This is a genomic window from Escherichia sp. HH091_1A, from assembly GCF_030295175.1.
Classification (GTDB): Bacteria; Pseudomonadota; Gammaproteobacteria; order Enterobacterales; family Enterobacteriaceae; genus Escherichia; species Escherichia coli_F.
Genome location: NZ_AP025747.1, coordinates 865,074 through 1,326,446, shown reverse-complemented (window position 1 = coordinate 1,326,446; position 461,373 = coordinate 865,074). Strand labels below are relative to the sequence as shown.

Sequence of the window (461,373 nt, the reverse complement as noted above, 5' to 3'; positions counted from 1 at the left end):
GCGCGTACATTACACCGCACATCACCTCCAACTGGCTTGGTTTTCTCTGTGGCCTGATATTCGTAGTAGGGATTGCGATAATTCTGTATGAAATTCATTTACGCATCCCGTTACTGAAGTTTTTGTTCTCTGGTAAACCGGTTGTTAAGCGTGAGAACGATAAAGCACCAGCCCGTTAAGCCGCGTTTACAATAACCATTCCACAGGCAATATCGACGCCAGTCTGACCATAACCCGCTTCCAGAAACTGGTAGCGGGTTCTTTTTTGAGAACAATTTCTTTCTTTGCATGACGATCAACCCAGTTGATCCGCCCCCACCTGTCCAGACGGAGCTGCCAGGCCGCATCATACTGGCTCTGAATAAAGCGTTTATCAATTAACTCTGCCAACGTTTCGCTCTCTATCACGAACCCCATTTCAGTATTGAGCAATGTCGAACGTGGATCGAAATTGAAAGAGCCAATAAACACCGTTTTACCATCGATGCTAAAGGTTTTAGCATGCAGGCTGGCACCGGAATTACCGGTTATGCCGCGATCGTGTAACGTACTACTTTGTTCACGCGTCGGTTTGAGTTCATATAATTCCACGCCGTAGCGGAGCAATTTTTTGCGCCAGCGCGCGTATCCGGCATGGACGACAGCAACATCGTTAGCGGCAAGAGAATTGGTTAGGATCGCAATCTTTACCCCTTTTCTCACCATCCGTAAGAGTTGCGCCACACCTGCGCGTGTCGGTACAAAATAGGAAGAGATAATATCGATGCGTTCACTGGGTGAGCCCATGATATCGAACAGGCGTTGCGGTAACAGTGAATGCCGTTTTGCCTTGCCTTCCCCTTTCGCCGGATCATCACTTAATAAACGTGTTTTCGCCCAGATAAGCGGCAACGTTCCATCAACCAGATGATTTATAAACGGGCTGGATTCCATTTTGCGTAAATAACGATGCGTCATGGCATCGTCATGCCAGGAGGCGGGTAACTCGATGCGATCCGCCATTTCACCTTCCGGGACATCCAGCACCTGCTGTAAGGGTGAAACCGATTTACAATACCAGTAGCGGGCGAAATCATCGGCAACGTCCTCTACAACTGGTCCTATTGCCATGACATCTAAATCCGAAAAAAGTGGCTCTTCCCCTGCACCAAAATAGGCATCACCAATATTTCGCCCCCCTACCAGCGTCACCACGCCATCGACAGTGAAACTTTTATTGTGCATACGGCGATTGAGACGGGAAAAGTCGGTGATATAACCAAGCGGACGTAGCAAGCGAAACGAGAAAGGATTAAAAAGCCGGACTTCAATGCGGGGATGACTGTCAAGCAAGCGTAAAATGTCGTCAAGTCCGGGTGTATTGTTGTCGTCCAGCAACAAACGGACGCGAACGCCACGCTTTGCTGCGGCTAACAGGGCGGAAAACAGTAACCGACCCGACATATCGTCCTGCCAGATGTAATACTGAACATCCAGCGTATGCTCTGCCATTTCGGCCAGACGATACCGGGCGGCAAACGCATCCAGACTTTTCTCCAGAGGGAAAAGGCCACACTGACCGGGATGTTGCGAACACAGTGGCAGCACCGCGCTCGCCAGCCGGGGCAAATCATTCATCTCCTTGTTGGGTAAGGAGTCTTTCGTAGAGGTGGGCGTTTTCTTCATCATAACAGACAAAGTATACCTGTTCGGGTAAAGCGTGACGGGTAATAAATTCTGAAACGGTTTTTACTGCGATTTCAGCCGCTGCCGCACGAGGGTAACCATAAACCCCAGTACTAATTGCAGGAAAAGCCACTGACGTATAGCTGTTTGCCGCCACCAGTCGTAGGCTATTGAGATAGGCATCCTGCAAAAGCTGGTCTTCGTTTTGTTCACCACCACGCCAGACTGGCCCGACGGTGTGCACTACGGCTTTAGCGGGAAGATCGCCTGCAAGCGTAATAACGGCATGCCCCGTAGGGCAATCGCCCTGCTGTTGCCTGACTTTTAAACAGGCATCCAGAAGGGCCGGACCCGCTGCGCGATGAATGGCTCCATCGACGCCGCCGCCTCCCATTAATGACGGATTAGCCGCATTCACAATCACATCAACGGCCAGTTTGGTAATATCACCCTGCACAACATGAATACGCGTTTTCATAACGCCTCCTTACACCTTCTTGTTTCTTAAGTGTACAGCAGGCTTTTTGGTTAAATCGCATTTTTCTGCTCAGCAAGGTGAGTTGTTCAGAAACTTAGTTATATTCGATGTTCATTACAGCCAGCTTTTTCTGTTTATCAAGATACTGCACTTTTACTGAGGCTATTTGCGCGTTTTTGACATTGCCGCTCATTAACGCTTTGCTGGAATAGGTTCTGCCCGGAACAGAGCCATTCTGTGGGCAGTTCATTTCTACGGGTGATGACTGGGTGCTGACGTCACATGCCGGTTCCACAATTTGGCCATAAAAATGGATCACGCCCCCTTGCGCGGTGCTTCCTGCGATGGCAATAAAAGGAAAAAACAAACTGCCGAGCATAAGAGAGTTTAAAAAAGGTCTGAACATTTATTCTATTTCCTCAATGATTAGTCATCCTTGAGGGTTGTGTTATCCATACTTTCAGGTTGGCTGATCCGCAGCAGACCATTCTCTCCAGATTCATCTTATGCTCGATATTTCAACAAATTAAGACTTTTCTGAAGAGGGCGGCCATTGTTGTGATAAATGAAGTGACTGTCCATCAGAAACAGTAACAACTATTTTCACCCGATCGTCCGGGGAAATATTTAAACTCAACTTCGTCAAAGCAATGGGTTGATTAGCAGGCAATGAGAGGGTCTTTTCTTGCTTCGTCTGACTTTGCCCTGAACTGCCTTCGCGCAGGGACAATATTTGTACTCTGCACAGACAAGATTGAGTAAGAGTGACTTCAGGAATAATGGTGTACATATCCCCTTGCTGGGTCGTATTAAAGGTTATCTGACTGGAAAGTGCCGCAAGGAGTAATAACGCATTCATATTCTTCTCCCGAAAAAAAACAGGGCTTGCGCCCTGTTTCTTTAATACAGAGGATGTATTAGTACTGATGAGCGGTCGCGTTGTTACCAAAGCCAACCTGAGTGACGTTAACGCTGGAGTTAGATGCAGTCTGGTCAACAGCAGCACCGTTACCGCCACCGAACTGTTTAACAGTCATAGTAGAATCTTTACCATTCCACTGATCAAGAGTGGCGCTGTTACCGAAGCCACGCTGAGTCAGATCGATTGAGCTGTCATCTGAGCCCTGACCAACATCTGCACCGTTACCACCGCCATGCTGGGTAATAGTCAAGTCAGAGTTACGGGCATCAGTTTGCAGAGCAAGTGCAGAGTTACCGCCACCGTACTGGTAAATGTTCAGCTCTGAATTTGGGCCGCTATTATTACCGCCACCGCCATGGTGACCACCACCGCCATACTGAGGAATAGAACCTGCCAGAGCGCTACCAGAGAATACGATTGCTGCAATTGCTGCTACTTTTAAAAGTTTCATGTAAAACCCCCATCGGATTGATTTAAAAGTCGAATGGAAATTAACGTTGTGTCACGCGAATAGCCATTTGCGACTGTCTCTGCACTACAATTGCCGTTTTTTGAGTACCATACTGTGTAATATTTGCTTTATTACCAGAACCTTTCTGGATAATCATCGCAGTATTACCATAAGCACCTTGCGAAATACTGGCATCGTTGGCATTGCCCGCCTGATCAATATATGCAAGGTTATAATCTCCTGTCTGGTCAATCTTTGCCCGGTTGCTACTACCTTCTTGCGCAACAACCGCCAAAAGTTTTGAGCCTCCCTGCCGTAACTGAGCACTATTATTAGTCCCAGCTTGACCAATTATGGCTGCCTGATTAAATGAAGACTTACTCAATTCATTTACCGCGAAGTTATATTCTGAATTAGCTAAATCATAACCTGCTGCGGCTGCAATCCCAGGCGCACCCAGTATTGTTAACATCATAAATAACAATTTGTTTTTCATGTTGTCACCCTGGACCTGGTCGTACATTTAAGAAATTAAATCATTTCAACTTGGTTGTTAACGCAACCTGTATTTTGTTAACGCTGCGTTACGATGGAAAGTATGTCTGCGGAAATATTTTTAATAACTCACCCGCGCGTTGTATTTTTCTTTTTTTGTTCATACCAAAGTATTAAAACCCACGTAAATACGCTGTTATCTACGCAAAAAAATATTTTGTTTTCTTTTAAATTTCGGTTTTCCGCAATCAAAAATCACCAGACAGTCATTCTTCTTGCCCGTCGCTGATTGCTGCGATATGTCTTGCGCACAAGCCGTGACAAACCTCGTCTTTTTGCAGTAAAAAATTGTCCACGGAGGTGTGGAGAAAAAACAAGAACGTTTTACATGACGAAAGGACTACACCGAAATATTTTTTATATGCATTATTAGCAAGTTAGCACCATTTGTATGATTTTTTAAAATTGTGCAAGAAAAACCAAATGTACAACTTTTCTATCATTTCTAAACTTAATAAAACCTTAAGATTAACATTTTAATATAACGAGTTACATTTAGTTACATGTTTAACACTTGATTTAAGATTTGTAATGGCTAGATTGAAATCAGATGTAATCCATTAGTTTTATATTTTACCCATTTAGGGCTGATTTATTACTACACACAGCAGTGCAACATCTGTCAGTACTTCTGGTGCTTCTATTTTAGAGGCAGCTGTCAGGTGTGCGATCAATAAAAAAAGCGGGGTTTCATCATGTTTAATGAAGTCCATAGTATCCATGGTCATACATTATTGTTGATCACTAAACCTTCTTTGCAGGCGACAGCTCTCTTGCAGCACCTTAAACAATCGCTGGCAATTACAGGAAAATTACATAATATTCAACGTTCTCTGGACGATATATCTTCAGGCTCTATTATTCTTCTGGATATGATGGAAGCGGATAAAAAGCTTATCCATTATTGGCAGGATACTTTGAGCAGGAAAAACAACAATATCAAAATATTGTTGCTAAATACGCCTGAAGATTACCCGTACCGCGACATTGAAAACTGGCCTCATATCAACGGCGTTTTTTATGCCATGGAGGATCAAGAACGTGTTGTCAATGGGTTGCAAGGCGTCCTGCGCGGCGAATGCTACTTTACGCAAAAGCTTGCCAGTTACCTGATTACGCATTCAGGTAACTATCGTTATAACAGCACGGAATCAGCCCTCCTTACTCATCGGGAAAAAGAGATCCTGAATAAGCTGCGTATCGGCGCGTCTAATAACGAGATCGCTCGTTCGTTGTTCATCAGCGAAAATACGGTTAAAACGCATCTTTATAATCTTTTCAAGAAGATAGCCGTAAAAAACCGGACACAAGCGGTTTCCTGGGCAAACGATAACCTCAGGCGATAAAGCCATGAAACGTTATTTACGCTGGATTGTGGCGGCAGAATTCCTGTTCGCCGCAGGGAATCTTCACGCCGTTGAGGTAGAAGTCCCGGGCTTGTTAACTGACCATACTGTTTCATCAATTGGCCATGATTTTTACCGAGCCTTTAGTGATAAATGGGAAAGTGACTATACGGGTAACTTAACGATTAATGAAAGGCCCAGTGCACGATGGGGAAGTTGGATCACAATAACGGTCAATCAGGACGTTATTTTCCAGACTTTTTTATTCCCGTTGAAAAGAGACTTCGAAAAAACTGTCGTCTTTGCACTGATTCAAACTGAAGAAGCACTAAATCGTCGCCAGATAAATCAGGCGTTATTGAGTACGGGCGATTTGGCGCATGATGAATTCTAAATAAAAAATTGTTCGGAGGCTGCAATGCGTGTCAAACATGCAGTAGTTCTACTCATGCTTATTTCGCCTTTAAGTTGGGCTGGAACCATGACTTTCCAGTTCCGTAATCCAAACTTTGGTGGTAACCCAAATAACGGTGCTTTTTTATTAAATAGCGCCCAGGCACAAAACTCTTATAAAGATCCGAGCTATAACGATGACTTTGGTATTGAAACGCCATCAGCGTTAGATAACTTTACCCAGGCCATCCAGTCACAAATTTTAGGTGGGCTACTGTCGAATATTAATACCGGTAAACCGGGCCGCATGGTGACCAACGATTATATTGTCGATATCGCTAACCGCGATGGTCAATTGCAGTTGAATGTGACGGATCGCAAAACCGGACAAACCTCGACCATCCAGGTTTCGGGTTTACAAAATAACTCAACCGATTTTTAAGCCCCAGCTTCATAAGGAAAATAATCATGCAGCGCTTATTTCTTTTGGTTGCCGTCATGTTACTGAGCGGATGCTTAACCGCCCCGCCTAAAGAAGCCGCCAGACCGACATTAATGCCTCGTGCTCAGAGCTACAAAGATTTGACCCATCTGCCAGCGCCGACGGGTAAGATCTTTGTTTCGGTATACAACATTCAGGACGAAACCGGGCAATTTAAACCCTACCCGGCAAGTAACTTCTCCACTGCTGTTCCGCAAAGCGCCACGGCAATGCTGGTCACGGCATTGAAAGATTCTCGCTGGTTTATACCGCTGGAGCGCCAGGGCTTACAAAACCTGCTTAACGAGCGCAAGATTATTCGTGCAGCACAAGAAAACGGCACGGTTGCCATTAATAACCGAATCCCGCTGCAATCTTTAACGGCGGCAAATATCATGGTTGAAGGTTCGATTATCGGTTATGAAAGCAACGTTAAATCGGGCGGTGTTGGGGCAAGATATTTTGGGATCGGTGCAGACACGCAATACCAGCTCGATCAGATTGCCGTGAACCTGCGTGTCGTCAATGTGAGTACCGGTGAGATCCTCTCCTCGGTGAACACCAGTAAGACGATACTTTCCTATGAAGTTCAGGCGGGGGTCTTCCGCTTTATTGACTACCAGCGCTTGCTGGAAGGGGAAGTAGGTTACACCTCGAACGAACCCGTTATGCTGTGCCTGATGTCGGCTATCGAAACAGGCGTCATTTTCCTGATTAATGATGGTATCGACCGCGGTCTTTGGGATTTGCAGAACAAAGCAGAACGGCAGAATGACATTCTGGTGAAATACCGCCATATGTCGGTTCCACCGGAATCCTGATAGATAAAAATGCCGGATATCATCCGGCATTTTACTGTTCAAGCGAAAGCGTGAGTGCCCCTCACGCTTTATTTTTGATTTGCTGCTCACGGTGAGCGGTCTTCGTACTACGCGCCGCCAGCCACAGGCCGCTGTTTTTCATTGCGTAACCAAATATCAACCCGAGCGCCAGCGAAGGTAACACCAGTTTCCAGTCACCCTGCCCGGCAAACGTCGCGCATGCGCCTATAAACGTCCCCGGAACAAATGAAAGCAGCAGCTGTTTCGCCTGAATACACATCAGAAACGCGACAATACCGGTTATGACATAACCGAGAATTTCCAGATGTGGTGCCAGTGCACTACCGTAAATAATGACCATCGCCCACACCACGCCACTAAGCAGGGTTGCAGCGGAGATCGCCAGCCCTTTCAGCCCACCTTGCGGGCAGGCAAAGTAGGCCGTACAGCCCAGGAAGCCCGCCCAGCTTAGTAAGCCCAGGGAAACAGCCACCCATCCCCAGATACCGGAGAGAATGCCTGTTGTGATTGCAATAGAGAGAAGTATGTTCATGCCGCGCATGATAGCAGAAAACGCGGCCATGAATGAGATCGAGCACACATTTTATGCAACAACAAATTATCTGTTGCAGTTATGAGTGATGGAGATCACATTTACTCTTCAGAATCTTCTTCCAGCTCGTCCCACATTGCACTAATAGCATCGCGGGTTAGCGGTGCCATGGTGCGCCAGAAAGGCGTAGTTGCATGGGCCTCCACTTTGCCAAGGAACGCACCACACCAGGGTAACAGATACTCACTGAACAGTGTTTCCAGTGCTTCGCTCTCATCTTCCGTTGACTGATCTTCCAGCCAGGAAGCCGCGAGCAGCAATGTACCGATGTGATCGGCTGGCGTATCCGCTAATGGCATCCCTCGTTCGGAAAGAAAAGCGCGCACTTCCGCTTCCGTCGCGCCCTCAACCCATGCGCTACGATATGGCGGCACAGCACATTCATCGCCGATAAACAACGCATTGTATTCGGCAGAGACTTGCGCCATATCACAGCTTTTCTGTAAACGTGTCAGTAACTCATCCTGCTCCAGTGGCCAGTTCGCAGCCAGTTTCCCCTCACGAATCAGGGTAAACAGCGGCACCAGTAAAGGATCTTGCGGTTGGCGGTAATAGAGCGAACCCAGCACACGACAGAGGATAGAAAACTCGTTCATTAATATATTTCCATTACTTGTAATTAAAGGTCTGCAAATTCCGCAATCGGTGCCATACCGCGAGATTCAAGGAAGTTCAGTAAGCGGCGCGGAGAAACATTCAAAATGCGCTCTGGCGGAAAATCTACCGCGTCGAGGATTTTAAGACACTCTTCAAATTCCCCCATGGTAAACGCAGTGTGAGAATCCGAGCCTAATGCCACCCAACCTCCAGCGTCACGTACCGCTGCGGCTACCACACGACAGTTGTCTTCACTGCCCTTACGTGAGTGTAAAAATGAGGAATTATTGATTTCCAGCGCCACCTGATGTTTCGCTGCAGCTTCAGAAACGGCTTTAAAATCAATTGGATATCGTGGATTTCCGGGATGACTTATTATATGCACATTGCCGCTGGCGATAGTGGCGATCATCGCTTGTGTATTGGTCGCTTTGTCATGTGGCGCAAACACCGGCTCATGAAAACCGGCAATAATCAGATCCAGCGAATCAAACATTTTGCCACTGCAGTCAATTTCACCGTCAACATTTTTAATGTTAGCTTCGATCCCGCGCAGGATCCCAACCCCATCAACCACTCGCGGCCAGATACGCATGTTAATGAAGTGCCAGTGATGCGGCGCATCTTCCATATCCGGGCCATGATCGGTGATCGCAAAAAGTTTAATGCCCTTTTGTTTGGCCTGGGCAATGTAATCACTCAATGTGCTATATGCATGCGTGCTGGCAACGGTATGCATATGAAGGTCGACGGGATACATAACTCTCTCCTGTATTCAATTCCCGCCAAGGATAGCAGGAAACCTGATGCTTTATTAGTAGCCGCGTGCGCGGTCGACTTGCCCGCAGACCCTCTCCCCTTTTTCGAGCTGGGCAATGGTGCGAGAAATGTACTCCACAGCTTCAGCGGGACGGGTAATCGCGGCGACATGTGGTGTTATCGCCACGCGTGGATGTTGCCAGAGCGGACTTTCCGGCGGTAAGGGTTCGCGATTAAAAACATCCAGCATTGCACCTTTAACTTTGCCGCTATCCAGCGCCGCGAGCAGGTCATCTTCCACGACATGAACACCACGCGCCAGGTTGAGGAGATACGCGCCATCCGGTAATTTTTCGATTAATTGTTGATTAATAATGCCGACGGTTTCAGGGGTATTCGGTAACAAATTAATCAATACTCGGCATTGGCTCAGAAATGCAGAAAGTTCTTCCCGTCCGGCAAAACTTTGCACGCCCGGCCACGATTTACGGGTTCGACTCCAGCAACGCAGCGGAAAGCGCCAGGTTTGCAGACTCTGGGCAACTTTACCGCCCAGTACGCCTGCGCCCAAAATGCCGATGGTAAAATCTTCCCGATGATATTCAGGCAGCGGTTGCCAATGTGAATTATTTTGCTGGGTGCGATAATCGTCAAAACGTCGAAACCAATGCAGCACCTGACTAACGGCATATTCCTGCATTTGCTCGCCCATACCGGTATCTTCCAGGCGAAAAAGTGGAACAGAAGGTTTCAGCATATCAGGGTGAGCCTGTAACTTGCTCAAAATAGAATCAACACCCGCCCCGAGTGCAAACACCGCTTTAAGATCGCGCCCAGCCAGCATTTCAACAGGAGGATGCCAGACTAAAGCATAATCGGCTGATTCATTGTCTCCGCTTTTCCATGCTCTGACTCTTGCCTGAGGAATAGCTTTGCGCAGTGCCTCAACCCACCATTGGGTATCGAACGTTGGGTGATAAAAGATGATGTCCATACTGACTCCCGAAAAGCGTTGCGCGAAATTTATTCGCACTTATCGTTATGATCTACAAAGGCCACCAGCATAACAAATCCGTGGTCGGTGGCAAAAAAAGCAGATTTCGCTTATTAAAACTGCATATTGATTGAAGTTTGAATAAACGCGCGATTTTTTAAAAAAGTTTGTTGACCTCAGGTCATGATTTCCCTAAATTAGCGCCCGTTCCAGCAAGACAGGAACGACAATTTGGTGAGGTGTCCGAGTGGCTGAAGGAGCACGCCTGGAAAGTGTGTATACGGCAACGTATCGGGGGTTCGAATCCCCCCCTCACCGCCATCTTTAAAGAAGAGCTCGTACGAAAGTACGGGCTTTTTTTTCGTATATTGCACACGCCGGGGGGATGAGAAGCCCCGACAGGGGTTCGACAACTGGCGACAGCCAGTTGGACAGACCGTGAACGCAGTGAGCGGGCTGCCCGCAGGGCGAGCGAAGCGAGTCAATCCCCCCCTCACCGCCATCTTTAAAGAAGAGCTCGTACGAAAGTACGGGCTTTTTTTTCGTATATTGCACACGCCGGGGGGATGAGAAGCCCCGACAGGGGTTCGACAACTGGCGACAGCCAGTTGGACAGACCGTGAACGCAGTGAGCGGGCTGCCCGCAGGGCGAGCGAAGCGAGTCAATCCCCCCCTCACCGCCATCTTTAAAGAAGAGCTCGTACGAAAGTACGGGCTTTTTTTTCGTATATTGCACACGCCGGGGGGATGAGAAGCCCCGACAGGGGTTCGACAACTGGCGACAGCCAGTTGGACAGACCGTGAACGCAGTGAGCGGGCTGCCCGCAGGGCGAGCGAAGCGAGTCAATCCCCCCCTCACCGCCATCTTTAAAGAAGAGCTCGTACGAAAGTACGGGCTTTTTTTTCGTATATTGCACACGCCGGGGGGATGAGAAGCCCCGACAGGGGTTCGACAACTGGCGACAGCCAGTTGGACAGACCGTGAACGCAGTGAGCGGGCTGCCCGCAGGGCGAGCGAAGCGAGTCAATCCCCCCTCACCGCCATATTTAAAGAAGAGCTCGTACGAAAGTACGGGCTTTTTTTTCGTATATTGCACACGCCGGGGGGATGAGAAGCCCCGACGGGGGTTCGACAACTGGCGACAGCCAGTTGGACAGACCGTGAACGCAGTGTGGGCGGGCTGCCCGCAGGGCGAGCGAAGCGAGTCAATCCCCCCCTCACCGCCATATTTAAAGAAGAGCTCGTACGAAAGTACGGGCTTTTTTTTCGTATATTGCACACACCGGGGGATGAGAAGCCCCGACAGGGGTTCGACAACTGGCGACAGCCAGTTGGACAGACCGTGAACGCAGTGAGCGGGCTGCCCGCAGGGCGAGCGAAGCGAGTCAATCCCCCCTCACCGCCATATTTAAAGAAGAGCTCGTACGAAAGTACGGGCTTTTTTTTCGTATATTGCACACACCGGGGGGATGAGAAGCCCCGACAGGGGTTCGACAACTGGCGACAGCCAGTTGGACAGACCGTGAACGCAGTGAGCGGGCTGCCCGCAGGGCGAGCGAAGCGAGTCAATCCCCCCCTCACCGCCATCTTTAAAGAAGAGCTCGTACGAAGGTACGGGCTTTTTTTTCGTATATTGCACACACCGGGGGGATGAGAAGCCCCGACAGGGGTTCGACAACTGGCGACAGCCAGTTGGACAGACCGTGAACGCAGTGAGCGGGCTGCCCGCAGGGCGAGCGAAGCGAGTCAATCCCCCCCTCACCGCCATCTTTAAAGAAGAGCTCGTACGAAGGTACGGGCTTTTTTTTCGTATATTGCACACACCGGGGGATGAAAAGCCCCGACCGGGGTTCGACAACTGGCGACAAACTCAATCATCATCCTTGCAGTTGATAAGAATTTCTGCCTCTTTTACAACTATCTTATTACGTCCGGTTTCTTTCGCTTCATATAGTGCATTATCAGCCATTCGATAGATTTCATTCGGATTTAACGCACTTCCCTGAGTCACCACAGCGCCAATGCTAATCGTCACTTTTTGCGGTATGGCGTATTCAGGATTATCGCCTGTCAAACGCTCTACATTTGCCCTTATCCTTTCGGCTAAAACTTTCGCGCTTTCAGTATCGGTCTCCGTCAGCAAGACGCCAAACTCTTCGCCGCCAACGCGTGCTAAAAGGTCATTTGGTCGTATGCTTTTCCCAATGATGCTCACCACTGTTTTTATCACCTGATCGCCAACCGGATGCCCCCACGTATCGTTAACTTTTTTAAAGTGATCGATATCCATAATCATGACACAATAAGACGTTTTTTGGGCTGATGCTGATTGAGCCTTCAGTTCATTGAAAAAATAATTCCTGTTAAATATATTAGTTAATGGATCGCGATGGGCAATGTTCTTTGTTACTCGTAGCGCACTGAAAATATGGCACATAAATATTACCATAACGGTTAATTTACTGACTACTTCAATAGTGCGGCTAATATACCAAGTGGACACACTATACCTGCTCATAAATAACAGAGAGATATTATACAGCACGGCACAGAAAGCAATCACTGATACTCCATTCCAGATATCACAGCGTAAACCATTAAAGTATAGATTAACCAAAAGCAAGATTAACCACATGAAAATCATTATGGTAACATATGAGGTTTTCCAGACTACCTGACCATTTTCATTTGTTAACTCGGCAATATGTAAACTGTAGTCATCATAATGACTACTTAGCATGTGAGCAACTGCCGCCCCCCCAAAAATAAAAAACAGGCTTATACACAATGTCATTTTTTTGGAAAAAAACAGCGTTTCTTATTGTTTTCACTAACTTTATTCACCAGCGCTAGCAATATTAACATGCACAAACTCATCTGACGAAACAAATAATAAATTGCAATATCATTTTGTACAACGCTGCTTATCAAATGCCCCTCAATAAATTGCTGAATGATAATGACAGTTTTAACAAAGTAAATCAAACAACTCAGAAACGCTAAACTAAGTATACAGTTTGAAAATTGCACACGATCATAAATGAAATACAATTGCATGAAAATAAATGCAACGGTATCGATAAAAAATAAAGCAATCATAACCATTAGATAGGTTGCTCGTGGAACAACCTCCTCAACGGTTGGCTGATTAAACCAACTATTTACCAAAACGAATGCAAGCCCAAACAATAAGCTCACCAATACAGTACTACTAATTCCCAAATAGTCTTTTTCCATAAAGCTACACCAATCTGTAGGTTGTAGATCCCTTTCTGTCACTAATAGATATAAGAACTGTACTGTTGTCAATATAAAAATCCACCACAAACAATACCAATGATGATAGTTGCAGACCGCAATTATTATTACCTTAGTGCTTTATACATTCTTCGCGACAAGACAGGCTTGCAAATACATATAAATGGTTATAAGGAAATCCTTATAAAACATTAATTCATAGATATATTAGGAATAACAATTGAATCCGTGTGTACAGTAACGCTGCATTTCATCAGGACTTTCGAAAAATCCGATATCATGCATCGGAATTTACTGATTTAATTATTTTAATCCTAATTTATTTTGAAAAAGGCATTGGGATTTATGCCGTATTCCTGAAGTTCCTCATCATTGGAATGGATTTTCGGGCGAGAAAAGGATTTTATATGGATACTCTACTCATCATTTCTTCTTCTCATCATCAACAATTCACGTCTCTCTTCCGCGTTTAATAACGGATTATGATGTGCAAAAAAAAATATCTTTCGTTTCAGTTACCTGTAATTAGATACAGAGAGAGATTTTGGCAATACATGGAGTAATACAGGATGTATTCAAGTAGCAGAAAAAGGTGCCCGAAAACCAAATGGGCTTTGAAAATTCTTACTGCCGCATTTTTAGCAGCGAGTCCCGCGGCGAAGAGTGCTGTTAATAATGCCTATGATGCATTGATTATCGAAGCTCGCAAGGGAAATACTCAGCCAGCTTTGTTATGGTTTGCACAAAAATCAGCACTCAGTAATAACCAAATTGCTGACTGGTTACAGATTGCCTTATGGGCCGGGCAAGATAAACAGGTTATTACCGTTTACAACCGCTACCGTCATCAGCAATTACCAGCGCGTGGTTATGCAGCTGTCGCCGTCGCTTATCGTAACCTGCAACAATGGCAAAACTCGCTTACACTGTGGCAAAAGGCACTCTCTCTGGAGTCGCAAAATAAGGATTATCAACGGGGACAAATTTTAACCCTGGCAGATGTGGGTCACTATGATTCTGCGCTGGTTAAACTTAAGCAGCTTAACTCTGGAGCACCGGACAAAGCTAATTTACTCGCAGAAGCCTATATCTATAAACTGGCGGGGCGGCATGAGGATGAATTACGGGCGATGACAGGGTCATTACCTGAAAATGCCTTAACGCAACAATATCCCACAGAATACGTGCAGGCATTACGGAATAATCAACTTGCTGCCGCGATTGACGATGCCAATTTAACGCCAGATATTCGCGCTGATATTCATGCCGAACTGGTCAGACTGTCGTTTATGCCTACGCGCAGTGAAAGTGAACGTTATGCCATTGCCGATCGCGCCCTCGCCCAATACGCTGCATTAGAAATTCTGTGGCATGATAACCCTGACCGCACTGCCCAGTACCAGCGTATTCAGGTTGATCATCTTGGCGCGTTATTAACTCGCGATCGTTATAAAGACGTTATTTCTCACTATCAGCGTTTAAAAAAGACGGGGCAAATTATTCCGCCCTGGGCGCAATATTGGGTTGCGTCGGCTTATCTCAAAGAACATCAGCCAAAAAAAGCACAGTCAATAATGACAGAGCTCTTTTATCACAAGGAGACCATTGCCCCGGATTTATCCGATGAAGAACTTGCGGATCTCTTTTACAGCCACCTGGAGAGTGAAAATTATCCCGGCGCGCTAACTGTCACCCAACATACCATTAATACTTCGCCGCCTTTCCTTCGGTTAATGGGCACGCCTACGAGCATCCCGAATGATACCTGGTTACAGGGGCATTCGTTTCTCTCAACCGTAGCAAAATATAGTAATGATCTTCCTCAGGCTGAAATGACAGCCAGAGAGCTTGCTTATAACGCACCAGGAAATCAGGGACTGCGCATTGATTACGCGAGTGTGTTACAAGCCCGCGGTTGGCCTCGTGCGGCAGAAAATGAATTAAAAAAAGCAGAAGTGATCGAGCCACGTAATATTAATCTGAAGGTTGAACAAGCCTGGACAGCATTAACGTTACAAGAATGGCAGCAGGCAGCGGTCTTAACGCACGATGTTGTCGAACGTGAACCGCAAGATCCCGGCGTTGTACGTTTAAAACGTGCGGTTGATGTACATAATCTTGCAGAGCTTCGTATCGCTGGTTCAACAGGAATTGATGCCGAAGGTCCGGATAGTGGCAAACATGATGTCGACTTAACCACCATCGTTTATTCACCACCGCTGAATGATAACTGGCGCGGTTTTGCTGGATTCGGTTATGCCGATGGACAATTTAGCGAAGGAAAAGGGATTATTCGCGACTGGCTTGCGGGTGTTGAGTGGCGGTCACGTAATATCTGGCTTGAGGCGGAGTACACCGAACGCTTTTTCAATCATGAGCATAAACCCGGCGCGCGCCTGTCTGGCTGGTATGATTTTAATGATAACTGGCGTATTGGTTCGCAACTGGAACGCCTCTCTCACCGCGTTCCATTACGGGCAATGAAAAATGGTGTTACAGGCAACAGTGCACAGGCTTATGTTCGCTGGTATCAAAATGAGCGGCGTAAGTACGGTGTCTCTTGGGCTTTCACTGATTTTTCTGACAGTAATCAGCGTCATGAAGTCTCACTTGAGGGTCAGGAACGCATCTGGTCTTCACCATATTTGATTGTCGATTTCCTCCCCAATCTGTATTACGAACAAAATACAGAACACGACACCCCATACTACAACCCTATAAAAATGTTCGATATTGTTCCGGCATTTGAGGCAAGTCATTTATTATGGCGAAGCTATGAAAATAGCTGGGAGCAAATCTTCAGCGCAGGTGTTGGTGCCTCCTGGCAAAAACATTATGGCACGGATGTCGTCACCCAACTCGGCTACGGGCAACGCATTAGCTGGAATGACGTGATTGATGCTGGCGCAACGCTACGCTGGGAAAAACGACCTTATGACGGTGACAGAGAACACAACTTATACGTTGAATTCGATATGACATTCAGATTTTAAGGATAAATATGTTACGTAATGGAAATAAATATCTCCTGATGCTGGTGAGTATAATTATGCTCACTGCGTGCATTAGCGAGTCAAGAACATCATTTATACCGCCACAGGATCGCGAATCTTTACTCGCCGAGCAACCGTGGCCGCATAATGGTTTTGTGGCGATTTCATGGCATAACGTTGAAGACGAAGCTGCCGACCAGCGTTTTATGTCAGTGCGGACATCAGCACTGCGTGAACAATTTGCCTGGCTGCGCGAGAACGGTTATCAACCGGTCAGTATTGCTCAAATTCGTGAAGCACATCGAGGAGGAAAACCGCTACCGGAAAAAGCAGTAGTGCTGACTTTTGATGACGGCTACCAGAGTTTTTATACCCGCGTCTTCCCAATTCTTCAGGCCTTCCAGTGGCCTGCTGTATGGGCCCCCGTCGGCAGTTGGGTCGATACGCCAGCGGATGAACAAGTAAAATTTGGCGATGAGATGGTCGATCGAGAATATTTTGCCACGTGGCAACAATTGCGAGAAGTTGCGCGTTCCCGGCTCGTTGAGGTCGCTTCTCATACATGGAATTCTCACTACGGTATTCAGGCTAATGCCACCGGCAGCTTATTGCCTGTATATGTAAATCGTGCATATTTTACTGACCACGCACGGTATGAAACCGCAGCAGAATACCGGGAAAGAATTCGTCTGGATGCTGTAAAAATGACGGAATACCTGCGTAAAAAGGCTAAGGTAAATCCACACGTTTTTGTTTGGCCTTATGGCGAAGCGAATGGCATAGCGATAGAGGAATTAAAAAAACTCGGTTATGACATGTTCTTCACCCTTGAATCAGGTTTGGCAAATGCGTCACAATTGGATTCCATTCCGCGAGTATTAATCGCCAATAATCCCTCATTAAAAGAGTTTGCCCAGCAAATTATTACCGTACAGGAAAAATCATCACAACGGGTAATGCATATCGATCTTGATTACGTTTATGACGAAAACCGCCAGCAAATGGATCGCAATATTGATGTGCTAATTCAGCGGGTGAAAGATATGCAAATATCAACCGTGTATTTGCAGGCATTTGCTGATCCCGATGGTGATGGGCTGGTCAAAGAGGTCTGGTTTCCAAATCGTTTGCTACCAATGAAAGCAGATATTTTTAGTCGGGTTGCCTGGCAATTACGTACCCGCTCAGGTGTAAACATCTATGCGTGGATGCCGGTATTAAGCTGGGATTTAGATCCCACATTAACGCGAGTAAAATATTTACCAACAGGGGAGAAAAAAGCACAAATTCATCCTGAACAATATCGCCGTCTATCTCCTTTTGATGACAGGGTCAAAGCACAAGTTGGCATGTTATATGAAGATCTTGCCGGACATGCTGCTTTTGATGGCATATTGTTCCACGATGATGCTTTGCTTTCAGATTATGAAGATGCCAGTGCACCGGCTATCACGGCTTATCAGCAAGCAGGCTTTAGCGGGAGTCTGAGCGAAATTCGACAAAACCCGGAGCAATTTAAACAGTGGACCCGCTTTAAAAGTCGTGCGTTAACTGACTTCACTTTAGAACTTAGTGCGCGCGTAAAAGCCATTCGCGGTCCACATGTTAAAACTGCACGAAATATTTTTGCACTTCCGGTAATACAACCTGAAAGTGAAGCCTGGTTTGCACAGAATTATGCTGATTTCCTAAAAAGCTATGACTGGACCGCTATTATGGCTATGCCTTATATGGAAGGTGTCGCAGAAAAATCGGCTGACCAATGGTTAATACAATTGACCAATCAAATTAAAAACATCCCTCAGGCTAAAGACAAATCTATTTTAGAATTACAGGCACAAAACTGGCAGAAAAATGGTCAGCATCAGGCTATTTCTTCGCAACAACTCGCTCACTGGATGAGCCTATTACAACTGAATGGAATGAAAAACTATGGTTATTATCCCGACAATTTTCTGCATAACCAACCTGAAATAGACGTTATTCGTCCTGAGTTTTCAACAGCCTGGTATCCGAAAAATGATTAATCGCATCGTATCGTTTTTTATATTATGTATGGTGTTATGCATACCCCTATGCGTAGCGTACTTTCACTCTGGTGAACTGATGATGAGGTTCGTTTTCTTCTGGCCGTTTTTTATGTCCATTATGTGGATTGTTGGCGGCGTCTATTTCTGGGTCTATCGTGAACGCCACTGGCCGTGGGGAGAAAACGCACCAGCTCCCCAGTTGAAAGATAATCCGTCTATCTCCATTATCATTCCCTGTTTTAATGAGGAGAAAAACGTTGAGGAAACCATACACGCCGCTTTAGCACAGCGTTATGAGAACATTGAAGTTATTGCCGTAAATGACGGTTCAACAGACAAAACCCGTGCCATCCTGGATCGCATGGCTGCACAAATTCCCCACCTGCGGGTCATTCATCTGGCGCAAAACCAGGGGAAAGCCATTGCGCTTAAAACCGGAGCTGCCGCGGCGAAAAGTGAATATCTGGTGTGCATTGATGGCGATGCGTTATTAGACCGCGATGCGGCGGCATATATTGTGGAACCGATGTTGTACAACCCGCGTGTGGGTGCCGTAACCGGTAATCCTCGTATTCGAACACGTTCTACCTTGGTGGGTAAAATTCAGGTTGGCGAGTATTCCTCAATTATTGGTTTGATCAAGCGAACCCAGCGCATCTATGGAAACGTATTTACCGTTTCTGGTGTTATTGCCGCATTTCGTCGCAGCGCCCTGGCAGAAGTGGGTTACTGGAGTGACGATATGATCACCGAAGATATTGATATTAGCTGGAAGCTGCAGTTGAATCAGTGGACGATTTTTTACGAGCCACGGGCGCTGTGCTGGATATTAATGCCTGAAACGTTAAAAGGGCTGTGGAAACAGCGCCTGCGCTGGGCTCAGGGCGGTGCAGAAGTATTCCTCAAAAATATGACAAGGCTATGGCGCAAAGAAAACTTTCGAATGTGGCCACTGTTTTTTGAATACTGTCTGACGACAATATGGGCCTTTACCTGCCTGGTCGGTTTCATTATTTACGCAGTCCAACTTGCAGGTGTACCGTTAAATATTGAATTGACACATATCGCTGCGACACATACTGCCGGAATATTATTGTGTACGTTATGTTTACTGCAATTTATTGTCAGCCTGATGATCGAGAATCGCTATGAGCATAATCTGACTTCATCGCTTTTCTGGATTATTTGGTTCCCGGTTATTTTCTGGATGCTGAGCCTGGCAACGACATTGGTATCATTTACACGAGTCATGTTGATGCCTAAAAAGCAACGCGCCCGTTGGGTAAGTCCCGATCGAGGGATTCTGAGAGGTTAATATGAACAATTTAATTATTACGACCCGACAATCGCCAGTACGTTTAATGGTTGATTATGTTGCCACAACCATCTTATGGACATTATTTGCTTTGTTCATATTCTTATTCACCATGGATCTACTGACGGGTTATTACTGGCAAAGCGAGGCCAGAAGCCGACTTCAGTTCTATTTTTTGCTGGCAGTGGCGAATGCCGTCGTGTTAATTGTCTGGGCGCTGTACAATAAGCTGCGTTTTCAAAAACAGCAGCATCATGCAGCCTACCAATATACGCCGCAAGAATATGCAGAGAGCTTAGCAATACCTGATGAGCTCTATCAGCAACTACAAAAAAGCCACAGGATGAGCGTACACTTCACCAGCCAGGGGCAAATAAAAATGGTTGTTTCAGAAAAAGCGCTAGTCCGGGCATAAACACCCAAAACAAAGCCCGGTTTACCCGGGCTCTGCGCTTATAACACACTTAACTGTAGGCATGTAGCGTACGTTGGCAAAGTGCTGAACGTACGCAATCCTCTTTACCGAAACGGACGATCCCGACCATTTCATCTTCTTCGAAACGTTCCAGCGCGTCACTTAATCCGGAGCGCACGCCGCGAGGTAAATCGCATTGCGTGATATCACCGTTGACAATAACCGTCACGTTCTCCCCGAGGCGGGTTAAAAACATTTTCATTTGCGCGGCAGTCACATTCTGCGCCTCGTCAAGAATGACGACTGCATTTTCAAAGGTACGTCCACGCATATAGGCGAACGGCGCAATTTCCACCTTCCCTATTTCCGGTCGCAGGCAGTACTGCATAAAGGAAGCCCCTAAGCGACGGACCAGCACGTCGTAGACCGGGCGAAAATAGGGAGCAAACTTTTCTGCGATATCACCAGGTAAGAAACCAAGATCTTCATCGGCTTGCAGAACTGGACGGGTGACGATAATCCTGTCGACATCCTTATGTATCAGGGCCTCTGCCGCTTTTGCGGCACTGATCCAGGTTTTTCCGCACCCGGCTTCGCCCGTAGCGAATATCAGCTGCTTACTCTCAATAGCCTTCAGATAGTGCAATTGCGCTTCATTTCGCGCGAGGATGGGCGAGGTATCGCGACTGTCGCGGGCCATACCAATGGCTTCTACGCCGCTCATCTGCACAAGCGAGGTGACCGATTCTTCTTCACGCTGCTTATGGCTGCGCGAATCCCGTCTCAGCACACGTTTTGCCTCGCGACGAGCTTTGATCACTGCTTTTTGTCTTCCCATGGAGAGCACCTTGAGTTGTTTGTATTCATCACACGCGCCGTTGGCAGCGCGATTATGCGCACGAACATCAGAGGGTTGGCTTCCTTGTAAGCCATAGTTTGCTGTTGGATAAAATGCCGAAAAACGGCTACGCGCACCGTTTGCGGCGTCGGTAACACATGAAAAGAAAGGATGAGGTTGAAAATGCAAAGTGACGAGATGACTACCGGAGGAGAAATCTCCGCGAGTGGTGGAGCGTTGCTTAACAAAACATTGTCCAGTACAGGACGTTACCATCCGCGATCTCCATAGTGACTGACTATCACTGCCGGGAACTTCCGCTGCTACTTAATAATTACAACAGATCTCGCATTCATTGCAACAATATATTCACTTATATTTAACTATAAAACACCATTTCAGTGACATTAGTTTCTACTGGAAAGATGACAGAGTGATGACAGTGATGAAAAAAGCTGTGTGCTTTCAGCAGGATTCGCGTCAGGCATCAACGCACGAACACCGGATGCGGCGTGACCGCCTTATTCAGCCTACCGAACCCGCACCGATTGTAGGCATGATAAGACGCGCAAGCGTCGCATCAGGCATCAACGCATGAACGCCGGATGCGGCGTGAAAGCCTTATCCAGCCTACCGAACCCGCACCGATTGTAGGCATGATAAGACGCGTAAGCGTCGCATCAGGCATCAACGCATGAACGCCGGATGCGGCGTGAAAGCCTTATCCAGCCTACCGAACCCGCACCGATTGTAGGCATGATAAGACGCGTAAGCGTCGCATCAGGCATCAGCGCACGAGCGCACGAACGCCGGATGCGGCGTAAATGCCTTATCCGCCTCTAAAAATTAAACTCGCAATAACGCGCTTCCAAGATAATCGTTCGCGTCCTTCACCCCCGGCAGCGCAAAAAAATAACCGCCGCCGATGGGTTTAACGTATTCCTCCAGCGCTTCACCATTGAGCCTTTTTTGTACTGTCAGGAAGCCCTTTTCCAGATCGTGTTGGTAGCAGACAAACAGCAACCCCATATCCAGTTGCCCGGAGTTGGTAACACCCAACGAATAACTGTAGCCACGACGCAGCATCAGACTAGACTCGCTCTCCGTCGTGCGGGGATTCGCCAGCCGGATATGGCTGTCCAGCGCGATCACCTTCCCTTCCGGATCACTGGCGTAATCGGGAACATCATGCTTATGCTGCATTCCCAGCGGCGCACCGGTTTGTTTGTCGCGACCAAAAATTGTCTGCTGTTCTTTCAGCGGCGTTCTGTCCCAAAATTCCACTCGAAACTGAATCAAACGCACCGCCTGGTAGCTGCCGCCGATAGCCCACGCAGGCTCCTGCTGATCTGCCGTCACCCACACTACTTTTTGCATCAATTTCGCATTTTGGCTGTCAGGATTAGCAGTGCCGTCTTTGAAACCCAGCAAATTTATCGGCGTCTCTTTGCCTTTACTACGCGCTGCGTGGTCGGAAATAAACCCTTCCCGCTTCCAGCGCACACTGAGCAAATCCGGCGTGTGTTTGATGATATCGCGCAGTGCATGGATCACCGTGTCCTGGGTATTGGCGCAAATCTGTAGCAACACATCACCATGACATAACGCCGCATCCAGCGAGTCGTTGGGGAAACGCGTCATCTTCTGCAACTTTTTCGGCATCTGTGGCGCAAGACCAAACCGTTCATCAAACAACGAGTGACCCACCGATAACGTGATGGTGAGATTATCGGGCGCAATGTAGCCGCCAAGAATGCCGGAATCGAGTGGTGGCAGGCGCGGATTTGGCGTTTCTGGTGCTGCTCCGCCCTGAGTCAGAAAAGCAAAACGCTGAGTCAACAAGCGAAACAATCGCGCAAGATCAGCTTTATCGCTGGCAAGCACATCAAACGCCACCAGCATCATTGCCGCCTGCTGCGGCGTCAGAATACCCGCCTGATGTTCGCCATAAAACGGCTGCGCTTCACTGCGCGCATCCGGTGAAAGCGTCCCCGGCGCACTTAGTGGTTTTTGCGCATGCGCTACCGGGCAACTTCCCGCCAGTGCCAGCGCACCAATCCCTTTCAGTAAACGTCGGCGTGACGGTTCATTCACGCCGTTTTCATCTTCATACTGCATAACGCTTAATCCAGCCCCAGCACACCGCGAAGTTGCGCCAGATCTTCCGCCAGCGCAGTAATCGGCCCTTTCAGCGCATTACGATCGGCATCGGTCAGCTTGTCGTAGGTTTCAAAACCGTCTTTAGTACGGTATTTCGCCAGAATGGTATCGACCTTTTTGAAGTTAGCATCGACTTTTGCCAGCAGTTCCGGGTTGGCTTTTTGCAGTTGCGGACGCAGCAGATCGACAATTTTCTGCGAGCCTTCAACGTTAGCCTGGAAGTCCCACAGATCGGTGTGGCTGTAGCGATCTTCTTCACCGCTGATTTTGCTGGCTGCCACTTCCTCAATCAGTCCGGCTGCGCCGCCGACCACTTTTGAAGGTGGGAAAGCCAGTTCACTGATCCGTTTTTGCAAATCGACCACATCGGTATAAAGCTGGTCAGCATACTGATCCATTCCTTTGGTGGTGTTGTCGCCAAACAATGCTTTTTCCAGACGGTGGAAACCGGTGAATTTCGGATCGCCGGCTTTTTGCTCGTAATCATCTTCACGGGCGTCAATGCTACCATCCAGATCAGAGAACAGCTCAGCAATCGGTTCAATGCGCTCATAGTGCTGGCGCGTCGGCGCATACAGTGCTTTCGCTTTTTCGATATCGCCTGCTTTGATGGCGTCGGTAAAGGCTTTGGTGTCGGTCACCAGCTGTGTGGTTTCCGCCATGACATACGCTTTATATGCAGTAATTGCACCACCAAGACTTAACAGCGCATCGCTCTGCGCCGCATCCGCCGTTGCCTCACCTTTGACGATCAACTTCCCTTTCGGGTTTGTCAGCAGACCGCAGGTCATATCGTATTCGCCAGGCTGTAAATTTGCCGTCATTTTCTGGCTAAAACCAGGGGCGATATTTTCCCGCTCTTCCACCACCATCACGCCTTTGAGGATCTCCCACTCCAGCGCCTTCTGGCTGTGGTTCTGAATAATGAACTGTGTTTTCCCGGCGTTAACCGTAATGGTCATCGGTTCGCACTGTTTATCTGTCACAGTGACTTTGACCTGCGGAATATCAGCAGCGTTAGCCATAAAAGCAGAGGAGAACAGCGCAGCCACGCTTAATTGCAGTGCACTATGGCGGAAGTTAATGGTCATGACGAGACTATCCCTTTAAAGTATGTTGTAACTAAGCAAGAGTTTGCGTCATTTTCGTTACGCGGAGCGAGACGCTGTCGCCCCTGCGCGCGGCGGCAGAGCAAATGCCACCAGCGCCGGGATGAGATAAATAAACCAGACGGCGACTTCGCTGACGCTCGGCGCTTCCTGATAACCAAAGATACCTTCCATCAGCGTACCGAACAGCGAGTGAGTTGAGAGCACCGCGCTCATATCGAAGGCGATTTCCTGAAAGTGGTTCCACAGCCCGGCTTCATGAAACGCGCGAATAGCACCAGCAGCCAGCCCTGCGGCGACGAAGAGAATAAACAGGCTGGTCCATTTAAAAAACCCGCCAAGATTGAGGCGAATACCGCCCCAGTAGAACAGAAAGCCGAGCACCACGGCTGTAGCAAGACCGAGCATTGCACCCAGCGGAGGCCAGATCCCGACATCTTGTTGAAACGCCGCCAGCAGGAAAAAGACCGACTCCAGCCCTTCCCTTGCAACGGCAAAAAATACCATCATCACCAGCGCCCAGCCATGATGATTCCCACGCTGCAATGCGCTATCGACTGCCTGTTCCAGTTGCACTTTGACGTTGCGCGACACTTTACGCATCCAGAAAACCATCCAGGTGAGGATCACCACGGCAATCACCGCCACGATACCTTCGAACAATTCCTGCTCTTTTTGCGGAAATTCGCCGGTGGTTTCATTAATGAAGATACCCAGCCCCAGGCACAACGCAGCGGCTAGCAACACGCCAATCCACATGACACCAATCCATCGACCTCGCTGGGTACGCTTAAGATAGCTGGCAATCAGGCTGACAATCAGCGCGGCTTCAAGTCCTTCGCGCAACATAATGAGAAACGGAACAAACATGCCACCCACCCTTAAACGTTTTTCTGAGTCAATCTATGCAAAGAAAAGTAAATCGCAGTGATAGCGATTATCATTACGGTGAAGAAAAACACAAGCGGAATGTAGTGATAATGATGAGGAAATGTAAATTTTTTTTGAGAGAAAATGCAGAGGGCAATCACTGATTGCCCTCTGCCTGCTTCTGATTATGGCGTGGAATTTTCGGTAAAACGCCTTCCCTTACCCTTCCTGCAACCGTGACGGCGGCGCTGAATGATAGTGCGCATCGGCGTCAGCAAAGCGTTTTTGCATCGCCGCTGACGGTGCTTTACCCAGTAAACTAAACACCACAATCCCAATGCTACCGAAGATAAAGCCCGGAATAATTTCGTACAGACCCAGCCAGCCGAACTGTTTCCAGACAATAACCGTCAGCGCGCCAATGATCATCCCCGCCAGTGCACCGTTACGCGTCATGCGTGACCACATCACTGAGAACAGCACCACCGGACCAAACGCCGCACCGAAGCCTGCCCACGCGTAGCTTACTAAGCCCAGCACACGGTTTTCAGGATTCGCCGCCAGCGCAATTGCCACCAGCGCCACCACCAACACCATCACACGCCCTACCCACACCAGTTCTTTCTGGCTGGCATGTTTACGCAGAAATGCTTTGTACAGATCTTCGGTAATCGCACTGGAGCACACCAGCAGCTGGCAACTTAACGTCGACATCACCGCCGCCAGAATCGCCGACAACAGAATCCCGGCAATCCACGGGTTAAACAATATTTGTGCCAGTTCGATAAACACGCGCTCAGAGTTCTGATTTACCGCACCGGCAACCGCTGGATTATTGTTAAAGTATGCAATGCCGAAGAAACCGACCGCCACCGCGCCTGCCAGACAGAGGATCATCCAGGTCATGCTGATACGACGCGCATGGACAATGCTATAGTGAGAATCCGCCGCCATAAAACGCGCCAGAATATGCGGCTGACCGAAGTAACCCAGCCCCCAGCCCATCAGCGAGATAATGGCGACAAAATTCAACCCTTTGAGCATATCCACGTTTTCAATGCTCTTTTGTTTGATCACTTCCAGCGAGTCGCCAAACCCACCGACGCTAATGATCACGATAACCGGCGTCAGGATCAGGGCAAAAATCATCAGGCTGGCCTGTACAGTGTCAGTCCAGCTCACCGCAAGGAAACCACCAATAAAGGTGTAAAGGATCGTCGCCGCAGCTCCCGCCCAAAGAGCCGTTTCGTAGCTCATGCCGAAGGTGCTTTCAAACAGACGCGCGCCAGCCACAATGCCCGAAGCACAATAAATGGTGAAGAACAGCAAAATTACCAGCGCGGAGATAATGCGCAAAATACGGCTTTTATCTTCAAAACGCCCGGTAAAATAATCCGGCAATGTTAAGGCGTTATTATTGTATTCGGTATGCACACGCAACCGCCCGGCCACCAGCTTCCAGTTAATCCACGCGCCTAATGTCAGGCCAATGGCGATCCAGCTTTCGGAAATCCCGGAAAGAAAGACTGCACCCGGTAATCCCATTAACAGCCAGCCGCTCATATCCGACGCACCTGCCGATAATGCCGTCACGAATGGCCCAAGGCTGCGACCGCCAAGAATATAGTCGTCGAAGTTTTTGGTTGATCGCCAGGCGATAAACCCAATCAATATCATGCCAAAAATATAGACACAGAATGTCACCAACATCGGTGTGCTAATAGCCATCTAAAGTCTCCAAAAAATTATTATCGGCAATGTCGAAACTTGCCGTTATATCTGCCACCGGAACGGGGTAACAGAGTTTATGTTTTCCCAGGGCGACCGTATCCTGCCGGAAGCGCTGGTTATTCACAATCGATTTAACACACCATTTACATTAAATTTTAGTGCTCAGCGATACTATTTTTCATCAGGTTGCACTCCCTCACATTTTTTGCGGTTGCACCTTTCAAAAATGTTAACTGCCGCAGAGAAAAAGTCTGAGTTATTTTTTAATCCCTGTCATATCGATTTCTTTTATTAACATTTCATTCATTTTTAAGCTTGCTACGCAGGTCACATTTAACATGGTTGCACAAAGTTGCAACATCATGGATATTTCACGATAACGTTAAGTTGCACCTTTCAGAACAACAGGAGTAATGGCATGGGAACCACCACCATGGGGGTTAAGCTGGACGACGCGACGCGTGAACGCATTAAGTCTGCCGCGACACGTATCGATCGCACACCGCACTGGTTAATTAAGCAGGCGATTTTTTCTTATCTTGAACAACTGGAAAACAGCGATACTCTGCCGGAGCTACCTGCGCTGCTTTCTGGCGCGGCCAATGAGAGCGATGAAGTACCGAATCCGGCAGAGGAACCACACCAGCCATTCCTCGACTTTGCCGAGCAAATTTTGCCACAGTCGGTTTCCCGTGCGGCTATCACCGCCGCCTATCGCCGCCCGGAAACCGAAGCGGTTTCTATGCTGCTGGAACAAGCTCGCCTGCCGCAGCCGGTTGCTGAACAGGCGCATAAACTGGCGTATCAACTGGCCGATAAACTGCGTAATCAAAAAAATGCCAGTGGTCGCGCAGGCATGGTTCAGGGATTATTGCAGGAGTTTTCGCTGTCATCGCAGGAAGGCGTGGCGCTGATGTGTCTGGCGGAAGCGCTATTGCGTATTCCCGACAAAGCCACCCGTGATGCGTTAATACGCGACAAAATCAGCAACGGTAACTGGCAGTCACATATTGGTCGTAGCCCGTCGCTGTTTGTTAATGCCGCCACCTGGGGGCTTCTCTTTACCGGCAAACTGGTTTCTACCCATAACGAAGCCAGCCTCTCCCGTTCGCTGAATCGCATTATCGGTAAGAGTGGCGAACCGCTGATCCGCAAAGGTGTGGATATGGCGATGCGTCTGATGGGCGAGCAGTTCGTCACTGGTGAAACCATCGCGGAAGCGTTAGCCAATGCCCGCAAGCTGGAAGAGAAAGGTTTCCGTTACTCCTACGATATGCTTGGCGAAGCCGCACTGACCGCAGCGGACGCGCAGGCATATATGGTTTCCTATCAGCAGGCGATTCACGCCATTGGTAAAGCCTCCAATGGTCGCGGCATTTATGAAGGTCCGGGCATTTCAATCAAGCTGTCGGCGCTGCATCCGCGCTACAGCCGCGCCCAGTACGATCGGGTAATGGAAGAGCTTTACCCACGTCTGAAATCATTAACCTTGCTGGCGCGTCAGTACGATATTGGTATTAACATTGATGCCGAAGAGGCCGATCGTCTGGAGATCTCCCTCGATCTGTTGGAAAAGCTTTGTTTCGAGCCTGAACTGGCAGGCTGGAACGGCATCGGTTTTGTTATTCAGGCTTATCAAAAACGCTGCCCGCTGGTGATCGATTACCTGATTGATCTCGCCACCCGCAGCCGCCGTCGTCTGATGATTCGCCTGGTGAAAGGCGCGTACTGGGATAGTGAAATCAAACGTGCGCAAATGGACGGCCTTGAAGGTTATCCGGTTTATACCCGCAAGGTGTATACCGATGTTTCTTATCTCGCTTGTGCGAAAAAGCTGCTGGCGGTGCCAAATCTCATTTACCCGCAGTTTGCAACGCACAACGCCCACACGCTGGCGGCGATTTATCAACTGGCAGGTCAAAACTACTATCCGGGTCAGTACGAGTTCCAGTGCCTGCATGGTATGGGCGAGCCACTGTATGAGCAGGTCACCGGGAAAGTTGCCGACGGTAAACTTAACCGACCGTGTCGTATTTATGCTCCGGTCGGTACCCATGAAACACTGCTGGCATATCTGGTGCGTCGCCTGCTGGAAAACGGTGCTAACACCTCGTTTGTTAACCGTATTGCTGATACCTCTTTGCCACTGGATGAACTGGTTGCCGATCCAGTCACTGCAGTAGAAAAACTGGCGCAACAGGAAGGGCAAACTGGATTACCCCATCCGAAAATTCCCCTGCCGCGCGATCTTTACGGTCACGGGCGCGACAACTCGGCAGGGCTGGATCTCGCCAATGAACACCGGCTGGCATCACTCTCCTCTGCCCTGCTCAACAGTGCACTGCAAAAATGGCAGGCCTTGCCAATGCTGGAACAACCGGTCGCGGCTGGTGAAATGTCACCCGTTATCAACCCGGCGGAACCGAAAGATATTGTGGGCTATGTGCGTGAAGCCACGCCGCGTGAAGTAGAACAGGCGCTGGAAAGTGCAGTTAATAACGCGCCAATCTGGTTTGCCACGCCTCCGGCCGAACGCGCGGCGATTTTGCATCGCGCTGCCGTACTGATGGAAAGTCAGATGCAGCAACTGATTGGTATTCTGGTACGTGAGGCCGGAAAAACCTTCAGTAACGCCATTGCCGAAGTGCGTGAAGCCGTCGATTTTCTCCACTACTACGCGGGACAGGTGCGGGATGATTTCGCTAACGAAACCCACCGTCCATTAGGGCCTGTGGTGTGTATCAGCCCGTGGAATTTCCCGCTGGCGATTTTCACCGGGCAAATCGCTGCCGCACTGGCGGCAGGTAACAGCGTACTGGCAAAACCGGCAGAACAAACGCCGCTGATTGCCGCACAAGGGATTGCCATTTTGCTGGAAGCGGGTGTACCGCCAGGCGTGGTGCAGTTGTTGCCCGGTCAGGGTGAAACCGTAGGCGCGCAACTGACGGGTGATGATCGCGTGCGCGGGGTTATGTTTACCGGTTCAACCGAAGTCGCTACGTTACTGCAACGCAATATCGCCAGCCGCCTGGACGCTCAGGGCCGCCCAATTCCACTCATTGCGGAAACCGGCGGCATGAACGCGATGATTGTCGATTCCTCCGCCCTGACCGAACAGGTCGTCGTGGATGTACTGGCCTCGGCCTTCGACAGTGCAGGTCAGCGTTGTTCGGCGCTGCGCGTGCTGTGTCTGCAAGATGAAATTGCCGACCACACGTTAAAAATGCTGCGCGGTGCAATGGCCGAATGCCGGATGGGTAATCCGGATCGCCTGACCACCGATATCGGTCCGGTGATTGATGGCGAAGCGAAGACCAATATTGAGCGCCATATTCAGACCATGCGTAGCAAAGGCCGTCCGGTGTTCCAGGCGGTGCGGGAAAACAGTGAAGATGCCCGCGAATGGCAAAGTGGCACCTTTGTCGCCCCGACGCTGATCGAACTGGATGATTTTGCCGAATTGCAAAAAGAGGTCTTTGGTCCGGTGCTGCATGTGGTGCGTTACAACCGTAACCAGTTGCCGGAACTGATCGAACAGATTAACGCTTCCGGTTATGGTCTGACGCTTGGCGTCCATACGCGCATTGATGAAACCATTGCCCAGGTCACTGGCTCGGCCCATGTCGGTAATCTGTATGTTAACCGTAATATGGTGGGCGCAGTGGTTGGGGTGCAACCATTCGGCGGCGAAGGGTTGTCCGGCACCGGGCCGAAAGCAGGCGGCCCGCTCTATCTCTACCGTCTGCTGGCGAATCGCCCGGAAAGTGCGCTGGCGGTGACACTGGCGCGTCAGGATGCAGAGTATCCGGTCGATGCACAATTGAAATCCGCATTGATCCAGCCGTTGAATGCACTGCGTGAATGGTCGGCAAACCGTCCAGAATTGCAGGCGTTATGTACGCAATATAGCGAGCTGGCGCAGGCAGGAACACAACGATTGCTGCCAGGGCCGACGGGTGAACGCAACACCTGGACGCTGCTGCCGCGTGAGCGCGTGTTGTGTATTGCGGATGATGAACAGGATGCGCTGACTCAGCTCTCCGCCGTGCTGGCAGTGGGCAGCCAGGTGCTGTGGCCTGATGATGCGCTGCATCGTCAGTTAGTGAAGGTATTGCCATCGGCAGTCAGCGAACGTATTCAACTGGCGAAAGCGGAAAATATAACCGCTCAACCATTTGATGCGGTGATCTTCCACGGTGATTCGGATCAGCTTCGCGCATTGTGTGAAGCCGTTGCCGCGCGGGATGGTGCAATTGTTTCGGTGCAGGGTTTTGCCCGTGGCGAAAGCAATATCCTTCTGGAACGGCTGTATATCGAGCGTTCGCTGAGTGTGAATACCGCTGCCGCTGGCGGTAACGCCAGTTTAATGACGATCGGTTAAATAGGTAGCCGGAGGATCTTACAACCTCCTCCGGCATCTTTAACGTGGTCGAATCCCCTCAATAATAATCCGCTGCACGTTTTCAACCGTTTGATTGAAAAACACTTCATCGCGCAACGTGGCACCTGTCACCGCCTCCACCTGAGGGGCGAAATCGGCGTAATGTTGAGTGGAAGCCCAGATCATAAAAATCAAATGCTGCGGATCAATCGGCGCGAGTTTGCCGCTTTTAACCCAACCGGCAATCAGCGCCGATTTCTCATCAATTAACGTTTTCAAATCGCCCGTTAGCTCATCCATTAATAACGGTGCGCCTGCCAGCATCTCCATACAGAACAGGCGCGAAGCCTGCGGATAATCGCGGGAGACTTCCAGCTTCAGACGGATGTACTCTTTAATCGCTGCCAGTGGGGCGAAATCTTCACGAAACGTCTTCAATGGTGCCAACCAGATATCCAGAATTTGTCGCAGCACGGCAATATACAGCGCCTCTTTAGACGGGAAGTAATACAGCAGATTGGTTTTAGAAACGCCTGCCAACTCTGCGATCTGCTCCAGCCTTGTGCCGTGAAAACCGAATTGTGAAAAAGTGTCCAGTGCTGCGCTAAGAATCGCTTTTTTCTTCGCGCTCACTGCGCGCGAACGTTTACCCGTTGTTTTCACTGCGCCTTGCGTCATGCGCTCTCCCCTCTTGTAGATTGGCAACAGGATAGCAAAACCCCCGCCCGGCCTCGACCTTCTGCACTCTCATCGCGCACGAATGCATGTTTTATGTGCAACTGTTTTGACCGTTTAGTCCACTTTTTTACAGGCATTTTAGACAACTTAACATTAACACATTAATAACATTCACTTTTTAAAAACTGGCATCCGCTTTGCAAACAAGCCATTACGCGGCTGAAAAGGATATGCAGGATGCAGCGCCCCGTCTGACTTTCACTTTACGAGACGAAGAGAGGTTGATGATGAAAATTGGCGTATTCGTACCTATTGGCAACAACGGCTGGCTCATTTCGACCCACGCGCCGCAGTACATGCCGACCTTTGAACTGAATAAAGCCATTGTGCAAAAAGCGGAGCACTACCATTTCGATTTCGCCCTGTCGATGATCAAACTGCGTGGCTTTGGCGGCAAAACTGAGTTCTGGGATCACAACCTTGAGTCGTTCACCTTGATGGCGGGGCTGGCAGCCGTGACCTCGCGCATTCAGATATACGCGACAGCTGCCACCTTAACGTTACCTCCGGCAATCGTCGCCCGTATGGCCGCAACCATTGACTCCATCTCTGGCGGGCGTTTTGGCGTAAACCTGGTGACTGGCTGGCAAAAACCCGAGTATGAGCAGATGGGCATCTGGCCTGGCGATGACTATTTTTCCCGTCGTTATGACTATCTCACCGAATATGTCCAGGTGCTGCGCGACCTGTGGGGAACGGGGAAAAGCGATTTTAAAGGCGATTTTTTCACCATGAACGATTGCCGCGTCAATCCACAACCGAGCGTACCCATGAAAGTGATCTGTGCCGGGCAAAGCGACGCTGGCATGGCGTTCTCCGCCCAGTATGCCGATTTCAACTTCTGTTTCGGCAAAGGCGTAAATACACCCACGGCTTTCGCCCCGACCGCTGCGCGGATGAAACAGGCCGCAGCGCAAACCGGGCGCGACGTTGGCTCTTATGTGTTGTTTATGGTGATTGCCGACGAAACCGACGATGCCGCTCGTGCAAAATGGGAACACTACAAAGCGGGCGCGGATGAAGAGGCGTTAAGCTGGCTAACCGAACAAAGTCAGAAAGATACCCGCTCCGGTACTGACACCAACGTCCGTCAGATGGCCGATCCCACTTCGGCGGTAAACATCAATATGGGGACGTTAGTCGGTTCTTACGCCAGTGTCGCGCGCATGTTAGATGAAGTCGCAAGCGTACCTGGTGCCGAAGGCGTGCTGTTGACCTTCGATGATTTTCTGTCGGGAATCGAAACCTTCGGCGAGCGTATTCAGCCGCTGATGCAGTGCCGCGCCCATCTCCCCGCGCTTACACAGGAGGTGGCATGATGACGACCTTAACCGCTCGACCGGAAGCCATTACCTTCGATCCGCAGCAAAGTGCGCTGATCGTGGTGGATATGCAAAACGCTTATGCCACACCAGGCGGCTACTTAGATCTCGCCGGGTTTGATGTCTCAACCACTCGCCCGGTCATTGCCAATATCCAAACTGCCGTGACCGCGGCGCGAGCAGCAGGGATGTTGATCATCTGGTTTCAAAATGGCTGGGATGAACAGTATGTCGAGGCTGGCGGCCCCGGCTCACCTAATTTTCATAAATCGAACGCCCTGAAGACCATGCGTAAGCAGCCGCAGTTGCAGGGAAAATTACTGGCGAAAGGCTCATGGGACTATCAACTGGTGGATGAGCTGGTGCCGCAGCCTGGCGATATTGTGCTGCCGAAGCCACGCTATAGCGGTTTCTTCAATACGCCGCTGGACAGCATTTTGCGCAGCCGCGGAATTCGCCACCTGATTTTCACCGGTATCGCTACCAACGTCTGCGTCGAATCGACGCTGCGCGACGGCTTTTTTCTGGAGTATTTCGGCGTGGTGCTGGAAGACGCAACCCACCAGGCGGGGCCGGAGTTTGCGCAGAAAGCCGCGTTGTTCAATATCGAAACCTTTTTTGGCTGGGTGAGCGACGTCGAAACGTTCTGCGACGCGCTTTCTCCCACGTCCTTTGCCCGTATCGCTTAAGGAGTTTAATGATGCCGAAATCCGTAATTATTCCTGCTGGCAGCAGCGCACCGCTGGCCCCCTTCGTTCCCGGCACGCTGGCTGATGGCGTGGTGTATGTCTCCGGCACGCTGGCTTTTGATCAACATAATAACGTGCTGTTTGCCGATGACCCAAAGGCGCAAACCCGCCACGTTCTGGAGACCATCCGCAAGGTTATCGAGACGGCGGGTGGCACGATGGCGGACGTGACCTTCAACAGCATCTTTATTACCGACTGGAAAAATTACGCCGCGATTAACGAAATCTACGCCGAGTTTTTCCCGGGTGACAAACCGGCGCGATTCTGCATTCAGTGCGGACTGGTAAAGCCTGACGCGCTGGTGGAAATCGCCACGATTGCGCATATCGCTAAGTGAGGTGGCGATGAAACTTTCACTCTCACCTCCCCCTTATGCTGATGCGCCCGTAGTGGTATTGATTTCGGGTCTTGGCGGCAGCGGCAATTACTGGTTGCCGCAACTGGCGGTGCTGGAGCAGGAGTATCAGGTAGTCTGTTACGACCAGCGCGGTACCGGAAATAATCCAGATACGCTGGCGGAAGACTACAGTTTGGCGCAGATGGCAGAGGAACTGCATCAGGCGCTGATGAGTGTGGGGATTGAGCGTTATGCGGTGATCGGCCATGCGCTCGGGGCGCTGGTGGGAATGCAGCTGGCGCTAGATTATCCCGCATCGGTCACTGCACTGGTCAGCGTTAACGGCTGGCTACGAATAAACGCCCATACCCGCCGCTGTTTTCAGGTTCGCGAACGATTACTGCATAGCGGCGGCGCGCAGGCATGGGTGGAAGCGCAGCCGTTGTTCCTCTACCCCGCCGACTGGATGGCGGCCCGCGCCCCTCGCCTTGAAGCGGAGGACGCGCTGGCACTGGCGCATTTTCAGGGCAAAAACAATTTACTGCGTCGACTTAACGCCCTCAAACGTGCTGACTTTAGTCGCCATACGGATCGCATCCGCTGCCCGGTGCAAATCATCTGCGCCAGTGATGATCTGCTCGTGCCATCAGCATGTTCCAGTGAACTTCATGCCGCCCTGCCCGATAGCCAGAAAATGGTGATGCGCTATGGCGGACACGCCTGCAACGTGACTGATCCCGAAACGTTTAATGCTCTGTTACTCAACGGGCTTGCCAGCCTGTTACATCACCGTGAAGCCGCCCTGTAAGGAATTGCTATGAACGAAGCCGTTAGCCCTGGTGCGCTTAGCACCCTGTTCACCGATGCCCGCACTCACAACGGCTGGCGGGAGACACCCGTCAGCGATGAGACATTACGGGAGATTTATGCCCTGATGAAATGGGGGCCGACATCAGCTAACTGTTCTCCGGCACGGATCGTGTTTATCCGCACTGCAGAAGGAAAAGAACGTCTGCGCCCGGCGCTTTCCAGCGGCAATCTGCAAAAAACCCTGACCGCGCCCGTCACCGCGATCGTCGCCTGGGACAGTGAATTTTATGAACGGTTACCACAGCTGTTTCCTCACGGCGATGCCCGCAGTTGGTTTACCTCCAGCCCACAACTTGCCGAAGAAACAGCGTTTCGCAACAGTTCCATGCAGGCGGCCTATCTGATCGTCGCCTGCCGGGCGCTGGGGCTGGATACCGGCCCGATGTCCGGCTTTGACCGTCAACACGTGGACGACGCCTTTTTTACGGGCAGCACGCTGAAGAGCAATCTGCTGATTAATATCGGCTATGACGATAGCAGCAAGCTTTATGCGCGCCTGCCACGTCTGTCCTTTGAAGAAGCCTGCGGGCTGTTGTAAGGAGCAAACTATGAACATTGTCGATCAACAAACTTTTCGCGATGCGATGTCCTGCATGGGCGCGGCGGTCAATATCATCACCACGGACGGTCCAGCCGGGCGCGCCGGGTTCACCGCCAGCGCCGTCTGCAGCGTGACCGATACGCCGCCCACATTACTGGTGTGCCTGAATCGTGGGGCGTCCGTCTGGCCGGTATTCAATGAAAATCGAACGCTGTGTGTAAATACACTTAGCGCCGGGCAGGAGCCGCTTTCAAACCTTTTTGGCGGCAAAACGCCCATGGAACACCGCTTTGCCGCCGCCCGCTGGCAGACTGGTGTGACCGGATGCCCGCAACTGGAAGAAGCACTGGTTTCGTTTGACTGCCGTATCAGCCAGGTGGTGAGCGTCGGCACCCACGACATTCTGTTTTGCGCCATCGAAGCGATTCATCGTCACGCCACCCCCTACGGGCTGGTGTGGTTTGATCGCAGTTATCACGCGCTGATGCGCCCTGCTTGTTAACCTCCTTAAGGAGACAGCTGATGGCAATGTTCGGTTTTCCTCACTGGCAGTTAAAATCGACCTCTATAGAGAGCGGCGTGGTCGCGCCGGATGAACGATTGCCGTTTGCTCAGACGGCAATAATGGGCGTTCAACACGCGGTGGCGATGTTTGGCGCGACGGTGTTAATGCCGATTCTGATGGGGCTGGATCCCAACCTTTCCATTTTAATGTCGGGGATCGGCACGTTACTGTTTTTCTTTATTACCGGCGGACGCGTCCCCAGTTATCTCGGTTCCAGCGCGGCTTTTGTCGGCGTGGTGATCGCCGCGACGGGCTTTAATGGTCAGGGAATTAATCCGAATATCAGCATCGCGCTGGGCGGGATTATCGCCTGTGGGCTGGTTTATACCGTCATTGGCCTGGTGGTGATGAAAATCGGTACGCGCTGGATTGAACGACTAATGCCGCCGGTTGTGACGGGTGCGGTGGTGATGGCGATTGGCCTGAACTTAGCGCCTATCGCAGTGAAAAGTGTATCGGCTTCGGCCTTTGATAGCTGGATGGCGGTAATGACGGTGCTGTGTATTGGGCTGGTGGCGGTGTTTACCCGTGGCATGATCCAGCGATTATTGATTCTCGTAGGATTAATTGTCGCCTGTCTGCTGTATGGCGTGATGACCAACGTTTTAGGGCTGGGAAAAGCCGTCGATTTTACTCTCGTCAGCCATGCTACCTGGTTCGGTCTGCCACATTTTTCCACTCCTGCTTTTAATGGTCAGGCAATGCTGCTGATTGCGCCCGTGGCGGTGATTCTGGTGGCGGAAAACTTAGGTCATCTCAAGGCGGTCGCCGGGATGACCGGACGCAATATGGACCCGTATATGGGGCGGGCATTCGTGGGCGATGGGCTGGCAACGATGCTTTCCGGCTCTGTCGGCGGTAGCGGCGTAACCACCTATGCTGAAAATATCGGTGTGATGGCCGTGACCAAAGTCTACTCGACGCTGGTGTTTGTTGCTGCTGCCGTCATCGCCTTGCTGTTGGGCTTTTCGCCGAAATTTGGCGCGCTGATCCATACCATTCCTGAACCGGTGATTGGTGGTGCTTCAATTGTTGTGTTCGGGCTGATTGCCGTCGCAGGCGCACGGATCTGGGTACAAAACCGTGTCGATTTAAGCCAGAACGGTAATTTGATTATGGTCGCAGTAACCTTAGTGCTGGGCGCGGGTGATTTTGCTCTCACGCTGGGCGGTTTTACGTTGGGAGGGATCGGTACAGCAACCTTTGGCGCGATTTTACTCAATGCGTTGTTGAGCAGAAGGTTGGTTGACGTTCCTCCGCCAGAAGTTGTTCATCAGGAACCATAAACAGAAAACCGCCGGGATTACCGGCGGTGCAGATTGTTGACAACGTGCGCATTGTTCATGCCGGATGCGGCGTGAACGCCTTATCCGGCCTACAAAACAGTGCAAATTCAATATATTGCAATCTTCTGGTAGGCCTGATAAGCATCGCGCATCAGGCAAGCTTACATTTGTCATCTGTATCAACCGCCGGGGTAACCAGCGGTGATGGCTTTTTGACGAGCTACAGACAAAAATGCATGCGTCATTGATTAGCCCGGCTAGTTGTCGCTTTTACCGTGACTGCTCTTGCCACCTTTTTTACCTGCTTCTGATGCGCGCTGCGGGTCATTTTTGAAATTACCCCCGCTGTGCTGTCCACCTTTTTTACCTGCTTCTGATGCTCTTTCGCGGTCTTCTGCAAAATTGCCGGAACCGCCTCGATGGTTTGCCATTACTGACCTCCGTCTGGGTATAGACATCATATTGCATAGAATTAACGCGGCGTATGGCGGCTGCCATATTTTCGCTACGTGGGACTAAGCTTAGTGAACTGACGCGGGCAGACCCGCGTTTGGTAATATCCTGCAACAGCTTCTTAGCGAGAATAGATATCATCTCCAATAATTATCTATAAGCCGCTCTTATGATTAAAAAAACGCGATGAGATAAAAATGTGTCATTTTGCGACAAAATTACGTGCTTGTGAAAGTTGTTATAAATCAAATAAGTGGTTGTGAAATTTGCACTCTGAAAAGGACGTCTTATCTTTAAATAAGTGGTAGCGAATCGCTACGGAATAGAGATAACACGAGGAGTAGTTAGAAATGGCTAAAGTTCTGGTGCTTTATTATTCCATGTACGGACATATTGAAACGATGGCGCGCGCAGTCGCTGAAGGCGCAAGCAAAGTGGATGGCGCAGAAGTTGTCGTTAAGCGTGTACCGGAAACCATGCCGCCGCAATTATTCGAAAAAGCAGGCGGTAAAACGCAAACTGCACCGGTTGCAACCCCGCAAGAACTGGCCGATTACGACGCCATTATTTTTGGTACACCTACCCGCTTTGGCAACATGTCCGGTCAAATGCGTACCTTCCTCGACCAGACGGGCGGCCTGTGGGCTTCCGGCGCACTGTACGGCAAACTGGCGAGCGTCTTTAGTTCCACCGGTACTGGCGGCGGTCAGGAACAAACCATCACATCCACCTGGACGACCCTTGCGCATCACGGCATGGTGATTGTCCCCATTGGCTACGCAGCGCAGGAATTATTTGACGTTTCACAGGTTCGCGGCGGTACGCCGTACGGCGCAACCACCATCGCAGGCGGTGACGGTTCACGCCAGCCCAGCCAGGAAGAACTGTCTATTGCTCGTTATCAAGGGGAATATGTCGCAGGTCTGGCAGTTAAACTTAACGGCTAATCTTCAACAGGAGGATACGCATGCCAACTCAAGAAGCGAAAGCTCATCACGTCGGTGAATGGGCATCTCTGCGCAATACGTCGCCGGAAATAGCCGAGGCCATTTTCGAAGTCGCCGGGTACGACGAAAAAATGGCGGAAAAGATTTGGGAAGAAGGTAGCGATGAAGTGTTAGTTAAAGCCTTTGCTAAAACCGATAAAGATTCGCTTTTTTGGGGCGAACAGACCATCGAACGTAAAAACGTTTAATCCTGAACCTCCCCCGTAGTGAACGGGGGAGTTTTCGATTATTCATTGACCAACGTCTCATACCCTGTTTTTACTATGAGATATTCAATCACGTTATCAAATAAAAATCGATATCATTGCGGTAAGCTTGTTATTGATTATAAATATGGGTAATAAGCGATATCCAGCATGAATTTGATTGTACAGGGTATTTCCTATATAGCCATTGGTTAAACCCGGAAGATAAGATACCTCCGGCTGAAAAATCCATCCCGGCGATGAAGGATGTGATATTTTCGTAATTCTCTTACAGGATAAACATCCCTGGACACGCCCTGAACACCAGGACATTTTCCAATAGATTATTTTTATTCATCAATACCCACGGGCGAGGTTCATCAAAATATCTCATTATCTTTTAAAACTGCCCAGTCCGTTATAACGGACGTTATCTGGCGCACGCTGAAGTGGGCATGATACTCACTTTCATTAAAATGCTCGACATGATTTGCTAATCGCTGAGCAAGATAATTGACGTTCAGTCTGTGCCAAATTTTTAGCAAAAAATAGCAAATTTCAAGCCGGGCATTTATCAAAGCATCCTCATTTACTTCACCATGAACAATAAAGTCACGCATAAACTGCAGGTGTTTAATTAATAAAATCCATTCACTTTCAGTAAGATAGTTTTTCCCACGCAGATTATAATACAGAGATTTGATTAATGGGATCTTCTGCTTATGGCGCTTTGACCGCGCTGAGCACAATATTTGTTCTATCAGGCCAAGCGTCCCTTTCTGACGCAACCAGCACCGGAGTTCAGACTGCGCGCTAATGCCGCGAGCCACCGACAAATGTATTTGGGTAAGCAATGCGTATAAACCTAATAAAAACGCATCGTGATAATACCGCTTCATTACCCACCTCTGTTATCGTAATTTTTTAAACAAATAATCATATAAAATTTCGGCAATGAATTCTGCATGTTCACGTCGCACAATGACATTCATAACGTAATATTGCGCAGCAATTTCATTGATAAAATGTTCAGGCAGTATGAATACGCGTGCATAAGCCGAGTATATTTCCAGTATTTCATTTGAGATGTTTTCAAGATCAACGCAATAATTTGTCACATCATAAAAAAGATTAGCGTATTTTTTATTAATTATGCTAAGGCATATAAATGGGGCATTTAATTTTTCACACAATTGCCAGTGCGTTCTTTCATTTTCTCCCTTCCATGTATACTTCATTTTGTCAGCCATCCTTTGATTTACGCGTCTGAAGTTTACCACTGTGTCTGGGGTAAACCATGCGTTCTATGGTAAAAATTATACGAGATGTGGCGCTGCGTAATATTCTGCTCCCTCAATATATTTCTGGTGAATATGTTCCAGTTTAATTGGGAAGATCTGCATGTGATCTTCCCAATTTTATGACTACAAAATGTCAATAGCCGGGTTTATTTCACCGCTTCATTCAACACGCTATCAAACTTATCCATTGGGCAGAAACCATCAGCGTCTATCGGGCAGCCGGTTAATTCCAGCGTCACGCGCTGAGCCGGAGCCTGCAACGTTAACGCATCAGCATTACGCAACTGTTCCGCACTCTGGTACACATATTCAATTTTCATCAAATCGCGATTAGCTTTGCTGTCATGCCAACGCTGGAAAACGATTTTACCGCCAATCGGCGTGCGTTCGTTCTGGTCATGCAACTGATACGGTTTGAAATCCAGTGCCGTTAACAGAGAGGCAATGTTTGAGTCGTGCCCCACCAGCACCGTGATTTTCGGTGCACTGGCGCGATCTGTCACCAGCGCTTTGTCGATATAACTGACCAGTGGTTTCGCAACATTGCGCGCCACTTCCGGTGAGGTAAACAGGCTATCCTGGTAACCGTTTTTCAGCTTCGACAACACTTTCCACTGTTGGTCAGATTTGATTTCTCCCCACGCCACCTGATCCATCGGGAAACCTTCGTAGTATTGCAAAGTAAACGCATCTACCAGCGAGTTGCCGACTTTCAGCGGCCCGGAAACGCCCGGTTCTTGTTGATACTTCGCGCTAAAGGTGTTTTTGCCATCTACAAGCGAACACTGTTGCTTCTCTTTACAGGCAGGAGAATCTTTATAGTTAACGATTTTTTCCAGTAGCTTGTAGCTGTCGGTAAGCTGGAGTTTGCCGAGCTCTTTCTCCATTGCCGCCACCGCCTGTTCACTGAATGCGGCGGAATCATCGGTGATCACCGGGTTAAAGGTTGGGTCCATGGTGCCCATTTTTTCCTGGTGATGAACAGGAATATCACACCCGGGGAATGCGCCGGTAATAAAGAACTGCGCGGTCGCGACGGTGCGTTGCAGACTATTGGCATAGGCATAAACGGTGTCCGGCGGCGGGCATTCACCCGATTTCACCATCCCCTGCTCTGCCAGCCATTCACGCATGTAATGGCCCATATACACTTCGAGTACTCCCCCTTTAGTGGTGAGCTGCCCACCGGGAACGTCCCATTCTGGCCATTTATTCGGCGTCGACTGCTCCAGCACACTGCCATTGTTCGCCAGCGGCGCACGTAAGTTATGGCGGCTCATCATGAGCACTTGCTGCAACTGATAGCCTTCCGGTACGGTTTGTGCCTGAGCATTTGAAGCGAGTAAAACTATCCCTGCCACAGCTGCGGCGATTAGCGTTTTGTTCATTCCTGGCACCTCTTTTGTTATCAATCACCAAAGAGTGTGACAGAAATATGACATTTTTCCGGGAACAGGTTCGCAAAATGGCTTGTTAAGTGCCTGTTTTTCTATATTTGTCATTAAAAAAAGGCAAGATTTGACGCAACCTATGCATGATTGGCCCCTGCCTCGTGTACGCCGTTGATGATTTCACCATGGGCTAGACAGAATATCACCGACGTTATCGATACAGGGGCAATATTTACTAGTAAAAAGAGAATGTGAGACTAATAAAAACTATTTTAGCACATGTCTTTATCATTAGATGGCATAACGATTTAAATAGTCCAGTTGCGCTTTCATTTCCTTATGGTTTAACTGGTATGACTGAGCAAAAAGTTCAGTAGGGAGGTAAACGTCATAATGATTGCCAGTATTTATTAAATAACCATACTCAAGATCTTCATCTGTTGAAAAGGATTCACTCCCCAAGGAGATTGATCCCACATTACAGGTAACAATAAACAATGAACAAATGCTATCTGAAAGCACAGCAAGAAAATTCTTCACCGCTTTAACCTTTTCCGGAGAGTCGGTATTTAAAACAAGCGAACCCTTGTTATCATTAAATATAAACTCGGGTAAATGCAATATGCATCTTTCGTCATTCAAGCAACTACCAATGAATTCTTTTTTAAACTTAATAAAATTCGACGCTAAAGAATTACCCATATCCTGAATTTGGTTGTCAGAATGCAGATCAACGCAAAATAATGTCTTAATATCTTCCCTGAGATTAAAGAATGCCGCATCAGCAAGAGCCTCGATCGTTTGTTTATCAACAATTTTAATAAACTCTTCGTATACTTCCTTTGGCGTCTTATGACTGCCCAGCGCCCATGAATAATCAAAGTGTTTTAAAACCAGTATGGCCCTTAACAGACAATATCCATCGCCATCTACAGGAGCATATTTTAATCCGAATGCCTGGTTAGTTTCACGCTGAATAAAAGATATACTAGACAAATCAATACCAGTATCTAAATCAGATATTCCCGGCGTATTTATCCGTTTTGGCTGGACACTCGTAATTTCATCATCATCAAAGCAATACTCAGAAAAAACATCATTACACTCATTTAAGATATCAACATATGCTATAAATTTATACCAACAGCTACTTTTAAAGCCTGCAATAGCCTGTGAAAACATACCCGGCAAGGATATATTAACAAGCTCTCTTTCTTGAAAATATTGTATAGTATAGGTAATGCCTCCTGAATCCCCTGAATAAGTGTTTGTATCATGAGTACGTAATGTTTTCATAAATGAAGATAAATCATTATCATTTTGCATTTCCTCTAATTCTGTTTCTAGTGATTCACACACCAGGCATGAAATATTTTCTTCTTTCCGCATGATTTCATTGTACAACCGCATAAAACACTCTAGTTTTTGTTCAAAAAGCGTGATTGAACATTTTTGATTTTCTTCGCGCCTGGTTTTTATATCGGCCCAGGCTGTTTTCAAATAATTATTAGCACTGCAACTTACTCCATGTATATTACTACCCATATATAGCGCCTATAAAATTTAATAAATAATGACGTCCTAGTTAAGCTTAAAGTGCCTGATTTAACTATCAAAAATCGCTCACCCTTTTACCTGTTTAAACTATGCTCAGCAATCCATCTTGACGCCACCTCCTCTCCACGATGATTTCAATAACATATTCTGTGTTGGCATATGAAATTTTGAGGATTACCCTACACTTATAGGAGTTACCTTACAGGGGTTCCTTCAATTTGTGTTGATTTACGCGAGATAACGCTATGGAACTAAAGGATTATTACGCCATCATGGGCGTGAAACCGACGGACGATCTCAAGACAATCAAGACCGCCTATCGTCGACTGGCCCGCAAATACCATCCAGACGTCAGCAAAGAACCGGATGCCGAAGCCCGCTTCAAAGAGGTCGCTGAAGCCTGGGAAGTGTTAAGTGATGAACAACGTCGCGCTGAGTATGATCAGATGTGGCAACATCGCAACGATCCGCAATTTAACCGTCAATTCCATCATGACGACGGTCAGAGTTTTAACGCCGAAGATTTTGACGATATCTTCTCGTCAATTTTCGGTCAGCATGCCCGCCAGAGCCGTCAACGCCCCGCCACCCGCGGCCACGATATTGAAATCGAAGTGGCGGTATTCCTGGAAGAAACGCTTACTGAGCACAAGCGTACCATCAGCTATAACCTGCCGGTTTATAACGCCTTTGGCATGATCGAACAGGAAATCCCGAAAACGCTGAATGTGAAGATCCCGGCGGGCGTCGGCAATGGTCAACGCATCCGCCTGAAAGGCCAGGGGACGCCGGGCGAAAATGGCGGCCCAAATGGCGATTTGTGGCTGGTGATTCATATTGCGCCGCATCCATTGTTTGATATTGTCGGCCAGGATCTGGAAATTGTGGTGCCGGTTAGCCCGTGGGAAGCGGCGCTGGGTGCTAAAGTCACCGTTCCAACACTGAAAGAAAGCATTTTGCTAACTATCCCGCCGGGCAGTCAGGCCGGACAACGATTACGCGTTAAAGGCAAAGGCCTGGTGAGCAAAAAACAGACCGGCGATCTGTATGCGGTACTGAAAATCGTGATGCCGCCGAAACCGGATGAAAATACGGCCGCGCTGTGGCAGCAACTGGCAGACGCCCAGTCGTCTTTTGATCCACGTAAAGATTGGGGGAAAGCATGATGGCTAATGTTACGGTGACTTTTACTATTACCGAATTTTGCCTACATACCGGCATCTCTGAAGAGGAATTGAATGAAATTGTCGGTTTGGGGGTGGTTGAACCGCGAGAGCGCCTGGAAACAACCTGGGTATTTGACGACCATGCCGCCATTGTGGTGCAACGTGCGGTACGTCTGCGTCATGAACTGGCACTGGACTGGCCGGGGATCGCGGTGGCGCTATCATTAATGGATGATATTGCGCACCTGAAGCAGGAAAACCGCCTGCTGCGCCAGCGGCTTTCCCGATTTGTGGCTCATCCGTGAGTTTGTTGCCTGATGCGACGCTTAACGCGTCTTATCAGGCCTTGTATTATCCCTCCTGTGCAGAGAAAATCGGCCAGTTTTCTCTGCCTGCAGTCCGCATGCCGTATCGGGCCTTAGGTTTTCAACCTGTTGCGTAGATTTATGCAGCGGACTGCCTTTCTCCCAAAGTGATAAACCGGACAGTATCATGGACCGGTTTTCCCGGTAATCCGTATTTGCAAGGTTGGTTTCACGATGGAACATGAACTTCATTATATCGGTATCGACACCGCTAAAGAGAAACTGGATGTCGATGTGTTGCGTCCTGATGGTCGTCATCGCACCAAAAAATTCGCTAACACCACTAAAGGGCACGATGAGCTGGTGAGCTGGCTGAAGGGTCACAAGATTGACCATGCGCATATCTGCATCGAAGCGACCGGCACCTATATGGAACCTGTCGCAGAGTGCCTTTACGATGCAGGCTACATAGTGTCAGTCATTAATCCTGCGTTGGGTAAAGCTTTCGCTCAGAGTGAAGGACTGCGTAACAAGACTGATACCGTGGATGCGCGCATGCTGGCAGAGTTCTGTCGTCAGAAGCGCCCTGCAGCCTGGGAAGCGCCTCACCCGCTTGAACGCGCGTTGCGTGCCCTGGTAGTACGCCACCAGGCGCTGACAGATATGCACACGCAGGAACTGAACCGCACTGAAACGGCGCGGGAAGTCCAGAGACCGAGCATTGATGCTCACCTTCTGTGGCTTGAAGCAGAGCTGAAGCGTCTTGAGAAGCAGATAAAAGACCTGACAGACGATGATCCGGATATGAAACACCGCAGGAAACTGCTGGAAAGTATCCCGGGTATCGGAGAGAAAACATCTGCGGTATTACTGGCTTATATCGGTCTGAAGGACCGCTTCGCCCATGCCAGACAGTTCGCCGCTTTTGCGGGTCTGACACCACGGCGTTATGAATCAGGCAGTAGTGTGAGAGGGGCAAGCCGGTTGAGTAAAGCCGGACATGTGTCGCTTCGCAGGGCGTTGTATATGCCTGCAATGGTAGCCACCAGTAAGACTGAGTGGGGACGGGCGTTCCGCGACCGTCTGGCGGCTAATGGCAAGAAAGGAAAAGTGATTCTCGGCGCGATGATGCGCAAGCTGGCACAGGTGGCGTATGGAGTGCTGAAGTCAGGCGTACCGTTCGATGCGTCACGGCATAATCCGGTAGCTGCGTAAAAATCGCGGAAGGGATGAAAAAAACAGCGCCTGACGGCGCTGTGTCTGGCATGCCTGCAATCTGGGAAACCAGGGTAGAAAAAAACTTGCAGGCCATAACAGTATCTACAAAGCGCACTGTCCCCGTAGGCCGGATAAGGTTCATGCCGCATCCGGCGGATCTGCCTTAATGTCTAATGCGACGCTCAACGCGTCTTATCTGGCCTACAAACGGCATTATCTGTTTTGGTTGTCGCACTCCACTAACGCCAGCAATAACTGGCTTAGTGCCGCGTAAAAACCAAAGCTGTCATACTGATGGCAACGCGCCGCAAACTCTGGTAACCATTGTTGCAGCGCCGTCAGTACTTTTTGCCGCAAACTGTCGATTCTTCGCGCAGGAACGGTCCCCTCTCCCAGCGAAAAATACAGATGACTCAACAACTCGAGATAGATCGCCAGATGATCTGCCGGTTCGTTGAAATTGCCGCTGGTTTCCATCCCTGCCTCAACTAACAAGCGTTTAATCTCTTGCTCGTCCTGTTTGTAGGCCGATGCATACGGCAGCGCCGCTTGTTTGTCGGTCATCAGAAACAGGCCGCAAAAGTCAGCGGCCAGTTCCAGACGAGCGTCGTCACGCACTGTCAGAGCGGCAATTTTAGTTTCCAGCTCGTTCACCGCCTCAGTGAGCGGCGGTTCGCTTTTTAGCAACGAAAACCATTCAGCCATCTGCGCACTGGCGATCTGCGTCAGTTGTTCATCGTCCAGCTCACGGGAGAACAACTGCGCCAGCCAGGCGTAGACACAGGCAATCTGTTGTGCTGTCAGCGTGGTCATGATTTCACCTGCGACGCGGGAACATATTCGCACTGCGCCACCATCTCAATGGGGCCATTAAACGCCGTCACTTGTTCCACTGTTCCGTTGTACTTCTCAATTTCCACCAGCGTGGTATGTGCACTGGTCGCCTGCGCCAGCTGCGAAGTACCGATGTCAATGGTCAACACGTTGGGGTTACCGTATTTGCACAGCGCACCAGGCTCACCGCCTTTAGCTGGATCGTACCATGCCCCTTCGTGAATTCGTGCCACGCCGGGTGCATAGCGGTCAGAAACCACTGCTCCAGCCAACACCTGACCACGAGCGTTAAAGACGCGTACCACATCACCGTTACGAATACCGCGCGCACTGGCATCCTGCGGGCTAATAAATACTGGCTCTTTACCCGCGACCGTATATTGCTGACGCAAAGTTTCCGACTCACATAACTGCGAGTGAAGTCGGAAATCCGGATGCACAGATTGCAGATGCAACGGATACTTCTGCGAGCCGGGCCCACCGTGGGAGCGTTCGATTTTCTCAAACCACATCGGATGCCCCTGACAATCGTCGTAGTTCATGTCGGCAATGATTTTTGAGTAGATCTCAATCAGGCCACTCGGCGTGCCTAGCGGTTCGAGATCCGGATCTTCCCGGAATGCCTGGTGGCGAACAAACATCTGCGGATGGTCAAACTCGACGTACTCTTTCTTATTCCAGAAGTCATCAAACGCTGGTAGATGAACACCGCGTCCTTTGCCCTGTTGTACACCTTCCTGCCAGATGCGTTTCAGCCAGCCCATTTCGTCCAGCCCTTCGGTAAAGGCTTCTTCGCGATTAAAGCGGCGGCACAGCTCGCGGAAAATATCAAAGTCGTTGCGCGCCTCGAACTGCGGCGGCACCACCTGTTTCATGGCGATAATGCCACGGTTGGAGTGGTTGCCATACTGGTCGAGATCGTTACGCTCAAACTGCGTGGTCGCAGGCAGCACGATATCGGCAAAGCGGCAGGTTGAGGTCCACTGGTTATCTATGGCGATAACCGTTTCCAGCTTGCGCCAGCCTTCAATAATGCGGTTGATCTGCTGATGGCGATGGAACGGGTTCGTTCCGGCAAAAATACACATTTTCAGCGGCGGCAGTTTTACCGATTTACCGTTCCAGTTGATCACTTTCCCCGGTTCGAGGATCGCATCGACAAAACGGGCAATCGGAATAGTGTTGCTATAGCCTTGGTAGTCGCTGTTGTCGTGAACAGGAGGAATCGCCGTAGAGCCGGAGAAACCACTCAAAATAACGCCTTTACGCCCCGGCGTGCCTGCGCCGTTATAGTGCCAGCCAAAACCAAAGCCACCACCCGGCAGGCCAATTTGCCCCAGCATCGCCGCCAGAACCACAATCATCCACGCCCACTGTTCACCGTGCTGCATACGCTGTACGCACCAACCAGCAATAATCTGCGTTCTGTTCACCGCCATCTGCCGCGCCAGTCCACGAATGGTTTCGGCATCAATGCCAGTCAGTTTTTCAGCCCATGCGGCATCTTTCGGCTGACCGTCTTTCTCGCCCAGCAGATAGGGCAGGAACTGCTCAAAACCCACACAGTAGTTAGCGAGGAAGTTTTTGTCGTACAGGTTTTCGCTGTACAACGTATGCGCCAGCGCCAGTTGCAGCGGCACGTCAGTTTGCGGGTTAACCGCAATGTGCTTCACATGCTCGCGTCCCAGATACTCATGAGTGGATGTAACAACCGGATCGATGCTGATGACCTGAATTTCACCGGCGGCGACTTTCGCTTTCAACTGCGCGTAATATTCATAAACATCGTGATCCGGGCACCACCAGTTCGCTTGCTGGTTTTTCAGCAAATCGGAGCCCCACAGCACAATGGTTTTGCTGTTCTGCAATACCAGCGGCCAGGAGGTTTGCTGTTCATACACTTCCATTGAGCCAACTACACGCGGCAGGATCACCTGCGCAGCACCGGTGGAGTAATCCCCACCCGTACCCACGCTATTACCATGTAAGGCAATAGCTTTCGCCAGCATCCCCGAAGCGTTATGGAACATCCCCGTCGATTGCCAACCACTGGCGGTCAACAAGGCACTCGGCCCGTGAGTTTTCTGTACGCGTTCCAGTTCTTCATAGAACATGTCGAGGGCTTCATCCCAGCTCACGCGCACAAAACGGTTATCACCTCGCTGGGAGGTGTCGCTCAGATGGCGCTTACGTAGCCAGTCCACGCGTACCATCGGATAACGAATACGCGCCGCGTTGTGTACGTGGTCCGGCAATCCGGCGATCATTTTCGACGGATATTTATCCAGTTCGAACGGTTTTGCCGCCACAAAGCGACCATCCTTCACCGTCGCGCGGATAGCCCCCCAGTGCGACCCGGTCAGAATGCCCTCTTTCGAGGTGACAGCCTCAGTCGCCGCTTGCGCCGCAGTCGCACGGCGCGGCGTTAACAGTGACGGCCCCAGCATCCCGGCGACAGTTAAACCGCCGAGTTGTGCCAGAAAACGTCGACGTGATGCCTGAAAGAGATCGTTATTGTTCATTATTTTTCTTCCTTCTTATCGCCGTGAGCCTTACCTGCGGTATCAGACGCATTCATTTGCAGATATTTCAACAAGGTGCGTTCTTCACGTTTATCGAGGCTGGTAAAGCCAATCATGCCGTTGAGCGTGCCGATCCAACCGTTAGCGTCAAAGTGAGAGATTTCCGGTGCGCCGTGGCATTGATTACAGGTGCCGTTGTACAGCGAATCCGCATAAGCCCAGATCGGTTTGATATCGTTCACCATGTCGCCTTTCTTCATCCACGCGGTGGCCTGCAATTTGCTCCACTCGGTATTGGTATCGGTAACGGTGGTTTTCTCCAGTGTTTTCACCTGCTGCTGAACATCGCCACGAATCGAGGCAACAAAGATGCGTTTGCCAGGGAACTGGGTGAGTACACGCTGACGTCCTGCGCTTTCCGTCCAGCCAGTGATTTCAATTTGCAGCCAGTCGCCGTCACGTTTAAGGACTTTCACTTCCGAAGCAGGCAGCAGAGAACCAGAGGCTTCTTTATCGCCTTTCGCCGCATAAATTGGCTTAATATCAATGGAGTACAGCGTATCACCACTATCATTTGCACTGGCGCGCAGCTCATCGAACTGCTTACGGAAGCCGCTACTCATATCCGGCAACTGGTGGGCAATACCTTTATGACAGTCGATGCAGGATTGGTTATCTTTCGCTGCCACCTTCATCTGACGTGCCGCTTCAGGATGCTGCTTCGCATGATCCATCGCGTCGTAGTTATGGCAGGAGCGGCAGGTTGCCGAGTTGTTTTCTTTCATTCGCGCCCATTCACGCTCGGCAAGTTCCGCGCGTTTGGCTTCGAATTTCTCAGGTGTATCAATGGAGTGGGCAATAAAGGTCTGGTAGATGTCGTTGCTCGCTTCCAGTTTACGCTTCACCATGCCTGGAATATCCGGCGGGATATGGCAGTCATGGCATTCAGCTCGCACGCCTGAGGCGTTCTGGAAATGCACCGACTGTTTATATTCTTCATACACCGGTTGCATACTGTGGCAACTGACACAAAATTCGGTTGTGCTGGTGACTTTGATCCCCACGTGAGGTAACACAATCAGCGCAATGCCAATCACAATCCCAATAGCGACCAGCGCCAGTACCGACCAACGAGCACTGGGTCGGCGTAACGCGCTCCAGAGTTTCCGCATAATAGCCCCTGTAAAATTATGGTTTAGTGAAGCGATCTTAATAAGCAAATATGAACAGCGGCACTGGTCAGGATGAACGGCTTACGGCAGAATATGAACAGATATGAACAGAATGAGTAAAACTCTCTGATGCCACATCACATTGTTATTGTTGAAGATGAGCCGGTTACCCAGGCGCGATTACAAACCTACTTCACTCAGGAGGGGTATACGGTTTCCGTTACGGCGAGCGGTGCCGGGCTGCGTGAAATTATGCAAAACCAGCCAGTGGATTTAATTCTGCTGGATATCAATTTGCCCGATGAAAATGGCCTGATGTTAACCCGCGCCCTGCGGGAACGTTCGACGGTGGGTATCATTCTGGTTACCGGACGCAGCGATCGGATTGACCGTATTGTTGGGCTGGAAATGGGCGCAGACGATTACGTCACTAAACCGCTGGAACTGCGCGAACTGGTGGTACGGGTGAAAAATCTGCTCTGGCGAATCGACCTCGCGCGACAAGCTCAACCGCTCACTCAGGACAACTGCTATCGCTTTGCCGGTTATTGCCTGAATGTGTCGCGCCATACGCTGGAGATTGATGGCGAACCGATTAAACTAACCCGCGCAGAGTATGAAATGTTGGTGGCATTTGTGACCAATCCGGGCGAAATTCTCAGCCGTGAACGTCTGCTGCGTATGCTTTCTGCGCGCCGGGTGGAAAACCCCGACCTGCGCACCGTCGATGTGTTAATTCGTCGTTTACGTCATAAACTCAGCGCGGATTTACTGGTGACACAACATGGCGAAGGTTATTTCTTAGCGGCTGATGTGTGCTGATAAAAATAGACCGGACGAAATCCCCCTGGTGACAGCGATCGGCGGATATGTTCGTGGTCGGCATTTTTCGGCGTCAGAACTAAAATCGGTGGGCTGACATTATCAGACACCGATTGCCCCTGTAATTGCCTGATGGCCTGTTCGACGGCCAGTTCCCCCTGCCAGACCATTTGATCGCTGGCAGCCATAATCACTCTTCCCCGCTTCAACCCGCGATACACCTGATGTGAAAGATAAAACGACACCACGGTAAGCGGCGTTTTCAGGTTACGCCCTTCACCCATTGCCGCCTCTGCCGCAATCGCCGTTCCGGCCACAACGTCGATTTCTGGATGGCGCTCCAACATCTCCTGCAACAGGTTACGCTGGATTTCAATATCGTTGTCGCCGAGCGCAATATCGACAATACGCACCGGGCTTCCGGCAATGGCGGCGCGGAAACCCTCTACCATCTCCTTACTGCCCCCGGCGTTATCGGGGCCGGGCATCAACAGCACGTTCAGTGGTTTTCCGTGACTCCATTGCACCAGATATCGCCCTGGTTGATAGCCCATCTGAAACCACGGCACACCAACGCGGCTTTTCACCTGGGGAGCATCAATAGCATTTACCAGTTCGATCACCGGCAGACTTGCTACCTGCTTTTGCAGGTCGGGAAATGACGTCGTGCTACTACCGAGCAAAATGGCCTCTGCACCCCACTGTTTGCACTGGTCGATTTGTGCTTGCTGGGTAGCCAACTGGCTGTAGCCGCCTGCCTCCAGCACTTTTAAATCCACACCGTAGCGGCGAGCAGCCTCCTGCATACCATAGTTCAACGATAACCAGTATGAATCTTTCAGGCTGGGATAAAGCGCGCACAGTTTCCATGAACGTTTGGCTTTAAGCGGCGTAGAGGGTTGTACCGAGAAATGCTGCGCATCATGCCAGCGCAACAAGTTATCAGCCGAAAAACCAGGCCACATGAAAAGGGAAAGAAGTAACAATAGCAGTACGCGCATGATAGCCTCATCAATAATAAGGCTTTATGCTAGATGCATTCCGCTTTGCGACTCAACCTTTTTCACCTTAAGTACACTGACCGTGAATTTAACCCTGACCCGAAGACTCTGGATGGGCTTTGCCCTGATGGCGCTGTTAACCCTGACCAGTACCCTGGTGGGATGGTACAACCTGCGCTTTATCAGCCAGGTGGAAAAAGACAATACTCAGGCATTGATTCCTACCATGAATATGGCGCGCCAGTTGAGCGAAGCCAGCGCCTGGGAACTTTTCGCCGCCCAGAACCTGACCAGTGCCGATAACGAAAAGATGTGGCAGGCGCAGGGGCGAATGCTCACCGCACAAAGCCTGAAGATTAACGCGTTGCTGCAAGCGTTACGGGAACAAGGTTTTGATACCACCGCTATTGAACAACAGGAGCAGGAGATCTCCCGTTCGTTACGTCAACAAGGGGAACTGGTGGGGCAGCGTTTGCAACTGCGCCAGCAACAACAGCAACTCAGCCAGCAGATAGTCGCTGCTGCCGATGAGATCGCACGCCTGGCGCAAGGTCAGGCGAATAATGCGGCGACCTCTGCCGGAGCGACCCAGGCCGGGATTTACGATTTGATCGAACAACATCAGCGTCAGGCCGCAGAAAACGCACTTGATCGGCTGATTGATATCGATCTTGAGTACGTTAACCAGATGAATGAACTGCGCCTTAGCGCCCTGCGCGTGCAGCAAATGGTGATGAATCTGGGGCTGGAACAGATCCAGAAAAATGCGTCAACGCTGGAAAAGCAACTCAATAATGCGGTTAAAATTCTGCAACGTCGGCAAATACGCATTGAAGATCCCGGTGTTCGTGCACAGGTCGCGACAACGTTAACTACCGTTAGCCAATATAACGATTTGCTGGCGCTTTATCAGCAGGACAGTGAAATCAGTCATCGCTTGCAAAGTCTCGCGCAAAATAACATCGCCCAGTTCGCGCAGTTTAGTAGCGAAGTCAGTCAACTGGTCGACACCATTGAGCTGCGTAATCAGCATGGCCTGGCGCATCTGGAAAAAGCCAGTGCACGCGGGCAATACAGCCTGTTATTGCTGGGGATAGTTTCTCTTTGCGCACTGATTCTGATCCTCTGGCGCGTGGTTTATCGCTCTGTCACGCGTCCCCTTGCCGAACAAACGCAGGCGCTGCAACGACTGCTGGACGGTGATATCAACTCCCCTTTCCCGGAAACCGCTGGCGTGCGGGAGCTGGACACCATCGGGCGGCTGATGGATGCGTTTCGCAGCAGTGTTCATGCGCTTAATCGCCACCGCGAACAGCTGGCGGCGCAGGTAAAAGCGCGCACAGCCGAATTGCAGGAATTGGTGGTCGAACATCGACAGGCACGGGCGGAAGCAGAAAAAGCCAGCCAGGCAAAATCGGCGTTTCTGGCGGCAATGAGCCATGAGATCCGCACACCGCTGTACGGTATTCTCGGTACCGCGCAACTGCTGGCGGATAATCCGGCACTTAGCGCCCAGCGTGATGATTTGCGGGCAATTACCGACTCTGGCGAATCATTGCTGACCATCCTTAACGACATTCTCGATTATTCGGCTATCGAAGCGGGTGGCAAGAATGTTTCGGTCAGCGATGAGCCCTTTGAACCGCGCCCGCTGCTGGAAAGTACCCTGCAATTAATGAGCGGACGGGTGAAAGGTCGTCCGATTCGCCTGGTAACTGAAATTGCCGACGATGTACCGACTGCGTTAATGGGCGATCCGCGGCGTATTCGTCAGGTTATAACCAACCTGTTGAACAACGCCCTGCGTTTCACCGACGAAGGGCACATTATCCTGCGTAGTCGCACTGATGGCGAACAATGGCTGGTCGAAGTGGAAGACAGCGGCTGCGGTATTGATCCCTCGAAACTGGCTGAAATCTTCCAGCCATTTGTTCAGGTTAGCGGCAAACGCGGCGGCACCGGGCTGGGGCTGACTATCAGTAGCCGTCTGGCCCAGGCGATGGGCGGCGAACTCAGCGCCACCAGCACGCCGGAGGTTGGAAGCTGTTTTTGTTTACGCTTGCCGTTACGTATTGCCACGGCACCCGTGCCAAAAACAGTCAATCAGGCGGTGCATCTGGACGGTTTACGTTTGCTGTTAATTGAAGATAACCCGCTAACCCAGCGAATTACCGTTGAGATGCTGAACAACAGTGGTGCGCAGGTCGTTGCTGTTGGCAATGCCGCGCACGCGATAGAGACGTTGCAAAATAGCGAACCGTTTGCTGCCGCACTGGTGGATTTTGATCTGCCGGATATCGACGGTATTACCCTTGCCCGACAACTGGTACAGCAATATCCGTCACTGGTTTTGATTGGCTTTAGCGCCCATGTCATCGACGAAACGTTGCGCCAGCGTACCAGTTCGCTATTTCACGGGATTATCCCTAAACCGGTGCCGCGTGAAGTACTCGGTCAGTTACTGGCGCACTATCTTCAACTGCAAGTCAATAACGATCAACCGCTGGATGTATCGCAACTCAATGAAGATGCTCAGTTAATGGGAACAGAGAAGATCCACGAATGGCTGGCATTATTTAAACAACATGCCTTGCCGCTTCTCGATGAAATAGACATTGCCCGCACCAGTCAGGAAAGCGAGAAAATAAAGCGTGCCGCACATCAGCTAAAAAGCAGTTGCTCGAGTCTGGGAATGCGTAGCGCCAGCCAGCTATGCGCACAACTGGAGCAGCAGCCATTATCTGCCCCCCTTCCACACGAAGAAATTACACGCAGTGTTGCCGCTCTGGAAGCATGGTTGAATAAGAAAGACCTGAACGCGATTTGAATCAATATCAGCCAGTTAAGAACAACTAGAATAGTGGCATTTGGTATGCAACTTAACGGACTGGCAAAATCATGGCAGAGAAAAGAAGAACCCGCTGGCAGCGGCGGCCAGGCACGACGGGCGGCAAATTACCGTGGAATGACTGGCGCAATGCCACGACCTGGCGTAAAGCGACGCAATTATTACTGTTGGCAATTAATATTTATATTGCCATCACGTTCTGGTATTGGGTGCGCTATTACGAAACGGCAGGTAGTACGACATTTGTCGCCAGGCCAGGAGGCATCGAAGGCTGGCTACCGATTGCCGGTCTGATGAATCTGAAATATAGCCTTGCAACAGGCCAGTTACCGTCCGTCCACGCCGCCGCGATGCTGTTATTGGTCGCTTTTATCGTCATCAGTCTATTACTAAAAAAGGCCTTTTGTTCATGGTTATGCCCGGTTGGTACGCTTTCTGAATTAATCGGCGATCTCGGTAACAAACTGTTTGGTCGGCAATTTGTCCTTCCCCGCTGTCTGGATATTCCTCTGCGCGGCGTGAAGTATTTGCTGTTGAGTTTTTTTCTCTATATCGCGTTATTGATGCCCGCTCAGGCTATTCACTATTTTATGTTGTCGCCCTACAGCGTGGTGATGGACGTTAAAATGCTCGATTTCTTTCGTCATATGGGGACCGCGACATTAATCAGCGTGACCGTTTTGCTGATTGTCAGTCTGTTTATTCGCCATGCCTGGTGTCGTTATCTTTGCCCATATGGCGCGCTGATGGGCGTGGTTTCGCTATTGTCGCCGTTTAAGATTCGTCGCAATGCCGAAAGTTGTATCGACTGTGGCAAATGCGCAAAAAATTGCCCATCGCGGATCCCGGTCGATAAATTAATTCAGGTACGAACCGTGGAATGTACCGGTTGTATGACTTGCGTAGAGTCATGTCCGGTAGCCTCAACATTGACCTTTTCACTGCAAAAACCTGCGGCAAATAAAAAAGCCTTTGCGTTGTCTGGCTGGTTAATGACGCTACTGGTTCTGGGGATTATGTTTGCGGTGATTGGTTACGCAATGTATGCGGGAGTATGGCAAAGCCCGGTGCCGGAGGAATTGTACCGACGCTTAATTCCGCAAGCGCCAATGATTGGTCACTAAATTAGCAACAAGCGGAACATCACCTCGCACGGGGTGATGTTCACAAAATCACATTATTTTGATTTTGACATCATAGCTTTCAAGCCCGGTCATTTTTTCTCGTGCGGTGAAGCGAATTTCAGAGACTTCTTTCCCTGTATTCTTGTTCAGCTCGGCGATTTTTTGCGCGATAAAGTCAGCGATTTCCGTTTCGGCTTGTTTTTTTAACTCTTCAATATTCACTGTTAACCTCTTCTGGTCTTAAAAGACAGCAACACGCCAGTAAGGTGTTGGTTCCCGGTACCCTGGTCAGGTAAGAAATGTTATAAGCCATCTCCCCTAAAGATTCAATAATCAACAGGTTATCGCTTGCTATACATACAGCGTTAAAGAAAAATAAGGCAGATATAAAAAAGGCTCCACGAGGGAGCCTGATCTTATTTTGTGAAATCCAGCGGCGCATGGTCAGTGCGTATTTGCAGCGCGACGTTATCAAAGGTGATCATCGTCGATTTACAAAAAATACACTTTGCCCCTAAAGGATTTCGCTCCGTCACATCGAATGCCGATGTGCGGTACTGTGAACCATGACAACATGGACAGCGGAAATGGAGATGTTGAGTAATAACGGCAACCTTAGAGCGTAACAACGTTCGCTGCCGCGGGACCACGTTGCCCCTGCTCAATAGAAAATTCAACTTTCTGATTTTCGTTCAGCGTGCGGAATTCATTGCTCTGGATGGCGGTGAAATGGACGAAAACGTCTTTGCTGCCATCATCAGGAGTGATAAAGCCAAAACCTTTATCTGCGTTAAACCATTTTACTAAACCAGTCATTTTATTAGACATATTTTACTTCCCTCATTTTGGGCCTTTCGGCAAACAGGGCTTTAATACAGAAACTACTTAGTGTTCAGGAGAGAGACTCAAAAGAAGGGGATAATGCCTGATAATGAGAACTGCTTTAGTAAACTACTTTGTATGCTGTCTGTCTTTCAAACCGACGCAGCTATTAACGCATGATAATTGAGATTAAGCAATTTTTATTTTAGCCGTCCGGCGGTCTTAAATATCGCTGGCTTTATTTTATTAACCCCGTATAGTGCAGCGCAGTATTTTCAGTAAGGAATTTGTTTGTCCCGTAAAATGACAGGAATTGTCAAAACCTTTGATCGCAAAAGCGGCAAAGGATTCATTATCCCCTCCGACGGTCGTAAAGAAGTCCAGGTCCATATTTCCGCATTCACTCCCCGCGACGCAGAAGTGCTTATACCAGGATTACGCGTGGAATTTTGCCGCGTAAATGGCCTGCGAGGACCAACAGCGGCAAATGTTTATCTCTCTTAAGATGACGCTGCTTGTTTAAAGCTGACTGGTTTTATTAGAATAGCTCAGTAGTCAACACCATAAATTATAACACAAGTTACTTTCTCACCAGGCAACAAATCCATTTAAGCGAATATCTCTGCACCTAATAGTTATAAATGCCACTTAACAGCCAGTTATAGTACCACTTGAAACTATATTACCAACAATAATTAATAGCTTTCTTAACAATTTTCTTATCTTTAATTTGTATTTTGCTAAGATTTATCTTATGCTCACAAGTCGTATTTCCAGAGGGAAATCGTTAACAATCTTATATTTCTCTCTGCGCGCCTTTCCCACTCGCGGTATATAGTACCGACGGTATGCGGAAAGGGAGATTTCACAAGGATGTTATACTCAAAGTAGACAATCCTGATCTCAAGCGTACGTATTGTCCATGCGATGAATAAAGGAAAAGTTATGAAACACAAGCTTTCTGCAATCCTTATGGCCTTCATGTTGACGACGCCAGCTGCGTTTGCTGCACCAGAAGCAGCAAACGGGACCGAGGCAACGACGGGTACTACTGGCACCACAACGACCACTACTGGTGCCACTACGACTGCTGCTACCACCGGTGGCGTAGCTGCTGGCGCTGTCGGCACGGCGACGGTTGTCGGTGTGGCAACGGCTGTTGGTGTGGCGACTTTGGCAGTAGTTGCAGCAAATGACAGTGGCGATGGCGGTTCTCATAACACCTCAACCACCACGTCCACTACGCGCTAATACTGCTTTAACGCGTCAAAATTAAAGTTAAATGATACCCGGTTGCGATATTCGTACCGGGCTTTAGAGATTTGCATTTTTTTAATTAACCTTTCAAGGATTAAAGGTGCGCCCTCTTATTTTATCGATTTTCGCACTATTTCTTGCGGGATGTACACACAGCCAGCAAAGTATGGTCGATACATTTCGCGCCAGCCTTTTCGATAATCAGGATATCACCGTAGCGGATCAGCAGATCCAGGCGTTGCCTTATTCCACGATGTATTTACGCCTTAATGAAGGGCAACGAATCTTTGTGGTACTGGGATATATAGAACAAGAACAAAGCAAATGGTTATCCCAGGATAACGCCATGCTGGTTACCCATAATGGACGTCTTTTAAAGACCGTCAAACTTAATAATAATCTGCTAGAAGTGACAAATTCCGGGCAGGACCCTCTGCGTAACGCGCTGGCAATAAAAGACGGCAGCCGCTGGACGCGCGATATTCTCTGGAGTGAAGACAACCATTTTCGCTCTGCGACCCTGAGTTCCACTTTTTCCTTTGCTGGATTAGAGACGCTGAATATTGCGGGTCGCGATGTGCTGTGTAATGTCTGGCAGGAAGAGGTGACTTCCATGCTGCCAGAAAAACAGTGGCAAAACACATTCTGGGTCGATTCGGCTACTGGCCAGGTTCGTCAAAGTCGGCAAATGTTAGGCGCAGGGGTTATTCCCGTAGAAATGACGTTTCTTAAACCCGCACCATGAATAAATTACAGTCGTATTTCATTGCCAGCGTACTTTACGTAATGACACCCCATGCCTTTGCGCAAGGAACGGTGACTATTTATCTGCCTGGCGAACAACAGCCCCTTTCCGTTGGCCCCGTGGAGAATGTTGTCCAGTTGGTGACACAACCGCAACTGCGCGATCGCCTCTGGTGGCCTGGAGTCTTGCTGACCGACTCCGCGGCGAAAGCTAAAGCGCTTAAAGACTACCAACATGTCATGGCACAGCTTGCTTCCTGGGAAGCAGAAGCTGACGACGATGTGGCGGCAACGATTAAATCCGTGCGCCAGCAGTTACTCAATCTCAATATCACTGGTCGCTTACCGGTCAAACTGGACCCTGATTTTGTACGAGTGGATGAGAACAGCAATCCCCCGCTGGTCGGGGACTATACGCTCTATACCGTACAGCGCCCAGTGACTATTACTCTGCTGGGTGCGGTTACTGGGGCTGGGCAATTGCCCTGGCAGGCAGGCCGTAGCGTTACCGATTATCTGCAAGATACCCCCCGTCTTGCAGGCGCGGACAAGAATAACGTTATGGTGATTACGCCTGAGGGTGAGACTGTCGTCGCCCCTGTTGCCCTGTGGAATAAAAGACATGTGGAACCACCGCCTGGCAGCCAGCTTTGGTTGGGCTTTTCTGCGCATGTACTGCCCGAAAAATATGCTGATTTAAATGACCAGATTGTGTCTGTTTTAACGCAACGTGTTCCTGACTGATGAAGAAGAACTCTTATCTTTTAAGCTGCCTGGCCATTGCCGTCTCCAGTGCCTGTCATGCTGAAGTATTCACCTACCCGGATCCGCTGGGGTCGTCGCAATCAGACTTTGGCGGCACAGGATTGTTGCAGATGCCAAATGCGCGCATCGCACCGGAAGGTGAATTCAGCGTCAACTACCGGGATAACGATCAATACCGTTTCTACTCCACGTCCGTGGCGCTGTTCCCGTGGCTGGAAGGCACCATTCGTTATACGGATGTGCGCACGCGCAAATATAGCCAGTGGGAAGATTTCAGCGGCGATCAGTCATACAAAGACAAATCTTTCGATTTTAAACTTCGCCTGTGGGAAGAAGGTTACTGGCTACCGCAAGTGGCGTTTGGTAAACGTGATATTGCTGGTACGGGTCTGTTTGACGGTGAATATTTGGTGGCCAGCAAGCAAGCGGGGCCATTTGATTTCACCCTCGGGATGGCGTGGGGCTACGCCGGTAATGCGGGCAATATTACCAACCCGTTTTGCCGGGTGAGCGATAAATATTGTCATCGTGCAGAGTCTCACGATGCGGGAGATATCAGCTTTAGCGATATCTTTCGTGGTCCGGCGTCCATCTTTGGCGGCATTGAGTATCAAACGCCGTGGAATCCTCTGCGTCTGAAACTCGAATACGATGGCAACAATTACCAGAATGATTTTGCGGGCAAATTGCCGCAGGCAAGCCATTTCAATTTCGGTGCTGTGTATCGTGCTGCCAGCTGGGCAGATCTTAACCTTAGCTACGAGCGCGGTAACACATTGATGTTTGGCTTCACGTTACGGACCAATTTCAACGATCTGCGCCCTGCCCTGCGCGATACGCCAAAACCGGCATATCAACCTGCGCCGGAATCTGAAGGATTGCAGTACACCACAGTAGCAAACCAACTTACCGCGCTGAAGTACAACGCAGGTTTTGAAGCACCGGAAATTCAGCTGCGCGATAAGACGCTGTATATGTCTGGTCAACAATACAAATACCGTGATTCTCGCGAAGCGGTCGATCGTGCCAACCGGATTCTGGTGAATAACCTGCCGCAAGGCGTTGAGAAGATTAGCGTGACGCAAAAGCGCGAGCATATGGCGATGGTGACGACCGAAACCGACGTAGCCAGCCTGCGCAAACAGCTCGCCGGTACCGCGCCTGGTAAAGCAGAGCCACTGCAACAACAACGTGTTGAAGTAGAAGATCTTTCTGCCTTTGGTCGGGGCTACCGTATTCGTGAAGATCGCTTTAGCTATTCTTTCAACCCAACACTTTCGCAGTCGCTGGGCGGTCCGGAAGATTTTTATATGTTCCAGTTGGGGCTGATGTCCAGTGCCCGCTACTGGTTTACCGACCACCTGCTGCTTGATGGCGGTATTTTCACCAATATTTACAACAACTACGACAAGTTTAAGTCTTCGCTGTTACCCGCGGACTCTACCTTGCCCCGCGTGCGCACGCATATCCGTGATTACGTTCGCAATGACGTTTATCTCAACAACTTACAGGCGAACTATTTTGCCGACTTAGGCAACGGTTTCTATGGCCAGGTGTACGGCGGTTATCTGGAAACGATGTATGCCGGTGTTGGTTCCGAGCTGCTTTATCGCCCGCTCGATGCCAGCTGGGCGCTGGGGGTGGACGTTAACTACGTGAAGCAGCGTGACTGGGACAACATGATGCGCTTCACCGATTATTCCACGCCAACAGGTTTCGTGACGGCTTACTGGAACCCGCCGACGCTCAATGGCGTACTGATGAAACTCAGCGTTGGGCAATATCTGGCAAAAGATAAAGGGGCAACCATCGACGTCGCCAAACGCTTTGACAGCGGTGTGGCAGTAGGAGTATGGGCGGCAATCAGTAACGTATCTAAAGATGACTACGGCGAAGGCGGCTTTAGTAAAGGGTTTTATATCTCGATTCCGTTTGACTTGATGACCATTGGACCTAACCGCAACCGCGCGGTGGTTTCGTGGACACCATTGACGCGTGATGGTGGACAAATGCTGTCACGCAAATACCAGCTCTATCCAATGACGGCAGAGCGAGAAGTACCGGTTGGACAATAACCTGACGTAATTCATAACATTACAATGACTGATAAATATAAACCAATGAAAAAGAACATTTTTAAGTTTTCGGTACTGACATTGGCTGTTCTGTCTTTGACAGCATGTACCCTTGTTCCTGGTCAGAATTTATCGACCAGTAACAAGGATGTCATTGAACTACCTGACAATCAGTATGACCTGAACAAAATGGTCAATATCTATCCCGTCACGCCAGGATTGATTGATCAGCTGCGCGCCAAACCGATTATGTCGCAGGCTAACCCGGAGCTGGAGCAACAAATCGCGAACTATGAATATCGCATCGGCATTGGCGATGTGTTGATGGTGACGGTCTGGGATCACCCGGAACTAACCACACCCGCAGGGCAATATCGTAGCGCCAGTGATACTGGCAACTGGGTTAACGCTGATGGTGCAATTTTCTACCCTTATATTGGTCGCCTGAAAGTGGCCGGGAAAACGCTTACCCAAGTACGCAACGAGATTACAGCGCGTCTGGACTCAGTCATTGAAAGCCCGCAAGTCGATGTCAGCGTCGCGGCGTTCCGATCGCAAAAAGCGTACGTCACCGGCGAAGTCAGCAAATCGGGTCAGCAGCCGATTACCAATATTCCTCTGACCATCATGGATGCGATTAACGCCGCGGGCGGTCTGACCGCAGATGCAGACTGGCGCAACGTGGTGCTCACCCAGAATGGCGTAAAGACCAAAGTGAACCTCTATGCGCTGATGCAGCGTGGCGACTTGCGCCAGAACAAACTGCTGCACCCGGGCGATATTTTATTTATTCCGCGCAACGATGATCTGAAAGTCTTCGTGATGGGTGAAGTGGGTAAACAGAGCACGCTGAAAATGGACCGCAGCGGTATGACCCTGGCGGAAGCACTGGGTAACGCTGAGGGTATGAATCAGGATGTCGCTGATGCGACGGGGATTTTTGTTATTCGTGCAACGCAAAACAAGCAGAATGGCAAAATCGCCAATATTTATCAGCTGAATGCGAAGGACGCATCGGCAATGATACTCGGAACGGAATTCCAGCTTGAACCTTACGACATTGTTTATGTCACTACCGCGCCGCTGGCTCGTTGGAACCGTGTGATTTCTCTGCTGGTACCGACGATTTCCGGGGTGCATGACCTGACAGAGACTTCACGGTGGATTCAAACATGGCCCAACTAAAATTTAACTCAATCCTGGTGGTTTGTACCGGCAACATTTGCCGTTCGCCCATTGGCGAACGCTTGCTGCGTAAACGTCTGCCAGGCGTAAAAGTCAAATCGGCAGGTGTTCATGGTCTGGTAAAGCACCCTGCAGATGCGACAGCGGCAGATGTTGCCGCTAATCATGGCGTATCTCTTGAAGGACATGCCGGACGTAAGCTTACTGCTGAGATGGCACGAAATTACGATCTGATTCTGGCAATGGAGTCGGAACATATTGCTCAGGTTACGGCAATCGCTCCCGAGGTCCGCGGGAAGACAATGCTGTTTGGGCAATGGCTGGAACAGAAAGAGATCCCTGATCCCTATCGTAAAAGCCAGGACGCATTTGAACATGTTTACGGCATGTTGGAGCGCGCCAGTCAGGAATGGGCGAAGCGCCTTAGCCAGTAATTTGAGTTTATAAAATACGATGACAACTAAAAATATGAATACGCCACCAGGCAGCACTCAGGAGAATGAGATCGATCTGCTTCGTCTGGTCGGCGAGTTATGGGATCACCGTAAGTTTATTATCAGCGTGACTGCGTTATTCACGCTGATCGCTGTCGCTTACTCGCTGTTAAGCACGCCAATTTATCAGGCAGATACTCTGGTCCAGGTTGAGCAGAAACAGGGCAACGCCATTCTCAGCGGCCTGAGCGATATGATCCCTAACTCATCGCCCGAGTCAGCACCGGAGATCCAACTGCTGCAATCGCGCATGATTCTCGGTAAAACCATTGCTGAACTGAATCTGCGCGATATAGTTGAGCAAAAGTATTTTCCGATTGTGGGTCGCGGCTGGGCGAGATTAACCAAAGAGAAACCAGGTGAGCTGGCGATCAGTTGGATGCACATTCCACAACTGAATGGCCAGGATCAACAACTGACACTCACAGTTGGGGAAAACGGCCACTATACGCTGGAAGGTGAAGGGTTCACCGTCAATGGTATGGTCGGCCAGCGTCTGGAAAAAGACGGCGTTGCTCTGACTATCGCGGACATTAAGGCCAAACCAGGAACGCAGTTTGTCCTGAGCCAGCGTACCGAACTGGAAGCGATTAACGCGTTGCAGGAAACCTTTACCGTTAGCGAACGCAGTAAAGAAAGCGGGATGCTGGAACTTACCATGACCGGTGATGATCCCCAGTTGATTACTCGTATTCTGAACAGCATCGCTAACAACTATTTGCAACAGAATATCGCTCGCCAGGCGGCGCAGGATTCACAAAGCCTTGAATTCTTACAGCGCCAGTTGCCAGAAGTGCGCAGCGAGCTGGACCAGGCGGAAGAAAAACTCAACGTTTATCGCCAGCAGCGCGATTCGGTTGACCTTAACCTGGAAGCCAAAGCCGTTCTTGAGCAGATTGTTAACGTTGATAATCAACTCAATGAGCTGACCTTCCGCGAGGCCGAGATCTCCCAGCTGTATAAGAAAGATCACCCAACTTATCGTGCGCTGCTGGAAAAACGCCAGACGCTGGAGCAAGAACGCAAACGCCTGAATAAGCGGGTATCGGCAATGCCTTCCACTCAACAGGAAGTATTGCGTTTAAGCCGTGACGTAGAAGCGGGCCGTGCGGTATATCTGCAATTACTTAACCGCCAGCAGGAGTTGAGTATTTCGAAATCCAGTGCGATTGGTAACGTGCGGATTATCGACCCGGCAGTCACTCAGCCGCAGCCAGTGAAACCGAAAAAAGCGTTGAATGTGGTGCTTGGTTTTATTCTTGGCCTGTTTATTTCGGTGGGTGCCGTGCTGGCGCGTGCGATGTTGCGTCGTGGTGTAGAAGCACCGGAACAACTGGAAGAGCACGGCATCAGCGTTTATGCCACTATCCCGATGTCCGAGTGGCTGGATAAGCGTACCCGTCTGCGTAAGAAAAATTTATTTTCTAATCAGCAGCGCCATCGTACTAAAAATATCCCCTTCCTGGCGGTGGATAACCCGGCGGATTCTGCTGTGGAAGCCGTACGTGCGCTACGAACCAGTCTGCACTTCGCTATGATGGAGACAGAGAATAACATTCTGATGATCACCGGTGCGACGCCAGACAGTGGTAAAACGTTCGTCAGTTCAACTCTGGCGGCGGTGATCGCCCAGTCCGATCAAAAAGTGTTATTTATTGATGCCGACTTACGTCGTGGTTATTCGCATAACCTGTTTACCGTGAGTAATGAACATGGCTTGTCGGAATATCTGGCAGGGAAAGATGAGCTCAACAAAGTGATCCAGCATTTTGGCAAAGGAGGCTTTGATGTGATTACTCGCGGTCAGGTGCCACCTAACCCGTCTGAACTGCTGATGCGCGATCGGATGCGTCAATTACTGGAATGGGCGAACGACCATTACGATCTGGTGATTGTCGATACGCCGCCGATGCTGGCGGTGAGCGATGCTGCGGTCGTGGGGCGCTCTGTCGGCACCAGCCTGCTGGTTGCGCGTTTTGGCTTGAACACCGCCAAAGAGGTGAGCTTGTCAATGCAGCGTCTGGAACAGGCTGGCGTTAATATTAAAGGCGCAATCCTCAATGGTGTGATTAAACGCGCCAGCACCGCATACAGTTACGGCTATAACTATTACGGTTATAGTTACTCCGAGAAAGAGTAAAACTGAAGGTAAGGTGGCCGGATGCGGCGTGAACGCCTTTTCCGGCCTACGCATCAGACAGTTCTTCGTTTGTCATCAGCTTCAGAGCATTCAGGTAACTGAATGCTCTTTTTTTATGCATTACAAACTGCACGCCGGTATGCGTGCTTCATTCACGATTTGCGTAAAACCGGCCAACGAACACATGCCCTGCGCGTTTCGCTCTTCACATCCTGCCAGGGTCAGTTTCACCTCTCCGGGCGGCGTATTTAATGATAGCGGCGTTTTATCACGCATCTGCTGTAAAGTCTGGAAGACCAGCGAAACCTGAATCCAATGGCTGTTATCACTTAGCCTACGCCAGCGTTCAAACACCAGTTCACCCCCTGGCGGTGTGTTATCCGGCTGACCGGGAAGCGTCCAGTTGAGCTCCAGTGCGCCGCCGAGATTTGCCAGATTAGTATCGTGTCCGGCGATAAACAGCACTGAAGTGGGTAATGTCACACCATACACCTGTTTTTGCGGTGGATGGGGCATCAACGCTGTCATGATCAAATCCAACAACGGGGTGGCACGACTGCGGGCAACCTCTGGCGTGCGTTGTAGCAAATAAAACTGCGCGTTATGCAGGCTTAGCAAGGTGTTCCACTGGTGTGAATCGGTGATCCTTCCCCACCCCGACTCCGGCATTCCCTGTGCTTGTTGCAGGAGAAATATCTCCGTCAGCATTGACGCCAGGCTTACCGCACCGGTTAATGAGACATTGTCGGCGCTCACCTTGAGTTCCGATGGCAATACCTGCGTTAATGAACAGCTTTCGTCCTGTTTCTCACGGTTAAGGCACAAGTTTGATTGTGGGAAATTAAGCACCTGTTCCAGTTCGCGAAACGCCGTTTGCCGATGCCCGGTAAAGTCAGCAATTGACCCTCCTGCCCTGCTGAGGATCGCGTCAGTCACGTTCGCGTTATCCAGTTGGCAAATGCCAGTTTTTAGAGGATTAAATAACGGATCGGGACTGGACGTATCTGCCTGGGTATGTACGGTTATTGCACAGTCAGGTGCCAGCCCGGCGGCGAAGGCTTCGCCTGTTTTACGGGTACGCTCGTCGACATCAGCAATAATCGCGACCTGACCAGGCTGCGGGCACCCCTTTTTCGCCAGCAATCCGTCAGCCACCAGACGCTGGCGTTGGTAATGTCCGAGATAAGCGATTAGCTCACCACCGCGCGGTGTCAGCCACCCCAGTTTTACCGGCCATGTTGGCCATGCGTCTGGGGTGACATCCTGCATCAGTTGCGTGGCCTTGGTTGGGGCACGCACACCATGACGACTGACAATCACCACACTTTCCAGCTTCAGCTCCGGCTCACTCTGAGCGAATGCAGATTGCGGGGTGAACGGAATCAGAAGAGATAAGAATGGGATCAAGATCGCTTTCATCGATATGTTTCCGCTTTTCATATCCGACATTATTGATTGCCTGATGCGACGCTAATGCGCCTCATCAGGCTTACGTTCGTTAACTTTTCAGACGCGGGTCCAGCCATACCAACACAAGGGTGGAGAGCGAACACATCAACAAAATGCCAACGAACCAAAGTAAATACCACATTGTTCCTGCTCCTTAGTACAACTCGTTTTCGTTACGGCGGAGAGTTTCTGTCGTCATGCGCCCCCACATTTTGTAGTAGCTCCAGAGAGTGTAGAGCAACACAATGGGCAAAAATATCAGCACGATTACCAACATAATGCTCAGCGTCAGCTGACTGGAAGTGCTGTCCCACAACGTCAGGCTGGAGATTGGACTCACGCTTGACGGCATGACAAAAGGAAACAGCGTAATACCTGCCGTGAAAATCACGCCAAATTGCATCAATGATGCCATCAAAAATCCCCAACCCGGGCGACCACGATAAATCGCCATCACCGTCAGCAATGGGCAGAAGAACCCCAGCAGCGGGAAGATCCACAAAACGGGCGATTCGACAAAATTATTCATCCAGGCACCAGGTAGCACTGCCACCAGTTTCATTAACGGATTGGAAGGACCGTTAGCATCCTGGGCGAGCAGTACAAAGCCATCAATACCGACCCACAGCCAGTAACCCGCCAGCAAAAAGCACAGCATCACCAGCAGTGCGGCGCGTTTGGTCGCCAGCTGTGAACGCAGATGAATCACACCAACAGTTTTTAGTTGTAACCAGACGCCACCTTGCAAAATCACCATCCCAAGGCTGAGCAATCCGCACAATAAAGGGAATGGCGTCAGCAGTTGCCAAAAACTGCCGAGATATTCCACGCGTAATTGCGGTGTGAAGGCAAACGGCACGCCGAGCAGCAGGTTGCCGAAGGCAATACCGAAGACTACCGGCGGCACCAGACTGCCGATGACCAGTCCGGCATCCCACATTTTACGCCAACGTGCATCGGCGATTTTTCCGCGATAATCAAAGGCCAGCGGGCGGAAGAACAGCGAGCACAGCACCAGAATCATCGCCACATAAAAGCCGGAAAACGCCGCTGCATACACTCTGGGCCAGGCGGCAAATAATGCCCCACCTGCGAGGATTAACCAGACCTGATTGCCTTCCCAGTGCGCGCCAACGCTGTTTATCACTATCCGGCGTTCATCATCATTACGCGCCACCAGCGGCAGCAGACAGCCGATCCCCATGTCAAATCCATCGGAGATCATAAAGACCACCAGGATCACGCCAATCAGCAGCCACCAGATGAAGCGCAATGTTTCATAATCAAACATGATTTTCTCCTTTACCCCTGTTGCTGCGTCGGTTGTTCACTCTGCATCGCGCTCGGCCCCAGACGGGCATATTTCTGCATCAGGTAGACTTCGGCGATTAAGAACAGGGTGTAAAGCCCTACGATCATGATCAGTGAGAAAGCCAGTTGTCCTGTGGTTAAAGCGGAGTGCGCGGAGTATGTCGGTAAGATGTCCTGTATCGCCCACGGCTGACGACCAAACTCGGTCATAAACCACCCGGCTTCAATCGCAATCCACGGCAGCGGCAAACTCCAGAGCGCCATTTTCAGTACCCAGCGATGCTGATCGATTTTGCCACGCAGCGTCTGGACAAGCGCAATCAGCATCACCAGTAGCAGCAGAGAACCACAGCCCACCATGATGCGGAAACTCCAGAATACCGGCGCAACCTGAGGTATCGCGCCACGCATCGCCGCCTGGTACTGTGCAGCTGTGACATGGTTCATATCCGGCGCATAGCGGGAGAGCAACATGCCGTAACCAAGGTCGCCTTCCAGCTCCCGGAATGCCTGCAACACATGCGACTCACGATTGCCTTGCGATATTTCCTGCATTAACAGCCAGGCCATACGTCCGCGTTGCAAGCGTGGGTAGGTTTCAGCCATCAAATTCTTCAGACCCGGCACGGGTTTATCTAATGAGTGAGTGGCGAGGATCCCTAGCAGCGCAGGAATTTTGATGGCAAAGGCGTTACGCTCTTGATCCTGTTCCGGCCAGGCAACTACATGGAACGGTGCAGGTGCAGGTTCCGTTTGCCACTCCCCTTCCATTGCCGCCAGTTTTACCGGTTGTACTTGCGCGACTTCATACGCAGAACTGTCTCCGAGTTGCAGCGTACCGATAATCGCCAGAGTACCGAAGACGGAACCGATGGCAAACGAGCGTAATGCAACATCGCGCTCCCGTCCGCGCAGTAAATACCAGGCGCTGATCGCCATAATAAACATGGCCCCGGTCACGTAGCCCGCCATTACGGTGTGCACAAATTTCACCTGGCTGACCGGGTTAAAGACCAGCTCGCTGAAGCTGGTCATTTCCATACGAAGGGTGTCGATATCAAAATGCGCACCGGTCGGGTATTGCATCCAACCGTTGGCATTCAATATCCACAACGCAGAGAGATTTGAACCGAACGCCACCAGCCACGTCACCAGCAGGTGCTGGTATTTATTCAGCCGTTGCCAGCCGAAGAAGAACAGCCCGACAAAGGTGGATTCGAGGAAGAAGGCCATTAATGCTTCCATCGCCAGCGGTGCGCCAAAAATATCGCCCACATAGTTGGAATAGAATGACCAGTTAGTACCAAACTGAAACTCCATCGTCAGGCCGGTAGCCACGCCAAGAGCAAAGTTGATACCGAAGAGCTTACCCCAGAAGCGCGTCATATCGCGGTAGATTGTTTTGCCGGTGACCACGTAAATGGTTTCCATGATAGCCAGCAAAAAAATCAGCCCCAGGGTAAGGGGTACAAATAAAAAGTGATACAGCGCGGTCAGAGCAAACTGCCAGCGCGATAAATCAATGACATCCCACATGCGCACTCCTGTAGGCGAAGAGAGAAAAATAACCCGTTAATGGTAGATCTCCCTCTTTATCCTGAAACTCTACGACCAGAGGTATTCGCCGATTGCGATATTCATAAGCCTGAAAGCGATACTTACCGTCTTTTTACGTCGGTGCACCTTCCGCCAGCCACTGACATACCTCACTAAGCCGCTGCGCAGAGTCGACCAAATCTTCTGGCGCTGCCAGCACCACTTCCGGTATTGGGCAGATTTCATAACTCTCAAGTAACGGGCCTTTTAAGGTGTCCGTACAGCGTAAATGCCAGACATGCCGCAGGCCGGTCGCGTTGATATAGCTCTCGCCGTAGCCAATGGTGCGAATCTGAATATTTCCCGGCCCACAGAGACGTGAGAGAAAAAGCCGATCAGCCTCGCTGATAGGTAATTGCGTCAGATTAATGCTGTGCGGCTGCGCGTCAGGATTACGTACATGTGCTAGTAATTCATGAGCCAACGGTAGGCCATTCATCAGGCCATCAATGGGCGGCGGTAACAGCGAATCTGTCGGCAAGACGTTTTGCGTTGCCGCCTGCCACAATGCCAGCGGCGCGCAGCCAGCCTCCAGTTTGTCCTCCAGCAACTGTTCACCGCGACGTCTGCGAACCCGCCATAATCCGCAGAAGATCGCCTCCTGAATTTCACTTTCACTACCATCAGCCTGCTGAATGCGCACTGACACTTCCCCTTCCCCGAGAAGCGTATTGATAAAGTGACGATCGTCGGCGTTGAGATTGAACAGATCGACTGCCAGCACCTCGCCCAGCGGCGGCTGGCGCTCGCTTAGTTGATGTTGCAACTCGTTTAACAGCGCAATCACCTGCGGGCTATGCACACACTGTTCCAGGGCAGCCATGCTCGGTTCATCATTCACCTGACAGGTAATCGGCAGTGGATTCATGCTAAAACTATCATCATCAGGCTGCGTTCCGGGCCCCAGTAGATGGAAAAAAGTTTCGCTCATGAGGCACGCTCCTGTTGCGGTTCAATAAGCCCGCGCATCAGGTTTATCAGTTCCGCCCACGGGTGAATACCATTCAGCACGCCGCGATAGCTACCACCGGTAAAAACCAGTGTGGCGGGAAAACGAAATACGCCAAAACGATCACCGATGGCTTCGCTTTGCTCAAGGTCGGCAATCGCTACCTGCCATGTATAATCAGGAAACTCGCGCAGTAATTCGCCAATCATTACCGGATTATCGCTGACCTCTGGCGTGCGTTTCGGGTCACTGCTTAATAACACCACACCGTCTGGCGCTTGCGTAAGCCAGTCGTCAAGACGGGATTCACTGATCGGCGTCCAGCCGCGCGCCAGCATACGTTGCCACAACGCATCAAATGGCGTGTCGTTGCTCATTCCTGCTCCTCCAGCGTCATCCGGTACTGGCGCAAGCGAACGCCTTCGTAGTTTTCCATCGACAGACAGTCATAATTGAGACAGCGCGATTCATTAGCCGGTTGCGGCTCAATTCCCCACGCAGCCAGTTGCGCCAGCGCCCCCTGTTCCGCGGCGGGCAGTTGCTCCCGAGCCAGTTCGCTCAGGCTACCGCCGTAGTCGTCGAGCATCGCGGGTTGCAGACCGACGAGGGCAATATGTGCTGGCAGATTTCCGCGGATATCTGCCAGCGCCAGTACTTCGGAGAAACTGTTCTGGTGCAGGCTCATTTTCTTCGCGCTGAGATAGGCCGGAATGCGTTCTCCGGCATACGTTCGTAGCGTTCCGGGTTCCAGCCCGTAATCAATGGCGTCGAGAATCAGCAAGTGGCTGGCGCTTTCGACATACCCCAGCAAGTTCAGTCCCTGAGTGCCGCCATCAACAATCTCGACTTCATCGGGCCAGTGGTAATGGGCATACAACCGTTCCGCCACCCGCACGCCGAAGCCTTCATCGGCCCACAGCAGATTGCCCAGCCCCATTACCACCACGCGTTGCTCGCTCATGAACGCTCCTTGTTACTTATTTTGCCAAATTTGTGGCTACGGTAGCCGTTGACCATGGTGGAGATCACTGTGTCGTCGGACATGATGTCTTCACGCAGCGCCATGTAGACATGACCGATAACAAACGCGCCAATCAGCCACATCCCCAGCCGATGCCAGCTGTGAATGTCCATTGAGTTGCCGCCCGTCCAGTAGAAAAATTCCACCACATAACGGAACGGCGCAAAAATAGCGTACTGACTATGTTCGCTGTACAGCGCAAAGCCGGTGACGATCATAAATACCGACATCAGGAAATAGCCGAACATTGCCGCCTGAGCGATGGGGTTATGGCCTATATCGGCACTCGGACGTTTTGCCAGAAACAGATACCAGCGGATTTCATACCACACGCCCTGCCACCAGCTTTTACGCCATACCGGCACGATAAACAGCTCGCGGGAGTAGCGATTGCCGACAAAAGCCCAGTAGATCCGCATCAGCAAGACCACGGTAAAAACCATCCCGGCGCTGAAGTGAATTAACCTGATGTAGCCCATATAAAACAGATACGTCGCCTCACCGCTGACCGAAGGCAGCGGCTTGCCAATAAAGTAACCGGTGACCATCAACACCGCCATGCATAACACCGTCAGCCAGTGCCATATTCGCACGGGTGCTTCAAAGACATAGTGACTGACAACGTTGTCGCTTTTCTGTTGCATGATGATTCTCCTTCGCTGTTAACGCACCTGCACGGAGATCAGCTCGCTACCGTCGTCACCTAGCACATGAGTTGAACAGGCGAGGCACGGGTCAAAGCTGTGCAGAGTACGAAGGATCTCCAGCGGTTGCTCGGGGATCGCCATTTTGGTGTTCATCAGAGCCGCTTCATAAGCGCCAATCTGCCCTTTGGGATCGCGCGGGCTGGCGTTCCAGGTGGTCGGCACCACACACTGGTAGAGATCAATCTTGCCGTCACGAATGGCGGCCCAGTGGCCTAGCGCTCCGCGCGGCGCTTCGGTAAAACCGACACCATGGCACTCTGTCGGCCAGGTTGCAGGTTCCCATTTTTCAGTGGAGGCGGTGGCGAGATTGCCGTTTTTAAGGTTGGTCATCAACTTGTCGAAGAAGTATTGCAACTTGCTTGCGGCCCACTGCGCTTCGTGCGCGCGGCACAAAATGCGGCCCAAAGTCGACTGGATGCCGGAAAGCGGCAGGTTCAGCGCCGACATCATGCGATCAACTGACTCAACGGTCGCAGCATCGCCCTTGTGATAAGCGATCAATGTACGTGCCAACGGCCCCACTTCCATCGCATGGCCACGCCAGCGTGGCGCTTTGATCCACGAGTAGCGTTCCTGTTCATTCAGTTGCTGAATGTTGGTGTCGCTGCCTTTGACATCGCCAGGGTTGTACCACGGGTCAGTAATGCCATCGAACGGATGGCGCCCGACCTGATCGTTGGGATAACGATACCAGGCGTGATCGACAAATTCCTGCACCTGCTGCGGATCGACTAAATCCACTGGCAGCACATTGTTGAAGTCGCCGTTAATCACCGCGCCGCCAGGCATCAGCAGACTTTTCTCGCCAAAGTCGTTGGCAATATCCGGGAACGCCCCGTAACTGAGGACACATTTATCAGAAAGACCAGTGCCGATTTCGCTCCACGGTTTGTTGAACTGACCGATGGCTAAAGCGTCGGGGATCATCACGTTATTAATGAAATCCGCCGTGCGGGTAATGATCGACTGCACCAGATTCAGGCGCTCCATATTGACCGCCCCGACCGCGCCACTTTCGTCAATGTTGATAGCGCACGGCATCCCGCCAACAATCCAGTTTGGATGTGGGTTTTTACCACCAAAGACCGCGTGGATTTTGACAATTTCACGCTGGAAATCGAGAGCTTCAAGATAGTGAGCAAAGCCCATCAGGTTGGCTTCTGGCGGCAGTTTGTACTGCGGGTGCCCCCAGTAACCGTTACGGAAGATCCCCAACTGGCCGCCTTCAACGAATTTCTTCAGGCGGTTTTGTACGTCGAAGAAATAGCCAGGTGATGATTTCGGCCATGAGGAGAGACTTTGCGCCAGTTCGGAGGTTTTCCGCGGATCGGCTTTCAGCGCATCTAACACATCGATCCAGTCCATCCCGGCAAGCTGATAAAAGTGCACCAGATGGTCATGGCACCAGAGCGTCGCCAGCATAATGTTGCGGATGATATTAGCGTTGTCCGGCACTTTAATTCCGATAGCATCTTCGATGGCATAGACCGAAGCCAGAGCGTGTACGCCGGTACAGACGCCGCAGATACGTTCCACGAATGCCCACGCATCGCGCGGGTCGCGCCCTTGCAGAATGATCTCCAGCCCGCGAAACATGGTGCCGCAGGAGACGGCATTGGTGATCACATTCTGATCGTTAATATTCACTTCACAGCGCATGTGGCCTTCAATGCGCGTAATCGGGTCGACCACCAGGCGGCGTCCGGCATTGTTGATGGTGTATCCCTGAGTTTCGTACTGAGTGCTCATGCCTGTTTATCCTCATTGCCTGGCTGTTGTTCGGTTTCTGTAGGTTGCTGGTTATGACGTCTGCGCTGATCAACGGCGCTGGCGACCGCATGTACACCAACAGCCGCAGCCACCACGCCAAGCGCGGTTAAGCCGACGGTATCAGCGGTGGAATGGGTACCCATTTGTGGAATATCGACTACGCGACTGTAGAACGAACCGCGATCCCAGAAACCATTTTCCGCACAGCCCAGGCAGCCGTGACCAGACTGGATTGGGAAAGAAACGCCATCATTCCAGCGTGTGGAGGAACAGGCGTTATAGGTGGTAGGCCCTTTGCAGCCCATTTTGTACAGGCAGTAACCTTTGCGGGCAGCGTCATCATCCCAACTCTGGACGAACTCTCCGGCGTCAAAGTGAGCGCGGCGATAACATTTATCGTGAATACGCTGACCATAGAACATCAATGGACGGCCCATTCTGTCGACATCCGGCAGACGATCAAACGTCACCATGTAAGTAATGATGGCGCTCATCACATCCGGGATCGGCGGGCAGCCAGGTACTTTGATAATGGGTTTGTCGGTGATGACTTTGTCGATAGGCGTTGCCTGCGTCGGATTGGGCCGCGCGGCCTGCACGCAGCCCCAAGACGCGCAGGTTCCCCAGGCGATAATCGCACTGGCTCCGGCGGCGGCACGTTTGAGTTTCTCAATAAACGGTCGACCGCTGCTGATACAGAACATCCCCTGCTCGCCCAGCGGCGGATTACCTTCTACTGCGAGGATATATTTGCCATTGTATTGCGTGATGATGTCTTCAAAGACTTCTTCCGCCTGGGTTCCGGCAGCAGCCATCAGGGTATCGTCGTAATCGAGGGAAATCAGGGAAAGGATGACGTCCTTCGCCAGTGGGTGAGCGGAGCGGATAAAAGATTCGGTACAGCAGGTACATTCCAGACCGTGGATCCATACCACCGGAATGCGCGGTTTGTTCTCCAGCGCCCAGGCAATCTTTGGTGCCATTCCCGCGCCTAATCCCAGCGACGTGGCAGCCAGACTGCAATATTTGAGAAAGCTGCGTCGGGTAACACCCTGACGCCGCATGGCCTGGTAAAATGTTTCCTCGTTATTCATATCGCACGTCTCTTCTCCTTGCGACACCGGCAGGACACCGGGCGCTTATGGTCGGCAAGCGACGTCCCTGTAGCAAGGCAAACCATCGCTTCACGTGAGATGCTGAAAACGAAAGCTCATCCTTCTGCACTGGCGCACGTCGCCAGAAAGTATTGTTAATAAAGCGTAGTGAAACTTTTGCACAAAACAATACAAACTGTGTGGATTTGTCTTTTAGCGATAAAAATGGACCTATTTTTCTTTTTGCCGGGCGGTGGGGATGTTTAGCCGGTTGCTAAACGAGTAAAAGAGAAGGAATTCATGGTGATGAAATGATCAATCTGCTGTTATTTCACGCTATCAATGCACTTTTGGCTGTTTTTCAGTCAAACAAACAAATTAGGGGTTTACACGCCGCATCGGGATGTTTATAGTGCGCGTCATTCCGGAAGTGTGGCCGAGCGGTTGAAGGCACCGGTCTTGAAAACCGGCGACCCGAAAGGGTTCCAGAGTTCGAATCTCTGCGCTTCCGCCAAATAATCAAGGGGTTACCAAATGGTAGCCCCTTTGCTTTTTGGGTTCTTGGTATAAACTTGGTATACCAATTGGTATATTTTCAGTTTTTAATATCTGCGATATTTTCCCGCCAGCACCTCTTTGATGTCTTTGGTATCTCAAATTTTTTCTGAGTTAACGAGCAACTTCCTGATTGAGTGTAAATCCTCGAGGCTACTCAGCTCCTCTTTCATCTCCCGCTGACGTTCGTGGATTTTAAAGCCCTCCGTCACCATGGCCGCCATCATGGCATCGTTCAGCGCAATAAGTTTCTCCCTGGTCAGTACGACGTTGTTATTATCCGCATCAGTCCAGAAAAAACCCTCCGGAAGCAGTCCGGCCTGTGCTGTTGCAACCACGGGGGCAAGGCGTGACTGCGAGGTTTTTCCGCCATCAAAACGACGGTCATCAAACGTGAAAATAAACTCAACGTTTTCCTGACTGTCGCGCCATGCCTCAATTTCCCGCCTTTTGGCATCCTTTGCCGCTGCAATAAGTTCCGGCGTGACGGTAAACGGGGCGATTTCGCCCCATTTCCCGCTTTGCAGCTCCTGCCAGACATGCTGGCCTGTCGGGGCCATATCATCCTGTATGGCGGTATACAGGACGAACTCCGTTTCACCTTCAAATAACACCTCGCAGTCAACCGCACCATTTTCAAGATAATGCGCGTTTCTGATGCCTTTCACCGCTCTGATTTTCATGTCTTATTTCCTTATTACTCAATGCGTACAAAAAGACCGATATAGCCACGCGTTGTATCGTGACTAATGCGGGTCCCCGAAAGCGCCGTGTAACGACCGGGGAAGTTGTATTCACCAGCACCGCCAATCACAACCTGCGGTGAGGATGCGTATGTCCCTGTATCGCTAACCCGTGCACTCATAGCCAGAGGGCCAAGACGGGAACCCGGCACAATATCACCGAGCCCCAGAGACGCATCTGCACCAAAACTCTCCCCCTGATATGCCGCCATAATCGGCACACCAACGGCCGGGTATTTATAATATGAGCCTGAGCCCGCCATCCTGGACAGCAGGTACGCCAGTGAATCTCCGTCGTATACAACTACCCGCGATGACATGTTCCAGCTGTTATCGCTGTCGTTGTACCGGTACTGCATATAGTGAATACAGTGTTCACCCTGATAATACTGGTTGTAGCACATCAGGGTTTTAAATTTGCGGACTGTGTCGGATTCACTGTTGGCGTACGGTGACCACATCACATCAATAATGCCGTTAAATTGCGTGGTACCGGTAAGCAGTTGCGAGGAGTCTGTAATACTGACCGCATACCGCCCCGGCGTGACTTTCTTCAACCACTCAACGAAATCAGACAGCCCCTCAAACGCCAGAGCGTCAGTGCTGGTGAATGCCTGTCCAAACCCATACATCCCGGACAGGGCCAGCCTGCCCGGTGTGCGGTCACGGATATCACTCTGGGGTTCCATCGTCGCAGCCGCGTTCAGCTCAAGCTCCGTGCGCATGGCTTCAGCCGTGTCATGCGCCAGTAATGCGCGGCCCTTCTCTGACAGCAGAGACAGTGAGGCATTCCCGTCTGTATTGAAGTACAGAAGATTATCTGCCCGTTGCGTCAGTGCGCTGATTGCCGTTAAGACGTCATTAAGCGGTTGTTTGCCTGCCAGCGCATTCATCATTGAGGTCGCAAAGTTCGGGTCATTACCCAGCGCCGCTGCCAGCTCGTTCAGGGTGTCCAGAACTTCCGGTGATGAGCCAACCAGCGCAGCAAGCAGTTTGCGCACAAACGCTGCGTTCGCTGCTTCCAGACCGGCGGCATCATCCGGTGGGGTTGGGGTGGTTGGGGTGCCGGTGAAAGCCGGGCTGTCCAGTGGCGCTTTTGTTTTCGTCTCCTCCATGACGGTTTTGACAGCCTTTGGCGTGGCAGCCAGTTCCTCGCTGTCGTTATCCGTGTCACTACACAGTTGCACCAGTCCTTTTTCTGTCGTGCTGGCATTTGTTGCATTCAGGTCATCAACTATCTGCTGTGCCTCATCCCTGTACTGTTTCGCTTCCTGCGCATTGTCTGCGCTCGCTTCCTGACTGATTCTGGCCTGCCGGGCATATTCGGCAGCGTTATTTTCATGGCCCAGCGCAACATTTGCTGACTGCCCGGCACTGGTTGCTGCTGAGGACGCAGCTTCCTTGTGCTGACGGGCTCGTTCAGCAGCATCAACCGATTCATCCCGCGCAGAGCCTGATGTCTGTGCGCTGTTTTCTGCCTCACCCGCAAGACGTTCCGCATCATCACGGGCGGTAGTGGTGGCTTCGGCGCTCTGCTGCGCCTGCGCCACCATTTCCTCAAAGCGTTTCACTACATCAGGTTTGAGGTCGCCTTCATCGGGGGCGGTCAGAAAATCATTCAGTGTGCCGGGCTTTGAGTCATCGTATACAGTAATGTCGCCAACATAGTACTCATCGCGCCAGTCCTGCTTCAGATACACGCAATATTTTCCGGCCTGCGCCTTAAAACAGTACTCGCCACAGTTTCCTGTCACCACGTCGGCAACTGTGCGCATCACCACCTCTGAGGTGTTCACACGGGATTTCAGAATTATGTGGCATCCGGACATGGGGATGCCTGCGCCATCAGTCAACGCACCTGATATCACTACAGACATAGTTTTTCTCGCGATAAATTAAATCAGGAAGAGGTTTCCGGAGAGACGGGCCACTCAATGGCGTTATATGAGGCTTTATCAGTAATAGTGCTGAAATCCATCGCCTGCAATTCCTTTGCGTAAATACGCCAGACTTTCAGTTTTTCTTTTTCTTCATCACTGAGAATGCCCAGCGCCAGGTCGGTAGCCCAACCGGATGTGATATCCTGTGCCGTCATCAGCAGACGCTGACGTTCTGCCTCTGCTTTGGCCACATAATCCACTGGCACAGGCAGCACTTCGCCGTCCTGGTAATACCATCCACCATCAATATTCACACCATCAGGAAGTACATCCAGTTCGGTAACACTTGCATTAAGTGGACAGAGCGCAGAAACATCGGTTGTAATGCTGCGGACAATGTTATTACTGTCATACATGATTTTGTATGTATTCGTCGCAAACTGTTTCTGGCATTCGTACCAGTCCTGACCATCCTCACTGATGAGATATAACGCCCACGCTACTGGTGGATTTTCCGGTGTGTATTCTCTGAAGTTTTTAATGTTTATCATGGTGTTTACCGTTCTTTTACGCGAATTCATATCGACGATACATTCATCCAGGTACCATTCACACAATACTGAATGGTCCGGTAATAAATACCACCAATGTTATCTGCAGAATTGTCGCCAGTATCCTGAACGATTATCCCGGTCATGACGTTTCCGCTACCAAGGTCCTGCGTCCAGGTATACCAGTTACCTGCGGGGGAGTAGCTTTGTCTTGACCCCTGAACCGCCCCGGGTTTCCTGGAGAGTGTTTTATCTGTGAACTCAGGCTGCCAGATCATTGTTTCCGATGGAAGCATAATAAGCTTTTTCTGCTTCTGCCGGAGGAGTATGGCCCAGCCTTCCCAGCAATCGTCGATTGTTATACCAGTCCACCCACGTTAGTGTGGCCAGTTCCACTTCTGCACGGTTTTTCCAGCTCTTACGGTGTATTACCTCCGCTTTGTAAAGACCATTGATGCTCTCAGCCATCGCGTTGTCATACGAGTCGCCTGTACTCCCTGTTGATGCCAGTAATCCGGCTTCTTTTAGTCGCTCCGTATAGGCCAGTGACACATACTGAGAGCCTTTATCGCTGTGATGGATGGTGCCAGACGGACGACGGGCCCACAACGCCTGCTCCAGCGCATCCAGCACGAATGTCGTTTCCATAGACGATGAGACCCGCCACCCCACGATGTATCCGGCAAACACATCAATGATAAACGCCACATAGACGAAGCCCTGCCATGTGCTGACGTAAGTAAAATCAGCCACCCACAGCTGGTCAGGACGTTCTGCCACGAACTGACGGTTTACGCGGTCACCTGTGGCAACGGTTTTCCGGCTGACGGTAGTGCGGACCTTTTTACCCCGGAGAACACCGGCAAGTCCCATAACCGCCATGAGGCGCGCCACTGTACATCTGGCCACCCTGATTCCTTCCCGTAACAACTGACGCCAGACTTTACGCACACCGTACACCTGATGATTTTCATCGTATACGCGCTGTATCTCTCTCTTCAGCCAGTCATCGTGCTGCGCACGGGCACTGCGTTTATCCGGATGATGTCGCTGTTGCTGACAATGGTAATACGTTGACGGGGCAATATGCAGTTCGCTGCATACCGGTCCGACCCCGTACTGCTCACGCAGCTTATCCAGCAGTGGCATCATTTTTTCCAGAGGCGGTCGAACTCCGCCTTCGCAAAATAAGCGGAAGCCTGGCGAAGGATATCGTTACTGCGGCGCAGTTCACGATTTTCACGTTCCAGCTCTTTCAGACGCTGACGTTCAGCGCTGGTGAGCCCACCATCACCGCCCCCGGTATCCCGCTCATGCTGGCGAACCCAGACACGCAGAGTCTCCGGCGTACAGCCAATCTTTGGGGCAATGGAACAAATTGCCGCCCACTGTGAGTCATATTCATCCTGACTTTCCAGAACCATACGAATCGCCCGCTGACGGACTTCGGGGGAAAAACGAGTATTTTTAGTCATCCTGTTTACCTCTTTCTCAGGGAGTTTAGTCTCCAGGATTTCCGGGGCGGTTCACCCCAGCCTTACAGAAGTGATACTGGCCCCTGTTTTTGCGTAACGTGAATCGAAGTTTCCGTAGTCTGACGGGATAATCTGACGACCACATAGCCAGTTTCCCGACTCGTCCATATACGCCTGCCCGTCCGTACCATTATCTGAACGGCTGTTATTTATCATGTAAATGCCGAACTGCTTATTCCCCAACCCCCCCAGGAAATACTTTCTGTCTGCATGATCCTGACGCAACAAAGCCTGGGCACTGTTTGTGCTTACCGGATTGCGTCCAAGAAAAACACTCTGGTTACGCATATCAATCCAGCCGCCAGAGCTACTGGCTACCATCACCTTATCCGCTGACAAATAGCCATTGAGCAGAATATCCACCATCGCGGTAATGGTATCCTCCTCCAGATAAAAAACTTCATTTCCCTGTACAAATATGGAAAGTGTGCCTGATACCTGCTTTAAACCCGTTTGCCCTTCACCTATCGCAAGTGAATTCCCGCCCAGTATATTCTCTGTATTTACACCAAATGCAGAAGTCTGAGGCAATATCAGTTTCCCGGTCATGGTGTCGCCATCACGCTGAACGGCATTTTTTGCCTTGTCCACCGTGTGTTTTAATCCGAGGTTTTCAACAGCCTCATCCTTGTCTTCCACATCCGAAAGGTTATTTTTTATCAGCAATGCCTCTTCGTTAATTGCACCACCCACCAGTAATAATATGGCTTTATATAGCTGATCGTGTTCTTTTTTATTCAGTTCTATCCCGGCCTTCTCAATGACACCACAGATTTCCTCCTGAATGGCATCCCACATTGCACTGTTCAGCCAGGTGGCAAGACGTCCTGTGCGAAGATTTCCATCAGTAAATCCGTTCTTGCCCGGGCCAAACTTATCTTTTACCGCTGTCAGCGTATCAATCCTGTGCATCTTCATCCTCGTCTGGATAGGAAAATAAAACGACGGTGTGTGACGGACATAATTTATTAATCACGCACTCCGCAACCGTATCCCCCCACATCCGGATCGGTGTGTTGCAGGCGTCTGTGCATGTCTGCCACTGAGCACCGGCATCCACCGGCAACGTCACACGCCAGAAATAACGCCAGCGATCTCCCCATTCCGGATCGGGGCTTGCATCCAGATTCTGGAACTGTTCGATCGTCACGCCGGTATATCCCAGCGCCTCAAGCTGATCCAGGAAGAACTGCTCATTTATGCCACCAGCCACATTGGCTTTTGCTTCAAGACGTTGCTGACGCTGGCGTAATGTCTGGGTTCCGACAGGGGAACAGGAATCAGGTAAACCATACAATTCTTCATAACGTTCAATCAGCTCTGTGGACTGACCGGGATCGATTTCAATCACCAGTTCATCAGCCCGCTGGTGAACACGCACAAGCGATGGTGCCAGACCGTCAAGTACACCGTCGGTATCTGACCATGCAGGTCCCGGCGGCATCAGGCCATACAACAATTTTGTATAATCATCCTGTAACGTATCCATTATTTACTCCTTACCGGGTCATAAGCCTGCCATGTGATCTCCCCGAGCACCAGAAGCTCAGTTTCCCCCAGGTCAATATCCGATGAAGGGTCGATGAGTCGATGGGCCACCTCACCTGCAGATAAACTGATAGCCTCGCTGATTCTGGACAGATACATGCGCCCTTCCGGCACACCATCCCGGAACATCAGCGCATTCAGTTCTGATTTTATTGCCGCCCTGATCTGCGGTGTGTCTTTCGATAACGCAATCGTCATCGGGATGACTTTTTCTGTGGCACCGAATACATACAATCCGCTTCCGGCAACAGGTGCCAGAGGAAGGATGTGGTCCCTGACTGCGTTAATCACGCTTTCATCCGGGGCCGGGTGTTCCGGATCGTTTGTCGCCACCATCACGCCAACCGTTCCAATCCCTTTCCAGTGTCTGAAAGTCCATGCACGGTTAATACCCTGAACTTCTTTCGCCCAGATAACATAATCAGGGTCTGCGCCCCCCTGTGGAATGTAGTAATAACGTTCCATAACGCGGGCACACCATATTTCCAGATTTTCAATATCTTCACCGTCTGTAATGGTGTCTGCGTACCCTGTGGACGGCAGACCACTGACGGGTGTTCCCAGCTGCATGGCAATACCATCATCCGTATTCCCCGCCGATCCCGGTTCGTCTGCCACAACAGGCACCCGGAGAAGACCATCGGCTGCGGTCACCGTCGCCGTCGTGGTGAAGGTCACCTGATCATCACGCTGGATCTGCGTTCCCGCTGGCAATACCGGCGTCCCCTCTACGCCATCCCAGCGCACAAATCCCCGGGCTGCCACCGCATCTTTTCGCGGGCAACGTTTGATTCTGGCGTGCCGGTACAACCAGTCTTCATCACACATGTCCGGCAACAGATTTCTGGCAAGATAATCGATATACCCGTATAACGTGTGTACGGCTGCAGCCTGTACACGGGCATACACTTCCGCATCCATACGACGAAGCAGCGTATCCTGCTCAAAGCGGGTTAATAAATCGCTCCGGATCATAGAAATAAGTTGCGGGAGGCCGGGGCGATAAAACTGACTGTCAGCCATTCAGTTCACTCCAGATATCATCAAAAATAATGTTGTGAATATTGCCGTCACGCTGGTAAATGGTAATGGCAAGTGCCAGCGAGTCTGTCCCGGTCCGGACAGCGTTAATATCAAGACGGGAAGCAGCACCATCCTCCACCATCCACGCCAGCGCCTCACGGGCATAATCTCTGGCAAGCTGCGGGGTTTTATTTGTCAACTTGCTGCGTCGCAACAGATACAGACGCGACCCCGTGCGATCATTCTGAACCGCAGGCCAGGTATCCCCCCACCATCCAAATATCTGCGGTGCATCATCATCCCGCCCGGCACGTCGCCAGGTAAAAAGCGAAATAATCACAGCACGCGTCAGAAGGTCGAGCGAAGCCCCGGTCGACACGGATCGCCCGTTAACATTAATCATCATGATTTTCAGCCCATCGGTTGGTCCGGCGTGTCAGTGATCCCACCACCATCACCATTTTCGGTGTGTTTGTGGGCATTGTAGGTCTGCCGCATTTGCTGCATGCTGAGTCCGCCACTGTCGCAATTGTCAGTAATATCAGCGGTGGATTCGACAGGCATTTCAAAGCGCGCTTTAGACGCGTTTTTAAAAATAATGGGCTTACCGGCCCCGTTCACCACAATACCGGAACGGGTCAGGACAACTGACTGCCCCTGATCGTCATAAAGCGCCACTTCCCCACGTTTCAGTCCTTTCAGCCGGTAACGTCTGTCAGCCACGACCACAACCACACCATGAGAACGGTCGCCCGCCGGGAATAAAGCAACCCCCTCAGCACCGTTCTGTGCGGCAGATGTAAAACCATAAGGTTCAAGGTGCTCAACGTGTTGTTTCTGATCTCCGGCTATCATTTTCAACCCTACAGACTGACACTTTCTGGCGGAATCCACCGCCGTGATGACAGCCCGGGAAATCAGATTGCGAAGAGAAAACCCGTTCATCAGAAATCCTCCTCAACATTTTTTTTCTTCCTGGCGGTAACAGGCTCGGGGAGATAAGCATCTGCCGGGCCAACCCGTAATTCAGTCGTCGTGCCCCGGTCGTCCTGGTTATAGGTGACTTCTGCGATCACCAGTTCATCATTATCAAAATTATTCAGCGGGTCGAAAACGATGACAGATAACCCCGGACGCCATAACGCGCCACTGCCCTGCCGCCAGCCCTGAACCGTATATGTTGTCTCACGGGTAAGCGCAGCCCGTTGACGCGCTTCAAATTCACAACGGGCCTTACAGGTTGCTGTCGTTGCTGTACCTGACTGCTGAATCAACAAAGGGCGATAACGGGTCACGCCACTGTCCTGAATTGTCTGACGTATTGCGGCAATGGTGGCCTCACCAAAATCATCGTCGTTGCCCGGGCGCTGCCCACTGACCTGATATTCAGAAAACCGCTCTCTGATGCTTCTTTCCGTGTCACAGGAAAGAATATTCTCTCCCAGCACCAGTGCTGTCGCCGCTTTGCCTGTTCCGGGTTTTCCCAGAACCAGTCGCCCGCATTCATCGTCATAAGCCAGCGTCTGAACCTGCCCCAGCAACCGGTTAAGACAATCAGCAACGGTTTCGCCGTGTTCCGGCTGGGCATCAATCACCGCTGTCTGCGGCACGCCAGCATCAACAACGGTGATGCCAAATGGTGCAGCCAGTTCACTGACTATTCTGAGCAGGTTTTTTCCGCTCTGCTGGAGTGGCAAAGCAGAGCAGTCAACCAGATCGGCTGTTTTGCTTCGCCCGACAATTCCCATGCTGACACTGCTGGCGTCATAACGAAGCGGTAGTGCCTCCACATATCCGGTGAGAACTGGCTCATCCCCGATAAGCACTTCAACCAGCTCACCATTTTTTATCCGGGGTTGATAATCCCGGCTTCCGGGCCAGCGGGTGGTAATGGCAACATTAAAATCCCGGGCAATACGGTTAATGCCCGCACTGATACGGACGGATGTCCAGCCGCCCCATTCGCGACCGGAAACCCGAAGTAAAACGGTATTATTCATCTGACGGGTACCCTTAATGCCCTGACCGGAACAAAGCCCGGATGGGAGATGGCATTTCGATCCAGGATATCAGTTTCACGGGACGCATCGTCGTACCATGACGCAGCCAGAACAAGCGCAGGCAGAACTTCCGCTGGCGTTCGCTCTGCGGTTTCCTCCGTCTGAACCAGACGGGCCTGAATATCCCGGTTCAGTTCTGTACGTAATGACGTCAGCTGAAAAAACAGCCTGTCATTCGCCGTACGCCTGAGCTCCTGCTCAATCGCCGCGTTCAGCGATTCGCGTATGATGGTGAGATTTTCCCGCGTGGGTGGTTGTGCTGTCTCATTCTGCTCTGTACTGGCAGCCACACTGTCAAGTGCCGGATGAGAAACATGAATGATATCGGACTGACGTTCAGTGGAACCACCAACAGCCACAACCGCCTGCTGATTTTTCACCAGACTTCCGGGTTGCGGCAGTGAAGTGACCGCCCTTGCAGCCTCGCTGATTGCCGTCGTCCGGATGACTGCAGCCACCAGATTTGTCTGCTGTTTTTGCCTGACAACCGATGCGGAATCTGTGGGCCACACCGCACGCGGTGCCAGTCCTGGATCCAGCGTAATACCGGACATTGTCGTTATGGACTGCACCAGATCCTGTGTGTTGTCCACCAGTCTGGTTCCTGCCCGCCAGGTATCCTGCAACGTATGCACAAAATCACTGGCAACCGATGGCGGCATCAGAATGACGGATAAATCGCCCTGCATCAGCCTCATTCCGGCAGAAACAGCAGAATTAACCATTTTGAAAGCCGTCTGAACGGTTCCCAGCATATCGGTTGCCCGGACAATAACGTCGTTCTGAATAAAGTCCGGTATACCCGCGAGATCAAAATCGCCGAACATGTCCTCAATCAGCTCATCCAGGAATCCGGACGACTCCTCCAGTTTTCTGGCGGTTGCGGCTCCGGCGACCGGAAATGACAGTTCCCCGCTCTCAACAAACTGAAATGAAACCCGGCACATTCGGCCTTCAGTGCTAGAGTGAGAAACGGTCACCTGTCCGTCAATACAGCCCTGCATTTCACCGAACTGCGGATGGATCAGCGTCCCCGGCCCGGCGGTTTCAATCGCTGTAATCAGCCGATCGCGCTGCTCTGCATAATCATCACCAACGAGATACGCATTAATCGTCAGCCGTCGCGTGGCACGCCCGAGATCTTCCGTGTACGGTTTATCACGGTTAGGGTATTCATGGACCTGAACGCGGCGTCCGAACGAACCCTCGTCGCTTTCCACCGAAAACGGAACGCCACGAAATGAAGCATCGTAAAGATTATCGCGCCAGGTCGTTCCGGAAGATGAAGAAAACAAAGAGGACAAAGAAGGTAAGGAAGGAAAATCCATTCTGATACCCCATTATTAACGCCTGAAAGGTGAATACCCAACGTCATGGGTGATTTTCATAAAGGGATCGCCTGTTTTCGGCAAATCGATAACGCGCATTCCCTGTGGCGCATTGTCAAACGTGACTTTGATTTCACCACGTGCTGCCACAGACGATATCGCCGGATTAAGCAAAGGAACATTCGGTTTGTACTGACGCGGCTGATTAAGGGATGCCTGGTATTCCTCATAATTTTTTCGATTAAAAAACGGGGTCCAGTCAGAGGCCAGATATATGCCATGATCCCTGGCCCAGTTAACATCGCTCTCAGGCAGAATTGATTCAAGTGCATTTTCGACGGGCTCCCACATCATAGAAGCCAGCATCCCATATACACCGGCTTTTCCGATAACGCCCCCGCCTTTACCAAACAATCCGGTAGCGGCAGTGACCTTGCCGAGTGTGCGCATATCCTTCGTCACAATGCTGATTGATTTAGTGACATCGGTGACCCACTTTGTCGCCATAAAAATGGCGATAGCTTTAAGGATCGTTTCCCATCCCCCCATAGCCTGGGCGGTGCCATCAATGACTTCCCAGACATTTTTAATAACCGGTCCAACGGTTTCCCAGTTATCAATTATGAGATATGCGCCACCGACGAGAAGCGCAATTAATCCCTTTGCCGGCGTCATATTCATCACGCTACCCATGATTTTTGTTATGCGTGTCAATGTGCCAATCGCCACGCCCATCGTCAGTAATGCCGCACCAGTTTTCGCGATGGTTTTTACGACCTCAGGATTTTCTCTGACAAACGTGCGCACTTCTTCCAGAAAAGGCTTCATCTCTTTTATGCCTTCATTGATTGAAGGCAGGAAGGTATCCCCCAACGTGGAAGAAATCGCATTGATCTGGTTCTGCAGCAGCAACAACTGATTTTCCGTCGTCGCCGCACGGGCGGCATATTCTTTCTGCATTGAGCCGCCATACTGCTGCGCATCCGCCACACGATTAAAATTGGTTCGCAACAAATCCAGATTCGTTAGCAGCGGCGCAATGGCTCCCAGAGACTCCTTCCCGAACAGCGCATTAAGCACAGCAGCCTGTTTTTCTTTCGGCACTTTCGCCAGAGAATCCAGTACGTGCAGCATGGCCCCACGGGCGTCTTTCTGCATATCCGCCGCCAGTTTTTTCGGGTCAATGCGCAACAGGCGAAGCGCTTTTTTCTGCGATTTGGTGGCAGAATTCCCCGCTGTCAGCGACAGCATAAAATTCTTTATCCCCGTCGCCGCAATTTCTGATTCCACCCCCATTCCGGCAATGGTTGCCCCCATTGCGGCAATCTCTCCGGAGGCCACCCCCGCAACACTGCCTAAAGGGCCAATACGGGTCACAACATCAGAAATCTTTTTCGCACTCGCAGGACCGGTATTACCAAGATAGTTAATCTTGTCCGCAAGTCCTGCCACCTCTCCCTGTGTCAGTTTAAAGGCAGTGCGCCACTGTGCCATCATCTGGCCGGATTCTTCTGCCGTGGTGTCAAAGGCCACGCCCATCTTCACGGCGTCGTCAGTAAACTGCATTAGCTCGTCACGGGCGATACCAGCCTGACCACCCGCCGCCACAATTTCGGCGATACCTTCCGCCGACATGGGCAGTTCTGTTGACAGGTCGCGCACCTGCTCCGTCATTGCCTTAAACGCTTCCGGCGTATCCAGACCATCCACCACTTTCCGGACATCCGCCATTTTTGATTCAAGGGCAATGGCAGATTTGACCGGGAGCGCCAGCGCCCCCAGTACTGCGGTTCCGGCACCCGCTGCGCCCAGTGACAGGCTGGCAAACTCCTTTTTAAAACCTTTCAGCTGGCGCTGCATTCCCTTCAGCGGTGCCGATACCTTATCCACGGCAGTGATGATCGCCTTCAGCTGAAAACTGTCAGCCATGCTTCATCTCCTCGTTAATGCGGACGGCCTCGGCTTCCAGTTCTGTAAACTGCGAAATAGCCACCCGTCGCAGCTCCAGTGGATTCAGTTTCCAGAACCAGGCAACATTGTAGAGTCGTTTCCGGAGGTGCTTCCCGTCTCCGACTGGGTAAAAAAACGCAGGATCTGCATGCTGGTCTTAAAAATATCCAGTTTTGCCATCTGCGCCGCCGATGAACGCGGGATCCCCGCCAGCAACGGGATATATTTCAGTGCCACCTGGCTGTCCAGTTTAATACTGCCTTCACCGGAAATAATGAAAGGAAAACCCAGCGCCTCGATTTCGTCATACGTGGGCTCGCGCAACTCCAGCACATGCAGCATTTCGTTATGCGCTGTCACCGGTTTTTTTAAAACAATTTCTGTAACGTTCATTGCCATTACTGATACCCTCCCTCTTCGCCGTGGAATTCAAGATCTGCCGTGCCTTCTTCGGCATTATGGTTAGCCTCTCCGTGCAGCCATGCCGCCGAAAGCACATACACCATGCCGTTTGCCAGCTCAGCGGTAATCGTCATCTGGTCTGAGGTGGTAATTTTGTCGACCGGAAAGTTTTTGGGCACTTTAAACGTGCCCTTAACGTAAGGTGACCGCCAGGTCTCCTTGTAATCCACATCCCCTGCCATGCCGACAACATCATCCCGGACATTGGTGTTCATCGGCACTTCAATGCCACCTGTCAGCGATAACTGCTGACCATCCACTTTAAAAAAACAGGTTCCGGCGATCTTTGCCATTATGCTGACTCCTCTGAATACTGGAGACGGAACTGGTTAACCACCGCAAAGACACGTAACTGGTTAACATAATCCGGCGGGAACAGCGTGTTCAGTCGGTTCGGGTTATCCGCATCACGCTCAACTATCAGATACTGTTTAAACAGATCGTAATTTTCCACAATACCGGCACGCTCCATCTGACGATATGTCGCCAGAAGCTCCCCTTTGATAACGGCAGGAGTAACAATCGCCTGCCCCGGACCAAAACGGGTACCATCATTTGCCAGCTTGTGGCGTCCGTACTTGCTTGTAATGACCGATTTCAGTTTGCGAAGAACGTATGCGCTGGTATGCAGTGTTTCACTGTCCAGATAGCTGTTGTCTGCCACGCCATATGCATTCTTTTTGTAGGTGGTTACGGAACGCTGGATCCGCAACGTGCCGCCTTCCACATAAGCCGTCGCCACGCCGTGAGATAAAAGGGTCTGCTGCTCTGTCATGATGAATCGCTTACCTTTCGGTGCCGGAAGCATCCCCACCAGTTCCCCCATCTGTGTCGGACGGGCCGGATCATTGCGGATAAATACCGCTTCACGGGCAAGGCGACTGGCAACCAGTTCATCGACAGGCGACTGGGTTTCTTTTTCGTAACCAGCAAGCGTGATATGTTGCTGATTATGCATATCTCCGGCATCAACCAGCTCTGACAGCGTTCCCAGTTTTGCGGTATAGACATGCCCGTATAACTGGCGCGCATAACTCCAGCGACCGCTGCTGTCATTCATTTCGGTCATCATCATATTGATGGAGGCGGCATCGTTGAACGGCAGACCGATAAAGTCGAATGCCTCATCGCCCATAGCAGCAACAGCGGCGGTAAGATCAGGCGCGCCGCTACCCGCAGTTCCGGCTTCCGTCACGACCTGAAGCCCCGCGGGCAGAATCTCACCACCACCAGAACCATAATAATTCAGGCAGACAGGCAACTCGTTACCATACAGCCCCTTATGGCGGGCAGTCAGTGTCACCACACCTGCATCAGATGACGCCGCAAACGGCAGGGTGATAACCCCGTTTACCGCTTCCTTAATCGCGGTGGCAACCGCAGTGGCATCATCGCCATTCACCACAGGCACCTGTACACGGGAGCGCCCGACATACAGACTCAGGGTGCCGCTTTCCTCTGCTTCTCCGGTAACTGTCACCCTGACCGTCGCCGCCGCCCCTTTGGCTTCCGGTACTGCAATAACATACAGTTCACCGAAAGGATCTGTCTGACGGTAGACGTCAACCATACGCGCCAGCTGGCTCCCGGCCCCACAAATCTGACGGGCATAATCTGCCGACGGCATCAGCACCAGGCTGTTAACCTCAATGGCGGCATCATTGCTGGCATGCCCGATCAATAATGCAGGCGCGCTGGTCACTGCTGTATTTGCCGCAGAATTGTCCATCTCGGCGTAAAACAACGGCACCAGCGTATCCGACGGAACAGCACTAAAACTTATTGTCATGATTCTTTAGCCTTATCCTGTTTAACACGTACCACATCACCCGCCGCTATACGGCGAAGCCAGTAGCTGCTTTCTTCCACATTTCGCCCGTCAGAAGGCAAAAGGTCTCCACGGGCAGGGTCAGGAACTGACCGCCCTTTCAGGGGTTTCACAAACATGAGGGACTCTTATTTCTGAGGGAAACGCATTTCCAGATGGTGCTCAATGTCACCATCCGGGCCAGTACTAGGATCGATGTAATCCACATCAATACTCAGCAGGGATAAATCCGGCAGGGCATTCACGTCCTCTGCCTGTCGCGTGTCTTCTTCCGTGATTTCATACTTCGCCGTAAAATCAAACTGGTAATACAGTTCGTAACGGTTCAGATCCAGCAGGGTGCCACCGGCATAAACAATCTCGCCCCCCTGCGGATCCGACATCCATCCAAGCAGGGCTTTCCAGAGTTCTCTCCGGACATCATGAACAGCGTCATAGGCTGCCCACTGCCCTTTTTCATCACGCTCATTGCTGAGCACAACAATAACGGAGAAGCCTTCTGTCAAATCCTGCCAGTAATCGGTCTGTGATTTTTGTTCCCCCGGCGCATCGTCAGAGGGAACCACATAGGCAGCAGGCAGTCGCAGTTTTCCGGCATCAGGGATCGCCTTAAACTGCGCCGCGCCACAAACACGATCCTCAAAACGCGGGCATCGCTCACGCAGCGCCGCAATTATCGTTGTCAGTTTCATTTATGCTTCCTTTTTACCGGACGTAACGAACGCTGCAGCTCACGGGACAACAGTTCCTGCGTCCAGTGACGCCGCCGCTCAATAACGTCAGCCATAAAGTTATTACGCGGGGCCAGCCGGAAAGTCGAAGAATGGTGCTTCTTCTGTCGCTTATCCTTTTTATCCATTCCATACGCCGAATAGCGAACACCGTAATACAGAAACGCCGGATAATAAGGAGCGCCTTCAGGAAAACGGCGATTCCCCTGCCCGTTTTTCTGGTTAGGGGAAATTTTCACCATCAGTCCGGGGCGACGCGTCGTTTTTTTGGGAACGTAATAACCGATGGAGCGGGCCAGACGCCCGGTCTGATACCCCGGGTTCTCTCCCGGGCCAGAACGCCCGCGTTTAATCACCAGACGTCTGGCGTCACGCATGTAAACGCGCCCGATTTGCACAAACGCCCGACGCAGACGGGCGCGATTAAACTCCAGCTCCTTTGGTTGTTTAAAGTCGACGTGTAAAAATGCTGTCTGATTCATGGCATTCACCCCGTCGTCGCGCTGTACGCAGTTCTTCACATTCCAGTAATAAAAAACGCCGCTGACCGTTCAGGTCGCGTATTCGCCGGATCCGGTACTCCTGACCGTAATAAACCACTTCGTGATCTGCCGTGATGTCATGCCGGAAACGGATCGTAAAATAATGCGTAACGATATTTTCTGTCTGCACTGAGCCCTGATAAGCGGCAGCGCCTGGCTGAGCCACCTTTGCCCAGACATCAAACGACTCCGGATACGTTGGCTCCGTACCAAAATCAGCGGTGGGTTCATCCACACGAAGGCGGATCTTTATCCGGCGATTCAGCTCTCCGGGATCCGGTAAAAGGTAAGTGGCACTGGTCTGACTTTGCCTGATTTTCATAGCGGGACAATCCTGTAAGGGCCAGCAAGCCATCTGAAACTCATTGGCGTTTCCAGTTTCTCCACATCGGTGATCGTTGAGCGATTTTCATAAAAATGACTGACCAGCATCAGCATTGCCAGACGAACATCATCAGTCAGATGCATCCCGTCAGGATCGTCTTCCGGAATCGTCTCTTCCGGTGCATACAACTTCCTGTTCAGGTATGTCTCTGTTCTTTTCTGTACCGCCTGTGCCAGCAATTTCAGAAAATCGCCGTCACTGTACAAACCATCATCGAGCCGGAGGTGAGATTTAATTTCCTCTTCTTTCAGGAGCATATTTTCCTCCTGTGCCCGCCATTACGCGGGCACAAAAAAACCGCATTACGCAGCGGCTTTCTGGCGGGTTGCAGCCCCAATTTTCATCAGCTTAATCGCCTGAGAATCCACCAGCATACCGCCGGTTCGCTTGGTGGTATAAAAACCCACAAACGGTTTGTTGGTGTACGGATCGCGCAGGATACGGGTACCGATGCGGTCAACGATGGTATAGCCGCGTTTGAAGTTACCAAACGCAATGGCTTTTGCATCGGCGGCAATATCCGGCATCTGCTCATTCTCAACGATGCCATACCCTGCCAGAGAAGAAGGCTGACCCAGCTCAATACCCGGACGCCACAGATAATTTCCGTCGTTATCCTTCAGCAGACGAATGGCAAACAGGCTGCTGTTGTTCATCATGAACTTCGCGCCGCTGCGGTGCGCCTTGCGCAGGGTGTAAATCAGTTTAATGATCGCATCGGCAGTCACGCCGGAAGCCGCACCGGAAGCAATGTGCTGAAGTTTGCCAAACGCACGGGTCTTGTCATCTTCATCGGTGGACTCGTAAGCCAGAAAACCTTTTGGTTTTTTGCTGCCGTCGCCACTGGTAAAGGCAATTTCTTCCTGTTCGGCAAATTCCAGCGCCAGCTCACTGTTGATCCAGTCTTCCACATTGAAGAAAGCGTCATCGAGCATTTTCTGGGTGGCCTGCGGGTTGCCGTAGATTTCCCCCATAAAGGGTTCAATCAGACCCAGTTTTGATGTGGCGGTTTCCGGACGAGCATCCGTTTCCCCCACCCATCCGGACGTTGTGCCGCCCAGATTCACCAGTTTTTTATAATCCGAGCCACCGAGGGTGATCACAGTGGCTTCCTGGCGCATCACCACCTCATCTTTCAGCAACGTCAGAATGGTGCGGTCCAGTTCTTCCGGAATGGCATAACCACCATCTTCATCATTGCCCACCTGCATCGCCTTACGCTCAAGCTCACGCAGGCCATCTTCACGCCCCTTACGCATAAATCCGATAAACGCTTCTTTATGTTCCCCGGCAACTTTATTTTGCGTGCCGCCTGCCGGACGCTTGACTTCAGCCAGTTCAGCTTCAAGATCGCTTTTCAGATTTTCCAGTTCAGCCAGTTTTCCGTTGAGGGTTTCCACTTCACCAGCAAGTTTTCCCTTTTCCTGCTCGATCGCATCGATACGTTTGTCGTTTTTTTCCTTAAAATCGTCAAACTTCCGCTGCAACTCCTGCGCGACCTGTTCCACATCTTTAACATCAGCCATTATTTTTCTCCTGGTTAAAATTTAAGATTTTTCAGTGCATTCAGTGCGGCATCCACATCCTCAGCATCACGCAGGGATAAAGCGCCATATCCCCCGACCATGAATGCTTTGGCCTGGGTTCGCGAGAGTCCAACATCGCGCAGGACCCGCTCAATAATTTTCTGATCAGGGATCTCCCCACGCGCCAGCGCATTTTTCACATCACTGATGCGTGCTTCATCATTGGAAGGAAACGTCACCAGACTGACCTCCCACAGGTCGATCTCTTTCAGCAGGAATACCCCTTTTTCCCGGTCGTACTCCCAGTCTTTCAGGATGTAGCCAACAGAAAGGCCGGTTAAAGAACCGGCCTTCATATGGGCATGTGCACGTTTTGCCAGGGGATCATCATCAATGAGTAATCGTCCCCTGACATAAAGCCCGACATCATCTTCTTTCATTTCGGTGTACACACCGATGGGCTCATCCATGCGGTGCTGCCAGAGCAACGCAGGCAGCGCCTTTTTTTCGCTCCATTTCTGGAGTGTTGTGGTAAAGGCTCCGGGGACCACCACATCATCGTGGCTGTCCTTAACACCAAAAACAGAACCGTAACCTTCAAATTCCCCGGAATCACTGACGGATTTCAGGTTCAGCGGTATATCAAGACGCTGTTTTGTCTGCATCTCCACTCTCCTTTTTCTTACCGTTGTCATCGCCAGCAGAGGGACTGGTGGTCATGTTCATCGGTGTCAGATACACATCACCACCCGGTCGGGGATTCATATCCTCCAGATCACGGCAGTCATTAGGGGAATAAATCCCCCAGTTGATCCCCGTGGCATACGCTTCAAAGCGGGATTTCATGTCGCCACGCAACAATGCTCCGGCATTAAATTTGGCGTAAAACTTCCCCTGTTTGCTCTCCCTGACCAGCCCTGTATTGATCCGCTGTTCAATACGGGTCAGATACGGCACAAGGGAATAGTTAATGAAGCCAAGCCCCAGTTCTTCAATATTGTTGAAGGTGGCGCGATCGGTGTTCTGCACCATATGCAGCGGCACGCGGAACAGGCGACAGATTTCTTCCAGCTGAAACTTGCGGGTTTCCAGAAACTGGCTATCTTCGGCATTCAGTGCCACCGTTTTCCAGTCCAGCCCCATTTCCAGAATCATCGGACGATGAGAGTTTCCCAGCCCGACATGCCGTTCCTCAAAATCCTTTTTGATACGCGCATAAGCCTGATCAGAAAGTTGTTGATCCGTACGCAACACACCGGATGTCACCGCACCGTTACCAAACAACCTGGCACCGTGCTCCTCGGTTGCCGCTGCCAGTGAAATGGCCTCACGCGCATACGCAATGGGATTCAGCCCGACAAGTCCGTCCAGCGTCAGAGTACGTACATGCCAGATTTCATTCTGAGTCAGCACGTCCACGGAACCATCCGGAAACGTCACCTGATAAACCGGCTGCCACTGGCTGTTCAGCTTCGGTTCCACACAGCCCGGATCTATCGGAAGAAGCTCCACCACTTCCCCCAGCGCCTTTACCTTGTAGGCATAAAAATTACCCCGCAGACACAGGCAGACAATGACCAGTTCCCAGAATTCCTGCGGCGTCATGTAGCCATTGGGTTTTGCCGAAACCAGCTTATGCAGTCGTTCATCCACCGCCCGTGTTTTAAGGGTACCGGTGATTTTGTAGAGGCTGCAGGGCAGCATACCAACAGACTCCGCCAGCACTCTGACGCAGGAATACACCGCCGTCAGCCGCATGGCCCGCTGACTGCTGATCCGCTTTCCGGTATAGGTGTCGTATGACAATCCCAGCTCTTCCGCAAGCATCCCGGGTGTTGTAACGGGAGTGTTATTTTTGCGTTGAAAAAGCCCCTGGAAAAACATTACTCACCTCCGGAGGCGACCCGCTGACCGCGATCGAGATAACGAGCAACCAGCCACGACCAGAACAGGCACAGCGCCCCTGCAACAACAAAACCTGCCGGGGGATAAATCAGCCATGTGCCATACGACAGCAAAAGCGCCCCCAGCACGCCAACCAGTGGTGTGAGAATTATCAGAAACATAATGACCTCGGTTAAAGCGAGCGGATACCAACGCTGACCAGATGCTCAGACAGATCCGGCTCCGGTTCACCGCCATTGACCAGCATCCTGCTCATTGCTGTAAACATCGCAACAGGACCGTCGATTTTGGCTTCCGGCGTGGATTTATTCGGGAAGATATTGTCGTTTTTATCCGGTTTCACCGTAACGTTAGACATCATCCAGTTCATGACCGGGTGATTGCTGTGGTGGAAACGTCCGGCATAGACCAGTGATTCCGTTTCCTTCATGGCCTCTGACAGATTGCGGACCGTCTGCGGAACCTCCACCAGCGGTATCCCTTCTTCAGCCAGCGCCAGACTGAACTGCATTGCGCTCCACGGGTCAAATCCCAGCTCCCTCAGGTTTTCACCGCCAATCCATTCCAGTAAGTCACTTTTTATCTGAGCATGATCGATAACATCACCATCCGTCAGAATCAGCTTCCCCATTTCCGCCCACTTCCGGTAAAGTTCTGCCTGCTGCCGTGAACACCGATCCAGTCGCCCTTCCGGAAGCCAGAATTTAAAATCAGCATGAACATGTCCGTTATCGGTTCGCCAGAGTTTTGCCGCCGCACAGATATCAATCTTATGAGCAAGGTCGACGCCGACCCACATGGGATACGTTTTCAGCTCATGCTGTGGAGCGATGTATTCACACTTCTCCCACTTAATCATGTCCATCCAGGCAGACTCGGCAGTGACCCACACATTCATGTGTTTTGTGAAAAAATTCACCCGCGCCGAGATCTGTTCCTTTGCTTTTGTCGCCAGACGACGCAGATCATCCCAGCGTTTACAGATGCCCAGGCCCGGATTCGCTTTCTGCCAGACCGTTTCATCAAACGGATCATCTCCCTCATCGAGCGTGTAAATAATCGCAAAGTAGGAATCGTCTTTTACTGCGCCCTCCACGTCGCTGTTATAGCCTCGCAATACCTTGATGGCGTAATCGCGTTGCTCGTAACAAATCCCTTCCTTGTTAAAGCCTGCCGTGGTGATACCAAATAACAGGGACTGCAGACGGGCACCGGTTGCCGTTTCCAGAACGTCCCACACGTCGCGGGTTTTATGTGCATGCAGCTCATCAATAATGGCGCAGTGGATGTTCAGACCGTCCAGGTTGTTTGCATCCGAGGAAAGCGGTTCAAATTTTGATGCGCTCTGCTCCTGGTAAATCGCCAGCTTGTTGAAATCAAACAATCGCCCGAGTGTAGACCGGGCTTTTCTGACCATATTTTTGGCGTCTTCAAACACGATTCTGGCCTGGTCACGCGTGGTTGCGGCTGAATACACCTCAGCCCCGCCTTCACCATCAGCCCCGGTCATATACAGCCCGATACCCGATGACAGCGTAGATTTTGCGTTTTTACGGGCGACTTCGTTGTATGCCGTCCGGAACCGGCGCACCATCACCGGGCGTCCGCTGCCATCGCTGCGCATGACAACTTCCCCGGTCTCTTCATTGACCAGCGGAATGACAAAACCAAAAATATTAATGAGGATAAATACATGCCAGTCCATCAACTCAATGGGCTGGCCTGCCAGCGCCCCTTTCACATGGGGCACAAATTTGTAGAAATTCAGGATGTGCTGCGCACGGGGTTCACTGAAATAAATCCCCCGCTCTTCGCCGTACTTCAGATCATCAAGAAAACGCTGGCAGGCCAGACGGACAAATTCGCCAGCGACAATTTCTCCTGCAACAACACGTTCGGCGTAGCGGATCCCGTCAGCCACTTTTGCCATCAGTCTCTCGCTTTTAAAAGCTCTGCCAACGGATCAACATCATCCGGTCCGGCGATATTTACTTTCGCCCGGCTTGCCGGTGACATACCAAACTCTGCAAGCATCGCCCGGATCCGCTTCCAGGCATCTGCCTTCATCGCCGCAGCCGGATGTGCCTTGATCATCACATCGCCATTCTGCGTTTCCGTGCGGTAGGTATAACCCTCAACATCGAGTGTTTCGCAGTGATGCCGGTATTCGGTGTAGGCTTCCACCAGTAACTCGAGTGCACGCGCATCAAGCTGAGAAATGATCCCTTCCGCATTCAGCTCTTCCGCCATTCGCCTGAACCAGTACTTCCCCTGCGCCCCTAAATGCTGCGGAATTTTAGGGAGACCTTTTTCGTCCTTTTTAGCGGTTTTTTTGGAGTCTTTAACGGGACGCTTTGAGGGGTTGCCTCGTATCAAATGCAGGCGTGGCGGGGTTTTCGGGGGTCCTGACATAATCGGTTTTACCTATCAATCGTTTGATCGCATTCCCAAAAAAAAGTTTTCGAACCTGCGGCGATGCGAAGAAGGGTTGGCGGGCGGTCCCGGACAGCCAGGACTGCAGGGATTTGACCCGCCCCTCCCCACAAGTGAGAATAATTATCACCTGATTCGTTCGCGCGCTGTTTTCTCCTTGTGGCAGGGCCAGCACAGACTCTGCAGGTTGCTGTCTGCGTCTGTTCCGCCATGCGCTTTCGGGATGATGTGGTCGACAGTTTTCGCCTCGCTCACCACACCGACACGCAGACACAACTGACACAGACCTTTATCGCGCTTCAGAATACGGGCACGAATCACCGTCCATTTTGAGCCATAGCCACGCTGGTGGCGGCTCAGTCCGCGCTGGTGCTGCACCCAGCCTTCACCGCGATGCTTATCGCAGTAACCCGAACTGTCTGTTGTTGTGCCTGCACATCCACGCTTACGACAGGCGCGGGGTATTCGTGATGGCATTGGAATCTCCTTAATACCGGCATTATCGCAGCCCCTCACTGAAGGGCTGCTGTAATGCCTGTTACTCAGTAACAACTGCGCCTTCCGGTAATTTCATACCGGCAAATACCGGACAGCCCGGATGGCGATCATCTTCTGTTGCTTCCAGCATTGACTCACCAAACCACTCTGTCGTGGCGCGACCATCAGCTGCTTTGTAGTGGATTAAGTACTGGTTTTCGCCATCCGCATACTGCGCGCGGGCTTTAACCTCACCCCATTCATCACTGATGCGCATCTCCACCAGTTGAGACAACTCAAACTTAAACGGAGCAGCATCAGCACCAATTACAATCGGTTTGTTTTCTGTTTTTTCCATCATCGTCTCCTGATATTGAAGCCCGTCGCCGCACCGGGCACTGATCAACATTTGAGTATTCGCGGCGACAGAAAGAATTTATTTTATTGAGTAGCCACAAACACAGAATTTCATGCTTTCCGGACGCTGGCGCATCCTTCATTTTTCAGCAAAATATTCTGCTCTTACAGGCGATCAGTTCTGCAGACACTGCCGAACACCGTCGACAATTTCGCAGACCTGAGAAGCTGTATCGAAAAGCTGGCGCGCCTTATCCAGGCTGACGCATCCCACCAATAAAAAAGGCACCAGTATCGCTACCAGTGCCCATTTCGCCGCCGTTCGTGGCATTCTGTGTGTCCAGTGTTTTCTGCTCATACCCCACCTGGTTATCAGCGTTTCAACTGAAAGTGAGGTCCGTCTTTCAGTGTTTTCCAGTCCCCGCCCCATTCGATGGCAGTACCCATCTCTGCGGCGGCCTGCTTAAATGCCTGCGCGATTTTCTCGTACAGAGGCCAGTTCCATGACACCTGGCTGCCAATGTAAGCAACAACATCCACCGCATCACCTGTCAGGTGGCGGCTGTTCATGGTCTGGCTCTTGCCTTCTGCAACCATCTGTTTCTGGCGTTCTTTCGTGCGCAGGCCTTCCGTAATGCCGAAATCAACCTCCGTCAGTTCAAGGGCACGACGAACGACAGCAACCAGCTGTGGTTTTACGCCTTCCAGATTTTTTTCACTGCGACGACTGAATCTGAATTTACCCGACATGCTCACCTCCGGAATGAAAGGATTTTTGTGACGTTCCCACGTGCACGCATCACCAGCACGCAGAACAGCAGATTAAAAAACACTTCCAGCCAGCCCGTTGCTAGCGGGCGACCACACAGATAGCTGAGTGGCGCAAAGGCATACAGCAGCATCAGCAGCCAGGCCAGCCATGACACCAGCGGTTTATGTCTGGAATCACGGCGACGATAAAAAAAGAGCGTCAGCACGATAACCGTGCATAAAACCACATTCAGCAATCCGGGAAGGTTACTTAACATTACCGCCTCCTCCGCCTCGCAGGCGGGAAAACAGGCCGGACACCAGTGATGCGATATCCTGCTGGTGGATGAACGACAGAATCTTCACCGACACCACAGACACCAGCACCGCACACAGCGCGTCGACAGATTTACTGTGAAGCCCCAGTTTTTCGACCAGATAAGACGCCATCACATCCGCCCCCAGCACGCCAACAATGAACGACACCAGAAAATGCGCCGCCACCCGCCAGACAGAAATCGTCTGTGGTATCGTGGCCACAAACAACGCACCCGCGAACGCACCAAACACAATCCCGAAATCCGTTCCGGTGAACAGCCCGAATACCGTCGCCCCACCGAGCGCCGCCGCCGTGCCGGAACCGGATAAGGGTTCAGACATACTTTTTTCTCCTGTAAATAAAAAAGGGCCACCAGCGGCCCGTAAAAAACACCCCGTCAAAGGCACCCGCAGATGCCTTTTGTGTGGTGTCATTCAGATTTGCGCAGTAAAGGCCGGAGCACGACCAGCGCCATCGCCACCAGCACACCATCTGCCAGCACCGACATCAGCCGTCCGGTGAAATCCACCACCACTACCAGAAACAGCAGGATGGCAGCCAGTACAAGGCGCGCACTTTTCACAGATACTGCTCCAGCGGTAACTGCAGCGCCTGAGCAATTTTCTTGAGCTGTGCTTCTTCATCCGGACCAATGCCATCCTGGTCTGCGATATCCAGACACAGGCACAGCACATTAACTGCGTCATCAGTACCTGCAACATCAGCCAGCTGACGAAGGGCTTCAGCATTGGCAGAGCGCGGCGACGCTTCATAACGGGCGCGGATATTTGCACTCATTTGTGCAATCTCACCGGAGAACGGCGCAAAGGCAGGAAGTGCTGCAATGGTTTTCTCCAGTACCGCGATTTCTTTCGCGTCACAGGTGTCGTCAGCGTATGCAATGGAATACGCACCCCAGACGGTCGCCTCCACTGCGTCGCGGTTCTCCATCTTCTTCACTTCGGTAATGGCCTTGCGAGTTTTCTTTTTGAAAATACCAAACATCGTGACTTTTCCTTTTAGGGGGTGAGCCTGCGCCCGGGGGGGGGTGACCAGCCCACAGAGAAAGTCACACTGACCATCCCGTAAGCTCACCCCTGAAAGGCTCTGTGGTTTTTGATATGCGCCGGGCGTGGCGCGGATACAAAAAAGGCCACGCAAATGCGCAGCCTGGTGATTCTGAGATTTTCGAACGATTCCTTTTTACGACTCCTGCCTTCTATCTTCGGCAGAGATGCTTTGCCAAATTCACATCATTCATCGACATTAAAATACTGTCTTTGATGAACTCGCATACCTCGTTAATTTTTGCATCGGTATCTACGTGCGAAAATGTTCTGTCCCCATAACCATTAACTGAAATCGTCAGGTTATCGCCATCAAGCAGCACAATCTTTACACCAACTTCCACACTTGCAGACTGGCGGGGATTGTCATCAACAACCGTGTATAAATTAAACGCAACTCCGTCCCTAAGGTCTACCTGCAAATCCTCCGGTCGGACACTGAAGCCATTGAGGCAAATATAGACGTAAGGATGTAACTCACCCTCAATGTCTCGCCATTGCAGTTCCGGCAACGCCAGTGAAGACTCATAGGCATTGACCAGCCTTGTGGCTGTATCCCGCAACCGCTGAATGTATTCCTGCTTAGCTTTCAGTATTTCGGCCCGTTTTGCCCTGATATCAGCATAAGTGACCACTGTATCAATCCTCTTATGAACAAATAAACAAGCCATCATAATAACCGCCAGGGTATACATGAAAAAGGCCGCCGTAGCGAGCCATGAAAAAACAGAATAAAAAAAAACCGCCAGGTGTGGCGGTAAAGATGTATTCCCAGGTTTCAGGTTTTACTTAGTAGCAAATTGTTCTATAACTTACTCTAAGTGATGTTTACAACATCGGAATGGTGCATTACCGGTACCTGCCATAGGGCTCACTACGTAGCCCAACCAATAATGCACCATTCCGGTATTGTAAAAAATCAGCACTGAGGCTAACCTGGCCTCAAAACATAGCCCGAAAACTGAGAGTTCCTAAAAAAAACAATCTGTCCTCACGTAATAAAAATACGCCAGTGCTGCAATACGCCTCTATCAAATGTTGGAGCGGGTAGCGGGAATCGAACCCGCATCATCAGCTTGGAAGGCTGAGGTAATAGCCATTATACGATACCCGCATATGGTGCCGACTACCGGAATCGAACTGGTGACCTACTGATTACAAGTCAGTTGCTCTGCCTGCTGAGCTAAGTCGACATTGCTTCCTCGGATGTGAGATGAAATACATCTGAAATGTAATGCACCTTTCTCTCGAAGTAGCCCAATAATACGGGAAGTTAACATCAATTCATTAGCTTATTGTGCAGTGATTTAATTATCTGCCAACGTAACTATTTCACCCGCAGTATGCTAAAAACGTTCAGACTCAAGTTCAACGCTTAACGCCATGCCCCCAAGTGCCAGCGCTGCTTTTATTATGGAGCCTGACCCCATGAAAAAGTCGGCAACCAAATCTCCCGGACGCAAACAGAATGCGCTCTGTTGCCGGGAAATACGCCCGCAGGCTTTCCTTGTTGCACCCGTTCCAGCGCCCGGACGGCTTCGCCCAGATAATGTGGTTCAGCACATTAAAGCGCTCACGCATCATGATTTCGATATCAGATGCCAGGCGATGACCACAGAACAGGTAAAGACTTCCGGCGGGTTTTAATACCCACCAGAACTGCGCCAGACACTGATCCAGCCATTTCAGGTAATCATCGTCGCCCTTCCACTGGTTATCCCAGCCCTCGGGCTTCACTTTAAAGTATGGCGGGTCTGTGACTATCAGATCGACAGAGTTTTCCGGTAAGGTCTGGATAAATTCTAGGAAATCAGCGTTGATTAACTCGAAGCTGGATATTTTTACAGTATTAGCCATAGATCAATAAGCACTTCTCTGATAGGCTCATACCGCTTTTGCGCAAAGCAGATGGGCCTGAGGTTTGCTTGTGACCCCAACGCATGAGCAGATGGCTGGCAGGTGCCGCTAACACCCACCAGCCGCCCATTACCACAAATTAAAAAGCCTTCACTGCGGAAGGCGTCTGTAACAACCGAACTGATAATCTGCCAGACCCGCCATAACAAGCTGAGTCAGTATTAACTGGCAGCGCTCGCGTGAAAGGTAAGTATTCTGCGCAATCTCCCCGACGGTCGCCGGTTCGGTGACGCTTAATTCATTAAACACCACTCTGGCGGTTTCGGTCATATCCTGCTGTTTTAGCATGTCTTTTTCCCTTTTCTGGTTAACGTGACATACCAATAACTCTTGTCTAAAAAGCCAGCAAGCAGAAAGACCAGTATTAATAACTACCAGCACATTTAACGCACTGCGCTACTTTGCGGGCACAAAAAACCCGCTCAGAGGCGGGTTCAGGCTATGCGGTGAAATAACCACTCTTAAAAGCATACATGATTTTTTACGTACGTAAATGCTTTGCCGTGCATATTTTTCATGCAAATGTCACATACTGCTATTTTTCTGTGTTATAAATTTAAAGCCATAGAAAAAAATCAATTATGTTTTAAGAATGGATAGGTAAAGAATAACAAGTGACACAGATTCAGACCAAAATGGAAAAGGGTTGCCACCCACAAGCGCCCACTCCACATCCATGACAATCCATACACAACACCAGATAACGTGGCAAATAATACAAGTAAAGCACCACCTGAATAGTGATAAAAACCAAACAACAAAGACGCCACAATTAACGCAACCAATGGAGACGTCACTTCTGATAGCCGTGATTGAATATACCCTCTAAATAATGACTCCTCTGCCAGAGACACAAAAAACAAATTAGCCAATATAAACTCTGGCAACCACTCTGGAAAATGAATCTCTGGCTTTAACCCACCAAAAAAAACAGCCAAAAACAGTATAAGAGGAACAGAGAGCAACATAGCCCCCCATTTCCACAAAGACACTTCTGATTTCACTTCTTTTTTAAACAAAGAAGCTGTACACAGGACTAACAAAAATGGCACCAGCGCTTTATCAAAATTAAAATACATTGTATAGGGAGTGCTTTGAGGTCCGACAGTGACAGACTTTAGCACTACAGGATTGTGAAACCCTGGCCATAAATGGAAAGATAATGCTATGGCTGATAAAACTATGCCAGCTTCATATATGGATTTAGCCCAGGCGTTATATTTCCAGTTGAACTTCAAAATAATAAAAAAAACGATTGTAGCAACAAAAAACAACACCGGCCAATCAATAATATCATTAAGCACAGCCAGGACAACAGACACCGTCAACAATGAAAAAGCCACTACCTTATGCCAACTGAGAGTTGACAGTGACAGTGCTAACACAATCCACATAAACACTCCTTTTATTTAATGATGATGATTGATTATCAATATTTTCAATTCACTTGGCAACATTTTGTTTACCTTCCATAAAATTCATGACCATCAAAAAATAAACATATTAATTATAAACACAGAAAACATAACCCTCGTCACTATATATCCCTACCGCATATCCATATCTAACCGGACATTCAGAGCCATAAGCATTCCTTCAATAATACCTTCAGCTTTATAAAGTCTTTTACCAATAAGCCCATCAGAACATCTATGCTTACGTGCAAGAGCCATAAATGTCATTCCACCTACGTAATAATCCACCAACAAATCGTGCAAATACTGATTATTCTTGTTTAATCGTGCCATACAGCCACAAATTATCATGGCGTCATCATCAGAACACTGAGGACGTGATTTCACTTTAGTCGGGATTAATCCTTTAAAACCAGCAGCTATCGAGGACCATGTTACATCTTCATGATTATTTGCTGCCCATGCTCCCCACCGCTCCATAACCAGCTGAATATCACGCAACATCATTACATCCTCTTATTACGAATATATTCACACCCAGTCGCCCACCGCAAACAGGCAGACCATGCACAATATTGATTTCATCAAACTGGTCGTCGTCTATAAGCAGCCCCGCATGTGTCAGCGCATCCAGCAGTGCTTTCAGGATATTGTCCAGGTCACGACGGCGCTTATCCGGTGGCTCTGCAATAATCTTTATCGCCAGCCTTCCGGAGAGGTTTAATTTCAACCGCTGCTGGCGAACAATGAGCGCCACATCACGGCGATAACGCTCACCGGCTTTTGATACAAAATATGTGCTGCCATGACGTCGCCAGTAGGTGTTCACCGTCGGCGGGTAAGGCAAAACAAACTCTATACGCATCAGTAACCTCTTTTACCCAAGCACGCCGGTTGCAAAGGCGTGATCAAGAAAACGAAAAATTAAATCAATCTGGGAACCATGGTTTTCTTCGAACGCCAGCAGATCCGCATGAAGTTCGTTGTGATGCTCCCGGCACAGCGGTAGTGTAAAAATATCGTGGGCCTTTGTTCCCATTCCGCCCTGACCATGACCAATCAGGTGATGGGGATCGTCGGCTGGTTGACCACAACACGCACACGGCTGTGTCTTCACCCAGCGCGTATATTTCTCATTTACCCAACGGCGACGTTTAGGTCGCTTCATGAAAGATTCAGGAGACTCCGGATCAACGGCGATGCTGACCACCGTCTTTTCCTGTGGTGGGTTCTGTTGCTGGTGGGCGTAAGGTGGTAGCGCAATATTTTTTGTGCGCTGCTTCAGTATGCTGGTGGCTGTCGGTTCTCCCGGTATGATGTCGCTCTCGCGGTATATTGAGCGGATTTTTTCACCCGGACGCTTCAGGATTCGACGCGCCATATTTTCGGTCATGGCATCCACTACATCATTTACAGCAGCCCAGCAGTACAATTCAGCCAGCGATAATTCCCGCTCTTGTGTGCCATTCATTGCGTGGCGTATGACGTCAATCATCCATGCCGACAGGTTTTGATGAGCAAGTTGCCCGAGTGATTCGGAGGTCTGGTCACGCAACTGGTTGTCGCAGTGCCAGCACAACACCATCGCGCCGGTACCGTAACGATGTATGACGGTTTCACTGTGATGATAGTCACCATGAGGCCACTGGCAGGATTTGACATGACGCAACAGCCAGTCAGACAGTGCACCAGCGCCGCCAGCAGCACGAATCACCCGCTCATCGCTGAAAAATGGCAGTAATGATTTATCTTCCGCCAGCGCCTGGCGAACGGCAGGAACAGCTCCGGACGGCAGACCGCGCATGCTTTTCGGTTCCGGCTCCACCAGTACCCGGGGATTATGAAATACCTGCATAGATTCACGGCCCGGCTTAAGGACCACCAGCCCGAGTTCCGGCACCGGAACAGGTCGAAGTAATACCCGCACGTTACCTCCAGATCCGTTGCTGGAATGTGCGGGATGGACGCGGCGGGCGTTCGGAATAAGGGAGCCTGACGTAGATTATCCAGTGACGATAATCGAGACTGAGGGCTTTCTTAAACTCATACCCACGTCTGCGGTAGTTATGAATCAGCCATTCGGCCTGTTCTTCAGTGCAGGGATCGTGCTGATACCAGTCATATTTGAATGCGTGAGAACGCAGCCCGTGCCTGCTGGCAAAGACGGCAGAATCATCAGAATTGTGTAATTTGGTATCGTGCGCCATCGGTTGTCTCTGCTGGCGCAGCAGGTGCCAGTTGTTCAGGCTGGCGTGCGAATTGTAAACCAGAATGCACAGAAAAAACAAAACCCGCCGAAGCGGGTTAAGTGCGGGTGCGTTGAGGAAGCCTGACACATCAGAGGTGGCGAGGGAATTCTCCCCCGCCAGGTCTCTTACTCCTCATGTTCGTAAGCTGTGAAGACAGCGACCTCCGTCTGGCCGGTTCGGATTCGTACCTCGCAGAGGTCTTTCCTCGTTACCAGTGCCGTCACTATGACGGTTAAACAGATGACGATCAGGGCGATTAGCATCGCCTTTTGCTGCTTCATAGCCTGCTTCTCCTTGCCTTTCGGCACGTAAGAGGCTAACCTACGTGTGTAGAGCATAGATATGGCCTCAGATTAATGTTAAGCGTCTTGCCGGACGCGTAATGTTAACTGGGGCTTTTCTCTATCTGCCTTTTGGTGTTCATGCCTGAGACAGACAGCCTCAAGCACCCGCAGCAATTCTACTTAACTATCCTTTTCCCGCAAATCGTTTTTATCCCCAGCGGCAAATCGAATACTCCACCAGCGCCACCGCCAGTGCAATTCCTGCCGTTGTGAACGCCTCAGGCCAGGTCATCGTAAAACATCCTCCACGCTTATAAGTCCGTTTCGCTCCAGATAGTCCATCGCTTTATCCGGTAATTTGCAGCCCGGTTTCGCTTTCCTCAGTTGCCAAGCTAACTGCTTTACCAGCATGGTTAACTCGTCGACCAGACGCTGATATCCCACTGGTTTGTATTCATGCAATTTACCAGCTGGCTCTGCTACCAGCGATGCCAGTGCAATTTTGAATAACTCGCCCTCTATCCGTGCCATCCCTGAATTGGGGTGGCATTTCGCAATCTCTATTTTTAATTTGGCTTCTTCGATTAATTGCTCTTTGGTTAATTCAGTCACTTTTCATTACCGCCCTTTCGGGCGGCCTCCTGACATTAATCGTTGTGATAACTCATAGCTTCATTTGCAGCATCAACTGGATCAACATCACACCAGCAATAATTTGGGTCGACACCTTCAGGTGTCCACGGCTCTAATTCATTTTTTGCCGCATTCTCGTCGCCAGTAATTTTAAAATGAACCGCCCCGGAAATCCTGGAGACTAAACTCCCTGAGAAAGAGGTAAACAGGATGACTAAAAATACTCGTTTTTCCCCCGAAGTCCGTCAGCGGGCGATTCGTATGGTTCTGGAAAGTCAGGATGAATATGACTCACAGTGGGCGGCAATTTGTTCCATTGCCCCAAAGATTGGCTGTACGCCGGAGACTCTGCGTGTCTGGGTTCGCCAGCATGAGCGGGATACCGGGGGCGGTGATGGTGGGCTCACCAGCGCTGAACGTCAGCGTCTGAAAGAGCTGGAACGTGAAAATCGTGAACTGCGCCGCAGTAACGATATCCTTCGCCAGGCTTCCGCTTATTTTGCGAAGGCGGAGTTCGACCGCCTCTGGAAAAAATGATGCCACTGCTGGATAAGCTGCGTGAGCAGTACGGGGTCGGACCGGTATGCAGCGAACTGCATATTGCCCCGTCAACGTATTACCATTGTCAGCAACAGCGACATCATCCGGATAAACGCAGTGCCCGTGCGCAGCACGATGACTGGCTGAAGAGAGAGATACAGCGCGTATACGATGAAAATCATCAGGTGTACGGTGTGCGTAAAGTCTGGCGTCAGTTGTTACGGGAAGGAATCAGGGTGGCCAGATGTACAGTGGCGCGCCTCATGGCGGTTATGGGACTTGCCGGTGTTCTCCGGGGTAAAAAGGTCCGCACTACCGTCAGCCGGAAAACCGTTGCCACAGGTGACCGCGTAAACCGTCAGTTCGTGGCAGAACGTCCTGACCAGCTGTGGGTGGCTGATTTTACTTACGTCAGCACATGGCAGGGCTTCGTCTATGTGGCGTTTATCATTGATGTGTTTGCCGGATACATCGTGGGGTGGCGGGTCTCATCGTCTATGGAAACGACATTCGTGCTGGATGCGCTGGAGCAGGCGTTGTGGGCCCGTCGTCCGTCTGGCACCATCCATCACAGCGATAAAGGCTCTCAGTATGTGTCACTGGCCTATACGGAGCGACTAAAAGAAGCCGGATTACTGGCATCAACAGGGAGTACAGGCGACTCGTATGACAACGCGATGGCTGAGAGCATCAATGGTCTTTACAAAGCGGAGGTAATACACCGTAAGAGCTGGAAAAACCGTGCAGAAGTGGAACTGGCCACACTAACGTGGGTGGACTGGTATAACAATCGACGATTGCTGGGAAGGCTGGGCCATACTCCTCCGGCAGAAGCAGAAAAAGCTTATTATGCTTCCATCGGAAACAATGATCTGGCAGCCTGAGTTCACAGATAAAACACTCTCCAGGAAACCCGGGGCGGTTCAAAAATCTGCTCTGAGAACTTTTTCACCCACTCGTTATATTTTTCAGCGTTAATAACTTTCTGTGCGTTTGACATTGATATACCTCCGGTTAAGGATTAAATTTTTAACAGTGCTAAATTTAATTATTCTGTTCTGGATTTTGTCGCCCTGCGTATCCGCGATTTCACGTTACGCTCAATCTGAATTAGCTTTTCTATATTTCTCCGCCTTTCCCGTTCCTCCTGGCGCAAGATCCTTACATCATCTGCCAGTCTGGTTTCTCTTTTCGCCACAGAGAGCATCCAGTCAAATGGCTCCACAACTGCACCGCAGATTTTACAGCGGACCTGACGCTCTTTTTCGTCAACCCGGACAGAGTCGTGATGACAATATGGTCTTTCCGATGGCTCATAAAGAAAATTAACCTGATTACGTGGGTCATCCTCTTTTACCGGAAATAAAACAATATTACTTAACTCATCTTCTGGTTTTATTTCCACGTTAGTCTCCTTTAATACGAATCCCTGCAACACGTAGTGAGTGCTCTAAGTCAGTCCGATGAATCCAGTTGCCATTTTCTTTAGGTATCATCACATGTCGCTCATCAGCATTTATCGGGTGTCCATATCGAAGGTCGAAGCCAGCAGGTAACTGGATTTCCCTCGCCTCCAGTTCTGCAATGCGCTTGTCTTTAGCTTCCAGCTTATCCAGTATCGCCAGCGCAACCTTTGGATTAAAGGCAGCAATAAATTCAGCGTTTGCGTAAGCCTGAGCATCTGTTTCAACCAGGCAGTTAACATGACATTCTGCAATCACGCCACCGGGTTCTCCTTTCCATTTTTGACAAACAAAAACTCCTGTTAAATTGCCATGCTGGTTAACAGACGTATGCCCTACGATGTAGCTTCCTTTAGTTGCTTTCTCTGCCGCCTCTCGCAGTGCCTGACAGTTAATTTCGCTCACTGTTTACCTCCTGTAACGCTACCCGGTACGCCTTCTTTATCCACGCTGTACTGCCATATAACTTCGTCTTCATAAAAAACACACCTGCACGGCTCGCCGATATCCCCGGACAGGCTAACAGTACTGCATCCACCACACGGTTATGCTTCCGGAACTCCATTACAGTACTGCTGATAACCACCTGTCCCACCGGGCCGTAATCCTGATACAGGATTTTCACGCAGACACCCTCCTGTCGAAATAAACGTAGTTATTCACTGTGCGCAGCGGCATTCCAAATTTTCTGGCGATTTCTCTCCTGGACACGCCACGCTGATGCAATTGTCGCGTCAGCTCAATATCACTCTGCGGATATTTTGCTGACTGGTGAAAATCACCACGCAGAATCAGACTTATTCCCATCTCCCGGGCTTTCGTCCTGACCGCCGCCTCACTACGGCCAATCAGACTGCCGATGCTTTTTACCTTCATTGTTCCCGCGCACTGCCGAAGAATAAGGATTTCAGCCCGCACCCAGCCACGCCATCTCACTTCACATCCTCTCTGGAACAATTCATCTGCCGTATAATATCCCGGTACTTGTTCAGCTCCCGCAGCGCGGCGCAGACACGCTCCCACTTCTGGACATGATTTTTCGCCCGACGCAGTTCGCGGTTTGCCAGATGCAGTGATGGTAAAATCAGGTCATCCCCTTGCGTTTCGGTGAGCGATGGTAACGACTGCACCATGTCCGCCACAGTTTCTGTTTTAATATCTTCCTGTGTTGCAGCTTCCTGTACTGGTAACGCAACACCGGCTGGCTGAGGAAAGGCTTTACCATCGGTTTCCGCTACCGATGCAGCTTTCGGCTCTGCTGGTAAATTATCTCCCGGCATGCAGTAGCGAAATTTACCGTTCTGGTTTACGCGTGCCAGACGTCCCGTTGCGGTTACCACCGCCAGCGTGGAAGCAACCTTGCGAGTGCTGACACCGAACTTATCCGCCAGTTCCTCACACGTTTTAGCCCCATCCTGACAGATAAACTCAATCATCATGTCCGCGGTAACTTTTTGTTCGACCTCCCCGGTCAGCACATCCGGTACTTCAGATTGTGCTGGCTGCTCTTCGGTTACCCCGGATTCACCTTCACCAGCCAGAAACCAGGTGTGACCCGTTTTATCAACGACGCCATTTCTTTTCAGTTCCCACAGCTCGTTCAGCACTTCTTCACGACTGATATCAAGTCGCGCAGCCAGTTCTACCGACGTGGCTTTCCCCATTGCTTTCAGTGCATCAAAAACGGTTTCCATTAAAATTTCCTCCCGGTAAAAATTACTTCTCAACTCAAACAAAACCAGCCGCTTTCCGGCGTTCATACTCCTGTTTCAGTAACTCAATCGGTGTTGGCCCCGACGGGCGTTTGGGTGCCGCCAGTTGTCGCCGGACTGGCGGAACGCTCAGGCCGTTACTAACATGCTTTGCCCATTTCGTCAGTTGCCGTTCTGCAAGCCGTTTTAATTCCCCTTCGGTCATCTGGCGCTCAATCCCCTTTGAACGCATCTCGAGACAAATGTGATACAGCACAGGCTGAGACCACGGGTATTTATCGCTCCCGTCGTATCGCCAGGACTCGTTGCGCCAGCGGCGGTACTCCTCCATCACAGCATCCACCGTCAGACCGAATGGATTGGCTCCGCTTTCCGAAATCAGCGCCACAAACTCAGCCAGGTCCGGAGGCCATGTTTCACCCGCCCGGCAGCGGTCCATGCACTGGCGGCAGACCTGGCGGATTTGCTGCTCAGTCATCGCACCAATCTGTGCAATCCAGAGCTTCGAAGGTGTGGCCCCGTTCTTCTGGGTCCAGCGGTTCGAATAAACCTCCCCCATGAGTTCCCACAGCTTCCAGGCCGTTTCCGTCGCTGATAAATCCGTTTTCACGTTCCCACTGCTCACGTGCTGCCCGAATTTCCTGAACTGCCCGTGATGCGGTGCCACCTGGTGCTGCTGCATGGTTCACCCCCTTGCTGACTGGTTTAACCTGTGCCCTGACGTGATTTACGTGACGGGCGAATTTCTGCTCCCACTGAACCTGCGTGAAAACTTTCCCCTCCGCTGCCCAGTAATCCCGGAAGGCGGCAAGTTCAGCAGGTGTAAATTCCGGCTCCGGCAGAGCCACTCCCCACAACGCAGCCCGTCGTCGAAAATCCCGTGACGGATACCAGCTATCGGTCATCGGAAATTTCCCGATGGGTTCGCTCAGTCCTTCCAGGTAATCAGGTTCCGCTGTCTGCAACGGCACACCATTCAACTCACTGGTCGGAGCACTCTCTCGCGCGCGCGCGTTATGTGTGGGGTTTAATTCTCTATCTGTATCTTTATCTGTCGTGACTCGTCGTGACATGTCGTGACATATGCGTGACTCGTCGTGGCCCCCCTCATTCTGTTTTCGTAATTTTTCCCTCTCGCGCTGCGCTCTCTTGCGCTCTGCCGGAGATTTCGCGGTTTGAGAAACGTTACCGTTGTCCTCTTTCAGTACCTGGCGTTTTTCCCATCCAGTGATTAAATCTCCATCAAGCACCCGCCCCTGCATTGCCTGTAAAATTGAATCAATTACTTCTTCCGTCACATCAAGCGCACTTGCTAAATCTTCCGTCGTGACATCAATGTGACCACGTAGTGACACGCCGTGACATGTCGTGACATTTCGTGACGCGCTCACCAGAAGGTGGATATACACAGCCATCACTGTTGCGATTGGCTGTCCTGACACCCTGGAAATTGTTCGCCACTTAGGATCATTTGGCATGTCATGCCATAATCTGAGCCAGGCGTTAGCCATTCTCACCTCTTCTGATACCGAATCTTTTTACTCACGAATTGCCGGAAGCGATTCGATATGGCTATTGTCAGTCAATGTACTGCCACAGCATTTCCTGCCGGGCCACCACGGTTCATCTGATTGAAACCGGCGATTGCCACTGCGACAAAATCATCAGCGTCTCTCACCAGTCGCTCCCGCATCTCCACCAGCTCCCGAAAATAAGCTGAACTGTGGCTGCGCATTCTGGCCACCAGCAGAGGCGGCATTGCTTTTTCGATAGCTGGTAACAACGCCTGAATTTTTTTAACCGCATCAGGGGTGTCTTTCTCCACCCAGCGGAAAATTTTCTGAGTATTGCGAGCCAGGGCTTCCGGATGGCTGTCGTCATACAGTTCCGGGAACGTCATACCCAGTTCAAAATAAGCCCGGGTTATTCCAGCTGCTGGAACTTTTTCTCCATCAGAACGCGCCCAGGCATTCATCGCCATGCGGATGTGTTCATGCTTGATTTTCATGAATCAACTCCCAACAGCTTTTTCGTAGTAGTTTTATTTCTGCCAATAGTTAAAATTGCATCGGCAGAAAATAATCCGTTTGATGCATGAGCGATTTTTTCAGCATAATTTGTTTCGCCAGTATATTCAGTGCGAGGCAATTTTCCGTTATCCATCCATTTGTAGATTGCTCTTTGGCTGACACCACAAACGTTGGCCACAACAGAAACGCGAACAGTTTTGATTACATCTTCAAGTGTTTTCTGGTTCATATCACCCTCACAATGTGAACTTTGAGTACATGCTATAACAGAACTGACAGTACATTCAAGAGCGAATATCATTGAACTTATGGTTCATGAAGATAAAGCGCGTAAAGAGTTCGCCAGTAGGCTTGCGCTAGCCTGTGAAAACGCTGGTTATGAACAACATGGAAGGCAGGCAGAAATTGCCCGTCGAATGAAATTAACACCAAAAGCGGTTAGCAAATGGTTTAATGGCGAAACAATTCCTCGCCGAGAGAAATTAAGGGAATTAGCAACACTCATTGGAACAACACCAACCTATCTTTTGGGAGAGGATACAGAAGAAAGTGGACAGGTACGTTTCTATCAGGAGTTAAATCCAAGACAAAAAATCATCATTGATCTTCTGGACGAACTCCCTGACAGTGAGACAGATGAACTTTTAAAAACTCTTGAGGAGAAAAAACAAAAGTACAATGCAATTTACGAAGAGTTAGCACGAAAGAAAAAACAAAAAGCCTCTTAAACCAGCATAAATCCGGTAGCGTCCCCCTCCGGGTTTGTGCTTCACTTTTTCCCATCTCATTTTTTTACACATAAAATGTACTCAAAGTACTTTACAACACTGAACATAAAGTACATTATATACATACCAACCCACCCCGCCCCACAGAACGCAGGGCAATACTTCGAGTTACCAGGCAGTGGTCAGGGGTTAAGTAGCCAGCCCGAGGCGTAAGAACATGACGGCAGGGTTCAACTTTAATAACTATGCAGCAGGTTTTTGTTCCGCTACCCCGGCGTTAAGGGGAAATGAGGTCAGCATGGATACTATCGATCTTGGCAACAACGAATCTCTGGTGTACGGCGTGTTTCCCAACCAGGACGGCACGTTCACCGCGATGACGTATACCAGAAGCAAAACGTTTAAAACCGAAGCTGGCGCGCGTCGCTGGCTGGAAAGAAATTCAGGTGAGTGATATGGATTTCGACGCAATCATGGAAAAGGCTTACGAAGAATACTTCGAAGGCCTTGCCGAAGGCGAAGAAGCTCTCAGCTTCAGTGAGTTTAAACAGGCGCTTTCCAGTTCGGCAAAATCTAACGACTGATAAGCGAAGCGGCACCGCGAGGAATCAGTATGCAGAAACGAGAACCCGTCATCATCGCACCAGACTATACCGAGGATGAAATTTACGAATGGATGTGCGGAAAGATACGCGCCATTAATGACCTGAAGCAGGCCGCTGACTACAAAGAGCGCCTCTCTAAAGAACTGGTGTCAGCGGAGCAGGATATTACCACTCTGGCAAAAAGCGCGGCATTAAACGTTTCGCGAGTGATTGAAAACTACTGACCAATGAGCTCAAGTAGTTCTCCGCAGATGAAGTGCGTGCGCCGGACACGGATAAACCTCCGGCATGCTCTTTAACAATCTGGATATTCCTAACCACAAAGAAATCGCATCAATTTGGATTTTGTGGGCAACTTCTCTTGTTGTTCGATGGAGACGCCTATTTTGATCTGTGTTTTTAAGATCGCAATATCTTTAAGTGATGACCAAATATGATCATCTGTTTTTTCCAGAGTTTTTAACTGAATTTTTAATTCCGAATCAGAATATTTTTCTGCATCATCAAAAAGCTGCAAATATTCTGCGGATTTTCTCATGGCATTACCTGACTTTTGTCCGAATCCATAAATCGTTTGGACGGTTGCGATCACAACAATAAAAACGCCAGAAATTTCCGGAATGAATCCGCCAATGACAGATGAACCGAAGATAATACTCACTACTGAGAGAAGTTTATCGAGACAACCAGTCGCTACAGAAAACAGTTGCTCAAGAAAATAGCCATATAAAATTCTGTCAAGAATATCATCCCGGTCCATACACCATCACCTGCTTGTGCTCTTTGCTCTGTCATATGATTTCCTTGGATCGTTGGGGATATCCAGATTATACAGATTTCCTGTCGTTGGGGAATGACGGAAACCACCTCGCCTGACGTGGTTAAAAGCAGGCACACAACACGAAAGCGCACGGCGAAGTTCGTCTCACTGCACGGTGTCGTTAAATTTAATTCGACCGTGCGCTTCCGGTTGTGGCGACCCGCGAAATGGCGCGGCGGTAAGTATGGCGGGGGTGGGAGGGACGCCTTTCCCCGTTGAGGACACCGGGTTGTCAGGTTGACCATACGCTTAAGTGACAACCCCGCTACAACGCCCTCTGTTATCAATATTCTGGTGACATTTGGCGGTATCAGTTTTACTCCGTGACTGCTCTGCCGCCCTTTTTTAAAAGTGAATTTTGTGATGCGGTGAATGCGGCTCAGCGCACGCGGAACAGTTAAAACCAAAAACAGTGTTATGGGTGGATTCTCTGTATCCGGCGTTAATTGTTAACTGGTTAACGTCACCTGGAGGCACCAGGCACCGCATCACAAAATTCATTGTTGAGGACGCGATAATGGAAAAGTTATCATGTAATGCCAGCACGTCTGAACTTCGTTTCGAAATTGGCGTTATCACTGGAGACAAAACATTTATTGAAGACGCCATTAAGCAGAGAAAACTCGAGCAGGACCTGTTAAATGAAGTATGCATTCCTTCAATGCTGGCTCGTCTGGACCTGCTGCAAAAAGGATATAAACAATGAATACAACATTTGCACTCGTTCTGACAGTTTATCTTGTTTCCGGCGAATCTCTTGAGCTGGTGACTGGCTTATACGGTTCAATGAAAGAATGCATGGCTGCAGCAGCAGAACAAAAAATTCCCGGTAACTGTTATCCGGTAGATAAAACTACTCACACTAATAATAACGAAATACCGGCAGGACTTTAAAACAGCACCGTAATTAATATCCGGTTTCATTTTTATATGCCAGCAATGGCAGGGATTTGTTCACCCTTAAATCTGTAATGAGGTTAAAACAAAATGAGTAAAGTCTTTATTTGCGCCGCCATTCCGGACGAACAGGCAATAAAAGAAGAGGGCGCAGTTGCTGTAGCCACTGCCATTGAAGCCGGTGATGAACGCCGCGCCCGTGCCAAATTTACCTGGCAATTCCTGGAGCAATATCCTGCTGCTCAGGACTGCGCTTATAAATTTCTTGTCTGCGAAGATAAACCCGGCATGCCCCGCCCTGCTATCGACTCCTGGGATACCGAATATATGCAGGAAAACCGCTGGGATGAGGAATCCGCTTCCTTTATTCCGGTCGAACCAGAATCCGATCCTATTAACGTCAATTTTGACAAGCTATCCCTTGAAGTACAGAACGCGGTCCTGGTTAAGTTCGGTACATGTGAAAACATCACCGTTGATATGGCGATTGACGCGCAGGAATTACTGCAAGAAGACGTGGCTACCTTTGACGGGCATATCGTTGAAGCATTGATGAAAACGCCTGAAATTAACGCTATGTATCCGGAACGCAAACTGTTCGCTATCGGATGGGTTAAACACAAATGTAAGCCGGGTACCAAATGGCCCGAAATTCAGGCTGAATTACGTAACTGGAAAAAACGGCAGGACGCAGAGCGCAAAGAGACTGGAAAATACACGTCTGTTGTTGATCTTGCCCGCGCCAAAGCCAACCGACAGCACACTGAAAACCCAGCAGAAAAAATCCCTCCTGTAACTGCCGCCATTCATCGCGAATACAAGCAGACATGGAAAACCCTGGGCAGGGAGCTGGCCTACTATCTCTGGCCTGGTGATGCGGATGCCGGAAACATTGACGGCAGCATCCTTCGCTGGGCTAAAAATGAAGTTATCGCCAGAGATCGCGAAGACTGGAAGCGCATCTCCGCATCAATGCGCAAACAACCTGATGCGCTTCGCTACAGCCGCCAGACTATTTTTGGCCTTGTCCGTGAACGCCCGATCGACATTCACAAAGATCCCGTGGCACTGAACAAATACATCACTGAATACCTGACTACAAAGGGCGTGTTTGAAGATGACGAAGGAACAAATCAGGGCACAGCTAATACTCTCTCGTCGCCAGTACCAGAAACTGACGCAGTGGAAACGGCAATTCAGGACAACGAAAAAACCGAATGCAAAGTGGAAGTCGAATCATCTGTAGAGCGTGAGGGGCCGTTCTACTTCCTCTTCACCGACAAGGATGGCGAAAAATACGGTCGTGCAAACAAACTTTCTGGTCTGAATAAGGCGCTGGCTGCAGGGGCTACTGAAATCACGAAAGAAGAATATTTTGCCCGCAAAAACGGTACATACTCAGGTTCACAACAAAATACTGGTGCATCTGACACGATCGCACAACCGGAGCCGGTAAAAGTTACCGCTGACGAAGTAAACAAATTTATGCAGGCAGCCAATATCAGCCAGCCTGACGCCGATAAGTTGCTTGCTGTATCACGTGGTGAATTTGTTGCAGGGATTAGCGACCCGAATGATCCGAAATGGGTGAAGGGGATTGAAACCCGCGATTCAGTGAATCAGTACCAGCAAGAAACGGAACAGAACGACCAGAAAGCGGAACAAAACAGCCCAAATGCGTTACAAAACGAGCCAGAAACGAAACAACCTGAGCCAGTAGCGCAACAGGAAGCGGAAAAAGTCTGCACCGCCTGCGGTCAGACCGGCGGCGGCAACTGCCCTGATTGTGGTGCGGTGATGGGCGACGCAACATACCAGGAAACATTCGATGAAGAGAATCAGGTTGAAGTTCAGGGAAATGATCCGGAGGAAATGGAAGGCGCTGAACATCCACACAAGGAGAATGCTGGCAGCGCTCAGGACCACGCCAGCGATAATGAAACTGGCGAGACGGCAGATCCCTTAATTGCGGTGAACGGTCATCACGTTATCACATCCACCAGCAGAGTGTGGTACCACCTGATGATCGACCTTGAAACAATGGGAACCAACACCAATGCGCCCATCGTGGTTATTGGTGCGGTTTTCTTCGACCCAAAAACAGGGGAAATCGGGCCAGTATTTTATATCGTTATCAGTCTGACTGACGCAATGAATACAGGGGCTGTTCCTGACGGTGGAACCATCGAATGGTGGCTGAAGCAGTCCAGTGAAGCCAGAGCTGCCATTTTAACAGACCAGGTAAAACTGAAGGATGCCCTTTCGCGGTTTCGGGAGTTCATCAACGAATACTCAGATGAAAAATTCGTTCAGGTATGGGGTAATGGTGCAACTTTCGATAACGCAATTTTGCGCACCTCATACGAACGTCTGGACATCCCCTGCCCGTGGCGCTACCACAACGATCGCGATGTACGCACAATCGTTGAGCTGGGAAAAACAATCGACTTTGATGCCAGAACCGTTATTCCATTCGAAGGCGTGCACCACAATGCACTGGATGACGCCCGTCACCAGGCAAAATACGTTACAGCTACGATACAAAAACTGATCCCGAGTCAGGCTGATTTTTAATGTTCAACCCTGATCGCCGCCTCCGAATTATATTGGCGGCGGTCATGCTGTAAGACACGTGACCACATGTATGAATTAACTCTATCGCCAGCAGAGATTCAAGAGATCACGAAATACAAGCGATACACAAGACAGCAACACCAGTTAAGACTGCACGGCATCCCATTTTTAATCGGGCCTAAAAACGAGCCGATAGTTCTACGCTGTGATATTCCACGTGGACTAACAGCAATGTCAAAAGTATCTGAACTGGTTTCTGCTGAACCCGATTTTGAGGCACTGAATAATGGGAAGACCAAGAAAAGACAAAAAAGATAATGTACTGCCACCGCGCGTTAGATCGAATGGTTACAGTTACGTATGGAAGCCCAAAGGAAGCACAAGGACGATAAAGCTCGGAAGAGTGCGGGAAACCAGCGTGGCTAAAGTCTGGCAAAATTATGAACTGGAAAAGGCAAAACTCCACGACATAATGACCGTAGCTAAATTATGGCACATGTTTATGGACTCCCCTGCATTTACAGAACTGGCCCCCCGAACCCAAAAAGATTATCGGCAACATCAAAGGGCATTACTGGCGGTATTCGGGAAAATGCTTGCTGATAATGTAAAAATTGAGCAGGTAAGAATTTTCATGGATAAGCGGGGGCTTGAGAGCAAGACCCAGGCAAACCATGAACTGGCAAGTCTGAGTCGCGTATACGGATGGGGATATGAGCGTGGGTATGTGAAAAATAATCCATGCAAAGGAGTCAGAAAATTCACGCTTAAAGCCCGTACTGTTTACATCACCGATGAACAGTATGCTGCGATATATGCGGAAGCAATTCCACAGTTACGCATTGCAATGGAGATATCCTATCTCTGTGCGGCAAGGCTCGGTGATGTGCTCGAGCTGAAATGGCAGGATATTATGGACAAAGGGATTTACATTGAACAAAACAAGACCGGCACCAAACAAATCAAGGAATGGTCTCCACGATTACGTACGGCGATCCAGTTAGCCCGAAATGTATCTTCCGGCACATGCGAGTATGTGATCAACACAACCAAAGGCGGGAAGGTCATAGCTAAAACGCTGAACAACTGGTGGAATCAGGCTAAACGTGCAGCCGAGCAAAAAGCCGGGGTTCCGTTTGGGTGCAACTTCCATGACATAAAAGCCAAAGGAATTTCAGATTACGAAGGCAGCAGTCGCGACAAACAAATTTTCAGTGGACACAAAACAGAAAATCAGGTGTTGATTTACGATCGTAAAACCAAAATCACGCCAACACTGGATTTGCCGCTTGTGGTCAGTAAGTAGACAATCCAGAAAATTTTCTGGCAAAAGACCTGGTATATTAACTCTGAATAACTCCCTAACATCTTGATTTTTCTTGGTGTTAAGTCTGATTAATTTTTCGGCTATTTTGCGTATTATACTGATTTTTCTTTATTTTTCTTCGGTCTTGAAAACCGGCGACCCGAAAGGGTTCCAGAGTTCGAATCTCTGCGCTTCCGCCAAATAAGATAAGGGGTTACCAAATGGTAACCCCTTAGTTTTTTAGAGCCTGGTATATTTTCAGCTCTCAATGCCAACAACAATTTTTACAACCACACCAGATCTCTACTCTCCAAAAAAGTCTCAATACCCCCTCCCTGACAAAATGCGAACAACATCACTTCACTAATCAGCCTGACATCGCATGCTTAGCAAGCTAATTACGAATCCCCGGAGAAGGTGGAAACACGGCTGTAAGCCACACCCGCCATCATGCTGAATTAGCAGTTACGCACGGAGTCTTCATGCCAGCGGGTATAACTGTAACGGGTAAGCAGGCGATTCCTGTCTCCTGCATAGCTGAATGACGTCACCAGCCCCAGCGTGTCCGTAAATTCATAGCGGTATTTCACATTGAACCCGGTTAAATCATCACTGCCGGACATATCAGAACGGGCATGAAGATACCCGGCACTCAGTTTTGCCGGTAGTTGTGGCATCTTCATCGTGTTTACGCCTTCGACATCCAGATAACCGTCACTGCATTACCTGAAACCGACACCGTCACGGGTGTCCCCGCATTCAGCCTGAATACTTTGATCCAGATTGCGATGCAGACTGGTCTGTAACTGTCGTCACCATACCCCGGATTTCTGCCGCTCCAGACACTGTCTGTATCCTCGAAAGGATCGCAGAGAAAACTGGTGTTTGCTCGTTACCGTTAAAGTACAGGTGTTCAGCACTACCCAGCATCACCAGATTCATGGTAAATACCTGGGCAGGTATATACACACTGTTACCGTTAAGCACATACGTATTCGCAATATCTCCGGTTACACGGAGAATCAAAAGAGGGGAACCGCAGCCCGCAAAACGAAAAAGGCCACGCAGTTGCGCAGCCTCATAAATTGTGGTTGAAATCCGTTCGCCTATAAAAAAGCCCCTCCGGAGAGGGGCAGGTATACTCATCACTTTCATCATCTGCATGGCGCCGGGTGTCACCCGGTGAGTTCAGTATCAGCACCTGAATCCGCGATTATCCATATTCCTGCTTGCTGATTGCCCCTCCGCACAGGGGGATTCATCATGCGAAATTATTTTTAACAAAACGACGGGTTATTCTCCAGTACCCAACATAATTAAATGTGATGTTTTTAACACTTTTAAAGATTTTAACTTAGTAGTTATTATTTTTAATACTCACCCCCGTCTTTATAGCGAATTTATATTTTCGTTTGCGCCACTCTGTTTTAATACCCAAAAAAAATATCAATTATCGATAAAAATATAGTAAACAAATAAACACACTCCGAAAGAACCAATAACTATCATCGCTAATGCCAGCATAAATAGTTGTTGTACGCTTATTTTCACCGATGAAAGGTAACGCATAAAAGTGCTCAACATACAGTACTAATAATCCTCTATAAAGTGGTCAGCGGGAATCGAACCTGCATCATCAGCCTGGAAGGCTGAGGTAATAACCATTATACGATCACCGCATGGTGCACCATACTGGATTCGAACCAGTGACCGATTGCTTAGAAGGCAATTGCCCTATACAGCTGAGCTAACGGCGCATGATGGTCCATGTTGCGCTTGAACCGGCGACCTTGCGGTTATGAGCTGCTCGCTCTGACCATTAGAGCTAAATTATCAATAATTTTCTTTTCAATAGCATGCATATTCCAGCTACGTAATCCACGCTAACGTTTATTAAAAACAAATTCAACAAAAACAAAGTTAGTGATATTTTTTTATCTAATACCAACATTAATCAATATTATGTGATTTAGATAATCCGCCCTATTAAACAACTTCATTCATTAGCACAATGAGTGTTCAACTATCTATTGAAATAAAAGAACATAAGAGGTATAGATATCTCCACAGCAGACATTACATCTAAAAGATCACCAAACCAGACATTATGATAAAAAAGATTTTTATAACGTCTTTAAGTATCCTCTGTATGGGGGTAATTGTGGATTATCCTCATATCGACAGCAGAATATCGACAAACGAAATAATCAATTGTCTTTCCAAGACTATGCAGAAAAGTGGTTATATAATGGATCTAAATGGAACTAAACTACCAATTAATGCAAAAGAATTCGCAACATACAAAATGTCAAAATACACCGGTTCATTCTGGATAGAATATTCAACAGAAGGAAGGCCAACAAGAGATGTTGGTATAATAAATGCAACAAATGATAGTTATAATATCTTGAACGATACATTGCAATTTTGTAGCAATATCATGGCAAAATATTAACATCAACAGTTAGTATGTGTACATCTCTGTGAGAAACCGTCGTAATATTAGTCAGCAACACCCCCCTTTTGGATGCAATTTCCACGACATAAAGGTGAAAGGTATCCCGGATTACGAAGGAAGTCGTCGCGACAAACAAATTTTCAGTGGACATAAAACAGTAAATCAGGTGTTGATTTACGATCGTAAAAAAATCACACCAACACTGGATTTGCCGCTCGTGGTTAGTAAGTAGACAATCCAGAAAGTTTTCTGGCAAAAAGACTTGGTATACTAACTATCAAAAATCACCTAACATATTGATTTCTTTTGGCACTTAATTTGATTAACTTTTCAACATTGAAAACCGGCGACCCGAAAGGGTTCCAGAGTTCGAATCTCTGCGCTTCCGCCAAATAAGATAAGGGGTTAGCTAAATGCTAACCCCTTTTTCTTTTGCCTGTCGAAATTCTCAGGGCGTTATATTTGCTTAATGACCTGATAATCCGCTGTTAAACCTGTTCCAGATCAAATGCGTAAAGATGGGTAAAACTTCTGGGTGCCCTTACGCATTATCATTATGCTGCTTAATTAATTACATCTGTCATAGAGAGTGACTCAATGGATCGTATTGTTAGTTCTTCACATGACCGTACATCGCTGCTTAGCACCCATAAGGTGCTGCGTAATACCTATTTTCTGCTGAGCCTGACGCTGGCCTTTTCGGCGATTACCGCAACTGCCAGTACGGTGCTGATGCTGCCATCTCCGGGTCTGATTCTGACGCTGGTGGGTATGTATGGTTTGATGTTCCTGACCTATAAAACAGCGAATAAGCCGACCGGGATTATCTCCGCATTCGCCTTTACCGGTTTTCTGGGTTATATCCTCGGACCAATTCTGAATACCTATCTGTCTGCCGGAATGGGTGACGTAATCGCTATGGCACTGGGCGGAACGGCGTTAGTGTTCTTCTGCTGCTCTGCGTATGTGCTGACCACCCGCAAAGATATGTCGTTCCTTGGCGGTATGCTGATGGCGGGTATTGTGGTGGTGCTGATTGGTATGGTTGCTAATATCTTCCTGCAGCTGCCTGCCCTGCATCTGGCGATCAGCGCGGTCTTCATTCTGATCTCCTCTGGCGCTATCTTGTTTGAAACCAGCAACATCATTCATGGCGGTGAAACGAACTATATTCGTGCCACGGTTAGCCTGTATGTTTCGCTGTACAACATCTTCGTCAGCCTGCTGAGCATTCTGGGCTTCGCCAGCCGCGATTAATCTCACCCGCTAACACTTTCATAGCCTCGCTTTATGCGGGGCTTTGTTTTTTGTTACACTGCCGCCAGTCTGATTAAGGTAGTAATAATTATGCTGATCTTCGAAGGTAAAGAGATAGAAACGGATACCGAAGGCTATCTCAAAGAAAGCAGCCAGTGGAGTGAGCCGCTGGCAGTGGTGATTGCAGAGAACGAAGGGATTACGCTGTCACCAGAACACTGGGAAGTGGTGCGTTTTGTGCGTGATTTCTATCTGGAATTCAATACTTCTCCGGCGATTCGTATGCTGGTAAAAGCGATGGCGAATAAATTTGGCGAAGAAAAAGGTAACAGCCGCTATCTATACCGACTGTTTCCGAAAGGTCCGGCTAAGCAAGCCACCAAAATTGCTGGCCTGCCAAAACCGGTAAAATGTATCTAACGAATACGAAAATCGGTTAATTCCCCCGAGGGATGATGCGGCTCGCTGAGCACCCGTTCCACACGTGCAGAACGCGGGCCGCCACTCTTTAACCACTGCATTAATTTTTCCACCTGCCCTTCTTCACCGCAGGCAACCACTTCCACGCTGCCATCGTCAAGATTTTTGGCGTAGCCGCTTAACCCGAGTTTTTTCGCTTCGTACTGCGTGGTATAGCGAAATCCTACGCCCTGAACTCGCCCGTAAACCCAGGCAATTATGCAGACTTTCGACATTGCTGCTCTCCTTATCCTTAATGGACGCGTTGCAAATCCATGGAAAACTCCGGACAATGACGCCCATTTCTTTGCATCGACAGAAAAGTAAATTATGAGTGTACGTTTAGTGTTAGCCAAAGGGCGCGAAAAATCATTACTTCGTCGCCATCCGTGGGTCTTTTCCGGGGCCGTTGCCCGCATGGAAGGTAAAGCCAACCTCGGTGAAACCATCGATATTGTTGATCATCAGGGAAAATGGTTAGCACGCGGCGCTTATTCGCCAGCTTCGCAAATCCGGGCGCGCGTCTGGACGTTTGACCCCTCTGAATCCATTGACATTGCTTTTTTTACCCGCCGTTTGCAACAAGCACAAAAATGGCGTGACTGGCTGGCGCAAAAAGATGGCCTCGACAGCTATCGTTTAATCGCCGGAGAATCTGATGGCCTGCCGGGTATTACTATCGATCGTTTCGGTAATTTTCTGGTACTGCAACTGCTGAGTGCTGGGGCAGAATATCAGCGCGCAGCATTAATTAGTGCCCTGCAAACGCTGTACCCGGAATGTGCAATTTACGATCGCAGCGACGTTGCGGTACGTAAAAAAGAAGGGATGGAACTGACCCAGGGCCCCGTTACCGGAGAGCTACCGCCTGCCCTGCTGCCGATTGAAGAACACGGCATGAAACTGCTGGTGGACATTCAGCACGGGCACAAAACGGGTTACTACCTGGACCAGCGTGATAGCCGCCTGGCTACCCGCCGCTACGTTGAAAATAAACGCGTACTGAACTGTTTTTCCTATACCGGTGGTTTCGCCGTATCGGCATTGATGGGCGGTTGCAGCCAGGTTGTCAGCGTTGATACCTCCCAGGAAGCGCTGGATATTGCACGGCAGAATGTTGAGCTGAACAAACTGGATCTGAGCAAGGCTGAGTTTGTCCGTGATGATGTCTTTAAATTGCTGCGTACTTATCGCGATCGCGGTGAAAAATTTGACGTTATCGTGATGGACCCGCCGAAGTTTGTTGAGAATAAAAGCCAGTTGATGGGCGCGTGTCGTGGCTATAAAGACATCAACATGCTGGCAATTCAGTTGCTGAATGAAGGCGGAGTTCTCCTGACTTTCTCCTGTTCCGGTCTGATGACCAGCGATTTATTTCAGAAAATCATCGCGGATGCCGCAATTGATGCCGGTCGTGATGTACAATTTATAGAGCAGTTCCGTCAGGCAGCCGATCATCCGGTGATCGCTACCTACCCGGAAGGGCTATATCTGAAAGGGTTTGCCTGTCGCGTCATGTAACTTGAAATGTGGAATTTTACCCTTATATCAAAGGTAAAGATTTCCCGGGAGGTGACTATGATTGCCAGCAAATTCGGTATCGGCCAGCAGGTCCGCCATTCCCTGTTAGGTTATCTCGGAGTGGTCGTGGATATCGACCCGGTTTATTCGCTCTCTGAACCGTCGCCTGATGAGCTGGCGGTGAATGACGAGCTTCGCGCCGCTCCGTGGTATCACGTGGTGATGGAGGACGATAACGGCCTACCGGTTCATACCTACCTGGCTGAAGCCCAGCTAAGTAGCGAATTGCAGGATGAACATCCTGAACAGCCATCCATGGATGAGCTGGCGCAGACCATCCGCAAACAACTTCAGGCCCCGCGTCTGCGTAACTAATCCCTGACAAATCCCCGGAAGGTTTTGGCCTTCCGGGGATTTTTTATTTGGCCAGGCCCAGGCGAGGGATCTCAATAGCCGGGCAGCGATCCATCACCACATTTAACCCGGCATCCCGTGCCAGTACTGCCGCTTGCTCATTAATCACCCCCAGTTGCATCCAGAGGGTTTTCGCGCCAATGGCGATCGCTTCCTGCGCCACGCCCCACGCCGCTTCTGAATTACGGAAAACATCGACCATATCGACTTTTTCCGGAACTTCTGCCAGCGTGCCATACCCCTGCTGGCCCAGCAGCGTTTTGCCGGCAACTTTTGGTGAAACCGGAATGACGTGATACCCCTGGTCGAGTAGATATTTCATCACGCGATAGCTGGGACGATCGGGTTTGTCGCTTGCCCCCACCAGCGCAATGGTGTGAGTGGACGTTAAAATGCCTGCAATATCGGTTTCTTTCATTATTTCCTCCAGACTGTTTAACAAAGTGTACGACAAAGCCGACATGCCAACCATGCAGCTAATACGAATGAATGAGAGCAAAAGCGGGAATTATGTCTATATGTTAGTAAGTATGATTAAAGAAAAATTTTGACACATTATTATTCGGGCGGTCTTTTGACAGGAGCTACCTATGAAAACCGGCATCGTGACCACCTTGATTGTATTATGTTTGCCGGTATCCGTTTTTGCCACCACGCTGCGGCTTTCAACCGATGTCGATCTTCTGGTACTCGACGGCAAGAAGGTTTCCAGCTCTCTGCTGCGCGGTGCGGACAGCATTGAACTGGATAATGGACCACATCAGTTAGTGTTTCGCGTTGAGAAGACGATTCATCTTTCCAATAGTGAAGAACGGCTGTATATCTCCCCACCACTAGTGGTCAGTTTTAATACCCAGCTCATCAACCAGGTCAATTTTCGCCTGCCTCGCCTGGAGAATGAGCGGGAAGCTAACCATTTTGATGCCGCGCCGCGCCTTGAATTGTTGGATGGCGATGCGACGCCGATTCCGGTAAAGCTGGATATTCTCGCCATTACCTCAACGGCAAAAACGATTGATTATGAGGTTGAGGTTGAACGTTATAACAAATCCGCGAAACGCGCTTCACTACCGCAATTTGCCACGATGATGGCAGATGACAGTACGCTGCTTTCGGGTGTTTCCGAGCTGGATGCTATTCCACCGCAGTCTCAGGTGCTCACAGAACAACGGCTGAAGTATTGGTTTAAACTGGCTGACCCACAAACGCGAAATACTTTTCTGCAATGGGCGGAAAAACAACCATCTTCCTGAGATTTTTGTGCCTGTGCGCAGGCTTTTTCGGTCTTTCTCTTGCAGCGATAAGTGCTTACAGTAATCTGTAGGAAAGTTAACTACGGATGTACATTATGGAACTGACGACACGTACTTTACCTGCGCGGAAACATATTGCGCTGGTGGCACACGATCACTGCAAACAAATGCTGATGAGCTGGGTGGAACGGCATCAACCGTTACTGGAACAACACGTACTGTATGCAACAGGCACTACCGGTAACTTAATTTCCCGCGCGACCGGCATGAACGTCAACGCGATGTTGAGTGGCCCAATGGGGGGGGACCAGCAGGTTGGCGCATTGATCTCAGAAGGTAAAATTGATGTATTGATTTTCTTCTGGGACCCACTAAATGCCGTGCCGCACGATCCTGACGTGAAAGCCTTGCTGCGTCTGGCGACGGTATGGAACATTCCGGTTGCCACCAACGTGGCAACGGCAGACTTCATTATCCAGTCACCGCATTTCAACGACGCGGTCGATATTCTGATCCCCGATTATCAGCGTTATCTCGCGGACCGTCTGAAGTAATATTACACAGGTGGCAAACGCCACCTGTTTCCTACGGTTTTCTCGCCACCGGCACATCCAGATTTTTCAGTATTTCGACAAAGGGAGAGGGATTCTCTTTGTTAAACAATGCCCATACCCGATGGCGTGCCCGGGTCAGCGCCACGTACATTAACCGCCGTTCTTCAGCGTCCGGAAAATCCTCAACCGGGGGTAGTAGCGCCTCTTCCATAATCGACTCCCGCGCCGCAGCCGGAAAACCATCACTCCCCTCCTGCAAGCCAACGATGATGACGTAATCCGCCTGTTGCCCTTTGCTGGCATGAATGGTCATAAAATCGATTTGCAACTTCGGCCAGCGTGTTGCCGCTTTTTCCAGGCTGGCAGGCCTCATGTGATGGTAACGCGCCAGGATCAGAATGCGCTCTTCCGGTTTGACATAACCAGAGAGCTTATCCAGCAAAGCATCAAGTTGACTCTCATCCAATAACGTGACGGCTTTTTTGTCTCCATTGGTTAAGCTGTTTAGCGGCTTTTTCAGCTGGCCAGGGTTCTGCTGAATAAAACGGTTTGCCACCTCACCGATACGACTGTTAAAACGGTAAGTCGTGTCTAAATCACAGCGATCGCCTTCACCAAAGTTTTCATGGAAAGCGGTGGTGAGCGACATTTGCGCACCGCTGAAACGGTAAATCGCCTGCCAGTCATCGCCAACGGCGAACAACGTCGTTTGACTGTTTTGCTTGCGTAATGCCGCTAACAACGCTGCACGCTGCGGCGAGATATCCTGAAATTCATCAACCAGAATATGCTTCCACGGGCTGATAAAGCGACCTTTCTCCAGAATCACAATCGCCTGGTGAATAAGGCCGGAAAAATCGACAGCGTTTTCTGCCTTCAGCGCACCTTTCCAGGCTTTTAATAACGGGGCCATCAACTTGATACGTTTACTGAACAAGTCGCGAATCTCTTCAGGTGCATTGGCAATCATTTCTGCCTGTGCACCGCCGTGCATTCGCATCAGACTTACCCAGCGATCGAGGCGAGAAGCAAGACGACGCTGTAATTTCTCATCATCCCAGAAGTTACCTTCTGGCACTGACCACTGCATTTCTTCCGTCAGCCATTGCCGCCAGCCCTTCGCCTGCGCTTTCTTTTCGCTGCATTGCTTACGCCACTCAGCAATAAAGAGTTCATGACGGGCAGCGGTATCATTTTCTAGTTTGCTGACTGTCGGCACTTTTTTGCTGCCCTGCTGAATAATATGCAGCGCCAGCGCATGAAATGTGCGTGCGGTAATGTCTTCGGTATGTAGTCGTTCTCGGATACGCTCGTCCATCTCTTCAGCGGCTTTGCGACCAAACGCCAGCAATAAAATTTGCTCAGGGGACGCTTCACCACGCGCCAGCAACCAGCCTGCACGGGCCACCAGCACCGACGTTTTTCCGCTTCCTGCACCTGCCAGCACTAACAGAGAATGCTCGCCATTAACGACTGCCCGGGCCTGCGCCGGATTCAGCGGTGAAGATTCGACCTGGCGGAAAAAATCCGCATACTCGGTAAGCATAGCTTCGGTATACGCCTGATTATGCTGCAACCGTGCGCCTTCAATATCTTTCAACCAGGCCTGACATTTACGCCACGCCTCACGGCAGTTATCGAATTCTTCCAGTCGGTTAACCGGCAACGGCAACGCCGACAAAGCCTGGCGGATTTGTTGCTGCACGCCAGAGGTTTGCTCACGCGTCAGCCATTTATTTTCTCCGGTACGCGTGGCAATCAAATCCAGTTGCTGGCGTAAAACACCAGCCGCAATTTCGCTCATCTCCGCACTCCACCGCCGCCAGTGAGCATCAAGATGATGGTAAAAACGCTGCGTCTCGCCCCATTCGGTGCCGTGCAGACGCACCACTTTTTCGTCCGGCAGTACAAATTCTAGCTCGCCCCATACCAGACCGCGCTTACAGTGAATTGCCAGTAATTGATTGAAAGGAATAAGGTATTCGTGGCGATCGCCGGAGACTTTAATCCCGGCATTGAGGATCACCGCCCGATCGTAAGGGTGCTGTGCCAGACGTTTTCCAAGCGTTGTCGCTTTCAGTTCCATGACTCTGTAGATCCACACGAAATGATTTCTTATCAGTGTAACCGTCAGAGAAAACGTGCTCCAGCCCAAAAAAACGTTACAATTGCCGCCCATTACTGAAAACCACAGTAAAGCGAGGTTTTATGCGTACCGTTTTGAACATTCTGAACTTTGTGCTTGGCGGATTTGCCACCACTCTGGGCTGGCTGTTGGCGACTCTGGTCAGTATTGTGCTAATTTTTACCTTACCGCTGACACGATCCTGCTGGGAGATCACTAAACTGTCTCTGGTGCCTTATGGCAATGAAGCTATTCATGTCGATGAACTGAACCCGGCAGGCAAAAATGTGCTGCTGAATACTGGCGGTACGGTATTGAATATTTTCTGGCTGATTTTCTTTGGCTGGTGGTTATGCCTGATGCACATTGCAACGGGCATCGCACAATGTATTTCCATCATTGGCATTCCTGTCGGCATTGCGAACTTTAAAATTGCCGCTATTGCACTATGGCCGGTCGGTCGTCGCGTGGTATCGGTAGAAACAGCGCAAGCTGCGCGTGAAGCCAATGCACGTCGTCGTTTTGAATAATCCACTAATATGGCCTTTATGCTAAGTCCTTTGCTCAAACGCTATACCTGGAACAGCGCCTGGCTGTATTACGCGCGTATTTTTATTGCGCTTTGTGGAACCACAGCGTTTCCGTGGTGGCTGGGTGATGTAAAGCTGACGATTCCGCTGACGCTGGGGATGGTGGCAGCGGCGCTGACCGATCTCGATGACCGACTGGCGGGGCGTTTGCGTAACCTCATCATTACGCTGTTCTGCTTTTTTATCGCCTCGGCCTCAGTAGAATTGCTGTTTCCCCGGCCCTGGCTGTTTGCGATTGGCTTAACGCTCTCTACCAGCGGCTTCATTTTGCTTGGCGGTCTGGGTCAACGCTATGCAACAATTGCCTTCGGTGCGTTACTGATCGCCATTTACACTATGTTGGGGACGTCACTGTATGAGCACTGGTATCAGCAGCCGATGTATCTGCTGGCCGGTGCCGTCTGGTACAACGTCCTGACACTTATTGGTCATCTACTGTTCCCGGTCCGCCCGCTGCAGGACAACCTGGCGCGTTGCTATGAACAACTGGCGCGTTACCTTGAGCTCAAGTCACGCATGTTTGATCCTGATATTGAAGATGAAAGCCAGGCACCGCTGTACGATTTGGCTCTCGCCAACGGTCAGCTGATGGCGACATTGAATCAGACGAAACTCTCGCTGCTGACCCGCTTACGTGGCGATCGTGGTCAACGGGGAACGCGTCGCACGCTGCATTATTACTTTGTCGCGCAGGATATTCACGAGCGTGCCAGCTCTTCTCATATTCAGTATCAAACATTGCGTGAACATTTTCGCCACAGCGACGTGCTGTTCCGTTTTCAGCGACTGATGTCGATGCAGGGCCAGGCGTGCCAGCAACTGTCACGCTGTATTTTGCTGCGTCAGCCTTATCAACATGATCCGCATTTTGAGCGCGCTTTTACGCATATTGATGCTGCACTGGAGCGGATGCGCGATAACGGCGCGCCTGCCGATTTACTCAAAACACTGGGATTTTTGCTGAACAATTTACGCGCTATTGATGCCCAACTGGCAACAATTGAATCAGAACAGGCCCAGGCACTGCCCCATAATAATGACGAAAATGAGCTCGCTGATGACAGCCCGCACGGATTGAGTGATATCTGGCTGCGTCTTAGCCGTCACTTCACACCGGAATCCGCCCTCTTCCGTCATGCGGTAAGAATGTCGCTGGTGTTGTGCTTCGGCTACGCCATCATTCAGATAACCGGAATGCATCACGGGTATTGGATCTTGCTGACAAGTTTGTTTGTCTGCCAGCCAAACTATAACGCCACGCGCCACCGCCTGAAGTTAAGGATTATTGGTACGCTGGTAGGTATCGCCATTGGCATTCCTGTGCTGTGGTTTGTGCCGTCACTGGAAGGGCAGCTGGTGCTGCTGGTTATTACCGGCGTGCTCTTTTTTGCCTTCCGTAACGTGCAATATGCCCATGCAACGATGTTCATCACACTTTTGGTGCTACTTTGTTTTAACTTGCTGGGTGAAGGTTTTGAAGTGGCGTTACCTCGCGTAATCGATACGCTGATTGGTTGTGCCATTGCGTGGGCGGCGGTGAGCTACATCTGGCCTGACTGGAAGTTTCGCAATCTGCCGCGCATGCTCGAACGTGCCACCGAGGCCAACTGTCGCTATCTCGATGCCATACTGGAGCAATACCATCAGGGACGTGATAACCGTCTGGCGTATCGTATTGCCCGCCGCGATGCACACAACCGTGATGCTGAACTGGCGTCGGTGGTATCAAATATGTCCAGCGAGCCGAACGTTACCCCGCAAATTCGCGAGGCCGCGTTTCGGTTGCTGTGCCTTAACCATACGTTTACCAGCTATATCTCAGCCCTCGGTGCTCACCGGGAGCAGTTAACTAATCCTGAAATTCTGGCGTTTCTTGATGACGCAGTTTGCTATGTTGATGACGCGCTACATCATCAACCTGCTGATGAAGAACGCGTCAATCAGGCATTAGCTGACCTGAAACAACGGATGCAGCAACTTGAACCACGGGCAGACAGCAAAGAACCTCTGGTCGTACAACAAGTCGGGTTATTGATTGCATTACTGCCAGAGATTGGTCGTCTGCAACGCCAGATTACTCAAGTTCCGCAGGAAACTCCTGTTTCGGCGTAAGAGAGTCAGCCCATTCTGCAAGCTCCTGGCGGCGTGCCACCGGGAGCGCAGCTTCATGAATGCCGATAATGGCCCCTTCCAGCATAAACAGAATCTTTTCTGTCACCAGACTGTTTTGCTGCCGCAGTCGCAACCAACACATTTTTGCCCCAAGTATACGTAACGCCCGTACATCCTTAATCCCCACCTCCCCGAGTATCGCTTCCAGATGAAAAGACATATTAGGCAAATCTTTCAGTCTTTCCCGGGTATTGCGCGTGCTTTTCTCTTTCAGCGCTGCATCGAGAGAATATTTCGACAGACGCACCAGCTTCAGTTGATTTCGCCATAGACTTTCATCAACCCGATAGTAATTGAGGGTAACGGATCGGCCACACTTTTTATATGTCAGCCAGACAGGCGGATGTTTTACACAGTACTGTGCACTTTGCTCACAAGCCCGAAGATACAACTCACCATCAGAAACCATCGCAAACACCGTGTCGTCAACGGTCAGGCTGTAACTACCAAACAATGATCGGTATTCAATTGTGGATTTGCCCCTATATTTCCAGACATCTGTTATCACTTAACCCATTACAAGCCTGCTGCCGCAGATATTCCCGTGGCGAGCGATAACCCAGCGCACTATGCGGATGCCATTCGTTATAATGCTCGAACGCCTCTGCAAGGTTCTTTGCTGCCGTTAACCCGTCTGGTTTGGGCATGATACTGATGTAGTCACGCTTTATCGTTTTCACGAAGCTCTCTGCTATTCCGTTACTCTCCGGACTCCGCACCGCCGTGTTCTTCGGTTCAAGTCCCAACATCCGGGCGAACTGGCGTGTTTCATTAGCCCGGTAGCATGAACCATTATCCGTCAGCCACTCCACTGGAGACGACGGAAGATCGTTGCCGAAGCGGCGTTCCACCGCTCCCAGCATGACGTCCTGTACTGTTTCACTGTTGAAGCCGCCGGTAGTGACCGCCCAGTGCAGTGCCTCACGATCACAGCAGTCCAGCGCGAACGTGACACGCAGTCTCTCTCCGTTATCACAGCAGAACTCGAACCCGTCAGAGCACCATCGCTGATTGCTTTCTTTCACGGCCACTCTGCCTGTATGTGCCCGTTTCGATGGCGGTACAGCAGGTTTTCGCTCAAGCAACAGCGCATTCTGGCGCATGATCCGGTAAACACGTTTGGCATTGATCGCAGGCATACCATCAAGTTCTGCCTGTCTGCGAAGCAGCGCCCATACCCGACGATAACCATACGTGGGCAGCTCTCCGATAACATGGTGTATACGGAGAAGCACATCCGTATCATCAGTGTGACGACTGCGGCGGCCATCCATCCAGTCATCGGTTCGTCTGAGAATGACGTGCAACTGCGCACGCGACACCCGGAGACAACGGCTGACTAAGCTTACTCCCCATCCCCGGGCAATAAGGGCGCGTGCGCTATCCACTTTTTTGCCCGTCCATATTCAACGGCTTCTTTGAGGAGTTCATTTTCCATCGTTTTCTTGCCGAGCAGGCGCTGGAGTTCTTTAATCTGCTTCATGGCGGCAGCAAGTTCAGAGGCAGGAACAACCTGTTCTCCGGCGGCGACAGCAGTAAGACTTCCTTCCTGGTATTGCTTACGCCAGAGAAATAACTGGCTGGCTGCTACACCATGTTGCCGGGCAACGAGGGAGACCGTCATCCCCGGTTCAAAGCTCTGCTGAACAATTGCGATCTTTTCCTGTGTGGTACGCCGTCTGCGTTTCTCCGGCCCTAAGACATCAATCATCTGTTCTCCAATGACTAGTCTAAAAACTAGTATTAAGACTATCACTTATTTAAGTGATACTGGTTGTCTGGAGATTCAGGGGGCCAGTCTAATCGGTATTCAATTGTGCCCAACGTTGCCAGGTATTCTTGTGATTTATAGATCCGCTTATAGGAGAGGCTTTTCATAAAATTCCTTTTAAAATCATAACATAAAAGAATGATTCACATTAACGGATCCGTTAACTACGAAAATAGGCAACTTATTCTTAAGGGGCAAGATTAATTTATGTTTTCCCGTCACTAACGACAAAATTTGCGAGGCTCTTTCCGAAAATAGGGTTGATCTTTGTCGTCACTGGATGTACTGTACATCCATACAGTAACTCACAGGGGCTGGATTGATTATGTACACTTCAGGCTATGCACATCGTTCTTCGTCGTTCTCATCCGCAGCAAGTAAAATTGCGCGTGTCTCTACGGAAAACACTACAGCCGGGCTTATCAGTGAAGTTGTCTATCGCGAAGATCAGCCCATGATGACGCAACTTCTACTGTTGCCATTGTTACAGCAACTCGGTCAGCAATCGCGCTGGCAACTATGGTTAACACCGCAACAAAAACTGAGTCGGGAATGGGTTCAGGCATCTGGGCTACCCTTAACGAAAGTGATGCAGATTAGCCAGCTCTCCCCTTGCCACACTGTGGAGTCAATGGTTCGCGCTTTACGCACGGGCAATTACAGTGTGGTGATCGGTTGGTTGGCAGATGATTTGACTGAAGAAGAGCATGCTGAACTTGTTGATGCGGCAAATGAAGGTAACGCTATGGGGTTTATTATGCGTCCGGTAAGCGCATCCTCTCACGCAACGAGACAACTTTCCGGGCTAAAAATTCACTCTAATTTGTATCATTAAGTAAATTTAGGAGTAATCCTGGAACTTTTTTTGTCGCCCAGCCAATGCTTTCAGTCGTGACTAATATTCCTTGCGAAGTCTTGTCTGAAGCGGTTTCCGCGATTTTCCTCTGTAAATTGCCGCTGACAAAAAAGATTAAACATACCTTATACAAGACTTTTTTTTCATATGCCTGACGGAGTTCACACTTGTAAGTTTTCAACTACGTTGTAGACTTTACATCGCCAGGGGTGCTCGGCATAAGCCGAAGATATCGGTAGAGTTAATATTGAGCAGATCCCCCGGTGAAGGATTTAACCGTGTTATCTCGTTGGAGATATTCATGGCGTATTTTGGATGATAACGAGGCGCAAAAAATGAAAAAGACAGCTATCGCGATTGCAGTGGCACTGGCTGGTTTCGCTACCGTAGCGCAGGCCGCTCCGAAAGATAACACCTGGTACACTGGTGCTAAACTGGGCTGGTCCCAGTACCATGACACTGGTTTCATCGACAACAATGGTCCGACCCACGAAAACCAACTGGGTGCAGGTGCTTTTGGTGGTTACCAGGTTAACCCGTATGTTGGCTTTGAAATGGGTTACGACTGGTTAGGTCGTATGCCGTACAAAGGCGACAACATCAACGGCGCATACAAAGCTCAGGGCGTTCAGCTGACCGCTAAACTGGGTTACCCAATCACTGACGATCTGGACGTTTACACTCGTCTGGGTGGTATGGTATGGCGTGCAGACACCAAGTCTAACGTACCTGGTGGCGCATCCACTAAAGACCACGACACCGGCGTTTCTCCGGTCTTCGCTGGCGGTGTTGAGTACGCGATCACTCCTGAAATCGCTACCCGTCTGGAATACCAGTGGACTAACAACATCGGTGACGCACACACCATCGGTACTCGTCCGGACAACGGCCTGCTGAGCCTGGGTGTTTCCTACCGTTTCGGTCAGGGCGAAGCAGCTCCAGTAGTTGCTCCGGCACCAGCTCCGGCACCGGAAGTACAGACCAAGCACTTCACTCTGAAGTCTGACGTTCTGTTCAACTTCAACAAAGCAACCCTGAAACCGGAAGGTCAGGCTGCTCTGGATCAGCTGTACAGCCAGCTGAGCAACCTGGATCCGAAAGATGGTTCCGTAGTTGTTCTGGGTTACACTGACCGCATCGGTTCTGACGCTTACAACCAGGGTCTGTCCGAGCGTCGTGCTCAGTCCGTTGTTGATTACCTGATCTCTAAAGGTATCCCGGCAGACAAAATCTCTGCACGTGGTATGGGTGAATCCAACCCGGTTACTGGCAACACCTGTGACAACGTGAAACAGCGTGCTGCGCTGATCGACTGCCTGGCTCCGGATCGTCGCGTAGAGATCGAAGTTAAAGGCATCAAAGACGTTGTAACTCAGCCGCAGGCTTAAGTTCTCGTCTGGTAGAAAAACCCCGCAGCTGCGGGGTTTTTTTTCGCCTTTAGTAAATTGAACTGACTTCGTCAGTTATTCCTTACCCAGCAATGCCTGCAGATCATGCTTCAAAGAAGACATTTTATTCGCGTATTTCTCTTTGTTTTCCGCATCTTCAATCAGCTGAACAATCGTTTCAGAAAGTGTTTTACCGCGACGCTGCGCAAGACCAGCCAGACGTTGCCAGACAATAAATTCCAGATCGATCGATTTTTTGCGCGTATGCTGGTGTTCCGCATTAAAATGGCGCTTTCGTCTGGCCCGAATGGTCTGCTTCATGCGATTGACCAGCTCTGGATTCATATGCTTGTCAATCCAGCCATTTACCAGCACGGGTTCATTTTCCAGCGAGAGCAACACATCGACGGCTTCCTGGGCGGCACTGGCTTCTATGTAACGGGTGATTAACTCCCCTTCGCGGTGCTTCTTCACCAGATACTTCCATTTCCAACCGCTTTCAAGATTTTCAAGTTGTTGATATTTCATAGCGATCTCAATGTTACCGTGTAACTCTTTACAGAATATCAGCTTTTTAGGCCAGTGAAGAAAAGAATCTCCATCCTGTGAGCTTTAACGCCCATGCCAGGAGTATTGTCGGTGCTTTCTACGTGTGCTGCAGTGCCGGTTACGGTATAATCGCGGCTTTGACAACAGACTAAAAAACATCAACTTTGACCATTACGAAACTTGCATGGCGTGACCTGGTTCCTGATACCGATAGCTATCAGGAAATATATGCTCAGCCACATTTGATTGACGAAAACGATCCTATATTCAGTGATACTCAACCGCGACTGCAATTTGCGCTGGAGCAGTTGCTGCATACGCGAGCATCCTCCTCTTTTATGCTGGCGAAGGCCCCGGAAGAGTCTGAGTATCTGAATCTTATTGCCGATGCCGCGCGTGCGCTACAAAGCGATGCAGGCCAACTGGTGGGCGGTCACTATGAGGTTTCCGGCCACACCATCCGCTTACGTAACGCAGTGAGTGCAGATGATAATTTTGCAACTTTAACGCAAGTTGTCACTGCCGACTGGGTAGAAGCGGAACAACTCTTTGGCTGCCTGCGCCAGTTTAATGGAGACATTACCCTGCAGCCAGGTCTGGTGCATCAGGCAAATGGCGGTATTCTCATCATCTCTTTGCGTACACTGCTGGCGCAACCTCTGCTGTGGATGCGGCTGAAAAATATCGTTAACCGCGAGCGTTTTGACTGGGTTGCGTTTGACGAGTCGCGCCCTCTCCCCGTCTCTGTGCCTTCGATGCCATTGAAGCTGAAAGTCATTCTGGTAGGCGAACGCGAATCATTAGCTGATTTCCAGGAGATGGAGCCAGAGCTTGCTGAGCAGGCTATTTATAGCGAATTTGAAGATACTCTGCAGATTGTCGATGCGGAGTCAGTAAACCAGTGGTGTCGTTGGGTGACATTTACCGCCAGACATAACCACTTACCTGCACCGGGAGCGGATGCCTGGCCGGTACTTATTCGCGAAGCCGCACGCTACACCGGTGAACAAGAAACACTGCCGCTTAGCCCGCAGTGGATCCTCCGCCAGTGTAAAGAGGTCGCCTCACTGTGTGATGGCGACACCTTCTCCGGCGAGCAGCTAAACTTAATGTTACAGCAGCGTGAATGGCGCGAAGGTTTCCTCGCTGAACGCATGCAGGATGAGATCCTTCAGGAGCAAATCCTGATTGAAACCGAAGGCGAACGCATCGGGCAAATTAACGCCCTTTCGGTCATTGAATTTCCGGGTCATCCGCGCGCTTTTGGCGAACCTTCTCGCATTAGCTGCGTTGTACATATTGGCGATGGTGAATTCACTGACATCGAACGCAAAGCGGAGCTTGGCGGCAATATCCATGCGAAAGGGATGATGATCATGCAGGCGTTCCTGATGTCGGAACTTCAGCTTGAGCAACAGATCCCCTTCTCAGCATCGCTGACATTTGAGCAGTCATATAGCGAAGTGGATGGCGATAGTGCCTCAATGGCTGAACTCTGCGCCCTGATAAGCGCCCTCGCCGATGTGCCGGTGAATCAGAGTATTGCTATCACAGGTTCAGTCGATCAATTCGGTCGCGCCCAGCCAGTCGGTGGTTTAAATGAGAAAATCGAAGGCTTCTTTGCTATTTGCCAGCAACGTGAGTTAACGGGGAAACAAGGTGTCATTATCCCCACTGCTAACGTTCGCCATTTAAGTCTTCACAGTGAACTGGTGAAAGCAGTAGAGGAAGGCAAATTCACCATCTGGGCAGTAGACGATGTGACTGAAGCACTGCCGTTATTATTAAATCTGGTGTGGGATGGCGAAGGCCAAACGACGCTGATGCAAACCATCCAGGAACGTATCGCGCAAGCATCGCAACAGGAAGGACGTCACCGTTTTCCATGGCCATTACGTTGGCTGAACTGGTTTATTCCGAACTGATCGGACTTGTTCAGCGTACACGTGTTAGCTATCCTGCGTGCTTCAATAGAATAAGGCTTACAGAGAACATGGTAGATAAACGCGAATCCTATACAAAAGAAGACCTTCTTGCCTCTGGTCGCGGTGAACTGTTTGGCGCTAAAGGCCCGCAATTGCCAGCACCGAACATGCTGATGATGGACCGTGTCGTCAAAATGACCGAAACGGGGGGGAACTTCGACAAAGGGTATGTTGAAGCAGAACTGGATATCAATCCGGATCTGTGGTTCTTCGGATGCCACTTCATTGGCGATCCGGTTATGCCGGGATGCCTGGGCCTGGACGCAATGTGGCAGCTGGTAGGGTTCTACCTCGGCTGGCTGGGCGGCGAAGGTAAAGGCCGCGCACTGGGTGTTGGCGAAGTGAAATTCACTGGTCAGGTTCTGCCGACAGCAAAAAAAGTGACCTACCGTATTCACTTTAAACGCATTGTTAATCGTCGTCTGATTATGGGTCTGGCAGATGGCGAAGTGCTGGTTGATGGTCGTCTGATTTACACCGCCAGCGACCTGAAAGTCGGTCTGTTCCAGGATACGTCTGCCTTCTGATTGAAATCAGACAGAGTATAAAAAGGCGAAACCTCCGCATTGCGGAGGTTTCTTTTTAAAGAGACAGAATCAGGCCATTACTACCCTGTCCGCCATGGCTTCTCGCCAGCCTCCCAGCCATTGTGACCTTTGATTCAGCGTCTGATAGGGACACATTTCTTTTGAGCGTCCGGCGATGCCGGCCTGATAACCACGTTGATGTGCCCGTTCCAGGCGATCTCGTTTTTGTCTCTTCATGCCTCGTTTCCCTCATACTGGTTTCTGGTGGAAAAGAAAACAGTGATTACTAAATGTGCAATCACAGTTAAGCAATACCGCGAATCATAACTGCCGTCAATGCGCAAAATTCACGCCACTGTCATATTTGTGAGCTACACGGGCATGTCGGTTGTACAAAAAATGTGAAGAGGAACAACTTTTTCCGCATGTTAGAAACAAAAAAACCGCCTCAGGCTACATACCGGAGACGGTCATATTTACAAATCTTTATAATTAAGGTAGACGCTTTATCTCTTGCGCAATAGAAGCGGCTTCCTGACTCCAGATACTGGCCAGCACCTTAACCATCTCATCGTAACCATCCTGAGTTTGCACTCCTTCCAGACGGAACGGACGTTTGATCAGTTGTCCCTGGTGGTTCAACAGCCACTCACCACTGACAATGACCTTGCCATCATAGCGACCGTTAAACTCTGTTACGGTAACATTGAGCGTGTCCTGGGCGCTTCCCAGAGGCTGGGAGGCAACCACCCAGCCGGGCATTTGCCTGCTCAGGTTGGCAACCAGTGTATTGCGCAACTGTTGATCCAGCGGGCTGGCCCACAAGTTGTTGTTGGCAATCACATACTTCACATCATTGGTTTGATAAACCACACCATTCCCCGCCAGATAATCGGGAACAGCGACCTGCTCTACCCATAACAGGCGATTACCCTGGCTGGCGGTACTTTGTGTACCGCTCTGCACCACAGGTAGCTGGTAATAGTTTTTATTGATCTCGCCGGAGCTGCATCCGGCCAGCCACAGTGCCGCAATCGTCACTAGCCACTTTTTCATTGTTTCGCCCTCTTCGGCTCTGGATCTTTTTTGTCCTTCGCTTCAAATACCAGCGCGTTACTCTTCTCGTTGAGCGTTTTCAGCACCGGCTGCAGTTCACGCAACACCTGATCAAGGCGCTGCATATCCGCCACCATCTTGTTGTAGGCTGCGGAGCCAGGCTGGAAGCCCTGCATACTGCGATTCAACTCACGTAATGTAGACTGCATATCGGTCGGCAACTGCTGCATCGACTGGCTGGCGAGGATCTTGTTCATGCTATCCAGCGTCGTTTGCAGGTTTTTCATAGTGCGCTGACTTTCAGAAAGCGTACTGGTCGCCTGCTCAATCATCGGATTCAATGGCAGTTTGTTGATCTTATCCAACGCTTCCATCAGACGCTGCTGGATTTGCGCCAGGCCACCGCTAACGGTCGGGATAATCTGATAACCATTAAACTCACGAATACCGGTAATAGCAGGGCTATTTGGATAGAAATCGAGATCAACATACAGTGCGCCAGTGACCAGATTTCCGGTCTTCAGCGATCCGCGTAAACCACGTTTCAACAATTCGCCAAGGTGCTCAACAACATCCGCATTTTCACCAAGCTGCATTTTCAGCCGCTCTGGTTCGATACGAATCAGTACCGGAATACGGTAATCATCGTTAAATGTCTGCCGCATATTCGGCGCAAAGAACGGTACTTTGCTTACGGTACCCAGGCGAATACCCCGGAATTCTACCGGAGCTCCCGGTTGCAGACCGCGTACCGAATCTTTAAAGAACATCAGATAATCAATGTGATCGGTGTACAACGAATCCTGAATGCTCTTCTGATCATCATACAAAACGAAAGCTGTTTTCGGTGCCACTGGCTGCCCTAAATCCAGACCTTCCGGCACATCAAAGCTGACACCGCCACTAAGCAGCGTTGTCAATGAGCCCATCTCCACACGCATTCCCGCTGACGTCAAATCAACCGCAATGCCACTATCTTTCCAGAAGCGAACATTGCTGGTCACCAGTCGGTCATAAGGTGCATTGATGAACAGTTGATAGCTGATATTGCGTTTTTGCGTATCGAAGGTGCTGGTTTCAACCGAACCTACCCGATAGCCACGGAACAGCACGGGATCTCCTGGCGAGAGCTGCCCGGCTTTTTTGCTATCGAGAATCACACGGATACCTTTCGCATCAGGCGGGGCCAACGGTGGCGAGTCCAGCAAATCGTATTTATCCATTTTGCTGCCTTTCGCGCCTGGCTGCAGTTCGATATAAACCCCAGACAGCAGCGTTCCCAGGCCGCTAATCCCTTCTCGACCAATCTGCGGTTTCACCACCCAAAAGACGGTATCTTTATGCAGCAATTTTTCCATACCGGAATTCAGCCGCGCTTTGATTTCAACGTGCGTCAAATCATCAGCCAGTGTGGCGCTTTCAACCACGCCGACGTCAACGCTACGGCTTTTAATGGTGGTTTTACCACCTTCTATTCCTTCCGCATTCGCGGTGATCAGGGTCACTTCCGGCCCCTGATGGCTGTAATGATAAAAAAGAACCCAGGCCCCAATGAGCGCCGTGACGATAGGAAATATCCACACGGGAGACCAGTTCTTCACTTTCTGGATTTTGGCTTCCCCATTATTAGATTCCATACTGTCAGGACTCCTCATGCTCTGATTCAGGTTGACGATCCCACGACAAACGCGGGTCAAACGTCATAGCAGAAAACATTGTCATTATGACGACTAAAGCAAACATTAATGCACCCATTGCCGGATAAATACTCATTAAACCTCCCATACGCACCAGCGCCGAGAGCACCGCGATAACGAAAACGTCAATCATCGACCAGCGGCCTACAAACTCAACAACTTCATAAATCAAATGCATTCTTTCACTGTCGCGCTTGCCATGTCCTTTAGCATCCCAACACAGCCACGCGATGGCGATCATCTTTAACGTTGGCACCATAATACTGGCCAGAAAGATAACCGCAGCGACGGGATAAGAGCCTTCGCTCCATAACAGAATAACCCCGGCGAGAATCGTCGACGGCATCTTCGAGCCTAATAAATCCGTCTCCATGATGGGCAAAATATTAGCCGGAAGATACAACATGATGGACGTAACAAGCAGTGCGAGTGTCCACTGCAGGCTGTTTCTACGACGAACATACCCTTTGGTACTACAGCGCGGGCACACAGGTTCATCAGCAGGAAGGATTGCCGTGCAACAGGAGCACGAACGCAGCCCCTGGCGTATCCCCGTGACGCCCGGTTTTAGCGGCTGGCGCAGTTCTGGCATTGGGGCGATATCGTCCCATAACCAGCGACGATCAACACACTGAAAGGCGCGCAGTTGCAGGACACAAAATAAACACCAGGGGAGAAAGCTGCTGCCGACACCAATGCTGCCGTAAGCCATCAGTTTAACGAAACTCACCAGCACACCCGCGAGGAAAATCTCCGCCATTCCCCATGTTTTGAGTTGAAAAAGCACCCGTGCCAGTTGCTCTTTTAAACGGACCGGTAATTCCGCGCGATTAACCAGTAACAGAATAGTTATCAGGCAAAACGCAGGAACCAGTTGCACAAACAACAGGAAAAAGGTGCCGAGGCTGGCGTAGTCCTCAGAAAAAAGCACGCCGGGAATTTCCAGTAATGTAATTTCACTGGTGACTCCTGCAACGTTCATATTCACAAAAGGAAACAAGTTGGACAGCAACAGCATGAACAGTGCAGCCAACGCATAGGCAGTGGGACGCTGCCGAGGGGCATCCCACGCCACGGTTAACGTTGTGCCACACCGGGGACATGCCGCTTTCTGACCATGCTCAAGGCGCGGTAACGCCACCAGCATGTCACACTGCGAGCACAGGATATGCTTCGCGGCATGATGATGTTCGCACATTGGTACTCCTTAATGATGCGCTATTATACAGATTGCTAACAAAGCGCTGGTTTTCGTGCCAGATAAACGTTACACATCTGGCAATTTTACCGTTGTCAGCAGCCTCTGTTTAAATCGACTATTTTGCGATCAGCCACCATTTTTTAACGCTTCAAGATACTCCCAGCGTTCAAAGGCTTGCTCCAGCTCCTGCTCCGCAGCAGCCATATCAGCGAGCACTTTTTGCGTCTGCTCATGCGGCTGACTAAAGAAGGCAGCATCCGCCACCTGCGTCTGTAGGGCTTCCAGCTTCGCCTCCAGCTCTTCGAGCAATTGCGGCAGTTGCTCCAGTTCGCGCTGCAATTTATAGCTTAGTTTGCTACTGCTGCGTTTTACAGTTTCTGCTTTTGGCGCGGCGGCTTCTTCGTTTTTTTTCACCGCAGGCTGTTTAAGCGCCACATACTGCTCTTGCTGACCACGGGCGTCATGATAGCCGCCAACATAACGACCAATTTTACCGTCGCCTTCGAAGATCCAGCATTCTGTTACGGTATTATCGACAAACTGACGATCGTGGCTCACCAGCAATACCGTGCCCTGGTAGCTGTCGATCAGTTCTTCCAGCAATTCCAGCGTTTCGACATCAAGGTCGTTGGTCGGTTCGTCAAGAATCAATAAGTTGCTTGGTTTGAGGAACAAACGCGCCAACAACAAGCGGTTACGCTCACCGCCAGATAGCGCACGTACCGGCGTCATCGCCCGTTTCGGATGGAATAGGAAGTCCTGCAAATAACCCAGTACATGGCGTGGTTTGCCATTTACCATCACCTCTTGTTTGCCTTCGGCCAGGTTATCCATCACCGTTTTATCGGGATCCAGTTCCGCGCGGTGCTGATCGAAATAAGCCACTTCCAGTTTGGTACCGACGTGAATACGTCCGCTATCTGGTTGAAGTTGATCTAGCATCAGTTTCAGCAGCGAGGTTTTGCCGCAGCCGTTCGGACCAATCAAGGCAATTTTGTCGCCACGTTGAACCTGGGCAGAAAAATCTTTCACCAATTGCTTACCGTCAACCTGGTAGCAAACGTCTTCCATTTCGAAAACGATCTTACCGGAGCGGCTGGCCTCTTCCACCTGCATCTTCGCCGTCCCCATGACCTCACGACGCTGGCTACGTTCACGGCGCATTGCTTTCAGGGCGCGTACGCGGCCTTCATTACGGGTACGGCGCGCTTTGATCCCCTGGCGGATCCACACCTCTTCCTGCGCCAGTTTGCGATCGAACTCGGCATTTTGTAGTTCTTCCACGCGCAGGGCTTCTTCCTTTTCCAGCAGATACTGGTCGTAATTCCCCGGATAGGTCACCAGCTTGCCGCGATCCAGATCAACAATGCGCGTCGCCATGTTGCGAATAAATGAACGGTCGTGGGAGATGAAAATAATCGTCCCATTGAAAGTTTTGAGGAATCCTTCCAGCCAGTCGATGGTTTCAATATCCAGGTGGTTAGTCGGTTCGTCGAGCAACAACACGCGCGGATTGCTCACCAACGCGCGTCCTAATGCCGCTTTACGCAACCAGCCGCCGGAAAGCGACGACAGCGCAACGTTAGGATCTAACCCCAGCTGTGCCAGCACTTCGTTGATGCGGTTTTCCAACTGCCACAGGTTGTGGTGATCCAGCTGTTCCTGAACCTTCGCCAGTTCGTTGAGATTTTTCTCGCTCGGGTCGTTCATCACCAGGCGCGAAATATCGTGATAGCGTTTCAGGTATTCCGCTTGTTCTTCAATGCCTTCGGCAACGAAATCATAAACGCTACCCTCAACATTACGCGGCGGATCCTGTTGCAGACGAGCGACAATCAAATCTTGCTCGTAAATAATGCGACCGTCATCCAGTCCCTGTTCACGGTTGAGGATTTTCATTAACGTCGATTTGCCTGCGCCGTTACGCCCCACCAGACAAACACGTTCGTTATCTTCGATATGCAGTTCTGCGTTATCGAGAAGCGGCGCGTCGCTGAACGACAGCCATGCGCCATGCATACTGATTAATGACATTACTATTCCTTTCAGGCTGCGGTAATCAGCCAGCAGTTGTGGATCTGGCGGTTACGGGCAAAATCCTGGGAGAGCGTTTTTTGCGTAATTTCTTGTGCTTTCAGCCCCAGTTTTGCCAGTCCGTCAAGATCCATACGGAAGCCACGTTTGTTGTTCGAGAACATGATCGTCCCACCAGCACGCAGCAGACGTTTCAAATCTTTCATCAGCGCCAGATGATCGCGCTGAACATCAAACGCATCTTCCATTCGTTTTGAGTTAGAGAAGGTTGGCGGATCAATAAAGATCAGATCGAACTGTTCATTTGCCTCACGCAGCCATGCCAGGCAATCGGCCTGAATCAGGCGATGCGCACGCCCGGTTAGGCCATTCAGACGCAGGTTGCGTTCTGCCCACTCCAGATAAGTACGCGACATATCCACGGTGGTAGTGCTGCGTGCACCGCCTAATCCCGCGTGCACGGTGGCGCTGCCGGTATAAGAGAACAGGTTGAGGAAATCTTTGCCTTTGCTCATCTGACCGAGCATACGACGGGCGATACGGTGATCGAGGAACAGACCGGTATCGAGGTAATCCGTCAGGTTCACCCACAAGTGAGCGTTATATTCGGTGACTTCGAGAAACTCGCCCTTCTCGCCCAGTTTCTGGTACTGATTTTTGCCCTTCTGGCGTTCACGGGTTTTCAGCACCAGTTTGTTTGGCGCAATCCCCAGTACCGAAATGGTTGCAGCGATAATATCGAACAGACGCTGACGCGCTTTGTGCGCATCAATAGTTTTTGGCGGCGCATACTCCTGCACTACCACCCAGTCGGCATAACGGTCAACGGCAACGTTATACTCCGGCAGATCGGCATCATACAGGCGATAACATTCAATCCCTTCCTGGCGAGCCCACTTCTCGAATTTTTTGAGGTTCTTACGCAGGCGGTTAGCGTAGTCTTCCGCTACCATCGCCGGTTTGCTGTCTGGAGTGCTTTCGGCAACGTGGTAATTTTTCTGTACGCAGTCCAGCGGGCCGTTTTTCGCCTTGTACTGTTTGTCTGCACGCAGCTGCAGGCAGCTTAGCAGATCCGGCGAGGCACTAAACAAAGAGAGATTCCAGCCACCGAACTGGTTTTTCATGATTCGGCCCAGCAGGCTATGCAGTGCAATCAGCGCCGGTTCGCTGTCCAGACGTTCACCGTATGGCGGGTTGCTCAACACTGTACCGTACGGCCCTTTCGGCAGCGGATTGGTCAGTTGCGCAACATCTTTCACCTCAAAGGTAATCAGTTCACCAATCCCCGCAAGACGTGCGTTAGTGCGCGCACGTTGAATCACCCGGGCGTCGCTGTCCGAACCGTAAAAATGAGAGCTATACTCTGCCAGTCCTTTACGGGCGCGAGCTTGCGCTTCCGCTTTCACTTCCTGCCAGATAGCTTCATCATGCTGCGCCCAGCCGCTAAAGCCCCAACGCCCACGGTGCAAGCCTGGTGCGCGATCGGTCGCCAGCATCGCCGCTTCAATCAGCAACGTACCGGAACCACACATCGGATCGAGCAGCGGTGTTCCTGGCTGCCAGCCGGATCGCATCACAATCGCGGCTGCCAGAGTTTCTTTGATCGGCGCAATACCAGCACGATCACGATAGCCACGCAAATGTAAACCATCACCACTGAGATCAAGGGCGATACTGGCGGTTTCTTTATGCAGCCAGACGTTAACGCGGATATCCGGCGCATCGCGATCAACATTTGGACGCGGCAGATTTTTCCGCGTGAAAGCATCGACGATCGCGTCTTTCACTTTCATCGCACCGTACTGGCTGTTGCGAATGGTGTCATTTAAACCACTGAAATGGACAGCGAAGGTCGCGCCAGGATTAAACATCTCTGTCCAGTTGATCGCCTGAACGCCGAGATAGAGGTCTAAATCACTGTAAACCTTACACTCGCCCAGCGGCAACATAATACGCGAGGCCAGGCGGCTCCACATCAGGCTCTGGTAAACAAGCCGTGTGTCGCCCTTAAAATGGACCCCACCCTGAACCACCTGGCATTCAACGGCCCCCAGGTTTTCCAGTTCAGTTTTTAACAGCTCTTCCAGCCCACGGGCCGTACTGGCAAACAGAGAATTCATATCGTCACTTTTACTCTAAGAAAATTGTTGCGCATTATAGCTAATAAGCGCGTCATGTCATAAAGTTGAGGGCTTATTTTCATTTGAGGACCGCACCGTGGCGACATTAACCCGGCTTTTTATTCATCCTGTTAAATCGATGCGCGGCATTGGTCTTACACATGCTCTGGCAGATGTCAGTGGTCTGGCCTTCGATCGCATCTTTATGATCACGGAACCTGACGGTACGTTTATTACCGCTCGCCAGTTTCCCCAGATGGTACGGTTTACTCCTTCACCTGTGCATGATGGCTTGCATCTCACCGCACCAGATGGCAGTAGCGCATATGTTCGTTTTGCTGATTTCGCCACACAAGACGCACCAACCGAAGTTTGGGGCACACATTTTACCGCGCGAATTGCGCCAGACGCGATCAACAAATGGTTAAGTGGATTTTTCTCCCGCGAAGTGCAATTGCGCTGGGTGGGGCCACAAATGACCCGGCGCGTGAAACGCCACAACACTGTACCTCTGTCATTTGCTGATGGCTATCCTTACCTTCTTGCTAACGAAGCCTCGTTACGTGATCTCCAACAACGTTGTCCGGCCAGTGTAAAAATGGAGCAATTCCGCCCAAATCTGGTGGTTTCCGGCGCGTCAGCCTGGGAAGAAGATAGCTGGAAAGTGATTCGTATTGGTGATGTGGTGTTTGATGTGGTTAAACCTTGTAGCCGCTGTATTTTCACCACCGTCAGTCCAGAAAAAGGGCAAAAACATCCGGCAGGCGAACCATTAAAAACATTGCAATCTTTCCGTACTGCCCAGGATAACGGCGATGTCGATTTTGGTCAGAATTTAATTGCCCGTAATAGCGGCGTGATTCGCGTTGGCGATGAGGTGGAAATTCTGGCAACGGCTCCGGCTAAAATTTACGGCGCAGCTGCCGCTGATGATACCGTCAACATCACGCAACAAACGGACGCAAATGTAGATATTGACTGGCAGGGACAGGCATTTCGTGGAAATAACCAACAGGTGCTGCTGGAGCAATTAGAAAATCAGGGAATTCGTATCCCTTATTCTTGTCGCGCGGGCATTTGTGGAAGCTGCCGTGTTCAGCTTTTAGAAGGCGAAGTCACACCGCTCAAAAAATCAGCAATCAGCAATGATGGCACCATTCTTTGCTGTAGTTGTGTGCCGAAGACTGCGCTTAAACTAGCGCGTTAAACTGCCTGTTCGAGGCTGAAACTGTCAACATTAACCTGCGGTTTCAGCCTGTCATTCATGATTTTGATGGCGTCCCCCAACTGCATCGCGCGACCCGCAATAACAACGCAGGGTTGTGCCAGCAGGCACAGTGCGGCATTTTCGCCAGATTCAACGACCAGCAAATTGACTTGCTCGTGAGTGTCGCTCAACCAAACGCAGGCCGCATCGCCCGGCATGGGCACCCACATTTCACCATGGGAAACAAAATGCCAGCTTTTCGGCATTTGCGGTTTGAGATAACGAATTGCTACCAGCGCATTAAGCACCAGTTCGGCTTTTTGTTCTTTAGATAAATTAAAATCTCGGCATTTTTCTTCAAATGAGAAATAGAGCGCGGCGTCGTCAACGCAAAAGCCTGCGGGAGAAAAGGCATCTGGAGTCAACATTTTGCGCGCAAAACGTGAGCGAAATAGCATACCATTGGCTAAATCGAGCATCATTCGATCGTGCTCTTCATCGTAATACCAACGCCAGTTATCGTCTGGTTTAATTCGCATTTGCCTCTCCCCTATCCTATAAAACCGCAGCAACACAATCCATTGTCGCTTCGCTTAATAACCTCAACAATAAAAGTACAAAATGTCTAAATAAGCAACAGCGATGAATATAAAACAACCAGGGCTGAAAATAAAGCCCTGATTATCTTATAAAGAGGAATTCGAAGAAATAATTAGATATGGGTAACAATTTCTTTAATCAGCGGCGGACCTTTAAAAATAAAACCAGAATAAATTTGCACCAGTGAGGCCCCCGCAGCAATCTTTTCACGCGCAGCGATAACCGAGTCAATGCCGCCAACACCGATGATCGGTAAGCGACCGTTTAATTCCTGTGACAAGCGGCGAATAATTTCTGTGCTTTTTAACTGAAGCGGACGACCACTTAAGCCACCGGTTTGATCACAATTTTTCATTCCCTGAACCAGAGAACGATCGAGCGTGGTATTGGTTGCAATAACGCCATCAATATTATGGCGAACTAAACTATCGGCAACCTGGATCAATTCTTCTTCAGAAAGATCCGGCGCGATCTTCACTGCGATCGGCACATATTTATGGTGCATCGCTTGCAAATCATTTTGCTTATTTTTAATCGCGGTTAAGAGATCATCCAGCGCTTCTCCATATTGCAGTGTGCGTAGTCCTGGGGTATTCGGCGATGAAATATTGATGGCGATATATCCCGCATAAGCATAGATTTTTTCCATACAAATCAGATAGTCATCTTTACCCTGCTCCACCGGCGTATCTTTATTTTTGCCGATGTTAATACCCAGGACGCCATCATAATGGGCTTTTTTTACGTTCTCTACGAGGTTATCAACGCCAAGATTATTAAAGCCCATACGGTTGATCAAACCTTCGGCATCTACCAGACGAAAGAGACGCGGCTTGTCATTACCTGGCTGTGGACGTGGCGTGACGGTACCGATCTCGATAGATCCAAACCCCATCGCGCCTAACGCGTCAATGCACTCCCCGTCTTTATCAAGACCGGCTGCCAGACCAAGCGGATTTTTAAACGTCAGGCCCATGCAGTTAACAGGTTTCGCAGGCACTTTCTGCCGCACCAGTGCTTCAAACGGCGTTCCTGTAATACGGCGTAATTGCTGAAAAGTAAACTCATGAGCGCGCTCTGGATCGAGCTGGAAAAGGGCTTTACGAACGAAGGGGTAGTACATGAACTCTCCTGGATTCCCGGTGTGCAAACCGGGGGCGTATTATGTGCGAGTTCGGACCAAAAGGGAATTGACCTGCGGCAAAAAAAACGCAAACGTTTTCAGAACCTGTTTCAGGGCAGATCTTGCTCCTTCTTTGCACTCAAACCGCCGTAATCATTTATCGCCCGCCAGGCGACATGACACGGTGCTATTGCCTGACACCAGCTTGTCTGACGCTGGCTTTTAGGCGGTACAACTCCCGCATTACTTAACGCTTTACCATTTACGCTCACCTGAATCAGGTTAATATAGTACGGCGTTGGGTTAGTGAGTTGCAAACCCTGCGAATTCCGTGACCAGCGTAATTGTTGATAAGCTTCCAGCGGGTCGCCCGGCAAACCTTCGGGTCGCCAGAACAGTTTAAATACCGAGCGCATCGCTACTTTTACATTCTGATTTTCTACTTTGCCGGATGGCACGCTGGCAATGTTTAGTTCAAATAGCGTTTCGCGATCCACAGGCAACATGTCACTTTCCGTTCTCAGTAAGCGCAATGTGCCTGTAGTACTTGGCTTCAGAAAAACAAGCGGCGGAGCGGCCAGTAATGGTACTGGCACTGTCGACGCTTCACCCCCGGCCCAACGAGTTGAGCGATTGATTTTACTGTTAATAAGCCAGGATTCCTGACTGGTATTAGTCAGTGAGATAGATATCGATTCTCTGTGTGCCGGGAAGATAAATCGCGTTCCTCCAACCACCACGCCAGCCTGCAGTTCACCCGCCACCAGCAGCGATAAAACGGCAAAAATAGAGAGCGTCAATCTGTTCCACGGATTAGTCATAATGAAGTACAAATGTCGCGCTGGCATTTACTTTACCCGACTGCACATCGCTATTGACAGGTCGCAATTGCGCATAAAAAGTTAATGGCACCTTACCACTGTGTAAGATGTAGTCTTTACTCGCCTGGTTAAGCGGAATCAATATCTTCGCATCATCCAGAATCGCAATCGCTAACCCACTGGCGGTATCCGTACCACTTTCAATGGACAACATTTCGCTCTTCATTCCGTCGGGTGTTCCTGAAAAAGTGACGTCAACGGTGCTGACATCTGTTCCGCAATCCTGCAAATTAATGATGAAAGATTTCTCCGGGCCATAATTCCCATGAGAAAAACGTGTCAGTGAGACATCGCCTAACTGCACATTGCTTTGCTTGCTATCCTGTGCAAGCACGCATGTATTACGGCGAAACGATCCGCTGATGTTAACCGTGCCATCATGGGCAAACACCTCACAGCTCCCCATCCATCCCACCAGGCACAGAATCCAGATTATTCGTTTCAACGTCACTCCTTACTGATAAACCAGATCAAAATAGAGAACCGCCGTCGCATTACCGCCCGTTGCTCCCGCCTTAGTGGACTTATAACGAAGTTGATATTTGAGTGTGTTATCCCCCGCTTTTAAAGGTGTAGGAGGTTGGACCTGATTGAGCGGGATTTCTTGTTGACTTTGCGCATCAAGAATTTGCACAGCAATCCCCGTTGCCATACCACCACTTCCGTCTGTGTCAGTTAGTTTGAGTAGTGTCGGCGCAAGGGGGTCAGCCTCGCCGCTAAAAAGGACGTCCGCGCCAGCAATACCAGCGGCACAACCGGTGATATCGATACTCAAATCAGCAGCAGTGCTTACGGTATTCGCGGTCTGAAAATCACTGATATTAAAATCACCAATATGAATATTTTGTAATGCGCTTTTGGTGGCGACATCACAGCCCTGATCGACCACATTACCATAAATATGCATACTGACTTGTTCAGGCCCAGCCATCCCTACATGGGAGTTAAGAAGGCTAAAGAACAAGATAACGCACTGAGATATAGTTTTTTTCTTCATACGTTCACGCGTTAATCAAAATTTATTCTCACCGTTGCTGTGGCTTCAAATCTCCCGGTTTCTGGTGGTACGCCAGTCGTACTGACCGGATAGACATTAATTCGCGCGATACTGTCTGCATCATCAGGAATAGAGAGCGGTAGTGTTCCACCAGCAGGGGAAATTATGTTGTTCTGAGTATCAGTTACCACAATACCCACACCAGGACGTGAGGTCTTAATCGACTGGGAATAACTTGGATCTGAGGTTGCCGTCAGACTCAGATTGACGTTAACTAACCCAGCGTTTCCAGTGTTACACCTAACTGGGATTGTGAGTTCTGCCGTTCTGGCCCCAAGGGGTTTATGCCCCACAACACGGAAATTAGCAGCAAAGACATCACCTAAATCAACTTCAATTGTCTCTCCGGCATTAACGGAACATGAGCCAAGCGAATTGATCGTGCCAGACAGGTAATACACCAAAACCGGTGTGCCTGTTGTCGTACAGGAATCACCTGCGGGTATATTGTAACACTCATATAATCGCGCCAGCGCCATAGGAGGAATGGTGACCGAGCCAATGAAAGGCTGCAATATTTTCAGGGAAAAGCTACCGCTATTACCGCTAGCCCCCTGACCGCCTAAACGTTGGCCGCCGGGGTCGCAAATATGCCATCGGGTATCGGCCCCAGTACCCACGTTTTCGAAAGGAACCGCTGTAGGAGAACTGCCTTTAACCTGCAATAAAACTTTGGCGGCAAGATAGTCATTAATTTTGTACCAGTTGTCACCTAAATAGACTAACGGTGAATCCGCGGCGAATGCCCATCGACCATTTCTGACATTGTCTTTATCGCAATCACAGGAAACATAATAATCATTCGATTCGTTCCACTGATAAAATTTGTCTTTAACTACCCCAGCAGTATTTTCTTCTTCCTCCAGGGTTTTAACGCCCAAATTGACGCCAATATACGGATTCCCCTGAGTAGTATGACACTGCCCGCTATAAGCAGCAGCTTGAACGCACCATAGCATTAAGACGGCGGCAAAAAATAGTCGTAGTAATGACATGCATTTTTCTCCAAAGATTATCTGCATATGGCATTCATTCGCGTAATCGCAGCGTTAATTTGTTGTTCGGTAAGCTCGTAACTGATATGACAAATTTGATCGGGAGCTTCGCCCCAGCGTACAGTTATAGCTCCCTGAGCAGGCAAACCGGACATATAGAGCGAGCCATCATCATCAATTATGCCGCTATTAGTCTGTATGCCGTCCAGCGTCGCTATCGCGCCAAAAGGCAGCGGTATACCCTGCTTTAATGTTTTCATTAATACCCTTGCCCCCGCATGGGCATTGAACTCCGCCAGAACCAACGCCCCTTTGGTGGGAACCACGTTTACTACTGCATTTTCAAGATCCACGTTACGTTTTAACGAAGCCGCATCAAGTACGATTCGATTTTCCCGATAAGAAGTGGCATAAGGAACAACGGTATATCCGCGCCAGTCAGTTTTCAGCCCGGTGCTATTCGCCACACGAGTATTCTCCGCGCCTGGTGCTGCAATCAGAACGTTCGTCTCCCCCAGTGATTGCCCCAGGGTAATGCCCTGTGAATGGGCAACTAAACTGCCTGAAAGAGCGTAGTTCAGTTGTTGTTGACTGCCATTATCGCTGTAGTTGTAGCCCACTCGGGCATCCGCAAACGCCCCTTTGTAGTCCATGCTGGCGCTACCATTTGCCGTTTTCCCCTCGCTGTTATATCCCTGCTGGACGCTGTAGCTCAGGTTACCGTCATCGAGTAGTGTCTCCGTTAAACCCAGGTTTTGTGTAGTGTGCCCTTCGTTATCGATACTGGTGTTAGAGGTCATCCAGGCGTAATTTTTTTTCCTGGTATAGCTATCATTACTTCTGGGGAGCAACAGATTGAGCGGCAGGGAAAAATTAAGTGCAAACACCTGATCAGCATCAGGTTGGCCACGGGACTTACTGTAGTTCCAGGAAACGCCCAGTGAGAGATCTTTAATTTGCGTGTTGAAGCCAAACTGTAATAGCCGATCCTGTTGATCGGTATGCCAGTATGTTTGCTGGCTACCACTTAAATAAAACGAACCGTACTCGCCTAATTGCTGGGAAATATTAACCTGCAGTTTGCCACGTTTGGTGTAAAACAAATTGTAATAACGCGACCACAGCGGCATATCTTCATCATCACCATCATTAAATTCGTAGCCATCCATATGTTTATACATAGTGTCGGAAAGGGTGTAGAAACCCGAAGTCGAATAGCGGTAGCCCATCAATTGAAAGTTGGTGCCCAAATGGTTGAGCGTTTTGGCATACAGAAAACGATATGACTGCCCTTTATGTTCACTTTGGTCTGCCAGCGTACTCTTCGCCTGGGTCGCATCGAACGAAATTGCTCCGAAATCGCCGAGGTTAAATCCCAGACCAAACATGGCGGCACGGTAATATTCAGCATATTGTCCACCACCATACCAGGTCGTTCCCCACGGTCCGCCCCACTGCAGCGTGGCCTGAGCAAATTTACTTTCTTGCTGGTCATTACTATTGGTTCTATATTTCGCCAGTGTCACCGCATATTTGATTCGCCCCTGACGCTGGAGCAATGGCACGCTGGAAAAGGGCACGCTGTAACTATTGACGCTGCCATCAGATTCTTTGATTTCAACCAACAAATCACCGCTCGACGACGTGGAATAGAGATCACTAATTTCAAAAGCGCCAGGCGATACATAAGTTTGGTAAATGGTGTAACCATTTTGCTTAATCGTTATCTGGGCATTGCTTTTGGCGATACCACGTACCAAAGGCGCAAATCCTTTCAGGCTGTCTGGCAGCATGTTGTCATCTGACGCCAGCTGTACGCCACGAAAGCTGACGCTATCAAAAAAATCGCCTGCGGTATAATCATCACCGACGGTCAGTTCGCCTTTTAGTGGAATAACCGCCCGCTGTAAATAGCTGCTGAGATTCTTCCATTCTGCGGTTTGCCCGCTACTACGACTCCACGTGGAATAATTGCGCAATCGCCACGGACCTAAATTCACGCCACTGTTTAGATTAAGAAAATAGCTATCTGTGGAATCACTGTCTGTACTGCTATGAATACTGTTAGCCCCGCTAAATGAATATCCCAGTAATAGTGCGTTGATCCCTTCATCCCAGCGTTCAGGGGGAACATAGCCACGAGCATTACTTTTGATGGCGATTTGCGGTACTGAAATTTCCAGACGGAGTTTATTCACATTAAAAGTTACGCTGGCATCCGGAATAATCTCCGCCAATGGTGCACACGCTTGTTTGTCAAGTTGTTTAAAAGCTGGAAACGCATCAGTATTCATACCCATTGCATCCAGGTTTTCAGTAGTCAAACAGGCGGCAATCCCCTTCTCTGGCGTTATCTCAACAAAATTGACGTTGCGCGTATCTACAATTGTCTGATTCAGAACAATATCGACACGATAAACCCCTGGCGTTATTTTTTGTCCTTTTTCGAAACGGGACAAATCGGCCACCATTGAGGGATCATCTTTGAAAAAAGCAGGATCGAACCAGGTTTCAGCTTGTGCAGTAAACACTGCCGACACAAACACCACCAGCCCGCCAATAAACGATGGCACTCCACCAGAGCTTAACAGGCTGTGTTGTCGGTGAGTTCTATACATCTCGCTCTCTTAACTGAAGACGGCTTACGATTTACAGTTGAGTTGCGGCGTTTCCGCCCCGTAGTCATTGATGGTTCGGTACGTTACGCGACTGTTTTGAGCACCCTTTGGCAGAGGGAATTGGTATTTATCAAATGGGGAGATCATTTGATTTTTAACTACTTTTCCACCTATTTTCAGGTCTGTCAGGGTAATGAAATAAGGTGTTGGGTTACTGACCGTAACTATGTCAGCTGACGAAGTGCAACGCAGTTTCGCCGGAGCCTCGGCTAAGGGATACGCTAAACCTTTTGGTCGCCAGAAAAGTTTGATGACGCTTTGTGTGGCAATCTTCAGGGTATTGCCTTCTTCCCGCTTCGTTGTTGAAGGGACTGCCCGTACGCTGGTGAAGAAAAGGGTTTCTCTGTCTTTCGCCAATGGCGCACCAATGTACATAATGCGTAACAGATTCTCATTTGCCGGATTCAAGACAAATAGCGGTGGTGTTATAATAAAATCCGCTGATTTTTTATTAACTGGTGTCATCACCCAAGACTGAATAAGATAAGAAACATCCGGACTGGTGTTACGTACACCAAGTGAAATTTGCTCTTCACCTTCTGAATAAACAAGACGTGTTGCTGCAAGTCCAATCCCGCCTTTACCTGCCGCCCATGCGGATGAACAGCTAAGTAATATTGCTGTTAAACTTACGGTCACAATTCCCTTTGTTATGCAAGTTTTCATATATAGTCACTCTTAAAAAATATGAATGTCCCCTCCAGAACACTGGAGGGGGACTAATTAATAAAACAATTAATGTTTTATATTAATAATAGTTAATATGGAAGTTTGTTACCGCATTAACATTACCTGAAGTGGCTTTACCCGTAGCGATATAATCAACTTTAAAGGTCAACGTCTGATCTCCATTCTGCAACAAAATGTTCCCGGTTTCTGTGTCTGGCTTGATGGTCGTTGTGCCATCATTCATGTACATTTGCAGGGCCACGTTTGTAGCAGCATCAGAAGAGGCCTGATTAGCAAACGCTGTAATCTGCGTAGTATCCGCAGTGCCATTAAAGGTGAACGTTGCATTTTTTGTTACGGTAATATCACAATCTGTTAATTCGATTGGCACATCAGTTTGTACCCCAGATACCTGGCCATTGCTTTGCAACTTCGTAGCACTAACATCTGGCAAAGTCACCACGGAATCTTTCATCGCAGCTACCAGCGTACACGCTGGGGCAATGACTTTACCATTAAATGTTACTGAGCCATCCGTGATAGCATTATCATCAGCAGCCATAACACTGGACGTTGCACATACCACAGTTATAAACGCCGTCAATACACTTTTTTTCATCGTTATCATCCTGATCTTTTCGTAAATATGATAATGCCTTTAAATGACATTAGACTTAATAATAACAATAACTGTCCGCCATTTAAATCAAGCATACTTAATCCAATAAGTGACAAATCGTTAATTTATAGATTTCATGAATATATTCTTATTGCCTGAACGAGTAATTCATTGATTCAACATCGAATGAACATCCAATAAATAAATACACGTGATATATATCCCTCAATCCTTAGTTTATTTTTAGAAAAAGATACACAAATTTTATATTTGGCATTTTCTTGTCTTTCCGACAAACTGACAGAATTGTTATCAAAGTAAAGAATAAAAGAACAGTTGGTTATAAGGAGGGAGTATGCGTGTCATCACCCTGGCGGGGAGTCCTCGTTTTCCTTCTCGCTCCAGTTCTTTGCTGGAATATGCGCGGGAAAAACTGAATAACCTGGATGTCGAGGTTTATCACTGGAATCTGCAAAACTTCGCCCCGGAGGATCTGCTCTATGCCCGTTTCGATAGTCCGGCCCTGAAAACTTTTACCGAACAGCTGCAACAGGCCGATGGGTTAATTGTCGCCACACCTGTGTATAAGGCCGCCTATTCCGGAGCGCTGAAAACCCTGCTCGATCTGCTGCCAGAACGTGCGTTGCAAGACAAAGTGGTACTGCCGCTGGCAACGGGCGGTACAGTGGCTCACCTTCTGGCGGTCGATTACGCGCTTAAACCGGTATTAAGCGCGCTGAAAGCCCAGGAGATCCTGCACGGCGTGTATGCCGATGACTCACAGGTGATTGATTACCAACATAAACCACAGTTCACGCCGAATCTACAAACCCGACTTGATGCCGCGCTCGACACCTTCTGGCAGGCGCTGCACCGCCGCGATGTCCAGGTTCCTGACCTTCTGTCTCTGCGAGGTAACGCCCATGCGTAAGATCATTAAACTGGCGCTGGCGGGATTGCTTAGCGTCTCTACACTCGCGATTGCCGCAGAGTCGTCTCCAGATGCGTTACGTATTGGCTATCAGAAAGGCAGTATTGGTATGGTGCTGGCAAAAAGCCACCAATTATTGGAAAAACGCTATCCGAAAACCCAAATCTCGTGGGTGGAGTTCCCCGCTGGGCCGCAAATGTTGGAAGCGTTAAACGTTGGCAGTATTGATCTCGGCAGTACGGGGGATATTCCGCCAATCTTTGCTCAGGCTGCCGGAGCTGATTTGCTGTACGTGGGCGTCGAACCGCCGAAGCCAAAAGCCGAAGTGATTCTGGTGGCAGAAAACAGTCCGATCAAAACCGTAGCCGATCTTAAAGGTCACAAAGTTGCCTTTCAGAAAGGTTCCAGCTCGCACAATCTTTTACTACGCGCACTACGCCAGGCCGGGCTTAATTTCACGGATATCCAGCCCACTTACCTGACGCCTGCCGATGCCCGCGCCGCGTTCCAGCAAGGTAACGTCGACGCATGGGCTATCTGGGATCCCTACTACTCCGCTGCGTTATTACAGGGCGGCGTGCGGGTGCTGAAAGACGGCACCGATCTCAATCAAACTGGCTCGTTTTATCTGGCTGCCCATCCGTATGCAGAAAAAAACGGCGCATTTATTCAGGGTGTACTGGCAACCTTTAGTGAGGCCGATGCGTTAACCCGCAGCCAGCGCGAGCAAAGCATCGCTTTACTGGCAAAAACGATGGGCTTACCAACGCCGGTGATTGCCTCTTATTTAGATCATCGCCCCCCTACCACCATCAAACCGGTTAACGCCGAGGTTGCCGCCTTACAGCAGCAAACGGCAGATCTGTTTTATGAAAACCGTCTGGTGCCGGAAAAAGTCGATATTCGCCAACGTATCTGGCAGCCCACTCAACTGGAAGGAAAACAATTATGAGTCTGAATATGTTCTGGTTTTTACCGACCCACGGTGACGGGCATTATCTGGGAACGGAAGAAGGTTCACGCCCGGTTGATCACGGTTATCTGCAACAAATTGCACAAGCAGCGGATCGTCTGGGCTATACCGGTGTGCTGATCCCAACGGGGCGCTCCTGCGAAGATGCGTGGCTGGTTGCCGCGTCGATGATCCCGGTGACGCAACGGCTGAAGTTTCTTGTCGCCCTGCGTCCCAGCGTAAACTCTCCTACCGTTGCCGCCCGCCAGGCCGCCACGCTGGATCGTCTCTCTAACGGACGCGCGTTGTTTAATCTGGTCACAGGCAGCGATCCGCAAGAGCTGGCAGGCGACGGCGTATTCCTCGATCATTGCGAGCGTTACGAAGCCTCGTCTGAATTTACACAGGTCTGGCGGCGCTTATTGCAGGGCGAAACCGTCGATTTTAACGGTAAACATATTCATGTACGCGGAGCAAAACTGCTCTTCCCGCCGATTCAACAGCCCTATCCTCCGCTTTACTTTGGCGGCTCGTCAGACGTCGCCCAGGATCTGGCCGCTGAACAGGTTGATCTCTACCTCACCTGGGGCGAACCACCGGCGCTGGTAAAAGAGAAGATCGCGCAAGTGCGGGCGAAAGCTGCCGCACATGGACGCAAAATTCGTTTCGGTATTCGCCTGCACGTGATTGTCCGCGAAACTAACGACGAAGCGTGGCAGGCCGCTAAGCGCTTAATCTCCCATCTTGATGATGAGACCATCGCTAAAGCACAAGCCGCGTTTGCCCGCACCGATTCCGTGGGGCAACAGCGAATGGCGGCGCTACATAACGGCAAGCGCGACAATCTGGAGATCAGCCCCAATTTATGGGCAGGCGTTGGCTTAGTGCGCGGCGGTGCCGGGACGGCGTTGGTGGGCGATGGTCCGACGGTCGCCGCGCGAATCAACGAATACGCTGCGCTTGGCATCGACAGCTTTGTGCTTTCTGGTTATCCGCATCTGGAAGAAGCGTATCGGGTCGGCGAGTTGTTGTTCCCACATCTGGATATTGCCATTCCGGAAATTCCCCAGCCACAACCGCTGAATCCGCAAGGCGAAGCGGTGGCGAATGATTTTATCCCCCGTAAAGTCGCGCAAAGCTAAGGAACAAAATGATGGCAACGCCAGTGAAAAAGTGGTTATTGCGCGTTGCCCCCTGGTTTTTACCGGTGGGCATCGTGGCGGTGTGGCAACTGGCCTCCTCAGTTGGCTGGCTGTCGACGCGTATTTTGCCCTCTCCGGAAGGAGTGATGACGGCGTTCTGGACGCTCTCCGCCAGCGGCGAATTGTGGCAACATCTGGCGATCAGCTCCTGGCGGGCGTTGATTGGATTTTCAATTGGCGGATCGCTGGGGTTGATTCTGGGACTGATAAGCGGACTGTCGCGCTGGGGAGAAAGGCTGCTGGATACCTCAATTCAGATGTTGCGCAACGTGCCGCATCTGGCGCTGATCCCGCTGGTGATTTTGTGGTTTGGCATTGATGAATCCGCAAAAATCTTTCTGGTGGCGCTCGGCACGCTATTCCCCATTTATATCAACACCTGGCACGGCATCCGTAATATCGATCGCGGTCTGGTGGAAATGGCGCGTAGCTATGGATTATCCGGCATACCGCTGTTTATCCATGTGATCCTGCCTGGTGCCCTGCCCTCAATTATGGTCGGCGTACGTTTTGCGTTGGGCCTGATGTGGCTGACGCTGATTGTTGCCGAAACTATTTCTGCCAATTCCGGCATTGGTTATCTGGCGATGAATGCGCGGGAGTTTTTGCAAACGGATGTGGTGGTAGTCGCCATTATTCTCTACGCCCTGCTCGGCAAACTTGCTGACGTCAGCGCGCAGCTGTTAGAGCGCCTCTGGCTGCGCTGGAACCCGGCTTATCATTTGAAGGAGGCCACGGTATGAATACTGCTCGTCTGAACCAGGGCACACCCTTGTTACTCAATGCAGTAAGCAAACATTACGCGGAAAATATCGTCCTGAATCAACTGGATTTACATATTCCGGCAGGTCAGTTTGTGGCGGTGGTTGGCCGCAGCGGTGGTGGCAAAAGTACCCTGCTGCGCCTGCTGGCAGGTCTGGAAACGCCAACCGCAGGCGATGTGTTAGCGGGTACCACACCGCTGGCTGAGATTCAGGAAGACACGCGAATGATGTTTCAGGATGCGCGTCTGCTACCGTGGAAATCGGTGATTGATAACGTTGGGTTAGGCCTTAAAGGCCAGTGGCGCGATGCGGCGCGTCGGGTGCTGGCTGCAGTAGGGCTGGAGAATCGCGCGGAGGAATGGCCTGCCGCACTTTCTGGCGGGCAGAAACAGCGTGTGGCGCTGGCAAGAGCGTTGATTCATCGACCGGGTTTATTATTGCTTGATGAACCGCTCGGGGCGCTGGACGCCCTGACTCGGCTCGAGATGCAGGATTTGATTGTGTCACTTTGGCAGGAGCACGGCTTTACCGTACTGTTGGTGACGCATGATGTGAGCGAAGCGGTAGCAATGGCGGACCGGGTGTTGTTAATTGAAGAGGGAAAAATTGGTCTGGATTTGACGGTGGATATCCCCCGTCCGCGCCGATTAGGGTCGGTGCGATTAGCGGAGCTGGAAGCGGAAGTGTTGCAGCGGGTAATGCAGCGTGGGCATTCTGAACAACCGATTCGACGTCATGGTTAATATGCCGGATGTGGCGCACAAAACCAGCGGTTTCAACGGATTGTAGGCCTGATAAGACGCGTCAAGCGTCGCATCAGGCATTTGGGCACGGCTGCCGGATGCGGCGTGAACGCCTTATCCAGCCTACAAAACCAGCATTTTCAACGGACTTGTAGGCCTGATAAGACGCGTCAAGCGTCGCATCCGGCATTTGGGCTCAAAAGTATCAAGCCAGTGCTTTAGTTATCTTCTCGTACAGATCTCCAGAGAGATTTTCCAGCCCTTTCAACTGCTCCAGCGCCGCGCGCATTTTCTCCTGACGTTTGGCATCGTAACGCTTCAGGCGAATCAGCGGTTCAATCAGACGTGAAGCCACCTGCGGGTTACGGCTGTTGAGGTCGGTAAGCATTTCCACCAGGAACTGGTAACCGCTGCCATCTTCGGCATGGAACGCTGCCGGGTTGCTGCCCGCAAATGCCCCAATCAACGAACGAATGCGGTTCGGGTTGCTCATGGTAAATGAGCGATGCTGCAACAGACCACGCACCGTCTCCAGCACATTTGCCGCCGGACTCGTGGCTTGCAGGATAAACCATTTATCCATCACCAGACCGTCCTGATGCCACTTGTCGTCGTACTCCTGCATCAGCGCGTCACGGCATGGCAGCTGTGCGGCAACCGCCGCAGAAAGCGCCGCCAGCGCATCGGTCATATTGTTTGCTTCATGGTACTGCTTGCTTACCAGCACGTCAGCCAGATGCGTTTCACCAAAAGCGAGGAAGCGCAGGCAGGCATTACGCAGAGTGCGTTTTGCAATATCTTCATGCTCAACGCGGTACTCGCTCTGATAATTTGCGTTATAAATAGCCAGCAGCTCATCCGCCAGTTCAGTCGCCAGAGTACGGGTAAGTGCTTCGCGTACTTCGGCAATAGCAATCGGGTCGATGATATCGAACAGTTCCGCCATTTCATTGACGGATGGCAGCGTCAGAATTTCTGCCGCCAGTGCCGGGTCAATCTTCTCATCCAGCAGCACCGCGCGGAAAGCATCGGCAACGTGTGCGGGTAAAGACAATGGTTGACCTTGCTGATGACGGGCGACGTTCAGTTTGATGTAGGTTGCCAGCAGGCTTTGTGCCGCATCCCAGCGGGAGAAATCATTACGCGCATGACGCATCAGGAAGGTCAGTTGCTGATCGCTCCACTTATATTCCAGTTTCACTGGCGCAGAGAATTCACACAGCAGTGCGGGCACCGGCTGGAAGTAGACATTATCAAAGACAAAGGTCTGTTCCGCCTGGGTGACGTTCAGTACCGAATTCACCGGGTGACCGCCTTTCTGCAACGGGATCACTTTGCCTTCGTTGTCATACAGTTCAATGGCAAACGGAATATGCAGCGGCTGTTTTTCTGCCTGATCCGGCGTAGCAGGCGTGCGCTGGCTGATGGTCAGGGTGTACTGCTCGGTTTCCGGATTATAGTCGTCTTTGACGGTCACAACCGGCGTACCGGACTGGCTGTACCAACGGCGGAAATGGGAGAGATCGACATTTGACGCATCTTCCATCGCCTGAACAAAGTCGTCGCAGGTTGCCGCACTGCCATCATGGCGCTCGAAATAGAGCTGCATCCCTTTCTGGAAGTTTTCTTCGCCCAGCAGAGTGTGGATCATGCGAATCACTTCCGCGCCCTTCTCATAAACGGTCAGGGTGTAGAAGTTGTTCATTTCAATAACCATATCCGGGCGGATCGGGTGCGCCATCGGGCTGGCGTCTTCCGCAAACTGCAATCCGCGCATGGTGCGCACGTTGTTGATACGGTTTACTGCGCGGGAACCAAGATCAGAGCTGAATTCCTGATCGCGGAAGACGGTTAAGCCTTCTTTCAGGCTGAGCTGGAACCAGTCGCGGCAGGTCACACGGTTACCGGTCCAGTTATGGAAATATTCATGACCAATAACGCGCTCAATATCGAGATAATCTTTATCGGTCGCGGTATCGATGCGCGCCAGTACATACTTAGAGTTAAAGATGTTAAGACCTTTATTCTCCATTGCGCCCATATTGAAGAAATCCACCGCGACTATCATATAGATGTCGAGGTCATACTCCAGACCGAAGCGTTCTTCATCCCACTTCATGGAATTTTTCAGCGAGGTCATCGCCCACGGTGCACGGTCGAGATTACCACGATCAACATACAGCTCTAGCGCCACTTCGCGACCAGAACGCGTGGTGAAGGTGTCGCGCAGTACATCAAAGTCACCTGCCACCAGCGCAAACAGGTAGCACGGTTTCGGGAACGGGTCCTGCCATTGTACCCAGTGGCGTCCGTTTTCCAGTTCGCCTTGCGCAACGCGGTTACCGTTGGAAAGCAGGAACGGGTATTTGGTTTTATCGGCAATAATTTTGGTGGTAAAACGCGCCAGCACGTCCGGGCGGTCGAGATAATACGTAATATGGCGGAAACCTTCGGCTTCACACTGGGTGCAAAGCGCATCGCCTGACTGATAAAGCCCTTCCAGCGCAGTATTCGCCGCTGGGCTAATTTCATTAACGATCTTGAGCGTAAAACGCTCCGGCAAATTACTGATGACCAGTGCGCCCTCTTCTTCTTTCCAGGCGGTCCACGGCTCATCATTAATATGAACAGAAACCAGTTTAAGATCTTCGCCATCAAGACGAAGCGGAGCATCTGATGCACCATGACGGACAGCCTGGCTGACCGCGGTAACGACCGTCTTTTGCGCGTCCAGGTCAAAGGTCAAGTCAATATCAGTAATCTGGTAATCCGGCGCACGATAATCGTGACGGTATTTGGCTTGTGGCTGTTGAGTCATAAATAACCTTTAGCATCTTTTATAGAGTCTGGTGTTCAGTCTATTCCTGTTGCGTAAATCGCGCTATGCAGAATCTTCATCTTTTCAGGTACAAACGCCTTTATTGCTACATTTTTATAACATACGCAGCGCAATACCATCGACCAGAAAGGTGACATATGGTGTGATCGGGGTTCAATAAATTGCGAAACAAGGTATACTCCAGCAGTTCCTGAAGATGTTTATTGTACTAAACGCTCCTGTACGAGGACGCTACTGCGCACCTATGACACAATTCGCTTCTCCTGTTCTGCACTCGTTGCTGGATACAGATGCTTATAAGTTGCATATGCAGCAAGCCGTGTTTCATCACTATTACGATGTGCATGTCGCGGCGGAGTTTCGTTGCCGAGGTGACGATCTGCTGGGTATTTATGCCGATGCTATTCGTGAACAGGTTCAGGCGATGCAGCATCTGCGCCTGCAGGATGATGAATATCAATGGCTCTCAGCCCTGCCTTTCTTTAAAGCCGACTATCTTAACTGGCTACGCGAGTTCCGCTTTAACCCGGAACAAGTCACCGTGTCCAACGATAATGGCAAGCTGGATATTCGTTTAAGCGGCCCGTGGCGTGAAGTCATCCTCTGGGAAGTTCCTTTGCTGGCGGTTATCAGTGAAATGGTACATCGCTATCGCTCACCGCAGGCCGACGTTGCGCAAGCCCTCGACACGCTGGAAAGCAAATTAGTCGACTTCTCGGCATTAACCGCCGATCTTGATATGTCGCGCTTCCATCTGATGGATTTTGGCACCCGCCGCCGTTTTTCTCGCGAAGTACAAGAAACCATCGTTAAGCGTCTACAACAAGAATCCTGGTTCGTAGGCACCAGTAATTACGATCTGGCGCGTCGGCTTTCCCTCACGCCAATGGGAACACAAGCACACGAATGGTTCCAGGCACATCAGCAAATCAGCCCGGACCTTGCCAACAGCCAGCGAGCTGCACTTGCTGCCTGGCTGGAAGAATATCCTGACCAACTTGGCATTGCGTTAACCGACTGTATTACCATGGATGCGTTCCTGCGAGATTTCGGCGTAGAATTTGCCAGCCGCTATCAGGGCCTGCGTCATGACTCTGGCGACCCGGTTGAATGGGGCGAAAAAGCCATTGCACATTATGAGAAGCTGGGAATTGATCCGCAGAGTAAAACGCTGGTTTTCTCTGACAATCTGGATTTACGCAAAGCGGTTGAGCTATACCGGCACTTCTCCTCCCGTGTGCAATTAAGTTTTGGTATTGGGACTCGCCTGACCTGCGATATCCCCCAGGTAAAACCCCTGAATATTGTCATTAAGCTGGTGGAGTGTAACGGTAAACCGGTGGCGAAACTTTCTGACAGCCCTGGCAAAACTATCTGCCACGATAAAGCGTTTGTTCGGGCGCTGCGCAAAGCGTTCGACCTTCCGCATATTAAAAAAGCCAGTTAATATCATCAGGGAGCTAATCGGCTCCCTTTTTTTACCTTTAATTCCGAAATCTTTCGCTGCATTTGCGAATTCTGCTTGTCTGATTGCAGATGCCAGGTAACATAGGTATCCCCCCATTTACGGGTGGACAAGTGTTTATTTTTTCCGACTATTAACAGAGAGAATATTATGAGCGTTGTGCCTGTAGCCGACGTACTCCAGGGCCGCGTAGCCGTTGACAGCGAAGTCACCGTGCGCGGATGGGTACGTACCCGCCGAGATTCAAAAGCTGGCATCTCCTTCCTCGCCGTTTATGACGGTTCCTGCTTTGATCCTGTACAGGCTGTCATCAATAATTCTCTGCCCAATTACAATGAAGACGTTCTGCGTCTGACCACCGGTTGCTCGGTCATTGTGACGGGTAAAGTCGTGGCATCGCCAGGCCAGGGGCAACAATTTGAAATTCAGGCCAGCAAGGTTGAAGTTGCTGGTTGGGTTGAAGATCCAGACACTTACCCGATGGCGGCAAAACGCCACAGCATTGAGTATCTGCGTGAAGTCGCTCACCTGCGTCCGCGCACAAACCTGATTGGTGCCGTCGCGCGCGTTCGCCATACGCTGGCGCAGGCGCTGCATCGCTTCTTTAACGAGCAGGGATTCTTCTGGGTTTCAACGCCACTGATTACTGCGTCTGATACCGAAGGGGCTGGCGAAATGTTCCGCGTTTCTACGCTGGATCTGGAAAACCTGCCGCGTAACGATCAGGGCAAAGTGGATTTCGACAAAGACTTCTTTGGTAAAGAGTCTTTCCTGACCGTATCTGGCCAGTTGAACGGTGAAACCTACGCTTGCGCATTGTCCAAAATTTATACCTTCGGCCCGACTTTCCGTGCTGAAAACTCCAACACCAGCCGTCACCTGGCGGAATTCTGGATGCTGGAGCCGGAAGTGGCGTTTGCTAACCTGAACGATATCGCGGGTCTGGCTGAAGCCATGCTGAAATATGTCTTCAAAGCGGTTCTCGAAGAACGCGCTGACGACATGAAATTCTTCGCTGAACGCGTAGATAAAGATGCCGTTTCACGTCTGGAACGCTTTATTGAGGCCGATTTCGCGCAGGTGGATTACACCGACGCAGTGACCATTCTCGAAAACTGCGGCAGGAAGTTTGAAAACCCGGTTTACTGGGGCGTCGATCTCTCTTCTGAGCATGAGCGTTATCTGGCAGAAGAACACTTTAAAGCACCGGTAGTGGTTAAAAACTATCCGAAAGATATTAAAGCGTTCTATATGCGCCTTAACGAAGACGGTAAAACCGTTGCGGCTATGGATGTTCTGGCTCCGGGCATCGGTGAAATCATTGGTGGTTCTCAGCGTGAAGAGCGTCTGGACGTGCTGGACGAGCGTATGCTGGAAATGGGCCTGAATAAAGAAGATTACTGGTGGTATCGCGATCTGCGTCGCTACGGTACTGTTCCGCATTCCGGTTTCGGTCTTGGTTTTGAACGCCTGATTGCTTACGTAACTGGCGTGCAAAACGTGCGTGATGTGATTCCGTTCCCACGTACTCCGCGTAACGCCAGCTTCTAATTTAGCGTCTTCAAGAGCCAGCACCCGCTGGCTCTTTTTTTATCCTTTCTGTCAAGTTATCTGTTTGTTAAGTCAAGCAATCTATTTGCAACCCCGCCATAACGATCATCCTGTTACGGAATATTACACTGCAACATTTGCGCACAAAAACTAATCCGCATTCTTATTGCGGATTAGTTTTTTCTTAGCTGATAGCACAATTTTCATACTATTTTTTGGCGTTCTGGATGTCTGAACGAGGATTTAGTGTCAGGTCGATAAAGTTTCTATCAGAAACAAAATTTCCTTTTAGTTAATTTAAATATAAGGAAATCATATAAATAGATAAAAATTGCTGTAAATATCATCACGCTTCTATGGAAATATGACGGTGTTCACAAAGTTCCTTAAATTTTACTTTTAGTTACATATTTTTTCTTTTTGAAACCAAATCTTTATCTTTGTAGCACTTTCACGGTAGCGAAACGTTAGTTTGAATGGAAAGATGCCTGCAGACACATAAAGACACCAAACTCTCATCAATAGTTCCGTAAATTTTTATTGACAGAACTTATTGACGGCAGTGGCAGGTGTCATAAAAAAACCATGAGGGTAATAAATAATGATGAAGCGCAATATTCTGGCAGTGATCGTCCCTGCTCTGTTAGTAGCAGGTACTGCAAACGCTGCAGAAATCTATAACAAAGATGGCAACAAAGTAGATCTGTACGGTAAAGCTGTCGGTCTGCATTATTTCTCCAAGGGTAACGGTGAAAACAGTTACGGTGGCAATGGCGACATGACCTATGCCCGTCTTGGTTTTAAAGGGGAAACTCAAATCAATTCCGATCTGACCGGTTATGGTCAGTGGGAATATAACTTCCAGGGTAACAACTCTGAAGGCGCTGACGCTCAAACTGGTAACAAAACGCGTCTGGCATTCGCGGGTCTTAAATACGCTGACGTTGGTTCTTTCGATTACGGCCGTAACTACGGTGTGGTTTATGATGCACTGGGTTACACCGATATGCTGCCAGAATTTGGTGGTGATACTGCATACAGCGATGACTTCTTCGTTGGTCGTGTTGGCGGCGTTGCTACCTATCGTAACTCCAACTTCTTTGGTCTGGTTGATGGCCTGAACTTCGCTGTTCAGTACCTGGGTAAAAACGAGCGTGACACTGCACGCCGCTCTAACGGCGACGGTGTTGGCGGTTCTATCAGCTACGAATACGAAGGCTTTGGTATCGTTGGTGCTTATGGCGCCGCTGACCGTACCAACCTGCAAGAAGCTCAACCTCTTGGCAACGGTAAAAAAGCTGAACAGTGGGCTACTGGTCTGAAGTATGACGCGAACAACATCTACCTGGCAGCGAACTACGGTGAAACCCGTAACGCTACGCCGATCACTAATAAATTTACAAACATCAGCGGCTTCGCCAACAAAACGCAAGATGTTCTGTTAGTTGCGCAATACCAGTTCGATTTCGGTCTGCGTCCGTCCATCGCTTACACCAAATCTAAAGCGAAAGACGTAGAAGGTATCGGTGATGTTGATCTGGTGAACTACTTTGAAGTGGGCGCAACCTACTACTTCAACAAAAACATGTCCACCTATGTTGACTACATCATCAACCAGATCGATTCTGACAACAAACTGGGCGTAGGTTCAGACGACACCGTTGCTGTGGGTATCGTTTACCAGTTCTAATAGCACACCTCTTTGTTAAATGCCGAAAAAACAGGACTTTGGTCCTGTTTTTTTTATGCCTTCCAGAGCAATCTCACGTCTTGCAAAAACAGCCTGCGTTTTCATCAGTAATAGTTGGAATTTTGTAAATCTCCCGTTACCCTGATAGCGGACTTCCCTTCTGTAACCATAATGGAACCTCGTCATGTTTGAGAACATTACCGCCGCTCCTGCCGACCCGATTCTGGGCCTGGCCGATCTGTTTCGTGCCGATGAACGTCCCGGCAAAATTAACCTCGGGATTGGTGTCTATAAAGATGAGACGGGCAAAACCCCGGTACTGACCAGCGTGAAAAAGGCTGAACAGTATCTGCTCGAAAATGAAACCACCAAAAATTACCTCGGCATTGACGGCATCCCTGAATTTGGTCGCTGCACTCAGGAACTGCTGTTTGGTAAAGGTAGCGCCCTGATCAATGACAAACGTGCTCGCACAGCACAGACTCCGGGTGGCACTGGCGCACTACGCGTGGCTGCCGATTTCCTGGCAAAAAATACCAGCGTTAAGCGTGTGTGGGTGAGCAACCCAAGCTGGCCGAACCATAAGAGCGTCTTTAACTCTGCAGGTCTGGAAGTTCGTGAATACGCTTATTATGATGCGGAAAATCACACCCTTGACTTCGATGCACTGATTAACAGCCTGAACGAAGCTCAGGCTGGCGACGTAGTGCTGTTCCATGGCTGCTGCCATAACCCAACCGGTATCGACCCTACGCTGGAACAATGGCAGACACTGGCACAACTTTCCGTTGAGAAAGGCTGGTTACCGCTGTTTGACTTCGCTTACCAGGGGTTTGCCCGTGGTCTGGAAGAAGATGCTGAAGGACTGCGCGCTTTCGCGGCTATGCATAAAGAGCTGATTGTTGCCAGTTCCTACTCTAAAAACTTTGGCCTGTACAACGAGCGTGTTGGCGCTTGTACTCTGGTTGCTGCTGACAGTGAGACCGTTGATCGCGCATTCAGCCAAATGAAAGCGGCGATTCGCGCTAACTACTCTAACCCACCAGCACACGGCGCTTCTGTTGTTGCCACCATCCTGAGCAACGATGCGTTACGTGCGATTTGGGAACAAGAGCTGACTGATATGCGCCAGCGTATTCAGCGTATGCGTCAGTTGTTCGTCAATACGCTGCAGGAAAAAGGCGCAAACCGCGACTTCAGCTTTATCATCAAACAGAACGGCATGTTCTCCTTCAGTGGCCTGACAAAAGAACAAGTGCTGCGTCTGCGCGAAGAGTTTGGCGTGTATGCTGTTGCTTCTGGTCGCGTAAACGTGGCCGGGATGACACCAGATAATATGGCTCCGCTGTGCGAAGCGATTGTGGCAGTGCTGTAAGCGTTAAAAACAATGAAGCCCGCTGAAAAGCGGGCTTTTTTATGCGCCTTTACCAGACGGGCATTTCGTCTTGCAGGAAGGGATTATGCAGGCGCTCATAACCAAGTGTGGATAATGGTCCGTGACCCGGAATAAATGTCACATCATCCCCCAGTGGCAGCAATTTATCTTTGATTGAAGAAATCAGTTGATTATGATCGCCACGCGGGAAGTCACTGCGCCCTACTCCACCTTTGAAAATAACGTCGCCAGAAATCAGCAGCCTTGCCCGCTCATCAAAAAACACGACATGACCCGGCGTATGCCCAGGGCAATGTAACACCTGTAAAGTCACATTCCCTATGCTGATGGTATCGCCTTCGTTCAGCCAACGATCTGGCGTCAGCGGCTGGCACTCTTCCAGACCAAACATACGACTTTGCGCAGGCAAGCCTTGCAGCCAGAACTCATCTTCTTTTTCCGGGCCAAAAACCGGCACGCCGTAATGTTGCGCCAGTTCCGCCGCTGCGCCAACGTGGTCCAGATGACCATGAGTCAGCAGGATCTGCATCAGTGTCAGGCCGCTGGCATCAACTTCCTGTTTGATTTTTTCCGCATCGCCGCCAGGATCGACCAGTGCGGCCAGACGGGTTTGTTCACACCAGATCAATGAACAGTTCTGGGAGAATGCGGTGACCGGAATAATACGATAGTTCATACTGCCCCTGTTTCGTTAAGCGATTACTACCAGTGCCGTGCTGGCCCGGTATCAATATGCACAAAGTTACTACGTGGGTAATATCCTACACCACCTGCGCGCATAGATAACGCGGCTTTGCGAATATTGCTTAACGCGATACCTTCAATGTGGAAATCCATCGCCTGGCCTTTAGTGTGATAGCTTTTCTTCGCTACTCCACGGCTGCGGGCGCGTAGTTCATTGTTGGTATCAATGGAACGATAACCGGAAATGAGTTGCACCGGTTTGCGGGTGCCTAACAACCCTTGCAGGCGATACAACTGGTCGAATAATCCTGGGTCGATGGACTTTATTTTGTTCGCGCGGTAATCGCGGAAAAAATGGTTAAGTTTTGCCAATTCTTCCTGAATATAGCCTCTGCCATCGAAAAACTCCGCTTTGATTGACTCTCCGGTATGAAGATTATTGAGTGTCAAAATGCGCGGGCGTGGGGTCGAGAGTGTTGCAAACGCCGGGGTCGGCAGGATGGCGGCACCGAGTGCAACGCCACCAAGCGCCAGCAGTTTGCGGCGATTAGCGTCGAATTTGTCCATGATAATCAAGTCTACAGGTCAATGTTATCGTTTATATGCACTTCTGGCGCACAAGAGGCACCTTAACCGCCCGTAAAGCAGACGTCAAGATGACTCAACCCCAGCAGTGACGGGGGCTGCAGAGAAGCGCCCCCGATCATGCTAATTATTACGACAACTGATTTCCCCGAACTGCTTCATTTACCTGATTAATTGTTCCGCTTTCGATACGATTTGCGAGCTGGATCGCGCAGGCAGATCATAATTGTAAATATCTGTACGATACTGGGTACGACCATCTGCACCAACAAAGGCCGTCAGATAGAAGAGATTCACCGGAATCGACTGCCGAATATTGACGTAACGCGTATCGCCCTGCTTCAGCGCATCAGAAATACGTTTGTCATTCCAGCCTGCATCCTGCAACAGCATATTCGCCAGATCGGAAGCTTTATTCACTCGTACACAGCCTGAGCTCAATGCGCGTGTATCACGCTTGAACAGATTGTGGTTCGGCGTGTCATGCAAATAAATGGCCTCTGAACTCGGCATATTGAATTTATAGCGCCCCAGCGAGTTCCGTGGGCCTGGAGCCTGCTGGAAGCGGAACGGTAAATTCGAGGCCGTGATTGTAGACCAGTCAACCTGCCACGGATCAATCGCCTCCCTGCTGTTCCAACCGCGCATCACCGTATAGCCATGGCTTTCGAGATATCCCGGATCGTTGCGCACTTTCGGCAGAATATCTTTGCGTGCCAGAGTTGGTGGTACATTCCACGGCGGATTTACCACCACGTTGTTAAGGGCACTGCTCATCATCGGCGTTTTGCGATCGGGGCGACCGACAATGACTCGCGAATCCAGCACCTGATTGCCGTTCTGATAGTAGACCAGCGAATAGGCCGGAATGTTAACCATGATCCCGGTAGAAAGCTCTGTTGGCAGCAAGCGCAATCGCTGGATGTTGAGTGCCAACACGCCAGCACGCTGGGCGGGCGTTACGTTTAACCAGTCACGCGTTGCCGGGCCAATAGCGCCATCTGCTCCCAATCCTTGCCATGCCTGAAAACGTTTAACGGCTTCCACCAGTTCATTATCGTAGGCGGCACGAACGGCAGGCGCAGGTTTACTACGAGACGTCGTTTGCTTGTCCATCGGCTTAGTTTCTGCTGTTTCAACAGTAACAGCGGATGGGCTGACTACCGCGTCAGTTGGCGTGTCATCGCCAGGCAGAGTTATTTTCGGCCCCCCGTCCAGCATGCCTGTACGTTGCAATATTTCGCGCAATGCCGGTATGTCGTTACTCCACTGCCCTGGACGTAATGTTGCTTTGCCAGTCAGTTGGGGCCACGGTTTGGTGTCACTGAGTAAGTTCAGTAACGATTCATGCATCGCCGCATATTGCGGATGCTGCGGTGCCAGTCCTGCAACAAACGTAGGCAATTGACCTTTATCCAGCGCCAGCTGCCATTGGTTAATCACCGAAAGCGGCGGCGTTGAAAGCGCATAAGGTTTACTGCTATATAGCCAGCGAGTGCCTTTGACTGGAATATTTGCGATGAAATGGAGATACCCCATCATCGCATCAGAGAGCACCACATCGCGTGCCATCCCGTTAATACCAGGATCGGTCAGCAACTCTACCCATTTATTAAACTGCGGCTGGAAACCGGCAATCGCCACTTCTGCCAGCTGTTGCTGGAAGGCTTTAACAGCATCACGGTTTTCCCACATGGGTTGCATATCGCGTGCGGCATACAACAGTTGAAGCTGGTTAAGATAAACCGGCTTATAGCCTGCAGGTAATTGAGATTCGATTTGCGTGCGGGCTTTTTCTGCCGCACCTTCAGGCAATGGCTGGATCCCCGCCATTATTGCCGTGGCCTGCGCCTGCGGCAGTGCCTCGCCCTGTTCGCTGACAGCCACCGGGCTGTCGCCAGGGATTACTTCAGGCTCATCGGCCTGAGCATTGAACAGTGGAGCGAATGTTACGGCCACGCACAAACTGATTGCCGACAGCCGACGACCACACATCATATTAAGCAACATCCCTTGCCCCCTGTTTTTATCATACTCTGAATAGCCAGGCTGTTATTTTACGACTTGCCTGTACAACGCCAATACTCACGAAAGTATGACGAGCAAGCCTGTTACTCATCAGGCTTATCTTCAGTATATAAACGCCGATACGTTTTTACATAACCTAATGTAAAGAAGTTTAAAGAAAAGCGCGCCAGAATGTGGCACTTTTTTAGTGCAGAAACGGAGTTTTCAGAAACAGGAAAGGCGGCATCGCTGCCGCCTCAATCTTAACTCGCCTGGGAAGGCGCTTCGTCAGTTCCTGGAAGCGTTTCAGGGAGTTGCGGTGCAAAACCACGCAGACCGACTACGTGAACGTGTTCGGTATTCTGGAAGACTTTACGCACCAGTTTATAGGTGGTGCCTTTTTCCGGGCTGATGTTTTCCGGCGCTGCGATGATGAGCTGCATTTGCAAACGCTCACACAATTCAAACAGCGTGGCGATGGAACGGGCATCCAGTCGCGCTGCTTCATCAAGGAACAGCAGACGGCAAGGAGAGATATCTTTACCGCGCAAGCGGCGAGATTCATCTTCCCAACTCTGTACCACCATCACCAGAATCGACATACCGGTACCAATAGCCTCACCGGTCGACAATGCACCAGATTCCGCGCGCAACCAGCCATCGGAACCACGGTTAACCTCAACTTCCATTTCAAGATAGTTACGGTAATCCAGCAGTTCTTCACCGATGGTCTGCGGCGTGCGCTGCCCCATATCAATCTGCGGATTAAGGCGCTGATACAGTTTCGCCAGCGCTTCCGAGAAGGTCAGACGGTTGCTGTTAAACAGATCCTGATGTTGTTCGTGCTGTTCAGAGAGCACATCCAGCAGCATGGCGTGCGTTTCACGCACGTTCACGTTGAGGCGCACGCTGTTCACCTGACCGAACGATACGTTCTGCAAGCCCTGGTTGAGCATACGGATACGGTTCTGCTCGCGCTGAATGGTTTTACGGATGATGTTCGCCACGCTGCGGGAACTGATCGCCAGTTTCTGTTCGCGGGACGTTAACTCTTCAGTCAGACGGCTAAGTTCGATCTCCATCTGCTCGATAGCTTCAACCGGATCATCGGTACGAATAATATCCTGACGAATACGCTCGCGCAGATGCTGATAAACCGCCACGAAGAACTGAATTTTACGTTCCGGACGTTTTGGATCTTCCGACATACGCAGCACGTCGCGCAGATGTTCGTTATCCGCCACCGCCAGACGCAGCGCACCTAACGCCTTATCCGACATGGAACGCAAATCATCAGCGGAGAGATAAGCCAGCTCACGACGGTGTAAGCGGCGCTCAACGCCGTTATCTTTCACCATGCGCATGACTGCACACCAGCCCGCTTTCGCGGTCACTACCTGCTCGCGCATCTCAAAGTAATCCCGCTCCAGCTTGCGCAGTTTGCGGGTCAGGTTGTCCATCTCTGCTTCGCAGAAGGTAAGCGCTTTTTCCAGTTGATTGCGGCGTGAACGGTTATTGCTCAGTTGCGCGTGCAACTCGTCACGGCGAATACGCGCCCGCTCTTCTGCCCCGCTATCAGCACGCACGCCGATATCCTGCAATTCACGTTGCAGATCGTTGAGTAGCTCTTTTTTGGTGTCATACGAACTTTTCAGCGAAGCCAGTACCTGGTTGTACTGACTCAACTGCGCTGCGTGTCCGCGCAACGCTTCACGAGCGCGGGTACGCTCCGCTTCCGCCTGTTCCAGACGTTCACGCAGTTTTTCGTTGAGATCGCTGTTACCGCTAAGCATTTCTGCCGAGTCAGAGTAGCTAAAGTGCGCACGACGCTGCACCACTTCCGTCAGGGCAAACGCCTGCTGACGGGCATCGCGCTGCATCTGCTGAGAGTACGCGTAATCTTCTTTTAACTGTTCGAACTGTTCCGGGTCGCTCTGCAATACCGAAACGATCGGTTCCAGTTTCGCCAGTTGATTGCCAAACTGCTGAACAAAACGCGCGGCTTCCTGGGCTTCATCCAGACGTTCGCGGATTTCATCGACGCGATCTGCCAGGCTGTCATCAGCCAGCAGGTTAAGACGCGGCAGAATGCGGTTCAGCGCCGTAACGCCCTCTTTCGCCTGCTCAAACTGAATACGCTGCTGCTGGTTATCATTTTCATGATTACTCAACGCCCGCTCCAGTTCGACGCGACGGCTGTTCAGTTGACGGATTTCGGCTTCCGGATCAGACTCAAACGCTACCGCCAGATGGCTACCAATAAAGCGGCTGAACGCCTGATGCAGACGCTGGGTTTTCTGTACATCAAAGGAGAGCGTGGCGAAGCGTTCGGAAAGCACTTCACGTTCCGCATGGAGGCTTTCAATACGGCTTTCACGCGCAGCACGACCAAACAGCGGCACTTCCGGGAAACGTGAATAACGCCACTGACGATCGGCGATTTTCACCACTACCGCTTTTTCCAGCTCATCAACGCTGAACACGCTGTCATCGAATGACTGCGGATCCCCTTCGATCAGATAGAGATCTTCCGGGCAATCGGTCAAGCCTTCCAGATGCTCGGTTACCTGTGACAGGTCCGGCACCACGATAGCGTGGCGTGACGGGCCGTACAACGCCGAGAAGTAGGGCGCATCTTCCAGGCTAACGTCGTCATAAATTTCTGACAGCAACACGCCGCCAAAACGCTCCGCCAGCGCATTCAGACGCTGGTCTTCAGAGCCGCCAGGCTGGCTTAAACGTTCGATCTCTTCATCGACGGCGTTTTTGCGTGCGCCAACTTCGTCACGTTCAACAATCGCTTCGCGCTCACGCTCAAGCAACTGTTGCAGATATTCGGTGACGTCCTGGCTGGAGGAGAACGCTTCACCGCACTGTTCGCTCAACTGGTTGAGACTGTTTTGCGCGGCCAGCCAAACCGGCGCACGCTGCATCAAACTCTGAATGCGAGACTGCAGCTGTTCCTGCTCCTGACGCAGTGCCATACGCTCTTCGCGGGCGTTAGAGACGCTATCGGAAAGAGAGGCAATGCGTGCTTCCAGCTCCTGATGCAGAGCTTCCAGTTCATCAATATCAAAATTCTTGCCCTGACGTTTGCAGAAATCTGCCAGCAGACGCTCAGCTTCTTGCTGTTCACGCAGACGCTGTTCCAGTTCGCTTAAGCGCATCCGCAACGGCTGAACCTGCTCTGCCAGGTGACGCTGATCGACCCCTTCGCGCAATAGTTCGCGGGCGACATCCCACGCTTCGTTACGCGCCAGCGGGCCGTTGATTGCCACCACCAGCTGATAAGCCTGTTCAAACTGGCTGTGCGCGGTTTGCGCCATGCTCATTTTCTGCTCAAGAGAGAGCATTTTTTCAGTCGCTTCCAGCTCTTTCGCCTGGAAGGTTTCCAGCCATTCGGCGGCGCTGTCGGCGGTTAAGTCCGGCAGATGGCACAGTTCTTTGGCACGATTAAGCGCAGCAATCGCCTGGTTATACTGGATCGCGCGCGTTTGCTGGACGTCCAGCGCCTGCTGGTAGTCAGCAAGCTGGCTTTTCAGCTCGTCCACTTCCAGTTCGGCAGCTTCCGCACGAGCCTCATTCTCTTCCTGGCGTTCGATGGCTTCTGCCACCACTTCGTTTTGCTCTTCCAGACGGATCTGCAGCTCATCGAGATCCGCTTCGTAGCGTTCGATCTTCTCCTGCTGACGCAGTGCGGTTTGCACCAGGTTCAGGTGATCGCTGGCCGCCTGATAATCCGCTTCCAGATCGCCTTCGGCACCGTTGTGCTCTGCCAGTTCACGCGCCATATCGACGTGTTTGTACTGCTCAGCCGCCAGTTGCTGACGCGAAGTGTGAAGCTCACGACGAAACTCCAGCGCTTTATCCAGGTGAACACGGCGCTCGTTGGCGTGGCGCATGTAGTCCGCCGCCACGTAGTTAGTCGCTTCGCTGATCAGATGCTTGAACAAGTCACGGTCAGACTGGGTAACACGAATCGCTTCCAGCGTCATACGGTTTTCACGCAGCGCCGCTTCCATGTCCTGAAACGCTTTGCGCACGCCGCTATTTTCTGGCAACAGGTAGTCGCGCAGAGAACGGGTGATGGCGCTGGAAATCCCGCCGTACAGCGAAGCTTCAATCAGACGATAGAATTTACTACGATCAGACGCTGAGCGCAGACGACGTGCGATGATGCCCAGATCGAACATCAGCGAGTGGTAATCGGTAATGGAGTTGAACTGCTTAAACTGCACGCCTTCCATCGCTTCGAGCTTGTCTTTCAGCTCGTTAAGCGGGAGCACGCGCGCCTGACGTTCATTCAGAGTTTCGGTCACCAGTTGTGTCGGCTGCACCGACATCGGCAAGCCCTGAATGGCAAATGGTTTGATATCAACTTTACGATCGCGCCCGGCAACCTGTTGCAGACGCACGCCGACCACCACGCGCTGATGGCGCGAGTTAATGGTGTCGAGCATCGAATAGCAGACCCCCGCTTTCAGCTTACCGTGCAGACCTTTATCGCGCGAACCGCTGGTGGCCCCGGCTTCCGTGGTGTTACGGAAATGCAGCAGGGTCAGGTCGGGGATCAGCGCCGTAACGAACGCCGCCATGGTAGTAGATTTACCCGCACCGTTACCACCGGAGAGCGTCGTAACCAGCTCATCGAGGTCAAAAGTTCGGGCAAAAAAGCCGTTCCAGTTAATCAGCGTCAGTGAGCGAAATTTACCGCGTTCAATCATTATTCTTCCTCTCCGCTATCTGGCTGATTCTCTTCGGTTTCATCGTTGAGTTGCAGATGATTTTCAATCGGCATTGCTTCGCCATCACGAATCAGGCGACGCTGTGCTTCACGGGGATCGTCGCCAGCACGCACATCGGCTCCGAAGCGGAACACCGATTCGGTAATGCGGAACTTGCTGCTGTCGTGGCCCATAAACCACACCATGCCTAAACGACGCAGACGGTTGAGCGAAGAACGTACTTTCTCCTGCAACTTCTGCCGGTCAACGTCTGAACCGGTTGAACGGTTGTTCACCAGTTTCAGCAGTTTCGCTTCATCGGCCAGGGTGAGCAGTTCATCGTACAGTTCCTGCTGGGTGAAAATCCCCTCATTCGCCAGCCGTTCCGGGCTGAGATAAAGATAACAGAGGATTTTCCCGACCATCATATCCAGTTCCGACAAGACGGAACGAGGGATAATAGTGGTGGAACGTGGGCGTAAATAGAAGAACCCCTCCGGTGCGCGAATAAGCTCAACGTTATAACGCGCGTAAAATTCTTCCAGATATTCCTGAAAATCCATCAGGAATGCATGATTATCCAGTTCGTCAAGGCCAATATGGCGGCCTGAACGTAAGGCGCTATCCAGCGCCGGAAATAACGGATTCGCCAGCGCCTGCGCCAGCTTAACCGGCATCACTTGTTCAATATTTGTCGATGACATGCGCCTGTACCTTGGCTCCGTAATCATTAATCGGCTGCCATTTCGCTGGCAGTCCGGTGAAATCTGCTTGCGCTACGCCAAGACGTACCGCCTGATCAATAACAATGCGCGCAACGTCAAAGTGACGTGCACGCGGATACTGTGACAGATATTCGCGTACCACCAGACCAAGATCCAACGGCACTTGTCTGGTTTTGTACACGGCAAGTTGTTCTTCGATGATCGCCGCCAGCTGTTCGCGGATCTCGTTAAACTCTTCGTACTCCAGATCCTCAGGAAGTTCCCCAGTCACCTCTTCATCGCGCAGTGCCATCTCTTCGTCACGCATATCCAGCAGACGATCGGCATTGGCATAAGTTAGCGCCCACGGTTCATCAAAATAGGTTTGTACCGACTGACGTAACCGCTGAGCAAAGACGCGGTTTTTATCCATATCGATAGCGGTACGAATAAATTTGTGTACGTGGCGGTCGTAGCCAATCCATAAGTCGATGGATTGCTGGCCCCAGCTGATAATACGGTCAAGTTTGCTTTGCAGATCGAACACCAGACGATCGACGAAATGCAGATCATCATGAGTCATCGTCGCATCCTGAATGCGTAACAGATTAGCCTGCAATTTATCACCTGCCGCTTCCAGCGTATCCTGCAATTCACGCAGCGTTCCGGAAGTTTCCGAAAGCAACAATTCGCAGCTGGAAATCGCCGCCCGCCAGTCTTTGTTCAGCAACTGGGCGATATCATCTTTCACCTGCTGCTGCTGTTCGTCCATCAGACGTTGCGTCAGGTCGATGCTGTCGAAAATTTCTGCTACCGAATATTTCAGTGGCGCATAGACATTACGGTGCCAGTGAAACTCATCACCGCCCTCTTCGGCGGCATCTGCCGCGCGTTTCAGTTCGCCCGCCACAATCGACAACTGCATAGAAAGGCGCAGCGTCGAAAACTCGCGCTGACGGATGTAGTAATCGGTAATACCGATGCCAAGCGGCGTCAGACGGTAAATTGCGTTCCCTTCAGCCTGCTCGCTGGTAAAGCGGTTCAGCAGACGTTGACGCACCATGTCGTTGATCGCGTTGTTGGCGCGCACGCCGATGGTTTCGCTGGTTTGCTCAAACGCATCACTCACATGGCGGAATGCATCCACCAGCTCGCCTTCACTCATCTCACCATCCAGACGCTCGCCGTTCAGCGTGGCAACTGCCAGCAGAAAAGAGAGTCGGTCTACCGGCAGCGAGATGGAGAAGTCATTTTTTCTGGCCCAGGCAACCAGTTCGGGGACTGTCTGGGAAAATTCACTCATACTTTATCCTTGCTCTGCGGTTTGCGCGCGGTGACATGAATATAACGCCCCAGGGTAATATACGGTTCCTGACGGCAATAACGCGTTTCTAATTCAAGTAATGCTTCATAGCAGTCGCGCTGCTGGTGCTTCTCGCGCAGGTAATCATGAAACACGCGAACGCCGGTCTTACCCATAATTTGCCAACCAGCTTCTTCCAGCCACAGATAAACCTGCGCCGGGTCGCGTGGATAATCTGGCGAAAGCGTCCGTTTTTTCTTTTTCGGCATTCCCGCCTGCACGTAATCAAAATTCCCGGCGACCATGTTATGCATCAGCAAGCCGTGCGCATTGTAGAACATTAACGACAACACACCGCCTGGACGTAACACTGACCACAGGGTCTGCAATACGCTGCGGGGATCGGCCACCCACTCGAGCACCGCATGGAACAATATCAGATCAACGGGCGTTTCCAAATGCGAAGCAACATCCTGAGCGGCGCAATGTATAAATTGCATGTTGTCGCTCACACCTTTTGCTTCTGCCGCCTGTTTTGCGCGGTCGATCATCTGCGCTGAAAGATCGCATAAAATGACCTGATGCCCACGCTCGGCCATTTTGATTGCGGTCTGCCCTTCTCCACCGCCAGCATCCAGCACACGCAGTTTTTGCGAGCCCATTTCCGCCAGCACGCGATCGAGATCCTGCCACAGAATAGCCTGTCGAAGCTGCCCTTTGGTGGTGCCGTAAATGTTACGGGAAAACTTTTCCGCAATATCATCAAAATTGCGATCCTGCATTGCTTTCTCCACCGGTTGGCTAAGACGTTTTCTGATAAAGACGCTATTTTGTCACAGCCACGGCGAGAATGAACCCGTCTGGTGTAATATCGCTGGCGATCCCTTGCTATATGGTCAAAAAAGGAACCAGAAAGGATGCTTTTTACACTGAAAAAAGTGATTGGCAATATGTTGCTGCCACTTCCGCTGATGTTGCTGATTATTGGCGCTGGCCTGGCGCTGCTGTGGTTTAGCCGTTTTCAAAAAACCGGGAAGATTTTTATTAGCATTGGGTGGCTGGCGCTCTTGTTATTGAGTTTGCAACCGATAGCCGACCGCCTGCTGCGTCCCATCGAAAGCACCTATCCGACATGGAATAATTCGCAAAAAGTGGACTATATCGTGGTGCTCGGAGGTGGTTATACCTGGAACCCGCAGTGGGCACCGAGCTCTAATTTAATCAATAACAGTCTGCCACGCCTGAATGAAGGTATCCGCTTATGGCGCGAAAATCCGGGATCAAAACTGATCTTCACGGGAGGCGTAGCAAAAACCAATACGGTGAGTACAGCCGAAGTAGGTGCCCGAGTTGCGCAATCGCTGGGCGTGCCGCGCGAGCAAATTATCACTCTGGATTTGCCAAAAGATACCGAAGAAGAAGCTGCGGCAGTGAAACAGGCAATTGGTGACGCACCTTTCCTGCTGGTGACCTCCGCATCACATCTGCCGCGGGCGATGATCTTTTTTCAGCAGGAAGGGTTAAATCCGCTACCAGCCCCGGCGAATCAGTTGGCCATCGACTCGCCGCTTAATCCGTGGGAACGAGCTATCCCTTCTCCAGTCTGGTTAATGCATAGCGATCGTGTTGGCTATGAAACGCTTGGCCGCATCTGGCAGTGGCTGAAAGGTTCGTCAGGCGAGCCACGGCAAGAGTGATTTTGATGCCAGATCGAAGTTGCGCCGACTAAATCGTCCGGTATTAACCAGTTGCGCAACTTCATCCCATAACACATACAACCAACGCCGCCAGATGAACGACTCCGCCACTGGCGCGCGTTGCAGATAACTCCAGAGCAAATCTTCCGCCAGAGAATTATCCATTAGTCGGAACAGTTCGTATTCTCGCGGTGCCCAAAGCATTAGTCCCGGTCCGACCATCGCCAGTAACTGATCGCTGCGCGAATCTTTCAGCATGCTGCGTAAACAGAAGTTACCGTGAATCAGCACACAATTGTCGTTAAAGCCTTCAAATAATGCCGGGAGACATTCACGGGTGCGAAACAGGATCCGCTTATCTTGCATCGTTAGACCGGTGTTATTGAACTGATTGAGCGTAGTCCATAGCACTTCAACATGTTGCCGGTACCATGAGGGCCAGAAATTTTCCTGAGTATTGTCGACCGCGCCGACGCAACCACGACTGTCCTGACGGTGCCAGGCCAGTAAGGCTTCAACGATTTGGTCTTTGAGTTGTTCCCAGCGTTCTGGTGTTCGGGCTGGTGCCTCCACCGAAACACCACGCATTCGCTCCAGTAGCAGGACATCGGGGCCGGGGTGTTCTTCATGCGTCATCACACCATAAATAGTCGGCATACGGACAGTCCCACTTCTTGCCAGCATGGTGGTTTTCCATGCCAGTTGTCGGGCTCTTCCGGGCGCACTAAAGCTTCTTGCCATTAACGGCATTGGGTTTCCCTGGCTGTCATACAAAGCCCACAACGCCGTATCCGCTTTTTCATTGACGCACTCAATACGACTGAGTTTTTCGCCCAGTAAATGGCTTAATTCGGCACGCAGCTGTTCCATTCAGATTACCCTCATAAAAGCTACTGCTTTCATAATGAGCGCCAATATAAAAGATGTCACCTGAATGAGATCAATTGTTGAAAAGAAAAATTGAGGAAAATCGTAACGGTACGACACTCCTCCCAAAATTGGCTGGAGTGTCGTGAAGTGAAATTAGCGCATTTCAGCGCGAACGCGCTCGAGATCTTCAGGGGTATCCACTCCTGTACCAGGAACTTCCTGAGCAACAGCAACGTGGATTTTTTCGCCGTACCACAGAACACGAAGCTGCTCTAACATTTCGATATGTTCTAACGGACTTGGCTGCCAGGTAACATAACGACGGATAAAGCCTGCTCGGTAGCCATAAATACCAAGATGACGCAGGAAGTTATCGCCTACGGTTTCAAGGTCTTTTGCAAAACGATCACGATCCCACGGAATGGTGGCGCGAGAGAAGTACAGTGCGTACCCTTCGGCGTCGAGAACCACTTTCACCGCATTCGGGTTAAACGCTTCTTCCGCATTGTGGATTGGCACCGCCAGAGTCGCCATACCCACCTGACGCTGAGCGAGGTTATCAGCAACCTGACGAATGATTGTCGCAGGGATCATCGGTTCATCACCCTGCACATTAACGATTACCGTGTCGTCGCTGAATGCGCATTTTTCGACAACTTCCGCCAAACGTTCTGTACCTGACTGATGATCGGCGCGCGTCATACATACTTCGCCGCCAGCGGCTTCAACAGCGCGGGCAACATCCTCATGATCGGTTGCCACGATGATGCGCTCGGCACCTGATTCGCGCGCGCGTTCAAGAACATGAACAATCATGGGTTTGCCGTTAATATCAACCAATGGTTTACCGGGCAGACGCGTGGACGCGTAGCGCGCGGGAATAATGACCACAAAACTCATGATTTACTCTCATCAGCAGTCAGCACGCGGGCTTCCGTTTCCAGCAACACTGGAATGCCATCGCGCAGCGGGAAAGCCAGGTTGTCCAGTTTGCAAATAAGCTCTTGTTTTTCCTGGTTATACCAAAGTTTTCCGTTGCAAACCGGGCAGGCAATGATTTCAAGCAGACGATGATCCATAGTTCCTCCAGATGGATCGGGTTATGAATGCATAAATCTTATCATAATCATTTATGCGACGGGGTCTATTTCCCAGCCGGCGCGGCAATCAGTAAAGAGGCCTTGCGGGCAGCGTCCTAATGTCACCCGCGTTGCCTGCTGCCAGTTAGCGAAATCAGTAATCGCCTGACGTAACCCTTTTTGCAGCGTTGTCGTTGGTTTAATGCCTTCCTGTAACCACAGAGAGATAACTTCAAGGATGCCTGTCTGGCGATGCATTTTGGCATCCATTCGCCCAACTAATTGCCCACGATGTAATAACGGCAGAACAAAATAGCCATACTGGCGTTTCGGCGCTGGGGTATAGCACTCCAGCCGGTAGCTAAAATCAAAAAGCTGCTCCGCGCGTTTGCGATCCCAGACAACAGGATCAAAAGGCGAAAGTACCGCGCTGTGCGTTGCAGTGAGCTTTCCGGCGAGCGCGCGTTCGAGTAGCGGCAGCAAATCAGCATGCAGCCAAAGATTGCCCAATTTTTCAACATGCACAGCAATGATTTGCTGCTGTTCAGCCCTCGCTTCGCGCCAAGCCGCCAGTGCCGGACGTTTCAGCCGATAGTAATCTGCCAGCCACTGTTCGCGGAATATGCCCAGGCTACGCGCACTGTTATCCAGCATGATGATTTCTGCTTCTGTTTGCGAAACGAGATCGCGCTCATCATCCCAGTCAGGCATGACACGGTGGGTTAAATCATAAACGCGCTGGAAGTTGCGCCGTTCAATCACCATCACCTTTCCGGCAGTAAATAAACCTTCCAGATGCCGTTTATGCGGCTTCCATTCCCACCAACCGCTTGCACCTTTACGAGAATGCTCGAAATCGGCTGAACGTACCGGCCCCTTATCATGAATATGTTGAATTAACTGTGCAATTTCTGCCGCATGTTCCTGCATCCAGGCGTCTTTGTATTTCCAGCCCATTTTTTCAGGTGCCAGCATGCGGTGGCGAATAAGACGAAAATCGCTACGTGGCATAAAGCAGGCTTCATGCGCCCAGTATTCCATTAATTCGCCACGCGCCAGAGACTCATCCAACCACTGCGCAGGATAATTTCCCAGACGACTGAAAAGCACCAGATATGGACTACGGGCAACAATATTGATGGTATCGATTTGCAGCAAGGACATGCGGGAGATCGTTGCCGGAATATCCTCCAACGACGCTCGACGGCGGGGTTTGTTTAACAGGCCTTGCGCGGCAAGGTGAAGATTACGCGCATCAGCAAGGGAGAGGTGCGGCAGCGACATTCATGACTCCATCAATCGAACGCTGCCGCGGCGTAACTAGTTGCCAGAAGCCAGCGAGGTTAGTTGCGCAAGCAGTTTCGCTGGTTCATCGCCTGAAAGCTGTGCGTCAACAGGCAAATACCACCAATTATCATCTGCAAAGGCCCGGCATTTCACCGCATCTTTTTCAGTCATAACTAGCGTTTGCCCGTCGCTTACCAACGCGCTGACATCCGTATAATTCAAAGACTGATGATCGGCCAGTGGTACACATTTTTCCGGTTGTACGCCGCACATCTTCAGCGTGGCAAAAAAGCGCGGCGGATGCCCAATCCCCGCCATCGCCACCACATGTTCAAGTTGAGCAACGTCACAACGCGTACCGGTACGTAAATTCACCGCCTGCCCCGGCAGCAGATGCATGGGGATTTCACCGCTGCGGGGGACACCGCCGTTGACGATTACCGCATCAACCGACTTTAAGCGCCCCGCTCGCTCACGCATTGGCCCCGCCGGCAACCACCAGCCATTGCCAAAGCGACGCACGCCATCAATAACGACGATTTCAACATCACGCGCCAGACGATAATGCTGTAAACCGTCGTCGGTTACGATGATCTGCACATCAGGGTGTTGCGCCAGAATGGCTTTTACCGCATCAGAACGCACGGGAGAAACCGCAACAGGCGCGCCAGTGCGTTGATAAATCAACACAGGTTCATCACCCGCCTGTGCTGTGGTGGTATCTACCGACAATAACAGCGGATACGATTCAGCCTTACCGCCATATCCCCGGGACACGACTCCCACGCGAATACCGCGCTGTTGCAACTGTTCCACCAGCCAGACAACGACCGGAGTTTTTCCGTTGCCGCCAGCGGTGAGATTACCAACCACGACAACCGGTACGGGGGCACGCCAGGCGCGCTTCAGTTTTAGTTTATAGCAAAGACGGATCGCGCCACTCACCAGACCATACAACCAGGAGAGTGGCAGCAATAGCCGCCACAAAGGGGATTCACCAGACCAGATTTTTTCGATCATTGGCCAAACTGCATTTTGTGAAGTTGCGCGTAAACGCCACGGTGCTCAAGCAAATCGTTATGCGTACCGCGTTCCACAATGACACCATCCTCGACGACCACGATTTCGTCTGCCTTTTCAATGGTAGACAAGCGGTGGGCAATCACCAGAGAGGTACGGTTTTTCTGCAACTCATCCAGTGCCGCCTGAATCGCACGTTCAGATTCGGTATCCAGCGCCGAGGTAGCTTCGTCCAGAATCAGAATCGGGCTATCACGCAACAAGGCTCGAGCGATGGCAATACGCTGACGCTGACCGCCAGAGAGCAGCACGCCGTTTTCACCAATCACTGTATCGAGACCGTTATCCATCTTATTGATGAAGTCCATGGCGTAGGCCATACGCGCCGCTTCTTCAATTTGCTCACGGCTGTACTGTTCTGTCCGTGCGTAAGCAATGTTGTTGGCAACCGTATCGTTAAACAGATGGACATTCTGCGACACCAGAGCAACCTGGTTACGTAAAGACGCCAGGGTATACTCGCGCAGATCGTGACCATCCATCAGGATTTCGCCTTCATCAATATCGTAAAAACGTGTGATTAGGCTGGCGATGGTTGATTTACCTGAACCAGAGCGTCCAACCAGAGCAACCGTCTTCCCTGCCGGAATTTTCAGGTTGATGTTACGCAATGCGGGTACATCACGTCCCGGATAAGTAAAGGTGACATTGCGGAATTCTACGTCGCCAGTCGCACGCTCGATCACGCGCTTACCTTCGTCTTTCTCCTGCTCACTGTCCAGAATGGTAAACAGCGTCTGACAAGCCGCCATACCGCGCTGGAACTGGGCGTTAACGTTGGTCAGCGATTTCAGCGGACGCATCAGTGCAATCATTGAAGAGAAAACAACGGTAATCGTACCGGCAGTCAGGCTATCCATGACGCTAGGGAAGCTCGCCGCATACAGAACAAACGCCAGCGCTAAAGAGGCGATCAACTGAATGATCGGATCAGAGATGGAAGAGGCTGAAACCATTTTCATCCCCTGAAGACGCATTCGGTTACTGACTTTATCGAAGCGTTTCGTTTCCACCTCCTGACCACCAAAAATCAATACTTCTTTGTGGCCCTTCAGCATTTGTTCTGCGCTGGTGGTCACCTGCCCCATGGTGTTCTGCATGTTTTTACTGATGTTGCGAAAACGCTTCGATACAACGCGAATCGCAATCGAAACAATCGGTGCCAGCACAATCAAAATGATCGACAGTTGCCAACTGTAATAGAACATCATGATGAACAGGCCGATGATCGACGCACCTTCACGCACAACAGTAATCAGTGCGCCGGAAGAAGAAGAAGCAACCTGTTCGGAATCGTAGGTGATACGTGACAACAGCGTACCCGTTGACTGTTTGTCAAAGAATGAAACTGGCATTCCCATCATGTGACCAAACAGGCGGCGACGCATGGTCATTACCACCTTTCCTGATACCCAGGAGATACAGTAGCTGGAGACATAGCTGGTGATACCACGTAAAATCATCAGCCCGATCACCACCAGCGGCATCCACACCAGCACGGAGCGATCTGTTTTACCAAAGCCATCATCAAGAAGTGGCTTAAGGAGCGATAACATGAAGGTATCGCTGGCTGCGTTGAGGATTAACGCTACGCCCGCCACGATCAGACCCGCTTTAAAAGGCGCAATGGTTGGCCACAGTCGGCGGAACGTCTGCCACGTAGAGAGATCTTTGTCGTTATGCATTCAAAAAACCAGCATTTGTTGAAATAGCCGCATATTCTACCCGTTATCCACTGGCACGCCAAACCACTGATGATACCAACGAGGTAAAATTTGCTCCCTGAGGCTGCTAATCCGCCAGCCTTGCGCTGAAAAATCGACCGTTACTTGCCCCTGATGAGGAGTATCAAGCCACGTATAACCCTGTTGTTGATAGCGATGCTTAACTTTGTTAGAGGGCAGTCGCCATGCGTTATAGCGCGATGCCGATGCGAGTGCCACTTTTCCATTCACTCGCTGAATTAATGGCAACGATGATGAGGTATTACTGCCATGGTGAGGTACCTGAAGTAATGTTGCCTGCATTTGCTGCCAGTAACGGCTTAGCATCTTTTGTTCAGCGGGGGCTTCAATATCACCGGTTAGAAGAATGCTATTCGTCCCGTCATCAATCTTAACCACACAGGAATGGTTATTTCCTTTATCGTTGCTACCTTGTAAAGGCCAGTGCGCGCTGAAACGCAATCCTTGCCATTGCCACGCTTCGCCACGCACACAGGGCTGATGATGTTCCCAGCTTAAAGGGCTTCTGACCCATAACGTCGGCCAGGCTCGTAATATCGAGTCCAGCCCTCCCCGATGATCCAGATGTTCATGACTCAAAATGACGCCTTCTGGTTCAAGATTATGCCAGCGTAGCCAGGGGATAATCAGTTGTTGCCCACTATCCCCCTCCGGCCAGGCCAGTCCGGTGTCATAGAGAATCGCTTTACCGTTTCGCGCAATGACCATTGCCAGCCCTTGCCCGACATCAAGCATGTACACCTGCCACGCGTCAGGCCGAGGTTTTTGCCACAGCGGCCAGCACATCAGCAAGCCTCCAGCCACACACATTGCCGGCAACGCTCGCCAGGCGTTTAATCGCCATACCACCAGTAAGAACCATGGGGAAAATGTTAGCCATTGCCAACGTTCAGCAATGTTGATCCACCCTTCCGGCAAACTCTTTAACCCCCAGAAAAGTAAAGCCAAAGACCGGTCGGCAAGAAACCATACTCCTTGTTCTACGATTAACGGCCCGCTTAAATGCATAACCATCGCTGCGAGGATCAACGGAACCGTGATAAATGTCACCAGGGGAATTGCAAATAGGTTTGCAATAAACGAGGTCAGACTAATGCCATGAAATATGACGATTTACACGGGCATAAGCAGGAGGGTGATTCCCAGTTGCAGATGGATGAGGGAAACAACCGCGCGCAATACCGGCGGCAGCTGCCACTCCGGACAGGGAAACCACTGATACCAAAAAATCAGTGCCGCGACCGCAGCGGCAGAGAGCCATAAACTTTGCGAGAGAATGGCAACAGGATCCATCAGCAAAATTGCCGCCAGACAACATATCCATACATCCCAGCCACTCCATTGTCGTCCACTTAACTTAAGCATTCCCCAAATGGCAAGCGCCACCACGGTACGCAATGCAGGAGGTTGCATTCCCGTTAGCCAGGCGTAAAAAGCAGCACAGCAGATTCCACCAATTAATGGCATTTGCCAGTGGATCCAGCACCCAGGCAGAAAAACTTGCCCACCGCGAATGAGTCCTGCAGCCAGCAACGCCGCAAAAGCGATGTGCAATCCTGATATCGCCATTAAATGCGCCGTTCCAGTATCACGCATGATATTTTTGATTTCTTTGGGGACGGATAACCGTTCCCCCATACCTAATCCAAGAATAACCGCGTTCCACATATAGGGTTGCAGCGTTGTTTGTAGTGACGCCAGATACTGTGCACGCAGGCTACAATTCGGTTCAATGACACTTGCCTGCAGAAAACGCCCGGTGAGCGGTTGATGCTGGGCAATGGCATAACGCTGGCTATCAAAGCCGCCATCATTAAGTTGGCCATGAACTGCACGAACTTTGAGTTTCATTGACCATACTTGTCCGGCACAAACCGCTTGCGGAAGATATTCGCCATACAGTACGAGGCCTGGCGCAGGGAATATACGTCGACCTTGTAGATGAGTAATTTGACCGTAATGAGTGGTCATGCCGTCAGTAGCAATGATCTCAACAATTGCATCCTGCGTCGAGCCAGTTAAGGTTTCTCCTGCCCACAAAATTTGCTTTGCCGCTGATATGCCCCAAAGAAAAAACAGCAACGTCAGCGCGATATAACGGACGGCTTTAACACGAATAAATGCCAGTACGCAGGCGAAGATAGTCAGAAGCACAAGGGTTACTGTCCCTGGCAATTGGGGCAAAATCAGCAACGGAAAAATTCCGCAAATTATGCATACTCCGACTGTCGTTATTTTCATGCACCCTCCCTGTTTATAGAAAGTGTGCAACTTTGTTGAATGGTTGTCTGGTGGAAGTTTTGCGTTCCCCGAGGCACGTTCAGAAGAATTTAACGACAGGGTGAAAACTGCTCAAAACTCTGCGAGGCAGCTTCCAGTTCCAGATTAGAGAAATGAAAAAAGCACCCGACAGGTGCTTTTCTCGCGTTCAAGTTTGAGTAAAAACTTAACCGTAAATATTGGCGCGATCGCGCAGTTCTTTACCTGGTTTAAAGTGAGGAACGTATTTTCCTTCCAGTTCTACTTTATCGCCAGTCTTCGGATTACGTCCGGTACGTGGTGCGCGGTAGTGCAAAGAGAAACTGCCGAAACCGCGGATTTCAATACGCTCGCCCTGCGCAAGAGTCGAGGCCATATGCTCCAGCATCTCTTTTACTGCATCTTCAACCGTCTTGGCGGGAATGTGCGATTGCTGGGTGGCAAGTCTTTCTATCAATTCTGACTTGGTCATGATTCCTCCGGTTCCTTAAAGGCAAATTTAGCGGCTGCTGTTGCTGCATTGATTAAGGGCGGCCGTAGCCGCCCTTAGTGCTTGATTACAGGACGAAACCTGCAATCTGTCAAGTAAACTCAACAAACTTCGGAATAAAAATCCCGAAGAGTCAGAGAATTACTCGCCTTTAGCTGCTTTGAAAGCTTCAGCCATTGCGTTGTTGGAGAAGTTTGCATCTTCCTGTTTGTTAACAGTTGCGATTGCATCTTTCTCGTCAGCTTCGTCTTTCGCACGAACAGACAGGCTGATTGCGCGGTTTTTACGATCAACGCCGGTGAATTTAGCTTCAACTTCGTCGCCAACGCTCAGAACCAGGGTAGCGTCTTCAACGCGGTCACGGGATGCTTCAGAAGCACGCAGGTAACCTTCAACGCCGTCAGCCAGTTCTACGGTTGCGCCTTTAGCGTCAACTGCAGTTACTTTACCGGTTACGATAGCGCCTTTCTTGTTCAGAGCAACCCAGTTGTTGAACGGATCTTCTGCGAGCTGTTTAACGCCCAGGGAGATACGTTCACGTTCTGCGTCAACCTGCAGAACAACTGCAGCGATTTCGTCGCCTTTTTTGTATTCACGAACTGCTTCTTCGCCTGCAACGTTCCAGGAGATGTCAGACAGGTGAACCAGGCCGTCGATGCCGCCGTCAAGGCCGATGAAGATACCGAAGTCAGTGATAGACTTGATTTTACCTTCAACACGGTCACCCTTGTTGTGGGTTTCCGCGAACTGCTGCCACGGGTTAGCTTTGCACTGTTTCAGACCCAGGGAGATACGACGACGTTCTTCGTCGATATCCAGAACCATAACTTCCACGACATCGCCAACGTTAACAACTTTGGACGGGTGGATGTTTTTGTTGGTCCAATCCATTTCGGAAACGTGTACCAGGCCTTCAACGCCTTCTTCGATTTCAACGAAGCAGCCGTAGTCGGTCAGGTTGGTCACGCGACCAGTCAGTTTGGTACCTTCCGGATAACGTTTAGCAATAGCTACCCACGGATCTTCGCCCAGCTGTTTCAGGCCCAGGGATACACGGGTACGTTCGCGGTCGAACTTCAGCACTTTAACAGTGATTTCGTCGCCCACGTTGACGATTTCGCTCGGATGCTTAACGCGTTTCCAGGCCATATCAGTGATGTGCAGCAGGCCGTCAACGCCGCCCAGATCAACGAATGCACCGTAGTCAGTGAGGTTCTTAACGATACCTTTAACTTCCATGCCTTCCTGCAGGTTTTCCAGCAGCTGATCGCGCTCTGCGCTGTTTTCGGATTCGATAACGGCACGACGAGAAACAACAACGTTGTTGCGCTTCTGATCCAGCTTGATTACTTTGAATTCAAGCTCTTTGCCTTCCAGGTGCAGAGTGTCACGCACCGGACGAACGTCTACCAGAGAACCTGGCAGGAACGCACGAATACCGTTCAGCTCAACAGTGAAGCCGCCCTTAACTTTGCCGTTGATAACACCGGTAACAGTTTCAGCATCTTCGTAAGCTTTTTCCAGCGTGATCCAGGCTTCGTGACGTTTAGCTTTCTCACGGGACAGCAGAGTTTCACCGAAGCCGTCTTCTACTGCGTCCAGAGCAACGTCAACTTCGTCACCTACCTGGATTTCCAGCTCGCCCTGGGCGTTTTTGAACTGCTCAGCCGGGATGGCGGACTCAGATTTCAGACCAGCGTCAACCAGTACTACGTCTTTGTCGATAGCAACAACAACGCCACGAACGATAGAACCCGGGCGGGTTTCGATTTCTTTTAAGGACTCTTCAAAGAGTTGAGCAAAAGATTCAGTCATGTTTAATCTTCAGGTTTATATTTAACGTCCACCTGGCTCCATGCCGGATGGGGTTGTTTAACATACCCGCTGTCATTCCATTGCAACGGGGGTACTGCAAATTCGGTCGCTTATGCGAGAGCCAATTTCTGGCGCGCGTATTGTAGCGCTTTTTCAATCACTTGCTCAATGCTTAAGGTGGTGGAATCCAACACTAAAGCATCGGCTGCCGGAACCAGTGGCGCTACCGCTCGGTTACGATCGCGGTCGTCGCGTTCTTTGATCTCGGCCAAAAGGCGCTCAAAGTTAACACTAAAGCCCTTCTCCTGCAACTGTAGCATGCGGCGATGCGCACGTTCTTCCGAGGAGGCGTCAAGGAAAATTTTCACTGGCGCATCAGGGAATACCACCGTTCCCATATCGCGGCCATCGGCAATCAAGCCTGGTAATTCGCGAAACGCGCGTTGGCGACGCAATAATGCTTCACGAACGCGTGGGAATGCCGCGACTTGTGAAGCAGCATTCGCCACTTCCTGAGTACGAATTTCGCCGCTGACATCTTCCCCTTCGAGGATCACTTCCAGATTGCCATTGGTCGACACAAAACGTACATCCAGATGGGATGCCAGCGGCACGAGCGCATCTTCCGTTGCAACATCAACATGGTGATGTAATGCCGCCAGTGCCAGTACGCGATAAATTGCACCCGAGTCCAGCAGATGCCATTGCAACGCTTCCGCCATAGCCTTACACAAGGTGCCTTTCCCTGCACCGCTTGGGCCATCAATGGTAATAACCGGGGCAATTGCCGTCATCTTTATCTCCTTAAAACAGGCGTACCGTTAACATAACCGCGCGCATTATACGCGCCGACGCCACAAATCGTTAACGTTGTGTGCAAAAACCAGTTTTGTCTGTATTCAGATGGGGATTTATTGCGCAATTATAGCGGGCTGGCAGAAGACCAGCCCGAAAGATGACAATGATTTACTTACCAGAGGCGATACGATCACGGATGTGTTGCGCACGCTCTGTTGATGGTGGATGAGAGTCAAACATGGACTGGGTACGGCCGCCATCCAGGCTGGCCAATTTTTCAAAGCTGCCAACCAGCCCCTGGGTGCTGATGCCACGTTTCTTCAACAGATCAAAGGAGAAATCATCTGCTTCGGACTCTTTATCGCGGGAGTATTTAGCATTGATCGCGCCTTCTGCGATATCACCTAATTGTGAGCGAGAAAGCTGGGAAGCCACACCGCTGGTAGCGGAAATCGCATCACGTGCGGCAACGATCGCATAAGAAGCTTTCATTTCAGCCAGCGAGTGACCCAACGCGACGTGGCCCAGTTCATGACCCAGAACGCCTTCAATTTCGTTGTCGTTCATCATGTCCATCAGGCCACTGTAGACACGAACACAGCCGTTCGCCATCGCCCATGCATTGACGTCGCTGGTCATATAAACCTTATAGTTGACCGGCGTGCCATTAATATTGTTACCCAATGCTTTGGCGATTTTTGCCAGACGTTTACCGTACTTGCTGGATTTACTTGCGACTTGATTGCCGCTGTCCATTTCGGCACAGCCCTGATTGGCAATCGCTTTTGCATCAGCATCGCTTAACGTTGCTGCTTTATAGGCATTTAAACCTGAGCTGATAGCCATATTGGTATCAATACCGTGGGTATTCTGACACCCTGTCAGTAAAGCTGCAGAGGCCGCAATCGCCAGCAGTAATTTAGTATTCTTCATGTGAATCATCCGTTGATTAATCATATATAAATATTATGTATCAATAACTTACATCGACAAACGACGCTACCATTAATCAAAATGACTCACAAGGTCCGAAAAAAAACGCCGGCAATGTGCCGACGTATTGATAAAGAAAGATTTGGCTATTTATTGCACGTTGTTCATTCAGGCTGCCTGGCTAATCCGCGCCAGCTGCTCGAAATAATCCGGAAATGTTTTGGCCGTGCATTTGGGATCAAGAATCGTCACTGGTGTATCTGACAACGCCACCAGCGAGAAACACATCGCCATCCGGTGATCATTGTATGTTGCGATCTCGGCAAAGTTCAGTTTTTCCGGTGGAGTGATACGAATGTAATCGTGCCCCTCTTCTACTTCCGCGCCGACTTTACGTAGCTCTGTTGCCATCGCAAACAGGCGATCGGTCTCTTTAACACGCCAGTTATAGATATTGCGCAGCGTGGTAGTGCCTTTTGCAAATAATGCCGCCGTGGCAATGGTCATCGCCGCATCGGGAATATGGTTCATATCCATATCAATAGCGTTCAGTTCACCACGCGTGCAGGAAATATAATCATCGCCCCAGCAAATGGTCGCGCCCATTTTTTCCAGCACATCAGCAAAGCGAATATCACCCTGCATACTGTTGCGTCCAATGCCGGTCACTTTTACAGTGCCGCCTTTGATTGCTGCTGCTGCCAGGAAGTAAGAAGCCGAAGATGCATCGCCTTCGACCAAATAAGTACCCGGAGACTGATAAGACTGCCCGCCTTTTACGACAAATTGTTGATAGTGCTGATTTTCAATTTCAACACCAAACGTCTTCATCAGATTGAGTGTGATGTCGATATAAGGTTTAGAGACCAGATCGCCTTTAATACGAATCACCGTATCTTCCGGTGCAAGAGGCGCAGTCATTAACAGTGCGGTGAGGAACTGGCTGGAAACGGAGCCATCAACGTCAACGTTGCCGCCAGTAAAGCCGCCCTGTAAACGCAATGGTGGATAATTTTCTTGTTCCAGGTAAGTGATCTTCGCCCCGCCCAGGCGCAGCGCATCCACCAGATGACCAATGGGGCGTTCTTTCATACGCGGTTCACCGGTCAGCACAATATCATTGCTACCCAGACAAAGAGCTGCCGCCAGCGGACGCATTGCCGTTCCGGCGTTACCGAGGAACAACTCCAGGGCACTTTTTGCGTGTAATGGACCGCCGTTACCGATGATTTCGCAACGCGTACGATCGGCTGAAAGCGTATAGCTTACCCCTAACGCTGTTAATGCATTCAGCATATGGCGCACGTCATCGCTATCCAGCAGATTGGTTAATACTGTTTTGCCGTGTGCTAATGCCGCCAGCAATAAAGCGCGGTTAGAAACGCTCTTGGAACCGGGCAGATTAATGGTGCCATCGACACGAGCGATGGGTTGTAACGTCAGGGATTCCATGAACTCAACTCTCTACAACAGAAATAAAAACCCCACAGGCTGGCTGTGGGGATTAAGCAAAATTTCGGCATTAGCCGTGACGGCGTTCGAACTCAATCATGAAGTCTGTCAGCGCTTTAACGCCTTCCAGAGGCATTGCGTTATAAATTGACGCACGCATACCGCCGACCACACGATGCCCTTTCAGGGCATGCAGCCCCGCAGCAAAAGACTCTTCAAGGAACAATTTGTCAAGCGCACTGTCCGCCAACTGGAACGGCACGTTCATCCGCGAACGGTTAGCTTTCGCCACGTCATTGCGGTAGAAATCGCTGTTATCAATCACCCCATACAGCAGTTCTGCTTTTTGCTGATTGATTTTATCCATTGCAGCCACGCCGCCGTTCGCTTTCAGCCATTTGAATACCAGACCGGACAGGTACCAGGCAAATGTCGGCGGCGTGTTAAACATTGAGTCGTTATCGTTAAGGATGGAATAATCCAGAATCGACGGACAAGCGATATTCGCTTTACCCAGTAAGTCTTCACGAACGATGACGATTGTCAGGCCCGCCGGGCCGATATTTTTCTGTGCGCCAGCATAAATCACACCGTAACGACTGACGTCAATTGGACGGGAAAGAATTGTTGAAGAGAAGTCGGCTGCAACCACCACTTCTTTACCAAAGTCTGGCGTTTCGTCGATGGCGATACCATCGATGGTCTCATTTGGGCAGTAATGCATATAAGCGGCATTATCAGAGAGCTGCCATTCACGCATTGGCTTAACCGCACGAAGACCATCAACAGTCACTTTGGCGTCAAAGACATTTGGCTTGCAGTATTTTTTCGCTTCTTTAATGGCACTTGCCGCCCAGTAACCGGCATCAACATAATCTGCAGTGGTTTTATCACCAAGAATATTCAGCGGAACAGCAGCAAACTGACCGCGACCACCGCCGTGGCAGAACAATACTTTATAGTTGGAGGGGATATTAAGAAGATCGCGAAAATCCTTCTCGGCTTCCTCTGCAACCTGAATGAACTCTTTACCACGGTGGCTCACTTCCATCACCGACGTACCAAGACCGTTCCAGTCGCGCAGTTCCTGTTGAGCCTGTTTAAGCACCTCTGCCGGTAGCATTGCCGGACCAGAACTAAAATTGAAGATTTGAGCCATTTCCCCTCACCACGTTGCGTTGCCATTAACCCACGGACAATCGATTGCGACCGCGGGTAATACATTATTCCTGTGGCTATCGGTTTTATCATTCAGTGGCGCGCATCGCAATGGGTAAAACAGTCGAGGGCAAAAATGCGGCACGCGTCACACAATAGAATCTCTCGGATTATTGTCCAAAAACCGATTTTTTTGCTGTCAGGTCACCCGTTTAGCCCGACTTGCCTTCGTCCATTCTGGATTTGCACAGCGCGGACATAATTGTTTTTCCCCTGCGTTCATATGAATGATCTCACTGCAACGGATGCAAGCATAGTCCGCCGACTCAGGCACCACTTTGTAACGCTGAGTACAGTCACTGGGTAAAATAAGTAATCCCGGTTTGACCTTGTCATCTTCAAAGAAATAGACACTGATTTGCCCGTTGGTTTCGAGAATCGCCAGACGTACCTGCCCCAACTGCTCCACTCCACGCAGTCGCAGCTCCATAAAGAACTCAAATTCCGTCATGTTGGAGTTATTAAGTTTCGACCAGGCCAGCTCACCATCCTCAATAATGACAACCGGCTTGCCTTCCAGAAGATCCTCCAGTTTTTCACTGTGCGCCATCAACCACATTACCAGACGGTATAACAACGCCAGAGTAATAAAGACGATAAGCACCGGAACCATCGGCACATCATCATAAAACGCCACATCCCCCGCCGCTGACCCCAGCGTCAGAATGATTAACACTTCAAAAAGCGACATCTGCCGCACACCGCGTCTTCCGGTCATTTTGAGGAACAAAAAAACCAGTACAAAGGTATAAAGACTACGTAGTGCAACTTCGCCAAGGAAATCAAAAGGCACTTTATCAAATGCCATACGGTGGAGATCGAACGCCTTCATTTTTATGCTCTTATCGTGGTTTATCCACTAAAAGCATAGTCAACAGTTCATCGGCATGGCGGCGGTGATAGCGCCTTTGAGATAAAACCCGTATTATTGCGCGCTTTCCGTACGACTAAAGTGATTTTCATGACGCAAACATTTATCCCCGGCAAAGATGCCGCTCTGGAAGATTCCATCGCTCGCTTCCAGCAAAAACTTTCAGACCTCGGTTTTCAGATTGAAGAGGCCTCCTGGCTGAATCCCGTGCCTAACGTCTGGTCTGTACATATTCGCGACAAAGAGTGCGCACTGTGTTTTACCAACGGTAAAGGCGCAACCAAAAAAGCGGCGCTGGCTTCTGCACTCGGTGAATATTTCGAGCGTCTGTCTACCAACTACTTTTTTGCTGACTTCTGGCTGGGCGAAACCATCGCCAACGGTCCATTCGTGCATTATCCCAACGAAAAATGGTTCCCACTGACCGAAAACGACGATGTACCAGAAGGGCTGCTCGATGACCGTCTGCGCGCATTTTACGATCCGGAGAATGAACTGACCGGCAGCATGCTGATTGACCTACAATCTGGTAACGAAGATCGTGGTATTTGCGGTCTGCCGTTTACGCGCCAGTCCGACAATCAGATCGTTTATATTCCGATGAATATCATTGGTAACCTGTACGTTTCTAACGGTATGTCCGCTGGCAATACCCGAAACGAAGCACGCGTCCAGGGGTTGTCCGAAGTTTTCGAACGCTACGTGAAAAACCGGATTATTGCTGAAAGCATCAGCCTGCCAGAGATCCCGGCAGACGTGCTGGCGCGTTATCCAGCGGTGGTTGAAGCGATCGAAACACTGGAAGCGGAAGGTTTCCCGATCTTCGCTTATGATGCCTCGCTTGGCGGTCAATATCCGGTGATCTGCGTGGTACTGTTCAATCCAGCTAACGGTACCTGCTTTGCATCCTTCGGTGCACATCCTGATTTTGGCGTTGCACTGGAACGTACCGTGACCGAGTTGCTGCAAGGCCGCGGTCTGAAAGATTTGGATGTGTTTACTCCGCCAACCTTCGATGATGAAGAAGTCGCTGAACATACTAACCTCGAAACGCACTTTATCGATTCCAGCGGTTTAATTTCCTGGGACCTATTCAAGCAGGATGCTGATTATCCGTTTGTGGACTGGAGCTTCTCAGGCACCACGGAAGAAGAGTTTGCTACGCTGATGGCTATCTTCAACAAAGAAGATAAAGAAGTTTATATTGCCGATTACGAGCATCTGGGCGTTTATGCTTGCCGCATTATCGTGCCTGGCATGTCCGATATTTATCCGGCAGAAGATCTGTGGCTGGCGAATAACAGCATGGGCAGCCATTTACGTGAAACGATTCTTTCACTCCCAGGCAGCGAGTGGGAAAAAGAAGATTACCTGAACCTCATCGAGCAACTGGATGAAGAAGGTTTTGATGACTTTACCCGCGTGCGTGAGCTGTTGGGTCTGGCGACCGGGTCGGATAACGGTTGGTACACCCTGCGTATCGGAGAATTAAAAGCCATGCTGGCGCTGGCTGGTGGCGATCTGGAACAGGCTCTGGTCTGGACCGAATGGACGATGGAGTTTAACTCATCAGTATTTAATCCGGAACGCGCCAACTATTATCGCTGTCTGCAAACGTTGTTATTACTGGCACAGGAAGAAGACCGCCAACCACTGCAATATCTGAATGCCTTCGTTCGTATGTATGGCGCAGATGCCGTAGAAGCCGCCAGTGCGGCAATGAGCGGTGAATCGGCGTTTTATGGCTTGCAACCCGTAGATAGCGATCTGCACGCGTTTGCTGCACATCAGTCGTTGTTGAAGGCCTACGAAAAGCTGCAGCGCGCCAAAGCAGCATTCTGGGCAAAATAAAATCAAATAGCCTACGCAATGTAGGCTTAATGATTCGTCTGAGTTATATTACGGGGCGTTTTTTTAATGCCCCGCTTTACATATATTTGCATTAATAAAATAATTGTAATTATAAAGTTAAATATCGGTAATTTGTATTTAATAAATACGATCGATATTGTTACTTTATTCGCCTGGTGCTCCCTTTTAATTAACTGTTTTAGCGGAGGATGCGGAAAAAATTCAACTCATTTGTTAATTTTTAAAATTTATTTTTATTTGGATAATCAAATGTTTACTCCGTATTTGCATAAAAACCATGCGAGTTACGGGCCTATAAGCCAGGCGAGATATGATCTATATCAATTTCTCATCTATAATGCTTTGTTAGTATCTCGTCGCCGACTTAATAAAGAGAGAGTTAGTGTGAAAGCTGACAACCCTTTTGATCTTTTACTTCCTGCAGCAATGGCCAAAGTGGCCGAAGAGGCAGGTGTCTATAAAGCAACGAAACATCCGCTTAAGACTTTCTATCTTGCGATTACCGCCGGTGTTTTCATCTCAATCGCATTCGTCTTCTATATCACAGCAACCACTGGCACAGGAACAATGCCCTTCGGCATGGCAAAACTGGTTGGCGGCATTTGCTTCTCTCTGGGGCTGATTCTTTGTGTTGTCTGCGGAGCCGATCTCTTTACTTCCACAGTGTTGATTGTTGTTGCTAAGGCGAGTGGGCGCATCACCTGGGGTCAGTTGGCGAAAAACTGGCTAAATGTCTATTTTGGCAACCTGGTCGGCGCACTGCTGTTTGTACTTTTAATGTGGCTTTCCGGCGAGTATATGACCGCGAATGGTCAATGGGGACTAAACGTCCTACAAACCGCCGACCACAAAGTGCACCATACTTTTATTGAGGCCGTCTGCCTTGGTATCCTGGCAAACCTGATGGTATGTCTGGCAGTATGGATGAGTTATTCTGGCCGCAGCCTGATGGATAAAGCGTTCATTATGGTGCTGCCGGTCGCGATGTTTGTTGCCAGCGGTTTTGAGCACAGTATCGCAAACATGTTTATGATCCCGATGGGTATTGTAATCCGCGACTTCGCATCTCCGGAATTCTGGACCGCTGTCGGTTCTGCACCGGAAAATTTTTCTCACCTGACCGTGATGAACTTCATCACTGATAACCTGATTCCGGTTACGATCGGTAATATTATCGGCGGTGGTTTGTTGGTTGGGTTGACATACTGGGTCATTTACCTGCGTGAAAACGATCACCATTAATGGTTGTCGAAGTACGCAGTAAATAAAAAATCCACTTAAGAAGGTAGGTGTTACATGTCCGAGCTTAATGAAAAGTTAGCCACAGCCTGGGAAGGTTTTACCAAAGGTGACTGGCAGAATGAAGTAAACGTCCGTGACTTCATTCAGAAAAACTACACTCCGTACGAGGGTGACGAGTCCTTCCTGGCTGGCGCTACTGAAGCGACCACCACCCTGTGGGACAAAGTAATGGAAGGCGTTAAACTGGAAAACCGCACTCACGCGCCAGTTGACTTTGACACCGCTGTTGCTTCCACCATCACCTCTCACGACGCTGGCTACATCAACAAAGCGTTGGAAAAAGTTGTTGGTCTGCAGACTGAAGCTCCGCTGAAACGTGCTCTTATCCCGTTCGGTGGTATCAAAATGATCGAAGGTTCCTGCAAAGCGTACAACCGCGAACTGGACCCGATGATCAAAAAAATCTTCACTGAATACCGTAAAACTCACAACCAGGGCGTGTTCGACGTTTACACTCCGGACATCCTGCGTTGCCGTAAATCCGGTGTTCTGACCGGTCTGCCAGATGCTTATGGCCGTGGTCGTATCATCGGTGACTACCGTCGCGTTGCGCTGTACGGTATCGACTACCTGATGAAAGACAAATACGCTCAGTTCACCTCTCTGCAGGCTGATCTGGAAAACGGCGTAAACCTGGAACAGACTATCCGTCTGCGCGAAGAAATCGCTGAACAGCACCGCGCTCTGGGTCAGATGAAAGAAATGGCTGCGAAATACGGCTACGACATCTCTGGTCCGGCTACCAACGCTCAGGAAGCTATCCAGTGGACTTACTTCGGCTACCTGGCTGCTGTTAAGTCTCAGAACGGTGCTGCAATGTCCTTCGGTCGTACCTCCACCTTCCTGGATGTGTACATCGAACGTGACCTGAAAGCTGGCAAGATCACCGAACAAGAAGCGCAGGAAATGGTTGACCACCTGGTCATGAAACTGCGTATGGTTCGCTTCCTGCGTACTCCGGAATACGATGAACTGTTCTCTGGCGACCCGATCTGGGCAACCGAATCTATCGGTGGTATGGGCCTCGACGGTCGTACCCTGGTTACCAAAAACAGCTTCCGTTTCCTGAACACCCTGTACACCATGGGTCCGTCTCCGGAACCGAACATGACCATTCTGTGGTCTGAAAAACTGCCGCTGAACTTCAAGAAATTCGCCGCTAAAGTGTCCATTGACACCTCTTCTCTGCAGTATGAGAACGATGACCTGATGCGTCCGGACTTCAACAACGATGACTACGCTATCGCTTGCTGCGTAAGCCCGATGATCGTTGGTAAACAAATGCAGTTCTTCGGTGCGCGTGCAAACCTGGCGAAAACCATGCTGTACGCAATCAACGGCGGCGTTGACGAAAAACTGAAAATGCAGGTTGGTCCGAAGTCTGAACCGATCAAAGGCGATCTCCTGAACTACGATGAAGTGATGGAGCGCATGGATCACTTCATGGACTGGCTGGCTAAACAGTACATCACTGCACTGAACATCATCCACTACATGCACGACAAGTACAGCTACGAAGCCTCTCTGATGGCGCTGCACGACCGTGACGTTATCCGCACCATGGCGTGTGGTATCGCTGGTCTGTCCGTTGCTGCTGACTCCCTGTCTGCAATCAAATATGCGAAAGTTAAACCGATTCGTGACGAAGACGGTCTGGCTATCGACTTCGAAATCGAAGGCGAATACCCGCAGTTTGGTAACAACGATCCGCGTGTAGATGACCTGGCTGTTGACCTGGTAGAACGTTTCATGAAGAAAATTCAGAAACTGCACACCTACCGTGACGCAATCCCGACTCAGTCTGTTCTGACCATCACTTCTAACGTTGTGTATGGTAAGAAAACTGGTAACACCCCAGACGGTCGTCGTGCTGGCGCGCCGTTCGGACCGGGTGCTAACCCGATGCACGGTCGTGACCAGAAAGGTGCTGTAGCATCTCTGACTTCCGTTGCTAAACTGCCGTTTGCTTACGCTAAAGATGGTATCTCCTACACCTTCTCTATCGTTCCGAACGCACTGGGTAAAGACGACGAAGTTCGTAAGACCAACCTGGCTGGTCTGATGGATGGTTACTTCCACCACGAAGCATCCATCGAAGGTGGTCAGCACCTGAACGTTAACGTGATGAACCGTGAAATGCTGCTCGACGCGATGGAAAACCCGGAAAAATATCCGCAGCTGACCATCCGTGTATCTGGCTACGCAGTACGTTTCAACTCGCTGACTAAAGAACAGCAGCAGGACGTTATTACTCGTACCTTCACTCAATCTATGTAATTAGTTTTGACTGAAATCGTACAGTAAAAAGCGTACAATAAAGGCTCCACGAAAGTGGGGCCTTTTTTAGCACGAGAGCCTTTTTTGTCAGCTATCTATACTTTAAGGTGACTGCCAAAACAGACTCGACGTAGCCTTCGAGCTGCGCACCAACACGGCCTCAGATGGGCCACATCTGGAGAAACACCGCAATGTCAGTTATTGGTCGCATTCACTCCTTTGAATCCTGTGGAACCGTAGACGGCCCGGGTATTCGCTTTATCACCTTTTTCCAGGGCTGCCTGATGCGCTGCCTGTATTGTCATAACCGCGACACCTGGGACACGCATGGCGGTAAAGAAGTTACCGTTGAAGATTTGATGAAGGAAGTGGTGACCTATCGCCACTTTATGAACGCTTCCGGCGGCGGCGTTACCGCATCCGGCGGTGAAGCAATCCTGCAAGCTGAGTTTGTTCGTGACTGGTTCCGCGCCTGCAAAAAAGAAGGCATTCATACCTGTCTGGATACCAACGGTTTTGTTCGTCGTTACGATCCGGTGATTGATGAACTGCTGGAAGTAACCGACCTGGTAATGCTCGATCTCAAACAGATGAACGACGAGATCCACCAAAATCTGGTTGGAGTTTCCAACCACCGCACGCTGGAGTTTGCTAAATATCTGGCGAATAAAAATGTGAAGGTGTGGATCCGCTACGTTGTTGTCCCAGGCTGGTCTGACGATGACGATTCAGCGCATCGCCTCGGTGAATTTACCCGTGATATGGGCAACGTTGAGAAAATCGAGCTTCTCCCCTACCACGAGCTGGGCAAACACAAATGGGTGGCGATGGGTGAAGAATACAAACTTGATGGTGTTAAACCACCGAAGAAAGAGACCATGGAACGCGTGAAAGGCATTCTTGAGCAGTACGGTCATAAGGTAATGTTCTAATTTCCCCGTAAAGCGGCAACTTTATTGAGTTGCCGCTTTGTTATTCCGCGCTTCATTCTGCTACAGCGTTTTTAACACATCTTATAGTGCATCTACCATATCCCGTACCTGAGATAATAACGACTGATAATAGCTCGCGTGAAGTTCTTCCCCATCGAATACCACTGTATTACACAAGAAAGTGACATCGGCATCTTCAATACCAAGATAACTGCACATATTTATCAAATAATCGCTTATATTTTTTTCCCAGCCTATCTGGACAAATGATTCTTTGTCTCCTCCAACCAGCGCCACCCAACGAACTTTATTGAATGGTAATTTGTGCCCATCTCCATAAGCCAGCCCATTATTCCATACTCTGTCAATATATCCTTTTAGCATTGCTGGGAAGCTGTACCACCAGAGAGGAAAAACCACCACTAACGTGTCATGTTCAAGCAGCTCTGAATAAAGCTGATGAACCTCTGGAGAATAACGTTTATCCATATTCTTCCAGTCTGGTTCATCTTCCGGCGTCATCACCGGGTTGAAATTACGCCGATATAAATCGAGTTCCGTCACCTGTATTTTCCGCTCCATTGCCCGCTGATGGATCGCATCAGCAATATGTGCGGTCAATGAATCATGACGAGGATGGGCCCATACCAAATAAATACGTTCAGACTGCATAATTTTACCTCCACGTTAAGTTCTGGAGCGCACTTTACGCAGGCGGCATCATCCTGTAAACGTGATGATTCAGGATGAGTTAATGAAGGATTTTCACTAATGCGGATGAATATGTCTGACTTTGCCACTTTCTTTGCCGTGGCCCGTAATCAAAGCTTTCGTGCAGCAGGCGATGAGTTAGGCTTATCTTCGTCCGCCATTAGCCATAGTATTAAAACACTGGAACAACGTCTTAAAATTCGCTTATTCAATCGGACAACCCGAAGCGTATCGTTAACGGAAGCGGGTTCTAATCTCTATGAACGATTGCGCCCAGCTTTCGACGAAATTCAGATCATGTTAGATGAGATGAATGATTTTCGTCTGACACCGACAGGTACGCTCAAAATCAATGCCGCCCGGGTAGCTGCACGTATATTTTTAATACCTTTACTGGTTGGTTTCACACGTGAATATCCTGATATTAAAGTCGAGCTCACAACTGACGACTCTCTTGTTGATATCGTCCAGCAGGGCTTTGACGCTGGCGTTCGACTTAGTGGCATCGTCGAAAAAGATATGATCAGCGTGGCGATCGGCCCGCCAGTGAAATTATGTGTAGCAGCAACGCCAGAGTACTTTGCAAGATATGGCAAACCCCGCCATCCTCATGATCTGCTTAATCATCAATGTGTTGTTTTTCGTTATCCCAGCGGCAAACCTTTCCACTGGCAATTTGCAAAGGAGCTGGAAATTGCTGTCGCAGGAAATATCATTCTGGATGATGTTGATGCTGAACTGGATGCCGTTTTGATGGGTGCTGGTATCGGGTATCTGCTCTATGAACAGATCAAGGAGTACCTTGATACCGGTCGTTTAGAATGTGTACTGGAAGACTGGATCACAGAGCGTCCAGGCTTCCAGATCTATTACCCAAACCGCCAGTATATGTCCTGCGGCTTGCGCGCATTTCTCGATTATGTAAAAACGGGTCAGATCTGCCAGAGTCAGCGTTACCGACCACAATAATTATTTGCTATTCGCTTTACGCGCCAGCAGCGGGAATATCAGCCCTAATCCCACCAGCACAAACGGCGTTGCAACATTCAGCGCCAACTGGAATGTCCACTCTGCGGTGAAGGCTTCCATTTTCGGGAAAATACCCGTCAGGCAGGCAAAAGCGGTAAAGGCAAAACACCAAATTCCGACGGTCATTGCCAGCGGCTTATTACGAATAAAGACATATTCCGGCTTATATTTCTGCGCCAGGCGAACAACTGCAATAAATGCAACAAATACCCATAAATAACGCAGCGGCATCACTACCGAGTTAAGGTTCAACAGCCATTTATAGAGATTGTTCATATCACCGATGCCGAGAGTCGGCAGCATAATCAGGATCGCCACCAGCACCAGGGTCAGAAAATAGCCATTAACGGGCGTACCAGATGCGTTGGTACGACATAAACTGGCAGGAATATATTTGCTGTCAGCATCGCCTAATAATACTTTAAGCGGCGCATCAATCGAGAATACCAGCGCAGCTACTTGACCCAGAGTATTCGCAATGGCGTAAATCACCATTAAAGTATTACCCATGCTGTAATACTCGCCCAGCTTCTGGAAGGCGTAATACTGGCCGTTGGTCATTAAGTCATCGGGAATATTGCGGGAGTCAAACATCATCCCCATTGCAAGCGATCCAAGGATCGCGCACACCGCAACCATCACCGCCAGGCATAACATCCCTTTTGGAAATTCTTTTCCTGGGTTGCGCGTTTGATTAACGTAGGGAGAAATCTTCTCTGCTCCACCAACCGCAAAGACCAGCATTGAAATAGTGGTAATGTAGGTAAAGTCGATATGAGGAATAAACGTTTCCCAGGTAATGTTTGTGGTCGCAATATGCACTTCAGTAATCGCAGGCGCGGTTACCGCCATCGCCACATACAGGAGCGACATAACAAACATCGCAATCCCTGCCACAGAACCGACGATTTTCAGCGATTTCATACCGCGTGAAGCAACCCACATAAAGAAGACAAACAGCACCAGCGTTAACCCCTGTAACGCTACGACGGAATATTCTTTGATTAGCGAACCGTCGCCTTTCATCGCCCAACCGAGCGCAATCAGTATTGCCTGGGGTTTTTGTGCCAGATAGGGAATATGCACTACCCAGTAGGTCCACGCGGCGAGGTAAGCCAGTCCGGGTCCCATCGTGTGTTTAATCCAGGTACTGACCCCGCCCTTCCCATCTTTGAAGGTCGAGCCTAACTGACCAACAATTAGCGCATAAGGTGTGAAATAGAGCGCAAAGATAAACACCCATGAAAAAACAACCACCAGCCCCTGGTTGGCGTAGTTATTAACAACGTTGCCAAAACCCCAGACAGTGATAAAAGACATCAGCGCAATGTTGTACCATCGCAGCTGTTTTTCCTGAACATTCCCAGCCATAGACAAATCCTTCGCCAAAATTAAAGGGGCATCTGTAAAACGAGGGATTATGCGCGGCAAATAAGAAGTGCGGAAATAGCGAAATGCAAAATTATAACCTGCTGCACATTTTATTTTGAAACGAATAAAATTTTGAAAAAAGCAAGTCAGAGAGAAGAAACAAAAAAGCAGAGTGTGAAACAGTAAGTTCACACTCTGCGTTAATTCATTTACACGTGAGCAACGGGTTTCGGCGTATGACCGGCGTTGCGAAGCAGCATCAGCAAATAGATAAACGATACGCTGGCGATCATGATAAACAATAAATTATCGGAGAAATTCTGCATTAGCATGGCAGTAAATGACGGACCAAGCAGGCTTCCCACAGTATAGCTCAACAGTAAGGCCTGGTTCATCGCCACCAGTTGATGATGTTCAACTTTCTCGCAAGCCCATGCCATCGCCACCGGATATAGCGTAAAGCCAGCGGCACCGAGGATGAATAAAGCCGGGGCCATCGCCGCCTGGCTAAGCATCGCGATACTGCCGAGAATGACGACAAAGACCTGAACACGCAACACCAGCAGTCGACCAAACTTATCCGCCAGACGTCCAATCGGCCATTGTCCAAGGATACCCGCACTGACCAGGACCGCCATCCAGAAACCAATGCTGGCATTGCTCACCCCTTTGTGATTGAGGTACAGCGGCATCAGGCCATATAGAGATCCCAGAACGATTCCTGAGATAATGCAGCCATTCACGCCAAGCCGCGCCTGACGGAGTTTTAGCATTGACGTAATTGACGTCGAATCATGGTTTTCAGCCTGCTGATTCAGCACACGCGTAAACAACAGCGGTAAGATCCCTGCCAACGTCAAACCTGTAACCCACGGCAATACGGACATCAGCTCGGTTGAAACTTTGCTGACCAGTAACTGGCCTAAAAACGTTCCCACGTAATAAACCATCATATACGCAGCAAGCAAACGACCACGGTTACGTGACGTCCCACTGCACATCAGCGCGCTCTCAACGACCACCCAAATCATGGCACAGCCGACACCCGCTACAAAACGCCACGCCAACCAGCTCCAGAAACCAATCATCAGGCCAAGACCTGCACAGCCAGCGGCAAAAATGAAGGAGGCCAGATAATAGCTGCGGTTAAAGCCAATGCGCTTAATGACATACCCTGTCAGCAATGTACCGACCAGGTTGCCGGTAAAATAGGATGAGCTGACAACGCCTACCTGCCATGTGGACATATGTTCCTGGGCGAGCCAAAGCGGCACGAGCGTATTTAACACTGCGATCGCCAAAGTCAACAAAAGCAGGCCAGACAGCAAAAGCATGACAGGCCGGGTATACGTGGACATGAATTAAAACCGTGAGGAAGTTCAAATTTCATGCGCATCATGCCACCGCCAAAAACATTGTCAATGGGTGAAAATACGCGCATATCGCAGCTGAGGTATTATCGATTTATATTACTCATTCATAACGCTAATGCTGGAGAGACGATTAATCTCATCTGATTGTTTTTATTGATCTAACACAAATTTCATACGCTTCGTTCAGTCGAAAAATTTCATGGTCACAGCAAACTCATATTTCCCGTCTATGCTTTCAGAGCAATGCATCGCGTCTGACCGATTTCAGACGTACCGCTGACTCTCGAAAGGAGAAGAGGATGACCAAACCGTATGTTCGTCTCGATAAAAATGATGCTGCCGTTTTGCTTGTTGATCACCAGGCTGGTTTACTTTCCCTTGTACGGGATATCGAACCCGATAAGTTTAAAAATAACGTGCTGGCGCTGGGTGATCTGGCTAAGTATTTCAACTTACCTACTATTCTTACCACCAGTTTTGAAACCGGTCCTAACGGCCCATTAGTTCCAGAACTGAAAGCACAGTTCCCCGATGCACCTTACATTGCTCGCCCGGGAAATATTAACGCCTGGGATAACGAAGATTTTGTGAAAGCGGTAAAAGCGACAGGTAAAAAACAATTGATTATCGCTGGTGTGGTAACCGAAGTTTGCGTTGCGTTCCCGGCACTTTCGGCAATTGAAGAAGGGTTTGATGTCTTTGTCGTGACTGACGCGTCAGGGACCTTTAATGAAATTACCCGGCATTCGGCGTGGGATCGAATGTCGCAAGCGGGTGCGCAATTGATGACATGGTTCGGCGTGGCGTGCGAGCTGCATCGCGACTGGCGTAATGATATTGAAGGACTGGCGACGTTGTTCTCTAACCATATTCCTGATTATCGTAATTTGATGACCAGTTATGACACGTTAACGAAGCAGAAATAAAAGAGAACCGGGGCCGAAACCCCGGTTGTTACTCATTAACTTGCGACGGCCATCCCCACGGTCATATGCAAACCATAGAATACGCCACGACCGATTAATTCCCCTGCCAGAAGCAGAATGAATGATACAGAAAGTAGCGGAACTGCAGGCTGATAACCTTTTAGCTGTGGGGCAATCCACAAGCACAGGGCAACAGCCAAAAGTACGATACGCCAGGACATCAGCGCACCATAGTCCGGCACCAGCGCTGCAGCCTGCTGCACAGAGCTATGAATAGTCGCCAGCTCTGCGCCCTGCATCACTGACACCACGCCACTCACTACCAGGGCCAGTACAGAAATAGCTGGCAGCAGACGCATCGCCCAGCCATCGACGCCAGCCAGACTCAGTAACAGGTAACCCAGTAACGGGCCGCCCATGAACATCGTCAGGAAGAAGCCCATCGGTGTCCAGATGCTGTACCAGGTGGGTACGGTATCGATGCTGTTATAAACGCGCACCATCATCCAGACAAAGACTACGCCAAGAACCATCGTCACCACCAGCCACAGCGTACGCAGTGCTGGCGACAGCTTTTTCAGTATTGCCAGCACCCAACCGATGCCACCAACGGCAAAAAAGATCGAACCGCTGGCGATTTCGTTACTGAGTGCTGAAGCCCCTACCCGGTTGAGCGAGTTAAAAGCGCGCATCGGCGAACCAAGATGGAGCATAGAGGCGATAAAGCCAATACCCATCAGCACCCATAAGCCAAACATACAGGCAATAACACGCTGCTGGGCTTCTGCTCGCAGGTCGCCTTTGAGCAGCGCCAAAGCCAGAACGATAAAACCACCTGCTACACATTGCCCGAAGACCGTGAAGATCATCAGCGGCCATTCATGCCATCCACTTCCCATCTCACACCTCCTTCGGGTTTGCCAGATAGCCAGTGGTATCCCCGGTCGGGCGGCTGTTGGCATTGGGTTTGATCACAATATTCGGTTTGGTAAAGTGAGCTCGCGGCAACGGCGCAACAGCCGCCAAATCGCCATGTTTTTTACGCAGCTCGTCGATAGGGCCGAAATCCAGCGCCCGCAGCGGGCAGGATTCTACGCAGATCGGTTTTTTCCCCTCCGCAACACGGTCATAACAACCATCGCATTTGGTCATATGGCCTTTCGTTTCGTTATATTGCGGTGCGCCGTACGGGCAAGCCATATGGCAGTAACGGCAGCCAATGCATACATCTTCATCGACCACAACAAAACCATCTTCACGTTTATGCATCGCACCGCTCGGGCAGACTTTAGTACAAGCCGGATCTTCGCAGTGGTTACATGAAATCGACAGATAGTAGGCAAACACGTTCTGATGCCAGACACCGTTATCTTCCTGCCAGTCACCGCCAGCATATTCATAAATGCGGCGGAAGCTGACTTCCGGCGTCAGATCTTTATAGTCTTTACAGGCCAGCTCGCAGGTTTTGCAACCGGTGCAACGGCTGGAATCAATAAAAAATCCATACTGGGTTGTCATCGGTTACTCCTTACACCTTTTCAACCTGAACCAGGTTTGTATGTGACGGATTCCCCTTAGCGAGAGGAGACGGACGTTGAGTGGTCAGTACGTTAATACAACCGCCCTTATCGACACGTTTTGCATCCGGGTCATACCAGGCACCTTCACCCAGTGCGACCACACCCGGCATCATTCGTGGCGTCACTTTTGCCTCTATGTGAACCTCACCACGGTCGTTAAAGATCCTGACCTTATCGCCGTTGTTGATACCGCGTTTTTGTGCATCAAGCGGGTTGATCCACATTTCCTGACGGCAAGCTGCTTTCAGCACATCAACGTTGCCGTAAGTTGAGTGAACGCGAGATTTGTAGTGGAAGCCAGTAAGCTGCAGCGGATATTGTTTGTTCAGCGGCTCCTGATAACTTTCAAAGCCCGGCGTGTAGATCGGCAGTGGATCGATCACGTCGCCTTCTGGCAATTCCCAGGTCGCGGCAATGTCAGCCAGCGCCTGCGAATAAATCTCAATTTTACCCGATGGCGTGGTCAGCGGATTTGCCTGCGGATCTTCACGGAAAGCTTTATAAGCAACGTGATGCCCTTGTGGGTCGCGCTTTTTAAAGATCCCCTGCTTGCGGAACTCTTCAAACGTTGGCAGTTCAGGAATCGCTTCCCGCGACTGGGCATACAGATGCCGCATCCACTCTTCCTGTGTACGGCCTTCAGTAAACTGTTGCTCAACGCCAAGACGTTTTGCCAGTTCGCTGGTCATTTCATAGATGGTCTTACATTCAAAGCGCGGTTTAATCACCTGATCGTTGAAAATCACGTAAGACATATTCCCGCAGGATGCATCCAGTGCAAAGTCCATCTGTTCGGAAGCGGTGCAGTCAGGCAGCAGGATGTCAGCATATTTCGCCGATGAAGTCATGTGGCAGTCGATAACCACAATCAGCTCGCACTTCTTATCATCCTGAAGGATTTCATGGGTACGGTTGATTTCAGAATGCTGGTTAATCAGGCAGTTACCAGCATAGTTCCAGATCATTTTGATCGGCACATCCAGCTTATCTTTCCCGCGCACACCATCACGCAGCGCTGTCATTTCCGGGCCACGTTCAATGGCATCGGTCCACATAAACATCGAAATGCTGGTCTGGATCGGGTTTTCGAGGGTCGGCATACGGACAAAAGGTAAGCTGTATGAACCTTCACGCGCGCCGCTGTTGCCCCCGTTAATACCAACGTTACCGGTCAGAATCGCCAGCATCGAGATAGCACGGGTTGCGATTTCACCGTTAGCGTGACGCTGCGGCCCCCATCCCTGACTGATAAACGCGGGTTTAGTACTGCCGATCTCACGTGCCAGTTTGACGATTTTGTCTGCCGGAACACCGGTAATTTGCGAGGCCCATTCCGGCGTTTTAGCCACGCCATCTGGCCCTTCACCCAGAATATAAGCTTTATAGTGACCATTTTTCGGCGCACTGGCTGGCAGTGTTTTCTCGTCGTAGCCAACGCAATATTTATCGAGGAATGCCTGATCCACCAGGTTTTCGGTGATCATGACATACGCCAGACCGTTAACCAGTGCGGCATCTGTTCCCGGACGAATAGGGATCCACTCATCTTCGCGCCCGGCACCGGTGTCAGTATAGCGCGGATCGATGATGATCATGCGAGCATTAGATTTCTGGCGCGCCTGTTGAACCACGGCAGCCTGACGACTGCAAATTGAAAACCGGCCCTGTTCGTCCTGTTGTTGCCGCACGCCCCGCAGAATATGTATGCTCTGAGGACCTGTTTTATTAAGGACTCATCCCCTTATGTTGACCCGCAAAAGTATCGATACAGTTCTGCTCTCTGTTGGTGCTGAGAAGCTCTCACAACGTGAATGGGACTGGATGAAGATGCTCAAACCCATGGACCCACCACCTGCGATGGTCGCTGCCTCCATCCTGGAGCACCGTGGCGACACAGCAGCCCTTACCCTGCTACAGGATACCGGGGGTTAATCCGTCCTCATGTTATCCGGTTTTACTCCCCGCCCTCTGAAACGCCTGTTCACAGCCAACCAGTGCTGGACGTCCTTCCTGGATGCGGGCGGTCTGCGCGATATCGAGGTTGAGGCTGTCACCAAAATGCTGGCCTGCGGCACGCGGATACTGGGCGTGAAGGAATACAACTGCGATAAACCTGACTGTCCCCACGTCAGATACGTCACTAACTCATGTGGCAGCCGTGCCTGCCCGTCCTGCGGAAAAAAGGCCACAGACCTGTGGACAGCGACACAGCTGAATCGTCTTCCTGACTGCGACTGGGTACACCTGGTCTTCACCCTGCCGGCCACGCTGTGGCCGGTGTTCGAAAGCAACCGTTGGCTGCTGAATGACGTGTGCCGTCTGGCGGTGGAGAATCTGCTGTATGCCGCCCGAAAACGGGGGCTGGAACCCGGTATCTTCTGCGCCATCCACACATATGGCCGTCGTCTCAACTGGCATCCGCATGTACATGTGTCAGTAACCTGCGGGGGGCTGAATAAGCACGGTCAGTGGAAAAAGCTGAGCTTCCTGAAAGACGCGATGCGTTCGCGGTGGATGTGGAATATGCGGCAGTTGCTTCTGAAAGCGTGGTCAGAGGGGATGGCGATGCCGGAGTCGTTGTCACATATCACGACGGAATCACAGTGGAGAAGCCTGGTGCTGAAAGCCGGCGGAAAATACTGGCATGTGTACATGTCGAAGAAGACGGCCGGCGGGCGGAATACGGCACGCTACCTGGGTCGTTATCTGAAGAAGCCACCAATAGCGGCTTCCCGGCTGGCACATTACAACGGAGGGGCAAGCCTGAGCTTCCGTTACCTGGACCACAAAACGGGAGAAACGGCGACGGAAACACTGACGCAGCGGGAGCTGGTCGCGAGGCTGAAACAGCACATCCCGGAGAAGTTTTTTAAGATGGTGAGGTACTTCGGGTTCCTTGCCAACCGGGTGTGTGGAGAGAAGCTGCCGAAGGTGTACCGGGCTCTGGGGATGGATAAACCGGAACCGGTGGCGAAAGTGTGCTATGCACAAATGGTGAAACAGTTCCTGAGTCGTGACCCGTTCGAATGCGTGCTGTGTGGCGGCCGGATGGTATACCGCCGGGCCCTTGCGGGGCTGAATGTATCAGGGCTGAAGAAAAACGCGCGGGATATCAGTCTGCTGAGGTATATGCCGGCCTGACGCAGGCTAAGTGTGCCCAGGAATTGGTGCAGGAATAAAAAACAGCCTGTTGCGGTATAAGAATCGACCATGCAGAGAGAGAAAACACCGGAGTGGTGGGAAAAGCAGAAGAGCTCACGTGGCATAAGGCGTGGACAGCGGTATCGTCTGGTTTTTCAATTTCCTATACGTCAAGATAGTAAGTCACCCCACCGCCACTCATTCGCGTTTCGCCAGGGTTATTACCAAACAGCACTACCAGTTTACTGTTTTCGATATCCGACGGGCTGTTACCATCTGCCCAGCCGCCGTAGGTATAGTTCAAACCTTCCGCAATTTGCGCGGAAGAGTAGTCACCGTAATGGTTCAGATAACCGCCGCAGCAGTTCATCAGGCGAGCGACCAGGGTATTTCCCGGCGGCCAGGAGCGGGTCATGGTGCCGCCCAGCGTACCGGTACCATAGTTCAGATAGATAGACTCGTTGCCGTACTCTTTGATCAGGCGCTGCATATTGGTCGCGATGATGTCGTAGGCTTCTTCCCAGCTAATGCGCTCGAATTTGCCTTCACCGCGCGCCCCGACTCGTTTCATCGGATATTTCAGGCGGTCCGGATTGTAGACACGGCGACGCATGGAACGCCCACGCAGACAGGCGCGCACCTGGTGCAGGCCGTCATAGTTGTCATCGCCGGTATTATCCGTTTCAACATATTTAATTTCACCGTCCACTACGTGCATACGTAGCGGGCAGCGGCTACCACAGTTAACTGTACAGGCGCTCCAGATAACCTTTTCGTCTGACTTTGCCGGAAGGGCACTATCAACAGCGTGCGCAATCCGACTAAAAGGTAAGGTTAATGCGCTGCTGGCCATTGCCAGGCCACCGATCGCTGTCGTTTTTACCAAACCACGGCGACTCACCTCAGCAGCCAATACCGCATCAGGGATTTTCGTTTTCATAATGGCTCACTCAAGCTTGCTCACGATTGATTCCAGTAACAAACCGTATTGTGTAATTATTTCTATAGCAGTTCGCTATATAGGCTTGTATACATCGAATGATTTGAAAATCAAAGAGATAGGCAGATTTTCACTCGAAAGTAGTATTACGTGTAAGTGAGGAGTAATTATTGTTCGGTATCAAAGGGAGACAAAAAAAGCGCCCGAAGGCGCTTTTTAGATTCAGAAAAATTGGGTATTAGCCAATATATTCCAGTCCGTTCATATACGGACGCAGAACTTCCGGTACTTCGATACGACCATCAGCCTGCTGATAGTTTTCCATTACCGCAACCAGCGTACGACCAACAGCCAGACCAGAACCGTTCAGGGTATGAACCAGACGGGTTTTCTTGTCCGACTTGCTACGGCAACGTGCCTGCATACGACGCGCCTGGAAATCCCAAACGTTGGAGCAGGAAGAGATCTCGCGGTAGGTGTTCTGTGCCGGGATCCATACTTCCAGGTCGTAAGTTTTGCAAGCGCCAAAGCCCATGTCGCCGGTGCAAAGAATGATTTTACGGTACGGCAGGCCCAGCAACTGCAGGACTTTTTCCGCATGACCGGTCATCTCTTCCAGTGCCGCCATTGAGTCTTCCGGGCGCACGATCTGCACCATTTCAACTTTGTCGAACTGGTGCATACGGATCAGACCACGGGTGTCACGACCATATGAACCTGCTTCAGAACGGAAACATGGGGTGTGGGCGGTCATCTTAATTGGCAGATCATCTTCATCGATGATTTCACCGCGTACCAGGTTGGTCAGCGGAACTTCTGCCGTTGGGATCAATGCATAGTTACTGGTGTCTGCTTCTTCTTCCAGCGGACGAGTATGGAACAGATCGCCAGCAAATTTCGGCAGTTGCCCCGTACCATACAGCGTGTCCTGGTTAACCAGGTACGGAACATAGTTCTCACTGTAACCATGCTGTTCGGTATGCAGATCCAGCATAAACTGCGACAGTGCGCGGTGCATGCGAGCGATCTGCCCTTTCATTACCACAAAGCGGGAACCAGTCAGCTTAACTGCAGCTGCAAAGTCGAGGCCAGAGTGCATTTCACCCAGCGTCACGTGGTCACGAACTTCAAAGTCAAACTCACGCGGGGTACCCCAGCGGCTGACTTCAACGTTGTCATTTTCGTCTTTACCTACCGGCACTTCATCTGCAGGCAGGTTAGGGATGGTCAGCGCGATATCGCGAATTTCAGCCTGTAAAGCATCCAGCTCGGCTTTTGCTGCATCCAGCTCTTCGCCCAGTTTGTTCACTTCCAGACGTAAAGGCTCGATATCTTCCCCGCGCGCTTTCGCCTGGCCAATGGATTTCGATCGGGAGTTACGCTCCGCTTGCAGGTTTTCCGTTTTGACCTGCAATACTTTACGACGCTCTTCAAGAGCGCCCAGCTTATCTACATCCAGCTTAAAGCCCCGGCGTGCCAGTTTTTCAGCGACTGCGTCTGGCTCATTACGCAGCAGATTGGGATCGAGCATGCTTATCCTGTGCTTATCGAATTAAATGGGAGATGTGGCCACAGCCTGCGACCACAGGGATACAGTAACAACATTACCGCAACGATAACATTAACGGTAGCGTTTTATGGGGCTATTTTGATCCTGTTCAGCCAGCCAGGCGAGCTTTTCGCCAATCTTGCCTTCAAGGCCCCTGTTTGTCGGGAAATAATAGCGTGTTTGTGCTATTTCCGGCGGGAAGTAAACCTCACCGGCAGCATAAGCGTTTGCTTCATCATGAGCATAACGATATTCCTGACCGTAGCCCATTTCCTTCATTAATTTTGTCGGCGCATTACGCAAATGAACCGGCACGTCATAATCCGGACGTTCGCGAGCATCGGCCAGCGCGGCTTTAAATGCGGTATAGACAGCGTTACTTTTTGGCGCGCAGGCCAGGTAAACAATCGCCTGAGCAATGGCACGTTCACCTTCAGCCGGACCAACGCGAGTAAAGCAATCCCAGGCCGCAATAGCCACCTGCATCGCCCGTGGGTCAGCATTACCCACATCTTCAGACGCAATCGCCAGGCAGCGACGCGCGACATATAACGGATCTCCACCGGCGGTAATAATTCGCGCATACCAGTACAGCGCCGCATCGGGTGCGCTCCCACGCACCGATTTATGCAGTGCAGAGATCAGATCGTAAAAGCGATCGCCTTTGTTATCAAAGCGGGCGCTACGCTCACCGGCGATTTCGGTCAGTAATTCAGGCTTCAGGACTCGCTTACCGCTATCATCGACTTCAGCCATATCCGCCATCATTTCCAGCGTATTTAACGCGCGGCGCGCGTCGCCATTCACCAATTCAGCGATGGCGCGTCTTGTTTCACCTGGCAGAACAATATCCTGACCACCATAACCGCGGGTTTTGTCTTCCATCGCCTGAGTCAGTACCTGTTCGATATCCTCTGTACTCAGGGATTTCAACAGGTAGACACGGGCACGGGAAAGCAGCGCCGAATTAAGCTCAAACGACGGGTTTTCAGTCGTCGCACCAATAAAAGTGATAGTGCCGTCTTCAATATGTGGCAGAAATGCATCCTGCTGGCTTTTGTTGAAACGGTGAACTTCGTCAACAAAAAGAATAGTGCGGCGACCAGCATTGCGGTTTTGCCGAGCGCGCTCGATCGCCTCGCGAATCTCTTTCACGCCAGAGGTGACGGCAGAAATACGTTCCACATCAGCGTTCGCATAACGGGCTATAACTTCAGCGAGGGTTGTTTTGCCGGTACCCGGTGGCCCCCAGAGGATCATAGAATGCAAATGCCCAGCTTCGATAGCGCGCGGCAATGGCTTCCCGGCAGCCAGCAAATGTTGCTGGCCGATATACTGTGCTAAATTTTCTGGCCGCATACGCGCGGCCAGAGGTTGAAAAGTATTATCCGAAAAATCGAGCGACAGATTGCTCACTCAGGTGCCTCTACTTACGTTGATCATCTACCGTGACGCCTTGCGGCGGGGTGAAGGTAAATTTCGCTGCATCCACAGCCCCATTTTGCTGGGATTTCAGCTGATAACTGCTGCGCTGATCGTCCTGCTCCACCGCGCTAAACTGATGGATTGTGCCATCACGTCCCACGTTAATGGTGAACTGCTTCAGATTGCCATTGCTGGCTTTCGGCGTCAGGACAAAGTCATCGCCATTCTGTTTGATATTGTACTGCTGCCAGTCGCTGGACTGGTTGCGGGCAATCAGCATAAACGGCGTATTACCGGTGGCATCTTTCAGCCAGGTTGCCGTAGCTTGCTCAACGAACGGGTTATAGAACCACAGTGTTTTACCGTCAGAAACCAGAATGCTTTCATCAGGTTGAGTCATATGCCAGTTGAATAAGTTTGGACGTTTCACCCACAGATCGCCCTGACCTTCCTGCACCGCCGCGCCGCTACCGTCAGTCACTTTTTGTGTGAAGCTGGCGTGGAAGCTGCTGACTTTATCCAGGCGGCTTTTCAGATCGCTTGCGGCATCAGCCCAAACGCTGCTTGCTACTAAGCTTGAGAGTAATGCACAGGTGATGGCAATTTTTTTCATCATTATTCCTCAAATTACGTCACTCCCGACCGGGAGCTCCCTCTACTCTCTATTCCAGGCTAATAATCAGCTTGAGGAAAGAAGAAAATACTGAATTTTCAGTTACCAGATTGCCGGATGCGACGCTACCGCGCCTTATCCGGCCTACGATGCATTAATTAGTCAAACGGCGGTGGGGCCAGCACTTCACGATTACCGTTGTGCCCCTGTTCGCTGACAATCCCTTGCGCTTCCATCTGTTCGATAATACGCGCTGCACGGTTATAACCAATGCGGAACTGACGCTGTACGCCTGAAATTGACGCTTTGCGTTTTTCAATGACAAACTGCACCGCCTGATCGAACAACGGATCCAGTTCTTCAGCGCCATCGAAACCACCCGCACCACCTTCGCTTTCGCTGTCGGAGGTGATGCCATCAACATATTGTGGGCGACCACGCGCTTTCCAGTCCTGCACCACGGCATGAACTTCCTGATCGCGAACAAAAGCACCATGAACACGTACCGGCAACGTGGAGTTCGGCCCAGAGTAAAGCATATCCCCCATACCCAGCAGTGATTCCGCGCCAGCCTGATCAAGAATGGTACGTGAGTCAATCTTACTGGATACGGTAAAGGCGATACGGGTCGGAATATTCGCTTTAATCAGACCAGTAATAACATCAACCGATGGACGCTGAGTTGCCAGTACGAGGTGGATACCCGCGGCACGGGCTTTTTGCGCCAGACGTGCTATCAGCTCTTCCACTTTTTTACCTACCGTCATCATCAGGTCGGCAAATTCGTCCACCAACACCACAATGTACGGTTCCTTTTTCAGCACCGGATGCTGCGCATCCATACTGTCACCCGGCTTCCAGTACGGGTCTGGAATCGGACGCATCATGCGATCGGCTTCAGCAATTTTTTCGTTATAACCCGCCAGATTACGCACACCCAGTGCAGACATCAGTTTATAACGACGCTCCATCTCGTTAACACACCAGCGCAGCGCGTTGGCGGCATCTTTCATATCGGTAACAACTTCCGTTAACAGGTGCGGAATGCCTTCATAAACCGAAAGCTCCAGCATTTTCGGGTCGATCATGATGAAACGCACATCTTCTGGCTGTGCTTTATAAAGCATGCTCAGGATCATCGCGTTCACACCGACAGATTTACCGGAACCGGTAGTCCCCGCAACCAACAAGTGCGGCATTTTCGCCAGATCGGCAACCACCGGCTCACCGGCGATATCTTTACCCAGCACCACGGTTAATGGCGACGGATTATCGCGGAATTTGGCGTTATCCAAAACTTCGCGCAGATAAACGGTTTGTCGTTTTTTATTCGGTAACTCCAGACCTACATAGGGTTTGCCAGGAATAACTTCAACGACACGCACCGCCACCGTCGAAAGTGAACGGGCAAGGTCACGTGACAAGTTAGAAATGCGCGCCGCTTTTACGCCCGGTGCCAGATTCAATTCAAAGCGAGTGATAACCGGTCCCGGAGAGTAATTGACGACATCGGCTTTAATACGGAAATCAGCCAGACGCGCTTCCACCAGGCGCGCCATTTGTTCAAGCGCAAAGGTATCTACCGGCTCCACTTCGCTCGGCGGCTGCGTCAGCAAATCCAGAGAAGGCAGCGGCGTCGTCGGTTTATGCAACGGACGGCTGTCGCCATTGCGCATCAACAGCGGATGAAGCAGGGTATCCTGCGGCTGCGGCGCAACCGATTGTTGTGGCTGCTGATACTGCGGCTGCGGCGCAACTGGCTGTTGCGGCTGCTGATATTGCTGCTGTGGTGCAACCGGCTGTTGTGGCTGCTGATACTGCGGCTGTGGTGCAATCGGCTGTTGCGGCTGCTGATATTGCGGCTGCTGTGCAACCGGTTGTTGCGGCTGCTGATATTGCTGCTGCGGCGCTACAGGTTGTTGTGGCTGCTGGTATTGCTGCTGCGGCGCTATCGGTTGTTGCGGCTGCTGTACAGGTTCAACAATTGGCGTAAACAGCGGCTCGTGTGGCCCATCATCCAGCAAAGCTTTCATTGGCGAAAATTCGAAATCATCCAGCGAGAACGGATTCGCCCCAGCCGGTTGTTCGCCCGAATAACGTTGCTGTTGAGTTTGAGCAAACTGACGAGCCAGTTCTGCCTCTGCTGCAGCATCTGTATCTTCTGCGTTGACTGGCACATCATGTTGATACTGTTCGCCATAGCGTTGCTGCTGCGTCTGGGCGAACTGACGCGCCAGTTCATCCTGCTGCATCGCATCGATTTCATCATCGTTATAATGATCGTCGGAATCGTACTGATTGCGCTGGGCTTCACGGGCTTTTTCTTCTGCCGCACGCTGTGAGGGCAGCTTAATACCGTAAGACGCCAGTTCACGACGAGTTGGCACGCGGATACGTTTCGGTCGTGGCAACTGCGGGCCAATCCCCTCTTTGACCTGCGGACGCGGTCCAGCGCTATTTGCCAGACTGAAGACTGGCGCGGCAACGGTTGCGGCAGCCCCCGTCGCCAGTGTCGCTTTTTTCACGCCAGATGCCAGAGGGGAAACAGCGGCAGCGGCTTCCACTGGAGGTACTGCTGCAACAGAAGGTGCTTTCAGCGAAGATTTGATCGGTTCTGGTTCTTTAACCGGTTCAGGAATCGGTTGATACCAGGCCGCAAGTTGTTCACGTTCACGGGCACGCTTCTCTTCCACTTCTTCAAAATAGTAAAGCGGCGGACGCGCGGGTTTTGTCTCTTCTACAATGGGTTCAGGCTCCACAACAGGCTGCTGTTCAACGGGTTGCGGCTGTTGGTACAACGGCTCCTGAGCGGCTGGCTGCTGATAAGTTTGCTCAGTCTGGTATGTAGACTGTGGAGCAAAAGTGGATTGCTGCTCTTCGGCTTGCCAGGCGTTACCTGCCATCGATTGTTCTGGCGCAGGGGCGTAATACGGCTGTTGCGCAGACTGTTCCGCCGCAGTTGTGTAATACGGCTGCTGAACAGGTTGTTCCGCCGCAGGAGCGTAGTAAGGTTGTTGCACAGGTTGTTCCGCCGCAGGCGCATAATACGGCTGCTGTGGCTGTACAGGTTGTTGCAGCGGCTCATTATATTGCACTGCAGGCTGCGCATATTGTGGCTGCTGAGGGTAACCTTCCGGTGCAGGAGCAATAACCGGCTCTCCCGTTTGTGGCCCCGGTACAGGCTGCCAGGCTACTGTAGGTTGCGCAGGTGGAACATCAACAGAGGCAACTGGCGGCGTCTGAGTCACAGGTTCAACCGGTGCAGCCCAGCTTTGTGTCGCCGTGGTAGCAGCAGCTGCTACAGCAACAGGTTCGGTAATTGGCGCACCGTTTAATAATGGATCGTATTCGTCATATTCTGGCTGCGTTGCACGATTGCCCGAAAAGAGGACGTCGTCAGGGTCGGCAGCCACACCGCGTGCAGTGTAGGTAATCTCTTCTTCATCATCCATCCGCTTACCGGAGAACAACGCAGCATCTGTTTGCCGCCCCATCGGATTAATAAATTTTTCCGCCAACCGTTTACGACGCGCTAACGCGCCGCGAAGAATACGGGCACGGCGCGATTCATGCTGTTTGCCGTGATTTTCATCTTCATATTCTTCGTCGTCTTCATACTCATCTTCATCGACCCAGGTATCATCGCGACGGGTACGATTACTGGCGAAGGTGAGAATGTTTAAAATCCAGCCGCCAAGTTTTTCAGCAATGGTCACCCATGACCAACCGGTAAACAGTGTCAGGCCCGCCGCCCAAACGCAGAGCAGCGCAATAGTTCCCCCGCTACTGTGTAGCAGTGGTTGTAGCGTAGTGCTTAGTAAGCTGCCGATGACGCCACCGGAGGCAAAATACCAGATATCGTCAGCGTTGATTGCCGCCAGACCACAAGAGGTAAGGATGAGCGCCAAAACGCCAATGATGCGTAGCGAAACGGCAAAATAATCAATGTATTCGTCACTGGACTGATGACGCCAGGCAAACCAACAGCCGCCGACGATAATGACGGGAATGGTGTAAGCCATCACGCCAAAAATAAAGAACAGCGTATCTGCCAGCCACGCACCGGGCATCCCACCTAAATTATGGATAGGTTCATGCCAGGCCGTTTGCGACCAGCTGGGGTCCGAAGGGTTAAAGCTTAGTAAGGCAGCCATCAACCAGACGGCAAACAGGACAATAAGGATCAGCAACGCCTCCAGAAGGCGGCGGCCGCTACTTAACTTTGTCAATGTGACTTCTTTGTCTTCAGTGTATTCCTGGCTCAAGAAAGGCTCTCCAGGTTACAGGCTTTTCCTGCCCGATGCTAAAACGGACAACAGTACCAGGTTACCCCAGTACTGTTGCTGTATGGATTAACAGGAGTGTAATCAAAATACGCCGATTTTGCACCTGTTCCGTGTTAGCGCGTCTTAATAACCAGACGATTACTCTGCTTGACTTCTTCCATAACAACGTATGTCCGCGTGTCATTGACGCCAGGCAGACGCAGCAGGGTTTCCCCCAGCAACTTACGGTAAGCTGACATATCCGGCACGCGTGTTTTCAACAGGTAGTCGAAATCGCCGGATACTAAATGACACTCCTGAATTTCTTCAAGTTTTTGTACAGCAGTATTGAATTGTTCAAACACATCCGGTGCGCCACGATTCAGAGTAATCTCAACGAATACCAGAAGTGATGCATCCAGATAATGGGGGTTCAGCAGCGCTGTATAGCCCTGAATAAACCCTTGTCTTTCCAGCCGACGCACACGCTCAAGGCACGGCGTTGGGGAAAGTCCCACACGTTTAGAAAGCTCGACGTTAGAAATACGCCCATCCTTTTGCAACTCATTAAGAATGTTACGATCGATACGGTCGAGATCTTTGCCAGGGCGCTTCTTGCTATCTACCATTATTATTGTCTCTCTGTATTCCTTCCCTACTCCTGTCTGACCCTGAAACATCACTGTTCAGAGTCGCTACCCGTCACGATAGACCGAAATCATTAAGATTCACGGCGCGCAATGCCTGGTCTACGGTGAGAAGACCGTTGCCTGGTGGCAGCTATCGACATCACGAATGGCGTCTGTCCACGCCATACGTAGATTTCACTAGCACGGTAAACATGGTATTTACATGCATGGTTATGCGCATATAAGAATACTGTTTTTTTTCTTCCTCGAATGTTTTCGCAAAACACCAGGGGATTGTCAAAGCAAAACATCGATTTTTAGTACAACATGCCAGATATTCATTAACAGGGGCGTTTATTCATCATTTAATCGGCTTATAAAGCGGGAAATTTAAGTAGCAGAGGTGATAATGACTGGAGAATTTGACCTGCTTATCGATGCTGCCGATTGCACAAATTGTTAACAAAATCGTCATACTCTTTTTTTACGTCTGTAAATTCCCTACAATCCTGCCCATTGTCTGCCAACAACTATGGGGATCTCATGGGCACGACCAAACACAGTAAACTGCTTATCCTGGGTTCAGGCCCGGCGGGATACACCGCTGCTGTCTACGCGGCGCGCGCCAACCTGCAACCTGTGCTGATTACCGGCATGGAAAAAGGCGGCCAACTGACCACCACCACGGAAGTGGAAAACTGGCCTGGCGATCCAAACGATCTGACCGGTCCGTTATTAATGGAGCGCATGCACGAACATGCCACCAAATTTGAAACTGAAATCATCTTTGATCACATCAACAAAGTTGATTTGCAGAATCGTCCGTTCCGTCTGACTGGCGATAGCGGCGAATACACTTGCGACGCGCTGATTATTGCCACTGGAGCTTCTGCTCGCTATCTCGGCCTGCCCTCTGAAGAAGCCTTTAAAGGGCGTGGGGTTTCTGCTTGTGCAACCTGCGACGGTTTCTTCTATCGTAACCAAAAAGTTGCGGTCATCGGCGGCGGCAATACGGCGGTTGAAGAGGCGCTGTATCTGTCTAACATCGTTTCGGAAGTGCATCTTATCCACCGTCGTGACAGTTTCCGCGCGGAAAAAATCCTCATTAAACGTCTGATGGATAAAGTGGAAAACGGCAACATCATTCTGCACACCAACCGTACGCTGGAAGAAGTGACCGGCGATCAGATGGGCGTCACTGGCGTTCGTCTGCGCGATACACAAAACAGCGATAACATCGAGTCACTCGACGTTGCCGGTCTGTTTGTGGCTATCGGCCACAGCCCGAACACGGCTATTTTCGAAGGGCAGTTGGAACTGGAAAACGGCTATATCAAAGTGCAGTCGGGTATTCATGGTAATGCCACCCAGACCAGCATCCCTGGCGTATTTGCCGCAGGCGACGTGATGGATCATATTTATCGCCAGGCTATTACCTCGGCCGGTACAGGCTGCATGGCGGCACTTGATGCGGAACGCTACCTCGATGGTTTAGCTGACGCAAAATAATTTTACAAATCAGTAACAAAAGTAAAGAAGGCGACACCATGCGACTATGGGTCGCCTTTATTTTTTCCCCGTTGTAACATTGCTCTGCAAATAATTCTGATAACTCACCTGCTAAGCGTGCAATGAATAAATCCCGTCAAAAAGAGTTAACCCGCTGGTTAAAACAGCAAAGCGTCATCTCCCAACGTTGGCTGAATATTTCTCGTCTACTGGGCTTTGTGAGCGGCATATTGATCATTGCCCAGGCCTGGTTCATGGCGCGTATTCTGCAACATATGATTATGGAGAGTATTCCCCGTGAAGCCCTGCTGCTTCCCTTTACGTTACTGGTTCTGACCTTTGTACTGCGCGCATGGGTGGTCTGGTTACGCGAACGAGTGGGTTATCACGCCGGGCAGCATATCCGCTTTGCCATCCGCCGTCAGGTTCTCGACCGTCTGCAACAAGCAGGGCCAGCGTGGATTCAGGGTAAACCGGCGGGGAGCTGGGCGACGCTGGTACTCGAGCAAATTGACGATATGCATGATTACTATGCACGCTACCTGCCGCAAATGGCGCTGGCAGTGTCGGTGCCGTTGCTGATTGTGGTGGCTATCTTCCCCTCTAACTGGGCTGCGGCGCTCATTCTGCTGGGCACTGCTCCGTTAATTCCGTTATTTATGGCGCTGGTTGGAATGGGGGCTGCCGATGCTAACCGACGCAACTTTCTCGCTCTTGCTCGCTTAAGTGGGCATTTTCTCGATCGCCTGCGCGGCATGGAAACATTGCGTATTTTTGGTCGTGGTGAAGCTGAAATTGAAAGTATTCGTTCTGCTTCGGAAGATTTCCGCCAACGGACAATGGAAGTGCTACGGCTGGCGTTTTTATCCTCCGGCATTCTCGAATTTTTTACCTCGCTGTCAATTGCTCTGGTCGCGGTCTACTTTGGTTTTTCCTATCTCGGTGAGCTGGATTTTGGGCACTACGATACTGGCGTGACGCTGGCTGCGGGGTTTCTGGCCCTGATCCTTGCGCCGGAGTTTTTCCAGCCATTGCGCGATCTGGGTACGTTTTATCATGCTAAAGCCCAGGCTGTTGGCGCGGCAGACAGTCTGAAAACGTTTATGGAAACCCCGCTCGCCCATCCGCAGCGCGGTGAGGCTGAATTAACGTCGGCCGATCCGGTGACCATTGAGGCCGAGGATCTGTTTATCACGTCGCCGGAAGGTAAAACGCTGGCCGGACCGTTGAACTTTACTTTGCCAGCAGGCCAACGAGCGGTGTTGGTTGGTCGTAGCGGTTCAGGTAAAAGCTCACTACTGAATGCGCTTTCCGGTTTTCTTTCATATCAGGGATCGCTACGAATCAACGGAATAGAATTACGTGATTTATCACCGGAATCATGGCGTAAGCATCTCTCCTGGGTTGGTCAAAATCCACAATTACCAGCAGCAACACTACGAGATAACGTACTGCTGGCACGACCTGATGCCAGCGAACAAGAGTTACAAACAGCACTGGATAACGCGTGGGTCAGTGAGTTTCTACCGCTCCTGCCACAAGGCGTTGATACGCCTGTTGGCGACCAGGCTGCCCGCCTTTCCGTAGGCCAGGCACAACGTGTGGCGGTGGCGCGTGCATTACTGAATCCCTGTTCGCTATTACTGTTGGATGAACCCGCAGCAAGCCTTGATGCTCACAGTGAACAGCGCGTAATGGAGGCGCTGAATGCCGCCTCTCTGCGCCAGACAACGTTAATGGTCACCCACCAGTTAGAAGATCTTGCTGACTGGGATGTCATTTGGGTAATGCAGGATGGTCAGATTATCGAGCAAGGACGTTACGCGGAATTAAGCGTGGCTGGTGGTCCTTTCGCCACATTGCTGGCCCATCGTCAGGAGGAGATTTAAATGCGCGCTTTGCTACCCTATCTGGCACTGTATAAACGTCATAAATGGATGTTAAGTCTTGGTATTGTGCTGGCAATTGTCACGCTGCTCGCCAGTATCGGTCTGTTGACACTTTCCGGCTGGTTCCTCTCGGCCTCAGCGGTAGCGGGGGTTGCCGGACTGTACAGCTTCAACTATATGCTACCCGCTGCGGGCGTGCGTGGTGCAGCAATCACCCGTACTGCCGGGCGCTATTTTGAACGTCTGGTAAGTCACGACGCGACTTTCCGCGTGTTGCAGCATCTGCGCATTTACACCTTCAGCAAATTGCTACCCCTCTCCCCTGCCGGACTGGCGCGCTATCGTCAGGGCGAATTGCTCAACCGCGTCGTGGCGGATGTTGATACGCTCGATCATCTTTACCTGCGCGTTATCTCGCCGCTGGTAGGCGCTTTTGTAGTGATTATGGTGGTGACTATCGGGTTAAGTTTTCTTGATTTCACCCTCGCCTTTACGCTGGGTGGCATTATGTTACTGACGCTTTTCCTGATGCCACCGCTGTTTTATCGTGCGGGAAAAAGCACCGGGCAAAATCTGACTCATCTTCGCGGGCAGTATCGCCAACAACTGACAGCCTGGCTGCAAGGGCAAGCTGAGCTGACCATTTTTGGTGCCAGCGATCGTTATCGCACGCAATTAGAGAATACTGAAATTCAGTGGCTGGAAGCGCAACGCCGTCAATCTGAACTGACAGCTTTGTCGCAAGCAATAATGCTGTTAATTGGCGCGTTAGCGGTGATCCTGATGCTGTGGATGGCGTCTGGCGGCGTTGGTGGCAATACTCAACCAGGCGCGTTAATTGCCCTGTTTGTCTTCTGTGCGTTAGCCGCGTTTGAAGCACTGGCACCAGTAACGGGTGCATTTCAGCATCTGGGGCAAGTCATTGCCTCTGCCGTACGGATCACCGATTTAACGGATCAAAAACCTGAAGTCACCTTCCCTGATACCCAAACCCGTGTTGCCGATTGCGTTTCGCTGACGTTACGGGATGTTCAGTTCACTTATCCGGAGCAGTCCCAACAGGCACTTAAAGGGATTTCTCTTCAGGTAAACGCCGGAGAACATATGGCGATTCTCGGGCGAACCGGATGCGGTAAATCAACATTGTTACAACTGCTGACCCGCGCATGGGACCCGCAACAGGGCGAGATTTTAATTAACGATAGCCCCATAGCCAGCCTGAACGAAGCAACTCTACGACAGACCATCAGCGTTGTGCCACAGCGAGTGCATCTGTTTAGCGCCACACTGCGTGATAATCTGTTACTCGCCTCGCCTGGCAGTAGTGATGAAGTTTTGGCGGAGATCTTGCGTCGAGTTGGTCTGGAGAAGCTGCTCGAGGATGCAGGTCTCAACAGTTGGTTAGGTGAAGGCGGACGCCAGCTCTCCGGTGGTGAACTGCGCCGTCTGGCTATCGCCCGTGCGCTGTTACATGATGCGCCACTGGTATTGCTGGATGAACCTACCGAAGGCTTAGATGCCACAACTGAAAGTCAGATCCTTGAATTACTTGCAGAAATGATGCGTGAGAAAACGGTGTTAATGGTCACCCATCGACTTCGCGGGCTCTCTCGTTTCCAGCAAATAATAGTGATGGACAACGGGCAAATTATTGAGCAAGGTACTCACGCAGAACTGCTTGCCCGACAGGGGCGTTATTACCAGTTTAAGCAGGGTTTGTAAGCTATTATTGAACGATCCGACTTGCGTGGAGTTTTGCGGTCATGCGCCTGGTTCAGCTTTCTCGCCATTCAATAGCCTTCCCTTCCCCGGAAGGCGCATTACGTGAGCCTAACGGCCTGCTGGCACTGGGGGGCGATCTTAGCCCTGCGCGCCTGTTAATGGCTTATCAGCGTGGTATTTTTCCGTGGTTTTCTCCAGGCGACCCCATCCTCTGGTGGTCGCCCGATCCTCGCGCGGTACTATGGCCTGAATCATTGCATATCAGCCGTAGTATGAAACGATTTCATAAACACTCGCCCTATCGTGTCACGATGAATTACGCCTTTGGTCAGGTCATTGAAGGCTGTGCCAGCGATCGCGAAGAAGGAACCTGGATCACGCGTGGCGTGGTCGAAGCCTACCATCGCCTTCACGAACTCGGTCATGCCCACTCCATCGAAGTCTGGTGTGAAGATGAGCTTGTTGGCGGTATGTACGGCGTGGCCCAGGGAACGCTATTTTGTGGCGAGTCCATGTTCAGCCGGATGGAAAACGCGTCCAAAACGGCGCTACTGGTCTTCTGTGAGGAATTTATCCGTCACGGTGGCAAACTTATCGACTGCCAGGTCCTTAACGATCACACAGCTTCGCTTGGTGCCTGCGAAATTCCCCGCCGGGATTATCTAAATTATCTCAATCAAATGCGCCTCGGACGATTGCCGAATAATTTCTGGGTACCACGGTGCTTGTTTTCACCACAAGAATGAATGTTTTCGGCACATTTCTCCCCAGAGTGTTATAATTGCGGTCGCAGAGTTGGTTACGCTCATTACCCCGCTGCCGATAAGGAATTTTTCGCGTCAGGTAACGCCCATCGTTTATCTCACCGCTCCCTTATACGTTGCGCTTTTGGTGCGGCTTAGCCGTGTGTTTTCGGAGTAATGTGCCGAACCTGTTTGTTGCGATTTAGCGCGCAAATCTTTACTTATTTACAGAACTTCGGCATTATCTTGCCGGTTCAAATTACGGTAGTGATACCCCAGAGGATTAGATGGCCAAAGAAGACAATATTGAAATGCAAGGTACCGTTCTTGAAACGTTGCCTAACACCATGTTCCGCGTAGAGTTAGAAAACGGTCACGTGGTTACTGCACACATCTCCGGTAAAATGCGTAAAAACTACATCCGCATCCTGACGGGCGACAAAGTGACTGTTGAGCTGACCCCGTACGACCTGAGCAAAGGCCGCATTGTCTTCCGTAGTCGCTGATTGTTTTACCGCCTGATGGGCGAAGAGAAAGAACGCGTAAAAGGTCGGTTTAACCGGCCTTTTTATTTTGTACGAAGAACGTTGGAAGTATAAGTACATAACTTGTCTCGATGTAGATATACTGCACAACTTGTTTACAGTATGAGCAAACGAGAATTGTCAGTAAAATTCTTCTTGACCGTTTTACTCCAACTCCCTATAGTAGCGCCCCGTTGCCCCCCATGAGGTCAGGCAGCAAAACAATTTGGTGAGGTGTCCGAGTGGCTGAAGGAGCACGCCTGGAAAGTGTGTATACGGCAACGTATCGGGGGTTCGAATCCCCCCCTCACCGCCATATTTGAAGAAGAGCTCGTACGAAAGTACGGGCTTTTTTTTCGCATTTTATCTGCCTGTACGGCAGTGAACAAAATTACAAAGCATCAAAACCAGGGAATAGTTTTCTAAGCTGCCTGTACGGCAGTGAACTCAAATACTACACGTCTAGCCCGTTGTTAATAAAGCAAAACCATCTCATTTTCCTGCTGCCCCCCCCCCTTTTTTATCCTTACCTTTCAGCTGCACTACTTATCAACAACTTACCATCATCATCAAAAAAAGGGTCTGAACCTCCTCCACCCCATAAATAAAAAGTCCGTAACCTCTTTCGAGATTACGGACTTCACCAACCTACCTAACAATTAGATTAATGCGCTGCTTCCGCCTTGTGCTTTTGTGCACTCTGGAATCCGTAAGTCAGCTCATTTTTCTCTTTATCCAGCGCAACCGTCACCTGACCGCCGTCCACCAGCGAACCAAACAACAGTTCGTTGGCGAGCGGTTTTTTCAGGTTGTCCTGGATGACACGCGCCATCGGACGTGCGCCCATCGCCCGGTCGTAACCTTTCTCGGCCAGCCAGTTACGCGCTTCCTGGCTCACTTCCAGAGAAACACCTTTCTGATCCAACTGAACCTGCAACTCGACGATGAACTTATCCACCACCTGATGGATCACGTCGGTGGAGAGATGATCGAACCAGATAATGTTGTCGAGACGGTTACGGAATTCCGGTGTAAAGATCTTCTTGATCTCTTCCATCGCATCGGTGCTGTTATCCTGATGGATAAGACCAATCGATTTACGCTCAGTTTCCCGTACCCCGGCATTAGTGGTCATCACCAGCACCACGTTACGGAAGTCCGCTTTGCGTCCGTTGTTATCGGTCAGCGTACCGTTGTCCATCACCTGCAACAGAATATTGAACACGTCCGGGTGCGCTTTCTCGATTTCGTCCAGCAGCAGCACCGCATGAGGATGCTTGATGACCGCATCAGTCAGCAAACCGCCCTGATCAAAACCAACGTATCCCGGAGGCGCACCAATCAGACGGCTGACGGTATGGCGTTCCATATACTCGGACATATCAAAGCGTAACAGTTCAATGCCCAGAGCTTTGGAAAGCTGCACCGTCACCTCGGTTTTCCCGACCCCGGTAGGACCAGCAAACAGGAACGAACCGACTGGTTTATGTTCGTGACCTAAACCTGCACGCGCCATCTTAATGGCTTCAGTCAGCGCCTCAATGGCTTTATCCTGACCGAAGACCAGCATTTTCAGGCGATCGCTGAGGTTTTTCAGGGTATCGCGGTCACTCTGAGAAACACTCTTCTCTGGAATGCGCGCAATACGGGCCACCACGGACTCAATATCCGCCACATTAACGGTTTTCTTGCGTTTGCTTACCGGCATCAGGCGTGCGCGAGCGCCCGCTTCGTCGATAACGTCAATAGCTTTATCCGGCAGATGACGATCGTTAATGTATTTCACCGCCAGCTCCACCGCAGCACGCACCGCTTTCGCGGTATAACGCACGTCGTGGTGCGCTTCATACTTCGGTTTCAGGCCATTGATGATTTGAACAGTTTCTTCGATCGACGGTTCAGTAATATCAATTTTCTGGAAGCGACGCGCCAGAGCACGGTCTTTCTCGAAAATGTTGCTGAACTCCTGATAGGTTGTCGAACCAATTACGCGAATTTTACCGCTGGAGAGCAACGGTTTGATCAGGTTAGCCGCATCAACCTGACCACCAGAGGCTGCACCCGCACCGATAATGGTGTGGATCTCATCAATAAACAGGATGCTGTTAGTGTCCTGCTCCAGCTGCTTGAGCAACGCTTTAAAACGTTTTTCAAAGTCGCCGCGATATTTTGTGCCCGCTAACAGAGAACCGATATCGAGAGAGTAAATCGTACAGTCAGCCATCACTTCCGGCACATCGCCCTGAACAATTCGCCAGGCAAGACCTTCCGCAATCGCGGTTTTGCCGACACCGGATTCCCCCACCAGCAGCGGGTTGTTTTTACGGCGACGGCAGAGAACCTGAATAGCACGCTCCAGCTCCTTCTCACGACCAATCAGTGGGTCGATTCCGCCCACACGCGCAAGCTGATTCAGGTTCGTCGTGAAATTCTCCATACGTTCCTCCCCACCAGCTTGTTCTTCGCTGTTTGGCTGGCTGCCAGGATCAGAAGACTGTGTCGGCTCGTCTTTACGCGTGCCATGAGAGATAAAGTTCACCACATCGAGACGGCTGACTTCATGTTTGCGCAACAGATATGCCGCCTGCGACTCCTGTTCGCTAAAGATAGCGACCAGAACGTTTGCACCGGTAACCTCATTGCGACCGGAGGACTGGACATGGAAGACCGCACGTTGCAGTACACGCTGAAAACTCAGCGTTGGCTGTGTGTCGCGCTCCTCTTCACTGGCAGGCAGAACGGGTGTGGTTTGTTCAATAAAGGCTTCCAGTTCCTGACGGAGCGCAACCAAATCCACAGAACACGCTTCCAGCGCCTCCCGGGCAGATGGGTTACTGAGCAGCGCCAGTAACAAGTGCTCGACGGTCATAAACTCATGACGGTGCTCGCGCGCTCTGGCGAAAGCCATATTTAAACTGAGTTCCAGTTCTTGATTGAGCATAGGCACCTCCCCCAATTTTTATGCCTGCATTCAGGCTTTTTCTAGCGTACACAGCAATGGATGCTCATTCTCCCTCGCGTACTTGTTCACCATCGCCACTTTGGTTTCTGCAACCTCGGCGGTAAAGACTCCGCAAATGGCCTTCCCCTGGTAGTGAACAGCGAGCATCAATTGCGTTGCACGTTCTACATCATAAGAAAAGAATTTTTGTAACACGTCAATAACAAACTCCATCGGAGTGTAATCATCATTGACTAATATCACTTTATACATAGATGGCGGTTTTAGCGCGTCGCGAACTTTTTCTTCCGCCAGTTGATCAAAGTCCAGCCAGTCGTTCGTTTTACCCATTGTCAGTTATCATCTTCGGTTACGGTTATCGGCAGAACGCCCTGCCGCTGACAAGAGCTTATTTGCCTGACCAATCTACTCCACATGATAGATAACTATCATCTATCGTTGGCATCAGCGACATCTGTCACATTCCTGTCAATAGCGTTAACTGCTTCAAATTTTTGATTCATACCTGCCCCCTGGCCCCTGTCAAATGCTTGACGGCTCGCCCTAATTCTCTAAATTGTATTTCTAGAGTTGGCGAGGTTTTGAACAGCCCCCTCTCTGACCCCGGTTTATTCCATCTTACTTGTATAAGATTTGCGAAGGATGTCGAAGCATGGAAAAGGGTACTGTTAAGTGGTTCAACAATGCCAAAGGGTTTGGTTTCATCTGCCCTGAAGGCGGCGGCGAAGATATTTTCGCTCATTATTCCACCATTCAGATGGATGGTTACAGAACGCTAAAAGCTGGACAATCCGTTCAGTTTGATGTCCACCAGGGGCCAAAAGGCAATCACGCCAGTGTTATTGTGCCCGTCGAAGTAGAAGCGGCAGTCGCATAGCTCTTCTGTCTCATTGTGTACATCCTACAGGCAAAATGCCAGCCCGATCGGCTGGCATTTTTATCTCAAAAATTACTCTCGTGCCAGAGCATCTACTGGATCCAGTCGTGCCGCATTTCGTGCGGGTAACCAGCCAAATAAAATCCCGGTGACCGTCGAGCAGAGAAACGCCAGCAGCAGCGCCAACGGTGAAAAACCAATCTCCCAGCCGGGTAAGAAAAGCTGCAAGGTGAAAGCAATTAACAGTGACAGTGTTATTCCCAACGCGCCACCGACCAGGCAAACCAGTACGGCTTCGATCAGAAACTGTTGCAAAACATCGCTTGCTCGCGCACCTACAGCCATGCGAATGCCAATTTCCCGCGTCCGCTCGGTCACTGATACCAGCATAATATTCATTACACCAATACCGCCCACCACCAGCGAAATCACCGCCACCAGCGTCAGAAACAGTTGTAAAGTACGTGTGGTCTTTTCAACGGTTTTCAAGACGCCGTCCATGTTCCAGGTAAAGAAATCCTTCTTACCGTGGCGCAGTGAAAGTAAACGCGTGAGTTGCTGTTCCGCCTCGGCGCTGTCAAAGCCCTCTTTCACCCTGACAGTAATAGAGTTCAGCCACGACTGGCCCATAACTCTCCCGGACATCGTGCTGTAAGGTAACCACACGCGCAGCACTTTACTACTGCCAAACATCGACTGTTTTTCCTCTGCCACGCCGATGACTCTCGCTGGCATATTACCAACCAAGATAACCTCGCCAACCACATTTGCTTTATGGGGGAAAAGCTGACGGCGAGTATTACTGTCGAGAACCACGACTTGCGCACGGCCATTCAGCTGTTCCTGATTAAAGGTGTTCCCTTCACTGAAGGTCATGCCATAGACATTAAAATAATCGCCGCTCACGCCATTGGCACTGGCAGCCACATCGACATTGTTATAACGCAGGCGCAGGTTTTGCGAGACGGCAGGTGTGGCTGAGGCGACCCACGGTTGTTTTTGGATGGCGATTAAGTCGTCGTACTTCAGCGCCTGCTGATATTGCGGATCGTCATCGCCAAAATCTTTCCCGGGATAGACATCAATAGTATTCGTACCAATAGAACGAATATCCGCCAGCACCATTTGTTTGGCGGCGTCGCCGACCACGACAATGGAAACCACCGACGCAATACCGATAATAATCCCCAGCATGGTCAGTAAAGTACGCATTTTATTCGCTGCCAGCGCCCGCCACGCCATCGTCAGCGCCTCGTTAAAACCGCTGACAAACTGCCGCCAGCCAGACGCCGTGTTGATAACAGGCTCCGTCCCGCCAGCAACATTCACTTTTTCAATGGCGGGAGGATTGCGCACAATTTCGCCGTCGCGAATTTCGATCACCCGCTCGGCCTGAGCAGCGACCTGCGGATCGTGGGTAACGATAATCACCGTATGCCCGCGATCGCGCAGCTGATGCAGGATCGCCATCACCTCTTCGCCAGAATGACTGTCCAGTGCGCCGGTTGGTTCATCGGCAAGAATTACCTGACCGCCGTTCATCAATGCCCGCGCGATGCTGACGCGCTGTTGCTGACCACCCGAAAGCTGTGCCGGGTAATACTCTGTACGGTCTTCCAGTCCCAGTCGTTGCAGTAACTCCTGGGCGCGAAGCAACCGCTGTTTCCGCTCAAGACCGGAATAGACGGCGGGTACTTCAACGTTCTGCTCGGCGGTTAAATGTGAAAGCAAATGGTAACGCTGGAAAATAAAGCCGAAGTGTTCGCGACGCAGTTGCGCCAGCGCATCGGCGTCCAGCATGGCAACATCCTGACCGGCGACGCGATAGGTGCCGCTGGTGGCCTTATCCAGGCAGCCGAGAATATTCATCAGGGTCGATTTACCGGAACCCGAAGCGCCGACAATCGCCACCATCTCACCAGCATAAATATCGAGGGTGATGCCCTTCAGCACCTCAACTTGCTCATCACCGGCAGGATAGCTGCGACGAATATCCTTTAATTCGAGCAAGGGCGTCATTGTGCAGCTCCTGGTTTGGCCTCACCAATCACCACTTCATCGCCCGCTTCCAGCCCTTTGACAATCTCAACATCGGTATCGTTACGTGCGCCAATCGTCACTTCACGCTCGCGTGTTTCACCATTACGCAACAATTTGACTTTATAACGATTATCGCCAACCGGATCGCCTAACGCCGACAGAGGGATCGTCAGCACATTTTTCACATCGGTGAGCTGAATATGCACTTGCGCGGTCATATCCAGCCGCAGCAAACCATTGGGGTTTGGAACTTCAAAACGGGCGTAATAGAAAATAGCGTCATTAACCTTTTCCGGCGTCGGTAGCACATCCTTGATTTGCCCCTCGTAGCGCGTCAGCGGATCGCCAAGCACTGTAAACCAGGTTTTTTGCCCCGGCTTCAGGTGAATTACATCCGCTTCAGAAACCTGCGCTTTTACCAGCATGGTACTCATATCTGCCAGCGTCAAAATGTTCGGTGCTTGTTGTGCGGCAATCACCGTCTGACCTTGCAGAGTGGTGATTTGCGTGACTTCCCCAGCCATCGGGGCAACGATGCGGGTGTAATCGAGATTGGTTTTAGCCGTATCGAGAGAGGCCTGATTGCGCTTTATTTGCGCGTCAATGGTGCCAATTTGTGCCTGTTTCACAGCCATCTCCGTCGCGGCGGTGTCGAGATCCTGTTGTGAAACAGCCTGCGTTTGGGCCAGACGTTGCTGACGTGAATACGTCACCCGTGCCAGTTTCAGTTCCGCTTCCGCCTGCTGACGCTGCGCGCGCAACTCCATCAACGTTGCTTCCACCTCCTTGATCTGGTTTTCAGCCTGTTCAGGATCAATAACACCTAAAAGTTGGTCTTTTTTTACTTTATCGCCAATCGCCACCGACAGCGTTTTCAACTGACCGCTGACCTGTGCACCCACGTCAACCTTACGCAGCGCGTCCAGCTTTCCGGTCGCCAGCACGCTTTGCTGTAAATCGCCTGGACGCACAATCAGCGTCTGATAAGTCGGCACGGGTGCGTTAAGAATTCTCCATAACGTAATCAGCCCGGCAATGACTATCACCAGCGCAATAACGTAACGCTTCTTCACGGTTTTCCGCTTTTTCATAAATATTCTGAATACTCCATATGCCAATCCGGGTCATTAACTTCAACGAAATATCAACAAAACCCTAAAATTTACGTTAGTAATCACACTATTGATGTTTGGTTAAGATACGCCATGGTGAAATCGACGTTATGTATAACCATTGATTTCATGAATATGTCGCAGCTAACTGAACGGACCTTTACGCCATCTGAATCTCTCAGCAGCCTGTCACTTTTTCTTAGTCTGGCACGTGGACAGTGTCGGCCGGGTAAATTTTGGCATCGCCGTAGTTTTCGCCAGAAATTTTTGCTGCGCTCGTTGATTATGCCGCGTTTAAGCGTTGAGTGGATGAACGAACTTTCCCACTGGCCTAATCTCCATGTGTTGTTAACGCGCCAGCCGCGACTGCCTGTGCGTCTGCATCGCCCTTACCTTGCGGCGAATCTTAGCCGCAAGCAATTGCTGGAGGCGTTACGTTACCATTATGCATTGCTCCGTGCCTGCATGTCGGCAGAAGAATTCAGCTTATATTTGAATACTCCCGGGCTGCAACTGGCGAAGCTGGAAGGCAAAAATGGCGAGCAGTTCACGCTTGAGCTGACCATGATGATCTCAATGGATAAAGAAGGTGACAGCACAATCCTGTTCCGCAACAGCGAAGGTATTCCTCTGGCAGAGATCACCTTTACCCTGTGTGAATACCAGGGGAAAAGAACAATGTTTATTGGCGGGCTGCAAGGTGCGAAATGGGAAATTCCACATCAGGAAATCCAGAATGCGACGAAAGCCTGTCACGGACTATTTCCCAAACGTCTCGTGATGGAAGCGGCCTGTCTGTTTGCCCAACGTTTGCAGGTAGAGCAGATCATTGCCGTCAGCAATGAAACGCATATTTACCGCAGCCTGCGTTATCGCGATAAAGAGGGCAAGATCCATGCAGATTACAACGCTTTCTGGGAATCGGTTGGCGGCGTATGTGACGCTGAACGCCATTACCGCCTTCCGGCACAGATAGCACGAAAAGAGATTGCCGAAATCGCCAGTAAAAAACGGGCTGAATATCGTCGGCGCTATGAGATGCTCGACACTATTCAGCCACAAATGGCCACGATGTTTTGTAGTTAATCTGCCCGACCGCGCGCCAGCCACAGCACGCGTGAGAACATTTTTTTCAGCAGCGTCGGTACGGAGTCCACACCACGACGGCCGGCCTCCATTGCCACTTCAATGGCAAGATCGGGTTTGGAAGAGCGATGGATCGCTTTCGAGATAATTTTACGCAGATTCATCGGCACATTTTCCGGGATCTGCGCCACGCGGTGGAACACATCGGAAAATCCCTGGCGATACATAAAATGTTCCATATCCAGCGCCGGTAACGCCGTTAAATGTTCTCGTTCGGCTTCCCGATCGTTATTCAACAGGCTGCGTACCGTAGCGGCATACTTCTTCCCAGCTTCATCGCCATCGACCAGTACATGCCATTCAATCCCCATTCGACGGGCAAATTTAACCAGTGGCTTTAGCCCGGACTGGGCAAACTCAATGACCTTGATCCCTTCGGCATCAAAATGATGTCCACACTGACGCGCCAGTTCATTGATAACCCAGGTTTCCGTTTCGCCTTCCACCAGCAGCCAGCAGCGAGCAAACAGCGATGACGGACGGTTAAAACGAATGTGGAAAGAGATACGTCGGCTGTCTTCGGTACTCAAGCCACTCGGCCCCAGACGCCAGGCGGCAACGCGAGAGGACTCACGTACCAGTCGGCAAACATGCTCTACCGGCGTTAACGAAAGCAGCTCGCCAGAGTTGGTGGTGGCAATGCGCTGCAATGGCAGAAGATTCAACAGATGCCAGGCAACTGAAAGCATAATGGGGTGTAAACGGGTTTCTGGATCTTCGATCAGCAACAATGGACGGGCGTCTTTATCCAGTCGCAATGTGCCTTTTGCCTGCAATAAAGTAGCAAACAGGCCGAGCAAAATAACCCGATACGAGCGCCCTCCAGGCCGGTCAATCATCCGGTTGATGATATCCAGATAGCGCCAGCTTCGTTGCTCATTGCTGGCTCGCCGCCGCATTAAACGATATCGCGCCTGTCCGGCCCCCTGCTCAGAGAAATAATGCTCAAGCAGTTGCACCATTGCGGAAAGTCCCTGACGAATCTGCCCATCAGAGAGATTTTGCGGATGTGAGGATAACTCACGGGCGAGGAAATCGAGCTGGCGCGCGGTGACTTCCACATTAGGGACATTTGGCACCGTGCCGTTACGAATACGGCGCATAAAGCGGGCATCACGCAAGCGCAGCACCGGCATTAAACGCACCAGATGGCGTGCCTGATCGTTAATATCCTCGACATCAATCGGATGTCCGTCTTTATCGAGAAAACTGCGGAGTGTCATCACGCTGCCGTCTTCCGCACTCTCCCCTTCCAGACGATAAAAAATACGGTGATAGCCATCGGTGCATGGCGTCCAGCACGCTTCCAGCGGCCGATAGCGGCGAACCCGATGTCGGCCTGGCAGAGATTCGCGGAAGGTCAAAATAATATGCAGATGATGTTCTCGCCCGTTGATATCTCCCGGCGGGAACCAGAAATCGTCGCGCTCAAAATGGTAGAGATCTGATTCTGGCGATAGCAGCAGAGTTAAGGCGTCCAGCAAGCTGGATTTACCCCACGCGTTCTCCCCAATCAGGACGTTGTTTTGTTCCAGCATCAACGACAAACGGTTGATACCGCGAAAACCCACAATTTCAACGCGCTCAAGAATCATATCCCCTCCAGAAATATGTGACTTATCCTTTACGCTGGCAGTATAACGGGAAAGGCCTTACTAATACGTGATGACATCACATTTAAGCATGGCAAATGTCTGAAAAATGAGCGAATAATCGCGTTATACTCCCTCTTGCTGATAAGTCTGCAAAAACAACAAAATCAAATAATTAGCATGATAAATTATTTTTTATTACGCCTAAAGGATTAAATCTTTTGCTTGCACTACACTGTCAATCAGACAAATGACTATATGGGGCAACCCGCTGTTGCCCTAAATCAAATTTACTGGATTTATTTATCTGGTGAATGACTCGCCTTCGTTTTTAAAATAGCCGCGCATTATTTCCGTCGTCACTTTTTTACGACGACCCTATAAAACGACCATATTTTTCACAGGGTCAATTTTTAATTGAGGTGGATATGTTCAGAAAATTAGCAGCTGAATGTTTTGGTACTTTCTGGCTTGTTTTTGGTGGCTGTGGTAGTGCCGTACTGGCCGCAGGCTTCCCGGAATTAGGCATTGGTTTTACCGGCGTAGCGCTGGCATTCGGTTTAACCGTTCTGACGATGGCCTTCGCTGTTGGTCATATTTCTGGTGGTCATTTTAACCCGGCGGTCACTATTGGCTTATGGGCTGGCGGACGTTTTCCGGCAAAAGAAGTCGTTGGCTACGTAATTGCCCAGGTTGTCGGCGGTATTGTTGCAGCGGCGCTGCTGTATTTAATTGCCAGTGGTAAAACGGGATTTGACGCGGCAGCCAGCGGTTTTGCTTCTAACGGTTATGGCGAGCATTCACCAGGCGGTTATTCCATGCTTTCCGCGCTGGTGGTTGAACTGGTATTGAGTGCAGGTTTCTTGCTGGTGATCCACGGCGCAACCGACAAATTCGCTCCGGCGGGTTTTGCACCAATTGCCATTGGTCTGGCATTAACGCTGATTCACTTAATCAGTATTCCGGTGACTAACACTTCCGTTAACCCGGCGCGCAGTACTGCGGTTGCCATCTTCCAGGGCGGCTGGGCGTTAGAACAACTGTGGTTCTTCTGGGTAGTGCCAATTATCGGCGGTATTATCGGTGGTCTGATTTACCGGACTCTGCTGGAAAAGCGTAATTAATTAACGCAGAAGGCCTGGCGCAATGTCAGGCCTTTTTTAAATATATAGATTCATCTTCCTGTTGCGCTCCTTGATGTGTTAAGCCACATATAGTCACTGGCGCAGGGAGCGCGCAGGGGGCGGCCAATCGCCGCCGCCCCCTGCACCCCCGGGCTCTGGCGAACAAAATCGCCGCTGCGCGGTGCCCTCGACTTATCCCTTGCGGCTACCGGGTCGGGCGCGAGGTAACATCCCGGTAAAACGCGCCCTCAGCCCACATCCATGTGGGCTGCCCCGGCCTTCAGGGAACGCCTCGGCGATTTTGACGCCACCAACACCGGTGCGGTTTGTAATTAAAGCGCAAGAACATCTTTAAATGAAAATGAATACCCTACCGATCCTTATGCATAACATTTCCTTTTAATTGCAACTTTACTCGTCCTTCCGCTTTCAGTAGTGTGTCATCGCGCATTTCGACTTATTTCTTTGCAAGGACTGGTTTTTCATGTTTTCTGGGCTGTTAATCATTCTGGTTCCCCTGATTGTGGGTTACCTCATTCCGCTTCGCCAAAAAGCTGCATTAAAGGTTATTAATCAGCTATTAAGCTGGATGGTTTACCTTATTCTCTTTTTTATGGGTATCAGTCTGGCGTTTCTCGATAACCTCGCCAGTAACCTGTTGGCGATTCTGCATTATTCCGCCGTCAGTATTACCGTTATTTTACTGTGTAATATTGCCGCCCTGATGTGGCTGGAGCGAGGCCTACCGTGGCGCAACCACCATCAGCAAGAAAAACTCCCGTCACGTATTGCGATGGCGCTGGAGTCCCTCAAGCTCTGCGGTGTGGTGGTGATTGGCTTTGCTATTGGCCTTAGCGGATTAGGTTTCTTACAACACGCTACGGAAGCCAGCGAATACACGTTAATTCTGCTACTTTTCCTCGTCGGTATTCAGTTGCGTAATAATGGCATGACCTTAAAGCAGATTGTCCTTAATCGCCGGGGAATGATTGTCGCTGTGGTGGTGGTGGCCAGTTCTTTAATTGGTGGTTTAATTAACGCCTTTATTCTTGATCTTCCCATCAATACCGCGCTGGCAATGGCTTCCGGTTTCGGCTGGTATTCTCTTTCCGGTATTTTATTGACCGAATCTTTTGGTCCGGTAATCGGGAGCGCGGCGTTTTTTAATGATTTGGCCCGTGAGCTGATTGCTATTATGTTGATCCCTGGGCTGATTCGCCGTAGCCGCTCTACTGCACTGGGCTTATGCGGTGCGACGTCGATGGATTTCACCCTGCCCGTTCTTCAACGTACTGGCGGGCTGGATATGGTCCCGGCGGCGATTGTTCACGGTTTTATTCTTAGCCTGTTAGTGCCGATCCTCATCGCCTTTTTCTCTGCATAATACCTCTCTGGCGGTAGATCCCTGCCGCCAAAATTGCGCTAAATCAATCTCCCTTAAAGTTGCATGAAAAATCCCTTTTATCCCCGCGTTAAGCGTCTTAACCTTAAACATGTATATTAAATATAACTTTAAAAGGTGTGATCATGTTTTGTGTGCAATGTGAACAAACTATCCGTACTCCGGCAGGAAACGGCTGCTCATACGCGCAGGGGATGTGTGGTAAAACGGCGGAAACCTCTGACCTTCAGGATTTACTCATTGCGGCGCTGCAAGGGCTTTCGGCCTGGGCGGTAAAAGCACGTGAATACGGCATCATCAACCACGATGTAGACAGCTTCGCGCCGCGCGCATTTTTCTCAACCCTGACTAACGTTAACTTCGATTCTCCGCGTATTGTCGGCTACGCTCGTGAAGCAATTGCCCTGCGCGAGGCGCTGAAAGCACAGTGCCTGGCTGTAGATGCCAACGCCCACGTCGATAACCCGATGGCTGACCTGCAACTGGTGAGTGACGATCTCGGCGAGCTGCAACGTCAGGCGGCGGAATTTACTCCCAATAAAGATAAAGCGGCGATTGGCGAAAACATTCTCGGCCTGCGTCTGCTCTGCCTGTATGGCCTGAAAGGTGCTGCCGCCTATATGGAACACGCGCACGTTCTCGGTCAATATGACAACGATATTTACGCCCAGTACCATAAAATCATGGCATGGCTGGGTACCTGGCCTGCCGATATGAACGCACTTCTCGAGTGCTCCATGGAAATCGGCCAGATGAACTTCAAAGTGATGAGCATTCTGGACGCAGGCGAAACCGGTAAATACGGTCACCCGACGCCAACTCAGGTCAACGTCAAAGCGACGGCGGGTAAATGCATTCTGATTTCCGGTCACGATCTCAAAGATCTCTACAACTTGCTGGAACAGACCGAAGGCACGGGCGTTAATGTCTACACTCACGGCGAAATGCTGCCTGCCCACGGCTACCCGGAGCTGCGTAAATTCAAGCATCTGGTCGGTAACTACGGCAGCGGCTGGCAGAATCAGCAAGTAGAGTTCGCTCGCTTCCCTGGACCTATCGTGATGACCTCGAACTGCATCATCGACCCAACCGTAGGGGCTTATGACGATCGTATCTGGACCCGCAGCATCGTTGGCTGGCCGGGTGTGCGTCATCTGGATGGTGATGATTTCTCAGCAGTTATTGCCCAGGCACAACAAATGGCGGGCTTCCCGTACAGCGAAATTCCGCACCTGATCACCGTGGGCTTTGGTCGTCAGACGCTGCTTGGCGCGGCGGATACGCTGATTGATCTGGTGAGCCGTGAAAAACTGCGTCATATCTTCCTGCTCGGTGGCTGTGACGGCGCACGCGGCGAGCGCCACTACTTCACCGATTTCGCCACCAGCGTGCCAGATGACTGCCTGATCCTGACCCTCGCCTGCGGTAAATATCGCTTTAACAAACTTGAGTTTGGCGATATCGAAGGTCTGCCGCGTCTGGTAGATGCTGGTCAATGTAACGATGCTTACTCAGCGATTATTCTGGCTGTCACTTTGGCAGAAAAACTGGGCTGCGGTGTCAACGATCTGCCGTTGTCGCTGGTACTCTCCTGGTTCGAACAAAAAGCGATTGTTATTCTGCTGACGCTGCTTTCTTTGGGCGTGAAAAATATCGTTACCGGCCCGACTGCACCTGGCTTCCTGACGCCAGACCTGCTGGCGGTACTGAACGAGAAATTCGGCCTGCGTTCTATCACCACTGTTGAAGAAGACATGAAGCAACTGTTGAGCGCGTAAGGAGTTTGTCGATGACGATGCCAACCAATCAATGCCCGTGGCGGATGCAGGTTCATCACATTACGCAAGAAACGCCGGATGTGTGGACGATTTCCCTGATTTGCCACGATTACTACCCGTATCGCGCCGGGCAATATGCGCTGGTCAGCGTGCGTAACTCAGCGGAAACGCTGCGTGCTTACACCATTTCCTCCACGCCAGGCGTGAGTGAATACATCACTCTGACCGTGCGACGGATTGATGACGGTGTCGGTTCCCAGTGGCTGACCCGCGATGTAAAACGCGGTGACTACCTCTGGCTTTCGGACGCGATGGGGGAATTTACCTGCGACGATAAAGCAGAAGATAAATTCCTGTTGCTGGCAGCCGGCTGCGGCGTCACACCGATTATGTCGATGCGTCGCTGGCTGGCGAAAAATCGCCCGCAGGCGGATGTGCAGGTGATCTACAACGTGCGTACGCCGCAGGATGTTATTTTCGCCGATGAATGGCGTGACTATCCGGTGTCACTGGTGGCGGAAAATAACGTTACCGAGGGTTTCGTTGCCGGGCGTCTGACACGTGAACTGCTGACAAGCGTTCCTGATTTAGCCTCTCGTACTGTGATGACCTGTGGCCCGGCTCCGTATATGGATTGGGTAGAACAGGAAGTGAAAGCGCTCGGCGTGACGCGTTTCTTTAAAGAGAAGTTCTTTACGCCAGTGGCGGAAGCAGCAACCAGCGGTCTGAAATTCACCAAACTGCAACCGGCGCAAGAATTTTACGCACCTGTTGGCACCACACTGCTGGAGGCTTTGGAAAGCAACAAAGTTCCGGTTGTCGCCGCCTGCCGTGCAGGTGTTTGCGGCTGCTGTAAGACGAAAGTAGTTTCCGGTGAATATACGGTGAGTAGCACAATGACGCTGACCGACGCCGAAATCGCAGAAGGTTATGTACTGGCCTGCTCCTGCCATCCGCAGGGGGATTTGGTTCTCGCATAATCGTATTATGCCCGATGATATACCTGTCATCGGGCAGTTTAACCGTTAGTGCCTCATTTTTCTCCCACCCCATCCCCCTCCGTCAGATGAACTAAACTTGTTACCGTTATCACATTCAGGAGATGGAGAACCATGAAACAAACGGTTGCAGCTTATATCGCCAAAACACTCGAATCAGCAGGGGTAAAACGCATTTGGGGAGTGACTGGCGACTCTCTGAACGGTCTTAGCGACAGTCTTAATCGCATGGGCACCATAGAGTGGATGTCCACCCGTCATGAAGAAGTGGCGGCCTTTGCCGCTGGCGCTGAAGCCCAACTTAGCGGGGAACTGGCGGTCTGCGCCGGATCATGCGGACCTGGCAACCTGCACTTAATCAACGGTTTGTTCGATTGTCACCGTAATCACGTTCCGGTACTGGCAATTGCCGCTCATATCCCTTCCAGCGAAATTGGCAGCGGCTATTTCCAGGAAACCCACCCGCAAGAGTTATTCCGTGAATGTAGCCATTATTGCGAGCTGGTTTCCAGCCCGGAGCAGATCCCACAAGTGCTGGCGATTGCTATGCGTAAAGCGGTGCTAAACCGTGGCGTTTCGGTTGTCGTTTTACCGGGCGACGTGGCGCTAAAACCTGCACCGGAAGGGGCAACTACCCACTGGTATCACGCCCCCTTACCCGTTGTCACACCTGAAGAAGAAGAGTTACGCAAACTGGCGCAACTGCTGCGTTACTCAAGCAATATCGCCCTGATGTGCGGTAGCGGCTGCGCGGGGGCGCATAAAGAGCTCGTCGAGTTTGCCGGAAAAATTAAAGCGCCAATTGTTCATGCCCTGCGCGGTAAAGAACATGTCGAATACGATAATCCGTATGATGTCGGAATGACGGGATTAATCGGCTTCTCGTCAGGTTTTCATACCATGATGAACGCCGACACGTTAGTGCTGCTCGGCACCCAGTTCCCCTACCGCGCGTTCTACCCGACCGATGCCAAAATTATTCAGATTGATATCAACCCGGCCAGCATCGGCGCACACAGCAAGGTGGATATGGCGCTGGTCGGTGATATCAAATCGACTCTGCGTGCATTGCTGCCTTTAGTGGAAGAAAAAACCGATCGAAAATTTCTGGATAAAGCGCTGGAAGATTACCGCGATGCCCGCAAAGGGCTGGACGATTTAGCTAAACCGAGTGAGAAAGCCATTCACCCGCAATATCTGGCGCAGCAAATTAGCCATTTTGCTGCCGATGACGCCATTTTCACCTGTGACGTTGGCACACCTACGGTATGGGCGGCGCGTTATCTGAAAATGAACGGCAAGCGCCGCCTGTTAGGTTCGTTTAACCACGGTTCGATGGCCAACGCCATGCCGCAGGCGCTGGGTGCTCAGGCGACAGAGCCAGAGCGTCAGGTGGTCGCCATGTGCGGTGATGGTGGTTTCAGTATGTTGATGGGCGATTTCCTCTCAGTAGTGCAGATGAAATTACCGGTGAAAATTATCGTCTTTAACAACAGCGTGCTGGGCTTTGTAGCGATGGAGATGAAAGCCGGAGGCTACCTGACTGACGGCACCGAACTGCACGACACCAACTTTGCCCGCATTGCTGAAGCGTGCGGTATTACGGGCATCCGCGTAGAAAAAGCCGCTGAAGTCGATGAAGCCTTGCAACGCGCCTTTTCCATCGACGGCCCGGTGCTGGTGGATGTGGTAGTCGCGAAAGAAGAGTTAGCCATTCCGCCGCAGATCAAACTCGAACAGGCCAAAGGATTTAGCCTGTATATGTTGCGCGCAATCATCAGCGGACGCGGTGACGAAGTGATCGAACTGGCGAAAACGAACTGGCTAAGGTAAAAAGGGTGGCATTTCCTGTCATAAATAAGGACATGCCATGATTGATTTACGCAGTGATACCGTTACCCGACCGAGCCGCGCCATGCTCGAAGCAATGATGGCCGCCCCGGTTGGGGACGACGTTTACGGAGACGACCCTACCGTTAATGCTCTGCAGGACTATGCGGCAGAGCTTTCCGGGAAAGAAGCCGCCATTTTTCTGCCTACCGGCACTCAGGCCAACCTGGTCGCTCTGCTCAGTCACTGCGAACGCGGCGAAGAGTATATTGTCGGGCAGACTGCACATAATTATCTGTACGAAGCCGGCGGCGCTGCGGTACTGGGCAGCATTCAACCGCAACCTATCGATGCTGACGCCGACGGTACGCTACCGCTGGATAAAGTGGCGATGAAAATCAAACCCGACGATATCCACTTTGCCCGCACCAAATTACTCAGTCTGGAAAACACCCACAACGGCAAAGTATTGCCGCGTGAATACTTAAAAGAAGCATGGGATTTTACCCGCGAGCACAATCTGGCGCTGCATGTTGACGGTGCGCGCATCTTTAATGCCGTGGTGGCTTACGGCTGCGAACTGAAAGAGATCACGCAATATTGTGATTCGTTCACCATTTGTCTGTCGAAAGGTCTTGGTACGCCAGTCGGTTCATTACTTGTCGGTAATCGTGATTACATTAAACGCGCCATCCGCTGGCGGAAAATGACTGGCGGCGGGATGCGTCAATCCGGGATTCTGGCCGCCGCCGGAATGTATGCGCTGAAAAATAACGTTGCACGCTTGCAGGAAGACCACGATAACGCCGCCTGGATGGCGGAGCAACTGCGTGAAGCAGGCGCGGATGTCATGCGCCAGGACACCAATATGCTGTTTGTCCGCGTCGGACAAGAAAATGCTGCCGCGTTAGGCGAATACATGAAAGCGAGAAACATACTGATTAACGCCTCGCCGATTGTCCGCCTGGTAACCCATCTCGATGTCTCGCGTGAACAACTGGCAGAAGTCGCAGCCCACTGGCGCGCTTTCCTGGCGCGTTAAGGAGAGAGACGTGCCGCAACGCATTTTAGTTCTCGGTGCCAGTGGCTACATTGGTCAGCATCTGGTGCACGCGCTTAGCCAACAAGGGCATCAGATCCTGGCGGCGGCACGTCACGTCGACAGGCTTGAAAAGCTGCAACTGGCAAACGTCAGTTGCCATAAAGTCGATCTCAGCTGGCCGGATAACCTTCCGGCCCTGTTGCAGAATATCGATACCGTCTATTTTCTGGTGCACAGCATGGGCGAAGGCGGCGATTTTATCGCTCAGGAACGCCAGGTAGCTCTTAACGTCCGCGATGCGCTGCGCGAAGCACCGGTTAAACAATTAATCTTTCTCAGTTCATTGCAGGCCCCGCCTCACGAGCAGTCGGACCATCTGCGCGCCCGTCAGGCTACGGCGGATATTCTTCGTGAAGCGGGTGTCCCAGTGACCGAATTGCGCGCCGGAATTATCGTTGGTGCAGGTTCAGCGGCGTTCGAAGTCATGCGCGATATGGTTTACAACCTGCCAGTGTTAACGCCGCCACGCTGGGTTCGTTCACGCACCACGCCCATCGCGCTGGAAAACTTGCTGCACTATCTGGTGGCGCTGTTAGATCATCCGGCCAGCGAACACCGCATCTTCGAAGCCGCCGGACCAGAGGTGCTCAGTTATCAGCAACAGTTTGAACATTTTATGGCGGTGAGCGGTAAGCACCGCTGGTTAATCCCCATCCCCTTTCCCACCCGTTGGATCTCGGTGTGGTTTCTTAATGTGATTACCTCCGTACCGTCAACCACCGCCAAAGCGTTGATTCAGGGACTGAAACACGATCTGCTGGCTGATGACACCGCGCTACGTGCACTCATTCCACAACGGCTGATCGCTTTCGATGACGCGGTACGTCGCACCCTGAAAGAAGAAGAAAAACTGGTCAACTCCAGCGACTGGGGATACGACACTCAGGCCTTTGCCCGCTGGCGACCGGAGTATGGCTATTTCGCCAAACAGGCAGGGTTTACCGTTAAAACTTCTGCCAGCCTTGCGGCTTTATGGCAGGTGGTGAATCAAATCGGCGGTAAAGAGCGTTATTTCTTTGGCAATATTTTGTGGCAAACCCGGGCGTTGATGGACCGCGCAATCGGTCATAAGCTGGCGAAAGGCCGCCCGGAGCGTGAATATTTGCAGACCGGAGATGCGGTGGATAGCTGGAAAGTGATTGTCGTTGAACCGGAAAAACAACTTACGCTGTTATTTGGCATGAAAGCGCCGGGGCTGGGACGACTGTGTTTTACCCTGGAAGATAAAGGTGACTATCGTACTATCGATGTTCGCGCATTCTGGCATCCGCACGGTATGCCGGGGCTGTTTTACTGGTTATTGATGATCCCCGCGCATCTGTTTATTTTTCGCGGAATGGCAAAACGAATCGCCAGACTGGCAGAACAAAGCACAGATTAATCGACAAAACCTGCGTTATTCTTTCATGTTTCCCATTGCATCATGGGGGAAATCACGGAAGAATGCGCACGTCATTTTCTCAACAACAGTGGATTGATATGAAGGTACTGGTTACCGGCGCCACCAGCGGCTTAGGTCGAAACGCGGTAGAGTTTTTATGCCAGAAAGGCATCAGCGTGCGTGCGACCGGTCGCAACGAGGCAATGGGTAAATTGCTGGAAAAAATGGGCGCAGAGTTTGTTCCAGCGGATCTGACCGAGCTGGTCTCATCACAAGCTAAAGTGATGCTCGCAGGCATTGATACGTTGTGGCACTGCTCCAGCTTTACCTCTCCGTGGGGGACACAACAGGCTTTCGATCTGGCTAACGTTCGCGCCACTCGCCGTCTGGGTGAATGGGCTGTCGCCTGGGGAGTACGTAACTTTATTCATATCTCTTCCCCCTCCCTGTACTTCGATTATCACCACCATCGCGATATTAAAGAAGATTTTCGCCCACACCGCTTCGCTAACGAGTTTGCCCGTAGCAAAGCAGCCAGCGAAGAAGTGATCAATATGCTTTCGCAGGCGAATCCACAAACGCGCTTTACTATTCTGCGCCCACAAAGTCTGTTCGGACCACACGATAAAGTCTTTATCCCCCGTCTGGCGCATATGATGCACCACTACGGCAGCATTCTGTTACCGCACGGCGGCAGTGCGCTGGTCGATATGACCTACTATGAAAATGCCGTGCACGCCATGTGGCTGGCAAGCCAGGAAGCCTGCGATAAGCTACCTTCCGGGCGTGTGTACAACATCACCAACGGCGAGCATCGCACACTGCGCAGCATCGTGCAGAAGCTGATCGACGAGTTGAATATTGACTGTCGTATTCGTTCCGTCCCCTACCCGATGCTGGATATGATCGCCCGCAGCATGGAGCGTTTAGGCCGCAAGTCAGCAAAAGAGCCGCCCCTGACCCACTACGGCGTCTCCAAGTTGAATTTTGACTTTACGCTGGATATTACGCGTGCGCAGGAAGAGTTAGGTTATCAACCAGTCCTCACCCTGGATGAAGGTATCGAGAAAACTGCCGCCTGGCTACGCGACCACGGAAAACTGCCGCGCTAATCCTGCCCGTATTTCTCCAGCAACGCTTCGGCAATCGCCTGAGTTTCTGCATCCGCTTCGCCGTTGTATAACGTCGGGCGGAAATGCATCTGGAACGCCATAATCACGCGCCGCTGCTCGCGCGGTGTCATATCAGGTTTTACGTCATAACCATAGCGCGCCAACAGTTCCAGCAATGATGCGGTATCTACCGGTGTGTGCGGCGCGCGCCCGGCAAAGTAAAAGTTCACCCGTTGCGCATCCGGCCAGGCACCAATCCCCTGCTGCGCCAGTTGTTGCCAGGGGAATAACGGCCCCGGATCGTCTTTGCGCTGCGGCGCAATATCCGCATGCGCCACTACGTTTTCCGGCTTGATGTGATAACGGGCAATAATATCTTTCGCCAGGGGGATGAGCGCCTGTATCTGTGCCGGTTCAAACGGAGCAAAATATTTCACCCCCGACGATTTTTGCCAGCCTCGGTTTTCCAGCTCAATGCCAATAGAGGTGTCGTTAAGGCGTGTTGCCCCGCGCCAGGCGCTAATCCCCGCATGCCAGGCCAGTTCCTGTTCCGGCACCAGTTGCCAGATGCGCGGTTTACCGTTGTATCGCGGTGGCACAGCAGGGACCAGATAATGCGAGCTGACCTGTTTATCGGTCAGTGTCGCCAGCGAGCTATCAAAATCATCTGCGGTGTAGTGGATCACCAGCACTTTAATGCGCGGATACGCCGCCTGCGCCTGGCGTCGGGTATCAAGCTGATATCCCTCTTTCTCGACAATGCCTTTTTCGCCTGCACACCCTGCCAGTAACAGAGCGGCGGCGACCAGCCAGAAGACTCTTCTCATCGACGTGTTTTCACCGCCGTTCCGCTGACGCTAACCATCAGCATACTGCCGTTTTGCCCGACCGTTTCGTAGTCGATATCAATACCGACTACGGCATCGGCCCCCAACGCCCGCGCCTGATCGCCAAGTTCCTCAAAGGCAATCTCCCGCGCTTTACGCAATTCTTTTTCATAAGCCCCGGAGCGTCCGCCAACGATATCGCGGATACCGGCAAAGAAATCACGGAAAATATTGGCACCTAAAATCGCTTCGCCTGTCACCACACCGCAATATTCAACGATGGTCTGGCCTTCCAGAGTTGGGGTTGTAGAAAATTGCATGATCGATCTCCTTGTTTGCTAATCCTTCGATCTCAAAGCATTATCGGGCTGATATGCCATGTTGGGAAGAAGGTTTTGATCAGTTTAGGAAATCATCTCATTGTGTCAAAAACAAGCGCATATGCCTTTACGATTACCCGTCTCCTAACCCGATATTGGTTTCATTATGGGATAGCGCTGACCTGCTATATTATGTTGTACCTGCAACATTAATGAATGGGAAGAGTCACCTTATATTGTAAATTATTCCAAAATTTTTCCGCATCTTGAGGCTGAGGAATATACCTCTGAATTCTTGTTTGATCGGTCTCCGCAAAACATGAAAGTAATGTAACCTCAAGACTTCTATCATTAATATAAGCGAAGATCATTTTTGCAAATTCGTAAATAAATGCCCGATCCTGAGCGCTTAATAGCTTAATACAATATTTATTCTTTAGAGAGTAAAGGATTTCAATGAAAGCATCCGCTGCAACCTTTACGTTATTCCCAACGGTCATATTAAATATATCCCTTACACAGATAGAGTACAGTGATAGTAAACAACCATACAAATAATCATTTATTAATTCTTTTGTCCATTTTACTGGTAACCATGGTTTTATCTTGACATCATGCATACTACACTCATGAAAAAGACATTTATAGAGATTAACTCTTATCATATCAACACTGTAAAAATGGCAATGGACAAATTTTGAAGAATGAGCATTTACATTATTAATTTTAGTCGCTCTAAACGTAAAGTTACTGAATACGTTTTTCGTTAAATTACTATTTGTTATCTTAACATCACCTAAACTGCCGTTCTCAAAACAACATCCCTTCAATATACTTTCATTTACAAGAGAATGTGATAAATACAGATGATTTAAGTTTTTCTTCATTAAACCCACAGCATCAAAATGACTATATTTAATAAAACAACCATCATTGAGTAGCGTTTTTAGATTGACTAAATTACTATCATGTTCACGTGCCATAGTTGTGATAGGGGTTGGAAGAGACATGAAAACCTCTTCATTGACCATCAAGTGAATCATGCATTGCTTGCCTTTTGTCATATCCACACTTACACTACAAATATCGTTGTAATGCGATGAATGCATTTCCGGACACAGATTCAATACAATATTTTGAAAGGCGTAAAATCGTGTTAATACTTCCGAATAAGTAATTGGATTAAACTTAAGATCGTCATTAGCAAAACCAAGTGTTATTGTATGTTCTACATTTAGGTCAGGTTCAGATGAGTCTTCAAGAGCAATATCATCACTGAAAATTTCACCTGATGTATTATCACTGTTACAAAAGGTGCTCATCAATGCAATGGTATTTATAACGGACTCTTTGTCGATATCCTCACTCATTGTATATCGCCTGCTATAATCATAGAAATGAATAAATGCGTCTTTTATAATTGTTATATATTGTTCCTTATTAAATACAATTCGATTGTATACTTTTTTAAAGATCGCATTCGCGATCTTACAACCAAGGGTATACCTATATAACAATGGATAAGAATCAATAGTAAAATTCTTCTCCAATTCACATTGCAGTTTATTTTCGTAATGCAGAGGAAAAAGAAATTCTTGTCTTTCCATTTTTCCGCTGACTTTATTTCGCACCCCAATGGTGATTCTTTCATTGCCAATTTTTATTTCAACTTCATTGTTTTGTGATGTACCAAGGTATGTTTTAGTACCAGTTTCGAAAGCACTACTAAAAAAGAATTAAAATAATTATTTGCTGAATAAATAATGTTACCGAGCGACATATCATTTTTAATAGTTTCACTATCAGCATTTATTACTAATACTAGATTCAAGTAGATGGTGTCCCATGTAGATAACTCATCCTTATGACTGGATTTTAATATGGTAAAAAATTCCCTCAGCGAGGCCATGAGATTATCACTTTGATTCGGTTGTGTGCTTAGAAATGATGACGATTGTTCAGAGACATTATTTATCATATAAAAATCACCCAAAAAAAACAATAACCCACTGTACTCCCTGTGCTTTATAAACATAAAGTCACAACACATTCTATATTCATATTAATTAATGGCGCATTGAAAAAATTATATTATTCTTAACTCAAATCTATTAGCTTAATAAGATTATATTCTTCACTCACAACCGTAACAAAAATAATATTATCGAAAGTTAAAGTTGGGACTATCAAATTTCGCTCATTTCAAACATACATTGTGATTTTTGCAATCATCTTAATCTTAGGGCCTATCATCATATGTTAAAATTTTGTCAACAATAGAAATGAATCTTGGTCACCTATCATGCGTTATAAATGTGCAACTGGCTTCCTGCAGATGCTCTTTACTTCTACAGCAGGATTTATACCAGCGTTTCAGAACTATCATATTTACCTTAAATGATCATTTCAGTCTTATAACACGCTCAGCCTCACAAATGGTTTACACTGTCTATTGTTTGGGTAATTTAAGTAAGTCAGCTACGATCAACCTTGAATGGGGAGCCAGCAATGGACTTAAGCCTAATCGGGTCTTCAGATTGTTTCAGAATTGTATAAAAAACAATGTATTAAATAATCTGATTGTTTTTGGTCATAGTGTGACGCAGAAAGCAAGCCAATAAGGAAATGATTATGCGCTACCGTTCACTATCTATACTTATTCCATGTGCACTGCTGCTGAGTGCCTGTACCACCGTCACGCCAGCTTATAAAGATAACGGCCCCCGCACCGGTTCCTGTGTCCAGGGTGGACCTGACAGCGTGGCTCAACAATTCTATGACTACCGCATTCAACATCGCAGCAATGACATTACCGCTCTGCGCCCCTATTTGAGTGACAAACTGGCAACCCTACTTAGCGATGCCAGCCGCGATAATAGTCATCGTGAATTGTTAAGCAGCGATCCGTTCTCCAGTCGAACCACCTTGCCAGACAGCGCCCACGTTGCCAGTGCATCTACTATCCCTAATCGTGATGCCCGTAACATTCCTTTGCGCGTGGATCTCAAACAGGGTGACCAGGGCTGGCAGGATGAAGTGTTAATGATTCAGGAAGGCCAGTGTTGGGTCATCGACGATGTGCGTTACTTAGGCGGTAGCGTTCATGCCACAGCAGGTACACTCCGTCAGTCAATCGAGAATCGCTAACGCCTTGATCAACCAATAACCCCCGTAAATTGTCCGGCATTTCGCGAGGAATGCCGACATTTATGCTCGCCGCCCACCGCCCCCGTTATTTTGTGCTATGTTTAGTGAATAATGCGCTTTGCTTTTAACTTTTAAAGCAGAAATATTGCATAATTATTCTGTCAAAGGTACTATCTTCGACCTCAATAGCTATCAGACTGCCAGTATACGAGTGTCAATGAGTATTCAATTAAACGGCATTAATTGCTTTTACGGCGCGCATCAGGCGCTGTTCGATATCACGCTGGATTGCCCACAGGGCGAAACGCTGGTGTTACTTGGCCCCAGTGGCGCGGGTAAAAGCTCGCTGCTGCGTGTACTCAATCTGCTTGAGATGCCGCGCTCCGGTACGCTCAACATTGCAGGCAACCATTTCGATTTCACCAAAACGCCCTCAGACAAAGCGATTCGCGATCTGCGTCGTAACGTCGGTATGGTGTTTCAACAATACAACCTGTGGCCGCACCTCACCGTGCAGCAAAACCTGATTGAAGCGCCCTGTCGTGTACTGGGATTGAGTAAAGATCAGGCGCTGGCCCGTGCAGAAAAATTGCTGGAACGTTTGCGTCTAAAACCTTATAGCGATCGTTATCCGCTGCATCTTTCTGGTGGTCAGCAGCAGCGTGTTGCTATTGCGCGTGCGTTGATGATGGAACCGCAGGTACTGCTGTTCGATGAACCGACCGCCGCGCTGGACCCGGAAATTACGGCACAAATCGTCAGCATCATTCGTGAGCTGGCAGAAACCAATATTACCCAGGTGATCGTCACCCACGAAGTGGAAGTGGCGCGTAAAACCGCCAGCCGTGTGGTGTATATGGAAAATGGTCATATCGTAGAACAAGGCGACGCGCGCTGCTTTACCGAGCCGCAAACCGAAGCATTTAAAAACTATCTCTCTCACTAAGATTCGGGATAACAACAATGAAAAAAGTTCTGATTGCCGCGTTAATTGCAGGTTTTAGTCTTTCCGCCACAGCTGCCGAAACTATTCGTTTTGCCACCGAAGCCTCCTATCCTCCGTTTGAATCAATGGATGCAAACAACCAGATCGTTGGTTTTGACGTCGACCTGGCGCAGGCATTGTGTAAAGAGATTGATGCGACCTGCACTTTCTCTAACCAGGCGTTTGACAGCCTGATCCCAAGCCTGAAATTCCGTCGCGTAGACGCGGTGATGGCTGGTATGGATATCACCCCGGAGCGTGAAAAGCAGGTGCTGTTTACCACGCCGTACTATGACAACTCTGCCCTGTTTGTGGGTCAACAAGGTAAATACACCAGCGTTGATCAGCTGAAAGGCAAAAAAGTCGGCGTTCAGAACGGGACGACGCACCAGAAATTCATTATGGATAAACATCCGGAAATCACCACGGTTCCTTATGATAGCTACCAGAACGCGAAACTCGATCTGCAAAACGGTCGTATCGACGGCGTTTTTGGTGACACCGCAGTGGTAACCGAATGGCTGAAAGATAACCCGAAACTGGCGGCTGTCGGCGACAAAGTGACCGATAAAGATTACTTCGGTACTGGCCTCGGCATCGCGGTACGTCAGGGCAACACTGAACTGCAGCAGAAATTCAACACTGCGCTGGAAAAAGTGAAGAAAGATGGCACTTACGAAACCATCTACAACAAATGGTTCCAGAAGTAATACCTGATGAATGAATTTTTTCCTTTAGCAAGCGCCGCCGGGATGACCGTCGGCCTTGCCGTTTGTGCATTGATTGTCGGACTGGCGCTGGCGATGTTCTTTGCGGTGTGGGAGTCAGCAAAATGGCGTCCTGTCGCGTGGGTAGGTTCAGCACTGGTGACGATTCTGCGCGGTCTGCCAGAAATTCTGGTGGTGCTGTTTATCTATTTTGGCTCCTCGCAGTTACTGCTGACGCTTTCGGATGGCTTCACCATCAATCTTGGGATCGTACAGATCCCGGTGCAGATGGACATTGAGAACTTCGACGTTAGCCCGTTCCTGTGTGGGGTTATCGCCCTGTCGCTACTGTATGCCGCCTATGCCTCGCAAACCCTGCGTGGCGCACTGAAAGCGGTGCCGGTGGGCCAGTGGGAATCCGGTCAGGCGCTGGGGCTGTCGAAATCGGCTATCTTTTTCCGCCTGGTGATGCCGCAGATGTGGCGTCATGCGCTGCCTGGTCTCGGTAACCAGTGGCTGGTGCTGCTGAAAGATACCGCGCTGGTCAGTTTGATAAGCGTGAATGATTTAATGCTACAAACCAAAAGCATCGCTACCCGTACCCAGGAACCATTTACCTGGTACATTGTGGCGGCGGCGATTTACCTGGTGATCACCCTGCTCAGTCAGTACATTCTCAAACGCATTGACCTGCGCGCGACACGTTTTGAGCGGAGGCCCAGCTAATGTTTGAGTATTTACCCGAACTGATGAAAGGGCTGCACACCAGCCTGACGCTAACCGTTGCCTCGCTGATTGTGGCACTGATTCTGGCGTTGATTTTTACCATCATCCTGACGCTGAAAACGCCGGTACTGGTGTGGCTGGTGCGGGGCTATATCACGCTGTTTACCGGTACGCCGCTGTTGGTGCAGATCTTCCTGATTTACTACGGTCCAGGCCAGTTCCCGACGTTGCAGGAGTATCCGGCACTGTGGCATCTGTTGTCAGAACCGTGGTTGTGCGCGCTGATTGCGTTGTCGCTGAACAGTGCGGCGTATACCACGCAGCTGTTTTACGGTGCAATTCGTGCGATCCCGGAAGGTCAGTGGCAGTCCTGTAGCGCCCTGGGGATGAGCAAAAAAGATACGCTGGCGATCCTGCTGCCGTATGCCTTTAAACGCTCACTCTCTTCTTATTCCAACGAAGTTGTGCTGGTGTTTAAAAGTACCTCTCTGGCTTACACCATTACGCTGATGGAAGTGATGGGTTACAGCCAGTTGTTGTACGGACGCACCTACGATGTCATGGTGTTCGGCGCGGCGGGAATTATTTACCTGGTCGTCAACGGCCTGCTGACACTGATGATGCGTTTGATCGAGCGCAAAGCGCTGGCGTTCGAGCGACGGAATTGACATGGCTGCATGCTGATGCCAGATGATTTGTAGGTCTGATAAGACGCGCCAGCGTCGCATCAGACACCAGCACGGTGCCTATGCCGGATGCGGCGTGTACGCCTTATCCGGCCTACATAGTGCATAGATTAATATAATAAAGACGGGCAACCCACTAAGTTGTCCGTCTTTTTTTATTCATCACGAATTATTTAATCATATTTATTGCATATAAATTCACTTAATGGCATTGTTATCTCATGCCGCAGACACGGCCAAAAATCATAAGATTGACAGACGGGAGTTCCATCATGAAAAAGTTAGTTCTTGCCGCTTTACTTTCATCCTGTGCATTCGGCGCTTCTGCCGCAGAGAAAATCAATTTCGGCGTATCAGCGACCTATCCTCCCTTTGAATCTATAGGTGCTAATAATGAGATTGTCGGCTTTGATATCGACCTGGCAAAAGCGTTATGCAAACAGATGCAGGCAGAATGTACTTTTACTAATCACGCTTTCGACAGCCTGATCCCGTCACTGAAATTCAGAAAGTATGACGCCGTTATCTCCGGTATGGATATCACGCCAGAGCGTAGCAAGCAGGTATCGTTTACCACGCCCTACTACGAAAACTCAGCCGTCGTGATTGCCAAAAAAGATACCTACAAAACGTTTGCCGACCTGAAAGGCAAACGCATTGGGATGGAAAACGGTACAACGCACCAGAAATATATTCAGGATCAACACCCGGAAGTAAAAACTGTCTCCTATGACAGTTATCAAAATGCCTTTATCGACCTGAAAAATGGTCGTATTGATGGGGTATTTGGTGACACAGCGGTGGTTAATGAATGGCTGAAAACCAATCCACAACTGGGCGTTGCAACAGAGAAAGTAACCGACCCGCAGTACTTCGGCACCGGTCTGGGCATCGCTGTTCGTCCGGATAATAAAGCCCTGCTGGAAAAACTGAATAACGCACTGGCAGCGATTAAAGCAGATGGTACGTATCAGAAAATCAATGACCAGTGGTTCCCGCAGTAATCGGGACTGATGACAAAAGTAAGATTGCCTGATGCGCTACGCTTATCAGGCCTACATTTACCCTGCAATGCATTGATTTAGCACGATTTTGTAGGCCGGACAAGGCGCTCACGCCGCATCCGACATGAACAACGCGCACCTTATCAGCAATCTGAAGCCGCAGCCGCGGCTTTTTTATTGCTTCACCAACAGTGTCAGCACTTCATAGTGCGCGGTGTGCGGGAACATATCAAAAAGCTGTACCCGTTCAATACGATAACCTGACAGTTCGCGGATATCTTTGGCCATCGTTTGGGCGTTACAGCTGGAGTAGATGATAAAACGCGGTGCCATCGTTGAAAGATAATCACACAGCGGTTTACCAATGCCTCGGCGCGGCGGGTTAACCAGCACCAGCTCCGGCACCTCTCCCTGAGTGGTGACAAACTGAGTGGAGTCCAGCGCCTGAAATTGCAAACGCGTTAAGCCCAGTTCAGCAGCTGACTGCTTCGCACAGGCAATGGCCTCTGGCGCAATTTCGATCCCGGTTAACTGCATGTCAGGCGTCGCGCAGTGTAAACCAAAGCCCCCCACGCCACAGAACAGATCCCACATATGTTTAACCGGCAACTGTTGTACCCAGTCGCGCGCAGTAGCGTACAGCTGGCTGGCGACCACCGGATTAGTCTGGAAGAAACTTTGTGGACGGATCCACAGCGGCACATCGTTAAAACGCTCAGCCAGCGCCTGTTGTTCGCTCAGATAAATCTCCGTCTCCCCTTCCATAATCGCCATATGTACCGGCTGAATGTTGACGGTAATAACTTTCAGCTGCGGCAGTTGTGCCTGTAACCACGGCAGCGCCTTACGCAGTTGTGCCAGCTTAGTGTCAGAACGCAGTACAAAGCGCAGCATCATGCCACCATCACTTTGGCTTTCAGTCAGCAGAATGTATTTCAGTTCGCCACGCTTACGCGCCACGTTGTAGGGTGTTAACCCCGCACGGGCGATAAACGGTTTTAACGCCGCAAAAACGGGCGCAAATGAGGAGGGATAAAGCGGACAATCGCAAAGGTCTTCTGGTGTGCCGTCGCGATGCAGCATACCGAGCAGTGGTTTTTCAACGCTACCACTCACCACCATTTTGGCTTTATTACGAAACCCTTGCTCCGGGCCTGACACCGGCGCGCACCATTCCTCAACCGAAAAGTCGGCGAGCAGATTTTTAAGATCGGCGGTTTTAGCGGAGAGTTGCTCTGGAATCAGCTGCGTTATCCACTGACAGGAACGACAGCGACCCGCGTCGTAAAGTGCGCACTGCATACATTGACCTTCACATCATCAGGGGCGACGATTATACACATTATTGCAACTGGAAGAACCGCCGACTGGTCGAGGGAACGAACAGTAGCAACAGGATGAGCATATCCGGCAACTTCTGCAGCATCAGACTATGGAAGATTTCACGTTTTGATTCACCGGGAATGCTGAACAGCTCCGGATAACCATACCCCAGCGAAGCCGCCCACAAATAACTGGCGGCCGTGATTTGTGTCAACAGATACAGCCAGCGCGCCCAGCGACGCCCTTTCACCAGTGAAAACGCACACCAGATCTCAATGAAAACCAGCACCAGGCTGCTTAAAAAGACCAGTGTTAAACTCCAGGTTTGTACACTGCGATGAATGAACTCGCCAATACCGCGCACGCCCAGCGTATTGAAAATCATCAGCACGTCGAGGCCACGGATCATAATAATGGCGAGCGCCGCCACCTGCACCAGCGCAGGCACATTCAGGCGAGCATGAGATGAAGATGTTTTCTTAAAAAATCCCAACGTTTCGTCTTCCATGAAAACAATGCCGCGACATGCGCGGCATTATGTAGCCAGGTTGGCAAATTTTAGTGTCTTCAGCCACGTCTTGCACGCTGGATGTCGCGTATCCGCTGTTTTTCTGCACGCGCCATCAGATACCAGGCGATAAATCCGACAATTCCGACCGCGCCGAGGAGCAATGTTGCCAGGGCGTTGATTTCCGGATTCACCCCCATCCGCACGCTGGAGAAGACCAGCATCGGTAACGTGGTGGCTCCTGGCCCGGAAACAAAGCTGGCAATCACCAGATCGTCGAGCGACAGAGTAAAAGCCAGTAACCAGCCAGAAATGATCGCGGGCATGATCATCGGTAGCGTAATGACGAAAAACACTTTCAGCGGCGTCGCACCGAGATCCATCGCTGCTTCTTCAATGGAACGGTCCAGCTCCCGCAGACGCGACGAAATAACGACTGCCACATAAGCCGTACAGAAAGTGACATGCGCCAGCCAGATGGTGAGCATGCCTCGCTCCGCAGGCCAGCCGATGGCATGTGCAAGTGCGACAAATAACAACAACAGCGACAAGCCCGTGATGACATCTGGCATCACCAGCGGCGCGGTGATCATAAAGGCAAAACCATTTGATCCGCGAAACCTGCCAAAGCGCACCAGCACGACCGCCGCAATCGTCCCGAGGATCGCCGCCGCCGTTGCCGCACAGGCAGCTATTGTCAGGCTTAAACCAACCGCGCTCATCATCGCGTCATCACGCAGTAATTCGCCATACCAGCGCGTTGACCAGCCCGCCCACACCGTCACCAGCTTCGAGCTGTTAAACGAATAGATAACCAGCATCAGCATTGGCGCGTAGAGAAAGGTGAAGCCCAACAGCAAAATCACAATTCGCCAGGGCGAACGAACCACCGGTAAATTATTCATCCGTGTTCTCCCACGCTTTTTTGCTGATGCTTGTGGAACCACATTATCGGCACAATTAGCAGCAACAACATGATGATCGCCACTGCCGAGGCCACCGGCCAGTCACGGTTGTTAAAGAACTCCTGCCACAGCACGCGTCCGATCATGATGCTATCCGGACCGCCGAGCAGCTCCGGGATTACAAACTCGCCCACTGCCGGAATAAAAACCAGCATCGATCCGGCAATAATACCCCCTTTGGTGAGCGGCACGATCACAGTAAAGAATGTTTTCAGCGGTCGAGCGCCGAGATCCAGTGCCGCTTCCACCAGCGAATAATCAATACGAATCAAGGCGGTGTAGATCGGCAGCACCATAAACGGTACATAGGCATAAACAATGCCAATATAAACGGCCAGGTTTGTATGCAGAATGGTCAGCGGCTGGTCGATAACCCCCAGCCATAGCAGAAAGTTATTCAGCACGCCGTTATTTTTTAATATTCCCATCCAGGCATAAACGCGGATCAGAAACGAGGTCCACGACGGCAGGATCACCAGCAGCAATAAGATATTGCGGGTCGAAGGCTTACTGTGCGCCACCGCCCACGCCAGCGGATAGCCGATCAGTAAACAGCAAATTGTCGAAATCGCCGCCACCTGTAACGACTGGAGATATGCATCGAAATAGAGCGGATCGTCAGTCAGTTGCAGGAAATTACCAAGATTGAGGGTGATGGAAAGTTGCCCGTCAGCCCACTCCATCAGTTCGGTATAAGGTGGAATAGCGCGCGCCATCTCCGCCAGACTTATTTTAAAGACGATCAGAAATGGCAGCAGAAACAGTAAGATCAACCAGATATACGGCAACGCAATGACCAGTTTGCGCCCATGCTTCATTTGCAGCTGCGACAACCACAGCTTAAATCCGCCCGGCGGTTTCGACTGGGCAGCAGGTTCAAGTGTACTCATCTTTGCTCCTTAAACCGTCAGCACCACACAACTGTCCACTTCCCAGCACAAGCGCACTTCATCGCCCCAGGTGGGTAATCCTTTACGATAGCGATGGGCGTTTTGTAGCTGGGCGCTGATCATCTGCCCGCTTTTCAGGCGAACGTGATACACCGAAAGATCGCCGAGATAGGCAATGTGCATCACCTCCCCCACCGCGAAGTTACAACCATTGGCGGGCGGTGCTTCGCAAAGCATGATTTTTTCCGGCCGCAGCGCCACATGCACCGGCACGTTATCGACCACCGAAGCATCTACATCAACTTTCAGTGGATGCACCAGCCCCGGCGAATAAAGCACCAGACCATCTTCCTGACGCTCTTTGAGTACACCTTCAAAGACGTTTACCGAACCGATAAATTCAGCACTGTAGCGCGTGGTCGGATGCTCGTAGATCTCTTCCGGCTCGCCAATCTGGACAAATTTCCCACGATTCATAATGGCGATGCGCCCCGCCATGGTCATCGCCTCTTCCTGATCGTGAGTGACCATTACGCAGGTCACACCGACGCGCTCCAGAATATCCACCACTTCAAGCTGCATCCGGTCACGCAGCTTTTTATCCAGCGCGCCCATCGGCTCATCGAGCAGTAATAGTTTCGGACGTTTGGCGAGGCTTCGGGCCAGGGCCACACGCTGACGCTGACCACCGGAAAGCTGATGCGGTTTGCGTTTGGCGAACTCCTGCATATACACCAGCCCAAGCATCTCATTGACCCGGCTGGCAATTTCCGCTTTCGGTAGTTTGTCCTGTTTCAGGCCAAAAGCGATGTTCTGTTCCACGGTCATATGCGGAAACAGCGCGTAAGACTGAAACATCATATTGATGGGGCGCAGGTAAGGCGGCACCTGTGACAAATCGACGCCATCGAGCATAATCTGCCCGGCAGAAGGTTGTTCAAAACCTGCCAGCATACGCAGCAGCGTGGACTTGCCACAGCCGGATGCGCCCAGCAGCGCGAAGATTTCGCCTTTATAGATGGTCAGGCTGACATCATCGACCGCATGCTGACCATCGTAAGATTTAGTCAGATTACGGATTTCTAATAGTGGCGTCAGCGCCTTACGGGTTTTCGCCTGGGGGCGAGGGATAGCGTCATTCACGGCTGCTCTCCGGCATTGAATGTGTGCAAGCGCACCATGATGGTGCGAATTGCCGGCGGGTGTGGTGCGCCCGTCCGGCATCTACGGCTGCGGATTATTTTCCGCTCTTCACTTTGGTCCACGCGCGGGTGCGCACACGGTCGATTTTCGGATCCTGCACTTTCAGAGTGAACAGCTTCGCACGGACATCCGCCGGAGGATAAATCCCTGGATTATCACGCACTTCCGCGCTTACCAGCGGCGTAGCTTCTTTGTTAGCATTGGCATAGAACACATGGTCAGAGATATGCGCTACGACATCCGGACGCAGCAGGTAATTCAGGAACTGATAAGCTTCGTCTTTATTTTTGGCATCCGCAGGCATGGCAAATACATCAAAGAATGCCATCGCCCCTTCTTTCGGAATCGAGAACGAGACATTCACGCCATTCTTTGCTTCCTTCGCGCGGTTTGACGCCTGCCAGACATCGCCCGCCCAGCCGATAGCGACGCAAATATCGCCGTTTGCCAGGTCGTTAATATATTGAGATGAATGGAAATAACGAATGTTCGGGCGCAGCTTTAACAGCAGATCGGTTGCCGGTCCGGTGTAATCATCTGCTTTAGTGCTGTTGGGATCTTTACCGAGATAATTCAGCACGGTAGCAAACACTTCTTCCGGTGCATCAAGGAAAGAGACGCCGCAGCTTTTCAGTTTTTCCAGATTTTCAGGTTTGAGGATCAAGTCCCAGCTATCGACGGGCGCGTTTTCGCCCAGCACCGCTTTAACTTTATCGACGTTATAACCAATCCCGGTCGTCGCCCACATATAGGGCATAGCAAATTTATTGTCGGGATCGTGTTTGGCGACCAACTTCAGCAGTTCCGGGTCGAGATTCTTCCACTCAGGCAATTTGCTTTTATCCAGCGGCTGGAAAACTCCCGCAGTCAACTGGCGCTCCAGAAAGCTGGCAGATGGAACCACCAGGTCAAAGCCGGTGCTCCCTGCCATTAATTTGCCTTCCAGTACTTCGTTAGAGTCGAAAACATCGTAGACGACTTTAATACCGGTTTCTTTTTCAAAATTGGCCACCGTGTCCGGGGCGATATAATCAGACCAGTTATAAATGTGGAGTGTTTTTTGTTCAGCCGCGAGCGTGCCGACAGAGACGGCCATCAGAGCACCCGCAACCAGACCCGATAGCCATTTTTTATTTAAGGCGGTCATATCTCTTTCCTTCTGAAAGTTCGTTAACAAACGAACAAAAGTTGTCACACTGAAAGATATGCAATATTCGTGCATATTTTTTATCGGCTCGGTGTAAGAAAAGAGAACTCTCTCCCGGCCAGCACTGCTCGCTATATAAAAGCATCGCAAGAATAACTTTAGCCAGGGTTTGAGACTATAGCTCGGATTAAAAAACGGTATTTAACAAATTTTTATGCGTATTTGCTCTATGTGATAAAGCCAAATCGGCACAAGAGAAGTGAGATAATCTTTAAGAAAAGGTTAAAAACAGCAGATAATTTTGCAGCACGCAGTCACTGCGGCAGCGACTGCGTACTCGAAAGGAGTTATCAGTGGAGGAAATAGTTTTCGGTAACGTTGTTTTGCCCTTCATCGTCAGTCGGTAACAGCAGTTGATGGGCATTAGCTTCAAGAATGACCATCGAAATCTGCTCTTCGCTCTGACGCACGAACCATGCAAACTGCTCATAGGTTACGCCCTGCATAACGGATAAAGACTGGCAAACCACCAGCTTTGGCAGATTATCATCCTGCATATCAAGAAATGCTTTCACGGTCAGCGAACTGGCATTGATGGCTGATAAATCCGCCGCCAGCGGTAACACGGCTGAAGGTCGGACTTCCGCCATGGCAGAAAACAGGATCGTGTTATCGATCAGATCGATTTTGGCATCAAAGACACCGTCGAAATTCTGCATATGGGGCAGATGCAGAGCCTGACAGTTATCACATTCAAAAAAACTCATCCCCAGGTCATCGAGCCATTGACGCAACGTATCCAGACCAGGAACGACCAGCGATGTCATAATTTTGTACAACCTCTTCCGATAAAAAGACCGGCACAGCTTACGCAAAAAGCGCAGGCAAAACCATGATCAGTAATGTGATTGCGACTAACCACCCGTTTTCAGGCAATATTCTGTCGTGGCGTTGCGTTCGATCCAACGGATCATTTTACTCGCGATGTCGATACCGGTGGTTTTTTCTATTCCTTCCAGCCCCGGCGACGCATTCACCTCCATCACCAATGGCCCGCGATTAGCACGCAGAATATCCACACCAGCAACGTCCAGCGCCATCGTTCGCGCGGCTTTTATCGCGATTTCACGCTCCTGTGGTGTGATACTGGCGACGCTTGCCGCACCGCCACGATGCAAATTGGAACGAAAATCGCCCTCTTTCGCCCGCCTTTCAATCGCAGCGACCACTTCATCGCCGACAACCAGGCAGCGGATATCGCACCCTTGCGCCTCTTTGATATATTCCTGCACCAGAATATGCGCGTTCAGACCGCGAAAGGCGTCAATCACGCTTTCCGCCGCCTGACGCGTCTCCGCCAGCACGACACCAATTCCCTGCGTACCTTCAACCAGCTTAACCACCAGCGGCGCACCACCGACCATGTCGATTAAATCGCTGGTATCATCCGGCGAATGCGCAATGCCCGTGACAGGCAGGTCGATGCCCTGACGCGCCAGCAGTTGCATCGAACGCAATTTGTCACGCGCCCGGGCAATGGCGACCGACTCATTGAGCGGATAGCTCCCCAGCATCTCGAACTGGCGCAGTGCCGCCGTCCCATAAAAGGTAATGGCGGTGCCAATACGCGGGATCACAGCGTCAAAATGGGGTAACTTGCGGCCTTTGTAGTGAATAGAAGACGCCGCAGGATTTATGTTCATGTAGCAAGAAAGCGGATCAAGAATTTCAACCAGGTGACCACGCTGTATAGCGGCTTCACGCAGCCGCTTACACGAATAGAGCGTTCCATCCCGGGACAATATGGCAATTTTCACCTTGCACCTCTCTGTCAGACCTGGTCAAAAGCCCGCGTATCATACATCGGCGTGGCGGTTTTAGCGCGTCGCCCAACCCTGTTTGTGCAAATAATCCAGAATAAATGGGCGGCTTTCTTTAATGATTGTTCGGCGGATATGATCGCTCCAGGTATCCCTGCGATTATTGCTGCCACGGGTGAGGTAATATTCCGCCAGTTGCTCGTCATACTGCGCCAGTGCATCTTTATCCAGCGGTTGATAGCTGTTTTCATGCACCAAAATGGAAGCCGGTAAACGCGGCTTAAGATCCGGATTATCCGCAGGCCAGCCAAGGCACATCCCAAACAGCGGCAGAACATGCTGCGGTAATTTCAGCAGTTCCGTCACCGCTTCAATATTATTGCGCAGGCCGCCGATATATACCCCGCCCAATCCCAGCGATTCCGCTGCGGTTAACGCATTCTGCGCCATCATTGCCGTATCAACGACACCGAGCAACAGTTGTTCCGCCAGGCCAAGTTGTGCATCCGGACAGATCTGTAAATGGCGGTTAAAGTCGGCACAGAACACCCAAAACTCCGCCGCTTTCGCTACGTGTTTTTGCCCGCCGGTCAGCGTCACCAGTTCATCACGTAACGCTTTGTCGGTAATGCGAATAATGCTACTGCACTGCAAAAAACTGGAACTGGACGTCGCACGGGCGCTGTTAATAATCGCCTCACGCTGCGCTTCGGAAATGGGTTCATCAGTGAAATGGCGAATGGAGCGATGGCCACAAATAAGTTCAATGGTTGGCGTCATTATCTTTTTCTCTTTCTGAACGTGGATATTGCGGTGGACGGTTCATCAACTGTGGGGCTATACGTTTTGCCACCTGAAGAGTAACCACCACCGCAGCGGGAAGCATGAGCAAAACACCGAGAAAAATCATCAGAATCTGCCCCTCTGGCCAAGAAAATGGCTCAGGCAGCGACAGGACGTCGCTTACCGACAGTAGCGCCACCGTCAGCAACATCATCCCGATAAATTCCAGTATCACCACGCTTTTAGGCAATTTACCGATCGCGCGCATACGCTTCCCTCAGCAAAGTAAGACCTCAGTCTATAACTTTTCACAGTATTGTGTTTAACAGTTATAGCTTTTAGCAATTAATGCAACAGGTTAAACCTACTTTCAGCGAATACATTTTGGCGTGATCATTACCGGCATAAACCGATGAGGAGAGAAACAATGCAAACCGTTATTTTTGGTCATCCGGGTTGCCCTTACTGTGTGCGCGCAAAAGATCTGGCTGAGAAGTTGAGCAATGAACGCGATGATTTTCAGTATCAGTATGTAGATATTCGTGCGGAAGGGATCACTAAAGAAGATCTACAACAAAAGGCAGGTATACCCGTAGAAACCGTGCCGCAGATTTTTGTCGATCAGCAACATATCGGCGGCTATACCGATTTTGCTGCATGGGTGAAAGAGAATCTGGACGCCTGATCGTCTGATAAGCCCTCGCGTTGAGGGCTTCATTGATTTTTTCTGTGCTGTGATTTAAACAAACTGCTGATAAATAAGAAACACAATGCCCCCAACGCACACCAGAACACCGCACTTAATAACCATGCCAGCTCTTGCCAGAATGAGCGCGTTGGTGAAAAAAACAGCCGCATTATGAGCATCGAACAGGGTGCCGCCAGCATTGCGCCAAACAGAGGTTTCAGGACTTCTCTACGCTGTGAAAAGAAGCTGGCAACCGCTCCAGGAAGAATGAAAAACAGCAAACCAATTTCAGGATGCCCGGCAGCCCGAAAAGCGCCTTTCATGTGCGTCGCCAGAAAAAGGCACACCACAATGAAGAGGACAAAACAGCAGATTGCCCCCGCCCAACGTTGTTTATGTTTCACTCGTTCCTCCTGACACTGCGTCTATCGAACACATTTTTCGCCAGTGTGGCGTTCAGTAAGATAAAGCCGCTTCGCATTCCATGCTAATATAGGCCAACGCAATTCATATAGCCGTTGATACCTAATGTGATTACACTAGTAAAATATATTGTTACTTTACTATCGTTTAGGTGCGCTGAATGAATCTGCGCCCTGAATTCTGGTAAAAAACATTATCGTAAATTACCATTTCTTTCAACAGCTTACTAGTAAACAAGAAGTTAGCCTCCGTGAATATAAACGTCGCCGAATTGTTAAATGGGAATTACATTCTGTTATTATTTGTGGTCCTCGCGCTTGGGCTATGTCTCGGAAAGTTACGACTTGGTTCGATCCAACTGGGTAATTCCATTGGCGTTTTAGTCGTATCGCTGTTATTAGGCCAACAACATTTCAGCATTAACACCGACGCGCTTAATCTTGGCTTTATGCTGTTTATTTTCTGCGTCGGGGTCGAAGCTGGACCGAACTTTTTTTCCATTTTTTTTCGCGATGGGAAAAATTACCTAATGTTAGCACTGGTGATGGTTGGCAGTGCGCTGGTGATCGCCTTAGGGTTAGGTAAGCTGTTTGGCTGGGATATTGGCCTGACGGCCGGTATGTTAGCAGGCTCTATGACGTCAACACCGGTTTTGGTCGGTGCTGGCGATACACTGCGTCATTCCGGCATGGAAAGCAGGCAGCTCTCACAGGCACTGGATAATCTGAGCCTCGGGTATGCCTTAACCTATTTAATCGGTCTGGTGAGTTTGATTGTTGGTGCGCGTTACTTGCCGAAATTGCAGCATCAGGACTTACAGACCAGCGCCCAGCAAATCGCCCGTGAACGTGGCCTGGACACGGATGCCAACCGTAAGGTTTATTTGCCGGTGATCCGCGCCTACCGCGTCGGCCCGGAGCTGGTAGCCTGGACCGACGGCAAAAATCTGCGTGAACTGGGTATTTATCGACAAACTGGCTGTTACATTGAACGTATTCGGCGTAACGGGATTCTGGCAAATCCAGACGGTGATGCCGTACTACAAATGGGCGATGAAATAGCGTTGGTAGGCTATCCCGACGCCCACGCCCGACTCGATCCCAGTTTCCGTAATGGCAAAGAAGTTTTCGATCGTGACCTTCTCGACATGCGTATCGTCACTGAAGAAGTGGTCGTTAAAAACCATAACGCTGTAGGCAAACGTCTCGCACAACTGAAGTTGACCGATCACGGTTGCTTCCTTAACCGCGTCATTCGTAGCCAGATTGAGATGCCGATTGATGACAACGTCGTGCTTAACAAAGGTGACGTTTTACAAGTCAGCGGCGATGCCCGTCGCGTAAAAACCATCGCCGATCGCATCGGCTTTATCTCGATTCACAGCCAGGTCACTGACTTGCTGGCATTCTGCGCCTTCTTTGTTATTGGGCTGATGATCGGGATGATCACCTTCCAGTTCAGCACATTCAGTTTCGGCATGGGGAACGCTGCCGGGTTGTTATTCGCCGGAATTATGCTGGGCTTTATGCGCGCTAACCACCCGACCTTCGGTTACATTCCGCAGGGTGCATTAAGCATGGTGAAGGAGTTCGGCTTGATGGTGTTTATGGCAGGCGTTGGTCTGAGCGCTGGTAGTGGTATTAATAACGGCCTGGGCGCGATTGGCGGTCAGATGTTGATTGCCGGATTGATTGTCAGTCTGGTGCCAGTGGTTATCTGCTTCTTGTTCGGTGCTTATGTATTGCGAATGAACCGCGCACTGTTGTTCGGCGCAATGATGGGCGCACGCACCTGCGCGCCGGCAATGGAGATCATCAGTGATACAGCTCGCAGTAATATCCCGGCGCTGGGCTATGCGGGCACTTACGCAATCGCCAACGTCCTGCTGACGCTGGCTGGGACAATCATCGTCATGGTATGGCCAGGATTAGGATAAAACTGAAGTTGCCCTGAAAATGAAATTTTTTTGCACAACCGCAGAACTTTTCCGCAGGGCATCAGTCTTAATTAGTGCCACTGCTTTTCTTTGATGTCCCCATTTTGTGGAGCCCATCAACCCCGCCATTTTGGTTCAAGGTTGGTGGGTTTTTTGTTATCTAAAATTTATCTACTACCCTGCAACCCTCTCAACCATCCTCAAAATCTCCTCGCGCGATAGCGGCTTACGGTCGGTGACAAAATGCAGCGTCATCCCCTCAATAAACGCATCAAGCGCGCGGGCGGTTCCGGGTTCAAACCATTGTTCGAGCGTTTGCTGACTGCGCTGCATCCAGTTTTGCATTACCGTTTTTAATAGCGGTTTTCGGCTAGCCAGCGCGTAGAGCTGGTACATCAGCTCCATGTTATCCGGCGTTGCAACCTGTGAGCTGTAGATCATATCGGTGATAGCCTGGCATGCGCCCGGAGCATCACTAACATCGCTAAAAAATGCCTGATATTGCCGGGACATGATCTCAGTAAAACTGCTGAACGCCTCCAGCAACAACTCATCAATTCCTGAAAAATAGTAGGTCATCGACCCCAACGGTACCCCGGCAAGGGTAGCAATTTTGCGGTGCGTAACGGCATGTATTCCGTAAAGTTTCACCGCCTCCAGCGTGGCCTGGATAATTTTTTCTCGCCGTTGCGGATCGTTAGCGCGACGCATGTCATTTCCTCTCTCTGCAATTGTGTACAAATGTACACAACCTTGCTAATGTTGTCTTCCCTCTTCTTATTTTGACGTGATCTATGACCGTAAATTCTTCACGTAATGCATTGAAACGCCGAACCTGGGCGCTGTTTATGTTCTTCTTTTTGCCGGGCCTGTTAATGGCGTCCTGGGCAACTCGTACACCTGCTATCCGCGATATTCTTTCTGTTTCGATCGCTGAAATGGGCGGAGTCCTCTTTGGTCTGTCGATCGGTTCAATGAGCGGTATTCTCTGCTCGGCGTGGTTAGTGAAACGCTTTGGGACGCGTAATGTCATCCTGGTCACGATGTCCTGCGCATTGCTCGGGATGATGATATTAAGCCTGGCGCTCTGGCTGACATCGCCCGTGCTCTTTGCCGTTGGTCTAGGCGTCTTTGGGGCTAGTTTTGGTTCTGCAGAAGTGGCGATAAACGTTGAGGGTGCCGCCGTTGAGCGAGAAATGAATAAAACGGTTTTACCGATGATGCACGGTTTTTATAGCCTGGGCACGCTGGCAGGCGCTGGTGTCGGGATGGCACTGACGGCCTTTGGCGTTCCGGCAACGGTGCATATTTTATTGGCGGCACTGGTAGGCATCGCGCCTATTTATATTGCTATTCAGGCAATACCTGACGGTACTGGCAAAAATGCTGCCGATGGCACGCAGCATGGCGAAAAAGGTGTACCTTTTTATCGCGATATCCAGTTGCTGCTGATTGGTGTCGTGGTTCTGGCGATGGCCTTTGCCGAAGGTTCTGCCAACGACTGGTTACCCTTATTAATGGTTGACGGTCACGGTTTTAGCCCCACTTCCGGCTCGCTGATTTATGCCGGTTTTACCCTGGGGATGACCGTTGGACGCTTCACCGGCGGTTGGTTCATCGACCGTTACAGTCGCGTTGCCGTGGTACGGACCAGTGCACTAATGGGAGCGTTGGGTATTGGGCTGATTATTTTTGTCGATAGCGCCTGGGTCGCTGGGGTCTCTGTTGTACTTTGGGGACTGGGTGCCTCGCTGGGCTTCCCACTGACCATTTCTGCCGCCAGCGATACCGGCCCCGATGCACCGACCCGCGTCAGCGTGGTAGCAACGACCGGTTATCTGGCTTTCCTCGTCGGGCCGCCGCTGCTGGGCTATCTCGGCGAACATTATGGATTACGTAGTGCAATGCTGGTTGTACTGGCGCTGGTTATTCTTGCGGCTATTGTCGCGAAAGCCGTCGCCAAACCCAATACCAAAACGCAGACGGCGATGGAGAATAGTTGATGAGCATTAAATTAATTGCGGTAGACATGGATGGTACTTTCTTAAGCGATCAAAAAACCTATAACCGTGAGCGGTTTATGGCTCAGTATCAGCAGATGAAAGCACAAGGCATTCGCTTTGTGGTCGCCAGCGGGAATCAATATTATCAGTTGATCTCTTTCTTCCCTGAAATTGCTAATGAAATTGCCTTTGTGGCAGAAAACGGCGGTTGGGTTGTAAGCGAAGGCAAAGATGTTTTTAATGGCGAGCTGTCGAAGGATGCGTTTGCTACTGTGGTGGAACATTTACTGACGCGCCCAGAAGTGGAAATTATTGCCTGCGGAAAAAATAGCGCCTATACCCTCAAAAAATATGACGATGCCATGAAAACGGTGGCGGAAATGTATTATCACCGTCTGGAATACGTCGATAACTTTGATAATTTAGAAGATATCTTCTTTAAGTTTGGCCTGAATCTTTCCGATGAACTGATACCACAAGTGCAAAAAGCATTACATGAGACCATCGGCGATATTATGGTGCCGGTCCACACCGGCAACGGCAGCATCGATCTGATTATCCCCGGCGTACATAAAGCGAATGGCCTGCGCCAACTTCAGAAATTATGGGGAATAGACGACAGCGAAGTGGTGGTCTTCGGCGATGGTGGTAACGATATTGAGATGCTGCGTCAGGCAGGCTTTAGTTTTGCGATGGAAAATGCCGGCAGCGCGGTCGTCGCAGCGGCAAAATACCGGGCAGGCTCCAATAATCATGAAGGTGTACTGGATGTGATCGATAAAGTTCTTAAACACGAAGCGCCTTTTGATCAATAAAAACGGTAGCACGCCCGGCAACACAAAGCCTGAATGAAGGCTGCATAATTCGCAGAAATTAACCCGCTGCATTATTTCAGGCGAAATGATTATGAGAAATTGTCTACTGTTGGGCGCGCTTTTAATGGGCTTTACTGGTGTGGCGATGGCGCAAAGTGTCACCGTCGATGTGCCGAGTGGATACAAAGTGGTTGTGGTCCCTGATTCAGTCAGCGTTCCACAAGCAGTCAGCGTCGCGACTGTGCCGCAAACCGTCTATGTGGCTCCTGCGCCAGCTCCGGCTTACCGCCCGCATCCGTATGTTCGCCATCTTGCCAGCGTAGGTGAAGGGATGGTTATCGAACACCAGATTGATGACCATCACCATTAATTTGAAAATGCCTGATTGCTTTGCGCAATCAGGAATTTTTTTTACCCTTCGTGCGAATTTCCCATCTGTTTATCTTTTAAAAAGATAACCATCAGCAGCAGCCACAAAATCCCGTTGGCAAGGTTGAAGAGATTAAACAGGCCGTTGCCCCCATTCAGCCAGGCATGTTTGCTGATTTCAATACCGACGGTAAAAATAAGCATTTGCAACATTCCCATCGCCGCAGAAACCGTACCTTTACTCATATCGCTGGCAAACAGGCTCAATCGCACCAATCCCGCATTCGCCAGGCCAATACCGAAAGCATAAATACTTAACCCGGCGGTCATCCACAAATACGCGTGCGATGAGATAACCGTTGCCGCAGCAGCGACCAATAGGCCAATCATAATCGGCCAGCCGCCCATAATAATCAATGAACGTACGGTGCGGCGCGAGGTCAGACGCGCTAGCAGCAAGTTACCCGCAATTAATGCCCCGAAAATAGGCACTTGCAGCAAGCCATATTCATAGCTACTCAACTGCTCGCCGGTAATGATGATAATCGGCGACTGGGCGATCCACGCCAGCAACGGCAGGCTAACAAATCCCAGCGCCAGTGCCCCTGCCACAAAGCGACCGTTCTTCAGCACCAGCTTATAGTCACGACCGAGTTCTTTCAGCGACAGTTTCTCGCCTATACGCGTGGCGGTTTCAGGCATGGCTCGTTGCAGACCGAAAAAGGAGATCGCTGCCAATGAGGCAAACAAGACGAACATCCCTTCCCAGGGCAGCACATGGATCCACGCCGCGCCCACCAGCGGACCAAGTAGCGGAGCAATCAGCGCCACGTTCGCCATCAGCGCGGTGATCTTGATACAAACCGCCTCTTCGGAGGACTCCTGAATTGCGGCGTAACCCACAGCGCCAATGAAACAGAGGCTTATGCCCTGCAAGAAGCGCAACAGCGTGAATTGTTCAATGTTTTGCGCCAGTAATATCGCCAGACAAGTGATGATAAACCACACTACTCCCGCCAGCATCACCGGACGGCGACCAATACGATCCGACAGTGGTCCCAGCAGCCACTGTAAAAACATCCCGCCCGCCAGATACGCGGTCATCGAAGTAGGAACCCAATCAATGCCCGCCTGATACTGCTCCACCACGGCCAACATGCCGGGTTGAATCATATCGTTGCCGATATAGGTTGAAAATTCGTAAAGCACCAGACAGAGAGGGAAAAGTAACGCCTGACGTCCAAGCCTGGCACCGGAAGCTAATCTATTTTGCATGCAATTTCTTCGCCAATAATAATCGCGCAAAGTTTAATAAAAGCGCAGCTAACGAGAAAGCGAATTTTGTAGCTGAAACTTCGGTTAAGCACATTCTTACATTATTGCGAGTATAGCTACGCTTTCTTTAAGTTTTATTTAACCTATGCTCGTTACAATCAGCCACCGTAAACAGGGCCGCTTGAGGGAAATAAGACGATGCCGCTTTACCCAGTTTAACCTGCACTTTATTCTCAACGACTTGCCTGTATTGGCTCCCTTTTAATCACTTTGCGTCGGGAAGTTATGCTGGAAAATTTGAATCTCTCTCTATTCTCTCTTATTAACGCGACGCCAGACTCGGCTCCGTGGATGATCTCGTTGGCGATTTTTATTGCTAAAGATTTGATTACCGTGGTGCCGCTGCTGGCCGCAGTACTTTGGTTGTGGGGGCTTACAGCACAACGGCAACTGGTGATAAAAATCGCTATCGCGCTAGTCGTCAGCCTGTTAGTGTCCTGGACGATGGGGCATCTTTTCCCACACGACCGACCCTTTGTCGAGAATATCGGCTATAACTTCCTGCATCATGCGGCGGATGACTCATTCCCGAGCGATCATGGTACGGTAATTTTCACCTTTGCACTGGCATTTTTATGCTGGCATCGCCTGTGGTCCGGTTCCCTTTTAATGGTACTGGCTGTTGTCATTGCCTGGTCGCGCGTTTATCTTGGCGTGCACTGGCCGCTGGATATGCTCGGTGGATTGCTGGCAGGTATGATTGGCTGCCTTAGCGCTCAGATTATCTGGCAAGCGATAGGGCATAAACTCTATCAACGTCTGCAATCATGGTATCGCTTCTGTTTTGCATTACCGATCCGCAAAGGCTGGGTGCGTGACTGATCTCTGCTAAAAAGTGTAGTATTGAGCGGCTCGCTTCAATAACTATTCAGAGGGATTATGGAAACACGTCGCGAAGAGCGTATCGGGCAACTGCTGCAAGAATTAAAACGCAGCGATAAGTTACATCTTAAAGACGCCGCCGCCCTGCTTGGGGTTTCGGAGATGACGATTCGTCGCGATCTGAACAACCACAGCGCCCCCGTCGTTTTGCTTGGCGGCTATATTGTTCTGGAACCGCGCAGCGCCAGCCATTACCTGTTAAGCGATCAAAAATCCCGTCTGGTAGAGGAAAAACGCCGGGCGGCAAAACTGGCTGCGACGCTGGTAGAACCCGATCAGACCCTCTTTTTTGACTGTGGCACCACCACACCGTGGATTATTGAAGCGATTGATAATGAAATCCCTTTTACCGCCATTTGTTATTCGCTAAATACCTTTCTGGCACTGAAAGAGAAACCTCATTGCCGCGCGTTTCTTTGCGGTGGTGAATTTCACGCCAGCAACGCCATTTTCAAACCCATCGATTTTCAGCAAACGCTGAATAATTTTTGCCCGGATATCGCTTTTTATTCCGCGGCGGGGGTGCATGTCAGTAAGGGCGCTACCTGTTTTAATCTTGAAGAGTTGCCGGTAAAACACTGGGCCATGTCGATGGCGCAAAAGCATGTGCTGGTTGTCGACCACAGTAAATTTGGCAAGGTGCGTCCGGCACGCATGGGTGACCTGAAACGCTTTGATATTGTAGTGAGCGATTGTTGCCCGGAAGATGAGTATGTGAAGTACGCGCAGACGCAGCGTATTAAGTTGATGTATTAACAACGAATAACCGGATGACGTTCGCGCCATCCGGTTATCAGAAGATTAAGAGAACCAGCTGCCGAACCACTGATGGAATTTCATCATCACGAAATCCCACATCCGACCAAAGAATCCGCCCTCTTCCACATTTTCCATCACGATCAGCGGACGCTGTTCAATGGATTTACCGTTAAGCTGGAAATCAATGGTGCCGACAACCTGACCTTTTTTCAGCGGTGCGGTAAGCTGCGGTTCCGTTAACGTATAACTCGCTTTCAGGTTTTTCAGCTGCCCACGCGGTATGGTCACTGATCCCGCTTCGCCTGCCCCGAGATTCACTTCGCTCTTATCACCAAACCAGACGCGCTGAGTCACAAAGGTGGCATCAGGTTTAATTGGCGTCACGGTTTCAAAGAAGCGGAAACCCCAGGTCAATAATTTCTCAGACTCATTAAAACGGATACGGTCAGTTTTCGCACCCAGTACTACGGAGATCAAACGCATATCGCCCTGGGTAGCCGAAGCAACCAGATTATATCCCGCGCCTGCCGTGGTTCCTGTCTTCATGCCATCAACATTCAGATTGCTGCTCCACAGCAGACGGTTACGGTTAGGCTGACGAATTTTGTTGAAGGTGAACTCTTTCTCTTTATGAATGGCGTACTCTTCTGGCACATCGTGGATCAATGCTTTACCCAGCAATGCCATATCGCGCGCGGTACTGAACTGCCCCGGCGCATCCAGACCGTGCACCGTCTGGAAGGTCGTGTTGGTCAGCCCCAGTTTTTTGGCATAACCATTCATCAAACCAATAAATGACTCCTGGCTCCCGGCAACGTAATCAGCCAGCGCAATACAGGCGTCATTACCGGACTGGATAATCACGCCTTTGTTCAAGTCTGCCACCGAAACCTGATCGCCTGGTTTGAGGAACATTACCGACGAACCACGCAGTGCCGGGTTTCCCGTCGCCCAGGCATCTTTACCGACCGTCACCATATCGGTGAGTTTAATCTTATCGGCCTTAAGCGCCTGCCCAACCACATAGCTGGTCATGATTTTAGTCAGGCTCGCGGGGTCCAGTTTCTCATCCGCATTGCCTTCTGCCAGCACTTTACCGCTGGCGTAATCCATTAAAATCCATGCACGCGCATCCACGCTCGGCGCTTCAACGGTTTGTTCCGCCGCGAATGCCGTTGGGGCAAAAAGGAATAAAAATGCAGAACCCGCTGCAAGACCACGAAGGAGAGAGGAGTATTGCGTCATAAATGCCACCCGAGTATCCATTCAAAAAAAATACGTTATATCGCCGTATGATAAGTTCGGTGATTAATAACGCACACACAAACTTAAAGAAACCGTAAGTTGGTAAAGTTTTTAAAGTTTATGCAATATCCTGCCGCTTCGCTGCTTCTGCCGTCATTTTTTTGCCAGCTGTTGCTTAAAAGTTAACTTTACTTCACCATCAAAGTCCTGTTCAGCCTGTGGCTGCCTGTCGGAAAAGGGGTAAGTATGATTACGCTGTGGGGTCGGAATAATTCAACCAACGTAAAAAAAGTATTGCTGACGCTCGAAGAACTGGAACTACCTTATGAGCAAATTCTCGCGGGCCGTGAGTTTGGAGTAAACCACGATGCTGATTTTCTGGCGATGAACCCTAACGGGCTGGTGCCGTTGTTGCGTGACGACGAAAGTGATCTCATCCTTTGGGAATCAAATGCCATTGTCCGCTATCTGGCGGCACAGTATGGGCAAAACCGCCTGTGGATCGACTCACCGGCACGCCGTGCAGAAGCGGAAAAATGGATGGACTGGGCAAACCAGACGCTCAGTAATGCCCATCGCGGGATCCTGATGGGATTGGTCAGAACACCCCCCGAAGAGCGCGATCAGGCCGCCATTGATGCCAGTTGCAAAGAGTGCGACGCCCTGTTTGCCCTGCTCGATGCGGAACTGGCAAAAGTAAAATGGTTCTCTGGCGACGAGTTTGGTGTGGGCGATATCGCCATCGCACCGTTCATCTACAATTTGTTTAATGTTGGCCTGACCTGGACACCGCGTCCAAATCTGCAACGCTGGTATCAGCAACTCACTGAACGCCCCGCAGTGCGCAAAGTGGTGATGATCCCCGTGAGCTAATTGCGTGGACTAACTTTGAGTAATTCCCCACTGGACTCGTCGGTGAGAACGTATAAATAACCGTCGGGTCCAGTGCGAACATCACGAATTCGTTGCCCTCTGTCCGTTAAAATACGGCCATCTTCTGTCACTTCGTCGCCGTTGACGCTCATCACAATGACATCTTTATCTTTCAGAGCGCCAATAAATAATTTTTGCTGCCACTGGGGGAATTTGTCGCTGTTATAGAAGGTCATACCGCTCACGGCAGGCGAATCTTTCCAGTAAAAAACAGGTTGCTCAGTCCCGGTGACGATCTCCCCTTTCGCTTCCGGTATCTTAAATCCCGAATAGTTGATTCCCCAGGTTGCCAGCGGCCAGCCGTAGTTTTTGCCTTTTTGCGGGATATTAATTTCATCACCACCGCGGGGGCCATGTTCATTTAGCCACAGTGCATTACTCCACGGATTCATCGCCATTCCTTGCGGGTTACGAATACCATAAGACCAGATCTCGGCGCGCGCACCGGATCTCCTGGCAAAAGGATTATCATCCGGGATCTCGCCCTGGTCAGTAAGACGCACCAGTTTGCCCTGTAATTTATCCAGATCCTGCGCCGTCGGGCGCTGATTGTTTTCGCCCAGAGCAATAAAAAGATAACCTTTACCGTCGAATACCAGCCGCCCGCCAAAATGGTTGCCGGTAGACAGTTTTGGCATCTGGCGAAAGACGGTGCGGAAGTCGGTCACTTTTGAGAGATCATCACTTAAGCGGCCATAACCCACAGCAGTTCCGGCTTTGCCATCATCGCCAACTTCGGAATAACTTAACCAGATGCGGCGCGACTGGGCAAAATCAGGCGCTAAAACCACGTCCAGCAGACCGCCCTGCCCGTGCGCCCAAACGTCCGGCACTCCGGAAAGCGGCGCAGATAATCCTTTTCCTGCTTGCCAGCGACGTAACTCACCGCCGCGCAGAGTGATTAACATACCGTGATTATCGGGTAAAAAGGCCAGCGCCCAAGGGTGATCGAGTTTGTCTTGCAGTACTTCGACATTTACCGTTGCAGGAGCTGCCCAGAGAGCAGAAGAAAGACAGATAAGGGGCACAAGGAAAAAGGATTGTCTCTGCATAACGCCTCCGGATTGACTCTGGCTTAAAGCGTAGTCAGTGGAGGAGATAACAAATTCATTTTTACAAAAACTTAAACATGAAGGGGGAGACGCTTTCTCCCCCTTAGTTTTCAGGCCTTCTCAAGCATGGCGTGCTTCTGCAGGCTCTGGATACTCAGCGTTAAGCTCATCAGACAATTTTCAAGCTTATCGGCGTTGACGGTAATAACAGTCGGGCAATCATGGTGCCCACTCATCAAACATACTGCGGCTGTCGCTAATGCTTCTTCAGCATGATGAAGAGCACTCCACTCTTCCTGATCCAGATGAAGATTCAACCGCAGCGATTTATCGTGCAGTTCGCGATTCAGTTTAAAAAAGTTATCTCGTAGATGATTGCTTTCGCTGACGGACATGTATCCTTTTGCCTTCCTCAGTTGCACGTATGCAGCGAGGTCAACGCGTGCGTCGATCAACCGGTTCAGCAGATCGATTCGCTGTCTGTCAACGAACATACTTCGATCCTCCTCTTTCCAGCCTTGTTGCAATTAAATAGTATGGCTATTTTTTGAGCAAAATGCTGTCCAGGATCAATTATTCACGCCGAATTAACAAAATTTACATTTCCTTCGCCTCCGCCAGCGAATGAGATTGCGATACAAATTTTATCCAGAACTCTGTAGAATCCCTGCCCTGACCTTTCCTGTAACTGAATATTTTTTAAGCTATGAGCAAAGTAACTCCCCAGCCGAAAATCGGCTTTGTTTCCCTTGGCTGTCCGAAAAACCTTGTCGATTCAGAGCGTATTCTCACCGAACTACGCACCGAAGGTTATGACGTGGTACCGAGCTATGACGATGCGGACATGGTGATCGTCAATACCTGCGGCTTTATTGACAGCGCGGTACAAGAATCACTGGAAGCCATTGGCGAAGCGTTGAATGAAAACGGCAAGGTCATTGTGACCGGTTGTCTGGGGGCGAAAGAAGATCAGATCCGCGAAGTCCACCCGAAAGTGCTGGAAATCACCGGGCCTCATAGCTATGAGCAGGTTCTTGAGCACGTTCATCACTACGTACCAAAACCGAAACACAACCCGTTCCTGAGCCTGGTGCCAGAACAAGGTGTGAAACTGACGCCGCGTCATTATGCCTATCTGAAAATTTCTGAAGGCTGTAACCACCGCTGCACCTTCTGCATTATTCCGTCTATGCGCGGCGATCTGGTGAGCCGTCCGATTGGCGAAGTGTTAAGTGAAGCGAAACGACTGGTTGATGCGGGCGTTAAAGAGATTCTGGTGATCTCGCAGGATACTTCCGCCTATGGCGTCGATGTTAAACATCGTACTGGCTTCCACAACGGCGAGCCGGTAAAAACCAGCATGGTCAGCCTGTGTGAACAGTTATCGAAACTGGGGATCTGGACACGTCTGCACTACGTTTACCCTTATCCACACGTGGACGACGTCATCCCACTGATGGCGGAAGGCAAAATCCTGCCGTATCTGGATATCCCGTTGCAACACGCCAGCCCGCGCATTCTCAAACTGATGAAGCGTCCGGGTTCTGTAGATCGCCAACTGGCGCGCATCAAACAGTGGCGCGAAATCTGCCCGGAACTGACCCTGCGCTCAACCTTTATTGTCGGCTTCCCTGGCGAGACGGAAGAAGATTTCCAGATGCTACTCGATTTCCTGAAAGAAGCACGTCTGGATCGCGTTGGCTGCTTTAAGTACAGCCCGGTTGAAGGTGCAGACGCCAATGCCCTGCCTGACCAGGTTCCGGAAGAAGTGAAAGAAGAACGCTGGAACCGTTTCATGCAGCTGCAGCAGCAGATTTCCGCCGAGCGCCTGCAAGAGAAAGTGGGCCGTGAAATTCTGGTGATTATCGACGAAGTGGACGAAGAAGGCGCGATTGGTCGCAGCATGGCAGATGCACCGGAAATCGACGGTGCGGTTTATCTCAATGGTGAAACCAACGTTAAGCCGGGTGATATCCTGCGTGTGAAAGTCGAGCACGCCGATGAGTACGATTTGTGGGGTAGCCGGGTTTAATTAATTCAGGCCGGGCAAAATCATTTGTCCGGCCTGCGAATAAAGATTACTGCCAGCTAATCTGCGCCCTGCCGTTTTTCTTACTCTTATACAGCCGCTCATCCGCCAGCATTTTCAAGCGTTCGACGGTAGTACATTCATTTGAATGCGCTACACCGATACTGGTGCTTAAATTAATGCTTCCCACCTGGAAATGAACGATTTCTTTTAGAATCGATAGCAACTCCTCCAGCGTTCCGCCAGTATAAATCACCGCAAATTCGTCACCGCCGAAGCGGTAGACTTTACCTTTATCTACCGGGATTTGTGATTTAAGGATTTTCACCACTTTCATCAACACTTCATCGCCCAGCAAATGACCGAAGGTGTCGTTAATGTTTTTGAATTTATCGACATCAAAAAGACACAGATAGCCCCCTTTTTCCGGCAGGGCTTTTAAATCTTCATCAAAGGATTTTCTGCCCATTGCTTTGGTCAGGTCGTCCAGAAACGCCGAGTTATACATACTGTAGAGTTTTTTGACATCGGCAGCCGAGAAGAAAAGCCCACCGTCCAGGACGCGTTCAAAATGGTTATTAATAATGGCTTCTTTCTCCACAATGCCACGATTAATCACTCTGCGCACCAGATAAAGGCAGCTAGCACCCGATATCACTGCCACCAATGCAGCAAAGAAAATAATCAACATACATACCTGAAAATAAACGTCTTTTTTATACGAAAATACGTACAATCCGGTCGGCAAATAGGCGAAGTGCTCCATTGCTTCCGAAACGGTGAAGATGGCGTTTTTAGCATTATATTCATCACCGGTCACCGGTTTACCGTTCTTAAACAGAGAGAACATCAGGTTCTCGCTATCCATCGCCAGCGATTTTGACAGTAAAGAAAAACGCTCCAGACCAAGCAAAAATATCAGACTGCGATTGTGAGTTACCGGATAGAGGTAATAGACGAAGGTTTTACCGTCAAAAGAGATAAACCCTGTATTTTTGACATGTCGATACTTAACAACCTGCATAATATCTGCACAATAATTTTTCTCGAACTCCTTTACCTGAATACATTCGTCACTGGAAATCAGATAAGGACCGACATCGTACAAATAAGAGGGTGAAACCGAGTCGGCGTAAGCTGTGCGCAAGCCAACCAACAGCTGTTCCTCCGTGGGATTTAGCGTGTTGATGAGATCAATTGCCACGCTACGCCGATATTCAGCAATATTTGCCACCGCAAAAGCAGTATCAATAACGGACTGTTTCAGGCCATACACCCGTTCCTTTACCATTTGAGTGTAGATCCCGCAGGCAACTGCTGAAATCATGATAAAAATCAGCAGACTGACTGTAAGTACGAACTTATTGATTCTGGACATACGTAAACTACTCTTTTACTAATTTTCCACTTTTATCCCAGGCGGAGAATGGCATGGGTTTCTGGTACAGATACCCCTGAGCCTGAACACATCCTAATTTGATTAATTCGCGCGCAACGTCTTCGCTCTCTACGCCTTCCGCAATCACCGGGATCCGGTTATAGCGTGCCAGATCGAAAATAATGCGCACAATTTTCCCCGCAGTACCGAAAATATCGCCGGTAAATTGCGAGTCCACTTTTATACTGTCTGGATTAATTTCATAAAAACGTTTCAGGTTTGACAAACCGGTGCCAAAGTCATCAATCGATATCCGTACCCCTTGTTTACGCAGTTGTTCAATATTGAGATAAAAATGTTCATTAATTCGCTCGATCACAGTTTCAGTGATCTCAACACAGAGGCTGTTCGCCTTCAGGCCATTTTCTTTCATGATGGTGGTAAAACGCTCATGAAAGTGTGGTTCGTTTAACTGCCAGGGCGAAACATTAATATGCAGTAAGAAACCGTCCTTCAGCGACGCACGCTGACTAAAATGTCTGAATTCACCCATTGCCGTTTTAATAATCTGATAACCTAGCTCATTGATAAACCCGATATCTTCAGCAATGGTAATGAACTTCAGCGGTGAAATGATCCCCCGCTCCGCAGACACCCAACGGCACAACGCCTCCGCGCCCAGAATGGCGCGGGTGTTAATATCAACGATCGGTTGATAGACCAGGAATAGTTCGCCAATTTCCATTGCATGGCGAATATTACGCGCAATCCAGATATTCTCTTCTATTTCGTTGAGTTTCGCGTCATCACAGAAAATAAACTCTGAGAACATATGGTCACGGATACTGGAAATCGCCAGTTTCAGTTTTTCTGCGTAACTCCAGGCGTTTTCTCCCTTCAACGGTTCACAAATGGCAGACTTATGGATGCGCAGATTGCGGTAGCCAAAGCTGCTGTCAAAATCGTTTATCATCGCTATTTTACGGGTAAATGTCTGTACATTTTCCCGGCACAGAAGTAAATAGAGATCGGCATTAAATGTCACGATATCGCAGCATTGCGCATATTTCTCGGCAATTCGCTGACACAATTTCCTGACGATTTTATTGCGTTCATCAACACCAAACACCGCTTCCACGGCTTCCAGACCACACAGTTTGATGATCCCCACAGCCAGATACTGATTATTGTTGGACTCAATAATCGCCATATTTTTAATAAAACCGCTTTCCTGATCGTAAGAGATCAGTGAGAGCAATTTATTTGACCGTTCAATTTCGGCATCTTTCATTTCCGCGATCGAATTTTTGATGCTGATAATCTCTTTCGCATCGCCTTCGCGAATTTTCAGAGCCTCGATTTGATCCGTTGAGTCGGGCAAAAATGCCAGCGTATTAACCAGCTCGGTCATTTCAGAAAATTGCCGACGGAACACACGAGTGGTCATTAAATAAACCACCAGCAATACGATAATAATGAAAGCAAACGGCAGATAAAAAAGTTTATCTGATGCGTTCAATAAATTACCGCCAGGATAATAAAAATAGATCTCGAATAATGTATTGTTTGGCACCGCTGATGTTTTTTCGATATATTCAGTATCGACAGAATCAATAATATTATAATTGCCTTCGCTATTATAAATAATCAGTTTTTCACGAGCGAGTTGATTCTTGGCAATGATCTCATGGCCTTGTTTCAAAAATAGAACTTCATCATTAGCGCTGATTTGATCAAGATACTCGTTCAGATATCGCCAGTTTAAATCGACATGAATTTTATCCACCACTAACAAATCGTGATCTTTGCCGTTGATGCGTAGCGTAAAAGAGATACATTTTTTACCCGGACGATCAAAGCAATTGTATGCCGGATTCCAGCTGTTGTTAGAGTCATCTGAAGCCACAGACCACGGTCGTTTCGATGGGTTAAAATCGGCAAAAATAACCCGCCCTGACTCGTCGACAAGCGGTCCATTTACTTGTTCCTGATGATAAACAGCGATTTTATCATTTGCCCTCCGCGAAAAGAGATAATATTTATTATTATCAAGTACCAGTCCCACCGAGTCTAAAAATGGCATCATTTCCATTTTAAGGATCACAGCGCGTTGAATCTCCTCTGTATTTTTTAATAAATACAGTGAGTCCTTTAATGTCAGGGCCGAACGTTCAATATCTTTAAAGAAATAGCCAACGTTTTTCTGAATAAGTTCAAAGCGGCTATCGGCACGTTTTACCGCGCGTTCCGATACCAGTTGATAGTTAATGATGAAAAAAAGACCAATAAATGACAGCGCTGCCAATAAAAATAAAATTATCAACCTTATTTTTATCTTTTCGTATAAACTCAGCATGTTAATACATTTAACAAAATAACTATCTGAACGCCGTGCCGCTGCAAAAATAGTCCCGCTGCGGCTTTTTAACCAAATTACCCGATTCTACAAAATCAGCAGAAAGTTACAACACTTGCTTTGGGTAATAATTTCCTGTGAGGTGATTACCCTTTCAAGCAATATTCAAACGTAACTATCCTTTAATTTTCGGATCCAGCGCATCGCGTAAACCATCCCCCAGCAAATTGAACGCCAGTACGGTCAAAAAAATAGCCAGGGCCGGAAAAACAGCGACATGCGGCGCGATAACCATATCCGCTCGAGCCTCATTGAGCATCGCTCCCCACTCTGGTGTCGGCGGCTGCGCGCCGAGGCCGAGAAACGACAGGCTGGCCGCAGAGATAATCGAGGTACCAATGCGCATAGTGAAAAACACCACGATAGAAGAGACGGTCCCAGGCAGAATATGACGCAATAAAATGGTCATATCGCTGGCACCAATACTGCGTGCTGACTCAATAAAGGTTTGCTGTTTCAACACCAGCGTATTGCCGCGCACCAGTCGGGCAAACGCGGGGATGGAAAAAATGGCAACGGCGATAATCACGTTAGCGATGCCGCTTCCCAACACCGCAACAACAGCGATCGCCAGTAAAATACCCGGGAAGGCAAACAGCACATCGCAAATGCGCATGATCAGCCGATCCCACCAGCCTTCATAATATCCCGCCAGCAAGCCCAGCAACGTCCCGATCGCCGCACCGATAAACACGGCAAACACGCCCGCCGCCAGCGAGATTTGCGCACCAACCAGGACACGGCTGAAAATGTCGCGTCCCAGTGAATCGACGCCAAACCAGTGCTGCAAAGAAGGTCCGTTATTCAGATTGTCATAATCAAAATAATTTTCGGCGTCATAGGGAGCGATCCAGCGTGCAAAAATGGCCACCACAATCAATAAAATAACGAACAATGCGGCGGTCATCGCCATATGCTGACGGCGAAATCGTCGCCAGAATTCATGCCACGGTGTACGTACCTGGTCAGGTTTAACCAATGGCATGGCGTTTAACACCGCCTGACGTCGCCAGTTAAATATTCGCATCCTTACTTGTACCTGATAGCCGGGTTAATGGCGGCATAAAGCACATCCACCACTAAGTTGATAAGAATAAATTCCAGCGAGAAAAGCAGAATTTCCGCCTGAATCACCGGGTAATCGCGCATTTCTACGGAGTCGACGAGTAAGCGTCCAAGTCCGGGCCAGTTGAAGACTTTCTCCACCACAATGGAACCACCGAGTAAAAAGCCAAACTGTAAGCCCATCATGGTCACTACCGGGATCATCGCATTGCGTAACCCGTGTTTGAGGATGACCCAGGTTTCGCTCACCCCTTTCGCCCTCGCGGTACGCATATAATCTTCGCTTAAAACGTCGACAAACGATGCGCGGGTAAAGCGCGCCATCACGGCTGCCACTGCCGCGCCGAGCGTCAGGGAGGGTAAAATGTAGTGCTGCCAACTGTCTGCACCTACGGTGGGTAACCAGCCAAGTTCAACTGAGAAAACCTGAATCAACAGTATTCCTAACGCAAATGCCGGGAATGAAATCCCTGATACCGCGATAGTCATACTTAATCGATCCGGCCAACGGTTACGCCAGACAGCGGCGATAATACCAGCCCCCATGCCGAACAGCACCGCCCAGGTCATACTGGTAATAGTCAACCATAGAGTAGGCATGAAGCGGCTGGCAATCTCATTGGCAACGGGACGACGCGACACCATCGACAGGCCAAAATCGCCCTGTACGGCATTGGTGATATAGTGCCAGAACTGGTGATACAGTGGCTTATCCAACCCCAGTTGTTGACGCACCAGCTCGATGACCTGCGCATCGGCTTCTGGTCCGGCAATCAATCGCGCTGGATCGCCGGGCAGCATATGAACAAACAAAAACACCAGCACTGAGACAATAAACAGCGTTGGAATCAGTCCCAGTAAGCGTTTGATAACGTAATTAAGCATTCCACTCCCTGCGTTGCTTATTGCAAATCGGCGTCTTCAAAGCTGAAACCGGTGTCTGGCATGATCCAAAAACCAGTCAGGTTTTTACTGTGTGCCGACACCAGTTTTTCGACCACCAGCGGGATCCACGGCGACTCTTGCCAGATAATATCCTGCGCCGCCTTATACAAGCGCGCCTTTTGCGCCGGATCGTTGGTTTTCAGCGCCTGGGCAAGCTCGTCATCCACCTGCTTATTGCTGTAAAACGCAGTATTAAACAGCGTCGGCGGCCAGTTCTGCGAGGCGAACAGTGGCGATAGCGCCCAGTCAGCTTCACCAGTCGAGGCCGACCAGCCAGTGCAAAACATTCTCACGCCGCTCTCTTTCTGCCCTTTACCTTCAACTTCTGCCGCCCGCTGCCCGGCATCCATCGCCGTTACCTGGGCTTTAATCCCCACCTGCGCTAGCTGTTGCTGGGTAAATTGCAGCACTTTCTGTGCGGTACTGTGATTATGTGATGACCACAGCGTGGTACTGAAGCCGTTGGGATACCCCGCCTCTTTCAATAGTTCACGCGCTTTCGCCGGATCGTAAGGCCACGGTTGATAACTTTGCGCGTAGGCAATACTCGGTGGCACCACACCAGTGGCAGGAACTGCATATCCCGCAAAGGCCACTTTCACCAGTGCCTGACGGTTGATGGCGTAATTCAGCGCCTCACGTACTTTTGGGTTATCGAATGGTTTCTGCGTCACGTTCATGCTGATATAACGCTGCATAATCGACGGGCTGGCCATCAGCTCGATATTTTTGTTTTTCTCCAGTAGCGCCGCTTGTTCATAAGGGATGGGAAAAGCAAATTGCGCTTCACCGGTTTGCAGCATTGCCGCACGGGTGTTGTTATCCGCCACCGGACGCCAGGTTATGCTGTCCAGTTTGGGCAATCCTGGCTGCCAGTACCCCGCGAATTTTTTCACCTTCACAAAATCGGTCTGATTCCAGGTATTCAGTTCATACGGTCCGGTGCCAACCGGATGAAAACCAATCTCCTTGCCATATTTTTCCAGCGCTGCCGGTGAAATCATCGCGGTCGCGGGATGGGCAAGAATATTAATAAACGCTGAAAACGGCTGTTTGAGGGTAATCTTTACCGTTGTCGGATCGATCGCTTCCGTTTTGGCAATATTCTTATACAGGTTATAGCGTTTAAGATGATTCGCCGGATCGCTGGCCCGGTCCAGATTCGCTTTTACCGCCGCTGCGTTGAAATCGGTGCCATCCTGGAATTTAATTCCTTCCCGCAGTTTCACGGTGTAAGTAAGGCCGTCATCGGAAACGGTATAACTCTCCGCCAGTACGTTTTTCAGTTTCATCTCTTTATCGAGACCGAACAGCCCCTGGTAAAACGATTTCGCTACGGCCTGAGATAACGTGTCATTCGCGTCATATGGATCGAGCGTGGTGAAGTTCGATCCTACCGCCACCACCACATCTTTGGCAGCGAATGCACAAGATGCCATCAACGCTGTCGCAATGCCCAGCGCCACTAACCCACTACGGTGTACAGCTCTTGCCATTTTATTCTCCGCCTGAATGTTATCTACGCATGAATGCGTATTCTGATTGTGGTTGTGCGACGTAATGCCCCGGCCCGACGCATTGCAACGAGACGGCTACAACCTCTTCACCACGCAGATGAATATTGCTGGGAAGATCGTCCGACAGCAGTACACGCTGCGGTCGTTGTCGGGACGGTTCAGCGACCGGAACTGCCGCCAGTAATTTACGCGTATAAGGATGCTGCGGATTTTCAAAGACCGCGCGCCGTGGACCAATTTCAACAATTTGCCCGAGATACATCACCGCCACACGATGACTAATCCGCTCTACAACGGCCATATCGTGGGAGATAAACAGATACGCAATGCCGAAATCACGCTGGAGATCGAGCAACAAGTTGATAATCTGCCCGCGAATAGAAACATCCAGCGCTGATACGGCTTCATCGGCAATGATCACTTTTGGATTCAATGCCAACGCGCGAGCAATGCAGATGCGCTGTCGCTGGCCACCGGAAAACTCATGCGGGTAACGCCACGCATGTTCAGGTAACAGACCCACGCGCTCCAGCAACCACGCAACGCGTGCAGCAGCTTCTTTACCTTGCAATAAACCGTGTACGCGCAACGGTTCGATAATCGAATCACCGATGGTCTGACGTGGGTCCAGCGAGGCGTAAGGATCCTGAAAAATAAACTGAATATCGCGGCGCAATGCCTGAAGTTTGCCGGGTGAAAGGGTATCGATTCGCTGACCGTTAAAGATAATTTCGCCGCCCTGCGATTCGACCAGGCGCAGCAACGCCCGCCCGGTAGTAGATTTACCGCTGCCAGACTCGCCCACCAGCGATAGCGTTTCGCCAGGCCAGAGATCAAAACTGACTTTCTCAACGGCATGCACTTCCCGCGTTACGCGATTCAACAAACCACTGCGCAAAGGGAAACGGGTAACCAGATTACGCACCCGTAAAACAGGTTCGCCATCCACCACCGTCTTCTGCTCGATGGGTGGTTCCTGTTTCACTGGATGTTCAAGCGATATGAGCGGGAAACGTCGGGGATAATCTCCCCCTTTCATCGCACCAAGCTGCGGGACAGCAGCTAACAGCGCACGGGTGTAAGGATGTTGTGGTGCATGAAAAATCTGTTTGACGCTACCCGTTTCCACCGCCTCGCCCTGATACATCACCAGTACCCGATCGGCAATCTCTGCCACCACACCCATATCGTGAGTGATAAAGATAACGCCCATCGACATCTCTTTTTGCAATACTTTGATTAATTGCAGGATCTGCGCCTGAATAGTGACATCCAGCGCGGTGGTTGGCTCATCGGCAATCAGCACCGCCGGGCGGCATGACAGTGCCATCGCAATCATCACTCGCTGGCGCATCCCGCCAGAGAGTTGATGCGGATAACGTGAAAGAATGGTTTGTGCCTCCGGAATGCGTACCTGATCCAGCATCCGCTTCGCCTCGACCATTGCTTCTTCACGACTGGCGTTTTGATGCAGACGAATTGATTCGGCAATCTGTTCACCCACAGTAAATACCGGGTTCAGCGATGTCATCGGCTCCTGAAATATCATTGCCATATCCGCACCGCGCACATGGCGCATTTGTGCAGCGCTCTGCTCGCTAAGTTCAATCACTTCGCGAGTGCGCCGCCGCAACAGCATTTGATCGCACTGCACTAAACCGCCCGCCTGTTCCAACAGGCGCATCAGTGCCAGCGCAGTCACTGACTTACCAGAGCCGGATTCGCCAACAATTGCCAGCGTCTCACCGCGTTGCAGGCTAAAAGAGAGATTGCGGACCGCAGCTATTTTCTGCTGGTCCTGCCTAAAGGCAATATTCAGATTTTCAACCGCCAGCACATCACCGGCATCAAGTTCATCACTGTGTGGCAACGGTGTCCCCTTTTTCACGGTAGATACCGGTGGTTGGCGTATCGCCTGCGTAGCCCCAGGCGCGATACATTCCTTCGGTGTTAAACGGTAGCGCGACATTCCCTTCATGGTCGATAGCGATTAAGCCACCGCTACCGCCAAGCGCAGGGAGTTTTTCCATTACTACCCGCTCGCAGGCTTCCGCGAGACTTAATCCGCCGTAATCCATTAACGCGGCGATGTCATATGCCGCCAGCGCGCGGATGAAGACTTCGCCCGTGCCGGTACATGAAACCGCCACACTGGCGTTATTGGCGTAGCATCCGGCGCCCACTAAGGGACTATCGCCAACTCGTCCGGGTAATTTATTGGTCATTCCGCCCGTGGACGTGGCTGCCGCCAGATTGCCGTCTAAATCCAACGCCACGGCACCCACGGTGCCCATTTTCTGTTTTTCATCCAGTGGCGCACCGCTATGGTCGAGGACCATTGCCCCTTCCTCGCGCGCTGCCAGGAGTTGTTCATAGCGCAAAGGCGTGGAGAAAATCTCCGGCGAGACGCGCTCCATGCCATGAGCAAATGCAAAATTTTCTGCCCCTTCGCCAATCATCATCACATGCGGGCTTTGCTCCATCACCAGCCGGGCAGCAAGAACCGGATTACGCAGATGACTCACGCCCGCCACCGCACCGGCTTTCAGGGTGTTACCATCCATCACACAGGCGTCGAGTTCATGCGTTTCATCTCGCGTAAAGACTGCGCCAATTCCGGCGTTAAACAGTGGACACTCTTCCAGTAGACGCACCGTTTCCGTCACCACATCCAGCGCACTTTCGCCCGCTTCCAGCATTTTCTGCCCGGTTTCAACAATGGCAGACAACGCCTCAATGTAGCGTAATTCCTGTTGCAGACTCATCTGCGCGCGGCTAATTGCACCTGCGCCGCCATGAATTGCAATGACTGCTTTGCCCATAGTATTCGTCCATTAAGGGTGGCTCGCCACTTTTGCTATAAATATCAGAATTTTTATGAATTACTCATTCAATTTTTGAATATAGAAAGATGGATATGGCATGTAAAGGCAGGAGCCAGCGCTACGCCCGAGGTGGCATACAGTCTGTGGCGTTTTTCTGACATAATAGGCAAATTCGATTTTGCCTCCGCAGGAGTGTTTTCATGGAATTTACCACCGGATTGATGTCGCTCGACTCCGCGCTTAATGAGATGCTTTCTCGCGTTACCCCACTGACCGCCCAGGAAACGCTGCCACTGGTACAGTGTTTTGGTCGTATTCTGGCGAGCGATGTCGTTTCGCCACTGGATGTCCCGGGGTTTGATAACTCCGCTATGGACGGCTACGCGGTGCGTTTAGCCGATATTGCCTCCGGGCAACCGCTGCCCATTGCCGGTAAATCCTTTGCCGGTCAGCCGTATCATGGTGAATGGCCTGCGGGCACCTGCATTCGTATTATGACCGGCGCACCGGTACCGGAAGGCTGTGAAGCTGTGGTCATGCAGGAACAGACAGAACAGACTGACGCTGGCGTGCGTTTTACCGCTGAAGTGCGTAGCGGGCAAAATATTCGCCGTCGCGGTGAAGATATCTCTGCGGGTGCGGTTGTTTTCCCAGCGGGAACACGCCTGACTACCGCAGAGCTGCCAGTAATTGCTTCACTGGGGATTGCCGAAGTTCCGGTGATTCGTAAAGTGCGTGTAGCGCTGTTTTCCACCGGTGATGAACTCCAGTTGCCAGGCCAGCCGCTGGGCGACGGCCAAATCTACGATACCAACCGTCTCGCCGTACACCTGATGTTAGAACAGCTGGGATGCGAGGTAATCAACTTAGGGATTATCCGCGACGATCCCCATGCCCTGCGCGCCGCTTTTATTGAAGCCGATAGCCAAGCGGATGTGGTGATCAGTTCCGGCGGTGTTTCAGTGGGTGAAGCGGATTACACCAAAACCATTCTTGAAGAGCTTGGGGAGATCGCCTTCTGGAAGCTGGCGATTAAACCAGGTAAACCGTTCGCGTTCGGTAAACTCAGCAATAGCTGGTTCTGCGGCCTGCCGGGCAACCCGGTTTCAGCAACGCTGACCTTCTATCAACTGGTACAGCCTTTGCTGGCAAAACTAAGCGGCAATACCGCCAGCGGCCTGCCCGCGCGCCAGCGTGTGCGCACGGCATCGCCTCTGAAGAAATCGCCAGGACGCCTTGATTTCCAGCGCGGCGTGCTGCAACGCAACGCCGATGGCGAACTGGAAGTGACGACCACCGGACATCAGGGTTCACATATATTTAGCTCCTTTAGCCTCGGCAACTGCTTTATCGTACTGGAGCGCGAGCGCGGCAATGTAGAAGCGGGCGAATGGGTGGAAGTAGAACCATTTAACGCGTTGTTCGGAGGCCTGTAATGGCAGAACTCAGCGATCAGGAGATGCTGCGCTACAACCGGCAAATCATTCTGCGTGGTTTTGATTTTGACGGTCAGGAAGCATTAAAAGATTCTCGCGTGCTGGTCGTCGGGCTGGGTGGGCTCGGCTGCGCGGCCTCGCAATATCTGGCAAGCGCCGGTGTCGGCAACCTGACGCTGCTCGACTTCGACGCGGTTTCGCTTTCAAATCTGCAACGCCAGACACTGCATAGTGATGCCACGGTCGGGCAACCGAAGGTGGAATCCGCCCGAGACGCACTGGCGCGGATCAATCCACATATCGCGATTACGCCGGTAAATGCGTTGCTTGATGACGCGGAGCTTGCTGCGTTGATTGCTGAACACAATCTGGTGCTCGACTGCACGGATAACGTTGCGGTACGTAATCAATTGAACGCTGGCTGTTTTGCCGCAAAGGTGCCGCTGGTTTCCGGGGCGGCAATTCGTATGGAAGGGCAAATCACGGTCTTCACTTATCAGGACGGCGAACCGTGCTACCGCTGCCTTAGCCGTTTGTTTGGCGAGAACGCGCTAACCTGCGTAGAAGCAGGCGTGATGGCACCGTTGATCGGGGTGATTGGTTCGTTGCAGGCAATGGAAGCGATCAAACTGCTGGCAGGTTATGGCAAACCTGCCAACGGAAAAATCGTGATGTACGATGCGATGACTTGCCAGTTTCGCGAAATGAAACTGATGCGTAATCCGGGGTGCGAGGTGTGCGGGCAGTAATTGCCAGCCCCAGGCCTGATAAGTCGCGACAAGCGTCGCATCAGGCATTTGCTCCAGACGCCAGATGCGGCGTGAACGCCTTATCTGGCCTACGGTTCGGGCGCAGATTTCCAGGCGCGGCAAGCGTTGGTGCACTCCACCACTCATCAGCAATTGATGAGGATGCAGAACGTCCTGTTAAATCGACGTTCTGCCAAAAGCTCCCTGCCAGTCCTGCTCAAACTTCGCCACGGCGGCATCAACTGCCGGATAGCTAATCATCTGCTGCGCCACATCCAGTGGCAGCGTGATTGATTCACATCCTGCCAGTAAGCAATCCAGCGCCTGACGCGGGGTTTTGAAACTCGCGGCTAACACTTTCGCCTGCGGCGCATGCATTTTCAATAACTGGTGCAAATCGGTCACAGTTTGAATACCGCTACCGCCCTGAGCATCAATTCGGTTGACGTAAGGCGCAACGTACTCCGCACCTGCCAGCGCCGACAGCAGCCCTTGTGCCGCGCCATATACCGCGGTTCCCAGCGTCGGAATACCTTCTGCTTTTAACATTTTAATAGCAGCCAGCCCCTCGGCAGTCACCGGAACTTTCACCACGATATCTGCAATAATAGAACGCAGTTGACGTGCATCATTCACCATCCCTTCGGCAGTGGTAGCCATTACCTGGGCAAACAGACGCCCCTGACCGCCCATCGCTTCGTGAAGCTCCGGAAGTACAACGTCCAGCGGTTTTTTACCCGCGGCGATAATGCTTGGGTTAGTAGTCACACCCGCCAGCGGAAAAATACGTGACAGTGTCTTCACCGCAACAACGTCTGAAGTATCCAGATACAGTTCCATAACCATCCTCAAAATGTACTTTTTGTCTGAATGTAGACTATCACGGGAAAACTCTCTGAACAGTTGACGCACATCAATCTAACTTTCATTCGAAAGTATTTTAATGTTTGAACGAAACAGAGAGGCAACTATGATTTTCAATATTCAGCGCTACTCGACCCATGACGGCCCCGGTATCCGCACGGTCGTTTTTCTTAAAGGCTGTTCACTGGGCTGCCGCTGGTGTCAGAATCCGGAAAGCCGCGCCCGCACGCAGGATCTGCTGTATGACGCACGTCTGTGCCTGGAAGGCTGCGAGCTGTGCGCTAAGGCCGCGCCGGAAGCGATTGAGCGCGCGCTGAATGGTTTGCTTATTCATCGGGAAAAGTTAACCCCGGAGCATCTGACGGCGTTAACCGACTGCTGCCCGACACAGGCGTTAACCGTGTGTGGTGAAGTGAAAAGCGTTGAGGAGATCATGGCGACCGTTCTGCGCGACAAACCGTTTTACGATCGCAGCGGCGGCGGCTTAACGCTTTCCGGTGGTGAGCCGTTTATGCAGCCGGAAATGGCGATGGGGCTACTGCAAACCAGCCACGAAGCCGGTATTCATACTGCGGTAGAAACCTGTCTGCATGTGCCGTGGAAATACATCGCCCCTTCTCTGCCGTATATCGATCTGTTTCTTGCCGATTTAAAACACGTTGCCGACGTGCCGTTTAAACAGTGGACCGACGGTAACGCCGCCAGAGTGCTGGATAACCTGAAAAAACTCGCAGCGGCGGGGAAAAAAATCATCATCCGCGTGCCGTTGATTCAGGGCTTTAATGCCGATGAAACCTCTGTGAAAGCCATTACCGATTTTGCCGCCGACGAGCTGCACGTCGGCGAAATTCATTTCCTGCCCTACCACACGCTGGGCATCAACAAATATCACTTACTTAATCTGCCCTATGACGCCCCGGAAAAACCGCTTGATGCGCCAGAACTGCTCGACTTTGCCCTGCAGTATGCCTGCCAGAAAGGGTTAACCGCGACCTTACGAGGATAACAACCATGACCACACTGAAACTGGACACGCTCAGCGACCGCATTAAAGCGCACAAAAATGCGCTGGTGAATATTGTGAAACCGCCGGTCTGTACCGAGCGCGCGCAGCACTATACCGAGATGTATCAACAACATCTCGATAAGCCGATCCCGGTACGTCGCGCTCTGGCGCTGGCCCATCACCTGGCGAATCGCACTATTTGGATCAAGCACGATGAGTTGATCATCGGCAACCAGGCAAGCGAAGTTCGCGCCGCGCCGATCTTCCCGGAATATACCGTCTCCTGGATCGAAAAAGAGATTGATGATCTGGCGGATCGTCCGGGTGCAGGTTTTGCGGTGAGCGAAGAGAACAAACGCGTTCTGCATGAAGTGTGCCCGTGGTGGCGCGGTCAGACCGTACAGGATCGCTGCTATGGCATGTTTACCGATGAGCAAAAAGGCCTGCTGGCGACCGGTATCATTAAAGCGGAAGGTAATATGACCTCCGGCGATGCGCACCTGGCGGTGAATTTCCCGCTACTGCTGGAAAAAGGGCTTGATGGTCTGCGCGAGAAAGTGACGGAGCGCCGCTCGCGTATTAACCTGACCGTGCTGGAAGATCTGCACGGCGAGCAGTTCCTGAAAGCGATTGATATCGTGCTGGTGGCGGTCAGTGAACATATTGAACGTTTCGCTGCCCTGGCGCGTGAAATGGCCGCTACCGAACCCCGCGAAAGCCGTCGCGATGAACTGCTGGCGATGGCCGAAAACTGCGACCTTATCGCCCACCAGCCGCCGCAGACTTTCTGGCAGGCGCTGCAACTGTGCTACTTCATCCAGTTGATTTTGCAGATCGAATCCAACGGACACTCGGTATCGTTTGGTCGTATGGACCAGTATCTCTACCCGTACTATCGCCGCGACGTTGAACTGAACCAGACGCTGGATCGCGAACACGCCATCGAGATGCTACATAGCTGCTGGCTGAAACTGCTGGAAGTGAACAAGATCCGCTCCGGCTCGCACTCAAAAGCCTCTGCGGGAAGTCCGCTGTATCAGAACGTCACCATTGGCGGGCAAAATCTGGTTGATGGTCAGCCGATGGACGCGGTGAATCCACTCTCTTACGCAATCCTCGAATCCTGCGGTCGCCTGCGTTCCACTCAGCCTAACCTCAGCGTGCGCTACCACGCGGGAATGAGTAACGATTTCCTCGATGCCTGCGTACAGGTGATCCGCTGCGGCTTCGGGATGCCGGCGTTCAACAACGACGAAATCGTCATCCCGGAATTTATTAAACTCGGTATTGAACCGCAGGACGCTTACGACTACGCAGCGATTGGTTGTATCGAAACCGCTGTCGGCGGTAAATGGGGCTATCGCTGCACCGGCATGAGCTTTATCAACTTCGCCCGCGTGATGCTGGCGGCGCTGGAAGGCGGTCGTGATGCCACCAGCGGCAAAGTGTTCCTGCCACAAGAAAAAGCGTTGTCAGCGGGTAACTTCAACAACTTCGATGAAGTAATGGACGCGTGGGATACGCAAATCCGTTACTACACTCGCAAATCAATCGAAATCGAATATGTCGTCGACACCATGCTGGAAGAGAACGTGCACGATATTCTCTGCTCGGCGCTGGTGGATGACTGTATTGAGCGAGCGAAAAGCATTAAACAAGGCGGCGCGAAGTATGACTGGGTTTCTGGCCTGCAGGTCGGCATTGCTAACCTCGGCAACAGCCTGGCGGCAGTGAAGAAACTGGTGTTTGAACAGGGCGCGATTGGTCAGCAACAACTGGCTGCCGCACTGGCGGATGACTTCGACGGCCTGACGCACGAGCAGCTGCGTCAGCGGCTGATTAACGGCGCGCCGAAGTACGGCAACGACGATGATACTGTCGATACGCTGCTGGCTCGCGCTTATCAGACCTATATCGACGAACTGAAACAGTACCATAACCCGCGCTACGGTCGTGGTCCGATTGGCGGCAACTATTATGCGGGCACATCGTCTATCTCCGCTAACGTACCGTTTGGCGCGCAGACTATGGCAACGCCGGACGGACGTAAAGCACATACCCCGCTGGCAGAAGGCGCTAGTCCGGCCTCCGGTACTGACCATCTCGGCCCAACGGCGGTCATTGGCTCGGTGGGTAAACTGCCTACAGCAGCGATTCTCGGCGGCGTGTTGCTCAACCAGAAGCTGAATCCGGCAACGCTGGAGAATGAATCTGACAAGCAAAAACTGATGATCCTGCTGCGTACCTTCTTTGAAGTGCATAAAGGCTGGCATATTCAGTACAACATCGTTTCCCGCGAAACGCTGCTGGAAGCGAAAAAACATCCGGATCAGTACCGCGATCTGGTGGTGCGCGTAGCGGGTTATTCCGCCTTCTTCACTGCGCTCTCTCCAGACGCACAGGACGATATCATCGCCCGTACTGAACATATGCTGTAATCTCCTCAGCCCGGCGGCGTCGTCGCCGGGCCAAATCATTCACATCATCAATTCCGCTCTCACTTTCATTCGAAATATAATTTGTGCTCTGCGTCACATTGTTATTACACTGTTACGGTTTCATTTTCGAGCCAGGAGCACACCTATGAGCGTAAAAGTTATCGTCACAGACATGGACGGTACTTTTCTTAACGACGCCAAAACGTACAACCAACCACGTTTTATGGCGCAGTATCAGGAACTTAAAAAGCGCGGCATTGAGTTCGTTGTCGCCAGCGGTAATCAGTATTACCAGCTTATTTCGTTCTTTCCTGAGCTAAAGGATGAGATCTCTTTTGTCGCGGAAAACGGCGCACTGGTTTACGAACATGGCAAGCAGTTATTCCACGGCGAATTGACCCGACATGAATCGCGGATTGTGATTGGCGAGTTGCTAAAAGATAAGCAACTCAATTTTGTCGCCTGCGGTCTGCAAAGTGCATATGTCAGCGAAAATGCCCCCGAAGCATTCGTCGCACTGATGGCAAAACACTACCATCGCCTGAAACCTGTAAAAGATTATCAAGAGATTGACGACGTACTGTTCAAGTTTTCGCTCAACCTGCCGGATGAACAAATCCCGTTAGTGATCGACAAACTGCACGTAGCACTCGATGGCATTATGAAGCCGGTTACCAGTGGTTTTGGCTTTATCGACCTGATTATTCCTGGTCTGCATAAAGCGAATGGTATTTCGCGGTTACTGAAACGCTGGGATCTGTCACCGCAAAATGTGGTAGCGATTGGCGACAGCGGTAACGATGCGGAGATGCTGAAAATGGCGCGTTATTCCTTTGCGATGGGCAATGCTGCGGAAAACATTAAACAAATCTCCCGTTACGCTACCGATGATAATAATCATGAAGGCGCACTGAATGTGATTCAGGCGGCGCTGGATAACACCGCTCCTTTCAATAAGTAACCTTTTCCCGGCCGGAGCAATCGTTCCGGCATCTCTCTTTTTTGCTCACTTTGTGCACTTACTCAAGATTTTCATCTTGCGTTAACTTATTTTTAACTTAAAGTATCAATCATAACTATTTTCACTTTCGAACGAAAGTTGTGAGGTTGATATGACTTTTACCTATGAGACACTGCCAACAGATGCGAAAACGGCTATCCGTAAGATGAAAGCGGAGCTGCGACAACAGATCGGCGATTTACAACAGGTCTTCGATAAACTCTCTGCAAAAATCGAAGCACGTGTAGCAGAAATAGACGCCCTCAAAGGGCAAGGATTACCGGTTTGGCCGGAAGTCCCATATAGCGACGTTGCAGCAGGTACAGTGAGTGAAGCCACGCGCAATGAAATTAAACGTCGCGGCTGTGCAGTAATTAAAGGCCATTTCCCCCGCGAACAGGCACTGGCATGGGATCGCGCAATGCTTGACTATCTCGATGCCAATCATTTTGATGATGTTTATAAAGGTCCCGGCGACAGCTTCTTTGGCTCGCTGGAGGCATCTCGTCCTGAAATCTACCCTATTTACTGGTCGCAGGCACAAATGCAGGCGCGACAAAGTGACAATATGGCGGCGGTGCAATCTTTCCTTAACCGCCTGTGGAAGTCTGAAAGCAACGGCAGGCAGTGGTTTGATCCCGATATTAGCGTGATCTATCCGGACAGGATCCGCCGCCGCCCACCAGGCACGACGTCTAAAGGTCTGGGGGCACACACTGATTCTGGGGCGCTGGAACGTTGGTTATTACCCGCTTATCAGCGTGTTTTTGCCCATGTTTTCAACGGTAATGTCGACGATTACGATCCGTGGGATGCTGCATACCGTACTGATGTTGAAGAGTACACGGTGGATAACACCACAAAATGTTCGGTGTTCCGCACTTTTCAAGGCTGGACGGCGCTTTCCGATATGTTACCAGGACAGGGATTATTGCATGTGGTGCCAATCCCGGAAGCGATGGCGTATGTTTTATTGCGCCCACTGCTGGATGACGTACCGGACGATGAGTTGTGTGGGGTCGCTCCTGGCAAAGTTCTGCCCATTTCAGAGAAATGGCATCCACTACTGATTAAAGCACTCACTTCCATTCCAGCTATTACAGCGGGGGATTCCGTCTGGTGGCACTGCGACGTGATCCACTCCGTCGCACCGGTAAATAATCAACAAGGCTGGGGGAACGTGATGTATATCCCTGCCGCGCCGATGTGTGAGAAAAACCGGGCTTATGCGCATAACGTCAGGAAAGCACTGGAAAAAGGGGCATCACCGGGCGATTTCCCTCGAGAAGATTATGAAGCAAACTGGGATGGCCGATTTACGCTGGATGATCTGAACATTCACGGTAAGCGCGCGCTGGGCATGGATGTTTGAGAGGTGATGGATTAGTAGAAGTGAATTGATGTGAGGTTAAGAAAGCAGGTTCGGTGTTGCTCTGATTGCTGACAAAGTGCGCTTTGTTCATGACGGATGCGGCGTTAACGCCTTATCCGGTCTACAAAGTCCTGAAAATTCAATATATTGTGGTACACTGCCAGGCCTGATAAGCGTAGCGCATCAGGCAATTTTGCATTTGTCATCAGTTTCAGTAGCCCTGACCCTATCAGGGCTACTGACAATAACTTACTCGATCCCTTTACTACGCAGGTAATCTTCGTAATTACCGCTAAAGTCGATCACGCGTTCCGGGGTGATTTCCAGAATACGGGTCGCCAGGGAACTTACAAACTCACGGTCGTGAGAAACAAAGATCAGCGTTCCCTGATACAGTTCCAGCGCCATGTTCAGCGACTCGATAGATTCCATATCCAGGTGGTTGGTCGGTTCGTCCATGATCAGAATATTCGGCTTCTGCATCATTAACTTACCAAACAGCATCCGCCCTTTTTCTCCACCGGAAAGCACTTTCGCTGGCTTTTTGATGTCGTCCTGGCTGAACAGCAAACGACCGAGAATGCTGCGTACCGCCTGCTCGTCATCGCCTTCCTGCTTCCACTGACTCATCCATTCGAACACGGTCAGATCATTTTCGAACTCATATTCGTGGTCCTGGGCGTAGTAACCAATGCGCGCGTTTTCAGACCATTTTACGGTGCCGCTGTCCGGTTGCAGATCGCCCACCAGCGTTTTCAGCAGCGTTGATTTACCGACGCCGTTGGTACCCAGTACCGCCAGTTTTTCACCCACTTCCAGCAGCAGGTTGAGATTTTTAAACAGGGGACCGTTATCAAACCCTTTGGTCAGATCTTCCACTTCCAGCGCGTTACGGAACAGTTTCTTATCCTGTTCAAAACGGATGAACGGGTTCTGACGGCTGGAGGCTTTCACCTCTTCAAGTTTGATTTTATCAATCTGGCGTGCGCGCGAAGTTGCCTGGCGAGATTTCGAGGCGTTGGCACTAAAGCGGCTAACGAAAGATTGCAACTCAGCAATCTGCGCTTTCTTCTTGGCGTTATCAGCCAGCAGACGTTCACGCGCCTGAGTCGCCGCCGTCATGTACTCATCGTAGTTGCCCGGATAAACGCGCAGTTCACCGTAATCCAGATCCGCCATGTGGGTACAAACCATGTTAAGGAAGTGACGGTCGTGCGAGATGATGATCATGGTGCTGTCACGCTCGTTCAGCACCTGTTCCAGCCAACGAATGGTGTCGATGTCGAGGTTGTTGGTCGGTTCGTCGAGCAGGAGAATGTCCGGATCAGCAAACAGCGCCTGCGCCAGCAGCACACGCAGCTTCCAGCCAGGAGCAACTTCACTCATCGGGCCGTAGTGCTGTTCCACTGGAATTCCCACGCCAAGCAACAGTTCACCAGCGCGAGCTTCCGCAGAGTAACCGTCCATTTCGCCGTATTTCACTTCCAGATCGGCCACTTTATAGCCGTCTTCTTCACTCATTTCCGGCAAAGCATAGATGCGGTCGCGCTCCTGCTTCACTTCCCACAACTCTTTATGCCCCATGATCACCGTATCCAGCACGGTGAACTCTTCAAAGGCAAACTGATCCTGACGCAATTTACCAATGCGCTCGTTGGGATCGAGGGAAACGTTACCCAGCGTCGGCTCTAAGTCGCCGCCAAGGATCTTCATAAAGGTGGATTTACCACTACCGTTCGCGCCAATCAGGCCGTAACGGTTGCCGCCGCCAAACTTGACGGAAATGTTTTCAAACAACGGCTTACTGCCGAACTGCATGGTGATATTGTTGCAAAGAAGCAAAATTGATACTCTCTTATACTTTACTGGGGTGTATATGAAACAAAACGGAAAAGCATACTCTTACATAAGGTTCTCATCAAAAAAGCAAGAACAGGGCGATTCTGTAAGGCGCCAAATCGCACTTGCCGAACATTACGCACATGCTAATAATTTGATTCTATCAGATAAGAACTTCCAAGACCTCGGAATATCTGCATTTAAAGAAGGAAACCGTCCTTCGCTCGGAGATATGCTCGAAGCTATCGAACAGGGACAGATAGAACAAGGCTCAACCATCATTATTGAATCGCTAGACCGATTAAGTCGAAGAGGTATTGATGTTACCCAACAAATCATTAAGTCAATTCTGCAAAAAAACGTTTTCATAGCTTCGCTAGTCGATGGTCTCTTATTAAACAGAGACTCTGTCAACGATCTCGTAAGTGTCATTAGAATAGCTTTAGCAGCTGACCTTGCATATAAAGAATCCGAGAAAAAATCCAAGCGACTTCGTGAAACAAAAGGACAGCAAAGGCAACGAGCGCTTAAAGGTGAGGTCATCAATAAAATTCTACCTTTCTGGCTAGAACGAAAACAGAATAAGTATATTTTTAGTAATAGACTCGCTACAGTAAAAAGAATCATCGAGTTACGACAAAAAGGACTTGGTACAAATAAAATTGCTAAAATATTGAACGAAGAAGGTCATAAGCCATTACGTTCCAAAGGATGGAACCACACAACCATAGGAAAAACAATAAATTCAGTTGCTCTTTATGGAGCATATCAAACATCAGAAACAACGCAAGATAGAAAAGTTATTCTACTAGATATTGTAGAAAATTATTATCCTGCGGTAATTAGTAAAGAAGAATTTATGCTGTTGCAGTCAGATCATAAGCAAAATAAACCAGGATATAAATCTGAACACAATGCTTTTGCCGGACTTTTAAAACATGAATGTGGTGGTGCTCTTGTCAGAAAATTTCATGTTGCTTCTGGAAAAACATACCAATATCACGTCTGTGCTAATGCAAGAGATGGGAAATGTAATGTCACAAAAAATTTTAAAAATATAGAAGTTGCATTATATCAGATAATGAAGGAACTAAAACTCGAGAAAAAAACTAGTTTTGATAAAACATTATTAGAGGAACGTAATTCAGTGAAGACAAAGATCCAAGAGTTAAACAATATGCTTCTTGAGTTACCCAAAGTTCCTCTTAGTGTACTTCAAACCATTAATAATCTTGAAGAAAAATTACAAGAGCTTGAGGAAAAAATCAAACATCAGGATAATATAATCGCATCGGAAAAAACATTTAATATCAATACGTTAAGAGAAATAAAAGATCCTCAGCAATTAAATATGATGCTTAAGCGTGTAATTGAAAATATAATTGTTTTTAATATTGGAAAAAGATGGAGAATAAAAATATTATACCGAAACAAACACTCTCAGAGCTTTATTTGGGATGGTAGTAATATTACTTTCGTTTCTGATACGAAAAAATTACTAGAACTAGTAAAACACACGCCAGAGGAGTCTAAATAATATTAAAAGTTAATTATAATGCGTATTGAAAATATAAACACATAATGCATTGAAAGGATATAATATGAATAGTGATTATTACTCGAGTGAACATGTTTGTAAAGAAGAATGCCCATGTCATCTTTTACGCTCTCGTTTTAAAGATGATAAGGGTGACTGGAAAGAATCTGTTTTTGCATTCAGAGATGCAAACAAAAATAATTTCGTTCCTTATTATTTCTTTATAAATGAAGCTGGATATTACGACCTTGAAGATGATAAAAAACATTGGAACAATTATTTATATAGACCATTTTGTGCGCAAAGTAACAAAATAAGCATTGAGCAAATTGAAGCATGGAATAAAAAAGAAAACTCAGAAAAGCAATTCTTCGATGGTTATCAAGCAAAATCAATGGAAAGTTTCAAATTCAAACCACGCATAAAAGATCCAGATATTGACGCTCTTCTCGATATGCTATAATTTAAAGGGACCTCAAGGTCCCTAAACTTTTCTGAAGAAATAAAACAAGATAAACTCTCTATATTATTCAGAAATACTTCTGCATTAACCATATTGGTCTAATATTTTCTTTCTATCTGACTCACTCAATGAATCAAACAAGAGTATAAACTGAGCCAGATCATCTTCAGGCGTATACAAAAAAGAAACCGGCACATTTAATACTTTTGCAAGATTGCTCACCGTCTCAAAATTTGGTGAGTGCTTCCCCTTTTCATACTGGTTAATTCTTGTACTAGCAGAAGCCTCGTCCAATCCAGCAAGAATACCTAGTTTTTCTTGAGTCAGTCCTGCTCGCCGTCGAGCTTCTTTCAACCTTGTAATCAGCATAGCAATTCTCCAGCTCAACTACGCTGATTATGTTTTTTATCAGTGGACATTTTACTAAGAGTTACTTAGTATTGATTGCGCGTTGCAACTACATAGCTTTAGTGCCACTGTCCACCGAGTGACACTAGCCACTCGGTGGACAACATCTCTATAACCATATGAATCAGGTCAATTAAGTCATATTGCTAACAAAACTAACACAAGGAATTTTCACTATGCTGCAAATAAATTTCTTCAACAAAGCAAATTCAACTTTCTCTTCAAAACTGGTTCTTGCTGTAGCACTCACATTCCCATCACTTGCGATGAGCGTACAAACAACACCGGTTGGTATTGATACACTTATAAATGTTTCCCCAAAGGCTGAGATAGAACAGGTAATAAGAAATCATCAAGATCTGGATGCACAAAAAAAGCCAAAGAATCCACATTGGACGTGTGATGGAACACTAACGAATGAACAAACTGGAGCCTTAAAAAAAGTGACAGTACCGACCTTTGGTACAGGTGTAGAAACGAGCCAAACGGCCACTGAGTATCACTTTGAGCAGCAAGACGATAGAGGGGTTACGTCATTAACCATCAATAAACAAACCAGAAAAGGTTCTGTGACGATTTTTGACGTAAATGGTAAAGTTACCCATACTGGCGTTTTAAATAATTGCCACTAACTATATGATAATGAATAGTTGTGATACATATGGATATCACAACAAGCATAAAGATATTGATTCTATATAGGATGCCCATATGATTCATATCATCAATATATATTGAAGTATTCTTTAAATATAATCAAATGACTTTTATTAATTTAATCATATGAAATCGAATATGTTGTAATATTACATATAGCATACAATAATAGAGGATGTATAGTATGTCTCGTGTTGAATTTCTACGTTCATTAGGTGCCACATGCAAAAATTATAACTGGAGTTGGTCATTTATTGATGAGACGAACAAAAGAATTATATTTGGTGCATGGGACCATCTCAAATCGGCAGATGGTAAGAGTGTGTTAATCTTATCACATGACTGGCGAGTAGACTCACAAGGACGCAAGAAACCTGGCTATAAACAATCGATTGAGCATATAAATAAAATTTTGTATGATGGGTATAGTCTTTATATTTTTTACCAAATTCGTCAAGAAAAAACAACAGCAAGCGGTGCAGCTAAGATCAAAGATTTTGAAAAAAATATCGTACGTAAATATTTGACAAAAATTAATAGCAATTGGTATGCAACAGATGAAGAACATTATTCATATACACCAGAGATTGATAATGATTACTATGAAGGAAGACAACTAGAAAGGTTAGCAACTTACTATGAACGCGATCCGAAAGCCAGACAGGCATGTATTGATGCACATGGTTATACTTGTCATATTTGTGGTTTTAATTTTGAAAAAGTTTATGGAAGTATAGGTAAAAACTATATACAAGTTCATCATATAAAACCATTACACCATATTGCTAAATACCACAAAGTTGATCCAGTTAACGACCTGATACCATTATGTGCAAATTGTCACGTGATGATCCATAATGGTATGGAAGTACGTACAATAGAACAGTTAAGAGAGATATTAGAAAGAACCAATCACAGTAATTAATAAGGTGGTATAAATTGTACAAATTATAAATGAATATGGTTATAAACATGCTTACTATCCAAGATAATCACTTACTGTATTTTATCCCAGAATAATATAAACATCGATTGTTTGTAATCATCTCCATTATAAAATTCACCTATTGCAAACAATCGATATTTTTAATTTGATATTTAATCCCAGTAAATATGTTTTTATTCTATAGTGAACAAATAGCTGTCTATTGTTTCATCACATTTCTCTACACTTAATTACTATCTCATAGCAAATAATTCAGTGAATATAATGTACGCATACTAATAATGACAGGATATGCTATATCTATTATAATAAGTATGGAATAACCATCTTACGTCTACGACGTAAGCAGCAAGCTGCTATCTATCTTGGATTAGTTATTAATAGTAACAGTGGTATGGACTTAGATTCATTATAACACTGAATATTTAAAGCATTTACTAAATTAGATATATTATCATCAGAATAGCTTTGAACCCTATTATACATATAATAGCATACTTTACTTAAAGCAAACTGTATGCTTTATGAGCAATCATTTACCTAATGCCTTGCGCAAAGTATTTCTGCTAACTGAATACCCAGCTTGCTCTAAGTGAGCAAGCATAACTCTTTCAGTAGGTTTTTCTTTATGTAATGTTCTAAGACATTCAAGAATTGATTCATAACGTTGTTGAGTTTCAATTTTTCTTTTCATATTTCTTTTGATAACACCCGCTTTTGTATTATCATTATGATAACCATATTTTTTCCCGTTGCTACGACCAACACAAAAGCCATCTTTTATTCGCTCTGCAATTCTTTTTCTTTCAAAAGTAGCAACTGAAGCCATAATAGTGAGGATCATCTCACCAATAGGTGAGGATAGATCTAGAGAAATGTCTAATACTTTGAGGAGTATTTTTTTCTTTTTCAACAAATTTACTGTATTCAGGCAATCGGCTGTGTCTCTGAAACCTCTATCTAATTTCGCTATAACCACTGTGTCGCCCTTACTAAGGCAATTTAATAATTTTTTTGCTTCTGGACGTTCAGAGAAAGGCATTGAACCAGATATATTTACATCAGAAAATACAATATCAATATCTACTTGTGCTCTTATCAAATGAATCTGATTATCAGTAGTACCATTCTCGGAATCAGCTTTTGACACTCGAGTATATGCATAAACGGTCATATAATCACCTCCTCAACGGAGAAATTATAATCAATCGTAAATAATATGTATATAGATATCTTATGAACCTTTGTCATCGCTTTCATGTAACATCATGGAGTTACCTTCTGATTATTCAAATGTTAAATTCAGATATCACTTCACTGTGCACATTCCACTGTACATAAAAACAGTTTAAAGATATAATGGATATGAGCCTTTACTTTATGTGCGGATAATTAAACATGGCAACTGGTATTAATAAATCAGAAAAATTATCAATCGATTCATTGCTGGCAGATTCAGCTAAAAGTGAACCATTCGATTTGCCTAAAAATGAGCAAAAAATTTCTTTTGTTTACCCCAATAAAATATCTAAAGAGGATCTATTAAAACCTGTAGATCAAAAATATATATCTTTAAAAAACAAAAGAAAAACAAATATTGAACTAATACCTACTGATAGTTTAATTCTGGCAGATAATTATTTTGGTTTAAAAAAACTAATGGAGAACTACACTTCTAAAATTAAGTTAATTTATCTTGATCCTCCATATGGTACTGGCATGGATTTTCAATCACGGGATCTCAAACATGCTTACCGAGATGTAATGGGAACTGCTCCTTGGATAGAATTCATCCGTAGACGATTGATATTTATGCGTGAGTTGCTTACAAACGATGGCAGTATCTATATACATATTGGGCACCAAATGCTTTTCCATTTAAAAATTATTATGGATGAAGTATTTGGAGAAGAAAACTTCAGAAATTTGATTATTAGAAAAAAATGCAGTTCAAAAAATTATACTAAAAATCAATACCCTAATATTAATGACTATATTTTATTCTATAGTAAATCAAAAAAAATGACATTTGAAAATCCAGGTATTCCTGCGGAATTAGATTGGATCTCAAAAGAATATAATAAAAGAGATGAAAAAGGTCTATTCAAACTAGTTCCGATTCATGCTCCGGGAATACGTAACGGAGAAACAGGAAAACCTTGGAGAGGGATGACCCCTCCCCCCGGAAAACATTGGCAAATGTCTCCTGAAAAATTAGATGAATTAGATAGAAAAGGAGAAATCCATTGGTCTAAAACAGGAAATCCCCGACGTAAAGTCTATTTAACTCAAGATAAAAAATTACCATTGACAGATTATTGGGACCAATTTAGAGATGCACACCATCAAAGTATTAAGATTACGGGTTATCCAACAGAAAAAAATTTTGACATGTTGAAAAAAATAATTGCAGCAAGCACTAATGTCGGTGATCTTGTATTAGACCCTTTTTGTGGTTCTGGTACAACATTGCACGCAGCCCAAGAATTAGATAGAAAATGGTTAGGAATAGATCAATCATTTCAAGCTATAATCACCTCTATACGAAGATTAAAATATGGGTTAGAGCCTATGGGCGATTTTGTGAAGTCAAATGCAGCAGAGAAAAGCAGACAACTAAAATTATCTGATCGAGAGTTCAATTTCATTGTCGATAATGATGTTTATTGCAAGCATACTAATGAAATTGAATTATTATTTGATGAAATACTTTAATAAATTGTAATATTGTAGCAATCTAAATAAAGATATGAAGACAATATTTGTCTTCATATCAACAGTATTCTGTCCTTATTACTAACTCCGTAACCAGTTATGAGTGATTCTAATATCAGCTGTTTTTAAAGTTGTTACTCTGACATTACCATCCCACTGGCCATCTAAATAACATGTTTCATACCAAGTATCATTATGAGTCAGTCCAGGACCATCCGAGAGAAATATTATTTTAAAATTTTCCCCTGACTGGAGACTAAACTGCATTACTTTGTTGACTTTATCATTATTTCCTCCCGTTCTATCATCGGATTGTGCTCCCCCTCTCGTGCTATCATAACGAGCAAAACCAATAGCTCTTACCTGATTAGAATATGACTCCCTGATAATAAAATCGCAAGGACAAGAACCAATAAATTGAGGAAAAATAGTGTTCAATTCTATATCACGACCAGCCCCTCTAGGACCAGTTATTGAGAATTCTTGTCCTAGTTTTTCTTCAAACCAATCAAAAAATAAATCTGTCAAAACATATCCCTGCTGACCTCGATCATCATATTCACCTAACAAGGATGCCAATGAAGTTATTTGTTCATTTGTAATACCAGAAAATTGTGCCTGTAATGTAGATATATCTTTGAATAAACTGCCATATGCTTCATATAAAGCACTTGTCGAGATTTTAGTAATTTTTTTAGTCGCCTCGGTGTCTAATACAGTACATACACATCTCCTGAATATCTTTAATAAAGATATACGAACATCAGCAGAAAAAGCTCCTGGATTCCGTATTTTAAATAAGACATCATAGCTACTTCGAGATGTCATTACTAGCTCCCGAAATAACTCAATCATCGGAGTATAATTATTAATTCGCTGAGGAAGACACTCAGGAAATGTTCTGGTGTTAGGAATAGCTGTCACTACATCTAATCGATTTTGAATCGTTGCAAAATAACTATTTGAATTAAAAGTCATATCAAATTCCTTTTGTGAAACCATGAATATAATACACTTAGTTATGATTAAGCTCAAGTTCTCACGATAAAATATATGCATATTAATATTCAATAGTTATTGCAACTATTTTAGTAATCATACAGTGTAATTGTATATACTGCTTTTTACTTATCATTATTCATTGCAGCAATATATTTTTATTTAAATCATCACAAAATACAACTTTCAATAATTTATTTTGATAGGAAATTATGTTCCATTACCACTAATGAACTTTATATTAGATAATAAGAATTAATCAATTCCCATTGATTTTACTAACAACAGACCACTCATACCTAGCACAATCAGATATCCCCCGAAACTGGAGTTATATGATATAGCTAAAATTTGTTATGTATTATGCACTCGCAATGACTTAATTTTATATCGCCTATCGGCCTCATTCCATACTTATTTTCCTACCATCCATACACTACACTATGTAGATCCCTTGAGTGCAGTAGTGCCCTCTCAAATCCATTTTGCTCTGTATTTTCGATGCATACTCGTTGAATATCAAACATCACTTTATTGAAAAGTTAACTCCACCACCGTTCAGTACCATACAGACAATCACATCACTGTTCCACCACATCCGAACTATCTAATTCTTTAAAGAATGTGACATAATTTCAGCTCTAACACCATAATAGAGGTATAATTATTACATCATTCGCAATTCTTGTCCTTATCAAGATTTTTCTGCTGTATTGAGTTATAAGAGAACCAAAACAATCATCTCTTGCAATAGAGAAAGAGTTACAACACCACATTTCTTTAACAACACCATTACAACTACGAATCTCGCATCCCTAAGTGCAATATGAAGGTTATAGATGAAGACAAACGGTACAAAGATCATCATGTAAGTTAGCGTAACTTACCAAGGGCCAGCCATAATACTATATCAACTAAATAATAAATATTCTTGTTCACTTTGAAACTATATTGTGACGTTACTGGAAACTAACACAGGCGTATCCTGAAAAGAGATATGACAAACCGCGTATTATGCCATAAGTCTGAAAGAAGATCCCGTCCCCCGCTTAAGGTCTACACTCTTCCCAAAGGCAAAAAATGTGATTTCGTACACATCTGATTTCACTGTGAGCTGGAATGAACTTATAATGCGCTTCCAATACTCTAATATTCTCAACCCAATGGCCTGCCAGGCACAAAATCTCGCTTAACATGAATATGAAATTGAAAACATTATTCGCAGCGGCCTTCGCTGTTGTCGGCTTTTGCAGTACCGCCTCTGCGGTAACTTATCCTCTGCCAACCGACGGGAGTCGCCTGGTTGGTCAGAATCAGGTGATCACCATTCCTGAAGGTAACACTCAGCCGCTGGAGTATTTTGCCGCCGAGTACCAGATGGGTCTTTCCAACATGATGGAAGCTAACCCGGGTGTGGATACCTTCCTGCCGAAAGGCGGTACTGTACTGAACATTCCGCAGCAGCTGATCCTGCCGGATACCGTTCATGAAGGCATTGTCATTAACAGCGCAGAGATGCGTCTCTATTACTATCCGAAAGGCAGCAACACCGTTATCGTGCTGCCCATCGGCATTGGTCAGTTAGGCAAAGACACGCCTATCAACTGGACCACCAAAGTTGAGCGTAAAAAAGCAGGCCCTACCTGGACGCCGACCGCCAAAATGCACGCAGAGTACCGCGCTGCGGGCGAACCGCTTCCGGCTGTCGTTCCGGCAGGTCCGGATAACCCGATGGGGCTGTATGCACTCTACATCGGTCGCCTGTACGCTATCCATGGCACCAACGCCAACTTCGGTATCGGCCTGCGTGTAAGTCATGGTTGTGTGCGTCTGCGTAACGAAGACATCAAATTCCTGTTCGAGAAAGTGCCGGTCGGTACTCGCGTACAGTTTATTGATGAGCCGGTAAAAGCGACCACCGAGCCTGACGGCAGCCGTTATATTGAAGTCCATAACCCGCTGTCTACCACCGAAGCCCAGTTTGAAGGTCAGGAAATTGTGCCAATTACCCTGACCAAGAGCGTGCAGACAGTAACTGGTCAGCCTGATGTGGATCAGGTCGTGCTGGATGAAGCGATCAAAAATCGTTCCGGGATGCCGGTTCGTCTGAATTAATCTTCAAAACTTAAATTAAAAGGCGGACTCATAATCCGCCTTTTTTATTTGCCAGCACCTAGCTGGCCGGGAACATAACTAACAAAACGTATCCCACCAGCGCCGCCCACAACAGCATCGGTATTGAATAGAGATGGAAACGCCACCAGATACGGCGATCGTTTGCCATCCGTAACGCAATCAAATTTGCCAGCGATCCGGGTAATAAACCAAAGCCACCCACGTTTACCGCCCATGCCAGTAATAAAGACGGTGGCACATAATTGAGCAGCAAAATCGTGCTCGGCACGTTACTGATCACCTGCGATAAACCAATTGCCGTTAACCATAATCCGGGTTCGGATAAATGGCTCACATTGCTCAACACGCCCTGCAAAGCTGGCAGTTGGGTCAGCAAATGGACGTCGATAAACATCGCCATAAATACCAGCAGCAGAGTCCAGTCCACGCTGATCACCACGCGACGAGCCAGCAGCGCAAAGCCCGCCGCTACAATCACCAGTCCCCACAGCTCTTGTTTTAACTCCAGCGCCGTCAGAAAGACGATATACAGCCCCAGACAACTCCACACCAGCCGCGGTTTCCACTCAGGTGTTTGCGCCCCCGTATGATATTGCAGCGCCTTTCCAGGGAAACAACACCAGCACAGTAGCAGGAGTGTCAGCATCATTGCGCCAGCCAGCGGTGCCATTTGGGCAATAAACCCGGCAAACGAAAGACCAGAACGACCCCAGATAAGAATATTTTGCGGGTTGCCAATCGGCGTCAGTAGCGAACCCGCATTGACTGCCAGCGCCTCAAAAATAATCAGTCGATTAATCGGGATCTCACACAGTCTTTTTAGTGTGATTGTCAGCGGAACAACAATAAACAGCGCGACATCGTTGGTCAGAAATGTTGAAAGCAACGCCGCCGCCAGCACCATAAACATTGCCAGCCGACGCTCAGTAGCAAAGCGGCGCACCATTTTGCGCCCCAGCACATCAAAATAACCGCTTAACTCCACACCTTTGGTCAGCAGCATCAGGCCACTGAGGGTGATGATAGTGTGCCAGTCGATAGCAGCAAGCCAGGATTTCGGTGCAAAGGGAACGAAAAAACTTAATCCGATGCCAACAAGAATTAATAACTGAAAAAAGCGATCGCCTTGTAGCGTGCGTAAAAAAGGCAGGCTCATTTGGCACCGTGTTTCTGGGTAAACAAACGAAAGGCATCCAGCGTCTCTTCACTGACATGGTGCTCCATGCCTTCCGCGTCGCGACGAGCGATTTCCGGGCTGACGCCCAACACCAACAAGAAATTTTCGACTATCTGATGTCGCTCGCGGCTTTCCTGCGCCAGCTTCTCTCCTTCTGCCGTTAAAAACACGCCACGCCAGGGGATCATTTCAATCAGCCCCATGGTTGCCAGTCGTTTGAGCATTTTAGCCACCGTCGGTTGCGAAACGCCCAGACGAGCAGCCATGTCCACCTGACGAGCTTCCCCCACTTCCCTGATCAAGTCAGAAATCAGCTCAACGTAATCATCAATAAGCTCGCGCCGGTGTGCCTCTCTGACCTGGCGGAACCCTTCAACGTGCTCTTCCACATTCACTAACTGCGTCACTTTTTTTGCTGTTGGCGTACCTGCGCGACGACTCATTGTGCTTCCTCATTATGGTGACGCATACATAGCGTTCTCATTTCGTGCGCACATTGTAAACCAGAGTTGCGAAGGTACAAAAAATTAACGTTTTAGCAATAGCTATATAATATAGCCTGTGCTATATCTGTATGTAATGCAATCATCCCTCAAGGATCGACGGGATTAGCAAGTCAGGAGGTCTTATGAATGAGTTCAAGAGGTGTATGCGCGTGTTTAGTCATTCTCCCTTTAAAGTACGGTTAATGCTGCTCTCTATGTTGTGCGATATGGTCAACAACAAACCGCAGCAAGATAAACCTTCCGATAAATAGCGGCGTCGCGGTACGCCGCTTCACTCCTGCTTTTATGCAGGCACAACGCGTTTTGCTCTGAAAAACCCCACTTTTTGTCGGATTTGCAATCCCCTTCGCAAAAGATTTGTTCGTCAGTAGTTGACCTGAACGGCAGCTCGCTCTATCTTCTTGCAGCCCTGCGTATATTGCGGCTCGCGGATGCGGACCCTTTTCCCCTCTTCACGCACTCTTGCAGGTATTGACCCTTGACGCCAGGGTAAGCACATGGCGTTTGTTACGATAGTGGCATATGAATTTAACCCTCAAAGAATCGCTTGTTACCCGTAGCCGGGTATTTAGCCCGTGGACTGCGTTCTACTTTTTACAGTCGCTATTAATTAACCTCGGCTTAGGTTACCCCTTCAGTTTGCTATACACCGCCGCATTTACGGCTATTTTGCTTTTGCTATGGCGAACATTGCCTCGCGTACAAAAAGTTCTGGTCGGTGTCAGTTCGCTGGTGGCGGCTTGTTATTTCCCTTTTGCTCAGGCCTACGGCGCGCCTAACTTCAATACCTTGCTGGCATTGCATTCCACCAATATGGAAGAGTCGACCGAAATCCTGACGATTTTTCCGTGGTACAGCTACCTGGTCGGCTTATTTATTTTTGCGCTCGGCGTAATAGCAATCAGGCGGAAAAAAGAGAGCGAAAAAGCGCGCTGGAATACCTTCGACAGTCTGTGTCTGGTATTCAGTGTGGCGACATTTTTTGTTGCTCCCGTGCAAAATCTGGCCTGGGGCGGCGTATTTAAACTGAAAGATACTGGCTATCCGGTATTTCGTTTTGCTAAGGATGTCATCGTCAATAATAACGAGGTGATTGAAGAGCAAGAACGGATGGCAAAACTTTCCGGAATGAAAGATACCTGGACGGTCACTGCCGTTAAGCCGAAGTATCAGACCTATGTGGTGGTGATCGGTGAAAGTGCGCGTCGCGATGCCCTCGGTGCCTTTGGCGGTCACTGGGACAATACCCCGTTTGCCAGCAGTGTTAACGGTTTGATATTTGCTGACTACATTGCCGCCAGTGGCTCCACGCAGAAATCGCTTGGCTTAACGCTCAATCGCGTAGTCGATGGCAAACCACAGTTTCAGGATAACTTTGTCACCCTGGCAAATCGCGCGGGCTTCCAGACCTGGTGGTTTTCCAACCAGGGCCAAATCGGCGAATACGATACCGCCATCGCCAGCATCGCCAAACGTGCAGATGAAGTGTACTTCCTGAAAGACGGTAATTTTGAAGCAGATAAAAACACTAAAGACGAAGCGTTACTGGATATGACCGCGCAGGTGCTGGCGCAAGAACACTCGCAACCGCAACTGATTGTTTTACATCTGATGGGCTCACATCCACAGGCCTGCGACCGGACACAAGGCAAATACGCAACCTTTGTGCAATCGAAAGAAACATCATGCTATCTCTATACCATGACACAAACGGACGATTTGTTGCGTAAGCTGTACGACCAGTTACGCAATAGCGGCAGCAGCTTCTCGCTGGTTTACTTTGCGGACCACGGTCTGGCCTTTAAAGAACGCGGCAAAGACGTGCAATACCTTGCCCATGATGATAAGTATCAGCAAAATTTCCAGGTGCCTTTTATGGTCATTTCGAGCGACGATAAAGCGCATCGGGTGATTAAAGCCCGCCGTTCAGCCAATGACTTTTTAGGCTTTTTCTCGCAGTGGACGGGAATTAAAGCGAAGGAAATTAACATCAAATACCCGTTTATATCTGAGAAGAAAGCCGGGCCGATATACATCACCAACTTCCAGTTACAGAAGGTGGATTACAACCATCTCGGAACCGATATTTTCGACCCGAAACCTTAAAACAAAAAATCCGCCCCGAGAGGCGGATTTTTTATATCACCGAAGTGATTAGAAGCGGTAACCAACACCGGCAATCCAGGTGCCTACGTCAACGCTACGAATACGGCTCTGCTCGTAAGAGAAGTCCAGAGCAACGTTTTCCATCGGGTTGAACTGCAGACCAGCACCGTAGGAGAAACCGTAGTCGCTGGTGTCGTGTTTGTAGGTCGGGTATTCAGTGGTCTGGAATTTACCATAACCCACACCCACTACACCGTAGATGCTTGCCCAGTCGTTAATGCGGTAAGCCGGACCAGCAGTGATGCCGTAGTACTGGTTTTTGTTGTAGTCACCAGAGCTTGCAGTACGGCTTTTCTCGGTGTAAGTGAAAGAACCGATCACACCCAGCGGGCTGTTGTCTTCTTCATAGCGGTATTTCAGGTTGAAACCGCCCATTTTGTTCATTTGGCCCTGAGCGTCGCTCTGTGCGTAACCGCCAGTTACGGTAGAAGTCGCAGCTACGGAAGTACCTGCGGTGAAAGCCAGAACTGCGGCCAGTGCTGAAAGACATGCAATTTTTTTCATAACCACCTCAAATGTGATTCAAATAAGTCCTAAGTTTTAAATATATCAAAAATTAATGGGAAACTCTTCGCGATTTATGATGTCTAACGGGCCATTTCATGTAACAGAACGTTTCCATACACCGCTATCCATCTAAATTTAAATCACTTTTTCAGAGAACTGCGTAAGTATTACGCATGTATTCCCTGTCATTCATCCAGATTATTCCTAATCACCAGACTAATGATTCCATCAATCCTGGCGCATTTTAGTCAAAACGGGGGAAAATTTTTTCAACAAATGCTCAACCAGCATTGGGTATATCCAGTACACTCCACGCTTTACTTAGGTTTAGATATTTGTGGGAGAAAGGATGCCTGGTTCATTACGTAAAATGCCGGTCTGGTTACCAATAGTCATATTGCTCGTTGCCATGGCGTCTATTCAGGGTGGAGCCTCGTTAGCTAAGTCACTTTTTCCTCTGGTGGGCGCACCGGGTGTCACTGCGCTGCGTCTGGCATTAGGAACGCTGATCCTCATCGCGTTCTTTAAGCCATGGCGACTGCGCTTTGCCAAAGAGCAGCGGTTACCGCTGTTGTTTTACGGCGTTTCGCTGGGTGGGATGAATTATCTTTTTTATCTTTCTATTCAGACAGTACCGCTGGGTATTGCGGTGGCGCTGGAATTCACCGGACCACTGGCGGTGGCGCTGTTCTCTTCTCGTCGCCCGGTAGATTTCGTCTGGGTTGTGCTGGCGGTTCTTGGTCTATGGTTCCTGCTACCGCTGGGGCAAGACGTTTCCCATGTCGATTTAACCGGCTGTGCGCTGGCACTGGGAGCAGGGGCTTGTTGGGCTATTTACATTTTAAGTGGGCAACGCGCAGGAGCGGAACATGGCCCTGCGACGGTGGCAATTGGTTCGTTGATTGCAGCGTTAATTTTCGTGCCAATTGGAGCGCTTCAGGCTGGTGAAGCACTCTGGCACTGGTCGGTTATTCCATTGGGTCTGGCTGTCGCTATTCTCTCGACCGCTCTGCCTTATTCGCTGGAAATGATTGCCCTCACCCGTTTGCCAACGCGGACATTTGGTACGCTGATGAGCATGGAACCGGCGCTGGCTGCCGTTTCCGGGATGATTTTCCTCGGAGAAACATTGACACCCATACAGCTGCTGGCGCTCGGCGCTATCATCGCCGCTTCAATGGGTTCTACGCTGACAGTACGCAAAGAGAGCAAAATAAAAGAATTAGACATTAATTAAATTTACATTTCTGCATGGTTATGCATAACCATGCAGAATTTCTCGCTACTTTTCCTCCACACCGTCTTTATATATCGAATTATGCAAAAGCATATTTATTCCGAAAATTCCTGGCGAGCCAATAAATAAGAATTGTTCTTATCAATATATCTAACTCATTGAATTTTTATTAGTTTTGTTTTTCACGCTTGTTACCACTATTAGTGTGATAGGAACAGCCAGAATAGCGGAACACATAGCCGGTGCTATACTTAGTCTCGTTAATTACTGGGACATAACATCAAGAGGATATGAAATTATGAGTACCGCTAAATTAGTTAAATCAAAAGCGACCAATCTGCTTTATACCCGCAACGATGTCTCTGACAGCGAGAAAAAAGCAACAGTAGAGTTGCTGAATCGCCAGGTTATCCAGTTTATTGATCTTTCTTTGATTACCAAACAAGCGCACTGGAACATGCGCGGCGCTAACTTCATTGCCGTACATGAAATGCTGGATGGCTTCCGCACAGCACTGATCGATCATCTGGATACCATGGCAGAACGTGCAGTGCAGCTGGGCGGTGTAGCTCTGGGGACCACTCAAGTTATCAACAGCAAAACCCCGCTGAAAAGCTACCCGCTGGACATCCACAACGTTCAGGATCACCTGAAAGAACTGGCTGACCGTTACGCGATTGTCGCTAATGATGTACGTAAAGCGATTGGCGAAGCGAAAGATGACGACACCGCAGATATCCTGACCGCCGCGTCTCGCGACCTGGATAAATTCCTGTGGTTTATCGAGTCTAACATCGAATAAATCCATCGCTGATGGTGCAGAAATTTAGTAAACGATAACAGCGGCTTCCTGACAGGAGGCCGTTTTGTTTTGCAATCCGCCTCAACGCACTTATTTAGTGCATCCATCCGCTGTCCACGACCATCAAAGTAAATTTTTTGTATCCACATCATCACACAATCGTTACATAAAGATTGTTTTTTCATCAGGTTTTACGCTAAATAATCACTGTGTTGAGTGCACAATTTTAGCGCACCAGTTTGGTGCCCCAGAATGGTGCATCTTCAGGGTATTGCCCTATAAATCGTGCATTACGTTTTTGCCGCATCTTGATAAATCAATGAGTTGCAAAACTGGCACGATTTTTTCATATATGTGAATGTCACGCAGGGGATCGTCCCGTGGATAGAAAAAAGGAAATGCTATGAAGTCTGTATTAAAAGTTTCACTGGCTGCACTGACCCTGGCTTTTGCGGTTTCTTCTCATGCCGCGGATAAAAAATTAGTTGTCGCGACGGATACCGCCTTCGTTCCGTTTGAATTTAAACAGGGCGATAAATACGTGGGCTTTGACGTTGATCTGTGGGCTGCCATCGCTAAAGAGCTGAAGCTGGATTACGAACTGAAGCCGATGGATTTCAGTGGGATCATTCCGGCACTGCAAACCAAAAACGTCGATCTGGCGCTGGCGGGCATCACCATTACCGACGAGCGTAAAAAAGCGATCGATTTCTCTGACGGCTACTACAAAAGCGGCCTGTTAGTGATGGTGAAAGCTAACAATAACGATGTGAAAAGCGTGAAAGATCTCGACGGGAAAGTGGTTGCTGTGAAGAGCGGCACTGGCTCCGTTGATTACGCGAAAGCAAACATCAAAACTAAAGATCTGCGTCAGTTCCCGAACATTGATAACGCCTATATGGAACTGGGCACTAACCGCGCAGACGCCGTTCTACACGATACGCCAAACATTCTTTACTTCATCAAAACTGCCGGTAACGGTCAGTTCAAAGCGGTAGGTGACTCTCTGGAAGCACAGCAATACGGTATCGCGTTCCCGAAAGGTAGCGATGAGCTGCGTGACAAAGTCAACGGCGCGTTGAAAACCCTGCGCGAGAACGGAACTTACAACGAAATCTACAAAAAATGGTTCGGTACTGAACCAAAATAATAACGCTACGCCTGTAAAGCGCACTGGCAGTCCCCTCTCCCCTCTGGGGAGGGGGGTTGGGTAAGGGGCGCAAACCCGCTCCGGGGCCATTAATTACCCTGAATTTGATTATTTACACCACGGTAACAGGAACAACATATGCAGTTTGACTGGAGTGCCATCTGGCCTGCCATTCCGCTTCTGATTGAAGGTGCCAAAATGACCCTGTGGATTTCGGTCCTCGGTCTGGCTGGCGGCCTGGTGATCGGATTGCTGGCAGGTTTTGCACGCACCTTCGGTGGTTGGATAGCCAACCACGTCGCGCTGGTCTTTATTGAAGTGATCCGCGGCACACCTATCGTCGTCCAGGTGATGTTTATCTACTTTGCCCTGCCGATGGCGTTTAACGACTTACGCATCGACCCGTTTACTGCGGCGGTGGTCACCATCATGATCAACTCCGGCGCGTACATTGCAGAAATCACGCGTGGTGCGGTGCTGTCTATTCACAAAGGTTTTCGTGAAGCAGGACTGGCGCTCGGTCTTTCACGTTGGGAAACCATTCGCTACGTCATTTTACCGCTGGCACTGCGTCGTATGCTGCCGCCGCTGGGTAACCAGTGGATCATCAGCATTAAAGACACCTCGCTGTTTATTGTTATCGGCGTGGCGGAACTGACCCGTCAGGGGCAAGAAATTATTGCCGGTAACTTCCGCGCCCTTGAGATCTGGAGCGCCGTGGCGGTGTTCTATCTGATTATTACCCTGGTGCTGAGCTTTATTCTGCGTCGTCTGGAAAGAAGGATGAAAATCCTGTGATTGAATTTAAAAACGTCTCCAAGCATTTTGGTCCAACCCAGGTGCTGCACAATATCGATTTGAACATTGCTCAGGGCGAAGTCGTGGTGATTATCGGGCCGTCCGGTTCCGGTAAATCGACCCTGCTGCGCTGCATCAACAAACTGGAAGAAATCACTTCCGGCGATCTGATTGTCGATGGCCTGAAGGTTAACGATCCGAAAGTTGACGAGCGCCTGATTCGCCAGGAAGCGGGTATGGTGTTCCAGCAGTTTTACCTCTTCCCGCATCTGACGGCGCTGGAAAACGTCATGTTTGGCCCGCTACGTGTACGTGGCGCGAACAAAGAAGACGCGGAAAAACTGGCGCGTGAACTGCTGGCGAAAGTCGGTCTGGCAGAACGTGCACATCACTACCCTTCCGAACTTTCTGGTGGTCAGCAGCAGCGTGTGGCGATTGCCCGCGCGCTGGCGGTGAAGCCGAAAATGATGCTATTTGATGAACCGACTTCCGCTCTTGACCCGGAACTGCGCCATGAAGTGCTGAAGGTTATGCAGGATCTGGCTGAAGAAGGGATGACGATGGTGATCGTGACACACGAAATCGGTTTTGCCGAGAAAGTCGCTTCGCGCCTGATCTTTATCGACAAAGGCCGGATTGCGGAAGATGGCGATCCGCAGGTGTTGATCAAGAACCCACCGAGCCAGCGCTTGCAGGAATTTTTGCAGCACGTCTCTTAACTTCTCAGCCTCCCTTTCCCCCGAAAGGGAGGCACACCAGATTCCTCTCATTTAAAATCGCCCCTCCCCCAGCATCTATACTTATCTTTTTGCTCTGTTTTCTCACTGGAGGAGTCATGCGGTGGATCCTGTTCATCCTCTTCTGCCTGCTGGGCGCACCTGCCCACGCGGTATCCATACCCGGCGTTACAACCACAACGACAACGGACTCAACGACTGAACCGGCCCCGGAACCGGATATCGAACAAAAAAAAGCGGCCTATGGCGCACTGGCGGATGTGCTGGATAATGACACCTCGCGTAAAGAGTTGATCGACCAGTTGCGCACCGTCGCCGCTACGCCTCCTGCGGAACCCGTACCGAAGATCGTGCCGCCGACGCTGGTTGAAGAGCAAACCGTGCTGCAAAAAGTCACCGAAGTCAGCCGCCATTATGGTGAAGCCCTTTCCGCCCGCTTCGGACAACTTTATCGCAATATCACCGGCTCCCCGCATAAGCCGTTTAATCCACAAACCTTCAGCAATGCGTTGACCCATTTTTCAATGTTAGCGGTATTAGTGTTTGGTTTTTACTGGCTGATTCGCCTGTGCGCACTTCCGCTGTATCGCAAAATGGGCCAGTGGGCGCGGCAAAAAAATCGTGAGCGCAGTAACTGGTTGCAGCTTCCGGCGATGATTATCGGGGCGTTTATTATCGACCTGCTGTTACTGGCACTGACATTATTTGTCGGCCAGGTCTTAAGCGACAACCTGAATGCGGGCAGTCGCACCATCGCTTTCCAACAAAGTTTGTTTCTCAACGCCTTTGCCCTGATTGAATTTTTCAAAGCCGTATTACGCCTGATTTTTTGCCCCAACGTGGCGGAGCTGCGCCCGTTCACGATTCATGACGAGACCGCCCGTTACTGGAGCCGTCGCCTGAGCTGGTTAAGCAGCCTGATTGGCTATGGCCTGATTGTGGCCGTGCCGATTATCTCTAATCAGGTGAATGTACAGATAGGTGCGCTGGCGAACGTCATCATTATGCTGTGCATGACGGTCTGGGCGTTGTACCTGATCTTTCGTAATAAAAAAGAGATTACCCAGCATTTGCTCAACTTCGCGGAGCATTCGCTGGCCTTTTTCAGCCTGTTTATCCGCGCCTTTGCGCTGGTGTGGCACTGGCTGGCAAGCGCCTATTTTATCGTGCTGTTTTTCTTTTCGTTGTTCGATCCGGGCAACAGCCTGAAATTTATGATGGGTGCAACGGTGCGCAGCCTGGCGATTATTGGTATCGCAGCATTTGTTTCCGGTATGTTTTCCCGCTGGCTGGCGAAAACCATCACCCTCTCGCCACATACTCAGCGTAACTATCCCGAGCTGCAAAAACGGCTGAATGGATGGCTTTCGGCGGCACTGAAAACAGCGCGTATTCTGACAGTCTGCGTGGCGGTAATGCTGCTGTTGAGCGCATGGGGATTGTTCGATTTCTGGAACTGGCTGCAAAACGGTGCGGGGCAGAAAACCGTAGATATCCTGATCCGTATCGCACTCATTCTTTTCTTCTCGGCGGTTGGCTGGACGGTGCTCGCCAGTTTGATCGAAAACCGGCTGGCTTCGGATATTCATGGCCGCCCGCTACCCAGCGCCCGTACGCGTACCCTGCTGACGCTGTTCCGTAACGCGCTGGCGGTGATTATCAGTACCATCACCATCATGATTGTGTTGTCGGAAATCGGCGTTAATATCGCGCCATTGCTGGCAGGTGCCGGGGCATTAGGTCTGGCTATCTCGTTTGGTTCGCAAACGCTGGTGAAAGATATTATCACCGGGGTATTTATTCAGTTTGAAAACGGCATGAACACTGGAGATTTGGTGACTATCGGGCCGTTGACCGGCACTGTGGAACGGATGTCGATTCGCTCCGTGGGCGTACGCCAGGATACCGGGGCGTATCACATCATTCCGTGGTCTTCGATTACCACCTTTGCTAACTTTGTCCGCGGCATTGGTTCGGTAGTGGCAAATTATGATGTTGATCGCCATGAAGATGCTGATAAAGCCAATCAGGCACTGAAAGATGCGGTAGCGGAATTAATGGAAAACGAAGAAATTCGCGGGTTGATTATCGGTGAACCGAACTTTGCCGGGATTGTCGGCTTAAGCAATACCGCATTTACACTGCGTGTTTCGTTCACCACGCTGCCACTCAAACAATGGACGGTCCGCTTTGCCCTCGACAGCCAGGTGAAAAAACATTTCGACCTGGCGGGCGTTCGCGCGCCAGTGCAGACTTATCAGGTGCTGCCTGCTCCGGGCGCGACCCCGGCTGAACCGTTGCCGCCGGGGGAACCAACGCTTTAACGCTGGCGATTGACAAAACGGCGGCGCTGCTCGTCGTTCATAAAGGTCCAGGCAATAAAGCGGCTCTGCTTTTGCCCCTGGGCCATCTCTTTTTTGACCACTTTCACCGCGCCCACGTCCGTCAGAGCACGATACAACGGCGGTAAGTTTTCGCCACGAGATACCAACGAGGTAAACCAAATCACCTGCTTCGCGAAGCCTTTGCTCTCTTCAATCATCTTTTTGATAAAAGCGACTTCACCGCCTTCACACCACAACTCCTGTTGCTGACCACCAAAGTTCAGTGCATCGTCGTTGTTCAGCCCCAGGTTACGGCGTTTACGTTCACTACCTGCCCGTGCCGCAGCGGCGGAATCGTGGAATGGCGGGTTACACAAGGTCGCGTCGTATTGCTCGTTTTTATGGATGATGCCGTTAAAAATCGCCCCACTCTCTTTTTGCCGACGCAGACGAATGGCGCGGTTAAGCCCCGGATTAGCACTGATGATCGCCTGCGCGCTGCTTAACGCCTGGCTGCTGGTTTCACTACCGGTAAAACGCCAGCCATATTCGTGTACGCCAATCAGCGGATAAATACAGTTCGCACCAACGCCGATATCCAGAATGCTGGCATTAGCTGGAATTGATCCTGTTGCTTCTGCCAGTAAATCGGCAAGGTGATGAATATAATCCGCCCGGCCCGGTACTGGCGGGCAGAGAAAACCGTCCGGGATATCCCAGTTCGCTACGGCGTAAAAATGGGCCAGCAACGCCTTATTGAGCGCCTTCACCGCCAGCGGATTGGCAAAGTCTACGCTTTGCTCCCCGGCGGGTGTAAGCGTGAGGAATTGCCTGAGTTCAGGATTCACCTGACAAAGCGTGGCGAGATCGTAGCGGCTGTGATGACGGTTGCGCGGATGCAACCCCGGTTTCTGGGCGGACATAGCATTCTCCTTTAAGCAGCGGCGTAAGATACCCGCATAACGCGACAGGGTAAATATCTGGCGTCGTGTATCATGCGCAAAATATGCCACTTATCTTGTTACCCCATCAATTCATCATAAAAATCAGTATCATGCATGTCATTGATTTGTCTTATTTTGTAAAAATATATCGTTCAAAAAACAAGCACATCTCTGTCAATTTTTTGCGTCATTTTCATCGTCCAGGCGACCTACACTTATCAGGCACTACCCGTTGTATTTATGAGGATGTCATTATGAAAAAGTGCCTCACACTACTGATTGCCACCGTCCTGAGCGGAATCTCTCTCACGGCTTATGCCGCGCAACCGATGAGTAACCTGGACAGCGGTCAGCTACGGCCCGCCGGTACCGTTTCGGCAACTGGCGCATCAAACCTAAGCGATCTGGAGGATAAACTGGCAGAAAAAGCGCGCGAACAAGGCGCGAAAGGTTATGTCATTAATTCCGCAGGCGGAAATGACCAGATGTTCGGTACTGCAACCATCTACAAATAACCCCACCAACGTAACTGCATTCGCCTCTGGATGCAGTTTTCGCCTGTTTTGTAATCAAAAAACATCAAATATGAACGCAATGTAAATAAATGTATTTCTTTTTCGCGCAATGGGTGATAGAAAATCGCGCCAAGTGATAATGCTTATCAAAATTATTATCACTTGCACGAACACTATCACGGGATTAACAGTGGCATCGCATCCGCAGAGAGGCTTTCTCGTGACAGTGAAAATTTCAACATATAAGAAAAAGTCACCTGCAAAATGGAAAACAATCGCAATTTCCCTGCCAGACAATTTCATTCGCTCACGTTCTTTGCCGGTCTTTGTATTGGTATTACGCCTGTGGCACAGGCACTCGCCGCCGAAGGGCAAACTAACGCGGATGACACGCTGGTTGTCGAAGCATCAACGCCTTCGCTTTATGCACCACAACAATCTGCCGATCCGAAATTCTCGCGTCCGGTAGCGGATACGACCCGCACGATGACGGTGATTTCTGAACAAGTGATTAAAGATCAGGGCGCAACCAACCTTACCGATGCGCTCAAAAACGTCCCCGGAGTGGGTGCGTTTTTTGCTGGTGAGAACGGTAACTCCACCACTGGCGACGCCATTTATATGCGCGGTGCCGATACTTCTAACAGTATTTATATTGATGGGATTCGCGATATCGGCAGCGTCTCACGCGACACCTTCAATACCGAACAGGTCGAAGTGATTAAAGGGCCGTCCGGCACCGACTACGGGCGCAGCGCGCCGACGGGCTCGATCAATATGATCAGCAAGCAGCCGCGCAATGATTCAGGCATTGACGCTTCCGCCAGTATTGGCAGCGCCTGGTTCCGCCGCGGCACGCTGGACATCAATCAGGTCATTGGTGATACCACCGCGGTGCGCCTGAATGTGATGGGTGAAAAAACGCACGATGCCGGACGCGACAAAGTTAAAAATGAGCGTTACGGCGTCGCCCCTTCTGTCGCTTTTGGCCTTGGCACAGCGAATCGTTTGTATCTTAATTATCTGCATGTCACCCAGCACAACACGCCAGACGGCGGCATTCCGACCATCGGTTTGCCGGGCTATTCTGCCCCATCTGCGGGAACGGCGGCCCTGAATCATTCTGGAAAAGTTGATACGCATAACTTTTACGGTACGGATTCCGATTACGACGATTCGACCACCGACACCGCTACCATGCGTTTTGAGCACGACATCAACGATAACACCACCATTCGCAACACTACCCGTTGGTCGCGCGTGAAGCAGGATTACCTGATGACGGCAATTATGGGCGGGGCGTCGAATATTACCCAGCCCACCAGCGATGTGAATAGCTGGACCTGGTCACGCACGGCGAATACTAAAGATGTGAGTAATAAAATTCTCACCAACCAGACCAACCTGACCTCGACGTTCTATACCGGTTCTATCGGTCATGATGTCAGTACCGGCGTGGAATTTACCCGTGAAACGCAGACTAACTACGGCGTTAAGCCGGTGACGTTACCTGCGGTAAATATTTATCATCCTGACAGCAGCATTCATCCCGGCGGCCTGACGCGCAACGGCGCAAACGCCAATGGTCAGACGGATACCTTCGCAATTTACGCCTTCGATACGCTGCAAATCACCCGTGATTTTGAGCTGAACGGCGGGATCCGTCTGGATAATTATCATACTGAATATGACAGTGCCACCGCCTGCGGCGGCAGCGGGCGCGGTGCCATCACCTGCCCTGCTGGCGTGGCAAAAGGTTCTCCGGTCACCACCGTCGATACCGCCAAGTCGGGCAATCTGGTGAACTGGAAAGCCGGGGCGCTGTATCACCTGACGGAAAACGGCAATGTCTATATTAACTATGCCGTTTCCCAGCAGCCTCCGGGCGGCAACAACTTCGCCCTTGCGCAGTCTGGCAGCGGTAACAGTGCCAACCGCACCGATTTTAAACCGCAAAAAGCCAACACCAGCGAGATTGGCACCAAATGGCAGGTTCTGGATAAACGCCTGTTGCTTACCGCCGCGCTGTTCCGTACTGATATCGAAAATGAAGTTGAGCAAAATGACGACGGAACTTACTCGCAATACGGTAAGAAACGCGTCGAAGGCTATGAGATATCCGTGGCCGGGAATATCACTCCCGCGTGGCAGGTGATTGGCGGCTATACCCAGCAAAAAGCGACCATTAAAAATGGCAAAGATGTTGCCCAGGATGGTTCCTCATCGCTGCCCTATACCCCGGAGCACGCCTTTACCTTATGGAGCCAGTATCAGGCAACCGATGATATTTCCGTTGGTGCGGGCGCACGCTATATCGGCAGTATGCATAAAGGTTCTGACGGCGCGGTGGGAACGCCAGCGTTTACCGAAGGTTATTGGGTCGCCGACGCTAAACTGGGGTATCGGGTTAATCGCAATCTCGACTTCCAGCTAAACGTCTACAACCTGTTTGATACCGATTACGTCGCCTCAATCAACAAGAGCGGCTACCGTTATCACCCGGGCGAGCCAAGAACGTTCCTGCTTACCGCCAATATGCATTTCTGATTCAGATGTGGGGCGCAGGGCTCACTAATGTTGATGGCGAGAACAGGACTGCCTGATGCGCTGCGCTTATCAGGCCTACAAGGTTGTGCAATGCATTGAATTCACATCATTTGGTAGGCCGGATAAGGCATTCACGCCGCATCCGGCATGAACAAAGCACCTGCTGTTAAAAATCGGTGTAGGGTAAAAGCCCCACTTTTTGGAGAACTTGTATGATGTACCACATTCCCGGCGTGCTATCGCCAAAAGACGTCGCCCGGTTTCGCGAACAACTGGAACAAGCCGAATGGGTGGATGGACGCGTCACCACCGGCGCACAAGGCGCGCAAGTTAAGAACAATCAACAGGTAGACACCCGCAGCACCTTATACGCCGCCCTGCAAAATGAGGTGCTGAACGCGGTTAACCAACATGCTTTGTTCTTTGCCGCGGCCTTGCCGCGTACCCTTTCCACGCCGCTGTTTAATCGCTATCAGAACAATGAAACCTATGGTTTCCATGTGGATGGCGCAGTACGCAGCCATCCACAAAACGGCTGGATGCGTACTGACCTTTCTGCCACACTGTTTTTAAGCGATCCACAAAGCTACGACGGCGGCGAACTGGTCGTTAATGACACCTTCGGACAACATCGGGTAAAACTCCCGGCAGGCGATCTGGTGTTGTATCCCTCCAGCAGCCTGCACTGCGTGACCCCCGTAACCCGTGGCGTACGGGTGGCATCATTTATGTGGATCCAGTCGATGATCCGCGATGATAAAAAGCGCGCCATGCTGTTCGAACTGGACACCAATATTCAGTCGCTGAAAAGCCGCCATGGCGAAAGTGAAGAGATCCTGTCGCTGCTCAATCTTTATCATAATCTGCTGCGGGAATGGTCGGAGATCTGACGCTTGAACTGCCCGAGTTCGTCCCTATATTAGCTACACTTAACTGTACAAGCATTGATATGGGGAGGACGATATGGCATCCGGTTGGGCTAACGATGACGCCGTCAACGAACAGATCAACAGTACAATTGAAGATGCGATTGCTCGTGCCCGGGGTGAAATTCCGCGTGGCGAGAGCCTGTATGAATGTGAAGAGTGCGGCGCCCCCATCCCGCAGGCCCGTCGGGAAGCCATTCCTGGCGTGCGCTTATGCATTCATTGTCAGCAGGAGAAAGATTTACAAAAACCAGATTATACAGGATATAATCTCAGAGGTTCGAAAGACAGCCAGTTACGTTAACTACAACTGGCGGGATGTATAGCGAGTATAATTTGTATTTTGCGTGGCATTCCGTGCCTTTAACGCTGTCGTGACTGCCACGCTGCATAAAACAAGTCCATAAGTTCAACAAATAAATGGATTATCAGTATGTTAGATATCAATCAATTTATTTGAACAAGGCGGTCAATTCTCTTCGATTTTATCTCTCGAAAAAAAACGTGACACTCATCACATCGACGAAACAACGTCACTTATACAAAAATCACCTGCGAGAGATTAATTATGAAAACTATCAATACTGTTGTTGCTGCTATGGCTCTTTCAACTCTGTCCTTTGGCGTGTTCGCGGCGGAACCGGTAACGGCATCCCAGGCACAGAACATGAATAAAATCGGCGTGGTTTCTGCCGATGGTGCATCCACCCTCGATGCCCTGGAAGCGAAACTGGCTGAGAAAGCTGCGGCTGCTGGTGCCAGCGGATACAGCATCACTTCTGCCACCAACAACAATAAATTAAGCGGAACTGCGGTTATCTATAAGTAATTCGTAGGCCGGATAAGGCGTTCACGCCGCATCCGGCAACAGGTGCCTGATGCGACGCTACAGCATCTTATCAGGCCTACAAAATCCGAACCGTTGGACGGATAAGGCGTTGACGCTACGTCCAGCAAAAGTATTTCCCTGTCTGTTTGCCGACAGACGCATATGCTCTAACCCTCATTGATCCTATGTTACCCTTGTTTGCCCGTCCGTCACTGGACGGGCTTTTTTTTAGCTGGCTAACTGCTGACAGAAAGCCTGCAACACCTCTTCCGGCATACCAATCTGCCGTGCCGCATCACAAATGGCCTGCCAGCTTCCCGCATCCAATGGAATCCCCTGCTCCTGCCGTTCGCGACGCGTGTTAACTTCCCACTCGCCCGGTAGCAAAATCGGCTTATCGTCATCATGCGGCGAGGCTTTCACCCACTCGGCAAAGGCTTCGGTCTGCGCGCTACAATCCGGCGCGCCGAACAGTTCTGGGTTGATGATGATGGTGGTCATGCAGTTAAGAATGGCATCGGGACTGGTTTGTAACGTTTCCTGATGCGTCGTTTTACCGCCGGAAAGCGCCCCACCAAGAATTTCACACATCGCTGCAAGGGCGTAGCCTTTATGTTCGGCAAAGGTCAACAGCGAACCCAACGGCGACTCCTGCATTACCGCCGGATTGGTCGTCGGCATGCCGTTAACGTCAATCAGGCAACCTGGCGGCACGGGGACGCCTTTATGCCAGGCGACGCGGGTTTTGCCAAATGCGATGGCGCTGGTGGCGTAATCAAGCAACAGCGGGAAATTATCTTTACGTGGGAAAACCACACAGAACGGATTGGTGCCAAAGCGGCTGTCGCGACCGTGGAACGGCGCGACCATTGGAATACCGACCACGCTAACAAAGTGGATAGAGACAAACCCCGCCGCTGCACACTGCTCCGCCCAGTAACCGATACGGCCGATATGATGCGAGTTATGTAGCGCCACGGCAGCAATACCGTGCTGATGCGCTTTCTCAATCCCCAGCGCCATCGCTTCGTGTGCCGCGACCTGACCAAATGCGCGATCGCCATCAAGCGTAACCACCGCGCCCGCTTCTTTAACGATTTTGGCATGGTGGTTAATTTGCAGATGCCCCTGACTCCAGGAACGCACATAGCTTGGGATCATGCCAATACCATGTGAATCATGCCCTGCCAGGTTTGCCGCGATTAAATGATCGGCGACTAATTTCGCTTCTTGTTCCTCGCTACCCATCTGACGAAATACAGCCTGAATAAAACTGTGCAACGTCTGAGCATCAAAGCGATGACCACTTTCCATGGTTAACTCCTGTTTATGTTATGTGTTTGTTGTTTTTTTATGCTGCACGCCGGGCGCGGGAAGGTCAATAAAGATGCAGGAATTTCATATTGCGGTGGGGTAAAAGCCGGATGACGTGGCTCATCCGACTGAGATGAAAATTAAAATGCCTGATTAACACGCGCCAGGCCGTCGCTGATGGTTGCCGCTTCACCCGTAGCCACCAGGCAGCAAGCCATCTGGATTTTCAGCGATTCGGGAATCGGCTCGCTGCCAGCCAGACAACGCTCAATCCACTGCGCCGTGGTTTCCGGGTCTTTTGCTTGTGGCAGTCGCTCGCTGCCAGCAGAGTCCTGTTTTTCATACAGCACCCGCATCCCTTCGCGGTCAATGAGATTGATCTGCGGGCAGCGCTGCGGATTAGCATACACTTCACCTTCAGTACCGTGCATTAGTAGCGCTCGCCCGCCGATATCGCTAAAGAACTTCGCGACGCGTCCAATGTATTCCGGATGCGAAACACTAGAAAGACGCAGCGCCTCACCTTCGGCAAATGGTGTTGCCAGTTTCGCCAGGGTATGCGCACTGTTACGCACGCCCATCCGCCAGCGCATCGCCAGTTGTTTTTCCAGCGGCGGGCAAAACGCGCCGACTGGCATAAACACCGGTTGATGTTCGTCGAGCTTCGCCTGCGCCTGCCCGCCGTGCAACGTTGGCGTAATACCCATCAGTTCGAAAATGGTTTCTGTCAGCACGCGAGTTGGATCTTCGCTAACCCCGTGAACCACCACAGGAAAACCGAGTTTGTGCAGCAGAATCGCCAACAACGGCGTCAGGTTGGCCTGTTTACGCGCGCCGTTGTAACTAGGGATGACTATCGGCATCGGCTTGCTAACAGGCGGCGTCAGTTTGATGGTGTGATTTTGCATGGCTTCGTAAAAGCCGAGCATCTCTGCTTCCCCTTCCCCTTTGATACGCAGCGCAATCAATACGCCGCCCAACTCAAGGTCAGGGACTTCACCATTGAGCATATGGGCATACAGACCGCGCGCAGTATCCCGGTCTAAATCGCGCGCGTGGTTTTTCCCGCGCCCGATCTCTTTAATGATTTTGCGATAGTCCATTTACGACTCCTTACCTGACTCACATCATTAACGCCGCCGACGGCGTGGGGATTTCGTTTTTTCTTTCTTTTTAACTATACCTTCAGGGACTTCCGGTTGCTCTATCGGAAATACCGGTAATGCATCCAGTAGTCGCTTGCCATAATTTTTGGTCAGCAAGCGTTTGTCGTAAATCACCACTTCGCCCCAGCAACCGTGGCTTCGAATCAGTCGCCCAACCTGCTGAATCAGGTTAAACGAGGCGCTCGGCAGGCTTTGTACTTCAAACGGATAGCGGTTGAGGCTTTTCAGCCATTCACCTTCGGTGATCACTACTGGGCTGTCGATGGGCGGAAAAGCGATTTTGTGGATATGCACCTGGCTTAACAGATCACCTTTCAAATCAAGCCCTTCGGCAAATGACTGTAACCCCACCAGCACGCTGCGCTCACCGTTGGCAACGCGTTTGCGGTGCAGTTCAACTAAACGGTAACGCGGCTGATCGCCCTGCACCAGCAGCATCAGACGTAAATCCGTCACATAGTCGAGAAACCGCTGCATCGCCCGTCCGCTGGCAAACAGTACCAACATACCGAGATGTTTTTTGCTCTCCACCTGCTTACGGAAAAAGGCCGCCATCTCGGCAATGTGCTGCTCTTCGTTGTCGATGGAAGGCTCAAAGCGCATCCGGGGAATAACAATTTTGCCCTGTTCGCAGTGGTTAAAGGGCGAATCCAGCGCCACAAATCGGTCACCCGCTTTCTCTTTCAGCCCACTCATCTCCTGCAAACGCGAAAAACTGTTCAGCGAACGCAAGGTTGCGGAGGTAACAATAATGTGCGGAATACTGCGCCACAACAGCCTTTCCAGCTGATCGCTGACACGTATTCCCACGCAGTGAAACCAAAGGTGTAACTGCCCGTCGCGCTCTTCCCGCGTCGCCCATTTAGTGACGGGTGCACCGGAAGATTGCGCCAGAGAAGCCAGCCGCCAGAGTTTGCTTTGCGCCTCGAACATCCCCAACGCGCGGTTCATCTGCAAAATCAACCGATGCAGGCGTACAATGTCATGGCTGCCGGTTTTCTCACTTAAATCGTTGAGAAATAACTCCGCCAGACCACGCAGCATCTCGGTGAGTTTTGCCAGCCGCTGGCAGATCTCCAGCACTTCATCAGGCAGTTCGCCCATCGCAAAACGGTGCTCTGCCTCCTGCCCGGCAGGCATGTAGAGATTGAGAATGTTGTTTAACGAGGCGATAAGCTCATACAGCTCTTCACAATGCGCATTCAAACGTTCAGGGATTGCCAGCGGTGGGATGGTCTTCGGGCGAAACTGCTCCATGCAGGTGGCGACCAGTTTGGTGAACAGGTCCAGTTGGAGCCGGTACCACGGCGCGGTAATTTCGGCGCTCATCTCCAGCGCATCCCGCGCCACATCCGGCAGGTGATGACCTTCGTCCAGCACCAGCAGTAAATTTTTCGGGTCAGGCAATACGGCTTCGCTTTCCATCGCCGCCATCACCAGCGCATGGTTTGCCACCACCACTTCCGCTTCCTGAATTTCCCGACGAGCGACAAAAAACGGGCATTCGCGATAGTAGTAACAGTTGCGGTTGAGACAGCTGGCTTTGTCGGTACTCAAACGACGCCAGAGATCGTCATCTATAGCGATATCAGTATGATCGCGCAGACCATCCCATTTATAAGTGTCGAGATCGCCCTTCAACTTCGCACAACGTTTTTGCTCTTCCTGATTGTTCGGCGTCAGTTCGTCGTCAAGAAACGCCAGCAGATCCTGTTGCGTGGGTTCAGTGCTGGCGAGCGCCGTCAGATTACGCGGGCAAACGTAGCGCCCACGCCCGAAAGCGGCGGTAAATTTAAGATCGGGAATGATCTTTTTCAGCAACGGTAAATCTTTGCTGTAGATCTGATCCTGCAAGGCCACGTTAGCGGTACTCACCACCAGCGTTTTTTGCTCTTCGCGAGCAATGGCTATGCCGGGGATTAAATAGGAGAGCGTTTTCCCAACGCCGGTGGGTGCTTCAATCGCCAGATGCCGCCCTTCTTCTCCGGCCAGCGTTTTGGCGACGTCCGCAATCATCTGCCGCTGCGGCGCACGGGGAATAAAGTCGGGGATCTGTTCCTGAAGCGCCTTATACCAGGCGGCAATTTGCGCTTTAAGCGCGGCGGTTAATGCCATGAGAAAACCTGAAATACTGTATAAACAGCCAATATTGTGGCATTTTTCGGTTTTCAGCGGTAATGGTTTTTCTGTTTCTGGAAAGCGGCTCGCAAACACGCCCTCTCGCAATATATTTGATTGAAAGTTCGACGGCACGGTGAGCGCCAGTCTTCAGGGCAGAAAACAGCAAGTGATACCTCATTTCGTGGTTACACTTGCCGCCGTCATCGCTTCGCAGGAACCGGTATTGTCCGCCCTGGCCTGAGCCAGGGCCATCAATGCCATTATCCTGTTGGGATCTTTACAGCCATGCGTCTGGCGTCCACTCGGATAAAACTTTAGAAAAACGATATTGTGCGTAGCGGACCATATCACGATATAACGAACTTATACGCAGCTGGTTGGCCTCTTCATTAGACAGATTATTGAAATCAAGCAATACCGCTTTGTATGTATTAAAAGTTTGACTGCTTATCATATTTTCATCTAAAGAGTGAGCTTTAGCCAATAAAGCAAATGCATAACGTTTTAAAATTTTTGACGCATCAGGAATACCGTAAAAGACATTACTGTGAGAAATATTTGCAAATACGGCAGACAGACAGAAAAATATTTTAGACTTATCACTTTCACTGGCCTCTTTGAGATCCAGCATCGTTAATAGATTAGTGTAATGTTTTTCTTTCAAAGTATGCTGTTGCCATTGGTCTGAATCGGTCATCAAAGAGGAAAATAATGATTTAAATTCTGTCGGTTGATTATCCGATTCTGGCACAAAGTCTGTTTTTCGCATTATTGCTGACATAAATACATCACGAATATAACCTTTCAATCCAAGAGCATTGAGAATCAATTGGTGTTTCTTATTTTTCTGCGCATATTCCCATCCTTTTGCAAATAAAGGAAATGCACGCGTACAAATCGTTTCTGGATCATCTCTGACAACTTCATGGGTATCCTGCAAAGATGGATAAATAGAGTAACTATTCCAGATAGTCTTTTTCTGAACATTTGGCTCGAGCATTGAGATTAACGCCTGGTGCGATAAACGCATTACTCGCCCGGAGTTATCGGATGATAACAGGATATAACATTTATTATCTTTATCTAACAATCCTTGCAGCTGATTGAAATTCAACTTTATTTCTTCAGTAACGAATTGTTTTATTTCAGGTAATACCTGATAATTGTGATAAAGGTCAAATGCTAAGTTTTTCTCTTCCACACTTCCGTTTTCAAAAAGCAAATCAATAAATTGAATAAATCTATAATTTTCAGAAACCATCAACTCTGGTCTCTTTAAAAAGAGAGCATGGAAAAAGTTAATTATTTCCGTATCGTTACTCAGATTTTTATTTCTGAAGTAGCACAGATACGTATCCAATGCGCGCATAACAAGTTCATGATCGCTATTAAGTGGGGATTTTAATAGTTTTGCTATTATGGACGATGGGAATGCTACCATGTCCCGCAGCGTGAAGAGTTCCATTCCATCAGTTAATTGCGTTAGCAAATCTTTTACTGTTTTTATGTTATCAGTATTATCATTGAAAGATTCGTCTGCCAGAGACTCTAGTTTTTCTATCATCCCCCCGACTACAAATATATCTTTTTCGCTCTCCACGTCATGATTAGACATATCATCGACGATATCTTTAACTTTACTATCACTTTCATATAGTTTTTCTCTCACAATATTATTAGCGTTTACTGCAGAAGTCGCATCATAATAGGATGGCGGAATAATAACAGAGAATTCGTTAGTGAATATAGAATGATATGCAAGATTATCATCATTCAATTTCTCACCAACGTTAAGCGAATTAATATCCCTCAGAATATGCGTCTCAATCTGACTGTCAAAAAGACTTTTAGAAAAACCACTACCTTCAGTCAGTTCAATTTTCATCCTGAGTATTTTATTTTTGAGGTCAGAAAATGTATTTACATAAGGAATAAAAACATCTGATGAATTAGAGTTATTTTTCTTTCCATTAATATTATCTATTCTGACGGTGATCCCTTTCTCATCACGATGAATTGCATTATTCATATTTATAGAGATCACATTTTCATGTCTGGATTGCCCGGTTTTAATCGTCATATTGATATCATTTGCGCTGATCTCCGAAATCTCACTGACGAATTTTTTAAAAGCATTATAGCGCTGGTGGCCTGCATTAAATTTGCCAAATGAGATATAATATGCGAAATGTTCAAGGAAACCATGTAATTCCAGTAAATTAACCGGGTCAGAACCATGCACCATATTTAATAACATCGTCGCATAACCATTGCATTTTGAACAATCCATACACCGCTCCTTTGCACATGAATGATCTGCGGATCATAAGCCTGGCAAAATAGGGAATCTTACAGAAATCGCTCATTTTTAACTTTTCGTACTGCAAACTCAGGATCAACCGGGTTATGAAAGTCTGCTGCTGTACGGATCTAAACAGGCTGGCAATCAATCTTTCTATCAATAAGCAGAAATGAGCGATTTTTGATAGTTTATTGGAAATGCTAAAGATATACGGTAATGAAACGACTGCACACTTTATTTTGCTTAGGGTGATAGTCGGATACACTATAGACAATGAAAATAATAAAATCAGGGACAGAATCAAGCTAATACTAAATCACATATCTCATAATAATTTTCCAGATGATGAACAAACACTTTATGCAATAGCATGTTTATTCCAGACTTTCCCAGAATTTGTTTATGAATATCAACCAATGTTATTAACAATAAGTGAAATTGCAAGAAGAAATAATTTCATTGCCATTTTAAATACACTAGATAGATCATAAAGCAAATTTATTAAAAACAATAAAATCAGACATGACATGCATGTCTGACCGTGTTACCTGAATAAAGGGCAAAAGCCTGTGATACTCTTTTGCCCTTACATGTTATTACTGCGCAGCGGCAGGTTTACGCGGACGGCGACGGCGTTGTTGCTCGCCTGCCGGTTTGGCATCGCCGAGACGACGAGATGGTTTTTCTGCAGGTTTCGCGCTTGCAGATTTTGCGCCACTTTCCGCACGGCGTGGTTGCTGTTGACCGCGACCACCGCCTTGTCCACGACCGCCGCCACGTTGCTGGCGACCGTTCTGTATCGGTTCGGCTTTGATTGACGGGTCCGGCTCATAACCCGGAATCGCAATGCGTGGAATCTCTTTTTTCAGCAGTTTTTCGATATCACGCAGAAGTTTGTGTTCATCAACACACACCAGCGACAACGCTTCACCGGTAGCTGCCGCGCGACCGGTACGCCCGATACGGTGGACATAATCTTCCGGTACGTTTGGCAGTTCATAGTTGACGACGTGCGGCAACTCTTCGATATCCAGACCGCGCGCAGCGATGTCAGTTGCCACCAGTACACGAATATCGCCCGATTTAAAATCGGCCAGCGCACGAGTACGCGCACCTTGCGATTTATTACCGTGGATCGCCGCACTACGGATGCCATCTTTATTAAGCTGTTCAGCCAGATGGTTAGCGCCATGTTTGGTACGGGTAAACACCAGCACCTGCTGCCAGTTCCCTTTCCCAATCATGTGCGACAGCAATTCGCGTTTGCGTTTCTTATCGACAAAGTGAACATGCTGGGTCACCTGATCAGACGCGGTATTGCGGCGTGCCACTTCGATTTCCAGCGGGTTGTGCAACAGTTTTTCCGCCAGAGCTTTAATATCGTCTGAGAAAGTGGCGGAGAACAACAGGTTCTGGCGCTTCGCTGGCAGTTTTGTTAACACGCGACGGATATCGTGGATAAAGCCCATGTCGAGCATGCGGTCAGCTTCATCGAGGACGAGGATTTCAACCTGATCCAGCTTCACCGCATTCTGATGTTCCAGGTCCAGCAGACGTCCCGGCGTTGCCACCAGCACATCAACGCCGCCACGCAGTTTCATCATCTGCGGGTTAATGCTCACACCGCCAAATACGACCAGCGAACGAATGTTCAGGTATTTGCTGTAATCACGGACGTTTTCGCCAATCTGTGCAGCCAGTTCACGGGTTGGGGTAAGAATGAGCGCACGGACCGGACGACGCCCTTTGGCGTGCGGCTGGCGGGTAATCAAATGTTGCAACAGGGGCAGCGTAAAGCCTGCCGTTTTGCCGGTGCCAGTCTGGGCACTGGCCATCAGGTCGCGGCCTTCCAGCACCGCTGGGATCGCCTGCTGCTGAATAGGGGTGGGTTCACGGTAACCCTGCTCGGCAACGGCGCGCAGGATATCAGGGCTTAAACCCAAAGAATCGAAAGACATAACTACTCCGAACCGCCCCGACCGTTACCGGTGTAGTTTTCAGGGAGATACTGAAAAGGAAAATGACAAAAACCACAATGTCATGAGGGAGCGGAGTGTAGCAGTTTTTGTGACGCAGCGCATAAATTATCCCTGTGACTGGCGTTGCTAAAATTCCTGGTCATACTGGACAACTCCCATATGGAGTCATAATCTTAATCAATCATTTGATTAAGAATGGACTGTGCGATGAATAATCCTGCCATGACAATCAAGGGTGAACAGGCGAAAAAACAGCTGATTGCTGCCGCACTGGCGCAGTTTGGTGAATATGGAATGAACGCCACCACCCGCGAGATAGCCGCCCAGGCCGGGCAGAATATCGCTGCCATCACCTACTACTTCGGTTCGAAAGAAGATTTGTATCTCGCCTGCGCCCAGTGGATTGCCGATTTTATTGGCGAGCAGTTCCGTCCGCACGCTGAAGAAGCCGAACGTTTGTTCGCGCAACCACAGCCTGATCGCGCAGCTATTCGTGAACTGATCCTTCGTGCCTGCAGGAACATGATTAAGCTGCTCATCCAGGATGACACCGTCAACCTCAGCAAGTTTATCTCCCGTGAGCAACTCTCTCCTACGGCAGCCTACCACCTGGTGCATGAACAGGTGATTAGCCCGCTACACAGCCACCTTACACGCCTGATTGCCGCCTGGACCGGCTGCGACGCCAACGACACCCGCATGATCCTTCATACCCATGCGTTGATTGGTGAGATTCTGGCGTTTCGTCTTGGCAAAGAAACTATTTTGTTACGTACCGGCTGGACCGCGTTCGATGAAGAAAAGACCGAACTGATCAACCAGACGGTGACCTGTCATATCGACCTGATTTTGCAAGGATTATCGCAAAGGAGTTTGTAGTGATGAAAAAACCTGTCGTGATCGGACTGGCGGTAGTGGTACTTGCCGCCGTGGTTGCCGGAGGCTACTGGTGGTATCAAAGTCGCCAGGATAACGGCCTGACGTTATATGGCAACGTGGATATTCGCACCGTGAATCTTAGCTTCCGTGTTGGGGGGCGCGTTGAGTCGCTGGCCGTGGACGAAGGTGATGCGATTAAAGCGGGCCAGGTGCTGGGTGAACTGGATCATAAGCCGTATGAAATTGCCCTGATGCAGGCAAAAGCGGGTGTTTCGGTGGCACAGGCGCAGTATGACCTGATGCTTGCCGGGTATCGCGATGAAGAAATCGCTCAGGCCGCCGCAGCCGTAAAACAGGCGCAGGCCGCATATGACTATGCGCAGAACTTCTACAACCGCCAGCAAGGGTTGTGGAAAAGTCGCACTATTTCGGCAAACGACCTGGAAAATGCCCGCTCCTCGCGCGACCAGGCGCAGGCAACGCTGAAATCAGCACAGGATAAATTGCGTCAGTATCGCTCCGGTAATCGTGAACAGGACATCGCCCAGGCGAAAGCCAGCCTCGAACAGGCACAGGCGCAACTGGCGCAGGCGGAGCTGAATTTACAGGACTCAACATTGATAGCACCGTCTGATGGCACGCTGTTAACCCGCGCGGTAGAGCCTGGCACGGTGCTCAATGAAGGTGGCACAGTCTTTACCGTCTCACTGACACGTCCGGTGTGGGTACGTGCTTATGTTGATGAACGTAATCTCGACCAGGCCCAGCCGGGGCGCAAAGTGCTGCTTTATACCGACGGTCGCCCGGACAAACCGTATCACGGGCAGATTGGTTTCGTTTCGCCTACCGCTGAATTTACCCCGAAAACTGTCGAAACGCCGGATCTGCGTACCGACCTCGTCTATCGCCTGCGTATTGTGGTGACCGACGCCGATGATGCCTTACGCCAGGGAATGCCAGTGACGGTGCAATTCGGTAACGAGGCAGGACATGAATGATGCCGTTATTACGCTGAACGGTCTGGAAAAACGCTTTCCGGGCATGGACAAGCCCGCCGTCGCGCCACTCGACTGTACCATTCATGCTGGTTATGTAACGGGGCTGGTGGGGCCGGATGGCGCAGGTAAAACCACACTGATGCGCATGCTGGCGGGATTACTGAAACCCGATAGCGGCAGCGCCACGGTGATTGGCTTTGATCCGATCAAAAACGACGGCGCGCTGCACGCCGTTCTCGGCTATATGCCGCAGAAATTCGGCCTGTATGAAGATCTCACGGTGATGGAGAACCTCAATCTGTACGCGGATTTGCGCAGCGTCACCGGTGAAGCGCGGAAGCAGACTTTTGCTCGCCTGCTGGAGTTTACATCTCTTGGCCCGTTTACCGGACGTCTGGCGGGCAAGCTCTCCGGTGGGATGAAACAAAAACTCGGCCTGGCCTGTACCCTGGTGGGCGAACCGAAAGTGTTGCTGCTCGATGAACCCGGCGTCGGCGTTGACCCTATCTCACGGCGCGAACTGTGGCAGATGGTGCATGAGCTGGCGGGCGAAGGGATGTTAATCCTCTGGAGTACCTCGTATCTCGACGAAGCCGAACAGTGCCGTGACGTGTTGCTGATGAACGAAGGCGAGTTGCTGTATCAGGGAGAACCGACGGCCCTGACACAAACCATGGCCGGACGTAGCTTTCTGATGACCAGCCCGCACGAGGGCAACCGCAAATTGTTGCAACGCGCCTTGAAACTGCCACAGGTGAGCGACGGCATGATTCAGGGGAAATCGGTACGTCTGATCCTCAAAAAAGAGGCCACACCAGACGATATTCGCCATGCCGACGGAATGCCGGAAATCAATATCAACGAAACTACGCCGCGTTTTGAAGATGCGTTTATTGATTTGCTGGGCGGAGCTGGAACCTCGGAATCACCGCTGGGCGCAATATTGCATACGGTGGAAGGTACACCTGGCGAGACGGTGATCGAAGCGAAAGAGCTGACCAAAAAGTTTGGCGATTTTGCCGCCACCGATCACGTCAACTTTGCCGTCAAACGCGGTGAAATCTTTGGTTTGCTCGGGCCAAACGGCGCAGGGAAATCGACCACCTTTAAGATGATGTGCGGCTTGTTGGTACCGACCTCTGGCCAGGCGCTGGTGCTGGGGATGGATCTGAAAGAGAGTTCCGGTAAAGCACGCCAGCATCTCGGCTATATGGCGCAAAAGTTTTCGCTCTATGGCAACCTGACGGTCGAACAGAATTTACGCTTTTTTTCTGGTGTGTATGGCTTACGCGGGCGGGCGCAGAACGAAAAAATCGCCCGTATGAGCGAGGCGTTCGGCCTGAAAAGTATCGCTTCCCACGCGACCGATGAACTGCCCTTAGGTTTTAAACAGCGTCTGGCGCTGGCCTGTTCGCTGATGCATGAACCGGACATTCTGTTTCTCGATGAACCGACTTCCGGCGTTGATCCCCTCACCCGCCGTGAATTTTGGTTGCATATCAACAGCATGGTAGAGAAAGGCGTCACGGTAATGGTCACCACCCACTTTATGGATGAAGCAGAATATTGTGACCGCATCGGCCTGGTGTATCGTGGGAAATTAATCGCCAGCGGCACGCCAGATGATTTGAAAGCGCAGTCGGCCAACGACGAGCAACCCGATCCCACAATGGAGCAGGCCTTTATTCAGTTGATCCACGACTGGGATAAGGAGCATGGCAATGAGTAATCCGATCCTGTCCTGGCGTCGCGTGCGGGCGCTGTGCGTCAAAGAGACACGGCAGATCGTTCGCGATCCGAGTAGCTGGCTGATTGCAGTGGTGATCCCACTGTTGCTGCTGTTTATATTTGGCTACGGCATTAACCTCGACTCCAGCAAGCTGCGGGTTGGGATTTTGCTGGAACAGCGTAGCGAAGCGGCGCTGGATTTCACCCATACCATGACCGGTTCGCCCTACATCGACGCCACCATCAGCGATAACCGTCAGGAATTAATCGCCAAAATGCAGGCGGGAAAAATTCGTGGCCTGGTGGTGATTCCGGTGGATTTCGCCGAACAGATGGAGCGCGCCAACGCTACCGCGCCGATTCAGGTAATCACCGACGGCAGTGAGCCGAATACCGCTAACTTTGTGCAAGGTTATGTCGAAGGGATCTGGCAAATCTGGCAAATGCAGCGGGCAGAGGACAACGGGCAGACTTTTGAACCACTTATCGACGTCCAGACTCGCTACTGGTTTAACCCGGCGGCGATTAGCCAGCACTTTATTATCCCCGGCGCGGTAACCATCATCATGACGGTTATCGGCGCGATTCTCACCTCGCTGGTGGTGGCGCGAGAATGGGAACGCGGCACCATGGAGGCGTTACTCTCTACGGAGATAACCCGCACGGAACTGTTGCTGTGTAAGCTGATCCCTTATTACTTCCTTGGGATGCTGGCGATGTTGCTGTGTATGCTGGTGTCAGTGTTTATTCTCGGCGTGCCGTATCGCGGGTCGCTGCTGATTCTGTTTTTTATCTCCAGCCTGTTTTTGCTCAGTACTCTGGGAATGGGGCTGCTGATTTCCACAATTACCCGCAACCAGTTCAACGCCGCACAAGTTGCCCTGAACGCCGCTTTTCTGCCGTCAATTATGCTTTCCGGCTTTATTTTTCAGATAGACAGTATGCCCGCGGTGATCCGCGCGGTGACGTACATTATTCCCGCACGTTATTTCGTCAGCACCCTGCAAAGCCTGTTCCTCGCCGGGAATATTCCGGTGGTGCTGGTGGTGAACGTGCTGTTTTTGATCGCTTCGGCGGTGATGTTTATCGGCCTGACGTGGCTGAAAACCAAACGTCGGCTGGATTAGGGAGAAGAGCATGTTTCATCGCTTATGGACGTTAATCCGCAAAGAGTTGCAGTCGTTGCTGCGTGAACCGCAAACCCGCGCGATTCTGATTTTACCCGTGCTGATTCAGGTGATTCTGTTCCCGTTCGCCGCCACGCTGGAAGTGACTAACGCCACCATCGCCATCTACGATGAAGATAACGGCGAGCATTCGGTGGAGCTGACCCAACGTTTTGCCCGCGCCAGCGCCTTTACCCATGTGCTGCTACTGAAAAGCCCGCAGGAGATCCGCCCAACCATCGATACGCAAAAGGCGTTATTGTTGGTGCGTTTCCCGGCTGATTTCTCACGCAAATTGGATACCTTCCAGACCGCGCCATTGCAGTTGATCCTCGACGGACGCAACTCCAACAGTGCGCAAATTGCCGCCAACTACCTGCAACAGATCGTCAAAAATTATCAGCAGGAGCTGCTGGAAGGAAAACCGAAACCCAACAACAGCGAGCTGGTGGTACGCAACTGGTATAACCCGAATCTCGACTACAAATGGTTTGTGGTGCCGTCGCTGATCGCCATGATCACCACTATCGGCGTAATGATCGTCACGTCACTTTCCGTCGCCCGCGAACGTGAACAGGGTACGCTCGATCAGTTACTGGTTTCTCCCCTCACCACCTGGCAGATATTCATCGGCAAAGCCGTACCGGCATTAATTGTCGCCACCTTCCAGGCCACCATTGTGCTGGCGATTGGTATCTGGGCGTATCAAATCCCCTTCGCCGGATCGCTGGCGCTGTTCTACTTTACGATGGTGATTTACGGTTTATCGCTGGTGGGATTCGGTCTGTTGATTTCGTCACTCTGTTCAACGCAACAGCAGGCGTTTATCGGCGTGTTTGTCTTTATGATGCCCGCCATTCTCCTTTCCGGTTACGTTTCGCCAGTGGAGAACATGCCAGTGTGGCTGCAAAACCTGACGTGGATTAACCCTATCCGCCACTTTACGGACATTACCAAGCAGATTTATTTGAAGGATGCGAGTCTGGATATTGTGTGGAATAGTTTGTGGCCGCTACTGGTGATAACGGCCACGACAGGGTCAGCGGCGTACGCGATGTTTAGACGTAAGGTGATGTAACTTCTTATCTTTCGCCAGTAAAGACACTACTGCCGGGCCAGCAAGGATCGCCAGCCCTGCAATCGCCAGCAAAAAGTTGTTTTCCAGTACGCGGGACAACAGCCACAGCACAATCAGCGCTGCGCCAAAATACCAGGTCGTAGTCAGCTCTTCCAGCACGTCTGCCACCTCACGCCAGCGTTGCTCGGGGTGGCGCTGAAACACCAGCATCATCACTACCGTGACACAATACAGTGCGCATAATCCCACGCCGACGTGAACCAGAGTCTTACTCATCCAGCCCACCACCAGCAGCGCCACTACCAGTAAATGCAACATAATCTGCCAGCAACTTAGACCCGTTGCGACACGAACACGTTGTTGCCACTTCATGGCTTCTCTCCTGAAGAATTTATCTCTACTTACTCAGAGTACCGAACTTTACGGAAAATTCCGTAAGACCGCACCTTTTTGTGACGCCGACTACACTATTTCAATGAGATAAGAGGCAAAGACAGGAAAATTATGCCCGTTCAAACACAACAATTTTCGTTCAAGGTGCTCACCATCAATATTCACAAAGGCTTTACCGCGTTTAACCGACGCTTCATTTTGCCGGAACTTCGCGACGCCGTGCGTACCGTCAGTGCCGATATTGTTTGCCTGCAAGAAGTGATGGGTGCGCACGAAGTTCATCCGCTGCATGTGGAAAACTGGCCCGATACCTCGCACTACGAATTTCTCGCCGACACTATGTGGAGCGATTTTGCCTACGGTCGCAATGCGGTGTACCCGGAAGGGCATCATGGAAACGCCGTACTGTCACGCTATCCCATTGAACATTATGAGAATCGTGATGTTTCGATCGATGGTGCGGAAAAGCGCGGCGTGCTCTACTGCCGTATTGTGCCGCCGATGACCGGGAAAGCGATTCATGTGATGTGCGTACATCTGGGCCTGCGTGAAGCGCACCGTCAGGCGCAGCTTGCGATGCTCGCTGAATGGGTGAATGAGCTGCCGGACGGCGAACCGGTATTAGTGGCGGGTGATTTCAACGACTGGCGGCAAAAAGCCAATCATCCGTTAAAAGTGCAGGCCGGGCTGGATGAGATATTTACCCGCGCCCACGGACGCCCGGCGCGTACGTTTCCGGTGCAATTTCCTCTACTACGACTGGACAGGATCTACATCAAAAATGCCAGCGCCAGCGCGCCAACCGCGTTGCCGCTGCGGACATGGCGACACCTTTCTGATCATGCCCCTTTAAGTGCGGAGATTCATTTATGAAATGTAGCTGGCGCGAAGGCAATAAAATCCAGTTGCTGGAAAACGGCGAGCAATATTATCCCGCGGTGTTTAAAGCAATTGGCGAGGCGCAAGAACGCATCATTCTTGAAACGTTTATCTGGTTTGAGGATGACGTCGGCAAACAGCTGCATGCGGCGCTACTGTCAGCAGCGCAACGCGGGGTAAAAGCGGAAGTCTTGCTGGATGGCTACGGTTCACCGGATCTCAGCGATGAGTTTGTCAATGAACTGACTGCGGCTGGCGTGGTATTTCGTTATTACGATCCCCGCCCTCGCCTGTTCGGTATGCGTACTAATGTATTCCGCCGGATGCATCGCAAAATTGTGGTGGTCGATGCACGTATCGCCTTTATTGGTGGACTGAATTACTCCGCCGAGCATATGTCCAGCTACGGTCCAGAGGCTAAACAGGATTACGCAGTGCGCCTTGAAGGGCCGATTGTCGAAGATATTCTCCAGTTTGAACTGGAAAACCTGCCAGGACACAGCGCAGCACGACGCTGGTGGCGACGTCATCACAAAGCGGAAGAAAACCGCCAGCCGGGAGAAGCGCAGGTATTATTAGTTTGGCGCGATAACGAAGAACATCGCGATGATATCGAACGCCACTATCTGAAAATGCTCACTCAGGCGCGGCGGGAAGTGATTATCGCCAACGCCTACTTCTTTCCTGGCTATCGATTTTTGCACGCCTTACGTAAAGCGGCACGGCGCGGGGTGCGGATCAAACTGATCATTCAGGGCGAACCGGATATGCCGATTGTCAGAGTCGGTGCGCGCTTGCTGTATAACTATCTGGTTAAAGGTGGCGTTCAGGTTTTTGAGTACCGCCGCCGCCCGCTCCACGGTAAAGTGGCATTGATGGACGATCACTGGGCGACGGTAGGGTCCAGTAATCTCGATCCGCTCAGTTTGTCGCTAAATCTCGAAGCAAACGTCATCATTCACGATCGTAATTTTAACCAGACGCTACGCGATAATCTGAACGGCATCATCGCCGCCGACTGTCAACAAGTGGATGAATCCATGCTGCCGAAACGCACCTGGTGGAACCTGACCAAAAGCGTGCTGGCATTCCATTTTTTGCGCCACTTCCCGGCGCTGGTGGGCTGGCTTCCGGCGCACACGCCGCGTCTGGCGCAAGTTGATCCCCCCGCACAACCGACAATGGAAACTCAGGATCGGATAGAAACTGAAAATACGGGGGTGAAACCCTGATGAGTAAATCACGCCCGCGCTGGCGCTTAGCAAAGAAGATCCTCACCTGGCTATTTTTTATCGCAGTGATTGTGTTGCTGGTGATCTACGCCAAAAAGGTAGACTGGGAAGAGGTCTGGAAGGTCATCCGCGATTACAATCGCGTTGCGTTGCTCAGTGCGATTGGGCTGGTGGTCGTCAGCTATCTGATATATGGCTGCTATGATCTGCTCGCCCGCTTCTACTGCGGTCATAAACTGGCAAAACGCCAGGTCATGCTGGTGTCGTTTATCTGTTACGCCTTCAACCTGACGCTCAGTACCTGGGTCGGCGGCATTGGTATGCGCTATCGTTTGTACTCCCGGCTAGGGTTACCGGGCAGCACTATTACGCGGATTTTCTCGCTCAGTATTACCACCAACTGGCTGGGCTATATTTTGCTGGCCGGGATTATCTTTACCGCAGGCGTGGTGGAGCTGCCGGACCACTGGTATGTCGATCAAACCACGCTGCGCATTCTCGGCATTGGCTTACTGATGATTATCGCGGTTTATTTGTGGTTTTGCGCTTTCGCGAAGCACCGCCATATGACCATCAAAGGGCAAAAGCTGGTGCTGCCTTCATGGAAATTCGCCCTCGCCCAGATGCTGATTTCCAGCGTTAACTGGATGGTAATGGGAGCGATTATCTGGCTGTTACTTGGTCAAAGCGTAAACTATTTCTTTGTACTGGGCGTATTACTGGTAAGCAGTATTGCCGGGGTAATTGTGCATATTCCGGCGGGAATTGGTGTACTGGAAGCGGTGTTTATCGCGCTACTGGCTGGGGAGCATACCTCCAAAGGCACAATTATCGCCGCCCTGCTCGCTTACCGTGTGCTGTATTACTTTATCCCGCTGCTGCTGGCGCTGATCTGTTACCTGTTGCTGGAAAGCCAGGCGAAGAAGCTACGAGCGAAAAATGAAGCGGCGATGTGAAGAGCCTCTCATTTAATCATTTTTGTTCAACTTGCTCTTGTGAATCAGATTGTTGACAAAGTGCGCGTTGTTTATGCCGGATGCGGCGTAAACGCCTTATCCGACCTACAAAAGCCTGCAAATTCAATATATTGCATGGACCATGTAGGCCTGATAAGCATAGCGCATCAGGCAATTTTACCTTTGTCATCAGTCTCGAATGGATTCACTTTTGCCTTGATGAGGAACTTTTTCCATTTCACTATAAAATTTGATTTGGGCATCATTTAAAGGAAAAAAGCCATCGCGAAGCTCGTAGCATCTTAAGCCCCAGAAGGCATCATCTTTCATAGCCTCGCTATCACATTGGGTAAATATAGCATCCATTGCATCGGATAAAATTTCATCATCTGTTAACAATTGTATTTTCATCAATTCTGATTGTTTAAAAACCGCCTGCATAAAAATATTATTGAATATAACAAAATCATTTATCCCAGAATTGCAATACATCATCGTAAAATTTGCGCATTCGTCTATATCATACAAGTAATAAACTTTCTTATTTTTTACGCTAACAATAAAATAACCATCTAAATCATGACCAAATACAATGTACTCATCGGAGTCGAATACATATAATTCATCACAATAAAACGTCACCTCTTGATTTTCATAGGGAATAAGAAGCGGCAATTTTATTTTTATTTCCTTAATTAAATTGGATGAAGATGAGTTTATTTTTTTAAAAACCTTATCAGGCTGTAAATTAATTAGTTTTGTTAACACAAGTCATCCTTTTATCGTAATTGGCAACTCACAACATTTCATTAAACTACTTCACCATAATATCATTTTATTTTCAATCCAGGAGAAAATAAATAATTTAGATACATTTCATTCGAATTGGACAAACCCGGATAAATATCGCAACCAGGCTTACTCAATAAAAAATCCTTATCCAAAATCTTAAAGTCATGACGAATCAATACATTAAGTAAGTCTGCAATCTCTGCACCTATATTCATCGAGCTTGTTATAACGTCATCCTTGAATATTATAAAAGCATATTGCCCAACAAGAGATATATAGATAAAGGCAATGCCTTTTTGCAAAACAACTTCTAATGAAAGACAGACATCATAATTTAACTCAGTGTTATCTCTAATATCAAATCGTGAACTAAACGCAGAAATTATCTCTTTATATTTGGATGAATTGTATCCTTCCATCACAAATGCAAAATTGGGGTTCGCCATATCAAGATAAGATGTCTTAATTGCCTGATTACACTCATTTTTAATGTCCATAACCATCTACAACATTCATCCTTATAATAAGACTTTCAAGTCTATAAAAACCATATATCCTTGCACAAGCTTATTAGCTATTCATATTTGCATATCTCATAAACCTATTTATCCGTAAATTTAAAAGAGACTTTATTTTCCCTTTCATCACTTAAGGGATAATCATCTCTTTTTGTATAGATAAAATCGTTTGTTTGGAGAATTAGTTCTTGTATGACAGTCTCGTGCCTTTCAGGGAGGAGCGATTCGATATCCTCAAGCTCACAACCATGATAAATTATATCTATTAATTCTTTATCACAACCTTTCCTCCGTAGAGTACGGGCAAAAAAAGGACAGAAAACAAGCAATTCAGATTCATCTATGGTTACTGCTCCCCTTTCCAGCGAGTGTAAAGCCCCTAAAAGCAGAATAGCCATAAATTTATCTACATATTTATTTTCTATTGTGCAAACTAATGACATAAAAACCTCCCTTGCTTAATATTATAAATATTTTTAAATATATGTGGCATTTCATTTCCTTTTTGCATCAATTTTCTTTAGAAATAACACCGCCATATACGATAGCATGAATGATAAAATCATTAAAATAACTCTCAATGGATGCGAACCGCCCCACGAAAACAATAAATATAATGTTGCAATACAAGATAGTGTGTGCGTGTACTTATTTGCTATAAATGGCGTCAGGAATACCACGGGAAGGAGAACAAAAAGCATATAAAAGCGGATAAATCCCAAACCAACTCCGTGACTTGACGGCCTGAAATATGACGTATATATCTCGCGACCGAGGTCATGTGCCATCACCATAATCATAACACCTGTAATCGCAATAATTATCTTTATTACATTCATCATTTGATTTCTACAATATGCGTCCATTACCTGCACCGTGAATGCCTGGGCCAGACAAGCACAAGAGCGTTCATGGCAGGAAACCGAAACAAGCGAATAAAATCGCAATAGTGTTTTATCCCGCCAGCTACCAGCCACCCAATGAGGGGCCGATTTTTTCCGGGCAAGTAAGTGACAGCGTATTGACGGTTCAAATGAGTTATCTATCCCTGAATTGACGCATACGGATAGTGTGACATTTGCAGCGACTGAGTTCTCATGTAAATGAGCGGAATAGTCTTTATAAAATCCGAAAAAAATCCCGACACATGGCCGGGATATTGATGGTGAAAAAGAATTAACGGCGGTTGCCGAAGATCCGCAACAACATCAGGAACAAGTTGATGAAGTCCAGATACAAGGTTAACGCGCCAAGAATGGAATATTTGCGCAGGTTCGACGTATCGCGTGTATCAATCTGCTCACCCATATTTTTTAGTTTCTGAGTGTCATACGCCGTCAATCCAACAAAGACAATCACGCCGATGTAGGTAACTGCCCACATCAACGCTTCGCTTTTCAGCCAGAAGTTCACCAGCGATGCCAGCACAATGCCGATTAACGCCATAAACAGCATATTGCCAAAGCCACTTAGATCGCGCTTCGTGGTGTAACCGTACAGGCTCATTGCGCCGAACATCCCGGCAGTAACGACGAAAGTACTGGCGATAGAAGCAGCAGTATAGACAATGAAAATACTGGAAAGCGTAAGACCCGTCAGCGCCGAATAAAGCATAAAGAGCATCGTCGTTACACCTGCGCTCAGCTTTTGAATCATCGCTGATAACACAATAACCAATGCTAATTGCGCGATGATCAGACCGATTAAAAAGACACGGTTAGTGAACAACAGCTCCATCACGGCCGCGGAATTAGCCGCATACCAGGCAACAAATGCGGTCAGCAACAAGCCAACGGTCATCCAGCCATAGACCTGCGCCATATAAGTTTGCAAGCCAGCCCGGGGTTGTACGATTGAATCAGAACGAGGGAATCTGTCCATGACGATCTCCTGAAGATATAAGGAATATCTTAAGGATACTGCAAAATGATGAGGCTGTGCATCGACGCAGCGTAAACGCATATACTGAGCGGTGAAATTGCCGGACGCAGCGGTGCCTTATCCGGCTAACAAAAAACTACCAGCGTTTTGCCGCCTGCTGATCGCTCTCCCGAGCTTCGACCCAGCGGTCGCCTTCCGGCGTGGCTTCGCGCTTCCAGAACGGTGCGCGGGTTTTGAGATAATCCATAATAAACTGCCCGGCTTCAAACGCACTGCTGCGATGCGCACTGGTGACACCGACAAAAACGATTTCATCGCCCGGCCATAATTCCCCGATGCGGTGAATCACCGTGACGCGCCCCAGCGGCCAGCGGTTACGCGCTTCATCGACAATTTCTGCCAGTGCTTTTTCAGTCATCCCCGGATAGTGTTCGAGGGTTAATGCTTTGACGCTGTCGCCAAGGTTATGGTTGCGCACCTTACCGGTAAAGGTGACTACCGCACCGTCTTCATCACGCTCCGCCAGCCACGGATACTCTTCTCCTACGCTGAATGGCTGCGGGCCGACAACAATTTTGGTTTCTGCCATCTTAACCTCCGGTTACCGGCGGGAAGAAAGCCACTTCGTCGCCGTCAGTCAGCGGATGGTCAAAACTCACCAGCGTCTGGTTGACGGCAGCCAGCAATTTGCCATCTTCCAGCGCCAGCCCCCAGCGATCGCTCTGCGCAGCCAGATGTTGGCGTAACGCTTCTACGGTTGAGAAATCCGCAGCCACTTCGCTTGCATCTGTTCCCACCAACTCGCGCACCTGGGCGAAAAAAAGAACTTTAATCATCCGCTTCCACCTTAAAGTCACCTGACTTGCCGCCGCTCTTCGCCAGCAAACGTACCGGACCAATTACCATATCTTTTTGCACCGCTTTGCACATGTCATAAATGGTCAGCGCCGCCACGGAGGCCGCGGTTAACGCTTCCATTTCAACGCCGGTTTTCCCGGTCAGGCGGCATAAGGTTTCTATACGCACCCGATTGTGCTCCGGCTCGGCCTGCAAATTGACTTCAACTTTACTGAGCATCAGCGGATGACACAGCGGGATCAAATCCCATGTGCGTTTTGCTGCCTGAATACCGGCGATACGCGCAGTGGCAAATACGTCGCCTTTGTGGTGGCGACCATCAATAATCATCGCCAGCGTCTCGCTGCGCATGGTGACAAAGGCTTCGGCGCGCGCTTCACGCACGGTTTCTGCTTTGGCGGAGACATCCACCATGTGCGCTTCGCCAGCGGCGTTGATATGGGTCAGTTGCGACATACTTATTTCTTCAAATGTGGATGGAAATTACACGGACGCGTACGGGCATCCAGCTGCGGTGCAATGATATTTTCCCAGGCGGTACGGCACGCTTTGGTTGAACCGGGCATGGCGAAAATCAGCGTTTTGTTAGCGACACCCGCTACCGCACGAGATTGCAACGTTGAGGTGCCAATCTCTTCGAACGACAACATCCGGAACACTTCACCAAAACCTTCAACTTCACGGTCGAACAACGGCAGCAGTGCTTCGGGAGCCTGATCACCTTCCGTCAGGCCAGTACCCCCCGTAATCAACACCACTTGTACATCGTCGCTGGCGATCCACGCAGATACCTGAGCGCGAATAGCGTAGCGGTTTTCTTTCACAATGGCTTTATCGACAACGTGATGGCCCGCTTCTTGCGCCGAATCGCGCAGATAGTGACCGGAGGTATCGTCTTCTTCACCGCGACGATTAGAAACCGTAAGAATAGCAATACGGGTCGGGATAAATTCAGTGCTTACCTGACTCATCTGATCTCTCCTTTTGACGTTTTAGCCGCCAATGTACGATAAGTTTTGCGTAATACCGGTGTTGTTTTGATGCAGGAAATGGGTCTGTTTCTTCTCCCGCAGCGCCGCTGAAATACGCGCTTCCAGCGCCTGTTGCTGGGTATCGTCTTCCAGCAGATCGCGCAGGTTAACGCCGCCTTCACCGAACAGGCAGAGATGGAGTTTACCAATGGAGGAGACGCGCAGGCGGTTGCAAGTGGCGCAGAAGTCTTTTTCATACGGCATGATAAGGCCAATCTCTCCGGCGTAATCCGGATGACAAAAGACTTGCGCGGGACCGTCGCTGCGTTGACGTAATTGGTGGATCCAGCCGCGACGCAGTAACTCGTCACGCAGAACCTGACCAGAGATGTGATGCTTACGGAAGAGCTCGCTGCCCTCGCCCGTTTCCATCAGTTCGATGAAACGCAGCTGGATAGGGCGATGCTGGATCCAGTTCAGAAAGGTGTCGAGCTGATGATGATTAACATCACGCATCAGCACGGTATTGACTTTGACCTTCTCAAAACCGGCCTCAAATGCAGCATCGATCCCTGCCATGACCTGGTTGAATTTATCCTGTCCGGTAATAGCATGAAACTGGCGAGCGTCGAGGCTATCGACACTCACGTTGATACCAGTAAGACCAGCATCACGCCAGTTCGCCACGTCGCGTTCCAGACGGTAACCATTGGTGGTGACCGCTATCTGGCGAATAGCGTCGTTTTCTCGCACAGCGGCGATGATATCGGTAAAGTCGCGACGCAAAGACGGCTCTCCGCCCGTCAGACGGACTTTTTCGGTGCCCAGACTGGCGAAGGCGCGCGTAACCCGGCGAATTTCATCGACGGTCAGAAAGCCTTTATTGGTGACGCCGCTCGGTTTGTAGCCATCCGGCAGGCAGTAGGTGCAACGGAAGTTGCACACATCGGTAATCGACAGGCGCAAGTAGTAAAACTTACGCGCAAATGCATCAGTCAGTTGTGAAGCCATGTACACCTTTCCAGATACGGGAGGCGAAGTCATTTCTTCCTTCGCCCTGGTGGCAATCTTTGTAAGCATTGTCACGGCCAAAGCACCGTATCAGTTGACCCAGGTGCAGAGGCTAGAGTGTTTAGTGGTTAAGCCGATACTAGCGTGTAAACAGGATTTTTACCATCCACACTTTCGCTATGTAATCATGTATATAGCGTCATGATCGTGCTATTTCGCTACAGAATAAGGGAAAATGGCGGTTTTACTTTGATATACATCATCAGGGAGGCATAGCGTGCATCGTCCTTTAGAGGTAGAAGAAAATAGTTTGTATCCTCAATATTGGCAGGTTAATTGCTGTTTCCCCGCAATTTGCGCTACTGTAGCGCGGAAAATCTGACTCCAGGAAACTATAATGCGCAATCGTACGTTGGCTGACCTTGATCGTGTCGTTGCTCTCGGCGGAGGGCATGGACTGGGACGCGTTCTCTCATCACTTTCGTCTTTGGGTTCTCGTTTAACGGGTATCGTGACCACCACGGATAACGGTGGTTCAACGGGGCGTATTCGCCGCTCAGAAGGTGGAATTGCCTGGGGCGATATGCGCAATTGCCTTAACCAGTTGATAACGGAACCCAGCGTCGCTTCCGCAATGTTTGAATATCGTTTCGGCGGTAATGGCGAACTTTCCGGGCACAACCTTGGAAACCTGATGTTGAAGGCACTGGATCACCTTAGCGTGCGGCCTCTTGAAGCGATTAATCTGATTCGCAATCTGTTGAAAGTGGACGCACATTTGATTCCGATGTCGGAGCATCCTGTTGATTTAATGGCGATTGACGATCAGGGGCATGAAGTATACGGCGAGGTCAATATTGACCAGCTCACTGCGCCGATACAGGAGCTACTCTTAACCCCCAACGTACCTGCCACACGTGAAGCGGTGCTGGCGATTAATGAGGCGGATCTGATCATTATTGGGCCAGGGAGTTTTTATACTAGTCTTATGCCCATTCTGCTGCTCAAGGAAATGGCTCAGGCATTACGCCGAACGCCTGCCCCGATGGTGTATATCGGTAATTTGGGGCGAGAATTAAGCCTGCCTGCTGCAAATCTCAAGCTGGAAAATAAGCTGGCGATTATGGAGCAGTATGTTGGTAAAAAAGTGATTGATGCGGTAGTTGTTGGACCGAAAGCTGATGTATCCGCAGTTAACAACAGAATTGTGATTCAGGAAGTACTGGAGGCCAGCGATATTCCTTATCGTCATGACCGCCAGTTGCTGCATAACGCACTGGAAAAGGCATTACAGGCACTAGGTTAAGCGCCTGTGCCGGGGGCAGAAAAATACGACTGTGACTATGGCGTTTTAAATTATAGAAGGCCATAGTCACCTTTTTTTGGCACAACCCCATTGTTAGCAGCTCATTTATCTTTCCACTTTCTGGAATTTAGTTTTGCTTCTTGATGTTTCTTGTGCCATGACTATTCTAAAAATGTTATAATCCCCATGCTTTGGGAGCCACCGAATCTAAATATTTATCAATATGATGAGAACGAGTATAATCTGCTATATTTTTTGATAAAATGGCCGTGCAATTTAAACCAGAGCCTAATCCCAGTAGTACCGTTAACCAGTTATCCAGAGCTTCAGATTCAACAATCGAGTTTTCCAGTTCATATGCTTTTAGTAAAAGAGCAGCAGAGTAAATTCTGAGGATTTGCGGAGAATTGTATTCCGTTCCTAAACTTGAAGCTGAAGAATATCTTGCGAACACGACAGCAAAACTTATCAGAAGCATTGCTTGTTCCGTTTTATTTGCATTTTCCATTCTGCAAGCCTTCATTAAATCTTTATAATGGTTTCCCTTAATATTTAAACAAGACTTATACTTCACTAGTTCGCTAACATTCTTTTTTTGTTTTATCTTTTTATTTTTACTTAACATTTCGTAACCCGCACCTTCTATAGATTGCGCCTGCAATGAGTAATTATCTATGAGTTTCATAAGAGGCGCAAAAATTTCATTTAATTTTATTTGTTCATCAATACCATCCATTTTGGTTTGAGAACAACAACTTTGTGATGCAGTGACAAATGGTTCGTATAGATCACCAAGCTGAAGGATTTTGAGATAATTTTTTAATAAAATATTATGTTGTGACCGTTTCCATGGGTAGGAAAACACTGGGAATTCGGTCATCAATACGGTATTAAGATTAATATCTGCAAGCGAGCACACTTGTTCTGGTGCTGCATATAGATAAAAATGGTCCCAGTCCTTATTTTTAATAGTGGTATCCAACATTTTATTTAAGGCATTAGATGAAAGACGCATTGCACGATTATTTTGCTGTGCTGAAAACAATACGTACCAAGCATCATCATGATCTTGTTGTTTACGCCATTCCGAGAAGTCTGGATAATCATTTCCTTCAGTATAAGGTTTAACATCCTTATGTTGTAAATATGTTTTATAAATATTATATGCTTTTTCTGCCAATATATTATTTTTACTTTTTAGTGCCAGGTCAGTCATCATTACATATGCAGTACTAAATGATAACATTAATGTAGGTTGTTCTGTAAAGCGATCTAAATAATAATTAATCCTCTCTTCACTAAGATTAAACAAAAAAGAAGAAGAGATACAGCAATCAACTGTAATTAATGACAAAATAAAGTTATCAAATATATTTATATCATCATTTTGCAATATATCATTTAATCCCTCTGGTGGTCTGTTAGACGTATAGTATTTTGCTAAGCAATTAATTTCTGATACATCCTTTTTTAATTTTGCAAGGTCATAGATACAATTTTTTGTACTCAGTTCGTTGGCGAGGATTTTTTTTATTTCAGGCATTGAATCTTCAGAGATATCTTCAAAGATTTGATAAATTTTCTGGATATGTTCTTTTGCTTTACATATATCAACCCTGATTAAATCTTGTAATGGAGGAGTATCGTCAAAGAAAAATTTCCGCATAGATCCCGTATGCATTTTTATTATTTTCGCTTCACGCAACACTATATTTTTTAAAATACAAGTACTAAAGTCACCTCTCTCTATAGTTGCGTATTCAAAATTTACCCCCGACATATTCGTACCAGCAACATCACAGGAAAATAAAGTGGCATTCTTGAATGAACTATTTTCAAACTGTGCGCCATTCAATATGGCATACTCCATATAACATCCTGAAAAATCTGCACAACCCTTGGCTTCTGTTAGATCTGTCCTTACAAAACTAGCACCGCTCAATTTGCAATCCATGAGTGTTGCTCTCTTCATATTAGCATCATTAAAATTAACGTTAGAAAAATTTGATTCACCGAATTCAGTATCTTCAAAATTGAGCCTCGAAAAATCAAAGCGCCCATTGGGATCCTGCAAAATAATTAGTTGTCGAGTTCTGACTGGTTTATCTCCAATAAAATAAGTTGTTGTCATCACACTGTCTGAAAATTCTATCTTGCACTTAAAAAGCTCATGCATGTGCGGAGGACAAAAATTTTTCAGGGTCAAAAACTCATTACGTTCTTTATTATATTCTTTTTTTTCATCGGTAAGGTAAGGTGATAAAAACAATCCATAGCGAGAATGGATATCATTATACATTCTACTTAAAAAATCTTTTTTCGTTTCGAAACCCAACATGAATCGCAGCACATCAAAAAGCCGCTCCCATTTACTCATATAAAAAGTATGGTCATTGTCAGCAAGAAGCAATTGCTCTGCGCGCTTTTCATCAATTTCAAAAGATGACTGTCGATGATTAACTGATAACATCATGCTGCCTCCATCAGATAAACAATTAATTGCTGCAGTCTTCCTGAATACAGTTTATTTACTATCAAAAATCGCTCATTTCAAATAGGCTTGTTCCCGATTACACAAATAAAAGCATATTATTTATTAACTTTTAAATAATTACACCTATAATTATAACAATTAATATATATGCATTATCATTATATTAAACTTAAGATAATTGAGATAAAGAGTATTGTCGTTAATATAAATTGAGTCCATTGGATAAACTTGACTCATGTTATGTCTTGCGTAGAAGGATCTAAACACACTTAACTTCGAACTTTCATTAACACATTAATTTTGTCCGACTAAATGAGCGATTTTTGATAGAAAAATATCTTTACTTGTTTAAAAAATTACTCAATTTGATAACAAACGATTGAGTAAGTAAGTACCCTCAAAAAGCAACGATTATCTTATTATGCGGCGAATTTAGTACTTTAACATTAAAAGGAAATAATTATGCACCCTAGATTTTTTACATCATGCACTCCCCGTCTTCCGGAAAGATTTCCAGAAAAATGCCCCCCAAAAGTTTTGCATTCATGGTTTGATAATGGCGCAAAAAAATTTAATGAGGAATTTGCACGCTGGAAAGAGCTCGGGCGTGAAAATGATTTCAATAATCAGTTTATAAGTTCATATATAAATAATAATATCAGCACCTACCAGAATATATCAAATGGTTTACATAATAATATTAATACAATACATGATTTATTAATTGAAAACACATCAAGAATGCCGCTTTCGGAAAGTTTAGACACATTATTAGTTATGGGACAGTTATTTGAAAGTGAATATAACAGAATATTCGCAAATATACCTTTGTTTGCAAACCTCTTTAAAGCAGCCCTAATACAATATATAACAAACAATAACACACTACTAATTGAAATATATAAAAACGCTCTAAATAAAATTCATAATAAAGAGGCCATAAGTTTCATTATTCAGAATATTTTTACTCAATCGATAGATGATCCCTGCTTTTACGAACCGTGCAATTTACATTTTTTACTTGATATCGCTAACAATTATGTCTTTTCTTTTTAAAAAAGAGATGTTATTATCAGAACCACACTTACAAAACTCATTCCCGGAAATAATCAATCATTTTAATAATGATGAAGACAAAATAAGAGGTATTATTTTATTTATTTCTTATCTTGAAAATCTAGCTATTAAAATCAAGATTAACTTAAAGGATTTCTGGAGAAGCTAAGATTTTCTAATATAAAAATTAAGATTGAACTCTATACCCATTTATTCAAAGCATTACCTGAAATAAAAGGGAGCGATATTATATCACTATATTTTACTATTGAATCAGCCTATAAAGAAGATATGCCAAAACAATTAACTGAACTATTAAATTTAGTTACAAACATTCCTGACATTGAAGATAAATTTCAATTCATAACTAAATTGGGTCATGCATACTGCCTCTCCGGAATTAATCTTTCAGATTACTCAACCTTTCTTTTAAAATTATTTCAGGATACTAAAGTAAACAGATTATGTGATTATTATAAGTTAAGAGTTCCTGGTGAACCAGAGTATCAACTTAGAATACCTTTAGATGGGTTGACATTTCAAATGCTTAGTGAACTGTACAGAGTATCGCCAGAAAACGTTTTCATTTTCGATGAACTTTTTCGAGAAATGATTGATTTCAGCACATTCGAAGGACGAGTGAGTTATTACAACACCATACTTTATTTAATAAACCAGAATACCGAAAGCATCAATAAAATAAATCTATTTAGCCATTTGATTAAACGTCTTCCATTATGTAATTTCAAAACTCAAGACTTTGAAACAAGATTAATACTTGCATTGCCTGAGTTAACAATCGAGCATGTGAATAAAACCGTATTAGAATATTTAAACGAGCTTACTGATATGTACAAAAGAAAACCATATTTAATTCTCACTGACCATGATAAATATTTTAGCTTTATCAAATATGCATTTAACAATGGAAATATTAAGATATCAAATGCCTTGATTGACGTCATAGAGAAAATAAATACAGAAAATCCTACTTCCCAGAGAACAAAAAGAAATCTTTCTGTATTAACGCAACCATTCAAAACATGCCAAATTTTATGAATAACGTAAATAAGTAATGAGTTTTAGTTTAGCACATCAACGTACCAGAGCCGCTTGCAACTCTGGTACGCTTCCTTTTTCACCAGTGTAACTGCACTATGCATGTTAACTGCTTTTGAACATAACAAGCGAAACCGAGCATTTTCCCATCTCCAACATCACGAAGCCGCAATGAACAACTCACGTAGCTGATGCAACTGGTCACGAATTTGCGCCGCTTCTTCGAACTCCAGATTTTGCGCGTGTTGCATCATCAGCCCTTCCAGTTCATGGATTTTCTGCTGCAACGCCTTCGGCGACATATCCATCGGCACATTATCCGGCTCAACAATCGGTCGTGATTTTCCTCTGCCCTTCGCTTTGGTTTTGGCAATGTTCTGCCCCAGCGCCAGGATATCGACCACTTTCTTGTTTAATCCTTGTGGCGTAATGCCGTGCTCTTCGTTGTAGCGTTGCTGTTTCTCGCGGCGACGTTCGGTTTCGCCAATCGCTTTCGCCATTGATGGGGTGATCTTATCGCCGTAGAGAATCGCTTTACCGTTAACGTTACGTGCCGCACGACCAATGGTCTGGATCAACGAACGTTCAGAACGCAGGAAGCCTTCTTTGTCGGCGTCGAGGATCGCCACCAGCGAAACTTCCGGCATATCCAGACCTTCGCGCAGTAAGTTGATCCCTACCAGCACGTCGAACTCACCCAGACGCAAGTCGCGGATGATTTCCATGCGCTCGACGGTATCGATATCTGAGTGAAGATAACGCACACGCTCGCCGTGTTCTTCGAGATATTCCGTAAGATCTTCCGCCATCCGCTTGGTCAGAGTTGTGACCAGTACACGCTCGTTAATTGCCGCTCGCTGGCGAATCTCCGAAAGAAGATCATCAACCTGTGTTGCCACCGGTCGCACTTCGATAATCGGGTCAAGCAATCCGGTTGGACGTACGACCTGATCCACCACATCACCACCGGATTTTTCCAGCTCGTAATTACCCGGCGTCGCCGAAACATAGATGGTTTGCGGCGCTAATGCTTCGAACTCTTCAAACTTCAGCGGACGGTTATCCAGCGCTGATGGTAGGCGGAAACCGTACTCCACCAGCGTCTCTTTACGCGCCCGGTCACCGCGATACATACCGCCAATTTGTGGAATGGTGACGTGAGATTCATCGACGACCAGCAACCCATCGGCAGGCAGGTAATCAAACAGCGTCGGCGGTGGCTCACCTGGTCCACGGCCGGAGAGGAAGCGCGAGTAGTTTTCAATCCCCGAGCAATATCCCAGTTCGTTCATCATCTCCAGATCAAACTGGGTACGCTGGGTCAGCCGCTGCTCTTCCAGCAGTTTGTTATTCTCCAACAGCACTTTGCGTCTGGCGGCCAGTTCTTCTTTGATCTCTTCCATCGCCTGTACGATGCGCTCGCGCGGCGTGACGTAGTGCGTTTTCGGGTAGATGGTAAAACGTGGAATGGTGGAAACAATCTGCCCGGTTAGCGGATCAAATAACGACAATCGTTCCACTTCCTCGTCAAACAGTTCCACGCGAAGTGCAATGTCATCCGATTCTGCCGGGAAGATATCAATCACCTCACCACGAACGCGGAAAGTACCGCGCTGGAAGGCTTGATCATTCCGGGTGTATTGCAGCTCCGCCAGTCGACGCAGGATCGCGCGCTGATCGATAATCATACCAACCGTAAGATGGAGCATCATCTTGAGATATAAATCAGGATCGCCCAGACCATAAATCGCGGAAACCGATGCCACCACAACCACATCACGCCGCTCCAGCATCGCTTTGGTGGCGGACAAACGCATCTGCTCGATATGTTCGTTTACCGAGGCATCTTTCTCAATGAAGGTGTCGGAACTCGGTACATAGGCTTCCGGCTGATAGTAGTCGTAGTATGAGACGAAATATTCCACCGCGTTTTCCGGGAAGAACTCTTTCATTTCGCCGTACAGTTGGGCCGCCAGCGTTTTGTTGGGCGCCAGTACCATGGTTGGGCGCTGAAGGTCAGCAATGACATTGGCGATGGTGAAGGTTTTCCCGGAGCCAGTTACACCGAGTAACGTCTGGTGCGCCAGGCCATCTTCCAGCCCCTCTTCGAGACGTCGAATCGCCTCTGGCTGATCGCCAGAAGGTTTAAAAGCGGAATTCAGTTTGAACGGTTTACTCATGAGTCGCTACCTGAAGGAGTTGGGCGGGCAGGTATGTAATTTTACTCGTCGTACTTAATTATGCCAACAAATTATACTGGATAAAAAAACAGTTCCCCACCATAATATTTCTGTTACAGCGTAAACTCCGCTGTCAATCATGAGCAAAATTTACTCTGTGGCGAGATAAAACTCCGGCCTTACGGGGTTATCCCCAAAGCAACGGCTTTTTTAACATTTGTCAAGATGAGTGATGACAGTTTTATGGCAAGAGATGCCTCTTCAGTGACTGCCATTGCAATTATCTAACCAGTTAAAAAATAAAAGATATTTCTTTGAGCCGTCTTTAACGCCAATTCGCGTGCAAGCCGCGTATTCTCTCGCTTGCCTCGTGTTTTCTAACTCTAATACACATGGTTATCCACAGGAATAGTGGATAACTGTCTGCAGCCCCTATCCCCCGCCGCCTGGGCAATTCCCACATTCACCGCATGATGCGGAAGTAAAATTTTTTTCGTGATTATTTTAGAATTTAATTGGTTAAATTGCAGTCAACCGAAGACGCGATCTCGCTCGCAATTTAACCAAATACAGGATGGCTACAACAAGGCAAGGTTTATGTACTTTCCGGTTGCCGCATTTTCTGGATTTTCTGCAAGCCAGGGAATTTCGCCCAGCAGCGGCGCGGGAATCATGCGGGTGAGCGTGGTCATATATTCAGCGTGACGTTTTCCAGGAGGCGTGACATCATTCGCCACCCAACCCGCCAGAGTGAGTCCGGCGTGTTGTATTGCCTGTGCCGTCAACATCGCGTGATTAATACAGCCGAGTTTCACACCAACTACCAGTATCACCGGCAGTTGTTCCTGTGTTACCCAATCCGCAAAAGTGAAAGTGTCAGAAAGCGGCGTAAACCAGCCGCCAGCACCTTCCACTAACACCCAGTCAGCCTGTTGTTCAAGCGCGCGTAATCCGTCGCTCATCACCAATGATTCTATCGGCCTGCCCTCTTGCGCGCTGATGATGTGCGGTGAAGTGGGTTCTGCGAAGGTGTAAGGATTTACCGTTGCGTAATCCAGCTGCAGGCTGCTGTTGTGCTGTAACGCCAGCGCGTCACTATTACGTAAGCCTTCCGGGGTCTTTTCGCTGCCAGAGGCGACCGGTTTATAACCTGCCGTCCGATAACCTGCTGCCTTCGCGGCTTGTAAAAGTGCACAACTGGCGACAGTTTTCCCCACTTCGGTATCCGTTCCGGTGACAAAATAACGTTTACTCACGAGCAATCACTCCCAAAAAAAGATGATACGTCAGAGGATATCGCCCCTGTTGTTGCGGCCAGGCCAGTTGCAATCGCTGCAACTGCGAACGCGTTAATATTCGTGGGTAGCGCCCTTCATGAAGATGCGTGGCACCGATGCCTTTCAGCGAACGCATGGCACTGAGCGCATCAGCAAACCACAGCGTGATGGGCTGAATATGATGTTGATAATGCACGCTGTTCAGCGACTGTTCGATTTCATCTGGCGGTAAAAAACGATTAGCATGCGGGCGCTCGTCCACCGCCTGCCACGCCTGATGCAATTCAGGGAGCGATCCCTGCACCAGCGTGGTAAACGCGACCACGCCTCCGGGGCGCACCACGCGACACAGCTCGCGAAGTGCCGTGGATAAATTACCGCACCACTGCACCGCGAGATTGCTCCATGCAAGATCGAAGGTTGCAGTCGCTAACGGCAGGGATTCGATATCTCCCGCCAGATAATGGTCTGCGGCATCCTTCTGGCGTGCCTGAACAAGCATTGGCGGCGAAAGATCTAACGCCGTCACCTGCGCGTGACGTTCACGCCAGTGGCGGCTCATCCAGCCTGGTCCACAACCCGCATCCAGTACGTGGGTGTATTTACGCTGTGGGAGCATTGCCAGTAAGACATCAGCACTCTGGCGCTGTAGATCCGCATGTTGCTCATAATGTGCGGCTGCCCGACCAAATGCCGCAGCAATGGCTTGTTTATTAACCGTTGCCATGCAGCACCTCCAGCAGACGGTCGATATCCTGCATTTCATGCGCGGCGGTTAGCGTTAAGCGCAGTCGCGCAGTACCAGCGGGTACGGTTGGCGGGCGAATCGCCGTGACCCAGCAGCCTTGCTGGCGCAGTTTTTCTGCCAGTTGTAACGCACGGCTGTTATCACCGACAATCAATGGCTGGATGGCGCTGTATGAATCAGCAAGCGTAAACGGCAAATCCTGTACTCCGGCACGAAAACGCGTAATGAGTGCCGCCAGTTTTTCGCGCCGTGCATCACCCTCATCACTGCGAATGACCGCCAGCGACGCACGTAATGCCTGCGCCTGAGCGGGCGGCATACTGGTGCTGTAAATAAGATGGCGGGCAAATTGCAGTAGATAATCCGCCACCGTATCGGAGCAAAGCACCGCTGCCCCGCTGACGCCAAATCCTTTGCCAAAAGTCACCACCAGCAATTCTGGTTTTACCTTTTGCAGCCAGCAGTTGCCGCGCCCCTGTTCACCGATAACACCCGTGCCGTGGGCATCATCGACCATCAACCAGCCATTGTGCTGTTGCGTTACCTGCTGGATTTCCGCCAGTGGCGCACTATCGCCGTCCATGCTGAACACGCCTTCTGTCACCACCAGTTGCTGCCCCGGACAGGGGGAAGCAAGCAGTCGCGCCAGATGAGCGACATCGTTATGGGTAAAACGGCGAAGCTGCGACGGGCTTAAACTGGCAGCTTCCAGCAATGAGGCGTGACTCAGCCGATCGGCAACAATACGGTCCTCTTTCGCCGTCATCGCGGTAATGACTGCCTGGTTAGCGGCAAAACCAGAGATAAACAGCAGTGCCCGCGAATAGCCCAGCCACTCGGCCAGTTCTTCTTCCAGCGCCTGATGCGCCACGCTATAACCGCTGACGTGACCGGAACCGCCGCTACCGACGCCAAATTGTTCCGCCCCCTGCTGCCATGCACGGATGATGTGCGGATGATGACTTAAACCTAAATAATCGTTACTGGAAAAGTTCAGATACTGACATTCATCCGCCACCAGCCAGCGACCGGCCCCTTGCGCCACCGGATAACGGCGACGCAGGGCATCGGCAGTACGCCGCGCATCGAGCGCCGCGTTGATTTTCTCCTGCCAGCTCATAGTGCTGCCGCGTTGTAATATTCGTCAGTGTCCGGGGTCATCAGCGCCTGTTCAAGACGTTGCTGTTGTTCGTTATCGCCCGCCAGCACGGCGGTTTGCTGCGGATTTAACCCCAGTTTGCGGAACAGTTGCAGGTCTTTATCTTCTTCCGGATTCGGCGTGGTCAGCAATTTGCAACCGTAGAAAATCGAGTTTGCGCCAGCCATAAAGCACATCGCCTGAGTCTGTTCGTTCATCTGCTCGCGTCCGGCAGAAAGGCGCACGTAAGAGGTCGGCATCATGATCCGCGCGACTGCAATAGTGCGAATAAAATCAAAGGCATCGACATCATCGTTATCCGCCAGCGGCGTGCCTTTCACCTTCACCAGCATGTTGATTGGTACGCTTTCCGGCGGCGTCGGCAGGTTTGCCAGTTGTAGCAATAATCCGGCGCGATCTTTGACCGTTTCGCCTAAGCCTACAATGCCACCTGAGCAGACTTTGATCCCGGCATCACGCACTTTTTCCAGCGTGTCGAGACGTTCCTGATAGGTGCGTGTGGTGATGATATTGCCGTAAAACTCCGGCGAGGTGTCGAGGTTGTGGTTGTAGTAATCCAGCCCGGCATTCGCAAGGCGCTGCGCCTGAGATTCACTCAACGTGCCCAGCGTCATACACGCCTCCAGGCCCATCGCTTTTACCCCCTGCACCATCTGCTCCAGATAGGGCATGTCTCGTTCGTGGGGATTCTTCCACGCCGCGCCCATACAGAAACGTGTCGATCCCGCCGCTTTCGCTTTTCGCGCCGACTCCAGTACCTGTTCAACTTCCATCAACCGCTCGGCTTCCAGTCCGGTTTTATAACGCGAGCTTTGCGGGCAGTATTTGCAATCTTCCGGACAAGCTCCGGTTTTAATCGACAGCAAAGTGCTGACCTGGACCTGACGAGGATCGAAATGCTGACGATGCACCTGCTGCGCTTCAAACAGCAGATCCAACAACGGTTTTTCAAATAATTCTGTGACTTGCGACAATGTCCAGCGTGGGTGGTGAGCCATGGGGCTTCTCCAAAACGTGTTTTTTGTTGTTAATTCGGTGTAGACTTGTAAACCTAAATCTTTTCAATTTGGTTTACAAGTCGATTATGACAACGGACGATCTTGCCTTTGACCAACGCCATATCTGGCACCCATACACATCCATGACCTCCCCGCTACCGGTTTATCCGGTGGCGAGCGCCGAAGGTTGCGAGCTAATTTTGTCTGACGGCAGACGCCTGGTTGACGGTATGTCGTCCTGGTGGGCGGCAATCCACGGCTACAACCACCCGCAGCTCAATGCGGCAATGAAGTCTCAAATTGATGCCATGTCGCATGTGATGTTTGGCGGTATCACCCATACGCCCGCCATCGAGCTGTGCCGCAAACTGGTGGCAATGACGCCGCAACCGCTGGAATGCGTTTTTCTCGCGGACTCCGGCTCCGTAGCGGTGGAAGTGGCGATGAAAATGGCGTTGCAGTACTGGCAAGCCAAAGGCGAAGCGCGCCAACGTTTTCTGACCTTCCGCAATGGTTATCATGGCGATACCTTTGGCGCGATGTCGGTGTGCGATCCGGACAACTCAATGCACAGCCTGTGGAAAGGCTATCTGCCAGAAAACTTGTTTGCTCCGGCCCCGCAAAGCTGCATGGATGGCGAATGGGATGAACGCGATATGGTGGGCTTTGCGCGCCTGATGGCTGCACATCGTCATGAAATCGCGGCGGTGATCATTGAACCGATTGTTCAGGGCGCTGGCGGAATGCGCATGTACCATCCGGAATGGTTAAAACGAATCCGCAAAATGTGCGATCGTGAAGGTATCTTGCTGATTGCTGACGAGATAGCCACCGGTTTTGGTCGTACCGGCAAACTGTTTGCCTGCGAACATGCGGGGATCGCGCCGGACATTTTGTGCCTCGGTAAAGCCTTAACCGGCGGTACGATGACCCTTTCCGCCACGCTCACTACACGCGAGGTGGCTGAAACTATCAGCAACGGCGAAGCCGGATGCTTTATGCACGGGCCAACCTTTATGGGCAATCCACTGGCCTGCGCGGCAGCAAACGCCAGCCTGGCCATTATCGAATCTGGCGACTGGCAGCAGCAGGTAGCGACTATTGAAGTACAACTGCGCGAGCAACTGGCTCCTGCCCGTGACGCCGAAATGGTTGCCGATGTGCGCGTGCTGGGAGCGATTGGCGTGGTCGAAACCACTCGTCCGGTGAATATGGCAGCGCTGCAAAAATTCTTTGTCGAACAGGATGTCTGGATACGACCATTTGGCAAACTGATTTACCTGATGCCGCCCTATATTATTAGCCCGCAACAGTTGCTGCGCCTGACCACAGCGGTTAATCGCGCGGTACAGGATGAAACATTTTTTTGCCAATAACGGGAAGTCAGCGTGAGGGTTTCTGGCTACACTTTCTGCAAACTAGAAAGGAGGGTTCATGAAACTCATCAGTAATGATTTACGCGATGGCGATAAGCTGCCGCATCGTCATGTCTTTAACGGCATGGGTTACGATGGCGATAATATTTCACCGCATCTGGCGTGGGATGATGTTCCTGCGGGAACGAAAAGTTTTGTCGTCACCTGCTACGACCCGGATGCGCCAACCGGCTCCGGCTGGTGGCACTGGGTAGTTGTTAATTTACCCGCTGATACCCGCATATTACCGCAAGGATTTGGCTCTGGTCTGGTAGCAATGCCAGACGGCGTTTTGCAGACGCGAACTGACTTTGGTAAAACCGGGTACGATGGCGCAGCGCCGCCGAAAGGCGAAACCCATCGCTACATTTTTACCGTTCACGCGCTGGATGTAGAACGTATTGATGTCGATGAAGGTGCCAGCGGCGCGATGGTCGGGTTTAACGTTCATTTCCACTCTCTGGCAAGCGCCTCGATTACTGCGATGTTTAGTTAATCACTCTGCCAGATGGCGCAATGCCATCTGGTATCACTTAAAGGTATTAAAAACAACTTTTTGTCTTTTTACCTTCCCGTTTCGCTCAAGTTAGTATAAAAAAGCTGAACGTGAAACATTAAAAACCATTAATATCAATGTCTTATAATGCATTTAGCTTAAAAAATAGACTGCATAATACTGTAAAACACAACATATCCAGTCACTATGAATCAAATACTTAGATAGTATTAGTGACCTGTAACAGAGCATTAGCGCAAGGTGATTTTTGTCCTCTTGCGCTAATTTTTTGTCGTAAAATCGGTAACGGCTGGAAATCATTCAATACTCGCACTATCGGAAGTTCACCAGCCAGCCGCAGCACGTTCTTGCATACGACGTGCCTGCGGTTTCAACTCCCGCCAGCTCCACCACTTTTGATAGGACTGAACCGGACAGCAGCAATAAAAACAGCCAGTTACGGACACTGACCAGACAGTGAGTGGACCAGAAAAAGACAAAAATATACACGTAAAATGCACGTGCATTTCAAAAAAGCCTCTGATTATGGAGTCAGAGGCTTTTCTATTTGTAACTAAGAGTAACAATTCAACACGATCCATACTTAACAATTACGTAACGTCAAACGCTCGAATTGATCCCAAATCCTCCAGTGTATTTAACGCATCTTTCATCTCACGCTGACGCTGATAAATCTCATCGTTGCGATCGACCTGCGCCTGCGCCATCGCTGCAGCCAGCCCCTCAAGTTCCAGCATCGACAGTTTCACCTTCTGATTATCAGCGTCACCCCACACCATAACATCCCGTGCAGTGTAGGATTTCGCCGATATCACCACCGGATAAAGACGGGCTAGTGAGTCGGGGCCTGCGTTCCAGGTGTGACCGTTCCATTCGAACGTGAACGACAGTGCTTCCTGTTCTGTACGCCATGCCTCAATTTCCCGCCTTTTGGCATCCTTTGCCGCGGCGATAAGTTCAGGCGTGACAGTGAACGGAGCGATTTCGCCCCATTTCCCGCTTTGCAGCTCCTGCCAGATGTGCTGGCCTGTCGGGGCCGTATCATCCTGTATGGCGGTATACAGGACAAACTCCGTTTCACCTTCAAATAACACCTCGCAGTCAATCGCACCATTTTCAAGATAATGTGCGTTTCTGATGCCTTTCACCGCTCTGATTTTCATGTCTGATTTCCTCATTACTCAATGCGTACAAAAAGACCGATAAAGCCACGCTGAGTACCATAATTGTTACCCAGGCCCGAAAGCGCCGTGTAACGACCGGGGAAGTTGTATTCACCGGCACCGCCAATCACAACCTGCGGTGAGGATGCGTATGTCCCTGTATCACTAACCTGTGCACTCATGGCCAGAGGACCAAGACGGGAACCCGGCACAGTATCACCGAGTCCCAGAGAAGCATTTTCACCAAAACTTTCTCCCTGATATACCGCCATAATCGGCACACCGACGGCCGGGTATTGGTAATATGAGAACGGACCATTACCGGCGGTTGAGGACATCAGATATGCCAGGGAGTTGCCGTCATACACAATAAGGCTTGATGTTGCATTCCAGCTGTTACCACTGTAGCGATAACGCATACAATGTATGCTGTGCTCATCCTCGTAATACTGGTTGTAGTACAGCAGCATTTTGAATTTACGCGCTGAGTCTGAACCATCGTTATCAGAGGGTGACCACATCACATCAATGATACCGTTAAATTTCGTGGTGCCCACCAGCAGCGTGGAGGAGTCCGCAATACTGACCGCATAACGCCCCGGGGTGACTGTCTGCAGCCATATAACGAAATCAGCCTGTCCGTTAAATGACAGAGCTTCGGCGCTGGTGAATGCCTGTCCAAACCCATACATCCCGGACAGGGCCAGCCTGCCCGGTGTGCGGTCACGGATATCACTCTGGGGTTCCATCGTCGCAGCCGCGCTCAGCTCAAGCTCCGTGCGCATGGCTTCAGCCGTGTCATGCGCCAGCAATGCGCGGCCCTTCTCTGACAGCAGAGACAGTGAGGCATTCCCGTCTGTATTGAAGTACAGAAGATTATCTGCCCGTTGCGTCAGTGCGCTGATTGCCGTTAAGACGTCATTAAGCGGTTGTTTGCCTGCCAGCGCGTTTGTGATTGTCGTCGCAAAGTTCGGGTCATTGCCCAGCGCCGCTGCCAGCTCGTTCAGGGTGTCCAGAACTTCCGGCGATGAGCCAACCAGCGCAGCAAGCAGTTTGCGCACAAACGCTGCGTTCGCTGCTTCCAGACCGGCGGCATCATCCGGTGGGGTTGGGGTGGTTGGGGTGCCGGTGAAGGCCGGGCTGTCCAGTGGCGCTTTTGTTTTCGTCTCGTCCATGACGGTTTTGACAGCCTTTGGCGTGGCAGCCAGTTCCTCGCTGTCGTTGTCCGTATCACTACACAGTTGCACCAGACCTTTTTCTGTCGTGGAGGCATTTGTTGCATTCAGGTCATCAACTATCTGCTGCGCCTCATCCCTGTACTGTTTCGCTTCCTGCGCATTGTCTGCACCTGCATCCTGGCTGGCTTTAGCCTGTCGGGCGTATTCAGCGGCGCTGTTTTCATGCCCGAGTGCAGCATTTGCTGCATTTTCCGCGCTGGTTGCAGCTGATGATGCGGCATTATGATAAAGGCGGGCACGTTCGGCGGCATCGACTGATTCGTCCCGCGCTGTGCCTGATGTCTGTGCGCTGTTTTCTGCCTCACCCGCAAAACGTTCCGCATCATCACGGGCGGTGACCGTTGCCTCCACATCCTGCGCGGTCTGCTGTGCGCTTTGTGCTGCATTATCAGCGTGATTTTCCGCATTCTGTTCGCTTTGTGCGGCAGCTTCGGCACTGGCTTTTGCCTCGCCGGTCAGCGTTGCAGCATCAGCAAGTTTATCGACCGCTTTCCGGACTATCGTGTCGGCATCCTTAACGGCCTGCTCTGCGCGGGCTGCATCCTGTGTGGCAGATGACGCCAGCAACGCCACCTGATTTTTATCTTCGGCAACGGCTTCTGCATTCTGCTGTACGTTATCCGCCAGCGCCTCGCAGTCGCTCTTAATTTGTTGCGCATCAGTGACATGTTGCCCGGCCTGTCGTTCGCTTTCCGCTGCTGCTTCCGCGCTCTGCTGCGCCTGCGCCACCATTTCCTCAAAGCGTTTCACTACATCCGGTTTTAAATCGCCTTCATCAAGGGCGGTCAGAAAGTCGTTCAGTGTGCCGGGCTTTGAGTCGTCGTAAACCGAAATATCACCGACGCAATATTCTCTTTCAATACACGAACGAAGATAAACATCATATCTTCCGGTCTGGGCTTCAAATGCATATTCTCCTGCCGGCCCTGTCACCACTGTTGCCACCGTTCTCATGACCACTGCGGATGTATTTTGCCGGGCTTTCAGAATAATATGGTATCCGGACAAGGGGAGCCCCGCACCATCCGTCAGCACACCCGAAATTAATACAGACATTTTTAATTTCCTGATTTAAAAAAATTAACCGTAATAATTGACACCTTTTTTATCCGCGTTCTTCTTCCCTGATGCCTGTCCTTTCGCGGAAATATCCGTGGTCAGCGACAGATTCAGCGAAAATCCCTGCCCCGGTGCCAGTGAAAACTCCACCGATTCAGCCTGCCAGTAATGGTCCTCACGCACACCAAATCCCTGCGTGATAAAACGCACCTCCGCCCCCGCTTTCAGCAGTTCCGGTCTGCAGGGCAACGTTATCGTCATCTGGCGTCCGGCTTTCTGCACACGTTTAACCTTCGACTCTGCACAGTGTTTTGCGGTGCCCTGGTCAGGCTGGGTAAAGGGATGCCGCTTATCTGTTGACTCCACGTCAACTTTAACTTCACGTGTGCGTCCGTCACGGGCATCAAAATACCGGACACCCACTTTCCCATCTTTCCCGCCACCCGCAGCGCCCTGTCGCTCACCTTCACGATAATCCCAGTCTGATACCATACCCGGCGTAATGGTTATCTCAGGGGCATTTCTGCCCCCTGCACTCTGTGATGCCCCGTATTCCAGAAACAACCAGTAGCCACTGGTCGGTTTACTGGTGGCACCGTACATACCTGCAATGCGGGACAGGAGGGCTGCATCAGATTCTGATGACTGCATCACCCACGGGATATGAATACCAGCCAGCGCCGGTGATACCTGCGCCACCAGATTATTTTCAGTGGCGATGGTTTTTACCAGGTCTCCCAGCGAGATATCACTGAAAGCGCGGGTTTTCAGTGCGGTCACGTCCGCGCCATGTTTTGACGCATTCATGGGGGCTGCGGTGGCATAAATAGTGATCCGGCGGGGAGGGCCACCACTTGCCACCTGACAGACGGTAAAGCTGCCTTTATTTACCAGATTTCCGTTGAACCCCAGTCCCAGCGTTAGCACCGCGCCTTTCGGGGGCAACGCCAGCGTCTCACTGAACAGCGTTATCATCAGTTCATCGGACCGCTTTGTGCCAGCACCATTATCGGTATATCGCAGCTCAGCCAGACCTCGTTTTATTTCCTTCGTGATATCCTGACCTTCCGCTGTCAGACTGAAATCCGGCTGATACTCATTCACTCCCATAACTGAAACGTCTCCTTCACTTCCGGTTCATATACCCAGTCCGGCAACACGATTTCCACTCCCGCCGGATAGACCGGACCAAGGTCAGCCAGCCCCAGATTAGCCTCCAGTACCGCCGCCAGTGACTGGTTAAGCCCGGCACTGCCATAGTGCCTCTGACAGATGTCATCCAGCATATCGCCGTCAGTGGTCCGCCAGTTTTTCGCCATAGTATTTCAGCTCCAGAGTGAACGTTTTATTCTTTGGCGCACCGCCGGGAAGAAAGGAGGTGGTGTTATCTGAATAGGCGGTTGCCACGAAATACCCCATCACATCACCTGTGCACGAGACCAGAAGATGCGGGGCCGGATTGTCATCCACCATCTGAACCAGTGTATCAAGGGCATCCATTCCCACACCGTCACGAAATCCCGCATGCACCATACCTTCAAGGGTTATCGTTCTGGCCCCCTTGCCGGTATACTGCAGCAGGTCGTTTTTTCCGATAAGCTGTTGTTCATCCCATCGCCATTCCATCGTGCGCTTCATGGCGTTATACGCTGCCGTATCGATACTGAATTCAAACTCACCAAACGACAGCATGACGCGGGAAGCCACCTCCGTTAATGAGCCCACTGCGTCCCATGCTTCGCGCTCAAGCCGGTTTACGCCCCAGCCCAGTAAATCCACCATCTTCACCCCCAGGATTCATAACCATCAGTCATACGGGAACGCTGGCCAAAATTAATATCCCCCAGATTTTTCATCACCCTGTCTGCAAGTTGTCCGGCATCCTCGCCAGGTTTCTGGGTAATGTTGAATTCCGCCCGTATCTGATACGTGGGTTTTACTTCCACCTGGCTGATACTGCCGGGTGTATACTGGAGAGCTGAAAGGCGATCAGGATTTTCCTGTCCCTGACCAGCCGCAGGAAGTCCGTCAATGTAGGTGCGGGATTTCTCTTTTATCGCCTTAAAATCAGGTTCTTCCTTCGGTCCCAGCAAAGGGTCGAGAAATGCATCAAACTTTTTATCGTCATGATTCCAGGGGAGATAACCGCGGGTGTCTTTATAGGCCTGTACAACCTGTTTTGTCAGGTCAGGATTTTGCCTGAGCAGTTCATCAAACCATTCACCCTGACCGTTTTTCTGCGCCACTACTCTCGCCAGCTCCGGCGACCCCATTTTTGCCAGATACTCCAGCACTTCCCGTCGGTCCTCTCGCGGATCATCCGCCAGCCCCCACTCAATGGCTTTTTGTGTAATTCCGGCAAGAACTTTTCCAAATTTCCACATCCAGGCAGCCAAGTCGATCAGCGCCGGCAGGGCATCATCACGAATAAATGCCCGGATTTTTTCCAGTCCACCATTCTTAAACCAGGCCGCAAGGTCATCCGTCACCTGTTGAATATGTGGTGCCAGCTCCTTACCCAGTTGCCCGCTGATTTCATCAATGGACGAACTCAGAACATTACTGAGATTTGACAGCGCCATATGCCCCTGAACTGCGCCATCTGCCCCTGCCTTTGTCACCAGGTTATAGCGTTTCTGCTCACTGATAAGCTCCCGGTAAGTTTTTCCTGACAGACGCATCCAGGTCAGAATTTTATTGGCCTCACCACCAAACAACGCATCTGCCATCCCGGCTGCCACCTGTTCATTCTCTACCTGCAGTAAGCGATCAAATAAAAATTCGACCTGCTCCTGGTTACTTTTCCCTGCCATCACCCCGGCTTTCAGTCCCAGTTTGCCAAAGACCTCCTGAATGGCCCCTTTATCCGTGGCACCATTACCATCGTCAAAAACCTTGTTCCGGTACTCCTCAAACAGATCACCGATGTTTTCACCGTTCAGCCCCATCAGTCGGGCCAGAGAATCCCACGCCGCATAGGTTTCATAATCCACTCCGTAACTGCGGGCGATCCCTGCCCGCTCCGCCGTTTCACTGTTCCGGCTAAGTGCTGCACCTGCAGCGCCTGCCAGTGTCAGTCCTGCCCCGACTGAAAGCCCGCCCCCCACTTTCAGGGCAGTCATTCCACGCCCTTTCCAGCGAGCCAGACGTTCCGCACGCGCCAGTTCACGGTTAAATCTGTCCTGCTCAGCGGTGGCATCATGGATTTTTTTACCCAGCTTTTCATACTGCTTTCGCAGATCGGTAATATCCTGTCCTGCCAGTACGCCAGCCTGGATTTTTCGTTTCAGTACGTCCTGCTGGCGTGTCAGACGAGCCACTTCACGCGTGGCTCCGGAAAGGCCCTTTTTCAGGCCATTAACAGAATTTTTCCACGACGGATCTATCGTGCCGCCGATCCGGATATTCGCTCTGAGGTTATCGCCCACCGTTGCCATAACACTGCTTCCTCTCTTCCGCCTCTGCCAGCATTATTGCCACAAAATCCTCATACGGCAGTGCCATCACATCTCCGGGTGACCACCCGAACCATACTCCGGCACGCCGTATCGCCATCAGGATGTTTTCTTCTTCCGCCGGACCGGCGGCAGCAAAAAAACATTAAACTGCCGCTCCAGGGCCAGGTAATCACACGCTTCCATGTTCATCATGTCTGCCGCGTCCATCCCGCACAGACCGGCAATCATATCCAGATCAGCCTCTGCTTCCGGTTTGGTACTCCGGCGATGCAACAGACGATCGCGGACGGTGGGCGCACGCATGGTGACGTGCGTGATCGTCTGTCCTGATGCGGTGACATACGGCACGGATAACACAATTTCCACGCAGCTGGCAGGAACACTGTTTTTTTCCGACATAAGCATCTCCTAAAAAAAAGGCGGACTGAGTTATTGTCGTCTCATACCTGAGCCGCCTGAATGACAGGATCCCGGATTAAACCCGGATGATTTTTTTCAGATCCGCCAGAACATTAACGCCATTAATACGACGTACAAACTCCTCCGGAATAATGCAGATGGTTTCCACACCGTCGACAGCCTGGCGGTAATAACTCAGCGATATTTCCACCGTCACCGAGGCGTCTGCCTGCGATGTTGCCGGACGTGCATCCGGCGTGATGCTGGTGATCATCCCCTGCAGGGTTTCCACCTGTCCGCTGGTCGCATTCCCCACCTGATAGCCCTGGCGCACAACAATCTCCGGCGAATAAAGCCCGGCCTGTAATCCCAGCAGCGTCAGCATGGCAACATCATAGCCATAAATCTTAAACGAACAGGTCAGCGCTTCCATGCCGTCATCCACTGCCACCGGTGCATCCATTGCGCCGGTTTTGATATCCACTGTCGTGATATTAATGGCAGGCGGCGTGTATTCATGCGCACCCTGAAGGCGGATCCCGCCAGGAAGAAATAACGCCCATGCGCGCAACAGTTTTTTTTCACCCGTCATCATACTGTCAGTTCCTCCAGCGCCAGTTTATTGTTAATCATTGCCCGCAGTGTCAGGCGCTCCAGTGGTGACTTCGGCCCAAAGTCATAATCAATATACAACTGCCCTGCTGCCAGGGTTTCTGCAGTGTTCAGTTCATCGTTCAGCCATGCACTGCCACCGTGGATCGCGCCCAGATTTTTAAGCTGACGCATATAGGCATTAATGCTGCCAAGAATGTCGTCTGCCACATCCCGATCAAGCGGGCGATCGACATAAGGCAGCATGGCCTCCTGGATGCTGTCCTCAATCACATCTGCAGTGCGGCGTACCGGCTCAAAACGCCACTGACTGTGGGATGTGCACAGACGGTTACCCCAGTGTTTAAAACCGTCATGGCGAATAATGGTGGAGATATTTTCCATGTTCAGCAGGTTTGCCGTGCAGTTCTGCTCTCCGAGAATAAATGTGTCCACCTGCTCCAGACCGGTGATATTCATCACATCCTGGTTTGATTTGGACCACCACCACCCTTTTTCGTAATCAATACGGGCCCGCAGCCCGGCAGCACGGGCCGAATATGGACGAAATATCGTCTGCCCGCTGTCATCCGTCACAGACACGCGCGGACGCAGCAGCTCCACACGCCCGCCAAATGACGCGCGCCGCTGAACCACATCCTGCGGCGTTGCCATTGAAGGCGAGTCAATATAGGCCACAGCCCGCAGCTTCACGGCATACGTTTCCAGCGCCTTTGCCACGCCATCATCCTCACTGTACCCCGTGGCAATGAGGATGCGCGGTTGATAGCCTGTCACGCCCTTACTTTCTGTCAGCGCCTCCATGGCCTGAATCACCGCCGCACGCTGTTCGGCCTCTTTCTCCTTTGTTTTACTTTCTGCGCGCACCACAATCACCAGCGCACCAGTCTGGTCAAAAATATCTCGCAGGGCCGGGTATAATGTTCCGGCTGTACCCAGTTTCCCTGCCTGAGTAATGGCCCCTGCCACCACCACCGGTGTATTGACCGGGAACGCCTCATCTTCCCCGCCGGATAACGTCAGGCTGAACGGCGACACCACATTATTTTCAGCGCCTCCTGCATTCAGGGAGCTGACAGCCGCCGTCACAGGCGAATCCCCCAGCGCATTCACCGCTTCAGTCACACAGTCCACCGTGGCGTTAACCTGGCTGTGTTCGTCCGTCCCCAGCGTTATCGTCAGGGTTGTGCCTTCCAGCGATGCCACTGTCTGCGCGTTTTGTTCTGTGGCAGCGACGGCAACCACCGAAATCTTATTACCGGCCCGACCTTCCAGTTTCGCCGTGAAATCCAGCGCCGTTCCCAGCAGCCAGGAGCCGGCGGTGCCGGAAGCGCACACGCCACCAGAGGCGCCCGGCGCTGTCCCCACCAGGCCAATCACTGCAGTGGAGATGGTCTGCACGGCAACCGTGCCTGTCGTCAGTTCAATGGTTTCAACACCATGTAGTCCGGACATACATTTCTCCCATAAAAAAACCGCCCTCAGGCGGTCAGATGATTCATTTCTTTTTCAGGTATTTTGTGGCTGCTCCGGCCAGTCAATATTGTCGTAAGCAGTCTTGTCTGCAATTGTACTGAAATCCATCGACTGCAATTCCTTTGCGTAAATACGCCAGACTTTCAGTTTTTCTTTTTCTTCATCACTGAGAATGCCCAGCGCCAGGTCGGTAGCCCAACCGGATGTGATATCCTGTGCCGTCATCAGCAGACGCTGACGTTCTGCCTCTGCTTTGGCCACATAATCCACTGGCACAGGCAGCACTTCGCCGTCCTGGTAATACCATCCACCATCAATATTCACACCATCAGGAAGTACATCCAGTTCGGTAACACTTGCATTAAGTGGACAGAGCGCAGAAACATCGGTTGTAATGCTGCGGACAATGTTATTACTGTCATACATGATTTTGTATGTATTCGTCGCAAACTGTTTCTGGCATTCGTACCAGTCCTGACCATCCTCACTGATGAGATATAACGCCCACGCTACTGGTGGATTTTCCGGTGTGTATTCTCTGAAGTTTTTAATGTTTATCATGGTGTTTACCGTTCTTTTACGCGAATTCATATCGACGATACATTCATCCAGGTACCATTCACACAATACTGAATGGTCCGGTAATAAATACCACCAATGTTATCTGCAGAATTGTCGCCAGTATCCTGAACGATTATCCCGGTCATGACGTTTCCGCTACCAAGGTCCTGCGTCCAGGTATACCAGTTACCTGCGGGGGAGTAGCTTTGTCTTGACCCCAGCCTTACAGAAGTGATACTGGCCCCTGTTTTTGCGTAACGTGCATCGAAGTTTCCGTAGTCTGACGGTGTCACCCGCCCTGAAACATTCACTGCCCGGTTACTTTGTAACTCGCCATTCTGAAAACGGAATACGTGCTGACCATTGGCATAAACATCCAGCAGGCCGTCACCATTCTGTTTAAAGCCAGTATCACTGTCACCAATTGCAATTGAGTTACCACCCAGCGCATTCTGAACACCGATACCCAGCGCACCATTCACCTGAGAGCCACCGCCAACAGACACTTTGTGCGACATGGATATCTCCCCCGTCCGCAAGTCAATACTGAACGGGCGCAATGAGCCAATATCACCATTTTCACCCTGACCTTCACTGGTAGGAATAAGGTGCAGGCACTCTTCCGAACGGCGAAAAATCAGACCAAAGGCTTCGTTGAAAATCCTCAGCGCATTAACACCACGGATTTTCAGTTCCCCGCTCATGGTGTCACCATCACGCTGAACGGCATTTTTTGCCTTATCCACCGTGGGTTTTAATCCGAGGTTTTCAACAGACTCATCCTTGTCTTCCACATCCGAAAGATTATTTTTTCGTTGCAGATAGCGTCTGTCTCCGATTTCCTGAGTAATAATGGCTCTGTCCGGATCAACCTCCAGCACCACGCTTTGCGCGTGCGTCAGTCCAAGAACCAGCGTCAGAATAACTTCCTTAATAACGGAATCCGTCTGGTCTGGTAAAAAGGTGTCCGGATAACGTCCGTACGCGATAAGCGTACCTCTGTCGCTGATCATCCCCAGTTCACGAAGGGTTTTACCGGGGTATGATTTACAGTCAATCACAATATCCCCGCTGATGAAGCCCTCCTCCACCGCACCGTCGGAAAAGGGTTCCTGCCCGAATTCGCCGTACAACGATGTCATTGCTGCCATTTCATCCGGCGTGGAAGGCAATGCCCGCCCGCCCCCGTCACCAAGCAGAACATGCCGGACGGTCACGGTTTGCCCGTTCTGATATGCTGCTTCAATTTCTGCAGCGCCGGACGTTGTCAGAATCAGTCCATTCATACTCCTGCCTCACTCTGCCCGCCAGTGGGCACTGTCTTTGTTATCACACCAGTACTTCTGATTTTTTCTGTCGCCATCACATAGCCGTAACCAAATACCCGCCCTGTGCTGTTCCCGTAAACGTGAATACTGAACCAGCTGCGCAGATTTTTGGCACGGAGTACCGCATGCTTCAGATCCTGATGATCATTCATCAGCACCGGTAAATCCTTCTGCTCCACGTTCAGACGAAAGGTATACGGCTCCCCGGGTGGGGTCTGCTCATACCACTCAACAATCTTCGACCGGAAGGGACTGTCAGCCAGCGATGCTATCAGCGCCGCTTTAGTCCCTCTGTGGCGGTGGATGTAAGCAGCACGTTTTATCGCAGACCGTTTTTCCGCCTCCGTCCAGTGTTCATTCCAGGTGTCCACCGCCATTTCCCAGGCCAGCCATGGCAGCAATTCAGCAGGACATAAATCGGGATTTTTAACATAGCGGATCAGGCAGACCGCTATGTCTGACAGCATATCTCCGGCGACACAGTCCACCACCCGCTCTGCCCGGCTGGCACTGACCGGCAGTATGCTCCTGATATCGTCATTCATCGGTTGTCTCCACCTTGTTCAGCGTCACCTTACGGCACCACGGTGCCTGCCCCATCGCAGGAACGATATCACTGCCCGGAGAGGTCAGATTCACCGTAATCACCCCGGTCTGGTGAAGGGCACCATCCATGCCAGAACGGGATGCAACCGAGCCAATCCGGTGGACGCTGTCAGTGTATGACTGCAGCGCCTTGCGGGCATTTGCCATTACCAGTTCACCATCCAGTCCGTAGGGAATATGAATATCCGCCACCACATCGTAGGGAATAATTTCTGCCGCACGGACACTGACAAAATCCGTCAGGGGACGGGTTTCATCATCATTAACTGACGCTGCCACCTTATCCAGCAGGGGTTGTGATGCCGTACCGTTTCCGGTTCGTGATAACACATAAAGAAATACACGCCCTTCCTGTGAATGTGTTTCCGGCCCGTAGGCTTTCACATCCAGCACATCAGGATCGGCACTCCGGGCAAAATAGTGGTATGCGTTTTTCGCGCCTGCAGTGCTGAGTCGTGCCCATGACAACTGGATGCGTTCGCGAAAAGCGTCATCATCTTCATACACCGCCGGCGTGGGCGGGATGGTGCTGTCATCTGCCGGGGTAATCACCAGACGCTGTACCTGAAAATTCGCCCCAACCTGATCCAGATCGTTCCCACGGGCACTGGCAAGCAGTACGGCCCGGACGGCATCATTGACCTGCTGGCGCATCAGCGCCACCCGAAAAGCCAGCGCCTCCGCCCATTTATACGCCGGATCGGATTCCACCAGGGCCGAAAATAACGTGTCCAGCTCCTGATACTTCGCCACTATCTGAGTGACCAGCACAGCGGTGTCCGGTACCTCCACCGCATCCGGTACCGGTATCGCGGACAGATCAATGATTGCCTGAGACGTTGCCAATTTTTATCTCCTCAAGTCGAATCGTTTCCTGTGTTTCGTTATTCACCCCGACAAGCGTCAGCCAGGCGCTTCCTTCTCCTGTCCACGTCACTTCCACCCGCCGGAGAGTCAGGCGGGGTTCCCAGCGTTCAAGGGCGGTTGCCGTTTCACGAACAATCCTCACCCGCGTGAAATCATCCTGCGGGTTATCAAGCAGACTGAACAGCCTGCTGCCGTATTCCCTGAGAAGTACCCGGCTGCCGACCGGCGTTGACAGAATATCGGTAACGGACTGGCGCAGATGTTCATTACCGTGCAGATATCTGCCGGTGGCTGAATCAATACCAATCATGTTGTTTATTCCGGAAAAAACTGAAAGGAAATTACATTAGCTGGCCAGGCTGTCCGGTGCTGCCACCACTGTCGCCCCGGTGATTGTGACCGTTATAGACAAGCCGGATTTGACTCATCGTTCCGTAATGATCAGAAACCTCACCGCCGACCATCAGATCCGCCTTAACCACCGCCTCAGCATTCATGGTTGCTTTACCCTGTACGGTCAGGGTGTCCGTGATTTTCACCGGACCGTCCAGCGTTCCCCTGCCGGTAATTTTATAGCTGCCACCTTCAGCCAGCGTGATGGACAGGGCATTAGCCTGACGGTCGTAACGGATCTCCGTGCCGGTATCAAACAAAATAACATGCTCATATTCGCTGCCCGCCGGTACAGGAATGGCGTCAATATTCGCCCCCGGATACACACGACCGTTACGCAGATCGCCCGCTTCCGATATCACCGTGACCGCATCTCCGGGAGCCGGGTAATTACTGACCTGCATGTAACGCCCGGACTGCACCTGAATCCAGGGCAACGGCGGCGAAAGCACATCCCCGATATCCACCCGGACCATCACCGGACTCCCCGGGATCACCTCCTCCACCACGCCGCGCAGGACTATATTCGCCACCCTGCGGCGTAACTCTGCCACTTCATCCGCCAGACTCATCGCCGGTGCCCTCCGCTTTCCAGATAAGACGATAATCCTGCACATGTTTTTTGCCGGTTTCCGGTACTTTCCCCAGCCAGACTTCCTGTAACGGCGCACCTGCCGGAACCGCAAACGGATCTTCCCCGACAGGGATATCCTGTTCAAAAGAAACACGGAAAACGATGTAGTCATCCAGAAGCCGGTCGAAGGTATCCACCTCAGCATCAATAAAAACAGCCGGATCAACGTTATCCAGCCCGAACGTAGCTCCCTCAATCCAGTCAGACAAATCCATCGCCAGACAACGGGCAAAAATCTGCGGTTTTGGCACGTTCTCCGTCTTCCCGGCCCGGTCTGTCACCACAAACAGATCGCATTTCAGCGTGACCCGTGTCTGCCCGTCGGCAAACCGGGCCTTGTCCCAGCCGGGCACATCAACAAACACGGCAGGCGTCACCAGTTGAGTGACTTTTTCCGGGTACTCATCGGCATCTTCCACCCAGGGAATTTGTTTCAGACTGTCAATCACCGCCTGATGCCAGGCTCCCATCATTAATGGCTCCATCACTCCAGCCCCTTAAATACCCGGAATTTCAGTTCATGCTCAAAATTTTTCAGGATCAGTGCTTCCGCATCCGGAAAAACAAAATCCTCTATACGGTTCAGCATGGCTTCGTAAATATCAATTTCCGCTTCACGTACCCTTCGTCGTCCTGATACCTGCCGGACCAGGACAGTCTTACGCCGTGAAATGCGTCCGCGTCGGTTTTCAGACTCAAATTCATTAATGAAGGCCTCATCACCTGACCAGGTGGTGACCGGTATTGCCTCACCGGCAGGTTTAAAACGGATCTCCCTCGCCTTCCTGCTGCGTGAAGCTGGAGCAAAACGTCCCCGCTCATCACGCAACTGATGGCGTTCGCCGCGTCGTCCACCATTGATGCGTCCCCGCAGATCGCGTACTTTGATGGCGTTCAGGCCGAACCATACCTTTGCCTCGTCAAACTCATCGCCGTTTCTACGAATGACCAAATCACGCAGCACACGCCTTCCGATCATTTTCTGACTGCGTGGGGCAACCTGTTTTTTAAACTCTGCCATGGCCTTCATCCGCAGTGCAGACGCGGCTCTTTTCAGCGCCACGCCCCAGGCTTTACGGATCTGACTTTTTGACCCACCCAGTTTAGCGATAATTTTCAGCACCTCATCTTCATCAATATCGACGACGAGGTTTCGTGCCAGCCGTCGCTGCCGGGCACTGCTTCGTTCATGCTCTCTGACTGCCATAACGTTTACTCGGTCGTTCCGGTGCAGCAGGTGTATTTCTCCCCGGCTCTCCACGCGCAAGGGTGATGGTAATCACCCCCTGACCCGCAGTGCCTGACTCATCCCAGCCGGGATCGACTACCTGATAGGGTTCGCCGTGGATCATGACCCTGTCATATTTTTTCAGACCGGCGGCCCATGCGCTCCGGGTAAATAACACGGGCGCAGTATCACGAATTTCGCCGCTGCCAGTGTTCATCCCGGTGTTATCTGCCGGGGCATCAAAAACGGCACGGATTCTTCTTTCCGTGCCGCCCGGATATATGCTGATTTCCGTCCCCATCGTATCCAGGATGATGTCATCCGCATCACTCATGGCCTGATCGAACAGATTATCGAACATCATCACTCCCGGATTTTTTCTGCCAGACCGTCCGCCAGCAACGCAGGAACTGCGGCTTCATTAACCAGCACAACACTGGAGGCCCGGGCAAACATCAACATTTTTCCCGTCACAGCATCACAGGCTGGCATATGCGCCGTTTTCAGCATACGCACCCGGGCGAGTCCCCGCTCAGAATGCATTCCGTCGCCGGATGCATCGTTGCCCACCTCTTCCTTCCCTGTCTCCTCCCCATCGAATCCGGCGGCCTCCTCTTCCAATTCCGCCAGGCGCTGCTCAAGATCGGCTTTTGAACCTGAAATATCTGCTTCACGCCCCAGAATCACTGCCAGTTCCTGCAAACGTTCAGTCATCTGCTCTTTTGTCATCACATCTCTCCCGTACGCTAAAGAAAAAGGCGGGAATATCCCGCCCCCGTCTTATTTCACCTGAACCACCACAAACGCATCCGGATCCGGCAGCACCATCAACGGCGCAGACTGCGTCATGGTATATTCGCAACCAGGATCCCCCACTTCATCCCAGTGTTTCGGATAACGAATCGCAGAGGTAATCCCTTCACTCAGTGCCTGATTATCCTGAATGGCACCATAACAACGGACGCCTTCCGCCTGAGTGTTCCCCAGAATCAGTGTTCCTTCCGGCAGATAACGCTGTTCATCCCCGTTTTCGTCAACATACGTTGTCTTCGCCACCACAATTGCCAGATCGCCGTAATGACCTTTAAAGGAAACCACGGAGCCCAGGTCTTTCAGTGCCGTTTCCAGCTCAGATTTGGAGCCACGACTGGTATCCAGTTTTTCACGGAACAGTTTAAAACCGTTCAGCATACGCCAGACCGTGCCGTCCATAATCGCGATATTGATGGTGCCGGAAGCGAAATCACAGTACGCATCCAGATCATGCGTCGGATCGAAGGTGTCAGCATTCTGCTGTGACCATTCGCGTCCGCCAGCCTGCGTAATGTTATTGGCGGCAGAACGCCCAAAATCCACTTCCATCGTCTCAAACTGCTCGCCGCTCATGGTGTATTTACCCTGCAGAACGGCACTGACTGCCTGCATTTCTTCCACCTGTACAATCGCCTGCTCTTCCTGTTTCAGGTTATCCGTCAGAATACGCAGACGGCGGTAAGCCGGGTCATTAAGGCGGGCCGGATCTTCCCCTGGAAGACGTTCCACTGCCTGCTGATAATCAAAGCGGTGTTTTGGTTTTACATAACCGGGACGTAACACGCGGGTTTCACCACCACGGCTGCGCAGCACTTTGCCTGACACCACCGGAGACACATACGCCGCAACCGGTGTTTTGCCGGTAATTTTATCCAGCATGACTTCCTGAGTATGGAAAGTGATCGTGCGACGAAAGAACAGCTCCAGAAACAGCGCACGAAATTTCACTTTCTGCTCGGTGTACCCGAGTAACTGACGCGTGGTAAATAACCCCATAATTTATTTTCCTTCAGAAACACAAACGGGCCGCATCGCGACCCGTTTTTCAGTTAATCACTTCACCATCAGGCGTGGCTGATGGCACTTCCCACAAACGCGTTGGCTTTTTTCACCGCATCCACAGAGTCAGGCCAGACCAGCGACTCACTGGCAAACGTACCGCTTTTGTAGTACGTCAGCGTGGGTTCTGTTCCGGCAAGCGCCAGAGTCAGCACCCCCACGGCCGTTCCGGCTTTCTGACCATCCCATGCCACCAGTTTACCGGTGGCGTCATCCAGCATCAGTGGCGTCAGTGCAGGCGTGGCGGCACTGATACCACTGGTGGCTTTTGCGGTATGCGCCGGATCGCTTCCGGCAAAAATGTTCACATCCGCGCGCTTTTCCGTGGTGGTTTTAATCATTTTTCAGTCTCCTGATTTATCTGAATTCCGGATATCGCTTACGGCATACTCATCAGCAGGTCTTCCTCCCCGCGCCCGGCAGTTCCGCCACCGGAAACCGCACTGGCAGCATGCTGTGCCATAAAGCGATCAAAAAGTGTTTCCTGTGACGGTTGCGATGCCACCGGCGCGGCTGCCAGCAGCGTTTTCGCCTGCGCCACCGTCATTCCAGGTTGTTCTGTCAGTGCCTGTGCAAGTTGCTCGCGCCCTTTCGCCTCCGGCAGCGCCATAATCTGATCGCCGACACTTGCAGAACCAGCAACCGGTGCCGCCGCCAGTAACGTTTTGGCCTGGTCAACGGTCATTCCCGGCTGTTCAGCCAGCGTCTGCGCGAGTTGTTCACGCCCTTTTGCTTCTGGTAACGCCATAATCTGATCGCCTGTGCCGGCAGCAGGGGCTGCCGCCAGAAACGCTTTCGCCTGCTCCACCGTCATCCCCGGTTGACCTGCCAGCATCTGTGCCAGTTGCTCACGCCCCTTTGCTTCCGGCAGCCCCATAATCTGATCACCTGTATTTGCCACACTGGCAGCAGGCACAGCAGCCAGGAACGCTTTCGCCTGCTCTACCGTCATTCCAGGCTGACCTGCCAGCATTTGCGCAAGTTGCTCGCGCCCTTTCGCCTCCTGACAATTCAGGATCTCCATCACGCGCTGATTTTCCTGGGCCACAGCCTCAATGATCGAAACATTCGTTTGCGACATATTTACCTCTCTATTAATTTCTTTATTTATTGCAGAAACCATCACTTCAACGGCATCTGCAGCATTAATCAGTTGATCAGCCAGGCCTGCATCAATCCCTGCCTGACCGTCATAAACGGCAGCCTCGGTATTCATCACCGCCTCTGAACTCAGCCCCGTATAAAGCGACACCTTGTCGACAAACATCCGGCGGGCCTCATCAATACGGCGCTGAAAATCTGCACGCACACCTGCCGGCAATGCCTGAATACTGTTGCCGTCAACCTTGTGCTGCCCGGAGTAAATCAGCGTGATGTCCACCCCTTCCTGTGCCAGTTGTTTCTCGTAACTGGTGTGCGCCATCATCACGCCAATCGAACCAATTTTTGCCGTCTGCGTGACCAGCCGACGCGTACAGGCTGCCGCCAGCAACATGGCGGCTGAACAGGCCATGTCATTACACAGCGCCCACACGGGCTTCTGTTCCCGCAGGCGGTAAATCATGTCAGCACAGTCAAACGCCCCGGCTGCCTGACCGCCCGGGCTGTCGATATCCAGCAAAATGCCGCGCACATCCGGATCATTCACCGCCATCTGAAGACGAGCAGTCAGACCGTCATAGCCTGTCATGCCAGAGTAAGGCCGCAGGGTACCCAGTTTATGCACCAGCGTGCCGCTCACCGGCAGAATGGCGATGCCATTCTTCACCTGGTAACTCTTTGCCGGACGCTGACCGCCCGCCATATAGTCAGTCACAGCCAGTTGCATACCATCAGCATCAAGCTGAACAGCCTGCTGAGGAACTGCAAGGCTGCCGGCCCCCATCTCTTTACCCAGCGCGCAAAAGAAAACCCGCGCATAGGCGGGTTCCAGTAAAAGCGGCTCATTAAATGCCATGGCGGCAATATGCGATAAATTACGACGCATCGCCTTTCTCTCCCGTTGTCTGTCGGATCTGCTGCTGAAACGTGTCCTTTATCCAGATGGGGCGGGGAAGACCAGCCGCCTGTCGCTCCTGGCTTTCACGCAGTTGCTGGCGGAAAATCTCCTGATAGTCATCGCCCATCAGGGCCAGTTCTTTCTCGTACGTGCTTAAACCACCTTCAATACGCATCACCGCTTCCTGCACTTCCTTAAGGCCATCAATCGCCATGCGACCGGCACCAATCCACTCGGCACGGCACCACCCGGAACGGGCCTCCCAGAATGAGAAACGGGATTTCGGTGGGCGGATCACACCACGAATAAGGGCTTCTTCCAGCCAGCAGGCAAACATCTGTGACGCCAGACGGCTGGCCACAAATTTTCGTTTCCCCATAAAATACCGCCACGACTCATTGGCGGATGCCCTGGCACTGGAATAACTGACCTGTGAATAATCACGGGAAAGCTGTTCATAGGACACGCCCAGTCCGGCTGCGATGTAGCGTAACAGCGCCTTTTCCAGTTCAGAGAACCCATTATCCGCATTCTGTGCCGTCTGCAGATTCAGTGAATCCCCCGGATAAAGATGCGGAATACGAACCCCTCCCATCTTTACCCCATTGATGGCGTAATAGTGCGCATAGCCTTTCATGATGGCTTTCAGCGGGTTTTTACTGTCATCCCCCACCCCGGCGATATATTCAAATGCTTTTTCCGAATCCAGTGTGGATTCAATCGTCGCGGCATACATCGCCCGCACCATCGCCGACTGCAGTTGCGTGGCCTGCAGTGTGTCGAGCATCTTGAGGCGCTCCATGACAGAGTAAAACTGGTTTGCCCCGCGCGTCTGCCCGTCCTCCTGCGGCTGAAACACATGGATCATGCCCGGTCTTCCGGAGGGCAGAGTCGCCGTAATCCGTGTCCAGTTACTGACACTGTAACCCGGCCAGTCATCATCCTGAACATGGTAGGCTATCGCCTTTCCGTGCCGGCTGATTTCCACTCCGGCACGCATAAAACGATCGCCGATGCCATAACCGGGCGTACTGACGCGCTTCGGACTGATGGTCTTGAATTTTGTTCTGAATAATGACGTGGATTCCGCATCCCATACAGGCTGGACAAAAATTTCACCGTTAAAAGTATGGACCCCCACCCCTTCACGAATAAATTCGGTAAACGAGCGACGTCCTTCCACATCCATCGAGCCAAACACCGGATCGCAGTATTCCATCCACGCCGCCTCCACATCTTCAATAAAGGCATGCGAATCAGCTTCTGACATCCCCAGCCAGCGCCAGTTGGGTCGGTAGCTCAGGCGAAACATATGTCCGACGATATGGTCTTTATGGATTTCCACAGCATTCGCGGCAATGCCATTATTACGGACCAGATCATCCGCACGGGCATTACCCAGCTGAATGGAAGGCAACAGCGCCACATCGGCACTTTCCGGCGCAGGTAACCATTCCGCAAGTTGCCCACCAAATCCGGAGCCGCCACCGGAATATCCCATACTCTGTCGCAGGGGCTGTCCGTGAACATCTATCAACTCCACATTCACAGCCTCACTCCCACCGGACCGCGACGCCGTCCGGACACACCCAGCGCACTCTCCAGCTCTTCAATGTATTGCCGCAGTTCACCAATCGTCGCCCGCGAATACTGAACCTGCCGTCCGTTCCTGCCGACAGAAACCACAGCACGTCCGATCATCAGTTCATGTAATGCCCGGCGGGCATCACAAAGCATCTCATGCGTATAAATCATCACTTATCCTCCACTCAGTGCAGCCGCGATCTCTTCCATGCTCATATCATCCTCATCCTGTTCATCTCTTCGTGCTCTCGCCAGCGCTTCAAGGTCCAGTTGCCACCGCTGTACCGAAACGCGCAGGGCAGCATAGGCATATACCAGGCAGTCGAGGGCTTCGTTGCGTCGCCCTTTTTTATCCCACAGCAGTTTCACCCTGCCATTAACCACCTTCTCCACCAGCTCTTCCGCCACGATCTGACGCGCCTCTTCTTCCGAAAAAATGTCGGGGTTATCCGGAAAACGGAAGGTATACGGGGCGGCTTCACTGGCAGATACCACCGGCAGGGCAAAACGGGCGTACAGCATTTCCTTGACGGTATCGGAGCCCACCTCACACAAAAACACACCACGCTGGTTGCGCTTTTTGGGCATGGTGATCACCGGCTTGCCGTACACCGATGCCCCTTTTATGGGAAGCACAAAAAAAGTGCCGTGTTTCCTGGAACGCTGATACACAATGTCCTGGTCGATACCACCGGTATCCCAGCAGACACGGGAAATGGAAATTTCAGTACCGTCAGCATGGCGGTATTTTTTCCGGATCACCGCATCAACACGTTTAAGGGTGTCCTCGTCTTCCGGTCGCCCCATGATAATTTGCTTATCAATCAGAAAGGCTTCTTCGCCGGGAGCCCAGCCCCAGACATAAATTTCATAGCGATCTTTCTGGGAGTCGATCCCGGCGGTCAGGTAAACCACCCTCAGGGGAACCTGCGCGCCATAGTGGCAGACTTTTTCCAGCAACAACTCAAAGCTCAGTTTTTCTGCCACGGCCTCTTCATAGGGCTCCCCGAGCGTGGTGTTAATAAACGTCTTGACGCCGTTCGGATCCTTCAGTGCATCCAGCCAGTCATAAACAATCTGTACCCAGGTGGTGAACGGACTGTACGCCGTCCATATATGGAAAGTGACGGAGCGCGGTGGCGGCATCTCCTCATCACCGGCGCTGTAAAATGCCAGGCCGTCTTGCGTCCACATCCCGGTGTTGTCACAAATCCAGCGCCCGTCTGTCTGGTCAAGTTCCGACTGGCGGATCACACAGCCATTACGTTCACACAGGTAATACACCGTTTCCGGTTTACCCTTCTCCCATTTCAGGCCAGACGGCGTCGCATCATCGCCAAACTTCAGATACTGGACCTCCCCGCAATGAGGGCAAGGGACATAAAACCGCATGAAATGCGCAGATTCATTCGCTGCTTTTTCAATCTGACAGGAGCCTTTAATTTTTGGCGTTGAGCCGCGTATGGATTTAGGCCATACCGAACCTTCGATACGTTTATCGCCAAGCAGTGTTGGTGAACCTTCTTTTTCCACATCCGGTTCAAACGAGGAGAGTTCGTCATAGCAGACCACATCCACAGATTTTTCACGGTAGTTTTTAGCAGCGGCACCGCCCAGGCACCAGAACCCCACTCCGGAGGAAAAACGCTTCAGAGTGAGCGTGTTGTCACGATGTTTTCTGCCCAGCCATGGAGACAACGCTTTAAGGCAGGGAACATCCCGCAATGTTGCTTCCACATGCGCTTTCATAAAATCTTCAGCTGCAGAATCTGTTGGCTGAAAAAGCAAACTGTTACGGGATTTATGCTCAATAAAATACCCGATCACGCCCAACAGCATTTTGGTATAACCCACGCGCGCTGATTTAATCAGATTAACAGTGCGGATCCGGTCATTACCCATACTGTTCATGATGGCAACCTGAAACGGCAGGGTCTTCCACTCTCCATCACCATATGACGACTCTTTAGGCAGATAATAATTTTGATCAGCCCATTCAACTGCCGTCATCGGAACAACCCTGACCAGAGGTTGCAACGCAACTGAAACGGCAGCCATCATATTATTCAGCTGTAGTCTGGATATATTCATCGAGTAACTCAGGTAATTTATCCCCTGCCCGCGCGCACTGATTCGCGCCTTTTGCGATAAGGGTTTTCAGATGATCAATATGACGCGGCGTTAAATCCGGAAACTGTCGCTGCATGGATAAAGGAATGGAATCAAGCGTACTGGACAATGCCATCGCCAGTTTGCTGAGAGCGAAAATACAGAACTCTGAATCAATGAGTTTGCCTTCAGTTACCTGATTCTTAAGTTTTTGCGCTACAGCCTGCTCTTCAGTCAGTTCAACCCTGGCCCGGAGTAATCTTTCCTCCAGATCGCTCCCGTCATCAGGTGTTCTCTGATTGTATTGTCGCCGCTCGCGATCTATCTCCAGTACGGTTTTAACGTCATAAAAAACTTCCCTCCCCCGACGCTCAACAGGAGGAACGCCCCATTTATCAAATGCCTGAACGGATATACCGATGGAGGAGGCCATATCGCTTTTATTCAATAAAAAGGCCATCTCCTCTCCATAAGTCATCGATAAAAAGCGATATAACAACCATGTGTTTTTGCAAAACCATTTGATTTAATTGGCATTTTTCGCATTGATAGCATCAAAAAACGCCATCAGGTTGTTGTATCAAACCCTGTTTTTTATTACTTATCAAAGAGATAGAGAAAACAATTAAACAACAACCACCCCCTCAAAAAATCTCATAAATAGCGCGTTTTTGCGCGTCTGCCGTCCCCCGGTGTTTCAGGTTCCGGAAAGGACCCGTAAAAATGGGAGCGATTATCATTTACACACACTCTAATACCTGCATTATCGCAGCCCCTCACTGTTGAAGGGATGCTGTAATACCTGTTACTCCGTAACGACAGCGCCTTCCGGTAATTTCATGCCGGCAAATACCAGGCACCCCGGATGACGATCATCTTCTGTTGCTTCCAGCATTGACTCACCAAACCACTCCGTCGTGGCGCGACCATCAGCTGCTTTGTAGTGGAGTAAGTACTGATTCTCGCCATCCGCATACTGAGCGCGAGCTTTAACCTCACCCCATTCATCACTGATGCGCATCTCCACCAGTTGTGACAACTCAAACTTAAACGGAGCAGCATCAGCACCAATTACAATCGGTTTGTTTTCTGTTTTTTCCATCATCGTCTCCTGATATAGAAGCCCGTCGCCGCACCGGGCACTGTTCAACACTTGTGTATTTGCGACGACATAAAGGATTTATTTATGAAATTTTCAAGTAAGCAGAATTTCATGCTTTCCGGACGCTGGCTCACCCTTCATTTTTCAGCAAAATATTCTGCTCTTACAGGCGTTCAGTCATGCATACACTGCCGGACACTATCAACAATTTCACAGACCTGAGAGGCTGTATCGAAAAGCTGACGCGCTTTATCCAGCTGACGCATCCCACCAGGAAAAAAGGCACCAGTATCGCTACCAGTGCCCATTTCTCCACGTCAGACACCCTTAAGGATTACATAAGATTTACAAATAATAATGTCCTTTTTCACACACCTGTATAAGGATATTTATATGCCCAGCCGCACAATAATAAAATTTCTGATTATATCTTTATTCGTTATATTAGTTTTATTGTCAATCATATATATAGCAAGAACTCCGGCCAGACTTGATATGAATGACGTCGCTGAAATTAACCAGAAGCATCAGCTTATTTTTCTCATCAGACACGGAGAACGATGTGATCGCTCCACAAATATATGTCTGTCAGAACGTGATGGCATCACAATAAATGGAGCCAATAAAGCTCAACAATATGGAAATGCATTCAGCAAAATGTTTCCAGACTACGGTCTCTATTCAACAGATACAGTCCGAACGATACAGACAGCCTCTTTTTTTTCGGGTGGAAAAACAGCAACCATTCCTGATATTTCAACCTGTGATGATGACGCAGTAAACAACATACTGGAAATATCACAATCTGATAATATTACTGTAATTTTCACACATAACCACTGTCTGTCGAAAATTGCAAAAAAGATGAACGGCTGGAGATTTAAACCTGATTATATGGATACACTGGTTCTTCATCGGGAGAATCACAATCTGGTTCTTGACGGATATTCAAAACCGAACGATTTTATCCAGTAATTCATATAATAATACCTGAACATTGACACAACCCCATCCTTACACAAACAGCCAGCAATTAAGCTGGCTCTGTTAATTAAGACATTGCGTCCTGATGTACTCCTGCAGGTAGTTAACCTGCGCGGTTATCCTGTCGATTCCACTTCGGAGACGGTAATAATTGAGTTCAGCATCTGCTGTAAGTCTTGGGCTTTCTCCATCGCCCATGCCGCTGGCTCCAGTTGTTGACTTTGCACAGGTGGCGGCGACTTGCAGGCGCTTACGCCCAGCAGAAACATCAGCACGGAGACTTTCGATAGTCGAGTTAGCATCAGCAAGCTCCTTTGTGTATCTGGCGTCGAGTTCTGCTACATCACGTTGACGCTTCTGCATGTCAGCGATGATGTACGTGGCTTTATCGCGCTGTTCTTTATAGGTAATGGCGTTATCACGGTAATGATTAACCGCCCATGACAGACAGACGATGATGCAGATAACCAGAGCGGAGATAATCGCGGTTAACCGACTCATGACATCAACACCCCAACGGCCAGAAACCACGGCCACGCATCGTTGCCATTCAATGCGAGCAACGCTGCCATGAAAAAGCAAATCATGCTCATTGTTGCCCCCACAAACAGACTTCACGCTCAATATCACGACGGGTCATCAGCCCTTTCCATTGCTTACCGCCAGCGTATGTCCAGCGACGTAGCTGGTCACATGCGCCTTTGATATCGCCCTGGTTTATTTTTCGAAGAAGCGTCGATGTTCTGAAATTGCCAGCGCCCACGTTGTAAACAAAAGAGTAAAGAGCACCGCGCGTTGTTTCCGGTATATCGACTTTGATGTACGGGTTAATTTGTCTGGCGACCGTGGCAAGGTCTTTATTCAGGAGGGCTTTGCATTCTGCTTCGGTATACGTTTTACCGAGCATGATGTCTTTTCCGGTGTGTCCGTGGCATACAGTCCATACACCAACAATATCTTTGTATGGTATGTAGCTGACACCTTCCAGGCCATCGTTACCACTTGGTCCAGTGATTAACACAGATGCTATAGCAATAGCCCCGCCACTTATCGCCGCTATTACGCTATTTCGTAGTGCCGGTGACATTGCCATTCAATCTGTCCTCGCGCTCTTTGCGCTTGTAGTACCAGTTGATGCCAAATGTGCCGACAGTACAAAGAATACCAATGATGACAGCCCAGTCATTCAGGGAGAGAATGCCACCCATCGCAGTCAGTCCTCCGAAGCTGTAACTGAACCATTCTCTGATTTTGTCCATACGGTACATGCTCTACCCCTTCATTGAGGGGATTTGCTCTATTTAATTAGGAATAAGGTCGATTACTGATAGAACAAATCCAGGCTACTGTGTTTAGTAATCAGATTTGTTCGTGACCGATATGCACGGGCAAAACGGCAGGAGGTTGTTAGCGCAACCTCATGCCACCCGCTTTCACGAAGGTCATGTGTAGAAGGCCGCAGCGTAACTATCACTGATGAATTCAGGATAGCCAGTGGCTACGGCTCAGTTATGGTGCTGGTTAACGGACTTGAACCGCTACCCATTCGCTTACAAGGCGACTGCTCTACCATTGGAGCTAAACCAGCATATTTGGCGGGACAGCGTGGACTCGAACCACGATAAGAAGGTTAACAGCCTTCCGTAATGACCTTTATACGACTGACCCAAATAAAAAAAGCCACCGTTGCAACTTAAGAGTCACTAACGTCAGCTTACCCTCTAATTATGGCTAAATGGCTAATTGCATGTCAAGGTTTTTAACAGCAACATGCTTAACTTTCTCAACACGTTTACGCATTTTGAAAGCATTTTGCATTGGTTGGTACAAAACAAATAATGACGCTTTCAGGATGTCGTCAATTTCGTTTCTACAGGTTGCCAGTGAAGGTTTTCTCCATCCCTCGCCACCACGTCCACACATCTTGCGTGGCTTTGCAGTCGCGTGATAGTAGGATGCAATTGCTCGCTTAGATGAACCATGAGCGTAGTAGCTGAGGAGGATGCCAAAGGCTTTTTTGTCAATGTACATGACGGAATCGACGACCTGAGAAATCAACATTCCATCATCATCATTGCACATTGGCCTTGTCATAACTCTTCCCGGCTCTACGCTCTCCATGAACTTCGCTATTACGCTGCTCATGCGCTTTTCCAGACGACCTGAATAAACCCATGCGCCCCACAGTTCAAGCCAGCCATTCAGCCACTCGTGCTGCTCTTTGGTGAGGTTTAGTTCTCTTATGCCCACGCGCCTTCTCCCTGTACCTGAATCAATGTGAGGTTTCCGCAGAACACTGCGCCGGTATCGATATACATCTGGTTGGCAAACTTGAGTGGTTTCACTGCTGGCGTATGACCAAAGATGAACGTGTCAGCTCCTTTGATTTCTTTCACGATCCCGTCTTGTGAGTTGCTGATTCGTTCGCGGTTCCAGATTACCTGCTGATGATCAACTGGCTTTCCAAATTCGTATTCGTCACAAGGATAATCGGCGTGGCAGATGACATATTTTTTACCTTCGCTCACCAGTTCGATGATTAACGGAAGTTCATCTGCTTTATGGGCAAGAGCTTTAGCCAGAATTTCTTTGTCGTAATCGAGATTAAAGAACCAGCCACCGCCATTAAACAGCCAGTGATTGACGTTTCCACGCTCTGATAAGCCATCAATCATCATTTGCTCATGGTTTCCACGTACAGCTCTGAACCAGGGTAATGTGATTAATTCCAGGCATTCGACGTTCTCTGTACCGCGATCGACCAAATCGCCAACCGAGATAAGCAGGTCTTTTTTGGTGTCGAATCCTATCGTCTCCAGTTTTTTCATCAGGTTCGTGTAGCATCCGTGCAGATCGCCAACTACCCAAATATTTCGGTATTTGCTGCCATCAATTCTTTCGTAGATATTCATGCAGCCTCACTTCTGCTGTTTCGCAGTTTTTTAAGTTTCTGTTGATACTCCGCCTTGATGGTCCTGCACTCTTCGACAGTCCAGCGATGGCGGTTATGGTTTGATTCGATTTCGTCTACTGCTTCCTGCCCGATGCGGTTAATCAGTTCGACGCGATACGGAACGAGATTTCCGCTTTTGTGCTGGTTGCACACCACGCATTGCTTGTGAATATTGCGTTCATCAAATCGGAGTTGAGGCGCCGCAGCAGTTGTCCGGTAATGCCCGGCATCCCACTGAGCAGACGTGAGCGTTCCGCACGAGATACATGGTAAGTCGCGGTCTCTTTCTCTGATGAAGGCGTTTACGGCTTGTTGGGCTTGTTTAATCCAGTAACTGCGGGGCTTTAAGGCGAGTTTTCGAATCTTAAGTTTATCTTTCTGTTTCTGCTCCTCTCGTCGTCGTTTCTTCTCTGCTGCCTTTTCCGCTTTTTCGCGTTCTTTGCTTCGTCGTTCGAGTGCTATCTTGGTTCCACACTCTGGAGAGCACCACCACTGATTGGCGAATGCAGGGTGAAACCATTCCCGACATTCATCGTTTTTACATCGTCTTCGCGCTGGTTTAGCCATCGTCTTCTTCCTCGTGCATCGAGCTATTCGGATCGCTCATCAGTTCTGCGCAGCAGTACTCACACACGTGAACTTCCAGCACATGCAGCTTCTGACCGCAATTAGCGCACGTTAAAGCCCGCTCGACGCTTTCTTGTTCGTAACTTCGATTTGGGTCAATCACCTTGTATTCCTCGCACGATGTCTTAGCCACCGGATATCCCACAGGTGAGCCGTGTAGTTGAAGGTTTTTACGTCAGATTCTTTTGGGATTGGCTTGCGTTTATTTCTGGAGCGTTTCGTTGGAAGGTATTTGCAGTTTTCGCAGATGATGTCGGTGATACTTCGTCGCTGTCGTCTCATGCTGCCCTCCTGACGCCCTGCCCGATCGCCATCAATGCCGCTTTGGATACGGTAGTAAACATCCGTCGAGGACTGATGAACGGTCGCCAAATCAGCAGCATGGAACCTTTGCTGTTTCCCTTCTTCTCCAGCCCTGTCGATGGTTCGATAAAATTAATCCGTCCATCAGTAATGATGCGAACTTCGTCAACACTCTCCAGAGCCTTGCTGAACCATCCGACAGACATATCCTCTGGCACAAGCATCACTATCGTCTGTCGCTGTTGTATGCACTGCTCAGCGGCTTTTTCCACCCACGGCCTGATATTGCTGTACGGTGGGTTATTCCAGATTGCACCGTGGCTTATCCACTCAGAATTTAGCGCGTCGTCGGCCTCAGTTAACCAGTGAGCGCACAGAGCATTTTTGTCGCTCGCTGCCGAATCCAGCCAGAATCCAAACTCAATATCCAGTGCATCAAAAAGCCAAAGCGGCGTTTGCCAGCAGTCCTTGTCGTGTGCTGGCGTATTTGATTTGATAGTCATGCAGCCCGATCTCCCCATCTCGCTTTCCACTCCAGAGCCAGTCTCGCTTCGTCTGACCACTTAACGCCACGCTCTGTACCGAATGCCTGTATAAGCTCTAATAGCTCCGCAAATTCGCCTACACGCATCCTGCTGGTTGACTGGCCTATTACCACAAAGCCATTCCCGGCAAGGTTAGGAACAACATCCTGCTGCTTTAATGCTGCGGTAAACACACACTTCCAGCTTTCTGCATCCAGCCAGCGACCATGCCATTCAACCTGACGAGAGACGTCACCTAAGCAGGCCCATAGCTTCCTGTTTTGGTCTAAGCTGCGGTTGCGTTCCTGAATGGTTACTACGATTGGTTTGGTTGGGTCTGGAAGGATTTGCTGTACTGCGTGAATAGCGTTTTGCTGATGTGCTGGAGATCGAATTTCAAAGGTTAGTTTTTTCATGACTTCCCTCTCCCCCAAATAAAAAGGCCTGCGATTACCAGCAGGCCTGTTATTAGCTCAGTGATGTAGATGGTCATCTTTTAACTCCATATACCGCCAATACCCGTTTCATCGCGGCACTCTGGCGACACTCCTTAAAAATCAGGTTCGTGCTCATCTTTCCTTCCCGTTCTTCCCTGGTAGCAAACCGGTAATACACCGTTCGCCAGACCTTACCTTCGATAACCAGAAGACCTGCCCGTGCCATTTTAGCCGCGGCCTGATTTATGCTGGTTACTGTTGCGCCTGTTAGCGCGGCAACGTCCGGCGCACAGAAGCTATTATGCGTCCCCAGGTAATGAATAATTGCCTCTTTGCCCGTCATACACTTGCTCCTTTCAGTCCGAACTTAGCTTTAATTTCTGCGATCTTCGCCAGAGCCTGTGCACGATTTAGAGGTCTACCGCCCATAACAGGAAGTTGTTTTACTGGTTCAGGTATCGTCTCACCACGGTTAATTCGCGCTGTCATACAGGTCAGTTCATCGGCAGCCTTGCGCCGTAATTCCGCATCAGTAAGCGCATTGGCCCGCATGTTCTGATACAGGTTGGTAACCAGCCAGTAGTGCGCGTTTGATTTCCACGGATAAGACTCCGCATCCGGATACAGGCCTCGCTTCCGGCAATACTCGTAAACCATATCAACCAGCTCGCTGACGTTTGGCAGTCCGGCGATAACGGATGCTTCTTCCCGGCACCATGCAACAAACTGCCCGGGTGATGGCAGAAATGGTCGATTCTGCCGACGGGCTACGCGCATTCCTGCGTTAACCTGTTCCATTGTGGTGATCCCGTTTTCCCGGAAAGCCAGAACCCACTGGCGGCGGATTTCGTTCAGTTCGTTCTGGTCACGGTTAGCCAGACTCGCCGGGAAAGTTGCCAGTAACTGGCTGAACACACCGTTGATGATCTGCGCTACCTGCTGTACCTGTGGCTTTTCGTCGTACTGTTCCGGCATGTTGTTGGCGATCCGACGCATCTGCTCACGGTCAAAGTTAACCATCTGTGCGGCGATGTTTTTCATAAATCCACCCCGTAAATCCAGTCAGTGTTTGTCAGGTCGAGTTTTGGTTTTCCAGCTGTCACGCCAGCCTGTTGCTTGTTACGGTTGATTTCGAGTTGGGTCCACTTGTCGCGGAGTTTGGCCGGACTTAGCACGTTACCGGACCAGAAGTTGTCCTGGCATGCCCAGCGGAACAGCACGCACATGTCGCGGTGGTTACGTCCGTCACGTTCACGCATCAGGCGGATATCGTTAGCCCACCCTGCAAAATTCGGTTTTCTGGCTGATGGTGCGATGGTCTTCACCATGTCAAACATCCACTCTGCGGCGGTCAGGTCTTCTGCTGTTCCCCACTTGCTGCCGCTCTGAATTGCAGCATCCGGTTTAACCACAGAAAGATCGTTTTCTGGCTGGTCAGAGGATTCGCCAGAATTCTCTGACGAATAATCTTTTCTTTTTTCTTTTGTAATAGTGTCTTTTGTGTCCCCCTGTTTTGAGGGATAGCAATCCCCTAATTTGAGGGATGTTTTATCCCTCGTTTTAGGGGATTTTCCCTCGTTTTGAGGGATGTCCCTCATTTTAGGGGAACCTCCCTCGTTTTGAGGGATGCACCATTCTGAGGTGTTTTTATTTGGTCCAAACATGCCGCCTTGCTGCTTGATAATATTCATTCTGACGAGTTCTAACTTGGCTTCATTGCACCGTTTGACGGGTAACTTTGTAATCTCGCTAAGTTGAGAATCGGTGATTCTGTCCATTGGTTTATTCCACCCATAGGTTTTACGCAGAATGGCAAGCAGCACTTTAAACTGTCGCTTGGTCAGATCTGCGCCTGAATAAGCCTCAATCAGCATATTTGATAGTCTGGCGTAACCATCATCGAGATCTGCCACATTACGCTCCTGTTCGGCAAAGTTACCTCTGCCGAAGTTGAGTATTTTTGCTGTATTTGTCATAATGACTCCTGTGGATTGATCCAGTAATTCCCTCAGAATTGCATATCAATTTGCTTAGAGTCCCCGGCGGCCACCGGGGATTTTTTCTTTGTGATTCCATCAAGCGCATACTTAAAAGCCCTACTAATCGGACTGATGTCTGATGCCATTCCGAAAGCACACAAGACCGAAGCAATAAATCTCCAGTCCGTTCTGCTTATCTTCGATTCATGACAGCCAATCATCTTTGCCAGACCACGCTGGGTAAGCGTTGACAGGTTGATGAGTAAATCAGTTTCTGCGCGATCAACGTCACGCTGGGATAGTTTGCTGTAACTTGTTTGTTCCATTTCTTAAGATTTCCAATAGTGAATAGTTAGTTGAAAGGTATGCGTGGAAACGCATGTGGCCTTAGTTGGTCAGATATATTGGGACTCGCTTTGTCAGCGACGTAGGACGAATGTCCATTGTGAAAAGAGCGGTGTTACTTATGCAGCCGATGCTCTACGCGATACGAACACTAGGTTTTCCTTTTTCACAGGTTTATAACCCGTGAAATTACGAGTAGCTTCTTCGATTGCATTCGCTTTATCAGGGGAAGCTCTTCGAAATCCATATGCAATCTGGTCAAGATAGCCAACTGAAGTTTTCGCTAATGCGGCGAGTCGCTTCCATTCCTCACTAGAAGCCTCTTTTCGCCAGCGTAGTAGTTCATTACTCATTAGTGCCTCCGTTTATCACACAGAACAACTTTACCATTTTGATAAATCAACCGCAATGTAAATTTATCATAATGCGTATTTATCCATTTGCTAAATAGAGGGAAAATTGTGAGATGGAAAACAAAGATATTCGCAAATCGAATCTGGCGTTTTTGCTAGATGAGCATAAAAAAATCGCGGGTAACACTAATGCAAGCTTTGCCGATAAGCTTGGGGTTAGCCCTTCTCAACTCACGCAAGTCTCCGGTGAAAAAAGCACTCGAAACATAGGGGATAAACTAGCAAGAAAATTTGAAGCCGCGCTTGGGTTACCTAATGGGTGGCTTGATTTGGTACATGATGTAACACCAATTGCATCATGCTCAGATTCTTTAACTTTTGTCGGTCAGGTAAGAAAAGGGTTAGTGCGCGTGGTTGGTGAGGCAATTCTTGGTGTTGATGGTGCCATCGAGATGACCGAAGAGCGCGATGGGTGGCTCAAAATTTATAGCGATGATCCTGATGCCTTTGGTCTTCGTGTGAAAGGAGACAGCATGTGGCCCAGAATAAAATCAGGAGAATATGTACTCATTGAGCCTAACACCAAAGTATTCCCGGGTGATGAGGTGTTTGTCAGAACCGTTGAAGGACACAACATGATTAAGGTTCTTGGCTATGACAGAGACGGAGAATACCAATTTACAAGCATCAACCAGGATCATAGGCCAATAACGTTGCCTTATCATCAAGTAGCAAAGGTGGAGTATGTGGCTGGTATTCTGAAGCAATCTCGCCATCTGGATGACATCGAGGCAAGGGAGTGGCTGAAAAGTTCGTGACTTCATCGTCACATAGCTGGTAACCAGTGGCCAGAAGAAACGTTTGGGTGAGGAGGATAGATGGCGTTCACTGACCTTGAATATCAAGCGGTCAAAAAAGAAGTTCACCAATTCATTGAAAGCATAAGGCCGCCTGAACATATCCGCAATGAACTGGATATTGTTTATAGCATCAATGACCAAACGATAGATATCGGCGAACAGCGCCCCGTGTGGCAGGGCAACCCAGGTGAAACAAACATCCTGCCATCAGCAAGAATCAAGTACATACGTTCTCTGGATAGATGGAAAATCTATTGGATGCGGAAGGATATGAAATGGCATCAGTACAGTACTGAACTTTCGCTGACTGATGCGCTTGAGCTTGTGCGTGCTGACCCGGATTGCTGCTTCTTCGGATGAGTGAAGAGACGTTTGGGTGATAGGAAGTAAGTTTTATGTTGACGGCACAGTCAACTTGGCATAGATTAATTAAACCAAGCCCAGCCCCGTTCGCAGACAATTGTTAATATCTGCATAACGGCTCTGGGCTATTTTTTTTGGGACTCTTATGAAGAAAGCAGCAATTTTAATTGATGCGGGTTTTTTCATGCAGCGTGTTCATGCTACGCATCGTAAACACTTCGCCGAGCATGAACTGACTGCGCAATGCATAATGAAAGTAATATGGTCAATGGTTCTTTCCCATCTTAATGGAAAACGTCAATCACAAGAACGTAGGGAACCGCTTGAGCTTTATAGAATTTACTTCTATGACTGTCCACCACTCGACATTCAAACACGCCTTCCACTTCCTGAGCCTGGCAATAAGACGCCTGGTCGCAAGAATTTCAAACTCGAAAAATCATATATTCTGAGAACGGAGCTGCATGAAGAGTTAAGAAAAACTCGAAAAACAGCCTTAAGATTAGGGAATCTTGTTGATAATAAGCGATGGCAACTAACTACATTCTCCCTTGATGCTCTGATGAAAGGAACGAAAAAATGGGATGAACTGACAAATGATGATTTTTACTATGACATCAAACAAAAACAAGTTGATATCAAGCTAGGGATGGATATCACGACTTTAGCTTATGAAAAACTTGTTGATGTAATTGTCCTTGTTGCTGGGGACTCAGACTTTGTGCCTGCCGCCAAACACGCCAGAATTAAAGGTATTGATTTTATTCTTGATCCACTAAGACAGAATGTTACCCCATCACTGTCAGAGCACATTGATGGAGTTCAGTCATACAGCTTGATATCAGGACTTGCCGATGCTTTACATGTTGAGCCAGACCCGGCACCTGACTGGTGGGAAGATCGAAAAAAAGGCAAGCCTAGAGGAAAAAACAATAGCGGTAAACGCAGGTATGGAAACACTCAAGCTGAGTCTGCAAAGAAACATCAAAGAAATAAACGATAATCCCATCAACCCGGCCACCGAGCCGGGTTTTCTTTGCCTTACGATCCCCCCACCTAAAAACACATAACCAATTGTATTTGTTGAAAAATAAATAGATACAACTTGCTAAACAACGCAATCCAGATCTCCCTCAAATCTCTTTATTTATCCTGTCGAATTCCTACAACAAAATAAAACACCATAAGAATCAATACGATATTTGAAAACCAAGAGAATTTATCATTTTGCTATTGCCATTAATTTATCATTCCGATAAAGTTCACCCATCAGCAGGACGCACTACTCACCAGGGCGGTGAATATACAACGATTCGAATATGAATCTACGGCGCTGACAAAGCGCAATAACCAAAGTGAACTTTGGGGTGTGGTGAAGGGTTCATGGACGGGAATATGTCGCACGTAAAGCGGCGAGGCCTGCGGGACTATTGCCGAATTGAAGTAGGCCGAAACAGGTCGAAATGGGTCTCCCACCTACCACACCACCAAAGTTCATCAGGAGGTCTATATGACACGCAGAACTCAGTTCAAAGGCAATTCACGTTCTCGTCGTCGTGAGCGTTTAAAGGCAAAGGCATTAGCTAACGGCGTGCTGGCCCGCGAAGAAGCAATAAGTTCAGAAGTATTACACCGCCCTACTCTAAGCAGAGCGCAGATTCAGGCTAAAGGTACTCACGAAACGCCTGAGCGCATAGAAGACGCTAAGCCAATTAAGTTCATGGCACAGGACGTGATCTGGCAACAGAAAGAATACAGACGCAATCTGGAGCGAGCGGCCATTGTGTACGCGAATGAGTTTGGACATAAGCAACCAGAAACTGGTGTATGTCTTCCAAACGTAGCTCTTTACGCGGCAGGCTACCGGAAATCAAAACAACTGACAGCAAGATGACTTGTGTTGGTCGCCAGAAAATGAAATTAGGCAGCAAACCACTTATTTGAGGTGATATATGGAAGCATTAGTAGTAGAGCGAAGCGAGGATGGCTACTGGACGCACCCAGAATACGCCAACCTGTTTGGGGATAGAGAGGCAATTTCAGCTGATGAGTTCAGATCTTTCTGCAAGCAGCATGGCATTGAATCATCAATTGTTGAAATGGAAAACGACAACAATCAAACGGTAATTGACGCGTATTTTGAAGATGGGAATCCAAACATCAGTGGATGGGAGCCAAGCATGCCAGATGGAGAAGGATGGTTTGTCGGTTCGATTCACGATACAGAAGACGGTCCGATCTGCGTTTGGTTCAGAAATGTAGATAAGGCCGCATAGTCGGCCTTCATTTTTGGCATAAACAACAGAATAAACACTGCACTGTGTATTCATTCCAACGAGTGAATACACGGAGCAATGTCGCTCGTAACTAAACAGGAGCCGACTTGTTCTGATTATTGGAAATCTTCTTTGCCCTCCAATGTGAGGGCGATTTTTTATCTGTGAGGATATGAACAGATGTCAAACATCAAAAAATACATCATTGATTACGACTGGAAAGCATCAATAGAAATTGAAATCGACCATGACGTAATGACAGAGGAAAAACTTCACCAGATTAATAATTTCTGGTCAGACTCTGAACACCGACTCAATAAACACGGCTCTGTATTAAATGCTGTATTAATCATGCTGGCGCAACATGCTCTGCTTATAGCAATTTCAAGCGACTTAAATGCATATGGTGTTGTGTGTGAGTTCGACTGGAATGATGGAAATGGTCAGGAAGGATGGCCTCCAATGGATGGTAGCGAAGGAATAAGAATTACCGATATCGATACATCAGGAATATTTGATTCAGATGATATGACTATCAAAGCCGCCTGAGCGCGGCGTTACCGCATACCAATAACGCTTCACTCGAGGCGTTTTTCGTTATGTATAAATAAGGAGCACACCATGCAATATGCCATTGCAGGGTGGCCTGTTGCTGGCTGCCCTTCCGAATCTTTACTTGAGCGAATCACCCGTAAATTACGTGACGGATGGAAACGCCTTATCGACATACTTAATCAGCCAGGAGTCCCAAAAAATGGATCAAACACTTATGGCTATCCAGACTAAATTCACTATCGCCACTTTTATTGGCGATGAAAAGATGTTTCGTGAAGCCGTCGACGCTTATAAAAAATGGATATTAATGCTGAAACTGAGATCAAGCAAAAGCATTCACTAACCCCCTTTCCTGTTTTCCTAATCAGCCCGGCATTTCGCGGGCGATATTTTCACAGCTATTTCAGGAGTTCAGCCATGAACGCTTATTACATTCAGGATCGTCTTGAGGCTCAGAGCTGGGCGCGTCACTACCAGCAGATCGCCCGTGAAGAGAAAGAGGCAGAACTGGCAGACGATATGGAAAAAGGCCTGCCCCAGCACCTGTTTGAATCGCTATGCATCGATCATTTGCAACGCCACGGGGCCAGCAAAAAAGCCATTACCTGTGCGTTTGATGACGATGTTGAGTTTCAGGAGCGCATGGCAGAACACATCCGGTACATGGTTGAAACCATTGCTCACCATCAGGTTGATATTGATTCAGAGGTATAAAACGGATGAGTACAGCACTCGCAACGCTGGCTGGGAAGCTGGCTGAACGTGTCGGCATGGATTCTGTCGACCCACAGGAACTGATCACCACTCTTCGCCAGACGGCATTTAAAGGCGATGCCAGCGATGCGCAGTTCATCGCATTGTTGATCGTCGCCAACCAGTACGGCCTTAATCCGTGGACGAAAGAAATTTACGCCTTCCCTGACAAGCAGAACGGCATCGTTCCGGTGGTGGGCGTTGATGGCTGGTCCCGTATCATCAATGAAAACCAGCAGTTTGATGGCATGGACTTTGAGCAGGACAATGAATCCTGCACATGCCGGATTTACCGCAAGGACCGTAATCATCCGATCTGCGTTACCGAGTGGATGGATGAATGCCGCCGCGAACCATTCAAAACCCGCGAAGGCAGAGAAATCACGGGGCCGTGGCAGTCGCATCCCAAACGGATGTTACGTCATAAAGCCATGATTCAGTGTGCCCGTCTGGCCTTCGGATTTGCTGGTATCTATGACAAGGATGAAGCCGAGCGCATTGTCGAAAATACCGCATACACTGCAGAACATCAGCCGGAACGCGACATCACTCCGGTTAACGATGAAACCATGCAGGAGATTAACACTCTGCTAATCGCCCTGGATAAAACATGGGATGACGACTTATTGCCGCTCTGTTCCCAGATATTTCGCCGCGACATTCGCGCATCGTCAGAACTGACACAGGCCGAAGCAGTGAAAGCTCTTGGATTCCTGAAACAGAAAGCCACTGAGCAGAAGGTGGCAGCATGACACCGGACATTATCCTGCAGCGTACCGGGATCGACGTGAGAGCTGTCGAACAGGGGGATGATGCATGGCACAAATTACGGCTCGGCGTCATCACCGCTTCAGAAGTTCACAACGTGATAGCAAAGCCCCGCTCAGGAAAGAAGTGGCCTGACATGAAAATGTCCTACTTCCACACCCTGCTGGCTGAGGTTTGCACCGGTGTGGCTCCGGAAGTTAATGCTAAGGCGCTGGCCTGGGGAAAACAGTACGAGAACGACGCCAGAACCCTGTTTGAATTCACTTCCGGCGTGAATGTTACTGAATCCCCGATCATCTATCGCGACGAAAGTATGCGCACCGCCTGCTCTCCCGATGGTTTATGCAGTGACGGCAACGGCCTTGAACTGAAATGCCCGTTTACCTCCCGGGATTTCATGAAGTTCAGGCTCGGTGGTTTCGAGGCCATAAAGTCGGCTTACATGGCCCAGGTGCAGTACAGCATGTGGGTGACGCGAAAAGATGCCTGGTACTTTGCCAACTATGACCCGCGTATGAAGCGTGAAGGCCTGCATTATGTCGTGGTTGAGCGGGATGAAAAGTACATGGCGGGTTTTGACGAGATGGTGCCGGAGTTCATCGAAAAAATGGACGAGGCACTGGCTGAAATTGGTTTTGTATTTGGGGAGCAATGGCGATGAAGCATCCTCACGATAATATCCGCGTAGGCACGATCACTTTCGTCTACTCCGTTACAAAGCGAGGCTGGGTATTTCCCGGCCTTTCTGTTATCCAAAATCCACTGAAAGCCCAGCGGCTGGCTGAGGAGATAAATAATAAACGAGGGGCTGTATGCACAAAGCATCTCCTGTTGAGTTAAGAACGAGCATTGAGATGGCACATAGCCTTGCTCAAATTGGAGTCAGGTTTGTGCCAATACCAGTAGAAACAGACGAAGAATTTCATACGTTAGCCGCATCCCTTTCACAAAAGCTGGAAATGATGGTGGCGAAAGCAGAAGCAGATGAGAGAGACCAGGTATGACAACCACTGAATGCATTCTTCTGGCAGCGGGCTTTATATTCTGTGTGCTTATGCTTGCCGACATGGGACTTGTTCAATGACACCTCAGCAAGAAAACGCCCTTCGCAGCATTGCCCGTCTGGCTAACTCTGAAATCAAAAAAGCCAGACAGCAGTTTCCGGATAAAAACGTCGATGACATTTGCCGTAGCGTACTGAAGAAGCACCGCGAAACGGTAACGCTGATGGGATTCACACCGACTCACTTAAGTCTGGCAATCGGTATGTTAAACGGCGTCTTTAAGGAACGGTGAACATGAAAAGCAAAATCATCAGGGAGCTACAGGCTCCTTTTTTATTATTCGCATTCACCCTCAAGCGTATTAACCAACAATTCAGGGATTAATGAAAGATGGCAGACCTCATTGATTCAGCATCAGAAATTGAAGAATTACAGCGCAACACAGCAATAAAAATGCGCCGCCTGAACCACCAGGCTATATCTGCCACTCATTGTTGTGAGTGTGGCGATCCCATAGATGAGCGAAGACGCCTGGCCGTTCAGGGTTGTCGGACTTGTGCAAGTTGCCAGGAGGATCTGGAGCTTATCAGTAAACAGAGAGGTTCGAAGTGAGCGAAATTAACTATCAGGAACTGCGTGAAGCGGCAGCGCAGGCAATGCATGACGACTGGGGATTTGATGTGGACCTTTTCCATGAGATGGTAACACCATCGATTGTGCTGGCACTGCTGGATGAACGGGAAAGAAACCAGCAATACATCAAACGCCGCGACCAGGAGAACGAGGAGATTGCGCTTACGGTTGGGAAGCTGCGTGTTGAGCTTGAAGCAGCAGAGAACAACCTTATTGATAGTGAATGCCATGTTGCTGAACTGGAAGAAGCTCTACGCGATAAGCAGGCGTTACTTGAAGCCTCAGAAAAGCGCAACGCAAAATTACAAAGCGAGAATGCATACATCCGCAACCGGTACAAAGAACTGGACCTATTAATCGGGAAAAACATTCTGGTCATGCAGGCTGCCATTATCGAATGGCAGGCAACTGGCGACGCTAAGAGCGGACTAGCATGGATTTATAACACACTGTTTGGCCCTGGCGAATTACCGGACGAATCTGAGAAAGATGCTCAGGCCTACTTTAATCGCAAATATGCACCGATTGACGAAAAGCTTATGGCGCTTCACAAGTGGTTTTGGGAACAAAGTGAAGCCGAGCGCGCCGCTGGCATTCGCATCAAAGGAGAGTGAGATGAACGGACAAATCTCAATTGTTCGACCGGGAGCATGTGACGATTGCGAGATACGAATGATTATTCGTCTGGCGAGGGGGAAAACAATAACTGCTCTCATTACTCCAGAAAATCTCGCATTAGCATTAACCGGAAAGTCAGACCTGCCAGTAGAGCTAAAGCTGCGAAATGTTGAGATTAAGGTGAGTATCAGCAATGAATAACAATCCTCGCATTGGCGGGGATTTCTTTTATCTGAAAAGGACAGAATACATGATTAACAATATTGCAAATCAGTCTTCGTTTCCGGCTGCAACAATTGACAGCCAGATGCTGTTGAAAATGGTTAATGAGGCGCGGAGACTGCGAGGCGAAAAAGAAGTACGCAACAACGACTTCATTGCACGCATCAAAGATGAGCTTGAGGGGGAGGGTTACGAAATTTTCGTAACCCCCATGGATAAGAAAAAAGGCGGAGCGGATCAGGTGGTTATAGTGATGACCTACAAGCAAGCCCTGCGCGTCGCCGCACGTGAGTCGAAAGCCGTCCGTCGTTCGCTGGTCGACAAACTTGAATCAATGCAACAGCAGTTGCAACAAAAAACGACCACGAAGAAATCACCGGATGGCCTTGAAGAATTCCGTAAGGCACGCGCATTGAAAATGACCGTCGACACAATGAAAGACCTCTTCGACTTCCTCCCTCACCTCGCACCGGAAGCTAAACAGGTCGTTGCCGCCAGCCTGATTAATCCCGTCGTCGGCTTTAGTGCAATCCCTCTTCCGGTCATTGATGAACATCACTACTCTGCGTCGGAGGTTGGCACCATGCTTGGCATTTCAGCCAACAAGATAGGGCGCATTGCCAACACCTACATGCTCAAAACAGAAAAGTACGGGAAGTGGTTCATCGACAAATCGGCGCACAGTGACAAGCAGGTCGAGACATTTCGCTACAACGAGGCGGGAGTGCACAAGATCGAGGAACTCATCGAAGGAGAACGAAAGGCTGCATGATTTTGACAAGATAGTTTTCCCCAAATCTGGGGGAAAAGACCGAATGGCGCGGCTTACAGCAAGATAAAGACCACATGATTTGACAAATCCGCATTAACGGGGCTATATTCCGCTTCATGGTGCTGAACACACCTTGCAAAGCGGAAACCGCACCCGTCAGTCATGCGGCTTTTTTATGTCCATTTCTCAGATATGGTCGGGTAGCGCGTATACCGAAAAACAACCGAAAGGTTAAGGATACGGGCCGACTTTGCACGGTGTTCAAGTACCTGACCGCCCTGCTGAACACAGGGCTATCTGAACAAATGCAAAGGACATAAAAATGACCAGTCAACTCATCCCCGTATTCAACGGCACTATCGCCAACGAAACAGCCCTACTCTGCAATGCCCGCGATCTGCATGCTTTTTTAGGCGTGAAAAAGGTGTTTGCGGCATGGATTACAAATCGCATTTCAGAATACGAATTCATTGAAAATCAAGACTATATTTTGCTTTCCAATTTGGGAAAGCAAACATCTGGTAGAGGCGGTCACAACCGCAAGGATTACCACCTCACCCTCGACACAGCCAAAGAACTGGCGATGGTGGAGCACAACGAAAAAGGCCGCCAGATACGCCGATACTTCATCGAGTGCGAAAAGAAACTTCGCAGCATGCAACCAGCACAGCAATTCACAGACGAGGAAATCATCCTCCTCTGCTACATGCAGGTACAGATGGAGAAAGCACAGGACATCAGCAAACGCCTGTATCCGATATTGAAGGAACTGAACTCATCATACGCGAGCAAGCTGTATGACATCGCGTTTGAGACTTTCTACACGGTGACGAAAAACAGAGACGCATTGCTCAGGGAGGCAACACGAATTGACCAGACAAGCGCCATTTTCGAACGGGCAAGACCAATGTTAAAAAGCCTTCGGGCGAGACAATTCGAATTTTAATATCAAAGGAGCTTCGGCTCCTTTTTTTACAGGTGAAACTTAATGAAATTCAAAGTCACAGGTGAATGGAATGGAGAACCATTCAACAGAGTTATCGAAGCGGAGAACATCAACGACTGCTACGACCACTGGATGATATGGGCGCAGATAGCGCATGCAGACGTAACCAATATTCGAATTGAAGAACTGAAAGAACACCATGCCGCCTGATGGCGGTTTTTTCTTGCGTGTAATTGCGGAGACTTTGCGATGTACTTGACACTTCAGGAGTGGAACGCACGCCAGCGACGCCCAAGAAGCCTTGAAACAGTTCGTCGATGGGTACGCGAGTGCAGGATATTCCCTCCTCCGGTTAAGGATGGAAGAGAGTATCTGTTCCACGAATCAGCGGTAAAGGTTGACTTAAATCGACCAGTAACAGGTAGCCTTTTGAAGAGGATCAGAAATGGGAAGAAGGCGAAGTCATGAGCGCCGGGATTTACCCCCTAACCTTTATATAAGAAACAATGGATATTACTGCTACAGGGACCCAAGGACGGGTAAAGAGTTTGGATTAGGCCGAGACAGGAGGATAGCAATCACTGAAGCAATACAGGCCAATATTGAGTTATTTTCAGGACACAAACACAAGCCTCTGACAGCGAGAATCAACAGTGATAATTCTGTTACGTTACATTCATGGCTTGATCGCTACGAAAAAATCCTCGCCAGCAGAGGAATCAAGCAGAAGACACTCATAAATTACATGAGCAAAATTAAAGCAATAAGGAGGGGGCTGCCTGATGCTCCACTTGAAGACATCACCACAAAAGAAATTGCGGCAATGCTCAATGGATACATAGACGAGGGCAAGGCGGCATCAGCCAAGTTAATCAGATCAACACTGAGCGATGCATTCCGAGAGGCAATAGCTGAAGGCCATATAACAACAAACCCAGTCGCTGCCACTCGCGCAGCAAAATCAGAGGTAAGGAGATCAAGACTTACAGCTGACGAATACCTGAAAATTTATCAAGCAGCAGAATCATCACCATGTTGGCTCAGACTTGCAATGGAACTGGCTGTTGTTACCGGGCAACGAGTTGGTGATTTATGCGAAATGAAGTGGTCTGATATCGTAGATGGATATCTTTATGTCGAGCAAAGCAAAACGGGCGTAAAAATTGCCATCCCAACAACATTGCATGTTGATGCTCTCGGGATATCAATGAAGGAAACACTTGATAAATGCAAAGAGATTCTTGACGGAGAAACCATAATTGCATCTACTCGTCGTGAACCGCTTTCATCCGGCACAGTATCAAGGTATTTTATGCGCGCACGAAAAGCATCAGGCCTTTCCTTCGAAGGGGATCCGCCTACCTTTCACGAGTTGCGCAGTTTGTCTGCAAGACTCTATGAGAAGCAGATAAGCGATAAGTTTGCTCAACATCTTCTCGGGCATAAGTCGGACACCATGGCATCACAGTATCGTGATGACAGAGGCAGGGAGTGGGACAAAATTGAAATCAAATAATGATTTTATTTTGACTGATAGTGACCTGTTCGTTGCAACAAATTGATAAGCAATGCTTTTTTATAATGCCAACTTAGTATAAAAAAGCAGGCTTCAACGGATTCATTTTTCTATTTCATAGCCCGGAGCAACCTGTGAACACATTTTCAGTTTCCCGTCTGGCGCTGGCATTGGCTTTTGGCGTGACGCTGACCGCCTGTAGCTCAACACCGCCCGATCAACGTCCTTCTGATCAAACCGCGCCTGGTACCTCTTCTCGCCCGATTCTGTCGGCAAAAGAAGCGCAGAATTTCGATGCTCAACACTATTTTGCGTCCCTGACGCCAGGTGCTGCAGCGTGGAATCCTTCCCCGATTACCCTGCCTGCGCAACCTGACTTTGTTGTCGGCCCGGCGGGTACTCCAGGTGTAACGCATACCACGATTCAGGCGGCGGTAGATGCGGCAATTATCAAGCGCACCAATAAGCGCCAGTATATTGCCGTGATGCCTGGTGAATATCAGGGAACGGTGTATGTCCCTGCCGCTCCGGGTGGAATTACTCTGTACGGTACAGGTGAAAAACCGATTGATGTGAAGATTGGGCTTTCCCTTGATGGGGGCATGAGTCCTGCCGACTGGCGTCACGACGTCAACCCGCGCGGCAAATATATGCCAGGTAAACCAGCGTGGTATATGTACGATAGCTGCCAGAGCAAACGCAGCGACAGTATCGGCGTTCTCTGCTCTGCGGTCTTCTGGTCACAAAACAATGGCCTGCAACTGCAAAACCTGACCATCGAAAACACGCTGGGTGATAGCGTAGATGCGGGTAACCATCCGGCGGTGGCACTGCGTACTGATGGCGACAAAGTGCAGATCAATAACGTCAACATTCTCGGTCGTCAGAATACATTCTTTGTCACCAACAGTGGTGTGCAAAACCGTCTGGAAACCAACCGTCAGCCGCGTACTCTGGTGACCAACAGTTACATTGAAGGGGATGTGGATATCGTTTCTGGTCGCGGCGCAGTGGTGTTCGATAATACCGAATTCCGCGTGGTGAACTCACGTACTCAGCAAGAAGCGTATGTGTTTGCACCGGCTACGCTGTCTAACATCTATTACGGTTTCCTCGCCGTAAACAGCCGCTTCAATGCTTCCGGTGATGGCGTGGCGCAACTGGGCCGCTCGCTGGATGTTGATGCCAATACCAACGGTCAGGTGGTGATCCGTGATAGCGCCATCAACGAAGGTTTTAACACGGCGAAACCGTGGGCCGATGCGGTGATTTCCAATCGTCCATTTGCGGGTAATACCGGCAACGTTGATGATAACGACGAAGTACAGCGTAATCTGAATGACACTAACTACAACCGCATGTGGGAATACAATAACCGCGGCGTGGGTAGCAAAGTGGTTGCAGAGGCGAAGAAGTAAAAGCGATTAACTTTTTGCCGGATGCGGCGTAAACGCCTTATCCGGCCTACAGTTCGATGCGATTCGTAGGTCAGATAAGATACGTCAGCATCGCATCCGACAATAAGTGCCGGATGCGGCGTAAACGCCTTATCCGGCCTACGGTTCGATGCGATTTGTAGGTCGGATAAGATGCGTCAGCATCGCATCCGACAATAAGTGCCGGATGCGGCGTAAACGCCTTATCCGGCCTACAGTTCGATGCGATTTATAGGTCGGATAAGATGCGTCAGCATCGCATCCGACAATAAGTGCCGGATGCGACCTACATTCACATGGCGCTTTTTACATCTGACGGTTTTTATTGAAGTTAATCAAACTACCCGCCTTGATAATCTCGCGCTCTTCAGCAGTCAGACTTTCCATATAGAGCGTAATCTCTGTTACCGGCGCATCGTCATGGATCACATAACCTTTAAACGTCGTCCCCGGATTATCCAGCGCCGCTTTAATGCCAGGGATGTAAATGTAATCGCCCACTTCAAAGTTCGGTACTTCCGCCATCTGCAGCGGTAACATCCCCCAGTTGATGACGTTAGAACGGTAGCGTTTAGTCGCGTATTCCTCGGCAATATTCGCCAGACCGCCAATCACACGCTGGCAGCTCGCCGCCTGCTCACGCGCAGAACCATCGCCTGGTTTCACCGCATAGACCATGCTGCCAATTTCAGTTTGCAGCGGATCAATATGCTCCTGACCAGCAATCTGCTTAATGCGCGCAAATACATCTGCCAGCTCGCTGACATTGCCCGCCAAACGCTGATTTTCCAGCTCGGCAGTCGCTTTACTTCTGCCAACATAGCCCGGATCACGGCGTGACAGGGTAAACTCCGCCAGACCAATCGGATTTGAACGATAAGAAGAGGTTTCACCGGAAGGAATCAATTCGTCGGTGGTGGTCACTTCGTCGAGGATCTTCGAGCACACTTTGAGGACGATATTGTCAGTCAGCGCGCCCAATTCCGGCCAGTCTTTGATGTTCGGTCCGTAGATCAGCGATTGCTGGGTCGCCCCTTTCACAAAGCCCTGATAAACACGGTTTTTATACGGCGTGACATCGAAGGCGTACTCCGGCACGTTGTCCCAGCAATCCAGCTCGCTGGCAGAGGTTAAATAGCCACCGTTTGCCGCAGTCGCAGCGATAGAACGAGCGTCCATCAACGCCACTGCTGACATCTGCCCATTGGCTGGCTTAGAGCCTTCGCGGTTCGGGAAGTTACGCGTGGTGTGGCGAATACTCAAACCGTTGTTGATTGGCGTATCGCCCGCGCCAAAGCATGGGCCGCAGAACGCGGTTCTGATGATTGCGCCTGCGCCAATCAAATCTGCTACCACGCCTTTTTTGGCTAAATCCATAAACACCGGCTGTGATGACGGATAAACCGCCAGCGAGAAGGTGTCATTGCCACAGGATTGACCGCGCAGTGCATTCGCCGCCGCGATGACGTTTTCGTAGTTACCGCCAGAACAGCCCGCGATAATCCCCTGCTGCACTTTCAGGCGACCATTTTCGACTTTATCCAGCAATGAGAGTTTGGCTTTCCCGTGCGCCACGCGCTCGGACTCAATTTCAATCTCACGCAGAATGTCGGTCAGGTTCTGGTTCAGCATGTCGATTTCATACACGTTGCTCGGGTGGAACGGCAGCGCAATCATTGGTTTGATGGCACTCAAATCAACGCTGATGCAGCCATCGTAGTACGCCATCGGTTGAGGGTTAAGCTGACAATAATCCTGGCCGCGACCGTGCAGCGCCAGCCAGTTATGAACTTCTTCATCAGTTTGCCAGACAGAACTTAAACAGGTAGTTTCAGTGGTCATCACGTCAACGCTGTTACGGAAATCGGTAGAGAGCGCCGCAACACCGGGACCCACGAACTCCATCACTTTGTTTTTGACGTAGCCGTTTTTGAACACGGCACCGATGATCGCCAGCGCCACATCCTGCGGGCCCACATACGGCGCAGGTTTTCCGGTTAGATGCACCGCGACCACGCCCGGATAATCGATATCCCAGGTATCATTAAGCAGTTGTTTTACCAGTTCGCCGCCGCCCTCGCCGACCGCCATCGTACCTAACGCACCGTAACGGGTGTGGCTGTCTGACCCGAGGATCATTTTGCCGCCGCCTGCCATCATTTCACGCATATATTGATGGATTACAGCAATATGCGGAGGCACAAAAATACCGCCATAACGCTGCGCTGCCGATAAACCAAAAATATGGTCATCACCGTTAATGGTGCCGCCTACGGCGCAGAGTGAGTTATGGCAGTTGGTCAATACATACGGTAGCGGGAAACGTTCCATACCGGACGCTTTAGCGGTCTGTACAATACCAACAAAGGTAATATCGTGAGAGGCTAATGAATCAAACTTAATTTTAAGTTTATCCATATTTCCGGACGTATTATGAGAAGAGAGAATAGACCAGGCAATAGTGCCTTTTTTGGCTTCTTCTTTTTTAATTTCGCCGCTGAAATGTTCTTCGGCAATTATTTCGTTATTACTGGCGAGAAACACGCCTTTTTCAGATAACTTGATCATCAAATGCTCCAGATATCTGCGCACCGTTAAGTGCGCAGAAAGATAATAAATGGATATACTCTAAATAATTCGAGTTGCAGGAAGGCGGCAAGCGAGTGAATCCCCAGGAGCTTACATAAGTAAGTGACTGGGGTGAGCGAACGCAGACACAGCACATGCAACTTGAAGTATGACGAGTATATTTACAGCATGTTCCAGCCGATCAGCATATTCCACCACCACACGCCGAGGGTGATATGTACCAGGAAGGTTAATATCGTTAGTACCGCACCGACCAACCACCAGGATTTAATATCGTTATAGCCTACGCCGAAGATGACCGGACCTGCCGCACCGCCATAGTGAGTAACCATGCCGCCATAGGAGTTGGAGAAAAGCAGCGCCAGCGCAGTTAACATTAACGGTGCGCCGGAGACGTTCGCCAGCATGGCAAATACCGGTAACATGGCAACGATATAGGCACTACCGGAAGCAAAGAAATAACGCACGATGATGCTAAGGAAAATAATAACGAAGAAAGCTACGTTACCATGACCGTCAAATGCCAGGTTATTTTTAAAGACTTCAGCTAACCATTCGAAGAATTTAACTTTCGATAATAAGGAGCTTAAGCCGATAATACCGCCGTACCAGATTAAGGTATTCCAGCCGCCTTTATTTTTCACCACGTCTTCCCAGGTAACGATCCCCAGCAGCAGCATGGTCGCCATAACAACGATTGCCACAGTGGATTCATCTACCCCGAGCGTTTTACTGAAAATCCAGCCCAGCAGCGCCAGCACGAAGACACCGAGCAGCATTTTTTCGCGGATTTTCATCGGCCCCAGCTCAGCAAGGCCCGCTTTGGCGATGGTTTTGTTATCCACTTTCTTAATTTCTGGCGGATACATGGTGTAAATCACCAGCGGAGTGACCAGCAGCATAATGATGCCCGGCAATCCAGCAGCCAGCGCCCATCCACCCCAACTAATTTGTAGGTGCAGAATATCATTGATCATTTTCAGCGCCAGAATGTTCCCCGCCATTGCAGTAAAGAACATATAGCTGGTGGTTTTAGTAACCATGTAAATGGACATCATCAGGTAATGTCCAACACGACGTGGGCTTTTTTCAGGTTCTGACCCCAAAGCCACCGCCACGCTGTTGATGATCGGTAACACAATGCCGCCCGCACGCGCGGTGTTAGACGGTGTTGCCGGAGCCAGTACCAGATCGAGGAATACCGTAACGTAACCCAGTCCCAGGGTAGTGCTACCAATTTTGCCAATCAATAAATAGGCAATACGTTTACCTAACCCTGTGGTCACAAATGCGGCACTTAAGGTAAACGCCGAGAACACCAGCCAGGTGGTACCTGAAGAGTAACCGCTTAATACGGCGGTGGTCTTAAATGCACCATCGGATAAATTACCGACCACCACCATGGAGGCAGCAACGGCAATTAACAGTACGACTGGTTCCGGGAAAGGCTTGATAACCAGCCCCACAATGGCCGCCAGGTAAATACCAAAAAGCACCCACGCCAGTTCGCTTAATCCTGCCGGAGCTGGCATAAAGCCAATAATACATGGGATCGCTAATATCAGAATTAGCTTCCATAACGATTTCTTATTCATTTAAAATCCTGTTCTTTCTGTATGACTCATACAGAAGTCCTTTATTGTTTGTCCTTATCACGACAACAAAATTTTTCAGGGAAGATAAACTTCACCGGAAAATATTTTTCTGGTTGTCCGAATAACAGATGCGCGTAACGTCGTGGCATCCTGACCTTCATTACTTAAATGAACGTCGAGTGCACCACTGGGGTGTTCAATATTGATATTGCCGTATCCTACAGAAGGGACGATTTGTCGGGTGACGGTGCCTTCCAATGCACAGCTACTGGAAATGGCAATAGCACCGGTTATCGCCAGCGCACGATGGCAGGAGTGCGGCATAAAATAACGCACATTAATTGCCCCGCCTTTCTGTGCTGGAGAAATAAGCACAGGCTTAGGGATAACCATATTACTGACATCACCTAAGCCCATTGCTTTACCCGCTTGTAGGCGGATAGATTCAATGCGGGCTAATAATGTTTTGTCGGCATCCAGTTCCGCCGGTAATTCATAGCCTGTTTTACCCAAATAATCAGCCGGAATAATGACGACTGGCATCGCCATATCGATACAAGTCACTGGAACATCGTCAAAATAATCAATCTGATTATCAGTCGGGAAGACTTTTCCGGTTTTGGTTCCGGCGGCATTCAGGAAAGTGAGCGCAACCGGTGCGGCAGTACCCGGTACGCCGTCAATTCTGGCGTTACCCTCGTACTCGACAACACCATTTGGCGTTTGCACATCAGCTTCAATGAATGTACCCGTATTGACGTTGCGGATACGTACGCGGGTAACTGGCGAAGTCGCTGCAATCAAACCATTTTCAATGGCGAATGCCCCAACGCCAGACAGCATATTGCCGCAGTTAGGCGTGGTATCGACACGTTGCTCATGGACGATAACCTGAGCAAACAGATAATCGACGTCAGCACGCGGATCGCTGGAACGGCTAATTATGGCGACTTTACTGGTCAGCGGATTACCGCCGCCAATACCGTCAATTTCCAGATCGTTACCGGAACCCATAATTGCCATCAATATTTTATCGCGCTGCGTTTGATCTTCGGGTAGATGTTCCGCTAACAGGAACGCGCCCCTCGAGGTTCCACCTCGCATCATCACGCAGGGTATTTTTTTCATAATAATGCCCTCAATTTAAAAACATAACTTATTGCGATATGGTTACATTAAGGGAAAAGCATCTCTAATGACTTTAGCTCAACGATTAATAACATTTTTTCATTAATTTAAGTTGGCTAAATGCAGTTAAAATTTTTAACGGCCAGTCACCCAAAATCGTCGCTTCCATTTTCTGGAGTAATAATGAAGCATGAATTATCAAGTATGAAGGCATTTGTCATACTGGCAGAGTCCAGTTCATTTAACAATGCCGCTAAATTACTCAATATTACGCAACCTGCATTAACGCGAAGAATAAAAAAGATGGAAGAGGATTTACATATTCAACTATTTGAGCGTACAACTCGCAAGGTTACGTTAACAAAAGCAGGAAAAAGGTTGCTCCCGGAGGCGCGGGAATTAATAAAGAAATTCGATGAAACGCTTTTTAATATTCGTGATATGAATGCTTATCATCGTGGTATGGTGACGTTAGCGTGTATTCCGACCGCAGTATTTTATTTTTTACCACTGGCAATCGGTAAATTTAATGAGCTGTATCCCAATATTAAAGTGCGGATTCTGGAACAAGGCACGAATAATTGCATGGAATCGGTGCTGTGTAACGAATCAGACTTTGGCATAAACATGAACAACGTCACAAATTCATCCATTGATTTTACCCCACTGGTCAACGAGCCGTTTGTGCTGGCCTGTCGGCGTGACCACCCATTAGCCAAAAAGCAGCTTGTAGAATGGCAGGAGTTAGTAGGTTACAAAATGATTGGCGTACGCTCCTCCAGCGGCAACCGACTTTTGATAGAACAACAGCTGGCCGACAAGCCCTGGAAGCTGGACTGGTTTTACGAAGTGCGTCATCTTTCGACGTCATTAGGACTGGTGGAGGCGGGACTGGGGATTTCGGCGCTTCCTGGTCTGGCAATGCCCCATGCACCCTATTCTTCGATTATTGGTATCCCGCTGGTGGAACCGGTTATACGTCGGACATTGGGGATTATTCGCCGCAAAGATGCCGTGCTTTCTCCGGCTGCAGAACGCTTTTTTGCCTTGCTGATTAATTTATGGACCGACGATAAAGACAACTTGTGGACCAATATCGTCGAACGCCAGAGACATGCGTTACAGGAAATGGGGTAATACACCGGCGCAGGAGAGACTGCGCCGGGTAAATCAGCGGCTAGTGTGCGTTAACCACCACCCACATTGGTCCCTGCCCGACCGCATAGCGGCCTTTTTCATGCAGTAGCCCCTGCTCGCCAACAATTTCGTATACCGAGATGTGGTGAGATTTTTGCCCGGCGGCAATCAGATACTTGCCGCTGTGATCAACATTAAAGCCGCGCGGCTGGGTTTCCGTTGGCTGGAAGCCTTCTTTACTCAACACGCTGCCATCTTCCGAAACGCTGAAAACGGTAATCAGGCTGGCGGTACGGTCGCAGGCGTATAAATGACGACCATCCGGGGTGATATGAATATCAGCCGCCCAACGGGTATCGGAGAAGTCTTCCGGCATCATATCCAGCGTCTGGACACATTCGATATTGCCGTGCGGATCTTTCAGTTCCCAGACATCCACTGAGCTGTTTAACTCATTGACGCAATACGCATATTGTTCGTTTGGATGGAATACCATATGACGCGGGCCGGCCCCTTCAACGGTAGTCACTTCCGCGGGGTCCTGCGCCACCAGATGACCATCATCGCTGACCGTAAACAGGCAAATGCGATCCTGCTTTAATGCCGGAACCCACAACGTACGGTTGTCCGGTGAGATATTGGCGGAATGGCAACCGTCCAGTCCCTCGACCACATCGACGACGCCCACTGGCAGGCCATCTTCCAGACGCGTTACGCTCACGTTACCCGCATTGTAAGAACCTACAAAGACAAACTGCCCTTGGTGATCGGTGGAAATATGCGTCGGACTACCCGGCAGCGCAGACTCTGCGGCAAAGGTCAGTGCGCCATCGTCCGGGGCGATACGATACGCCAGGACGCGAAACTCAGGGCGAACACCAACATAGATATAACGTTTGTCCGGGCTGACCACCATCGGCTGCACCTGCCCCGGCACATCGACAACCTGTGTCAGCGTCAGTGCGCCTTCATGATTCAGGTTCCAGACGTGAATTTGCTGGCTCTCAGGGCTGGCGATATAAACTGTTTGCTTCATGAATGCTCCTTTGCATTTAGCAACTGACTGTAACAGCTAAAATTAGTCGCTTTTGGCGGTGAATGCTGAATTAAAACGCAGAATTTTGTCCGATAGTGGTATCGGTGTACCATTCGCGCAGACGAAAATTCTTAACCTTAATCTGGAATACGCCATGACCACACGCGTGATTGCTCTCGACTTAGACGGCACCTTATTGACCCCGAAAAAAACCTTGCTTCCTTCATCGATAGAAGCCCTGGCCCGCGCTCGCGAAGCAGGCTATCAATTAATCATCGTCACGGGCCGCCATCACGTCGCTATTCATCCTTTTTATCAGGCGCTGGCGCTGGATACACCTGCTATTTGCTGTAATGGCACCTATTTGTATGATTATCATGCAAAAACAGTGCTTGAAGCCGATCCAATGCCCGTTAATAAAGCCCTGCAACTCATTGAGATGCTGAATGAACACCACATTCACGGTCTGATGTATGTGGATGATGCAATGGTCTATGAGCACCCGACCGGGCATGTCATTCGCACGTCTAACTGGGCGCAAACCCTGCCGCCGGAACAGCGTCCGACCTTTACCCAGGTTGCTTCACTGGCCGAGACAGCGCAGGAAGTTAACGCAGTATGGAAGTTCGCCCTGACACACGATGACCTGCCGCAATTGCAGCATTTTGGTAAGCATGTTGAACATGAATTGGGACTAGAGTGTGAATGGTCCTGGCACGATCAGGTTGATATTGCCCGCGGTGGTAACAGTAAAGGTAAACGCCTGACGAAATGGGTTGAGGCGCAAGGCTGGTCGATGGAAAACGTCGTCGCATTCGGCGATAATTTTAATGATATCAGTATGCTGGAAGCCGCTGGTACAGGCGTGGCGATGGGCAACGCTGATGACGCAGTAAAAGCGCGTGCCAACATTGTGATTGGTGATAACACCACCGACAGCATTGCCCGGTTCATTTATAACCACCTGATTTAATCAGGCGGTTATCGAGACACTTTTAATTTGCGCGTATAGCCATAGGCCAGGTTTGATCGCCAGTTCATCCCTGGCCCACGGGCTTATTCGCGCCCACAGCGTTTTACCGCCGACTTCCAATTCCACTTCCACCTGACCGTTGTCGTCATAGCTATTGACGACTTTGGCGCGCAATACGTTACGAATGCTGGTTTGTTGCGGCGGTTGTAAAACCAGAGAAACATCGGAAGCCTGGATGCGGATGCGTAGCGCGGCTTGCAGCGGTTCATCCAGCTTATTAACCCACAAATGCTGATCGCCCAGCGCCAGCGCGGTCATCGCGTAACGCGGATGATGTTCCAGTACCGTTACTTTCAGAATGCTGCTTTGTTGCTCTTTCGGCAGCCATGGATTCATCACGCTACTGCCCCAGACTTCTTCCAGCGCACCGAACGCTTTCACCTGGCCATTTTCCAGTACCATCACTCGGTCTGCCAGATGGAGGATCTCATCCAGCGAATGGCTGACATAGAGCATCGGAATGTTGATTTCCCGCGTCAACCGTTGCAGATAAGGCAATAGCTCGCGTTTTCGCGGAAGATCCAGCGAGGCCAGTGGTTCATCCAGCAATAATAATTCCGGTGCCGTCAGCAATGCCCGGCCAATTGCCACACGCTGTTTTTCGCCTCCGGACAGGCTGCCCGGTAAACGCTCAAGCAACGGATCAATGCCTAAAAGCGCCACCAGCTTATCGAACTGATCGACCATGCTTTTCGCCATGCCGTAGCGCAGATTTCCACGTACTTTGTAATGCGGAAACAGCCGCGCATCCTGAAACACATAACCAACGCGACGCTTTTCTGGCGAAAGGCAGATCCCTTTTTCGGCGTCATTTAGTACCCGACCATTGAGGACAATCCGCCCTTTTTGCGGACGTGTCAGCCCACTGATGGCATTAATCAGCGAGGTTTTTCCAGCTCCGGAGACACCAAAGATAGCGGTGATACCATTGGCGGGCAGCGTTTCATTAATGGCCAGGCAATGATTGCCCAACGTCTGGGAAAAATTCAGTTCCAGCATGATTAGCGCCCCGCCCGTTCACGGCTGATTCTGGCCAGCCATTCAGAAATCAACAGGGAGATCATCGCCAGCGCAATAGAGATAATGCACAGTCTCGCCGCACCACTTTCCCCGCCGGGGGTCTGGATCAGGGTATACATGGCTGAAGGAATGGTTCGCGTTTCGCCAGGAATGTTAGAAACAAAGGTGATCGTTGCCCCAAACTCACCAAGCGAACGAGCGAATGCCAGTACCGTACCGACGATAATTCCCGGTAAGGTCAGCGGTAACGTGATAGTAAAGAACACGCGCCAGCGCCCTGCCCCCAATGTTCTTGCGGCCTGTTCCAGTTTGACATCAACCCCTTCCAGCGCCAGACGAATTGCCCGCACCATCAACGGAAACGACATCACGGCGGCAGCGAGAACCGCGCCACGCCAGCTAAAGGCGAAGGTAATGCCAAACCAGTCATACAGACGTTCACCGATAAATCCGCGCCGTCCCATCGAAACTAATAACAAGTAACCGACGACCACGGGCGGTAACACCAGCGGTAGATGCAGTACGCTGTCGAGCAGAGCTTTGCCCGGAAATGTGCAACGCACCAGTAACCAGGCAAAAAAGATCCCAAACGGCAGGCTAAACAGCACAGCCAGGGAAGAAACTTTCAGGCTTAATAAAACCGCCTGCCATTCTGGATCGGTCAGTATCATTACTTGGTTGTAAATCCGTAGCGTTTAAAAATTTCCGCAGCCTGCGGTCCCTTCAGATAATCATAAAATGCTTTTACTGTCGCATTGTTATGTCCTTCCACAACAGCAACCGGATATTCCACTTTTTTATGTGAATCTTCCGGGAAGGTGGCAACCACTTTTACCCCTTTGCTGGCAACTGCGTCAGAACCGTAAACAATACCCAGCGGCGCTTCATTGCGTTCGACCAACGCCAGCGCGCCACGAACATCTTCCGCCGGAGCCAGTTTCGGGGAGAGCGTATCCCATGCGCCCAGTTTTTGCAGTGCTTCTTTTGCATAAATGCCAGCGGGAACATGTTCCGGATCACCAACCGCCAGGCGACCGCCATTCAGCAGCGAAGTCCAGTTGGTTTTGCTGTCAATGGAGAAATCTTTCTGCTCGCTGGCTTTCGGTGCTACAACAACCAGGCTATTACCGAGTAGAGTCTGACGCGAGGCCGTATCGATCGCTTTTTTATCAACCGCATAATCCATCCATTTCTGATCGGCAGAAATAAACAGATCCGCAGGCGCACCCGCTTCAATCTGACGGGCCAGGGTAGAAGACGAGGCGAAAGAAGAGACGACATCTACGCCTTTCTCTTTTTTATACTGCGTAGCGATGTCCTGCATTGCGTTAGTCAGTGATGCGGCGGCGAACACCGTGATTTTTCCTTCATCTGCCAGTGCATTGCCAGCAACAGCGAAAGAGAATGCCGCCCCGGCAAACAAGTTCAACCATTTACGAGCCATTGGTAACCCCTTAATGTGACGTTATGTAGGCGACAATATAACGGCAAGTTCAGAATTTTCCCAGCAGTTATTGCTAACCTTTGTGAGGTTGATGAAAAAAATATCGGCAGGAAAAGCAGGAAGTTGAGAAAAAGAAAATGCCCGACTAAGCGGGCATTCATAGAATCAATGATTTTGTCCGGGCTGGTCTTTTTTACCAACACCAGAAAAGATGTTGAATACTTCACCAAGACCGTAAATCAGACCCAGGATGATGGCCATCACGACAGGTACCATGATTACGGCGAATACCAGACTTTTTAATAACTCTAACATGGTCAACTCCAGATATAGTCATGAGACTATTCTAACCGCTAAGCACAGAAAAGCACTCCCCTTTTGTGCGGTCAGCTTTGCGTGGCGTTCGTTTTCCGTCACAATAAGACTTTTGCCAGGACATTGTTATGCAGGCCGAAATCCTTCTCACCCTTAAGCTCCAACAAAAATTATTCGCCGACCCGCGCCGCATTTCGCTACTAAAACACATTGCGCTTTCCGGTTCCATTAGCCAGGGAGCGAAAGATGCCGGTATCAGCTATAAAAGCGCTTGGGATGCTATTAACGAAATGAATCAGTTAAGCGAGCATACGCTGGTTGAGCGCGCAACAGGCGGTAAAGGTGGCGGCGGCGCAGTACTGACCCGCTATGGTCAGCGACTGATTCAGCTCTATGACTTACTGGCGCAAATCCAGCAAAAAGCCTTTGATGTATTAAGTGACGATGACGCCCTGCCGCTGAACAGCCTGCTGGCCGCGATCTCACGTTTTTCACTGCAAACCAGCGCCCGTAACCAGTGGTTCGGCACCATCACCGCCCGCGATCATGATGACGTTCAACAGCATGTTGATGTCTTACTGGCTGACGGAAAAACACGCCTGAAAGTCGCAATTACCGCACAAAGCGGCGCACGTCTTGGGCTGGATGAAGGTAAAGAAGTGTTGATATTGCTAAAAGCGCCGTGGGTAGGTATTACTCAGGACGAAGCGGTAGCGCAAAACGCCGACAACCAATTACCGGGTATTATTAGTCATATTGAGCGCGGCGCAGAGCAGTGCGAAGTATTAATGGCGCTACCCGACGGGCAAACACTATGCGCCACGGTGCCGGTAAATGAAGCGACTACTCTTCAGCAAGGGCAGAATGTCACGGCCTACTTTAATGCCGACAGCGTGATTATCGCCACGCTGTGCTAAGCGTGTTGACAATTTGTTATGAAACACGTATCCCTGTCAGTAATCGCTGCAAAAAATGGGATATAAAATGTCATCGTTGCAAATTTTGCAAGGCACGTTTCGTCTTAGCGACACAAAAACGCTGCAATTGTCTCAGCTAACGTTAAACGCGGGTGATAGTTGGGCGTTTGTCGGTTCGAATGGGAGCGGGAAGTCGGCGCTGGCCCGCGCGCTGGCGGGGGAACTTCCGCTTTTGAAAGGTGAACGACAAAGTCAGTTTTCCCACATCACTCGTCTCTCCTTCGAGCAATTGCAAAAGCTCGTCAGCGACGAATGGCAACGGAATAACACCGATATGCTCGGCCCTGGCGAAGATGACACCGGACGCACTACGGCTGAAATCATTCAGGATGAAATTAAGGATGCACAGCGTTGTGCGCAGTTGGCGCAGCAGTTCGGCATTACCGCCCTTCTCGACCGACGCTTTAAATACCTTTCCACTGGCGAGACGCGCAAAACCCTGCTGTGTCAGGCGCTGATGTCGGAGCCAGACTTGTTGATTCTTGATGAGCCGTTCGATGGCCTTGATGTTGCCTCACGTCAGCAGCTGGCTGAGCGACTCGCCTCGTTACATCAGTCCGGTATTACCCTGGTACTGGTGCTCAATCGCTTCGATGAGATCCCGGAATTTGTCCAGTTTGCTGGTGTGCTGGCGGATTGCACGTTAGCGGAAACTGGTGCTAAAGAGGAACTGCTCCAACAAGCACTCGTCGCGCAACTGGCGCATAGCGAACAGCTTGAAGGTGTGCAACTGCCGGAGCCAGATGAACCTTCAGCACGTCACGCCTTACCCGCCAACGAACCGCGCATTGTGCTGAACAACGGCGTGGTTTCTTATAACGATCGCCCCATTCTTAATAACCTTAGCTGGCAGGTGAATCCAGGCGAACACTGGCAAATTGTCGGGCCAAATGGCGCGGGAAAATCGACGCTATTAAGCCTGATTACAGGCGATCATCCGCAAGGTTACAGCAACGATTTAACACTTTTCGGACGACGTCGCGGCAGCGGCGAAACCATCTGGGATATCAAAAAACATATCGGTTACGTCAGCAGTAGTTTGCATCTGGATTACCGGGTCAGCACTACCGTGCGTAATGTGATCCTTTCTGGCTATTTTGATTCGATTGGCATTTATCAGGCCGTTTCAGATCGCCAGCAAAAACTGGTGCAGCAGTGGCTGGATATTCTCGGCATTGATAAACGCACGGCTGACGCTCCTTTCCATAGTCTTTCCTGGGGACAGCAGCGTCTGGCGCTGATTGTCCGCGCACTGGTGAAACATCCGACGTTGCTTATTCTCGATGAACCACTACAGGGGCTTGATCCGCTCAATCGCCAGCTTATCCGCCGTTTTGTTGATGTGCTGATTAGCGAAGGTGAAACGCAATTGTTGTTTGTTTCGCACCACGCTGAAGATGCGCCCGCCTGTATTTCCCATCGTCTTGAGTTCGTGCCGGACGGTGACCTCTATCGTTATGCGCTGACAAAAATAAACTGAGTCGGTAATGCTGACTGTACCGGAGGCGGCCTAAGCGCCCTCTCCGGCCTAAAGTTCGACGCATCCAGGCATGAAACCGCGACTTTTTTCAGATAAAAAGCGCAATCATTCATAAACCCTCTGTTTTATAATCACTTAATCGTGCATAAAGAACGGCTAAATTCTTGTGTAAACGATTCCACTAATTTATTCCATGTCACACTTTTCGCATCTTTGTTATGCTATGGTTATTTCATACCATAAGCCTAATGGAGCGAATTATGAGAGTTCTGGTTACCGGTGGTAGCGGTTACATTGGAAGTCATACCTGTGTGCAATTACTGCAAAACGGTCATGATGTCATCATTCTTGATAACCTCTGTAACAGTAAGCGCAGCGTACTGCCTGTTATCGAGCGTTTAGGCGGCAAACATCCAACGTTTGTTGAAGGCGATATCCGTAACGAAGCGTTGATGACCGAGATCCTGCACGATCACGCTATCGACACCGTGATCCACTTCGCCGGGCTGAAAGCCGTTGGCGAATCGGTACAAAAACCGCTTGAATATTACGACAACAATGTCAACGGTACTCTGCGCCTGATTAGCGCCATGCGCGCCGCTAACGTCAAAAACTTTATCTTCAGCTCCTCCGCCACCGTTTATGGCGATCAGCCCAAAATTCCATACGTTGAAAGCTTCCCGACCGGCACACCACAAAGTCCTTACGGCAAAAGCAAGCTGATGGTGGAACAGATCCTCACCGATCTGCAAAAAGCCCAGCCGGACTGGAGCATTGCCCTGCTGCGCTATTTCAACCCGGTTGGCGCGCATCCGTCGGGTGATATGGGCGAAGATCCGCAAGGTATTCCGAATAACCTGATGCCATACATCGCCCAGGTTGCTGTAGGCCGTCGCGACTCGCTGGCGATTTTTGGTAACGATTATCCGACCGAAGATGGTACTGGCGTGCGTGATTACATCCACGTAATGGATCTGGCGGACGGACACGTCGTGGCGATGGAAAAACTGGCGAACAAGCCAGGCGTACACATCTACAACCTCGGCGCTGGCGTAGGCAGCAGCGTGCTGGACGTGGTGAATGCCTTCAGTAAAGCCTGCGGCAAACCGGTTAACTATCATTTTGCACCGCGTCGCGAGGGCGACCTTCCGGCCTACTGGGCGGACGCCAGCAAAGCCGACCGTGAACTGAACTGGCGCGTAACGCGCACACTCGATGAAATGGCGCAGGACACCTGGCACTGGCAGTCACGCCATCCACAGGGATATCCCGATTAAGGAACGACCATGACGCAATTTAACCCCGTTGATCATCCACATCGCCGCTACAACCCGCTCACCGGGCAATGGATTCTGGTTTCACCGCACCGCGCTAAGCGCCCCTGGCAGGGGGCGCAGGAAACGCCAGCCAAACAGGTGTTACCTGCGCACGATCCAGATTGCTTCCTCTGCGCAGGTAATGTGCGGGTGACAGGCGATAAAAACCCCGACTACACTGGGACTTACGTTTTCACTAATGACTTTGCGGCCTTGATGTCTGACACGCCAGATGCGCCAGAAAGCAACGATCCTTTGATGCGTTGTCAGAGCGCGCGCGGTACCAGCCGGGTGATCTGCTTTTCACCGGATCACAGTAAAACGCTGCCAGAACTGAGCGTTGCGGCATTGACGGAAATCGTCAAAACCTGGCAGGAGCAAACCGCAGAACTGGGGAAAACATACCCGTGGGTGCAGGTCTTTGAAAACAAAGGCGCGGCGATGGGCTGCTCTAACCCGCATCCGCACGGACAGATTTGGGCAAATAGCTTCCTGCCTAACGAAGCTGAGCGCGAAGACCGCCTGCAAAAAGAATATTTCGCCGGGCAGAAATCACCAATGCTGGTGGATTATGTTCAGCGCGAGCTGGCAGACGGTAGCCGTACCGTTGTCGAAACCGAACACTGGTTAGCCGTTGTACCTTACTGGGCTGCCTGGCCGTTCGAAACGCTACTGCTGCCCAAAGCCCACGTTTTGCGGATCACCGATTTGACCGACGCCCAGCGCAGCGATTTGGCGCTGGCGTTGAAAAAGCTGACCAGTCGTTATGACAACCTCTTCCAGTGCTCCTTCCCCTATTCTATGGGCTGGCACGGCGCGCCATTTAATGGCGAAGAGAATCAACACTGGCAGCTGCACGCGCACTTTTATCCACCTCTGTTGCGCTCCGCCACCGTACGTAAATTTATGGTTGGTTATGAAATGCTGGCAGAGACCCAGCGAGACCTGACCGCAGAACAGGCAGCAGAGCGTTTGCGCGCAGTCAGCGATATCCATTTTCGCGAATCCGGAGTGTAAGTAATGAGTCTGAAAGAAAAAACACAATCTCTGTTTGCCAATGCATTTGGCTACCCTGCCACTCATACCATTCAGGCGCCTGGCCGCGTGAATCTTATTGGCGAACACACCGACTACAACGACGGTTTCGTTCTGCCCTGCGCAATTGATTATCAAACCGTCATTAGCTGTGCGCCACGTGATGACCGTAACGTTCGCGTGATGGCAGCCGATTATGAAAATCAGCTTGACGAGTTTTCCCTTGATGCGCCTATTGTCGCACATGAAAACTATCAATGGGCTAACTACGTTCGTGGCGTGGTGAAACATCTGCAACTGCGTAACAACAGCTTCGGCGGCGTGGACATGGTGATCAGCGGCAATGTGCCGCAGGGGGCCGGGTTAAGTTCTTCCGCTTCACTGGAAGTCGCGGTCGGAACCGTATTGCAGCAGCTTTATCATCTGCCGCTGGACGGCGCACAAATCGCACTTAACGGCCAGGAAGCAGAAAACCAGTTTGTTGGCTGTAACTGTGGGATCATGGATCAGCTGATTTCCGCGCTCGGCAAAAAAGATCATGCCTTGCTGATCGATTGCCGCTCACTGGGCACCAAAGCGGTTTCCATGCCGAAAGGTGTGGCTGTCGTCATCATCAACAGTAACTTCAAACGTACCCTGGTTGGCAGCGAATACAACACCCGTCGTGAACAGTGCGAAACCGGTGCGCGTTTCTTCCAGCAGCCAGCCCTGCGCGATGTCACCATTGAAGAGTTCAACGCTGTTGCGCATGAACTGGACCCGATCGTGGCGAAACGCGTGCGTCATATCCTGACTGAAAACGCCCGCACCGTTGAAGCTGCCAGCGCACTGGAGCAAGGCGACCTGAAACGTATGGGCGAGTTGATGGCGGAGTCTCATGCCTCTATGCGCGATGATTTCGAAATCACCGTGCCGCAAATTGACACTCTGGTAGAAATCGTCAAAGCTGTGATTGGCGACAAAGGTGGCGTACGCATGACCGGCGGCGGATTTGGCGGCTGTATCGTCGCGCTGATCCCGGAAGAGCTGGTGCCTGCCGTACAGCAAGCTGTCGCTGAACAATATGAAGCAAAAACAGGTATTAAAGAGACTTTTTACGTTTGTAAACCATCACAAGGAGCAGGACAGTGCTGAACGAAACTCCCGCACTGGCACCCGATGGTCAGCCGTACCGACTGTTAACTTTGCGTAACAACGCAGGGATGGTAGTCACGCTGATGGACTGGGGTGCGACTTTACTTTCCGCCCGTATTCCGCTTTCCGATGGTAGCGTCCGCGAGGCGCTGCTCGGCTGCGCCAGCCCGGAATGCTATCAGGATCAGGCCGCGTTTCTGGGGGCCTCTATTGGTCGTTATGCAAACCGTATCGCCAATAGTCGTTATACCTTTGACGATGAAACCGTAACACTTTCGCCAAGTCAGGGCGTCAACCAATTGCACGGCGGCCCGGAAGGGTTCGACAAACGTCGCTGGCAGATTGTGAATCAGAACGATCGTCAGGTGCTATTTGCCCTGAGTTCAGAAGATGGCGATCAGGGCTTTCCGGGTAATCTCGGCGCGACAGTGCAGTATCGTCTGACCGACGATAACCGTATCTCTATTACTTATCGCGCCACGGTTGATAAACCTTGCCCGGTGAATATGACTAACCACGTCTATTTCAACCTCGACGGCGAGCAGTCTGACGTACGCAATCACAAGCTGCAGATTCTGGCAGACGAATATCTGCCGGTTGATGAAGGCGGCATTCCGCACGACGGCCTGAAATCTGTCGCCGGAACGTCTTTTGATTTCCGCAGCGCCAAAATCATCGCCAGTGAATTTCTTGCCGACGATGATCAGCGCAAAGTGAAAGGTTACGATCATGCGTTCTTGTTACAGGCTAAAGGTGATGGCAAGAAAGTGGCGGCGCATGTCTGGTCAGCAGATGAAAAATTGCAACTGAAGGTCTACACCACCGCTCCGGCTCTGCAATTTTACTCCGGCAACTTCCTTGGTGGCACGCCGTCACGGGGAACTGAACCTTACGCTGACTGGCAGGGACTGGCTCTGGAAAGCGAGTTTCTGCCGGACAGCCCAAACCACCCTGAATGGCCGCAACCGGACTGCTTCCTGCGTCCTGGCGAAGAGTATTCCAGCCTGACTGAATATCAGTTTATTGCTGAATAACTTTAAGCCCTCGTCATGAGGGCTTTATCCTTATATTGCTCAAATCACCAGCAAACACCGACATATTTGCAACTCAATATTCACAACAACCTTACACTGCGACACTATTTTCGCTATGGTTATGCGTAAGCATTGCCGTTGCTTCGTCACGGCAATATAATGAGAATTATTATCATTAAAAGATGGTTTGAGGAGTAAGTATATGGCTGTAACTAAGCTGGTTCTGGTTCGTCATGGCGAAAGTCAGTGGAACAAAGAAAACCGTTTTACCGGTTGGTACGACGTGGATCTGTCTGAGAAAGGCGTAAGCGAAGCAAAAGCAGCTGGTAAGCTGCTGAAAGAGGAAGGTTACAGCTTTGATTTTGCTTACACCTCTGTGCTGAAACGCGCTATCCATACCCTGTGGAATGTGCTGGACGAACTGGATCAGGCATGGCTGCCCGTTGAGAAATCCTGGAAACTGAACGAACGTCACTACGGTGCGTTGCAGGGTCTGAACAAAGCGGAAACTGCTGAAAAGTATGGCGACGAGCAGGTGAAACAGTGGCGTCGTGGTTTTGCGGTAACTCCGCCGGAACTGACTAAAGATGATGAACGTTATCCGGGCCACGATCCACGTTACGCGAAGCTGAGCGAGAAAGAGCTGCCACTGACGGAAAGCCTGGTGCTGACCATTGACCGCGTGATCCCTTACTGGAATGAAACTATTCTGCCGCGAATGAAGAGCGGTGAGCGCGTGATCATCGCCGCACACGGTAACTCGTTACGTGCGCTGGTGAAATATCTCGATAATATGAGCGAAGAAGAGATTCTTGAGCTGAATATCCCGACTGGCGTGCCACTGGTTTATGAATTCGACGAGAATTTCAAACCGCTGAAACGCTATTATCTGGGTAATGCTGACGAGATCGCGGCGAAAGCAGCGGCCGTTGCTAACCAGGGTAAAGCGAAGTAAACGTCATTCGCTTAAAAATGAGAAAGCCGACTGCAAGTGAGTCGGCTTTTTTGTTGCTAACAATGGAGCACATTGCCTGATGCGACGCTGCGCGTCTTGTCAGGGCTACGGTGATTCATCAGATACGCCACTCTGACGGCGCATCCGACAATTAAACCTTACCCGCGACGCGCTTTTACTGCATTCGCCAGTTGACGTAACAGAGCATCGGTATCTTCCCAGCCGATGCAGGCATCAGTGATGCTCTTACCGTAGGCCAGCGGCTCCCCGCTCTCGAGGCTCTGATTGCCTTCCACCAGATGGCTTTCCACCATCACGCCAATAATGGCCTTTTCGCCACCGGCAATCTGCTGGCAAACGTCAGCACAAACATCCATCTGCTTTTTGAATTGTTTCGACGAGTTAGCATGGCTGAAATCGATCATCACCTGTGCTGGCAGGCCTGCCTTGTTCAGCCCTTCTTTCACTTCAGCAACGTGCTTCGCGCTGTAGTTAGGCTCTTTACCGCCGCGCAGAATGATATGGCAATCGCCGTTACCGCTGGTGTTCACGATCGCCGAATGCCCCCATTTGGTTACGGACAGGAAGCAGTGCGGCGCACCGGCGGCATTTATGGCATCGATAGCCACTTTAATCGTACCGTCGGTGCCATTTTTGAAGCCGACCGGACAAGAAAGCCCAGACGCCAGTTCGCGGTGCACCTGCGATTCCGTTGTACGTGCGCCAATTGCGCCCCAGCTCATCAGGTCCGCGAGATATTGCGGGGTGATCATATCCAGGAATTCACCCGCCGCTGGCAGACCGCTGTCGTTAATATCGAGCAGCAATTTGCGGGCAATACGCAGACCGTCGTTGATCTGGAAGCTGTTATCCATATGCGGATCGTTAATCAGCCCTTTCCAGCCCACTGTGGTACGCGGCTTTTCAAAGTAGACGCGCATTACGATTTCCAGCTCATCTTTCAGCTCTTCACGCAGCGCCAGCAAGCGAGTGGCATACTCTTTAGCCGCGACGGGATCATGAATAGAACACGGACCAATCACCACCAACAGGCGATCATCATTACCTTTCAGGATCTTATGGATCGCTTTTCGGGCATGGGCAACCGTATTCGCGGCATTTTCAGTAGCGGGGAATTTTTCCAGCAATGCGACAGGAGGAAGTAACTCTTTGATTTCTTTGATTCGTAAATCGTCGTTCTGATAATTCATGTCTGTTCCAGTGTTGCCATACTTATCTTAGTGAATGCAATACTTCCAATCTATATCTTCCGTCAGAATGTGTAAACGGGGTTTTACACTATGAACGGATTAATCCTGGAATTAGCAAGAAAAACGCCAGATTGTCGCGAAAAACGAGATCTCTCCTACAATTTCTAACTGTAACTCCTTTGTTTGTTAATTATTTCAAGATTCTCTTCTGGGTATCTTTGCCTGGCTGAAATCTTAAACAATTACTTTATATTCACCTGCAAATGCACTGTTGGAAGAGGTTATCCGACATAACGACCATAACAGGAGCATCCTATGAAAATGACAAAACTGGCCACACTATTTTTGACTGCCACTCTAAGCCTTGCCAGCGGTGCCGCACTGGCTGCCGATAGCGGAGCGCAAAGCAATAACGGCCAGGCAAACGCCGCAGCTGATGCGGGCCAGGTAGCCCCTGACGCCCGTGAAAATGTCGCGCCAAATAACGTCGACAATAACGGGGTAAATACCGGTTCTGGCGGCACAATGCTGCATCAGGATGGTTCTTCAATGAACAATGACGGCATGACCAAAGATGAAGAGCACAAGAACACCATGTGCAAAGATGGTCGCTGCCCGGATATCAATAAAAAAGTCCAAACCGGTGATGGCATCAACAATGATGTTGATACCAAAACCGACGGTACCACGCAGTAACCCTGCGAAATAGCCAATAATGGGAGAGCGGAGTCTCTCCCTTTTAATTTTTCCCTTCTAAAAGCAGTATGATGTCATAAAGTTAAGTGAGAATAATTAAGGGATGACTCGTCATGGCGCACTCACACTCACACACTTCCTCACACCTGCCAGAAGATAATAATGCTCGTCGCTTGTTGTATGCTTTCGGCGTGACTGCCGGGTTTATGCTCGTAGAAGTCATTGGTGGTTTTCTTTCCGGTTCTCTGGCATTGCTGGCCGATGCGGGTCATATGTTGACCGATACTGCCGCCCTGCTTTTCGCCCTACTCGCAGTGCAATTTTCCCGTCGTCCTCCCACCATTCGCCACACTTTCGGTTGGCTAAGATTGACCACGCTCGCGGCGTTTGTGAATGCCATCGCCCTGGTGGTGATTACTATTTTGATTGTCTGGGAGGCGATAGAACGCTTCCGCACGCCGCATCCGGTCGAGGGCGTCATGATGATGGCAATTGCCGTGGCTGGGCTACTGGCAAATATACTTTCTTTCTGGTTACTTCATCACGGCAGCGAAGAGAAAAACCTCAACGTGCGAGCAGCGGCACTGCATGTCCTCGGGGACCTTCTGGGTTCGGTTGGAGCTATTATTGCCGCGTTGATTATTATCTGGACCGGCTGGACACCTGCTGACCCCATTCTCTCAATACTGGTGTCGCTTCTGGTTCTGCGTAGCGCGTGGCGACTGTTGAAAGATAGCGTGAATGAATTACTTGAAGGTGCACCGGTATCGCTGGATATCGCCGAACTGAAGCGTCGTATGTGCCGGGAAATCCCGGAAGTCCGCAATGTGCACCATGTACATGTATGGATGGTAGGCGAGAAGCCGGTGATGACGCTGCATGTGCAGGTGATCCCGCCACACGATCACGATGCCTTGTTAGATCAGATCCAACACTACCTGATGGATCACTATCAGATTGAGCACGCCACTATTCAGATGGAATATCAACCTTGTCATGGGCCAGACTGCCACCTGAATGAAGGGGTGTCTGGCCATTCACATCATCATCATTAATGGGACAGCGCGCGTGAACCTCTTTCGCGTGCGCTGTTGATCCACATCCGGCTGCCGTTGAGGGCAATAAAGGTCAGGATGATGTACTCCAGAGACATGGCGTAAACGCCCTGAAGTGCAAAAATAACGACGCTAATCACGTTAATAATCACCCACAATAGCCAGTTTTCCACATACTTACGCGTCATCAGAATCATTGCCACGATAGATAACACCATCATGCATGAATCCCAGAACGGGAAAGCGTCCGGCTGTAGTTCAGGCATCGCAACCTGTAATCCTAATGCTTGCATGATCATGACTGCCACGCGGGTCAAAAATGCAAACACCGGATTGATAAATACCGTCATCAGACCAATCGAAACAACGCAAACCGCCAACCAGCTGAGCGCCTTCGGCAATGGCAACCAGCGAATTTTCAACTCCGCCTCGTTCTGACTGGTTTGTCGCGACCACGCATACCAACCGTAAATATTCGCGGCAAAGAAAAACACCTGTAATAGCAGGCTGGCATACAGCTGAATCTGAAAGAAAATAATGCCAAACAAGGTGACGTTGATCAGGCCAAAGAAGTAGTTGCTGATCTTCTCCAGACTGGCAAGGCCAATACACAGCAACCCGGCGATCGTGCCTACCGCTTCGATCCATGAGAGATCATAACCGCCTGCTCCTATTGGTATATGTACCAGGATATTCTGCACACTAAAAAAATCCATCTTTCCCCCAAAGCGTAACGTGACGCCTTATTATTAGTTATCCACGTAGTGTAGCCGCAAAATCCAGCATACGATTGAGCGGCACCAGCGCCTTCTCTCGCAGCTTTTCCTCAACATGAACCTCGTGATTGCTTCCTTCCTGTTCTAATGCCTCTGCGATGGCCTGAAGGCCATTCATGGCCATCCACGGACAATGCGCGCAGCTGCGGCAGGTTGCGCCCTCACCCGCGGTTGGTGCTTCCAGTAACTCTTTATCTGGCACCGCCTGCTGCATTTTGTAGAAAATACCCCGATCGGTTGCCACGATAAGTCGCTGATGTGGCAATGTTTTCGCAGCAGCGATCAGTTGACTGGTGGAACCGACCACATCCGCCATATCTACAATAGCTTGCGGTGATTCTGGATGCACCAGTATGGCAGCATCCGGGTATTCTTCTTGCAAGCGGGTTAACGCCTGAGTCTTAAACTCATCATGCACAATGCAGGCACCCTGCCAGCATAAAATGTCTGCGCCCGTCTGTTTTTGCACGTAACGCCCCAAATGTTTGTCGGGTGCCCAGATGATTTTTTCACCCAAACTATCCAGATGATCAATAAGTTCGACGGCAATGCTTGAAGTTACCACCCAATCTGCGCGCGCTTTTACCGCAGCAGAAGTGTTGGCGTAGACGACGACAGTACGATCGGGATGGGCATCGCAAAATGCGTTAAATTCTTCAACAGGGCAGCCGAGATCCAGTGAACATTCAGCCTGAAGTGTCGGCATCAGAATTGTTTTTTCCGGACTGAGAATTTTGGCGGTTTCTCCCATAAATCTCACCCCAGCGACTAACAACGTAGAAGCGGGATGCTTTGCACCGAAGCGCGCCATTTCCAGAGAATCAGAAATACAGCCACCGGTTTCTTCTGCCAGTTGTTGAATTTCGGGATCGGTATAGTAGTGGGCAACCATCACCGCATTACGTTCTTTTAGCAGACGTTTTATCTTCTCGCGGTAATACGCTTTTTCATCAATGCTTAACAGCGTCGGCTTCGGGGGGAAAGGATAAATCGCCGCTTCAGGATCAAACATCACGCTCATCTTACCATCTCGTTTTACAGGCTTAACATTAAAACCGACATAAGCGTGATATTCGCTATTATCGGCATGATTTGTTTTATATGCTAAACAAGATAGTCGAATGGTGGGGAAAAGTCACTCGAAATACGTATGAGATGACGAATGCCACACTTTGCGTCTTATTCCTCCGACGTAGAGTCGTTTACGCAGCAAGCGCGGAGTATGTCATCAGGGTCAAGAATTGAAATTGAGAGATGCCTGAATAGCAAAAAAGCGCCTTTAGGGCGCTTTTTTACATTGGTGGGTCGTGCAGGATGACTCGCTTCGCTCGCCCTTCGGGCCGTCGCCGCGAGCGGCTCCGTTGTTTCGCTGCGCTCAACTCGAACCTGCTGCAGGTTCGAATCTTTGAATATCCCAGATAGCAAAAAAGCGCCTTTAGGGCGCTTTTTTACATTGGTGGGTCGTGCAGGATTCGAACCTGCGACCAATTGATTAAAAGTCAACTGCTCTACCAACTGAGCTAACGACCCCTTGCGGGATTATGCTGCTTTAATCATTCAGGATGGTGGGTCGTGCAGGATGACTCGACTTCGTCTCGCCCTTCGGGCCGTTGCTGACGCAACGTTATCCTTCACATTCTCTACCAGTAACCACCTTTAAATTGGTGGGTCGTGCAGGATTCGAACCTGCGACCAATTGATTAAAAGTCAACTGCTCTACCAACTGAGCTAACGACCCATACGGGTGTTACCTGAATGATTTCTACTCGGGACCAATTTTAATATTGGTGGATCGTGCAGGATGACTCGCTTCGCTCGCCCTACGGGCCGTTGCTGGCGCAACGTTATCCTTCACGCTTAACATCTGAGTTTGATGTTAAAACTGATGGGTCGTGCAGGATTCGAACCTGCGACCAATTGATTAAAAGTCAACTGCTCTACCAACTGAGCTAACGACCCGAGTGGTGGGTGATGACGGGATCGAACCGCCGACCCCCTCCTTGTAAGGGAGGTGCTCTCCCAGCTGAGCTAATCACCCGATACTGCGCTGGATACTACAAACTACTTCCACCGAACCCACTGCATTAGTGGTGGGTCGTGCAGGATTCGAACCTGCGACCAATTGATTAAAAGTCAACTGCTCTACCAACTGAGCTAACGACCCGGTGGTGGGTGATGACGGGATCGAACCGCCGACCCCCTCCTTGTAAGGGAGGTGCTCTCCCAGCTGAGCTAATCACCCGATACTACGCTGGATACTACAACTAACTAGGTTAGTGGTGGGTCGTGCAGGATGACTCGACTTCGTCTCGCCCTTCGGGCCGTTGCTGACGCAACGTTATCCTTCACGTTTTACTACCGCTTCCACCTTAGCGATTGGTGGGTCGTGCAGGATTCGAACCTGCGACCAATTGATTAAAAGTCAACTGCTCTACCAACTGAGCTAACGACCCACTTTTTCGTTGCTTTCGGTTTGTTTGATATCCCGTGGCAACGGCGGCATATATTACTGATTTCAGACTTGAGCGCAACAAAAATTTCGATGTAGATCACTCAACTGCTTATGATTCGCACGACACGACCAGAAATAATGCGACTTCTGGTCGTGTGTTATGCATTACATCGCGTTCAGACGTTTTTGCGCCTGTTTTGCGCCATCAGTCCCAGGGTATTTACTGATAACCTGCTGATATACAGCTTTCGCTTTTGCGGTGTCACCTTTGTCCTGCATGATGACGCCGACTTTAAACATCGCATCCGCAGCTTTCGGTGACTTCGGATAGTTTTTCACTACCGAAGCAAAATAGTACGCCGCATCATCTTTTTTACCCTTGTTGTAGTTTAACTGACCCAGCCAATAATTGGCGTTTGGCAGATAAGTTGAATCAGGGTAATTTTTGATGAAATTCTGAAATGCCACCATTGCGTCATCCTGGCGGGATTTATCCTGCACCAGCGCAATAGCTGCATTGTAATCCGTGTTTGCATCACCGCTTTTCACCGGCGCGCCAGCATTCGCAGTACCAGCATCAGCTGTCGGCGTCGTTGATGCCGCCGCACCGCTTTGATCGCCGCTGGTTGATTGCACCGCTGCACCACCGCTGCTGAGGCTATCGATCTGCAACAGGATCTGCTTTTGCCGCTCCACGACCTGATTCAGTTGATACTGATTTTCCTGAATCTGACCACGCAGGGAATCAATATCGGATTGATTATCAGAGAGTTGTTGCTGGAGTTGGGTTAAAAGCTGGCTGTGAGCATTAGAAATACGCTCAAGTTGAGTGACGCGGTCTTCGACCGAGCCTGAGCCGACACTACTGATTGGTGCCTGAGCAAAAGCGGCCCAGGGGGCCGCTATACCAACCAGTAACGACAGACTCAATAGTTGATGTCTGAAGTTACTGCTCATGCAATTCTCTTAGTAAACCAGTACCGCACGACGGTTTTTGGAGTATGCCGCTTCGTCATGACCCAGTACTGCAGGTTTTTCTTTACCGTAAGAAACGATGGAGATCTGGTCTGCAGAAACGCCTTTACCCTGCAGGTACATCTTAACGGCGTTCGCACGACGTTCACCCAGGGAGATGTTGTATTCCGGAGTACCACGTTCGTCCGCGTGACCTTCTACGGTGACTTTGTAAGACGGGTTGCTACGCAGGAAGTTTGCGTGTGCATCCAGCATTTGAGCGAAGTCAGAACGGATATCGTACTTGTCCAGATCGAAGTAAACGATGTTGTTCTGCTGCAGCTGTTGCATTTGCAGACGAGCCTGCTCTTCGGAAGACATGTTGCCATTGCCGCCGTTCGCATCCATACCAGTGCCGGCACCCAGCATGCCTTCGCTGCCGTCATTGCTGGCGTTCTTGTTGGAAGAACATGCCGCAATTGCCATAACAGGCAGAGCAATCATCAGCCCTTTCAGCACTTTGTTCAGTTGCATTTCAATGATTCCTTTACTATTCAATTAATTATTATCACAGATACGGCGACCAGGCAGGGAATTTGACCTGTCCATCAGTTGCCGGAAGACGCGCTTTGAAACGCCCATCTGTAGAAACCAAATTCAGCACGGATCCCATCCCCTGAGAAGAGCTGTAGATTACCATAGTGCCGTTAGGTGCCAGACTTGGCGTTTCATCCAGGAACGTGGACGACAGAACTTGTACGCCTCCCGTTGCCAGATCTTGTTTGGCAATGTGCTGCTGCCCACCATTGGAGCTGACCATTACCATAAATTTACCGTCGCTGCTGACATCCGCATCCTGGTTCTGCGAACCTTCCCAGGTAATACGTTGTGGCGCACCGCCGTTGATATTCACTTTATAAACCTGCGGACGACCGGCCTGGTCAGAAGTAAATGCCAGGTTCTGGCTGTCCGGGAACCAGGTCGGTTCGGTATTGTTACTGCGACCATCAGTCACCTGGCGGATCTGACCAGAAGCCAAATCCATTACGTACAGGTTCAGGCTACCGGTTTTCGACAAGGCGAATGCCAGTTTGCTGCCGTCTGGCGAGAATGCAGGGGCACCGTTGTGACGCGGGAATGAAGCCACCTGACGTACAGCACCATTTGCCAGCGTTTGGATGACCAGCGCTGAACGACCGCTCTCGAAAGTCACATAGGCCAGTTTAGAACCATCCGGTGACCATGCCGGAGACATCAGCGGCTGCGGAGAACGGTGAACGACAAACTGGTTGTAACCGTCATAGTCAGATACGCGCAGTTCATACGGGAACTGACCGCCGTTGGTCTGAACAACGTAGGCAATACGGGTACGGAACGCACCTTTAATGCCGGTCAGTTTTTCAAACACTTCATCACTGGCGGTATGACCAGCATAACGCAGCCACTGCTTGTTCACTTTGTACGAGTTCTGAGCAAGTACAGTACCCGGTGCGCCGCCAGTGTCAACCAGCTGATAAGCAACATTGTAAGAGCCGTCCGGATTCGGAGTGACCTGGCCGACAACCACAGCGTCAATGCCCAGCGCAGACCATGCTGCTGGTTGTACTTCCTGTGCACTACCCGGCTGCTGTGGCAGACGAGCGCGATCTAATGGATTAAATTTACCGCTGTTACGCAAGTCAGCAGCAACGATGCCGCCAATATCTTCAGGTGCTGCACCAGGACCCGCCCACTGGAAAGGAACAACGCCAATAGGACGACCGGAATCTACACCGCTGTCGATCACAATGCGGACTTCAGCATGCAGAACTGATGCCCACAGTATGAGAAAACCAAATGCTACTCGTAATGCCTGCTTCATCATATCTCCCTTATCTGGACCGATGGCCCACGATAATTTAGCAGAATGTTAACAAACTAAAATACACAAAACTACCAGAACCCCGTGGCAACCGGTGTCTGATGTTGACCGTCGGAACAGTCAGCATCGCGATTACGGTTTGAAGTCCAATGGCGCGTTTTTGAACACTTCATATACTGCCTGGCTTGGTGGTTTCGGGATCTTCGCAAGTTTAGCTGCTGCCAACGCAGCCTGACAAAGTGCGGGATCGCCACCTTCAGGTTTGATATCCAGTAACATACCATCGGGTGCCAGTTTTATGCGCAGCGTACAGGTCTTGCCTGCATAGGACGATGCGTCATAGAACTTACTTTCGATAGCAGATTTAATCTGCCCGGCATAGTTATTGATATCGGCCCCTGATGCGCCATTGTTTTTAGTATTACCACTCCCGGCAGGCGAAGCATTGTTCCCTTTCGCCCCTCCCCCCGTTTTCGGTGCATTCTTACCAGAGCTTAGCTCACCGAAAATATCATCTGCCTCTGCGGCCGCTTTTGCTGCAGCGGCTTTTTCAGCTGCAGCTTTTGCCGCTGCCGCTTTTTTGTCTGCGGCGGCTTTTTCTGCCGCTGCTTTCTTATCAGCGGCTGCCTTTTCAGCAGCCGCTTTTTCTGCTGCTTTTTTGTCGGCTGCAGCTTTCTCTGCCGCTGCTTTCTTATCAGCTGCAGCCTTTTCAGCAGCCGCTTTCTTCTCAGCTTCTGCCTTGGCTTTTTCAGCAGCTTCAGTTGCCGCTTTCTTTCTTGCTTCAGCTGCAGCTGCTTCTGCCGCTTCCGCTTTCTTCTTCAGTGCCGCAGCGGCTGCCTCGGCTTTTTTCTGCGCTTCGGCTGCGGCTTTGGCGGCTTCTGCTTCTGCTTTTTTCTTCGCGTCTGCAGCCGCTTTCTTCGCTGCTTCTTCCGCAGCTTTAGCATCCGCTTCGGCCTTCGCTTTAGCATCTGCCGCCGCTTTCGCTGCCGCCTCTTCCGCTTGCTTCTGCTTTAACTCGGCCTGTTTTGCGGCTTCTTCAGCCTGCTTTTTCTGTTCCTGAGCAGCTAACCGCTCTTTCTCAAGTTGCTTCAGGCGTTCCTGTTCAGCCGCTTGTTTCTCACGCAGTTCTTCAGCAGCCTGCTGTTCCTTCATCTTGCGCTGCTCATCAGAACGCTTCGCGCTTGATTCCTGGCTTTGCATGCGTTTGTACTGCTCAACTACCGCACCTGAATCAACCATGACAGCGTCGATGGACGAACCACCGCCGCCTCCGGCTGAAGCTTCTATATTCTCATCGAACGAACTCCAGATCAGCGCCGCAAATAAGATGACATGCAGCACTGCTGAAATAATTATCGCCCGCTTGAGCTTGTCGTTTTGTTCGGTTGCCTTTGACACTCTCGGTTTCCAAAAACTGTTCGCCTGTTACCCGCTCTCTTTCAAGCAAGGGAAACGCAGATGTTTAGATAGGCTGCGTCATTAAACCAACCGATTTCACACCCGCACTATGTAACAAGTTCAGTGCTTTAATTATTTCATCGTAAGGCACATCTTTTGCGCCACCGATCAGAAAGACCGTTTTCGGGTTGGCCTTGAAACGGCTGGACACTTCCGCCACCACCTGCTCTGGTGGTAAACGCTCCAGGCGATCTTTCTCAACCATCACGGTGTACTGACCAATACCAGACACTTCAACAATCACTGGCGGATTATCGTTACTGCTCACCGCCTGTGATTCAGTAGCGTCTGGCAGATCGACCTCCACGCTCTGGGTGATGATGGGCGCTGTCGCCATAAAGATCAGCAACAGCACCAGCAGTACGTCCAGCAACGGTACAATGTTGATTTCGGACTTGAGATCGCGACGACCTCGTCCACGCGCTCTGGCCATGGCTTACCCCTTGTTGCTCTCGCTAACGGTAAACGCCTGGCGGTGCAGAATCGCGGTAAACTCTTCCATAAAGTTGTCGTAATTCAGTTCCAGTTTGTTTACGCGCTGGTTGAGGCGGTTATAAGCCATTACCGCCGGAATTGCGGCGAACAGACCAATTGCCGTCGCAATCAACGCTTCTGCGATACCGGGCGCAACCATTTGCAGTGTTGCTTGTTTTACCGCCCCGAGGGCGATAAAGGCGTGCATGATCCCCCAGACCGTACCAAACAGACCAATATACGGGCTGATGGAGCCAACCGTACCGAGGAACGGAATGTGCGTTTCCAGATTTTCAAGTTCACGGTTCATGGAAATACGCATCGCTCGCGACGCCCCTTCCACTACGGCTTCAGGCGCATGGCTATTGGCACGATGCAGGCGCACAAACTCTTTGAACCCGCTGTAAAAGATTTGTTCCGAACCAGTGAGATTATCCCGTTTTCCCTGGCTCTCTTGATAGAGGCGAGAAAGTTCGATTCCAGACCAGAATTTATCTTCAAACGCTTCGGCTTCGCGCGCCGCTGCGTTAAGAATACGGGTCCGCTGGATAATAATGGCCCAGGATGCGATTGAAAAACCAATCAAAATCAACATGATAAGTTTAACCAGAAGGCTAGCCTTCAGGAACAAATCAAGGATATTCATGTCAGTCACTGCTTAAACTCCGCGACAATAGACTTGGGAAGCGCACGAGGCTTCATTTTGAGTGGGTCAACGCAAACAACCAGAACCTCTGCTTCATTCAGCAAAGTATTCTCGGCGTTGACAATACGTTGCGTGAAAACCAAAGAGGTGCCACGCATTGATGTTATTTCAGTCTGTATTTCGAGCATATCGTCGAGCCGCGCAGGTGCATAATATTCCACCGTCATTTTACGCACCACAAAGGCAACGCGTTCAGCCATCAGCGCCTGCTGACTGAAGTGATGATGACGCAGCATCTCTGTGCGTGCTCTTTCATAAAAAGCGACGTAACTGGCGTGGTACACCACACCACCGGCATCGGTATCTTCATAGTAGACGCGAACCGGCCATCGAAACAGCGTTGTATTCACTTTACATCCCGGTAATGCAACAAAAGTTAGAGCTTTTAAACGCTGCTACTATACGCGCGCGATTGAGGTTTGGGAATGAGGGCAAGTTAAGGGAGCGTAAAAATTTATGGGCCTGAAGCGGCCCATAAATTTTTAAAGAGAATTCTGATTTAAAAGAAGAAGAAAATCAGCCCGACAATGAGAACAATATCGGCAAGCAAAGGGCAAAAAATCCCTTGCCAGAGAACCTTCTGCGGACGAAAGCCCACGCCGTGAATAACACCAGCACAGACGGCCCACATCAGCAATAAACCATGCCAGATTTCCAGTTCACTGGTCTTCGCGGCGAAACGTGACGGGTCCCAAAACATACATCCTGCTAACAGAAGCGCCATCACGAAGGAAAGCGCCCGCAGGGGGCGCTTGTCCATTACCGCATACAAGGTTGCGATAATCTTACTCATCAGATGTCTTCTTGACCGGCTTTGCCTGATTCGACGTGCTCAAGCGCCAGCGCGGTGATTACCCCAAACGAACAGGCAAGAAGCGTTCCCAGAATCCATGCGAAATACCACATTTTTAGCTCCTTACTTAGTACAGAGAGTGGGTGTTACGTTCAATATCTTCTTTGGTGATACGACCGAACATTTTCCAGTAGCACCAGGCGGTGTAGAGCAGAATGATCGGTACCAGAACCACCGCAACCCAGGTCATGACGTTAAGCGTCAGCTGGCTGGAAGTTGCATCCCACATTGTCAGACTTGCGTTCATCATGGTGCTGGACGGCATCACAAACGGGAACATTGCAATACCGGCAGTCAGGATGATGCAGGCCAGCGTCAGGGAGGAGAACACAAACGCCCACGCCGCTTTATCCATACGTGCAGTCAGAATGGTCAGCAGAGGCAGAACCACACCCAGTACCGGAATAGCCCACAGAATCGGCGTGTTGTTGAAGTTCACCAACCATGCGCCAGCTTCACGAACCACTTCTTTATTCAGTGGGTTAGATGCCGCGTAATGGTCCATTGTTGATTTCACAACATAACCATCGATACCGTACATCACCCATACGCCAGCCAGTGCGAAGCAGACCAGTGTCACCAGTGCCGCCACCTGAGCCGTTGCACGGGTACGCAGGTGCAGTTCGCCCACGGTACGCATCTGCAGATAGGTTGCGCCCTGAGTAATGATCATCCCTACGCTCACCACGCCAGCCAGCAGGCCGAACGGGTTAAGCAGCTGGAAGAAGTTACCGGTGTAGTACAGACGCAGGTATTCATCAACGTTAAACGGTACGCCCTGCAACAGGTTACCGAACGCCACACCAATCACCAGCGGCGGAACGAAGCTACCAATGAAGATGCCCCAGTCCCACATGTTACGCCAGCGGGTTTCTTCAATCTTGGAGCGGTAGTCAAAACCGACCGGACGGAAGAACAGAGACGCCAGCACGAGGATCATCGCCACATAGAAGCCGGAGAACGCAGCGGCATAGACCATCGGCCAGGCAGCAAACAGAGCGCCACCCGCAGTGATCAGCCATACCTGGTTACCGTCCCAGTGTGGTGCGATGGAGTTAATCATAATTCGACGCTCGGTGTCGTTACGACCGAGGAAACGGGTGAGCATGCCCACCCCCATGTCGAAACCGTCAGTGACTGCAAAACCAATCAGCAGAACGCCAACCAGCAGCCACCAGATAAAACGCAATACTTCATAATCGATCATTTGACGACTCCTGTCTTAGCGTGCCGGCTGAGTAGTCGTGGAAGACTGCTCAAAGTGATAGCGACCGGTTTTCAGGCTGCTTGGGCCAAGGCGTGCAAACTTGAACATTAAGAACAATTCTGCCACCAGGAACAGGGTATACAGGCCACAAATCAGCACCATCGAGAAGATGAGGTCGCCTGCGGTCAGTGACGAGTTCGCTACAGCTGTCGGCAGCACTTCACCGATAGCCCAAGGTTGGCGACCATATTCAGCCACGAACCAGCCCGCTTCTACAGCAATCCACGGCAGCGGAATACCGTACAGTGCGGCGCGCAGCAGCCATTTTTTCTCGCCAATACGGTTGCGGATGACACTCCAGAAAGAGAGCGCGATGATTGCCAGCAGCAGGAAGCCACACGCCACCATGATACGGAACGCGAAGTACAGCGGCGCTACACGTGGAATGGAGTCTTTGGTTGCCTGTTGAATCTGCGCTTCAGTCGCATCCGCCACGTTTGGCGTGTAGCGTTTCAGCAACAGACCGTAACCGAGGTCTTTCTTCATGCTATTGAACTGGTCACGAACCGCCTGGTCAGTAGAACCAGAACGCAGTTGCTCGAGCAGAGAGTACGCCTTCATCCCGTTACGGATGCGTTCTTCATGCTGCACCATCAGCTCTTTCAGGCCGATAACCGGGGTATCCACGGAACGCGTTGCAATGATGCCCAGCGCGTAAGGGATCTGGATCGCAAATTTGTTCGTCTCCTCTTCCTGATCAGGAATGCCGAACAGAGTAAAGGCTGCAGGCGCAGGTTGCGTTTCCCACTCGGCTTCAATAGCAGCCAGTTTGGTTTTCTGCACGTCGCCCATTTCGTAACCGGATTCATCACCCAGAACAATAACAGACAGAACGGCAGCCATACCGAAGCTGGCAGCGATAGCAAAGGAGCGTTTAGCGAAGGCGAAGTCACGACCTTTCAGCATATACCATGCGCTGATACCGAGGATGAACATCGCGCCAGTCACATAACCAGACGCTACCGTGTGAACGAATTTCACCTGAGCAACCGGGTTAAGCACCAGCTCGGAGAAGCTCACCATCTCCATACGCATAGTTTCAAAGTTGAAATCGGATGCGATTGGGTTTTGCATCCAGCCGTTCGCAACCAGAATCCACAGTGCGGACAGGTTTGAACCAAGCGCCACCAGCCAGGTGACACACATATGCTGAACTTTACCCAGACGATCCCAACCGAAGAAGAACAGACCTACAAAGGTGGATTCGAGGAAGAAGGCCATCAGACCTTCGATTGCCAGCGGCGCACCGAAGATATCCCCTACATAGTGGGAATAGTAAGACCAGTTAGTCCCGAACTGGAACTCCATGGTCAGACCGGTTGCCACACCCAGAGCGAAGTTGATACCAAACAACTTGCCCCAGAACTTGGTCATATCTTTATAAATCTGTTTGCCGGAAAGGACGTAGACCGTTTCCATAATGGCCAGCAGGAACGCCATACCGAGCGTCAGTGGCACAAAAAGGAAGTGGTACATCGCGGTCAAGGCAAACTGTAAGCGCGACAGTTCGACTATATCTAACATCATGACTCCTTGCTCATCGCATGAAGACTCCGAGAGTGAACCCCGTTAGAAAGGGTCACACGCATGCCCCAATACAAAATTATTTGCTCGCCTCTATCGCTGTCTTTTCCTCAAAAGTGGAAAAGACAATGATAAAAAAGTTACAAATATGTTAATGAATAAACCAAATTGATCCCGTAATTATATTACGCCGCAAAATCCTTACAATAAACAGGTTTTTATTGAGCAAATTTGCATTTTTCGACAGTGATCAATTTATAGCGAAATTGTCACGACCTCACCAATTTGATCTACGACAATTTATCGTGTTTTGCAGATTTTTTTCAAGAATTAAAAATTGATTTATATCAAAACCAGTCAAATATGTTAATTATGTATAAACCATAGACCATTGGTAATTTTATTGTTAATTTATTGTGAAATATTTATGTAACACAATTATTACAATAAAAAGACATAGATAAAAAACCAGTGTTTTATTTAACAGAATCGCCTTATCAACTTTTTATAATACCAATTGATTAGAGTAGCCAATTTGTTGCTATTTTACATAACATATTTTTATCAAAGTTAATTGATTGTTGCCTTTATGAGCATTGCCGTAAGACCGCCATGTTATTGTTTCATTTGTAATAATCACCAATAAGTATCGATGAGAGAGATATCGCTTAACAGAGGCGACTGTGTCTGCATGAACACAGGCAACTTTCGCCTGATAAACGAAAAATGAGCGATTTTTGCAAGTTAGTTTTTCTATAGCCGGGTACGCTGAGCGCCTCGCTTGATTACAATGAGGTTGCTGCCATGGGTCTTGATAATATAGGTTCTGTTGTCAATCGCTTCTCTGGTTGGCCATCAAATGATCCTCTAAAAACAGATAACGAATCAATGACATCATCCGTGACTGTGCAGGTAATAAAGTTGATTGCCGCCATCCTTGACCCACATCGGATAGTCGTTGGTATCGATACACTTTATACAACACAGCGCAAAACATTTACCTCAGAGGGTCAACAACTCATTGAATCAGCATTGAAAACACTTAATGTGATGAATTTAAATAACCTGGAAACAGATCGCGATGAGGAGGGTAACTATCTGGCTTTTGGATATAACGTTGACACTCCTGACAGAATAACCGTTTCTGCTTATAATGAAAAAAAACCTTTCTGTTATGGCCAATGTCTTTTAATACAGGATGAAGAACCAGATTTATTTAACCTGGCAAAAATTAAAACCTTTGAAGCCAGGCATAATTATGTTTCTAAATTGATGAGCGATCCGGAATTTATGTTTAAATTCAGTTATAGCGCCCAACAAAATAGATTAGAACCTCATCTTCTGGTTCCCACTTATTTCCCTCTGAAAACAAACCAACCGGTTACGCTAGAGGATGTACTGATACTTTATCGTTTCTTTAAAATGAATGGCGATTTTAATATATTAACATCAGATGAATACATGAGTATCATGACACCTCTGATGAAGTGTGAGCGTAGTGTCCACGACCATAACAGGTATGTGACGGGCAAAGATGCTCTTCTTCTGGACAATCCTCCGTCTGGTAACCAGATTTATTTCCATATTTCCCCTGACGAATCAGCAACACTTGTCCTTTATTTTTCAGACAATAACCTTGAATCCTTCGTCTTTGAAAATGATATTCCGAGCCAGTATCGACATTTCAAAATGTTTACCAATTTAGCACTAGTTATTGATCAGTTAACCGACGCCAATCAAATACTTTAATTTTCTATACAGCCCTGTGTAAAATATTGCTAAACAGTGCCCGGGGTTGATTTTTATTCCTCACGGTGATATTTAAATCATGACACCATCTCAGCTCTCTTTTAATACTCTTCCTGTCAATGCAACATGCACTTCAGAGATAACAGTAAACACACAAAAATTCTCTGACATCCTCTACTCAGTGGGGTATTCCCTAAAGGATCTGGCTTATCTGAGCAGATGTCTGGCATCATTACACCCGACACTCGCCAAAAACATTTATGAAACGGAAAATCTCAGCGATCAAAAATTACTTTATATAGATTGCCGTAGTACAAATGAAATCAAGATAAATATCTTTTTGGGTCAAAAAAGAGAAGAATTAATCGAAATTAGTTCTGATACAGTCATTTTTTCGATACTGTCTTCATTGATTGACTCAGCTATTTCTGAACATCGACATCAAATCACCGTTAATGATTCAAATAATTCTGAACTATTTTATGAGGATTATACTGATTAAATCCACTCTGTGCGAACCTGTCCTGCATTTATGCCAGAAGTATTAGAATCTTTGATTAACGTTACTCGTACTGGTAGCACCTTCATGTGCCTCTCTTTTTTACGAACAATCAAAAGAACTAACAAAGGGCATAATTCGTATAAATCATTAACCATTTGTTATATTCAACATTTTTTTTACATTAAGCAGAGATGAATTGCAGTGAAATTCAAGTTAAATTTTACAAAATGTATTACTCATGGCTAAAAAATCTCCCCAAAATGCAAATTAGAAGTTGATCACAATTATCTCAATACATCAAATCAAGTTAATTTTAAAAATTTAACATTCATGACATTAGTTGACATAACACGCTGAATTAAAATGAGAATTTAAAAACACACTTTAAACAATCATTTCCCGAAAGACATTTTGAAAATAGATCAATTGCAACATTACGGTCAGATAAAGACACTCCTCTGATATTAAACCTGTGCCGTTATGAACGGCCATAAATACGACGTGTGTAACTTAATTTACTCTCTGTCTTACAAAGGATTACCCATGAAGAAAGCAACACTTGTGATTGGCGTTATTGGCGCGGACTGCCATGCAGTAGGCAATAAAGTTCTGGACCGCGTTTTTAGCAACCATGACTTCAGAGTCATTAATCTGGGCGTAATGGTCAGCCAGGACGAATATATTGATGCTGCCATTGAAACTGGCGCTGACGCGATTGTCGTCTCCTCTATCTATGGGCATGGCGATATCGACTGTCTGGGCATGCGCGAACGCTGCATTGAGCGTGGCTTGGGGGACATCCTGCTCTATGTGGGCGGCAACCTGGTGGTCGGAAAACATGACTTCGCTGACGTGGAAACCAAATTCAAAGAGATGGGATTTGATCGCGTCTTTTCCCCAAGTCATGACTTAGAAGATGTTTGTCAGCTGATGGCCCACGATATCAACCAACGTCATGACGTTGATACTCGCATTCTTGAAGAGGCAATCTGATGCAAATCGTCTCTGTCGATATTGGATCGACGTGGACCAAAGCAGCCCTCTTCACCCGGGAGGGGGACGCGTTAACGTTGGTTAACCACGTTCTGACCCCAACCACCACCCATCATCTGGCGAAGGGGTTTTTCTCCAGCCTGGACCAGGTGTTAAATGTAGATGATGCCCTCCCCCTGTTAAACAGTGGTGAGGTTGCATTGAAGTATTCCTCCTCTGCCAAAGGTGGGCTGGCGGTTGCCGCAATGGGATTGGTGCCTTCTATCACCCTGGAAACCGCGAAAGTAACCGCTCACTCTGCGGGTGCTAAAATTGCGCAATATTACGCCTACAAGCTGAACCGCCGTGATATCCAGGCACTGGAAGAAACGCAGCCCGATATTCTCTTGTTCACCGGCGGCACCGACGGCGGAGAAGAAAGCTACGGACTGAATAACGCCCGTGTGCTGGCAGAATCCAAACTCGACTGCGCCATTATTTATGCCGGAAACCGGGATATTCAGGACAAGGTGCAGGAGCTCCTCGGGCATAAAGACCTGACCATCGTCGACAACGTTCTGCCCGATCTTGACCATCCGAACCCTTTAGCTGCACGCCAGGCTATCTGCGACATATTCCTTAAACGCATCGTTAAAGGGAAAGGGCTGGATGTCATTGTTGATAAAACAGGCGAAGAACCAATGCCGACACCATGGACGGTCTTTGAACTGGTTAAGGCAATCAGTAACGTCGATCACAGCTGGAAAGAGTTCATGCTGATCGACATGGGCGGCGCAACCACCGATGTCTATTCCGCCTGTGCCAACACGCTCTCGCCCGACACTGTTTTACATGGCGTACCGGAACCCTTCGTAAAACGGACGGTAGAAGGCGATCTGGGAATGCGCGTCTCGGCAATGGTGGTTGGTGAAAGTGCGAAAGAGTTAGTCAGTGTGAATTTTGCTCAGCAACCCGCACAGTTGGACGCTTTTTATCATTACCTCCGTCATCTAGTCGCTCATCCCGACTACTTACCCGCGAATGCAGATGAAAAATATTTCGATACCGTCCTGGCCGGACTGTGTGTGGGTTATGCCACCGAAAGACATGCGGGCACCAAAAAAGAGGTCTGCACCTGCGTCGGCAATGTCGATTTACAGATGGGACGCGACCTGACAACTGTGCGTAAAGTCGTTGGATCCGGCGGATGGCTCTCGCGTGCCAGTCAGTTCGATATGCATCGCTGGTTGAAATACCGCGAGTTAAACGACGACGGCAAACGCATTCTCTTACCGACCGAATTTGAATATTACCGCGATTCCCGGGGGCTATTACCACTGCTGGCAAACGTCGCCAGAGTCGATCCGCTGGCCGCCGCGCGCACCAGTATTCAATGCTTAACCCTATAACAATTAAGGCTGCAATCAATGGAACTTCGAAATAAGAAATTAACCCATGACGAATTCATGACCGAGCGGCAACAGGTATTGAAAACCTGGGAAACCGGCAAGGATGTTGAAAACTTTGAAGATGGCGTTAAATACCAACAAACCATTCCTGAGCATAAACGCTTCTCTCTTGCCCTGCTGAAAGCAGACAAGGAAGGTAAAACCCTTAGCCAACCGCGCGCAGGCGTGGCGCTGATGGACGAACACATCGAACTACTGAAAACACTACAAGAAGAGTGCGATCTGCTGCCGAGCACTATCGATGCATATACCCGTCTGAATCGGTACGAAGAAGCGGCTGTAGGGATTAAAAAATCCATCGAAGCCGGAACCTCTAAACTGAACGGTTTACCGGTAGTTAACCACGGCGTCGCAGCTTGCCGTCGCCTCACCGAAACTCTGCAAAAACCGCTACAGATCCGCCACGGCACGCCTGATGCGCGTCTGCTGGCTGAAATCTCGATGGCCAGCGGCTTTACCAGTTATGAAGGCGGCGGCATTTCCTACAATATTCCGTATGCCAAGCGCGTAACGCTGGAAAAATCGATCCGCGACTGGCAGTACTGCGATCGTTTAATGGGGATGTATGAAGAACACGGGATCCGCATCAACCGCGAACCGTTTGGCCCACTAACGGGTACGCTAATCCCGCCGTTTATCTCGCACTCTATCGCAATAATCGAAGGCTTGCTGGCACTGGAACAGGGTGTGAAGTCTATCACCGTTGGTTATGGTCAGGTCGGTAGCCTGACGCAGGATGTTGCGGCGATCCAGTCTCTGCGGGAACTTGCACACGAATATTTTCAGAGCTATGGCTATACCGACTACGAATTAAGTACCGTGTTTCACCAGTGGATGGGAGGCTTTCCGGAGGACGAATCGAAAGCGTTCGCCATTATCTCCTGGGGTGCTGCCGTCGCGGGGATGTCTGGTGCTACCAAAGTCATCACCAAAAGTCCGCACGAAGCCTGGGGCATCCCGACTGCTGCTGCCAACATTCAGGGGCTAAAAGCCTCCCGCCAGATGCTCAACATGGTCAACGAGCAGAAATTCCCGCCGTGCCCGGCGGTTGAACTGGAAATTGAACTGATTAAGAGCGAGGTTCGCGCTGTACTGAACAAAGTGTTCGAACTGGGCAATGGTGATATTGCGCGCGGTACGGTGCTGGCATTTGAAGCGGGCGTACTGGATGTGCCGTTTGCGCCAGCCGCCTGCAACGCAGGCAAAATTCTTCCGGTCCGTGACAACACCGGCGCGATACGCGTACTGGAAGCCGGAGCCGTTCCATTGCCAAAAGATATTCTCGACCTCCACCACGATTACGTTGCTGAACGCGCGCGCTTTGAAGGACGCCAACCGACATTCCAGATGGTTGTAGATGACATCAATGCTGTATCCCACAGTAAATTAATAGGAAGACCATAATGAAAATAAAACAGGCCCTTTTTACCGCTGGCTACTCCTCATTCTATTTCGATGATCAGCAGGCGATAAAAAACGGAGCGGGTCACGACGGCTTTTTTTATACCGGAGAGCCGGTAACACAGGGGTTTAACGCCGTACGTCAGGCCGGGGAGTGCGTTTCGGTTCAGTTGATTCTGGAAAACGGTGCGGTCGCCGTAGGCGACTGTGCTGCCGTACAGTATTCCGGGGCAGGCGGTCGCGATCCACTGTTCCTCGCAGAGCACTTTATTCCGTTCCTCAACGACCATATCAAGCCATTACTGGTAGGCCGCGATGTGGATGCTTTCCTGCCGAATGCCCGTTTCTTCGACAAATTGCGTATTGACGGAAACTTGCTGCATACCGCCGTACGTTATGGATTATCACAGGCGCTGCTTGATGCTACCGCGCTGGCAACCGGCCGTCTAAAAACTGAAGTGGTCTGTGATGAATGGCAGTTGCCACGCGTGGCGGAATCCATTCCATTATTTGGTCAGAGCGGAGACGATCGATATATCGCTGTCGATAAGATGATCCTTAAGGGCATCGACGTGCTACCTCATGCGCTGATTAATAACGTCGAAGAGAAACTGGGCTTTAAAGGAGAAAAACTGCGCGAATATGTCCGTTGGCTATCCGATCGGATTCTAAGCAAACGCACCAGCGCACGCTACCACCCTACCCTACACATCGATGTATACGGCACTATTGGTCTGATCTTCGATATGGATCCGCTTCGCTGTGCGCAATACATCGCCAGTCTGGAAAAAGAGGCGCAAGGCCTGCCGCTCTACATTGAGGGGCCGGTCGATGCCGGTAACAAGCCCGATCAAATCCGCCTGCTGACCGCGATTACCAAAGAGCTGACGCGCCTCGGTTCCGGCGTGAAAATTGTGGCCGATGAATGGTGTAACACCTACCAGGATATTGTTGATTTCACTGATGCCGCCAGTTGCCACATGGTGCAAATCAAAACCCCGGATCTGGGCAGTATTCACAACATCGTCGATGCAGTTCTTTATTGCAACAGCCACAGCATGGAAGCGTACCAGGGCGGCACCTGCAATGAAACCGATGTCAGCGCCCGCACGTGTGTCCACGTCGCCCTTGCCGCTCGCCCCATGCGTATGCTGGTAAAACCGGGGATGGGCTTTGACGAAGGCCTCGATATCGTCTTCAACGAAATGAATCGTACTATCGCGCTGTTGCAGGCTAAGGATTAACAAATGGCTCGTTCTTTTAAAGTCTTATCGCCAACGGCAATCCTCGGGTATGGATTCCCGGAAGAGAGCTTCCGCAAAGCGATGGCAGAATCGCCCGATCTGATCGCCGTTGATGCAGGATCTTCCGATCCAGGTCCCCACTACCTCGGGGCAGGCAAACCATTTACCGATCGCGCAGGGGTCAAGCGCGATCTGCGCTATATGATCACCGCAGGCGTGCAAAATAATATACCGGTGGTGATCGGAACGGCCGGCGGTTCTGGTGCCGCTCCACACCTGGAGTGGTGCCGAGAAATAATTCATGAGATTGCCCGGGAAGAGCGCCTCGCGTTCTCGATGGCGCTGATCCCGGCAGACGTTGACAAAGCCATCGTCCACCAGGCGCTGGATAACGGCAAAATCACGGCGCTGGATTTTGTCCCGCCGTTAACCCACGACTCGATTGACGAAAGTACGTATATCGTCGCGCAAATGGGCATCGAACCCTTCCAGCGGGCGCTGAAAGAAGGAGCGCAAGTGGTGCTGGGCGGGCGCGCTTACGACCCGGCCTGCTTTGCTGCGCTTCCGATCATGCAAGGCTTTGATGAAGGTCTGGCACTGCATTGTGGGAAAATCCTTGAATGTGCGGCAATCGCTGCAACACCCGGCTCAGGCTCTGACTGTGCGATGGGCATCATTGATGACAACGGCTTTACGCTGAAGACGTTTAATCCGAAGCGTAAATTTACCGAAACGTCAGCTGCTGCACACACACTGTATGAGAAATCCGATCCCTACTTTCTGCCAGGACCTGGCGGCGTGCTAAACCTGAAAGGTTGCACATTTAAAGCGATCAATGATGGCGAAGTGTACGTCAGCGGTTCTAAGCATGAAGAAACGCCCTATGCCCTGAAACTGGAAGGTGCGCGGCGGGTGGGTTTCCGCTGTTTGACCATCGCCGGAACGCGCGACCCGATCATGATCGCCGGGATCGATAACATCATCGATGAAGTCAAAACCAGCGTTTCGCGTAATCTGTCCTTAGACGATGACAGCATTCGCATCAATTTCCACCTGTACGGCAAAAACGGGGTGATGGGTGACCATGAACCGATGCAAACTGCCGGGCATGAGCTGGGGATTGTCCTTGATGTAGTTGCACCGACCCAGGAAATTGCCAACAGCGTTTGCTCGCTGGTGCGCTCTACCATGCTGCACTACGGCTATGAAAACCGCATCGCTACCGCAGGCAACCTAGCGTTCCCGTTCTCCCCTTCTGATATCCAGGGCGGGCCGGTATACGAATTTTCCATATATCACCTGATTGAAGCCAACGACGCTCTGCGTTTTGATTTCCATATTGAACAGGTGACGCCAGAAGGAGTTCAGGCATGAAACAGTCAATTGTCTCACTGGCGCAAGTCATTCGTTCGAAAAATGCCGGACCTTACGAACTGGTTTTAGATATTTTATTTAAAACGAAAGAAAACTATGAGCGAGTAAAATCATCAGGGCAATTAACCCCAGAACTGATTGCGCGCTTATATCATGTTGAACCTGACTTTATTCATCGTATTGTCTGGTTTGATCCTTCTAACGCAGTAAAAATTGTCATGCCACGAGATATTATCTCCGGGAATGTAGGTGACAATGATGTCTATGGCGCACAGCAACATGCACCTTTATTAAATATGAGTTTCGATTTGTAAAAATCCGAACACTTTTAGCCAACTGACATCCCGTCACTTATTGCAGCTCAACACTTCAGCTATTTGTAAGGTTGTTATAGCAGGTAGATGCCTGAATCTCTATTCAGGCATCCACTTCTCCTGATTCTGATTTATCGCCGTGCACCTGATGGAGGAAAAAATGAAGAAAATAAGTTTAACTACGATGATTCTTTTGGCGCTGGTACTTGGAATGATTATCGGCGTAGTGCTCAATAACACTGCTTCACCGGAAACAGCAAAACTCTATGCGCAAGAAATATCGATATTCACGACGATTTTCTTACGACTGATAAAAATGATTATCGCTCCGTTAGTGGTCTCTACCCTGGTGGTAGGTATTGCTAAAATGGGCGATGCCAAAGCCCTTGGTCGTATTTTTTCTAAAACACTCTTTTTATTTATTTGCGCCTCATTGCTGTCAATTGCCTTAGGCTTGATAACGGTAAATTTCTTCATGCCAGGCACAGGAATTAATTTTGTTGCACACGGTGCCGAAACCACCGGAGTGGTCGCGTCAGAACCCTTTACACTAAAAGTATTTATTTCGCATGCTTTCCCCACCAGCATTGTCGATGCCATGGCGCACAATGAAATTTTGCAAATCGTGGTGTTCTCAATTTTCCTCGGCTGTAGCCTGACGGCGATTGGTGAGAAAGGCAGCGCCATCGTTCACGCCTTAGATTCGCTGGCACATGCCATGTTAAAGCTCACTGGCTACGTCATGCTCTTCGCTCCCCTGACCGTATTCGCCGCTATTTCAGCATTGATTGCTGAACGAGGACTGGCAGTTATGGTGAGCGCCGGGATCTTTATGGGTGAATTTTATTTCACCATGTTATTACTTTGGGTGCTGCTTATCGGTCTGGCCATCGTTTATGTCGGCCCCTGCATCAGACGCCTGACCCGCGCCCTTTCAGAACCCGCCCTGCTGGCATTTACCACATCCAGTTCTGAAGCTGCTTTTCCGGGAACGCTTGAAAAACTGGAGCAATTTGGCGTTTCCCCCAAAATTGCCAGCTTTGTCTTACCCATTGGCTACTCATTTAATCTCGTTGGATCAATGGCCTACTGCTCCTTCGCCACAGTTTTCATCGCCCAGGCCTGCAATATCCATTTATCCATCGGTGAGCAAATCACCATGCTGTTGATCCTGATGTTGACCTCGAAAGGAATGGCTGGCGTACCACGCGCCTCAATGGTGGTTATCGCCGCCACGCTCAACCAGTTCAATATTCCGGAAGCGGGGCTGATCTTGCTGATGGGCGTTGATCCGTTCCTTGATATGGGGCGTTCCGCGACAAACGTCATGAGCAACGCAATGGGCGCTGCGATGGTGAGTCGGTGGGAAGGCGAACATTTCGGCGAGGGTTGTCGGGGTAAAGCATTAAAACCCAATGAATCGAACGTTGCTCTGCCCTGAGGGGGATCTTAAGCAATCAGAAGCCAATGACTACGCATTTTTATAAGCCGGATCATGAAGTTAGACGGCAATTAAGTAACACTAACGTTTAAGGTGAAAAGTGAAATATGTCCAAACCATTTATCTGGCAAGAACCGTTTCTACAAAATAAAGACGGTACAGAATATACATTAATTAGCGATCAACATATTACAGTAACGGAATTAGACGGCGAAGAAGTGATAAAAATCGCTCCTGAAGCATTAACGCTGCTTGCCCGGCAGGCATTTTATGAAGCCTCTTTTTTCTTACGTTCCGCTCATTTGCAACAGGTCGCCAGCATTCTTAGCGATCCGCAGGCCAGTAGTAATGATAAATACGTTGCGTTGCAGTTATTACGTAATGCTGAAGTCTCAGCAAAAGGGGTATTACCCAACTGTCAGGATACCGGCACCGCAACTATTGTTGCCAGTAAAGGGCAACAGATATGGACGGGAGGTAACGACGCTGAAGCCTTAAGCAAAGGCATTTACAGTACTTTCCAGGAAAATAATCTGCGCTTTTCACAAAATGCGCCGCTGGATATGTATACCGAAGTCAATACGCAAACCAATCTCCCGGCGCAGATTGATATCAGCGCTGTCGCTGGTAATGAGTACCATTTTCTCTGTGTTAATAAAGGGGGCGGCTCCGCCAATAAAGCCGCGCTTTATCAGGAAACCAAATCCTTATTGCAACCAGAAAAACTGACCGCGTTTTTAATCGACAAAATGAAATCGTTGGGCACGGCCGCCTGCCCGCCCTACCACATCGCCTTTGTCGTCGGAGGGCTTTCAGCCGATCAAACCTTAAAAGTTGCCAAGCTGGCCTCTACGAAATATTACGACAATTTGCCCACCAGCGGAAACGAGCAGGGACAAGCATTCCGTGATATTGAGCTGGAAAAAGCGTTGCT

463 protein-coding genes, 16 tRNA genes, 2 other RNA genes, 14 pseudogenes, 1 riboswitch and 2 other annotated features (2 of these 498 running past the window's edge) are annotated in these 461,373 nt (G+C 49.8%); of the genes and pseudogenes, 196 read left to right on the top strand and 299 right to left on the bottom strand.

The genetic code is table 11. The features are described from left to right. Positions 1-179, top strand: partial view of a glucans biosynthesis protein MdoC gene (gene mdoC, locus QUF14_RS06435; RefSeq protein ID WP_001070350.1) — the 3' end only. 979 nt of this gene lie to the left of the window's left edge; only the last 179 of its 1,158 coding nucleotides appear in the window; its start codon lies beyond the left edge, outside the window; it ends in the stop codon at positions 177-179. 7 nt (positions 180-186) lie between these two features. Here the strand turns inward: mdoC and clsC are convergent, their stop codons facing one another. The 6 genes from clsC to csgB form a co-directional block, all read right to left on the bottom strand. Beyond that, positions 187-1,668: a cardiolipin synthase ClsC gene (gene clsC, locus QUF14_RS06430; RefSeq protein ID WP_001354909.1), complete on the bottom strand. Its 1,482-nt coding sequence runs from the start codon at positions 1,666-1,668 to the stop codon at positions 187-189. After that, positions 1,610-2,143, bottom strand: coding sequence for an O-acetyl-ADP-ribose deacetylase (ymdB, locus tag QUF14_RS06425; RefSeq protein ID WP_000857405.1), 534 nt, complete (start codon positions 2,141-2,143; stop codon positions 1,610-1,612). Before ymdB ends, clsC begins: the two co-directional genes overlap by 59 nt. Before the next feature lie 94 nt (positions 2,144-2,237). Further along, positions 2,238-2,549, bottom strand: coding sequence for a YmdA family protein (locus QUF14_RS06420; protein ID WP_000489582.1), 312 nt, complete (start codon positions 2,547-2,549; stop codon positions 2,238-2,240). Between the two features lie 120 nt (positions 2,550-2,669). Then, positions 2,670-3,002, bottom strand: a complete 333-nt coding sequence (gene csgC / locus QUF14_RS06415) for a curli assembly chaperone CsgC (protein WP_000992818.1) — start codon at positions 3,000-3,002, stop codon at positions 2,670-2,672. Between the two features lie 58 nt (positions 3,003-3,060). Beyond that, positions 3,061-3,516 (bottom strand): curli major subunit CsgA, encoded by a 456-nt coding sequence (gene csgA / locus QUF14_RS06410; RefSeq protein ID WP_000771422.1) that lies wholly within the window; start codon positions 3,514-3,516, stop codon positions 3,061-3,063. Positions 3,517-3,556: 40 nt separating this feature from the next. Continuing rightward, entirely contained in the window at positions 3,557-4,012 is a 456-nt protein-coding gene (gene csgB, locus QUF14_RS06405) for a curli minor subunit CsgB (protein ID WP_001360656.1), read from the bottom strand. 754 nt (positions 4,013-4,766) lie between these two features. Between csgB and csgD the strand changes: the two genes are divergently transcribed. The 4 genes from csgD to csgG are packed head-to-tail and all read left to right on the top strand — an operon-like array spanning position 4,767 to position 7,112. Continuing rightward, positions 4,767-5,417, top strand: a complete 651-nt coding sequence (csgD, locus tag QUF14_RS06400) for a biofilm master transcriptional regulator CsgD (protein ID WP_000481500.1) — start codon at positions 4,767-4,769, stop codon at positions 5,415-5,417. A 4-nt stretch (positions 5,418-5,421) separates the two neighbouring features. Beyond that, entirely contained in the window at positions 5,422-5,811 is a 390-nt protein-coding gene (csgE, locus tag QUF14_RS06395) for a curli production assembly/transport protein CsgE (protein ID WP_000833288.1), read from the top strand. Between the two features lie 24 nt (positions 5,812-5,835). After that, the gene (gene csgF / locus QUF14_RS06390; RefSeq protein WP_001264088.1) at positions 5,836-6,252 is read left to right on the top strand and encodes a curli production assembly/transport protein CsgF; all 417 of its coding nucleotides are present in this window, start codon (positions 5,836-5,838) and stop codon (positions 6,250-6,252) included. 26 nt (positions 6,253-6,278) lie between these two features. Then, positions 6,279-7,112 (top strand): curli production assembly/transport protein CsgG, encoded by an 834-nt coding sequence (gene csgG / locus QUF14_RS06385; RefSeq protein ID WP_001189321.1) that lies wholly within the window; start codon positions 6,279-6,281, stop codon positions 7,110-7,112. A 61-nt stretch (positions 7,113-7,173) separates the two neighbouring features. Here the strand turns inward: csgG and QUF14_RS06380 are convergent, their stop codons facing one another. The 4 genes from QUF14_RS06380 to ghrA form a co-directional block, all read right to left on the bottom strand. Next, positions 7,174-7,665: a DUF1097 domain-containing protein gene (locus QUF14_RS06380; protein ID WP_001308552.1), complete on the bottom strand. Its 492-nt coding sequence runs from the start codon at positions 7,663-7,665 to the stop codon at positions 7,174-7,176. Between the two features lie 101 nt (positions 7,666-7,766). Continuing rightward, on the bottom strand, positions 7,767-8,321 hold the full coding sequence (gene ycdY / locus QUF14_RS06375; RefSeq protein ID WP_001001911.1) for a molecular chaperone YcdY: 555 nt from the start codon (positions 8,319-8,321) through the stop codon (positions 7,767-7,769). Between the two features lie 23 nt (positions 8,322-8,344). Further along, positions 8,345-9,082: a zinc-binding phosphatase gene (gene ycdX / locus QUF14_RS06370; protein ID WP_000283672.1), complete on the bottom strand. Its 738-nt coding sequence runs from the start codon at positions 9,080-9,082 to the stop codon at positions 8,345-8,347. Between the two features lie 54 nt (positions 9,083-9,136). Continuing rightward, positions 9,137-10,075 (bottom strand): glyoxylate/hydroxypyruvate reductase GhrA, encoded by a 939-nt coding sequence (gene ghrA / locus QUF14_RS06365; RefSeq protein WP_000351338.1) that lies wholly within the window; start codon positions 10,073-10,075, stop codon positions 9,137-9,139. A 233-nt stretch (positions 10,076-10,308) separates the two neighbouring features. Here ghrA and QUF14_RS06360 point away from each other — a divergent pair. Both QUF14_RS06360 and QUF14_RS06355 read left to right on the top strand, forming a co-directional pair. Further along, positions 10,309-10,396 (top strand) — tRNA-Ser (locus QUF14_RS06360). Between the two features lie 587 nt (positions 10,397-10,983). After that, positions 10,984-11,119, top strand: a non-coding RNA gene (locus QUF14_RS06355) — RtT sRNA. Between the two features lie 827 nt (positions 11,120-11,946). On the opposite strand, the pseudogene QUF14_RS06350 reads toward QUF14_RS06355, so the two are convergent. Next, positions 11,947-13,313 (bottom strand): annotated as a pseudogene (locus tag QUF14_RS06350) (GGDEF domain-containing protein). A 590-nt stretch (positions 13,314-13,903) separates the two neighbouring features. On the opposite strand from QUF14_RS06350, the gene pgaA reads away from it, so the two are divergent. From pgaA to pgaD, 4 genes are read left to right on the top strand one after another with little or no spacing between them, the layout of a single operon-like run. Then, entirely contained in the window at positions 13,904-16,327 is a 2,424-nt protein-coding gene (gene pgaA / locus QUF14_RS06345; RefSeq protein WP_100733688.1) for a poly-beta-1,6 N-acetyl-D-glucosamine export porin PgaA, read from the top strand. Positions 16,328-16,335: 8 nt separating this feature from the next. After that, positions 16,336-18,354, top strand: coding sequence for a poly-beta-1,6-N-acetyl-D-glucosamine N-deacetylase PgaB (gene pgaB, locus QUF14_RS06340; protein WP_100733687.1), 2,019 nt, complete (start codon positions 16,336-16,338; stop codon positions 18,352-18,354). Beyond that, positions 18,347-19,672, top strand: coding sequence for a poly-beta-1,6-N-acetyl-D-glucosamine synthase (pgaC, locus tag QUF14_RS06335; RefSeq protein ID WP_000610465.1), 1,326 nt, complete (start codon positions 18,347-18,349; stop codon positions 19,670-19,672). The genes pgaB and pgaC overlap by 8 nt, the downstream gene beginning before the upstream one ends. A 1-nt stretch (position 19,673) precedes the next feature. Continuing rightward, positions 19,674-20,087, top strand: a complete 414-nt coding sequence (gene pgaD / locus QUF14_RS06330) for a poly-beta-1,6-N-acetyl-D-glucosamine biosynthesis protein PgaD (protein WP_001061101.1) — start codon at positions 19,674-19,676, stop codon at positions 20,085-20,087. A 49-nt stretch (positions 20,088-20,136) separates the two neighbouring features. Here pgaD and phoH read toward each other — a convergent pair whose 3' ends face one another. From phoH to putP, 5 genes are all read right to left on the bottom strand, one after another. Then, entirely contained in the window at positions 20,137-20,925 is a 789-nt protein-coding gene (phoH, locus tag QUF14_RS06325; RefSeq protein ID WP_000533536.1) for a phosphate starvation-inducible protein PhoH, read from the bottom strand. An 846-nt stretch (positions 20,926-21,771) separates the two neighbouring features. Beyond that, the gene (efeB, locus tag QUF14_RS06320) at positions 21,772-23,043 is read right to left on the bottom strand and encodes an iron uptake transporter deferrochelatase/peroxidase subunit (protein ID WP_100733686.1); all 1,272 of its coding nucleotides are present in this window, start codon (positions 23,041-23,043) and stop codon (positions 21,772-21,774) included. 5 nt (positions 23,044-23,048) lie between these two features. Further along, entirely contained in the window at positions 23,049-24,176 is a 1,128-nt protein-coding gene (efeO, locus tag QUF14_RS06315) for an iron uptake system protein EfeO (protein WP_000154368.1), read from the bottom strand. A 57-nt stretch (positions 24,177-24,233) separates the two neighbouring features. Continuing rightward, the gene (efeU, locus tag QUF14_RS06310) at positions 24,234-25,064 is read right to left on the bottom strand and encodes an iron uptake transporter permease EfeU (protein ID WP_000497939.1); all 831 of its coding nucleotides are present in this window, start codon (positions 25,062-25,064) and stop codon (positions 24,234-24,236) included. 219 nt (positions 25,065-25,283) lie between these two features. Continuing rightward, a complete protein-coding gene (gene putP, locus QUF14_RS06305; RefSeq protein WP_001018507.1) occupies positions 25,284-26,792 on the bottom strand; it encodes a sodium/proline symporter PutP in 1,509 nt (502 codons plus the stop codon). Positions 26,793-27,213: 421 nt separating this feature from the next. On the opposite strand from putP, the gene putA reads away from it, so the two are divergent. Beyond that, a complete protein-coding gene (gene putA, locus QUF14_RS06300; RefSeq protein WP_024212184.1) occupies positions 27,214-31,176 on the top strand; it encodes a trifunctional transcriptional regulator/proline dehydrogenase/L-glutamate gamma-semialdehyde dehydrogenase in 3,963 nt (1,320 codons plus the stop codon). Between the two features lie 39 nt (positions 31,177-31,215). On the opposite strand, the gene rutR is transcribed toward putA, so the two are convergent. Then, positions 31,216-31,854 (bottom strand): HTH-type transcriptional regulator RutR, encoded by a 639-nt coding sequence (gene rutR / locus QUF14_RS06295; protein WP_024212185.1) that lies wholly within the window; start codon positions 31,852-31,854, stop codon positions 31,216-31,218. A gap of 287 nt (positions 31,855-32,141) precedes the next feature. Here rutR and rutA point away from each other — a divergent pair, with 287 nt between their 5' ends. Genes rutA through rutG form a run of 7 tightly spaced genes read left to right on the top strand, consistent with a single transcriptional unit; the run spans position 32,142 to position 37,585 of the window. Further along, complete coding sequence (gene rutA, locus QUF14_RS06290) at positions 32,142-33,233, top strand: pyrimidine utilization protein A (RefSeq protein ID WP_024212186.1); 1,092 nt, start codon at positions 32,142-32,144, stop codon at positions 33,231-33,233. After that, positions 33,233-33,925, top strand: a complete 693-nt coding sequence (gene rutB, locus QUF14_RS06285) for a peroxyureidoacrylate/ureidoacrylate amidohydrolase RutB (protein ID WP_024210573.1) — start codon at positions 33,233-33,235, stop codon at positions 33,923-33,925. Before rutA ends, rutB begins: the two co-directional genes overlap by 1 nt. Before the next feature lie 11 nt (positions 33,926-33,936). After that, the gene (rutC, locus tag QUF14_RS06280; RefSeq protein WP_001126780.1) at positions 33,937-34,323 is read left to right on the top strand and encodes a 3-aminoacrylate deaminase; all 387 of its coding nucleotides are present in this window, start codon (positions 33,937-33,939) and stop codon (positions 34,321-34,323) included. A gap of 7 nt (positions 34,324-34,330) precedes the next feature. Beyond that, a complete protein-coding gene (rutD, locus tag QUF14_RS06275; protein ID WP_024212188.1) occupies positions 34,331-35,131 on the top strand; it encodes a pyrimidine utilization protein D in 801 nt (266 codons plus the stop codon). 9 nt (positions 35,132-35,140) lie between these two features. Then, positions 35,141-35,731: a malonic semialdehyde reductase gene (locus QUF14_RS06270; protein WP_100733685.1), complete on the top strand. Its 591-nt coding sequence runs from the start codon at positions 35,141-35,143 to the stop codon at positions 35,729-35,731. A 10-nt stretch (positions 35,732-35,741) separates the two neighbouring features. Beyond that, positions 35,742-36,236 carry an NADH-dependent FMN reductase RutF gene (gene rutF, locus QUF14_RS06265; protein ID WP_001028095.1) on the top strand — a complete coding sequence of 165 codons (495 nt, stop codon included), beginning with the start codon at positions 35,742-35,744 and terminating at the stop codon, positions 36,234-36,236. A 20-nt stretch (positions 36,237-36,256) separates the two neighbouring features. Then, positions 36,257-37,585 carry a pyrimidine utilization transport protein G gene (rutG, locus tag QUF14_RS06260; protein WP_001240608.1) on the top strand — a complete coding sequence of 443 codons (1,329 nt, stop codon included), beginning with the start codon at positions 36,257-36,259 and terminating at the stop codon, positions 37,583-37,585. Between the two features lie 257 nt (positions 37,586-37,842). Here the strand turns inward: rutG and QUF14_RS06250 are convergent, their stop codons facing one another. After that, positions 37,843-38,016, bottom strand: coding sequence for a con-10 family general stress protein (locus QUF14_RS06250; protein WP_001273658.1), 174 nt, complete (start codon positions 38,014-38,016; stop codon positions 37,843-37,845). A gap of 372 nt (positions 38,017-38,388) precedes the next feature. On the opposite strand from QUF14_RS06250, the gene wrbA reads away from it, so the two are divergent. Together wrbA and QUF14_RS06240 are read left to right on the top strand one after the other, a co-directional pair. Next, on the top strand, positions 38,389-38,985 hold the full coding sequence (gene wrbA, locus QUF14_RS06245; RefSeq protein WP_001151437.1) for an NAD(P)H:quinone oxidoreductase: 597 nt from the start codon (positions 38,389-38,391) through the stop codon (positions 38,983-38,985). A 20-nt stretch (positions 38,986-39,005) separates the two neighbouring features. Beyond that, positions 39,006-39,233 carry a YccJ family protein gene (locus tag QUF14_RS06240; protein WP_001143120.1) on the top strand — a complete coding sequence of 76 codons (228 nt, stop codon included), beginning with the start codon at positions 39,006-39,008 and terminating at the stop codon, positions 39,231-39,233. Positions 39,234-39,610: 377 nt separating this feature from the next. Here QUF14_RS06240 and QUF14_RS06235 read toward each other — a convergent pair whose 3' ends face one another. The 4 genes from QUF14_RS06235 to QUF14_RS06220 all read right to left on the bottom strand — a co-directional run bounded on the left by QUF14_RS06235 (position 39,611) and on the right by QUF14_RS06220 (position 43,467). After that, positions 39,611-40,129, bottom strand: a complete 519-nt coding sequence (locus QUF14_RS06235) for a hypothetical protein (RefSeq protein ID WP_000833426.1) — start codon at positions 40,127-40,129, stop codon at positions 39,611-39,613. A 12-nt stretch (positions 40,130-40,141) separates the two neighbouring features. Beyond that, entirely contained in the window at positions 40,142-40,480 is a 339-nt protein-coding gene (locus tag QUF14_RS06230) for a hypothetical protein (protein WP_001354896.1), read from the bottom strand. A gap of 197 nt (positions 40,481-40,677) precedes the next feature. Beyond that, positions 40,678-41,919, bottom strand: a complete 1,242-nt coding sequence (gene agp / locus QUF14_RS06225; protein WP_286333486.1) for a bifunctional glucose-1-phosphatase/inositol phosphatase — start codon at positions 41,917-41,919, stop codon at positions 40,678-40,680. 294 nt (positions 41,920-42,213) lie between these two features. Beyond that, complete coding sequence (locus tag QUF14_RS06220) at positions 42,214-43,467, bottom strand: hypothetical protein (RefSeq protein ID WP_000535374.1); 1,254 nt, start codon at positions 43,465-43,467, stop codon at positions 42,214-42,216. Between the two features lie 257 nt (positions 43,468-43,724). Here QUF14_RS06220 and cbpA point away from each other — a divergent pair, with 257 nt between their 5' ends. The 3 genes from cbpA (at position 43,725) to QUF14_RS06205 (ending at position 46,165) form a co-directional block, all read left to right on the top strand. Further along, positions 43,725-44,645 carry a curved DNA-binding protein gene (gene cbpA, locus QUF14_RS06215; protein WP_000420611.1) on the top strand — a complete coding sequence of 307 codons (921 nt, stop codon included), beginning with the start codon at positions 43,725-43,727 and terminating at the stop codon, positions 44,643-44,645. Continuing rightward, complete coding sequence (cbpM, locus tag QUF14_RS06210; RefSeq protein WP_000024565.1) at positions 44,645-44,950, top strand: chaperone modulator CbpM; 306 nt, start codon at positions 44,645-44,647, stop codon at positions 44,948-44,950. The genes cbpA and cbpM overlap by 1 nt, the downstream gene beginning before the upstream one ends. A gap of 234 nt (positions 44,951-45,184) precedes the next feature. Next, positions 45,185-46,165, top strand: coding sequence for an IS110-like element IS621 family transposase (locus tag QUF14_RS06205; protein WP_000399629.1), 981 nt, complete (start codon positions 45,185-45,187; stop codon positions 46,163-46,165). 216 nt (positions 46,166-46,381) lie between these two features. Here QUF14_RS06205 and torD read toward each other — a convergent pair whose 3' ends face one another. Genes torD through torC form a run of 3 tightly spaced genes read right to left on the bottom strand, consistent with a single transcriptional unit; the run spans position 46,382 to position 50,696 of the window. Next, positions 46,382-46,981 carry a molecular chaperone TorD gene (torD, locus tag QUF14_RS06200; protein ID WP_000209913.1) on the bottom strand — a complete coding sequence of 200 codons (600 nt, stop codon included), beginning with the start codon at positions 46,979-46,981 and terminating at the stop codon, positions 46,382-46,384. Beyond that, positions 46,978-49,524 carry a trimethylamine-N-oxide reductase TorA gene (gene torA, locus QUF14_RS06195; RefSeq protein WP_001063156.1) on the bottom strand — a complete coding sequence of 849 codons (2,547 nt, stop codon included), beginning with the start codon at positions 49,522-49,524 and terminating at the stop codon, positions 46,978-46,980. The genes torD and torA overlap by 4 nt, the downstream gene beginning before the upstream one ends. Then, positions 49,524-50,696 (bottom strand): pentaheme c-type cytochrome TorC, encoded by a 1,173-nt coding sequence (gene torC, locus QUF14_RS06190; protein WP_024212212.1) that lies wholly within the window; start codon positions 50,694-50,696, stop codon positions 49,524-49,526. Before torC ends, torA begins: the two co-directional genes overlap by 1 nt. A gap of 129 nt (positions 50,697-50,825) precedes the next feature. Between torC and torR the strand changes: the two genes are divergently transcribed. Beyond that, the gene (gene torR / locus QUF14_RS06185) at positions 50,826-51,518 is read left to right on the top strand and encodes a two-component system response regulator TorR (RefSeq protein WP_001120130.1); all 693 of its coding nucleotides are present in this window, start codon (positions 50,826-50,828) and stop codon (positions 51,516-51,518) included. On the opposite strand, the gene torT is transcribed toward torR, so the two are convergent. Continuing rightward, positions 51,491-52,519, bottom strand: a complete 1,029-nt coding sequence (gene torT, locus QUF14_RS06180; protein ID WP_001265020.1) for a TMAO reductase system periplasmic protein TorT — start codon at positions 52,517-52,519, stop codon at positions 51,491-51,493. The genes torR and torT overlap by 28 nt on opposite strands. Positions 52,520-52,601: 82 nt before the next feature. On the opposite strand from torT, the gene torS reads away from it, so the two are divergent. Both torS and QUF14_RS06170 read left to right on the top strand, forming a co-directional pair. Continuing rightward, the gene (torS, locus tag QUF14_RS06175; RefSeq protein ID WP_001054722.1) at positions 52,602-55,346 is read left to right on the top strand and encodes a TMAO reductase system sensor histidine kinase/response regulator TorS; all 2,745 of its coding nucleotides are present in this window, start codon (positions 52,602-52,604) and stop codon (positions 55,344-55,346) included. 71 nt (positions 55,347-55,417) lie between these two features. Beyond that, on the top strand, positions 55,418-56,491 hold the full coding sequence (locus tag QUF14_RS06170; protein WP_000818625.1) for a 4Fe-4S binding protein: 1,074 nt from the start codon (positions 55,418-55,420) through the stop codon (positions 56,489-56,491). A 48-nt stretch (positions 56,492-56,539) separates the two neighbouring features. On the opposite strand, the gene QUF14_RS06165 is transcribed toward QUF14_RS06170, so the two are convergent. From QUF14_RS06165 to cspG, 4 genes are read right to left on the bottom strand one after another with little or no spacing between them, the layout of a single operon-like run. Continuing rightward, positions 56,540-56,713 (bottom strand): GnsA/GnsB family addiction module toxin, encoded by a 174-nt coding sequence (locus QUF14_RS06165; protein WP_001019197.1) that lies wholly within the window; start codon positions 56,711-56,713, stop codon positions 56,540-56,542. Then, positions 56,703-56,933, bottom strand: a complete 231-nt coding sequence (gene ymcE, locus QUF14_RS06160) for a protein YmcE (protein ID WP_038813326.1) — start codon at positions 56,931-56,933, stop codon at positions 56,703-56,705. Before ymcE ends, QUF14_RS06165 begins: the two co-directional genes overlap by 11 nt. Beyond that, positions 56,908-57,096 carry a cold shock small protein YmcF gene (gene ymcF, locus QUF14_RS06155; protein WP_071524879.1) on the bottom strand — a complete coding sequence of 63 codons (189 nt, stop codon included), beginning with the start codon at positions 57,094-57,096 and terminating at the stop codon, positions 56,908-56,910. Before ymcF ends, ymcE begins: the two co-directional genes overlap by 26 nt. Positions 57,097-57,106: 10 nt before the next feature. Beyond that, a complete protein-coding gene (cspG, locus tag QUF14_RS06150) occupies positions 57,107-57,319 on the bottom strand; it encodes a cold shock protein CspG (protein ID WP_000066490.1) in 213 nt (70 codons plus the stop codon). A gap of 285 nt (positions 57,320-57,604) precedes the next feature. On the opposite strand from cspG, the gene cspH reads away from it, so the two are divergent. The 8 genes from cspH (at position 57,605) to etk (ending at position 65,973) form a co-directional block, all read left to right on the top strand. Next, positions 57,605-57,817 carry a cold shock-like protein CspH gene (gene cspH / locus QUF14_RS06145; protein ID WP_000087763.1) on the top strand — a complete coding sequence of 71 codons (213 nt, stop codon included), beginning with the start codon at positions 57,605-57,607 and terminating at the stop codon, positions 57,815-57,817. A gap of 441 nt (positions 57,818-58,258) precedes the next feature. Then, a complete protein-coding gene (locus QUF14_RS06140; RefSeq protein ID WP_001299283.1) occupies positions 58,259-58,564 on the top strand; it encodes a threonine-rich inner membrane protein GfcA in 306 nt (101 codons plus the stop codon). 106 nt (positions 58,565-58,670) lie between these two features. Continuing rightward, positions 58,671-59,315 carry a lipoprotein GfcB gene (gene gfcB / locus QUF14_RS06135; protein WP_024212183.1) on the top strand — a complete coding sequence of 215 codons (645 nt, stop codon included), beginning with the start codon at positions 58,671-58,673 and terminating at the stop codon, positions 59,313-59,315. Then, a complete protein-coding gene (locus tag QUF14_RS06130; RefSeq protein ID WP_001038058.1) occupies positions 59,312-60,058 on the top strand; it encodes a capsule biosynthesis GfcC family protein in 747 nt (248 codons plus the stop codon). The genes gfcB and QUF14_RS06130 overlap by 4 nt, the downstream gene beginning before the upstream one ends. Further along, on the top strand, positions 60,058-62,154 hold the full coding sequence (locus QUF14_RS06125; protein ID WP_000742299.1) for a YjbH domain-containing protein: 2,097 nt from the start codon (positions 60,058-60,060) through the stop codon (positions 62,152-62,154). The genes QUF14_RS06130 and QUF14_RS06125 overlap by 1 nt, the downstream gene beginning before the upstream one ends. A gap of 45 nt (positions 62,155-62,199) precedes the next feature. Further along, positions 62,200-63,339, top strand: a complete 1,140-nt coding sequence (locus tag QUF14_RS06120; RefSeq protein ID WP_001360645.1) for a polysaccharide export protein — start codon at positions 62,200-62,202, stop codon at positions 63,337-63,339. Continuing rightward, on the top strand, positions 63,327-63,773 hold the full coding sequence (gene etp, locus QUF14_RS06115) for a protein-tyrosine-phosphatase Etp (RefSeq protein WP_024212182.1): 447 nt from the start codon (positions 63,327-63,329) through the stop codon (positions 63,771-63,773). The genes QUF14_RS06120 and etp overlap by 13 nt, the downstream gene beginning before the upstream one ends. A gap of 19 nt (positions 63,774-63,792) precedes the next feature. Next, on the top strand, positions 63,793-65,973 hold the full coding sequence (etk, locus tag QUF14_RS06110; protein WP_000208659.1) for a tyrosine-protein kinase: 2,181 nt from the start codon (positions 63,793-63,795) through the stop codon (positions 65,971-65,973). 120 nt (positions 65,974-66,093) lie between these two features. Here the strand turns inward: etk and appA are convergent, their stop codons facing one another. The 10 genes from appA to hyaA all read right to left on the bottom strand — a co-directional run bounded on the left by appA (position 66,094) and on the right by hyaA (position 75,870). Next, positions 66,094-67,392 (bottom strand): bifunctional acid phosphatase/4-phytase, encoded by a 1,299-nt coding sequence (gene appA, locus QUF14_RS06105; protein WP_100733704.1) that lies wholly within the window; start codon positions 67,390-67,392, stop codon positions 66,094-66,096. A 79-nt stretch (positions 67,393-67,471) separates the two neighbouring features. Further along, positions 67,472-67,564, bottom strand: a complete 93-nt coding sequence (gene cbdX / locus QUF14_RS06100; RefSeq protein WP_000270305.1) for a cytochrome bd-II oxidase subunit CbdX — start codon at positions 67,562-67,564, stop codon at positions 67,472-67,474. Between the two features lie 12 nt (positions 67,565-67,576). After that, positions 67,577-68,713 carry a cytochrome d ubiquinol oxidase subunit II gene (gene appB, locus QUF14_RS06095; protein WP_000460803.1) on the bottom strand — a complete coding sequence of 379 codons (1,137 nt, stop codon included), beginning with the start codon at positions 68,711-68,713 and terminating at the stop codon, positions 67,577-67,579. An 11-nt stretch (positions 68,714-68,724) separates the two neighbouring features. Next, entirely contained in the window at positions 68,725-70,269 is a 1,545-nt protein-coding gene (gene appC, locus QUF14_RS06090) for a cytochrome bd-II oxidase subunit 1 (protein WP_000263567.1), read from the bottom strand. A 133-nt stretch (positions 70,270-70,402) separates the two neighbouring features. Further along, positions 70,403-71,260 (bottom strand): hydrogenase expression/formation protein, encoded by an 858-nt coding sequence (locus QUF14_RS06085; RefSeq protein ID WP_000004882.1) that lies wholly within the window; start codon positions 71,258-71,260, stop codon positions 70,403-70,405. Further along, positions 71,257-71,655, bottom strand: a complete 399-nt coding sequence (hyaE, locus tag QUF14_RS06080) for a hydrogenase-1 operon protein HyaE (protein WP_000063962.1) — start codon at positions 71,653-71,655, stop codon at positions 71,257-71,259. The genes QUF14_RS06085 and hyaE overlap by 4 nt, the downstream gene beginning before the upstream one ends. Beyond that, positions 71,652-72,239, bottom strand: a complete 588-nt coding sequence (gene hyaD / locus QUF14_RS06075) for a hydrogenase 1 maturation protease (RefSeq protein ID WP_000003634.1) — start codon at positions 72,237-72,239, stop codon at positions 71,652-71,654. Before hyaD ends, hyaE begins: the two co-directional genes overlap by 4 nt. Beyond that, complete coding sequence (hyaC, locus tag QUF14_RS06070; protein ID WP_001186429.1) at positions 72,236-72,943, bottom strand: Ni/Fe-hydrogenase b-type cytochrome subunit; 708 nt, start codon at positions 72,941-72,943, stop codon at positions 72,236-72,238. The genes hyaD and hyaC overlap by 4 nt, the downstream gene beginning before the upstream one ends. An 18-nt stretch (positions 72,944-72,961) precedes the next feature. Beyond that, entirely contained in the window at positions 72,962-74,755 is a 1,794-nt protein-coding gene (gene hyaB, locus QUF14_RS06065; RefSeq protein ID WP_000107375.1) for a Ni/Fe-hydrogenase large subunit, read from the bottom strand. After that, positions 74,752-75,870: a hydrogenase 1 small subunit gene (hyaA, locus tag QUF14_RS06060; protein WP_001353311.1), complete on the bottom strand. Its 1,119-nt coding sequence runs from the start codon at positions 75,868-75,870 to the stop codon at positions 74,752-74,754. Before hyaA ends, hyaB begins: the two co-directional genes overlap by 4 nt. Positions 75,871-76,296: 426 nt before the next feature. On the opposite strand from hyaA, the gene QUF14_RS06055 reads away from it, so the two are divergent. Continuing rightward, positions 76,297-76,384, top strand: a tRNA-Ser gene (locus QUF14_RS06055). Between the two features lie 139 nt (positions 76,385-76,523). On the opposite strand, the gene QUF14_RS06050 is transcribed toward QUF14_RS06055, so the two are convergent. From QUF14_RS06050 to QUF14_RS05810, 49 genes and pseudogenes are all read right to left on the bottom strand, one after another. Next, entirely contained in the window at positions 76,524-77,108 is a 585-nt protein-coding gene (locus QUF14_RS06050; RefSeq protein ID WP_100733702.1) for a DUF4376 domain-containing protein, read from the bottom strand. 14 nt (positions 77,109-77,122) lie between these two features. After that, a complete protein-coding gene (locus QUF14_RS06045) occupies positions 77,123-79,045 on the bottom strand; it encodes a prophage tail fiber N-terminal domain-containing protein (protein ID WP_100733703.1) in 1,923 nt (640 codons plus the stop codon). Between the two features lie 23 nt (positions 79,046-79,068). Then, complete coding sequence (locus QUF14_RS06040; RefSeq protein ID WP_215260606.1) at positions 79,069-79,599, bottom strand: tail fiber assembly protein; 531 nt, start codon at positions 79,597-79,599, stop codon at positions 79,069-79,071. Positions 79,600-79,625: 26 nt separating this feature from the next. Beyond that, on the bottom strand, positions 79,626-79,877 hold the full coding sequence (locus tag QUF14_RS06035) for a hypothetical protein (protein ID WP_286333485.1): 252 nt from the start codon (positions 79,875-79,877) through the stop codon (positions 79,626-79,628). Further along, a protein-coding gene (locus QUF14_RS06030; RefSeq protein WP_371829233.1) for an IS3 family transposase occupies positions 79,861-81,074 on the bottom strand; the annotation gives its coding sequence in 2 pieces (ribosomal slippage) (positions 79,861-80,786 and positions 80,786-81,074; 1,215 coding nt in all). The genes QUF14_RS06035 and QUF14_RS06030 overlap by 17 nt, the downstream gene beginning before the upstream one ends. Continuing rightward, positions 80,677-80,793, bottom strand: a sequence feature (AL1L pseudoknot). (Overlaps the previous gene by 117 nt.) Before the next feature lie 51 nt (positions 81,075-81,125). Continuing rightward, the gene (locus QUF14_RS06025) at positions 81,126-82,046 is read right to left on the bottom strand and encodes a phage tail protein (RefSeq protein ID WP_434057357.1); all 921 of its coding nucleotides are present in this window, start codon (positions 82,044-82,046) and stop codon (positions 81,126-81,128) included. Continuing rightward, positions 82,033-82,623 (bottom strand): YmfQ family protein, encoded by a 591-nt coding sequence (locus QUF14_RS06020; protein ID WP_075843142.1) that lies wholly within the window; start codon positions 82,621-82,623, stop codon positions 82,033-82,035. The genes QUF14_RS06025 and QUF14_RS06020 overlap by 14 nt, the downstream gene beginning before the upstream one ends. Further along, positions 82,623-83,705, bottom strand: a complete 1,083-nt coding sequence (locus QUF14_RS06015; protein WP_100733973.1) for a baseplate J/gp47 family protein — start codon at positions 83,703-83,705, stop codon at positions 82,623-82,625. Before QUF14_RS06015 ends, QUF14_RS06020 begins: the two co-directional genes overlap by 1 nt. Further along, positions 83,698-84,111, bottom strand: a complete 414-nt coding sequence (locus tag QUF14_RS06010) for a phage GP46 family protein (protein WP_057697897.1) — start codon at positions 84,109-84,111, stop codon at positions 83,698-83,700. The genes QUF14_RS06015 and QUF14_RS06010 overlap by 8 nt, the downstream gene beginning before the upstream one ends. Positions 84,112-84,116: 5 nt before the next feature. Continuing rightward, on the bottom strand, positions 84,117-84,650 hold the full coding sequence (locus QUF14_RS06005; protein WP_075843144.1) for a phage baseplate assembly protein V: 534 nt from the start codon (positions 84,648-84,650) through the stop codon (positions 84,117-84,119). Beyond that, a complete protein-coding gene (locus QUF14_RS06000; RefSeq protein WP_001066645.1) occupies positions 84,650-85,705 on the bottom strand; it encodes a phage baseplate assembly protein in 1,056 nt (351 codons plus the stop codon). The genes QUF14_RS06005 and QUF14_RS06000 overlap by 1 nt, the downstream gene beginning before the upstream one ends. Then, positions 85,702-87,093 carry a DNA circularization protein gene (locus tag QUF14_RS05995; RefSeq protein WP_075843145.1) on the bottom strand — a complete coding sequence of 464 codons (1,392 nt, stop codon included), beginning with the start codon at positions 87,091-87,093 and terminating at the stop codon, positions 85,702-85,704. Before QUF14_RS05995 ends, QUF14_RS06000 begins: the two co-directional genes overlap by 4 nt. A 15-nt stretch (positions 87,094-87,108) precedes the next feature. Further along, the gene (locus tag QUF14_RS05990; RefSeq protein ID WP_075843146.1) at positions 87,109-89,022 is read right to left on the bottom strand and encodes a phage tail tape measure protein; all 1,914 of its coding nucleotides are present in this window, start codon (positions 89,020-89,022) and stop codon (positions 87,109-87,111) included. An 84-nt stretch (positions 89,023-89,106) separates the two neighbouring features. Beyond that, on the bottom strand, positions 89,107-89,442 hold the full coding sequence (locus QUF14_RS05985) for a phage tail assembly protein (protein ID WP_001251341.1): 336 nt from the start codon (positions 89,440-89,442) through the stop codon (positions 89,107-89,109). After that, on the bottom strand, positions 89,442-89,798 hold the full coding sequence (locus QUF14_RS05980; protein ID WP_001062340.1) for a phage tail tube protein: 357 nt from the start codon (positions 89,796-89,798) through the stop codon (positions 89,442-89,444). The genes QUF14_RS05985 and QUF14_RS05980 overlap by 1 nt, the downstream gene beginning before the upstream one ends. Beyond that, positions 89,798-91,294 carry a phage tail sheath subtilisin-like domain-containing protein gene (locus QUF14_RS05975; RefSeq protein WP_100733972.1) on the bottom strand — a complete coding sequence of 499 codons (1,497 nt, stop codon included), beginning with the start codon at positions 91,292-91,294 and terminating at the stop codon, positions 89,798-89,800. Before QUF14_RS05975 ends, QUF14_RS05980 begins: the two co-directional genes overlap by 1 nt. Then, on the bottom strand, positions 91,291-91,452 hold the full coding sequence (locus QUF14_RS05970; RefSeq protein ID WP_047085173.1) for a DUF2635 domain-containing protein: 162 nt from the start codon (positions 91,450-91,452) through the stop codon (positions 91,291-91,293). The genes QUF14_RS05975 and QUF14_RS05970 overlap by 4 nt, the downstream gene beginning before the upstream one ends. A gap of 9 nt (positions 91,453-91,461) precedes the next feature. Next, on the bottom strand, positions 91,462-92,025 hold the full coding sequence (locus QUF14_RS05965; protein WP_100733971.1) for a phage tail terminator protein: 564 nt from the start codon (positions 92,023-92,025) through the stop codon (positions 91,462-91,464). Beyond that, on the bottom strand, positions 92,022-92,546 hold the full coding sequence (locus QUF14_RS05960; RefSeq protein WP_047085174.1) for a hypothetical protein: 525 nt from the start codon (positions 92,544-92,546) through the stop codon (positions 92,022-92,024). Before QUF14_RS05960 ends, QUF14_RS05965 begins: the two co-directional genes overlap by 4 nt. After that, positions 92,512-92,928 (bottom strand): phage head closure protein, encoded by a 417-nt coding sequence (locus tag QUF14_RS05955; RefSeq protein WP_000702444.1) that lies wholly within the window; start codon positions 92,926-92,928, stop codon positions 92,512-92,514. The genes QUF14_RS05960 and QUF14_RS05955 overlap by 35 nt, the downstream gene beginning before the upstream one ends. After that, positions 92,925-93,248: a head-tail connector protein gene (locus QUF14_RS05950; RefSeq protein ID WP_000924706.1), complete on the bottom strand. Its 324-nt coding sequence runs from the start codon at positions 93,246-93,248 to the stop codon at positions 92,925-92,927. The genes QUF14_RS05955 and QUF14_RS05950 overlap by 4 nt, the downstream gene beginning before the upstream one ends. Positions 93,249-93,293: 45 nt before the next feature. Further along, complete coding sequence (locus QUF14_RS05945; RefSeq protein WP_089540288.1) at positions 93,294-94,520, bottom strand: phage major capsid protein; 1,227 nt, start codon at positions 94,518-94,520, stop codon at positions 93,294-93,296. A gap of 11 nt (positions 94,521-94,531) precedes the next feature. After that, positions 94,532-95,182, bottom strand: a complete 651-nt coding sequence (locus QUF14_RS05940) for an HK97 family phage prohead protease (RefSeq protein ID WP_075843150.1) — start codon at positions 95,180-95,182, stop codon at positions 94,532-94,534. Next, positions 95,160-96,401: a phage portal protein gene (locus QUF14_RS05935; RefSeq protein ID WP_075843151.1), complete on the bottom strand. Its 1,242-nt coding sequence runs from the start codon at positions 96,399-96,401 to the stop codon at positions 95,160-95,162. The genes QUF14_RS05940 and QUF14_RS05935 overlap by 23 nt, the downstream gene beginning before the upstream one ends. Continuing rightward, positions 96,401-96,583, bottom strand: coding sequence for a hypothetical protein (locus tag QUF14_RS05930; protein ID WP_075843152.1), 183 nt, complete (start codon positions 96,581-96,583; stop codon positions 96,401-96,403). The genes QUF14_RS05935 and QUF14_RS05930 overlap by 1 nt, the downstream gene beginning before the upstream one ends. Positions 96,584-96,594: 11 nt before the next feature. Then, on the bottom strand, positions 96,595-98,352 hold the full coding sequence (locus tag QUF14_RS05925; protein ID WP_100733970.1) for a terminase large subunit: 1,758 nt from the start codon (positions 98,350-98,352) through the stop codon (positions 96,595-96,597). Next, positions 98,352-98,834: a phage terminase small subunit P27 family gene (locus QUF14_RS05920; protein WP_001406049.1), complete on the bottom strand. Its 483-nt coding sequence runs from the start codon at positions 98,832-98,834 to the stop codon at positions 98,352-98,354. The genes QUF14_RS05925 and QUF14_RS05920 overlap by 1 nt, the downstream gene beginning before the upstream one ends. A gap of 147 nt (positions 98,835-98,981) precedes the next feature. Continuing rightward, positions 98,982-99,332, bottom strand: a complete 351-nt coding sequence (locus tag QUF14_RS05915) for an HNH endonuclease (protein WP_075843154.1) — start codon at positions 99,330-99,332, stop codon at positions 98,982-98,984. Positions 99,333-99,393: 61 nt separating this feature from the next. Beyond that, positions 99,394-99,690, bottom strand: coding sequence for a hypothetical protein (locus QUF14_RS05910; RefSeq protein WP_001585563.1), 297 nt, complete (start codon positions 99,688-99,690; stop codon positions 99,394-99,396). 174 nt (positions 99,691-99,864) lie between these two features. After that, positions 99,865-100,047 (bottom strand): hypothetical protein, encoded by a 183-nt coding sequence (locus QUF14_RS05905; RefSeq protein ID WP_137566531.1) that lies wholly within the window; start codon positions 100,045-100,047, stop codon positions 99,865-99,867. Positions 100,048-100,061: 14 nt separating this feature from the next. After that, complete coding sequence (locus QUF14_RS05900; RefSeq protein ID WP_075843155.1) at positions 100,062-100,439, bottom strand: M15 family metallopeptidase; 378 nt, start codon at positions 100,437-100,439, stop codon at positions 100,062-100,064. 2 nt (positions 100,440-100,441) lie between these two features. After that, a complete protein-coding gene (locus tag QUF14_RS05895) occupies positions 100,442-100,717 on the bottom strand; it encodes a phage holin family protein (protein WP_075843156.1) in 276 nt (91 codons plus the stop codon). Then, the gene (locus QUF14_RS05890; RefSeq protein WP_075843157.1) at positions 100,707-101,099 is read right to left on the bottom strand and encodes a putative holin; all 393 of its coding nucleotides are present in this window, start codon (positions 101,097-101,099) and stop codon (positions 100,707-100,709) included. The genes QUF14_RS05895 and QUF14_RS05890 overlap by 11 nt, the downstream gene beginning before the upstream one ends. A gap of 89 nt (positions 101,100-101,188) precedes the next feature. Next, positions 101,189-101,341: a DUF3927 family protein gene (locus tag QUF14_RS05885; RefSeq protein ID WP_000833649.1), complete on the bottom strand. Its 153-nt coding sequence runs from the start codon at positions 101,339-101,341 to the stop codon at positions 101,189-101,191. Continuing rightward, positions 101,338-101,763, bottom strand: coding sequence for a tellurite resistance TerB family protein (locus QUF14_RS05880; RefSeq protein ID WP_000466935.1), 426 nt, complete (start codon positions 101,761-101,763; stop codon positions 101,338-101,340). The genes QUF14_RS05885 and QUF14_RS05880 overlap by 4 nt, the downstream gene beginning before the upstream one ends. Before the next feature lie 214 nt (positions 101,764-101,977). Further along, positions 101,978-102,520 carry a hypothetical protein gene (locus tag QUF14_RS05875; RefSeq protein ID WP_038813804.1) on the bottom strand — a complete coding sequence of 181 codons (543 nt, stop codon included), beginning with the start codon at positions 102,518-102,520 and terminating at the stop codon, positions 101,978-101,980. Positions 102,521-102,864: 344 nt separating this feature from the next. After that, positions 102,865-102,939, bottom strand: a tRNA-Gly gene (locus tag QUF14_RS05870). 3 nt (positions 102,940-102,942) lie between these two features. Next, a tRNA-Thr gene (locus QUF14_RS05865) sits at positions 102,943-103,018 on the bottom strand. 153 nt (positions 103,019-103,171) lie between these two features. Then, entirely contained in the window at positions 103,172-103,255 is an 84-nt protein-coding gene (locus QUF14_RS05860; RefSeq protein WP_249822567.1) for a hypothetical protein, read from the bottom strand. 28 nt (positions 103,256-103,283) lie between these two features. Continuing rightward, a pseudogene (locus QUF14_RS05855) lies at positions 103,284-103,682 on the bottom strand (DNA-methyltransferase); the annotation flags it as partial. 150 nt (positions 103,683-103,832) lie between these two features. Continuing rightward, positions 103,833-104,030 (bottom strand): hypothetical protein, encoded by a 198-nt coding sequence (locus tag QUF14_RS05850; protein ID WP_000917767.1) that lies wholly within the window; start codon positions 104,028-104,030, stop codon positions 103,833-103,835. A gap of 287 nt (positions 104,031-104,317) precedes the next feature. Next, positions 104,318-105,136 (bottom strand): CPBP family intramembrane glutamic endopeptidase, encoded by an 819-nt coding sequence (locus tag QUF14_RS05845; RefSeq protein ID WP_075843159.1) that lies wholly within the window; start codon positions 105,134-105,136, stop codon positions 104,318-104,320. A gap of 153 nt (positions 105,137-105,289) precedes the next feature. Beyond that, positions 105,290-105,658: an antiterminator Q family protein gene (locus tag QUF14_RS05840; protein ID WP_024212281.1), complete on the bottom strand. Its 369-nt coding sequence runs from the start codon at positions 105,656-105,658 to the stop codon at positions 105,290-105,292. Next, entirely contained in the window at positions 105,651-106,022 is a 372-nt protein-coding gene (locus tag QUF14_RS05835; protein ID WP_075843160.1) for a RusA family crossover junction endodeoxyribonuclease, read from the bottom strand. Before QUF14_RS05835 ends, QUF14_RS05840 begins: the two co-directional genes overlap by 8 nt. A 12-nt stretch (positions 106,023-106,034) precedes the next feature. After that, entirely contained in the window at positions 106,035-107,084 is a 1,050-nt protein-coding gene (locus QUF14_RS05830) for a DUF968 domain-containing protein (protein WP_001360564.1), read from the bottom strand. Between the two features lies 1 nt (position 107,085). Next, a complete protein-coding gene (locus tag QUF14_RS05825) occupies positions 107,086-107,364 on the bottom strand; it encodes a hypothetical protein (protein WP_001360563.1) in 279 nt (92 codons plus the stop codon). A gap of 167 nt (positions 107,365-107,531) precedes the next feature. Continuing rightward, a complete protein-coding gene (gene hokD / locus QUF14_RS05820) occupies positions 107,532-107,687 on the bottom strand; it encodes a type I toxin-antitoxin system toxin HokD (protein WP_198958042.1) in 156 nt (51 codons plus the stop codon). Between the two features lie 291 nt (positions 107,688-107,978). Beyond that, positions 107,979-108,302: a hypothetical protein gene (locus QUF14_RS05815; RefSeq protein ID WP_286333470.1), complete on the bottom strand. Its 324-nt coding sequence runs from the start codon at positions 108,300-108,302 to the stop codon at positions 107,979-107,981. A 35-nt stretch (positions 108,303-108,337) separates the two neighbouring features. Beyond that, the gene (locus tag QUF14_RS05810; protein WP_286333532.1) at positions 108,338-108,496 is read right to left on the bottom strand and encodes a hypothetical protein; all 159 of its coding nucleotides are present in this window, start codon (positions 108,494-108,496) and stop codon (positions 108,338-108,340) included. 37 nt (positions 108,497-108,533) lie between these two features. Between QUF14_RS05810 and QUF14_RS05805 the strand changes: the two genes are divergently transcribed. Further along, positions 108,534-109,747, top strand: a protein-coding gene (locus QUF14_RS05805) for an IS3 family transposase (protein ID WP_371829233.1) whose coding sequence is annotated in 2 segments (ribosomal slippage) — positions 108,534-108,822 and positions 108,822-109,747 — 1,215 coding nt in all. Because the reading frame shifts where the segments join, the coding sequence is not laid out codon by codon here. After that, positions 108,815-108,931, top strand: a sequence feature (AL1L pseudoknot). (Overlaps the previous gene by 117 nt.) A 38-nt stretch (positions 109,748-109,785) precedes the next feature. On the opposite strand, the pseudogene QUF14_RS05800 reads toward QUF14_RS05805, so the two are convergent. The 10 genes and pseudogenes from QUF14_RS05800 to QUF14_RS05755 all read right to left on the bottom strand — a co-directional run. Next, positions 109,786-109,863: pseudogene (locus QUF14_RS05800) on the bottom strand (hypothetical protein); the annotation flags it as partial. Positions 109,864-109,911: 48 nt separating this feature from the next. Next, on the bottom strand, positions 109,912-110,268 hold the full coding sequence (locus QUF14_RS05795; protein ID WP_077902809.1) for a hypothetical protein: 357 nt from the start codon (positions 110,266-110,268) through the stop codon (positions 109,912-109,914). Between the two features lie 139 nt (positions 110,269-110,407). Next, a pseudogene (locus tag QUF14_RS05790) lies at positions 110,408-110,731 on the bottom strand (ead/Ea22-like family protein); the annotation flags it as partial. Next, positions 110,718-110,951 carry a hypothetical protein gene (locus tag QUF14_RS05785; protein WP_000699805.1) on the bottom strand — a complete coding sequence of 78 codons (234 nt, stop codon included), beginning with the start codon at positions 110,949-110,951 and terminating at the stop codon, positions 110,718-110,720. The pseudogene QUF14_RS05790 and the gene QUF14_RS05785, both read right to left, overlap by 14 nt. Then, positions 110,948-111,202, bottom strand: a complete 255-nt coding sequence (locus QUF14_RS05780; protein WP_077630125.1) for a DNA-binding protein — start codon at positions 111,200-111,202, stop codon at positions 110,948-110,950. Before QUF14_RS05780 ends, QUF14_RS05785 begins: the two co-directional genes overlap by 4 nt. 56 nt (positions 111,203-111,258) lie before the next feature. Beyond that, on the bottom strand, positions 111,259-112,020 hold the full coding sequence (locus QUF14_RS05775; RefSeq protein WP_096987967.1) for a DUF1627 domain-containing protein: 762 nt from the start codon (positions 112,018-112,020) through the stop codon (positions 111,259-111,261). Positions 112,021-112,054: 34 nt separating this feature from the next. Next, entirely contained in the window at positions 112,055-112,516 is a 462-nt protein-coding gene (locus QUF14_RS05770) for a replication protein P (RefSeq protein ID WP_021502050.1), read from the bottom strand. Beyond that, positions 112,509-113,549 carry a DnaT-like ssDNA-binding domain-containing protein gene (locus QUF14_RS05765; RefSeq protein ID WP_145960277.1) on the bottom strand — a complete coding sequence of 347 codons (1,041 nt, stop codon included), beginning with the start codon at positions 113,547-113,549 and terminating at the stop codon, positions 112,509-112,511. The genes QUF14_RS05770 and QUF14_RS05765 overlap by 8 nt, the downstream gene beginning before the upstream one ends. A 71-nt stretch (positions 113,550-113,620) precedes the next feature. Then, positions 113,621-114,046, bottom strand: a complete 426-nt coding sequence (locus QUF14_RS05760) for a toxin YdaT family protein (protein ID WP_000693896.1) — start codon at positions 114,044-114,046, stop codon at positions 113,621-113,623. After that, positions 114,043-114,297: a helix-turn-helix transcriptional regulator gene (locus QUF14_RS05755; RefSeq protein WP_075843309.1), complete on the bottom strand. Its 255-nt coding sequence runs from the start codon at positions 114,295-114,297 to the stop codon at positions 114,043-114,045. The genes QUF14_RS05760 and QUF14_RS05755 overlap by 4 nt, the downstream gene beginning before the upstream one ends. 79 nt (positions 114,298-114,376) lie before the next feature. Here QUF14_RS05755 and QUF14_RS05750 point away from each other — a divergent pair, with 79 nt between their 5' ends. From QUF14_RS05750 to QUF14_RS05735, 4 genes are all read left to right on the top strand, one after another. Beyond that, the gene (locus QUF14_RS05750; RefSeq protein WP_000233320.1) at positions 114,377-114,796 is read left to right on the top strand and encodes a helix-turn-helix domain-containing protein; all 420 of its coding nucleotides are present in this window, start codon (positions 114,377-114,379) and stop codon (positions 114,794-114,796) included. A gap of 298 nt (positions 114,797-115,094) precedes the next feature. Further along, positions 115,095-115,250: a DUF1391 family protein gene (locus QUF14_RS05745; RefSeq protein ID WP_050866356.1), complete on the top strand. Its 156-nt coding sequence runs from the start codon at positions 115,095-115,097 to the stop codon at positions 115,248-115,250. 1 nt (position 115,251) lies between these two features. Further along, positions 115,252-115,380, top strand: a complete 129-nt coding sequence (ydfB, locus tag QUF14_RS05740; RefSeq protein WP_000344891.1) for a protein YdfB — start codon at positions 115,252-115,254, stop codon at positions 115,378-115,380. A 29-nt stretch (positions 115,381-115,409) separates the two neighbouring features. After that, on the top strand, positions 115,410-115,625 hold the full coding sequence (locus QUF14_RS05735; RefSeq protein ID WP_001171961.1) for a hypothetical protein: 216 nt from the start codon (positions 115,410-115,412) through the stop codon (positions 115,623-115,625). Positions 115,626-115,714: 89 nt separating this feature from the next. Here the strand turns inward: QUF14_RS05735 and QUF14_RS05730 are convergent, their stop codons facing one another. Next, positions 115,715-116,161 carry a hypothetical protein gene (locus tag QUF14_RS05730; protein WP_075843310.1) on the bottom strand — a complete coding sequence of 149 codons (447 nt, stop codon included), beginning with the start codon at positions 116,159-116,161 and terminating at the stop codon, positions 115,715-115,717. A 577-nt stretch (positions 116,162-116,738) separates the two neighbouring features. Between QUF14_RS05730 and dicB the strand changes: the two genes are divergently transcribed. The 5 genes from dicB (at position 116,739) to QUF14_RS05705 (ending at position 120,998) form a co-directional block, all read left to right on the top strand. After that, the gene (gene dicB / locus QUF14_RS05725) at positions 116,739-116,927 is read left to right on the top strand and encodes a cell division inhibition protein DicB (RefSeq protein WP_000413705.1); all 189 of its coding nucleotides are present in this window, start codon (positions 116,739-116,741) and stop codon (positions 116,925-116,927) included. Next, the gene (locus tag QUF14_RS05720; RefSeq protein WP_001098307.1) at positions 116,924-117,115 is read left to right on the top strand and encodes a DUF1482 family protein; all 192 of its coding nucleotides are present in this window, start codon (positions 116,924-116,926) and stop codon (positions 117,113-117,115) included. Before dicB ends, QUF14_RS05720 begins: the two co-directional genes overlap by 4 nt. Before the next feature lie 93 nt (positions 117,116-117,208). Then, positions 117,209-119,692: a 3'-5' exonuclease gene (locus QUF14_RS05715; RefSeq protein WP_100733987.1), complete on the top strand. Its 2,484-nt coding sequence runs from the start codon at positions 117,209-117,211 to the stop codon at positions 119,690-119,692. Positions 119,693-119,758: 66 nt separating this feature from the next. Continuing rightward, positions 119,759-120,010 carry a DUF4224 domain-containing protein gene (locus QUF14_RS05710; RefSeq protein ID WP_000273162.1) on the top strand — a complete coding sequence of 84 codons (252 nt, stop codon included), beginning with the start codon at positions 119,759-119,761 and terminating at the stop codon, positions 120,008-120,010. Next, on the top strand, positions 119,979-120,998 hold the full coding sequence (locus tag QUF14_RS05705; RefSeq protein ID WP_001364438.1) for a tyrosine-type recombinase/integrase: 1,020 nt from the start codon (positions 119,979-119,981) through the stop codon (positions 120,996-120,998). Before QUF14_RS05710 ends, QUF14_RS05705 begins: the two co-directional genes overlap by 32 nt. A 461-nt stretch (positions 120,999-121,459) precedes the next feature. Here the strand turns inward: QUF14_RS05705 and QUF14_RS05700 are convergent. After that, a pseudogene (locus QUF14_RS05700) lies at positions 121,460-121,660 on the bottom strand (Ail/Lom family outer membrane beta-barrel protein); the annotation flags it as partial. 97 nt (positions 121,661-121,757) lie between these two features. Then, entirely contained in the window at positions 121,758-122,156 is a 399-nt protein-coding gene (locus QUF14_RS05695) for a hypothetical protein (RefSeq protein ID WP_157945130.1), read from the bottom strand. Between QUF14_RS05695 and QUF14_RS05690 the strand changes: the two are divergent. Then, positions 122,157-122,278 (top strand): annotated as a pseudogene (locus tag QUF14_RS05690) (hypothetical protein); the annotation flags it as partial. It abuts the gene before it with no gap. A gap of 327 nt (positions 122,279-122,605) precedes the next feature. On the opposite strand, the gene QUF14_RS05685 reads toward QUF14_RS05690, so the two are convergent. Both QUF14_RS05685 and QUF14_RS05680 read right to left on the bottom strand, forming a co-directional pair. Continuing rightward, positions 122,606-122,677: transfer RNA gene (locus QUF14_RS05685), tRNA-Gly, on the bottom strand. Position 122,678: 1 nt separating this feature from the next. Next, positions 122,679-122,755 (bottom strand) — tRNA-Arg (locus QUF14_RS05680). A 392-nt stretch (positions 122,756-123,147) separates the two neighbouring features. Here QUF14_RS05680 and QUF14_RS05675 point away from each other — a divergent pair. From QUF14_RS05675 to tusE, 4 genes and pseudogenes are all read left to right on the top strand, one after another. After that, positions 123,148-123,453 carry a hypothetical protein gene (locus QUF14_RS05675; protein WP_248698357.1) on the top strand — a complete coding sequence of 102 codons (306 nt, stop codon included), beginning with the start codon at positions 123,148-123,150 and terminating at the stop codon, positions 123,451-123,453. Positions 123,454-123,517: 64 nt separating this feature from the next. Next, positions 123,518-123,688: pseudogene (locus QUF14_RS05670) on the top strand (integrase); the annotation flags it as partial. A gap of 365 nt (positions 123,689-124,053) precedes the next feature. Beyond that, positions 124,054-124,713 carry an FtsH protease modulator YccA gene (gene yccA, locus QUF14_RS05665; protein ID WP_000375136.1) on the top strand — a complete coding sequence of 220 codons (660 nt, stop codon included), beginning with the start codon at positions 124,054-124,056 and terminating at the stop codon, positions 124,711-124,713. A 90-nt stretch (positions 124,714-124,803) separates the two neighbouring features. Next, entirely contained in the window at positions 124,804-125,133 is a 330-nt protein-coding gene (tusE, locus tag QUF14_RS05660; RefSeq protein WP_000904443.1) for a sulfurtransferase TusE, read from the top strand. Here tusE and yccX read toward each other — a convergent pair. Then, positions 125,130-125,408: an acylphosphatase gene (yccX, locus tag QUF14_RS05655; protein ID WP_000048228.1), complete on the bottom strand. Its 279-nt coding sequence runs from the start codon at positions 125,406-125,408 to the stop codon at positions 125,130-125,132. The two genes, tusE and yccX, sit on opposite strands and share 4 nt — an antisense overlap. A gap of 94 nt (positions 125,409-125,502) precedes the next feature. Here yccX and rlmI point away from each other — a divergent pair, with 94 nt between their 5' ends. After that, positions 125,503-126,693, top strand: a complete 1,191-nt coding sequence (gene rlmI / locus QUF14_RS05650) for a 23S rRNA (cytosine(1962)-C(5))-methyltransferase RlmI (RefSeq protein WP_000116275.1) — start codon at positions 125,503-125,505, stop codon at positions 126,691-126,693. A 57-nt stretch (positions 126,694-126,750) separates the two neighbouring features. Further along, the gene (hspQ, locus tag QUF14_RS05645; protein WP_001295356.1) at positions 126,751-127,068 is read left to right on the top strand and encodes a heat shock protein HspQ; all 318 of its coding nucleotides are present in this window, start codon (positions 126,751-126,753) and stop codon (positions 127,066-127,068) included. A 43-nt stretch (positions 127,069-127,111) separates the two neighbouring features. Here the strand turns inward: hspQ and QUF14_RS05640 are convergent, their stop codons facing one another. Beyond that, positions 127,112-127,525: a CoA-binding protein gene (locus QUF14_RS05640; RefSeq protein ID WP_000665218.1), complete on the bottom strand. Its 414-nt coding sequence runs from the start codon at positions 127,523-127,525 to the stop codon at positions 127,112-127,114. 172 nt (positions 127,526-127,697) lie between these two features. Between QUF14_RS05640 and QUF14_RS05635 the strand changes: the two genes are divergently transcribed. Beyond that, positions 127,698-128,360 carry a DUF2057 family protein gene (locus tag QUF14_RS05635; protein ID WP_000847795.1) on the top strand — a complete coding sequence of 221 codons (663 nt, stop codon included), beginning with the start codon at positions 127,698-127,700 and terminating at the stop codon, positions 128,358-128,360. Positions 128,361-128,455: 95 nt separating this feature from the next. Further along, positions 128,456-128,914, top strand: a complete 459-nt coding sequence (gene mgsA, locus QUF14_RS05630; RefSeq protein ID WP_000424181.1) for a methylglyoxal synthase — start codon at positions 128,456-128,458, stop codon at positions 128,912-128,914. Between the two features lie 31 nt (positions 128,915-128,945). Here the strand turns inward: mgsA and helD are convergent, their stop codons facing one another. After that, positions 128,946-131,000 carry a DNA helicase IV gene (gene helD / locus QUF14_RS05625; protein WP_024211982.1) on the bottom strand — a complete coding sequence of 685 codons (2,055 nt, stop codon included), beginning with the start codon at positions 130,998-131,000 and terminating at the stop codon, positions 128,946-128,948. A gap of 122 nt (positions 131,001-131,122) precedes the next feature. On the opposite strand from helD, the gene QUF14_RS05620 reads away from it, so the two are divergent. Both QUF14_RS05620 and yccS read left to right on the top strand, forming a co-directional pair. Continuing rightward, the gene (locus QUF14_RS05620) at positions 131,123-131,569 is read left to right on the top strand and encodes a YccF domain-containing protein (RefSeq protein WP_001261235.1); all 447 of its coding nucleotides are present in this window, start codon (positions 131,123-131,125) and stop codon (positions 131,567-131,569) included. Between the two features lie 9 nt (positions 131,570-131,578). Beyond that, positions 131,579-133,741: a YccS family putative transporter gene (yccS, locus tag QUF14_RS05615; protein ID WP_000875012.1), complete on the top strand. Its 2,163-nt coding sequence runs from the start codon at positions 131,579-131,581 to the stop codon at positions 133,739-133,741. On the opposite strand, the gene sxy is transcribed toward yccS, so the two are convergent. The 3 genes and pseudogenes from sxy to QUF14_RS05600 form a co-directional block, all read right to left on the bottom strand. Continuing rightward, positions 133,704-134,309, bottom strand: a complete 606-nt coding sequence (sxy, locus tag QUF14_RS05610) for a CRP-S regulon transcriptional coactivator Sxy (protein WP_286333461.1) — start codon at positions 134,307-134,309, stop codon at positions 133,704-133,706. The two genes, yccS and sxy, sit on opposite strands and share 38 nt — an antisense overlap. Beyond that, a protein-coding gene (locus tag QUF14_RS05605; RefSeq protein WP_097494069.1) for an IS3-like element IS2 family transposase occupies positions 134,284-135,512 on the bottom strand; the annotation gives its coding sequence in 2 pieces (ribosomal slippage) (positions 134,284-135,197 and positions 135,197-135,512; 1,230 coding nt in all). The genes sxy and QUF14_RS05605 overlap by 26 nt, the downstream gene beginning before the upstream one ends. 92 nt (positions 135,513-135,604) lie before the next feature. Then, positions 135,605-135,679 (bottom strand): annotated as a pseudogene (locus tag QUF14_RS05600) (Crp/Fnr family transcriptional regulator); the annotation flags it as partial. Positions 135,680-135,897: 218 nt separating this feature from the next. On the opposite strand from QUF14_RS05600, the gene sulA reads away from it, so the two are divergent. Together sulA and ompA are read left to right on the top strand one after the other, a co-directional pair. After that, entirely contained in the window at positions 135,898-136,407 is a 510-nt protein-coding gene (gene sulA / locus QUF14_RS05595; protein WP_000288710.1) for an SOS-induced cell division inhibitor SulA, read from the top strand. 356 nt (positions 136,408-136,763) lie between these two features. Then, positions 136,764-137,816 carry a porin OmpA gene (gene ompA, locus QUF14_RS05590; protein ID WP_024211980.1) on the top strand — a complete coding sequence of 351 codons (1,053 nt, stop codon included), beginning with the start codon at positions 136,764-136,766 and terminating at the stop codon, positions 137,814-137,816. Positions 137,817-137,891: 75 nt separating this feature from the next. Here the strand turns inward: ompA and matP are convergent, their stop codons facing one another. Then, positions 137,892-138,344 carry a macrodomain Ter protein MatP gene (gene matP, locus QUF14_RS05585; protein ID WP_000877158.1) on the bottom strand — a complete coding sequence of 151 codons (453 nt, stop codon included), beginning with the start codon at positions 138,342-138,344 and terminating at the stop codon, positions 137,892-137,894. A gap of 185 nt (positions 138,345-138,529) precedes the next feature. Here matP and QUF14_RS05580 point away from each other — a divergent pair, with 185 nt between their 5' ends. Then, the gene (locus QUF14_RS05580) at positions 138,530-140,290 is read left to right on the top strand and encodes an AAA family ATPase (protein WP_000156536.1); all 1,761 of its coding nucleotides are present in this window, start codon (positions 138,530-138,532) and stop codon (positions 140,288-140,290) included. Positions 140,291-140,358: 68 nt separating this feature from the next. Continuing rightward, positions 140,359-140,877: a bifunctional 3-hydroxydecanoyl-ACP dehydratase/trans-2-decenoyl-ACP isomerase gene (gene fabA / locus QUF14_RS05575; RefSeq protein ID WP_000227927.1), complete on the top strand. Its 519-nt coding sequence runs from the start codon at positions 140,359-140,361 to the stop codon at positions 140,875-140,877. Between the two features lie 69 nt (positions 140,878-140,946). On the opposite strand, the gene rmf is transcribed toward fabA, so the two are convergent. The 6 genes from rmf to rlmKL all read right to left on the bottom strand — a co-directional run bounded on the left by rmf (position 140,947) and on the right by rlmKL (position 148,985). Next, the gene (gene rmf / locus QUF14_RS05570; protein WP_000828648.1) at positions 140,947-141,114 is read right to left on the bottom strand and encodes a ribosome modulation factor; all 168 of its coding nucleotides are present in this window, start codon (positions 141,112-141,114) and stop codon (positions 140,947-140,949) included. 255 nt (positions 141,115-141,369) lie between these two features. Then, complete coding sequence (pqiC, locus tag QUF14_RS05565; RefSeq protein ID WP_000759102.1) at positions 141,370-141,933, bottom strand: membrane integrity-associated transporter subunit PqiC; 564 nt, start codon at positions 141,931-141,933, stop codon at positions 141,370-141,372. Further along, a complete protein-coding gene (gene pqiB, locus QUF14_RS05560) occupies positions 141,930-143,570 on the bottom strand; it encodes an intermembrane transport protein PqiB (RefSeq protein ID WP_000445539.1) in 1,641 nt (546 codons plus the stop codon). The genes pqiC and pqiB overlap by 4 nt, the downstream gene beginning before the upstream one ends. Positions 143,571-143,574: 4 nt before the next feature. Further along, on the bottom strand, positions 143,575-144,828 hold the full coding sequence (gene pqiA, locus QUF14_RS05555; protein ID WP_000333172.1) for a membrane integrity-associated transporter subunit PqiA: 1,254 nt from the start codon (positions 144,826-144,828) through the stop codon (positions 143,575-143,577). Positions 144,829-144,957: 129 nt separating this feature from the next. Then, on the bottom strand, positions 144,958-146,865 hold the full coding sequence (locus QUF14_RS05550; RefSeq protein WP_000053103.1) for an ABC transporter ATP-binding protein: 1,908 nt from the start codon (positions 146,863-146,865) through the stop codon (positions 144,958-144,960). 11 nt (positions 146,866-146,876) lie between these two features. Then, entirely contained in the window at positions 146,877-148,985 is a 2,109-nt protein-coding gene (gene rlmKL / locus QUF14_RS05545) for a bifunctional 23S rRNA (guanine(2069)-N(7))-methyltransferase RlmK/23S rRNA (guanine(2445)-N(2))-methyltransferase RlmL (protein ID WP_001086504.1), read from the bottom strand. A 97-nt stretch (positions 148,986-149,082) separates the two neighbouring features. Here rlmKL and ycbX point away from each other — a divergent pair, with 97 nt between their 5' ends. Next, positions 149,083-150,192: a 6-N-hydroxylaminopurine resistance protein YcbX gene (ycbX, locus tag QUF14_RS05540; RefSeq protein WP_000224277.1), complete on the top strand. Its 1,110-nt coding sequence runs from the start codon at positions 149,083-149,085 to the stop codon at positions 150,190-150,192. Here the strand turns inward: ycbX and zapC are convergent. The 9 genes from zapC to QUF14_RS05495 form a co-directional block, all read right to left on the bottom strand. Then, positions 150,189-150,731 carry a cell division protein ZapC gene (zapC, locus tag QUF14_RS05535; RefSeq protein WP_001295353.1) on the bottom strand — a complete coding sequence of 181 codons (543 nt, stop codon included), beginning with the start codon at positions 150,729-150,731 and terminating at the stop codon, positions 150,189-150,191. The genes ycbX and zapC overlap by 4 nt on opposite strands. A gap of 173 nt (positions 150,732-150,904) precedes the next feature. Next, positions 150,905-151,915 carry a quinone-dependent dihydroorotate dehydrogenase gene (pyrD, locus tag QUF14_RS05530; protein ID WP_001305914.1) on the bottom strand — a complete coding sequence of 337 codons (1,011 nt, stop codon included), beginning with the start codon at positions 151,913-151,915 and terminating at the stop codon, positions 150,905-150,907. 110 nt (positions 151,916-152,025) lie between these two features. Continuing rightward, complete coding sequence (locus QUF14_RS05525; RefSeq protein WP_001111444.1) at positions 152,026-152,763, bottom strand: fimbrial chaperone; 738 nt, start codon at positions 152,761-152,763, stop codon at positions 152,026-152,028. After that, positions 152,729-153,202 (bottom strand): fimbrial protein, encoded by a 474-nt coding sequence (locus QUF14_RS05520; RefSeq protein WP_072156976.1) that lies wholly within the window; start codon positions 153,200-153,202, stop codon positions 152,729-152,731. The genes QUF14_RS05525 and QUF14_RS05520 overlap by 35 nt, the downstream gene beginning before the upstream one ends. Before the next feature lie 48 nt (positions 153,203-153,250). Beyond that, a complete protein-coding gene (locus QUF14_RS05515) occupies positions 153,251-153,793 on the bottom strand; it encodes a fimbrial protein (protein WP_000730626.1) in 543 nt (180 codons plus the stop codon). Between the two features lie 11 nt (positions 153,794-153,804). Further along, positions 153,805-154,875: a fimbrial protein gene (locus QUF14_RS05510; RefSeq protein ID WP_001165643.1), complete on the bottom strand. Its 1,071-nt coding sequence runs from the start codon at positions 154,873-154,875 to the stop codon at positions 153,805-153,807. Next, a complete protein-coding gene (locus QUF14_RS05505; RefSeq protein WP_000286342.1) occupies positions 154,866-157,466 on the bottom strand; it encodes a fimbrial biogenesis usher protein in 2,601 nt (866 codons plus the stop codon). The genes QUF14_RS05510 and QUF14_RS05505 overlap by 10 nt, the downstream gene beginning before the upstream one ends. Positions 157,467-157,490: 24 nt before the next feature. After that, positions 157,491-158,192, bottom strand: a complete 702-nt coding sequence (locus QUF14_RS05500; RefSeq protein WP_000845153.1) for a fimbrial biogenesis chaperone — start codon at positions 158,190-158,192, stop codon at positions 157,491-157,493. 82 nt (positions 158,193-158,274) lie between these two features. Continuing rightward, positions 158,275-158,814, bottom strand: a complete 540-nt coding sequence (locus tag QUF14_RS05495; protein ID WP_000750288.1) for a fimbrial protein — start codon at positions 158,812-158,814, stop codon at positions 158,275-158,277. Positions 158,815-159,169: 355 nt separating this feature from the next. Between QUF14_RS05495 and ssuE the strand changes: the two genes are divergently transcribed. The 5 genes from ssuE to ssuB are packed head-to-tail and all read left to right on the top strand — an operon-like array spanning position 159,170 to position 163,406. Beyond that, complete coding sequence (ssuE, locus tag QUF14_RS05490) at positions 159,170-159,745, top strand: NADPH-dependent FMN reductase (RefSeq protein WP_001263950.1); 576 nt, start codon at positions 159,170-159,172, stop codon at positions 159,743-159,745. After that, positions 159,738-160,697 (top strand): aliphatic sulfonate ABC transporter substrate-binding protein SsuA, encoded by a 960-nt coding sequence (ssuA, locus tag QUF14_RS05485; protein WP_001226256.1) that lies wholly within the window; start codon positions 159,738-159,740, stop codon positions 160,695-160,697. The genes ssuE and ssuA overlap by 8 nt, the downstream gene beginning before the upstream one ends. Then, positions 160,694-161,839 carry an FMNH2-dependent alkanesulfonate monooxygenase gene (gene ssuD, locus QUF14_RS05480; protein WP_000055956.1) on the top strand — a complete coding sequence of 382 codons (1,146 nt, stop codon included), beginning with the start codon at positions 160,694-160,696 and terminating at the stop codon, positions 161,837-161,839. Before ssuA ends, ssuD begins: the two co-directional genes overlap by 4 nt. Before the next feature lie 11 nt (positions 161,840-161,850). Further along, positions 161,851-162,642 (top strand): aliphatic sulfonate ABC transporter permease SsuC, encoded by a 792-nt coding sequence (gene ssuC, locus QUF14_RS05475; protein WP_000235184.1) that lies wholly within the window; start codon positions 161,851-161,853, stop codon positions 162,640-162,642. Continuing rightward, positions 162,639-163,406, top strand: coding sequence for an aliphatic sulfonates ABC transporter ATP-binding protein (gene ssuB, locus QUF14_RS05470; protein ID WP_001090518.1), 768 nt, complete (start codon positions 162,639-162,641; stop codon positions 163,404-163,406). The genes ssuC and ssuB overlap by 4 nt, the downstream gene beginning before the upstream one ends. 205 nt (positions 163,407-163,611) lie before the next feature. Here the strand turns inward: ssuB and pepN are convergent, their stop codons facing one another. Next, positions 163,612-166,224: an aminopeptidase N gene (gene pepN / locus QUF14_RS05465; protein ID WP_000193808.1), complete on the bottom strand. Its 2,613-nt coding sequence runs from the start codon at positions 166,222-166,224 to the stop codon at positions 163,612-163,614. A gap of 265 nt (positions 166,225-166,489) precedes the next feature. Between pepN and pncB the strand changes: the two genes are divergently transcribed. The 4 genes from pncB to aspC all read left to right on the top strand — a co-directional run bounded on the left by pncB (position 166,490) and on the right by aspC (position 172,326). Beyond that, positions 166,490-167,692, top strand: coding sequence for a nicotinate phosphoribosyltransferase (pncB, locus tag QUF14_RS05460; RefSeq protein ID WP_001354882.1), 1,203 nt, complete (start codon positions 166,490-166,492; stop codon positions 167,690-167,692). Positions 167,693-167,860: 168 nt separating this feature from the next. Next, positions 167,861-169,261, top strand: a complete 1,401-nt coding sequence (gene asnS / locus QUF14_RS05455) for an asparagine--tRNA ligase (RefSeq protein WP_000117881.1) — start codon at positions 167,861-167,863, stop codon at positions 169,259-169,261. A 601-nt stretch (positions 169,262-169,862) separates the two neighbouring features. After that, positions 169,863-170,951 (top strand): porin OmpF, encoded by a 1,089-nt coding sequence (gene ompF, locus QUF14_RS05450; protein WP_000977917.1) that lies wholly within the window; start codon positions 169,863-169,865, stop codon positions 170,949-170,951. A gap of 184 nt (positions 170,952-171,135) precedes the next feature. Next, entirely contained in the window at positions 171,136-172,326 is a 1,191-nt protein-coding gene (gene aspC / locus QUF14_RS05445) for an aspartate transaminase (protein WP_000462687.1), read from the top strand. 49 nt (positions 172,327-172,375) lie between these two features. Here aspC and gloC read toward each other — a convergent pair whose 3' ends face one another. From gloC to cmoM, 7 genes are all read right to left on the bottom strand, one after another. Further along, on the bottom strand, positions 172,376-173,023 hold the full coding sequence (gene gloC / locus QUF14_RS05440; RefSeq protein WP_001109455.1) for a hydroxyacylglutathione hydrolase GloC: 648 nt from the start codon (positions 173,021-173,023) through the stop codon (positions 172,376-172,378). 26 nt (positions 173,024-173,049) lie between these two features. After that, the gene (gene mepK, locus QUF14_RS05435) at positions 173,050-173,598 is read right to left on the bottom strand and encodes a peptidoglycan L,D-endopeptidase MepK (protein WP_001295932.1); all 549 of its coding nucleotides are present in this window, start codon (positions 173,596-173,598) and stop codon (positions 173,050-173,052) included. A gap of 180 nt (positions 173,599-173,778) precedes the next feature. Then, the gene (ldtD, locus tag QUF14_RS05430; protein WP_000926038.1) at positions 173,779-175,626 is read right to left on the bottom strand and encodes a L,D-transpeptidase; all 1,848 of its coding nucleotides are present in this window, start codon (positions 175,624-175,626) and stop codon (positions 173,779-173,781) included. Between the two features lie 260 nt (positions 175,627-175,886). After that, a complete protein-coding gene (gene mukB / locus QUF14_RS05425) occupies positions 175,887-180,347 on the bottom strand; it encodes a chromosome partition protein MukB (protein ID WP_100733986.1) in 4,461 nt (1,486 codons plus the stop codon). Beyond that, positions 180,347-181,051 carry a chromosome partition protein MukE gene (gene mukE / locus QUF14_RS05420; RefSeq protein ID WP_010360875.1) on the bottom strand — a complete coding sequence of 235 codons (705 nt, stop codon included), beginning with the start codon at positions 181,049-181,051 and terminating at the stop codon, positions 180,347-180,349. Before mukE ends, mukB begins: the two co-directional genes overlap by 1 nt. Next, positions 181,032-182,354: a chromosome partition protein MukF gene (gene mukF / locus QUF14_RS05415; RefSeq protein ID WP_001288850.1), complete on the bottom strand. Its 1,323-nt coding sequence runs from the start codon at positions 182,352-182,354 to the stop codon at positions 181,032-181,034. The genes mukE and mukF overlap by 20 nt, the downstream gene beginning before the upstream one ends. Then, positions 182,351-183,136 carry a tRNA uridine 5-oxyacetic acid(34) methyltransferase CmoM gene (gene cmoM / locus QUF14_RS05410; protein ID WP_001360537.1) on the bottom strand — a complete coding sequence of 262 codons (786 nt, stop codon included), beginning with the start codon at positions 183,134-183,136 and terminating at the stop codon, positions 182,351-182,353. The genes mukF and cmoM overlap by 4 nt, the downstream gene beginning before the upstream one ends. 135 nt (positions 183,137-183,271) lie before the next feature. On the opposite strand from cmoM, the gene elyC reads away from it, so the two are divergent. Then, positions 183,272-184,051, top strand: coding sequence for an envelope biogenesis factor ElyC (gene elyC, locus QUF14_RS05405; RefSeq protein ID WP_000899583.1), 780 nt, complete (start codon positions 183,272-183,274; stop codon positions 184,049-184,051). Here the strand turns inward: elyC and QUF14_RS05400 are convergent. The 14 genes and pseudogenes from QUF14_RS05400 to QUF14_RS05335 form a co-directional block, all read right to left on the bottom strand. Then, positions 184,028-184,921, bottom strand: coding sequence for a YcbJ family phosphotransferase (locus QUF14_RS05400; RefSeq protein WP_000436904.1), 894 nt, complete (start codon positions 184,919-184,921; stop codon positions 184,028-184,030). The genes elyC and QUF14_RS05400 overlap by 24 nt on opposite strands. Positions 184,922-185,074: 153 nt before the next feature. Beyond that, entirely contained in the window at positions 185,075-185,821 is a 747-nt protein-coding gene (kdsB, locus tag QUF14_RS05395) for a 3-deoxy-manno-octulosonate cytidylyltransferase (protein ID WP_000011610.1), read from the bottom strand. Continuing rightward, entirely contained in the window at positions 185,818-186,000 is a 183-nt protein-coding gene (gene ycaR / locus QUF14_RS05390; protein WP_000350058.1) for a protein YcaR, read from the bottom strand. The genes kdsB and ycaR overlap by 4 nt, the downstream gene beginning before the upstream one ends. 51 nt (positions 186,001-186,051) lie before the next feature. After that, a complete protein-coding gene (ycaQ, locus tag QUF14_RS05385; protein ID WP_000056518.1) occupies positions 186,052-187,284 on the bottom strand; it encodes a crosslink repair DNA glycosylase YcaQ in 1,233 nt (410 codons plus the stop codon). A gap of 36 nt (positions 187,285-187,320) precedes the next feature. Continuing rightward, complete coding sequence (lpxK, locus tag QUF14_RS05380) at positions 187,321-188,307, bottom strand: tetraacyldisaccharide 4'-kinase (RefSeq protein ID WP_000570558.1); 987 nt, start codon at positions 188,305-188,307, stop codon at positions 187,321-187,323. Then, positions 188,304-190,052, bottom strand: coding sequence for a lipid A ABC transporter ATP-binding protein/permease MsbA (gene msbA, locus QUF14_RS05375; protein ID WP_000551270.1), 1,749 nt, complete (start codon positions 190,050-190,052; stop codon positions 188,304-188,306). Before msbA ends, lpxK begins: the two co-directional genes overlap by 4 nt. 36 nt (positions 190,053-190,088) lie before the next feature. After that, positions 190,089-192,353, bottom strand: a pseudogene (locus QUF14_RS05370) (ComEC family protein). A 205-nt stretch (positions 192,354-192,558) separates the two neighbouring features. Then, positions 192,559-192,843, bottom strand: coding sequence for an integration host factor subunit beta (ihfB, locus tag QUF14_RS05365; RefSeq protein WP_000167336.1), 285 nt, complete (start codon positions 192,841-192,843; stop codon positions 192,559-192,561). A 159-nt stretch (positions 192,844-193,002) separates the two neighbouring features. Next, on the bottom strand, positions 193,003-194,676 hold the full coding sequence (rpsA, locus tag QUF14_RS05360) for a 30S ribosomal protein S1 (protein WP_000140327.1): 1,674 nt from the start codon (positions 194,674-194,676) through the stop codon (positions 193,003-193,005). A 110-nt stretch (positions 194,677-194,786) separates the two neighbouring features. Then, entirely contained in the window at positions 194,787-195,470 is a 684-nt protein-coding gene (gene cmk / locus QUF14_RS05355) for a (d)CMP kinase (RefSeq protein WP_000125021.1), read from the bottom strand. Positions 195,471-195,642: 172 nt separating this feature from the next. Continuing rightward, entirely contained in the window at positions 195,643-196,407 is a 765-nt protein-coding gene (ycaL, locus tag QUF14_RS05350) for a metallopeptidase YcaL (RefSeq protein WP_001353317.1), read from the bottom strand. Between the two features lie 168 nt (positions 196,408-196,575). Beyond that, positions 196,576-197,859 carry a 3-phosphoshikimate 1-carboxyvinyltransferase gene (gene aroA / locus QUF14_RS05345; RefSeq protein ID WP_000445247.1) on the bottom strand — a complete coding sequence of 428 codons (1,284 nt, stop codon included), beginning with the start codon at positions 197,857-197,859 and terminating at the stop codon, positions 196,576-196,578. A 70-nt stretch (positions 197,860-197,929) separates the two neighbouring features. After that, positions 197,930-199,018, bottom strand: a complete 1,089-nt coding sequence (gene serC / locus QUF14_RS05340; protein WP_000057129.1) for a 3-phosphoserine/phosphohydroxythreonine transaminase — start codon at positions 199,016-199,018, stop codon at positions 197,930-197,932. A gap of 198 nt (positions 199,019-199,216) precedes the next feature. Next, entirely contained in the window at positions 199,217-199,909 is a 693-nt protein-coding gene (locus QUF14_RS05335; RefSeq protein WP_000642852.1) for a DUF421 domain-containing protein, read from the bottom strand. 129 nt (positions 199,910-200,038) lie between these two features. Here QUF14_RS05335 and ycaO point away from each other — a divergent pair, with 129 nt between their 5' ends. From ycaO to pflA, 4 genes are all read left to right on the top strand, one after another. After that, a complete protein-coding gene (gene ycaO / locus QUF14_RS05330) occupies positions 200,039-201,799 on the top strand; it encodes a 30S ribosomal protein S12 methylthiotransferase accessory factor YcaO (RefSeq protein ID WP_001354879.1) in 1,761 nt (586 codons plus the stop codon). A gap of 405 nt (positions 201,800-202,204) precedes the next feature. Further along, positions 202,205-203,062: a formate transporter FocA gene (gene focA, locus QUF14_RS05325; RefSeq protein WP_000642546.1), complete on the top strand. Its 858-nt coding sequence runs from the start codon at positions 202,205-202,207 to the stop codon at positions 203,060-203,062. Positions 203,063-203,116: 54 nt separating this feature from the next. Then, positions 203,117-205,399 (top strand): formate C-acetyltransferase, encoded by a 2,283-nt coding sequence (pflB, locus tag QUF14_RS05320; protein WP_001292812.1) that lies wholly within the window; start codon positions 203,117-203,119, stop codon positions 205,397-205,399. 191 nt (positions 205,400-205,590) lie between these two features. Beyond that, on the top strand, positions 205,591-206,331 hold the full coding sequence (gene pflA, locus QUF14_RS05315; RefSeq protein WP_000111043.1) for a pyruvate formate lyase 1-activating protein: 741 nt from the start codon (positions 205,591-205,593) through the stop codon (positions 206,329-206,331). A gap of 81 nt (positions 206,332-206,412) precedes the next feature. On the opposite strand, the gene QUF14_RS05310 is transcribed toward pflA, so the two are convergent. Next, the gene (locus tag QUF14_RS05310) at positions 206,413-207,003 is read right to left on the bottom strand and encodes an NAD(P)H oxidoreductase (protein ID WP_001190361.1); all 591 of its coding nucleotides are present in this window, start codon (positions 207,001-207,003) and stop codon (positions 206,413-206,415) included. Between the two features lie 99 nt (positions 207,004-207,102). On the opposite strand from QUF14_RS05310, the gene QUF14_RS05305 reads away from it, so the two are divergent. Beyond that, positions 207,103-208,011 carry a LysR family transcriptional regulator gene (locus tag QUF14_RS05305; protein ID WP_001242669.1) on the top strand — a complete coding sequence of 303 codons (909 nt, stop codon included), beginning with the start codon at positions 207,103-207,105 and terminating at the stop codon, positions 208,009-208,011. On the opposite strand, the gene QUF14_RS05300 is transcribed toward QUF14_RS05305, so the two are convergent. Further along, the gene (locus QUF14_RS05300; protein WP_000918528.1) at positions 208,012-209,442 is read right to left on the bottom strand and encodes an APC family permease; all 1,431 of its coding nucleotides are present in this window, start codon (positions 209,440-209,442) and stop codon (positions 208,012-208,014) included. Positions 209,443-209,651: 209 nt separating this feature from the next. After that, positions 209,652-210,800 carry an MFS transporter gene (locus tag QUF14_RS05295; RefSeq protein WP_000109295.1) on the bottom strand — a complete coding sequence of 383 codons (1,149 nt, stop codon included), beginning with the start codon at positions 210,798-210,800 and terminating at the stop codon, positions 209,652-209,654. Positions 210,801-211,114: 314 nt separating this feature from the next. Here QUF14_RS05295 and ycaC point away from each other — a divergent pair, with 314 nt between their 5' ends. Then, positions 211,115-211,741: an isochorismate family cysteine hydrolase YcaC gene (ycaC, locus tag QUF14_RS05290; RefSeq protein ID WP_000165876.1), complete on the top strand. Its 627-nt coding sequence runs from the start codon at positions 211,115-211,117 to the stop codon at positions 211,739-211,741. A 35-nt stretch (positions 211,742-211,776) separates the two neighbouring features. Here the strand turns inward: ycaC and dmsC are convergent, their stop codons facing one another. The 3 genes and pseudogenes from dmsC to QUF14_RS05275 form a co-directional block, all read right to left on the bottom strand. Further along, entirely contained in the window at positions 211,777-212,640 is an 864-nt protein-coding gene (dmsC, locus tag QUF14_RS05285; RefSeq protein WP_000534654.1) for a dimethyl sulfoxide reductase anchor subunit DmsC, read from the bottom strand. Position 212,641: 1 nt separating this feature from the next. Then, positions 212,642-213,259, bottom strand: coding sequence for a dimethylsulfoxide reductase iron-sulfur subunit DmsB (gene dmsB / locus QUF14_RS05280; protein WP_000213098.1), 618 nt, complete (start codon positions 213,257-213,259; stop codon positions 212,642-212,644). Positions 213,260-213,269: 10 nt separating this feature from the next. Beyond that, positions 213,270-214,949, bottom strand: a pseudogene (locus tag QUF14_RS05275) (DMSO/selenate family reductase complex A subunit); the annotation flags it as partial. Between the two features lie 115 nt (positions 214,950-215,064). Between QUF14_RS05275 and QUF14_RS05270 the strand changes: the two are divergent. Then, positions 215,065-215,253, top strand: coding sequence for a hypothetical protein (locus QUF14_RS05270; protein ID WP_000957850.1), 189 nt, complete (start codon positions 215,065-215,067; stop codon positions 215,251-215,253). A gap of 9 nt (positions 215,254-215,262) precedes the next feature. Continuing rightward, on the top strand, positions 215,263-216,462 hold the full coding sequence (locus tag QUF14_RS05265) for an IS91 family transposase (RefSeq protein ID WP_100733723.1): 1,200 nt from the start codon (positions 215,263-215,265) through the stop codon (positions 216,460-216,462). Between the two features lie 169 nt (positions 216,463-216,631). On the opposite strand, the pseudogene QUF14_RS05260 reads toward QUF14_RS05265, so the two are convergent. The 6 genes and pseudogenes from QUF14_RS05260 to lrp all read right to left on the bottom strand — a co-directional run. Then, positions 216,632-217,402, bottom strand: a pseudogene (locus QUF14_RS05260) (molybdopterin-dependent oxidoreductase); the annotation flags it as partial. Between the two features lie 238 nt (positions 217,403-217,640). Then, the gene (gene serS, locus QUF14_RS05255) at positions 217,641-218,933 is read right to left on the bottom strand and encodes a serine--tRNA ligase (protein WP_000886683.1); all 1,293 of its coding nucleotides are present in this window, start codon (positions 218,931-218,933) and stop codon (positions 217,641-217,643) included. A 90-nt stretch (positions 218,934-219,023) separates the two neighbouring features. Continuing rightward, positions 219,024-220,367 carry a replication-associated recombination protein RarA gene (rarA, locus tag QUF14_RS05250; RefSeq protein ID WP_000067769.1) on the bottom strand — a complete coding sequence of 448 codons (1,344 nt, stop codon included), beginning with the start codon at positions 220,365-220,367 and terminating at the stop codon, positions 219,024-219,026. 10 nt (positions 220,368-220,377) lie between these two features. Then, positions 220,378-220,989: an outer membrane lipoprotein periplasmic chaperone LolA gene (gene lolA, locus QUF14_RS05245; RefSeq protein WP_001295343.1), complete on the bottom strand. Its 612-nt coding sequence runs from the start codon at positions 220,987-220,989 to the stop codon at positions 220,378-220,380. 158 nt (positions 220,990-221,147) lie between these two features. Beyond that, entirely contained in the window at positions 221,148-225,254 is a 4,107-nt protein-coding gene (gene ftsK, locus QUF14_RS05240) for a DNA translocase FtsK (RefSeq protein ID WP_000077094.1), read from the bottom strand. Positions 225,255-225,388: 134 nt separating this feature from the next. Further along, on the bottom strand, positions 225,389-225,883 hold the full coding sequence (gene lrp / locus QUF14_RS05235) for a leucine-responsive transcriptional regulator Lrp (protein WP_000228473.1): 495 nt from the start codon (positions 225,881-225,883) through the stop codon (positions 225,389-225,391). Positions 225,884-226,426: 543 nt separating this feature from the next. Here lrp and trxB point away from each other — a divergent pair. The 6 genes from trxB to QUF14_RS05205 all read left to right on the top strand — a co-directional run bounded on the left by trxB (position 226,427) and on the right by QUF14_RS05205 (position 232,586). Then, positions 226,427-227,392 (top strand): thioredoxin-disulfide reductase, encoded by a 966-nt coding sequence (trxB, locus tag QUF14_RS05230; RefSeq protein WP_000537435.1) that lies wholly within the window; start codon positions 226,427-226,429, stop codon positions 227,390-227,392. 122 nt (positions 227,393-227,514) lie between these two features. Further along, entirely contained in the window at positions 227,515-229,281 is a 1,767-nt protein-coding gene (gene cydD, locus QUF14_RS05225) for a heme ABC transporter permease/ATP-binding protein CydD (protein WP_001043630.1), read from the top strand. After that, positions 229,282-231,003 carry a heme ABC transporter ATP-binding protein/permease CydC gene (cydC, locus tag QUF14_RS05220; protein WP_001202206.1) on the top strand — a complete coding sequence of 574 codons (1,722 nt, stop codon included), beginning with the start codon at positions 229,282-229,284 and terminating at the stop codon, positions 231,001-231,003. A gap of 41 nt (positions 231,004-231,044) precedes the next feature. Next, positions 231,045-231,749, top strand: a complete 705-nt coding sequence (gene aat / locus QUF14_RS05215; protein WP_001241658.1) for a leucyl/phenylalanyl-tRNA--protein transferase — start codon at positions 231,045-231,047, stop codon at positions 231,747-231,749. 284 nt (positions 231,750-232,033) lie between these two features. Continuing rightward, positions 232,034-232,252 (top strand): translation initiation factor IF-1, encoded by a 219-nt coding sequence (infA, locus tag QUF14_RS05210; RefSeq protein ID WP_001040187.1) that lies wholly within the window; start codon positions 232,034-232,036, stop codon positions 232,250-232,252. Between the two features lie 246 nt (positions 232,253-232,498). Then, positions 232,499-232,586, top strand: a tRNA-Ser gene (locus QUF14_RS05205). Between the two features lie 348 nt (positions 232,587-232,934). Here QUF14_RS05205 and clpA read toward each other — a convergent pair. The 3 genes from clpA to yljB form a co-directional block, all read right to left on the bottom strand. Next, the gene (clpA, locus tag QUF14_RS05200) at positions 232,935-235,211 is read right to left on the bottom strand and encodes an ATP-dependent Clp protease ATP-binding subunit ClpA (RefSeq protein WP_000934050.1); all 2,277 of its coding nucleotides are present in this window, start codon (positions 235,209-235,211) and stop codon (positions 232,935-232,937) included. 30 nt (positions 235,212-235,241) lie between these two features. Then, positions 235,242-235,562: an ATP-dependent Clp protease adapter ClpS gene (clpS, locus tag QUF14_RS05195; protein WP_000520781.1), complete on the bottom strand. Its 321-nt coding sequence runs from the start codon at positions 235,560-235,562 to the stop codon at positions 235,242-235,244. A gap of 98 nt (positions 235,563-235,660) precedes the next feature. Next, positions 235,661-235,735 carry a protein YljB gene (gene yljB / locus QUF14_RS05190; protein WP_001406719.1) on the bottom strand — a complete coding sequence of 25 codons (75 nt, stop codon included), beginning with the start codon at positions 235,733-235,735 and terminating at the stop codon, positions 235,661-235,663. A gap of 149 nt (positions 235,736-235,884) precedes the next feature. On the opposite strand from yljB, the gene cspD reads away from it, so the two are divergent. Next, positions 235,885-236,109 (top strand): cold shock-like protein CspD, encoded by a 225-nt coding sequence (gene cspD / locus QUF14_RS05185; protein ID WP_000410785.1) that lies wholly within the window; start codon positions 235,885-235,887, stop codon positions 236,107-236,109. A 72-nt stretch (positions 236,110-236,181) separates the two neighbouring features. Here the strand turns inward: cspD and macB are convergent, their stop codons facing one another. After that, positions 236,182-238,128 (bottom strand): macrolide ABC transporter ATP-binding protein/permease MacB, encoded by a 1,947-nt coding sequence (macB, locus tag QUF14_RS05180; RefSeq protein ID WP_100734024.1) that lies wholly within the window; start codon positions 238,126-238,128, stop codon positions 236,182-236,184. Next, the gene (gene macA / locus QUF14_RS05175; protein ID WP_000746466.1) at positions 238,125-239,240 is read right to left on the bottom strand and encodes a macrolide transporter subunit MacA; all 1,116 of its coding nucleotides are present in this window, start codon (positions 239,238-239,240) and stop codon (positions 238,125-238,127) included. The genes macB and macA overlap by 4 nt, the downstream gene beginning before the upstream one ends. 150 nt (positions 239,241-239,390) lie before the next feature. Here macA and QUF14_RS05170 point away from each other — a divergent pair, with 150 nt between their 5' ends. Beyond that, positions 239,391-240,347 carry a VirK/YbjX family protein gene (locus QUF14_RS05170; protein WP_138983876.1) on the top strand — a complete coding sequence of 319 codons (957 nt, stop codon included), beginning with the start codon at positions 239,391-239,393 and terminating at the stop codon, positions 240,345-240,347. Here QUF14_RS05170 and QUF14_RS05165 read toward each other — a convergent pair. Beyond that, entirely contained in the window at positions 240,344-242,002 is a 1,659-nt protein-coding gene (locus QUF14_RS05165) for an ATP-dependent endonuclease (protein WP_000599806.1), read from the bottom strand. The genes QUF14_RS05170 and QUF14_RS05165 overlap by 4 nt on opposite strands. 425 nt (positions 242,003-242,427) lie before the next feature. Between QUF14_RS05165 and aqpZ the strand changes: the two genes are divergently transcribed. The 8 genes from aqpZ (at position 242,428) to QUF14_RS05125 (ending at position 252,726) form a co-directional block, all read left to right on the top strand. After that, entirely contained in the window at positions 242,428-243,123 is a 696-nt protein-coding gene (gene aqpZ / locus QUF14_RS05160) for an aquaporin Z (RefSeq protein WP_001354877.1), read from the top strand. 484 nt (positions 243,124-243,607) lie between these two features. Next, the gene (gene lysO / locus QUF14_RS05155; RefSeq protein ID WP_000491128.1) at positions 243,608-244,507 is read left to right on the top strand and encodes an L-lysine exporter LysO; all 900 of its coding nucleotides are present in this window, start codon (positions 243,608-243,610) and stop codon (positions 244,505-244,507) included. 143 nt (positions 244,508-244,650) lie between these two features. After that, on the top strand, positions 244,651-246,303 hold the full coding sequence (gene hcp, locus QUF14_RS05150) for a hydroxylamine reductase (protein ID WP_000458799.1): 1,653 nt from the start codon (positions 244,651-244,653) through the stop codon (positions 246,301-246,303). Positions 246,304-246,314: 11 nt separating this feature from the next. After that, complete coding sequence (gene hcr, locus QUF14_RS05145) at positions 246,315-247,283, top strand: NADH oxidoreductase (RefSeq protein WP_000178669.1); 969 nt, start codon at positions 246,315-246,317, stop codon at positions 247,281-247,283. Positions 247,284-247,415: 132 nt separating this feature from the next. Beyond that, positions 247,416-249,134: a ubiquinone-dependent pyruvate dehydrogenase gene (poxB, locus tag QUF14_RS05140; RefSeq protein WP_000815345.1), complete on the top strand. Its 1,719-nt coding sequence runs from the start codon at positions 247,416-247,418 to the stop codon at positions 249,132-249,134. 37 nt (positions 249,135-249,171) lie between these two features. Further along, entirely contained in the window at positions 249,172-250,173 is a 1,002-nt protein-coding gene (gene ltaE, locus QUF14_RS05135) for a low-specificity L-threonine aldolase (RefSeq protein ID WP_000566412.1), read from the top strand. Positions 250,174-250,183: 10 nt separating this feature from the next. Next, positions 250,184-251,614 (top strand): SDR family oxidoreductase, encoded by a 1,431-nt coding sequence (locus tag QUF14_RS05130; RefSeq protein WP_001136502.1) that lies wholly within the window; start codon positions 250,184-250,186, stop codon positions 251,612-251,614. 98 nt (positions 251,615-251,712) lie between these two features. Further along, positions 251,713-252,726 (top strand): 3-beta-hydroxysteroid dehydrogenase, encoded by a 1,014-nt coding sequence (locus tag QUF14_RS05125; RefSeq protein WP_001305933.1) that lies wholly within the window; start codon positions 251,713-251,715, stop codon positions 252,724-252,726. Here QUF14_RS05125 and amiD read toward each other — a convergent pair. The 3 genes and pseudogenes from amiD to QUF14_RS05110 form a co-directional block, all read right to left on the bottom strand. Beyond that, entirely contained in the window at positions 252,723-253,553 is an 831-nt protein-coding gene (amiD, locus tag QUF14_RS05120) for an N-acetylmuramoyl-L-alanine amidase AmiD (RefSeq protein ID WP_286333443.1), read from the bottom strand. The genes QUF14_RS05125 and amiD overlap by 4 nt on opposite strands. Next, positions 253,550-253,873, bottom strand: coding sequence for a heavy metal-binding domain-containing protein (locus QUF14_RS05115; protein ID WP_001160731.1), 324 nt, complete (start codon positions 253,871-253,873; stop codon positions 253,550-253,552). The genes amiD and QUF14_RS05115 overlap by 4 nt, the downstream gene beginning before the upstream one ends. A gap of 209 nt (positions 253,874-254,082) precedes the next feature. After that, positions 254,083-255,883 (bottom strand): annotated as a pseudogene (locus tag QUF14_RS05110) (pentapeptide repeat-containing protein). A gap of 621 nt (positions 255,884-256,504) precedes the next feature. On the opposite strand from QUF14_RS05110, the gene QUF14_RS05105 reads away from it, so the two are divergent. The 6 genes from QUF14_RS05105 to artJ all read left to right on the top strand — a co-directional run bounded on the left by QUF14_RS05105 (position 256,505) and on the right by artJ (position 261,128). Continuing rightward, positions 256,505-257,020, top strand: a complete 516-nt coding sequence (locus tag QUF14_RS05105; RefSeq protein ID WP_100734022.1) for a lipoprotein — start codon at positions 256,505-256,507, stop codon at positions 257,018-257,020. 217 nt (positions 257,021-257,237) lie between these two features. Further along, positions 257,238-257,966 (top strand): arginine ABC transporter ATP-binding protein ArtP, encoded by a 729-nt coding sequence (gene artP, locus QUF14_RS05100; RefSeq protein ID WP_000027204.1) that lies wholly within the window; start codon positions 257,238-257,240, stop codon positions 257,964-257,966. Between the two features lie 17 nt (positions 257,967-257,983). Then, positions 257,984-258,715 (top strand): arginine ABC transporter substrate-binding protein ArtI, encoded by a 732-nt coding sequence (gene artI, locus QUF14_RS05095; protein ID WP_000756580.1) that lies wholly within the window; start codon positions 257,984-257,986, stop codon positions 258,713-258,715. A 6-nt stretch (positions 258,716-258,721) separates the two neighbouring features. After that, positions 258,722-259,438, top strand: coding sequence for an arginine ABC transporter permease ArtQ (gene artQ, locus QUF14_RS05090; protein ID WP_001001703.1), 717 nt, complete (start codon positions 258,722-258,724; stop codon positions 259,436-259,438). Further along, positions 259,438-260,106 carry an arginine ABC transporter permease ArtM gene (gene artM, locus QUF14_RS05085; protein WP_000464491.1) on the top strand — a complete coding sequence of 223 codons (669 nt, stop codon included), beginning with the start codon at positions 259,438-259,440 and terminating at the stop codon, positions 260,104-260,106. Before artQ ends, artM begins: the two co-directional genes overlap by 1 nt. Before the next feature lie 290 nt (positions 260,107-260,396). Further along, complete coding sequence (gene artJ / locus QUF14_RS05080; RefSeq protein WP_001354873.1) at positions 260,397-261,128, top strand: arginine ABC transporter substrate-binding protein ArtJ; 732 nt, start codon at positions 260,397-260,399, stop codon at positions 261,126-261,128. 174 nt (positions 261,129-261,302) lie between these two features. On the opposite strand, the gene rlmC is transcribed toward artJ, so the two are convergent. The 10 genes from rlmC to QUF14_RS05030 all read right to left on the bottom strand — a co-directional run bounded on the left by rlmC (position 261,303) and on the right by QUF14_RS05030 (position 270,035). Continuing rightward, entirely contained in the window at positions 261,303-262,430 is a 1,128-nt protein-coding gene (gene rlmC, locus QUF14_RS05075; RefSeq protein ID WP_001149688.1) for a 23S rRNA (uracil(747)-C(5))-methyltransferase RlmC, read from the bottom strand. A gap of 40 nt (positions 262,431-262,470) precedes the next feature. Further along, positions 262,471-262,959, bottom strand: a complete 489-nt coding sequence (locus QUF14_RS05070) for a YbjO family protein (RefSeq protein WP_000389258.1) — start codon at positions 262,957-262,959, stop codon at positions 262,471-262,473. A gap of 59 nt (positions 262,960-263,018) precedes the next feature. Beyond that, positions 263,019-263,864, bottom strand: coding sequence for a putrescine ABC transporter permease PotI (gene potI / locus QUF14_RS05065; protein ID WP_100734021.1), 846 nt, complete (start codon positions 263,862-263,864; stop codon positions 263,019-263,021). Beyond that, the gene (gene potH, locus QUF14_RS05060) at positions 263,861-264,814 is read right to left on the bottom strand and encodes a putrescine ABC transporter permease PotH (RefSeq protein ID WP_000105436.1); all 954 of its coding nucleotides are present in this window, start codon (positions 264,812-264,814) and stop codon (positions 263,861-263,863) included. Before potH ends, potI begins: the two co-directional genes overlap by 4 nt. A 9-nt stretch (positions 264,815-264,823) precedes the next feature. Then, positions 264,824-265,957: a putrescine ABC transporter ATP-binding subunit PotG gene (potG, locus tag QUF14_RS05055; RefSeq protein ID WP_100734020.1), complete on the bottom strand. Its 1,134-nt coding sequence runs from the start codon at positions 265,955-265,957 to the stop codon at positions 264,824-264,826. A gap of 94 nt (positions 265,958-266,051) precedes the next feature. Continuing rightward, positions 266,052-267,164, bottom strand: a complete 1,113-nt coding sequence (gene potF, locus QUF14_RS05050) for a spermidine/putrescine ABC transporter substrate-binding protein PotF (protein ID WP_000126075.1) — start codon at positions 267,162-267,164, stop codon at positions 266,052-266,054. Positions 267,165-267,514: 350 nt separating this feature from the next. Next, positions 267,515-267,991 (bottom strand): type III secretion system chaperone family protein, encoded by a 477-nt coding sequence (locus QUF14_RS05045; RefSeq protein WP_000203025.1) that lies wholly within the window; start codon positions 267,989-267,991, stop codon positions 267,515-267,517. A gap of 87 nt (positions 267,992-268,078) precedes the next feature. Continuing rightward, positions 268,079-268,981, bottom strand: a complete 903-nt coding sequence (rimK, locus tag QUF14_RS05040) for a 30S ribosomal protein S6--L-glutamate ligase (RefSeq protein ID WP_000684326.1) — start codon at positions 268,979-268,981, stop codon at positions 268,079-268,081. A 60-nt stretch (positions 268,982-269,041) separates the two neighbouring features. Then, a complete protein-coding gene (gene nfsA / locus QUF14_RS05035; protein ID WP_000189136.1) occupies positions 269,042-269,764 on the bottom strand; it encodes a nitroreductase NfsA in 723 nt (240 codons plus the stop codon). Further along, positions 269,748-270,035 (bottom strand): YbjC family protein, encoded by a 288-nt coding sequence (locus tag QUF14_RS05030; protein ID WP_001201588.1) that lies wholly within the window; start codon positions 270,033-270,035, stop codon positions 269,748-269,750. The genes nfsA and QUF14_RS05030 overlap by 17 nt, the downstream gene beginning before the upstream one ends. A 159-nt stretch (positions 270,036-270,194) precedes the next feature. On the opposite strand from QUF14_RS05030, the gene grxA reads away from it, so the two are divergent. Continuing rightward, positions 270,195-270,452: a glutaredoxin 1 gene (gene grxA / locus QUF14_RS05025; RefSeq protein WP_100734019.1), complete on the top strand. Its 258-nt coding sequence runs from the start codon at positions 270,195-270,197 to the stop codon at positions 270,450-270,452. 29 nt (positions 270,453-270,481) lie between these two features. On the opposite strand, the gene QUF14_RS05020 is transcribed toward grxA, so the two are convergent. Then, positions 270,482-270,859 (bottom strand): inner membrane protein YbjM, encoded by a 378-nt coding sequence (locus QUF14_RS05020; RefSeq protein WP_000681110.1) that lies wholly within the window; start codon positions 270,857-270,859, stop codon positions 270,482-270,484. 269 nt (positions 270,860-271,128) lie between these two features. Here QUF14_RS05020 and QUF14_RS05015 point away from each other — a divergent pair, with 269 nt between their 5' ends. Continuing rightward, positions 271,129-272,814 (top strand): aspartate:alanine antiporter, encoded by a 1,686-nt coding sequence (locus QUF14_RS05015; RefSeq protein ID WP_001024886.1) that lies wholly within the window; start codon positions 271,129-271,131, stop codon positions 272,812-272,814. Between the two features lie 174 nt (positions 272,815-272,988). Here QUF14_RS05015 and rcdA read toward each other — a convergent pair whose 3' ends face one another. Further along, a complete protein-coding gene (gene rcdA / locus QUF14_RS05010; RefSeq protein WP_001295289.1) occupies positions 272,989-273,525 on the bottom strand; it encodes a DNA-binding transcriptional regulator RcdA in 537 nt (178 codons plus the stop codon). 83 nt (positions 273,526-273,608) lie between these two features. Between rcdA and QUF14_RS05005 the strand changes: the two genes are divergently transcribed. From QUF14_RS05005 to ybjH, 3 genes are all read left to right on the top strand, one after another. Next, positions 273,609-274,817, top strand: coding sequence for an MFS transporter (locus QUF14_RS05005; protein ID WP_000217874.1), 1,209 nt, complete (start codon positions 273,609-273,611; stop codon positions 274,815-274,817). Continuing rightward, positions 274,817-275,632, top strand: coding sequence for a 5-amino-6-(5-phospho-D-ribitylamino)uracil phosphatase (ybjI, locus tag QUF14_RS05000; RefSeq protein WP_001353328.1), 816 nt, complete (start codon positions 274,817-274,819; stop codon positions 275,630-275,632). The genes QUF14_RS05005 and ybjI overlap by 1 nt, the downstream gene beginning before the upstream one ends. 85 nt (positions 275,633-275,717) lie before the next feature. Beyond that, positions 275,718-276,002: a protein YbjH gene (gene ybjH, locus QUF14_RS04995; RefSeq protein ID WP_000605918.1), complete on the top strand. Its 285-nt coding sequence runs from the start codon at positions 275,718-275,720 to the stop codon at positions 276,000-276,002. A 41-nt stretch (positions 276,003-276,043) separates the two neighbouring features. Here ybjH and mdfA read toward each other — a convergent pair whose 3' ends face one another. Continuing rightward, positions 276,044-277,276, bottom strand: a complete 1,233-nt coding sequence (gene mdfA, locus QUF14_RS04990) for a multidrug efflux MFS transporter MdfA (protein ID WP_100734018.1) — start codon at positions 277,274-277,276, stop codon at positions 276,044-276,046. A 285-nt stretch (positions 277,277-277,561) separates the two neighbouring features. On the opposite strand from mdfA, the gene ybjG reads away from it, so the two are divergent. After that, the gene (ybjG, locus tag QUF14_RS04985; protein ID WP_024212110.1) at positions 277,562-278,158 is read left to right on the top strand and encodes an undecaprenyl-diphosphate phosphatase; all 597 of its coding nucleotides are present in this window, start codon (positions 277,562-277,564) and stop codon (positions 278,156-278,158) included. 57 nt (positions 278,159-278,215) lie between these two features. Beyond that, on the top strand, positions 278,216-278,974 hold the full coding sequence (gene deoR / locus QUF14_RS04980; RefSeq protein WP_000450117.1) for a DNA-binding transcriptional repressor DeoR: 759 nt from the start codon (positions 278,216-278,218) through the stop codon (positions 278,972-278,974). A 45-nt stretch (positions 278,975-279,019) separates the two neighbouring features. Here deoR and dacC read toward each other — a convergent pair whose 3' ends face one another. Then, positions 279,020-280,222 (bottom strand): serine-type D-Ala-D-Ala carboxypeptidase, encoded by a 1,203-nt coding sequence (dacC, locus tag QUF14_RS04975; protein ID WP_000195961.1) that lies wholly within the window; start codon positions 280,220-280,222, stop codon positions 279,020-279,022. 246 nt (positions 280,223-280,468) lie between these two features. Here dacC and gstB point away from each other — a divergent pair, with 246 nt between their 5' ends. After that, positions 280,469-281,095 carry a glutathione S-transferase GstB gene (gstB, locus tag QUF14_RS04970; RefSeq protein WP_000631897.1) on the top strand — a complete coding sequence of 209 codons (627 nt, stop codon included), beginning with the start codon at positions 280,469-280,471 and terminating at the stop codon, positions 281,093-281,095. On the opposite strand, the gene yliI is transcribed toward gstB, so the two are convergent. Together yliI and bssR are read right to left on the bottom strand one after the other, a co-directional pair. After that, complete coding sequence (gene yliI, locus QUF14_RS04965) at positions 281,092-282,207, bottom strand: aldose sugar dehydrogenase YliI (protein WP_001189552.1); 1,116 nt, start codon at positions 282,205-282,207, stop codon at positions 281,092-281,094. The genes gstB and yliI overlap by 4 nt on opposite strands. Before the next feature lie 110 nt (positions 282,208-282,317). Then, positions 282,318-282,701 carry a biofilm formation regulator BssR gene (gene bssR / locus QUF14_RS04960; RefSeq protein ID WP_000497137.1) on the bottom strand — a complete coding sequence of 128 codons (384 nt, stop codon included), beginning with the start codon at positions 282,699-282,701 and terminating at the stop codon, positions 282,318-282,320. Positions 282,702-282,913: 212 nt separating this feature from the next. On the opposite strand from bssR, the gene rimO reads away from it, so the two are divergent. Further along, complete coding sequence (gene rimO / locus QUF14_RS04955; RefSeq protein ID WP_000049367.1) at positions 282,914-284,239, top strand: 30S ribosomal protein S12 methylthiotransferase RimO; 1,326 nt, start codon at positions 282,914-282,916, stop codon at positions 284,237-284,239. A 46-nt stretch (positions 284,240-284,285) separates the two neighbouring features. On the opposite strand, the gene QUF14_RS04950 is transcribed toward rimO, so the two are convergent. From QUF14_RS04950 to iaaA, 7 genes are all read right to left on the bottom strand, one after another. Further along, the gene (locus tag QUF14_RS04950) at positions 284,286-285,614 is read right to left on the bottom strand and encodes a GGDEF domain-containing protein (RefSeq protein ID WP_000086878.1); all 1,329 of its coding nucleotides are present in this window, start codon (positions 285,612-285,614) and stop codon (positions 284,286-284,288) included. 7 nt (positions 285,615-285,621) lie between these two features. Then, entirely contained in the window at positions 285,622-287,970 is a 2,349-nt protein-coding gene (locus QUF14_RS04945) for a sensor domain-containing phosphodiesterase (protein ID WP_000950338.1), read from the bottom strand. Between the two features lie 175 nt (positions 287,971-288,145). Next, the gene (gene gsiD / locus QUF14_RS04940; RefSeq protein WP_001218008.1) at positions 288,146-289,057 is read right to left on the bottom strand and encodes a glutathione ABC transporter permease GsiD; all 912 of its coding nucleotides are present in this window, start codon (positions 289,055-289,057) and stop codon (positions 288,146-288,148) included. A gap of 2 nt (positions 289,058-289,059) precedes the next feature. Continuing rightward, positions 289,060-289,980 carry a glutathione ABC transporter permease GsiC gene (gene gsiC / locus QUF14_RS04935; RefSeq protein ID WP_000936027.1) on the bottom strand — a complete coding sequence of 307 codons (921 nt, stop codon included), beginning with the start codon at positions 289,978-289,980 and terminating at the stop codon, positions 289,060-289,062. Between the two features lie 17 nt (positions 289,981-289,997). Continuing rightward, positions 289,998-291,536 (bottom strand): glutathione ABC transporter substrate-binding protein GsiB, encoded by a 1,539-nt coding sequence (gsiB, locus tag QUF14_RS04930; RefSeq protein ID WP_100734017.1) that lies wholly within the window; start codon positions 291,534-291,536, stop codon positions 289,998-290,000. Positions 291,537-291,555: 19 nt separating this feature from the next. After that, entirely contained in the window at positions 291,556-293,427 is a 1,872-nt protein-coding gene (gene gsiA, locus QUF14_RS04925; protein WP_024212111.1) for a glutathione ABC transporter ATP-binding protein GsiA, read from the bottom strand. Further along, positions 293,414-294,379, bottom strand: coding sequence for a beta-aspartyl-peptidase (iaaA, locus tag QUF14_RS04920; RefSeq protein ID WP_000513792.1), 966 nt, complete (start codon positions 294,377-294,379; stop codon positions 293,414-293,416). Before iaaA ends, gsiA begins: the two co-directional genes overlap by 14 nt. Before the next feature lie 203 nt (positions 294,380-294,582). On the opposite strand from iaaA, the gene moeA reads away from it, so the two are divergent. Continuing rightward, positions 294,583-295,818 (top strand): molybdopterin molybdotransferase MoeA, encoded by a 1,236-nt coding sequence (gene moeA / locus QUF14_RS04915; protein WP_000397323.1) that lies wholly within the window; start codon positions 294,583-294,585, stop codon positions 295,816-295,818. After that, positions 295,818-296,567, top strand: coding sequence for a molybdopterin-synthase adenylyltransferase MoeB (gene moeB, locus QUF14_RS04910; RefSeq protein WP_000829228.1), 750 nt, complete (start codon positions 295,818-295,820; stop codon positions 296,565-296,567). The genes moeA and moeB overlap by 1 nt, the downstream gene beginning before the upstream one ends. Positions 296,568-296,744: 177 nt before the next feature. On the opposite strand, the gene fsa is transcribed toward moeB, so the two are convergent. Continuing rightward, a complete protein-coding gene (fsa, locus tag QUF14_RS04905; RefSeq protein WP_001354867.1) occupies positions 296,745-297,407 on the bottom strand; it encodes a fructose-6-phosphate aldolase in 663 nt (220 codons plus the stop codon). A gap of 130 nt (positions 297,408-297,537) precedes the next feature. Between fsa and QUF14_RS04900 the strand changes: the two genes are divergently transcribed. The 4 genes from QUF14_RS04900 (at position 297,538) to QUF14_RS04885 (ending at position 303,247) form a co-directional block, all read left to right on the top strand. Next, positions 297,538-298,437 carry a glycyl-radical enzyme activating protein gene (locus tag QUF14_RS04900; RefSeq protein ID WP_001353332.1) on the top strand — a complete coding sequence of 300 codons (900 nt, stop codon included), beginning with the start codon at positions 297,538-297,540 and terminating at the stop codon, positions 298,435-298,437. A gap of 5 nt (positions 298,438-298,442) precedes the next feature. Then, positions 298,443-300,875 carry a glycyl radical protein gene (locus QUF14_RS04895; RefSeq protein ID WP_000209391.1) on the top strand — a complete coding sequence of 811 codons (2,433 nt, stop codon included), beginning with the start codon at positions 298,443-298,445 and terminating at the stop codon, positions 300,873-300,875. A gap of 145 nt (positions 300,876-301,020) precedes the next feature. Beyond that, entirely contained in the window at positions 301,021-301,836 is an 816-nt protein-coding gene (ybiV, locus tag QUF14_RS04890; protein WP_000114260.1) for a sugar-phosphatase YbiV, read from the top strand. Between the two features lie 151 nt (positions 301,837-301,987). After that, positions 301,988-303,247, top strand: coding sequence for a DUF1479 domain-containing protein (locus tag QUF14_RS04885; protein WP_100734016.1), 1,260 nt, complete (start codon positions 301,988-301,990; stop codon positions 303,245-303,247). A 249-nt stretch (positions 303,248-303,496) separates the two neighbouring features. Here the strand turns inward: QUF14_RS04885 and QUF14_RS04880 are convergent, their stop codons facing one another. After that, positions 303,497-305,089 carry an ABC-F family ATPase gene (locus tag QUF14_RS04880; RefSeq protein WP_000923070.1) on the bottom strand — a complete coding sequence of 531 codons (1,593 nt, stop codon included), beginning with the start codon at positions 305,087-305,089 and terminating at the stop codon, positions 303,497-303,499. 34 nt (positions 305,090-305,123) lie between these two features. On the opposite strand from QUF14_RS04880, the gene QUF14_RS04875 reads away from it, so the two are divergent. Together QUF14_RS04875 and QUF14_RS04870 are read left to right on the top strand one after the other, a co-directional pair. Further along, positions 305,124-306,623, top strand: coding sequence for a recombinase family protein (locus QUF14_RS04875; RefSeq protein WP_000812326.1), 1,500 nt, complete (start codon positions 305,124-305,126; stop codon positions 306,621-306,623). A gap of 64 nt (positions 306,624-306,687) precedes the next feature. Beyond that, entirely contained in the window at positions 306,688-307,086 is a 399-nt protein-coding gene (locus tag QUF14_RS04870) for a hypothetical protein (RefSeq protein WP_001083558.1), read from the top strand. 84 nt (positions 307,087-307,170) lie between these two features. Here the strand turns inward: QUF14_RS04870 and QUF14_RS04865 are convergent, their stop codons facing one another. Beyond that, complete coding sequence (locus QUF14_RS04865) at positions 307,171-307,455, bottom strand: helix-turn-helix domain-containing protein (RefSeq protein WP_000909276.1); 285 nt, start codon at positions 307,453-307,455, stop codon at positions 307,171-307,173. A 215-nt stretch (positions 307,456-307,670) separates the two neighbouring features. Here QUF14_RS04865 and QUF14_RS04860 point away from each other — a divergent pair, with 215 nt between their 5' ends. Then, on the top strand, positions 307,671-308,126 hold the full coding sequence (locus QUF14_RS04860) for a hypothetical protein (RefSeq protein ID WP_000939303.1): 456 nt from the start codon (positions 307,671-307,673) through the stop codon (positions 308,124-308,126). A 209-nt stretch (positions 308,127-308,335) separates the two neighbouring features. Further along, complete coding sequence (locus QUF14_RS04855) at positions 308,336-309,076, top strand: HNH endonuclease (RefSeq protein WP_000091958.1); 741 nt, start codon at positions 308,336-308,338, stop codon at positions 309,074-309,076. 553 nt (positions 309,077-309,629) lie between these two features. Here QUF14_RS04855 and QUF14_RS04850 read toward each other — a convergent pair. Beyond that, the gene (locus QUF14_RS04850) at positions 309,630-310,271 is read right to left on the bottom strand and encodes a recombinase family protein (protein ID WP_000219416.1); all 642 of its coding nucleotides are present in this window, start codon (positions 310,269-310,271) and stop codon (positions 309,630-309,632) included. A 224-nt stretch (positions 310,272-310,495) separates the two neighbouring features. Here QUF14_RS04850 and QUF14_RS04845 point away from each other — a divergent pair, with 224 nt between their 5' ends. After that, positions 310,496-311,812 (top strand): DNA methyltransferase, encoded by a 1,317-nt coding sequence (locus tag QUF14_RS04845; RefSeq protein ID WP_000190482.1) that lies wholly within the window; start codon positions 310,496-310,498, stop codon positions 311,810-311,812. 81 nt (positions 311,813-311,893) lie between these two features. Here QUF14_RS04845 and QUF14_RS04840 read toward each other — a convergent pair whose 3' ends face one another. Next, on the bottom strand, positions 311,894-312,790 hold the full coding sequence (locus QUF14_RS04840) for a hypothetical protein (protein ID WP_000143776.1): 897 nt from the start codon (positions 312,788-312,790) through the stop codon (positions 311,894-311,896). Positions 312,791-314,005: 1,215 nt separating this feature from the next. On the opposite strand from QUF14_RS04840, the gene ldtB reads away from it, so the two are divergent. Continuing rightward, a complete protein-coding gene (gene ldtB, locus QUF14_RS04835; protein WP_001056376.1) occupies positions 314,006-314,926 on the top strand; it encodes a L,D-transpeptidase in 921 nt (306 codons plus the stop codon). A gap of 58 nt (positions 314,927-314,984) precedes the next feature. Here the strand turns inward: ldtB and QUF14_RS04830 are convergent, their stop codons facing one another. Together QUF14_RS04830 and mntR are read right to left on the bottom strand one after the other, a co-directional pair. Continuing rightward, entirely contained in the window at positions 314,985-316,103 is a 1,119-nt protein-coding gene (locus QUF14_RS04830; protein WP_000056407.1) for an anion transporter, read from the bottom strand. Next, the gene (gene mntR / locus QUF14_RS04825) at positions 316,100-316,567 is read right to left on the bottom strand and encodes a manganese-binding transcriptional regulator MntR (protein ID WP_000091016.1); all 468 of its coding nucleotides are present in this window, start codon (positions 316,565-316,567) and stop codon (positions 316,100-316,102) included. Before mntR ends, QUF14_RS04830 begins: the two co-directional genes overlap by 4 nt. Before the next feature lie 185 nt (positions 316,568-316,752). Here mntR and mntS point away from each other — a divergent pair, with 185 nt between their 5' ends. Beyond that, positions 316,753-316,881 (top strand): manganase accumulation protein MntS, encoded by a 129-nt coding sequence (gene mntS / locus QUF14_RS04820; RefSeq protein WP_001001761.1) that lies wholly within the window; start codon positions 316,753-316,755, stop codon positions 316,879-316,881. Between the two features lie 271 nt (positions 316,882-317,152). Then, positions 317,153-318,736: a phosphoethanolamine transferase gene (gene opgE / locus QUF14_RS04815; RefSeq protein ID WP_001054692.1), complete on the top strand. Its 1,584-nt coding sequence runs from the start codon at positions 317,153-317,155 to the stop codon at positions 318,734-318,736. Positions 318,737-318,784: 48 nt separating this feature from the next. On the opposite strand, the gene ompX is transcribed toward opgE, so the two are convergent. Further along, complete coding sequence (ompX, locus tag QUF14_RS04810) at positions 318,785-319,300, bottom strand: outer membrane protein OmpX (RefSeq protein ID WP_001295296.1); 516 nt, start codon at positions 319,298-319,300, stop codon at positions 318,785-318,787. A 52-nt stretch (positions 319,301-319,352) separates the two neighbouring features. Beyond that, positions 319,353-319,418, bottom strand: coding sequence for a protein YliM (locus QUF14_RS04805; RefSeq protein ID WP_120795379.1), 66 nt, complete (start codon positions 319,416-319,418; stop codon positions 319,353-319,355). 234 nt (positions 319,419-319,652) lie between these two features. Here QUF14_RS04805 and rhtA point away from each other — a divergent pair, with 234 nt between their 5' ends. The 6 genes from rhtA to ybiO all read left to right on the top strand — a co-directional run bounded on the left by rhtA (position 319,653) and on the right by ybiO (position 326,351). Beyond that, positions 319,653-320,540 (top strand): threonine/homoserine exporter RhtA, encoded by an 888-nt coding sequence (gene rhtA / locus QUF14_RS04800; RefSeq protein ID WP_001295297.1) that lies wholly within the window; start codon positions 319,653-319,655, stop codon positions 320,538-320,540. A 298-nt stretch (positions 320,541-320,838) separates the two neighbouring features. Then, entirely contained in the window at positions 320,839-321,342 is a 504-nt protein-coding gene (gene dps, locus QUF14_RS04795) for a DNA starvation/stationary phase protection protein Dps (protein WP_000100800.1), read from the top strand. Positions 321,343-321,745: 403 nt separating this feature from the next. Next, positions 321,746-322,492 carry a glutamine ABC transporter substrate-binding protein GlnH gene (gene glnH / locus QUF14_RS04790; protein WP_000843866.1) on the top strand — a complete coding sequence of 249 codons (747 nt, stop codon included), beginning with the start codon at positions 321,746-321,748 and terminating at the stop codon, positions 322,490-322,492. 138 nt (positions 322,493-322,630) lie between these two features. Next, positions 322,631-323,290: a glutamine ABC transporter permease GlnP gene (gene glnP, locus QUF14_RS04785; protein ID WP_001159065.1), complete on the top strand. Its 660-nt coding sequence runs from the start codon at positions 322,631-322,633 to the stop codon at positions 323,288-323,290. Beyond that, the gene (glnQ, locus tag QUF14_RS04780) at positions 323,287-324,009 is read left to right on the top strand and encodes a glutamine ABC transporter ATP-binding protein GlnQ (protein WP_000569076.1); all 723 of its coding nucleotides are present in this window, start codon (positions 323,287-323,289) and stop codon (positions 324,007-324,009) included. The genes glnP and glnQ overlap by 4 nt, the downstream gene beginning before the upstream one ends. Before the next feature lie 116 nt (positions 324,010-324,125). Next, positions 324,126-326,351, top strand: coding sequence for a mechanosensitive channel protein (ybiO, locus tag QUF14_RS04775; protein WP_001267237.1), 2,226 nt, complete (start codon positions 324,126-324,128; stop codon positions 326,349-326,351). Here ybiO and rlmF read toward each other — a convergent pair. Next, positions 326,348-327,274 carry a 23S rRNA (adenine(1618)-N(6))-methyltransferase RlmF gene (rlmF, locus tag QUF14_RS04770; RefSeq protein ID WP_001275948.1) on the bottom strand — a complete coding sequence of 309 codons (927 nt, stop codon included), beginning with the start codon at positions 327,272-327,274 and terminating at the stop codon, positions 326,348-326,350. The two genes, ybiO and rlmF, sit on opposite strands and share 4 nt — an antisense overlap. A gap of 275 nt (positions 327,275-327,549) precedes the next feature. Here rlmF and mcbA point away from each other — a divergent pair, with 275 nt between their 5' ends. The 5 genes from mcbA to ybiJ all read left to right on the top strand — a co-directional run bounded on the left by mcbA (position 327,550) and on the right by ybiJ (position 332,112). Further along, entirely contained in the window at positions 327,550-327,810 is a 261-nt protein-coding gene (gene mcbA, locus QUF14_RS04765; RefSeq protein WP_000710619.1) for a DUF1471 family periplasmic protein McbA, read from the top strand. Positions 327,811-328,074: 264 nt separating this feature from the next. After that, positions 328,075-330,357, top strand: coding sequence for a catecholate siderophore receptor Fiu (locus QUF14_RS04760; RefSeq protein ID WP_000430026.1), 2,283 nt, complete (start codon positions 328,075-328,077; stop codon positions 330,355-330,357). 212 nt (positions 330,358-330,569) lie between these two features. Continuing rightward, complete coding sequence (gene ybiX / locus QUF14_RS04755) at positions 330,570-331,247, top strand: PKHD-type hydroxylase YbiX (protein ID WP_000990147.1); 678 nt, start codon at positions 330,570-330,572, stop codon at positions 331,245-331,247. 73 nt (positions 331,248-331,320) lie between these two features. Further along, positions 331,321-331,587, top strand: a complete 267-nt coding sequence (gene ybiI / locus QUF14_RS04750; RefSeq protein WP_100734012.1) for a C4-type zinc finger protein YbiI — start codon at positions 331,321-331,323, stop codon at positions 331,585-331,587. 264 nt (positions 331,588-331,851) lie between these two features. After that, positions 331,852-332,112 carry a DUF1471 family protein YbiJ gene (ybiJ, locus tag QUF14_RS04745; protein WP_000849301.1) on the top strand — a complete coding sequence of 87 codons (261 nt, stop codon included), beginning with the start codon at positions 331,852-331,854 and terminating at the stop codon, positions 332,110-332,112. A gap of 228 nt (positions 332,113-332,340) precedes the next feature. Here ybiJ and hcxB read toward each other — a convergent pair whose 3' ends face one another. The 4 genes from hcxB to QUF14_RS04725 form a co-directional block, all read right to left on the bottom strand. After that, positions 332,341-333,426 carry a hydroxycarboxylate dehydrogenase HcXB gene (gene hcxB, locus QUF14_RS04740; RefSeq protein WP_000443527.1) on the bottom strand — a complete coding sequence of 362 codons (1,086 nt, stop codon included), beginning with the start codon at positions 333,424-333,426 and terminating at the stop codon, positions 332,341-332,343. Positions 333,427-333,566: 140 nt separating this feature from the next. Continuing rightward, positions 333,567-334,529 carry a DNA-binding protein YbiB gene (ybiB, locus tag QUF14_RS04735; protein WP_000386558.1) on the bottom strand — a complete coding sequence of 321 codons (963 nt, stop codon included), beginning with the start codon at positions 334,527-334,529 and terminating at the stop codon, positions 333,567-333,569. A 27-nt stretch (positions 334,530-334,556) separates the two neighbouring features. After that, positions 334,557-336,707, bottom strand: a complete 2,151-nt coding sequence (gene dinG / locus QUF14_RS04730; RefSeq protein WP_100734011.1) for an ATP-dependent DNA helicase DinG — start codon at positions 336,705-336,707, stop codon at positions 334,557-334,559. Between the two features lie 283 nt (positions 336,708-336,990). Continuing rightward, positions 336,991-339,003: a hypothetical protein gene (locus QUF14_RS04725; protein WP_000340609.1), complete on the bottom strand. Its 2,013-nt coding sequence runs from the start codon at positions 339,001-339,003 to the stop codon at positions 336,991-336,993. 209 nt (positions 339,004-339,212) lie between these two features. Between QUF14_RS04725 and QUF14_RS04720 the strand changes: the two genes are divergently transcribed. Further along, positions 339,213-339,506, top strand: coding sequence for a hypothetical protein (locus QUF14_RS04720; protein ID WP_286333429.1), 294 nt, complete (start codon positions 339,213-339,215; stop codon positions 339,504-339,506). Between the two features lie 105 nt (positions 339,507-339,611). On the opposite strand, the gene rhlE is transcribed toward QUF14_RS04720, so the two are convergent. After that, positions 339,612-340,973 carry an ATP-dependent RNA helicase RhlE gene (gene rhlE / locus QUF14_RS04715; RefSeq protein ID WP_000007114.1) on the bottom strand — a complete coding sequence of 454 codons (1,362 nt, stop codon included), beginning with the start codon at positions 340,971-340,973 and terminating at the stop codon, positions 339,612-339,614. A gap of 228 nt (positions 340,974-341,201) precedes the next feature. Here rhlE and cecR point away from each other — a divergent pair, with 228 nt between their 5' ends. From cecR to QUF14_RS04690, 5 genes are read left to right on the top strand one after another with little or no spacing between them, the layout of a single operon-like run. Beyond that, a complete protein-coding gene (gene cecR, locus QUF14_RS04710) occupies positions 341,202-341,873 on the top strand; it encodes a DNA-binding transcriptional regulator CecR (RefSeq protein ID WP_024212224.1) in 672 nt (223 codons plus the stop codon). Positions 341,874-341,875: 2 nt separating this feature from the next. Further along, on the top strand, positions 341,876-342,871 hold the full coding sequence (gene hlyD, locus QUF14_RS04705; RefSeq protein ID WP_001296990.1) for a secretion protein HlyD: 996 nt from the start codon (positions 341,876-341,878) through the stop codon (positions 342,869-342,871). Beyond that, positions 342,864-344,600: an ATP-binding cassette domain-containing protein gene (locus tag QUF14_RS04700; RefSeq protein ID WP_000996110.1), complete on the top strand. Its 1,737-nt coding sequence runs from the start codon at positions 342,864-342,866 to the stop codon at positions 344,598-344,600. The genes hlyD and QUF14_RS04700 overlap by 8 nt, the downstream gene beginning before the upstream one ends. Continuing rightward, on the top strand, positions 344,593-345,726 hold the full coding sequence (locus QUF14_RS04695; protein WP_000070131.1) for an ABC transporter permease: 1,134 nt from the start codon (positions 344,593-344,595) through the stop codon (positions 345,724-345,726). Before QUF14_RS04700 ends, QUF14_RS04695 begins: the two co-directional genes overlap by 8 nt. Positions 345,727-345,736: 10 nt before the next feature. Further along, on the top strand, positions 345,737-346,843 hold the full coding sequence (locus tag QUF14_RS04690) for an ABC transporter permease (RefSeq protein ID WP_000469031.1): 1,107 nt from the start codon (positions 345,737-345,739) through the stop codon (positions 346,841-346,843). Here the strand turns inward: QUF14_RS04690 and QUF14_RS04685 are convergent. Continuing rightward, complete coding sequence (locus tag QUF14_RS04685) at positions 346,805-347,215, bottom strand: YbhQ family protein (protein ID WP_000871982.1); 411 nt, start codon at positions 347,213-347,215, stop codon at positions 346,805-346,807. The genes QUF14_RS04690 and QUF14_RS04685 overlap by 39 nt on opposite strands. 132 nt (positions 347,216-347,347) lie before the next feature. On the opposite strand from QUF14_RS04685, the gene QUF14_RS04680 reads away from it, so the two are divergent. The 3 genes from QUF14_RS04680 to QUF14_RS04670 are packed head-to-tail and all read left to right on the top strand — an operon-like array spanning position 347,348 to position 350,303. After that, positions 347,348-348,109, top strand: coding sequence for an endonuclease/exonuclease/phosphatase family protein (locus tag QUF14_RS04680; RefSeq protein ID WP_001145119.1), 762 nt, complete (start codon positions 347,348-347,350; stop codon positions 348,107-348,109). After that, positions 348,106-349,347, top strand: coding sequence for a cardiolipin synthase ClsB (gene clsB / locus QUF14_RS04675; RefSeq protein ID WP_000650354.1), 1,242 nt, complete (start codon positions 348,106-348,108; stop codon positions 349,345-349,347). Before QUF14_RS04680 ends, clsB begins: the two co-directional genes overlap by 4 nt. Next, positions 349,347-350,303 (top strand): lysylphosphatidylglycerol synthase domain-containing protein, encoded by a 957-nt coding sequence (locus QUF14_RS04670; protein WP_000047109.1) that lies wholly within the window; start codon positions 349,347-349,349, stop codon positions 350,301-350,303. Before clsB ends, QUF14_RS04670 begins: the two co-directional genes overlap by 1 nt. A 189-nt stretch (positions 350,304-350,492) precedes the next feature. On the opposite strand, the gene QUF14_RS04665 is transcribed toward QUF14_RS04670, so the two are convergent. The 10 genes from QUF14_RS04665 to moaA all read right to left on the bottom strand — a co-directional run bounded on the left by QUF14_RS04665 (position 350,493) and on the right by moaA (position 356,334). After that, the gene (locus QUF14_RS04665) at positions 350,493-351,071 is read right to left on the bottom strand and encodes an SUKH-4 family immunity protein (protein WP_248844387.1); all 579 of its coding nucleotides are present in this window, start codon (positions 351,069-351,071) and stop codon (positions 350,493-350,495) included. A 62-nt stretch (positions 351,072-351,133) separates the two neighbouring features. Further along, positions 351,134-351,592, bottom strand: a complete 459-nt coding sequence (locus QUF14_RS04660; protein ID WP_286333422.1) for a hypothetical protein — start codon at positions 351,590-351,592, stop codon at positions 351,134-351,136. 104 nt (positions 351,593-351,696) lie between these two features. Next, positions 351,697-352,056 carry a DUF3969 family protein gene (locus QUF14_RS04655; RefSeq protein ID WP_000060505.1) on the bottom strand — a complete coding sequence of 120 codons (360 nt, stop codon included), beginning with the start codon at positions 352,054-352,056 and terminating at the stop codon, positions 351,697-351,699. 51 nt (positions 352,057-352,107) lie between these two features. Further along, the gene (locus QUF14_RS04650; RefSeq protein ID WP_286333419.1) at positions 352,108-352,590 is read right to left on the bottom strand and encodes a hypothetical protein; all 483 of its coding nucleotides are present in this window, start codon (positions 352,588-352,590) and stop codon (positions 352,108-352,110) included. 199 nt (positions 352,591-352,789) lie between these two features. Beyond that, positions 352,790-353,494 carry a Bax inhibitor-1/YccA family protein gene (locus QUF14_RS04645; protein ID WP_000373624.1) on the bottom strand — a complete coding sequence of 235 codons (705 nt, stop codon included), beginning with the start codon at positions 353,492-353,494 and terminating at the stop codon, positions 352,790-352,792. A gap of 136 nt (positions 353,495-353,630) precedes the next feature. Next, positions 353,631-354,083: a molybdopterin synthase catalytic subunit MoaE gene (gene moaE / locus QUF14_RS04640; RefSeq protein WP_000852287.1), complete on the bottom strand. Its 453-nt coding sequence runs from the start codon at positions 354,081-354,083 to the stop codon at positions 353,631-353,633. A gap of 1 nt (position 354,084) precedes the next feature. Next, positions 354,085-354,330 (bottom strand): molybdopterin synthase sulfur carrier subunit, encoded by a 246-nt coding sequence (gene moaD, locus QUF14_RS04635; protein WP_000598606.1) that lies wholly within the window; start codon positions 354,328-354,330, stop codon positions 354,085-354,087. Further along, entirely contained in the window at positions 354,323-354,808 is a 486-nt protein-coding gene (gene moaC / locus QUF14_RS04630) for a cyclic pyranopterin monophosphate synthase MoaC (protein ID WP_000080885.1), read from the bottom strand. Before moaC ends, moaD begins: the two co-directional genes overlap by 8 nt. 2 nt (positions 354,809-354,810) lie before the next feature. Continuing rightward, positions 354,811-355,323: a molybdenum cofactor biosynthesis protein B gene (gene moaB / locus QUF14_RS04625; RefSeq protein WP_000084639.1), complete on the bottom strand. Its 513-nt coding sequence runs from the start codon at positions 355,321-355,323 to the stop codon at positions 354,811-354,813. 21 nt (positions 355,324-355,344) lie between these two features. Next, positions 355,345-356,334: a GTP 3',8-cyclase MoaA gene (gene moaA / locus QUF14_RS04620; protein WP_001295301.1), complete on the bottom strand. Its 990-nt coding sequence runs from the start codon at positions 356,332-356,334 to the stop codon at positions 355,345-355,347. After that, positions 356,322-356,466: riboswitch (molybdenum cofactor riboswitch) on the bottom strand. Its footprint overlaps the gene before it by 13 nt. A gap of 265 nt (positions 356,467-356,731) precedes the next feature. On the opposite strand from moaA, the gene yvcK reads away from it, so the two are divergent. After that, a complete protein-coding gene (yvcK, locus tag QUF14_RS04615; RefSeq protein WP_001246025.1) occupies positions 356,732-357,640 on the top strand; it encodes a uridine diphosphate-N-acetylglucosamine-binding protein YvcK in 909 nt (302 codons plus the stop codon). A gap of 175 nt (positions 357,641-357,815) precedes the next feature. Here yvcK and QUF14_RS04610 read toward each other — a convergent pair whose 3' ends face one another. Further along, complete coding sequence (locus QUF14_RS04610; protein ID WP_000979678.1) at positions 357,816-360,113, bottom strand: pentapeptide repeat-containing protein; 2,298 nt, start codon at positions 360,111-360,113, stop codon at positions 357,816-357,818. Between the two features lie 483 nt (positions 360,114-360,596). Here QUF14_RS04610 and QUF14_RS04605 point away from each other — a divergent pair, with 483 nt between their 5' ends. Continuing rightward, entirely contained in the window at positions 360,597-361,190 is a 594-nt protein-coding gene (locus QUF14_RS04605; RefSeq protein ID WP_286333415.1) for a hypothetical protein, read from the top strand. Between the two features lie 291 nt (positions 361,191-361,481). Further along, positions 361,482-362,249 carry a hypothetical protein gene (locus QUF14_RS04600; protein WP_249531937.1) on the top strand — a complete coding sequence of 256 codons (768 nt, stop codon included), beginning with the start codon at positions 361,482-361,484 and terminating at the stop codon, positions 362,247-362,249. A 158-nt stretch (positions 362,250-362,407) separates the two neighbouring features. Here the strand turns inward: QUF14_RS04600 and uvrB are convergent, their stop codons facing one another. The 5 genes from uvrB to bioB all read right to left on the bottom strand — a co-directional run bounded on the left by uvrB (position 362,408) and on the right by bioB (position 368,611). Further along, a complete protein-coding gene (gene uvrB / locus QUF14_RS04595) occupies positions 362,408-364,429 on the bottom strand; it encodes an excinuclease ABC subunit UvrB (protein WP_000042543.1) in 2,022 nt (673 codons plus the stop codon). A 578-nt stretch (positions 364,430-365,007) separates the two neighbouring features. Then, positions 365,008-365,685 (bottom strand): dethiobiotin synthase, encoded by a 678-nt coding sequence (gene bioD, locus QUF14_RS04590; RefSeq protein ID WP_000044834.1) that lies wholly within the window; start codon positions 365,683-365,685, stop codon positions 365,008-365,010. After that, on the bottom strand, positions 365,678-366,433 hold the full coding sequence (gene bioC / locus QUF14_RS04585; protein ID WP_000246776.1) for a malonyl-ACP O-methyltransferase BioC: 756 nt from the start codon (positions 366,431-366,433) through the stop codon (positions 365,678-365,680). Before bioC ends, bioD begins: the two co-directional genes overlap by 8 nt. Then, complete coding sequence (gene bioF / locus QUF14_RS04580) at positions 366,420-367,574, bottom strand: 8-amino-7-oxononanoate synthase (protein WP_000118861.1); 1,155 nt, start codon at positions 367,572-367,574, stop codon at positions 366,420-366,422. Before bioF ends, bioC begins: the two co-directional genes overlap by 14 nt. After that, positions 367,571-368,611 carry a biotin synthase BioB gene (gene bioB / locus QUF14_RS04575; protein WP_000930076.1) on the bottom strand — a complete coding sequence of 347 codons (1,041 nt, stop codon included), beginning with the start codon at positions 368,609-368,611 and terminating at the stop codon, positions 367,571-367,573. The genes bioF and bioB overlap by 4 nt, the downstream gene beginning before the upstream one ends. An 86-nt stretch (positions 368,612-368,697) precedes the next feature. Between bioB and bioA the strand changes: the two genes are divergently transcribed. Together bioA and QUF14_RS04565 are read left to right on the top strand one after the other, a co-directional pair. Continuing rightward, a complete protein-coding gene (bioA, locus tag QUF14_RS04570; RefSeq protein ID WP_024212250.1) occupies positions 368,698-369,987 on the top strand; it encodes an adenosylmethionine--8-amino-7-oxononanoate transaminase in 1,290 nt (429 codons plus the stop codon). Between the two features lie 58 nt (positions 369,988-370,045). Further along, on the top strand, positions 370,046-370,522 hold the full coding sequence (locus tag QUF14_RS04565) for a kinase inhibitor (RefSeq protein WP_000767385.1): 477 nt from the start codon (positions 370,046-370,048) through the stop codon (positions 370,520-370,522). 611 nt (positions 370,523-371,133) lie between these two features. Here QUF14_RS04565 and QUF14_RS04560 read toward each other — a convergent pair. The 28 genes from QUF14_RS04560 to QUF14_RS04425 form a co-directional block, all read right to left on the bottom strand. Next, positions 371,134-371,706, bottom strand: a complete 573-nt coding sequence (locus QUF14_RS04560) for a DUF4376 domain-containing protein (protein WP_137537269.1) — start codon at positions 371,704-371,706, stop codon at positions 371,134-371,136. 14 nt (positions 371,707-371,720) lie between these two features. Beyond that, entirely contained in the window at positions 371,721-374,000 is a 2,280-nt protein-coding gene (locus QUF14_RS04555; protein ID WP_286333404.1) for a prophage tail fiber N-terminal domain-containing protein, read from the bottom strand. A 24-nt stretch (positions 374,001-374,024) separates the two neighbouring features. Continuing rightward, positions 374,025-375,113, bottom strand: coding sequence for a late control protein (locus QUF14_RS04550; protein ID WP_286333403.1), 1,089 nt, complete (start codon positions 375,111-375,113; stop codon positions 374,025-374,027). After that, positions 375,104-375,322 carry a tail protein X gene (locus QUF14_RS04545; RefSeq protein WP_100733528.1) on the bottom strand — a complete coding sequence of 73 codons (219 nt, stop codon included), beginning with the start codon at positions 375,320-375,322 and terminating at the stop codon, positions 375,104-375,106. The genes QUF14_RS04550 and QUF14_RS04545 overlap by 10 nt, the downstream gene beginning before the upstream one ends. Further along, positions 375,297-375,785 (bottom strand): phage tail protein, encoded by a 489-nt coding sequence (locus QUF14_RS04540; RefSeq protein WP_065225030.1) that lies wholly within the window; start codon positions 375,783-375,785, stop codon positions 375,297-375,299. The genes QUF14_RS04545 and QUF14_RS04540 overlap by 26 nt, the downstream gene beginning before the upstream one ends. A 2-nt stretch (positions 375,786-375,787) precedes the next feature. Beyond that, positions 375,788-377,440, bottom strand: a complete 1,653-nt coding sequence (locus tag QUF14_RS04535) for a hypothetical protein (protein WP_042966834.1) — start codon at positions 377,438-377,440, stop codon at positions 375,788-375,790. Beyond that, on the bottom strand, positions 377,421-377,558 hold the full coding sequence (locus tag QUF14_RS04530) for a hypothetical protein (RefSeq protein ID WP_156841731.1): 138 nt from the start codon (positions 377,556-377,558) through the stop codon (positions 377,421-377,423). Before QUF14_RS04530 ends, QUF14_RS04535 begins: the two co-directional genes overlap by 20 nt. Next, complete coding sequence (locus tag QUF14_RS04525) at positions 377,558-377,860, bottom strand: phage tail assembly protein (protein WP_001291419.1); 303 nt, start codon at positions 377,858-377,860, stop codon at positions 377,558-377,560. Before QUF14_RS04525 ends, QUF14_RS04530 begins: the two co-directional genes overlap by 1 nt. Positions 377,861-377,936: 76 nt before the next feature. Continuing rightward, entirely contained in the window at positions 377,937-378,455 is a 519-nt protein-coding gene (locus tag QUF14_RS04520; protein WP_042970832.1) for a phage major tail tube protein, read from the bottom strand. Beyond that, on the bottom strand, positions 378,452-379,927 hold the full coding sequence (locus QUF14_RS04515; protein ID WP_042970833.1) for a phage tail sheath C-terminal domain-containing protein: 1,476 nt from the start codon (positions 379,925-379,927) through the stop codon (positions 378,452-378,454). Before QUF14_RS04515 ends, QUF14_RS04520 begins: the two co-directional genes overlap by 4 nt. Positions 379,928-379,981: 54 nt before the next feature. Continuing rightward, positions 379,982-380,509, bottom strand: coding sequence for a tail fiber assembly protein (locus QUF14_RS04510; RefSeq protein ID WP_135564919.1), 528 nt, complete (start codon positions 380,507-380,509; stop codon positions 379,982-379,984). A 26-nt stretch (positions 380,510-380,535) separates the two neighbouring features. Beyond that, positions 380,536-381,795 (bottom strand): phage tail-collar fiber domain-containing protein, encoded by a 1,260-nt coding sequence (locus QUF14_RS04505; protein ID WP_047087332.1) that lies wholly within the window; start codon positions 381,793-381,795, stop codon positions 380,536-380,538. Next, positions 381,792-382,382 (bottom strand): phage tail protein I, encoded by a 591-nt coding sequence (locus QUF14_RS04500; protein WP_042970777.1) that lies wholly within the window; start codon positions 382,380-382,382, stop codon positions 381,792-381,794. Before QUF14_RS04500 ends, QUF14_RS04505 begins: the two co-directional genes overlap by 4 nt. Further along, positions 382,375-383,289 (bottom strand): baseplate assembly protein, encoded by a 915-nt coding sequence (locus tag QUF14_RS04495; RefSeq protein ID WP_042970779.1) that lies wholly within the window; start codon positions 383,287-383,289, stop codon positions 382,375-382,377. The genes QUF14_RS04500 and QUF14_RS04495 overlap by 8 nt, the downstream gene beginning before the upstream one ends. After that, positions 383,264-383,620, bottom strand: coding sequence for a GPW/gp25 family protein (locus QUF14_RS04490; RefSeq protein WP_021562190.1), 357 nt, complete (start codon positions 383,618-383,620; stop codon positions 383,264-383,266). The genes QUF14_RS04495 and QUF14_RS04490 overlap by 26 nt, the downstream gene beginning before the upstream one ends. A 31-nt stretch (positions 383,621-383,651) precedes the next feature. Continuing rightward, entirely contained in the window at positions 383,652-384,275 is a 624-nt protein-coding gene (locus QUF14_RS04485) for a phage baseplate assembly protein V (protein ID WP_042970780.1), read from the bottom strand. Continuing rightward, on the bottom strand, positions 384,259-384,810 hold the full coding sequence (locus tag QUF14_RS04480; RefSeq protein WP_042970786.1) for a hypothetical protein: 552 nt from the start codon (positions 384,808-384,810) through the stop codon (positions 384,259-384,261). The genes QUF14_RS04485 and QUF14_RS04480 overlap by 17 nt, the downstream gene beginning before the upstream one ends. 11 nt (positions 384,811-384,821) lie before the next feature. Beyond that, positions 384,822-385,544 carry a hypothetical protein gene (locus QUF14_RS04475; RefSeq protein ID WP_040091458.1) on the bottom strand — a complete coding sequence of 241 codons (723 nt, stop codon included), beginning with the start codon at positions 385,542-385,544 and terminating at the stop codon, positions 384,822-384,824. Then, positions 385,525-385,929 (bottom strand): head-tail joining protein, encoded by a 405-nt coding sequence (locus QUF14_RS04470; protein WP_236927362.1) that lies wholly within the window; start codon positions 385,927-385,929, stop codon positions 385,525-385,527. Before QUF14_RS04470 ends, QUF14_RS04475 begins: the two co-directional genes overlap by 20 nt. Further along, entirely contained in the window at positions 385,929-386,294 is a 366-nt protein-coding gene (gene gpFI / locus QUF14_RS04465; protein WP_040091460.1) for a DNA-packaging protein FI, read from the bottom strand. Before gpFI ends, QUF14_RS04470 begins: the two co-directional genes overlap by 1 nt. Before the next feature lie 51 nt (positions 386,295-386,345). After that, complete coding sequence (locus QUF14_RS04460; protein WP_040091462.1) at positions 386,346-387,374, bottom strand: major capsid protein; 1,029 nt, start codon at positions 387,372-387,374, stop codon at positions 386,346-386,348. A gap of 68 nt (positions 387,375-387,442) precedes the next feature. Further along, complete coding sequence (locus QUF14_RS04455; protein ID WP_040091463.1) at positions 387,443-387,778, bottom strand: head decoration protein; 336 nt, start codon at positions 387,776-387,778, stop codon at positions 387,443-387,445. A 38-nt stretch (positions 387,779-387,816) separates the two neighbouring features. After that, the gene (locus QUF14_RS04450; RefSeq protein WP_040091464.1) at positions 387,817-389,424 is read right to left on the bottom strand and encodes a S49 family peptidase; all 1,608 of its coding nucleotides are present in this window, start codon (positions 389,422-389,424) and stop codon (positions 387,817-387,819) included. Continuing rightward, positions 389,414-390,937, bottom strand: coding sequence for a phage portal protein (locus tag QUF14_RS04445; RefSeq protein ID WP_052319583.1), 1,524 nt, complete (start codon positions 390,935-390,937; stop codon positions 389,414-389,416). The genes QUF14_RS04450 and QUF14_RS04445 overlap by 11 nt, the downstream gene beginning before the upstream one ends. A gap of 44 nt (positions 390,938-390,981) precedes the next feature. Further along, positions 390,982-391,191 carry a phage head-tail joining protein gene (locus tag QUF14_RS04440; protein ID WP_040091466.1) on the bottom strand — a complete coding sequence of 70 codons (210 nt, stop codon included), beginning with the start codon at positions 391,189-391,191 and terminating at the stop codon, positions 390,982-390,984. A gap of 3 nt (positions 391,192-391,194) precedes the next feature. After that, a complete protein-coding gene (locus tag QUF14_RS04435) occupies positions 391,195-393,111 on the bottom strand; it encodes a phage terminase large subunit family protein (protein WP_286333390.1) in 1,917 nt (638 codons plus the stop codon). Next, on the bottom strand, positions 393,083-393,589 hold the full coding sequence (locus QUF14_RS04430; RefSeq protein WP_040091469.1) for a terminase small subunit: 507 nt from the start codon (positions 393,587-393,589) through the stop codon (positions 393,083-393,085). Before QUF14_RS04430 ends, QUF14_RS04435 begins: the two co-directional genes overlap by 29 nt. A gap of 345 nt (positions 393,590-393,934) precedes the next feature. Then, positions 393,935-394,231: a hypothetical protein gene (locus QUF14_RS04425; protein ID WP_040091471.1), complete on the bottom strand. Its 297-nt coding sequence runs from the start codon at positions 394,229-394,231 to the stop codon at positions 393,935-393,937. A 393-nt stretch (positions 394,232-394,624) separates the two neighbouring features. Between QUF14_RS04425 and QUF14_RS04420 the strand changes: the two genes are divergently transcribed. Then, positions 394,625-395,206, top strand: a complete 582-nt coding sequence (locus tag QUF14_RS04420; protein ID WP_040091473.1) for a lipopolysaccharide core heptose(II)-phosphate phosphatase — start codon at positions 394,625-394,627, stop codon at positions 395,204-395,206. Positions 395,207-395,278: 72 nt separating this feature from the next. Here QUF14_RS04420 and QUF14_RS04415 read toward each other — a convergent pair whose 3' ends face one another. The 17 genes from QUF14_RS04415 to QUF14_RS04335 all read right to left on the bottom strand — a co-directional run bounded on the left by QUF14_RS04415 (position 395,279) and on the right by QUF14_RS04335 (position 402,736). Beyond that, on the bottom strand, positions 395,279-395,716 hold the full coding sequence (locus tag QUF14_RS04415) for a lysis protein (RefSeq protein ID WP_040091475.1): 438 nt from the start codon (positions 395,714-395,716) through the stop codon (positions 395,279-395,281). 88 nt (positions 395,717-395,804) lie between these two features. Beyond that, the gene (rrrD, locus tag QUF14_RS04410) at positions 395,805-396,302 is read right to left on the bottom strand and encodes a lysozyme RrrD (protein WP_024186729.1); all 498 of its coding nucleotides are present in this window, start codon (positions 396,300-396,302) and stop codon (positions 395,805-395,807) included. Beyond that, on the bottom strand, positions 396,280-396,474 hold the full coding sequence (locus QUF14_RS04405; protein ID WP_001360173.1) for a phage holin family protein: 195 nt from the start codon (positions 396,472-396,474) through the stop codon (positions 396,280-396,282). Before QUF14_RS04405 ends, rrrD begins: the two co-directional genes overlap by 23 nt. 253 nt (positions 396,475-396,727) lie before the next feature. Then, positions 396,728-396,803: transfer RNA gene (locus QUF14_RS04400), tRNA-Thr, on the bottom strand. Positions 396,804-396,808: 5 nt separating this feature from the next. After that, a tRNA-Asn gene (locus QUF14_RS04395) sits at positions 396,809-396,883 on the bottom strand. Positions 396,884-396,946: 63 nt separating this feature from the next. Beyond that, the gene (locus QUF14_RS04390) at positions 396,947-397,465 is read right to left on the bottom strand and encodes an antiterminator Q family protein (RefSeq protein ID WP_000512810.1); all 519 of its coding nucleotides are present in this window, start codon (positions 397,463-397,465) and stop codon (positions 396,947-396,949) included. Continuing rightward, positions 397,456-398,127, bottom strand: a complete 672-nt coding sequence (locus QUF14_RS04385; protein WP_286333380.1) for a serine/threonine protein phosphatase — start codon at positions 398,125-398,127, stop codon at positions 397,456-397,458. The genes QUF14_RS04390 and QUF14_RS04385 overlap by 10 nt, the downstream gene beginning before the upstream one ends. After that, positions 398,124-398,735 carry a recombination protein NinG gene (locus QUF14_RS04380; RefSeq protein ID WP_021552626.1) on the bottom strand — a complete coding sequence of 204 codons (612 nt, stop codon included), beginning with the start codon at positions 398,733-398,735 and terminating at the stop codon, positions 398,124-398,126. The genes QUF14_RS04385 and QUF14_RS04380 overlap by 4 nt, the downstream gene beginning before the upstream one ends. After that, positions 398,728-398,898: a protein NinF gene (locus tag QUF14_RS04375; RefSeq protein WP_032208534.1), complete on the bottom strand. Its 171-nt coding sequence runs from the start codon at positions 398,896-398,898 to the stop codon at positions 398,728-398,730. Before QUF14_RS04375 ends, QUF14_RS04380 begins: the two co-directional genes overlap by 8 nt. Then, the gene (locus QUF14_RS04370) at positions 398,895-399,077 is read right to left on the bottom strand and encodes a NinE family protein (RefSeq protein ID WP_001254257.1); all 183 of its coding nucleotides are present in this window, start codon (positions 399,075-399,077) and stop codon (positions 398,895-398,897) included. The genes QUF14_RS04375 and QUF14_RS04370 overlap by 4 nt, the downstream gene beginning before the upstream one ends. After that, positions 399,074-399,601 carry a phage N-6-adenine-methyltransferase gene (locus QUF14_RS04365; protein WP_072667037.1) on the bottom strand — a complete coding sequence of 176 codons (528 nt, stop codon included), beginning with the start codon at positions 399,599-399,601 and terminating at the stop codon, positions 399,074-399,076. The genes QUF14_RS04370 and QUF14_RS04365 overlap by 4 nt, the downstream gene beginning before the upstream one ends. Further along, positions 399,598-400,038, bottom strand: a complete 441-nt coding sequence (locus QUF14_RS04360; protein WP_000736903.1) for a recombination protein NinB — start codon at positions 400,036-400,038, stop codon at positions 399,598-399,600. Before QUF14_RS04360 ends, QUF14_RS04365 begins: the two co-directional genes overlap by 4 nt. Positions 400,039-400,111: 73 nt before the next feature. Then, positions 400,112-400,402 carry a protein ren gene (locus QUF14_RS04355; protein WP_000145931.1) on the bottom strand — a complete coding sequence of 97 codons (291 nt, stop codon included), beginning with the start codon at positions 400,400-400,402 and terminating at the stop codon, positions 400,112-400,114. Next, complete coding sequence (locus QUF14_RS04350; protein WP_000788869.1) at positions 400,399-401,100, bottom strand: replication protein P; 702 nt, start codon at positions 401,098-401,100, stop codon at positions 400,399-400,401. Before QUF14_RS04350 ends, QUF14_RS04355 begins: the two co-directional genes overlap by 4 nt. Continuing rightward, on the bottom strand, positions 401,097-402,035 hold the full coding sequence (locus QUF14_RS04345) for a replication protein (protein ID WP_052924360.1): 939 nt from the start codon (positions 402,033-402,035) through the stop codon (positions 401,097-401,099). Before QUF14_RS04345 ends, QUF14_RS04350 begins: the two co-directional genes overlap by 4 nt. 32 nt (positions 402,036-402,067) lie before the next feature. After that, positions 402,068-402,364: a CII family transcriptional regulator gene (locus tag QUF14_RS04340; protein ID WP_000438532.1), complete on the bottom strand. Its 297-nt coding sequence runs from the start codon at positions 402,362-402,364 to the stop codon at positions 402,068-402,070. Positions 402,365-402,502: 138 nt separating this feature from the next. Continuing rightward, positions 402,503-402,736 (bottom strand): hypothetical protein, encoded by a 234-nt coding sequence (locus QUF14_RS04335; protein WP_000064148.1) that lies wholly within the window; start codon positions 402,734-402,736, stop codon positions 402,503-402,505. A 113-nt stretch (positions 402,737-402,849) separates the two neighbouring features. Here QUF14_RS04335 and QUF14_RS04330 point away from each other — a divergent pair, with 113 nt between their 5' ends. The 24 genes and pseudogenes from QUF14_RS04330 to QUF14_RS04215 all read left to right on the top strand — a co-directional run bounded on the left by QUF14_RS04330 (position 402,850) and on the right by QUF14_RS04215 (position 415,440). Beyond that, positions 402,850-403,554 carry a LexA family transcriptional regulator gene (locus QUF14_RS04330; RefSeq protein ID WP_000428098.1) on the top strand — a complete coding sequence of 235 codons (705 nt, stop codon included), beginning with the start codon at positions 402,850-402,852 and terminating at the stop codon, positions 403,552-403,554. Positions 403,555-403,614: 60 nt separating this feature from the next. Next, positions 403,615-403,956 carry a DUF3024 domain-containing protein gene (locus QUF14_RS04325; protein ID WP_000885926.1) on the top strand — a complete coding sequence of 114 codons (342 nt, stop codon included), beginning with the start codon at positions 403,615-403,617 and terminating at the stop codon, positions 403,954-403,956. 148 nt (positions 403,957-404,104) lie between these two features. Further along, positions 404,105-404,458: pseudogene (locus tag QUF14_RS04320) on the top strand (PIN domain-containing protein); the annotation flags it as partial. 63 nt (positions 404,459-404,521) lie between these two features. Beyond that, positions 404,522-404,962, top strand: coding sequence for an NYN domain-containing protein (locus tag QUF14_RS04315; protein ID WP_224471529.1), 441 nt, complete (start codon positions 404,522-404,524; stop codon positions 404,960-404,962). Between the two features lie 507 nt (positions 404,963-405,469). Further along, complete coding sequence (locus QUF14_RS28985) at positions 405,470-405,853, top strand: transcriptional antitermination N peptide (RefSeq protein ID WP_000198445.1); 384 nt, start codon at positions 405,470-405,472, stop codon at positions 405,851-405,853. A 58-nt stretch (positions 405,854-405,911) separates the two neighbouring features. Then, positions 405,912-406,235: a hypothetical protein gene (locus QUF14_RS04305; RefSeq protein ID WP_057780673.1), complete on the top strand. Its 324-nt coding sequence runs from the start codon at positions 405,912-405,914 to the stop codon at positions 406,233-406,235. A 180-nt stretch (positions 406,236-406,415) separates the two neighbouring features. Then, positions 406,416-406,784, top strand: a complete 369-nt coding sequence (locus tag QUF14_RS04300; RefSeq protein WP_000065353.1) for a DUF2528 family protein — start codon at positions 406,416-406,418, stop codon at positions 406,782-406,784. 72 nt (positions 406,785-406,856) lie between these two features. Next, positions 406,857-407,021: a protease FtsH-inhibitory lysogeny factor CIII gene (locus tag QUF14_RS04295; protein WP_001198861.1), complete on the top strand. Its 165-nt coding sequence runs from the start codon at positions 406,857-406,859 to the stop codon at positions 407,019-407,021. Then, positions 406,990-407,133 (top strand): host cell division inhibitory peptide Kil, encoded by a 144-nt coding sequence (kil, locus tag QUF14_RS04290; protein ID WP_000372941.1) that lies wholly within the window; start codon positions 406,990-406,992, stop codon positions 407,131-407,133. Before QUF14_RS04295 ends, kil begins: the two co-directional genes overlap by 32 nt. 74 nt (positions 407,134-407,207) lie before the next feature. Then, on the top strand, positions 407,208-407,504 hold the full coding sequence (locus QUF14_RS04285) for a host-nuclease inhibitor Gam family protein (protein WP_182044468.1): 297 nt from the start codon (positions 407,208-407,210) through the stop codon (positions 407,502-407,504). A 5-nt stretch (positions 407,505-407,509) separates the two neighbouring features. After that, positions 407,510-408,295, top strand: coding sequence for a phage recombination protein Bet (gene bet, locus QUF14_RS04280; RefSeq protein WP_052953584.1), 786 nt, complete (start codon positions 407,510-407,512; stop codon positions 408,293-408,295). Beyond that, the gene (locus QUF14_RS04275) at positions 408,292-408,972 is read left to right on the top strand and encodes a lambda exonuclease family protein (protein ID WP_000186844.1); all 681 of its coding nucleotides are present in this window, start codon (positions 408,292-408,294) and stop codon (positions 408,970-408,972) included. Before bet ends, QUF14_RS04275 begins: the two co-directional genes overlap by 4 nt. After that, positions 408,969-409,151, top strand: coding sequence for a DUF1317 domain-containing protein (locus QUF14_RS04270; protein ID WP_000682315.1), 183 nt, complete (start codon positions 408,969-408,971; stop codon positions 409,149-409,151). Before QUF14_RS04275 ends, QUF14_RS04270 begins: the two co-directional genes overlap by 4 nt. After that, positions 409,124-409,315: a DUF1382 family protein gene (locus tag QUF14_RS04265; protein WP_000548531.1), complete on the top strand. Its 192-nt coding sequence runs from the start codon at positions 409,124-409,126 to the stop codon at positions 409,313-409,315. Before QUF14_RS04270 ends, QUF14_RS04265 begins: the two co-directional genes overlap by 28 nt. 76 nt (positions 409,316-409,391) lie before the next feature. After that, positions 409,392-409,607 carry a hypothetical protein gene (locus tag QUF14_RS04260; RefSeq protein ID WP_000188857.1) on the top strand — a complete coding sequence of 72 codons (216 nt, stop codon included), beginning with the start codon at positions 409,392-409,394 and terminating at the stop codon, positions 409,605-409,607. A gap of 98 nt (positions 409,608-409,705) precedes the next feature. Then, positions 409,706-409,927: a TraR/DksA family transcriptional regulator gene (locus tag QUF14_RS04255; protein ID WP_000774248.1), complete on the top strand. Its 222-nt coding sequence runs from the start codon at positions 409,706-409,708 to the stop codon at positions 409,925-409,927. Positions 409,928-409,980: 53 nt separating this feature from the next. Next, positions 409,981-410,562 (top strand): annotated as a pseudogene (locus QUF14_RS04250) (ead/Ea22-like family protein); the annotation flags it as partial. A 1-nt stretch (position 410,563) separates the two neighbouring features. After that, positions 410,564-410,767: a hypothetical protein gene (locus tag QUF14_RS04245; RefSeq protein ID WP_024226606.1), complete on the top strand. Its 204-nt coding sequence runs from the start codon at positions 410,564-410,566 to the stop codon at positions 410,765-410,767. A 49-nt stretch (positions 410,768-410,816) separates the two neighbouring features. Further along, the gene (locus QUF14_RS04240) at positions 410,817-411,560 is read left to right on the top strand and encodes a hypothetical protein (RefSeq protein ID WP_042970727.1); all 744 of its coding nucleotides are present in this window, start codon (positions 410,817-410,819) and stop codon (positions 411,558-411,560) included. A 322-nt stretch (positions 411,561-411,882) separates the two neighbouring features. Then, positions 411,883-412,506 (top strand): antA/AntB antirepressor family protein, encoded by a 624-nt coding sequence (locus QUF14_RS04235; RefSeq protein ID WP_024226604.1) that lies wholly within the window; start codon positions 411,883-411,885, stop codon positions 412,504-412,506. Positions 412,507-412,548: 42 nt separating this feature from the next. Continuing rightward, positions 412,549-412,716 (top strand): hypothetical protein, encoded by a 168-nt coding sequence (locus tag QUF14_RS04230; RefSeq protein ID WP_042970713.1) that lies wholly within the window; start codon positions 412,549-412,551, stop codon positions 412,714-412,716. A gap of 39 nt (positions 412,717-412,755) precedes the next feature. Beyond that, on the top strand, positions 412,756-412,974 hold the full coding sequence (locus tag QUF14_RS04225) for an excisionase (RefSeq protein ID WP_001303849.1): 219 nt from the start codon (positions 412,756-412,758) through the stop codon (positions 412,972-412,974). After that, on the top strand, positions 412,952-414,022 hold the full coding sequence (locus QUF14_RS04220) for a tyrosine-type recombinase/integrase (RefSeq protein WP_042970712.1): 1,071 nt from the start codon (positions 412,952-412,954) through the stop codon (positions 414,020-414,022). Before QUF14_RS04225 ends, QUF14_RS04220 begins: the two co-directional genes overlap by 23 nt. Positions 414,023-414,156: 134 nt before the next feature. Next, positions 414,157-415,440, top strand: a complete 1,284-nt coding sequence (locus tag QUF14_RS04215; RefSeq protein ID WP_001091544.1) for a putative acyl-CoA thioester hydrolase — start codon at positions 414,157-414,159, stop codon at positions 415,438-415,440. Positions 415,441-415,764: 324 nt separating this feature from the next. On the opposite strand, the gene QUF14_RS04210 is transcribed toward QUF14_RS04215, so the two are convergent. The 3 genes from QUF14_RS04210 to QUF14_RS04200 all read right to left on the bottom strand — a co-directional run bounded on the left by QUF14_RS04210 (position 415,765) and on the right by QUF14_RS04200 (position 420,770). After that, a complete protein-coding gene (locus tag QUF14_RS04210) occupies positions 415,765-418,026 on the bottom strand; it encodes a hydratase (RefSeq protein WP_100734007.1) in 2,262 nt (753 codons plus the stop codon). 182 nt (positions 418,027-418,208) lie between these two features. Further along, complete coding sequence (locus QUF14_RS04205; RefSeq protein WP_001036488.1) at positions 418,209-419,642, bottom strand: anion permease; 1,434 nt, start codon at positions 419,640-419,642, stop codon at positions 418,209-418,211. A 75-nt stretch (positions 419,643-419,717) separates the two neighbouring features. Then, positions 419,718-420,770 carry a 4-oxalomesaconate tautomerase gene (locus QUF14_RS04200; protein WP_000723635.1) on the bottom strand — a complete coding sequence of 351 codons (1,053 nt, stop codon included), beginning with the start codon at positions 420,768-420,770 and terminating at the stop codon, positions 419,718-419,720. A 183-nt stretch (positions 420,771-420,953) separates the two neighbouring features. Here QUF14_RS04200 and QUF14_RS04195 point away from each other — a divergent pair, with 183 nt between their 5' ends. Next, positions 420,954-421,907 (top strand): LysR family transcriptional regulator, encoded by a 954-nt coding sequence (locus QUF14_RS04195; RefSeq protein WP_010361054.1) that lies wholly within the window; start codon positions 420,954-420,956, stop codon positions 421,905-421,907. Positions 421,908-421,947: 40 nt separating this feature from the next. On the opposite strand, the gene pgl is transcribed toward QUF14_RS04195, so the two are convergent. Beyond that, positions 421,948-422,943 (bottom strand): 6-phosphogluconolactonase, encoded by a 996-nt coding sequence (pgl, locus tag QUF14_RS04190; protein WP_000815410.1) that lies wholly within the window; start codon positions 422,941-422,943, stop codon positions 421,948-421,950. Between the two features lie 154 nt (positions 422,944-423,097). Here pgl and ybhA point away from each other — a divergent pair, with 154 nt between their 5' ends. Beyond that, on the top strand, positions 423,098-423,916 hold the full coding sequence (ybhA, locus tag QUF14_RS04185) for a bifunctional pyridoxal phosphate/fructose-1,6-bisphosphate phosphatase (protein ID WP_001360505.1): 819 nt from the start codon (positions 423,098-423,100) through the stop codon (positions 423,914-423,916). Here ybhA and modC read toward each other — a convergent pair whose 3' ends face one another. The 4 genes from modC to acrZ form a co-directional block, all read right to left on the bottom strand. Continuing rightward, positions 423,917-424,975 (bottom strand): molybdenum ABC transporter ATP-binding protein ModC, encoded by a 1,059-nt coding sequence (modC, locus tag QUF14_RS04180; RefSeq protein WP_000891653.1) that lies wholly within the window; start codon positions 424,973-424,975, stop codon positions 423,917-423,919. Between the two features lie 2 nt (positions 424,976-424,977). Next, on the bottom strand, positions 424,978-425,667 hold the full coding sequence (gene modB / locus QUF14_RS04175) for a molybdate ABC transporter permease subunit (RefSeq protein WP_000604034.1): 690 nt from the start codon (positions 425,665-425,667) through the stop codon (positions 424,978-424,980). Next, entirely contained in the window at positions 425,667-426,440 is a 774-nt protein-coding gene (gene modA, locus QUF14_RS04170; protein ID WP_000101978.1) for a molybdate ABC transporter substrate-binding protein, read from the bottom strand. The genes modB and modA overlap by 1 nt, the downstream gene beginning before the upstream one ends. A gap of 165 nt (positions 426,441-426,605) precedes the next feature. Next, positions 426,606-426,755: a multidrug efflux pump accessory protein AcrZ gene (gene acrZ / locus QUF14_RS04165; protein WP_000891515.1), complete on the bottom strand. Its 150-nt coding sequence runs from the start codon at positions 426,753-426,755 to the stop codon at positions 426,606-426,608. A 128-nt stretch (positions 426,756-426,883) separates the two neighbouring features. Here acrZ and modE point away from each other — a divergent pair, with 128 nt between their 5' ends. From modE to gpmA, 7 genes are all read left to right on the top strand, one after another. Next, a complete protein-coding gene (gene modE, locus QUF14_RS04160; protein ID WP_001147451.1) occupies positions 426,884-427,672 on the top strand; it encodes a molybdenum-dependent transcriptional regulator in 789 nt (262 codons plus the stop codon). A gap of 67 nt (positions 427,673-427,739) precedes the next feature. Then, complete coding sequence (gene modF, locus QUF14_RS04155) at positions 427,740-429,212, top strand: molybdate ABC transporter ATP-binding protein ModF (protein ID WP_000096911.1); 1,473 nt, start codon at positions 427,740-427,742, stop codon at positions 429,210-429,212. 260 nt (positions 429,213-429,472) lie between these two features. Further along, positions 429,473-430,489, top strand: a complete 1,017-nt coding sequence (gene galE / locus QUF14_RS04150) for a UDP-glucose 4-epimerase GalE (protein WP_001265443.1) — start codon at positions 429,473-429,475, stop codon at positions 430,487-430,489. 9 nt (positions 430,490-430,498) lie between these two features. Continuing rightward, complete coding sequence (gene galT / locus QUF14_RS04145; protein ID WP_000191512.1) at positions 430,499-431,545, top strand: galactose-1-phosphate uridylyltransferase; 1,047 nt, start codon at positions 430,499-430,501, stop codon at positions 431,543-431,545. Between the two features lie 3 nt (positions 431,546-431,548). Then, positions 431,549-432,697 (top strand): galactokinase, encoded by a 1,149-nt coding sequence (gene galK / locus QUF14_RS04140; RefSeq protein WP_000053449.1) that lies wholly within the window; start codon positions 431,549-431,551, stop codon positions 432,695-432,697. Then, positions 432,691-433,731, top strand: coding sequence for a galactose-1-epimerase (gene galM, locus QUF14_RS04135; RefSeq protein ID WP_000931381.1), 1,041 nt, complete (start codon positions 432,691-432,693; stop codon positions 433,729-433,731). Before galK ends, galM begins: the two co-directional genes overlap by 7 nt. 202 nt (positions 433,732-433,933) lie before the next feature. Continuing rightward, on the top strand, positions 433,934-434,686 hold the full coding sequence (gene gpmA / locus QUF14_RS04130) for a 2,3-diphosphoglycerate-dependent phosphoglycerate mutase (RefSeq protein WP_024212141.1): 753 nt from the start codon (positions 433,934-433,936) through the stop codon (positions 434,684-434,686). A 158-nt stretch (positions 434,687-434,844) separates the two neighbouring features. Here the strand turns inward: gpmA and aroG are convergent, their stop codons facing one another. Next, the gene (gene aroG / locus QUF14_RS04125; RefSeq protein ID WP_001109196.1) at positions 434,845-435,897 is read right to left on the bottom strand and encodes a 3-deoxy-7-phosphoheptulonate synthase AroG; all 1,053 of its coding nucleotides are present in this window, start codon (positions 435,895-435,897) and stop codon (positions 434,845-434,847) included. A 315-nt stretch (positions 435,898-436,212) separates the two neighbouring features. On the opposite strand from aroG, the gene QUF14_RS04120 reads away from it, so the two are divergent. Further along, complete coding sequence (locus QUF14_RS04120) at positions 436,213-436,593, top strand: YbgS-like family protein (protein WP_000784343.1); 381 nt, start codon at positions 436,213-436,215, stop codon at positions 436,591-436,593. Positions 436,594-436,706: 113 nt separating this feature from the next. Continuing rightward, positions 436,707-437,648 carry a CDF family zinc transporter ZitB gene (zitB, locus tag QUF14_RS04115; protein WP_000951267.1) on the top strand — a complete coding sequence of 314 codons (942 nt, stop codon included), beginning with the start codon at positions 436,707-436,709 and terminating at the stop codon, positions 437,646-437,648. Here the strand turns inward: zitB and pnuC are convergent. From pnuC to cydA, 21 genes are all read right to left on the bottom strand, one after another. After that, the gene (pnuC, locus tag QUF14_RS04110; RefSeq protein WP_000345406.1) at positions 437,645-438,364 is read right to left on the bottom strand and encodes a nicotinamide riboside transporter PnuC; all 720 of its coding nucleotides are present in this window, start codon (positions 438,362-438,364) and stop codon (positions 437,645-437,647) included. The two genes, zitB and pnuC, sit on opposite strands and share 4 nt — an antisense overlap. A 37-nt stretch (positions 438,365-438,401) precedes the next feature. After that, a complete protein-coding gene (nadA, locus tag QUF14_RS04105; protein ID WP_000115320.1) occupies positions 438,402-439,445 on the bottom strand; it encodes a quinolinate synthase NadA in 1,044 nt (347 codons plus the stop codon). Positions 439,446-439,722: 277 nt separating this feature from the next. After that, a non-coding RNA gene (locus QUF14_RS04100) (RtT sRNA) lies at positions 439,723-439,848 on the bottom strand. A gap of 30 nt (positions 439,849-439,878) precedes the next feature. Next, positions 439,879-439,954: transfer RNA gene (locus QUF14_RS04095), tRNA-Lys, on the bottom strand. 132 nt (positions 439,955-440,086) lie between these two features. Next, positions 440,087-440,162: transfer RNA gene (locus tag QUF14_RS04090), tRNA-Lys, on the bottom strand. A 148-nt stretch (positions 440,163-440,310) separates the two neighbouring features. Further along, a tRNA-Lys gene (locus tag QUF14_RS04085) sits at positions 440,311-440,383 on the bottom strand. 3 nt (positions 440,384-440,386) lie between these two features. Further along, a tRNA-Val gene (locus QUF14_RS04080) sits at positions 440,387-440,462 on the bottom strand. 50 nt (positions 440,463-440,512) lie between these two features. Then, positions 440,513-440,588, bottom strand: a tRNA-Lys gene (locus QUF14_RS04075). A gap of 2 nt (positions 440,589-440,590) precedes the next feature. Continuing rightward, positions 440,591-440,666, bottom strand: a tRNA-Val gene (locus tag QUF14_RS04070). 135 nt (positions 440,667-440,801) lie between these two features. Then, positions 440,802-440,877 (bottom strand) — tRNA-Lys (locus tag QUF14_RS04065). A 164-nt stretch (positions 440,878-441,041) separates the two neighbouring features. Continuing rightward, the gene (cpoB, locus tag QUF14_RS04060) at positions 441,042-441,833 is read right to left on the bottom strand and encodes a cell division protein CpoB (protein ID WP_100734006.1); all 792 of its coding nucleotides are present in this window, start codon (positions 441,831-441,833) and stop codon (positions 441,042-441,044) included. 9 nt (positions 441,834-441,842) lie between these two features. After that, entirely contained in the window at positions 441,843-442,364 is a 522-nt protein-coding gene (gene pal / locus QUF14_RS04055) for a peptidoglycan-associated lipoprotein Pal (RefSeq protein ID WP_001295306.1), read from the bottom strand. 34 nt (positions 442,365-442,398) lie between these two features. Continuing rightward, positions 442,399-443,691 (bottom strand): Tol-Pal system beta propeller repeat protein TolB, encoded by a 1,293-nt coding sequence (tolB, locus tag QUF14_RS04050; protein ID WP_001295307.1) that lies wholly within the window; start codon positions 443,689-443,691, stop codon positions 442,399-442,401. Positions 443,692-443,823: 132 nt separating this feature from the next. After that, the gene (tolA, locus tag QUF14_RS04045; RefSeq protein ID WP_000030637.1) at positions 443,824-445,089 is read right to left on the bottom strand and encodes a cell envelope integrity protein TolA; all 1,266 of its coding nucleotides are present in this window, start codon (positions 445,087-445,089) and stop codon (positions 443,824-443,826) included. Between the two features lie 64 nt (positions 445,090-445,153). Further along, complete coding sequence (tolR, locus tag QUF14_RS04040) at positions 445,154-445,582, bottom strand: colicin uptake protein TolR (protein ID WP_000090092.1); 429 nt, start codon at positions 445,580-445,582, stop codon at positions 445,154-445,156. A 3-nt stretch (positions 445,583-445,585) separates the two neighbouring features. Next, positions 445,586-446,278, bottom strand: a complete 693-nt coding sequence (gene tolQ / locus QUF14_RS04035) for a Tol-Pal system protein TolQ (RefSeq protein WP_000131314.1) — start codon at positions 446,276-446,278, stop codon at positions 445,586-445,588. Then, the gene (gene ybgC / locus QUF14_RS04030) at positions 446,275-446,679 is read right to left on the bottom strand and encodes a tol-pal system-associated acyl-CoA thioesterase (protein ID WP_001098384.1); all 405 of its coding nucleotides are present in this window, start codon (positions 446,677-446,679) and stop codon (positions 446,275-446,277) included. The genes tolQ and ybgC overlap by 4 nt, the downstream gene beginning before the upstream one ends. 149 nt (positions 446,680-446,828) lie before the next feature. Continuing rightward, a complete protein-coding gene (gene ybgE / locus QUF14_RS04025) occupies positions 446,829-447,122 on the bottom strand; it encodes a cyd operon protein YbgE (RefSeq protein WP_000034602.1) in 294 nt (97 codons plus the stop codon). Continuing rightward, positions 447,122-447,235, bottom strand: coding sequence for a cytochrome bd-I oxidase subunit CydX (cydX, locus tag QUF14_RS04020; RefSeq protein ID WP_000270282.1), 114 nt, complete (start codon positions 447,233-447,235; stop codon positions 447,122-447,124). The genes ybgE and cydX overlap by 1 nt, the downstream gene beginning before the upstream one ends. Positions 447,236-447,249: 14 nt before the next feature. Then, positions 447,250-448,389: a cytochrome d ubiquinol oxidase subunit II gene (gene cydB / locus QUF14_RS04015; protein WP_000568277.1), complete on the bottom strand. Its 1,140-nt coding sequence runs from the start codon at positions 448,387-448,389 to the stop codon at positions 447,250-447,252. 15 nt (positions 448,390-448,404) lie between these two features. After that, a complete protein-coding gene (gene cydA / locus QUF14_RS04010; RefSeq protein ID WP_000884361.1) occupies positions 448,405-449,973 on the bottom strand; it encodes a cytochrome ubiquinol oxidase subunit I in 1,569 nt (522 codons plus the stop codon). A gap of 804 nt (positions 449,974-450,777) precedes the next feature. On the opposite strand from cydA, the gene QUF14_RS04005 reads away from it, so the two are divergent. The 10 genes from QUF14_RS04005 to QUF14_RS03960 all read left to right on the top strand — a co-directional run. Beyond that, a complete protein-coding gene (locus QUF14_RS04005; RefSeq protein ID WP_100734005.1) occupies positions 450,778-451,722 on the top strand; it encodes a hypothetical protein in 945 nt (314 codons plus the stop codon). Positions 451,723-451,801: 79 nt separating this feature from the next. After that, on the top strand, positions 451,802-452,224 hold the full coding sequence (locus tag QUF14_RS04000; RefSeq protein WP_072157015.1) for a hypothetical protein: 423 nt from the start codon (positions 451,802-451,804) through the stop codon (positions 452,222-452,224). Positions 452,225-452,767: 543 nt separating this feature from the next. Then, complete coding sequence (gene glmS / locus QUF14_RS03995; RefSeq protein WP_000710392.1) at positions 452,768-453,217, top strand: methylaspartate mutase subunit S; 450 nt, start codon at positions 452,768-452,770, stop codon at positions 453,215-453,217. After that, positions 453,217-454,605, top strand: coding sequence for a methylaspartate mutase accessory protein GlmL (gene glmL / locus QUF14_RS03990; RefSeq protein ID WP_100734004.1), 1,389 nt, complete (start codon positions 453,217-453,219; stop codon positions 454,603-454,605). Before glmS ends, glmL begins: the two co-directional genes overlap by 1 nt. A gap of 18 nt (positions 454,606-454,623) precedes the next feature. Next, positions 454,624-456,069, top strand: coding sequence for a methylaspartate mutase subunit E (locus tag QUF14_RS03985; RefSeq protein WP_000423321.1), 1,446 nt, complete (start codon positions 454,624-454,626; stop codon positions 456,067-456,069). Then, complete coding sequence (locus QUF14_RS03980; RefSeq protein ID WP_000695027.1) at positions 456,069-457,310, top strand: methylaspartate ammonia-lyase; 1,242 nt, start codon at positions 456,069-456,071, stop codon at positions 457,308-457,310. The genes QUF14_RS03985 and QUF14_RS03980 overlap by 1 nt, the downstream gene beginning before the upstream one ends. Positions 457,311-457,313: 3 nt before the next feature. Next, complete coding sequence (locus QUF14_RS03975) at positions 457,314-458,684, top strand: acyclic terpene utilization AtuA family protein (protein WP_000124271.1); 1,371 nt, start codon at positions 457,314-457,316, stop codon at positions 458,682-458,684. Beyond that, on the top strand, positions 458,681-458,998 hold the full coding sequence (locus QUF14_RS03970; protein ID WP_000813947.1) for a DUF4387 domain-containing protein: 318 nt from the start codon (positions 458,681-458,683) through the stop codon (positions 458,996-458,998). The genes QUF14_RS03975 and QUF14_RS03970 overlap by 4 nt, the downstream gene beginning before the upstream one ends. Before the next feature lie 160 nt (positions 458,999-459,158). Beyond that, positions 459,159-460,439 carry a dicarboxylate/amino acid:cation symporter gene (locus QUF14_RS03965; RefSeq protein WP_000724204.1) on the top strand — a complete coding sequence of 427 codons (1,281 nt, stop codon included), beginning with the start codon at positions 459,159-459,161 and terminating at the stop codon, positions 460,437-460,439. Between the two features lie 107 nt (positions 460,440-460,546). Further along, a protein-coding gene (locus QUF14_RS03960; RefSeq protein WP_100734003.1) for a class I fumarate hydratase crosses the window boundary here: on the top strand, positions 460,547-461,373 show its 5' portion. Its footprint extends 826 nt past the window's final position; only the first 827 of its 1,653 coding nucleotides appear in the window; it begins with the start codon at positions 460,547-460,549; its stop codon lies off the right edge, out of view.

Bases quoted from the DNA above. Each gene is read 5' to 3' on its own strand.
- csgD (WP_000481500.1), top strand. From the start codon at position 4,767: ATGTTTAATGAAGTCCATAGTATCCATGGTCATACATTATTGTTGATC.
- kdsB (WP_000011610.1), bottom strand. From the start codon at position 185,821: ATGAGTTTTGTGGTCATTATTCCCGCGCGCTACGCGTCCACGCGTCTG.
- yvcK (WP_001246025.1), top strand. From the start codon at position 356,732: ATGCGCAATCGTACGTTGGCTGACCTTGATCGTGTCGTTGCTCTCGGC.
- moaB (WP_000084639.1), bottom strand. From the start codon at position 355,323: ATGAGTCAGGTAAGCACTGAATTTATCCCGACCCGTATTGCTATTCTT.
- QUF14_RS05940 (WP_075843150.1), bottom strand. From the start codon at position 95,182: ATGCAGACAAAACAGCGTCTTGATATACCGCTGAACCTGAAATCCGTC.
- galE (WP_001265443.1), top strand. From the start codon at position 429,473: ATGAGAGTTCTGGTTACCGGTGGTAGCGGTTACATTGGAAGTCATACC.
- QUF14_RS04520 (WP_042970832.1), bottom strand. From the start codon at position 378,455: ATGATGACGGGTGAAAAAAAACTGTTGCGCGCATGGGCGTTATTTCTT.
- QUF14_RS06420 (WP_000489582.1), bottom strand. From the start codon at position 2,549: ATGTTCAGACCTTTTTTAAACTCTCTTATGCTCGGCAGTTTGTTTTTT.
- ompA (WP_024211980.1), top strand. From the start codon at position 136,764: ATGAAAAAGACAGCTATCGCGATTGCAGTGGCACTGGCTGGTTTCGCT.
- moaA (WP_001295301.1), bottom strand. From the start codon at position 356,334: ATGGCTTCACAACTGACTGATGCATTTGCGCGTAAGTTTTACTACTTG.
- pqiC (WP_000759102.1), bottom strand. From the start codon at position 141,933: ATGAAAAAGTGGCTAGTGACGATTGCGGCACTGTGGCTGGCCGGATGC.
- QUF14_RS05295 (WP_000109295.1), bottom strand. From the start codon at position 210,800: ATGTCCACGTATACCCGGCCTGTCATGCTTTTGCTGTCTGGCCTGCTT.
- QUF14_RS04000 (WP_072157015.1), top strand. From the start codon at position 451,802: ATGACACCATCTCAGCTCTCTTTTAATACTCTTCCTGTCAATGCAACA.
- QUF14_RS04535 (WP_042966834.1), bottom strand. From the start codon at position 377,440: ATGGCAACGGTGGGCGATAACCTCAGAGCGAATATCCGGATCGGCGGC.
- QUF14_RS06230 (WP_001354896.1), bottom strand. From the start codon at position 40,480: ATGGCTGACAAAATGAAGTATACATGGAAGGGAGAAAATGAAAGAACG.
- QUF14_RS06010 (WP_057697897.1), bottom strand. From the start codon at position 84,111: ATGATGATTAATGTTAACGGGCGATCCGTGTCGACCGGGGCTTCGCTC.
- QUF14_RS04430 (WP_040091469.1), bottom strand. From the start codon at position 393,589: ATGGCCTTTTTATTGAATAAAAGCGATATGGCCTCCTCCATCGGTATA.
- ycaQ (WP_000056518.1), bottom strand. From the start codon at position 187,284: ATGTCGCTGCCGCACCTCTCCCTTGCTGATGCGCGTAATCTTCACCTT.
- ycaL (WP_001353317.1), bottom strand. From the start codon at position 196,407: ATGAAGAATACTAAATTACTGCTGGCGATTGCGGCCTCTGCAGCTTTA.
- pncB (WP_001354882.1), top strand. From the start codon at position 166,490: ATGACACAATTCGCTTCTCCTGTTCTGCACTCGTTGCTGGATACAGAT.
- rlmC (WP_001149688.1), bottom strand. From the start codon at position 262,430: ATGCAGTGCGCACTTTACGACGCGGGTCGCTGTCGTTCCTGTCAGTGG.
- putA (WP_024212184.1), top strand. From the start codon at position 27,214: ATGGGAACCACCACCATGGGGGTTAAGCTGGACGACGCGACGCGTGAA.
- QUF14_RS05515 (WP_000730626.1), bottom strand. From the start codon at position 153,793: ATGAAGAAAAAAACTATATCTCAGTGCGTTATCTTGTTCTTTAGCCTT.
- QUF14_RS04645 (WP_000373624.1), bottom strand. From the start codon at position 353,494: ATGGACAGATTCCCTCGTTCTGATTCAATCGTACAACCCCGGGCTGGC.
- acrZ (WP_000891515.1), bottom strand. From the start codon at position 426,755: ATGTTAGAGTTATTAAAAAGTCTGGTATTCGCCGTAATCATGGTACCT.
- torR (WP_001120130.1), top strand. From the start codon at position 50,826: ATGCCACATCACATTGTTATTGTTGAAGATGAGCCGGTTACCCAGGCG.
- QUF14_RS05920 (WP_001406049.1), bottom strand. From the start codon at position 98,834: ATGTCAGGACCCCCGAAAACCCCGCCACGCCTGCATTTGATACGAGGC.
- QUF14_RS04510 (WP_135564919.1), bottom strand. From the start codon at position 380,509: ATGATAAACATTAAAAACTTCAGAGAATACACACCGGAAAATCCACCA.
- hspQ (WP_001295356.1), top strand. From the start codon at position 126,751: ATGATTGCCAGCAAATTCGGTATCGGCCAGCAGGTCCGCCATTCCCTG.
- hyaE (WP_000063962.1), bottom strand. From the start codon at position 71,655: ATGAGCAACGACACGCCATTTGATGCGTTGTGGCAACGTATGCTGGCG.
- QUF14_RS05985 (WP_001251341.1), bottom strand. From the start codon at position 89,442: ATGGCAATGAACGTTACAGAAATTGTTTTAAAAAAACCGGTGACAGCG.
- wrbA (WP_001151437.1), top strand. From the start codon at position 38,389: ATGGCTAAAGTTCTGGTGCTTTATTATTCCATGTACGGACATATTGAA.
- ghrA (WP_000351338.1), bottom strand. From the start codon at position 10,075: ATGGACATCATCTTTTATCACCCAACGTTCGATACCCAATGGTGGGTT.
- ssuE (WP_001263950.1), top strand. From the start codon at position 159,170: ATGCGTGTCATCACCCTGGCGGGGAGTCCTCGTTTTCCTTCTCGCTCC.
- QUF14_RS04370 (WP_001254257.1), bottom strand. From the start codon at position 399,077: ATGAGACGACAGCGACGAAGTATCACCGACATCATCTGCGAAAACTGC.
- QUF14_RS04355 (WP_000145931.1), bottom strand. From the start codon at position 400,402: ATGACGGGCAAAGAGGCAATTATTCATTACCTGGGGACGCATAATAGC.
- aspC (WP_000462687.1), top strand. From the start codon at position 171,136: ATGTTTGAGAACATTACCGCCGCTCCTGCCGACCCGATTCTGGGCCTG.
- aroG (WP_001109196.1), bottom strand. From the start codon at position 435,897: ATGAATTATCAGAACGACGATTTACGAATCAAAGAAATCAAAGAGTTA.
- QUF14_RS06025 (WP_434057357.1), bottom strand. From the start codon at position 82,046: ATGCACAGGATTGATACGCTGACAGCGGTAAAAGATAAGTTTGGCCCG.
- efeU (WP_000497939.1), bottom strand. From the start codon at position 25,064: ATGTTTGTTCCGTTTCTCATTATGTTGCGCGAAGGACTTGAAGCCGCG.
- QUF14_RS03985 (WP_000423321.1), top strand. From the start codon at position 454,624: ATGGAACTTCGAAATAAGAAATTAACCCATGACGAATTCATGACCGAG.
- QUF14_RS04315 (WP_224471529.1), top strand. From the start codon at position 404,522: ATGAAAGGAACGAAAAAATGGGATGAACTGACAAATGATGATTTTTAC.
- QUF14_RS04680 (WP_001145119.1), top strand. From the start codon at position 347,348: ATGCCCGTTCAAACACAACAATTTTCGTTCAAGGTGCTCACCATCAAT.
- moaC (WP_000080885.1), bottom strand. From the start codon at position 354,808: ATGTCGCAACTGACCCATATCAACGCCGCTGGCGAAGCGCACATGGTG.
- QUF14_RS06220 (WP_000535374.1), bottom strand. From the start codon at position 43,467: ATGGGTAGTAATATACATGGAGTAAGTTGCAGTGCTAATAATTATTTG.
- QUF14_RS05890 (WP_075843157.1), bottom strand. From the start codon at position 101,099: ATGTCTGAACCCTTATCCGGTTCCGGCACGGCGGCGGCGCTCGGTGGG.
- QUF14_RS04700 (WP_000996110.1), top strand. From the start codon at position 342,864: ATGAATGATGCCGTTATTACGCTGAACGGTCTGGAAAAACGCTTTCCG.
- gsiC (WP_000936027.1), bottom strand. From the start codon at position 289,980: ATGCTTAATTACGTTATCAAACGCTTACTGGGACTGATTCCAACGCTG.
- cbpM (WP_000024565.1), top strand. From the start codon at position 44,645: ATGGCTAATGTTACGGTGACTTTTACTATTACCGAATTTTGCCTACAT.
- ymdB (WP_000857405.1), bottom strand. From the start codon at position 2,143: ATGAAAACGCGTATTCATGTTGTGCAGGGTGATATTACCAAACTGGCC.
- dps (WP_000100800.1), top strand. From the start codon at position 320,839: ATGAGTACCGCTAAATTAGTTAAATCAAAAGCGACCAATCTGCTTTAT.
- QUF14_RS04120 (WP_000784343.1), top strand. From the start codon at position 436,213: ATGAAAATGACAAAACTGGCCACACTATTTTTGACTGCCACTCTAAGC.
- QUF14_RS06015 (WP_100733973.1), bottom strand. From the start codon at position 83,705: ATGGCTGACAGTCAGTTTTATCGCCCCGGCCTCCCGCAACTTATTTCT.
- QUF14_RS05525 (WP_001111444.1), bottom strand. From the start codon at position 152,763: ATGCCAGCGCGACATTTGTACTTCATTATGACTAATCCGTGGAACAGA.
- QUF14_RS05705 (WP_001364438.1), top strand. From the start codon at position 119,979: ATGGGAAGACCAAGAAAAGACAAAAAAGATAATGTACTGCCACCGCGC.
- rlmI (WP_000116275.1), top strand. From the start codon at position 125,503: ATGAGTGTACGTTTAGTGTTAGCCAAAGGGCGCGAAAAATCATTACTT.
- rutR (WP_024212185.1), bottom strand. From the start codon at position 31,854: ATGACGCAAGGCGCAGTGAAAACAACGGGTAAACGTTCGCGCGCAGTG.
- QUF14_RS05975 (WP_100733972.1), bottom strand. From the start codon at position 91,294: ATGACAATAAGTTTTAGTGCTGTTCCGTCGGATACGCTGGTGCCGTTG.
- torA (WP_001063156.1), bottom strand. From the start codon at position 49,524: ATGAACAATAACGATCTCTTTCAGGCATCACGTCGACGTTTTCTGGCA.
- QUF14_RS06140 (WP_001299283.1), top strand. From the start codon at position 58,259: ATGAAACACAAGCTTTCTGCAATCCTTATGGCCTTCATGTTGACGACG.
- clsB (WP_000650354.1), top strand. From the start codon at position 348,106: ATGAAATGTAGCTGGCGCGAAGGCAATAAAATCCAGTTGCTGGAAAAC.
- pgl (WP_000815410.1), bottom strand. From the start codon at position 422,943: ATGAAGCAAACAGTTTATATCGCCAGCCCTGAGAGCCAGCAAATTCAC.
- QUF14_RS05030 (WP_001201588.1), bottom strand. From the start codon at position 270,035: ATGCGCGCGATCGGTAAATTGCCTAAAAGCGTGGTGATACTGGAATTT.
- QUF14_RS04530 (WP_156841731.1), bottom strand. From the start codon at position 377,558: ATGGCGATACGGCGTGCCGGAGTATGGTTCGGGTGGTCACCCGGAGAT.
- nfsA (WP_000189136.1), bottom strand. From the start codon at position 269,764: ATGACGCCAACCATTGAACTTATTTGTGGCCATCGCTCCATTCGCCAT.
- mntS (WP_001001761.1), top strand. From the start codon at position 316,753: ATGAATGAGTTCAAGAGGTGTATGCGCGTGTTTAGTCATTCTCCCTTT.
- serC (WP_000057129.1), bottom strand. From the start codon at position 199,018: ATGGCTCAAATCTTCAATTTTAGTTCTGGTCCGGCAATGCTACCGGCA.
- bioA (WP_024212250.1), top strand. From the start codon at position 368,698: ATGACAACGGACGATCTTGCCTTTGACCAACGCCATATCTGGCACCCA.
- ybgE (WP_000034602.1), bottom strand. From the start codon at position 447,122: ATGAGTAAGATTATCGCAACCTTGTATGCGGTAATGGACAAGCGCCCC.
- QUF14_RS06085 (WP_000004882.1), bottom strand. From the start codon at position 71,260: ATGAGCGAAACTTTTTTCCATCTACTGGGGCCCGGAACGCAGCCTGAT.
- amiD (WP_286333443.1), bottom strand. From the start codon at position 253,553: ATGAGAAGAGTCTTCTGGCTGGTCGCCGCCGCTCTGTTACTGGCAGGG.
- mukF (WP_001288850.1), bottom strand. From the start codon at position 182,354: ATGAGTGAATTTTCCCAGACAGTCCCCGAACTGGTTGCCTGGGCCAGA.
- QUF14_RS04830 (WP_000056407.1), bottom strand. From the start codon at position 316,103: ATGAGCCTGCCTTTTTTACGCACGCTACAAGGCGATCGCTTTTTTCAG.
- rutB (WP_024210573.1), top strand. From the start codon at position 33,233: ATGACGACCTTAACCGCTCGACCGGAAGCCATTACCTTCGATCCGCAG.
- glnP (WP_001159065.1), top strand. From the start codon at position 322,631: ATGCAGTTTGACTGGAGTGCCATCTGGCCTGCCATTCCGCTTCTGATT.
- QUF14_RS05105 (WP_100734022.1), top strand. From the start codon at position 256,505: ATGCGCTACCGTTCACTATCTATACTTATTCCATGTGCACTGCTGCTG.
- csgA (WP_000771422.1), bottom strand. From the start codon at position 3,516: ATGAAACTTTTAAAAGTAGCAGCAATTGCAGCAATCGTATTCTCTGGT.
- ybiO (WP_001267237.1), top strand. From the start codon at position 324,126: ATGCGGTGGATCCTGTTCATCCTCTTCTGCCTGCTGGGCGCACCTGCC.
- bioF (WP_000118861.1), bottom strand. From the start codon at position 367,574: ATGAGCTGGCAGGAGAAAATCAACGCGGCGCTCGATGCGCGGCGTACT.
- rutC (WP_001126780.1), top strand. From the start codon at position 33,937: ATGCCGAAATCCGTAATTATTCCTGCTGGCAGCAGCGCACCGCTGGCC.
- rutD (WP_024212188.1), top strand. From the start codon at position 34,331: ATGAAACTTTCACTCTCACCTCCCCCTTATGCTGATGCGCCCGTAGTG.
- QUF14_RS04720 (WP_286333429.1), top strand. From the start codon at position 339,213: ATGCTAAAGATATACGGTAATGAAACGACTGCACACTTTATTTTGCTT.
- rmf (WP_000828648.1), bottom strand. From the start codon at position 141,114: ATGAAGAGACAAAAACGAGATCGCCTGGAACGGGCACATCAACGTGGT.
- QUF14_RS04220 (WP_042970712.1), top strand. From the start codon at position 412,952: ATGGGAAGAAGGCGAAGTCATGAGCGCCGGGATTTACCCCCTAACCTT.
- QUF14_RS04420 (WP_040091473.1), top strand. From the start codon at position 394,625: ATGCCCAGCCGCACAATAATAAAATTTCTGATTATATCTTTATTCGTT.
- QUF14_RS05045 (WP_000203025.1), bottom strand. From the start codon at position 267,991: ATGACATCGCTGGTCGTTCCTGGTCTGGATACGTTGCGTCAATGGCTC.
- gsiB (WP_100734017.1), bottom strand. From the start codon at position 291,536: ATGGCAAGAGCTGTACACCGTAGTGGGTTAGTGGCGCTGGGCATTGCG.
- QUF14_RS06120 (WP_001360645.1), top strand. From the start codon at position 62,200: ATGAAAAAGAACATTTTTAAGTTTTCGGTACTGACATTGGCTGTTCTG.
- cbdX (WP_000270305.1), bottom strand. From the start codon at position 67,564: ATGTGGTATTTACTTTGGTTCGTTGGCATTTTGTTGATGTGTTCGCTC.
- QUF14_RS04240 (WP_042970727.1), top strand. From the start codon at position 410,817: ATGATTAACAATATTGCAAATCAGTCTTCGTTTCCGGCTGCAACAATT.
- dmsC (WP_000534654.1), bottom strand. From the start codon at position 212,640: ATGGGAAGTGGATGGCATGAATGGCCGCTGATGATCTTCACGGTCTTC.
- potI (WP_100734021.1), bottom strand. From the start codon at position 263,864: ATGAATAATTTACCGGTGGTTCGTTCGCCCTGGCGAATTGTGATTTTG.
- QUF14_RS05005 (WP_000217874.1), top strand. From the start codon at position 273,609: ATGACCGTAAATTCTTCACGTAATGCATTGAAACGCCGAACCTGGGCG.
- hlyD (WP_001296990.1), top strand. From the start codon at position 341,876: ATGAAAAAACCTGTCGTGATCGGACTGGCGGTAGTGGTACTTGCCGCC.
- rutF (WP_001028095.1), top strand. From the start codon at position 35,742: ATGAACATTGTCGATCAACAAACTTTTCGCGATGCGATGTCCTGCATG.
- QUF14_RS04525 (WP_001291419.1), bottom strand. From the start codon at position 377,860: ATGTCGGAAAAAAACAGTGTTCCTGCCAGCTGCGTGGAAATTGTGTTA.
- ybiB (WP_000386558.1), bottom strand. From the start codon at position 334,529: ATGGACTATCGCAAAATCATTAAAGAGATCGGGCGCGGGAAAAACCAC.
- rhlE (WP_000007114.1), bottom strand. From the start codon at position 340,973: ATGTCTTTCGATTCTTTGGGTTTAAGCCCTGATATCCTGCGCGCCGTT.
- pepN (WP_000193808.1), bottom strand. From the start codon at position 166,224: ATGACTCAACAGCCACAAGCCAAATACCGTCACGATTATCGTGCGCCG.
- hcp (WP_000458799.1), top strand. From the start codon at position 244,651: ATGTTTTGTGTGCAATGTGAACAAACTATCCGTACTCCGGCAGGAAAC.
- QUF14_RS05775 (WP_096987967.1), bottom strand. From the start codon at position 112,020: ATGGAAACCGTTTTTGATGCACTGAAAGCAATGGGGAAAGCCACGTCG.
- ybhA (WP_001360505.1), top strand. From the start codon at position 423,098: ATGACCACACGCGTGATTGCTCTCGACTTAGACGGCACCTTATTGACC.
- QUF14_RS04365 (WP_072667037.1), bottom strand. From the start codon at position 399,601: ATGACTATCAAATCAAATACGCCAGCACACGACAAGGACTGCTGGCAA.
- QUF14_RS05915 (WP_075843154.1), bottom strand. From the start codon at position 99,332: ATGCCATCACGAATACCCCGCGCCTGTCGTAAGCGTGGATGTGCAGGC.
- macB (WP_100734024.1), bottom strand. From the start codon at position 238,128: ATGACGCCCTTGCTCGAATTAAAGGATATTCGTCGCAGCTATCCTGCC.
- QUF14_RS06235 (WP_000833426.1), bottom strand. From the start codon at position 40,129: ATGAAGCGGTATTATCACGATGCGTTTTTATTAGGTTTATACGCATTG.
- QUF14_RS05125 (WP_001305933.1), top strand. From the start codon at position 251,713: ATGAAGGTACTGGTTACCGGCGCCACCAGCGGCTTAGGTCGAAACGCG.
- QUF14_RS04875 (WP_000812326.1), top strand. From the start codon at position 305,124: ATGAAACAAAACGGAAAAGCATACTCTTACATAAGGTTCTCATCAAAA.
- QUF14_RS05965 (WP_100733971.1), bottom strand. From the start codon at position 92,025: ATGAAACTGACAACGATAATTGCGGCGCTGCGTGAGCGATGCCCGCGT.
- QUF14_RS04225 (WP_001303849.1), top strand. From the start codon at position 412,756: ATGTACTTGACACTTCAGGAGTGGAACGCACGCCAGCGACGCCCAAGA.
- QUF14_RS05265 (WP_100733723.1), top strand. From the start codon at position 215,263: ATGTTATCCGGTTTTACTCCCCGCCCTCTGAAACGCCTGTTCACAGCC.
- clpS (WP_000520781.1), bottom strand. From the start codon at position 235,562: ATGGGTAAAACGAACGACTGGCTGGACTTTGATCAACTGGCGGAAGAA.
- QUF14_RS04200 (WP_000723635.1), bottom strand. From the start codon at position 420,770: ATGAAAAAAATACCCTGCGTGATGATGCGAGGTGGAACCTCGAGGGGC.
- QUF14_RS04350 (WP_000788869.1), bottom strand. From the start codon at position 401,100: ATGAAAAACATCGCCGCACAGATGGTTAACTTTGACCGTGAGCAGATG.
- QUF14_RS05745 (WP_050866356.1), top strand. From the start codon at position 115,095: ATGGATACTATCGATCTTGGCAACAACGAATCTCTGGTGTACGGCGTG.
- QUF14_RS05675 (WP_248698357.1), top strand. From the start codon at position 123,148: ATGGGGGTAATTGTGGATTATCCTCATATCGACAGCAGAATATCGACA.
- deoR (WP_000450117.1), top strand. From the start codon at position 278,216: ATGGAAACACGTCGCGAAGAGCGTATCGGGCAACTGCTGCAAGAATTA.
- moeA (WP_000397323.1), top strand. From the start codon at position 294,583: ATGGAATTTACCACCGGATTGATGTCGCTCGACTCCGCGCTTAATGAG.
- QUF14_RS05770 (WP_021502050.1), bottom strand. From the start codon at position 112,516: ATGACTGAGCAGCAAATCCGCCAGGTCTGCCGCCAGTGCATGGACCGC.
- ltaE (WP_000566412.1), top strand. From the start codon at position 249,172: ATGATTGATTTACGCAGTGATACCGTTACCCGACCGAGCCGCGCCATG.
- QUF14_RS05905 (WP_137566531.1), bottom strand. From the start codon at position 100,047: ATGAGCAGAAAACACTGGACACACAGAATGCCACGAACGGCGGCGAAA.
- QUF14_RS05825 (WP_001360563.1), bottom strand. From the start codon at position 107,364: ATGGCGCACGATACCAAATTACACAATTCTGATGATTCTGCCGTCTTT.
- hcxB (WP_000443527.1), bottom strand. From the start codon at position 333,426: ATGGAAAGTGGTCATCGCTTTGATGCTCAGACGTTGCACAGTTTTATT.
- QUF14_RS04895 (WP_000209391.1), top strand. From the start codon at position 298,443: ATGACCACACTGAAACTGGACACGCTCAGCGACCGCATTAAAGCGCAC.
- hyaD (WP_000003634.1), bottom strand. From the start codon at position 72,239: ATGAGCGAGCAACGCGTGGTGGTAATGGGGCTGGGCAATCTGCTGTGG.
- QUF14_RS04485 (WP_042970780.1), bottom strand. From the start codon at position 384,275: ATGAGTCTGGCGGATGAAGTGGCAGAGTTACGCCGCAGGGTGGCGAAT.
- QUF14_RS04205 (WP_001036488.1), bottom strand. From the start codon at position 419,642: ATGAATAAGAAATCGTTATGGAAGCTAATTCTGATATTAGCGATCCCA.
- cpoB (WP_100734006.1), bottom strand. From the start codon at position 441,833: ATGAGCAGTAACTTCAGACATCAACTATTGAGTCTGTCGTTACTGGTT.
- cecR (WP_024212224.1), top strand. From the start codon at position 341,202: ATGAATAATCCTGCCATGACAATCAAGGGTGAACAGGCGAAAAAACAG.
- QUF14_RS04695 (WP_000070131.1), top strand. From the start codon at position 344,593: ATGAGTAATCCGATCCTGTCCTGGCGTCGCGTGCGGGCGCTGTGCGTC.
- QUF14_RS05270 (WP_000957850.1), top strand. From the start codon at position 215,065: ATGTTGACCCGCAAAAGTATCGATACAGTTCTGCTCTCTGTTGGTGCT.
- QUF14_RS05935 (WP_075843151.1), bottom strand. From the start codon at position 96,401: ATGTTTTTCCAGGGGCTTTTTCAACGCAAAAATAACACTCCCGTTACA.
- appC (WP_000263567.1), bottom strand. From the start codon at position 70,269: ATGTGGGATGTCATTGATTTATCGCGCTGGCAGTTTGCTCTGACCGCG.
- cspG (WP_000066490.1), bottom strand. From the start codon at position 57,319: ATGTCTAATAAAATGACTGGTTTAGTAAAATGGTTTAACGCAGATAAA.
- QUF14_RS05845 (WP_075843159.1), bottom strand. From the start codon at position 105,136: ATGTGGATTGTGTTAGCACTGTCACTGTCAACTCTCAGTTGGCATAAG.
- gstB (WP_000631897.1), top strand. From the start codon at position 280,469: ATGATTACGCTGTGGGGTCGGAATAATTCAACCAACGTAAAAAAAGTA.
- QUF14_RS05695 (WP_157945130.1), bottom strand. From the start codon at position 122,156: ATGATGAAAGTGATGAGTATACCTGCCCCTCTCCGGAGGGGCTTTTTT.
- QUF14_RS05850 (WP_000917767.1), bottom strand. From the start codon at position 104,030: ATGCTAAAACAGCAGGATATGACCGAAACCGCCAGAGTGGTGTTTAAT.
- bioB (WP_000930076.1), bottom strand. From the start codon at position 368,611: ATGGCTCACCACCCACGCTGGACATTGTCGCAAGTCACAGAATTATTT.
- hyaB (WP_000107375.1), bottom strand. From the start codon at position 74,755: ATGAGCACTCAGTACGAAACTCAGGGATACACCATCAACAATGCCGGA.
- QUF14_RS04945 (WP_000950338.1), bottom strand. From the start codon at position 287,970: ATGCTGAGTTTATACGAAAAGATAAAAATAAGGTTGATAATTTTATTT.
- cydX (WP_000270282.1), bottom strand. From the start codon at position 447,235: ATGTGGTATTTCGCATGGATTCTGGGAACGCTTCTTGCCTGTTCGTTT.
- mntR (WP_000091016.1), bottom strand. From the start codon at position 316,567: ATGAGTCGTCGCGCAGGTACGCCAACAGCAAAAAAAGTGACGCAGTTA.
- QUF14_RS06380 (WP_001308552.1), bottom strand. From the start codon at position 7,665: ATGAACATACTTCTCTCTATTGCAATCACAACAGGCATTCTCTCCGGT.
- ldtB (WP_001056376.1), top strand. From the start codon at position 314,006: ATGAATATGAAATTGAAAACATTATTCGCAGCGGCCTTCGCTGTTGTC.
- ycdX (WP_000283672.1), bottom strand. From the start codon at position 9,082: ATGTATCCCGTCGACCTTCATATGCATACCGTTGCCAGCACGCATGCA.
- aqpZ (WP_001354877.1), top strand. From the start codon at position 242,428: ATGTTCAGAAAATTAGCAGCTGAATGTTTTGGTACTTTCTGGCTTGTT.
- csgC (WP_000992818.1), bottom strand. From the start codon at position 3,002: ATGAATGCGTTATTACTCCTTGCGGCACTTTCCAGTCAGATAACCTTT.
- cydA (WP_000884361.1), bottom strand. From the start codon at position 449,973: ATGTTAGATATAGTCGAACTGTCGCGCTTACAGTTTGCCTTGACCGCG.
- QUF14_RS05980 (WP_001062340.1), bottom strand. From the start codon at position 89,798: ATGGCAAAGATCGCCGGAACCTGTTTTTTTAAAGTGGATGGTCAGCAG.
- lpxK (WP_000570558.1), bottom strand. From the start codon at position 188,307: ATGATCGAAAAAATCTGGTCTGGTGAATCCCCTTTGTGGCGGCTATTG.
- pal (WP_001295306.1), bottom strand. From the start codon at position 442,364: ATGCAACTGAACAAAGTGCTGAAAGGGCTGATGATTGCTCTGCCTGTT.
- QUF14_RS05960 (WP_047085174.1), bottom strand. From the start codon at position 92,546: ATGAATCAGACAGCATTTTTACACGTCGACTTTAAACAACCAAAGGAG.
- grxA (WP_100734019.1), top strand. From the start codon at position 270,195: ATGCAAACCGTTATTTTTGGTCATCCGGGTTGCCCTTACTGTGTGCGC.
- artI (WP_000756580.1), top strand. From the start codon at position 257,984: ATGAAAAAAGTTCTGATTGCCGCGTTAATTGCAGGTTTTAGTCTTTCC.
- QUF14_RS04540 (WP_065225030.1), bottom strand. From the start codon at position 375,785: ATGGTGGATTTACTGGGCTGGGGCGTAAACCGGCTTGAGCGCGAAGCA.
- yccA (WP_000375136.1), top strand. From the start codon at position 124,054: ATGGATCGTATTGTTAGTTCTTCACATGACCGTACATCGCTGCTTAGC.
- QUF14_RS04300 (WP_000065353.1), top strand. From the start codon at position 406,416: ATGTCAAACATCAAAAAATACATCATTGATTACGACTGGAAAGCATCA.
- mgsA (WP_000424181.1), top strand. From the start codon at position 128,456: ATGGAACTGACGACACGTACTTTACCTGCGCGGAAACATATTGCGCTG.
- glnH (WP_000843866.1), top strand. From the start codon at position 321,746: ATGAAGTCTGTATTAAAAGTTTCACTGGCTGCACTGACCCTGGCTTTT.
- QUF14_RS05750 (WP_000233320.1), top strand. From the start codon at position 114,377: ATGGTTCATGAAGATAAAGCGCGTAAAGAGTTCGCCAGTAGGCTTGCG.
- QUF14_RS04855 (WP_000091958.1), top strand. From the start codon at position 308,336: ATGTCTCGTGTTGAATTTCTACGTTCATTAGGTGCCACATGCAAAAAT.
- pqiB (WP_000445539.1), bottom strand. From the start codon at position 143,570: ATGGAATCTAATAATGGGGAAGCCAAAATCCAGAAAGTGAAGAACTGG.
- rpsA (WP_000140327.1), bottom strand. From the start codon at position 194,676: ATGACTGAATCTTTTGCTCAACTCTTTGAAGAGTCCTTAAAAGAAATC.
- mepK (WP_001295932.1), bottom strand. From the start codon at position 173,598: ATGGACAAATTCGACGCTAATCGCCGCAAACTGCTGGCGCTTGGTGGC.
- QUF14_RS05070 (WP_000389258.1), bottom strand. From the start codon at position 262,959: ATGGAAGACGAAACGTTGGGATTTTTTAAGAAAACATCTTCATCTCAT.
- QUF14_RS04460 (WP_040091462.1), bottom strand. From the start codon at position 387,374: ATGGGGTTATTTACCACGCGTCAGTTACTCGGGTACACCGAGCAGAAA.
- QUF14_RS04340 (WP_000438532.1), bottom strand. From the start codon at position 402,364: ATGGAACAAACAAGTTACAGCAAACTATCCCAGCGTGACGTTGATCGC.
- bioC (WP_000246776.1), bottom strand. From the start codon at position 366,433: ATGGCAACGGTTAATAAACAAGCCATTGCTGCGGCATTTGGTCGGGCA.
- QUF14_RS05640 (WP_000665218.1), bottom strand. From the start codon at position 127,525: ATGAAAGAAACCGATATTGCAGGCATTTTAACGTCCACTCACACCATT.
- QUF14_RS04850 (WP_000219416.1), bottom strand. From the start codon at position 310,271: ATGACCGTTTATGCATATACTCGAGTGTCAAAAGCTGATTCCGAGAAT.
- tolR (WP_000090092.1), bottom strand. From the start codon at position 445,582: ATGGCCAGAGCGCGTGGACGAGGTCGTCGCGATCTCAAGTCCGAAATC.
- QUF14_RS04840 (WP_000143776.1), bottom strand. From the start codon at position 312,790: ATGACTTTTAATTCAAATAGTTATTTTGCAACGATTCAAAATCGATTA.
- QUF14_RS04425 (WP_040091471.1), bottom strand. From the start codon at position 394,231: ATGGAAAAAACAGAAAACAAACCGATTGTAATTGGTGCTGATGCTGCT.
- kil (WP_000372941.1), top strand. From the start codon at position 406,990: ATGGATCAAACACTTATGGCTATCCAGACTAAATTCACTATCGCCACT.
- gpmA (WP_024212141.1), top strand. From the start codon at position 433,934: ATGGCTGTAACTAAGCTGGTTCTGGTTCGTCATGGCGAAAGTCAGTGG.
- cbpA (WP_000420611.1), top strand. From the start codon at position 43,725: ATGGAACTAAAGGATTATTACGCCATCATGGGCGTGAAACCGACGGAC.
- ycaO (WP_001354879.1), top strand. From the start codon at position 200,039: ATGACGCAAACATTTATCCCCGGCAAAGATGCCGCTCTGGAAGATTCC.
- rlmF (WP_001275948.1), bottom strand. From the start codon at position 327,274: ATGTCCGCCCAGAAACCGGGGTTGCATCCGCGCAACCGTCATCACAGC.
- artQ (WP_001001703.1), top strand. From the start codon at position 258,722: ATGAATGAATTTTTTCCTTTAGCAAGCGCCGCCGGGATGACCGTCGGC.
- modA (WP_000101978.1), bottom strand. From the start codon at position 426,440: ATGGCTCGTAAATGGTTGAACTTGTTTGCCGGGGCGGCATTCTCTTTC.
- QUF14_RS06005 (WP_075843144.1), bottom strand. From the start codon at position 84,650: ATGAACGGGTTTTCTCTTCGCAATCTGATTTCCCGGGCTGTCATCACG.
- QUF14_RS05895 (WP_075843156.1), bottom strand. From the start codon at position 100,717: ATGTTAAGTAACCTTCCCGGATTGCTGAATGTGGTTTTATGCACGGTT.
- QUF14_RS05930 (WP_075843152.1), bottom strand. From the start codon at position 96,583: ATGTTTCTGATAATTCTCACACCACTGGTTGGCGTGCTGGGGGCGCTT.
- etp (WP_024212182.1), top strand. From the start codon at position 63,327: ATGGCCCAACTAAAATTTAACTCAATCCTGGTGGTTTGTACCGGCAAC.
- appB (WP_000460803.1), bottom strand. From the start codon at position 68,713: ATGTTTGATTATGAAACATTGCGCTTCATCTGGTGGCTGCTGATTGGC.
- QUF14_RS04690 (WP_000469031.1), top strand. From the start codon at position 345,737: ATGTTTCATCGCTTATGGACGTTAATCCGCAAAGAGTTGCAGTCGTTG.
- modB (WP_000604034.1), bottom strand. From the start codon at position 425,667: ATGATACTGACCGATCCAGAATGGCAGGCGGTTTTATTAAGCCTGAAA.
- pgaD (WP_001061101.1), top strand. From the start codon at position 19,674: ATGAACAATTTAATTATTACGACCCGACAATCGCCAGTACGTTTAATG.
- bet (WP_052953584.1), top strand. From the start codon at position 407,510: ATGAGTACAGCACTCGCAACGCTGGCTGGGAAGCTGGCTGAACGTGTC.
- ydfB (WP_000344891.1), top strand. From the start codon at position 115,252: ATGGATTTCGACGCAATCATGGAAAAGGCTTACGAAGAATACTTCGAA.
- etk (WP_000208659.1), top strand. From the start codon at position 63,793: ATGACAACTAAAAATATGAATACGCCACCAGGCAGCACTCAGGAGAAT.
- ybjI (WP_001353328.1), top strand. From the start codon at position 274,817: ATGAGCATTAAATTAATTGCGGTAGACATGGATGGTACTTTCTTAAGC.
- mcbA (WP_000710619.1), top strand. From the start codon at position 327,550: ATGAAAAAGTGCCTCACACTACTGATTGCCACCGTCCTGAGCGGAATC.
- QUF14_RS06170 (WP_000818625.1), top strand. From the start codon at position 55,418: ATGGCAGAGAAAAGAAGAACCCGCTGGCAGCGGCGGCCAGGCACGACG.
- dacC (WP_000195961.1), bottom strand. From the start codon at position 280,222: ATGACGCAATACTCCTCTCTCCTTCGTGGTCTTGCAGCGGGTTCTGCA.
- mdfA (WP_100734018.1), bottom strand. From the start codon at position 277,276: ATGCAAAATAGATTAGCTTCCGGTGCCAGGCTTGGACGTCAGGCGTTA.
- QUF14_RS03980 (WP_000695027.1), top strand. From the start codon at position 456,069: ATGAAAATAAAACAGGCCCTTTTTACCGCTGGCTACTCCTCATTCTAT.
- msbA (WP_000551270.1), bottom strand. From the start codon at position 190,052: ATGCATAACGACAAAGATCTCTCTACGTGGCAGACGTTCCGCCGACTG.
- QUF14_RS05710 (WP_000273162.1), top strand. From the start codon at position 119,759: ATGTATGAATTAACTCTATCGCCAGCAGAGATTCAAGAGATCACGAAA.
- QUF14_RS06000 (WP_001066645.1), bottom strand. From the start codon at position 85,705: ATGAATAATACCGTTTTACTTCGGGTTTCCGGTCGCGAATGGGGCGGC.
- QUF14_RS04600 (WP_249531937.1), top strand. From the start codon at position 361,482: ATGCCAAAACAATTAACTGAACTATTAAATTTAGTTACAAACATTCCT.
- QUF14_RS05925 (WP_100733970.1), bottom strand. From the start codon at position 98,352: ATGGCAAAAGTGGCTGACGGGATCCGCTACGCCGAACGTGTTGTTGCA.
- ssuB (WP_001090518.1), top strand. From the start codon at position 162,639: ATGAATACTGCTCGTCTGAACCAGGGCACACCCTTGTTACTCAATGCA.
- matP (WP_000877158.1), bottom strand. From the start codon at position 138,344: ATGAAATATCAACAACTTGAAAATCTTGAAAGCGGTTGGAAATGGAAG.
- QUF14_RS04275 (WP_000186844.1), top strand. From the start codon at position 408,292: ATGACACCGGACATTATCCTGCAGCGTACCGGGATCGACGTGAGAGCT.
- cmk (WP_000125021.1), bottom strand. From the start codon at position 195,470: ATGACGGCAATTGCCCCGGTTATTACCATTGATGGCCCAAGCGGTGCA.
- QUF14_RS06250 (WP_001273658.1), bottom strand. From the start codon at position 38,016: ATGGCAAACCATCGAGGCGGTTCCGGCAATTTTGCAGAAGACCGCGAA.
- dinG (WP_100734011.1), bottom strand. From the start codon at position 336,707: ATGGCATTAACCGCCGCGCTTAAAGCGCAAATTGCCGCCTGGTATAAG.
- cydD (WP_001043630.1), top strand. From the start codon at position 227,515: ATGAATAAATCCCGTCAAAAAGAGTTAACCCGCTGGTTAAAACAGCAA.
- QUF14_RS05970 (WP_047085173.1), bottom strand. From the start codon at position 91,452: ATGTTTGTGAAACCCCTGAAAGGGCGGTCAGTTCCTGACCCTGCCCGT.
- zapC (WP_001295353.1), bottom strand. From the start codon at position 150,731: ATGCGAATTAAACCAGACGATAACTGGCGTTGGTATTACGATGAAGAG.
- QUF14_RS04760 (WP_000430026.1), top strand. From the start codon at position 328,075: ATGGAAAACAATCGCAATTTCCCTGCCAGACAATTTCATTCGCTCACG.
- QUF14_RS05495 (WP_000750288.1), bottom strand. From the start codon at position 158,814: ATGAAAAAAAGTGTATTGACGGCGTTTATAACTGTGGTATGTGCAACG.
- mukE (WP_010360875.1), bottom strand. From the start codon at position 181,051: ATGTCATCGACAAATATTGAACAAGTGATGCCGGTTAAGCTGGCGCAG.
- csgE (WP_000833288.1), top strand. From the start codon at position 5,422: ATGAAACGTTATTTACGCTGGATTGTGGCGGCAGAATTCCTGTTCGCC.
- modF (WP_000096911.1), top strand. From the start codon at position 427,740: ATGTCATCGTTGCAAATTTTGCAAGGCACGTTTCGTCTTAGCGACACA.
- ycdY (WP_001001911.1), bottom strand. From the start codon at position 8,321: ATGAACGAGTTTTCTATCCTCTGTCGTGTGCTGGGTTCGCTCTATTAC.
- QUF14_RS04725 (WP_000340609.1), bottom strand. From the start codon at position 339,003: ATGGATTGTTCAAAATGCAATGGTTATGCGACGATGTTATTAAATATG.
- torC (WP_024212212.1), bottom strand. From the start codon at position 50,696: ATGCGGAAACTCTGGAGCGCGTTACGCCGACCCAGTGCTCGTTGGTCG.
- hokD (WP_198958042.1), bottom strand. From the start codon at position 107,687: ATGAAGCAGCAAAAGGCGATGCTAATCGCCCTGATCGTCATCTGTTTA.
- QUF14_RS04440 (WP_040091466.1), bottom strand. From the start codon at position 391,191: ATGATTTATACGCATGAGATGCTTTGTGATGCCCGCCGGGCATTACAT.
- QUF14_RS05400 (WP_000436904.1), bottom strand. From the start codon at position 184,921: ATGGAACAGCTGCGTGCCGAATTAAGCCATTTACTGGGCGAAAAACTC.
- macA (WP_000746466.1), bottom strand. From the start codon at position 239,240: ATGAAAAAGCGGAAAACCGTGAAGAAGCGTTACGTTATTGCGCTGGTG.
- serS (WP_000886683.1), bottom strand. From the start codon at position 218,933: ATGCTCGATCCCAATCTGCTGCGTAATGAGCCAGACGCAGTCGCTGAA.
- QUF14_RS06205 (WP_000399629.1), top strand. From the start codon at position 45,185: ATGGAACATGAACTTCATTATATCGGTATCGACACCGCTAAAGAGAAA.
- QUF14_RS04605 (WP_286333415.1), top strand. From the start codon at position 360,597: ATGCACCCTAGATTTTTTACATCATGCACTCCCCGTCTTCCGGAAAGA.
- QUF14_RS04450 (WP_040091464.1), bottom strand. From the start codon at position 389,424: ATGCGTCGTAATTTATCGCATATTGCCGCCATGGCATTTAATGAGCCG.
- potF (WP_000126075.1), bottom strand. From the start codon at position 267,164: ATGACCGCCTTAAATAAAAAATGGCTATCGGGTCTGGTTGCGGGTGCT.
- ssuD (WP_000055956.1), top strand. From the start codon at position 160,694: ATGAGTCTGAATATGTTCTGGTTTTTACCGACCCACGGTGACGGGCAT.
- QUF14_RS04445 (WP_052319583.1), bottom strand. From the start codon at position 390,937: ATGGGATATTCCGGTGGCGGCTCCGGATTTGGTGGGCAACTTGCGGAA.
- QUF14_RS06240 (WP_001143120.1), top strand. From the start codon at position 39,006: ATGCCAACTCAAGAAGCGAAAGCTCATCACGTCGGTGAATGGGCATCT.
- modE (WP_001147451.1), top strand. From the start codon at position 426,884: ATGCAGGCCGAAATCCTTCTCACCCTTAAGCTCCAACAAAAATTATTC.
- QUF14_RS04415 (WP_040091475.1), bottom strand. From the start codon at position 395,716: ATGAGTCGGTTAACCGCGATTATCTCCGCTCTGGTTATCTGCATCATC.
- ycaC (WP_000165876.1), top strand. From the start codon at position 211,115: ATGACCAAACCGTATGTTCGTCTCGATAAAAATGATGCTGCCGTTTTG.
- sulA (WP_000288710.1), top strand. From the start codon at position 135,898: ATGTACACTTCAGGCTATGCACATCGTTCTTCGTCGTTCTCATCCGCA.
- csgG (WP_001189321.1), top strand. From the start codon at position 6,279: ATGCAGCGCTTATTTCTTTTGGTTGCCGTCATGTTACTGAGCGGATGC.
- QUF14_RS05620 (WP_001261235.1), top strand. From the start codon at position 131,123: ATGCGTACCGTTTTGAACATTCTGAACTTTGTGCTTGGCGGATTTGCC.
- QUF14_RS04950 (WP_000086878.1), bottom strand. From the start codon at position 285,614: ATGTCCAGAATCAATAAGTTCGTACTTACAGTCAGTCTGCTGATTTTT.
- QUF14_RS06020 (WP_075843142.1), bottom strand. From the start codon at position 82,623: ATGGATACGTTACAGGATGATTATACAAAATTGTTGTATGGCCTGATG.
- QUF14_RS04660 (WP_286333422.1), bottom strand. From the start codon at position 351,592: ATGGACATTAAAAATGAGTGTAATCAGGCAATTAAGACATCTTATCTT.
- ybiX (WP_000990147.1), top strand. From the start codon at position 330,570: ATGATGTACCACATTCCCGGCGTGCTATCGCCAAAAGACGTCGCCCGG.
- QUF14_RS04295 (WP_001198861.1), top strand. From the start codon at position 406,857: ATGCAATATGCCATTGCAGGGTGGCCTGTTGCTGGCTGCCCTTCCGAA.
- QUF14_RS04285 (WP_182044468.1), top strand. From the start codon at position 407,208: ATGAACGCTTATTACATTCAGGATCGTCTTGAGGCTCAGAGCTGGGCG.
- QUF14_RS04475 (WP_040091458.1), bottom strand. From the start codon at position 385,544: ATGGCAGTCAGAGAGCATGAACGAAGCAGTGCCCGGCAGCGACGGCTG.
- QUF14_RS04210 (WP_100734007.1), bottom strand. From the start codon at position 418,026: ATGATCAAGTTATCTGAAAAAGGCGTGTTTCTCGCCAGTAATAACGAA.
- QUF14_RS04480 (WP_042970786.1), bottom strand. From the start codon at position 384,810: ATGATGGGAGCCTGGCATCAGGCGGTGATTGACAGTCTGAAACAAATT.
- ybjH (WP_000605918.1), top strand. From the start codon at position 275,718: ATGATTATGAGAAATTGTCTACTGTTGGGCGCGCTTTTAATGGGCTTT.
- QUF14_RS05995 (WP_075843145.1), bottom strand. From the start codon at position 87,093: ATGGATTTTCCTTCCTTACCTTCTTTGTCCTCTTTGTTTTCTTCATCT.
- modC (WP_000891653.1), bottom strand. From the start codon at position 424,975: ATGCTGGAACTGAATTTTTCCCAGACGTTGGGCAATCATTGCCTGGCC.
- torT (WP_001265020.1), bottom strand. From the start codon at position 52,519: ATGCGCGTACTGCTATTGTTACTTCTTTCCCTTTTCATGTGGCCTGGT.
- QUF14_RS05170 (WP_138983876.1), top strand. From the start codon at position 239,391: ATGAATATGTCGCAGCTAACTGAACGGACCTTTACGCCATCTGAATCT.
- rrrD (WP_024186729.1), bottom strand. From the start codon at position 396,302: ATGTCACCGGCACTACGAAATAGCGTAATAGCGGCGATAAGTGGCGGG.
- iaaA (WP_000513792.1), bottom strand. From the start codon at position 294,379: ATGGGCAAAGCAGTCATTGCAATTCATGGCGGCGCAGGTGCAATTAGC.
- nadA (WP_000115320.1), bottom strand. From the start codon at position 439,445: ATGAGCGTGATGTTTGATCCTGAAGCGGCGATTTATCCTTTCCCCCCG.
- QUF14_RS04555 (WP_286333404.1), bottom strand. From the start codon at position 374,000: ATGTCTGTATTAATTTCGGGTGTGCTGACGGATGGTGCGGGGCTCCCC.
- QUF14_RS04255 (WP_000774248.1), top strand. From the start codon at position 409,706: ATGGCAGACCTCATTGATTCAGCATCAGAAATTGAAGAATTACAGCGC.
- moaD (WP_000598606.1), bottom strand. From the start codon at position 354,330: ATGATTAAAGTTCTTTTTTTCGCCCAGGTGCGCGAGTTGGTGGGAACA.
- QUF14_RS05500 (WP_000845153.1), bottom strand. From the start codon at position 158,192: ATGAAAACTTGCATAACAAAGGGAATTGTGACCGTAAGTTTAACAGCA.
- zitB (WP_000951267.1), top strand. From the start codon at position 436,707: ATGGCGCACTCACACTCACACACTTCCTCACACCTGCCAGAAGATAAT.
- lrp (WP_000228473.1), bottom strand. From the start codon at position 225,883: ATGGTAGATAGCAAGAAGCGCCCTGGCAAAGATCTCGACCGTATCGAT.
- ycaR (WP_000350058.1), bottom strand. From the start codon at position 186,000: ATGGATCATCGTCTGCTTGAAATCATTGCCTGCCCGGTTTGCAACGGA.
- QUF14_RS06045 (WP_100733703.1), bottom strand. From the start codon at position 79,045: ATGTCTGTAGTGATATCAGGTGCGTTGACTGATGGCGCAGGCATCCCC.
- QUF14_RS05550 (WP_000053103.1), bottom strand. From the start codon at position 146,865: ATGTCATTAATCAGTATGCATGGCGCATGGCTGTCGTTCAGCGACGCG.
- artP (WP_000027204.1), top strand. From the start codon at position 257,238: ATGAGTATTCAATTAAACGGCATTAATTGCTTTTACGGCGCGCATCAG.
- QUF14_RS04305 (WP_057780673.1), top strand. From the start codon at position 405,912: ATGGAAGCATTAGTAGTAGAGCGAAGCGAGGATGGCTACTGGACGCAC.
- artM (WP_000464491.1), top strand. From the start codon at position 259,438: ATGTTTGAGTATTTACCCGAACTGATGAAAGGGCTGCACACCAGCCTG.
- tusE (WP_000904443.1), top strand. From the start codon at position 124,804: ATGCTGATCTTCGAAGGTAAAGAGATAGAAACGGATACCGAAGGCTAT.
- gsiD (WP_001218008.1), bottom strand. From the start codon at position 289,057: ATGCGAATATTTAACTGGCGACGTCAGGCGGTGTTAAACGCCATGCCA.
- QUF14_RS05760 (WP_000693896.1), bottom strand. From the start codon at position 114,046: ATGAAAATCAAGCATGAACACATCCGCATGGCGATGAATGCCTGGGCG.
- ssuA (WP_001226256.1), top strand. From the start codon at position 159,738: ATGCGTAAGATCATTAAACTGGCGCTGGCGGGATTGCTTAGCGTCTCT.
- rutA (WP_024212186.1), top strand. From the start codon at position 32,142: ATGAAAATTGGCGTATTCGTACCTATTGGCAACAACGGCTGGCTCATT.
- rhtA (WP_001295297.1), top strand. From the start codon at position 319,653: ATGCCTGGTTCATTACGTAAAATGCCGGTCTGGTTACCAATAGTCATA.
- moeB (WP_000829228.1), top strand. From the start codon at position 295,818: ATGGCAGAACTCAGCGATCAGGAGATGCTGCGCTACAACCGGCAAATC.
- rutG (WP_001240608.1), top strand. From the start codon at position 36,257: ATGGCAATGTTCGGTTTTCCTCACTGGCAGTTAAAATCGACCTCTATA.
- phoH (WP_000533536.1), bottom strand. From the start codon at position 20,925: ATGGGAAGACAAAAAGCAGTGATCAAAGCTCGTCGCGAGGCAAAACGT.
- csgF (WP_001264088.1), top strand. From the start codon at position 5,836: ATGCGTGTCAAACATGCAGTAGTTCTACTCATGCTTATTTCGCCTTTA.
- lysO (WP_000491128.1), top strand. From the start codon at position 243,608: ATGTTTTCTGGGCTGTTAATCATTCTGGTTCCCCTGATTGTGGGTTAC.
- QUF14_RS04470 (WP_236927362.1), bottom strand. From the start codon at position 385,929: ATGATGTTCGATAATCTGTTCGATCAGGCCATGAGTGATGCGGATGAC.
- QUF14_RS05720 (WP_001098307.1), top strand. From the start codon at position 116,924: ATGAATACAACATTTGCACTCGTTCTGACAGTTTATCTTGTTTCCGGC.
- QUF14_RS05860 (WP_249822567.1), bottom strand. From the start codon at position 103,255: ATGGGGTCAGGCTCCATAATAAAAGCAGCGCTGGCACTTGGGGGCATG.
- QUF14_RS04515 (WP_042970833.1), bottom strand. From the start codon at position 379,927: ATGTCCGGACTACATGGTGTTGAAACCATTGAACTGACGACAGGCACG.
- QUF14_RS04670 (WP_000047109.1), top strand. From the start codon at position 349,347: ATGAGTAAATCACGCCCGCGCTGGCGCTTAGCAAAGAAGATCCTCACC.
- torD (WP_000209913.1), bottom strand. From the start codon at position 46,981: ATGACCACGCTGACAGCACAACAGATTGCCTGTGTCTACGCCTGGCTG.
- fabA (WP_000227927.1), top strand. From the start codon at position 140,359: ATGGTAGATAAACGCGAATCCTATACAAAAGAAGACCTTCTTGCCTCT.
- QUF14_RS03975 (WP_000124271.1), top strand. From the start codon at position 457,314: ATGGCTCGTTCTTTTAAAGTCTTATCGCCAACGGCAATCCTCGGGTAT.
- QUF14_RS05950 (WP_000924706.1), bottom strand. From the start codon at position 93,248: ATGCTCCTGAAAGAAGAGGAAATTAAATCTCACCTCCGGCTCGATGAT.
- QUF14_RS06270 (WP_100733685.1), top strand. From the start codon at position 35,141: ATGAACGAAGCCGTTAGCCCTGGTGCGCTTAGCACCCTGTTCACCGAT.
- aat (WP_001241658.1), top strand. From the start codon at position 231,045: ATGCGCCTGGTTCAGCTTTCTCGCCATTCAATAGCCTTCCCTTCCCCG.
- QUF14_RS05300 (WP_000918528.1), bottom strand. From the start codon at position 209,442: ATGGCTGGGAATGTTCAGGAAAAACAGCTGCGATGGTACAACATTGCG.
- QUF14_RS04385 (WP_286333380.1), bottom strand. From the start codon at position 398,127: ATGAATATCTACGAAAGAATTGATGGCAGCAAATACCGAAATATTTGG.
- QUF14_RS05880 (WP_000466935.1), bottom strand. From the start codon at position 101,763: ATGTTTGGTATTTTCAAAAAGAAAACTCGCAAGGCCATTACCGAAGTG.
- csgB (WP_001360656.1), bottom strand. From the start codon at position 4,012: ATGAAAAACAAATTGTTATTTATGATGTTAACAATACTGGGTGCGCCT.
- QUF14_RS04435 (WP_286333390.1), bottom strand. From the start codon at position 393,111: ATGAATATATCCAGACTACAGCTGAATAATATGATGGCTGCCGTTTCA.
- gpFI (WP_040091460.1), bottom strand. From the start codon at position 386,294: ATGACAAAAGAGCAGATGACTGAACGTTTGCAGGAACTGGCAGTGATT.
- QUF14_RS04005 (WP_100734005.1), top strand. From the start codon at position 450,778: ATGGGTCTTGATAATATAGGTTCTGTTGTCAATCGCTTCTCTGGTTGG.
- dmsB (WP_000213098.1), bottom strand. From the start codon at position 213,259: ATGACAACCCAGTATGGATTTTTTATTGATTCCAGCCGTTGCACCGGT.
- pgaB (WP_100733687.1), top strand. From the start codon at position 16,336: ATGTTACGTAATGGAAATAAATATCTCCTGATGCTGGTGAGTATAATT.
- QUF14_RS04380 (WP_021552626.1), bottom strand. From the start codon at position 398,735: ATGGCTAAACCAGCGCGAAGACGATGTAAAAACGATGAATGTCGGGAA.
- QUF14_RS03965 (WP_000724204.1), top strand. From the start codon at position 459,159: ATGAAGAAAATAAGTTTAACTACGATGATTCTTTTGGCGCTGGTACTT.
- QUF14_RS04655 (WP_000060505.1), bottom strand. From the start codon at position 352,056: ATGTCATTAGTTTGCACAATAGAAAATAAATATGTAGATAAATTTATG.
- QUF14_RS05955 (WP_000702444.1), bottom strand. From the start codon at position 92,928: ATGAAAATCAGGCAAAGTCAGACCAGTGCCACTTACCTTTTACCGGAT.
- QUF14_RS04845 (WP_000190482.1), top strand. From the start codon at position 310,496: ATGGCAACTGGTATTAATAAATCAGAAAAATTATCAATCGATTCATTG.
- QUF14_RS04610 (WP_000979678.1), bottom strand. From the start codon at position 360,113: ATGATGTTATCAGTTAATCATCGACAGTCATCTTTTGAAATTGATGAA.
- QUF14_RS04685 (WP_000871982.1), bottom strand. From the start codon at position 347,215: ATGAAGTGGCAACAACGTGTTCGTGTCGCAACGGGTCTAAGTTGCTGG.
- QUF14_RS05755 (WP_075843309.1), bottom strand. From the start codon at position 114,297: ATGAACCAGAAAACACTTGAAGATGTAATCAAAACTGTTCGCGTTTCT.
- hyaC (WP_001186429.1), bottom strand. From the start codon at position 72,943: ATGCAACAGAAAAGCGACAACGTTGTCAGTCACTATGTCTTTGAAGCA.
- QUF14_RS05635 (WP_000847795.1), top strand. From the start codon at position 127,698: ATGAAAACCGGCATCGTGACCACCTTGATTGTATTATGTTTGCCGGTA.
- QUF14_RS05835 (WP_075843160.1), bottom strand. From the start codon at position 106,022: ATGCGTATAGAGTTTGTTTTGCCTTACCCGCCGACGGTGAACACCTAC.
- clpA (WP_000934050.1), bottom strand. From the start codon at position 235,211: ATGCTCAATCAAGAACTGGAACTCAGTTTAAATATGGCTTTCGCCAGA.
- pyrD (WP_001305914.1), bottom strand. From the start codon at position 151,915: ATGTACTACCCCTTCGTTCGTAAAGCCCTTTTCCAGCTCGATCCAGAG.
- QUF14_RS04885 (WP_100734016.1), top strand. From the start codon at position 301,988: ATGACTTTTACCTATGAGACACTGCCAACAGATGCGAAAACGGCTATC.
- trxB (WP_000537435.1), top strand. From the start codon at position 226,427: ATGGGCACGACCAAACACAGTAAACTGCTTATCCTGGGTTCAGGCCCG.
- asnS (WP_000117881.1), top strand. From the start codon at position 167,861: ATGAGCGTTGTGCCTGTAGCCGACGTACTCCAGGGCCGCGTAGCCGTT.
- QUF14_RS06040 (WP_215260606.1), bottom strand. From the start codon at position 79,599: ATGATAAACATTAAAAACTTCAGAGAATACACACCGGAAAATCCACCA.
- cydC (WP_001202206.1), top strand. From the start codon at position 229,282: ATGCGCGCTTTGCTACCCTATCTGGCACTGTATAAACGTCATAAATGG.
- QUF14_RS04545 (WP_100733528.1), bottom strand. From the start codon at position 375,322: ATGGCGAAAAACTGGCGGACCACTGACGGCGATATGCTGGATGACATC.
- QUF14_RS04900 (WP_001353332.1), top strand. From the start codon at position 297,538: ATGATTTTCAATATTCAGCGCTACTCGACCCATGACGGCCCCGGTATC.
- QUF14_RS05910 (WP_001585563.1), bottom strand. From the start codon at position 99,690: ATGGAAAAAACAGAAAACAAACCGATTGTAATTGGTGCTGATGCTGCT.
- QUF14_RS05310 (WP_001190361.1), bottom strand. From the start codon at position 207,003: ATGCAGTCTGAACGTATTTATTTGGTATGGGCCCATCCTCGTCATGAT.
- QUF14_RS04505 (WP_047087332.1), bottom strand. From the start codon at position 381,795: ATGAATGGACTGATTCTGACAACGTCCGGCGCTGCAGAAATTGAAGCA.
- QUF14_RS05510 (WP_001165643.1), bottom strand. From the start codon at position 154,875: ATGCAGATAATCTTTGGAGAAAAATGCATGTCATTACTACGACTATTT.
- ompX (WP_001295296.1), bottom strand. From the start codon at position 319,300: ATGAAAAAAATTGCATGTCTTTCAGCACTGGCCGCAGTTCTGGCTTTC.
- lolA (WP_001295343.1), bottom strand. From the start codon at position 220,989: ATGAAAAAAATTGCCATCACCTGTGCATTACTCTCAAGCTTAGTAGCA.
- helD (WP_024211982.1), bottom strand. From the start codon at position 131,000: ATGGAACTGAAAGCGACAACGCTTGGAAAACGTCTGGCACAGCACCCT.
- QUF14_RS04195 (WP_010361054.1), top strand. From the start codon at position 420,954: ATGAAGCATGAATTATCAAGTATGAAGGCATTTGTCATACTGGCAGAG.
- QUF14_RS04565 (WP_000767385.1), top strand. From the start codon at position 370,046: ATGAAACTCATCAGTAATGATTTACGCGATGGCGATAAGCTGCCGCAT.
- QUF14_RS06125 (WP_000742299.1), top strand. From the start codon at position 60,058: ATGAAGAAGAACTCTTATCTTTTAAGCTGCCTGGCCATTGCCGTCTCC.
- QUF14_RS04455 (WP_040091463.1), bottom strand. From the start codon at position 387,778: ATGATTAAAACCACCACGGAAAAGCGCGCGGATGTGAACATTTTTGCC.
- QUF14_RS04865 (WP_000909276.1), bottom strand. From the start codon at position 307,455: ATGCTGATTACAAGGTTGAAAGAAGCTCGACGGCGAGCAGGACTGACT.
- QUF14_RS04860 (WP_000939303.1), top strand. From the start codon at position 307,671: ATGCTGCAAATAAATTTCTTCAACAAAGCAAATTCAACTTTCTCTTCA.
- opgE (WP_001054692.1), top strand. From the start codon at position 317,153: ATGAATTTAACCCTCAAAGAATCGCTTGTTACCCGTAGCCGGGTATTT.
- pgaC (WP_000610465.1), top strand. From the start codon at position 18,347: ATGATTAATCGCATCGTATCGTTTTTTATATTATGTATGGTGTTATGC.
- QUF14_RS05900 (WP_075843155.1), bottom strand. From the start codon at position 100,439: ATGTCGGGTAAATTCAGATTCAGTCGTCGCAGTGAAAAAAATCTGGAA.
- QUF14_RS04325 (WP_000885926.1), top strand. From the start codon at position 403,615: ATGGCGTTCACTGACCTTGAATATCAAGCGGTCAAAAAAGAAGTTCAC.
- gloC (WP_001109455.1), bottom strand. From the start codon at position 173,023: ATGAACTATCGTATTATTCCGGTCACCGCATTCTCCCAGAACTGTTCA.
- pqiA (WP_000333172.1), bottom strand. From the start codon at position 144,828: ATGTGCGAACATCATCATGCCGCGAAGCATATCCTGTGCTCGCAGTGT.
- poxB (WP_000815345.1), top strand. From the start codon at position 247,416: ATGAAACAAACGGTTGCAGCTTATATCGCCAAAACACTCGAATCAGCA.
- QUF14_RS06130 (WP_001038058.1), top strand. From the start codon at position 59,312: ATGAATAAATTACAGTCGTATTTCATTGCCAGCGTACTTTACGTAATG.
- ihfB (WP_000167336.1), bottom strand. From the start codon at position 192,843: ATGACCAAGTCAGAATTGATAGAAAGACTTGCCACCCAGCAATCGCAC.
- ompF (WP_000977917.1), top strand. From the start codon at position 169,863: ATGATGAAGCGCAATATTCTGGCAGTGATCGTCCCTGCTCTGTTAGTA.
- ybiJ (WP_000849301.1), top strand. From the start codon at position 331,852: ATGAAAACTATCAATACTGTTGTTGCTGCTATGGCTCTTTCAACTCTG.
- appA (WP_100733704.1), bottom strand. From the start codon at position 67,392: ATGAAAGCGATCTTGATCCCATTCTTATCTCTTCTGATTCCGTTCACC.
- glmL (WP_100734004.1), top strand. From the start codon at position 453,217: ATGCAAATCGTCTCTGTCGATATTGGATCGACGTGGACCAAAGCAGCC.
- ybiI (WP_100734012.1), top strand. From the start codon at position 331,321: ATGGCATCCGGTTGGGCTAACGATGACGCCGTCAACGAACAGATCAAC.
- QUF14_RS28985 (WP_000198445.1), top strand. From the start codon at position 405,470: ATGACACGCAGAACTCAGTTCAAAGGCAATTCACGTTCTCGTCGTCGT.
- QUF14_RS05165 (WP_000599806.1), bottom strand. From the start codon at position 242,002: ATGATTCTTGAGCGCGTTGAAATTGTGGGTTTTCGCGGTATCAACCGT.
- ybjG (WP_024212110.1), top strand. From the start codon at position 277,562: ATGCTGGAAAATTTGAATCTCTCTCTATTCTCTCTTATTAACGCGACG.
- efeO (WP_000154368.1), bottom strand. From the start codon at position 24,176: ATGACCATTAACTTCCGCCATAGTGCACTGCAATTAAGCGTGGCTGCG.
- ldtD (WP_000926038.1), bottom strand. From the start codon at position 175,626: ATGTTGCTTAATATGATGTGTGGTCGTCGGCTGTCGGCAATCAGTTTG.
- pgaA (WP_100733688.1), top strand. From the start codon at position 13,904: ATGTATTCAAGTAGCAGAAAAAGGTGCCCGAAAACCAAATGGGCTTTG.
- QUF14_RS04235 (WP_024226604.1), top strand. From the start codon at position 411,883: ATGACCAGTCAACTCATCCCCGTATTCAACGGCACTATCGCCAACGAA.
- efeB (WP_100733686.1), bottom strand. From the start codon at position 23,043: ATGCAGTATGAAGATGAAAACGGCGTGAATGAACCGTCACGCCGACGT.
- QUF14_RS04335 (WP_000064148.1), bottom strand. From the start codon at position 402,736: ATGAGTAATGAACTACTACGCTGGCGAAAAGAGGCTTCTAGTGAGGAA.
- clsC (WP_001354909.1), bottom strand. From the start codon at position 1,668: ATGATGAAGAAAACGCCCACCTCTACGAAAGACTCCTTACCCAACAAG.
- yliI (WP_001189552.1), bottom strand. From the start codon at position 282,207: ATGCAGAGACAATCCTTTTTCCTTGTGCCCCTTATCTGTCTTTCTTCT.
- pflB (WP_001292812.1), top strand. From the start codon at position 203,117: ATGTCCGAGCTTAATGAAAAGTTAGCCACAGCCTGGGAAGGTTTTACC.
- pflA (WP_000111043.1), top strand. From the start codon at position 205,591: ATGTCAGTTATTGGTCGCATTCACTCCTTTGAATCCTGTGGAACCGTA.
- mukB (WP_100733986.1), bottom strand. From the start codon at position 180,347: ATGATTGAACGCGGTAAATTTCGCTCACTGACGCTGATTAACTGGAAC.
- QUF14_RS04405 (WP_001360173.1), bottom strand. From the start codon at position 396,474: ATGGACAAAATCAGAGAATGGTTCAGTTACAGCTTCGGAGGACTGACT.
- cspD (WP_000410785.1), top strand. From the start codon at position 235,885: ATGGAAAAGGGTACTGTTAAGTGGTTCAACAATGCCAAAGGGTTTGGT.
- QUF14_RS05730 (WP_075843310.1), bottom strand. From the start codon at position 116,161: ATGGACCGGGATGATATTCTTGACAGAATTTTATATGGCTATTTTCTT.
- ymcE (WP_038813326.1), bottom strand. From the start codon at position 56,933: ATGCGCCGCTGGATTTCACAAAATAAGATCAGGCTCCCTCGTGGAGCC.
- cydB (WP_000568277.1), bottom strand. From the start codon at position 448,389: ATGATCGATTATGAAGTATTGCGTTTTATCTGGTGGCTGCTGGTTGGC.
- QUF14_RS05305 (WP_001242669.1), top strand. From the start codon at position 207,103: ATGCGGATGAATATGTCTGACTTTGCCACTTTCTTTGCCGTGGCCCGT.
- QUF14_RS04500 (WP_042970777.1), bottom strand. From the start codon at position 382,382: ATGAATGACGATATCAGGAGCATACTGCCGGTCAGTGCCAGCCGGGCA.
- QUF14_RS05765 (WP_145960277.1), bottom strand. From the start codon at position 113,549: ATGGCTAACGCCTGGCTCAGATTATGGCATGACATGCCAAATGATCCT.
- QUF14_RS04345 (WP_052924360.1), bottom strand. From the start codon at position 402,035: ATGACAAATACAGCAAAAATACTCAACTTCGGCAGAGGTAACTTTGCC.
- QUF14_RS03970 (WP_000813947.1), top strand. From the start codon at position 458,681: ATGAAACAGTCAATTGTCTCACTGGCGCAAGTCATTCGTTCGAAAAAT.
- aroA (WP_000445247.1), bottom strand. From the start codon at position 197,859: ATGGAATCCCTGACGTTACAACCCATCGCTCGTGTCGATGGCACCATT.
- rcdA (WP_001295289.1), bottom strand. From the start codon at position 273,525: ATGCGTCGCGCTAACGATCCGCAACGGCGAGAAAAAATTATCCAGGCC.
- yccS (WP_000875012.1), top strand. From the start codon at position 131,579: ATGGCCTTTATGCTAAGTCCTTTGCTCAAACGCTATACCTGGAACAGC.
- QUF14_RS05520 (WP_072156976.1), bottom strand. From the start codon at position 153,202: ATGGGGAGCTGTGAGGTGTTTGCCCATGATGGCACGGTTAACATCAGC.
- hcr (WP_000178669.1), top strand. From the start codon at position 246,315: ATGACGATGCCAACCAATCAATGCCCGTGGCGGATGCAGGTTCATCAC.
- hyaA (WP_001353311.1), bottom strand. From the start codon at position 75,870: ATGAATAACGAGGAAACATTTTACCAGGCCATGCGGCGTCAGGGTGTT.
- rlmKL (WP_001086504.1), bottom strand. From the start codon at position 148,985: ATGAATTCTCTGTTTGCCAGTACGGCCCGTGGGCTGGAAGAGCTGTTA.
- QUF14_RS05715 (WP_100733987.1), top strand. From the start codon at position 117,209: ATGAGTAAAGTCTTTATTTGCGCCGCCATTCCGGACGAACAGGCAATA.
- QUF14_RS04360 (WP_000736903.1), bottom strand. From the start codon at position 400,038: ATGAAAAAACTAACCTTTGAAATTCGATCTCCAGCACATCAGCAAAAC.
- QUF14_RS04550 (WP_286333403.1), bottom strand. From the start codon at position 375,113: ATGGGAGTGAATGAGTATCAGCCGGATTTCAGTCTGACAGCGGAAGGT.
- ybiV (WP_000114260.1), top strand. From the start codon at position 301,021: ATGAGCGTAAAAGTTATCGTCACAGACATGGACGGTACTTTTCTTAAC.
- QUF14_RS05505 (WP_000286342.1), bottom strand. From the start codon at position 157,466: ATGTATAGAACTCACCGACAACACAGCCTGTTAAGCTCTGGTGGAGTG.
- QUF14_RS05990 (WP_075843146.1), bottom strand. From the start codon at position 89,022: ATGGCTGACAGTTTTCAGCTGAAGGCGATCATCACTGCCGTGGATAAG.
- QUF14_RS05735 (WP_001171961.1), top strand. From the start codon at position 115,410: ATGCAGAAACGAGAACCCGTCATCATCGCACCAGACTATACCGAGGAT.
- QUF14_RS04260 (WP_000188857.1), top strand. From the start codon at position 409,392: ATGACACCTCAGCAAGAAAACGCCCTTCGCAGCATTGCCCGTCTGGCT.
- potH (WP_000105436.1), bottom strand. From the start codon at position 264,814: ATGAGTACACTTGAACCTGCTGCCCAGTCGAAACCGCCGGGCGGATTT.
- uvrB (WP_000042543.1), bottom strand. From the start codon at position 364,429: ATGAGTAAACCGTTCAAACTGAATTCCGCTTTTAAACCTTCTGGCGAT.
- QUF14_RS05115 (WP_001160731.1), bottom strand. From the start codon at position 253,873: ATGCAATTTTCTACAACCCCAACTCTGGAAGGCCAGACCATCGTTGAA.
- agp (WP_286333486.1), bottom strand. From the start codon at position 41,919: ATGAACAAAACGCTAATCGCCGCAGCTGTGGCAGGGATAGTTTTACTC.
- QUF14_RS04870 (WP_001083558.1), top strand. From the start codon at position 306,688: ATGAATAGTGATTATTACTCGAGTGAACATGTTTGTAAAGAAGAATGC.
- glmS (WP_000710392.1), top strand. From the start codon at position 452,768: ATGAAGAAAGCAACACTTGTGATTGGCGTTATTGGCGCGGACTGCCAT.
- QUF14_RS04560 (WP_137537269.1), bottom strand. From the start codon at position 371,706: ATGAAAATCAGAGCGGTGAAAGGCATCAGAAACGCACATTATCTTGAA.
- QUF14_RS04265 (WP_000548531.1), top strand. From the start codon at position 409,124: ATGCACAAAGCATCTCCTGTTGAGTTAAGAACGAGCATTGAGATGGCA.
- cmoM (WP_001360537.1), bottom strand. From the start codon at position 183,136: ATGCAGGATCGCAATTTTGATGATATTGCGGAAAAGTTTTCCCGTAAC.
- ssuC (WP_000235184.1), top strand. From the start codon at position 161,851: ATGGCAACGCCAGTGAAAAAGTGGTTATTGCGCGTTGCCCCCTGGTTT.
- QUF14_RS05875 (WP_038813804.1), bottom strand. From the start codon at position 102,520: ATGTATACCCTGGCGGTTATTATGATGGCTTGTTTATTTGTTCATAAG.
- dicB (WP_000413705.1), top strand. From the start codon at position 116,739: ATGGAAAAGTTATCATGTAATGCCAGCACGTCTGAACTTCGTTTCGAA.
- artJ (WP_001354873.1), top strand. From the start codon at position 260,397: ATGAAAAAGTTAGTTCTTGCCGCTTTACTTTCATCCTGTGCATTCGGC.
- QUF14_RS04330 (WP_000428098.1), top strand. From the start codon at position 402,850: ATGGAAAACAAAGATATTCGCAAATCGAATCTGGCGTTTTTGCTAGAT.
- rimO (WP_000049367.1), top strand. From the start codon at position 282,914: ATGAGCAAAGTAACTCCCCAGCCGAAAATCGGCTTTGTTTCCCTTGGC.
- yccX (WP_000048228.1), bottom strand. From the start codon at position 125,408: ATGTCGAAAGTCTGCATAATTGCCTGGGTTTACGGGCGAGTTCAGGGC.
- QUF14_RS06035 (WP_286333485.1), bottom strand. From the start codon at position 79,877: ATGATCTGGCAGCCTGAGTTCACAGATAAAACACTCTCCAGGAAACCC.
- bssR (WP_000497137.1), bottom strand. From the start codon at position 282,701: ATGTTCGTTGACAGACAGCGAATCGATCTGCTGAACCGGTTGATCGAC.
- QUF14_RS04490 (WP_021562190.1), bottom strand. From the start codon at position 383,620: ATGATTGGTATTGATTCAGCCACCGGCAGATATCTGCACGGTAATGAA.
- QUF14_RS04230 (WP_042970713.1), top strand. From the start codon at position 412,549: ATGAAATTCAAAGTCACAGGTGAATGGAATGGAGAACCATTCAACAGA.
- moaE (WP_000852287.1), bottom strand. From the start codon at position 354,083: ATGGCAGAAACCAAAATTGTTGTCGGCCCGCAGCCATTCAGCGTAGGA.
- pnuC (WP_000345406.1), bottom strand. From the start codon at position 438,364: ATGGATTTTTTTAGTGTGCAGAATATCCTGGTACATATACCAATAGGA.
- tolB (WP_001295307.1), bottom strand. From the start codon at position 443,691: ATGAAGCAGGCATTACGAGTAGCATTTGGTTTTCTCATACTGTGGGCA.
- QUF14_RS04245 (WP_024226606.1), top strand. From the start codon at position 410,564: ATGAACGGACAAATCTCAATTGTTCGACCGGGAGCATGTGACGATTGC.
- QUF14_RS04270 (WP_000682315.1), top strand. From the start codon at position 408,969: ATGAAGCATCCTCACGATAATATCCGCGTAGGCACGATCACTTTCGTC.
- elyC (WP_000899583.1), top strand. From the start codon at position 183,272: ATGCTTTTTACACTGAAAAAAGTGATTGGCAATATGTTGCTGCCACTT.
- galT (WP_000191512.1), top strand. From the start codon at position 430,499: ATGACGCAATTTAACCCCGTTGATCATCCACATCGCCGCTACAACCCG.
- QUF14_RS05780 (WP_077630125.1), bottom strand. From the start codon at position 111,202: ATGAAGGTAAAAAGCATCGGCAGTCTGATTGGCCGTAGTGAGGCGGCG.
- putP (WP_001018507.1), bottom strand. From the start codon at position 26,792: ATGGCTATTAGCACACCGATGTTGGTGACATTCTGTGTCTATATTTTT.
- fsa (WP_001354867.1), bottom strand. From the start codon at position 297,407: ATGGAACTGTATCTGGATACTTCAGACGTTGTTGCGGTGAAGACACTG.
- galK (WP_000053449.1), top strand. From the start codon at position 431,549: ATGAGTCTGAAAGAAAAAACACAATCTCTGTTTGCCAATGCATTTGGC.
- infA (WP_001040187.1), top strand. From the start codon at position 232,034: ATGGCCAAAGAAGACAATATTGAAATGCAAGGTACCGTTCTTGAAACG.
- QUF14_RS05335 (WP_000642852.1), bottom strand. From the start codon at position 199,909: ATGAAGGCGTTCGATCTCCACCGTATGGCATTTGATAAAGTGCCTTTT.
- QUF14_RS06050 (WP_100733702.1), bottom strand. From the start codon at position 77,108: ATGAAAATCAGAGCGGTGAAAGGCATCAGAAACGCGCATTATCTTGAA.